This window comes from Kosakonia sp. Marseille-Q7440, assembly GCF_965119485.1.
This window is the reverse complement of the sequence record NZ_CBCPLT010000001.1, coordinates 1945932-2407304: the sequence shown is the minus strand read 5'-3', so window position 1 is coordinate 2407304 and position 461373 is coordinate 1945932. Positions and strand designations below refer to the sequence as shown.

Genomic DNA, 461373 nt, shown 5'->3' with positions numbered 1-461373 from the left:
AAGCGTACTGCTCAACTGGACCGATGGCACCATCCTGTTACTCGCGCCAGTAGATAAAAACAGCAAGCCGAAAGCGTCGTTTGACTGTGCTAAAGCGGCTTCTGCACCGGAAAAAGCGATCTGCAGCGATCGCGAGCTGGCGTCGCTGGACAGCAGCGTCGCGCGCTCCTACCGCTCCTTCCGCCAGGAAGCGGTCAAGGTTGGTAACAAGGATCTCGATAAACAGCTGCAATCGCAGCAGAAAGCGTGGTTAAGCCAGCGCAACAACTGCAATGCGGACACGCAGTGCCTGAAGAAATCGATGAACGATCGTCTGGAAACCCTGGCACACAGCCTGGATGGCGTCTGAGTCGTATCACAATAGCGGGGAGGGCGTACTGCCTTCCCCGCAGTGGGCTGAGTAACGCTTTAGATGCCCGTATTCAAACGCAGCCGCTTTACCCAAAACGGCGCCGTTTGAGTGCACATAACTCCAGCAGGAATACGCGATGCGATTCACTATTATCACCAATAAACCCGGTCATCAGCCGCCGCAAAGCCGCTGCGACTTTTATCCTCCGGGCGGCACCATTGGCCGCGGCACCGACAATAATCTGGTGCTGCCGGATAACGACCGCTCTATTTCCCGTCTGCAGGCCATTGTTCATATCTCCGGCACGGGCGAATGCCGTGTCACCAACCGCGGCAACGTTACGCGCGTCGTGCTCAACGACATTCCGCTGGAGCGCGGCCGCCAGGTCGAGCTTCAGGATGGGGACATTCTCGGTATCGATGAATACCGCATCGAAGTGAGCGATCTCATTCAGGACACGCAGCCGGTGAGCCGCATGGCCGAGGAGATGTATCCGAAGCCGACGCCTGCTCCGGCGGCGAAGCCTGCACCTGCACCGGCCGCTGCGCCAAAAAATGCCGCAGAGAGCGCACCTGCCTCCGTGCCGACGGAGATCTGGGACAGCCTGATGCAGGAGTTCTCTATCTCCGACAGCATCTCCAGCAGCCGCGCCAAATCCGCCGAGCCGCAAAACCTCAATCCCTTTGCTGAACCGAAAGAGCCGGAGCGCAACCCGGAAGACCCGCTCTCATTGTTGGGCAACCATGAGCCGCTGGTGGCACCAAAATCCCTCGATTCGGACAATCTGTTCAATGACGAACAGCTGTTTAAAAATGACAGCATCTTTAATGACGCCACGCCATCGACCTTAGTCCCGCCGGTTGAACCGGTACAGGCACCGAAAGAGAGTACGTCTGAGAGTGACGAACTCGATCCGCTGGCACTGTTTGGCGGCAGCGGTAGTGCTCCGCAGGCGCGCAGCGACGATCCCCTAGGGCTGCTGAGCGGTGCCGTTCCGCTGGCGAATGCTGATGAGATTGCCCCCGCGAAACCGCAGGAGCCGGTGCAGCCGATCATCACCGATCTGCAGGCCAGCGAGCCGCCGGCAGAGCCGCAGCCGATTATTACCGATCTGCACGCAGAGGATTTGAGCGCTACGCCGCTCTTCGCCGAAGAGGAGTCGCTGCCGCTGCAGGAAGATGTACAGGAGCCGCAGGATTATGCCGGCATCACGCTGCCAACGCCGCAGGCGGTACAGCGCAGCGCGGCGCAGACGCCGAAAGGGCGCTTGCGTATCGATCCGGTGCAGAGCCCCGGTGCGAAAACAGCGCCTGCCAGCACGTCGGGCGGCAGCGGAGATGTGCTGCAGGGCGAGCTGCTTGAAGCGCTGCTTGAAGGGATGGGGCTTGGCGATATGCAGCCCGTTCCGCAGTTTGATAAAGAGAACATGCGCCAGTTTGGCCAGATGTTAAGTATGTTCTCGCAGGGCACCGTGGCGCTGCTCTCCTCGCGTTCGATCTTAAAGCGCGGCGTGAAAGCGGATATGACCATGGTGCTGGATGATGCAAACAACCCGTTCAAACTGCTGCCGTCGGGTAAAACCGTGCTGATGCAGATGTTCGGCAACCGCATGCCGGGCTTTATGCCGCCGAAAAAATCGGTGCGCGATGCGCTGATCGATCTGCAGGCGCACCAGTTGGGGATGATCTCCGGTATCCGCGCCATTATCGCGGCGATGCTGCAATCCTTTAATCCTGAGCAGCTGGAAGAGGATGCAAAACGTGACGGCGCGACCTCACGTCTTGGCGTGCTCTCCAACCGCAAGGCCGCGATGTGGGACTACTTTGTGCGCACCTATGCGCAAACCGCCGGTGAGATTGACGATGACTTCCATACCCTGTTCGGTGAAGCGTTCCTCCACGCTTACGACATGGAGGTTAACCAGTACAAAGACTCACAAAGCGGATCGGAAGAATGAATATCAGCACCGCCTCAATATCACGACAAGGCGAGCGTGCCAGTAATCAGGATCAGACCGGAGAAACTATCGGCGAGCGTGCCGCCTGTTTTGTCGTCTGCGATGGCATCGCCGGTTTGCCCGGCGGTGACAAGGCGGCCGAACTGGCGCGCAATGCCATCATCACCGAGTTTGACGGCGATGAGCACCTCAATGCCCAGTACATTCGCAACTACATCAACGGCGCGAATCGTGCAATCCGTAAAGAGCAGCAAGCGGTACGGGATTACAACCGCATGGGCACCACCATGGTCAGCCTGTTTATCGATCGCGATTACGAGCTGGCTTACTGGGCCCACGCCGGAGACAGCCGTCTCTATCTCTTTCGCCGCGGCTGGCTCTATCATGTGACCACCGATCACAGCCTGGTCCAGCAGATGAAAGACGCCGGACATCAGGTTGAAGGCATTAACGGTAACCTGCTCTATTTCGCGCTTGGACTCGGCGAAGATGAGCGCGAGCCGAGCTACAGCGATGTGGTGCCGATTGAAGATGGTGACGCTTTCTTATTGTGTACGGATGGTTTCTGGCACGGCGTCACCGAAGAGCAGATGCAGCAGTCGCTGCATATGGTCAATACGCCCGACGAGTGGCTGACATTAATGAACCAAATCCTGCTGAAAAACGGTGCCGGGTCACAAACCCAGCAGGATAACTACAGCGCCGTGGCGGTGTGGATGGGTACGCCTCAGGAGACCACGCTTTTGCATACGATCTCTGAAGCCGCTCAGTTTTTCCCTCTTCGTGATTGATACAGCTTACAAGGACTTTTATGAAACTTTGGCTACCGGGTTTGGCCCTGCTTGCAGCATGTGGCAGCGCGCAGGCAGAAAACTACCGCATCGTGCAATCGCCTTCGCAAAAACTGGATGTCTGGATCGACAATGTTGAGGATAACACCCCCAAAAGCTGGTGCGGCAAGACGCTGCCGCTGCGCATTGTCACCGGCGGCGAGAAAAAGCCTTCCGTTCTGAATAACTTCTTACCGCGCCTTGGCGCGCTGCTGGAAAACCAGTGCGGTGCCCTGACGCAGGTGCACTGGAAACTGACCGACGCGCAGGGCGCAACGCTGGCCGAAGGTACCGCAGATAAAGCCAAAGAGTGGCAACCGGTTGTGACCACAAACGGCGCGGCACCGGCACAAGCCACCACGCTGCAACAGCCGGTTGGCCGCCCTGAAGATCTCTCCCCGCCCGCCAACCGTGCGCCGTGGCAGGAGTTCACCCTGCAGGATGGTTGCCACCTGCGCACCTTCTGGCAGGGCGACGCCAGCGCAGCGGCACTCTTCATCCCCGCTAAAGAGGATGGAAAATGCGAGAAGGGCGGCTGGCTGAACGGTCGCAGCGATGTTACGCAGGTCAGCAACGGCGCTGAAAAGAAAATTACCATGACCTTCGTTCACGGTTTCCCGGTGAGCGGCCTGAGCGACAAAGTTGATGCCGACCGTCTGCTGATCACTACCGTCAATAACGAGCGTATGGTAGTGAGCGAAGGCAGCCTGGCGCAAAGCTGGATGATCCTGCCTTACGTCAACAGCCTCAACGGCTGGCAGGCCAACGGCACCGTCGCCGTAGAGATTTCGCGCGAAGTTGCCAGCGATGCCACGCGCTTAAAAGCACGGCTCGATGAAGTGCGCAAAGTCTGGACGCCGTGGTTTGAGCCGGGCACCCGCCTCAATATTCTGCTGATTGACTCCCTGCATCCGCAGTTGCGCGATCCCGCAGTCGGGACCTACAAAACCGTCAACTAAGGAGCAGCCATGAACACCCTATTTCAACAACTGGCGGGCGAATCCCTGCAGGATAGCCTCGCGCAGCTTGAGAGCCGTATCCGCAGCCAGCCCGGCGACGCCGATTTACGCGCCGCGTTCGCGCAGCTGCTCTGCCTGGACGGCAACTGGACACGCGCGCAGGCGCAGTTAAAAAGCTGGCAGGGGCTCAAGCCGCAGGCACAGCCGACCGTCACCCTGCTGGAGCAGGCGATCGAAGGCGAGCGTCAGCGTGCCGACGTCATAGCCGGGCGGGCGCGTCCGGTTGCGCCGGTCGAGCAGTATCCGTGGCTGGCAGAGATGATTAGCGCGCTGGATCCGCAGGGCAGTGATGCCGACGCGCTACGTGACGCGGCGCTGGAGAAGGCCGACGCCAACCCCGGTCAGCTCGCCACACAGGATGGGCAGACGGTAGCGTTCGACTGGCTGATGGATGGCGACAGCCGCTTTGGGCCGGTATGCGAAGCGATTGTGAATGGTCGCTACTTCTGGCTGCCGTTTAGCGCCATCTCCGCGATGCAGTTTCAGCCGCCCGCCAGCGTCACCGATTTAGTCTGGCGCCACACGCTGGTGCGCCTGCGCGATGGCAGTGAACAGGTGTGCCAGATCCCGGCGCGCTATCCGCTGGAGGCTAATGCAGAAGATCGCTTTAAACTCTGTCGCGTTACCGAATGGCAGCAGCTTGCGAGCGAGTCTGCGCACTACCTCGGGATGGGGCAAAAAGTGTGGCTCAATGACGGTGCCGAATATTCGCTGCTCGATCTCGCCACAGTGACCTTCGCTGCGGACGCGACGAATGAGTAACTCTGCGCAACATGATGAGGGCGATCTGCTGCGCAGCGGCTGGCGCTCGCGTCGCGGCAAAGAGACCGTCGGCGCGCGCGACAAAATGCAGCCCTCGCTGCTCGATCGCCTGACCGATGACGCACCGGACAAAGCGCAGGAGCCGGCGAATAACAATCTGATCACTCACTCGGCGCTGCGCCGCAACGTGCTGCGCGATCTGCAGTGGCTGTTTAATACCATCAACAACGAAGCGCAGCAGGATCTCTCCGGCTTCGATGAGGTGCGCCGCTCGGTAGTGAACTTCGGGGTTTCGCCGCTGGCGGGCAAGCGGATGTCCGATATCGAATGGAATGATATTCAACGCAAGCTCACCGATGCGATCCTGCACTTTGAGCCGCGCATCCTGCCGCAGGGCCTGCAGGTGCGCTGCATCTCCGATACCAAATCGCTGGATCTGCACAATATCCTGTCGATTGAGATCAAAGGTCGTTTGTGGTGTGTGCCCTATCCGCTGGAGTTCCTTTTTCGCACCGATGTGGATCTTGAAAACGGGCATTTCGAGTTGAAAGACGCGGGGTAATTCATGGAAAGCAAATTACTGGAGTACTACAACCGCGAACTCGCCTGGCTGCGTGAGATGGGCCAGGAGTTTGCCGGACGCTACCCAAAAGTGGCCGGACGCCTTGGCATGCGTGGGATGGATGTTTCCGATCCTTATGTCGAGCGCCTGATGGAAGGCTTTGCCTTTCTTACCTCCCGCGTACAGTTAAAAATGGACGCCGAGTTTCCGCGCTTCTCCCAGCGTCTGCTGGAGATGGTCGCGCCGAACTACCTGGCGCCGACGCCCTCAATGGCGATTGCCGAACTGCAGCCGGACAGCGCCAAAGGCGATCTGAGCAACGGTTTTGTGGTGCCGCGCGGCACGATGATGGACAGCCAGGTGATGAAGAAGAATGGTGTCACCTGTAGCTACACCACCGCTCACGACGTCACGCTGCTGCCGCTGAAAATCAGCCAGGTTGAACTTGGCGGCGTGCCTGCCGATCTCCCTCTGACGCAGGTCGGTTTAAGCCAGCGCGGCGCGCAGAGCGCGTTGCGTATTCGCCTGAGCTGCGATGGCCCGGTCAACCTCAGCCATCTCGATTTCGACCGTCTGGAGCTCTTCCTGAGCGGGCCGGACATGCAGGCGCTGCAACTGCTTGAGCTGCTGATGGAGCACCAGGTCGGTATGGTCTGTCAGGCAAACGCGCCGCAGGCGGCACTGCATGTGCTGGCAGATGACGCGCTGCGCCAGGAGGGCTTTGAGGCTAACCAGTCTCTGCTGCCTGACGACCTGCGCAATTTTGACGGTTACCGCCTGCTGCAAGAGTATTTTGCTTTCCCGTCGCGTTTTCTCTTTATCAGCCTGCAGGGGCTGCGCACCATGCTGGAGAGCAGCGGCGAAGCCAAATCCTTCGATATCATTATCCTGCTTGATAAGGCGGACGGTCAGCTGGAGCGGGTGGTGGATAAGAGCCATCTGGCGCTGCACTGCACGCCAGTCATTAACCTGTTTCCCAAGATCGCCGAGCGGCAGAAACTGAGCGAAAGCCTGCACGAATACCATCTGGTGGTCGATAACATTCGTCCGCTGGATTATGAGATTTACTCTGTTGGCAAAATTCACGCCAGCGTTGATGGTCAGCGCGATGAGCAGACCTTCCGTCCGTTCTGGAGCAGCTGGAGCCAGGATGAGGGCAATTACGGTGCCTACTTCTCGGTGCGCCGCGAGCAGCGCGCGCTCTCTGAGCATGCCCAGCGCTACGGCACCCGCACCGGCTATATCGGCTCCGAAGTTTTCGCCTCGCTGGTGGATGAGCAGCATGCGCCGTGGCGAGAAGATTTACGCTATATCACCGCAGAAGTGCTGTGCACCAGCCGCGATCTGCCGCTGATGCTGCAGCAGGATATGGGGCAGTTTGTACTGCCCGATTCGCTGCCGGTGAAATCACTCAAGCTGCGCAAAGGGCCGACGCCGCCGCGTCCGGCGCTGGCGGAAGGGCTCAGTACCTGGCGTTTAATCAGCCAGCTGCAGATGAACTACCTCAGCCTGATGGATGGCGAAAACGGAGAAGGCGCTGCGGCGCTGCGCCAGCTGCTTGGGCTCTATACCCGGCTGGCGGAAGCGCCGGTGGCGCGCCAGATTGAGGGCGTACGCCACTGCGTGCTGGAGCCGGTGCATCGCCGGGTGCCGGAGCCGGGGCCGATTGTCTTTGCCCGTGGTGTTGGCATTACCCTTACCGTTGATGAGCAGGCCTTCTCCGGCTTCAGCCCGTGGCTCTTTGGCAGCGTGCTGGAGCGCGTCTTTGCCCGGCTGGTCGGCATGAACAGCTTTACGGAGTTTACCCTCAAGAGCCAGCAGCGCGGCGAAGTGGGCTACTGGCCGCCGCGTATGGGCAAGAGGGCGCTGATATGACCGACACGCCCGCGCTCAAGCCTGCGATCGTCCGCCTGAACAGCTTGCCGGATGCCTTCTGGCAGAACGTGATGGCGACCCCGTGGCGTTACGATCTCTTTACTCTGCTGCGTCGTGTGGATGCGCGCGGCGGTGAGCGTTACCCGCTGGGGCGCGCGCCGCTGCCGCGCTTTGAGTCACTGCGCGTCGGGCAGACGCCGTCGCTTAGCTTCGCGCCGGCAACGCTCGCCGGGGTGAAAAAGCGCGAAGCGTCGCCTTTGTATGATGTGTCGATTTACAGCTTCGGCCTTTTTGGCCCTAACGGCCCGCTGCCCATCCACCTGACGGAGTATGCGCGCGAGCGTATCGACCACCATCAGGATGAGAGCATGAGCGCCTTTGCCGATCTGTTCCATCACCGGCTGACGCTGCTCTTTTATCGTGCCTGGGCCGATGCGCAACCGACGGTCTCTCTCGATCGCAAAGATAATAATCGCTTCGAGCACTATATCGCGTCGCTGATCGGCATGGGACAGCCAGGACAGCTGGAGAAGGGGACGCTCAGCCCCCATTCTCGCTTCGCGCTGGCAGGGCACTTAACCCGCAACGGACGCGATCCCGAGGGGCTGGCAAAGATCCTGCGCGGCTATTTCAATGTGCCGGTCCACATTGTGGAGAACGTTCCGCAGTGGATGCCGCTCAGCCCGCGCGAACGCGCGCGCCTGCAGGGGGGGCGACACGCGCCGCGTATGGGGCAGTCCACCTTTCTTGGCGAGGCGGTGCGCGATGTGTGCCATAAATTTCGCATTGAGATCGGCCCGCTACCGGCTGAAACCTACCGGCGCTTTCTGCCGGGAGAGAAGTATGTCGCCGCGCTTCGCGACTGGGTGCGCCAGTATCTGGGCATTGAGTATCAGTGGGCGGTGAAAGTTATCCTGCGCAGCGAAGATGTTGTCGGCGCAGCGCTGGGCGGCGACAGCCGTCTGGGGTATAGCGCCTGGCTCGGTATGCAACCGAGACCAGAAGCGCGTGGAGATTTGGTATTTAGCCCGGAGGGGTAATCCTTCGATTTTGCATCCCTGTCTGACGTCTGCACAAAATCATTCGCGTTGCGTTGCACGGTAAGCCGGCGTATCCCGGACGCTTACACCCGTAAGCGACAAAGGAGATGGGGCCGCCATCGACGAGACAGCACGAAGGATGAAGTGCTAATTAATTATGAATAATGGAAGAACCCATGTCAGAAATCAGCCGCGCCGTCTTATTCGGCAAACTCGACACACTCTTATTCACCTCGCTGGAGAGCGCCACCGCGTTTTGTAAACTGCGGGGTAACCCTTATGTAGAGCTGGTTCACTGGCTGCATCAGTTGATGCAGCAGTCGGATGGCGATCTGCAGCAGGTTATCCGCCACTTTTCACTTGATGAGCAGGCGTTAACGCGCGATATCGTCGCGGCGCTGGATAAACTGCCGCGCGGCGCAAGTTCCGTTTCCGACCTGTCAGAGCATATTGATACGGCGGTTGAGCGCGCATGGGTCTACGGTTCGCTGAAATTTGGCGTGACCCGCATTCGCGGCGGGCATCTGTTAGCGGGGATCCTGAAAACCTGGAGCCTCGCCAACGTGCTGAAAGGCATCTCCCCGCAGTTTGATCGCGTCAGCGCCGATGCGCTGCTGGATAATTTCGACACCATTTGCGCCAACAGCAAAGAGACGCAGCAGGCAACGGTTGCGCTGAATGATGAAAGCGGCGTTGCCGCTCCCGCTCAGCAGGGAACGCTTGCCCAGTATGGTCAGGATCTCACCGCGCGTGCGCGTGATGGCAAGATCGATCCGGTTGTCGGGCGCGATGAAGAGATCCGCCAGATGGTCGATATCCTGATGCGCCGTCGCCAGAATAACCCGTTGCTGACCGGTGAAGCCGGGGTGGGTAAAACCGCCGTGGTCGAAGGCCTGGCGCTGCGTATCGCCAGTGGCGACGTGCCTGAGCCGCTGGTTGACGTTCAGCTGTGGCTGCTTGATATCGGCATGCTGCAAGCGGGCGCAGGGATGAAAGGGGAGTTTGAAGCGCGTCTGCAGGCGCTGATTAACGAAGTGCAGTCCAGCCCGACGCCGATCATTCTCTTTATCGATGAGATCCACACGCTGATTGGCGCAGGCGGCCAGCAGGGCACTGGCGACGCCGCCAACCTGCTGAAACCGGCGCTGGCACGTGGACAGCTGCGCACCATCGGTGCCACGACCTGGGCTGAGTATAAAAAATACATCGAGAAGGATCCGGCGCTGACCCGTCGTTTCCAGACCGTACAGGTCGCCGAGCCAGACGAAGAGAAAGCGGTACTGATGCTGCGCAGCACCGTGTCGGCGCTTGAGAAACATCACCGCGTACTGCTGCTGGATGAAGCCGTGGTTGCCGCCGTGAAGCTGTCGCATCGCTACATTCCGGCGCGTCAGTTGCCGGACAAAGCCGTTGCTCTGCTCGATACGGCCTGTGCCCGCGTTGCGGTTAGCCAGAGTTCACCGCCGCCGCAACTGGAAGATTGCCAGCACCGCATCGACGCGCTGGACGTGGAGATCGAGATCGCCAACCGTGAAGCCAAAGTCGCCGTTGGCGACAGCGAGCGCGTGGTGAAACTGCAGGCCGATCTGGAGAAACTGGCCGCGCAGCGCGACGAGCTCACGCAGCGCTGGGAGCAGGAGCAGGCGCTGGTGGACAGCATTATCGCCCAGCGTGCGCAGCTGCATACCGCGCCGGAAGAGGCGCTGGCAGAGTTACGCGCCACCCTTACCGAGCAGCAAAATGCGCTGCGTGCGTTGCAGGGCGATGAGCCGCTGCTCTTTACCTCCGTGGATGCCAACGTAGTTGCCGCCGTGGTCTCTGACTGGACCGGCATTCCGCTGGGCCGGATGGTGAAAGATGAGATCGACGCGGTGCTGAAACTGGCCGATACCTTAAATGAACGCGTTATTGGTCAACGTCACGGTCTGGAGCTGATTGCCAAACGTGTTCGCACCTCGCGCGCGCGCCTTGACGATCCGAACAAGCCGGTCGGCGTGTTTATGCTCTGCGGCCCTTCTGGTGTCGGTAAAACCGAAACCGCGCTGGCGCTGGCAGAGTCGCTCTACGGCGGCGAGCAGAACATCATCACCATCAATATGAGCGAGTTCCAGGAAGCGCATACGGTCTCCACCCTGAAAGGCGCGCCTCCGGGCTACGTCGGTTATGGTGAAGGCGGCGTGTTAACGGAAGCCGTGCGCCGTCGTCCCTATAGCGTGGTGTTGCTGGATGAGATTGAAAAAGCGCATCCCGATGTGCATGAGATTTTCTTCCAGGTGTTCGATAAAGGGTGGATGGAAGATGGTGAAGGTCGCCATATCGATTTCCGTAACACCATTATCATCCTCACCTCTAACGTCGGTACCGATCTGATCACCGGTATGTGCGCCGACCCGGAGCTGATGCCGGAGCCGGACGCGCTGCGTGACGCGCTGCGCGCGCCGCTGCTGCAGGTCTTCCCGCCTGCGCTGTTAGGCCGTCTGCTGGTGGTGCCGTACTATCCGCTGAGCGATGAGATGCTGGCGATGATCGTGCGTCTGCAGCTTAAGCGCATTCAGCGTCGTCTCGAAGAGAACCATGGCATCGTTTCCGAAGTGGATGAGAGCGTGGTTGAACAGATCGTCGCCCGCTGTACGGAAGTGGAATCGGGCGGCCGTATGGTTGACTCCATCCTTACCAACACTTTGCTGCCGCTTATGAGCCAGCTATTACTCGACGCCAGCGCGCGAGACGAGCATTATAAGCGTTTACGTGTCACGTTTGAGCAGGGTGAGTTTCACTGTCAGTTTGCGGCGTAACGCCATTATCAAGAGAGTTTTCCAATATGACGGATCACGATAACAACCGGAGTGTACCGAACGCACTACCACCGGGATATCGCTTCAATGAGTTTGAAATTAAAGAAGTGATCGGTGGTGGAGGGTTCGGCATCGTCTATCGCGCCTGGGATCACCAGCTTGAGCGAACCATCGCGATAAAAGAGTTTATGCCCTCTTCGCTGGCAGTGCGTAACGACGACATGACGCTGGTGCTGCGCAGTGAGCGCTTCAGTAAAGCGTTTACTGCCGGTTTGAACAGTTTTATCCAGGAAGCCCGTTTACTGGCCCGTTTTAACCACCCGAACCTGCTGCATGTGCTGCGTTTCTGGGTGCAGAACGACACCGCCTACATGGGGACGGTGTTCTACAGCGGCACGACGCTGTCGCGCCTGCGCGAGAAGAATCCGGCGCTGATCAATGAAGCCTGGATCCGCCGCATGCTGCCGATGCTGCTGGGGGCAATCAAGACCATTCACGATGAGGGTTATCTCCATCGTGATATCTCACTGGATAATATCCAGATTCAGGAAAACGGCTTACCGGTGCTGCTTGATTTCGGCTCCGCGCGCCGCAGTATCGGTTCGATTTCTGATGAAACCGAAACCATGCTGCGCCCGGGCTATGCGCCGATCGAGCAATACACCGACGATAACGAGAGCGAGCAGGGGCCGTGGACCGATATCTACGCCCTGGGTGCCGTGCTGCATACCATGATCATCGGCTCACCGCCGCCGGTCAGCGTAGTGCGCAGCATTCAGGACACCTATGTCCCGCTGACCCAGCGCGGGCTGCCGGGCTACTCTCACGCGCTGTTGCAGGCAGTCGATCGCGCGCTGGCGCTGAAGATGGAAGATCGCCCGCAGTCGATAGATGAGTTTGCCGCGCTGATTGAGATGCCGGTCGCCGGGATCGACGATGTGCTGAACGTGAAGCAGCCGGGCACCATGCTGGTGCCGGTTGAAGAGACGCCGGAAAAAGTTGAGGTTGCTGGCTGGCAGCGCTACAAACTGCCTGCGCTGGTCGCGGCAGGGGTGATTGTCGGTGTTGTCGCAGGCGCGCTGCTGTTCAGCAGCAGCTCGGAGCCAGAAAAGGCCGCGACGGAAACCGTAAGCAACACGCAGCCACAGCAGAACAGCACACCTGTTGAGCAGCCGCGCCAGACCGAGCCGGCCGCGCAACCTGCGACACCGCCAGCACAGAGCCAGAGCGAAACGCCGAGCGCCGCACCGGTGGTCTCGCAGACACCGATAGCGCAACTCTTTGTTCGTATGAACGAGGGCGAAAAACTGACGCTCAACGGCGAAAGCCAGTCCGTTTCACCAGCCACCAACGGTTTTGCCTCCCTGAAAGTGAAACCGGGTCGCTACGAGCTGGTGCTGGAAGGCAATGGTCAGACTCGCAGCCAGACTATCGATATTGCCAACCCGGGCACCTGGCTTATCAATCCGCAGCCGCGTTAGTCGTTGTTCACCCGGGCACCCTGACCCGGTCACGCGCGGGAGCGTCATCCCGCGCGTATCATTTCACCTTGCCGCAGGGAGCAATGGCTTCTTCTTTTCATCACGACCTTAGTCTCGTCCGACATACAAAAAAGACAGAACTATGAATTTATTAACACACAGTAATAACGGTGGCAGTGAATTTACGTTTGTTGTCTCTCGTGCCAGTGCCAAAGCCGATGATAAGGTTCATACCGTCGCCGCCAGAAAGATCCGCGAGCTGGAGATGACGCTCACCGATTTTCACCTCGAATCTACCCAAATGTTAGACGTTGATGGCAATCCCGCCGTCGAGCTCTTTTACCAGTTCAGCAATGACAACCGGATAATTTATCAGCGGCAAACTATCATTTTGCTGGCCGATCCCGCTGCGGGACAGAAGATGGTCAGCTATGTGGGGACCTGCCCGGGCGAATTCAGTGAGTCTTATCAACAGCAATATCAGGAAATTATTCAAAGCCTGAAATTTCATCGCGCCCGCTAACGCTGCACCGCCGGGTTCACCCTTCATCAAAACCAGATGTCACAGAGGACTTCACCATGCAAGACAGGATCACGGTTAAGCTGCCGGTAGACGGCCTGCTTTTCTGGAAACTCACCGGTCGCGAGGCGCTGTCTGAGGCGTTTGCCTTCTCCCTGACGGTGCTGGGCACCGACGCGCGTATCGACCGCAGCCAGCTGCTCGGCCAGCCGGTGACGGTGAATGTGCCGACGCAGGGGATTGCCGGCGGCATGCGCCATTTCAACGGCAAAATCACCCGCGTGGCGGTGAGCGCCACGGAGATGTCCGGGACGCGGTATGCGGTCTACCGGCTGACGGTGGAGCCGGATGTGTGGCCGATGAAGCGCGACCGCAACCTGCGTATCTTCCAGGAGCAGACGGTGCCGCAAATCGTGAAAACCCTGCTTGGTGAATACCAGGTGAACCTTGAGGACCGCCTGACGGGCAGCTACCGGAGCTGGGGCTACTGCGTGCAGTACCAGGAGAGCAGTTTTGACTTCATCAGCCGTCTGATGGAGCTTGAGGGCATTGCCTACCACTTCAGTCACGAAGCCGACCGGCACGTGATGGTGCTGACGGACGCCGCCACGGAACACCAGCCCTTCAGCGGGTACGAAACCATTCCCTACCACCCGACGCCGTCCGGCGGCAGCACCAGCGAAGAGGGCATCAGCCAGTGGGCGCTGGAGGACAGCGTCACGCCCGGTATCTACAGCCTTGATGACTACGACTTCCGCAAACCGAATGCCTGGCTGTTCCAGGCCCGGCAGAACCCGGCCTCGCCGCAGCCGGGGAGCATTGACGTCTATGACTGGCCGGGGCGCTTTGTCGAGCACGGTCACGGTGAATACTATGCCCGCATCCGCCAGGAGCGGTGGCAGGTGGAGCACCAGCAGATTCAGGCCACCGCCACGGCAACGGGTATTGCGCCGGGTCACACCTTTGCGCTCTACAACGCGCCGTTCTTCAGCGATAACGGCGAGTACCTGACCACCGAGGCAAACTACTTCCTCGAGGAGAACCGCTATGCCAGCGGGTCAGACGGCGAGACGGTGCACCGTACCGACTTCACCGTCATTCCCTCGTCGGTGGTGTTCCGCCCGGCGCCGGTGACGGCGTGGCCGAAAACCCACGGCCCGCAGACGGCGAAGGTGGTCGGCCCGCAGGGCGAGAGCATCTGGACAGATAAATATGGCCGGATAAAGGTGAAGTTCCACTGGGACCGGCAGGCGAAAGGGGACGACACCAGCTCCTGCTGGGTGCGCGTGTCGAGCGCCTGGGCAGGCCAGGGCTTCGGCGGGGTACAAATTCCGCGCGTGGGGGATGAGGTGGTGATTGACTTCATCAACGGCGACCCGGACCGTCCGATTGTGACAGGGCGCGTCTACAACGAAGCGAGCATGCCGCCATGGTCACTGCCCGATGATTCAACGCGAATGGGCTTTATGACGCGCAGTAAGGATGGCAACAAAGACAACGCCAGCTATCTCTTCTTCGAGGATCGCCCCGGCAGCGAAGCCGTTGAATTGCACTCCGAAAAAGACATGAAAGTCTCCGTCGAAAATGACAAGACGGTTAACGTCGATGGCAACCGCACCACCACTATCCTGAAAGAGCAGAAAGACGATGTTACCGGCGATGCGTCGTTTTATTACCGTGCGAAGCGTACGACCACGGTCGATCAAGAGGAAACCACAACCTTTAATAACAGCCAGACGGAAACCATTAAGAATGGGCGTAAGCTGAATATCACCAGCGGTGGTGATGTTGTGACGATAAAAGGTGAGCGTAGTACTGATGTTGAAGGGACTGAGTTGCACCATGTAACTGAGTTAGTTACGGAGAATTATGATAGTGGTCAGGTTAAAACGATTGCAGCGGGGGGCAAAAAAGAGACGATAGATGGTGGTATAAGCGTCAATGTCAAGAGCGGGGATTGGACGCAGGAAATAAAAGATGGAGCTATTACGATAAGTAGCCCCGGGATAATTAAAATAAGTAGTAAAGAACAAATAGTTATGGATGCTCCAGAGGCCGTTTTTAAACCTAAACTCCATACACTTTCTGTAACAGGATTTAGTGAGAGCTTTGCGGGTACATCCGTATCAGGGAATATAGCTTCCCTATCTGTAGTAGGTGTCAGCAATACTGTAAATGGCTTGTCGAATTCATTTAAACTTAAAGAGTTTTCTAAAACTGTTTTTAAAAAGGAATCAAGCGGAGTAGTGATTAATTTTGAAATAACTAATATTAGCAAGAGAACTCTTAACATTACTAATAACAATTTATTCATAATAACGTAAGGCGCGAGGTACGAGTATGGCTCTGGAAGATTACTCCAAATACTTTATGTATGGCGGAATTATTTTAGTGGTGGTTGTTACTGCTGCTTTTTATTTTTTAGAAAAACAAGATAAAACTGATGTTTCAGGAATTAAACTTTTCCTGGCAAGCGATCGGTGGCAGGGGGAAATAATAAATACAAAGATACAGGCGTGGAGGCAGTTAAATGCAAGGTATGGCAACGATTATTTTTATGATATTGATTTTTTTCTGCCAAATGATCAAAAGTTATATACAGCTAAAAGCTTAATTGCGCCGAGCCAAATGCATATGTTGAAAAAAGGGCAGGATATAAAAGTAAAAAAAGGAGAGAAAGGAAAAATGGCTGTTATAGAGATAGATTTTGATAGTTAACTCGAAGGTGTGCGCGTCAAGTTAAATGTATTATTTTGAGTATGCTGAACTGTCCTTTTTATCCAGCCCTCGTGCCACTCTGATTTTTAAAGGGATTAACAATAAGGTTATTTGTAGTGCCAGAAATCTATCGGCAGTTCCATGTATAGCATTGACCGATGGGAGCGCCACATTTAGAAACGTCCTGATTTCTATCTTGAGTTGTACGAGGTAGCATTGTGCAATATTTTAAATATTTACATTTTATTTTTCCGGCTATTATTGTTGTCATTGTTTTTTCAATAATTATTCGTAATTATAAAAATGGTCGAAGTGAAAAGGAAATACTTAGCAATCCAGTTTATGTTGAGGCGACCATTACAAACATAGTCCCCGACACACCGTCGAAACTTGGTGTTGTTAACATCGAGGTGGACTATGTTTTTAATGCCGAAAATGGTACGACCTACCGAAACAAACATGCACGAACTGTGATCAAAACGATGGACTTATGTAATTATAAAGTCGATGCAAAGGTTCCAGTTGTTTATTTGAAGACGGATCCTTTCCGTAATATGCTCAATGTGAAGAGTGAAATGTCATGATAATATGGGTTCATACTTTGCAATGTGTTATTTCTCGGCAATTAATTCTGGTAGAGGCTCGTTTTGCTTGATTCACTCTTCATTACTATTATAGCTATCGTTATTGCATGCGCCGGTGTGATTGCTTATTGCTACCATACTGGCGCAACCTACGATAAGTTCAAAAAAGATGGGGTCAGAGTCGAAGCTAAAATAATAAGTAAAGAAAAAATAGGTGCGTCAGGCACAGGTAATACAAAGTTCCGTATGGTCGTTGAATTTGCAACCAGGGATGGAATAGTTAAGGCAACGGCTAAAAGGTACTTTACACCTGAGGATCTCATTAAAGTAATGAGGAACAATACCATAATTCTTTACTATATGCCTCATGATCCGAAACAGGTTCTACTTATGCCGTGTGAAATGACGTGAGGCCATATCCCTCATTGAGGGCTGACTTTGGCGAGGTTGCTATTATTACACTCTATGTGCTGTATCAGAAAAAAAGAATCTAATCATGGTCGAGATTTTTCATGAAATTCTTGCCGTTTTTTCTGACTTTATCTGCCAACGATATAACTTAATCAACCGGGAACGCGTTTTTTGATATACCTGACTTAAATTTTTCCAGCACTTTGTGTCATCCTTTTTTTCTTTCTGGGGTTCCGGGATTTCAAAAAAGCGAGAATGTAAAAAGTATTGCCCGCGATCCCGTTTATACCGATGCATTAATCACTAAAGCGGTGCCGGGTACCCCGGCTTTCAATGGCATTGTCAACGTGACTCTGGATTACGAATTCAAAGACGAATCAGGGAACCGCTATATAAAGAATAATATTGTGACCGCTGTTAAAACCATAGAAATGACGCAATACAATGTTGGCGCAACGGTTCCGATCGTTTATTTGCGCAGCGATCCCACACAAAATAAACACACTCTTGCGAGCGTACTGAAATACCCTTTCTTCTCAGACGCCAACACCACTCTTAATCTTCCAAAGGAAGTTATATGAAGATTATCAAACCGCTGCGGCTAAGCGTGTTAAACCGTCCGTTCCGTTTGCATGGCCAAAACCATCTGGGCGTTGCCGTGATGGCGCTGGCTGATATGAGTGCTGCGCCAAAGCTTCGTCCCGAAGTTGAACTCTGGCAACTGGCGGCCAGCGAGCTGCAAACCAGCGGCGGCGTGCTGGATATGGCGATGCCGAAAGCGCGCGCCGAGTTTCTTGCTACCGGTTACGCTTACACGCAGTACCATCAGGATAAAACAGCCTGTGCGGTTCGCATCGAAGTCGACACCCTGACTAAAACCCTCGCCGTTACCGGCGATCGTTACTGGGCAGGCTCGAGAGCGACCGCACCGAAACCGTTCGAACAGATGCGCCTAGACTGGAGCCGCGCGTTTGGTGGTGAAGGGTATGAAGAGAACCCGCACGGCATCGGCGCGGTGTTGGAAAACCATAACGGCACGCAGTTCCGTCGCCTGCCAAATATCGAAGCCCTGCAACAACGTGTAGTTTCGCCGCGCATGAAACCCGAGCCGGCAAGCTTTGGGCCGCTGGATCTGACATGGCCGCGCCGTTTCCGCCGCATGGGCAAAAACTATGATGCCCGCTGGCTGCAGAATGATTTCCCAGGTTTCGCCCCGGACATCGACTGGCGCGTTTTTAATGCCGCCAGCCCCGATCAGTGGTGGGAGGAGCGCGACTCGCTGCCGCCGCAGGCCGCCTGGCGCATCTGGAACATGCACCCGCAAAAGCCGGTGCAGGAAGGCACTTTACCGCCTTGGCAGGCGCGCTGCTTTATTCAGCGCCAGCGCGGGGAGGAGATCCTGTTTGATGAGATCGCGCTGCGTGCCACCACCGTCTGGTTCTTCCCCCACCTTGAGCAGATGGTGCTGATTTGGCACGGCAACCAGCGGATCAACGAAGATGATGCCGCCGATGTGCTGCACCTGATGCCGGCGCTGGAAAAAACGGGTGCGACACGCTCCGTTAATCACTACCGCAAAGTTCTCACTCAGCGTCTCGATAAAGAGAAGGGGGCACTGTTTGCCTTCCGCGAAAAAGATTTGGTGCCGGAAGAGGCCATTGGCCCGTGGATCGACAATGAGGTACAGCAAAATCACAGCCCGATGCGCGAGAACCAGAATGCGCGTGCCACGCAGTTGCGTGAGCAGCACCGGGCGCGGCTGGAAGCGCAGGGTAGCGATGTCAGCGACCTGATGAAAGCGTTTGAAGAGCCCGAATTGCCCAAACTTGATGAACTGCCTGAGTTTATCGACGAGATGGAGCGTAAAGCAGCGGAAATGCAGCAGCAGGCCGAGGCACGTAAAGCGGAGATGGAAGCAAAATATCCTGATGCTGCAAGCGATGAAAATCGCCCGCGTGGCCCGGAATCGATGCACCGCATGAATGATATGCTCGAACGCAACGCCTCACAGATGAGCGAGAAAAAGCTGGCGCAAAGCCGTGAAGCGCTGCATCAGATGTACCTGATGTCCGCTGCGCAACAGCCGCCGGCGATCAAACTGACCGGCGATATCGCGCTGATCATTCGCCAGCGCGCCGAACGCACCATGGCGCAGGGCGGCGACTTTAGCGGGCTCGATTTAACCGGGGCCGACTTCTCCGGCATGGATCTGCGTGGGGCAAACTTCACTGGCACCCTGCTGGAGTGCGCGAATTTGAGCGATTGTCAGCTTGATGGCGCGAACTTCACTCAGGCGATGCTGGCGCGCGCCGATTTACAAAACACCTCGTTGCGTGACTGCTGCCTCGACAAGGCCAGCCTGGCGCTGGCGCAGTGTAAAGGCACCGGTTTTCAGAGGGCGCAGTTCAATGAAACCGAGATGACCGGCGCGTTGTTCGATACGTGTGACTTCAGCCATGCCCGCCTGAACAATCTGTTGTTGCGCGAAACAGGTTTCAGCGAGTGCCGCTTTAACCATGCCACTATTGATAGCGGCGTTTTTATGGAGCTGACCCTACCGAAGCCGGACTTCAGCCACGCGGTGATGAATAAAACCAGCTTTATCAAGTGCGAGCTTCAGCATGCCAGCTTCGCTGCGGCTCAACTGGAGAGTTGCTCATGGGTGGAAAGTCAGCTGGAAGAGGCGAATTTCGCAGGGGCCACGCTGGTGACCTGCGCCGTGGCTTCTGGCGGCACGCTTGCCAGAGCAAATTTCAGCGGTGCGCATCTCAAGCAGAGCAACCTGCGCCAGGCCGTGTTAACCGGCGCGCGCTTTACCCGGGCGAGACTCAACAATAGCGATCTCAGCGAGGCGCAGTGCGAAGCGGCGGATTTTAGCGGCGCAACCCTCACCGGCAGCATGTTTATTCGTACCGATTTTCGCCGTGCACGTCTTAACGAGGCGAATCTGATGGGTGCGATGTTGCAGAAAAGCCGCCTCGAAGGAGCCGATCTCAGCTTTGCCAACCTGTTCCGCGCCGATCTGTCGCAATCTTTTACCAGCGAGACGACGCAGCTCCAGGGCGCTTATACCAAACGGGTTAAAACATTGCCGAAGCGTGACGGGGAGGTGATATGAAGAGATTAACGGCCGCAGAGCTACAGCAGAAAATTAAGGGCGGCGAAGCGATCATGGAACTCAGCCTCGACGACCTCGATCTGCAGGGCTGCGATCTCTCTGGGGCGATTTTTCAGGAGGTGTCATTGCAGGGGGCAAACCTGCAAGGCGCGAATCTCAAAGAGAGCGTTTTTACCGAATGCCAGCTGAACGGCGCAAACCTTAAAGCAACCCTGCTGGAAGAGACGGTATTTAACCAGTGCGAGATGGCGGGCATCACCGCCAGCGGCGCGACGCTGACCCGCTGCGTCTTTAATGACTGCAATCTGACAAAGAGTGATTTTTCACGCATAAGCAGCGATACCAGCCAGTTTATGCGCTGTGCGCTGGAGCAGAGCCTGTTTAGCGGCTCGACCTTCGATCGCTCCACCTTCTATGAAACCCCGCTTGGCGGATCGAAGCTCGATAACTGCACTAATCTGATGACCACGCTGTTTGGCATCGATCTACGTGATGTCGATCTGCATGAGAGCCAGTTTGAGCGCACCGTCTTTTTCAACTGCGATCAGCGTGGCAAACACTATGTGAAGCATAAATTCACCGGTTGCCAGTTTACCGATAACCAGCTTGATGGCGCTGATTTCAGTGGTGCACAGCTTACGCAATGTAACTTTAAAGGCGCATCATTAAAGCAGGCGCAACTTCGTGGCGTGAATGCCACCCAGGCACTGTTTATGGAAGCGGACTTAAGCGGAGCGCAGGCGCAGGGCAGCCTGTTCGATCAGGCAATTTTTGTCGGCGCGACGCTCAACAAGGCCAGCTTTAAGCAGAGCCGCTTCTTCCAGAGCATCCTGCAGCAGACGACAGCGCAGGAAGCGGAATTCACCCTGTGTGATTTGACCTATGCGGACTTCTCTGCCGCCGATGTCCGGCTGGCGGATTTTCGCGGTGCGACCTTTTCGCGCACCCGTTTTCATCGCGCCCGGCAGGACAACGCGCGCTTTGCCGATCGTAAAGGCATCCTTGAATATGACGAAGAGTTACTGGCGGCGGAAGCCTGGAGCGCCGAACGCCATAGCAGAATTTACGGAGACTCAGTATGACGAATATTAATCACCAGCTGCTGATGGCGGCGATCCCCGGCGGACAATTCTCCGCACAGGTCACTCACTGCTTTGAGGATGGCAGCCTGATGGTTGAAAGCGAAGGCCGCGGCTGGCACTGCCGTCGCGCCGTGAGCTGCGTCATCGCTCCGCAAGCGGGCGATACGGTGCTAATCAGCGCTGTCGATAACCAGATGTGGCTGCTCGCGGTACTGGAGCGCCAGAACCCGTCCTCTGCCGCAGAACTGAGCGTGCAGGGCGATTTGCATATTGCCAGCCAGGGGGCACTGAGCCTGAGCAGTGAAGCGCTCAATATCAGTGCGGCAAAAGGAGAGTGTCATATCAGCGAGATGAATTACAGCGGCGACAAGATCTCCGCTTGGGTATCGCTCTCGCGTATTGTCGGCAAACGAGCGGAATCGGTCTGGCAGACGGTGACGCAAATCAGCCAGCAGCTGTTTCGCACCACTCGCCAGACGGAGCATGTTCGCGCCGGGCAACTGGATATGAAAGCGGAAGATTATCTGCGCATGCACGCGCAGAACACGGTGATCACTTCAAAAGCGATCACCAAAGTCGATTCTGAACAGATTCATATGGGCTAAGGAGAGAGTATGTTTGCTAACTGCCAGCTGATGGGCGTTGACCTGGCGTTTCCGGACGTCTGCCTGACGCCAATGCCTGCTCCGACACCTATTCCCTATCCGGATATTGCGCTCGGGCCAACGGCGATTCCGAATGCGCTGAATATCCTTTTTATGGGGATGCCTGCGCACAATATGGCGACGGTCACGCCGCTCACCAATGGCGATAACCCCGGCGTCGCAACCGGCGTTGCATCCGGCACCGTGATGGGGCCATCCCGACACCTGACGGGCGCCTTCACCGTTCTGCTGAAAGGCACACCGGCGACGCGCTTAACCAGCGTAAGCCTGCAAAACTCCACTAATGCAATCGGCATGCGCATCGTGCCGAGCCAGTTCAAGGTATTGATGCTGGCACCTTAATCCGACCATCAAACACACAGCAATTTTATTAAAACAACAAGCGCACCGATAATTTCAGGTGCGCTTTGACATAGTCGCTTTTGAGGGATTAATCACTATGTTGAACAGAATTACGGTCAAGCTGCCCGTAGACGGCCTGCTTTTCTGGAAACTCACCGGGCGCGAGGCGCTGTCTGAGGCGTTTGCCTTCTCCCTGACGGTGCTGGGCACCGACGCGCGTATCGACCGCAGCCAGCTGCTCGGCCAGCCGGTGACGGTGAATGTGCCGACGCAGGGGATTGCCGGCGGCATGCGCCACTTCAACGGCAAAATCACCCGCGTGGCGGTGAGCGCCACGGAGATGTCCGGGACGCGGTATGCGGTCTACCGGCTGACGGTGGAGCCGGACGTGTGGCCGATGAAGCGCGACCGCAACCTGCGCATCTTCCAGGAGCAGACGGTGCCGCAGATTGTGAAGACCCTGCTTGGCGAATACCAGGTGAACCTCGAGGACCGCCTGACGGGCAGCTACCGGAGCTGGGGCTACTGCGTGCAGTACCAGGAGAGCAGTTTTGACTTCATCAGCCGTCTGATGGAGCTTGAGGGCATTGCCTACCACTTCAGTCACGAAGCCGACCGGCATGTGATGGTGCTGACGGACGCCGCCACGGAACACCAGCCCTTCAGCGGGTACGAAACCATTCCCTACCACCCGACGCCGTCCGGCGGCAGCACCAGCGAAGAGGGCATCAGCCAGTGGGCGCTGGAGGACAGCGTGACGCCGGGTATCTACAGCCTTGATGACTACGACTTCCGCAAACCAAACGCCTGGCTGTTCCAGGCCCGGCAGAACCCGGCCTCGCCGCAGCCGGGGAGCATTGACGTCTATGACTGGCCGGGGCGCTTTGTCGAGCACGGTCACGGTGAATACTATGCCCGCATCCGCCAGGAGCGCTGGCAGGTGGAGCACCAGCAGATTCAGGCCACCGCCACGGCAACGGGTATCGCACCCGGTCACACCTTCGCACTTTATAACGCGCCGTTCTTCAGCGATAACGGCGAGTACCTGACCACCGAGGCAAACTACTTCCTCGAGGAGAACCGCTATGCCAGCGGGTCAGACGGCGAGACGGTGCACCGTACCGACTTCACCGTCATTCCCTCGTCGGTGGTGTTCCGCCCGGCGCCGGTGACGGCGTGGCCGAAAACCCACGGCCCGCAGACGGCGAAGGTGGTCGGCCCGCAGGGCGAGAGCATCTGGACAGATAAATATGGCCGGATAAAGGTGAAGTTCCACTGGGACCGGCAGGCGAAAGGGGATGACACCAGCTCCTGCTGGGTGCGCGTGTCGAGCGCGTGGGCAGGCCAGGGCTTCGGCGGAGTGCAAATCCCGCGCGTGGGTGATGAGGTGGTGATTGACTTCATTAACGGCGACCCGGACCGTCCGATTGTGACAGGGCGCGTCTACAACGAAGCGAGCATGCCGCCATGGTCACTGCCCGCTGCCGCAACACAGATGGGTTTCCTTAGCCGCTCAAAAGATGGCTCGGTAGATAACGCCAACGCCCTGCGCTTTGAAGATAAGGCGGGGGAGGAGCAGGTGTGGATTCAGGCTGAGCGTAATCTGGATGTACATGTAAAAAACGATGCTTCCCATTCCATTGGCAGTAATCACAGTCATTATGTGCGCAAAAACGCGCTTCATCGCGTTGAAGCCAACCAGACCCATGTCGTAAAGGGGCAAACAGAAAACCTCACCGGAAAAGGCAAGCTTGATGCTGCGGTTGAGCAATTTATTATCGCCTCTGGTACGCAGCTTCGGCTGGTCTCCGGTGACAGTGCGATTGAGTTGAACGCTAACGGCAAAATCAATCTGATCGGTAAATCGTTTAACTTTTTTGTTGAAGAGGATGGGCATATAACCACCGGCGGTAAATTGCATCTCAACACTGAAGGAACACCTGCGCCAACCGCAGCACCGGGATCGGGTCATAAAGGCGATATTCACACAGCCGTAGAGCGATTTTTCTCTCCGCAAAGTGGGGTAAAACATGCCGCACCAGCGGCAACCGCTACTGCGTCTCCTCCAGCTCAAAAACCGGTCGCGAAATATAAAGCACCGCCGCCGCTGAAAGGGGATTATGTTTACAGTAATGAAAAAAGCAAGAAACTCTTTATGCCTTTTAGCGATGGTGTGATAGAGAAAATAAACAGCTCACCTAAAATGCAACAAGATTTGAAAAAATTGCTGGATGATGAGTGGAATATAGCACCAAACGTGCCAGGTTCAGGCTCCTGGACAGATACTGATAACAAACTTATGGTTCTGGATCCAGAACATATGGCGAATGACGATGAGGGTGTTATTACCCTTGCCCACGAATTGGGGCACGCCACTAGCCCTTATACTCAAGATTTAACATCTCGAACCAATTTTGTGAATAGCATGCTCAATGATGAAGGTTATGCCACGTTGAATGAAATTGAGGTTAGGCGAGAAATTTATCACAATATGGGAGTAGATATAGGCTCAGTCTCTGGATCACAAAACGAGATTAAGTATATTAAAATATTTAAAGATATGGATAGCGGTAAGATTACACGTAACGCAGCAAGCAAAGCAATCGGTGAAATATATAGACGGGGAGAAGTTGCTTCCAGTTCGCTTACAGACGAGGTTTATGAGGAACATTATGGCAAGATGTATGATGCTAAAAAGTCGAAACCGTAACCTGGCGAGACTTTTACTTATTAGTACTTCCCTGTCTTTTTCAGCGTGTTTATGGGCAGAAGAAAAAAATATGAATACAGAATCTTTATGGTCACTTGCCTCAGAGCTTAGAAATAGTATCGGTATGAACGCAAACGTTGTTGAAAAAATAACCGGCCAGCCGCTTTCTCGTGTTGATCCAGATAATGATATTCGCTTGACAATACCACCATTTAAGCTTGATGACGGTATTCAGATTAATAATTTTATTGTTCGGTTGCATGTAAATTACCCTCACAGTATTAACATCATAAATTTTGATATTGACCAACCCTGTATTTTGGTTTCGCAGGTTGAATCGATTTACCCTCAAATTACCTTATCAAGTGTGCCAAGAAGCAGTGCAACAAATGAGAAATTCAACTGGCTTACTCCAAAGGATGATAAGGGGAATCGCATAATTTTTGGGTTTTCTCAATCTACGCCTTCATGTCTTAAAAGCCTGGGCTTCAGACATTATGATAATTAGATTCTAGTACCTATTTTATTCAGGATGAATTATGGAATATCTACTACAGGAAGGTTCCTTCTCTCTTTTACCTGCCAGTTGGTAAGATACTAGCATGACTGAGCTTCGCGATAATGGTAGTGGCCTTTCGATCATTGTCAGCCGGGGAACCATCCCCCACAGGTTTACAATTCGTGGTTTTGATAGGTTACCTCCGGCAGCTAAAAGCGCTGAAGTGGAATTACCTAAGGCTGATGAAGCTGTTAAATACTTAGGGGAGGTCTTAGATAAGAATGGCCCTCTTTATGATCTTAAAACACAACGCTGTGTAACCCATGTTTGTGATGTTTTAAGGCACGGTGGGATAGATGTTCCAAATGAACCTGGGGCGCAAATAAAGTATATTCTGAGGCTTTTAAAATAAGGACTAAAAATGTTTCTATTATGTCCTATTCACAATGTTGCCCGAAATGTGACAGTTTCATTCGCTATAAATGAGGCCTTGAAACAAAGCAGAAAACTGCCGGACATAGTCAAGGTAGTAATTATTAAGCCGGATGAGGGGATGAAGAAAGAGTATATTTTTGTTGATCGGGAATTGCTGGTAAGTCACGGCTTAAATAAAGTTGATGGCATTGTTTTCTATGGCAGGGATAAGGCAAACAAAAAGATGAATGATAGAATTACTATAAATAAAATCTCTCATCATCTCTGTAGCGTCTGTCCGGAATGCTTAAAGGAAAATCTTGGTTTAGAGGTGAATACTTAATAATTACCATCAAGAACTTTTAACTTTCGAAAAAAATGTTCTGCAAAAATACACAGATGATTTCCCGGGGGCTGTTTGTAAATGAATTTTATGATTGATATAAAGTTAAAAACTTTCGCATATTCAGAAGTGAAAACCACATTGCTTATTCGCTCCTTACTTGTTCTCGCCACCATCTGCATTTCGACTCCTCTTTATGCAGATGAAAATCTCATCAAACTAAAAGCGTTGAATGACTTTGCAGACCAACTGAAAGAGAGCATCGGTCAGGATGTGAATACCGTTGAGCCAATTGTGGGGCATCCGCTTTTTCATCTGAATCCGGCCAATGAATACTGGCTGACAACCAAACCTTTCACGCTGAATAGCGGGGTTACCCTCTCTAATCTCGCTGTGCGATTGGATCATAACCATCCACCGAAGGTTTTTATCATTCACTATGACGTGAGTGATGGATGTATTTTATTGTCAGACGTTAGAAAGATTTATCCGCAGCTAAAACTATTTAGCGCGCCACATGGGCACTCGGTTAATGAAACTTTTGCCTGGATCACCCCTTTAGATAAAAACGGTAATGCGACAGCTTTCGCCTTTCCTTATGCCAAACCGGCCTGTCTTAAGAGCATGACGGTGCGAAATTTTGCCGATGACGTATAACTTCAGTGCGCTTTGTAACACTTAACCGTCGACATTCAATCGCTTTTTATAGATTCATTCACCACCGGTGATGTATTTTGATGCGTGCAATTAAAACATCATAAGAATCAACTTAGGTTGTCAGGGAAAGAGTATGTCATATCACCGTCGCGCCTTTGGCAAAGTGCCATATTACGCTGCTTTATTAACCTGCCTGTTATTTACACTCCCTCATGCTTCAGCGGCGCTTCAGCTTAACCAGTACGATAAGTTAGACACGGTTGAAGGCATTACTGCCGACAAAGCCGTCGTTGCACAGCTTAAAAAGCTGCTGGGGAATGAATACGACACTTTCATTTCTAATTTCGATGTTTATGGCGAGCCGCACCATACTGCGGAGGGTGGCCTGTTTGTTTCTGGCTGGTTGCAACATCTTGCTCAGGAGAACGCCTCGGCGTTCGTTATCTATCCTGATGGCCGTTTGTCGGCAGCATGGGTTTTGCCTGACGATAGTGTTGTGAACTACCGGACTAATCATCCCAATGACGGCATCGACAAGGATATTCAACAGTGGGCAAGCCAGCTCGAGGGAAAAACGCTCCCGGATATGGCGCCTCAGGCTACAAGTTTCTCCGGCACATGGCAGGGCAAGGACAATGATGCCTCAACGCTAAGCCTGAAGCTCACGCAGACGGGCAGCAAGGTCACTGGGACTTACTGTTACATCACGCAGGGAGGGAATCGCATTGATTGCGCTGATGATGATAAACCTAACGTTCTGGGCTCGGTGAAGAATAACGTTGCGACAATCAGTTTCGATTCAAACTTTGGTGCCGTGAATGGTCAGGCGATATTGAAGCTTGAGGGGAATACGCTTCGCTGGGCTATGACGAAAACGCCAGTGAATGGCGAATATTATGCGCCTGAACACTTCAATCTGAGCAAAGAGGATGTCCCGGAGGGAGCGACAACCCGTTTATTACAAACCGCAAAGTTTACCCTCTTTGTGCGCAACAATTGCGGTGCGTTCTTAAAACCGTGCAATGACATGCTCTATAACGGGGTGCGCAATAGCGATAACACTACAATCAGCCTGAAGGGAAAAACGGTGCAGGATGGTGCAAACAGGGTTATCGCCGCCGAATTCCATAATGGCAACATAACCTATCGCGTCGATTATCAGCCGCCGGGCTTAGTGGTTATGCAGGGCGCAAAGGTGCTGGTTAAACAACCAGCTAAATGGCTGAACTAATGACCCAACGGAATAAAATAATGATCGGACGTTTATCCCTTGCAGCTCTGCTGCTGAGTTTCGCCACGTTGGCCGGGGCGCAGCAGGGCCTTGAAGAGCCTGATTTTACGGTAACGCTGAATCAGCAGCCCGTTTCACTGGGCCAGCCATGGAGCGATAAACTTCAGGCATCGCTGGGTAAGAGCAGCGACGACAGCTTTGTCGGTGAAGTTCCTTTTGGCGACGGTAACTACAAATTTTATCGTCACGCATTTAAAGATTTTGATCTCTACAGCGCAAACCTGTGGTGGGACAGCCAGAACCGTGATTTTGATAGTTATATCGTCGCTCAGATAACTCTGCGAGGAGCCGCCTCGCATACGGCGCGCGGTATTGCACCTGGCAGCAGCGAGGATAAAGTCACAGAGCTTTATGGGTCGGGTGAAAAAGAGAGTAGCGACGGGGCTGAGTGGATTGGCTACCAGCGCGATAACAAGCGGATCTCATTCGAGATCGTTAAAGGCAGGGTGAACTCCATCAATATCAATTACGTTGACGATCGGCAATAATGCCGCCCGAGATAAAAGCCCCCGACAGGTTTTCCTGCCGGGGGCTTTTTCGTTATTGCTGCTTACAGCCCGTGCACTGCTTGTTCTGGATCTGCTGGAAGAAGTCATTCCCTTTATCATCCACCAGAATAAACGCCGGGAAGTTCTCCACTTCTATCTTCCAGATCGCCTCCATGCCCAGTTCCGGGTACGCAACACACTCCAGGCTCTTAATGCTCTGCTGAGCCAGTACGGCAGCCGGGCCGCCAATACTTCCCAGATAGAAACCGCCATGTCTGGCACAGGCATCGGTGACCTGCTGGCTGCGATTGCCTTTTGCCAGCATGATCATGCTCGCACCATGCGATTGCAGCAGGTCTACGTAGGAGTCCATACGCCCTGCGGTGGTTGGGCCAAGAGAACCCGAAGCATAACCTTCTGGCGTTTTTGCCGGGCCAGCGTAGTAGATCGGGTGATCTTTCACGTACTGCGGCAGCTCTTCGCCATTATCAATCAGCTCTTTCAGCTTCGCGTGGGCAATATCGCGCGCCACAATAATCGTGCCGTTGAGCGAAACGCGGGTTGATACCGGGAAGGCAGAAAGCTGGGCGAGGATCGCTTTCATTGGCTGGTTGAGATCGATTTTCGCCACATCGCCTTCACCCTGCTGGCGCAGCTCTTCCGGGATATACTGCGCCGGATTCGACTCCATTTTCTCAATCCAGATCCCGTCGCGGTTGATCTTCGCTTTGATATTACGGTCGGCGGAGCAGGAGACGCCCATACCAATAGGGCAGGAGGCACCGTGTCGCGGCAGGCGGATCACGCGGATATCATGCGCAAAGTACTTCCCGCCAAACTGCGCGCCAAGTCCGAGGTTTTGCGCCTCTTCCATCAATGCCTGTTCCAGTTCAACGTCACGAAATGCCTGACCGTGCTCATTTCCTTCGGTCGGCAGGCCATCGTAGTAGCGGGTCGACGCTAGTTTCACGGTTTTCAGCGTTGATTCAGCGGAGGTTCCACCAATCACAAAGGCGATATGGTAGGGCGGGCAGGCCGCGGTGCCCAGCGTGCGCATCTTCTCCACCAGATAGTTTTTCAGCTTCGCCGGGGTGATCAGCGCCTTGGTCTCCTGATAGAGGTAGGTCTTGTTAGCCGAACCACCGCCCTTGGCGATGCACAAGAATTTATACTCGTCGCCGTCAACGCTATAGAGATCGATCTGCGCGGGCAGGTTAGTGCCGGTATTAACCTCTTTGTACATATCCAGCGGCGCATTCTGCGAATAGCGCAGGTTATCTTCGGTATAGGTGTTATAAACCCCACGCGCCAGCGCGGCTTCATCGCCGCCGCCGGTCCAGACGCGCTGACCTTTTTTACCCATGATGATCGCCGTACCGGTATCCTGGCAGGTAGGCAGCACGCCTTTGGCGGCGATTTCGGAGTTACGCAGGAACTGCAGGGCGACATACTTGTCGTTCTCACTTGCCTGCGGGTCGGTCAGAATGGCGGCAACCTGTTTCTGATGGGAGGGGCGCAGCATAAACGCGGCATCGTGGAAGGCCTGCTGTGCCAGCAGCGTTAACGCCTGCGGCTCGACTTTCAGTACCTGCTCACCTTCAAACTCTGCGACAGAGACATGTTCGCGGCTCAGCAGATAGTATTCCGTCTCATCTTTTGCCAGCGGGAACGGATCCTGATAAACAAACGGTTTGTTCGACATAGCTCATTACTCCACAAAAATAAAACCGCCGGGAAAACCCGACGGTTATGAATCAGAACATCATGGTAATCCACGGATAGCCAATCAACAGCAGAGCGGCGAGGAAGATGGCACCGAAGATGGTACCGAGACGCCAGTAATCTTTAGTCGGCAGGTAGCCGCTGCCGTAGTAAATCGGGCTTGGTCCAGTGCCGTATGGGGTGATGATACCCATGACACCCAGCGAGGTGCAGAGCACCAGCACAACGACTTCCATATTGATGCCAGGAATGGTCGCTGCGATGGTCAGCATCGCCGGCAGCAGCGCGGTGGTGTGTGCCGTGGTGCTGGCGAAGAGATAGTGCAGCAGATAGAACGCCAGCAGCAGAGCGATGGTTGCCATGCCCGGAGAGATGCCGCTCATCAGCAGTCCGCCCTCTTTGCCCAGCCAGGCAATAAAGCCCGTGGATGAGAGGCCATCAGCCAGCGCGACCAGCGTGGCGAACCAGACAAAGGTGTTCCATGCCGGTTTATTGCTGGTGATATCGTTCCAGCTCAGAACACCGGTCCACAGCATCAGCACCACAACCAGCAGGGCAGCGAGTGCCGGTTCAATAAAGTCGGCGGCAAAAATCCACATCAGCAGCGCACAGCAGACAAAGACCAGCAGCAGAATTTCATTACGGGACATTCTGCCCAGCTTCTCCAGCTCGCGACTCGCCCACAGCGGGACCTCATCGTTCACTTTCACTTCAGGCGGGTAGAACCAGTACGCCAGCAGCGGCATAGTCAGAATCAACAGCAGGCCCAGCGGCAGGAAGGCGATGAACCAGGTGCCCCAGGAGATATTAATCCCAACAATGCTTTTCACCAGCGCCAGCGCCAGCAGGTTAGGCGCAAGAGCGGAAAGGAACATAGAGCTGGTGATACAGGCAGCGGTGATCGCCACCCACATCAGATAAGAACCAATGCGGCGCGCGCTCGGATCGTTCGGTTTTGAACCATACAGAGGCGGTAGATTGGCAATAATCGGATAGATAGTCCCGCCACTACGCGCGGTGTTTGATGGGGTAAACGGGGCCAGCAGCAGATCGGCGAAGGTGATGGCATAGCCGAGCGTCAGGCTGCGGCGACCCAGGTATTTGACGAGGATCAGCGCCAGGCGACGACCAAACTGGGTCTTATCGTAACCGGCAGCAAACATAAATGCGCCGAAGATAAGCCAGACGGTGGAGTTGCCGAAACCGCTGACCGCCCATTTAAAGGACTGGCCCGCCAGCTTGAATTTCGGGTCTGCCAGCTGTTCCGGACTGAACAGCAGCCACTGACCGCAGAGCGCGATTACCACCACGCCGGTCATGCCGATCACGGCACCCGGCAGCGGCTCGAAGATCAGGCCGACAATCACGCCAACAAAGATTGCAAAATAGTGCCATGCGTAAGGCGGTAAGCCTTCCGGCACCGGAACGAACAGTAACAGTATGGCCACGATAATGGGTAGTGCCATCATCACCAGGCGGTTTTTATTACCGGCCTTTGCGCGCTCTGCAGTAGCAGAAGCTGGGGTTGGAGTTTTCTCTTTCATAGTGAGCATCTACAAGTAGTTAAGAATTCGGAGCGATCGCGGAGTAGAGTGTGATTTATTTAGTTTCGAAAGCTATTTTAGTTATTAAAATCATCTTCTCTTATTCCGCTGATCTTTATTTATCGCAAAATTGGTTGGCAATAAATAACAAAATAAGTCTGTTTCTATATTGCCCCTGGCGATGGGATTTCTATTGATTAAGATCAATAAAACGAAAAGAGATGTGCTTTTTTTAATATCTGGAATACCCACTATTAATAATGTGGTTAATTTCCAGAAAAGCGAAGAGATGTTAAATATTTGTATTGAAAATCAAGGCTTCCACGCTATGTTTGTCTATTAAGTGATTGATAATAATATATTTTTGGTGATGGTGTCTCGTCGTGCAAGATCTCGTAAGGTAATGATTATGTTACCGGTAATTATAAAAATGTGAACGCAATATTTAAAAATGATAATACAGTGGAGGTAGGTCTGTTATTGCAGGGGTTAAATAGTTTTATAACTAACGTAATTAATTTGGTAAATAAAATTCACGGTATATTAATTACACGACACCAGGATTAATAACCAGAACGAAAATAGATCCGTCACCGAATTCAAGATTTATCAATTTTAGATGTGGAGTTTATTATGACCAGCAACGAACGTATTCTCAGCCCGTTTACATTGCCAAACGGCGTAGAACTGAAAAACCGTTTGTTAATGGCACCAATGACCACCTGCACAGGTTATTTTGACGGTACCGTTACTAGCGAATTAGTGGAGTATTACCGCGCACGTTCAGGGGCTATTGGCACCATTATTGTGGAGTGTTGCTTTGTCGACGATCTCGGTCTTGCTTTTCCAGGGGCGATTGGGATTGATAGCGATGAAAAAATCGCCGGGCTGGCAAAAATTGCCGCCGCCATTCGGGAGAAAGGTTCAAAAGCCATTCTGCAGATTTACCACGGCGGGCGCATGGTTGAGCCGAAATTAATCGGCGGACGCACACCGATTGCGCCAAGCGCGATTGCCGCGCCGCGCGAAGGTGCCGCAACGCCGGTAGCGATGAGCGCTGCGGAAGTTGAAAGCATGATCGCCAAATTTGGCGAAGCGGTACGTCGCGCCATCCTGGCAGGCTTCGACGGCGTAGAGATTCATGGCGCTAACACTTATCTCATTCAGCAATTCTTCTCTCCCCACTCCAACCAGCGTGACGATGAGTGGGGCGGCAGCCGAGAAAACCGTGCCAGGTTCCCGCTGGCCGTGCTGGATATTGCTCACAAGATGGCACGGCAGTATGCAGATGATGCGTTTATCATTGGCTACCGCTTCTCACCGGAAGAGCTGGAAGTCCCCGGCATCCGTTTTGATGACACAATGTTCCTGCTGGAGAAGCTGGCCGCTCGCGGTCTCGACTATCTGCACTTCTCCGTGGGTGCAGCGCTGCGCTCCTCCATTAATGACACGACCGATCCGACGCCGCTGATCGATAAATATTGCGCGTTGCGCTCAGAAACGCTGGCGCAGATCCCGGTAATGGGCGTTGGCGGCATCGTCAACGCGGCAGATGCAGAAGAGGGGCTGGATCACGGTTACGATCTGATGGCGGTAGGCCGCGCCTGCATCGCCTACCCGGACTGGGCTTCACGCATTGCCAACGGTGAAACCCTTGAGCTCTTTATGGACAGCACCCAGCGTGAAGCCCTGAACATCCCCGAGCCGCTTTGGCGTTTCTCGCTGGTAGAAGCGATGATCCGTGATATGAGCATGGGCGCGGCGAAGTTCAAACCTGGCGTTTTTGCTGAAACCGTGCAGGACGACAGCAACACGCTGGTGTTCAATATCAGTCTTGAAACGGACTGTATTGCGGATATTACGTTGGCAGAAGGCCCGCTTGATGACGTCGAGTTTACCAGCAGCTTTGAAGAGATCCGCAGCCGTATCATCGATGCCAACTCTCCGCACGTGGACGCCATCTCCGGCGCAACCAGTCAGAGCGAGGCGGTGAAAAAAGCGGTGTCGAAAGCGATGGTCAAATCGAGCAAAGCGCGGATCGCGGAAGAGGGCGGTGATGCCAGCGCGCCGAAAAATTACGATGTAGTTGTTATCGGTAGCGGCGGTGCCGGCCTGGCTGCGGCAATTCAGGCGCACGATGAAGGTGCCAGCGTACTGATCGTCGAAAAAATGCCGACTATCGGCGGTAATACCATCAAAGCCTCGGCAGGGATGAACGCGGCGGAAACCCGCTTCCAGCGTGTAAAAGGCATTCAGGACAGTAAAGAGCTGTTCTACGCTGAAACCCTGAAAGGGGGCGGCGAGAAGAACGATCCTGCGCTGCTGCGCCGCTTTGTGGAACATGCGCCGGAAGCGATTGAGTGGCTGGCGCGTCGCGGCATTATGCTTAACGACATCACCACCACCGGCGGTATGAGCATTGACCGTACGCACCGTCCACGCGACGGATCGGCGGTTGGTGGCTACCTGATCAGCGGCCTGCTGCGCAACGTTACCAAACGCAATATCGACGTCATGCTGGATACCTCCGTCGAAGAGATCCTCTTTGACGCGGGCGAAGTGCGTGGTGTACGCCTGCTGACCGAGGAGCAGGAGACATTGAATGTCGATGCGAAGAGCGTGATTGTTGCCACCGGTGGCTTCAGCGCCAACAGTGCGATGGTCGTGAAATATCGCCCCGATCTGGACGGCTTCGTCACCACCAACCATAAGGGCGCGACCGGTAGCGGGATTTCGCTGCTGGAACGCCTTGGCGCGGCCACCGTGGATATGGGCGAAATCCAGATCCACCCGACGGTTGAGCAAAACACCTCCTATCTGATTTCAGAATCGATTCGCGGCGGCGGCGCAATCCTGGTCAATCAGCAGGGCAACCGCTTCTTCAACGAGATGTCGACCCGCGATAAAGTCTCTGCGGCCATCATCGCGCTGCCGGAGCACTATGCTTACATTGTCTTTGATGAGCACGTTCGCGCGAAAAACAAAGCGGCTGATGAGTACATCGCCCGTGGTTTTGTTACCAGCGCCAGCTCACCACGTGAACTCGCGGATAAGCTGGGCATGGATTATCATGCCTTCCTCGCCACGCTGGAACGCTATAACGGCTTTGTTGAAAAACAGCATGATGATGATTTCGGGCGCACCACCGCACTGCGCGCACCGATTAACGAAGGCCCATTCCACGCCATCCAGATAGCGCCAGGTGTGCATCACACCATGGGCGGTGTGACCATCAACACCGACACCCAGGTGCTTAACAGCGAGCAGCAGGTTATTCCGGGGGCTTTCGCGGCGGGTGAAGTTGTCGGTGGCCTGCACGGTGGCAACCGCATCGGCGGCAACGCCGTGGCAGATATTATCGTCTTCGGTTCGCTGGCAGGACATCAGGCTGCGCTGCGCGCAAAACGGTAATACATTAACGTAAACTGACTGCGCCTTATCAGGCCTCTCAACCTCCCTGGCCTGATAAGCGTAGCGCCACCAGTATGCAACAGAAGGAGTATGCAATGTCCGCTAACCCGAGCTGGCGCTACTCAGCCGTGCTGATGGGCTCGCCCATCCTTCTCACGCTCTTTGTCCATGATGAGGCGCTTGCCTCCCGCGTATTTGCCCTGATTAAGCGCTACGAAGATCTCTTCACCGTTAACCGCACCCACTCTGAAGTGATGGCAATCAATCACGCCGCAGGACGGCATCCGGTTGCCGTCAGCCGCCCGGTTTTTGAGCTTATCAAATGTGCCAAAGCCGCCAGCATGATGCCGGGCAGCGCCTTTAATCTGGCCATTGGCCCACTGGTGAAACTGTGGCGAATCGGGTTTAAAGGCGACCGGGTGCCGGAGGCGGAGGCGATCGCCGCGCGGCTACGCATCACGCGCGTGCAGGACGTGGTTCTTGATGATGCCGCTGGCAGCGTTTTTCTTGCGCAGGCCGGGATGGAGATCGATCTCGGCGCGATTGCCAAAGGGTTTATTGCCGACAGGGTGCGCGACTATCTGCACCAGCAGGGGGTGACCGAGGGGTTAATCAATCTTGGCGGCAACGTGCAGACGCTGGGAACGCCGCAGGGGCGGTGGTCGGTCGGCGTGAAAAAGCCGTTCGCACAGGCGGATGCGCTGATTGGGAAGCTTGAGGTTGCCAACCAGTCGGTAGTCACCTCCGGCACCTATGAGCGCTATTTCGAGCAGGATGGGCGACGTTGGCACCATATCCTCGATCCGCGCAGCGGCTACCCGCTGGAAAATGAACTCGACAGCGTGAGCATCATCTCCAGCGACTCACTCGACGGCGATATCTGGACCACGCTTATCTTCGGCCTCGGCGTCGAGAAAGGGTGTCAGCTTCTGAAGCAGCGCGAGGATATTGAAGCGCTTTTCGTCACTAAAAAACGCGAAGTGATCCTCTCCTCGCAGCGCCAGTTCCGCTACACCCACGCTGACGACAGCTACCGGTTTATTGACTGTACTGTTTGAGCAGGCTGTACTGCTCCGCAATAAGCTGGTAGCGATAAACCGGCCGACCGGTCGCTCCATAGTGGATAGTGGTATAGAGAATATTAATCTGCGCCAGCCAGATCAGGTATTTACGGCAGGAGACGCGGGAGATATTGACCGCATTCGCCAGTTCATCCGTTGAAAACTCAATTCCCGGATGGGCATCGATCCACTGGCAAATGGTGCGCAGGGTCTGGGCAGTGAGCCCCTTCGGCAGCTTGCGGGTGTCTGCAACTTCCGGCGCGCCGCCGTGCAGCAGGCGATCAACGTCCGACTGCTCATAGTAGGGGTGCGCATCCATCAGCTTGCGCTTCTCGCGCCAGCCAGTGAGCGCCTCTTCAAAACGCGGGAACTGGAACGGCTTAATCAGATAGTCAACCACACCGTAGTGCAGTGACGTCTGAATGGTGGCAGCATCGGCGGAAGAGGTGATCATAATCACGTCGATTGCGCGCCCGCTGGCACGAATAATCGGCAGCAGATCGAGACCGCTGTCCTGCTGCATATAGACATCCAGCAGCACCAGATCGATCTCAAGCAGCGGATTGTTCACCATCTCCTTGGCCTGACGCAGCGTTGACGCCGTGCCGCAGCACTGAAAACCGGCTATCTGCGCCACGTACATGCGGTTCAGCTCGGCAACCATGGCATCATCGTCAACAATTAATACATTTATCACGCGCTCTTCCTTTCACTATCCCACGGGAGATGGACAAAAAATTGGGTAAACACACCGGGTTCAGATTCCACGCTCAGGGTACCGCCAAGTTCAGCCAGCTGCTGGCTGGCGAGGAAAAGCCCGACGCCGCGGTTTTCACCCTTGGTAGAGAAGCCTTTGCGAAAGATAGCGTCGATATTGCCCGGCGCAATACCAGGCCCGTCATCGCTCACTTCACCTGCCAGCCAGCCATCCTGGTAATGCAGGAATAGCCCGACTTCACCCTCCTGCTGGCCGCTCATCGCATCCAGCGCATTTTCAATCAAATTACCAAGCACGGTAACCAGCACCGTCACCTGTTTCTCATTCGGGTTATCCGGCACGTGGCTCTCATCGGCCAGCGTCAGGGTAAAACCGCACTCCTTGGCGCGGTTAATTTTACCGAGCAGAAAACCGGCCACTACCGGCGACTTGATCTGATGCTGGATCGCGCCGATATCACTCTGGTAGTTCTGCGCCGTTTGCAGCACATACTCCTGCAGCTTGTCATAGCGCTTCATATTTAACAGACCGAGGATGACATGCAACTTGTTCATGAATTCGTGCGAGGTGGTTCGCAAGGCATCGACATAATTGACCATCCCATCGAGCCGCTGCATCAACTGGCTCACCTCGGTCTTATCGCGGAAAGTACAAATCGCGCCGATAATACTCTCCTGGCTACGTACCGGTACGGTGTTACTGAGCAGGAGGCGACCATTGCACCCCAGCTCGCGATCGAAAATAGGCGTGCCGGTCTGCAACACGCTCAGCAGATCGGCCAGCAGAGGTTGATGCGTGCCGGAGCCCTGCGCCGTACTGCTGAGTAACATCCGCCGCCCGGCATGGTTCAGCAGCGTCACGCGCCCGTCGGCATCGACCGCCATCACCCCCTCTTTAAGGGACTGCAACATCGCCTGGCGCTGTTTAAACTGGGCTGAAATCTCGTACGGCTCCAGCCCAAGCAGAATGCGCTTTAACACCCGCACCACCTGCCAGACGCCAACAAAACCCACCAGTGCGCTGAATATTAAGATCCACATCGCCGCCTGGCGGCTACGGCTGACCTGCTCATCGACCTCGCTTAACGAAATGCCGACTACCACTACACCGATCTGCTGGTGGCGCTCATCATAAACCGGGGTAAACACGCGCAGCGCCGGAGCCAGTACGCCGCGGTTAACCGCGGCATTCTCGTGGCCCTTTAACGCAGGCTGCAGATCCTCGCCAATAAAGTTCTGCCCGATCATGCTGGCATTCGGGTGCGCATAGCGAATGCCCTGCATATTAGTCACCACCGCATAGAGCAGATCGTTTCGCGCCGCCACCGCCTGCGCAAGAGGCTGAATAACATTGCTATTAGGCGGCAGTAACAGCCCGCGCCTGATTTCCGGGGCATTGGCAAGGGTACGCGCCACCGCGAAGCCGGTTGCTTTCACGCCGTCGCGCGTGGCGTTGCTGATTTGCCAGAACCAGAGGGCGCAGGCCAGCAGCAGCACGGAACCCGTCACGCTGCACACCATCAGCGTCACCATGGTGCCGAACTTCATTGGCCGTTTACGCGAGGAGGCCGCCGCAGGCGCTATTTGAGTCATGCCGAACCCGAATCATTTATCTGAGAAAAGTTATTATCGCTGATGGGCGGCAATTCATAAAGCTACGTTATAAATGAAGAAAAAGAGTCGCGCCGGGAAGCGTGACCCCACTCGCAAGCGAGAAGCGGAAATACCCTTATAGTGTGTGCGGAACCTTTAACAAGGAGCAGGGTATGAGCAGTAAGCCAAACGGTTCAATGGAGGCGCGTCGTAATAGCCGCACGGGCGATATCGACCGCCTCGCCACGCTGGATATGCTGACGCTTATCCATCAGGAGAGTGAAGAGGTCACGCAGGCGGTTAGCGCCTGCCTGCCGGCGATCGCCCGGCTGGTTGATAACGCCAGCGCGACGCTTAACCAGGGCGGAAGAGTGGTGCTTGCCGGGGCGGGTGCGTCGGGGCGGGCGGCAGTACATACCGTCGAGGCGTTCGCGCCGGATAGCCAGCACGGGCTGCTGGCGTTAATGGCCGGTGGCGCACGGGCGGGGAAAAGAGAGCAGGATCGCGCCGCGAGCGACTACGCCTGCGGCGGTAACGATCTCAGGGCGCTGGGGCTAACGGCGCGCGACATGCTGGTGGTGCTGTCGTTAAGCGGCAAAACACCGTGGGCAAACGGTGCGCTGCAGCAGGCAAGGGCGCTTGGGGCATGCGTGGCGTTGATCACCCGTGCACAGGCGTGCGAAGCGGCGCAGCACGACGACATTGTCATAGCGCCCGATACCGGGGCCGAAGCGGTAAGCGGTTTTAGCGAGCCAAAAGCGCAGCTGGCGCAGCAGCAGATCCTCAGCATGTTTTCTACCGGGCTGGCCATTCGTTGCGGGCGGGTTTACGGCAATCTGCGCGTCGATATAGCGCCGGTGAATCTGCACTGGGCCGAGCGACAAATCGCCGTAGTCATGGCGGCAAGCAACTGCGCACGTGAAGAGGCGAAACGTGCGCTGGTGCAGGCGAATAATGAGTGTCGCACTGCCATTTTAATGCTGCTGACCGGGGTGAATGCTTCGCGGGCGCAGGTTTTGCTGGTTGAGAACCATCGCCATTTGCGTCTGGCGATCGCCGGGGCAAAAAGTGAAAGGGTAGAGGCCTGATAATGGCTATTCGGCCGCTGCGCGCGGCCGTTATTTATTTTCCATTTAATTGAAATGCACTAAATTTTATTTCTCCCCTTAAGATAAATTCCCGCCAAAATAAGTCCACACAGAGTGCGCCACTACTTTTTTTAATTAAAAAAAGCAAAGAGCAAATAAAAACAAAATTATTCTATTTTGTGAATGATATTTTAAATTAACGTAAAAATACGTTAATATGCGTCACCACGAATCACTTGTTGTTACCTAACCGAATAATTATGCCTGCAATGAAAAAAACAATTATTGCCTTCAGCGCCGTCGCGATGCTCGTCAGCTCTGCGACCAGCGCATGGGCGGAAGAGAACCAAAAAACCGACTTCCTGCTGATTGGCGGCGGTATCATGAGCGCCTCTCTGGGCACCTGGCTGCAGACCCTGCAACCTGAGTGGAAACAGGTGATGGTCGAGAAGCTCGACGGCGTTGCGCTTGAGTCCTCCAACGGCTGGAATAATGCCGGTACCGGTCACTCGGCAAATATGGAACTGAACTACACGCCACAGCGTGAAGACGGCTCCATTGATGTCACCAAGGCGCTGGAAATTAATGAACAATTTATGATTTCCCGCCAGTTTTGGTCTACCCAGGTGAAGCGCGGTATTTTAACCAACCCGCACTCTTTTATTAATTCCACGCCGCACATGAGTTTTGTCTGGGGTGATAATGTGGATTATCTGGCGAAGCGTTATGCCGCATTGCAGCAAACCACGTTATTCCAGGGAATGAAATTCTCCACCGATCATCAGCAAATTAAGCAGTGGGCACCGCTGGTGATGGAAGGGCGCGATCCGCAGCAAAAAGTGGCTGCGACCTGGACGCCGGTCGGTACCGATGTGAACTATGGCGAAATCACCCGCCAGCTGATCGGTAGCCTGAAAAAGAGCAAAAACTTCTCGCTGCAAACCTCGTCTGAAGTCACCGATTTCAAACGTAATGCCGATAACTCCTGGCATGTGACCATCAAAGATGTGAAAAGCGGCGATGAGCACACCATTGATGCGAAATATGTCTTTATCGGTGCCGGCGGCGGCGCGCTGAAGCTGCTGCAAAAAACCGGTATTCCGGAAGCGGACAACTATGCGGGCTTCCCGGTAGGCGGCTCCTTCCTGATGACCGAAAACCCGGCGGTGACCAACATTCACCGTCAGAAAGTGTATGGTCAGGCTTCCGTGGGCGCACCGCCGATGTCGGTTCCGCATATCGATGCGCGCGTCATTGACGGTAAACGTGTGGTGCTGTTCGGGCCATTCGCGACCTTCTCGACTAAATTCCTGAAAAACGGCTCCTTCTTTGATCTGCTGAGCACCACCACCACCAGCAACTTTATGCCGATGACCCACGTGGGTCTGGATAACTTTGACCTGGTGAAATACCTGATGGGTCAGGTGATGCTGAGCGACGACGACCGTTTTGAAGCGCTGAAAGAGTACTATCCGCAGGCGCGTAAAGAGGACTGGAAACTGATCCAGGCCGGTCAGCGCGTACAGATCATCAAGAAAGATGAAGATAAAGGCGGCGTGCTGAAGCTGGGCACCGAAGTGGTGGTCGATCAGCCGAAAACCCTCTCTGCGCTGTTAGGCGCATCGCCGGGTGCCTCTACCGCTGCGCCAATTGCCCTGAACGTCATCAAGAAGATGTTCCCGGAGCAGTTCAACTCGCCGGAGTGGCAGAGCAAGATCAAAGAGGTTGTGCCGAGCTTTGGTCAGCATCTGAACGGCAACGTCGCCCTGACGCAGCAGGTGTGGGATGACACCGCCGCCGCGCTGGAGCTGACCAAGCCGCCGGTTATCGACATGAAAGACGCGCAGGCGGCGACGCCAGCCGCGCCGAAGAGCGAAAACGCGCCACAGCATGATATGGCGCTGTAAATAAGAGAGGCGCACCGCGGTGCGCCTTTTTTTATGCCCTAAAGATGACGGGCAAACCACGCGGTTTGCACCTTACTGACACGCTCAAACGCCTCTCCGCTGTAAATATCGTAATGGCGCGCACCGGCCTCTTCGTGCAGCGCTTTCTCCGTTGCTGCCACCGCTTCAAACAGCGCCCGGCCTTGTGCTGGCGGGTTGACACTATCTTCCGCCGCAATCACCACCAGCGTCGGACAGGTCACCTTTGCTGCCCACTCAGCGGGGTGATAATTCACCGTTTCGCGAACGGTCAAAAAAGGAATTTTGATATCCATCTGCGGGAAGCGGACGCGGTTCTCCTCAAAGAATGCTTTCGATTCGGCATCGGAAAGCACGCGGGTGATCGCCACCATCATCTCTTTGCCGGTCGCCTGCTGTTTCTGCGCCATCTTATCCAGCGTGTCGATAAAAGCGCGCTTTTCGCCTTCATTCATATGGCCGGTGACGATCGCTTCACCGTCGGCAAAGGCCAGCTGGCTGACCACGCATTTTATACGCGCATCCTGCGCGGCAGCAGCGAATACATGACAGCCGCCAAATGAGGTGCCCCACAATCCGATGCGCCCGGTATCCAGCGCGGGCTGCTCGGCGACCCACGCCACAACCGAAAGAATATCCTCAATCTGCATAGCCGGGACCAGGCGTCCACGCTCCCCTTCGCTGTCGCCAAAGCCGCGATAATCGAAGGTTACGGTAGCAAAACCGGCCGCGGTGAAGGCTTCGGCGAAAGCCGGCAGCAGAATCGGCTGGATGCCGCAAAAGCCGTGACACAATACGACGGTGGGGTGGGGGCCTGCCGCAGCAGGCGTGCGCAGGGTAAGAGCGATGCCATTGGCGAGCGAATAAGTTGAAGTATCCATATAACCTATGATTTCCTTTTTATCATTTGTCTGAATAATCAAACGCTTAACGGTGAATGGCTATCTTACTCGCCCGCGTCTGTTATCGCCAGATATCAATCAACAGATAATCCGCTGTGCCATGCCAGCCTATTTTTTAATGACGAAGCCGCAATGATAAAGCGTTAAATCATTTCGTAGGCCCTGTGCGCAGAGTGCGTTGAGAATAATCGCAACAACAGGAAAAGTGTCTCTGTTTACTTCCCGCGTCTCGCTTTATATATTTCACGCAGTTTTAAATCATCACTATGACCCGGTTAACAGAATCACGCTATTTCAAAAAAGGCGGGATTATTGCCGCCCTGCGTGAGTGTCAGCCCTATTTCGGAGAGAAAAGAGTGACCCCAAAAATTAAAACGGCGCTTTGCGTTGCCGCCGCGCTTTTGTCCTTTAGCAGCATAAATATTGCTTCAGCCAGTGACCGCATGGTCAGGATCGTCAACGGCACACCCGCGCAACCCGGCGAATTTCCTGAGTTTATCACCATCAACGCTAATAATACGCTCGCCGGACACCGTTGCGGAGGTGTACTGGTTAATTCCCGTTGGGTATTAACCGCCGCCCACTGCGCCACGATGTTTGATTTAACCGAAGCCAATATTTTAATTGGCGCGGAAAGTTACCAGCCGCTGAAAATAAAAGAGAGTGTGCCGGTTGAGAAAGTTGTTGTGCACCCCTCATATGATGAGTGGACAATGGAGGGGACGGCTAAATATGATATCGCCTTAATTAAACTGGCTCGCGAAACCACCAGCACCGATTTTGCGCTACTGACCGGAAATAATGCTGGCGATGAGCCTCCCGCGGCGCTGACGGATATTCCGCTTACCGGTGTCGGTTTTGGCGTGAATGAAAATGGCCTGCAACCCAATGTGCTCTATAAAGGGCACTTAAGCGTGCTGCCAGATAGCCAGTGTATCGATGTCCCGCAGTTCTATCCGCCGACTTATTTCGAGCCGCAGATGCATATCTGTGCTGGTTACGCCACCGCCGGGGGCGATTCGGGCGGCCCGCTGTTTGCTGATTACAACGGCAGCCGTTACGTTGTCGGTATTGTCTCGCGGGATCTGATTCTGCCAGCGCAGCAGTTCACTCGCGTCAGTTATTATGCGGACTGGATCAACGCCACCGTTGCCGGGTAATTTTGGTAATGAAGCCAGGCTGCCGCTTAGCGGCCTGGCTGCTCCTTCTCCAGCCGCCGGTAGAGCGTGCTGCGCGAAATGCCCAACTTCTTCGCCGCGAGGCTCATATTGCCCTGCGCATCGGCAATCGCCTGCCGGGCATCGATCTGCCCTGCGGCTTCTGTTTTAACGGCGGTGACCGGTTCGCCCGGAAGATCGCTAAGCGTAATGCGATCGCCATCTTCCGCCAGCGCCATCAGCACGCGCAGCTGGCTCAACAACTGGCGCACGTTACCTGGCCACGGTCGCTGTGCCAGTGCGTTGAGCACCTCATCGCTTAATGTCAGCCCGCGGCGGGCAGCGCCCAGCTCATGCCACAGTTTTTCAATAAAGCCCGTCAGGTGCGGCCACGCGCGCAGCGGCGGGATCGGCAGGTGAAACTCCTGAATGCGATAGAGCAGATCCTCGCGGAAGCTCCCGGCCTGCACCCGCGCGGCGAGATCCTGGTGGGTGGCGCAAATCAGCGTGAAGTTAACCTCCACACTGCTGTTGGCCCCGAGCGGCGTCACGCGCTTCTCCTGTAGCACCCGCAACAAGCGGGTTTGCAGGGCCAGCGGCATATCGCCAATCTCATCAAGGAACAGCACGCCGCCATCGGCTTCGCGACATTTACCGATATAGCCCTTCGGGTTTGCGCCGGTAAACGCGCCGGGCACATAGCCGAAGAGTTCAGACTCAATCAGCGGCTCGGGCAGCGCCGCGCAGTTGATGGCGACAAATTTCCCCTCATGCCACTGGCTGCGCTGAAAAAGTTCCCGCGCCAGATGCTCTTTGCCGCAGCCCGTTTCACCGGTAATGCACAGGGCGATCCCGGCGTTGACGATGCGCAGCGCTTTCTCCTTCTCGCGCGCCATGTGATCCGGCTGATACACCGTGCGTGGTGCGCTGTAGCGTCGGGTAGGCAGCGTCTGGCGGGCATAATAGTGCCGCGCGTGGCTCGATTCGAGGGCGCAATCACCGGCTTTTGCACTGAATCCCGGAAAGAGGGCGCCAATATCCATCGCGCCAAAGTGGTTCGCGGTGAGGGAAAACTCCTCCATCGCCAGCCGGTTTGCGCCGAGCAGTGTATTGTCTTCAAAAATAAGCAGCAGCTCCTGGGCGCTGCCGAGCACCGCCCGGTCGTGATGCAGGCTTAATAACCAGCGATTTGCGCCGAGCGCGCTGCTGGCCCAGCTATGTTCAATCTGGCACACCGCGCGGCGGATCAACGCCGAAGCATCGCGGCGCGGGGTTTGCGCCGGGGTGGAGAGATCCAATACCCCGGCAATCTGCCCATCGGGGCGGAACACCGGCGCGGCGGAGCAGAACAGCCCGGCGTTACGGCTAAGAAAGTGTTCGCCGCCGGAAACTTCGCACGGCCGTTGTAATGCCAGCGCCGTGCCGATGGCATTGGTGCCGCGCGCGTGTTCGCCCCACAAATGGCCCGGCGAGAGGGCAAAGCGCTGCGCTTTATGCAGAAAGTCGCTATTACCGTAAGTCTCCAGCACCAGGCCGGTGGCATCGGACAACACCAGAATCGATGGATGGCTGGAGAGTTGCGGACGCAGGCGCGCCAGCAGCGGGGCGACCAGGTGGTTCACCCAGCCATTCTCCGCGCGGGCGTCATTGAGCAGAGAGGAGGCCACCCAGGGCTGCACGTCATCATCCCGGGTTAATCCATAACGTGAACTGCGCTGCCAGGAATCTTCCAGTTGATGCGGCAGGCTGACCTCGTGCGAGGCGGGGGACAACGATCGGGCGCGTGATGGCATGTTACTCTCCGATAATTGAAATGTTGCAATTGTGTATCACATGAGTGTCGCGTATGTAGCGACGTGCAACACACTTCCCGTAATCGCCATCACACTTTTTTGTTACCGCACTTTACATTTCCGCAATGAAAATTTTATTAATTGTTGATTTTTATAATTTTTTTAGCTTTTTGTTGACAGTGTATAAGCGGTTGGCATAACAACTGCTTATATGCTTTTGTCCACCACGATGTGAGACGCCTCTTCTGTACCGATAATAACGAGGAACATCTTATGAAATATCTGCACCCTGGCCTTGATGGCGCGAAAGTCTCTTACAAGCCGCGTTATGGCAACTATATTGGCGGCGAATTTGTCGATCCGATTGAGGGCCGCTGGTTTACGAATACCTCGCCGGTGACCGGAGAGGTGATTGCCGAGTTCCCGCGCTCCGGGGCGGAAGATATCGAAAAAGCGCTCGACGCCGCCCATGCCGCAGCCGAGAGTTGGGGCAAAACCAGTGTGCAGGATCGCGCCAATGTGCTGCTGAAAATTGCCGATCGCATCGAAGCCAACCTTGAGCTGCTGGCGTTAACGGAAACCTGGGACAACGGGAAGCCTATTCGCGAAACGCTGGGTGCCGATATTCCTCTTGCTGTCGATCACTTCCGCTACTTTGCCGGCTGCGTCCGCGCGCAGGAGGGGACAGCGGCAGAGATCGACAGCAATACCGTCGCCTACCATATCTATGAACCGCTCGGCGTGGTCGGGCAGATTATTCCGTGGAACTTCCCGATCCTGATGGCGGCCTGGAAGCTGGCTCCGGCGCTGGCCGCCGGTAACTGCGTGGTGCTGAAACCCGCTGAACAGACGCCGCTGGGCATCTGCGTGCTGATGGAAGTGATTGGCGATCTGCTGCCGAAAGGGGTGCTGAACGTGGTGCACGGTTTCGGTATGGAAGCGGGCGAGCCGCTGGCGCGCAGCAAGCGCATCGAAAAAATTGCCTTCACCGGCTCAACGCCGATTGGTCGCCATATCCTCGCCTGCGCGGCTGAAAACATCATCCCGAGCACCGTCGAGCTGGGCGGTAAATCCCCCAACATCTACTTTGAAGATGTGCTGAATGGCGACGCCGAGTATATCGACAAAGCGGTTGAGGGCGTGGTGCTCGGCTTCTTCAACCAGGGCGAAGTCTGTACCTGCCCGTCGCGCGTGCTGGTGCAGGAGTCCATCTATCCGCAGTTTGTTGAAAAAGTGATTGCCCGCATGGAGAACATCCGTAAAGGCGACCCGTTCGACACCGAAACCATGATTGGCGCGCAGGCATCTCAGGAGCAGTACGACAAAATCCTCTCCTATATCAACATCGCCCGTGAAGAGGGCGGTGAAATCATCGCCGGCGGCGCGCACCTTGAGCATGGCGAAAAGCTGGAGAAGGGTTACTACATTCAGCCGACGCTTATCAAAGGCCACAACAAAATGCGCTGCTTCCAGGAGGAGATCTTCGGGCCGGTAATCGGTATCACCACCTTTAAAGATGAAGCGGAAGCGCTGCAAATTGCCAATGACACCGAATATGGCTTGGGTGCCGGGCTGTGGACGCTGGATATCAACCGCGCGTGGCGGATGGGGCGTGCGATCAAAGCGGGTCGCGTGTGGACCAACTGCTACCACCTCTATCCGGCGCATGCGGCGTTCGGCGGCTACAAAAACTCGGGCGTGGGGCGTGAAACGCACAAACTGGCGCTCAGTCACTATCAGCAGATCAAAAACCTGCTGGTCAGCTACAGCGGTTCCCCGCTGGGTCTCTATTGATTATCCATCAGGATGAGGATGAGAAAATGCAACTGAAAAGCATGAAGGCCGCCGTCGTGAAGGCGTTTGGTCAACCGTTGGTGATTGAAGAGGTGATGGTGCCCGCCGTGGCGCCGGGCAAAATTCTGGTCAAAATCGCCGCCACCGGGGTGTGTCATACGGATCTGCACGCCGCGGAAGGTGACTGGCCGGTAAAACCCAACCCGCCGTTTATTCCGGGCCATGAAGGCGTCGGCCACGTGGTTGCGGTGGGCGCGGGCGTGACGCATATCAAAGAGGGGGATCGCGTTGGCGTGCCGTGGCTCTACTCGGCCTGCGGGCATTGCGAACACTGCCTCGGCGGTTGGGAGACGCTATGCCATGGTCAGCAGAACTCCGGTTATTCGGTCAACGGCAGCTTCGCCGAATATTGCCTGGCTGACGCTAATTATGTCGGCATCCTGCCGGATAACGTCGGTTTTAACGAAATCGCGCCGATTCTCTGCGCCGGAGTGACGGTCTATAAAGGGCTGAAGATGACCGAAGCCCGCGCCGGGCAGTGGGTGGTGATCTCCGGCATTGGCGGGCTGGGTCACCTGGCGATTCAGTACGCAGTGGCGATGGGGATGAATGTCGCAGCGGTCGATATTGATGATGAGAAACTGGAGTTTGCCCGCCGTCTTGGGGCGTCAGTGGTGGTGAATGCCCTGAACGAGGATCCCGGCACCCGTTTTCACGAGGAGTTTGGTGGTGCGCACGGCGTGCTGGTCACGGCGGTTTCGCCGAAGGCTTTCGCGCAGGCCACTACCATGATGCGCCGCGGCGGCACAATGGTGCTGAACGGTTTGCCGCCGGGGACGTTCGATCTGTCGATCTTCAATATGGTGCTGGATGGCACCACGGTGCGCGGGTCGATTGTCGGTACGCGTAAAGATCTGCAGGAGGCGCTCGATTTCGCCGGGCGCAACAAGGTGCATGCCGAGATCGCCGTGGAGCCGCTGGAGAACATCAACGACATTTTCGATCGCATGCGCGCCGGGAAGATCACCGGCCGTATCGTGGTGGATATGGCGATGTAAAAAAATTGCCGGATGGCGCGTAAACGCTTATCCGGCCTACAGCAACGAAGCCGCCATCCGGCAATGGGCCTGGAATGTTGGATTGGTGGAATGGTTCCGTTCACCAGGCGTCTGGTGGCTGATTTAATTACCGGTGCGGTGAACGGGACAAGGGGAGCGGCCGCGCTCCCCTTGTCAATCCCCGCGGCCCCGCAAGGAAATCGGTGCTGCGCACTGCGCTCACCTCCCGCGTGCCTGACTGCGGCCGGCTCGACTCGACTTGCTCACCCCTACGGGGATTCGCTCCCTGTCTCGGTTCGCCTCTGTCCGCCATCCATGGCGTCCAGACCTTGTCATTCACGCTTCGGTTCGCCGATTTCAGCGGGGGTCAACACCCTCGCTGTGAGACCGGAGGTAAAGGCAATATCGGTGTTGCTGAAGGCTCGTTTTTGTAGGCCGGATAAGGCGTAGCCGCCATCCGGCAATCGGTGCCGCGGAGGAATTGCCGGATGGCGCGTTACACGCTTATCCGGCCTACGCCGTTTCAGTGGCTCCGTTTTTGTAGGCCGGATAAGGCGTAGCCGCTATCCGGCAAGCGGTGCCGCGGAATATGCCGGATGGCGCGTTACACGCTTATCCGGTCTACGCCGTTTCAGTAACGCCGTTTACGTAACCGCCATCCGGCAATCCGCTTACAGCCCGCGTTTCGCCATTAGCGCCGCCAGCTCAACCAGGCGGTTGGAGAATCCCCACTCGTTATCGTACCAGGCGAGGATTTTCACCATATTGCCGCCAATCACCAGCGTCGACAGTCCGTCGATAATCGATGAACGCGCATCGCCCTGATAGTCGCTGGATACCAGCGGCTCATCGCTGTAACCGAGGATCCCTTTAAGCGGCCCGGCGGCTGCCGCTTCGCGGAAGGCGTTATTCACCTCATCTACTGTTACATCGCGCTTCAGCGTCACGGTGAGGTCAACAATCGACACCACCGGCACCGGCACGCGTAACGAATATCCGGTCAGGCGACCTTCGAGTTCCGGGATCACTTTCCCCAGCGCTTTTGCCGCGCCACTGGAGTAGGGGACAATTGACAGCGCCGCCGCGCGCGCGCCGCGCAGATCTTTCTCCGGCTGGTCGTGCAGCGCCTGGCTGTTGGTATAAGCGTGGGTAGTGTTCATCAGGCCATGCTCAATGCCAAAGTGCTGATGCAGCACCTGGGCGGCGGGAGCCAGGCCGTTAGTGGTGCAACTGCCGTTGCTCACCACATGGTGTTTTTGCGGATCGTACTGCCCGTCGTTCACGCCCAGCACAATGGTTAAATCTTCGTTTTTACCCGGCGCGGAGATAATCACCCGCTTTGCGCCGCCGCTGCTGATATGTACTGCCGCTTTCTCACGGTCGGTAAAAAAGCCGGTCGCTTCGATGACAATCTCTGCACCCACGTCGCGCCACGGAATCAGGGCCGGATCGCGCTCGCTAAATACGCGGATCGCTTTGCCATCAACCCTCAGTTCGCCTTCGCCCGCCTCAACCGGCACTGGCAGGGTGCCGGAGAGCGAGTCATACTTCAGCAGGTGCGCGAGGGTTTTACTGTCAGTGAGATCGTTAATCGCCACAATCTCAACCTCGGCATTGCCCAGCGCTGCGCGTAACACGTTGCGGCCGATGCGGCCAAAACCATTAATGCCAACCTTAACCATGATGCTCTCCTTCCATTCGGGATCTGCATTCACTGTAGGCCTGGCATCTTTTGGCGTAAATGACAAAAAAGGATCACTTTACGCCAAAGTGCGGCGGTGGAAACGCTGGCGATATTCGCCGGGGGTGAGGTGCAACTGGCGCTCAAAGGTGCGGCGCAGGTTGATGCTGCTGCCAAAGCCGGTAAGCTGCGCGATGCGCTCCAGCGTGTCGCGGCTCTGTTCGAGCCTGTCGCGCGCGGCGGCAAGGCGCGCTTCGGCCACATAGCGCGCCGGGGAGATGCCTGTTTCGCGGGTAAAGACGCGGGTAAAATTGCGTGGGCTCATCGCCACCTGTTCGGCCAGCGCCTCAACGCTTAAATCCGCCGCCAGGTTTTGCACAATCCAGCTTTGCAGGGTGCTGATTGGCCCGCTGTTTTCCGCCTGCTGCAGATGGTAGCGGCTGAACTGCAACTGCCCGCCGGGGCGGCGCAGATACATCACCAGATCCTGCGCCACATCGCGGGCGAGGGTAAACCCGTAATCCTCCTCCACCAGCGCAAGGGTGAGATCGAACCCGGAGCTGACGCCGCCGGAGGTCCAGACCGGGCCATCCTGAATATAGAGCGGGCCACTCTCGACCGTAATCGTGGGATAGCAACGCTGCATCGTCTCCAGCAGCCGCCAGTGGGTTGTCGCGCGGCGGCCATCCAGCAGGCCCGCCTGCGCCAACAGCATCGCACCGCCGCAGATGGAGACCACGCGGCGCGCGTGGGGGGCGGCAAGACGCAGCCAGTCCACCACCGCCGTGCCTTCCTCTTCATCGTTACCGCGACCGGTGATCATAATGGTGTCCCAGGGCTTGCGCGGATCGATCTCCGGCAGCCGGTGGTCGGCTAACAGGTTTAAACCGGACTGGCCATGGATCACCGGGTGAGGTTGGGTGGTGGCAATACGCAGGGTGTAACGAGGTTCACCGGCACCGTCCGGGTGCAGGCGATTGGCCTGCATCAGAATGTCGGCAATACCGGCGGATTCAAACAGCATGCCGCCATCGGGCACAATAATCAGGAATGTTTTCATGTCCTGAAAAGTACGCTGATAACAAAAGAAGTCAACAGGCGGACAGAAAAATGCCCGGCGCATAAAGGCCGGGCAAGTCAGGCAAGGCACGTAGCGGGAGGGTCTTTACCCTCTGTTACTCATGTTGTTCAGCCAGCTCCTGCACCTGCTGGCGATTCGCCATCCTTGCGACGAGGTATTGCTGGAGCGGATCGAGCTTCGCTTCACGGTGCGTCTGCGGCTCAGTCTCTTCATTACTGGCCACCTGTACCGGTACGAAGGGTTTTTCCAGGCGAGTACGTTCAAACTCATCCTGCACCTGCCAGCCGAGATCGGCGCTGGTGCGCGAATTAACACGGACATTCCTTACACGTTTCAGGTTCTGTTGCATATCTCGTTCCTCATCGGTGACGGCAGCACATCTCGCGAATCGGCGTGCCGACATTGCCGCAATATGTTCCAGGAGTCGTGGGTCATAATGACCGCGCCAGTTAAAATTTACGCCGCTGATGCGCACCATGAGCGTTAAATTAGTTCAGTACGGCTAATCAAAGTGTTAAATCAAGGGATTAGGTCATTCTTATAACAATAACCGTGCTTGTTATGGCGGCTAATTTGCTGCGTAATAACAAGGAATCGCCCTGCCTGACTTTTGCCGTACCGTTTACCTTGGTGTGCGCATACTATTTCTGGCTGATAACGTCTTTAAATTTACCGGAGATTAACCCGTTGTCATTTAAAGCAATTATCAGCCCTAACGAAGTGGGGAATTATTCCACTTCTGCTTTCTGGTTAATTTTGCTGGTGGCGATTTTAGTCAGGAGATTATCAGTATTTTTCTCCTCTTCCAGCGTTTGCGCCAGCAGCTCAGCGGCTTTCTTATAGCCCAACTGTTTTGCCAGCGTGCAGAGCGTGCCGTAAGAGGCAATTTCGTAATGCTCTACTTTTTGCGCCGCGGCAATCAGGCCGGCATCGCGCAGGGTGCCTTTTTCGCTCGCTTCGATCACTTCGTTCGCTTCTTCAACCAGACCTTCCATCGCGTGACATTTCATACGTTTCAGTTTCACGTTGGCTTCTGCTTCCAGCAGCATATCGATACGTTCAATCTGACCGTGGGTCTCTTCGAGGTGCTGTTTAAAGGCCTGTACCAGTTCAGCGTTAGAGGCTTCACGCGCCATTTTGGTCAGTGCGCGCGCCAGCTGCTTCTCGGCGCTGTAAATGTCAGACAAACCATGAATAAAAAGGTCGTTAAGCGTATTAATCTGCATAATATCCACCCAATAATAGCGTTAAAAATAGCGAGCCATCGCTGGCTCGCCAGTTATTAATCTTTAATTTCAAAGCAGTGATTTTCCATCACAGCAATATTAGTTATTGCCAGACTTACGGCCGCCGCTGTGGCTATTCTGGCCGCCTTTTTTCCCTGCTTCGGAAGCGCGCTGCGGATCGTTTTTGAAATTACCGCCGCTCTGTTGACCGCCTTTGCGGCCTGCTTCTGATGCCTTTTCACGATTCTCGGCGAAATTACCTGAGCCACCACGATGTTCAGCCATAATATTTCTCCTGTTTCGTTGTTTCAGTTTAACGACACTTTATTTTTCAGCAGTGTCGCCGGCGTTCGTCATTAAATTTAGACCCGCTTGTGGAATAGTCAAACGGCAGGGGGAGGCAGGCGATCAGGAAAAATATAATATCTGCAACGAGGATATATTTTAATTAGACCAAACGCTCATCTGAAAGGCATCTTTAAAATAAACGACTTAGCGATAAATAAAAGACAAAACCAATAATAACCTACGAAACTATCGGCATTGATTGTCACAAAACATTCTTGCGCTGCGCTTTTTTTGACAAAAATTTACGTTCGAAAGGGGGTGATATATCACTTTTGCTTATGGTTTTGAGAGAAATCTTAGGCTTACGAATAAATATATCGTGGCCGTTTGGCTCAGCGGGGCGGCAGGGTCTACGTTTAAACCTTAATAACCGATACGCCACCCGAACAGGGGCGACGATGCGCGCTGAAAAGCGCGACCGATTGCACCGGGAGTGGACGTACAGCCCTTTATTGGTGAGGAAGTAACATGAGCCTGCAAAAATGTACCGTCATTTATGATGGTAAGCCCCTTATTGGCCCGGCGGACATGCCGCTGATCCCCTTCCTTGAACACTGTAATGTGAAACTGCCCCACGTCTGTTATCACCCGGCGCTCGATCCGCTGCAAACCTGCGATGTCTGCTGGGTGGAATCGGAAGGAGAGCTGGTACGCGGCTGTACCTTGCGTAGCCGCGAAGGGATGGTGATCACCTCGGCAAACGAACCTGCCCGCGCAGCGCGCGAAGAGGGGATGGATCGGCTACTGGCAAAACATGAACTCTACTGCACCGTCTGCGAACACAACACCGGCGACTGCACGCTGCATAACACCGTGGTGGATATGCATATCCCGATCCAGCGCTATGCGTTTGAGCGCAAACCCTATGTCAAAGATCACTCCAACCCCTTTTACACCTACGATCCCGATCAGTGCATTCTCTGCGGCCGCTGTGTGGATGCCTGTCAGAATGTTGAAGTGAACGAAACCCTGAGCATCGATTACACCATGGAGCACCCGCGCGTGTTATGGGACGGCGGTACACAGATTGCCGGATCCAGCTGTGTAAGCTGCGGGCACTGCGTGACGGTCTGCCCCTGTAATGCGCTGATGGAGAAGAGCATGCAGCCCGACGCCGGGCCGTTCACCTCAATGCGCCAGTCGCTGAAGCGCCCGCTGATCGACATCATCAAAACCCTGGAGAACTCCACCGGGGCGGAGATTATCTCCGGCGTCTCGGTGATCGACACCCATCTGCGTCAGCAGGAGATTAAACGCACCAAAACCGTCTGCACATACTGCGGCGTCGGCTGCTCCTTCGAGATGTGGACCCGCGATCGCCACCTGTTAAAGGTGCAGCCGAGCGTTGAAGCGCCGGTCAACAGCATCTCCACCTGCGTGAAGGGTAAATTTGCGTGGGACTTTATCAACAGCCCGGAGCGCATCACCACGCCGCTAATTCGTGAAAACGGGCGCTTCCGCCCGGCAAGCTGGGATGAGGCGCTCGATCTGGTCGCGAAACGTCTGCTCTCCATCCGCGATAACGCTGGCGCGGAGAGCATCGGTTTTATCGGCTCCAGCAAAGGCAGCAACGAAGAGGCCTACCTGACGCAGAAAATTGCCCGCGCGATTATTGGCACCAACAGCGTCGATAACTCCTCCCGCTACTGCCAGAACCCGGCAACAGAAGGGCTGTTCCGCACCGTTGGTTACGGCGGCGATGCCGGTACCATTGAAGATCTCATTAAGGCCGATCTGGTGATCATCGTTGGCAGCAACACCGCCGAAAACCATCCGGTGATCGCCTCGCGTCTGAAAGCGGCGAAAAAGCACCACGGGCAGCAGTGGCTGGTGGTCGATCCGCGTCGTCACGAAATGGCCGAGCGCGCCGACCTGCACCTGCGCATTCAGCCTGGAAGCGATCTCGCCTGGGCCAGCGCCATGTCGCGCTACATGTTTGATAACGGCTATGCCGATGAGGCGTTTCTCGCCAGTAGGGTCAACAAGGTGGAGGAGTATCGCCAGTCGCTGGCCCCCTTCACACTTGATTTTGCCGCCGAACAGACCGGCATTCCCCTCGATCAGCTCACCCGCGCCGCCGAAATGATCGGCAAGGCCGGGAGCGTCTGCATTATGTGGGCGATGGGCATCACGCAGCACAGCCACGGTGCGGATGCCAGCACCGCGCTCTCCAATCTGTTACTGGTGACGGGCAATTACGGGCGGCCTGGCACTGGCGGCTATCCGATGCGCGGACATAATAATGTGCAGGGGGCGAGCGATTTTGGCTGCCTGAAAAACTTCTACCCCGGGTATGAGTCGGTCAGCGATCCTGCCGTGCGCGCGAAATGGGCCAACGCCTGGGGCGTGCCGGCAGAAAGGCTCTCGCTGGAGGTGGGGGAGGACAACTTTATGATGGTCAAGATGGCGCGCGAAAAGCAGATCCGCGCCATGTATGTGATTGGCGAAGATACCGCCTTTGCGGATGCCGATGCTCGCAGTGTGCATGAAGGCTTCACTGACCTCGACTTCCTGGTGGTGCAGGATCTCTTTCTCAGCCGCACCGCGCAGTTTGCCGACGTGGTGCTGCCCGGCTGCCCGAGCGTGGAAAAAGAGGGCAGCTTCGTCAATACCGAGCGGCGCATCCAGCGCTTCTACCCGGTAATGCCACCGCTTGGCGACAGCCGCCCGGACTGGCAGATCCTCACCCAGTTGGCCGCGCGTATGGGCTATGACTGGGGGTATCAACATCCGCAGGAGATTATGCATGAGGCGGCGAGTATTGCGGAGAGCTTCGCGGGCGTCAGCTATCAGCGCCTTGAAGGGTGGAAATCGCAGATCTGGCCGGTGAAGGCGGATGGCAGCAGCACGCCGCTGCTCTATACCGAGCGCTTCAACACGCCGGATGGCCGCGCCAGTCTCTACCCGTTAAGCTGGAGTGCGCCGGAAGAGAGCGCCGATGACGAATACGATCTGCATCTTAACAATGGCCGTATGCTGGAGCATTTCCAGTCGACCAACCAGAGCGGGCAGGGCGGACGCACCACCAGCCTGTCGCCAAACTGGTTTGTTGAGGTCAGCCCGACCCTTGCCGCCGCGCGCGGGTTGCAGGAGGGAAGCTGGGTGAAACTCACCTCCCGACGCGGTGAGATCGACGTGCCGGTGGTGATCACCGATCGCGTGGCGGGCAATGAACTCTTTATCCCTATTCATCACGGCAAAGAGGGCGTCAATATCCTTACCGGCGAGCACCACGATCCGCAGGTGAATACCCCGGCCTACAAAGAGCTGGCGGTGCGCCTGACGCTGCTCGATCGCCCGCCGCTGCCGGATCCGCTACCGAAACACAATTTCCGCCACGGCAGCCGCACGCCGATTGATAAGGTGCCTGTCGAAGAGAAGTGGCAGCGCGACGACTACCGCCAGCCTCTCGCAAGCGAACCCCATCCGGAGAAATTTTAATGGCTAAAGCAATTGATTATCAGCCGGAGCCGGCCAAAATCGGCCCCGACGCCCATGAAGAGCTGGAGCGTCTACTCCAGACATTGCACAAACACGGCGTGCTGCGCCTCGCCAACGATGTGGTTGGTGCCAATAACGAAATCGCCGAGGTGTTAGTAAAGGGCTTGCAGCGCGAAGGCACGCTCAACGCCCTGCAAAATATCTCGGTGCTGCTGATGGCGCTCTCCAGCGTCTCGCCGGACAAGATGTACAAGCTGGCCTTTGGCCTGCGCGATATGGCTGAAGCCTTCAGCCAGCCGCCGTCGCAGGAGCAGCATAAAGCGCCGGGCGTGCAGGGTGTGTGGAAGATGTTGCAGGACGATGAGTTGTGGGGCGCCGTGCAGCCGCTGTTACAGGGGCTGAAAGCTTTTTCGCGGCGCATGGAGGAGCCGGTGGATAAACCGATCTCCGCCTTCACCGGCAAACCCAGCGACGCGTAATGAGCCAGGAGCTCGCTCTGCTGCTGGCGCGCAGCCAGTTTGCCTTCACCATCGGCTTTCATATTGTGCTGGCGGCCTTCACCCTCGGCCTCGCGCTGTTTCTGATGTTTCTGGAAGGGATGTGGCTGTGGCGCAGGCAGCCAGTGTGGCTCTCGCTCTGGCGCTACTGGAGCAAGATCTTCGCCCTCAACGTGGCGGTCGGCGTGGTCACCGGCGTGGTGATGGAGTTTGTCTTCGGCACCAACTGGAGCGCACTCTCCAGCCGCGCCGGGGCGATACTCGGGCCGATGATGTATATGGAGATCCTCGTCGCCTTCTTCCTCGAGGCAGGGTTTATGGGGGTGATGCTCTTCGGTATGGGCCGGGTGCGCCCGTGGGTGCACTTTATGGCTACCACCATTGTCGCCATCGGTACGCTGTTTAGCGCCTTCTGGATCCTTGCGGCCAACTCATGGATGCAGACGCCGGACGGCTATACCCTGGCAGCCGACGGGCGTTTTCTGCCCGTCGACTGGTGGGCGGCTATTTTCAACCCCTCTTTCCCGTGGCGGCTGGCGCATATGACGGTGGCGGCGCTGCTCGGCACCGCCTGCCTGGTGGCAGCCTGCGGTGCATGGCATCTGCTGCGCGACGCACGCGCTCTGCCCGCCCGCAAAATGTTCTCGCTGGCGATGTGGATGCTGGTACTGCTGGCACCTTTGCAGGTGGTGCTGGGCGATCTGCACGGCGAGAACACCCGCGATCATCAACCGATCAAACTGGCGGCGATGGAGGGCGCGTGGGATCCGCCACCGGCGGGTGAGGGCGAGCCGCTGCGCCTCTTTGCGCTGCCGGATATGCAGGCGCGGCGTAACCATTACGAAGTCGCCATCCCCAACATTGGCTCGCTCTATCTGCGGCACAATTTGCAGGGGCGCATCCATACGCTGAATCAGTATCCGGCGGCGGATCTGCCGTGGGTGCCGGGCGTATTCTGGGCCTTTCGCCTGATGGTTGGCCTCGGTCTGCTGATGCTGGCATGCGGGATCGCAGGCCTGGTGGTGCGCCTGCGCGGCAGGTTGTGGCAGGCGCGCTGGTTGCAGCGCGTGATGGTGCTGATGGCTCCGGCTGGCTTTGTGGCGATGCTCGCTGGCTGGTGGGTAACAGAAACCGGACGCCAGCCGTGGAGCGTGTATGGCGTGTTGCGCACCGCAGAGAGCGTCTCGCCGGTTAGCGGGCATCTGGTGCTCGGCTCGCTTATCGCCACCGTGCTGGTCTATTTACTGGTCTTCGCCCTCGGCCTGTGGTTTTTACTGAAACTGATGTCGCACTTGCCCACTGAGGATGAGCCGGGCGCGGCACCGGAAGTGGCGCAGCGTAGCGGCAAGGGGGAGCAGTAGCATGTTAACGATCCTCGGTTTTCCCTGGCTTGAAACGCTTTCCGCCGTAGCGCTGGCGGGCAGTCTGCTGATCTACGTGCTACTTGATGGCACCGATCTCGGTGCCGGGATCCTTACCGCCTTTCAGCGCAGCCCGCAGGCGCGGCAGGATATCAACCTTTCGCTGCTGCCGGTGTGGGACGGGAATGAAACCTGGCTGGTGCTGGCGGCGGGTGGCCTTCTCGGCCTCTTTCCGCTGGCGTATGGCATTGTGCTGAGCGCGCTCTATATTCCGCTGTTTGTGATGATGCTGGCGCTGGTGGTGCGCGGCATGGCGATTGAGTTTCGCCCCCACGCGCCGCGGCTTTTTGACGCGATGCTCTTTAGCGGCTCACTTCTTTCCGCGCTGGCGCAGGGTGTGGTAGTCGGTGCCCTGATGCAGGGTATCACTACCGACGGGCAGCAGTTTACCGGGACCGGGTTTGAGTGGCTGCGGCCTTTCCCCCTTTACTGCGGCGTGGCGCTGGCGCTGGGCTATGCGTGGCTCGGTGCGGGCTGGCTGGTGTGGCGCATGACGGGCGAACTGCGCGCCTGGGCGCGGCGGCTTTTGCCATGGCTGGCGCTGGTCAGCCTGTTAATGGTGGCGGGGCTGCTGGTGTGGTGCGCGCAGTTGCAGGAGAGCTGGCGGCAGCATCTGCTCAACCCATTCTTATGGGGGCCCTCTCTTGCCGTGGCGCTTGCGGGTATGGCGCTGTTTATTGTTGGCCTGCGCAAAGGGCGTGATTTTTTGCCGCTGCTCGGCGTGCTGGTGATGGTCAGCGTGGCCTTTTGCCTGCTCGCCTTCACGCTCTTTCCGTGGATCGTGCCGCCGCATCTTACTCTCAGCCAGGCGGCGGCCCCGCCCACCACGCAAAAATTCCTGCTGATCAGTTATGGCGTGCTGGTGCCGGTGACGCTGCTCTACAACACGTGGGGATTTCGGCTATTTAGTGGAAAAATTGGCGGCTAGTTTGGCAAAAGCAGTCTATAAGAATAGGGGCGATGGTTTCTACAACGGCACTACGCAGAGAGGGCTTCATGTCCAGAGCAAAAGCGTACAACCTGAAACAGGCGTATCAGATGGCGACATCGGGCAAATATCAGCAGGTCGAGCTGGCGTTTGATGTCGATGCCGATACCTTTTTTATGTTAACCACCAACTATGGCTTGAGCGGGGCGAAGATCGAACGCCACGATCGCCATTTTGTGCTGACGCTGGAGCAGGAGACTTCCCACACCTCGGGCTAAAATGCCACGCAACTGTCACACCGGCGTGACAATCATCCCTTTTAATGACCGCAAGCCTGCCGGAAAGCCTGCGGCTTGATCTGTTGTTACCCGAATTTTTGGCGGCCCTTTTGCCGCCGCACTCAACTCGTTATCACACACTTTTCCCGGCAGCCCGCCGGGATTTTTTTGCCAAAAAAAAAGCCTGCGCCCCTTTTCAGGCGGCGCAGGCGTGTATGGTGAGGCAAGCTTACAGCAGGTCGAAGCGATCCAGATTCATCACTTTCGTCCAGGCAGCGACGAAGTCAGTGACAAACTTCTCTTTACCGTCGGCGCTGGCATAGACTTCCGCCAGGGCGCGCAGTACCGAGTTGGAGCCAAACACCAGGTCGGCGCGGGTGGCGGTAAATTTCACCTCACCGCTGCGACGATCGCGGCCGTCGAACAGTTCGCTTCTCTCGTCGCTCGCCTGCCAGACGGTGCGCATATCGAGCAGGTTAACGAAGAAGTCGGTGTTCAGCACGCCCACGTTGTCGGTAAAGACGCCGTGTTTGCTGCCATCATAGTTGGCACCCAGCGCACGCAGGCCGCCAACCAGCGCGGTCATCTCCGGCGCGGTTAAGGTCAGTTGCTGGGCTTTATCCACCAGCAGCGTTTCGGTGCTGACGCCATCCCAGACGCGGCGATAGTTACGGAAACCATCGGCCAGCGGCTCCATCAAGGCAAAGGAGTCGACGTCGGTCTGATCCTGACGCGCATCCACCCGGCCTGGCGTGAAGGGAACGGTGATCTGCACCCCGGCGGCGGCTGCCGCTTTTTCCACCCCAACCACACCTGCCAGCACAATTACATCCGCCAGCGACGCTTTGCCGGAGGTTTGCTGAATGCTTTGCAGGGCAGGCAGCGCTTTCGCCGCAATGGCATTCACTTCCCAGCCGTTCTGCGGGGCCAGCGCCAGACGCGCGCCGTTAGCACCGCCGCGTTTGTCGCCACCACGGAAGGTGGAGGCCGACGCCCAGGCGACAGAGACCAGCTCGCTCACCGACAGGCCAGATTCGGCAATCGCCGCTTTCAGGCTGGCAATATCGGCACCGTTTGGCTGATGCACTGCCGCTGGCAGCGGATCCTGCCAGATCAGATCTTCTTTCGGTACTTCCGGGCCAATGTAGCGTGATTTCGGCCCCATATCGCGGTGGGTCAGCTTGAACCACGCACGGGCAAACGCTTCGTTAAACGCCTGCGGATCGTTGAGGAAGCGGCGGGAAATTTTCTCGAACTCCGGGTCAAAACGCAGCGTCAGGTCAGTCACCAGCATCGTCGGTTTGCGTTTCTTCTCCGGGTCGAATGGATCCGGGATGACGGCATCGGCATCGGCCGCTTCAAACTGGATCGCGCCGCCCGGGCTGCGGGTCTGTACCCACTCATATTTGAACAGGTTCTCGAAGAAGTAGTGGCTCCACTGCGTCGGGGTTTGCGTCCAGGCCACTTCCAGCCCGGAGGTGATGGCATCTGCGCCAACGCCGCTGCCATAACTGCTGCTCCAGCCAAGCCCTTGCGCTTCCAGCGGCGCGGTTTCCGGGTCGGCACCGACATAATCCGGCGCATGGGCCGCACCGTGGGTTTTGCCCAGCGTATGACCACCGGCAATCAGCGCCACGGTCTCTTCGTCATTCATACCCATATTGCCAAAGGTCGCGCGGATCGCGGCGGCGGCGGAGATCGGTTCCCCGCTGGCGTTTGGCCCTTCCGGGTTAACGTAAATCAGGCCCATCTCGGTCGCACCAATAGCGGCCTGCGCCAGGCTTTCCGGGTGGCGGTGGGTCAGCCACTCTTTCTCGCTGCCCCAGTCCACGTCCATATCCGGTTCCCAGACATCTTCGCGGCCTGCGCCAAAACCAAAGGTACGGAAGCCGGAGTTCTCCAGCGCAACGTTACCGGCGAGGATCATCAGGTCGGCCCAGGAGATCTGTTGACCATACTTCTGTTTAACCGGCCACAGCAGGCGGCGGGCTTTATCGAGGCTAACGTTATCAGGCCAGGAGTTGAGCGGGGCGAAACGCTGCTGACCACGGCCAGAGCCGCCGCGTCCGTCAACGGTGCGGTAGGTACCGGCGCTGTGCCAGGCCATACGAATAAAGAGACCAATGTAGCTGCCCCAGTCTGCGGGCCACCACTCCTGGGAGTCGGTGAGCACGCCGCGAATATCGGCTTTCAGGGCGCTGTAATCGAGTTGTTTAAAGGCTTCGCGGTAGTTGAACTGCTCGCCCAGCGGGTTCGAGCGGCTGGAGTGCTGATTTAACAGATCGACACGCAGCTGGTTCGGCCACCAGTCACGGTTGGTGGTAGGGCCGCTGCTTTTCGTTTCCGGCTTGCTGGCTTCATGATGAAACGGGCATTTGCCCATTCCGGCATCGCGGTTAGTCTCGTCTGACGTGCTCATAACTGGCTCCATTGGCTTACGTATGCCGCTACGATATCTCGCCGCCATATTTAAAGGTACTTGGATGAATCTACGGATTTGATAGTTAATACCTTTCTTAAAAAACAGACCGCTCAGCGGCACATTTCCCGGTTATGGAGGGTGATATATCGTGCAGCCCGCGCCACCGCTGCGTTTGCGCCGATCTGATTTGCCGTTTTCACTGGCTGAATAGCCGCAATGGGCTACCCTCATAACTCCAGATCATGATCAAAGGAGAGACAATGAAAAGGCTGGCCCTGTACCTCGTACTTCCCCTCGCTCTTGCCGGATGCAACGCCAATAACACCCCGCCGCAGACGCCGATCCCCGGTGAAAAAACCTCGGGTAAATTACAGACGCTGGAGAGCGGCGCGGCGGTGATGCAGTCCCGACCGCCTATTGACGCCATCAGCACCTATCTTGACGGCTTCCACTTCTACAGCGGCAACCAGAAGGGGCAGATGGAGGCGCACCACTATGTCACGGTGTTAAATGAAGATGTGATGCAGGCGGTGATCTACGACGGCAATACCCGCGATGCGCGCCTGATGGGTGTCGAGTACATCATCAGCGAGCGGCTGTTCAAGACCCTGCCAGCGGAGGAGAAAAAGCTCTGGCACAGCCATCGCTATGAGGTGAAATCCGGCAGCCTGGTCGCGCCGGGCCTGCCTGCGGTGGCGGATAAGGCGCTGATGAGCAAAATCGTCAACACCTACGGCAAAACCTTCCACACCTGGCACACGGATCGCGATAAAACCCTGCCGCTTGGCACACCGGCGCTGATGATGGGCTTTACCGCCGATGGGCAGCTCAACCCGGCGCTGCTGGTTGACCGCGATCGCCGCTTCGATATCAATACCGAAGAGATTAAAGCCGAGCGCGCCGATCTTCCGGCTAACCCTGTCGCCAAAGGGGCAGATGCCTGGGAGCAGGGGAAGGCGGTACAGCTTCGCGTCGTTCCGGTCTCTGAAGGCGCAGCCCATTCTCACTGACTCCTCGGGAGGTCACGATGATCGTCCATCACCTTAACTGCGGGTGCATGTGCCCGCTTGGCGGCGCGCTGTATGACGGCTTCAGTAAAGGACTACACGCGCACCTGGTCTGCCACTGTCTGCTGATTGAGACTGACCGCGACGGGCTGGTGCTGGTCGATACCGGTTTTGGCCGCGAAGATATGCAAGCCCCACAGCGCCGTCTGTCGGGCTTCTTTCGCCTGATGAACAACATCCAGCGCCGCGAGGAGCTGACCGCGCTGTCGCGCATTCAGGCACTCGGTTTTAAGGCGGAAGATGTCCGCCATATCGTGCTGACCCATCTCGACTTTGACCATGCCGGTGGCCTGACCGATTTCCCTCATGCGCAGGTACACCTGATGCAGCAGGAGATCGACACCGCCCGGCAGCGCCACAGCTGGCTTCAGCGCGAGCGTTACCGGCCCGGGCAGTGGAGCGCGCACTCCGGCTGGCAGGGTTACGCGCCGCAGGGAGAAAGGTGGTTTGGTTTCGAGGCGGTAAATGCTCTGAGCGGCCTGCCGCCGGAGATCCTGCTTATTCCCCTTGCCGGGCATACGCCGGGACATGCGGGCGTGGCGATCCAGCGTCCGGAAGGGTGGCTGCTGCACGGCGGGGATGCGTGGTTCTATCGTGAAGAGATGGGGCGTCCTGAACGCCACTGCACGCCGGGGCTGCGTTTTTATCAGTGGATGATGGGAATGGACAATCAGGCGCGCCGCGTTAACCAGCAGCGCTTACGGGAACTCTCCTGCGCCCATCAAGCGGATCTGACGCTCTTTTGCAGCCACGATGCGCTTGAACTGCGTGCATTGCAGCAGGGCAGGGCATAAAAAAACACACCCCGCAGGGGGTGTGTTTGTTAACCGCAAGCTGAATTACTTTTTCGACTTCGGTTCGCCGGTTCCCAGTTCAAAACCGGTAATCGGTTCAACGGACGGATCAGACATGGTGCGGTCGCTCATCGCTTTCACCATCGCCAGCTGTTCCGGCGTCAGTTGCACCGTGATCAGACCATCACCGCCATCAACGGCCGGCTGCGGATTGGCAACATACTCAAAGTTCTCGTCGCTGTTCCAGCTGCCGCGCGGATCATCGCCTTCCGACATGTTGTAGTAGACGTTGCTGTACTGCTCAATCGGCGGCAGTTTGCCCGGCGGGAAGTTGTTGCGAATCGAGTAGAGCGCTTTTTCAAACGACATCATATGCGCCACTTCACGAGTCATCAGGAAGCCGAGCGCATCTTTCACACCCGGATCGTCGGTGAGGTTGATCAGGCGCTCGTAGATGATTTTTGCGCGCGCTTCGGCGGCAATGTTGGAGCGCAGATCGGCTGTCACTTCGCCGATGGTGTCGATATAGGACGCCGTCCACGGTTTACCCGCAGAGTTGGTCAGCGCCGGGCCACCGCCGTAAAGCAGGGAGGTAACATGGCTGTCGTTACCGCTCTGTGTCAGGGAGCGATAGAGTTCCGCTTCGCTCTCGGTGCCTTCCGCCAGTGCGCCTTTCGCACCTTTGTTCAGCATACCGACCAGCGAGCCGATAATTTCGAGGTGGCTGAGTTCTTCGGTCGCGATATCCATCAGCATCTCTTTACGCCCGGCGTCATCATCACCCAGACCCTGAGTGAAGTAGCGGCACGCCGCGGCCAGTTCGCCCTGCGGTCCGCCAAACTGCTCAAGCAGCAGATTGGCGAGACCCGGGTTTGGCTCGCTAACGCGAACCGTATATTGCAGTTGTTTTACGTGACGAAACATTGCTTGCCTCCTGAATTCTAATAATTATTTTTTCGCTTCTACGCCATCCGCATCGCTGCGAAGCAGGAATTGTGCGGTAACGTCCGGAATATGATTCAGCGCCCATTCCGCCATTGCGACTTCTTCGGCAAGAATGCGTTTGAAAATATCTACGCTGGCAACATCGCCGGCTTTTTCCGCTGCGGTGATAAGGGAGGTGTAACAGGCAATCTCAAATTGCTCGAAGACGTAGCTGCTGATTGAACCTTTAACAACTTCATCCGGTGCAAACATGCCGCCGAAAGCCTGGCCCATGGCGGCCATTTTGCTGGTGGCATCTTTCATTACCGAACGATTAATATTATTGCGATCCATAACTTCTTCAAGTAATTGGATCTGACCCTGCGTTTCGGTTAAATGCTGGGCAATACGGGAACGCAGGTCCGGGTAGTTATCGATACGCTCGCTCATGGACTTCAGCATCGACTCAGCCTGTTTTTCCATCGCGTGGGCATCACGTAACCAGTCATGATAATTTTCTTGAGGTGTCATAATGTAATCCTTCTCTTCGTCGTTTTCGCGTAAGGGGAATTGTGTGCCAGCGTTTCGCTGTAGCACAGAAATATATTTTTGCGGTGATGATTTTTCGAATAACGAACCGGGAATGATTCGCCTTAGTCGTTAATTGAAATATGTGCAAGTCATCAGCTAATAATAATTTCCCTATGATCTAAAAACTCATCTCATTATTAAGCGAAGTTTTTTCGCACCCACAAATAAAACTAGCTGGAACTGCTCTTTAGTCAAATTACGCAGCGAAAAAACCCTTATTTCGCCGAGTTTGAGAACAATCTCAAAGCGGGCTATGCTTGAGCAGCGCAAATAAGCGAAGCGGCAGAGAATAGATGAATGACGAAATTGAACAGTACGGTATTTGACGCGTTTCGCTGTCTGAATTTACTGGCGACCGGCAACCGCGCCTTTGGCATTCGTGAGATTGGCCGCGAGCTGGCGCTGGACTCGGCGAAAGTGACGCGCCTGATGCACACCTTGCTGGCATTAGAGATGGTGCAGCAGGATGCGAAGCGCAAATATCGCCTCGGTATGGGTATTCACCGCCTGTCCGCCAGCGCGATTCATCACTCCGCTTTTTATACCGCCGCGCTGGAGATGCTGGAGGAGACCGGCAGCCATAACGTCTCGATTGTGATTGGCGTGCTCAGCGGGAACCAGGTGGTCTATCTGCTACATACGCGCGGCGGCAAAAGCATCGCCCGCGCGATTGGCAATTATGAGTCGTGGCCGGTGCGCGATTCGGTGATAGGCATCAAACTGCTCGCGACCCTCAGCGATGAGGAGATCATCAATCGTATCGGCATCCACGATTACCATCTTCTGCAAACGGACATTGAGCAGGCGCGCCAGCACCAGGTGTTTGGCAAGGCGTGGGCGCCAGGGGATTACCGGCTGGCCTGCATCATACCGGGCATGCAGGCGGCGATTGCGCTCTCCAACATCGGTGGCGACATGGTCAATATCGACACCCTGCGCCAGTTTCTTATCTCCGCCGCGCGCAAGATCAGCGGTGAATCACTCCCCCCGGTGTAATAACTGCTGGCAGCGCTGCGCAGTCACCGCCACCGTTTGCCCCGGTTTATAGAGCGATGAGCCAATCCCAACGCTGTCGTAGTGGGCGAGATAAGCCGCCGCATTACTGACATCCACGCCGCCGACGGCAGAGAAGGGCAGCGCCTTCGGGAGCGGGCCTTTGATCAGCTGTGGAAAGTTCAGCGGCAGCGCCGAGGCGGGGAAAACCTTCAACACATCCACCCCCAGTTCGCAGGCGCGAAAAATTTCACTGCTGCTGAACACCCCGGCGCAGACGCGCAGCCCCTGCTGCTGTGCGGCTTCAACCACGCGCGCGTCAAGGTTTGGCGTCAGGATAAACTGCGCTCCAGCCGCGCGGCACGCTGCCACCTGCTGCGCGGTCAACACGGTGCCTGCCCCGAGCGTGATGGCGTCGCCAAACACCGAGGCTACGCGCGCAAGGCTGCTCTCCCACTGCGGCGAGTTGGTAGTGATCTCAATGGTAGTAATGCCGTGATCGCGCAGGCAGGCCACCTGTTCGATGCACTCGGCGGGGGCGATCCCGCGCAGGATGGCGACAATCTGCTCAGGCTTCATCACGGAATACCTCATTCAGCCCGGCGATCAGCGCCTGCTCCGCGTCAAGGGTGGTGAAGGGGAGATCGAGCGCCTCGCAGGCAAAGGCATAGCGCGGCAGCAGCGCCTGGCTGCCAATAAAGCAGACCGCCTCGTCGCGCGGGTGGCCTTGTAGAATCTCATGAGCGATGAGTAATCCCGACAGCCACGCGCCCGTTGCTGCCGGGTCGAGATCGCCGAGAATATAGTGTCCGCGACAGCGAAACAGCTCGCTCACCAGCGTCGTCTCGCCGGACTCAACCTGCCGGGCGGTGCGCACACCGCGCAGAAACGCCTCGTCTGATGCCGACTGCTCTGGTAGCCCTTTGCCGACAATCGAGTGGTTGAGCACCAGATTCCACAGCTCGCCGGTCATCAGGGTGCGCAGGCTCTCCACCTGCTGCTGCGCGCGGTTAACCGTCAGCCATTTGCTGTGGGTGCCGACGGCGGCGAAGGTCTGGCTGGTGGTCAGGGTCAGCGCACCGGCAAGCTGCATCTCCTCCCCGCGGCAGATCTCCATCACCCGCCGGTCGCAAATACCGGGACGCAGGGTAACGGGGTTGGGCAGAATGCCCGGCAGTGCGCGCCCCTTTGCCGTCAGCTGGGCAAAACTGAGCGGCAGCGCCAGATAGCCCGCGTCTGCGAGGCCGATATTGCTGCCGACCATGCCGCATAACAGCACCGGCAGCGTCTCATCCCACCCCTCTTCGAGGCGCAGCAGCTGTTCGCGCAGAATATCCGGCAGCGCCTCGCGCGCGCATTTGCCCACGCCGCATTCGGCCTCAACGCTGCGAAACACCTCGCCGTTACGCACGCTGAGAGCGCGGAAATTGCTGCTGCCCCAGTCCACCGCGATATAGTTCATCGGCTCGCCTCCAGCACTGCCAGCGGCAGGGCACGGGTCAGATCGCGCAGTTCGTCGCGCGTTTCCTCATCAAGCCCTTTTGCCGGTTCACGCACCACATCGGTGGCGAAAATGCCCGCCTGGTGCAGCACGGTTTTGTGGATGGCAACACCCAGCCCCGGCTGCACGCCGTAGCGCAGGAAGGGGAGGTAGCGGTAGAAAATGGCCTGCGCTTCCTGTTTGTCATGCTGCCAGGCGTGGAGAATAGCGTTAATCACCTCCGGAAATTCGCAGGCGGGCATGGTGCCGATAATGCCCCGGCGCAGCTCCTCATAGAGAAAACCGCCATTCAGCCCGCCGAACAGCCCGACGCGATCGCCGAGTGCCTGCTTCAGGGCGCTGATCTTCAGCGTGGTCGGCGGTTGCTCCACCTTGATGTATTTGATGGAGGGGAAATCCTCGCACAGCTTCACCAGCGTCGGTACCGGGATGTTCACGCCGGTCATCAGCGGCGCATCCTGCACCATGATGTCAATGTCACAGGCGGAGCAGATATCGCGCCAGAAGTTATAGATCTCTTGCGGGCCGGGTTTCACCACCGACGGCGGGTTGACCATCACCACCTGCGCCCCCCAGCGCTGCACGCGCTGAATATCTTCAATCGCCACCACCGCAGAAGCGCCACCCGCGGCAGCAATAAGGGGCAACGCGCCGGTCAGACGTTTCACACAGGCAAACAGCGCCTCTTTTTCCCCGGTCGTTAGCGCATAACCTTCCGACGCATTGCCAAACAGCGCCAGCCCGTCGATTCCCTGGGCCAGCAGAAATTTCACTAACTTCTCGATGGAGCCAAAGTCCACCGCACCATGCTCATCAAACGCCGTCGCCAGAATTGGCACATTACCCTTTAACATGTGACCCCCATTACTGATTCGCGTACCCGCGCTTCATTGATTGCAATTCCCAGACCCGCCCCCTGCGGCAGCGCGTAATGACCCGCTTCACACACCAGCGGCGTATCGAGCAGCTGGTTGGCAAGCTCAAACACCGGCGGCTGATACTCGAGCATAAAGAGATTCGGCAGCGCGGCGGCGACATGGATCGACGCGGCAATGCAGGGCCCGAGGCCGACGCTCAGGTGCGGCGCGACCTGCAAATTCCAGGTCTGCGCGAGTGAAGCGATATGCATCAGCTCGGTAATGCCGGTGCGCCCGACGTCCGGCTGCACAATGTCCATCGCCCGCTGTTCAATAAAGGGCCTGAACTGGTAGCGGGTGCGCTCGGTTTCGCCCAGCGCAATCGGCAGCGGGCTTTTTGCCCGCAATTCGCGGTGCCCGGCGATATCCTCCGGCAGCAGCGGCGCTTCAAGAAAACCGACGCCAAGGGGATGCAGAGCGTTGGCCAGCTCTGCCGCCTGCGCCACGCTGTAGTTCCAGTGAGCATCGAGAAAGAGGCTGGCTTGTGGGCCGAGTGCGTCACGGATGGCGCGCACATTCTCAACGTCCTGCTGCACGCCGTAGCCAAGCGCCAGTTTGATGGCGTTGAAGCCTTTCTGCTGCCAGCGCAACGCCAGCGCACAGCGCGCCGGGAGATCCGGCTCCGGCAGGCCAGAGACATAGCAGGGGATCTGCTCGCGAAACGCGCCGCCGAGCAGCTGGAAAACCGGCTGGTTGAGGATCTGGCCTTTCAGATCCCACAGCGCGATATCCACCGCCGCCAGCGCGTCAATGTGATATCCGGTGATATGGCCGCGATCGCGCATTGCGTCATACATCCGCGCATTGAGCACCTGGCTGGCAAAGGGCGACTGGCCGGTTAACAGCGGCGCAAAGAGTTGCGTAATTAGCTCGGCAATCACCTGCGGCACGACGGGCGCGAGGGCTTCGCCCCAGCCGACGTGACCGCTGTCGGTGGTGATTTTGACAAGGCAGGTCTCCATCTTGCGCGAATAGACGCAGCGGTACTCCGGGCGGTAGTAATAATCGCTGTCGCTCGCCTTGACCTCGCCGCCGAGATAGGCCTGCGGCGTGGTGATTTTGAGCGGAAAACAGTCGATACGGCTGATCTTCATGACAACTCCAGGTCAGGTTAATCGAGAACTTTGCCGGCGGTCTCTTTGGCGATCCACACGACAATAAAGGAGATAAGCGCAGTGCCCATCACGTACCACGCCGGGGAGAGCGGGTCGCCGGTCAGGGTGATAAGCCCCGCCGAGGCGAATGGCGTCACGCCGCCAAACACCGCAACGGTAAGGTTGTAAGCAATGGCGATGCTGCCGTAGCGGATAGCGGTCGGGAACAGCTCGACCATCGCCGCGCCGCAGCCGCCATTAAACATGGCGACAAACACGCCGAGCAGGCTCATGGCGGCAATCGAGGCGCCCACCGATCCCTGGCTCATCAGCAGCATCGCAGGCCAGGTGAAAAGAATGAAACCGCCGCAGCCCATTAACATTAGCGGGCGGCGGCCCCAGCGATCTGAGAGATAGCCGGTGAGTGGCATACAGATCGCCACGCTCAGCAGCCCGAGGGTGGTGATGAGGTAGGAGTCGGTGCGGCTGTAGTGCAGGTGGGTGGAGAGATAACCCGGCATAAAAGATTGCAGCACCCAGCTGCTTACCGCTTTCACCACCACAAAGCCGGTGCAAAACAGCAGGGCAGTCATTGAGGTGGAGAGGGTTTTACGCAGCGGCGAGGCTTCGATTTTTCCGCTGGCTTTCAGCTTATGGAACTCGGCGGAGTCTTCCATATTGCGGCGCATATAGAGCCCACCGAGGCCAAGCGGGGCGGCAAGCAGGAAGGGGATGCGCCAGCCCCAGTCGTTCATCGTTGCTTCACCCAACGTATGGGTGAGCAGCAACACCAGCCCGGAGCCGCAGACAAAGGCCATAAAACTGAAGTTTTCGCTCCAGCAGGTGAGCGTCGCGCGGCGGTGCGGCGGCGCGCTTTCCGCGAGATAGGTAATCACCCCGGAACTTTCGCCCCCGGCGGCGAAGCCCTGCACCAGACGGGTGAGCACCAGCAGGACTGGCGCGATGATCCCGGCCTGTTGAAAGGTGGGCAAGATGCCCATCACAAAGGTGGAGATGGAGGTGATGACGATCACCGTCACCAGCACTTTGCGCCGCCCCTGGCGGTCGCCCATCGAGCCGAAGAAGAGACCGCCGAGCGGACGCATTAAGAAGCCGGAGCCGAAGACAGCGAAGGATTTCAGCAGACCAATCGCCGGGTCGTCGCTGACAAAGAAGTTGCTGGCGATGATCGCTGCCAGCGTGCCGTACAGGCCAAAGTCGAACCATTCGATAAAGTGCCCGACGCCCGCCGAGAGCATAATTTTGGCGGTGCGACGGGCCGGCACTTTCTGCTCCGTGCCGTCGTAGGGCTGTGAGGTGGTGTGCTCCATTGAGCCTCCCGTAGTGAGTAGGGTATCTGCGTTGTTGTTATCGTGCAGGGAGTGTTGGGGATCGCAGCCGGGCAGGCGAGCGCCGTGTTGCGTTGCGTGAGGCTTATCAAAAATTGCGCCGGAAAAGTGCTTCATATAGTGAAGCAATGAGGTTCAGCGCATGAGCCGATGCGATTCGCTTTTGTAGGCCGGATAAGGCGTAAGCCGCCATCCGGCATTGCGGTATTGCCCGATGGCGCTGCGCTTATCGGACCTACGAATGTCGATGTTGCGTGTTTTTGTAGGCCGGATAAGGCGAAAGCCGCCATCCGGCGTTGCGGAAGTGCCCGATGGCGCTGCGCTTATCGGGCCTACGTATGTCGATGTTGCGTGGTTTTGTAGGCCGGATAAGGCGTAAGCCGCCATCCGGCAATGCGGGGTTGCCCGATGGCACTGCGCTTATCGGGCCTACGGGGATGTGGTGGTCGAAAACTGACAAAATGTGCGCTTATCTTGACAATCCATTGACAGTTATCTGCCTGGTCAGTAATTTCATTTGTAATTATTGACCAGGCAAATAACATGACGAACTCTGCGCATAACCCTAACCCGAAGCTGCACCTCGGCCTGCTGATCCATCTGGCAAACCAGTTTAAAGACCAGCTTCTCAGCCACTACTTTTCCCCGGCGGATATCACCGCCGCGCAGTTCAAGGTGCTGATCAGCATCTATAAAGGCTTCACCAGCCCGGTCGAAGTGAGCAAAAACCTGCTGATGGACGCCGGTGCCATGAGCCGCATGCTTGAGCGCATGGTCAAGCGCGATCTGATTGTGCGCACTACCAACCCCGACGATAAACGCCAGGTGATCCTCGGCCTGACGGAGAAGGGGCGGGTGATTTGCGATCGCTTCCAGAATGAGGCGCTGACGTCGATCCTCGCCTCACTCACCGAGCGCCTCAGCCAGGATGAAGCGCAACAGCTGGTCACGCTGCTGATCAAAATGCTGCCTGATGGCGCAACCCAACCCTATCGCTAAGTTTTTCTGAAAGGTGATCAAGATGACCGATTCAGCTGCTCAACCTGCACGCGCGCCGAGTAAACGTAAGCGCAACTTCGCCATTCTGTTTGTGCTGCTGGTGATTATCGCCGCCGGCTGCCTGGCCTGGTATCTGCTCTATGCCCGCTATTACGAAACCACCGACGACGCCTATGTCAGCGCCAATCAGGTAACGCTGACGCCACAGATTGGCGGCACCGTTACTCAGGTCGCCGTTGATGAGGGCGACTTTGTGCAAAAAGGGCAGCCGCTGGTGCTGCTCGACCCGGCCGATACCGAAATTGCGCTGCAACAGGCGCAGGCCAACCTCGCCAGCACCGTGCGCCAGGTGCGCGGGCTTTACAGCACGGCGGATAACTACCGCGCGCAGGTGGCGGCGAAAAAAGTGGCGCTGCAAACCGCGCAGAGTGATTACGCGCGTCGGCAGAAGATTTTCGCCACCGGCGCAGTCACCGCAGAGGATCTCTCCCATTATCGTGACAACGTCACCAGCGCGAAAAGTGATCTGATTGCCGCCCAGCAGACGCTCAACACCAATCTGGCTATGGTCGATGACACCGTTATCGACAGCCACCCGGAGATCAAAAGCGCCATCGCCACCCTGCGTCAGCGCTTTCTCGATAACGCCCGCAGCACCATCGTTGCGCCGGTGAGTGGCTATGTGGCAAAGCGCGCGGTGCAGCTTGGCATGCGTGTCGATTCCGGCACCACGCTACTGTCGATTGTGCCGCTCGATCAGGTGTGGGTAGATGCCAACTTCAAAGAGAGCCAGATGAGCACCATGCGCCTTGGGCAGAAAGTGACGCTGACCGCCGATCTCTATGGCGATGACGTGGAGTATCACGGCACGATTGAGAGCCTCGGCATTGGCACCGGCAGCGCTTTCTCCCTGCTGCCCGCGCAGAACGCCAGCGGTAACTGGATCAAGATTGTCCAGCGCTTGCCGGTGCGCATTACCCTCGACCCTCATGATATGCAGAAACATCCGCTGCGCGTCGGCTTGTCGATGGCCGCCCGCGTCGATATTCGCGATACCGAAGGGCACCTGCTGCCGCAGCAGAGCGTCGCGCAGCCGCGTTTCGCAACAGATGTCTACCAGAACGCGCTGGATAAGGCCGACGCTCTGGTGGCGAAGATCCTTCATGATAATAGCCAGCCGGTAGCCGCCCGCTAAGAGAGACGCGATGCAAGATAAATCGGCATTTACGCCGCCCAGTCTGCTGCTGGCGACGATTGCGCTGTCGCTGGCGACCTTTATGCAGGTGCTGGATACCACCATCGCCAACGTGGCGCTGCCGACCATTGCCGGTAATCTCGGCGTCAGCGCCGATCAGGGCACCTGGGTCATCACCTCATTTGCAGTGTGTAACGCCATTGCGCTGCCGCTTACCGGCTGGTTTACCCGCCGCTTTGGTCAGTTGCGGCTGTTTGTTGGCTCGGTGGCGCTCTTTACCCTCTCCTCATTTCTGTGCGGCTTTGCCCACAGCATGACGGAGCTGATTGTCTTCCGTGCGCTACAGGGCTTTTTCGCCGGGCCGATGTTCCCGATGTGCCAGACGCTGCTGCTGGTCATTTTCCCCACCAGCAAACGCAGCATGGCGCTGGCGCTGCTCTCAATGGTGACGGTGGTGGCACCGATTGTCGGGCCGATCACCGGCGGCTGGATCACCGATAACTACGCCTGGCCGTGGATCTTCTACATCAACGTGCCGATTGGCATCTTCGCGGCGATTGTCGTCTGGATGCAGCTGCGCGAGCGGGAAGAGACCACCACCACCTCGCCGATTGATTACATCGGTATTGCGCTGCTGGTGCTTGGCGTTGGCTTGCTGCAAGTGGTGCTGGATAAGGGCAACGATCTCGACTGGTTCGCCTCGAACGAGATCATCATCATGTCAGTGCTCTCGGCGATTGCGCTGGTGTCGTTTGTGATCTGGGAGCTTGGCGAGCAGCACCCGATCGTTAACCTGCGGCTGTTTAAGGATCGCAACTTCGCCATCGGCACCGCCACGCTGACCCTTGGCTACGCGGCCTTTTTCGCCATCAACATTATTTTGCCGCAGTGGCTGCAAACCCAGATGGGCTACACGGCGATCTGGGCCGGGCTGGCGGCGGCACCGATGGGCTTTCTGCCACTGCTGCTGACGCCGTTTATTGGGCGCTACGCCCATAAAGTTGACCTGCGCATCCTGGCAACATTGTCGTTTTTGACCATGGGTGCCTCCTGCCTGCTGCGCGCGCAGTTCAATACCGAGGTCGATTTCCGCACCATTGCCGAAGTGCAGATGTTTATGGGCATTGGTGTGGCATTCTTCTTTATGCCCATCACCACCATTGTGCTCTCTAACCTGCACGGCCAGGCGGTGGCGGAAGGCTCCGGCCTGGCAACCTTTTTCCGCGTGCTGGGCGGCTCTTTTGCCTCCTCGCTCACCACCTGGATCTGGTCGCGGCGTGAGATTTACCACCATGCCACCCTCAGCGAAAGCGTCTCGCAGTGGAACCCGGCGGCGACGGATTATTTGCATAAGATGGGGGGCGCAACGCAGCAGCACCTGGCGGCGGTGGATAAAACTCTTGAGCAGCAGGCCTATATGCTCTCGACCATCGACTACTTCTGGCTGCTGGGCTGGCTCTTTTTAGCACTGATGATCGTTATCTGGTTTGCCCGCCCGCCGTTTGTGCGTAGCGGTGCGCCCGGCGCGCCGTCGGCCGGACATTAATTACCACCCATAGAGAGATGTTATGGCACCCCTGTTATCCGCCAGCGATGGCCGTTTATTGCAGCACCGATCCTTTGTCGCCTTCTGGCTGGCGCGCACCAGCTCCAGCTTTGGCTTTCAGATGTTGTCGATTATTGTCGGCTGGCAGATCTACTCCCAGACGCAGAGTGCCTTCTGGCTCGGGATGATTGGCCTGGTGCAGTTTATTCCCTCGCTGACGCTGGCGCTGCCCGCCGGGCATATCGCCGACCAGTTTGACCGCCGCCGCGTGGTGCTGCTGTCGCAGGTGTGCGAGTGGGTGGCGATTGTGGCGCTCGCCTGGCTCACCTGGCAGGGGGACGCCAGCGTTGGCGTCATCCTGGCGCTGATTTTTGTTATCTCCTGCGCCAAAACCGTCGAATCGCCGTCGATGATCTCAATGCTGCCAGCGTTAGTTCCGGCTTCGATTCTGCCACGCGCCACGGCGGCGAATGCGGTCTCCGGCCAGGCGGCGCAGATTGTTGGCCCGGCGCTGGGCGGTTTTCTCTACGCCGCGGGGGCGGACGTGGTCTACAGCGTGACGGCGGCGCTCTATCTGCTCTCGCTGCTGCTGGTGATCACCCTGAGCTATGAGCAGGCGCAGCCAAAACGCACGCCCGCCACGCTCTCTTCCCTCTTTGCCGGGGTGCGCTTTATCCGTAACCGGCCGGATGTGCTGGGGGTGATCTCCCTCGATCTCTTCGCCGTGCTGCTCGGCGGCGCGACGGCGCTGCTGCCGATTTTCGCCCACGATGTGCTGCATACCGGCCCGCTCGGGCTGGGGCTTTTGCGCAGTGCGCCAGCGGTGGGCGCGCTGCTGGTCGGCTTCTGGCTAAGCCATCGTGCGCTGACGCGCCGTGTCGGCATCATTATGTTTATGTCGGTCGCGGGTTTTGGCGTGGCGACGCTGGTATTCGCCTTCTCAAGCTGGATGTGGCTCTCGCTGCTGGCGCTGTTTGCGCTCGGCGGGTTTGACATGATCAGCATGGTGATCCGTGGCTCGCTGGTGCAGCTTGATACGCCGGATGAGATGCGCGGGCGGGTCAATGCGGTGAATTCGATTTTTATCAATACCTCCAATCAGCTTGGGGAGTTTGAGTCCGGGATGCTTGCCGCATGGCTGGGGGCGGTGCCCGCTGCGGCGATTGGCGGGGTAGGGACGCTGATTGTGGTGGCGCTGTGGATGAGGTGGTTTCCGGGGTTGCGGCATCGGCAGAGGCTGGAGAGTGATGTTGGGTGATTTGCCGTCCAGGCGATGGGGCTTGCATGGGGCATTGGTGGAATGATTCCGTTCACCAGGCGTTCGGGAGTTTCATTAATCTCTTGTGCGGTGAACGGGATAAGGGAAGCGGCCGCGCTCCCCTTATCAATCCCCGCGGCCCCGCAAGGAAATCGGTGCTGCGCACTGCGCTCACCTCCCGCGTGGCTGACTGCGGCCGGCTCGACTCGACTTGCTCACCCCTACGGGGATTCGCTCCCTGTCTCGGTTCGCCTCTGTCCGCCATCCATGGCGTCCAGACCTTGTCATTCACGCTCCGGTTCGCCGATTTCAGCGGGGGTCAACACCGTCGCTGTGAGATGGACGTCCAATGAAAAACTGTCGCTGCTGGAACCGCGTAGGCCGGATAAGCGTTCACGCGCCATCCGGCATTATCCCTGCGTCATCGATTGCCGGATGGCGGCTACGCCTTATCCGGCCTACCAAACCGGAGCCCGCTGAAACGGCGTAGGCCGGATAAGCGTTTACGCGCCATCCGGCATTATTCCCGCCACGCCCATGCCGGATGGCGGCTTCGCCTTATCCGGCCTGGGCGGTTGCAGAGGTTACTCGGGGGCACCGCCGTCGCCCTGGGCGGAGGGCCATTTCCAGCCGCGAACTTCGGGTAAATCTTCCCCGTGCTCGCGCACGTAACGGTGATGCTCGGCGATCTTCTCCGCCAGCTCATCCAGCACCGCATCCGCTTTGCCTTGCAGAGAGGGGGTGCGCACAATCGCCTCCTGCGCCAGGTGGAAGCGGTCCAGCTCATTCATCACCGTCATATCAAACGGCGTGGTGGTGGTGCCTTCCTCCATAAACCCGCGCACGTGGAAGTTGCGGTGATTATTGCGCGGATAGGTGAGGCGATGGATCAGGCTCGGGTAGCCGTGGAAGGCAAAAATCACCGGTTTATCCGCCGTGAAGATGGCGTCAAACGCCTCGTCGCTCAGGCCGTGCGGATGCTGCTCTTCCGTTTGCAGCGCCATCAAATCGACAACGTTCACCACCTGAATGCGCAGATCCGGGAAGTAGTCGCGCAGCAGATCGACCGCCGCCAGCGTCTCCATTGTCGGCACATCACCGGCGCAGGCCATCACCACATCCGGTTCTTCGCCTTCAGCGACGGTGCCCGCCCAGTGCCAGATCCCCATACCCGCCGCACAGTGTTTCTGCGCCGCTTCAAGATTCAGCCACTGTGGCGCAGGCTGCTTGCCAGCGACAATCACGTTAATGCGATCCCAGGTCTTCAGGCAGTGATCCGCCACGCAGAGCAGGGTGTTGGCATCCGGCGGCAGATAGACGCGCACAATATCGGCTTTCTTATTCACCACGTGGTCAATAAAACCGGGATCCTGATGGCTGTAACCATTGTGATCCTGACGCCAGACGTGAGACGAGAGCAGGTAGTTAAGGGATGAGATCGGTTCACGCCACGGCAGTTTGCGCGTCACTTTCAGCCACTTGGCGTGCTGGTTAAACATTGAATCGACAATATGGATAAAGGCTTCATAGCAGTTAAACAGGCCGTGCCGCCCGGTGAGCAGGTAGCCCTCAAGCCAGCCCTGACACTGATGTTCGCTGAGGATCTCCATCACCCGGCCATCGGCGGCAAGCTGCTCATCGTAGGGTTTCACCGGCTCCTGCCAGGTGCGGCTGGTGACATCAAACACTTTGCTTAAGCGGTTCGAGGCGGTTTCGTCCGGGCCAAACAGGCGGAAGTTATCCCGGTTGCGCTGGAATATTCCCGCCAGATAAGCCCCGAGCGCGGCGGTGGATTCCGCCTGCGTCTCGCCGGGCGAAGTGACATCAACGGCATAATCGGCAATCGAAGGCGTATTAAGCTCGCGGCGCAGGCGACCGCCGTTGGCCCACGGGGTGGCGCCCATACGTTTGTCACCCTCCGGTGCCAGCGCGGCCAGCTCCGGGCGCAGCCGCCCCTGCTCGTCAAAAAGATCCTCAGGCTGATAGCTGCGCATCCACTCTTCGAGGATCTGGCGGTGGCCGTCATCTTCCCGGCAGGAGGAGACCGGCACCTGGTGCGCGCGCCAGAAGTCCTCCACTTTTTTACCATCCACCGTTTGCGGCCCGGTCCACCCTTTCGGGCTGCGCATAATAATCATCGGCCAGCGCGGTAAATCTTCAGCGGCTTCACCGCTACGCGCCTGCTGCTGATAGTGGCGAATACGCTCCAGCGCCTGCTCCAGCGTCTGCGCCATCTGGCGGTGCATCTTCTCCGGCTCATGACCGCTGACAATCAGCGGCTCGTAGCCGTAGCCGCGAAACAGATGCAGCAGATCTTCGTCGCTGCTGCGCCCGAGAATGGTCGGGTTAGCAATTTTATAACCGTTGAGATGGAGGATCGGCAGCACCGCGCCATCGCGCGCGGCGTTGAGGAATTTAATACCGAACCAGCTTGACGCCAGCGGCCCGGTCTCCGCTTCGCCGTCACCAATCACGCAGGCGGCAATCAGCGACGGGTTATCAAACACCGCGCCAAAGGCGTGGGAGAGGGAGTAACCCAGCTCGCCGCCTTCGTTAATCGACCCCGGCGTTTCCGGTGCGGCGTGGCTTGGAATGCCGCCCGGAAAGGAGAACTGGCGAAAGAGGGTTTTCATCCCCTGCGCGTCCTGGCTCACCTGCGGGTAGATCTCGCTGTAGCTCCCCTCAAGCCAGGTGTTCGCCACCATGCCCGGCCCGCCGTGCCCGGGGCCGCAGATGTAGATCATATTGAGATCGTGCTGGCGAATGGCGCGGTTGAGATGAGCATAGATAAAGTTCAGCCCCGGCGTGGTGCCCCAGTGGCCGAGCAGGCGCGGTTTGATATGTTCAGGCTTAAGCGGCTCGCGCAGCAGCGGGTTATCCATCAGGTAGATCTGCCCGACAGAGAGGTAGTTGGCCGCGCGCCAGTAGCGGTCGATCAGTTGCAGTTGATCATCGGGAAGTGAGGCGTATTGCGTCATGCGTTTCTCCGCGTCAGTGAAATGAGTTCCTGTTAAGCCTGGCACAGATGCGGGAACCCTTTGCGTCACCTACGCTTAAAGCGTAACCGCACGCATAAGGATCCGAATGAAAACCGACACTCAGACCACCGCCGTGATTGATAAACACGGCATTATCGGCAACCTGCGGACCTGCGCGCTGGTGACCGTTGAAGGGGCGATTGATTTTCTCTGCTGGCCCAATCTCGACAGCCCCTCCGTTTTTAGCTCGCTGCTTGATGCTAAACGGGGCGGCTACTTCTCCGTTGCGCCGTTGGGCGAGGGCTGGCGCGCCATTCAGCACTATTTGCCGGATACCAACGTGTTGCAAACCCGCTGGCTCTCGAATGAGACGATGGTGGAGCTGACGGACTTTATCGCCATCAACGAGGATGACGAAGCCAACCCGCTGATTGTGCGGCAAATCACCCTTATCTATGGCGAGGCGACAATTAAGCTTCACTGCTCGCCGCGCTTCAATTACGCCAGCGACGTGCCGGAGGTGAAGGAGGATAAACGGGTTTATCACTTCAAAGGCAAGAAAGGGGCAGCGCTGACGCTGGCCTCATCCGAAACCTTGCAGGTGAAAAAAGGGCTGGTCGAAGGGGAGTTCAGCCTGAAAGCGGGCGAAACGGCGACCTTTGTGCTCGGCGACAGCAAAGTGAAACATGCGGCGCTAAAACAGGTGGCGGCGATGCGCCAGCGCACGCTCGCCTACTGGCAAAGCTGGGTGGCGCAGAGCAAATACAGCGGCCGCTGGCGCGAAGCGGTAACGCGCTCTTCGCTGGTGCTGAAGCTGCTCACCTCTCAGCGCTACGGCTCGATTGCCGCGGCGGCGACCTTTGGCCTGCCGGAGTTGCCCGGCGGCGAGCGTAACTGGGATTACCGCGCCACCTGGCTGCGCGACGCCTCTTTCAGCTGCTATGCGTTGATCCGCCTGGGCTACGTCGAAGAAGCAAAAGCCTTCGGCGCATGGATCGGCAGCTGTATGGAGAACAGTAAGTTCGACCCGAAAAAGTTGCAGGTGATGTATCGCCTCGACAGCGGAACCGATCTCACCGAGGAGGAGTTGCCGCACCTCGCCGGTTATCTCAACTCCAGGCCGGTGCGCAAAGGCAACGAAGCCTATAAACAGCTGCAACTTGATATCTATGGCGAACTGATGGACGCCGTCTATCTGACGACCAAATATGGCGACAACATCTCCCATCGCGCGTGGGAACATGTGATGCGGCTGGTGGATTATGTCTGCGAGATCTGGGATTCACCCGATGCCGGCATCTGGGAGATGCGCGGCGAGCCGGAGAACTTTCTCTACTCGCGCCTGATGTGCTGGGTGGCGCTCGACCGCGCGCTGCGGCTGGGTGCCAAGCGGTCGCTCTCAATGCCGTTTGCCCGTTGGGAGGCGACGCGGCAGAAGATCCGCGACGATATCTGGCATAACTTCTGGAATGAGAAGCTGGGTCACTTTACCTCAACGCGCAACGGCAGCGATGTTGATGGCTCGATGCTGCTGATGCCGCTGTTTCGCTTTATCGGCGCCAAAGATCCCGACTGGCTGGCAACGCTCGACGCCATTCGCACAAAGTTAATGCGCGATGGCATGGTGCGGCGTTATTTGCAGGAGGAGACCCCGGCGGATTCGCTCCAGGGGGAGGAGGGCTATTTTGCTCCGTGCTCGTTCTGGTATGTCGAATGCCTGGCGCGGGCGGATTTTGTCGATGAGGCGCGCATTGAGTTTGAGAAGCTGCTGCACTACGCCAACCACCTTGGGCTGTACGCCGAGGAGTTTGATGAGCGCGGCTTCCCGCTCGGCAACTTCCCGCAGGCGTTGACCCATCTGGCGCTGATCAGCGCCGCGTTTTACCTGGATAAAAAGATGTCCGGGAATCAGCAAACCTGGCAGCCGTAAGGCTGCGGTTTACTGCGGGCCGTGAAAGGTGAGGGCGAAGCCCTGCTCCTGCCAGTGGGTAAACTGCTGCGACTGGCGCTGGGTCAGCGCTTTGCCCGTCCAGACCACCAGCTGCTTTCCCGGGAAAAACTCCGGGTGCGGGGAGTCGAGCGGATCGGCGAGCACATCCAGCGACCAGCCCTGCTGCGAGAAGCGCCAGGCTTCCAGCCACAGGCGCGTACGATCGTCATTGTTCCACGCGATAAACAGTGCCTCTTTGCTTTCCTGCTGGCGATTGAGCGCCAGGCGGGTAACGGCAAAGTCGATCAGTACGCCGTCAAGCAGGCTTAAGATCACCCGCGCGGTGTTCTGATCCCGCGCCAGCAGCAGGCGCACTGGCATAATCACTTCATCGATAAGCTGATCGACGCTGTATTTACGCCCCATATCCAGCACCATGGCGCGCAGCCTGGCCGGGTTAACCTGGCGCAGGGTTGCCAGCAGATCTTCCTGCACTTTTGCCCAGCCCTGCTCGACGCCGACGGGCGTCTCATCCAGCAACGCTTTCACTTTACTGACCGAGACGCCGCTTTCGATAAAGCGTTTAATGGCCTCAATGCGCAGAATGTCCGCTTCGTCAAACTGACGATGGCCGCCCTCGCTGCGCTGGGGCTTTAGCAAACCGTAACGACGTTGCCATGCGCGAAGTGTGACGGGGTTAATTCCGCACCGTTCTGCCACTTCGCCAATACTGTAAAACGCCATGACTTCCTCGTAACCCCGATATACACCCGCAAAGCCTAGTTAAGCCTTGCAGGCTGTACAAGCACTTTGTACAGCTTTACTTAAGGAGCGATTAAGCATCGTCCTGTTTTTCTGGCCAGCAGACTGCTGGAATACCGTTGATGTCCGGGCGCGCGAAGAGGTAGCCCTGGAACTGGGAGATACCCGCCGACTCCAGCCACATCCACTCTTCAGCTTTCTCGACACCGACGGCGGAGATCTGAATTTCAAGGGATGTACAACATTTAATGATCGCCTGCACAATTGCCTGGCGTGAGCCACTTTTATGCACATCCTGGATCAGATCGCGGTTGATTTTGATGCGGTCCGGCTGGAACTGCGCCAGCAGCAGCAGGCCCGCAAAGCCGGCGCCAAAGTGGTCAATCGCCACGCGGATCCCGGCTCCTTTCAGTAATTTCACCGCTTCGGTGAACTCTTCCAGGCGCGAGATGATCTCGCTCTCGGTGAACTCCACAATGATCTGCTCCGGCACCAGGCCGTTAGCCTCAATTTCGCGCAGGATAAATTCGACCGCGCCGGGCACTTCAACCAGCGTCATCGGCAGCAGGTTAACCGAGAGAGTCTGTGCGCCAATATCGAGTGCGGTGGCCATTGCAAACGCCACTTTCTTACTCTCAAGATCGGCTTTATAGAGGTCATCGCCCGTCAGGCCCTCAAAGTAGGCCTGCGGCGCATCGCCAGAAGGGGTACGCAGCAGGGCTTCAATCGCTACCACTTTCCGGGCGAAGGGATCGATCAGCGGCTGAAAGGCAAAGCGGCAGTCGGTGCTGGTAGCGGCAACGGACGCGGGCAGGGTAACGGCGCTGCCGTCGGGAACGAACTCCCACTCGTCGTCGACCGGGATCTCGAAGTAGTTCTCTTTCTGGCCCTCTTCGACAAAGGTCTGGAAGAACTGCAGCGCGCGATCGTCATAAATAAGCTGGTATTTTGAGGTGCCTTTATCCAGCACCGTTTGCAGCACCTCTTCCCGGTCGTAGGCGCGCAGATCAAACAGCTCCATCCCGGCTTTACCAAAGCGTCGTGACGGTGCGTAGTCGCGCAGCAACTCCACAACGTTAAAGTGGCGCTCATCATTGCAGATGGCGTTGTAAATCGGATCCAGCGTCTCTTCCGGCCCTTCAAGCAGCTGGAAAAAGTGGGTGCCATTAAACAGCAGAATGCCTGTTACGTTGGCCTGGCTGTTTTTTTGATTGGCCGCTTCAACCATCCCTTCAAGCATCGAAAACGATACGTTGTCGCGAAAATGGCTGCGGTAAATGAGGGTGGTGAGCATAAGCGTTCCGAAACGGGTGAATGAGCGCTCACACTACCAGATGCAAAGTACCTCGTCTCCCTTGATTTAGCAGAGAATTATGCTGTTTGTGCCGCTTGTACACGCGGCTTTTCAGCTTGTACAACCTTGCTCAACCGCGTAAAAATTTTCCTGGTTATAATTACCTGATAAATATAAAGATTGTGAAATATTCATTAGATGGCTAACAAACTTGTACAATTACTATGTACAAACCGGCGTTTTTTGTATAACTTTAACGTTACTTTAACAAGTTAATGGACTATTTGAGGAGTGACATATGCAGCAGAACGGTTATTTTCCGAATACAGCTAATGCCATTACCCGCTATTTCAACAAGGCATCACTCCCGACTCAGCAGCAGACGCTGGGACAGATCGCCGTTGAGATCCTGAGCGAAGGACGCAACCTGAACCGCAAGGCAATTTGTACTAAATTGCTGAGCCGTCTGGAGCAGGCTTCTGGTCCGGAAGAGGAGAGCCACTATCACACGCTTATTGGCCTGCTTTTCGATCGCTAACAGAGTTTGACCAACGGCAATACTTTTGGCTTTTGAGTCAATTCTCGCGGGGTGATGAAGCGCTTCATGCGCGTGCAGAAAAGTTAATCGTCCCCAAGGGAGAATTGGCTTCATGCCGCAATTGCAGTTCGGCAAGTAGCGGCAACCCGAGATGCAGTTATGAATAGTAGTGAAATAGAGCAACTGACAGATGAACTTATCGGAGTGGCAGTATTGTCACTTCTGAAAGATAACTCACCCATTAGCACACGTGCGCTGATTAACAGGCTGCGGTCGATGGAGGCCAGCGAGCAGGACAATCAGCGGCGGCAGATGCTGGGGCGGATTATTGCTGAAATCAGCAACAATAATTTTGCCTCGTTAAGGCGCGATAAGGGAAGCGAGCGCGATGAGTGGGATGAGCAGAGCAGGGATAACGTTTTCCAGCTGTTTGGCGACAACAGCGCCAGCAGTTCGAAAAAACATTAACAGACACGGTTATTATCACTAAAAAACGGGGTAAACGATGAGCCAGGTTTTGCTGGATTCACACGAATATGAAAATTTGCCTGATCTCTCGCTTGCTGAGTATTTTCGCAGCGGTGGCGAGACGCTCGCAGAGGAGTCTGTGGTACTGGGCGCGGCGATTCGTGGTGTTATGGCAGCCGGTGAACGTATTACCCATAAAGCCTTGATCCTGGAGTTGATCAAGATGATCGAGACCACAGAGGATGTGGTGAAAAGCGATATTGTACGCCACACCCTGGAAATCGTTGTACATCATACAACGGACGATATTTAACCGTACTGGCATCACCTGCTCTGACAGCAAATCCACGCTCCGGCGTGGATTTTTTTTTGCTATTACGCGAGCGATGAAATAGTGTCGACAGGCTCATAAACATGCCATCACGGAGGATAGTATGGCCAGTAAAGTAGTGCAGATTTACTTCGATTTTAACGGCCCGTTTGGCGATGAAATGTCGCAGCAGCTGATGGAGCTGGCCGAATCAATCAATCAGGAGCCGGGCTTTCTGTGGAAAGTGTGGACCGAAAATGCGCTCGCTCAGGAAGCGGGAGGAATCTATCTCTTCGACAGCGAAGCGAACGCGCAGCGCTATATGGATAAACATATGGAGCGGTTAAAACAGTTTGGTGCCACTAACATCACCGTCAAACTGTTTGACGTCAATGAGCCTCTGACAAGGCTAAATCACGGCCAGCTGGGGTAAATTTTGTTATGCGGTAGCGAGCCTTCATCGCGCTTGTTACCGCAATCTGCTTAATGAGCATAAAGTTTTCGATGCTCGTGCCGATGCTAATAGATAACCGCACCGCTGGTTTTAATCTACTTCTACAAGGAGTTGTAGCATGGCCGTCATCAATACCAATACGCTGTCACTCATCAACCAAAATAACCTTAATAAATCCCAGGCGGCGCAAAGCTCTGCAATTCAGCGTTTATCCTCCGGCCTGCGTATTAACAGCGCGAAAGATGACGCTGCGGGCCAGGCGATTGCCAACCGTTTCTCCTCCAGCATTAACGGCATGGGCGTGGCCGCAAGAAATGCCAACGATGCTATTTCGCTGGCACAAACGGCTGAAGGCGCATTAAGCGAAATAAATAACAACTTGCAGCGTATCCGCGATCTGGCCGTGCAGGCGCAAAATAGCACTAACTCTGCCTCCGATGTCGACTCTATTCAGTCGGAAGTGAATGAACGTATGGCCGAGATTAACCGCGTGACCCGCCAGACAGACTTTAACGGCATCAAAATTCTCGATAGCGGCTCTGGTTCGTTTGGTTACGGCTTCCAGGTGGGTGCTGATGATGGCGAAGAGATTGTTCTCACGATAGGTAGCAGCGATGACTATAACCTGGGGGCAAATTCCGGTTCGATTGGCGAAGTCTCTGGCGAATTTATTCACGGTAGCGCGCGTAGCGTAAAAGCAATGGGCTTTGATGTGCTCCATGGCACCGTCACCCCCTACAGCGGTGCGATACTCAATAATCCGCTTGCCGCCATTGACGATGCGATAAAAGCCGTCGATACCCAACGCAGTTCGCTCGGGGCATTTCAGAACCGCTTTGAATCGACCATAAACAACCTCAACCAGGCGGCGACCAGTCTCTCCGCTGCGCGCAGCCGAATAAATGACGCCGACTATGGTACGGAGGTCTCAAATATGAGCAGGGCGCAAATATTACAACAGGCGGGCTCGTCCGTGCTGGCGCAGGCCAACCAGGTGCCGCAGACCATGTTGTCGCTGCTGCGTTAATGACGTAGGGCCCGTTAGTTGAATGATAAAAAATCCACGCTTATGCGTGGATTTTTGGTTTGTGGCTAACGAGGCGTAAAGCTTGGGCAAAGCAGTAAACTAATCAGCCGCCAGCACCGAATCACGCAGCAGAAACGGGCTGGCAACCCGCGTGGTCTGCTTGTGTTCAGTGCCGTTAATAATATGCAGGGCGCTCAGGCGCCCTATCTCATAATGCGGGAGCTGCACCGTTGCAAGGGAAGGGAGGAACAGCTCGCCGATGCCCACCATGTTGTCGTAGCCAACCACTGCCACATCCTGCGGAATGCGCAGCCCCTGCGCGAGTAACGTTTGATACACCATAAACGCAATGCGGTCGTTACCGCAGATCACCGAATCGAACTGCGGCTTTTGCGCGTGGATATGTGCCAGCACCTGCGCCGGAATGTCACGATAATGCTCGTCACCCAGCGCCATATAGCGGTGGGTAAGGGTGTCCGGGTTGACCCCGGCTTCGCGGCAGGCACGCTCCAGCCCTTTACGCCGACGCGCGGTGGCAAGCAGCGGTTCGGGCAGATGCAGACAAAGGGGCTGGCGGTAACCCGCCTCCAGCACCGCTTTTACCGCGCTGTACTGGCCCTGTTCATCGTCGGGAATATAGCTGGCGACCTGATCGTGCAGGCTTTCGCAGTTGGCGAGCACGCAGGGAAGGGTGAGCAGCTTGGCGGGCAGCGGCACCTGGCGCAGCCCCATGGTGGTGTAGATAATGCCGTCGGGCCGGTGGGAGAGCAGCAGATCCACAATCGCATCCGGATTGTCGTCGGTGAACATATTCATCACGAAGCTGTTCCAGCCGTGCGCCCGCGCGGTCTCTTCAATCGATAAGGTAATTTCCACCGAGAAGGGCGTGGTGACGGTATCCAGCGCCAGCACGCCGATGGTTTTCGGCGAGGCGTGCGCGCCGCGGATCTTTTTCGCCGAGAGATCCGGGACATAATTGGTCTGCTCAATCGCCGCCTGCACCCGCGCCAGCGTCTCCGGCTTGAGGCGTTGCGGGCTGTTCAACGCGCGCGAGACCGTCATCAGCGAGACATTCGCCAGTTTTGCTACATCCTTCAGAGACGCCATATCTGTTACTCCATGCGGGCTTACTTGCGCAATCACTGCGGCCAGAGAGGGCGCTATCGTAACGTATTTGCGCTTTCGTCACAGGCGCGGAGTTTGATCTCCCTCTCACTCCTGTTATGTTAACGTTAACTCTTGTGATTAACATCATGAATCTCAGCAGAACCCCATGAGTGACGCACAATGTTAACGTTATCATCGCTGCACAACTCCAATATGAGACTGTCATGATGAAAGCCCATCACGCTCACAGCTACCCACTGCTCAGTGCCTTACTGTTCTTCTTTTTTGTCACCTGGTCCGCTTCCGGCTCGCTGCTCTCCATCTGGCTTCATCAGGAGGTGGGCTTAAAAGCGGGGGATACCGGGATCATTTACGCCGTGCTCTCCGTCTCCGCGCTGTTTGCGCAGATCTGTTATGGCTTTATTCAGGACAAGCTCGGCCTGCGCAAAAACCTGCTCTGGTATCTGACCGCTATGCTGGCGCTCTCCGGCCCGGCCTTTTTGCTATTTGGCTATCTGTTACAGATCAACATCCTGCTCGGCAGCGTGTTTGGCGGCATCTATATCGGCTTAACGTTTAACGGCGGCATCGGGGTGCTGGAGTCCTACACCGAGCGCGTTGCGCGCCAGAGCCAGTTTGAGTTTGGTAAAGCGCGGATGTGGGGATCCCTTGGCTGGGCGGTGGCGACCTTTTTTGCCGGTCTGCTGTTTAACATCAACCCGAAACTCAACTTCGCGGTGGCAAGCGCCTCCGGGCTGATCTTCTTTGTGCTGCTGGCGCGCTTAAAAGTCTCCTCTGCGCCGCACGCGATGCAGGAGGCAGTGAGCGGCGGGAAGGTAACTCTCGCCGATGCGCTGGGTTTACTGACGCTGCCGCGTTTCTGGGCGCTGGTGCTGTTCGTGATTGGCACCTGTATTTACGGCGTCTACGACCAGCAGTTCCCGGTCTATTTCTCGTCGCAGTTCCCGACGTTGCAGGAGGGCAACGCCATGTATGGCTACCTCAATTCGTTCCAGGTGTTTCTTGAAGCGGCGGGCATGTTCTGCGCGCCGTGGCTGGTAAACAGGATTGGCGCGAAAAACGGCCTGATTTTCGCGGGCATGGTGATGGCGATGCGCATGATCGCCTCCGGGCTGGTGGAGGGGCCGCTGCTTATCTCCATCACCAAACTGCTGCACGCCGTCGAGTTGCCGATCCTGCTGGTGGCGATCTTTAAGTACAACAGCCTGCACTTCGACAAACGCCTCTCTTCAACCCTCTACCTGGTAGGCTTCGCCTGCACCAGCTCGGTGATCGCCTCGGTGCTGTCGCCGCTGGCGGGCTACAGCTATGAGAAATATGGCTTTGCCCAGTCCTACCTGATCATGGGGCTGCTGGTCTTCGCCACCACCTTTATCTCCATCTTCCTGTTGCGTTCCGGTAAGTCATCTTCTGACCCGCTGATGCCGCAACCCTCCACCATTTAACCGAAAAGAGTAGCGACTATGACATATTTACTTGCCGGCGCTGAACAGGCGCTTGTGGCCAAACGAGACACCCTGAACCTGCGCTGGTATCCGCGCTACCACCTCGCGGCGCGCGCAGGCTGGATGAACGATCCGAACGGGCTGGCCTGGTTTGATGGCTGGTACCACGCCTTTTATCAGCATCACCCTTACTCCACGCAGTGGGGGCCGATGCACTGGGGGCATGCGCGCAGTAAAGATCTGCTGCACTGGGAGCATCTGCCGGTGGCGCTGGCCCCTGAAGGCCCGGCTGATAAAGATGGCTGCTTTTCCGGCTCGGCGGTGGTCGATGGCGACACGCTGGCGCTGATCTACACCGGGCATAAATTTCACGGCGATGCCACGGATGAGGCCAACCTTTATCAGGTGCAGTGTCTGGCCACCAGCCGCGACGGCATCCATTTTGAACGTCATGGGATGGTGCTGGATACGCCGCCCGGCCTGCACCATTTTCGCGATCCAAAAGTGTGGCGGGAAGGGGATGCGTGGTACATGGTCGTCGGCGCGCGCGACGGCGAAACGGGTCATGTTCGTCTTTACCGCTCCGACGATCTGCGCGAGTGGCAGGACGCCGGCGTGCTGGATGAGGCGGAAAAAGCGCTCGGCTTTATGTGGGAGTGCCCGGACTTTTTCACCCTTGGCGACAAACGGGTGCTGATGTTCTCGCCGCAAGGCATCGCGGCGCAGGGCTACAACAACCGTAATCTCTTCCAGAGCGGCTATATTCTCGGCCAGTGGCAGCCGGGCGAACCTTTTGTGCGCGAGAGCGAGTTTACCGAGCTGGATCACGGCCATGACTTTTATGCCCCGCAAAGCCTGCTGACCCCTGATGGGCGGCGGATTGTTATTGGCTGGCTGGATATGTGGGAATCGCCGCTGCCGGAGCAGCAGGATGGCTGGGCCGGGATGCTGTCGCTGCCGCGCGAAGTGACCCTGAGCGCGGATAATCGCGTGCAAATGCGTCCGGCAAGAGAGGTGGAAACCCTGCGCGGGGCGTGGATGCCGTGGCCGGTTACGCGGCTTGAGAATCAGCAAATCACGCTGCCGGAGAGCGGCGAAGCGCTGGAAGTACTTTTACGCTGGGAGTGCGCTAACAGCAGCGCGGAGCAGTATGGCGTCAGCCTCGGCGAGGGACTGCGCGTCTACGTTGATGCGCAGATGCAGCGCCTGGTGCTGGCGCGTCACTATCCGCAGTATGGGCTGTGCGGGATGCGCAGCGTGCCGGTTGATATCAACGCGTCGCTGGAGCTGCGTCTCTTCTTCGACAGCTCGTCAGTTGAGGTGTTTGTCAACGACGGTGAGGCGTGCCTCAGCAGCCGCATCTATCCTGACGCTGACAAGCGCACGCTCGCGCTGTTTGCGTGGAGCGGGTCGGCGCGCGTAATTGAAGCCGGGGCCTGGCCGCTGGCGTAAGAGAGCGAAAACGCCACGTCCGCGCGTGGAGTTTTTTAATGATGGGTATAAAGCGCTTCGCACAACGCCCTAACGCAAATTGTTTGACGTTAAGGTGAGAGTACTCAAGTGATTGATATATATCATTAGACGCCATACGATCGGCGGCGTAGAGTACCCACGGGATTATCTTGTTACAGCCCCCAAATCAGGGGGCTGTACGTATGAGCAAATTGTCGGGAAAGTATGCGCAGAGAATCATATTGATGCATGGCGCTGGGCACCTGCCGGAAACCATATTCTCCGCGAGAAATAACACGATCAGAAACCGCTGCTTCAATTAATCAGCGGCTTTTTTTGCAGAAATATTTCACTTATTAAGCGATTTCGAACACACAGCAAGACGTGAGTAAAAAACAGGTTAAAAAATAAAATGACAAATTATACGGATGTGGCGGTGAAAGAGCAGAATATCGGGCCCGGATTGTGCTTTTTACTGCTGTCAGCGGTTTGGGCTGGCGTATTTTTCCTGCCTGAAGCTATTATTTTTATTCTTCCCGGGATGATGGCTTTTGCACTGCTGTTTTTTATTTATTACCTGGCATCGGAAGGGCATCTTGCCGGTATGCTGCGTGGCATGGTTATCAGCTTCATTTTGATGGTTATCGCCGCGGCCATTCCGATTATTGGTTGGATAGTTCTTATCTGCTGGATTTTGTACAACATCGGCAAAGCGTTTGAAGGTATTAAGAATTTGCTGCCGGATGCTCTGCTGAGCGTAGTGCTTTGTGCCAGCCTCTTAATTCCTGTTATTTATCACCTTAATAATAGCGACAGCAATGTGTGGCTGACGGCAGGATGTGGCGTGGTCTACTTTATCGCGGCGGTGGTATCTGTCGGGCGTCTCAATGAACGTTCGGCTACGCCAAAACACACTTTTTTCCTCTTTTGTGTGATGTTGCTGTCTGTACCGATGATTATGCTGCTGATTGCCTCGATTTTCGCTTCGCTGCGCGCGGCTTTCAGGATGAGCCTGGTAAAAACCTCTGCAACACTGCCGCAATCCGTTAGCGGGTACACTACTGCACGAGGAACCGTCGTTGCAGACTATACGCGCAACGTTACCCAAACGGTGGTCACCTCGACGATCGTTCCTGGCGCCGGAGCCGTGGGCGCATCGCTAACCCGCTCACTGGCTGAAGTGAGCACGCCTGCGGATGAACAGCCTGTCTACCTGTTGAGCCATGAAACAGAGCAGCGCTACGCGACGAACAAAGATCATCACTTCTATCGCTACGATCAACTGAATGATAAAAAAATCGCTCATTTTATTCAGGCCGTTGCCGCAGCGGGGACATTACCGCCGCTTAAAAAAGATGATCTCCTTTTCTACTTTGATGAAACTGTGGCAGGAAAGGGCGATCGTGGCGTGGTGTTAACCGATGAGGCTATCTTCTGTTTACCTGGCATGTTTGAGGCTGAAGACAAATTCTTCACGCGCTTCAGCGATATTAAGAAGGTGACTTTTTCCGGTGCGTTGAATAAGCAGATTACGCTCTGGCTGAAAGAGGGAAAAAAACAAAAAATCACGCTGACGCAATCGAACGCCGGTGCGAAAAAACTCTTTGAAGTCATTGAACTGGCGATTGCCTGAGAGAACATAAAAAAACTCCACGCAACGGCGTGGAGTTTATGGTTTACCTGATACTGCAATCAGGTAGCGTAGAAAAACCCCCTTTATTGATAAGTTATTAAACGAGCAGTTATGAATAACTTTCCCCGCGTGGCTTCGCATAGTCGTTTGATTTTACCTGGTCCATATCAACTATTAAAAAACGCTTTTCCCCGCTGAATCGCAGCGCATCTGGCTGCTTTTTATTAACTGCATCACAAAACCTTAAAAAATCTCCGCAAAACTGAAACCGGGCCCGCTCGCATCCCACTCAACGCTATCGTTGCGGGGTGAGCTACTCATTTCGCAAGTCATCAACTGACCGGTTGCTGATAACCGGCACAACCTGGCGGAGTGAGAATAATGGAGATAAACAGAAGTCACGGGCGCACACCTACACCTGGGCATGAGGATATTGCCCTGCGTTCACGTACTGCCGCGTCGACCAGCGCCGCTGCGGGCGTAGATCCTACACAAGCAGCCCGGCTACAGGAGATCGCGCGTATTGAGCGCACCCTGGAAACTGAATCTGTCGGTGGAGCAGAGGTCCGCGAACACATGCATGGTGTCGCGGTAAGGCTGGCTGAGATGGGAGAAACTGCAGATGATGTTGCAACAGTTATTCAAAACGCTCGCAAGAATGATAAAGGAACATCCGCATTAGCCGAGGCCGCCATGGGGTTAGCCTATGGGCTTTCTGGCATGCCCGGCGACCTGGCGGGTAAGGCGCTGGCGCAAAAACTGAATCTGGAACCCGGTACGCCGGGACACGATTTTGTTACTGGCCTGACCGGGGGGCTCACGGCGGTCGCTTTTAAGGCCGTCGTCTCCAAACTTGTCGATAACAGCCTCAAAGACGGGAAATGGATGCAGGCTGATAAAGAGGCACTCGAACCATTTATGCAGGAGGTGATGAAAAGGCACGAATCCACAGGGCATAAAGTGAAAAATGCGGCACTGGGAGGGTCAGGGTATAACATGCGCAACCCGGTGACCGCAGCGATTTCAGCCGGTACGCAGAAACTCGCGGAAAACGCGCCGAGCACGAAACCGGTGGAGATACTCAAAGGGATCGGTAAACCAGGGTATCTCATCAATCAGGGGGCGGGTCTGCTCTTAACAACCGGGGCCGGAGCGGCGAGCGGCGTGGTGCAGAACCAGTTCGACCATTTGCACGGTGCGGAGTATCTGTTTGGCCGCCATGACTGGCAGGAGCGTTACATGGCATTAGCCAGCGGGCGTAAGCATAGCGCTGAAGGTGGCCGGTTTGATGCCCTGAAGAATAACCTCAGCACGCCAAAAAATTGGGGTAAAGCCGTGCTCAATCTTGTCGCGCTTTCCCAGCTCGTGGAAGGCTTTGCGTTGGGAGGTGGGCTGGGGCTGGCAAATATGTCGAAAAGCGCAGCGAGTAAGGCTATGGCGTCGTCTATGTCTAAAGGACTGGGCAGTGTTAACGATGTCATGAAAAATTCGACTAACCGCGCCATTCGCGAACTCGCAGGCCAGGGCGCTTACCTTCCGGTGGCGGCGGTGGCCTATTTTTCACAAGGGGCGGCGGCAATCGCCTATGACGCGATGAAAAAAGCGACGAAAAACGCACTTGGGCTAGGTGACGGAAGCAGCACAAGTTCATCATCATCATCTACCAACACGGATACAACCGACGGCAGCGCCCATTTAACTTCAGGGGAAAGAACTCCGGAAGGCACCTCAGCGTCAGTCTCTGGCACCGAGGCAAGAGCTTCTACAGCATCGCCAGCGTCAGAGGCTGGCACCGAGGCAAGGGCTTCTACAGCATCGCCAGCACCAGAGGCTGGCACCGAGGCAAGGGCTTCTACAGAATCGCCAGCGCCAGAGGCTGGCACTGAGGCAAGAGCCTCTACAGAACCGCCAGCGCCAGAGGCTGGCACTGAGGCAAGGGCTTCTACAGAATCGCCAGCGCCAGAGGCGGGCACTGAGGCAAGGGCTTCTACAGCATCGCCCGCGCCAGAGGCTGGCACCGGGGCAAGAGCTTCTACAGAAACGCCAGCGGCAATTGCTGGTACCCGGACGAAAACGCCGTCAGAAGCAAGCAAGCCGGACAGCGCCAGCGTGCATTCCAAAGCCTCTGGCGCGCTGCCTAAGACCCCGTCTGAGTATTTACATGCGTTGCTTGAGGAGATGGATCCCCAGGAATTGGTGCGCGCCTTCCCGGAGCGGGAGGACATCCTGACCCCACATCCTGAGAGAATAACCCCGGCTATGTTTGCAGCCATTATTGAACACCTTGAGGCTGAAGCAGAGAAGATGAGCGAGCGTATCGCCGAGATGATCCCGCTGCCGGACTCCTTACCGACATCATCTGCGTCATCAGTGGCATCCGGGCCATCGGCGTCATCAGAAGCCGCAGCGCCAGCAGGATCGCCAGAGCCTGAAGCAGCGAAATCGCCAGAAGCCGCAGTACCAGCAGGATCGCCAGCGCCTGAAGAGGCGAAAAAAGCCTCCTGATACCCCCTCTTAAAAGCCGCAGCTATGCGGCTTTTTTTCGCCTGAATTTTCGCTGCAGCACGCTCTGCCCGGAACCCGCGCCTCGCGCTTTCCACTCAATCATACCCCGGTCATACCGGGAGGGATGCGTCAGGTTGACTGGCGCTAATGATGACCCTTTGTTGAGAGGACAGAAGGATGAATATCTCGTCAGGTTCGGTTTTCGGGCCGATACAGCCGCAAATGCCTGATTTTAGCGCGCTCAATGAAAAAAACTTTGCCTCGTTCAGCCCGACAGATTTTGCTGGCGGCAGCCAGGCGATTAACTTTGGCAATGATGCCATGAGCGGCACGGATTTCAGTAGCCTCACCGCCACGTCCGACAGTGAGAGCAATATGGATCCGATGCAGATGCAGGGCCTAATGCAGCAGTTGGGCCCGCAAATACAAGCATTACTGCAACTGTTGATGATGCTGCAGCAGCTCTTCTCCGGTCAGCAGCAAAATAACAGCGCAGGAGCAGGAGCAGGAGCAGGAGCAGGTAGCGGCGGCGGGGCAGGGATGCCGGGCGGCTCAGCAGAAGAGGGAGCTGCGCCCGCCGCACCGGTGAACGCCGCCGTGCAGCAGCCTGTTGAACAGCCTGCCGCCGCCTCTGCGCAACAGCCGGGCAGTGCGGCACAACCGGGCTCTCCCTCCAGTGCTGCCCTGAACACACCTGCCCAGCAGACACCGACATCCGGCGGGGTTCCGCTGATAAAAGGCGAGTCGGGACTGCATTTACCTGCGCCGCTACTCGATCATGAGAAGGCGATAATGCATGCCGCCAGAGAGACCGACCAACCGCCTGAAGTGCTGGCGGGGCAAATCTGGCAGGAGTCACGCGGGAAAATCGATGCGACCACCGTTAACGGCGGTAATGGGCTTTCCGACAGCGGCCTGATGCAGGTCAATTCGAACACCTTCGCCGATCTGCAAAGCAGATACCCGCATCTGCTGGGATCCGATGCCAGCCCGTCCAACCCTAAAGACAGCATTATGGCCGGTGCGCTCTATTTGAAAGAGCAGCGGCAGGCGTTTGGTGGCGATCTCGGTGCCGGGCTGCGGGCCTATAACTCAGGGCCGGGGAATGTGAACGTCAACGATCTGACAGATATCTCGAAAACCGGTACCGGCGATGCAACCTATGTCGGGAAAGTGCTCAATTTTGCCGACGTTATCTCCAGCGGCAAAGGTACGTTACCTGCATAGCAGGCAAAAAAAGTCCCTGTACCAGGTACAGGGACAAACATCAGCAAGGTAATAAATCAGGCAAACGGCGGCGGTTCGTTCTTCCCTTTCCCTCCGGCATTCTCCACCGCAATCTGCACGGTGTCGGTAGCGGCCGTAATGCCCCAGCCAATCGGCCCGCGCGCCACGCTCATGCCACCCTCGGCCAGTCCTTTCAGGCCACCGGTAAAGACTTCGCCCAGGTTGCGGGCCTCGCCAATGTTGTTGAAGAAAGGCGCAGCAACAGATTTGAGAATCGGGATATTCGACAATATCTTGCCGAATTCACCCATGCCCCACTGGAAGTTGTCCTTATTGGTACCATCCTTACGCACGTGCGTATCATTGGTTTGCGGCAGCTGTTTATTCTCCGGCAGCATCTTCAGCCCCTGTTCGGCGATATCCTTCAGTACGCCCGCCTCGGTGCCGTGACGCGCGTCGCCATCCTTAGTGATGCCCTCTATTTTATCGTTAGCAGAGATCTCCTTACGCTCGCTGCCATCGCGGGCATTAAGGGCTTTGATGCTGTTTAACACGCAGGCCATGTTGTACGCCGCATCAGCACGACTCTTCGGATCTTTATTGGCATCCGTCCAGTCGCCGAAGCGCTCTTTTAACTGCTCGCGCTTGATATCTTTCTGATTGCCGAGGTTTTTCAGCACCGGGTTTTCATCAACGATCTGCTCGGCGCTGCGGTTATCTCCCGGCGGACGGCCCTTCAGGTTCTCTTCCGTCGGCCTGACGCTGGTGTCTTTCTCGCTGGTCCGCACGCCATCGCCCGTTGCCTGCGGCGCTTCTTCACCTGCGGTTTCGCTGGTAAATAACGCTTCGGGCATCGTTTCCTCATTGGCGGCGGGATCAACAAGCGCACCCAATCCAACCTGCTTTAACAGCTGATCGAACTGTTGGGTCGGATCGCCCAGGCCCGCCAGCGGCGTTCCGCTGGTTCCGGAGTAGCAGATCGGCAGATCGTTACCCAGACCCGGCAAGGAAGATCCGGGCAGGGGAGTGGTTAATGGCAGGTTACCCGGCAGTTGCCCGCCGGGTGAAAAAGCGGGGGTGATCCCCCCCGCGCCAGGTACTTGCATAACCATATAAGCCCCCCTGAATTAGAGCTGCGTATTCTTCTGGGAAGATTGCCCCTGACCGCCGCCCAACAGACCCTGCAACAGTGACGTCAGCCCTAACAGCGACAGCAGGTTTTGCATCATTCCGCCCTGCTGACCACTACCGTCAGCCGCTCCCTGAGCAGGTGCCTGCGGTGCATTACCGCTCTGCTCTCCGCTCCCGGCCCCTTTGCCTTTATCGAGGCCCATCAGTTGCTGAAGCAGTTGCTGGAGCATCTGCATCAGCTGCTCAAGCGGGTTACCGCTCTTATTCGCGCCCTGAGAAGGCGCAGGGGTCGTCGGCTGTTCCGGCTGCTGCGCCTTATTACCGCCGCCCAACAGCTGTTGCAGGCCTAACAGCATCATAAGCTGCTGCATTAAGCCACCGCCCGGCAGGGAGTTGCTGCCGCTCGCAGGCGCATTTGCACCATTTGACTGGCCGTTACTTTGGCTTCCGCCGAGGCCGCCAAGCCCGGTCAGCGACGCGAGCGTACTCAGGCCACCAAAGGCGTTACTGGCAAAAGAGAGCGGGCCCATTTTCGAATTATTGAGGAAAGATAACGGCGAGGACTTGCCTGGCTGGTCGGGCAGGTCTGGTTTACCTGACGGCGTGCCCCCCGGTTTGCCTGGCATATTCGCCGGCGGGAAATCGGCTCTGTTTGCGTTTGTTGCTCCACCACCAAATCCTGGAATCTTCATAAATGTGTTCCTCAGAGTTAATAAGTCAGCGATTGGTTGGGCAGCAGCAGTAGCGGTAACATTTTGCAATCCTAATTCATGCTGATTGCACAATTTTACCTTTCGGGCTGATGCTACCTCGCACTGTGAGTGGTGATTGTTGCTGGGTAGTTCCGCCTGAAAATTTGCGTTTGTGACGCGGATTCCGAGTTTTGAAACTTATCGTCACCGCCGTGCATTCTTCAATGTTTTGTTTTTCCAACTCTTTTTTCAAATCCTGTAAGGAGATCCTTACCTGGTGAGCGGCTATCCCTACAAAATAATAATCCTGGACTGATAGCGGGGATTACGTGATTGAGTGAGAGTGAGGCCGCTGTAAATTTGTAATTCTTTACATCAGGCTCAACTTCCAAAAAATCCACAAGCGCTGAATTACCCGCGCGTCCCGTGCAAGGCGCGCTTACGTGAAGCTAATGGAGAATGTATGGTTCGTCTTACCAGGACAGAGTTAATCCAGGGGACTGCAGATGAGGGGAGTGCGGATAACGTTTTACGCCAGGTTGACTCCCGCCCACGCGCGGCGGCGGGTTATCCGGAACCTGTGACCGATATCCATGCCCATCTGTATAAGATTTTAAATACGATTGCACCGTTAAAAATTGATGTCTTGATCGAGGGGGAGACGGGTACCGGGAAAGATGCACTGGCCCGGCGGTTGTATCAACTTTCCGGCTGTCGCGGCCCGATGGTGGCGGTTAACTGTGCGGCCATCCCGGAGACACTGGCCGAAAGCGAGCTGTTCGGGGTGATGGCCGGGGCGTTTACCGGCGCGAGCACTTCCCGCGCGGGCTATATTGAGAGCGCCAATCATGGCGTGCTATTTCTGGATGAAATAGACAGTATGCCGCTCACGGTGCAGGCCAAGCTGCTGCGCGTGCTGGAGAACCGCGCGGTGGAGCGACTCGGCAGCACCAAAAGTATTGAACTCGATCTGCGCGTGGTCGCCGCCTCGCAAATTCCGCTCTCGCAGCTGGTGGCGCAGGGGCGTTTTCGCCGCGATCTCTTCTTTCGCCTCGATACGATTAAACTTGCCACGCCAACCGTGCGATCGCGGCCGGAGCTGATTCTGCCGATGTTTCGCCGCTTTACCCAGGAGGCGGCGCTGCGCCTGAATCAGCCGCTGCCGCCGGGCTCGCCCGTGCTGGATGAAACCCTGCTGCTGCATAGCTGGCCGGGGAATATCCGCGAACTGAAAGCGGCGGCGGAACGCTTTGTGCTGGGCTTACCGCCGCTGTGCTGTGAGATAAAGCAGGAGGGGCGCGGGCTATTAAAAGAGCGACTGCGGCGCATTGAGCGCAGCCTGATCCACGACTGCCTGAAACGGCACGGTAATCGTATTGATGACGTTATTCTTGAGTTAGGGATCCCCAGGCGCACCCTCTATCACCGCCTGAAGCTGTTAAAACTTACCGCCTGACATGTCGCCCGCCCCTCTCGCGGTGGGCCAGACGGCGTTTTCTGCATAAATTTTTTCTTTGCGATGGAACCAGGTGGCTTCGTTTATCACTTAATGAACGCAACACCCAAATACAACCCATCATTAACGCGAGGAATTACTATGTCAGGTGCTAGCTTACTTGCCAACGGGATCACCAACGCCGCCTCTGCTTACACTCAGGTTGCCGGTGCCTATAGTGGTGCGAAATATATGGTTCGATCGCAACAGGCGATGGACAGAATGCAGGAAAACCAGGCCGATAAAATGGATCGCGATGTAGAGTTCCAGCGCATTAACGGCATCGCCGAAAGTAATGCGCAGGCCGCATCTGCCGCAGCCCAGGTCAAAATTCAGTACTAATCGACTCCGGCAGGGAGACGTTATTCACGACTCCCTGCTCACTCACCTACAGGAGTTTTGCTGATGAAAGTCTCTCAATCTCCCTCGCTTACTTCCGAACCGGTACCGTCAGTCGAAATCTACGATGAAGCCCCGTCGGCGGAAGATATTCAATGGTTTAATGCCCGGCTTAATGGCCCTGCGCCTGAGAGCAGCACGTCGGCTTCTTCAGAGCCGGGCGTGGTCGGCAATGTTCTGCAATCCCTTAGCGGCAACCAGCGTGCGCAAAAAGATGCCTTTCACGATCTGAGAGTCGCTTCGCGATCCTCCAGTGCGGAGGATTTCTCCCGCGCCAATGCGCAGCTGTCCAATTACTACATCGAGAGCCTGATGAACGCCAAAGTGATCGCCAAAACCGTTCAGTCAGTCGACAAACTCAGCAACCTGCAGTGAATCCTATGAATGGCTCTGTCATTAAATGCCTCTGCGCCCTGTGGCTGGCGCTGCTGCTTACCGGCTGCGGTGACCAGACTCAGTTGCACAGTGGGCTTTCGGAAAACGATGCCAACGATGTGGTGGCAGAACTGAGCCGCTTTAAGATCGAGGCGGAAAAACAGGTCTCCAAAGAGGGCGTGAGTGTCAGCGTTGCGCGCGGTGATATCGAGCGGGCGGTGAATATTCTCAATGCCGCCGGGCTGCCGCATCAGGCGCGGACCAACCTCGGCGCGGTTTTTCAGAAAAGCGGCGTTATCTCCAGCCCGCTGGAGGAGCGCGCCCGCTATATCTATGCCCTGTCGCAGGAGGTAGAAGCGACACTGTCACAAATTGATGGCGTCGTGGTGGCGCGCGTGCATGTGGTACTGCCGGAGCGTATCGCCCCCGGCGAGCCGGTACAGCCCGCTTCCGCCTCGGTATTTATCAAGTATCACGAAAACCTCGATCCGGACAGTATCGAGCCGCGCATTCGTCGGCTGGTGGCCACCAGTATTCCGGGGCTGGGCGGGCGCGATGACCGCGATCTGGCGATCGTCTTTGTCCCGGCGAAAGCCTGGCAAGACAGAGTTGAAATGGTGCAACTGGGGCCGTTTCAGCTGACCCCGGAGCGTTACGGCATGGTCAAAATAGTGACAACCTGCTTAGGGGGGCTGCTGTTGTTACTGGTGGCAAACGCATTTATTCGACAGGCACTCAATCGCAAGCGCCTGGCTGCACAGGCGAAGTGACGCATTATGCTGAGCGCTGCGCCCGACGAGGAACTCGCCCTGCGCTGGCTACGCTGGTGGCACGCTGACTTTTGGTTACAGGCCGATGAAAGCTGGCGCACCCAGCCGCTGGCCCGCTTATCAGTCCCTTTGCAAAGGCACTATCTGCGCCAGCATGCCGCACGCTGGCACCGCACGCTGGGGGTAACGGGCGAGCTGGTAGCACCCGAGCCGATGGTGCTGGCAATCAGCGACTTAAGCTTTGAACAGCGCGCGCAACTGTTGGTTCTGGTGGCGGAAATTTGCGCCGGAGCCATGCCGCTACCCGCTGAGTTAAAGATCTGGCTGCGGCGTGTGGCGAAAGGGATGCGCACGGAGTGCTGGCTGCCCGCCGGGCTCTTCACCGCAGGCGGCAGCGCCGACAGCCTCTGCCTGCTGCAAGCGTTATTCCCGGCTATCTGGCCACGCCTGCGGCTGCTCTTTCCCGCCAGCGACGCGCCGGTAAGCCCGGCGCTCTCACTGCCTGTCCATCGTCTGCGTCCTTTATGGGAAGTGGCGCTCTGGCAGGTGCAACAACATTCGGAAGAGACGCGCGATGTGGAAACTTAAACGCCTGAGCCTGGCGGAAGGTAGCGCGCCAGGTGGTAATTTGCTTCGCCGCGAGGAGATTGCGCTCGGGCTTGAAGCCGCCTCAATTATCGAGTTGGCCCACAAAGAGGCGCAGACGATCCGCGAGCAGGCACGCGCCGAGGCGCAAGCTGAAAGGGAGGCCTGCCAGCGTGAATGGGAAGCCTCGTTCTGGCAGCAAGCGCAGGCGCTGCTTGCTGGCTGGCAGCAGCAGCGCACCGCCGAAGAGGCGCAGCTGGTGGTGCTTGCCGGGAAGATCGTCAACGAGGCGCTGCAACACCTGCTTGATGAGGTGGACGATGAGCGCCGTTTTCACGCGTTGCTCAAACAGCTATTGCGTCACTATCCGCGCCAGCAGCAGGCGACGCTCTATTGCGCAAGCCAACAGGAGCAGGAGATTAACGGCTGGCTGGCCGCACAGCCGCAGCTTAGCTGGACGCTGTGCGCCGACCCGGCGCTTGAGTCAGACCATTTGCGGCTCATCACCGATGCGGGCGAACTGATGGTTGACTGGCAAACGCTGCGCCAGCAGCTCGCGCCCTCGCTTGCAGAAGAGGGGGCATAAAAAAAAGCAAAATGCGTGGAACTGCTTCGCTTGCCGCACCACTTAAGAGTGGTGCCTAACAAGAGGAGTGAACATCATGAGTTCAAACGATCTGTTTCAGCGTCAGTTATCTTCCAACTCCACCCGCAAACATCATGAAGCCTATCAATTTGCCCGCGATATCTCGGGCGAATCCTTCAGTCTTGCGGATATGTATGCCTTCCAGAACCGGCTGCAGGATATGTCCAACGCCAGCTGGGCTAGCTCGCAATATACCCAGTTTAAGTTTGGGATCCGTAAAGCGATTATCGACGCTATTAACTAAGCCCCTGTCAGCAAGGAGTCAGGCGTGTTTACGTTTTCTTTTCCGGGCCGCCTGCTGGCGGCCATTACCCTGCTGGCGCTGAGTATGGGCATCACTAACGCCCGTATGCCGGATGAGTGGAAAAACGGTGCGTATGCCTATTCGGCAGATAACACCCCGCTTAGCATTATTCTTGAAGATTTTGCCACCAGCTTTGGTGTCGAGATCAATCTTGGCACGCTGGGCGACAGCAATGTCACCGGTAAACTGCGCGCAGACAGCCCGGAAGCGTTTCTTAATCGCCTGGCGCTGGAGTATCGCTTTCAGTGGTTTGTCTACAACGACACGCTCTACGTCAGCCCGCAGGCCGCGCAAACCTCTCAGCGTATTGAGATTTCACCGGAAGCCGCGCCGGATCTGAAAGAGGCGCTGCGCGGTGTCGGCCTGCTGGAGCCACGCTTCGGCTGGGGCGAACTGCCGGATGAGGGCGTGGTGCTGGTGACCGGCCCGCCGGAGTATGTGCGCCAGATAACTGAATTTGCCCGGAAATCGGAGAGCAAACCGGAAGCCGAAGAGAGTAAAGATATGATGGCATTCCCGCTGCGCTACGCGGCAGTGGCGGATCGCACCATTCGCTATCGCGATCAGGAGCTGCTGGTACCGGGGGTAGCCACCATTCTGAATGAACTGCTGGGTCAGGCCAGCAACGCCTCTGCCGGTGGCAGCTCATCAGGCCAGGGGGATGATGAGCAGGTATCACGTGAACAGTCGCAAACGATTTTAAATGAGCTGATTAATCGCAACATGCCGGTCTCCGGGCGTAAAAAAGCGCCGGTCAGCAAGCTGGCGGGGAAAGTGTCGGCGGATGTGCGTAACAACCTGCTGCTGGTGCGTGACGATCCGAAAACCCGCGGCTCCTATCAGGCGTTAATCAACTCCATTGATGTTCCGCAAAAGCTGATTGAGATCGATGCGGTGATTGTCGATATCGACCGCAGCGCGCTGAAGCGCTTCTCCAGCAGCCTGGGCGGTCAGTTCGGTAGTGTCGCCAGCGGCGCTAATATGCTCTCCGGTGCCAGCACGCTGTTCGTCACTGATTTCCAGCGCTTCTTTGCCAGTATCGAAGCGATGGAGGGGGAAGGGACGGCAACAATTATCGCCAACCCGACCATCCTGACGCTGGAGAATCAGCCTGCGGTGATTGATTTCAGCGATACCGCCTTTATTCGCGCCATTGGCGAGCGGGTGGCGGATATTCAGTCTGTCACCGCCGGGACCAGCCTGCGGGTGACGCCACGCGCCATCAGCACCTCACAAAAATCGGCTATCCAGCTTATTGTTGATGTGGAAGATGGCAAGCTCAATAAAGATGACGAGGGCGATGCACAAGGCACCCATAACGCCGCGGTCAGCACCCAGGCGCTGGTGGAAGCGCGCCGCTCCTTAGTACTGGGCGGGTTCCACTCCAAAGAGACGGGCGATCGCGAGCGACGCATCCCGATCCTCGGCAGCATTCCGCTGATTGGCAAGCTCTTTACCTCCACACGCTACGAAACCTCCCAGCGTGAGCGGCTGTTTATTATTACGCCGCATTTGATTGGCGACCAGGTCGATCCCTCGCGCTATATCGCTGCCGAGTCGCGCGAGCAGCTTAATAACGCGATGGATGAGGTGAGCAACCGGCATAAATACACCGACATTCGCGGGATGGTGGAAGGCGCGATGCGTGACCTGGCCCTGAACCGGGTGCCGACGGGGATGACCAGCGGCGGCACCGGCCAGACGCTATCGGCCTTATGCCGTATTCCGGGCGCGTTCCAGAGCGATTTCCGCCGCCATCAGTGGTACGGCAACAGCAGCGTGCAGATAACCGTTGGGATGATCACCAATAACACCCGTCAGACGCAGCGGTTTGATGAGAGCGTCTGCCGCAGCGATCGCACGTTGGCGGTGGCAGTCTGGCCGCGCGCTGAACTGCCGCCGGGAGGATCGGCGGAGGTGTTTGTCGCCTTTGACAGCAATGCTCCGGCACGCCCGTCGCGCGCTTCGCTGCTCTCGGCATCAGGCGGCGCACCGGCACAAAACTTCAACTGAGCTGATAAGGAAAAAGCATGTTACTGCGAATGATGTTGCTTGCCGCCGCCGCGCTAATGTTGAGCGCCTGCGCGCGGCCGCAGGCCGGGTGTAACGACGTAAGCTGCCGCCCGTCGTCCGATCTGCATAAGCTGACTATCTGGTGGCAACCACAACTGCGTAATGGCCCGAACGACTACACGCAGATAGCGGTCGATAACTAACTGCGTTTCGGCAGTCTCAGACCCCGGGCGATCGCCGGGGCCGTATTTGAGCGAGGATCATCATGGCTATTCACCTCCCTTTTCTGGGAAGCCTGCGTGCGGCGCAATCTGTGTCGCACGCCAGCACTGGTAACGCGATTCCGTTACGTCAGTTTTCCCGCCGCCCGCAGCAGACCGCAGGCGGCTCACTGCACCAGGAGGTGGGTAGCCAGGCCGCGCCGACCCTGCGCCAGCAGGCAGCCGAAGCCCGCCAGCGTATGGGAAACCTGCGCCAGAGCCTCAGCCGCCTGCGGGAAAGGCGCCACCCTCAATCCACACCCGCCGCGTCGAACAGCACCCGCCCGCCGGATGAGATCAATAGCGCTCCGCAGTCGGTGAGCAGGCGCCACAGTGAAGCCGCTGCCGACGAACCGCCGTTGCGCCCGATGCGCGAGCCGGAACCGCGGCCATCACGCCGCCGCCATCTGCTTTCCCCCATCGAAGAGGAGCGCTACGCCGCGCTGCAAGAGAGCCAGCGCAATACCCGGCAACAGCGGGCCTACCGCGCGGGGGAAGAGAATGCAGCCACACGGCGAGGTGGCCTGCAACCGCAGTTTGCCCGCCTGGCGCTTACGGATAACGGCAGCTTAAGCGTCCTCGACAGCGCATCGGAGCCTCTCACCGCGCTGCTCAACGAAACCCTCGCCCGACCACAGCATCGCTGGCTGGCGCACCAGGCCAGTGACGATAATTGCCAGCATCTTCTGCTGGATCCCGGCGGCAGGCTCTTTACGCTGCAAGGATCGCCGCTGGCGTTTGTCGGCCTGACCAGCAGCCGTCCGCTGCCCGGCTGGCAGCATCAAACCCCACAGCAGCGGCTTGCGGCGCTACCAGATGAGGCGACCCAGGCGCTGATGACCGGTATCTTTCGCCACCAGCGCAAACTCACCGGCGGTGATGAAGCAGGCAACCGGGCTGGGGAGCCTGTTTCGGAGCAGTTGCGCGAGCATAACGGGCGGCTCTACCGGCTTAACGAAGCCGCTACGCGCTGGGAGCAGGTCGATAAAGATGAAGAGAAAAGCTATAGCAAGTTAAGCAAGCAGCCCGACGGCATGCTGTACGCCATTTACGATAAGAAGACCCTGCATAATCTCTCCAGCGGCGAAAAGTCGGCAAAAATTGGCAAAATCACCGCCTATTGCATCAGCGTGCAGGGTTCTGCACTGCTGCTGCTCAGCGATGAGAAAACCGCCGAACAGTCGGTGATGTTGCTTAACACCCTCAGCGCGAAAAAAGAGCAGCAGCAGAAAATCACCCTCAAAACCGGGAACGGGGAAGGCGACACTCAGGCTTTTCACGCCACCGGCGTCGCGCTGCATAATCAGCGTCTCTATGCGCTGGACAGCGAAGGGGGGCTGTGGAGCGCCGCATTACCGCAGGCGCAGGAGGGCAGCGAAATCATTATGCAGCCTGATATGAAGCAGGCGGCGCTGCCGGAGCAACTGGGCGCAGGGGTGATGTTAAGCAGCCTGGTCTCCCATCAGGATGGACACCTGATGGCGGTGGTAAAAAGCGGTGCTGACCAGAAACACCTCTGTACGCTCAATGCGCAAGGCCAGTTTGCGGCGCGCTGGAATCTCAGCGAGAGCCTGGTGCTGGATCATCACGAAGGTCTGTTTCAGCCGCGCCCCTTAGCCCATGAGCGTGTCGATCTTGGCCGTGCCGGGCAGTTGCTGGTGCATGAAGGCAAACTCTATGCCTGGGATAAAAACGCCGGGCGCTGGGAGGCGAGCCAGGAGAAGGCGGACAGCATCAAGCGGGCGCAGGATGGCAGCGGCTGGGTGATCCGTGACGGGCTGCCTGCGCGCGTTAAGATAAGCCAGAAGAGCGACAAAATTGACGGTGCGCACCACCGTTTCGCCCTGCGGCAGTTAAAAGCCAGCCTGAGCGTCGAGCTGCCACTGCCGGGGTTTGATGAGAGTAATAAAGCGCGCGCCATTGCGCCGCTGGATGGCGAGAACTGTGTGGCGATAAGCGAAACCAACACCCTGCAATATCACCGCACCCAGGCCGGAACCCGTCAGGCGCATAAGATGATGCAAACCCTGACGAAAGCGGGGATCGCCAACTGGCTGCCGCACACCCGCGCCACGCTGCCTGCGAACGGCGAGGGCAACACCCTTACGGATATCACCACCGATCAGAAGCGCAACCTCTATGTTCTCGACTTGCAGGGCAGGCTATGGACGATGCCGGAAGCGGAGTGGCGCGCATCCCCCGGCAGCCGCCCGGATGCTCGCTGGCAAGCGGTGACGCTGCCCCCCGATCTCGGGCCAGTAGAGCGATTGCATAACAGTTCCAGCGGCGCGCTGATGGTGGCGGATAAAGGCGGCCGTAACGCGATTTTGCAACTGGCTGGTTTACCGCTGGAGGGGGCGGAGGCGCAGCAAGAGGGCGTAAGCCCGCCGCCAATCGCCCCCGCAGAGAGCTGGCTGATAGCGGGGGAGTTTGACCCGACAGCGCTGCCCGTCAGCACCCCTCGCCCTGAGCCGCTAAAAGCGATGGAGCGGCTGGATGAAGCCTCGAAAAGTGTCAACATTCGCGGCATGACGCTGAAGTATGAGACCAGTATCGCCGGGATGACCGGGCGAGACGGTAACCATGTCAACAGCCGCCTGCGCGACCGGCTTGGCGCGCACTTAATTAATACCCGGCTAACCACGCCAAGACCCCTGAAAACTGCCTGGTACGCCACGCGCCATAACTGGCAGGGGCGTGACGGGCTGCGTCCGCTCTATGCGCAGCAGGCGCAGCTCTATCAGCGGCTTAAAACCTTACAGGCAGCGCCTGGCGCGACGGCGCAGGAGAGTTTAGCAGCGCGGCTCGCCGCGCTCGATACCCGCCACTTTGACCGGCAGTTTATCGCCCATCTGCAAAACCTTATCGACACGGTTGCCGACAGCGCGCAGCACCACGGCACGCTGCTCGGGCAGCATATGGGCGCGTTACGCGGGGACGGGCGTGAAAAAGAGGACTTTAGCCCCTCGCGGATCAAGGCGGTTACTCAGGCGCTCAACCCCTACAGTGATGATGAGAACCTGCTGAAACGGCTGGATGAGGTTTACCGGCGCTATCCGCTGCGTGAGGGCAGCAGCACACCGGTAAGCGACTTGCAGGCGCACGGCGTGGTGGCCCGGCACCAGAAAGCGCAGCCGCCGCTGGCGCGCAGGCGCGATCCCCATGATGAGATGGGGCTGGTGAAATCCCGCCTGATCCTTGATGGATTAATGATGTCTGCCCTGCACGAGGTGGTGGATCAGATGGCTGCCTGTCATGCTAACCCGCAGGCCAGCCCGGCGCAGATCGCGGCGATTAAAGAACGGGTGCGTTTTTTGCGTGACGAGGAGTATGGCGAAAACCTGGTGCAAAAAGCCACCAGTCAGGGTTTTTTAAATAACAGCCAGCTGGAGGCCTGCTATGACGCCATCAAATCCTTTATTAATGCGCTGAGTAAGCCGCACCACGGCCTGAATATGACCACCCGCACGGTGCTGAAAACCCCCGACCAGCAGCAGATGGCGGGGCAACTTCTTAATACGCTTAAAGCGCTGGAGCCGGGGGAGAACTTTGCCTTTGGGCGTAACTATGGCGGCATGGTGACCCTGTCGGTGATCCCTGGCGGGGAGGTGATCGGTATTCCGGGCGTGCGCGGCAACCTCGATCGCGCCTACAGCGCCAGCTTCTCCCGGAACGATGGGGGGATTAATGTCACCTTTAGCCGTAACGGCGGCGGCACCGGTACGGTGTTTGGTGCCGTAGGCTGGAACCCGTTGAGTCAGCTTGCCGACAGCAGCAAAAAGGAGCCTGGCGGCAACCGCAGCATCGCCCCCTCTGTGCGGCTGGGTGGTCTGGTGGCCATCGCCATGCAGCGTCAGTTGCAAAACAGCGTCAGCTTTACGCTGAGCGAAGCGGAGCTTCAACCCTTCATCGCGCAGCTTACTGGCGGGCAACTCAATCCCGGCGAGCTACTGGAGAAGGGCGTCAGCCATAAAGTGAAGCAGGGTACCACCCTTAACTTTAATGTTGACGCCACGGCAATGGCGATGGCTGGCGGCGCTCTGCGTTTTCCCGCCGGTGGCGGTGAAGGCAAGAAAAACAGCGCCACGGTGCGCGCTGGCGGCATGGCGCAGATCGGGGCGAATATCCTCAATGCGCAACGTGAGCGCTCCACCACTCACAGCGCGACGGGCAGCACGCTCGGCCGCAGCGATAACCGCCTGCGGATGTTTAACACCGCCAGCGCCGGGATCGGCCTTAACGGCGGAGTGGGCATCACCGCCAGGCCTGCGTCTGACCTGCGTATCCCGCTGTTTGGCGTTAACAGCACCACGATTCAGGCCAGTATCGATAACCGCACTAAACACAGTATGAGCATCGATATTGCCCGGGCTGAGCCGGTTCACCCGCGCCAGCTGGAGAAGCTGATAGAGCAGGCTGGCAGCAACTTTGACGATCCGCAAACCAATAAGCTGTTGCAGGAGATAAAGGATGCCGACAAACCGCCCGAGAAAGAGAAAAGTGAGCTTTCAGCCGGGCTAAGCGCGCTGCAAAAAGCGAGCCTGAGCGCGCGCAAGGCGCACGCAGGCACCTTACGTCCGCTCTCTAAAACCGAACGCAGCACGCTTGAGACGTTGAACAAAGAAGACGGTGCGGCAAAGACAAAAGAGAAGAGCGACACGTTCAGCACCTTTATGCAGGATGAGCCGCAGACAACGGCGAACAAGCTCGATAAACTGCTGACCCATCTGCTGGCGCTGACGCCTGCCAACAATGGCCAGTACGGCGTGATTAACAGCGCCCGGGCGCTGGATTTGCAACGCCAGGCGTATGGGCTGCACTGCCATCAGCTCAACAGTGCCGAGTATCAGAGCACTTATAACAATCTGCGCAAAGTCGACAGCAATAACCTGATGCACGTGGTGCATAGCCTGTTTGCCAGCGAACTGCCGGAGAGTGCCGCCGAGGCAATCAGCCGTTTTATGGAGGAGAAGCCGCTGCTTAAAGAGGCGATCCGCGAGTTGCAAAAAAACCGCAACACCCAGGCGGTGGTGACCCTTGAGCTACATGATGACCGGCGCTATGAGCTTCAGAAAATGTGGCTGCGCCATGAAACCCAGCCGGAGGAGATCGCAGCGCTGCTGCGCGATCGGCACTGCCTGCGGGTCAAATCGATTGCTTTTAGCGAAACTGACATCAAACAAGAGGGGATCTCCATCCCGCTGTTTGTCGCCGGGAGCAGTAGCGCTGCCAGCGTCAGCGTCAGCCGTAACCTCGGAAAAATTAACTTTAACTATGGTGCAAACCAACTGTCACCTCTCGCCTTTACCCTTGAGGGCGAAATCGCCCACGCCAGCCAGGCGCTGGTGGATGCGCTGACGAATGCCGAAATTCAGGAGAAGCGCGGGCGGCTGTAACCCGCGTTACACCTTACTTTTACAGGAGTTTATGATGACGCAGCAACGACAGCTACAAGGGCTTCTGGATGATTTTGGCCGCCGCCAGGGCATCTCTCTGACGCTCGTCAATGGCGTTTGCGCGTTGCAGGATGAGCAGGGCCTGGAGGCGGTGGTGCTGGAGCTACCGCCGGGAAGCGATACGCTACTGCTCCATTGCCAGCTCTTTGCCGCCACGCAACTTGCAGAGCAACTCACCACCTGGCGGCTGTTAATGAAGCTCAACTTCGAAATGCATGCCATGCGCGGCTGCTGGCTGGCGCTGGATGAAGAGGAGCAGGTACGGCTCTGCTACCAGCAACCGCTGGCCGCTTTAACGCCGGCTACTTTTAGCGCATTAATGCTGGCGTTTATGCAGCAAGCCCGGGAGGCGCGGGCGTTACTGCCGGAGATTGTGGCTGCCTGATAAGCGCAGATCCGCGCACTACTCTTCGCGGATCTCAATCACCTCATCCAGGTAGTGATCTTCCAGCTCCCGCAGCAGGCGATAGACGTGAGCCACGGCATTTAACGTTTCGCGTGGGATATAGGAACCTTCGCGGGTAGTGCGCCAGAGGGTTCGTGTCAGCCAGATAAAGCGGATCACCGGTCTCTTTTTACGCTGCGCCTCTTCAATCAACGCCCGCGCCTCGTCATCACACGCCTTAAACAGCAGACGCGGCAGCGGCGTTTCATCCGGGCGGTAGTAGAGGCCGACGGCAAAATGGGTCGGGTTAACCAGCAGCACATCCGCCTCTTCGACGTTGATCTCGCGGGCAGGAACCGGCTCTTCATTCAGGATCTCCTGTGCCACCTGGCGGCGGTGGCCTTTCATATGCGGATCGCCTTCGCTCTGCTTGAACTCGTTTTTCAGATCTTCATGGCTCATACGCTGCTGTTTAAGGAAGAAGTAGCGCTGAATACCAAAATCGAAGAGGCTTATCACCAGCATGACCATCAGCACCCGGCGCGACACCTTCATAAACAGCGCCATCACCCCTTGCCAGAAACCGTTGAGATCGCCAAGCGCCAGCTGAGCAAGGCCGCCGAGATCCGGCAGGATCGCCTGCCATACCACCAGGCCAATCACCACCGCTTTAACGATGCTGGTCAGAAGCTGGGTAAACTGACGGGCAGAAAACATATTCTTCAGGTGATTAACCGGGTTAAGCGCATCCAGTTTCGGTGCCAGCGCTTCGCTGGAGAAGAGCGGGCCGAACTGCACCCAGCCGCCCACTACGCGCAGCACCATGGCAATGGCGCAGGCAAGGCCGACCAGCACCAGCATAACAGTGACGCTGTCACTTATTACCTCTTCCAGCGCATGATCAAACGGGTCGCGCAGGCGGGATAACGGCAGCAGCATCATCGCCTGCAACCGCTGCATACTCGAGTCGACCATCGCAAAAATGGTCTCAAGGATGCCGATAGAGATAAGCAGCTTAGGGATATCCTGGCTCTGGCTGACCTGGCCTTTTTTGCGCGACTCTTTCAGTTTTTGCGGTGTGGCGTCTTCGGTTTTTTCGCTCATGGCGCGCTCCCGGCGGAAGGGGTGAAGATCTGCGGCAGGATATGGATAAGATCGCGCAGCTCATACAGCCGCGCATTTCCCAGATGGTCCAGCAGCGGCAGATAGAGGATAAAAAAGAGCATGCCGAGCAGGCATTTTAGCGGGATCGTCAGGGCCGTTGCCTGAAGCTGCGGGCTATAGAGGCTCATAATCCCGATGGCAAAATCGAGCAGCAGCATCAGCGCCACCGGCGGCCCGGCGTAGAGCACCATATCGCTGAAGATTTTTCCCACCAGCGTAAGCCAGACGTGAAAACCTGCCTCTTTGGGAAAAGGCATCCACTGGGTGGCGGACCACAGATGGTAGCTGTCCCAGATCACCTGGGTGATGGTTGATAATCCCAGCCCGGTCACCAGCAGCAATATCAGCACCTGCTGCATCAACTTGCCCAGCGGCGTCACATCCGGCCCCAGTTGAGGGTTGATCTGCCCACCCATCAATGCGCCGCGCTGGTTATCGAATAACGCCCCGACAGACTCATAGAGCCAGAAAGGTAGCGCCAGCAGCAACCCGATCATAGTGCCGATCAACAACTCTTTGAGCACCAGCCCTGCCAGCGTCATCATCGTCGGCTCAAGCAGATCAATCTCTTCTTTGATCCCCGGCGCGATAAACAGCGCCAGCGCCACGGCAATGGCGGTGCGCAGCATCCCTTTGATGACGCTAAACGAGAATATCGGCGTCAGTAGCAGGCAGGGGAAGATTCGCGCCATGCCAAGGGATAGCGCAAGGATCGCATTGAAGGTGTCGGTAAGCGGGTAACCTATCAGCATCAGGAGCCGACCGTTGACATCATGGCAAATGCCGCCTGCGCCAGCTCCATCAGCTCAACACCGACCCAGCGCCCGGTGAGCGCCAGCGTCAGGCCGACCGCCATCAGCTTGATGCAAAACGGCAGGGTCTGATCCTGTAACTGCATCGCGGCCTGCACCAGCGAAATGATCACCCCGGAGATCACCGCCACCAGCAGCGGCGGCGCGGAGAGAATAACCACCAGCAGTAACCCCTGGCGAAACAGCGTCAGAATATCCATGCGGGCCTCATAAATAGCTGTAGAACAGACCGTCGAGCAGCCGCGTCCAGCCGCTGATGAGCACAAACAGCAGGATTTTCAGCGGCAGCGACACGGTCATCGGCGAGACCATCTGCATCCCGAGCGCCAGCAGGATATTGGAGACGATCAGGTCCACGACAATAAAAGGAATGAAGATCAGAAAGCCGATTTTGAAACCGTTTTGCAGCTCCGACAGCACGAATGCCGGGATAATAAGCAGCATATTCTCCGGGGTGACCGAATCAGCCATGCGCTTTGGCCACATACGCTGGGCGTTTTCCTGCAAATGGATAACGATGTCCGGGTCGGTGTTTTTGCGCATAAACGTTTTCAGCGGTTCGATACCGTTAGCGGCGGTATATTCGAGCCGCTCCATACTGCTGAAATCGACCGGGATCGCTTTCAGCCGGTCGGTCATATCGCTAAACACCGGCGCCATAATAAAGAGCGTTGCCGCCAGCGCGATGCCGTTGAGCGCCATGGTTGGCGGTACCTGCTGCACACCCATCGCGTTGCGCGTCAATTGCAGCACCATGGTGATCTTCAAAAAGCTGGTACAGATAATGAGCATCATCGGCAGCAGCGCCAGCGCGCCGAGAAACAGCGCCAGCATAATTGGGTTTAGCGGCCCCATCTCCATCGGAATCACCTGTTCACATCCACGACGCTCGCCACGCCCGGCAGCATATGGGTAATTTGCAGCCCCAGGCGCCCTTCGACATCGACCAGTTCGCCTTTCGCCAGCGGAAACTCGCCGTGACACAGCAACGCTTCACCGGGCACCACGTTATCGACCGTCACCGTCGAGCCGACATCCAGGCGGTTTAACTCACCCAGCGTCAGTCTGAGATGGCCGCAGCGCACGGTTAAAGCCAGCGGCAGCGCATCAAAAGGCGAGGCCGCAGGCGTCGTGGTTTCAGTCAGGTTTTCATCCGGGTGTGGGGTGTCGGCAGGCAGATTATCTTCGGGGGTCACATTCACGTAAGTATTCTCCAGACGGGTAATAAGAAAACGGGCAGGATGCCCCTCCTCGAACAGCAATTCGCCCTCAAGGTGTAATTGCGCAAGGCGAAGCTCGCCGCGACCGGTCGGGGAAAAATACGAGGTAGCAGGGAAAACCACATCATCGGGGCGAAGTGTGCGTAACTGCGCGGGGGCAAACGACACCACGCCCAGATCTATCGGCAGCGATAACGGCAGGTCGCTGCAAAGCGGCGCAGGCAGCGAAACCCAGCCAGGCTGGTTTAACAACGCCGCAAGCGTGGCGGGCGCAAGGTATAGCTGACTCTGCGCCTGCGACTCGCCGAGCGTGACGCTCATCGCAAGCCAGATACCGTCAACCGGCGCGCAGGAGGCCTCCTGCGGCGTCAGGTCGCCAAACAGCGCGCGCAGCGCCGGGCTGAGATGCTGGTTAAAGAGCGGCCAGTACCACTCAGCGCACGCGCCAGGCTCTGGCAGCAGCGGGCAGGCGGAAAAGAGGCTCAGCAGCGCTTCACTGCCCGCCAGAGATAACAGCCCCGCCTGGCAGGAGAAGCCCTGCGTTGGTGGCCGCTCGCCGGGTTCGGTAAGCCGGAGCTGAATCTCACCCGCTTCGTCCGCAAGGGTAAAGGGATAGCCAACACCGTGGCCGATACGGCGGCGCAGGCTGGCCTCCTCGCGCGGCAGAGTGCGCAGGGTCAAGGGTTTCATTCCCGGCCTCCGCGCTGCTCAAAGCGCAGGCGCACGGCGCAGGCCATCCGGCGGCGCAGCGACTCGCGGCAGCGCTCCTGGTGGGTGGCCATCATATTCATCGCCGCTGGCGCAAAACGCAGGCTGATATCCCAGCCCGCGGCAAAAGGACTCAGACGGGCATCCACTTCACCTAACAGGGGCAGCAGCAGCGTCATGGCGACCGGGCCGGCAGGCTGCTTCTCCACCATGGCGCACAGGGGCGGCTCCAGCTGTTGCCAGGCTCTGGCCGGTGAAGCGGGAGGCTCATGCTCATGGCTTAGCTGTGGCCCAAAAGAGGCGGGGCCTTCCCACGGTGTGATAAGTGGTTGTGGCACGTCGCTGGTGGGAAGCAACAACGCGTCAAACAGCGAACTCTCTTCGCGAAACGGCTCGGCGCGGGATTTACGCTCGGGGTTAGCGGCGTCTGACGCTCCTGTTTGCGGCGAACGGCGCGGCACCTCCGGGCGGGCAGGCGGCGCGGGGTTATTTTGCTGGGTGTGGGGTAAAGCTGTCATCGTAATGCCTCGCTATGCTCCATCAGGTATTCCAGTTTTTCCACATCACGCAGACGCGCCTGGGTTTGCTGCTGCGCGTGCTGCACCTGCTGCTGTTGCGTGGCCTGCTGTGTGCGGCACTGTTGCAGCTGGTTGCGCTGCCCGCTCACCGCGTCGCTGGCCTGGCGCTCCTCCGTCAATCCTTCAACCAGCCGTTCCTGCTTTTGCAGCCCCGACTGGTGGTGTTCGGCAAAGCTCTCGCGCAACTGTTGATAGTGCTGTTGTGCGGCTGCGAGCTGTTGTTCCGCTTCGGCTGACTGACGCTGCGTTTCGCATAATGCCTGCTCCGCTTGCCGTTGCAGACGTTCGCAGCGGCGTAAGCGCTGACGGCGAATCGGCAGCAGCAGAGCGAAGGCCTGCTGCAATTCAGCGCTGCCATCATCAGTCACAATGTCGTTATCAGGCAGCGGATGACGGCGCATGCTGGCTTACCTCCGATAAGTGCTGCAGGGTGTCGTCATACCCGCTGGGGGCGTGCATTGCCTGTTGCAGATAGCCGTTAATTGCCTCCTGAGCCGCTACCGCCGCATCGGTCATCGCATCGTGGCCCGGCTGGTACTCCCCAAGGCGAATTAACATCTCAACCTGCTGCCAGGCGGACATCATGCGCCGCAGCTGCGTGGCGTCGCGGATATGCTCGCGCGTGGCGACGTTGCTCATGGTTCGGCTCAGGCTTGCCAGCACATCGATAGCCGGGTAATGCCCGCGCTCCGCCAGACGGCGGGTCAGCACTATGTGGCCATCAATCAGGGAGCGCACTTCATCGGCGACCGGATCGTTCATGGAGTCGGCTTCAATCAGCACCGAGTAGAGGGCAGTAATCGCGCCGCAGGAGGTTTGCCCGGCGCGCTCCAGCAGCGTCGGTAACAGGGTATAAACCGAGGGCGGTAGCCCGCCGCGCCCCGGCGGCTCGCCGAGGGCAAGGCCGATTTCACGCTGGGCGCGGGCAAAGCGCGTCAGGGAGTCGAGGATCAACAGCACGCTTTTGCCCTTATCGCGCCAGGCTTCGGCGATGGCGGTGGCGGTAAATGCGGCTCTGGCGCGCTCCATGCTGCTGCGATCGGAGGTAGCGCAGATAAGCACCGTACGGCTGCGCAGCGCCTCGTCCAGTTCGTGGTCGAGAAACTCCCGCAACTCGCGCCCGCGCTCGCCAATCAAACCAAAGACGATGACATCGCAGGGGGTGTTACGGGCGATCTCCGCCAGCAGGGTGGTTTTCCCGCAGCCCGCACCGGCAAAGATCCCGACCCGCTGGCCGACGCCGAGGGTCAGCGGGCCGTCAATCGCGCGAATACCGGTTGGCAGCGGCGTCTCTATGCGCGGACGATCGGTGGGTGCCGGGGCATCGCCCAGCACGCCGACCGCATTCTCCACCGTACCGGGTAGGGCGAAGGCGCCAGGCTGGCCTGCATCGAGCGGGCGGCCAAAGCCATCCAGCACACAGCCGAGCAGGGCGTCAGAGACCACAATAGAGTGCGGCAGGCGCAGCGGAACCACGCGCGCGCCCCGGGCGATACCGTCGAGCTGACCAAGGGCGGAGAGCAGCGTGTGCTGCGGGTTAAAACCGACCACCTCTGCCAGTACGCTCTGCCCGTCATCCCGGGCGATCTGGCAGAGATCGCCGATCCGCGCCTGGGGCAGGCTGCTTTCAAGCAATATGCCGTTAATCCCGGTGATGCGGCCAAAACTCTCGACCGGCGAAAAGCTTGCCAGCCGCCGCCGCTGCTGTTGATACCACTCCTCCAGCGCTACCGTCATTACCAGCTCACCTTGATGTTGTCGCGACCGTTAAACTCAATCTGATCGCTGGTGATCGATACCAGCCGCAGGTGGTCCACTTCATCGCCGACAAACAGGCGCTGCCCGTCGTCGGTGACGATATTGGCGCGGCTACCGGTGGTGATTTGCACAATCCGGAAGGGCAGGCTGACCTTCAGCAGTTTGACCTGGTTATCCAGCGGAGTAGCGCTGGTGTAGGTGGCGTTAAAGCGTTCCAGCATTCGGTTAAAGATCTGCATCTGCGACTTACTGAGTCGGCCCGTCAGACGCAGCCGCTGGTTGTGCATATCCAGCTTCACCACCTTTGCCAGATCGCGTTCGCGCAACATTTTCTGTAACGGTGCCTGTAACTCTGCGGGCGTGCTCTGCGGTGTAGAGGAGGCAACCTGGGTCTGGGCAACGGTGGGCTGCAAAACCCAGCTGGTTACCGTCAGGGTGAGCAGCAACATCAGGCTCCATGAAAGCGTGCGGATGCTGCGGGTGAAGAACCCTTTGCTGGCGGCGACGGGGGGAGCGGCCTGGGGCTGTGCTTCTGTGGATCCTTCTGGCGCAGGCGGTGTGGCAGGCGGCAGGCAGGCGGCCCACGGCGTGTCGATCCGCGCCACGCACAGCCAGACGTCGGCGACCTGGAAAGGCGCTTCGATATTGACAGTAAAAGCCTCCGCACCCTCCGGCTGTGCCAGCCACTGCGTCTCTTCCCGGCGTAGTTCGCACGCCCGGGCAGTAACGCGCGCATCGCTAAGCATCAGGTCGGCCTCATCGGCCTGGCCAATCAGCCATTGATCGCCGAAGAGGGGTAACGCGGCGCCCAAATGCAGGCCAGACAGCACGCGCAGTTCGAACATGATCAACTCTCCCACGTGGTAAGCGAGTAAGCGGCCGGATCCAGCTCTATACGCCCCAGCACATTTACTGCGAGATTAGGTTGTAGCTCTGCAAAAGAGAGCACCGGCACATAGTGAAACTCTTCCTGGATAAGCCCGCGCATCGGGCTGCGCAGATCCTGGGCGACCAGCAGCACGGCGCTTTCCGGGGAGTCGGCCGGGAAGGCGTTAGCGATGACCGAGAGAATGGCGGTGATCTGCTCATGGGTGAGCGCAAAGAAGAGGTCGTTTTGCGTCTGACGCAGCGAGTCGCGCAGCTGCTCTTCCAGCTCCGGTGTCAGCAGCCAGACATGCAGGCCATCCGGACGGGCATACTGGTAACAGAGGTGATTTTTTAGCGAGATGCGCACCTGGTCGGTCAGCAGCCAGACGTCGCGCTCATGCTGCCCATGTTCGATCAGCGCTTCGGCAATGGCGCGAACCGATCGCAGCGGAATACGTTCGGAGACCAGTTTTTGCAGCACGCTGGAGAAACGAGAGATCGGCATCACGCGCTGTAACTCCTGCGACAGTTCTGGCTGCTCCGCTTCCAGCCAGCTCACCAGCGCGCGGGTCTCCTGTAGGCCGATAAAGTGTGGGCTGCTGGCGTGGATCGCGTTCTCCATGCGCTTGACCAGCATTTCGCGCGCCGTCCAGCGCTCGACCTCTTCGTTTTGCAGCAGCGGATGATCCGCCGCCAGCCAGATAAGATCGCCCTCCTGACGCCGCTCATCGCCCTCGACCACGCTCTCCCGGTCGGCTGGCGCGATCTCGTCCAGCCAGCGGCGTTTTACCGCCCGGTGCGTCACAGTAAAGGTGCCGATCACTTTCGGGATCTCATACACCGAGAAGCGAAACTCATCTTCCGTTTGCTGGTCGAGAAACTCGATATCGAAGGCGGGCAGGGTAAAGCCGAAGTGGTAAACGATACGGTTACGCAGGCGGCGAATATCCTGCACCAGCTCCAGCATCTCCGGATGGCCGCGCCATGAGGAGGGGAAGTTGATCAGATAAGGGCGCGTTGGGTTGAACTGACGTAAATCTTCTTTGCCGTTTAGCTCAGGCGGAATGACCTCATTCTCCATTTGCGGCTGCGCCAGGCTCAGGGTCTTTCTGATGCGCCAGATCTGAAAACCGCCGCTAATCATCGTTAATGCTGCCAGCAGCAGAAAAATCGCCGTTGGCATACCGGGCAGCAGGGCAAAGCCCACCATGCCCATTGAGGAGAGCAGCCAGGCTTTCGGCTGGCTGGTTAACTGCTCGGCAATCTCGCGGCCGATATTGTTATCCGCCGTCTGTTCATTGTCGGACGAGACGCGGGTAATCAGCATCCCGGCGGTAAGCGAGATCAGCAGCGCCGGGATCTGCGCGATCAGCCCGTCACCGATGGTCAAAATCGAATAGATATGCATCGCTTCGCCGGCAGGCATGCCCAGTTGCAGCACGCCAATACTGATACCGCCAATCAGGTTGATCACCACAATCACCAGCCCGGCGATGGCGTCGCCCTTCACAAACTTCATTGCGCCATCCATCGCCCCGAATAACTGGCTCTCTTTTGCCAGCTCATTACGGCGATTTTTGGCCTGCACCACATCAATCAATCCGGCGCGCAGATCGCTGTCGATGGACATCTGCTTACCGGGCATCGCATCAAGGGTAAAACGCGCCGCCACTTCGGCCACCCTTTCGGAACCCTTGGTAATCACCAGGAAGTTCACCACGGTGAGGATCAGGAACATCACCATCCCGACCGCAAGGTTGCCGCCTACCACGAAGTTACCGAAGGCCGCCACCACATGGCCCGCGTCCTGCTGAATTAAGATCTGCCGGGTGGTGGAGATGGAGAGCGCCAGGCGAAACATAGTGGTCAGCAGCAGCACGGCAGGAAAGGTGGAGAACGCCAGCGGCTTGGGCAGATACATTGCCAGCACCACCAGCAGGGATGAGAGGCAGATATTCACCGCAATCAGCGCATCAATTAATGGCAGCGGTAACGGAATGATCAACATAAACACCAGCGCCATGGCAAAAGCCGCGCCGACCACTTCGGAGCGCTGCATGGCGCTGATGGCGATTCGATTTAAGATCTGAAACAGGGTATTCATCTTGGTTGCCTCACGACGCGGCGTTCCGGTTGCGGCGCTGCTGTTGCTGCTCCGCTTTGGTGACGTTCGTAATCATGCCGCGCAGCAATTTCAACGCGTTACTTCGTTTTTCCAGGTCCGGCCACAGCGAGCGAGGCACGCCGCGCAGCAGCGGAAAAAGCGAGCTGTAAAAGAGCGGCTCATGGTGTTTGCTCTCGCCGACAATCTCCTGCGCAAGGCCGGTGAAATCACTCTGGTAGGCGCCGTTGTGGCTGATCTGTAACATCCGGCGCGCCAGCGTCAGGCTGTTCATGTCAACACTGGGCAGTTTGCTGCGCATACGCTGCAAAAATGTAGTGCTGTCGCTCAGCGTCTGGCTTATCCCGGCGGCATCGCGCAGCCCGTGGTGAATACGCCCGAGGGTAAGAGCGCTAATCGAGGGGGCAAGCGCGGCCATATCATCCGCCAGCGCGCGCTGCAAGGTACGCAGCGTCGGTATCAGATTGCGTGAGCCGATCGCCTCCAGCACCATATCCAGCATCATAATGGCGGATTGCTGGTGGACGATGCCGTCGTAATAGAGGTTGCGCAGGGACTGTTTACGCTGCGGGTCGCTGGTATACCCGGCGATGGCGGGAGCCGTGTTGTTGCCTGCACGGATGGTCTGGCCGTGGGTTTGCTCAAGCTTTTCCAGCTGTGCTCCGGCCCGCGCGGCCAGTTCCCCGTCGCCTTCATCTTCTGCCTGTTCGCCGAGCATCCGCAGCAGCAGGGCGGTGCGCGCCGGATCGCCGCCGGTCTTCTCCAGCAGCGTGTCGCTATCCGGCGGTGGGTTCTGGCGCAGGGCGTTACGCAGCCACTCCATCTGCTCAAGGGCTTGTTGTTCATCGCTGCCATCGAGCAGGGAAAAGAGCTCATTCAGCTCGCCGATTTTGCTGAGCCCATGCTTGCCACGCAGCTGGTTACGCAACCCATTACGGCGCTCCTGCGCCTTTTGCTTACGCTCCATCTTTTCGCTGAACGCGGCACCAATCTCTTCCATCGCGTCATTTAATGACTCTGCCCGCACGCGGACATTATCCGGCACGTTGGTTTTGCCTGCCGCTTGCGGCGTGTTTCTGTGCAGGGCTTTTAGCGAGTGCGCCAGCGCCGGTATCGCATGTTGTATCTTGAGCATCGCCAGCCATCCTCAGTGGTCATTACCCTCTTTCTGTGTCAAAGCACGCTTCCCGGTTCCGTAAAAAGCAGCAAAAAAAATGTGAATAATTTCATCGGGTAACCAATGCAATTTTTTGCATAACGCAGCGGCCACGCGAGGTAAAAACTGGCTCGGAAAAGTCTGTGTTCAGAATTAATTGCTTTTATAAACAGTGGGTTATTCAGAAAGGGGCCGCTGGCATATCTCTTGCTAAGTAGCAGCGCACTCATTTGTTACCTAACAGAGAGACAAGAAAATGATTAATTCAACGCTCGTGTCCACTGTCCTAGAGTCACCGGTTGCGATTAACGTTAACTGGGATGAGATCTTCGTCACACATAATAAGAAGCTCTTAAACTTCATTCGTAAACGTATCGCCAGCCAGGAGGATGCTGATGACATCTTGCAAATGACCTGTCTGGAAGTGTTGTGTAACCGGCATAAGTTTCGCGGTGCGTCCCGCCCGGAAACCTGGGTGTTTGGTATTGCCGTTAATTTGATCCGCAACTACTACAAATCGAAACAGAGCCACTATCTGTTCGACAGGCTGGATGATGAGATTACCGCCGATCTGCTGCTGGATGACGATCCCAGCGATTTGACGGAAAACAGGCAGCTCCTTAGCCATACGCTGGCATCCATCGAAATTTTATCGAAAGACGTTAAGTTGATGCTCTCAATCCTTGTGGAGGAGGAGGGCAGCTATCAGGATATTGCGCAGCAGTTAGCTATCCCGGTCGGCACCGTACGCTCGCGGCTTTCACGGGCGCGGGAGACGCTAAAAGGGAGAATTTACGCCTGAATCCGGGTTTGCTGAAAAGGACAAATTAACTGCTAAGATTATTAGCTTATTAATATTTAGCGGGTTATGACTATCATGCCGTCGGATGGCTATTCTACTGCGGCATGATATATCCGTGGAGGGAATGATGCTTTTACAGGGTGTAACCGGGCAGGTTGATAATCATGAGGTTAATATCAGCGGCTTATCCAACATTGCCTTAGACAAAATCCATGATGCGATTTATTTGATAGACAGCCAGCTGCATATCAAATATGTCAACGAAAAAGCCTGCCAGTTGACGGGATATTCCCGCGAGGCATTTTCACAACTCAGCTTTGATATTATTGATAAAGAACTGCGCGACAATGATGTTTTTGCCCTGTGGTGGAAACTCAGTACCCGTCCTGAAGGGATAACATTTACTTCGCAACATACCGGACGCCATAACGATTTTCCCGTCGAGGCAAGCTGTAGCGGATATAACCATGATGGCGAGCTGCATATATTATGTATTGTTCGCGATATGCATGAAATTCGTCGGCAAAAAGAGCAGCAGCTACTGCGTGAAAAACAGATGCACCGGGTGGTGGAAAATTCGCCCGATCTCATTTTACGTTTTGATTTGCAGACCCGCTGCCTCTACGCCAACCTGGCCGTTCGCAACTGGTTTAATTTGAGCGAAAACGATATCAGCCGCGTGCCGCTGACCGAAAGCGTGCCGCGCGGAGGCGTCGGCCTGAGCCTGTTTAAGCTGGTTTCGCGCACCATGGTGGATGAAAACATTGCCGAAGATGAGCTGGTGGTAAAGCGTAACGGGGAGAAACGCATCCTGCATGTGCGCTGCGTCCCGGAATATGATCTGCGCGGCGAGATAATGAGCGTGCTGGCGGTGGGGCGCGATATTACCGCTATCCGCAAGACCGAAGAGGAGCTACGGCAGCTGACACATAATCTGGAGCGGGCGCGGGAAGCGGAAAAAAAACAGCTGGCGCGTGATATTCATGATGAACTGGGCCAGCATTTAACCGCGTTGCGTACCGGGTTGTCGCTGCTGGCGATGCGTAAAGACCAGTCTGCCGATGCGCAGCAGGCGGAAATTCAGCAACTGATGGGGCGTCTGGACAGCACCATTCAGGTGGTGCGGGATGTCTCAACCCGGCTGCGGCCCAATGTGCTCAATCTCGGGTTGATTCCGGCGCTGGAGTGGCTGCGGGATCAGTTTATAAAAAATAACGGTATCCGCTGCATTTTGCTGGCACCCGACGAGCATACCGTGGTGCTGGATGATGCGACGCTGACGGCGGCATTTCGCGTGGTACAGGAGTCCCTCACCAATGTCGCCCGCCATGCCAGAGCCAGCAATGTCTATATCTTCGTTAAACTCACGCCGGATGCGCTGCTTATCGAAGTTGTCGATAACGGCAGGGGCTTTCATCTGCATCGTGTGAAGAGAGGAACCTGTGGTCTGCACGGGATCGAGGAGCGTGGCCGCATGCTAAATGGCGAGGCGACCATCAATAGCACACCCGGTAAAGGAACACGGGTTAAACTGAAGTTCCCCCTCTCTGTAGGTGTTAAATCAGCACCATCCTGTTCGAAAACCAGGAGGATCGATCGATGAGTGAATGCATACGTCTGATGATTGCCGACGATCATGCCATTATGCGTGAGGGCCTGAAGCAAATTTTTGCACTCGATGAGACTATCGAAGTGGTATGTGAAGCGCCGGATAGCGGCCAGGTGCTGGAGCGTTTGCGCCAGCACGACGTCGATCTGCTGCTGCTGGATATTTCGATGCCGGGCATGAGCGGGGAAGATCTGATCACCCGCCTGATACCGCTCTATCCCCAGTTGCGTATTCTGGTATTGAGTATGTTTAACGAACCGCAAATTGCCCGGCGGGTGTTAAATAATGGCGCGCTGGGCTATATCACCAAAGATAAGTCGCCAGAGATTTTACTCAAAGCGATCCGCACCGTGGCACAGGGATCTCGCTATATCGATCACGATCTGGCGCAGGAAATTATCTTTTCCGATTACCAGAACAATAATCGTGCGCCGCATGAGAGCCTGACGATGCGCGAACGGCAAATAATGATCATGCTGGCCCACGGCGAGTCGATTAATGCGATAGCCGATGCGCTCTCCATCAGTAATAAAACCGTCAGTACCTATAAATCACGCATGATGAAGCGAATGAAATTCACCAATAACGCTCATATCGTCAAATATTCCCTGCGGCATAACCTGGTGCAATAAGGGATTTCACCACCACCGCCTGACGGATGGATGATTAAATCGATGCATGCGCGAACTCATTTTTAGCGGCGCTGTAGTGAGATTGAAGATAGGGTATGAAAACAAAAATCCACGCAGTTGCGTGGATTTTATCGTTTTTGTGATGCGTGTGAGATTCAGCAAAACCTCATAAGACAATATAATCGTCAAGCGTTATCACCTTTTTAAATTTCCCCTTTTGTCCTGAGATAATTTCTCAAGCGTTAATAATTCCTGGCTTTTGACTTTGCGGCAAAGAGAAACCTATAGTAGTGCACCGCCTTCTATGAATAGACGGCCATTTAATCGCTGGAAGAAAAAGTATTGGAAAGCTGAGTACTGGGCTTTTAGGAGGCTAAATGATTGATATTTATAAAGAACTTGATGATTTAATTAGTGCAAGTGGTGAGGGAGCGCAAGGAAGTGGTCCCGCCACTGAGGATGTAATTGAGCTTTATGAGAAAGAGCTTAAGGTTAAATTCCCTCCCACATATAAGCTTTTTTTAGAGAAATATGGAACGCTTTCATTTAATGGAGAGTCATTTTATGGCATCTCAAAGTTAGGCTTGGCCGCACAATCTGCACCTGATGTCAGGTATACAACCCTTAAGGTCAGGGAACTTGGCGATATTGATAACAATATGATTTTCATAAAATCCTCTGGTTATGGCCCGCTATTTTCTATTGACGTATCTGTTCAAATTGGTGGCGAGGCAGCAGTAGTGGAAACAGACTTATCATTCAAGAGAGATGGCAGTAAAAAAATCGTGGCAAAGACTTTTGCAGATTTTTTGGTTTGTGAAACTAAAAAATCTTTGGAAGATTTATAATATCTTTGAAGAGCTTACATGCGCGCCGTGTTAACCAGGCTTCAAGGTATAGTATCCAGAGCAGGATTCAGTATGACGCTCTCGGTGGCATGAGTGTCCCAGGAATTCCAGGTATAATAAATTAGATGAACTTATGAATATAAACCAAGCATCGATCGAAAAGTTATTAAGAATCAATTGGCTTTCAAACGCAGGAAAAGATAGCTCTATTCCTGACACTATACGCGTTAAAAATATAAATGCTTTTCAAATTAATCTGGAAAGTGAAGAGTGGGAAAATGTTACTTTAGAAGCCCGAAATAATATCACAGGTTGGTTGGCGAAAAAACATGTGAATGCTTTTCTTGAGTGGAACAAGCTCGCAGATGCTGCTGCTATTATCATTGAAAGTAAAATTGTTCCACAAATCCCTCCTATAGGAGGGAATCAAAAGGCTTTGCTCAGTAATATAAAGTGGGATTTATTAAATTATCTATTAGAGGATGCTTATAGTCCCTTTTTAAATAAGTCACTTTTTTTTATGAATCTTATTTCTATTTATGAGCAAGGTCATATGCCCTGTGGCTGGGCCGGTCTGTGGCCCCAGGGCGAGCTAATAATTTACTAGCCCTACTGGCGGAATGCGCCGCGAACTGGTTTTCGAGCGCCGCTACCGCTGGGACCGCACCGATCAGAGAGTCCAGCAGATACACACCGACGCGACGCCCGCCATGCCGGGCGAGAAGTACAGCCAGTACGTATGGTCTACGACGCGGCGTGGCAGGTGACAAAGGCTGTCGAACCGCAGAAAAAAGAGCGCTTCTTCTGGGACCCGGCAGGCAACCGCACCGAAGAACACCGTAACCCGGTGTGGCACAACCTGCTGCTGCGCCTGGGCGGGCTGAAGCTCGATTACGACGGGTTCGGGCGGCTCACGCGCCGTCAGGATAAAATAGCGTGGTGCAGCATTTTGCGTATGACGATGAGCAGCAGATGAAGGAAATCACCTTCACCGGTCATGCCGAATTCAGAAAGGTGGAATACCGCTACGACCCGGTCGCCGGGCGTTATACCCAGATGGACCCGATTGGGTTAGCGGGCGGGCTGAATACTTACAGCTATGTGGATGATCCACTGGTGTGGGTGGATCCGTTGGGGTTGGTTGCATGTTATAAGCCACCGCATGAGAATGTTTTTTACAGGACCACGTCAAAAGAAGATTTTGCTGTTTTACAAAAAACAGAATGGATGCCAGGTACAACCGAAACAACAATATCTCCTACCCGTGAGTTTTCAGAATACTATGGCGGGATATTGATACAATTCAATCTAAAACCAGGTACGCGAGCACAGTTAGAAGGTATTGGCATTAGAGATAAGTCTGATCTGACTGCTGTAACTCATCCTGATATACCAAGCCCAGTAAAATCAAAAGATTGGGGATTGAAAATGCTTGATTTAAAGGCGATGATGACCAGATAAATATTGGTCCTAGAAGGGAAGGGAAGGGGGCGCTGCTTTAAAAATCTTTAACGATGGTATCGATTCTTTTAATGTGTTGAGGCAATAATGAATTCAGAGCAAAAGAAGTTAGTGCTTTCCGTGGTTAATAATAAGCCACTCCGAGCTGGAAAAATAACAGATGAAGAATTTCTAAAACTTTTTCCATGTACTCAGGAAAATGTTGAGGATTTTATAGATGACATTTTAAAAAATGCGCATTCTTCTAAAGACCTGAAAGAAGTTGAATACGCTTTATATATTGGCTTTCATTTTGGATTTACAAGCAAGCATAAAGATATCTTGATACATCTTTTGGGTGATGATTTTCATTATAAACATGATGATGTTGTGCGGGCTTTAGTTAAAACAAAGGCTAAAAGCGATGATGCAGTAAATGCCCTGTATAACTGTGCTTTGTCTGAATATGATTACTTGGCTGATGACAGAGAGGATGATAATTACATGTTGGCATTAAACTGTATATACGCTTTAGCGAAAATAGGTTCAAAATACGCTGCTGAGAAATTAAAAGCATTGTCAAGAAATTCCATCCCTGAAATAAAAAACAAAGCAGTACAGGTTGGAAAATCTTACGGTATTATAGATTAAAAATAATTTTTTATTTAAGCCGATTTCCGGCTCAAATTTTATAAGGCCGATCTTGAGGCAGAAGCGAAATTGCTAAATGTATGTCCCCAGCATCTATACACGCTTTTATCTTTTCGACAAGGCTGGTTACATCTGAAATGTTGGTAATCCATTTTTTGCAATAATCTTCAACGGCTTGATCACGTAATCCTATTTGTATGGTGCGATAGTTTAGTCTATTTAGATATAAGTCCCTTTCTGGATCCCATTGTATTATTATATCTGATTTTTTTATACCGGTGCGCCAGCTGTCTAAGCTATTATGAAGAGACTCACCATGACTGCTAAGTACTCCGCTTTTTAGTATTTCACGGAATCCTGTGTGGCTTATATCTATTGCCAGAATTCTTTTTTGTCTTGAGTCTTTTTTTGCCCATCCTGAACGGTACATCATCCATAAAAAAGAAGGCTTAATCCATGTCATTCTGCTCATACTGAACGGTGGAGATACGAAGGTTTTGTTCTCAAGAGCGCTGTCTGCTATTTCATCGGAAAACGCCTGATAAACTCGAATAAATTCATCCGTATAATATGCTCTAATTTCATTTGTTGGAGTTAAAGAGGTGGTTATTTTATCCATGGTTTTCAATTATAGATTGTAAATATCATTATTTATTATAAGCAATATCCAGGGATAATACCATGTCCCACATTGATACTTCGGGCTGTATTCCGGTAAAAATCAAGAGTAAACCAGACCCTTAAATATTTTGCTGACGGCAGCAGCTGGTAATACGGCTACGACGATGTCGGGGGATGATCTTTCTGATAGGGAGCTTACCGATTAAAACAAAAATCCACGCAGTTGCGTGGATTTTATCGTTTTTGCGAGGCTTATGAGATTTAGCGAAACCCCATAAGACACCAAATTTTATTTAGACGTTGAACAGGAAGTTCATCACGTCGCCATCTTTAACGATGTACTCTTTGCCTTCTGAACGCATCTTGCCAGCTTCTTTCGCGCCTTGCTCGCCTTTATAAGCGATGAAATCTTCATAGGCGATGGTCTGGGCGCGGATAAAGCCTTTCTCGAAGTCGGTGTGGATTTTACCGGCCGCCTGCGGAGCGGTTGCGCCGACAGGAATGGTCCATGCGCGTACCTCTTTCACGCCAGCGGTGAAGTAGGTTTGCAGGTTCAGCAGCTCATAACCGGCGCGGATGACGCGGTTCAGGCCAGGCTCTTCCAGACCCAGTTCAGCCATAAACTCGTCGCGGTCGGCATCGTCCAGTTCGGCGATGTCAGACTCAACGGCGGCGCAAACGGCAACCACTACGGAACCCTCTTTCGCGGCGATTTCGCGCACGGTGTCGAGATACGGGTTGTTCTCGAAGCCATCTTCATTGACGTTAGCAATGTACATGGTCGGTTTCAGGGTCAGGAAGCTCAGGTAGCGAATAGCCGCTTTCTCTTCAGCAGAGAGATCCAGCGAGCGCAGCATACCGGCGTTTTCCAGCTGCGGCAGGCATTTTTCCAGTGCAGACAGCTCAGCTTTGGCATCTTTATCGCCGCCTTTGGCTTTCTTCTGCACGCGGTGAATTGCGCGTTCGCAGGTATCCAGATCCGCCAGAGCCAGCTCGGTATTGATAACGTCAATATCGTCAGCCGGATCGACCTTGTTATTGACGTGAATGATGTTGTCATTCTCAAAGCAGCGCACCACGTGGCCGATGGCTTCGGTTTCACGGATGTTGGTCAGGAACTGGTTGCCGAGGCCTTCACCTTTGGACGCGCCTTTTACCAGACCGGCGATATCAACGAACTCCATGGTGGTCGGCAGGACGCGCTGCGGTTTAACAATTTCCGCCAGCTTATCGAGACGCGGATCGGGCATCGGTACGACACCGGTGTTCGGCTCAATGGTACAGAAGGGGAAGTTCGCCGCTTCAATACCCGCTTTGGTGAGCGCGTTGAACAGGGTGGATTTACCTACGTTAGGCAGACCAACGATACCGCATTTGAATCCCATGATGTAATTACCTTAATCTCTTGATAATCAACCCGTTATTGAAAACGGATTGTCGAAAAGTGAAAAACTGCGCCTAGTATACACATAACCAATGTTATGCGCGGCAAAAAAGGCGCTGGGCGCGCTTACTGCGCTTTAAAAGCGTGCAGGCGATTAGTGGCTTTGGTCAGCCCCTCTTTCAGCCACACTTCGGTACAACGCGCCGCTTCGTCTACCGCATCGTCGATCAGCGTCTGTTCTGACACCGGCGGTTTACCCAACACAAAACCGACAACTTTGTTTTTATCGCCCGGATGGCCAATTCCAATGCGTAAGCGGTGAAAATTGGGGTTATTGCCCAGTTTGCTGATGATATCTTTCAGGCCGTTATGGCCGCCGTGACCGCCGCCAAGCTTAAATTTTGCCACCCCTGGCGGCAAATCGAGTTCATCGTGCGCCACGAGGATCTCGTCGGGATTGATACGGTAAAAGGTCGCCATCGCCGCCACGGCTTTACCGCTCAGGTTCATAAATGTCGTGGGCACCAGCAGGCGCACATCTTCGCCCGCCAGCTGAATGCGCGAGGTGAAACCAAAGAACTTCGGCTCGTCGCGTAACGGCGCGCGGGCGCGCTCCGCCAGTAAATCCACATACCATGCGCCAGCGTTATGGCGTGTCGCGGCATACTCCGCGCCGGGGTTTGCCAGCCCGACAATCAGTTTAATCGTCACTTTCTCTTCCTGACCAGGTCAATGTCCGGCGCGTAGTTTACGTCGAGCGGCGCGCGATGACAAAATTCTCACAACTTATGAGCCGTTAAGGGGAAATGATTGCTCACCTCAATCATTCGAATTTCAACTAGTTCATGGGGTTATGTGTAAATTTATGTTAGGTGGATATGTGTAATTGTGATCCTGCCCGCAACCGCTAAAAAGTGCGCTGTCTATACTTTGCACACAAGGATTGGGGATATCCCATCCAACCCACTGTTCGGAGGTGACACATGAAACGTAGAAACGCGTCGTTACTCGGCAATGCGCTCATGGGGTTGGGGTTAATCGTGATGGTTGTCGGCGTCGGTTATTCGGTTCTCAACCAGCTTCCGCAGATTAACCTGCCACAGTTTTTCGCCCATGGCGCGGTGCTCAGCATCTTCCTTGGCGCGGTGCTTTGGCTGGCAGGCGCGCGCGTCAGCGGCCATGAAGAGGTGTGCGACAAATACTGGTGGGTGCGTCACTATGACAAACGCTGCCGTCGCGATCGGCAAAACCACGGCTAACCAGCACTGATTTCGATAACGGCTCCTGCGGGAGCCGTTTTTTTTGGTCTTTTACTTGACCCTCACGTAACGTGAGGCACGAAAGTGGCGTCTGTGGAGCACGAAAGGAGCAGTTATGTTAATTCAGGTAGGTGAGCTGGCGCGGCGCGCGGGCATTAGCGTTCGCACCCTTCATCATTATGAGCACATTGGCCTGCTGCTGCCTTCTGCCCGAAGCGCCGCCGGTTACCGGCTCTATAACCTCGCTGATGTGAAGCGCCTGCAGATGATTCAGGCGCTGGCGAAATCGGGGATGGAACTGGCGGCAATTGGCGACTACCTGGCGCGGGAAACGCGTCCGCTGGCTGAACTGTTAAATGACCAGATTACCCGGCTCGACAGGCAGGTGCGCGATATCGTGACCCTGCGCGATCGCCTTGTCGATCTCCGGGATGGTCTTGCCCGCGGCGCGGAGCCCGACCTCGAGTCATGGCTACAGACACTGGAGTTGATGAAAATGTACGATCGTTGGTTTACGCCGCAAGAGTTAGACGAGTTACCGTTTGCCGCCCGGGATGAAGCGCGTGACCGCGTCTGGGCGACGCTGGTTAGCGAAGCGCAAATACTGATGGACAATAACGTGGCAGCGGATGATGCGCAGGCGATGGATCTGGCGACCCGCTGGATGACGCGTCTTGAGCAGGATACGGCCAACAAGCCGGAGTTTTTAACGCGGCTTAATGAGATGCACAGCGCCGAACCGCAGATGCGCGAGCAGACCGGCATTACCCCTGCGATGACCGGGTACATCACCCGCAGTTTTGCCGAGAGCAAGCTGGCTATCTGGCAGCGCTACTTAACGCCGCAGGAGATGGCCTTCACCCGCGCACACTACTTCGACCGCATGATGGAGTGGCCTGCGCTGGTGGCAAAACTGCACGATGCCAGCCGCCGCGCGCTTGATCCACAAAGCGATGAGGCACAGGCGCTGGCGGCAAACTGGCTGGAGCTGTTTCAGTCCTACGCTGGGCGCGATCCGCAGACGCAGCAGAAGTTTCGCACGGCGATGCAGCAGGAGCCGCATCTGATGAAGGGGACATGGATGACGCCCGCGGTGTTACAGTGGCTCCAGCGGGCAATTGAAGTGATGATGCGCGCCCGTTACGGCGCGCCGGGATCAGAGATCGGCTAACGCCGCGTCGCGGTTCGGGAAGAAGGCCAGCCTGCCGGGGATCGGTTGAATACCGGCGCGGGCAAAGGTGCGCAGCGGCTGAAACTCCAGATTGCTGACGCGAAGCTCCACGCCCTCCGGCAGGCGGCTGACGAAACGGCGGAAGGCATCAAGCCCGCCGGCGTCGAGCACCGGAACCGCGTCCCACTTCAGCACCACAATGCGTTTTCCGGCGATACGCGTCTCCAGATCGCTGAACAGCCCCTCTGCCGCTGCGAAAAAGAGCGGGCCGATCACTCTCAGCACCAGCACATCATCCGGCACGCTGACATTCACCGCCGCAAGACGCGTCATGCGCGCGATGCGGCGCATAAACAGCAGCGAGGCGAGGACGATCCCGACGCTGATGGCAATCACCATATCGAACAGCACCGTCAGCGACATGCAGATCAGCATTACCACAATGTCATCGGCCGGTGCGCGGCGCAGCAGATCGACCACCTTATGCGCTTCGCTCATATTCCACGCCACCATCAGCAGCAGCGCGGCCATCGCCGAGAGCGGCAGCCAGGAGAGCAGGGGAGCCAGCACCAGCAGCGCCATGATCACCAGCAGGGAGTGGATCACCGCTGAAATAGGTGAGGTGGCACCGGCGCGTACGTTTGCCGCCGAGCGGGCAATCGCTGCGGTAGCCGTAATACCGCCAAAGAAGGGCGCGACAATATTGCCCAGCCCCTGACCAATCAGTTCACTGTTGGCTTTATGCTTGGTGCCGGTCATGCCGTCGAGCACCACCGCGCAGAGCAGAGACTCAATCGCGCCAAGCATCGCCATGGAAAATGCGGCTGGTAGCAGCGCGCGCAGGGAGTCCCAGCTTAAGGTAAAGGTCGAGCCGGGAAGATCCCATGGCAGCACCAGCTGCGGTAGCAGCTGCGGAATGCCGTTGCCCTGGCTGCCGTCGGCCAACAGATAGTGAAACTGCGACCCGATGGTGGCGACATGCCCGCCGAGCAGGTTGACCACCCCCATCACCGCACAACCGGCCAGCAGCGCCGGCAGATGCCCCGGCACGCGCAAACGCAGGCGCGGCCAGAGGATCAGCGTGCCGAGCGTCACCACGCCGATGGCGGCATCGCCCGGGTTAATGGTCGGCAGCGCCATCACCAGTGCGCCCACTTTTTGCAGGTAATGCTCCGGGACGTGCGCCATTTGCAGGCCAAGGAAATCTTTGATCTGCATGGTGCCGATGGTAATGCCGATCCCGGAGGTAAACCCGAGGGTTACGGAGAGCGGGATGTATTCAATCAGGCGTCCAAAACGCGCCAGACCGAAAAGGATCAGGAAGACCCCGGACATCAGCGTCGCCACCAGCAGGCCGCCGAGGCCAAACTGTTGCGAAACCGGGTAGAGGATCACCACAAACGCCGCTGTCGGGCCGGAGACGCTGTAGCGCGATCCGCCACTGAGCGCAATCACGATGCCCGCGACGGCAGCGGTGTATAAACCGTATTGCGGCGCAACGCCGCTGCCAATTGCCAGCGCCATCGCCAGCGGAATGGCAATAATGCCCACCGTGACCCCGGCGATCAGATCGCGGGTAAAGCGGGCAGCGGTATATTTTTCTTTCCAGCAGGCATCAATCAGCGCGCGGAAAGGCATGATGTGGGGAGAAAGTAACGTTTTCACAGGAGTCACTCTTTTGCGAAGCGTAGTCTAACTAATTAATAAATCATACAAATAAAAAAGAGGGTTAAAAAAACCCGCCGGAGCGGGTTTGATATGAAGCATCGATTAATGTTCGAACATCGCAGAGATCGATTCTTCATTGCTGATACGACGGATAGCTTCGGCCAGCATGCCAGAGAGCGTCAGCGTACGTACGTTCGGCAGCGCTTTGATCTCTTCGCTCAGCGGAATGGTGTCGCAGACCACCACTTCGTCAATCACGGAGTTGCGCAGGTTATTTACCGCATTACCGGAGAAAATCGGGTGCGTGGCGTAAGCGAAGACGCGTTTGGCGCCGCGCTCTTTCAGGGCTTCTGCTGCTTTGCACAGCGTACCGCCGGTGTCGATCATATCGTCAACCAGCACGCAGTCGCGGTTCGCTACGTCACCGATGATGTGCATCACCTGCGAAACGTTGGCGCGCGGGCGGCGCTTATCGATGATCGCCATGTCGGTATCGTTCAGCAGTTTGGCAATCGCACGTGCGCGAACCACGCCGCCGATATCCGGCGAAACCACAATCGGGTTGTCGAGGTTCAGCTGCAGCATATCTTCGAGCAGGATTGGGCTACCGAACACGTTATCAACCGGTACATCAAAGAAGCCCTGAATCTGTTCAGCATGCAGGTCTACGGTGAGGACGCGGTCAACGCCAACGCTTGAGAGGAAATCGGCAACCACTTTTGCGGTAATCGGTACGCGAGCGGAGCGGACGCGGCGATCCTGACGGGCGTAACCAAAGTAGGGGATAACGGCGGTGATACGACCTGCGGAAGCACGGCGCAGGGCATCGACCATCACAACCAATTCCATCAGGTTGTCGTTAGTAGGAGCACAAGTGGACTGGATGATGAAAATATCACCACCGCGTACGTTTTCGTTGATTTGTACGCTGACTTCGCCGTCGCTAAAGCGACCTACGGCGGCGTCGCCGAGAGAAGTGTACAGGCGGTTGGCAATACGTTGTGCTAGTTCCGGGGTGGCGTTACCAGCAAAAAGCTTCATATCAGGCACGAGAAGAACCTCAGGCATGCGTCCAGTGGTGGATAGGATACGCCAAAATGTGCGGTCAGGGCGAAAAACTATCCATGCGGTGTATTAAAGAGCGCGATGCAACGTCTGGAACAAGTGACGTTGTCACCGTGACTCAGCTTGCCCGGCGATGGTTTGTGCTAGCGGCGAGAGGTTAACGCCTCGCGCGACAAAACCGTTCAGCCATTCCGGGGCTTGCTCAAGCACCTGACGAGCGGAGGATTCGGTGTCAAATTCGGCAAAGACACAGGCTCCTGTGCCAGTCAGGCGCGACGGCGCGTATTCTAACAGCCAGGAAAGCGCCGCATCAACCTCACGAAAACGTTTTCTTGCGATAACCTCGCAATCGTTGCCGAATTCACAATTCAGTAACGTATTGATTGACCTGACGGGCGTATTGCGCGGGAGTTCGGGATCGCCAAAGATAAGCGGCGTCGGAATGCTGACGCCAGGGTGGGCGACCAGGTACCATTTTTCCGGCGGATCGACCGGCGTAAGCAGCTCACCGACCCCTTCGGCAAACGCCGCATGGCCGCGCACAAACACCGGCACATCGGCACCAAGCGTTAAACCCAGTTGCGCCAGTTCATCGACGCTCAGCCCGCACTGCCAGAGATGGTTAAGCGCCACCAGCACCGTCGCCGCATTCGACGAGCCGCCGCCAAGCCCGCCGCCCATCGGCAGACGTTTTTCAATGGCGATATCCGCGCCGCAGCCTGCGGCCAGTCGTTCGGTCGCGGCGGCGCGCTTCATCAGCAAACGCGCCGCGCGCACGATCAGGTTCTCCTCATCGGGCACGCCCTCGACCGGCGTAAGCAGGCAGATTTTGCCGTCCCGGCGCGGCTCGATGGTCAACGTGTCGCCATAATCGAGAAACTGAAACAGCGTTTGCAGGGTGTGGTAACCATCTTCACGCTGGCCGGTGATGTATAAAAAGAGGTTAAGTTTTGCCGGAGCAGGCCAGGTCATCATTTAACGATCCAGTTATCCATCTTTAACTTGATGCGCTGCTTGCCGTCGCTTAGCTCCATATTGGAAGGCAGGGCCGGCTGGGTTTTGCTGTCATAGCCGCCATACACCACTTTCCAGCTTTTACCGTCCTGGCTGTAGTTGACCTGGCTCAGGCGATACTGGTCGTCGAGTTTGTAATCGGTGGCGTCGCCCGGCAGGCCGAGGATCCACTGGCGCAGGCTGTTAAGCGGAATCGGCATGCCGGTCAGCTTGCCAATCATCTCTTCCGCGTCGTCAGCGGTGTAGTGCTTACCTTTATTATCCACCAGCTCGACGTTGCCCGGCTGCGCCTTCAGTTCAAGCTCGGTGCTGCCCAGCGGGTTGGTGAGCAGTAAGCGGTAGCGATCCTGGCCGGTTTGCTGCCAGAAGAAGCGGGCATAGACTTTTTGCTCATCCGAGAGATAAGCAAACGCGCCGCGCGTCTGATACTGGTGTAAATCGCGCACCTGCTGCTGATGCTGACGCCACTGCGGCGCATCGGGGCTTTTTCCCGGCCCTTTTGGCGCGGTCAGGGTACAGGCGGTGAGCACGAGGCTTGCCAGCGGTAGCAGGCGAATGAGGCGGAAATCCGACAGAATCATAACGATGACAAATCCTTGTAACAGTTTACAGACAGAAGCTTAATGCTAGCGCCGCACAGAAAGAGCGTCTACGTTCACGTTGTCTTAAATCATAAAAAGACCAATTACTCCGAAAGGATAGTCTCCCTTTTATTGACTCCGCTCATCCTGTATGATGCGTGCAGTCTAACCTTATCAACGTTGGTACTATTCCCGCGCCCATGACCCTTTTAGCACTCGGCATCAACCACAAAACAGCACCTGTTGCGTTGCGAGAACGTATTGCGTTTTCGCCGGAAACGCTTGATCAGGCGCTGGAAAGCCTGTTGGCGCAGCCGATGGTGCAGGGGGGCGTGGTGCTCTCAACCTGTAACCGCACCGAACTCTATCTGAGCGTCGAAGAGCGGGAGAACTTACAGGAAGCGCTGGTGCGCTGGCTCTGCGATTATCACCATTTACGTGAAGATGAGGTTCGTCAGAGCCTCTACTGGCACGAAGATAACGACGCCGTCAGCCATTTAATGCGCGTGGCGAGCGGGCTCGATTCGCTGGTGCTCGGCGAACCGCAGATCCTCGGCCAGGTGAAAAAAGCCTATGCCGACTCCCATCGCGGACACGGGAATGCCAGCGAGCTGGAACGCATGTTCCAGAAATCCTTCTCTGTCGCCAAGCGCGTGCGCACGGAAACCGACATCGGTGCCAGCGCCGTTTCGGTCGCTTTTGCTGCCTGTACCCTCGCGCGGCAGATATTTGAATCCCTTTCGACGGTTACCGTGCTGCTGGTCGGCGCGGGCGAGACCATTGAACTGGTGGCGCGCCATCTGCGCGAGCACAAAGTGCAGAATATGATCATCGCCAACCGCACCCGCGAGCGCGCGGAGCTGCTGGCGAATGAGGTCGGGGCGGAAGTGATCGGCCTGAGCGAAATTGATGAGCGCCTGAAAGATGCCGATATCGTCATCAGTTCGACCGCCAGCCCGCTGCCGATTATCGGCAAAGGGATGGTCGAGCGGGCGATGAAGGCGCGTCGCAATAAGCCGATGCTGCTGGTGGATATCGCCGTTCCGCGCGACGTTGAGCCGGAAGTGGGTGAAATTGCCAACGCCTATCTCTACAGCGTCGACGATCTGCAAAGCATTATTCAGCACAACCTGGCGCAGCGCAAAGCCGCTGCGGTGCAGGCGGAAACTATCGTCGCCCAGGAGACCAGCGAGTTTATGGCCTGGCTGCGCGCGCAAAGCGCCAGCGAGACGATTCGCGACTATCGCAGCCAGTCAGAACAGGTTCGCGATGAGCTGACGGCAAAAGCGCTCGCTGCGCTGGAGCAGGGCGGCGATCCGCAGACCATTATGCAGGACCTGGCGTGGAAGCTGACCAACCGTTTGATCCACGCCCCAACCAAATCTCTTCAGCAGGCCGCCCGTGACGGGGATGACGATCGCCTGCATATTCTGCGCAACAGCCTCGGGCTGGATTAGCACACCACACTCCTGATAATTACTAAAAGGTGCCTTTACGCCTATGAAGCCTTCTATCGTTGCCAAACTGGAAGCCCTGCATGAACGCCATGAAGAAGTTCAGGCGCTGCTGGGCGACGCGCAAACCATCGCCGATCAGGATCGCTTTCGCGCCCTGTCGCGCGAATATGCGCAGCTGAGCGACGTTTCCCGCTGTTTTACCGACTGGCGACAGACGCAGGACGATATCGAGACTGCGCAGATGATGCTCGACGACCCCGAAATGCGCGAAATGGCGCAGGAGGAGTTACGCGACGCGAAAGAGAAAAGCGAGCAGCTTGAGCAGCATTTACAGGTGCTGCTGCTGCCGCAAGATCCCGATGATGAGCGCAACGCGTTTGTCGAAGTCCGCGCCGGAACAGGTGGGGATGAGGCCGCGCTGTTTGCCGGCGATCTGTTCCGCATGTATAGCCGTTATGCCGAGGCCCGCCGCTGGCGCGTTGAGATCATGAGCGCCAACGAAGGCGAACATGGCGGCTATAAAGAGGTGATTGCCAAAATCAGCGGCGACGGTGTCTATGGTCGTCTGAAGTTTGAATCGGGCGGACACCGCGTGCAGCGCGTCCCGGCAACCGAATCGCAGGGGCGTATTCATACCTCCGCCTGTACCGTTGCGGTGATGCCGGAGCTGCCGGAAGCGGAGCTGCCGGATATCAACCCTGCGGATCTGCGTATCGATACCTTCCGCTCTTCAGGCGCGGGCGGCCAGCACGTTAACACCACCGATTCGGCGATCCGTATTACCCACTTGCCGACCGGGATTGTGGTGGAGTGCCAGGATGAGCGTTCGCAGCATAAAAACAAAGCTAAAGCGCTCTCGGTGCTCGGCGCGCGCATTCGTGCGGCCGAAGTGGCGAAACGCCAGCAGACGGAGGCTTCCACGCGCCGTAACCTGCTCGGTAGCGGCGATCGCAGCGACCGCAACCGCACCTATAACTTCCCGCAGGGTCGCGTAACCGACCACCGCATTAACCTGACGCTCTACCGTCTGGATGAAGTGATGGAAGGCAAGCTTGATGCGCTGATCGAGCCGATCGTGCAGGAGTACCAGGCCGACCAGCTGGCGGCGCTCTCCGAGCAGGATTAATGGATTATCAACAGTGGTTGCGCGAGGCAATCAGCCAGCTGCAGGCGAGTGAAAGCCCGCGGCGCGATGCCGAGATCCTGCTCGGCTTTGTCACCGGCAAAGCGCGCACCTTTATTCTCGCCTTCGGTGAAACGCCTCTTACGGACGAGCAGCAGGAGCAACTTGCTGGGTTACTGGCCCGGCGCGAGCGCGGCGAGCCGGTGGCGCATCTGATTGGTGAGCGCGAATTCTGGTCGCTGCCGCTGTTTGTCTCGCCCGCGACGCTGATCCCGCGCCCCGATACCGAGTGTCTGGTCGAGCAGGCGCTCGCCCGGCTTCCCGCCGCGCCGTGCCGCATCCTCGATTTGGGTACCGGCACCGGTGCCATTGCGCTGGCGCTGGCCAGCGAGCGGCCAGATTGCCAGGTCACCGCCGTCGATCTCATCCCTGACGCAGTCGCGCTGGCGCAGCGTAACGCCGATCATCTCGGCATCCGCAATATCGAGATTGTGCAGAGCCGCTGGTTTAGCGCCCTTGAGGGGCAAACCTTTTCGCTTATCGTCAGCAACCCGCCCTATATTGATGCGCAGGATCCCCATCTGGCGCAGGGCGATGTGCGCTTTGAACCGCTCAGCGCGCTGGTGGCGGCGGATAACGGCCTTGCGGATCTGCATACATTGATTAAAGACGCGCCGCGCTACTTATTGCCGCAGGGCTGGCTGTTGCTGGAGCATGGCTGGCAGCAGGGGGCGGCGGTGCGCGAGATTTTTGCCCGCTACGGCTGGCAGCAGGTGGAAACCTGCCGGGATTATGGTGATAACGAACGCCTGACACTGGGACGGCGGCCGTAACGGGAGCAACAGGGAATGTGCCTCTTTAACATCCTGATTACGTTACATTTGACGTCGGTGGCGCTGACCATTAGCCTGTTCACCCTGCGTTACTGGTGGCGCTGGAGCAACAATCCCCGCTTTCAGGCGCGTTGGGTGCGGGTAGTACCGCATATTGTCGATAGCGTTTTGCTACTCAGCGGCGTGGGGTTGATAGCCCTGACCGGCTATTTGCCTTTTACTGTTAAAGGCGCATGGCTGACTGAAAAGCTGTTTGGCGTTATCATCTATATCGTTTTGGGTTTTATTGCGCTCGGGCGACATCGTCCGCGCGGCCAGCAGGCAGGTTTTATCGCCTTTATGCTGGGGCTGGTGGTGCTGTACATCATCATTAAACTCGCCGCCACAAAAGTACCGATACTGGGGTAAGACATGAGGTCGTTAGCTGATTTCGAATTTAACAAAGCGCCATTATGCGACGGGATGATCCTTGTTTCCGAGCTGATACGCGATGATTTTCCTTCACAATACGTACAAGACGAACTGGAGCATCTGCTCGCGCTTGCCCGTGAAGAGATCAGTCAGGCAAAGCCTCAGGAGCATCAACTGGAGGAACTCCTCGCGCTGTTCTACGGCGAATGGGGCTTCAAAGATACCCGCGGCGTCTACCGTCTCTCCGATGCGCTGTGGCTGGATAAAGTGTTGCAGAACCGCCAGGGCAGCGCCGTGTCGCTGGGGGCGATTCTGCTGTGGGTCGCCGGGCGGCTCAATATTCCGCTGACCCCGGTTATCTTCCCGACGCAGCTGATTCTGCGCGGTGAGTGGCTGGATGGCGAAATGTGGCTGATTAACCCGTTTAATGGCGACACGCTGGACGAACATACGCTCGAAGTTTGGCTGAAGGGCAATATCAGCCCGGTGGCCGAGCTGTTTAACGAAGACCTTGATGAGGCAGACAACGCTGAAGTGATCCGCAAACTGCTGGATACCCTGAAGTCGGCGTTGATGGAAGAGCAGCAGATGGAGCTGGCCCTGCGCGCCAGCGAAGCGTTACTGCAGTTCAATCCGGAAGATCCGTATGAGATCCGCGATCGCGGGCTGATTTATGCGCAGCTGGACTGCGACCATGTAGCGCTGCATGACTTAAGCTATTTTGTCGAGCAGTGCCCGGAAGATCCGATCAGCGAAATGATCCGCGCGCAGATCAACACGATTTCCCATAAACAGATTACCCTGCATTAAGCATTCACACTCGATAAGGCGATTTTATGAAACAAAAAGTGGTCAGCATTGGCGACATCAACGTGGCGAACGACCTGCCGTTCGTGCTGTTCGGCGGCATGAACGTGCTGGAATCCCGCGATTTAGCCATGCGCATTTGTGAGCACTACGTCACCGTGACCCAGAAGCTGGGCATCCCGTACGTGTTCAAAGCCTCTTTCGATAAAGCCAACCGCTCTTCCATCAAGTCCTACCGCGGGCCGGGTCTGGAAGAGGGGATGAAGATTTTCCAGGAGCTGAAGCAGACCTTCGGCGTCAAACTGATCACCGACGTGCACGAAGCGAACCAGGCCCAGCCGGTCTCCGAAGTGGTGGATGTGATCCAGCTTCCGGCCTTCCTTGCCCGCCAGACCGATCTGGTGGAAGCGATGGCGAAAACCGGTGCGGTGATTAACGTCAAAAAACCGCAGTTCGTAAGCCCGGGCCAGATGGGCAATATCGTCGACAAATTTATCGAGGGCGGTAACGACAAAGTTATCCTCTGCGATCGCGGCGCGAACTTCGGTTATGACAACCTGGTGGTCGACATGCTCGGCTTTAGCGTGATGAAAAAAGTCTCCAATAACTCGCCGGTCATCTTTGACGTCACCCACGCGCTGCAGTGCCGCGACCCGTTTGGCGCCGCTTCCGGCGGCCGTCGTGGTCAGGTAGCCGAGCTGGCGCGCGCGGGCATGGCAACCGGTCTTGCCGGTCTGTTTATTGAAGCGCACCCGGACCCGGATAACGCCAAGTGCGATGGCCCGTCGGCGCTGCCGCTGGCGAAGCTGGAGCCGTTCCTGCAGCAGATCAAAGCGATTGACGATCTGGTGAAGAACTTCGAAGAGCTCAACACCGAAGCGTAAAAGAAAAGCCCCGCGAAAGCGGGGTTTTTTGTATCCGAATAACTCAGGCGAAGATGGTCATCAGGTAGGCGGCAAACAGCGCCAGATGCGCCGCGCCGTTAAGCACATTGGTGCGCCCGGTCGAGAAGGAGATCTGGCACAGCATCAGTGACGCCACCATCACAATCATCTCCGGCGCATCGAGGCCGAACACCAGCTTATTATCGGTGAGCCAGGCAATCAGCGTCACCACCGGTACGGTCAGCGAGATGGTTGCCAGCACCGAACCGAAGAAGAGATTCATCGCGCGCTGCACCTGATTGTTCAGCACCGCTTTTAACGCCCCAAGTCCTTCCGGCGAGAGGATCAGCAGCGCAACGAGGAAGCCAGTAAAGGCCACCGGGGCGTTCACTTCCGTCAGCAGCGCTTCCAGCGGCTGCGCGTTCATCTTGGTCACCGCAATCACCGCAATCAGATGCACAATCAGCCACGCGGTGTGCCAGAAATTACTGTGCGCCGACGGCTTACCGTGGTGCGGATCGTCGCCGTCATCTTCATGCTCATAGACAAACAGGCTCTGATGGGTTTTGGTCTGGATCAGCAAAAACACGCCATACATCGCCGCCGAGATGAGCGCCACCAGCAGCGCCTGGCCGGTGGTGAAGTTCGCTTCCGGCAACGCCATCGGGAAGACCAGCACGATAATCGCCAGCGGAAAGAGGGCGATCAAATACTGCTTGATACCAAACAGATTGACGTACTGCGTGGCAAATTTACGCCCGCCCAGCAGCAGTGAGAAACCCACCAGCCCGCCGGTGACAATCATAATGATGGAGTAGAGCGTATCGCGCATCAGCGTTGGCGCGGCATCGCCGGTCGCCATCAGAGCGGAGATGAGGCTCACTTCGAGGATAACGACGGAGAGGCTCAGAATTAACGAGCCGAAAGGTTCGCCCAGACGGTGGGCAAGAACGTCAGCGTGGCGAACCACGCTAAAGGCGCTGGCTAAAATCCCGATCAGCGCCAGCACATTGATACCGACTATCGCCGGCAGCGACTGCGAGCTTCCCCAGAAGAGCAGCACGGCCAGCGCCAGCACCGGGAAAATGAGCGTGGTCTCCTTGTGGCGGGTTTTAACCGCCTCGTGGGTTGTTGTCATTATGATTCTCCTCAGAGGGCAGTGTTGTTGAAGTATAGATAAAGAATGCAAGGTGATTAAAATAGCAAAAAAGTCGCATTTACGTGGTCATTTTTACCTATTTTTACGGCAGTAAAATTTTTTCTGTTTTAAAGCCTCGAAAATTGCTGTTTTGTGGAAATAATGAAATATAAACATAATGATAGTTAAATTAAAAAGTCATTTATGCTCCATGCCTGGCGCTCAAGCAGGTTGTCGACCAGACTTAACCTTTTAGCCCAAGAAGGAGCAGAAAAGTGCCATATAAAGCAAAATCCGAGCTGCCCGACAGCGTGCAACATGTGCTTCCTGCCCACGCGCAGGAGATCTATAAAGAGGCCTTTAACAGCGCCTGGGATCAATACAAAGATAAAGATGACCGCCGCGGCGATGCCAGCCGGGAGGAGACGGCGCACCGCGTCGCCTGGGCGGCGGTCAAAAATGAGTATGAGAAGGGAGATGACGACAAGTGGCATAAGAAGAAATAGCGCGTAGCAGCGCCACCTTCGCCATTTATAGCTTTATTCGATGAATTGATGCTGTTGCATGCGGCGCGTGAATTGCATATCGTCATATGGCGCTGCGTTGAAACGACGGCGTATGTCGGGAAGGCAGCAGTAAAGCAGTCGCAAGGACGCAGGCAGTGGCGGAGGTAGAAGATGTTAACGCGTGATTTCTTGCGAACGGCCGATTGCAAAACGGCGTTTGGCGACATAGAAGAGTCGTTGTTGTGGTCGGCCGAGCAGCGGGCGTCCTCGCTGGCGGCGACGCTGGCCTGTCGGCCGGATGATGGCCCGGTGTGGATTTTTGGTTACGGCTCGCTGATGTGGAATCCGGCAATGGAGTTCGATGAATCCTGCCCGGGAACGCTGGTCGGCTGGCATCGCGCCTTCTGTTTGCGCCTCACTGCCGGACGCGGTACCGCGTGTCAGCCAGGGCGCATGCTTGCACTGAAAGAGGGCGGGCGCACCACCGGCGTGGCTTACCGGCTGTCCGAAGAGAGCCTGCACGACGATCTCGCGCTGCTGTGGAAACGGGAGATGATCACCGGTTGCTATCTGCCGAGCTGGTGCAAACTTTCGCTCGACGATGGCCGCGAGGTCAATGCGCTGGTATTTATTATGGATCCGCGCCACCCGCTCTATGAGTCAGATACCCGCGCGCAAACCATCGCGCCATTAATTGCCGCAGCCAGCGGCCCGCTTGGCACCAATGCCCAGTATCTCTTCTCCCTTGAGCAGGAGCTGATTAAGCTCGGCATGCACGATGACTGCCTGAATGAACTGGTGGGAAGAGTGCGTATGCTGCTGGAGGGGGACAAACCAGGCCCGGAAATGGTGCCTGGTTTTGCCTGCTAAGAATGGTGTTTACGCCGCAACGTAGCTGATCGAGTGCTCCAGCGACTGGCTGTGGCTGTCGATCAGCACGCTCCAGATGCCGCTGTATGGCACCGAAAGATAGGCGCTGGCGCGGTTCTGGACACTCAGAATATCCGCCTGCGCATTCGGCCTGCGGCTCTTCTCACACATCAGATGGATATGGCAATTTTCAGAACAGCGAACCACCACCGTATCCCCGCCAAACAGTTTTAAACTTGCTTTCACTACCGCCATTTTTTTAACCCCGTCATTTAAATAACGCCATCCCTGCGTGATGTTGTTCACAAAACACTCCGTGCATCACACCAAACGGGCATCGGCCAGATGCTGATTTTGATCAAAAAATGACGTAAGGATTAAACAAAAATAACAATCTGCGGCAAGGGGGGAGATCCGGCGCGAGAAACCGAGGTTTTCACGCGCCGGTAAAAGATTAAATGCGGAAATGTCCAGCGGTGTCGGCAAGTTCACCCGCCTGGGCGCGCAGCGCCCCGGCTGCCGCGGTTGACTCGACGACCAGTTCGGCGTTCTGCTGCACCATACGGTCAAGATTAATCACCGCATGATTGATCTCCTGAATGCCTTTCATCTGCTCGCTGGTGGCGACGGTGATCTCACGCATAATCACCGATACGCTGTCGATGCTGGTGACGATATCGGTCATGCTGTCGCCCGCCAGCCGCACATAGCGCGAGCCGGTTGCAACGCTGTCGGTGGTTGAATCAATCAGGGTTTTAATCTCCTTCGCCGCCTGCGCGCTACGGCTGGCGAGATTGCGCACTTCGCCTGCCACTACTGCAAAGCCACGACCCTGCTCACCGGCGCGCGCCGCTTCCACCGAGGCGTTAAGCGCGAGGATATTGGTCTGGAAAGCGATGGCATCAATAACGCTGGTGATATCGCCAATCTTCGCTGAGGCGACTTCAATCGACTGCATGGTGTTGATCGCCTGCGTCACCACCTGACCGCCGCGTGAAGCGGCTTCTGATGCGACGTGCGCCTGGGTATTCGCCTGCGCTGCGGCATCGGTCGATTGTGCGACCGAGGCGGTGATCTGCTCTACGGCGCTGGCGGTTTCACGCAAGCTTGATGCCGCCTGCTCTGTGCGCCCGGAGAGATCCTGGTTCCCGGCGGCAATCTCCTGCGCCGCCAGCTGCACCGAGTGGGTGGAGTCGCGCAGTTTCACCATCACCACCGCCAGCTTGTCGCTGAAGGCGTTAAAGGCGTGGGCGATCTGCGCCACTTCATCGTTACCGCTCTCCGGCAGGCGCTGGGAGAGGTCGTTGGTGCCGCTGCTGATGGCGTTCATCGCATCGCGGATCACCACCAGGCGCTTAAGCAGCGCTGCGACCATCCACTGCATCAATGCCCCGGCAATAATCACCAGCACAATCAGCGACACGGCGGAGGCTTTTAACTGCGCGCGCAGACCAGCGGTGGCGTCATCCCCATCGAGGGCGACCACCAGCAGCCAGTCGGTTCCTTTCACCCGGCTGGCTAACAGCGACTTCTCATCACCGGCATACTCGCCAGTGACGGTTTTCCCACTGCTCAGTTCGGTAAAGGAGACGCCGTGAATGGCGTCAGAGAAGGGCTTCATCGTCAGCTTTTCATCGGCGGCTGCGATCACTGAGCCATCGCTGGCAAGCAGCATCCCGCTGCTGTGTGGCGTCGGGCTGATGCCGCGCACGTTAGCTACCACACTGGTCATCGAGACATCCCCGGCGACCACGCCCTTCAGCGTGCCGTTCTCTTTTACCGGCACGGCAAAGGTCACCACCAGTTGACCGGTGCTGGCATCAACATAGGGGGCGGTAACCACCGGCGCATCGGCTTTCACAGCCTGCTGATACCACGGGCGAATGGTCGGATCGTAATCCGCCGGGACGCCGCCGGGATCGGAGAACTTCGCGGTTTTGCTGGCGTAGCCAACATAGACGTTGATGAAACCCCCGGCGCGGGCGATTTGGGCAAATACCGGCACCGGATCGTCCGTTAACGCCACGCTTTGCAGGGAGGCGATCATCGCTGTTTTGCTGGCGACCCAGTCGGCAATGGCAATGCCATGGCTGTCGCGGGTGCTGGAGAGAATATCCTGCTGGGTTTGCTGGTTGTGCTGGCGCGTAACCTGGTAGTTGATGATGGTGTTAAGCAGCAAGGCGACAGTAAGACAACCTGCCGTCGCCGCCATAATCCGGGCTTTAATGGATCTGAACATTTTTATTGTACCTGCTGTGTTTGTCTTAAGTGGCTATCGGCAACACAGCAGGTAAACTTGATGACTCGACGCCATCCATAAGAAGATTGTATTAAACTCGCCTTTCCATTAGAAAGTTAATACCTTGTCTGCCGCCAGCGTCCACTGCGCCAGCTCGACAAGGGTACCGATCTCCACGCCCTCAGCCAGCGGCAGGGCGCTGACGCCGCGGCCGTCGGCGCAGGTTTTGCACAGCTTCACCGGTACGCCCTGGGCGGTAAGGATCTCCAGCATCTGCTGAATGTTATACCCCTCGGCAGGCTTCTGGCCGCGCAGCCCGGCGGTTACCGCATCGGACATTAAAAACAGCTTCAGCTCGACAGGCTCTTCCTGCTCGCGCAGCGCGATTGCCAGCCGCAGGCTGTTAAACAGCGATTCACTTCCGTAGGCCGCACCATTGGCGATGATCACAACGTTTTGCATTGTCACTCCTTCGATTAACCGTAGCGAAAAGGGCTATGCTACTGCGCCGCGCGGACGGCGCAAAGGTAAAATCACTGCCCGAAGCGGCCAATCAGCCCGGCGGCGGCAAGCGTGTTGCCTTTAAGCTTGCTGAACAGCTCCTCGCGGGTCAGCCCCTCCTCTAAGGTCGGTGGCAGCGAGGTGGCAATAAGGGTGAAGGTGTAGTGATGCGCGCCGCTGCCCGGCGGTGGACAGGGGCCATGCCAGCGGAAATTGCCGGGCGTGTTTTTCCCGCCGGTAAAGCCTTTGCCGTCGCGCAGATCGTTTTGCGCAAAGCCCGCGCTGGAGGGCGCGATGTTATAGGCCACCAGATGCGTCACGCCCAGCCCGCGCGCGCCTTCAGGATCATGCACAATCAGCGCAAAACTCTGCGTGTTGGTCGGCGCGTTATTCCATACCAGCGCTGGCGAGAGGTTTTCGCCTGTGCAGTTGGGGTTGTTGCTGGCGTTACCGGCGAATTTTTTCTCCATCATTGCGTTATCGGCAAAGGCCGGGGATTGCAGTGCGAAAAGGGGAGTGGCGCTGGCCTGCGCCCCGCAGAGCAGCATCCAGCCGCACAGCAGAGTTATTTTTGTTTTCATGACGCGTCTCTCGTGACAAGGATGCATTAACTGTAGCCGTAGCGAGGCGCGTCGATTAGGGATTTTCCTGATATATCGCCAGCGGCTGTAATCGCCCGCCAAAACCGCTAGACTAAGTGACTTACTTCACAAAACTGGCCCAGGAACCCCATTAACGTCGTGATGCGCAGCTCCTTTACCTCTCCACTTCTCTCCCTTCTTGCCTTATTAGTGGCGGGAGGCGATGCCCATGCGCTGCAGAGTAAATATGTGCAGCAGGCGGAAAACCCGTTTGATAACAATGGTGACGGCCTGCCGGATCTCAGCATGGCGCCAGAGACGGATGCGCAGGAGAAACACTTTGCCGAGGTGGCGAAGGCGTTTGGTGAAGCGAGCATGACTGACAGCGATCTCAGCGCGGGTCAACAGGCGCGCCAGTTTGCCTTTGGAAAACTGCGCGATGTGGTGAGCGGCGAGGTCAATCAGCAGGTGGAGTCCTGGCTTTCGCCGTGGGGCAACGCCACCGTCGATATGAAAGTGGATAACGAAGGGCAGTTTAACGGCAGTCACGGCAACTGGTTTGTACCGTTGCAGGACAATAACCGTTACCTGAGCTGGAGCCAGCTGGGCCTCACGCAGCAGGATAGCGGGCTTATCGGTAATGTAGGGCTCGGGCAGCGCTGGGTGGCAGGCGACTGGCTGCTCGGCTACAACACCTTTTACGACACGCAGCTGGAAGAGAACACCGGGCGCGCCGGGTTTGGCGCGGAAGCGTGGGGCGAATACCTGCGTCTGTCGGCCAACTACTACCAGCCGGTGAGCCACTGGCGCTATGACACGGCGACGCAGCAGCAGCGCATGGCGCGCGGCTATGATGTCACCGCACAGGCGCGGCTGCCGTTCTACCAATACGTCAATACCAGCGTCAGCGTTGAGCAGTACTTTGGCGACAGTGTCGATCTGTTTGATAGCGGCACCGGTAATCACAATCCGGTCGCCGTAAAACTGGGGGTCAATTACACCCCGGTGCCGCTGGTGACCATCACCGCCGAGCATCGCCAGGGGGAGAGCGGGGTAAGCCAGAACGATCTGGGGCTAAAACTCAACTACCGCTTTGGCGTACCGCTGCATAAACAACTCTCGCCCTCTGAAGTCGCCGTCAGCCGCTCGCTACGTGGCAGCCGCTACGATAGCCCGACACGCAACAATCTGCCGGTGTTTGAGTATCGCCAGCGCAAAACGCTTTCCGTCTTCCTGGCGACGCCGCCCTGGGATCTACAGCCGGGTGAGACGGTGGCGCTTAAGCTGCAAATTCACAGCACGCACGGTATTCGCAGCCTGACCTGGCAGGGCGATACCCAGGCGCTGAGCCTGACGCCGCCGGTGAATGCGCGCAGCGGTGATGGCTGGACGTTGATTATGCCGCGCTGGGACAGCAGCGAAGGGGCAAGCAACAGCTGGACGCTGTCGGTGCTGGTGGAGGATGAGAAGGGGCAGAAAGTAGAGTCCAACACCATTGTGCTGAAACTGACCGAGCCGGTGATCCCACCGGCAACGGAAGGCGGTACGGACTGGTCGCTGCCAGCCGCGCCGTGATCAGAAAACCCGCTCCTGGTGTACCCAGACCGCCGCTTCGACGCGGGATTTTAGCTTCATCTTTTTCAGCATATGTTTGACGTGCACTTTCACCGTGCTCTCGGTGATATCCAGACGGCGGGCAATCATCTTGTTTGGCAGCCCCTGAGCGATCAGCTTCAGGATGTCGCGCTCGCGCGGCGTTAACTGGGAGATATCGCGATCGGTAGTCGCGCGGTTAGCGCGCAGGCTGGCCGCCAGCACCGGGGTCAGCGCCTCGCTCAGCACCATTTCGCCTGCCGCCGCCTGCTGTAACGCCTTCAGCAAATCTTCCGGCTCCATATCTTTCAGCAGGTAGCCGTCGGCACCGCGCTTCAGGGCGGTGACCACATCCTCTTCATGATTAGAGACGCTGAACACCACAATGCGCCCGGAAAGGGTCTTCTCCCGCAGCTTATCGAGGGTTTCCAGCCCGTTCATGCCCGGCATATTGAGATCGAGCAGGATCAGATCCGGGTCCAGCGACTCCGCCAGTTCAATGCCTTGCTCCCCGTTGCTCGCCTCGCCGACGACGGTGATGTCGTGGGCCATGCTAATTAACTGCTTCACACCGGTACGCAGCATCGGATGGTCGTCGATCAGCAGGATAGTTGCCGGATCCTGATTACTCATGGTTATCTCCTTGCATGGATGAGAGAAACGTTTCGGGTATAAACGTCACGACAACGTCAGTCCCCCCGGAGGCTCCGGGACGCACCTGGCAGTCGCCGCGCAGGCTTTGCGCGCGGTCACGCATAATAATTAATCCGTAGTGGTTGGTTCGTTCCGCATTGTCCGGGATGCCGCACCCGTTATCGCTGATGCGTAATACCACCCGGTTTTCCTGTTGTTGCACGGCGACGCTGACCGCGGTAGCGCCGGAGTGTTTTAACGCGTTGCTCAGCGCCTCGCGGGCGATCTGCAACAGATGAATGGCCTGATGCGCCGGAACAACGCGGGGCGGAAGCTGGTAATCAAGCCGCACGTCAAAGCCAAAATGGGCACTGTACTCCTGACAACTGGACTCCAGCGCCGGACGCAAACCCGGCTCGGTGAGCTGTAAGCGGAAAGTGGTCAGCAGCTCGCGTAGCTGCGCCCAGGAAGTATTGAGTTCATTACGAATCTGGCTCAGCAACTGGCGGCTGCTCTCGGGGATTTCGTCACCCTGCATCTGCAAACAGCTGACCTGCATCTTCATACAGGAGAGGGACTGGGCAATCGAATCGTGCAGCTCGCGGGCAATGGTCGCGCGCTCCTCCATCACCATCAGCTGCTGCTGGCGATCCTGATGGCGATCCAGCGCCAGTGTGGCGGTAAGCTGTTCAACCAGGGTATCAACCAGCTGCTGCTGGTCATGGCTTAAATGGCGGCCCGGCGGCAGCTTCGCCAGCAGCAAGCCGTACTGCATATGGGCATCCGCCAGCCGCCATTTGAGCGTCGAGCCAATGCCGGTCGATTCAATCAATTTGCCGTCGCGCGGGCAGAGGTGGCAGCCTTTGATATCGCAGCTGGCCGTTGACTGGCAGGTAAACTCCTGGTGATTCTCTTCATCTTCCAGGTCGTAAACCCGCAGTTCAATATCATGCAGCAGGGTCAGATTTTGTAAGCCGTTGAGCACCGGCGACAGGCGCTCGCACATCGGAATGCGTGAGTGCAGGCGGTGGTTGGCCTGCCATAAGAAGGAGAGGATCTCGTTTTTCTGCTCAAGCCCGGCGGTCTTCTCCTGTACGCGCCGCTCAAGCACCGCATAACTCTCGCCCAGCTCCGCAGACATATTGTTCAGCGCCTCGCCAAGGGTCGCCATCTCGTTGCCGCCGCTGATATGGGCGCGCTGGGTAAAATCACGCTGGCTGACGGCGCGCGCCATATGCAGCAACTGCTGCCACGGACGGAGCAGACGCGCCCGCAGCCACACCAGCGCAAGCAGGATCAACAAGCCCATCAGGACAGCCATCACCCGGTGCAGCACCACCACTTCGGCGATGCGGTGCTCGGTGTTGCTGTCAAAAGCGGAGACCAGTTTATCGATGCGCCCAACGAAGACGGCGATAATCTCCGCGACCTGCGCGGGCTGCCGGGCATCCTTAATCGCCGGGATCACCACGTTGTGCCAGTAGGTTTGCAAATCAGCAAGCTGCGCCTGCTGCCCATCGCGTTTCGCCGCCAGCGCCAGTTCGGGACTGAAAGCGGTGTGCTCCATCTCATCTAACAAATATTGCTCGCTTTCCTGCAGCGGGATGGCCGACATCAGCCGGTAGCTCTGCATACGCAGCGAGCCCGCTTTGTTGATGGCGTGCGCGCTACCCTGAACGCCCTGCACCAGCCAGCCGGAGACCGCCATACCGGTCACGCCAATCAGCGTGGATAACAGCATCAGTACGGCCAGTTGGCTGACCAGCGACATCGGTGAAAAGAGGCGTTTAAGCATGGGGAAATGAGACTCCTTGGCCGCAAAAGGTGCGGGTGGCGTTATTGTCAGCTATCGCCTGGAGTATACCCATACCCACAAAGAGTTACTCCTTTATTGCCAGCGGGGTGACATTCGGAGGGACAAACGACCCGGCAGCGGTCAGCGCCGTGAAAAACCACACCTTTTTTGAAGGTAAACGCTACTCATAAATGAGCATGATGTTTTTTTGCGCTTTATAACGCCAGCTTTTCCTTTGATTTATATCAACTTAACGCGCGCCACAGAAATTAATGTGGCAGGCATCAAACTGCACATCAGAGGTGTCTATGCATCAAACATCCGTTCCGGATACGCGTTCGTCATCACGGGTTATTACCGAATGGCGTCCCGAAGATCCGGCTTTCTGGCAGCAGCAGGGACAGCAGATTGCCAGCCGCAATCTGTGGATCTCCGTGCCCTGCCTGCTTTTAGCGTTCTGCGTCTGGATGCTGTTTAGCGCAGTGGCGGTGAATCTACCCAAAGTGGGCTTTCAGTTCACCACAGACCAGCTGTTTATGCTGACGGCGCTGCCGTCGGTCTCCGGCGCGCTGCTGCGCGTACCGTACTCCTTTATGGTACCGGTGTTTGGCGGCCGTCGCTGGACGGCATTCAGCACCGGCATTCTGATTATCCCCTGCGTCTGGCTCGGTTTTGCGGTGCAGGATACCTCCACGCCATTCAGCACATTTATCATTATCTCCCTGCTGTGCGGTTTTGCCGGGGCGAACTTTGCCTCCAGCATGGCGAACATCAGCTTCTTCTTCCCGAAAGAGAAGCAGGGCGGGGCGCTCGGCATCAACGGCGGCTTCGGCAACCTTGGCGTCAGCGTGATGCAGCTGATTGCGCCGCTGGCGGTCTCGTTCTCCATCTTTGCTGCCTTTGGCGGCGGTGGCGTAACCCAGCCTGATGGCACCATGCTCTACCTGCAAAACGCGGCGTGGATCTGGGTACCGTTCCTGGCGGTGTTTACCCTGGCGGCATGGTTCGGCATGAACGAACTGGCGACCTCGAAAGCCTCCCTCAGCGCGCAACTGCCGGTGCTGAAGCGCTCGCACCTGTGGATCATGAGTTTCCTCTACCTGGCGACCTTCGGCTCGTTTATCGGCTTCTCCGCCGGCTTCGCGATGCTGTCAAAAACTCAGTTCCCGGAGGTGCAGATCCTGCACTTTGCCTTCTTCGGGCCGCTGGTTGGCGCGCTGGCACGTTCCGCAGGCGGCGCGATTTCCGACCGTCTTGGCGGAACGCGCGTGACGCTGGTTAACTTTGTGGTGATGGCGATCTTCAGCGCCTTGCTGTTCCTGACGTTGCCGTCGAACGGTGAGGGCGGCAACTTCACCGCCTTCTTCTGCGTCTTCCTGGTGCTGTTCCTCACCGCCGGGCTGGGCAGCGGCTCCACCTTCCAGATGATCTCCGTTATCTTCCGTAAGATGACCATGGAGCGGGTGAAGAAAGCGGGTGGCAGCGAGAGCGACGCGATGCGTGAAGCCGCGACGGAAACGGCGGCCGCGCTGGGCTTTATCTCGGCGATTGGCGCGATTGGCGGCTTCTTTATCCCGAAAGCGTTTGGCACCTCGCTGGCGCTGACCGGCTCGCCGGCGGGCGCGATGAAAGTATTTCTTGTGTTCTATATCGCCTGTGTGGTGATCACCTGGGCGATATACGGGCGTAAAAAACAATAATAAATGTAGTGTGTTGATTATCATTGCGCGGCTTCGGTCGCGCATTTTTTTGCCCTCTACATAGTTACAACATACTTGTGGTCATGCTGCGCCTGCTTCGGCCAGCACTGTGACCGCTATCGCATCGCAGCGGCGTCTACCCCTTAATACCTGGAGACCGGGATAAATCTGAATAATTCAGTAACTAAATATAATATATTTATGTGAATCAGTTAGTTACGTGGAAATCATCGATAACTCTTTGGGAGTACTCCGTTGTCGGCGCATCAACGGCGCGCTATGGCGGCTTGATCATCATCAATTCTCTTTGTCTTTGCGGGGGTTACCTTCGCGGCAAATGCAGCAATGTCGATTTAGCCAGAGAGCCGAAAAGGCTCCAACAGGAGAACCCCGATGAGTAAATTCCTGGACCGGTTTCGCTACTTTAAACAGAAAGGCGAAACCTTTGCCGATGGGCACGGCCAGCTTGTAAACACCAACCGGGACTGGGAGGATGGATACCGCAGCCGCTGGCAGCACGACAAAATCGTGCGCTCAACCCATGGCGTAAACTGCACCGGCTCTTGCAGCTGGCAGATTTTCGTCAAGAACGGCCTGGTCACCTGGGAAACCCAGCAAACGGACTACCCGCGTACCCGTCCTGATATGCCGAACCACGAACCACGCGGCTGTCCGCGCGGGGCGAGCTACTCCTGGTATCTTTACAGCGCCAACCGCCTGAAATACCCCCTGATGCGTAAACGCCTGATCAAACTCTGGCGTGAAGCGAAAGCGCAGCACAGCGATCCGGTAAATGCCTGGGCTTCTATCATTGAAGATGCTGATAAAGCGAAGAGCTTTAAGCAGGCGCGTGGACGCGGTGGCTTTGTGCGCTCCTCCTGGCAGGAGGTGAATGAACTGATTGCCGCCTCTAACGTCTACACCGTGAAAACTTACGGCCCGGACCGCGTGGCTGGCTTCTCGCCCATCCCGGCGATGTCGATGGTCTCTTACGCCTCCGGCGCACGCTATCTGTCGCTGATTGGCGGCACCTGCCTGAGCTTCTACGACTGGTACTGCGACTTGCCGCCTGCTTCACCGCAGACCTGGGGCGAGCAGACCGACGTGCCGGAATCCGCTGACTGGTACAACTCCAGCTATATCCTCGCCTGGGGCTCCAATGTGCCGCAGACCCGTACTCCGGATGCGCACTTCTTTACCGAAGTTCGCTACAAAGGGACAAAAACTGTCGCGATTACTCCGGACTACGCGGAAATCGCCAAGCTGTGCGACTTGTGGCTGGCGCCGAAGCAGGGCACCGATGCGGCAATGGCACTGGCGATGGGCCACGTGATGCTGCGTGAATTCCACCTCGATAAACCGAGCCAGTACTTCACTGATTATGTTCGTCGCTACACCGACATGCCGATGCTGGTCATGCTGGAAGAGCGTGATGGCTACTACGCCGCGGGCCGCATGCTACGCGCCGCCGATCTGGTCGATGCGCTGGGCCAGCAGAACAACCCGGAGTGGAAAACCGTCGCGCTGGATAGCGAAGGCAATATGATCGCCCCGAATGGTTCCATCGGTTTCCGCTGGGGCGAGAAAGGGAAGTGGAACCTTGAGCAGCGTGATGGCGGCAATGGCGCGGACGTTGAGCTGACCCTCAGCCTGCTGGGCAAACACGATGATGTCGCACAAGTCGGCTTCCCCTACTTTGGCGGCGACAACACCGAGCACTTCCAGGGCGTCACGCTGGATAACATCCTGCTGCACAAACTGCCGGTCAAACGCCTGCAACTGGCGGATGGAAGTATCGCGCTGGTGACCACCGTTTATGACCTGAATATGGCTAACTACGGTCTGGATCGCGGTCTGGGTGATGAAAACTGCGCCAGCCGTTATGACGAAATCAAAGCCTATACGCCGGCCTGGGCAGAGAAAGTGACCGGTGTGCCGCAGGCGCAGATTATTCGCGTTGCGCGCGAGTTCGCCGAGAATGCCGATAAAACTCATGGTCGTTCGATGATCATCGTCGGTGCCGGGATGAACCACTGGTATCACCTCGACATGAACTATCGCGGGCTGATTAACATGCTGGTCTTCTGCGGCTGCGTTGGTCAGAGCGGCGGCGGTTGGGCGCACTATGTCGGCCAGGAAAAACTGCGTCCGCAGACCGGCTGGCAGCCGCTGGCCTTTGCCCTCGACTGGCAGCGTCCGGCGCGCCATATGAACAGCACCTCCTACTTCTATAACCACTCCAGCCAGTGGCGCTATGAAACGGTGACGGCGCAAGAGTTCCTCTCGCCGATGGCGGATAAATCCCGCTACAGCGGCCATCTGATTGACTTTAACGTCCGCGCCGAGCGTATGGGCTGGCTGCCTTCCGCGCCGCAACTGGGCACTAACCCACTGCGCATTGCCGCCGAAGCGGAAAAAGCGGGCATGTCAGCGGTGGATTACACCGTGAAATCCCTGAAAGAGGGTTCGCTGCGCTTCGCCGCTGAGCAGCCGGAAAACGGTAAAAACCATCCGCGCAACCTCTTTATCTGGCGCTCCAATCTGCTTGGCTCCTCCGGGAAAGGGCATGAGTACATGCTCAAATATCTGCTCGGCACCGAGCACGGTATCCAGGGCCAGGATCTGGGCAAACAGGGCGGCGTGAAACCGGAAGAGGTGGAGTGGCAGGATAACGGCCTCGACGGCAAACTCGACCTGGTGGTGACGCTCGACTTCCGTCTCTCCAGCACCTGTCTCTACTCTGACATCGTGCTGCCGACCGCGACCTGGTATGAGAAAGACGACATGAATACCTCGGATATGCATCCGTTTATTCATCCGCTCTCTGCCGCCGTCGATCCGGCATGGGAATCAAAAAGCGACTGGGAAATTTATAAAGGTATCGCCAAATCCTTCTCTGCGCTCTGCGTGGGCCATTTAGGCAAAGAGACCGATGTGGTAACGCTGCCGATCCAGCATGACTCCGCCGCCGAGCTGGCGCAGCCGCTGGGCGTGAAGGACTGGAAAAAAGGCGAATGCGATCTTATTCCGGGTAAAACTGCACCGCACATTATTCCGGTTGAACGCGATTACCCGGCAACCTACGAGCGCTTTACCTCTATCGGCCCGCTGATGGAGAAAATCGGTAACGGTGGCAAAGGCATCGCGTGGAATACCCAGAGCGAAATGGATCTGCTGCGCAAGCTCAACTACGTGAAAGCGGATGGCCCGGCGAAAGGCCAGCCGATGCTCAACAGCGCCATCGACGCGGCAGAGATGATCCTCACCCTCGCCCCGGAAACCAACGGCAACGTGGCGGTGAAAGCCTGGGCGGCGCTGAGTGAATTTACCGGTCGCGACCATACCCATCTGGCGCTGAATAAAGAAGATGAGAAGATCCGCTTCCGCGATATTCAGGCGCAGCCGCGCAAAATCATCTCCAGCCCGACTTGGTCTGGCCTTGAAGATGAGCATGTCTCTTATAACGCCGGTTATACCAACGTTCATGAGCTGATTCCGTGGCGTACGCTCTCCGGCCGTCAGCAGCTCTACCAGGATCACCAGTGGATGCGTGACTTTGGTGAAAGCCTGCTGGTCTACCGTCCGCCCATCAACACCCGTTCGGTAAAAGAGATGCTGGGCGTGAAAGGCAACGGCTACCCGGAAAAAGCGCTCAACTTCCTGACGCCGCACCAGAAGTGGGGGATCCACTCCACTTATAGCGACAACTTGCTGATGCTGACGCTTGGTCGCGGTGGCCCGATTGTCTGGCTGAGTGAAACCGACGCCAAAGAGATGGGCATTGCCGATAACGACTGGATCGAAGTCTTTAACAGTAACGGCGCACTCACCGCCCGTGCGGTGGTCAGCCAGCGCGTACCGTCCGGTATGACGATGATGTACCACGCCCAGGAGCGCATTGTGAACCTGCCAGGCTCGGAGATCACCGGCCAGCGCGGCGGCATTCATAACTCGGTCACGCGTATTACGCCGAAACCGACGCACATGATTGGCGGTTACGCGCAGCTGGCCTACGGCTTTAACTATTACGGCACGGTCGGGTCCAACCGCGATGAGTTTGTGGTGGTACGTAAGATGAAAAACATTAACTGGTTGGATGGCGAAGGCAATGACCAGGTACAGGAGAGCGCAAAATGAAAATTCGTTCACAAGTCGGCATGGTGCTGAATCTCGATAAGTGCATCGGCTGTCATACCTGTTCAGTCACCTGTAAAAACGTCTGGACCAGCCGCGAAGGGATGGAGTACGCGTGGTTTAACAACGTCGAAACCAAACCGGGCACCGGCTTCCCGACCGACTGGGAAAACCAGGAGAAGTGGAAGGGCGGCTGGATCCGTAAAATCAACGGCAAGCTGCAACCACGCATGGGTAGCCGCGCAATGCTGCTGGGCAAAATCTTCGCCAACCCACATCTGCCGGGCATCGATGACTACTACGAGCCGTTTGATTTTGACTATCAGAACCTGCATAACGCGCCGGAAAGCAAGCATCAGCCGATTGCGCGTCCGCGCTCGCTGATCACCGGCCAGCGGATGAACAAAATCAGCGCTGGCCCGAACTGGGAAGACGATCTCGGCGGCGAGTTTGAGAAGCTGAGCCGCGATCAGAACTTCGAAAACATGCAGAAGGCGATGTACGGCCAGTTCGAAAACACCTTCATGATGTATCTGCCGCGCCTGTGCGAACACTGCCTCAACCCGGCCTGTGTCGCCACCTGCCCGAGCGGTGCCATCTATAAGCGTGAAGAAGATGGCATTGTGCTGATCGATCAGGATAAATGCCGCGGCTGGCGCATGTGCGTTACCGGCTGCCCGTACAAAAAAATCTACTTCAACTGGAAGAGCGGCAAGTCTGAGAAGTGCATCTTCTGCTACCCGCGTATCGAAGCGGGCATGCCGACGGTCTGCTCCGAAACCTGCGTAGGGCGTATTCGTTACCTCGGCGTGCTGCTGTATGACGCGGATGCGATTGAGAACGCGGCCAGCACCGAAAATGAGAAAGACCTTTATCAGCGTCAGCTGGATGTCTTCCTCGATCCGCACGATCCGGCGGTGATTGCTCAGGCGCTGGAAGATGGCGTACCGCAGAGCGTGATCGACGCGGCGCAGAAATCGCCGGTTTACAAAATGGCGATGGACTGGAAGCTGGCGCTGCCGCTGCACCCGGAATACCGCACGTTGCCGATGGTCTGGTATGTGCCGCCTCTGTCACCGATTCAGTCTGCCGCCGATGCGGGTGAGCTGGGCAGTAACGGTATTCTGCCGGACGTCGAAAGCCTGCGCATTCCGGTGCAGTACCTGGCGAACCTGCTGACCGCCGGGGATACCCAGCCGGTGCTGCTGGCGCTGAAACGTATGCTGGCAATGCGTCACTTCAAACGTGCTGAAACCGTCGACGGTGTGACTGATACCCGTGCGCTGGAAGAGGTGGGCCTGACTGAAGCGCAGGCGCAGGAGATGTACCGCTATCTCGCCATCGCCAACTATGAAGACCGTTTTGTGGTGCCGTCCAGCCATCGTGAACTGGCGCGTGAAGCCTTCCCGGAGAAGAGCGGGTGTGGCTTTAGCTTCGGCGATGGGTGTCATGGTTCGGATAACAAATTCAACCTGTTCAACAGCCGCCGTATCGACGCGGTGAATGTGACAGTGAAAACGGAGCCGCACGCATGATTGAACTGGTGGTTATCTCCCGCCTGCTTGAGTACCCGGATGCTGCCCTGTGGCAGCATCAGCAGGAGCTGTTTGATGCGCTGGCCTCCGGCGACAATCTGTCGAAAGCGGACGCCCAGCAGGTAGGTATCTTTTTACGTGACCTGACTTCGCAGGATCTACTCGATGCGCAGGCAACCTACAGCGAGTTGTTCGATCGCGGTCGCGCCACCTCGCTGCTGCTGTTCGAACATGTGCACGGTGAATCGCGCGATCGTGGCCAGGCGATGGTGGATCTGCTGGCGCAGTATGAGCGCCACGGGTTGCAGCTCGACAGCCGCGAACTGCCGGACCATCTGCCGCTCTATCTGGAGTATCTGGCGCAGCTGCCAACCGCTGAAGCGATTGGCGGTTTGCAGGATATCGCGCCGATCCTGGCGCTGTTGCAGGCGCGCTTACAGCAGCGTGAAAGTCACTACGCCTCGCTGTTTGATGCGCTGTTGACGCTGACGAAAACCGAGGTGGATAACGCGCAGGTGGCGGAAAAAATTGCCGGCGAAGCGCGCGACGATACGCCGCAGGCGCTGGACGCGGTGTGGGAAGAGGAGCAGGTGAAGTTCTTTGCTGAACAGGGCTGCAATGATTCCGACATCACTGCGCACCAGCGTCGTTTTGCCGGTGCCGTCGCGCCGCAATATCTGAATATCTCAACAGGAGGAGAGCGCTAATGCACTTCCTTAATATGTTCTTCTTTGACATCTATCCCTATATGGCGGGCGCAATCTTCCTGATTGGCAGCTGGCTGCGGTATGACTATGGGCAGTACAGCTGGCGCGCGGGCTCGAGCCAGATGCTCGACCGTAAAGGGATGAACATCGCGTCGAACCTGTTCCATTTAGGCATCCTCGGGATTTTTGCCGGTCACTTCCTTGGCATGTTGACGCCGCACTGGATGTACGAATCCTTCCTGCCGATTGAAGTGAAGCAGAAGATGGCGATGATCGGTGGCGGTGCCAGCGGCGTGCTGTGCCTGGTCGGCGGCCTGATGCTGCTCAAACGCCGTCTCTTTAACCCGCGTATTCGTGCCACGTCGACGGCGGCAGATATTCTGATCATGACCCTGCTGATGGTGCAGTGTACGCTCGGTTTGCTGACCATTCCGTTCTCCGCGCAGCATATGGACGGCAGCGAAATGATGAAGCTGGTGGCCTGGGCGCAGTCTGTGGTGACGTTCCATACCGGTGCCTCCGCGCATCTTGATGGCGTTGCCTTTATTTACCGCGTGCATCTGGTGCTCGGTATGACGCTATTTGTGCTCTTCCCGTTCTCACGCCTGGTACATATCTGGAGCGCGCCGGTGGAGTATTTAACGCGTAAATACCAGATTGTCCGCGCCCGCCGCTGATAACGATGGTTGACGATGATAAACCCTGCTTCGGCAGGGTTTTTTGTTTTCGGCGCGGTGCGGTTTGCGTGCCGGATGGCGGCTGCGCCTTATCCGGCCTACGGGGTGGTTGCCACATGCTCGGATTTGGCACGATGTTGGAGTGGGGATTGATTTCGTAGGCCCGATAAGCGGAGCGCCATCGGGCAATGGCATGTTGCACGATTCAACATTGGGCGCTGGTTTCGTAGGCCCGATAAGCGGAGCGCCATCGGGCAATGGGCCTGGTCTGTGGCCTTTATCGGAAATAAAGAACAGTAGCGGAATAAGCAGGGGGAAGGATTACTCGTCGCTGCGCTCCTCGCCCTTCGGGTCGTTGCCTGCGGCAACGCTCTCTCGCGATGCTCGAGTCGAGCCTTAGTCGAAGCTTCTCATCCTTCCCCGAACGGAGAATATGGGTGAACAGAACGCGTATAAGAATGGGAGTTTTATTCGAGAGATGGTGGTGGGGGAAGGATTCGAACCTTCGAAGTCTGTGACGGCAGATTTACAGTCTGCTCCCTTTGGCCGCTCGGGAACCCCACCACGGGGTGACTACATTGTCGCGGTGTTGCAGAGGAAGGATTATTCGGAGCTACGCTCCTCACCCTTCGGGCCGTTGCCTTTGGCAACGTTCTCTCGCTGGTGCTCGAGTCGAACCTTCGAAGTCTGTGACGGCAGATTTGCAGTCAGCTCCCTTATGATCGCTCGGGAACCCCACCACGGGGTAATTCAAATTGTGATGCAGGACGTAGATGGTGGTGGGGGAAGGATTCGAACCTTCGAAGTCGATGACGGCAGATTTACAGTCTGCTCCCTTTGGCCGCTCGGGAACCCCACCACGGGGTCACTACATTATTGTGGTATTGCAGAGAAAGGATTATTCGGAGCTACGCTCCTCACCCTTCGGGCCGTTGCCTTTGGCAACGTTCTCTCGCTGGTGCTCGAGTCGAACCTTCAAAGTCGGTGACGGCAGATTTGCAGTCAGCTCCCTTATGATCGCTCGGGAACCCCACCACGGGGTAAAACTTTTTACTGGCCGCTTCCTTCTCGGGAAGCGGGGCGCATCATACCAAATGACGCGCCTCTGTAAAGCATTCAATCGTGAAAAATGAATCGGTTGCCTGCTTTTTACCCGCAACGCTGTAAAGCCAGGCAACCTGAAGAGAGAGCGCTTAAAGAATGATCGTCCGGTTACCGTAAACAAAGACGCGCTGGGCCAGCACCTGGTAGAGCGCGCGGCTGAGCACGTTCTTCTCCACGTCGCGACCGGCGCGCATCATATCTTCAGCAGTATAGGTGTGATCGACATGGATCACGTCCTGCATGATGATCGGGCCTTCGTCGAGATTGTCATTCACGTAGTGCGCGGTAGCACCAATAATCTTCACGCCGCGCTCATAAGCCTGGTGATAAGGGCGTGCGCCGATAAACGCCGGCAGGAAGGAGTGGTGAATATTGATGATCTTATTCGGGAAGCGCGAGACAAAGTCCGGCGTCAGGACGCGCATATACTTCGCCAGCACTACATAATCAGGCTGATGAGCTTCAATCGCTTTCACCATCAGATTGTCATGCGCTTCGCGCGTTAAGCCTTCGTGGCTGACCAGCTCGAATGGAATGTCGAAGCGCTCAACCAGCGGGCGCAGCGTTTCATGGTTGCCGATCACTGCCGCGATCTCAACATCCAGGCCGCCATAGTTGGCTTTCATCAACAGATCGCCGAGGCAGTGCGCCTCTTTGGTCACCAGGATCACCACGCGGCGGCGACCCGCCGCATTCAGTTCGCGAACTGAGCCTTCCGGCAGCGCGCTGTCGAGATCGGCCAGCAGCGTGGCATCGTTAAAAATGCCCTCAAGCTCCGTACGCATAAAGAAGCGGCCGGTACGGTGGTCGACAAATTCATTATTCTGAACAATGTTCAGCTCGTGCTTATAACAAATGTTAGTGATACGAGCGATAAGGCCCTTCTGATCGGGGCAGATGGTGCGCAGAATTTTACGTTGTAAAGAGTGCATTGCCGGGTAAATCCTGTTGAGTGTGTTTGTTAAGGGTGCTGCCGGGCTTATTGTCCGCAGCACTTTTTGAATTTTTTACCTGACCCGCAGGGGCAGGGATCGTTACGACCAAACTGCGGGCGCGTGCCGTCGATGTAAAACCATTCGCCGTTTTCCTTTAAAAAACGGGAACGTTCAATAATTGCGCCATTTTTGTCATTCTCGCGAAAGCGAGCAACAAAACTGACATAACCTTCATTGTCATCGTGGCCGTAAGCGTGCTCAAATAGCGTCAGTCCGAGCCAGGTTGTGGCCGCGAAACCGGCCTCAATCTGTTCGCGAAAGGTGTGTGCCGCGCAGGAGGGATGCCAGGTTTTCACCAGATAATCCGTCTGATGTAAGACAAAAGCGGTATAGCGAGAACGCATCAGGCGAGAGGGATCCGGCGCTACGTGTTGACCAGACAGATAAGGCTGGCAACATACGCTATACTCCTGAGCGCTACCGCAAGGACATGTTTGAGACAAAACAGCATTCCTGAAACAATAATAACGGCGCAGCACGCGCCAGGGTGGCAATATGTTAACTGAGCCGCCGCGTTGTGGCTACAGTAAGCCGGGGGAAGTGAAGCACGCGGAATGAGAACGGTAAAAATCGGTCTGGCGCTGGGTTCTGGCGCAGCCAGAGGTTGGTCGCATATTGGCGTCATTAATGCGTTAGAGCGCGCCGGCATTACTATTGATGTCGTGGCAGGATGCTCAATCGGGTCATTAGTTGGCGCGGCATACTCCTGTGGACGTTTGTCTCTGCTGGAGAATTGGGTGCGCTCTTTCCGCTACTGGGACGTACTGCGGCTTATGGATCTCTCCTGGCGCCGCGGCGGTTTGCTGCGCGGTGAGCGCGTGTTCAATCAATACCGCCAACTCCTTCCTTTCGACGACTTTAGCCACTGTGAAAAACGTTTTGGCGCGGTCGCAACCAATCTCAGCACCGGACGTGAGTTATGGTTTACCGAAGGCGATCTGCACCGTGCTGTGCGCGCCTCATGCAGTATTCCGGGTTTGATGTCGCCCGTTGCGCATAATGGCTACTGGCTGGTCGATGGCGCGGTGGTTAACCCGGTCCCGGTCTCATTAACCCGCGCGCTGGGTGCTGATATCGTTATTGCCGTTGATCTTCAGCATGACGCCCATTTAATGCAGCAGGATTTGCTCTCCGTAACGCCTTCCGATAGCGAGATGGAAAAAGGTAGCGGTGAAGCCCTGCGCTGGCATCAGCGCCTGCGCGAGCGGCTGAGTCGCACCACGCCGAAACGCCCGGTGACGCCGACCGCGATGGAGATCATGACTACGTCGATCCAGGTGCTGGAAAACCGCCTTAAGCGCAACCGTATGGCGGGCGATCCGCCGGATATTTTGTTGCAACCCATTTGTCCGCAAATATCCACTCTCGATTTTCATCGTGCTGATGCGGCGATTGCCGCCGGGCAATTAGCGGTGGAAAAGAGGATGGACGAGTTACTTCCGCTGGTGCGGACTTTAGCGTGAACATAATTTTTATAAGACTTCAGCAAATTCTGACAGGCGAGTGTCGGCGAAGCATGCCACTATTGATCTACTGTCAGGCAGGGGAGAAGAGATGACGCAGCCGTTGGTCGGAAAACAGATATTGATAGTGGAAGACGAACTCGTTTTCCGATCGCTGCTGGATTCATGGTTGCAATCTCTTGGCGCAACGACGTTGCTGGCCGGAGACGGAGTGGATGCGCTGGAGCAGATGGCTGGCAATCAACCCGATTTGATTATTTGCGACCTGGCCATGCCGCGTATGAATGGTCTCGCGATGGTTGAAGCGCTGCGCAACCAGGGCATGCAGACGCCGGTGCTGGTGATTTCCGCTACCGAAAATATGGCCGACATCGCAAAAGCCCTGCGTCTTGGCGTGCAGGATGTCGTCCTGAAACCCGTTAAAGATTTTAATCGTCTGCGGGAAACTATCTTCGCCTGCATCTACCCAAATATGTTTAATTCCCGGGTCGAGGAGGAGGAGCGTTTATTCCAGGACTGGGATGCGCTGGTGGATAACCCGCAGGCGGCAGCGAATTTATTAAAAGAGCTTCAGCCTCCTGTGCAGCAGGTCATTTCTGGTTGTCGGGTAAATTATCGCCAGCTTGTTTCCGCTGAAAGCCCTGGACTGGTGCTGGATATTGCACCGCTTTCCGGACACGATCTCGCTTTCTATTGTCTTGATGTAACTCGCGCCGGCAATAATGGCGTGCTGGCGGCGCTGCTGCTGCGCGCATTATTTAACGGCTTACTTCAGGAACAATTGTCACATCAACGCCAGCGCTTACCTGAAATGGGTGCTTTACTTAAGCAGGTAAACCAATTGCTGCACCAGGCAAATTTGCCGGGGCAGTTCCCGTTACTGGTGGGGTATTACCACAGCGAGCTTAAGAATTTGTTATTAGTTTCGGCCGGTTTAAACGCCACGTTAAATACCGGTGAACACCAAATTCAAATCAGCAGCGGCGTTCCTCTCGGTACGCTTGGGAATACCTATCTGAACCAAGTAAGCCAGCGCAGCGAAGCGTGGCAATGCCAGGTTTGGGGTGCAGGCGGGCGGTTACGCTTAATGTTGAACGCGGAATGAGCGATCGCGTGGCGAAGCTCAGATAGATTTACCCGTCATTTAAAAACGGGTGCTAATATCGCCGCAGTTTCTTCGTATTAATCCTAATTAGTTGTTAGCGCGTCCTTTTCAGACCTGGTCATTGGGTTGGTACTGATATACTCAGACGCGAGTTAATTCATGAACCTGTTCAAATCATGGACAGTCCAGGAGATTTCAATGGCTGCAATAAATTCGAAAGTGACTAAAGCAGTAATCCCGGTCGCGGGGTTGGGAACGAGGATGCTACCAGCTACGAAGGCAATTCCGAAAGAAATGTTGCCGCTGGTTGATAAGCCATTAATTCAGTACGTGGTCAATGAGTGCATTGCCGCGGGCATTACTGAAATCGTTCTGGTAACACATTCATCTAAAAACTCTATTGAAAACCACTTTGATACCAGCTTTGAGCTTGAAGCAATGCTGGAGAAGCGCGTTAAACGTCAGCTTCTTGAAGAAGTGCAATCTATCTGCCCGCCGCACGTGACCATCATGCAGGTGCGTCAGGGCCTGGCGAAGGGTCTTGGCCATGCCGTCATGTGTGCGCATCCGGTTGTCGGCAACGAGCCGGTCGCTGTTATCCTGCCGGACGTTATCCTTGATGAGTTCGAATCCGATCTGTCGCAGGATAACCTCGCTGAGATGATCAAACGCTTCGACGAATCGGGTGCCAGCCAGATCATGGTTGAGCCGGTTGATGACGTTACCGCGTACGGCGTAGTGGACTGCAAAGGCGCCACGCTGAACCCGGGCGACAGCGTGCCGATGGTTGGCGTGGTTGAGAAACCGAAAGCGAACGTCGCGCCGTCAAACCTGGCGGTTGTTGGCCGCTATGTCCTGAGCGCTGAAATTTGGCCGCTGCTGGCGAAAACGCCTCCGGGAGCCGGTGATGAGATTCAGCTTACCGATGCAATCGATATGCTGATCGAAAAAGAGACCGTTGAAGCCTATCACATGAAAGGCAAAAGCCATGACTGTGGTAATAAACTCGGCTATATGCGCGCCTTTGTAGAATATGGCATTCGCCATAACTCTCTGGGCGAAGAGTTTAAAGCCTGGCTGAACGAAACGGTAGGCGCTGCTAAAGCATAACCCCCAGCGCAGACAGTAAATAAGGTCGACGTTAATCGTGCTCAGCACTGATTATCGTCGGCCTTTTTTATTGCGCGTTTATCAGAAGGCCTTTGTGAAAAGGGGAGATAAGAAAAAGCCTATAATGCTGGTAATAAAAATGGCGGGTTTTTGAGCGCAGCCAGCGGCGAAAACAAACATCGTCATCGTCCGGCCTATTTGTGAAGAAATTGTGTAGAACGGACAAAAAAAATCCCGCCAGCGGCGGGATATTAAAAGCAGATAAGCGTTTACTCACTTAAGCGAGCAGAAAGTCTTCCAGCTTTTTACCTTGTTCATCGATAGCTTTTTTGATTACGGCTGGAGTACGACCCTGGCCGGTCCAGGTTTTCGTTTCGCCATTTTCATCTACGTAGCTATATTTAGCCGGGCGTGCAGCGCGTTTTGCTTTAGTACCCGTTTTAGCCGCAGCCATGCTGTTCAGCAATTCATTCGGGTCAATACCATCAGCAATTAACATTTCACGATACTGCTGCAGTTTACGGGTACGCTCTTCAACTTCAGCTGCGGCAGCGTTCTCTTCTTCACGACGCTCATTAACCACGACTTCTAATTTTTCCAGCATCTCTTCCAGTGTTTCAAGCGTGCATTCTCTTGCCTGTGCGCGCAGAGTACGGATGTTGTTCAGAATTTTAAGGGCTTCGCTCATTGTAGTAATCTCAAACTTATATTGGGGTGGTTTGTTGGGCTAATAATAGAGCGTTAAATTCAGCAGTGCAATAGCCGCGAATGTAAGGAATTCAAAATAGCCCTTTATTTAAGTCTTTTCTAAATACCGCTATCTTAAATTTTTAATCAACAACCACACTGCCAGACAGGTATAAGCGTGCAGTCCAGGTTCGTTCATATGCAAAGGTTAAGCGATATTTTTTGATTATTCCTTCAGGAGAAATAGCCATAATGGATAAATAACAACCGCGTGTATTACCGTGTTAAATGCGCTTACTTTAGTAAAATATTAATAATTTCTGGATGATATGATAAGGATCATCGCATAACGACCGTATGCTAACTTCCTGAATTCGTTACGGCTGTTTCTTTTGCAGCTACAACCGCTGCGATCGGAAAATGCGTGTTTATGCGTAAATCTGTCTACAGGATTAACCTAAGCTACAACGCTTGCTCAGGTCCGGCCGTTAAAACATGATACAATTCGCCGCAGGATCATCACACTTTGATTAGGGTTTTGCGCGCAATGGCACAGCTTTATTTCTACTATTCAGCAATGAATGCAGGGAAATCGACGGCATTACTACAGTCCTCGTACAATTATCAAGAGCGAGGCATGAGAACGGTAGTTTATACCGCAGAAATTGATAACCGCTTTGGTGCAGGGAAAGTCAGTTCCCGGATTGGTTTATCCTCGCCCGCACGTCTGTTTAATCAGCACACCTCGCTGTTTGACGACATTAAAGCTCAGCACGAAGAAGAAGCCGTGCACTGTGTGCTGGTGGACGAATGTCAGTTTTTGACGCGGGAGCAGGTATACGCTCTTTCAGAAGTGGTGGATGAGCTTGATATTCCCGTGCTCTGTTATGGGCTGAGAACAGATTTTCGCGGTGAACTCTTTGGCGGAAGCCAGTATTTGCTGGCGTGGTCAGATAAATTAGTTGAGCTTAAAACCGTCTGTTTTTGCGGACGCAAGGCAAGCATGGTGTTGCGACTCGATCACGAGGGGCGTCCTGATAATAAAGGCGAGCAGGTTGTTATTGGCGGCAATGAACGCTACGTCTCCGTTTGCCGTAAACATTATAAGGAAGCGCTGTCCGAAGGCTCTCTTGCGACAATACAGGCGCGGGTAAGAGGGTAGTGATTGCACTGTCGGTACCCGAGTAAATACCTTCTGATAAGCAGAAAATAAAAAACCCGCCGAAGCGGGTTTTTTTATGACGCTATATCATTAAGCGGGTTTCTTGGCTTTTTTGTCAGCTTTAACCGGTGCAGCTTCCACTTTTGGCGCGGCAGCGGCTTCACCCTCTTTATATTCGCGACCGTAGAAGGTATCCAGTAGGATCTGCTTCAGCTCTGCGATCAGCGGGTAACGCGGGTTCGCGCCGGTGCACTGGTCGTCAAACGCATCTTCAGAAAGTTTGTCGACGTTGGCCAGGAAGTCCGCTTCCTGCACGCCAGCTTCGCGAATTGATTTCGGAATACCCAGTTCCGCTTTCAGGCTCTCCAGCCAGGCCAGCAGCTTCTCAATTTTTGCCGCGGTGCGGTCGCCCGGTGCAGAGAGACCCAGGTGATCGGCAATCTCTGCGTAACGGCGGCGTGCCTGCGGACGGTCATACTGACTGAACGCGGTCTGTTTGGTCGGGTTGTCATTCGCGTTGTAGCGGATAACGTTGCTGATCAACAGGGCGTTAGCCAGACCGTGCGGAATATGGAACTGCGAGCCCAGTTTGTGCGCCATGGAGTGACACACGCCGAGGAAGGCGTTAGCAAACGCGATACCAGCGATGGTTGCGGCACTGTGGACACGCTCACGGGCAACCGGGTTTTTCGACCCTTCGTTATAAGAGGCCGGCAGGTTCTCTTTCAGCAGTTTAAGTGCCTGTAACGCCTGACCGTCGGAGAACTCAGAAGCCAGTACAGAGACGTACGCTTCCAGCGCGTGGGTTACCGCATCCAGACCACCAAAGGCGCAGAGGGATTTCGGCATATCCATCACCAGGTTGGCGTCAACCACCGCCATATCCGGGGTGAGGGCGTAATCCGCCAGCGGGTATTTCTGGCCGGTGGCATCATCGGTAACCACCGCAAACGGCGTGACTTCAGAACCGGTACCGGAGGTGGTGGTCACAGCGATCATTTTCGCTTTGACGCCCATTTTCGGGAACTTGTAGATACGTTTACGGATATCCATAAAGCGCAGCGCCAGCTCTTCGAAGTGAGTTTCCGGATGTTCATACATCACCCACATGATTTTCGCGGCATCCATCGGGGAACCGCCGCCGAGGGCGATAATCACGTCCGGCTTAAAGGAGTTCGCCAGTTCAGCGCCTTTACGCACCACGGTCAGTGTCGGATCGGCTTCCACCTCGAAGAACACTTCAGTTTCCACGCCCGCAGCCTTCAGCACGGAGGTGATCTGGTCAGCATAACCGTTGTTAAAGAGGAAACGGTCGGTCACGATCATGGCGCGTTTGTGACCATCAGTAATCACTTCATCCAGCGCAATAGGCAGAGAGCCGCGGCGGAAGTAGATTGATTTCGGAAGTTTATGCCACAACATGTTCTCAGCTCGCTTAGCAACGGTTTTCTTGTTGATCAGGTGCTTAGGACCAACGTTTTCTGAGATGGAGTTACCACCCCATGAACCACAACCCAGAGTCAGGGAAGGCGCAAGTTTGAAGTTGTAGAGGTCACCGATACCACCCTGAGAAGCCGGGGTGTTGATAAGGATACGCGCGGTTTTCATCATCTGGCCGAAGTGGGCCACACGCTCAGGCTGGTTGTCCTGGTCGGTGTAGAGGCAGGAGGTGTGCCCGATACCGCCCATGGCGACCAGTTTCTCCGCTTTCACGACCGCATCGTCGAAATCTTTCGCGCGATACATTGCCAGCGTCGGAGAGAGTTTCTCATGGGCAAACGGCTCGCTCTCATCCACAACGGTAACTTCACCGATGAGGATTTTGGTGCTTGCCGGTACGCTAAAGCCCGCCAGTTCAGCAATTTTGTGCGCCGGTTGCCCGACGATAGCCGCGTTGAGTGCGCCATTTTTCAGGATGATATCCTGAACCGCTTTCAGCTCCTGACCCTGCAGCATGTAGCCGCCGTGGCTGGCGAAACGTTCGCGCACTGCGTCATATACGGAGTCAACAACCACAACAGACTGTTCAGAAGCACAGATCACGCCGTTATCGAAGGTTTTCGACATCAGCACAGACGCAACAGCACGTTTGATATCGGCGGTTTCGTCGATGACAACCGGGGTGTTACCCGCGCCAACACCGATTGCCGGTTTACCAGAACTGTAAGCGGCTTTCACCATGCCCGGACCACCGGTCGCGAGGATCAGGTTGATATCCGGGTGATGCATTAAAGCATTAGAGAGTTCGACGGAAGGTTGGTCGATCCAGCCGATAAGATCTTTTGGCGCACCTGCTGCGATTGCCGCCTGCAGCACAATGTCCGCCGCTTTATTGGTGGCATCTTTTGCACGCGGGTGCGGGGAGAAGATGATTGCGTTACGGGTTTTCAGGCTAATCAGTGATTTAAAGATTGCAGTAGAAGTTGGGTTAGTGGTCGGGACGATACCGCAGATAATGCCGATAGGCTCAGCAATAGTAATCGTGCCGAAAGTATCATCTTCCGATAACACGCCGCAGGTTTTCTCATCTTTGTACGCGTTGTAGATATACTCAGAAGCAAAGTGGTTTTTAATCACTTTGTCTTCAATGATACCCATGCCGGATTCAGCTACGGCCATTTTCGCGAGGGGGATTCGAGCATCTGCGGCAGCCAGGGCGGCGGCGCGGAAGATTTTATCTACTTGCTCTTGAGTAAAGTTGGCATATTCACGCTGGGCTTTCTTCACACGTTCAACGAGTGCGTTCAGTTCAGCGACATTAGTAACAGCCATAATGCTCTCCTGATAATGTTTAAACTCTTTTAGTAAACCATCTGCGCAAACTGTCAGTATAGTCAGCCTCACTCTAAGTTGTGTAAAGCCTGACAAGACAACAAGTTAGATGGTTAATATGCCGCTGGTTTACTAAAAGAGCCTTAACGAACCGGGAGCAATTATTGACATTTCTGCTCTCTATTCGTGGCATCAAGATTACCCACTTCTGAGTAATTAATGCGTGATCCATATCAAGTTTTAACGAAGCTGACACCTTTCAGCTAGCTCATTTTCAGTGAGTTGTATCAATTGTTAACGGTTCGCCGCAGAAGGTGGCTCGGATTTTTCACATCTAGCTCAACTCAATAACACCCTGTTTTATCAGGGTTATTGGTGAATGAACTGATGGACTCCAGAAAAAAATCGCGTATCTTCTGCATGGATTTTCCTGTCACGCTATTGTTTCTAAGGTACTGGCGATAACGCGGAGCTTGCTGTGGATCACTTTGGGTTTGATATTCCTCTCTATTTTAAATTTTTCGTCGGTCTCTTTGCGCTGGTGAACCCGGTTGGCATCATCCCGGTTTTTATTAGTATGACCAGCTATCAAATGGCCGACGCCCGCAATAAAACCAACCTTACCGCGAATGTCTCAGTCGCTATCATTCTCTGGACGTCACTCTTTCTGGGCGACACCATTCTTCAACTGTTCGGTATCTCGATTGACTCTTTCCGCATTGCCGGCGGCATTCTGGTCGTTACCATCGCGATGTCGATGATCAGCGGCAAGCTGGGGGAGGATAAACAGAACAAGCAGGAGAAATCGGAAACCGCTATTCGCGAAAGCGTGGGCGTGGTGCCGTTAGCGTTGCCATTAATGGCAGGGCCGGGGGCAATCAGTTCCACCATCGTCTGGGGGACGCGCTACCACACGCTTGCACACCTGATTGGCTTCTCAGTGGCGATTGCGCTGTTCGCGCTCTGCTCATGGGGACTGTTCCGCATTGCGCCCTGGCTGGTGCGCCTGCTCAGGCAAACCGGCATTAACGTCATTACGCGTATTATGGGGCTGCTGCTGATGGCGTTAGGCATTGAGTTTATTGTTGCCGGCGCGAGGTCGCTTTTCCCCGGCCTGCTGAATTGATTCATTCTTTCATTTATATAGGTTTTATTTTTTCCTGAGCGCGAGAACATCGCGCTTTCGAATGTAAGCCTGCTCGCATAATTAGCAAAAGATATGAAGAATCAGCAGAAGGGCGGCAGGCATAACAAATTACAATAATCAGAAAAGCTGTTTTCTATCATAGAATTATAAGTTTCATGAATCATTGATGTCTGCATTTTGAGCAATTAAATCTGTTATTTCTCTCACATCATACTATTGGGCTTGCCGAGTCATTATCGAAATGATATTAGTACTTTCAATCTCCTCGCAGAGTAATGTGCTAAAAAGTAGTCAATTGTTGATTTTTTGTGCAAATCTCTGCCAAGGCAGCCAACAAGCATCACAAGGCGGTGATGCTTCTTTATCTGATTGATAATTCATAAGAAAAAACCAACAGGGAGACGCAGTCGTCATCTCGCTGCGGCTGTCGCTACGCCGTAAAAGAGAAATGGTTAACAAATTTGCAAAATGTATTGGCGGCGGTCTCGGGCATTTGTTATTTTCCGGCGAATGTCTTTACCAGCCTCATAATTTACAGCGTAAAGCGATTTGTTGAGAATCGTTTTCAATTAGAAAATAAATAGCATGAATACAACGCGGCTCGACAGGGGAGGCGCGTTAATGAATCGACGCGAGATTGCCGTTCGAGCGATCCGTAATAAAAAAGTCGGTGATAGCAGAAGTAAAAAAAGATGTCTGAAAGCGCCAAAAGCTCCTGCGCTATTCAGGCCCCCGAACAGGGGATGATACAGCTGGCATAAATGTCGGTAATTATAATGATTGGAGTCACAACACAATGTCCATCATCACAAAGAAAAGCGTAGTTGCAGCGGGTATTTTAGCAGCGCTTATTTCCGGTAACGCCGCCTTCGCGGCCGACGTTCCGGCTGGCGTTCAACTGGCGGAAAAACAGACGCTGGTGCGTAATAACGGTGCTGAAGTGCAATCTCTCGATCCGCATAAAATCGAGGGCGTTCCGGAATCAAACGTTAGCCGTGACCTGTTTGAAGGTCTGCTTATTTCCGATGTTGAAGGCCACCCGACTGCCGGTGTTGCTGAAAAATGGGAAAACAAAGATTTTAAAGTCTGGACATTCCATCTGCGTAAAAACGCCAAATGGTCAGACGGCACCCCGGTTACCGCCCATGACTTCGTTTATAGCTGGCAGCGCCTGGCCGACCCGAAAACCGCTTCTCCGTACGCCAGCTATCTGCAATATGGCCACATCGCCAATATCGACGACGTGATCGCCGGTAAAAAACCGACCAGCGAACTGGGCGTAAAAGCGATCGATGATAATACCTTCGAAGTCACGCTGAGCGAGCCAGTTCCCTATTTCTATAAACTGCTGGTTCACCCGTCCGTTTCCGCTGTGCCAAAAGCCGCGATTGAAAAATTTGGCGATAAGTGGACCCAGCCTGCAAATATCGTTACCAACGGCGCTTACAAGCTGAAAGATTGGGTGGTCAACGAACGTATCGTTCTTGAGCGCAACACTAATTACTGGGATAACGACAAAACCGTTATTACTCAGGTGACCTACCTGCCAATCTCCGCAGAAGTGACGGATGTTAACCGCTACCGCAGCGGCGAAATCGACATGACCTATAACAACATGCCGATTGAACTGTTCCAGAAACTGAAAAAAGAGATCCCGAAAGAAGTTCACGTCGATCCGTACCTATGTACTTATTACTACGAGATCAACAACCAGAAAGCGCCGTTCACTGACGTTCGCGTGCGTACCGCCCTTAAACTGGCGCTGGACCGCGATATCATCGTTAATAAAGTGAAAAACCAGGGTGATCTGCCTGCTTACAGCTACACTCCGCCATACACCGACGGTGCAAAACTGACCGAACCGGCCTGGTTCAAAATGACCCAGGAGCAGCGTAACGCCGAAGCGAAGAAACTGCTCGCCGAAGCGGGTTACACAGCCGATAAACCGCTGAGCTTCAGCCTGCTGTATAACACCTCCGATCTGCACAAAAAACTGGCGATTGCCGTTGCCTCGATCTGGAAGAAAAACCTCGGTGCCAACGTCAAGCTGGAGAACCAGGAGTGGAAAACCTTCCTCGATACGCGTCATCAGGGCACCTTTGACGTGGCACGTGCCGGCTGGTGCGCGGATTACAATGAGCCGACCTCCTTCCTGAACACCATGCTTTCAGACAGCTCGAACAACACCGCGCACTATAAGAGCCCGGCGTTTGACAAGCTGATTGGCGACACGCTGAAAGTGACCGACGAAGCGCAGCGCGCTGAGCTTTACTCCAAAGCTGAACAGCAGCTTGATAAAGACTCCGCCATCGTTCCGGTCTACTACTACGTGAACGCCCGTCTGGTGAAACCGTGGGTGGGTGGCTACACCGGTAAAGACCCGTTAGATAATATCTACGTGAAAAACTTGTATATTATCAAGCATTAATGGCAATGAGTGGGGCAGGGCAACCTGCCTCACAGTGTCTTATTTTTATCGCACCAGAACACACATCGGTCGCAGACGGCACCTGGGTCGTCTGAAAGAGAATGTGTAAAAGGCACAGGCCAGAAGGTACGGGCAATGTTGAAATTTATCCTGCGTCGCTTTCTTGAAGCGATTCCAACACTCTTTATTCTGATTACCATTTCGTTCTTTATGATGCGTCTTGCACCGGGAAGTCCTTTCACCGGTGAACGTGCGCTTGCGCCGGAAGTCATGGCCAATATCGAGGCGAAATACCATTTGAACGATCCCATCACCACCCAGTATTTCAGCTACCTGAAACAGCTGGCGCATCTGGATTTTGGTCCGTCGTTCAAATACAAAGATTACACCGTGAATGACCTGGTGGCAGCGAGCTTCCCGGTTTCCGCCAAATTGGGCGCCGCGGCGTTTATCCTCGCGATTGTGTTCGGCGTGACGGCAGGCGTTATTGCCGCCTTGAACCAGAACACCAAATGGGACTACACGGTAATGGGGTTAGCCATGACCGGGGTCGTGATACCCAGCTTCGTTGTCGCTCCTCTGTTGGTGATGATATTTGCCATTATGCTGCAATGGCTACCGGCCGGCGGCTGGAATGGCGGGGCACCTAAATTTATGATCCTGCCGATGGTCGCGCTTTCGCTCGCCTATATCGCCAGCATCGCGCGTATCACCCGTGGTTCGATGATTGAAGTGCTGCACTCCAACTTTATCCGCACCGCGCGCGCGAAAGGGCTGCCGATGCGCCGCATCATCTTCCGTCACGCGCTGAAACCGGCGCTGCTGCCCGTGCTCTCCTATATGGGCCCGGCTTTTGTCGGCATCATTACTGGCTCCATGGTTATCGAAACGATTTATGGCTTGCCGGGCATCGGCCAACTGTTTGTGAACGGCGCGCTTAACCGCGACTACTCGCTGGTGCTGAGCCTGACCATTCTGGTCGGCGCGCTGACCATCACCTTCAACGCGATTGTTGATGTGCTCTACGCCATCATCGATCCGAAAATTCGTTATTGAGACTGGAGTTCGCCATGATGTTAAGTAAGAAAAACAGCGAGGCGCTGGAAAACTTCAGTGAGAAACTCGAAGTCGAAGGGCGTAGCCTTTGGCAGGATGCGCGTCGCCGCTTTATGCACAACCGCGCGGCGGTCGCCAGCCTGTTTGTACTGGTGCTGATTGCGCTATTCGTGACGCTGGCACCGATGCTGTCGCAGTTCAGCTACTTTGATACCGACTGGGCGATGATGTCTAACGCGCCGGATATGGAGTCAGGGCACTACTTCGGTACCGACTCCTCCGGGCGCGATCTGCTGGTGCGCGTGGCTATCGGCGGGCGTATCTCGCTGATGGTCGGCATCGCCGCCGCGCTGGTGGCAGTGGTTCTCGGCACGCTCTACGGTTCGCTCTCCGGTTACCTGGGCGGCAAAACCGACTCGGTGATGATGCGTCTGCTGGAGATCCTCAACTCCTTCCCGTTTATGTTCTTCGTTATCCTGCTGGTCACCTTTTTCGGGCAGAACATCCTGCTGATCTTCGTGGCTATCGGCATGGTCTCCTGGCTCGATATGGCGCGTATTGTGCGTGGCCAGACCCTGAGCCTGAAGCGTAAAGAGTTTATCGAAGCGGCGCAGGTGGGCGGGGTCTCTACCGCCAATATCGTAATGCGCCATATCGTGCCGAACGTGCTTGGCGTGGTGGTGGTGTATGCCTCGCTGCTGGTGCCGAGCATGATCCTGTTCGAATCCTTCCTGAGCTTCCTCGGCCTCGGTACGCAGGAGCCGCTCAGCAGCTGGGGCGCGCTGTTAAGCGATGGCGCAAACTCAATGGAGGTTTCTCCCTGGTTGCTGCTCTTCCCGGCGGGTTTCCTTGTGATCACCCTGTTCTGTTTCAACTTTATCGGCGATGGCCTGCGTGATGCCCTCGACCCGAAAGATCGTTAAGGAGTGCCGTTATGAGCATGACTGAAACCGTAGTAGCGTCAACGACGCGGCAGCAAACGGACCTCCTGCTGGATGTGAAAGATCTCCGCGTAACCTTTGGCACGCCGGATGGCGATGTCACCGCGGTCAACGACCTGAACTTCTCCCTGCGCGCAGGCGAGACGCTGGGTATCGTGGGCGAATCGGGCTCCGGTAAATCCCAGACCGCCTTTGCGCTGATGGGGCTGCTGGCTTCCAACGGGCGTATTGGTGGCTCGGCGCTGTTCAACGGCAAAGAGATCCTGAACCTGCCGGAACATGCGCTGAACAAACTGCGCGCCGAGCAGATCTCAATGATTTTCCAGGACCCGATGACTTCGCTGAACCCCTATATGCGCGTCGGCGAACAGCTGATGGAAGTGTTGATGCTGCACAAAGGCATGAACAAAGCCGAAGCGTTTGAAGAGTCAGTGAAAATGCTCGACGCGGTCAAAATGCCGGAAGCGCGTAAGCGCATGCGCATGTACCCGCACGAGTTCTCCGGCGGGATGCGCCAGCGCGTGATGATCGCCATGGCGCTGATGTGCAGGCCAAAGCTGCTGATTGCCGACGAACCGACAACCGCGCTGGACGTTACCGTGCAGGCGCAGATTATGACATTGCTTAACGAGCTGAAACGCGAATTCAACACCGCAATTATCATGATCACCCATGACCTCGGCGTGGTGGCGGGCATCTGCGATAAAGTGCTGGTGATGTATGCCGGTCGAACCATGGAGTATGGCAAAGCGCGCGATGTCTTCTATCAGCCATCCCACCCGTACTCTATCGGCCTGCTGCATGCGGTGCCGCGTCTGGATGCCGATGGCGAAGCGATGCTGACCATTCCGGGCAACCCGCCAAACCTGCTGCGTCTGCCGAAAGGCTGCCCGTTCCAGCCGCGCTGTCCGCACGCGATGGAGATCTGTAATAACGCGCCGCCGCTGGAAGAGTTCGCGCCGGGCCGTCTGCGCGCCTGCTTTAAGCCGGTGGAGGAGTTAGTATGAACGCCGTAACCGAAGAGAGAAAAGTGCTGCTCGAAATCGCCGATCTGAAGGTACATTTCGATATTAAAGATGGCAGACAGTGGTTCTGGCAGCCGCCGAAAACCCTGAAAGCGGTTGATGGCGTGACGCTGCGCCTCTATGAAGGTGAGACCCTTGGCGTGGTCGGTGAATCCGGCTGCGGCAAATCCACCTTCGCGCGCGCGATTATCGGCCTTGTGAAAGCGACCGACGGGAAAGTCGCCTGGCTGGGTCGCGATCTGCTGGGCATGAAGCCGGATGAGTGGCGCGCCGTGCGCAGCGATATCCAGATGATTTTCCAGGATCCGCTGGCCTCGCTGAACCCGCGTATGACTATCGGTGAAATCATCGCCGAGCCGCTGCGCACCTACCATCCGAAGATGCCGCGCCAGGAAGTGAAAGACCGCGTCAAAGCGATGATGATGAAGGTGGGCCTGCTGCCCAACCTGATCAACCGCTATCCTCATGAGTTCTCCGGCGGTCAATGCCAGCGTATCGGCATCGCACGTGCGCTTATCCTTGAGCCGAAGCTGATTATCTGCGACGAGCCGGTCTCCGCGCTCGACGTGTCGATTCAGGCACAGGTGGTCAACCTGCTGCAACAGCTACAGCGTGAAATGGGGCTGTCGCTGATCTTTATTGCCCACGATCTGGCGGTGGTGAAGCATATCTCCGATCGCGTGCTGGTGATGTACCTGGGCCATGCGGTAGAGCTGGGCACCTATGATGAGGTGTACCAGAATCCGCTGCACCCTTACACCAAAGCTCTGATGTCGGCGGTGCCGGTGCCCGATCCGGATGTCGAGAAGAACAAAACCATTCAGCTGCTGGAGGGGGATCTGCCATCGCCGATCAACCCTCCATCCGGCTGCGTCTTCCGCACCCGGTGCCCGATTGCCGGGCCGGAGTGTGCGAAAACCCGGCCGGTGCTGGAGGGCAGCTTCCGCCACGCGGTCTCCTGTTTGAAGGTCGATCCGCTTTAAGCGAGGCATAAAAAAAGGGCTGACAACATGTCAGCCCTTTTTCTTTCCAGCGTTTATTCGCGCCAGAGAATATGGCACAGCTTATGGTCTTTCTCACGGCACAGCAGCACGCGCGCAAAGATATCATTCAGCTCACCGCCGTCCGTCTCCGCCAGGCCAATGACCACCTCAGCAAAGAAATCGGGGTTTAAATCGAAATCCACATGCTCCTGCCAGTCCTCGCCGGGATCGAACAGTTCTGCACCGCCACGCTCTTCAAACTGCAGGTTGAAAAGAATGATGTCCGCCGGATCCAGGTTGTCCGCCGCCAGTTCCAGGAAGATGTCGTACGCTTGCTCAAGCGTTTCATCTTCCGTCAGGCGGTTATTCAGGTCCATTTCCATAAATTACCTCATCACGTCTGTTGGGCACGTTTTACAGCAACGGACTAAAGAAGTAAAACAGTCGTTCAGCAATGCGGTGCCAGAAGGGGCGTTTTACCCATAAGCGCGCATCCAGTAAGCGCGAGCGGGAGATGTAATCATCCTGCACCGCCGCCAGATCGCCGCCAAATCCCGCATCGTCAATTACCAGCGTAATCTCAAAGTTGAGCCACAGGCTACGCATATCGAGGTTCACTGTGCCGACCAGGCTTAGCTCGCCGTCGACCAGCACGCTCTTGGTATGCAGCAATCCGCCTTCAAACTGGTAAATTTTCACCCCGGCGGCCAACAGCTCGGTAAAGAATGCGCGGCTGGCCCAGCCGACCAGCACGGAATCATTTTTGCGCGGCAGAATAATGCTCACATCCACTCCACGCTGCGCGGCGGTACAGATCGCATGCAGCAGATCGTCGCTGGGGACAAAATAGGGGGTGGTCATGATCAAATATTCACGCGACGCATACACCGCCGTCAGCAGCGCCTGGTGGATCAAATCCTCCGGGAAGCCCGGGCCAGATGCAATGGTGTGAATAGTGTGCCCGCTGGCCTCTTCAAACGGCATGATATTGGCATCGGGCGGCGGCGGCAGAATGCGCTTGCCGGTCTCAATCTCCCAGTCGCAGGAGTAGACGATACCCATTGCCGTGGCGATGGGGCCCTCCATGCGTGCCATCAGATCGACCCACTGACCGACGCCGGAGTCCTGTTTAAAGTAGCGCGGATCGACCATGTTCATGCTGCCGGTGTAGGCAATATAGTTATCGATGAGTACGATTTTGCGGTGCTGGCGCAGATCCATACGCCGCAGAAAGACACGCATCAGATTGACCTTCAGCGCTTCGACGACATCAATGCCCGCATTGCGCATCATTCCCGCCCACGGGCTGCGGAAGAAGGTGACGCTGCCTGCTGAGTCCAGCAGCAGACGACAGTGCACGCCGCGCCGCGCTGCCGCCATCAGCGACTCTGCCACCTGATCGGCCATACCGCCGGGCTGCCAGATATAGAAAACCATCTCGATATTGTGGCGGGCGAGCTGGATATCGCGGATCAGCGCCTGCATCACGTCATCTGAGGAGGTCAGCAGTTGCAACTGATTACCTTTGACCCCGGCGATACCCTGGCGGCGCTCGCACAGCTTAAACAGCGAGGAGGCAACGCTGCTGTTCTCGGTGGCGAAGATATGGTTGAAGTGTTTAAGATCGCTGAGCCACTTGGCAGTGGAGGGCCACATCGCCCGCGCACGCTCCGCGCGCCGCTTACCGAGATGCAGTTCGCCCAGCGAGAGGTAAGCGATAATGCCCACCAGCGGCAGGATATAGATGACAAGCAACCATGCCATGGCCGACGTGACCGCCCGGCGCTTCATCAGAATACGCAGCGTAACACCAGCAATAAGCAACCAGTAACCAACAACAATGAGCCAACTCATTACGGTGTAAAACGCGGACATCGACAAAAATCCTTTTACAATCTGTATTGGTTGAGTTTACGCATACGAATTCATCTGGCAAATAAAAACGCCGAAAAGCGCTGGCCTGAAAGAGGCGACGGACTATAATGGCGGCTTCTCTTGTGTATAGAGTTGTAACAATGAAGCGTAGTCGAACGGAAGTGGGGCGCTGGCGTATGCTGCGTCAGGTTGGCCGCCGGAAAGCGCGCTGGCTGGAAGCGCAGTCCCGCCGTAATATGCGAATCCACAGCATCAGGAAATGCGGCGTTAACCGCCATCGTAATGTGCTGCTGTTTGCCATCTACGATATCTGAATCCCGGGCACCGAAAAGGTGCCCGCGGTCGTTTATAGCCCCTTAGTTTAAGGAGAAAGACGATGTCACCGATCGACAGCCTTATGGCGTTTACCTTCGCCGCTACGCTCTTAACGCTCACGCCGGGTCTTGATACCGCGTTGATCTTGCGCACAGCCACGGTAGAAGGGCGTAAACAGGCTTTTCAGGCGCAGATGGGGATTAATGCCGGCTGCCTGATCTGGGGTGCAATGGTGGCATTCGGACTTGGGGCGCTAATTGCCGTTTCAGAACTGGCATATAACGTCCTCAAATATTGCGGTGCCGCGTACTTATGCTGGTTGGGGTTAACTATGTTGCTGCGTCCGCGCGGGGCATTGAGCGGTATCAATAGCGTTGAGAACCCTTCGCAGAACTGGTTTATCAAAGGGATGTTCGGCAATGTACTTAATCCGAAGATAGGGATTTTTTACGTTTCGTTTCTGCCGCAGTTTATCCCTCACGGGCAACCGCTTATTGCCTGGACATTTGGCCTGGTGATGATTCATGTGCTGATTGGCACATGCTGGTCAACGGCATTGATTTCGGCGACCCGGCCGCTGGCAACCTTCCTGCGTAAGCCGCGCGTCATCCGCTGGATGGATCGCTGTACGGGTATCGTATTCCTGCTTTTTGCTACCCGTTTAGCATTAAGCAAGCGTTGAAGCCATGCGGGGCAATGGAGTGCATTGCCCCGTACTGACTTAAAAAACTTTCTTGTACGGTTTAACCGTCACAGTCTGATAGACGCCCGCCGCCACGTAGGGATCGGCTTCCGCCCAGGATTTCGCCGCTTCCAGCGATTCAAACTCAGCAATCACCGTGGAGCCGCTAAAACCTGCAACACCGGGATCGTTACTGTCGACTGCCGGCAGTGGGCCTGCGGTTAACAGACGGCCTTCATCGCGCAGCAGTTGCAGGCGTGCGAGGTGGGCCGGGCGTACGGAGAGGCGTTTTTCCAGAGAATCGGCAATATCTTCAGCAAAAATAACGTATAACACAGAGCAAGCTCCTGTCTTTTCAGAAAGGCATAACGTAAGTGAAAGGTGGATTGACTGCAATGCAAAGATTGCAACCGGCAGGAGATCCTGCCAATTAACGGGGCTTTTTTACCCGTAGCAGCGATAAATTTGATCTGCACCAGGCTGGCTTGTTGAATATGATTGCTATTTGCATTTAAAATCGAGCCCTGGTTTTTTAACTGACATGATTATGACTTCAATGACCCTGGATTTACCTCGCCGCTTTCCCTGGCCGACGCTGCTCTCCGTCGCCATTCACGGTGCTGTTGTGGCGGGTCTGCTTTATACCTCGGTACATCAGGTTGTTGAACTGCCCGCGCCCGCGCAGCCTATCTCTGTCACCATGGTGTCGCCTGCGGAGCTGGAGCCTGCTCCCGCCCCGGCACCGCCGCAGCCGGTTGTCGAGCCGGAACCAGAACCGGTTGTTGAGCCAGAGCCGATCCCCGAGCCGCCTAAAGAGGCACCGGTGGTGATTGAGAAGCCAAAGCCAAAGCCAAAACCCAAGCCGAAGCCTAAACCGAAGCCGGTGAAAAAAGTGGAGCAGCCGAAGCGTGAAAGCAAGCCGGTTGAGCCGCAGCAGGCGAATCCGTTTGAGAACAGCGCTCCGTCACGTCCGGCGGCAAGCACCACGACTTCGACCGCGACAAAACCGGCACCGTCTGTTCCGGCAGGCCCGCGCGCACTGAGCCGCAACCAGCCGCAATATCCGCCGCGCGCGCAGGCGTTGCGTATAGAAGGGCGCGTAAGAGTGAAATTTGACGTTACGGCCGATGGCCGCGTTGAGAATGTGCAGATCCTCTCGGCGCAGCCAGCGAATATGTTTGAGCGTGAAGTAAAAGCCGCAATGCGCAAATGGCGCTATGAGGCCGGTAAGCCCGGCTCGGGGCTGATCGTCAACGTGGTCTTCCGCCTCGACGGCAGCACCTCGATGGAGTAAGAAAAAAAGCCTCCCTGCGGAGGCTTTTTTTATGGCAGTTCGGGCAACGGCCGAGGTTTGCCCTCATTGTCCACCGCGACATAGATAAACAGCGCTTCGGTGGCTTTATAGCGCTGACCAATCGGTTCAGACATCACTTTTTTCACCCACACTTCGACGTTAATCGTGATCGAGGTATTGCCGCGTTTGACGCAGCGGGCGTAGCAGCAGACCACATCACCCACCGCGACCGGGCGCAGGAAGGTCATGCCGTCTACCCGCACGGTTACCACGCGCCCGTGGGCGATCTCTTTCGCCTGAATGGCACCGCCCATATCCATTTGCGACATTAACCAGCCGCCAAAAATATCGCCGTTAGCGTTAGTATCGGCGGGCATTGCGAGTGTGCGTAGTACAAGTTCGCCCTGAGGCGCAGTTGAAGGCGTTGTCATTATTATCTCTTCTGTGATGAGGGATTTCTGGCGGGATGCTACTACGAATGCGGGAGGTTCGGAAAGAAAAAAGCCAGGCATTGCGCCTGGCTTTCTGCATCAGGATTTCTCATCCTGCGCCGGCATATGCCGGTAGATATAGACGCCGCTCAGCACGGTGAACAGCAGGGTGAGAATAGTCAGGCCAAAGACCTTGAAATTGACCCACACGTCGAACGGCAGCCAGAATGCGATATAGATATTCGCCAGCCCGCAGACGATAAAGAAAAGCGCCCAGGCGATATTAAGCTTCGACCAGACGGCGTCCGGCAGCGTCAGCTCTTTACCGAGCATGCGCTGGATCAGCGTCTTCTTCATTACCCACTGGCTAAAGAGCAGCGCCGTGGCAAACAGACCGTAGATCACCGTCACTTTCCACTTAATAAATTCCACATCATGGAATTTAATCGTCAGCCCGCCAAATACCGCCACCAGCACGAAGGTAATCAGCGCAACTTTTTCTACCTTGCGATAGCGGATCCAGCAGTAAATCAGCACGATGGCCGAGGCGACAATCAGCACCTTGGTGGCGGTGAAAATGTCGTACATCTTGTAGACCACAAAAAAGAGCGCCAGCGGCAGAAAATCAAGAAACTGCTTCATTCTACGATTCCATCAAAAGGGCCACCCGGACGGGTGACCGGGGTAATTATTTGCGCATCAGCATATAGAGGCGGAAAAGATAAATCAGCAGTGCGGCTGAGAGCAGATTGCTCAGGGTGTTGGCAATCACCGCGCCCACTTCCGGTGTGAACACCGCAAGGTGGTGGGCATAGAGCAGCAGCACGGTTTTTGCCAGCAACCAGCCGATCACCGCCGGTGCCACCAGGCGCATATTTGCCCAGCCAAGACGCACACTGCTGCGCATGGCGGCGAAAATGCCTATTTTCTCCTGCACCAGCATAATCGGCGCTAAGGCGAGCAGAATCGCCAGAATCACGCCGGGTACAATGATAAACATAATGCCGAACTGCACAATGAAGGTGGTAAGCATGATGAGCAGGAATAACTTCAGCAGCATCGGTGCGCTGGCACCAATCGCCCGTAACGCGCTGACCGGCTGACCGGCAGAAACCATCTGAATCAGCAGTAACATACCACCGGCCAGAATCGCATTGCCGATCAGCCCCGAAAAGGTTGCCGCTCCAGACGCGCGTAGCAGCACCATCTGCTGTTCCTGGGTCATATTCTGCACCAGATCGAACAGACCTACGCTGCCCGCCAGGTTATCTCCCTCTGTCAGAATGGAGAGTTCCTCTTCACTGGGTGAAAAGGCATGCCCAATAACAGCGGTGATAAAAGCACACAACAGCGCGATCAGTAAAATCGTAATGAACTGATTACGAAAAAAATTCCCCGTGTCACGGTAAACGGATTTCGCCGTGATAGACATGCACTCTCCTTGAGTATGGCGATATTAATTGACGGGCGATTGTACCCCGAATAGGCCCTCAGTGGCAGCATCACGGCTTGTATGGAAAAGCATATCTTTGTAAAGGGGCGCTAAACCGTAGCGCGCCCGCGCCCGATCGCAGGCTTCATTCACTTCGCCCGCTTCGCCTGACATCTGAAATTCACGGCAGGGAGAGGGGCGCTGCGCATAAATGCTGCAGGTTGCGTTTTCGCCTGGCGTACCGACCAGCGCCACACAGCGGCTCTGTTTTTGATTGGTTCCGCTCATACAGCGCAAAAATGGGGTGAGAGGCTCCGTTAACTGAACCGGAACCGGGCCGCCAGCATCATCAGCTTCAGCCCAGTAGAAAGAGACACGAAAATACGCACAACAGGCTCCGCACGACATGCACGGGTTGAGATCACTCATAGCGCACCTGCACTTAACGACGCATCAACAGTAAAAGTCAGGCAGATAAATTATCGCTGCTCAAACGGGCGCACAAGAGGGGGTGAAAAGAATATTTTTTTGCCTTCATAAGGCAAAAATTGATGCAACAACAAAAGTTAAGGAGTGTAACGAAACGCAAAAATTAACCCAGATCAATGAATGTTAAATTACAGGGTTAAGTGTGATCCGGATTGGATCACATCCTACCTAATACCAGGTATAGTGCGCGGCGATAAAACCTCAAACATGGAGTGGATATGAAGAAGTTAGCCGTGGCAGCACTGATCCTCAGCACCCTTTCCGGGGTAGCATACGCGCACGACGCAGGCGAGTTTTTCATCCGGGCCGGTTCGGCCACCGTCCGTCCAACGGAAGGTTCAGATAACGTTTTAGGCGCGCTGGGCAGTTTCAACGTTGATAACAATACGCAGCTTGGCCTGACCATGACATGGATGGCGACCGACAACGTCGGTATTGAACTGCTGGCCGCAACGCCGTTCCGCCACCACGTTGGCACCGCGCCGACCGGCGATCTGGCTACCGTAAGTCATCTGCCGCCTTCACTGATGGCGCAGTGGTACTTTTTTGACTCCCAGAGCAAAGTGCGCCCATACCTGGGTGCCGGTATCAACTACACCACCTTTTTCGATGAGAAATTTAACTCCACCGGCAAAGAGGCAGGGCTCTCTGATTTGAGTCTGAAAGATTCATGGGGCGTAGCGGGACAGGCGGGCGTGGATTATCTGATTAACCGCGACTGGCTGATCAACATGTCGGTGTGGTGGATGGATATCGATACCGATGTGCGCTTCAAACACAACGGCGTACAGCAGAACGTCCATACCCGTCTCGATCCGTGGGTGTTTATGTTCTCTGCTGGTTACCGCTTCTGATGGTAATGACGGAAACAGGCCTTTGCAGATCTGTTTCCGTTTTTTACGTCCCTTAACTCGCCAGCGTGGCGGCTTTCAGGCGCTGCACAAACCCTTTCAGTTCGGCCAGCATTGCGGTCGGGTTATCCAGATTGCTCTCGATAATCTTCACAATCGCCGATCCAGAAATCGCCCCCGCGGCACCGGCTTCAATCGCGGAAGCCACCTGATCCGGCGCCGAGATGCCAAAGCCCTGCAGCGCAGGCGCGGCATGATACTCCGTCAGTTTCTCCACCAGATGATGCAGCGGCAGCGCCGCGCGGTTCTCCGCACCGGTCACACCTGCACGCGACAGCAGGTAGGTGTAACCGCGGCCGTATGAGGCAATCTGGCGCAGCAGATCGTCATCAGCATTCGGCGGGCAGATAAAGATAGGCGCGATATTGTGGCGCATCGCCGCCTGGCGGAACGGGGCGGACTCCTCAATCGGCACGTCGGCGACCAGCACCGAATCGACGCCGACGCTGGCACACTGGGCGTAAAACTCATCAACGCCGCGGCTAAACACCAGGTTGGCATACATCAGCAGGCCAATCGGGATGGTCGGATGCTTCTGGCGGATCGCCGCCAGCATTTCAAAACAGTGGCCGACGGTAACGCCCGCAGCGAAGGCGCGCAGCGTGGCGCTCTGAATGGTCGGGCCATCCGCCAGCGGATCGGAGAAGGGAATGCCCAGCTCCAGCGCATCCGCGCCGCCTTCGATCAGCGCGTCGATAATTTGCAGCGACAGGCCCGGTTCCGGATCGCCGAGGGTGACAAACGGGACAAAGGCACCTTCCCGGCGCGCGTTGAGCTGGTTGAAGAGGTTGTCATAGCGTTCCATCAGATTTCGCCTCGCGCTTTCAGAATGTCATGGACGGTGAAGATATCTTTGTCGCCGCGCCCGGAGAGGTTAACCACCAGCAACTGCTCCTTCTCAGGGTTTTCGCGCATCATCTTCAGCGCGTGGGCCAGCGCATGGGAGGACTCCAGCGCCGGGATAATCCCTTCGTGGCGGCAGAGCGTTTTAAATGCTTCCAGCGCTTCATCATCGGTAATCGAGACATACTCAGCGCGACCGGTGCTGTTGAGATGGGCGTGTTGCGGCCCTACTGACGGGAAATCCAGCCCGGCGGAGATGGAGTAGGACTCCTCAATCTGCCCATCTTCGGTCTGCATCATCGGCGATTTCATGCCGAAGTAGATGCCGACGCGGCCATGTTTCAGCGGCGCGCCGTGTTCGCCAGACTCGATGCCGTGACCCGCCGGTTCCACGCCAATCAGGCCGACGGCGCTCTCTTCGATAAAGTCGGCAAACATCCCGATGGCGTTAGATCCGCCGCCAACGCAGGCGATCACCGCATCCGGCAGACGTCCCTCTCTTTCGAGGATCTGCGCTTTAGTCTCTTCGCCGATCATGCGCTGGAACTCGCGCACAATGGTCGGGAAGGGGTGCGGGCCGGCTGCGGTGCCGAGCATATAGTGCGCGGTTTCGTAGCTGCCGGACCAGTCGCGCAGCGCTTCGTTACAGGCATCTTTCAGGGTGGCTGAGCCGCTGTGCACCGGGATCACTTCCGCGCCCATCAGTCGCATACGGAAGACGTTCGGCGACTGGCGCTCCACATCTTTTGCGCCCATATAGATGCGGCACTTCAGGCCGAGCAGGGCGCTGGCAAGCGCAGACGCCACGCCATGCTGACCCGCGCCGGTTTCGGCAATAATCTCGGTTTTGCCCATCCGTTTAGCAAGCAGCGCCTGGCCCAGCACCTGGTTAGTTTTGTGCGCGCCGCCGTGGAGCAGATCTTCACGCTTAAGGTAGAGCGTGGTGCGGGTACCGGCGGTCAGGTTCTGACATTTGGTCAGCGCCGTCGGGCGACCGGCATAGTTTTTTAGCAGGTCGTTAAACTGCTGCTGGAACGCCGCATCGCTCTGCGCGCTGACAAACGCCTCTTCCAGCTGGCGCAGCGCGGGCATCAGAATTTGCGGAACGTACATACCGCCAAATTCACCAAAGTAGGGGTTCAGTAGTGTCGTCATCTTGCTTCCTTAATATGCACGCAGCGTACGGAACACCGAGGCCAGTTTGCTGGCGTCTTTAATACCCGGCTCCGACTCTACGCCAGAATTGAAATCTAATCCGGCACAGCCAGCTTTCGCCGCCTGTACGCAGTTATCCGCGCCCAGCCCGCCGGCCAGCAGTACATTGTCGAGCGTTTCGCCGGTCAGCAGCGACCAGTCAAAACTTTTGCCCGTGCCGCCCTGGCCGTTATCCAGCACATATTTATCGACGTGCTCAAGGTTGCGCGGCGGCAGCGTTGTGGTGACGCTAAGGGCTTTCCAGATTTGCGTCTGCTCGCCAAGCTGTGTGCGCAGGGAGGAGATGTAGGCCTGATCTTCATCGCCATGCAGCTGAACGGCACTCAGCTTAAGTTTAGCTGCGGTCGCCACAACCTCGTCGGCTGGAGCATTACGGAACACGCCAACATAACTCAGGGGCGCGCCCTGCATCACTTTTTCTGCCTGCTCAACGTTTACCGCGCGCGGCGAGGCGGCCACAAAAATCAGCCCACCGTAAATGGCTCCAGCGTCATGTGCCGCCTGCGCATCTTCAGCGCGGGTCAGGCCGCACACTTTGTTTTCACCCAGCAGAACGCGTTTTACCGCCGCATCCAGATCGTCGTGAGACATCAGCGCAGAGCCAATCAGGAAACCGTTGGCAAAGTGGCTCAGTTCACGCACCTGCGCATAAGTGTTGATGCCAGACTCGCTAATTACCGTGACGCCAGCGCCAAGACGCGGGGCCAGTTCACGGGTGCGGTTGAGATCGATGGAGAGGTCGCGCAGATCGCGGTTATTAATGCCGACAACTTTGGCGCCCAGCGCCACCGCGCGCTCCAGCTCCTCTTCATTACTCACTTCTGTCAGCACGCCCATATTGAGGCTGTGCGCCACGGCGGAAAGCGTGCGGTACTGCTCATCATCCAGTACCGAGAGCATTAACAGGCAGGCGTCGGCATGGTAGTAGCGCGCCAGGTAAATCTGGTAGGCATCGATAATAAAGTCTTTGCACAGCACCGGCTGCGGCGCGATGTCGCTGACGATACGCAGGAAGTCGAAGCTCCCCTGGAAATATTTCTCATCGGTCAGCACCGAAATTGCCGAGGCGTGATGCTGATAGATATCCGCAATGCGCGCCGGGTCGAAATCTGCGCGGATCACCCCTTTCGAGGGCGACGCTTTTTTGCACTCGAGGATAAACACGGTATGTGTTCCACGCAGTGCATCATAGAAGTGGCGTGTGCTCGGCTGCACCTCGTTCTGAAAAGAGGCCAGCGGTTGTTGCTCCTTGCGCGCCGCAACCCATACAGCTTTGTCGGCGACGATTTTCGCTAAAACGGTCTGCATTGTTTACCCTCTTGCCGCAAGTGCGGTGACTTTGTCGTAAGCGGCCCCGCTGTGCAGGACGTCCAGTACCTGTTGCGCGTTAGCCTTCAGATCTTCTTTGCCGTGCAGCCGCATCAACATGGCGACGTTGGCGGCGACGGCAGCCTCGTGAGCAGGCTCGCCTTTACCTTGTAATAAGCGGGTCAGAATGTCACGGTTTTCTTCCGGCGTGCCGCCCGCCAGCGCCTCCTGATGGTAGGCGGTCAGGCCGAAGTCAGCTGCCGTTAACTGATAGCTCCTGATTTCGCCATCGTGCAGTTCGGCAACCACGGTTGGCGCATGCAGCGAGACCTCATCCATTCCGCCGCTGTGCACTACCGCCGCACGCTGATAACCGAGCACGCGCAGGGTTTCGGCAATTGGCAGCACTAGCTCCGCGCTGTAGACGCCAATCAGCGCTAGCGGTGGGTGCGCCGGGTTAATCAGCGGCCCGAGCACGTTAAACAGTGTGCGGGTTTTTAGCTGCTGGCGAACCGGCATCGCGTGGCGAAACCCGGTGTGGTACTTCGGTGCGAAGAGGAAGCAGACGCCGAGCTCATCGAGCGCCGTGCGGGATTTGTCCGCATTCATATCCAGATTGATGCCAAACGCCGCCAATAGATCGGACGAACCAGAGCGGCTTGAGACGCTGCGGTTGCCGTGCTTGGCCACTTTCAGGCCGCAGGCGGCGGCGACAAACGCGCTGGCAGTGGAGATATTGATACTGTTGCTGCCATCCCCGCCGGTGCCAACGATATCGGCAAAGGCGTACTCCGGGCGCGGGAAGGGCGCGGCGTTCTCCAGCAGGGCAGTCGCCGCACCGGCAATCTCCTGCGGCTGTTCGCCACGGATCTTCATACTGACCAGCGCCGCCGCCAGCTGCTCCGGCTTCAGCTCACCGCGCACCACCGCAGAGAAGAGCTGGTGGCTCTCCTGCTGGCTCAGCGTCTCGGCCTGGTAGAGCTTCTCCAGGATCGGTTGCAGGGTGTTTGCCTGTTCAAGCTTCTGTAATGCCCACGCCAGCGTCTGCTCCAGCAGGCGCGCGCCTTGGGTGGTGAGAATCGATTCCGGGTGGAACTGGAAGCCGCAAACGCGATCGGCGTCATGGCGCACCGCCATCACCATGCCATCGAAATGGGCATTGATGGTGAGCCCGGCGGGAATATTACTGCCAACCAGTGAGTGGTAACGGGCAACCGGCAGCGGGTTGCTGAGGCCTGCGAACATCGCCTGGCCGTCATGTTCAATGCTGGAAGCTTTACCATGCAGGATCTCACCGGCCTGGCCGACATAACCGCCATAGGCTTCGACAATCGCCTGGTGACCGAGGCAGATGCCGATGATCGGCAGTTTGCCGCGCATACGCGTCAGCAGCTCCGGCATACAACCCGCTTCCGAGGGCGCGCCCGGACCAGGTGAGAGCATCAACACCGGGTTTTGCATGGTCGCCAGACGGTCAATTAAGGTTTGAGCCGGAACATGGTTGCGGTAAATCACCACGTTGTGTCCGCTTGCGCGCAGCTGATCCGCCAGGTTGTAAGTAAAGGAGTCGATATTATCGAGCAGCAGAATGTCAGCCATCAGAAAATCTCCTGTGCGTGGTGGGCGGTGGCGATAGCGCGCAGAACCGCGCGGGCTTTGTTACGGGTTTCATCGGCTTCGGACTGCGGAACGGAATCCAGCACCACGCCTGCACCGGCCTGAACGGTAGCGATACCATCCTCCACCCACGCGGAGCGGATGACGATGCAGGTATCGAGATCGCCATGGGCGGTGAAGTAACCCACCGCGCCGCCGTAGCTGCCGCGACGCGTGCCTTCGGCTTCGGCAATCAGCTGCATAGCGCGTACTTTTGGCGCGCCGCTGAGGGTGCCCATATTCATGCAGGCGCGATAGGCGTGCAGCACATCGAGATCGTGACGCAGCTCGCCCACCACGCGGGAGACCAGGTGCATCACATAGGAGTAACGGTCGACTTTCGTCAGATCCGCCACGTAACGGCTCCCCGGTGTACAGATACGTGCCAGGTCGTTACGTGCCAGGTCAACCAGCATCAAGTGTTCAGAGAGCTCTTTGTGGTCGGTACGCATTTCAAGCTCAATACGGCTGTCGAGATCGCGATCCAGTGAACCATCGGCGCGACGACCGCGTGGGCGCGTCCCGGCAATCGGGTAAATCTCAATCTGGCGGTTGCTGGCGTCATATTTCAGGGAGCTCTCCGGCGAGGCGCCGAACAGCGTGAAATCCGCATCCTGCATAAAGAACATATAGGGGCTGGGGTTGCTCTTTTTCAGCACTTCATACGCGGCGAGTGGCGACGGGCAGGGCAAGGTGAAGCGGCGCGACGGCACGACCTGGAAAATTTCACCGGCGCGAATCGCTTTTTGCATTTTGCGCACCACATCACCATACGCCTCATCGCTCTGGTTGCAGTCGCACTGCATATGTTCAACGGTTTCTACCGGCAGCGGCGTGACCGGCGCATCAAGCTGCTGGCGCAGCGTCTCGACGCGTTGCAGCAGGCGATCTTTTTCGCTCGCAGACGGGGTAAAGAGGCTCGCCTGAATGCGCGTCTCTTTTTTCTGGTGGTCGATCACCAGTAAGGTTTCAGCGAGATAGAAGCAGTAGTCCGGGCAGTTGCGGTCGTGCTTCAGCGCCGGCAGATCTTCAAAACCCGCGACCAGGTCATAGGCAAACAGGCCACCGAAAAACATCGCTTCACGCTCATCGGCCGGCAGTTCAACCAGCCCCTGCAGCAGACGAAACGCATCAAACACCGAGAGCGAGCAGAGGCGGGCATCTTCATCAAGCAGCTGGCTAACCGCCGGGAAGCGCAGTTCGCGACCATTTTCCAGCACGTTATTTTCGACGCCTGAAGGCAGCACGGCATCAAGCAGTGTCAGCAGGGCGGCACCATTAGCGGTCAGTGCGGTAAGTGTGACGGTGTCACCTAATGCGGTAATGCGCAGCGCGCTGTCGACCAGCAGCAGGCTTTTGAGATCGTCTTTGCTGTCGATGTCGGCGGATTCAAGCAGCAGAGTCGCAGGACGGGCGTCGCACAGCTGGTGGAACAGCGCCGTCGGGTTGCTGTGGTAACGCGCCTGGGTGGTCAGAAGGTCGAGTGCTGGTTTTTGCATCTGCATCGCTCTCATTAATTTGTTCAAAAAAAAGCCCGCTGAAAAAAGCGGGCCTGGTATCGGTATGCTGAATGCGCACGTGATCACAAAGCCCTTAACAGGGAGTGCGCCACCAGCGATTGTTAAAGAGATGTGCATTCATTTTTGCGATACCGTTGTCGAGTGAACTTGCGTACTAGTTAACTGGTTCATGAAAAGAAAGTCAACCATGAATTCAGAAAATGTGTGCTACCCGTTATGATAGGTCACAAATTGCAGTTTGATGAATTAGCGGAGCCGCTTTGAGCGACACGAATTACGCCATTATTTACGATCTTCACAGCCACACGCTCGCCTCTGATGGCCTGCTTTCCCCCGAGGCGCTGGTGCACCGCGCGGTCGAGATGCGCATCGGTACGCTGGCGATCACCGATCACGACACTACCGACGCCATTCCTGCCGCCCGCGCTGAAATCGCCCGCGCCGGGCTGGATCTCAATTTAATCAGCGGGGTGGAGATCTCAACGCTTTGGGAAAACCACGAGATCCACATTGTTGGGCTGAATATTGATATCGACCACCCGGCGATGCGTGCTTTTCTTGAGCAGCAATCCCAGCGCCGCACCGAGCGCGCAAATCTTATCGCCGAGCGGCTGGAGAAAGCCCATATTCCCGGCGCGCTGGAAGGGGCGATGCGTCTGGCGCAGGGCGCGAATGTCACACGCGGCCATTTCGCCCGTTTCCTGGTTGAGCAGGGTAAAGCGGGCAATATGGCCGATGTTTTCAAAAAGTACCTCGCCCGTGGCAAAACGGGTTACGTTCCGCCGCAGTGGTGTACAATAGAACAAGCCATTGATGTGATTCATCATTCTGGCGGGACGGCGGTAATGGCCCATCCGGGGCGTTATAATCTTTCTGCCAAATGGCTTAAGAGACTGCTGGCGCATTTTGCTCAATGCGGCGGTGAGGCGATGGAAGTTGCCCAATGCCAGCAGGCTCCCAATGAGCGAACCCAGTTGGCGGAGTATGCCCGCCAGTTCGGTCTGTTAGGGTCGCAGGGGTCTGATTTTCATCAGCCCTGTCCCTGGATTGAACTGGGACGCAAACTTTGGCTTCCGGCAGGCGTCGACGGCGTCTGGTCGGCGTGGGAGCAGCCGCAGAACAACACAGAGAGGGTTGTATGAGTCAGTTTTTTTATATTCATCCAGATAATCCGCAGCCGCGTTTAATCAATCAGGCCGTCGATATCGTGCGCAAAGGCGGCGTTATCGTCTATCCCACCGACTCCGGCTACGCGCTGGGCTGCAAACTTGAAGATAAAGGGGCGATGGAGCGTATTTGCCGCATCCGTCACCTGCCGGACGGCCACAACTTTACGCTGATGTGCCGCGATCTCTCGGAACTCTCCACCTACGCGTTCGTCGATAATGTGGCGTTTCGCCTGATCAAAAACAACACGCCAGGTAACTACACCTTCATCCTGAAAGGGACCAAAGAGGTGCCGCGCCGCCTGTTGCAGGAGAAACGTAAAACTATCGGCCTGCGCGTGCCGTCAAACCCGATTGCGCTGGCGCTGCTGGAGACGCTCAATGAGCCGATGCTCTCGACGTCGCTGATGCTGCCGGGCAGCGAGTTTACCGAGTCTGATCCCGATGAAATTAAAGATCGTCTGGAGAAGCTGGTGGATCTGGTGATTCACGGCGGCTATCTCGGCCAGCAGCCGACGACGGTGGTCGATCTGACCGACGATGCGCCGGTGGTGATCCGCGAAGGCGTCGGTGACGTTAGGCCTTTCTTATAGCGGCGCAAGTCGCTATACTACGCGGCCATTTCAGACGCGGCTTAAGCCGGGCTGATGACCCTATTCGACGCCTGTGAAGGCGACATAAAGGATGCTCTATGAGCGAGAAACTACAGAAAGTGCTGGCGCGGGCCGGCCACGGCTCCCGCCGTGAAATCGAAACTATTATCCAGGCAGGCCGCGTCAGCGTTGATGGCAAAATCGCCACGCTGGGCGACCGCGTCGAGGTCACGCCGGGGCTGAAAATCCGTATCGATGGTCATCTCATTTCGGTGAAAGAGTCCGTCGAACAGATCTGCCGCGTACTGGCTTATTACAAACCGGAAGGCGAGCTCTGCACCCGTAACGATCCGGAAGGGCGCCCGACGGTGTTTGACCGTCTGCCGAAACTGCGCGGTGCGCGCTGGATTGCCGTCGGTCGTCTGGACGTCAACACCTGCGGTCTGCTGCTTTTCACTACCGACGGTGAGCTGGCGAACCGCCTGATGCACCCGAGCCGCGAAGTCGAGCGCGAATACGCCGTGCGCGTGTTTGGCGAAGTGGATGACGCGAAGCTGCGCGATCTGTCGCGCGGTGTGCAGCTTGAGGATGGTCCGGCAGCGTTTAAGACTATCAAATTCAGCGGCGGGGAAGGCATTAACCAGTGGTACAACGTTACGCTGACCGAAGGGCGCAACCGCGAAGTGCGTCGCCTGTGGGAAGCGGTCGGTGTGCAGGTGAGCCGTCTTATCCGCGTACGCTACGGCGATATTCCGTTGCCGAAAGGGCTGCCGCGCGGCGGCTGGACCGAGCTGGATCTGGCGCAGACTAACTACCTGCGTGAGCTGGTCGGTCTGGATGCTGAGACGCAATCAAAAGTCGCGGTGGAGAAAGATCGCCGTCGCATGAAAGCGAACCAAATCCGTCGCGCCGTGAAGCGCCACGCTCAGCCGACTGGCGGTAAGCCTGCCGGTGGTAATCGCCGCCCGGGTGGCGGACGCACTAAAAACGATTAATGAAAAAGGGGCGCAAGCCCCTTTTTTTATCGTTAATAGTCGATGCCGATCTGCGCTTTTATTCCCGCCTCAAACGCATGCTTCACCGGCCTTAACTCACTCACCGTATCCGCCGCCTCAAGAATATCGCGATGGCAGCCGCGTCCGGTAATGATCACCGTCTGCATCGGCGGGCGGTTTTGCAGGGCGGTTAACACCGTCTCCAGCGGCAAATAGTCATACGCCACCATGTAGGTCAACTCATCCAGCAGCACCATATCCAGCGCCGGGTCGGCCAGCATCCGCTCGGCATGCTGCCAGACTTCAAGGCAGGCGACGGTATCGCTTTCGCGGTTTTGCGTGTCCCAGGTAAAGCCGGTGGCCATCACCTGAAATTCGACGCCCAAAGGTTCAAGTAAGTTACGCTCACCGTTTGGCCAGGTGCCCTTGATAAACTGAATGACACCCACCTTTTTGCCATGCCCGACGGCGCGCGTGGCGGTGCCAAAAGCCGCCGTGGTTTTGCCTTTGCCGTTACCGGTGAAAACAATAACAATCCCGCGCTCATCCTGGGCGGCGGCAACCCGTGCATCGACGCGCTCTTTCACCTTCTGCTGGCGCTGCTGGTAACGTTCATCGCTCATTGGGCGATCCCCGGCTTGCGGCCCGGTTGCGCATCGAAGGTCATGCCGGTTTTGCGGCGGCTGTCATCGCCCATCAGCCACAAGTAGAGCGGCATAATGTCGGCCGGGGTTTTAAGCTTCTGTGGATCTTCCGTCGGGAAGGCGCTGGCGCGCATGCTGGTGCGCGTTCCGCCGGGGTTGATGCAGTTGACGCGCAGCCGGTTTTGATACTCTTCCGCCAGCACCTGCATCATCCCTTCGGTGGCAAACTTCGAGGTCGCGTACGCGCCCCAGTTGGCGCGCCCCTGGCGACCGACGCTGGAGGAGGTAAAGACCAGCGAGCCACAGTCCGATTTGAGTAATAAAGGAAGCAGTGCCTGGGTGAGGTAGAACGTGGCGTTAACGTTGACCTGCATCACTTCGTTCCAGACGGCCGGATCCTGCTCGCTCATCGGGCAGATATCGCCGAGCAGGCCGGCGTTATGCAGCACGCCATCCAGATGGGGTGTGGTGGTTGCGATTTCACTGGCGAGCTGTTGGCAATCTTCGGGGGTGCAGGTTGCCATATCGAGGATAAACCACTGCGCGGCCTGGCCTTCGTCGTTCACCTGCTGCGCGACGCGGCGCAGTTTCTCTTCATTACGACCCAGCAGAATCAGGCTGGCGCCGTGGCGGGCGTAGGTTAATGCCGCCTCTTTTCCAATACCGTCGCTGGCACCGGTGACAAGAATGATGCGACCGTTTAGCAGGTCGCGTTTGGGCTGATAGTGCACTCTGTCTCCTCAGGCCGCAGCCTGTAATCACCTTCACGTGTTGGCTTTATGCCTTAAACGTCCGGCTATTTCAATCGGTGAAGGGGAGAGTTACATACCCTTTACCCTAAGGAGTGCTAAAAAATTCAGCAACATGGCGAAGCGGCCGCACGCCTGGCGCGAGACGCGCCCGCACCGCTCATGTACACTGAGCCGATTATTGAGTGAAGTCACCGAGGTGGTATGCATGGAATTACTCTCTGAATATGGTCTGTTTTTAGCCAAAGTTGCCACCGTGGTGGTGGCGGTGGCGATCGTTATGACGCTTGTCATCAATCTGCGCCAGCGCAAACGTCAGCGCGGCGAGCTGAAGATCACCCGCTTTAACGAGCACTATAAAGAGATGCAGGAGGAGATGTCCGTCGGCCTGATGGATACTCACCAGCAGAAGCAGTGGCATAAAGCGCAGAAGAAAAAGCTGAAGGCAGATGCGAAGGCGGCAAAAGCCCAGGCGAAGGCGGGCGTGTCAAAAGAGCCGGTCAAACCGCGCGTCTACGTACTCGACTTTAAAGGCAGCATGGATGCGGGTGAAGTGCACGGTCTGCGCGAAGAGATCACCGCCGTGCTGAGCGTCGCAACGCCGAACGATCAGGTGCTGCTGCGTCTTGAAAGCCCGGGCGGCGTGGTGCACGGTTACGGTCTGGCGGCCTCGCAGCTGCAGCGCCTGCGCGATAAGCAGATCCCGCTCACCGTTGCCGTGGACAAAGTCGCCGCCAGCGGCGGGTACATGATGGCTTGCGTGGCGGATAAAATTGTCGCCGCACCGTTTTCCATCATTGGCTCCATTGGCGTGGTGGCGCAGGTGCCCAACTTCAACCGCTTCCTGAAAAGCAAAGATATTGATATTGAGCTGCATACCGCCGGGCAGTACAAGCGCACGCTGACGCTGCTGGGTGAGAACACGGAAGAGGGTCGGCAGAAGTTTCGTGAGAACCTTAACGAAACTCACGATCTATTCAAAGGTTTTGTCAGCCAGATGCGGCCGCAGCTTGATATTGAGCAGGTCGCGACCGGCGAGCACTGGTACGGTAGCCAGGCGCTGGAGAAGGGGCTGGTGGATGAAGTCGGCACCAGCGATGAGCTGTTACTGGGTCTGATTCAGGAGCACGAAGCGATTGGCGTGCGTTACCAACAGCGTAAAAAGTTGCTGGAGCGCTTTACCGGTAGCGCAACAGAAAGCGTTGATCATCTGCTGATGCGCTGGTGGCAGCGCGGGCAAAAACCGATGATGTAAACAAAAACGCGAGGCTCAGGCCTCGCGTTCTTTTTTAGTCGATCAGGTGGTACTTTCCAGAAAGTTCATGGGCTAAATATTTGAACATATTGAATACCGCCGTGCTTTTCCCCGTTGGCAACCCTTGCTCATCCAGGTAGTACTCTCCGCTAAACACCAGCACGCCGTTGCGCTGCGTCACACCAGTGGCCTCAATGCCCGCCAGCGTGTCGTCATGATCGCGAATTAGCTGATTCGCCAGCTCAAGCAACGCCTGACGATCGATAGGTTGAGATGTCTCGCTCATTTTCATCCTCCTCAATTTTTGTCGAAGTTTACCGCCAGCAAAGGTGAGGGGCAAATTTTCCCTTGTTTTGTGAGGGGCTTACGGGCTCGTTAACCTGGCGCGATGCGTTTTTGCATGCTAATAAAGTTGCTTAACAAATTTTATCAGGTACAGTGTGACCCTTTCGTCAATCTGGCAACAGAATTGCTTGACATTCGACCGGATTATCGTCTTGCTATACCACGCTGATATGAAAAAGCCTGAAATCTCAGTCACCTGAATGCCTCTATTCGCGTGACCGGCAACGCCAAAGGGTTGATATCCCTTGACGCCGCCGCAATAGTGACTGTTTATCAGTGGATGTGACGCAATACGCGACGCATTTCCGGAAGAATACAATAGGTAAAGGTGAATATGGGTAAAGCTCTCGTTATCGTTGAGTCCCCGGCAAAAGCCAAAACGATCAATAAATATCTCGGTAATGACTACGTGGTGAAATCCAGCGTAGGGCATATCCGCGATTTGCCGACCAGTGGCTCAGCACCTAAAAAGAGCGCCGACTCCACCGCCACCAAGCCGGCTAAAAAGCCTAAAAAGGATGAGCGGGGCGCGCTTGTAAACCGCATGGGCATTGACCCGTGGCACAACTGGGACGCGCATTATGAAGTGCTGCCCGGTAAAGAGAAGGTGGTTTCCGAGCTGAAATCCCTCGCTGAAAAAGCTGACCACATCTATCTCGCAACCGACCTTGACCGCGAAGGGGAAGCCATCGCATGGCACCTGCGGGAAGTGATCGGTGGCGATGAGACACGCTATAGCCGTGTCGTATTTAACGAAATTACCAAGAATGCGATTCGTCAGGCCTTTGAAACGCCTGGCGAGCTGAATATCGACCGTGTTAATGCCCAACAGGCGCGCCGCTTTATGGACCGCGTTGTGGGTTATATGGTCTCGCCGCTGCTGTGGAAGAAGATCGCGCGTGGTTTGTCCGCCGGTCGTGTGCAGTCCGTCGCCGTTCGCCTGGTGGTAGAGCGCGAGCGCGAGATCAAAGCGTTTGTGCCGGAAGAGTTCTGGGAAATTGACGCCGCAACGACAACGCCAGGCGGTGATACTCTGCCGTTGCAGGTGACCCACGAAGGGGATAAAGCCTTCCGTCCGGTCAACCGTGAGCAGACGATGGCGGCGGTCAGCCTGCTGGAAAAAGCGCGCTATACCGTTATCGATCGCGAAGATAAGCCAACCAGCAGCAAGCCTGGCGCGCCGTTTATCACCTCCACGTTGCAGCAGGCCGCCAGCACGCGTCTTGGCTACGGCGTGAAGAAAACCATGATGATGGCCCAGCGCTTGTATGAAGCGGGTTACATCACCTATATGCGTACCGACTCCACCAACCTGAGCCAGGACGCGGTCAGCATGGTGCGCAGCTATATCGGCGATAATTTTGGTAAGAAATATCTGCCAGAAAACGCCAACCAGTACGCCAGCAAAGAGAACTCTCAGGAAGCGCACGAAGCGATTCGTCCTTCCGATGTGAGTGTGCTGGCTGAATCGTTAAAAGATATGGAAGCGGACGCGCAGAAGCTTTATCAGCTGATCTGGCGCCAGTTCGTTGCCTGTCAGATGACACCGGCGAAATATGACTCCACCACGCTCACCGTCGGCGCGGGCGATTTCCGCCTGAAAGCGCGCGGACGTATCCTGCGTTTCGATGGCTGGACGAAAGTGATGCCTGCGCTGCGTAAGGGCGATGAAGATCGCACCCTGCCGGCGGTTAATAAAGGTGATGAGCTGACGCTGGTTGAGCTGACGCCTGCCCAGCACTTTACTAAACCGCCTGCGCGCTTCAGCGAAGCATCGCTGGTGAAAGAGCTGGAAAAACGCGGTATCGGCCGTCCGTCTACCTATGCGTCGATCATCTCGACCATTCAGGATCGTGGCTATGTGCGCGTGGAAAACCGCCGCTTCTACGCGGAAAAAATGGGTGAAATCGTTACCGATCGTCTGGAAGAGAACTTCCGCGAGTTGATGAACTACGACTTTACCGCGCAGATGGAAGATAGCCTCGACCGCGTCGCTAATCACGAAGCTGAATGGCGCAACGTGCTGGACAGCTTCTTTGGTGATTTCTCGCGTCAGCTGGAGCAGGCTGAGCAGGATCCGGAAGAGGGCGGCATGCGCCCGAACCAGATGGTGCTGACCAGCATCGACTGCCCGACCTGTGGCCGCAAGATGGGTATTCGTACCGCCAGCACCGGCGTTTTCCTGGGCTGTTCCGGTTATGCGCTGCCGCCGAAAGAGCGCTGCAAAACCACCATCAACCTGATCCCGGAAAATGAAGTGCTCAACGTGCTGGAAGGCGATGACGCCGAAACCAATGCGCTGCGTGCCAAACGCCGCTGCCAGAAGTGCGGCACGGCGATGGACAGCTACCTGATCGATCCGAAACGCAAGCTGCATGTCTGCGGTAATAACCCGACCTGCGACGGCTACGAGATTGAAGAGGGCGAGTTCCGCATCAAGGGCTATGACGGTCCGATCGTTGAGTGTGAAAAGTGTGGTTCTGAAATGCACCTGAAGATGGGGCGTTTCGGCAAATATATGGCCTGTACCAACGACGATTGTAAAAATACGCGTAAGATCCTGCGCAATGGTGAAGTCGCGCCGCCGAAAGAAGATCCGGTGCCGCTGCCTGAGCTACCGTGCGAGAAATCAGACGCCTATTTCGTGCTGCGTGACGGTGCAGCGGGTGTCTTCCTCGCGGCCAACACCTTCCCGAAATCGCGCGAAACCCGTGCGCCGCTGGTGGAAGAGCTCTATCGCTTCCGCGATCGCCTGCCGGAGAAGCTGCGCTATCTGGCTGATGCGCCGCAGGAAGATCCGAACGGTAATAAAACCATCGTGCGTTTTAGCCGTAAAACCAAGCAGCAGTACGTCGCCTCTGAGAAAGAGGGGAAAGCGACCGGCTGGTCCGCTTTCTATATCGACAACAAATGGACTGAAGCGAAAAAGTAATCGCTATCAAGCACCTAGCGAGAAGGGCCGGATAATCCGGCCCTTTTTTATTATCTGTTATTATTCTTAGTTCCTCGCTATACACAGAAGCTATAAATGATATAGTGGTTATAGTTTTTCTCTTTTTTATTATCAAATCGTCTTAAGCGCTCGCCGCTTGCCTCATTCGGATGGTCTGTCATGAAACTACAGCAGCTTCGCTATATTGTTGAGGTGGTCAACCACAACCTCAACGTCTCCTCTACGGCCGAAGGCCTTTATACCTCCCAGCCAGGCATCAGCAAACAGGTGCGGATGCTTGAGGATGAACTCGGTATTCAAATCTTCGCCCGTAGCGGAAAGCATCTTACGCAGGTGACGCCAGCCGGGCAGGAGATTATCCGCATCGCACGGGAAGTGTTGTCCAAAGTGGAGGCCATTAAATCGGTCGCAGGAGAACACACCTGGCCGGATAAAGGCTCGCTCTACGTCGCGACAACGCATACTCAGGCGCGCTATGCGCTGCCTAACGTGATTAAAGGCTTTATTGAGCGTTATCCGCGCGTCTCGTTGCATATGCATCAGGGATCGCCGACACAAATCGCTGAAGCGGTCTCTAAAGGCAATGCTGACTTTGCCATTGCCACCGAAGCGCTGCATCTCTATGACGACCTGGTGATGCTGCCGTGCTACCACTGGAACCGCTCGATTGTGGTCACGCCGGATCATCCGCTGGCGGCGAAGCAGTCCGTGTCGATTGAGGAGCTGGCGCAGTATCCGCTGGTGACCTATACATTTGGTTTCACCGGCCGCTCGGAGCTGGATACCGCCTTCAATCGCGCCGGGTTAACGCCGCGTATTGTCTTTACCGCGACAGATGCCGATGTGATTAAAACCTATGTCCGCCTCGGTTTAGGCGTAGGGGTGATTGCCAGCATGGCGGTCGATCCCGTATCAGACCCGGATCTGGTGAAACTTGATGCTGATGGTGTTTTCAGCCACAGCACGACCAAGATAGGCTTCCGTCGCAGCACCTTCCTGCGCAGCTATATGTATGATTTTATTCAGCGCTTTGCGCCGCATTTAACGCGCGATGTGGTCGATGCCGCCGTGGCGTTGCGTTCTAACGACGATATCGAAGCGATGTTTAAAGATATTAAGCTGCCGCAAAAATAATACCGACGGGTATCTTATCGCCCGAAAAGATACCCATAATGCCGTCTAAACCTAAATTAGAATTATCATCAACTCTGATAAAATCCTTTCGCAGAGTGATTGACGTCACATTTCAAATCCGCACCGTCTCTATTTTGCGACAAACATAGAAACTAAATAGCAACTCTGCAAATCCATTACTTCAATTATTTATTTGTTGTCAAAAGATTAAATATTTCTTTGGAAATGGTGAGTAAATTCACTGGATTTTCCGCTAAAGTTCTTTTAGGATTTGTCTCATCCCATGATTACTAATACCGATTGTTGGTGCACAGAATGATAAGCGATGTCGATTGTACGAGGTTAGCAATGCCAACAGGAAGTGAAGAGCCGCAAAGGGACCCTGAGCTGAAGCGTAAAGCCTGGCTGGCGGTATTTCTTGGCTCTGCCTTGTTCTGGGCAGTGGTTGCGTTACTGGTCTGGAAATTTTGGGGGTAAAATGGCGATAGCAGGTCGATACGAACCCGTTAAGCGAGTGTGTCAGCTTCATGACACGCCACCAAAAGCAAAAAGCAAAACTGTGACCGCTCTCCCGGCCTCCTGGAAGCTGACGCCACAGCAGAAAGCGTTTATTGACGCCTTTGCTGAAGACGACATTAAAAAACAATAAATATACCAGCAAGATCAATGTGGGGAATTATCCCGCTATTCATTGACGTGCTCTTTTGTACTCTTTAATTAATACGCAGCATAAATGAATTGAGTAAAAACTCAGTTTCGATGAATAGATTCAAGGGGTAAATTTTTATGATTAATAACCTTGGTATGAAATATTGGTCATGGCTCACAGCGTTCTCGGTTTCCGCCCTCATCTGGGGTGAACTGGTCTGGCTGGCCCTGCAGTAACGAATTGAAAAACCTCGCATCGGCGGGGTTTTTTATTATCTCCGCCTTATCCCCGCCCGTAAGATTTTCCCTTTTGTAGCAATTTAGGGTGTTATCAAAACGTTACGATATGTTTGTGTTATCTTTAATACAGACCCTGATAAGCATCAGGGTAAAGCTATCCCTGTAATAAAGGAGGAGCACATGTCGTCGACCCTACGCGAAGCCAGTAAGGACACGTTGCAGGCAGAGAACAAAACGTACCACTACTACAGCTTGCCGCTGGCTGCGAAACAACTTGGGGATATTTCGCGCTTACCCAAGTCCCTGAAAGTGTTACTTGAGAACCTGCTGCGCTGGCAGGATGGTGAATCCGTCACCGAAGAGGATATCCAGGCACTGGCCGGCTGGCTGAAAAATGCCCATGCCGACCGGGAGATCGCCTATCGTCCGGCCAGGGTATTGATGCAGGATTTTACGGGCGTACCGGCCGTTGTTGACCTCGCCGCCATGCGCGAAGCGGTTAAACGCCTCGGCGGCGATACCGCCAAAGTGAACCCGCTCTCACCGGTCGATCTGGTGATTGACCACTCCGTCACCGTGGACCACTTCGGTGATGACGACGCGTTTGAAGAGAACGTGCGTCTGGAGATGGAGCGCAACCACGAGCGTTACGCCTTTTTACGCTGGGGCCAGCAGGCCTTTAGCCGCTTCAGCGTCGTGCCGCCGGGCACCGGCATTTGCCACCAGGTCAACCTCGAGTATCTGGGCAAAGCGGTATGGAGTGAGTTGCAGGATAAAGAGTGGATCGCCTATCCGGATACGCTGGTCGGCACCGACTCGCACACCACCATGATCAATGGCCTCGGCGTGCTGGGCTGGGGCGTCGGCGGGATTGAGGCTGAAGCCGCTATGCTCGGTCAACCCGTATCAATGCTGATCCCCGATGTGGTCGGTTTCAAACTGACCGGCAAACTGGGCGAAGGCATCACCGCGACGGATCTCGTCCTGACCGTAACGCAGATGCTGCGTAAACATGGCGTGGTCGGCAAGTTTGTCGAATTTTACGGCGACGGGCTGGACTCGCTGCCGTTGGCCGACCGTGCAACCATCGCGAATATGGCACCAGAATATGGCGCCACCTGCGGCTTCTTCCCGATTGACAGCGTTACGCTCGGCTATATGCAGTTGAGCGGCCGTAGCGAAGAGCAGGTCGCGCTGGTAGAAGCCTACGCGAAAGCGCAGGGGATGTGGCGTAATCCGGGCGATGAACCGGTCTTCACCAGCACGCTGGCGCTCAATATGGGCGAGGTCGAGGCGAGCATCGCCGGGCCGAAACGCCCGCAGGATCGCGTTACCCTTAATGAGGTACCAAAAGCCTTTGCCGCCAGCAACGAGCTGGAACTTAACACCGCGCAGAAAGATCGCAAACCGGTGGGCTATGTTCACAAAGGCCATCAGTATGAGCTGCCGGACGGGGCGGTGGTGATCGCCGCAATTACCTCCTGTACCAACACCTCTAACCCGAGCGTATTGATGGCGGCCGGCCTGCTGGCGAAAAAAGCCGTGACTCTCGGGCTGAAACGCCAGCCGTGGGTGAAAGCGTCGCTGGCACCGGGATCGAAAGTGGTCTCCGACTACCTGGCGCAGGCGCGTTTAACGCCATATCTCGATGAGCTGGGCTTTAACCTTGTCGGTTACGGCTGCACAACCTGTATCGGTAACTCCGGCCCGCTGCCGGAACCTATCGAGCAGGCGATTCGCGAAGGCGATCTGACCGTGGGCGCGGTGCTGTCCGGTAACCGTAACTTCGAAGGGCGTATTCACCCGCTGGTGAAAACCAACTGGCTGGCCTCGCCGCCGCTGGTTGTCGCCTATGCGCTGGCCGGGAATATGAATATCAACCTTGCCACCGATCCGCTCGGGGTCGATCGTAAAGGCGACCCGGTCTACCTGAAAGATATCTGGCCATCGAGCGCCGAGATTGCGCGCGCGGTTGAGCAGGTATCAACGGATATGTTCCGCAAAGAGTATGCGGAGGTGTTTGAAGGCACCGACGAGTGGAAATCGATCGAGGTTGAGCGCTCCGATACCTACAGCTGGCAGGATGACTCCACCTATATCCGTCTGTCGCCCTTCTTTGACGAGATGCTGGCGGAGCCGAAACCGGTTGAGGATATCCACGGTGCGCGCATCCTTGCGATGCTGGGTGATTCGGTGACTACTGACCATATCTCACCGGCGGGCAGTATCAAAGCGGACAGCCCGGCGGGGCGCTATCTGCAAAGCCATGGCGTAGAGCGGGGCGATTTCAACTCCTACGGTTCGCGTCGCGGCAACCATGAAGTGATGATGCGTGGTACCTTTGCCAATATCCGTATTCGCAATGAGATGGTTCCGGGCGTCGAGGGTGGCATGACGCGCCATCTGCCGGGCAGTGAAGTGATCTCTATCTATGACGCGGCGATGCGTTATCAGCAAGAGGGCACGCCGCTGGCGGTGATCGCCGGGAAAGAGTATGGCTCCGGCTCGAGTCGCGACTGGGCAGCGAAAGGCCCGCGTCTGCTTGGCATTCGTGTGGTAATTGCCGAATCCTTCGAACGTATTCACCGCTCGAACCTGATTGGCATGGGCATCCTGCCGCTGGAGTTCCCGCAGGGCGTCACGCGTAAGACGCTGGGCCTGACCGGGGAGGAGCGACTGGATGTTGCCGATCTGCAAAATATCAAACCGGGTGGTGAGCTGCCGGTGACCTTAACGCGCGCCGACGGCACGCAAGAGGTGATTCCGTGCCGCTGCCGTATTGATACCTCGACAGAGCTGACGTACTACCGTAACGACGGCATTCTGCACTATGTGATCCGCAATATGCTCAACTAAACAAAAAGGCCTGCTTGTGCAGGCCTTTTTTATTACTTCAGCAGATGTCCCATCTTTTCCGCTTTCGTATCGAGATAGTGCTCGTTCTTCGGATTGCGCCCGACAATCAGCGGCACGCGTTCAACGATATTGATTCCGGCTTCGGTCAGAATCTCGACTTTCTTCGGGTTATTGGTCAGCAGACGCACTTCATCTACCGCCAGCAGTTTGAACATATCGGCGCAGAGGGTGAAGTCACGCTCGTCGGCGGCAAAACCAAGCTGATGGTTGGCTTCGACGGTGTCATAGCCCTGATCCTGCAGCGCATAGGCGCGGATCTTATTCAGCAAGCCAATGTTACGGCCCTCCTGGCGATGATAGAGCAGGACACCGCGGCCCTCTTCGGCAATGTGATTGAGCGCCGCTTCAAGCTGGAAGCCGCAGTCGCAGCGCAGGCTGAATAACGCATCGCCGGTTAAACACTCGGAGTGTACACGTGCGAGAACGGGCAACTGCCCGGAAATATCACCATAGACCAGGGCCACATGATCCTGTCCGGTCGCCAGTTCTTCAAAACCCACCATCAGGAAGTCGCCCCATGGGGTTGGCAGTTTGGCTTCTGCCACACGTTTAAGTTGCATGTGAATCTCCGGATTATTTGGGCGCAGCGCGCACCGTTAACCTGTAAGTTTTCTGAATCGCGCCATTTTGCCACAAGCTGCCTGACGACGCCTACATCTGCGCGGTGAATACCGCATAAACGCACAAATGCGCCGTTTCAGCGAAACTGTCATTTTTCGGTTATGATTGTGTCACTTACGCACAAGGAGATGAGATGCTGTCCATTGCTAAGCGAACAACCGCCGGTGCGGCGATTTTATTAATTATGCCGCTGGCGGTCTGGATCTCCGGCTGGCACTGGGAGCCCGGGCAAAACCACTGGTGGCTGCGCGTACTCTTCTGGATGACCGAAACGGTAACGCAACCCTGGGGCATTATTACGCACGTGGTGCTCTGCGCCTGGTTCCTGTGGTGCTTACGTTTTCGCCTCAAAGCCGCATTGATGCTCTTTGTCATCCTCGGTTGCGCGATTGTGGCCGGGCAGGTGGTGAAATCCTTTGTCAAAGGGCAGGTGCAGGAGCCGCGTCCCTTCGTCTTATGGCTGGAAAAAGAGCACGCTATCCCAACCGATCAGTTCTATAGCCTGAAGCGCAAAGAGCGCGGCGCGCTGGTAAAAGAGCAGCTCGCCAGCCAGCATGATATTCCTGCTTTTTTACGCCACCACTGGCAAAAAGAGACCGGCTTTGCTTTTCCGTCCGGGCACACGATGTTTGCCGCCAGCTGGGCGTTGCTTGGCGTCGGGCTACTGTGGCCGCGCAGAAGGACCTGGACTATCGTGATTTTGCTCGCCTGGGCGACGAGTGTGATGGGCAGCCGTTTATTACTTGGCATGCACTGGCCGCGGGATTTAGCCGTCGCGACGCTTATCTCCTGGATTCTGGTTACGCTGGCGACATGGCTGGCGCAGCGCATCTGCGGGCCGCTCACGCCGCCAGCGGAAGAGGTGCCGGAGATCGTCGAGCGTGACAGCGAGACTTGATTTCCATCATTTTGGCCGCAAATCAGAAATTAACATTATGCGTCCCCATTTCGCGGCGGGCGCTAAAATGGTAGTTTATAAGGCTTGTGGCAGTCAGTTGCACATAAATTCATCGCACGAACCACATAACGGGATGTAATGTGAAATATTTACTCATTTTTCTACTGGTGTTAGCGATTTTTGTCGTGTCGATTACGCTTGGTGCGCAAAACGATCAGCAAGTCACGTTTAATTATCTCCTCGCACAGGGTGAATATCGCATCTCTACGCTGCTGGCCGTGCTGTTTGCTACCGGCTTCGCGATCGGCTGGCTGATTTGCGGTCTCTTCTGGTTACGCGTTCGCGTCTCTCTCGCACGTGCAGAACGTAAAATCAAACGCCTCGAGCAGCAGATTGCTCCCGCCGCGGACGTTCCGGTTACGCCCGGCACGCCGGCGGTGAAGGAATAATATTTTATGCTGGAGTTGCTGTTTCTGTTGTTGCCTGTCGCAGCGGCCTATGGCTGGTATATGGGGCGCAGAAATGCTCAACAAACTAAACAGGATGAGGCTAACCGCTTGTCGCGTGAATACGTGGCCGGGGTTAACCTTTTACTGAGCAATCAGCAGGATAAAGCGGTCGATCTCTTTCTCGATATGTTGAAAGAGGATACCGGCACGGTTGAGGCGCACCTTACTCTCGGGAATCTGTTCCGTTCGCGCGGCGAAGTTGACCGCGCTATCCGCATCCATCAAACCCTGATGGAGAGCGCCTCCCTCTCTTACGATCAGCGCCTGTTAGCGGTGCAGCAGCTTGGGCGCGATTATATGGCGGCCGGGATGTACGATCGCGCCGAAGATATGTTTAACCAACTGGTGGATGAGACCGATTTTCGCGTCAGCGCGCTGCAACAGCTGCTGCAAATCTACCAGGCGACCAGCGAATGGCAGAAAGCGATCGACGTCGCCGAGCGGCTGGTGAAGCTCGGTAAAGATAAGCAGCGCGGTGAAATCGCCCACTTCTACTGCGAGCTCGCGCTACAGCAGATGGGCAATGAGGATATGGATCGCGCCATGGCGCTGCTGAAGAAGGGCGCAGCGGCCGATCGCGACAGCGCGCGCGTCTCCATCATGATGGGGCGCGTGTTTATGGCCAGCGGCGATTACGCAAAAGCGGTAGAGAGCCTGCTGAAGGTGATCGATCAGGATAAAGACCTGGTCAGCGAAACGCTGGAGATGCTGCAAACCTGCTATCTGCAATTGGGTAAAACCGATGAGTGGGCGGATTTCCTGCAGCGTTGCGTCGAGGAGAATACCGGTGCTGCTGCCGAGCTGATGCTGGCGGAGATTGTTGAGCGTCGCGAAGGGGCGGATGCCGCGCAAGGGTACGTGACGCGCCAGCTGCAACGCCATCCGACCATGCGTGTGTTCCATAAACTGATGGACTACCACCTCAACGAAGCGGAAGAGGGGCGCGCGAAAGAGAGCCTGATGGTGCTGCGCGAAATGGTTGGCGAGCAGGTACGCAGCAAGCCGCGTTATCGCTGCCATAAGTGCGGTTTTACGGCCTATACCATGTACTGGCACTGCCCATCCTGCCGCGCCTGGTCAACGGTTAAACCGATTCGCGGTCTCGACGGGCAGTGATTTTTTAAAAGTCTTCATTTTAGTTACAACATACTTATTAGAGTTTTTGAAACGGTTTCATCAACTCCTGTGCAGTCAGCGCTTTGCAGGTAGGGGAAACTGTTATTTCGCTCGCTGCGCAGGTAGAATGCTGCCCGTTTACCCATTTTGCGCCTGAGCGGGTGCCCTCATTTCAGAAGGTCTGATCATGACGTCCACTACTTTATCGACTTCCCGCGCGGTTACCGACTCTCCGGTCGTTGTCGCCCTCGATTACGCCAACCGCGATAACGCCCTGGCTTTTGTAGACCGCATCGATCCGCGCGATTGCCGCCTGAAAGTGGGCAAAGAGATGTTCACGCTCTTCGGGCCGCAGTTTGTGCGCGAGTTGCAGCAGCGCGGTTTTGATATCTTCCTCGATCTGAAATTCCACGATATTCCCAACACTGCCGCCCATGCGGTAAAAGCGGCGGCGGATCTTGGCGTCTGGATGGTCAACGTTCACGCCTCGGGCGGCGCACGCATGATGACCGCAGCCAAAGAGGCGCTGCTGCCGTTTGGCGCAGATGCGCCGCTGCTGATTGCGGTTACCGTGTTAACCAGCATGGAAGCGAGCGATTTGCAGGATATCGGCATTACCGCCACGCCTGCGGAGCATGCCGAACGCCTGGCGCGTCTCACACAGCAGTGCGGGCTTGATGGCGTGGTCTGCTCGGCGCAGGAAGCGGTGCGTTTCAAAAGCGAGCTTGGGCAGGCATTTAAACTGGTCACGCCGGGTATCCGCCCGCAGGGCAGCGACGCAGGCGATCAGCGCCGGATTATGACGCCCGAGCAGGCGCTGCAGGCCGGTGTCGATTATATGGTGATTGGCCGCCCGGTTACGCAATCTGCCGATCCGGCGCAAACCCTGAAAGCAATCAACGCCTCATTAGGCAAGGGGAGAGCATGAGCGATAACAACAGCCGTCTGGTCTACTCCACCGAAACCGGCCGCATTGATGAAGAGAAAGCGCCCGTAGAGCGCCCAAAAGGCGACGGCATTGTGCGCATCCAGCGCCAGACCAGCGGACGTAAAGGCAAAGGCGTCTGTTTAATCACCGGCATCGATCTTGATGACGAGGCGCTAAGCAAACTGGCGGCCGAGCTAAAGAAAAAATGCGGCTGCGGCGGGGCGGTGAAAGAGGGCGTTATTGAGATCCAGGGTGATAAACGCGATTTGCTTAAAACCCTGCTGGAAGCCAAAGGCATGAAAGTAAAACTTGCCGGTGGCTAAAAAAGAAAGGCCGTGTTATTCACGCGGCCTTTTATTTACCTATTTTTTAAATCAGACCTGAAAGAAAGTAGATTTCTTGATATTTATTTGCCGTAGTACCGACTAATTATTTACCGACCTGATGGCCAATAATACCGCCGACTGCTGCGCCGCCCAGCGTGCCGAGCGTGCTGCCGTCTGTTAATACAGCACCGCCAAGCGCACCCGCACCCGCGCCAATCGCGGTGTTACGAGAACGTTTATCCCAGTGACCACAAGCGCTCAGAGACATTGCCAGGGTAACTGCCAGTACTGCTGCGGCCATTTTTTTACTTGTTAACATCATCATACTTTCTCCTGAATAATCGATTCACGGAATCAGAGGCTCTCTAAGTATAGTCTTAGAAATAATCTGAAAGATCTTCCGTGAAACCTTGCTGCGCAGGGGCAATGCAATCACCTGAGTGATAATTACTCCCTGTTATATCGCTGATAATAATTTTACGCAGCGGCACGCAACAAACCAGGTAAAAACTCTTAATAAAATGCTCAGAATCGTCTCAGAAAAGAGAGAGATAGCCCGCCTTAGCGGGCGAGGGAATCAGGCGTTGGATGGGCTTTGAACAATATCAATAATCAGACCTGCCTCTTTAAGCTGGCGCTGTGCCTCGGCGGTAATGGCGTCATCTGTAATCACCCGCTGAAAGCGCTCAACCGGCCCCAGCGTATAAGGATGCACGACGCCAAATTTTGAGCTGTCGGTCAGCACAATCGCCTCGGTGCCTTTTTCCAGCACCGCGTTTACCACATCGGTGCGCATCATATCGCGCCCGGTAAAGCCTGTTTCCGGCTGCCAGCCATCAATGCCGATAAAGGCTTTACTGAAATGCACCTGCGAAATGTACTGGCGCGTCAGCGGCCCCACCATGCTTTCACTCTTCTTCTGGTAAATGCCGCCGAGCAGAATCACTTCGCACTGCGCCGATTTAAGCAGATGCGCGATGTAGCTGCTGACCGTGATAATGGTGATATCACGCTGCTCGCCAAGCTTGCGAGCGAGGAGGGCGTTGCTGCTGCCGTTCTCGATGAACACCGTTTCACCGGCGCTAACCAGCGAGGCGGCAAAATCGGCCAGTTCGCGCTTTACGGCATAGTTAGTCAGCATCCGCGTTTCGACATCTTCGCTGTCGAGCGGCACAGCAAACCCGTGGGTGCGACGTAGATAGCTCTGCTTCTCCAGCGTGTTCAGATCCTGGCGAATCGTCACTTCAGAAACGCCGGTCATACGGGCAAGATCGGCAACGCTCATCTGACCTTTGTCGATGACCGTTTGCAAAATAAGTTGTTGTCGGGAATTCATAGCCACACTTTTTTATCTTTCGCGCGAATGTAAATCGCCACGACTGCGGTGGCATTCCCGGCTGCCGCGTCATGGCGAAAAGAGATTACTTAAATTTCCCAGGGCGTTTTCTGCGTGCCTGAGTTGGGGGACTGGTCGCTATTATCGAGATCCCGCAACTCCGTCTTCAGAATTTCCAGATTACGGATAGCGGACTGATAATCTCCGGCCACCAGAATATCAAGCACGGTATCGATCCGGCCGGCCAGCTGTTTCACATCGATCTCTGCCATACCTTCACCTTCATATCGAAAAACGAATAAATTCAATGATGCAGAAAAGCGTTTAAAAAGAGAAGGGAAAAAACCACATCTCAGGCGCTTCTCTGCATGAAGTATATATTTATCCCTCCGCCCGTGGTCGGTTCAGCGCGTGACGTAGTCTTTGCAGGCGCGCAACGCGCACTATCTGGAGGAATACGCAATGACGATAAGTAATCAACCGACCTGCAAACTCTTTACCGATGAACAACGTTTCACGCAACTCTCAGGTTTTTACGAAGAGGAGCGGCGCACCGTGTGGATGATGCTGCGCGCGAGACCACGCCCCTGCTTCAACCACCAACTGATTGAGGAGATCATGAACCTCTCCTGGCTGGTCAGGCAGAGCGGGTTTGCCGTTGACTTCTGGGTCACCGGATCGCTGGTTCCCGGTATGTTCAACACCGGCGGCGATCTGCACTTTTTTGTCGAGTGCATCAAAAACGGACGCCGTGAAGCGTTACGCGCCTATGCCCGCGCCTGCGTTGACTGTGTGCATGCCGCTTCACGCGGTTTTGACACCGGCGCAATTTCGCTGGCGATGATCGAAGGCAGCGCGCTCGGCGGTGGCTTTGAAGCGGCGCTGGCGCACCATTTTGTACTGGCGCAGCGCGATGCGCGCCTCGGTTTCCCGGAGATCGCCTTTAACCTCTTTCCCGGCATGGGAGCCTACTCTTTGGTGACGCGCCGTGCGGGGATGAAACTGGCGGAAGAGCTTATCTACAAAGGAGAGTCCCATTCGGCGGAGTGGTATGCGTCAAAAGGGCTGGTCGATGTCGCGTTTGAAGAGGGGCAAGGCTTTATGGCCGTGCGTACCTTTATCGATACGCTGCAACCCCGCCTCAATGGCGTGCGTGCCATGCTCAGGGCGCGCCAGCGCGTGCTGCAACTGCCGCGCAGCGAGCTGATGGATATCACGGAGGATTGGGTAGATGCCGCCTTCTGCCTGCAAGCGAAAGATATCGCCTATATGGAGCGCCTGGTGCTGTTGCAAAACCGCCATACGGCGGTTGCGCTCAGTAAAGCCGGTTAACGCGCCTTGCGTGGCTGGTAGCGTGTAAACCAACGTTCAAACGCGGCAGCGGGCATCGGTCTGGCGAACAGAAACCCCTGCCGCTCATGGACGCCGTTGTCGGTCAAAAACGCATCCTCCTGCGCACTCTCCACCCCTTCAGCAATCACCTGCAGATTAAGCGCCGCCGCCACCGCGACAATGGCGCGCACCAGCGATTGCGAAATCGGTTGTTGATGAATATCGCGCACGAAACTCTGGTCGAGTTTGATGGCGTTAAGCGGAAAGCGCGCCAGTTGTGACAGTGAGGAGTAACCGGTACCAAAATCATCCAGATGCACCTGCGATCCCAACGCGCTGAACTGCTGAATCACCGAGAGCGCCAGCGCTTCGTTTTCGATTATGCAGCTTTCGGTCAATTCAACATCAATCGGACAGTCAGCAAAATGAAGCTCGCTGAGTGCCCGTTTCAGATCGCTAAAGATGGTCTGATCGGCCAGCTGTCGCGCAGAGACATTCACCGCCACGCGCAGGTCAATCCCCTGGTCGCGCCATTTTGCCACTTGCCTGACCACATCAAGCATCACCCAGCGGCCGAGTGGCACAATCAGGCCGGACTCTTCGGCGTAGGAGATAAAATCGAGCGGTGGGATCAACCCGCGCTCGGGCGACTGCCAGCGCACCAGCGCTTCGAGGCTGCGCACTTCGCCCTCCCGGTTCACTTTCGGCTGGTAGTGAATCACCAGTTGCTCTTTATCCAGCGCCTTGCGCAGATTGGTATCAAGCCAGAGATACTCAAACACCCGCAGGTTCATCTCGGCGCAAAACACACAAAACTTGCCGCGGCCACTCTCTTTGGCGGTGTACATCGCGGTATCGGCATTACGAATCAGGTTTTCGCGATCGTTGCCATGTTCGGGGGCAAGGGCAATACCAATCGAGCAGCCGGAGTAGATCTCAATCAGCCCGATGCGGAACGGCGCACGCAATCGACATAAAATGCGCGATGCCATCGCCTCCAGCGCCACTTGCGAAGTGTCGGTCGCCAGCACGATAAACTCATCGCCGCCAAGCCGCGCCAGCACCTGGCCCTCCTTAAGACAGCCCAATATAGCCAGCGCAACGGCCTGCAACAGCTGGTCGCCAAACATATGCCCATAGGCATCGTTCACTTTTTTGAAGTTATCGAGATCGAGATAGACCACGCCGACCTGCGAGTCGCCGCGCGCGGCAATGGCATCGCTGATGCGATCCTGGATAGCGTTGCGATTGGGCAAACCGGTGACGGTATCGGTATTCGCCAGCACCCGGAGCCGCTCCTGGGCGTGGCGCTCCTCGGTAATGTCGGTACCGGAGCAGATGAGGTAAACCTCGTTTTTACCGCTGCCGCTGTGCACAAACTTATTGCGGAAGATAAAGAGCCGCTGGCCTTTTCGCGTCTTTACCCAGCGCTCCACTTCGTACGAGGAGCCATCGCGGAAAAACTGGGTGATATTGCGCTTTGAGGCCGCCGCTTCGCTGCGGCTCATAAACAGCTTAAAGACGTTTTGCCCAATCACTTCGTGCTCTTTCAGGCCGGTGTACTCTTCGCTAAGGCGATTAAAACGCTGAATATTGCCCAGCCGGTCGAGGATCACGATCACCGAATTGGCTTCCGACACCACCTGCTCAGCAAAGGAGAGGCCCTGCACCAGATCGCGGGCGACAGCCTGGGTATCGTCCCAGGCCGATGCGCTACCCGCCCAGGCATTACGCGTAATTTTCCGCCCGACAAGGTGAACCGTCACCTCTTCGCCAAACAGGGTGAGGGGCATGGTCAGGCTGGAGGTGATCACCGTCATCGCGCGGATCTGCGCCGCCTGCTCATTCGTCAGCGCCACCACCTGCGTTGTATCGGCATGCTCTTCAGGGGCGAAATGCAGGGCGTTGCTGTCAGCCGTAAGCCGCCAGTAAGGACTGTGTGAACCCAGATAGCGAAACAGCACGCTCTGTTCCTGCGTCTCTCTCATGCGTTCTCCCAACCTACCCGCCACAGGACGGGCACCTGTTGATGACCGACAACCGCCGTTAATGACAAAGCGGTTCTCCGTTAACGTATTGTTTTTATAGGGGTGGTGAGTAAAGCGTTACCTGGTGTGAAAAGCAGAGACGGCTGCCGCACGCAAATGTGGGCGGTAAACAAACCGCTGCATGATGAGAAGTGTGGTCGGTTTTCGCTATTTGTGGGAGGGAAAGTGCTTAAAAATGCGCGATATATTGGTAGATAAGCGCTCCCTCCCGGGCGGGAAGGAGCGTAGAAGCGTTACATCACCGGACGAGCGATCACGCTGCGGGTTTCCATCCGCACTTCGGCGATGGTGACATCAATGACATCCGTCACTTTGAACACCACTTCACCTTTGATCTGCACGGTGCCGCTCTCCTGGCTACACACCAGCTCATCACGCACGGCATGAATGAACGGGGCAGGGATAAAGGCGACTGCACCGTTATCCACCAGGCGAACGCGCATCCCGCCGCGGCTGACATCGATGATTTCCGCTGCGAAGCGGGTGTCGGTGCCGGCTTTGTTTTGCAGGAAACGGGCATAGAGCCAGTCGCCGACATCGCGCTCGGCCATGCGGTTCAGGCGACGGCGCTCCGCCATCTGCACGGTAGTCTCATCCTGCGGACGCACCGGCGTTTCACCTTTGATGATCGCTTTCAGCAGGCGGTGGTTGACCATATCGCCATACTTACGAATCGGCGAGGTCCAGGTCGCGTAAGCATCCAGCCCCAGGCCGAAGTGCGGGCCTGGATTGATGCTGATTTCGGCGAAGGACTGGAAGCGACGAATGCGGCTGTCGAGGAACCCGGAAGGCTGCGCGTCGAGTTCACGGCGCAGTTTGCAGAAGCCTTCCAGCGTCAATACTTCTTCAGCGTTCACTTCAACGCCGTGGGTTTTCAGCATCGCCACCAGCTGCTCGCTGTTCGCCGGGTCGAAACCTAAATGGACGTTGTAGATACCAAAGCCCAGCTTGTCGCGCAGCACGCGCGCAGCGCAGATGTTGGCGGCAATCATCGACTCTTCAACGATGCGGTTAGCAATGCGGCGCGGCTCGGAAACGATATCCAGCACTTCGCCTTTTTCGCCCAGCACAAAGCGGTAATCCGGGCGGTCTTTAAACACCAGCGCATGGGTCTGACGCCACTGGCCGCGCAAATCGCAGGCGCGTTTCAGCAAACGTATCTGCGACGCGATGGCGTCGCTACCTGGCTGCCACTCGCCGCGGTTTTCCAGCCAGTCAGAGACATCGTCATAGGCCAGTTTGGCTTTTGATTCGATGGCGGCGGCGAAAAACTCAATGTTCTCTTCAATGGTGCCGTCGCTGTCCAGCGTCATGCGGCAGACCAGCGCCGGGCGCACTTCGTTCGCGCGCAGGGAGCAGAGATCGTCAGAGAGTTCGCGCGGCAGCATCGGAATGTTGAAGCCCGGCAGGTAGTTGGTGAAGGCGCGAATTTTCGCCGCATCGTCAAGCTTGCTGCCTTCGGCGATCCACGCAGTAGGATCGGCAATCGCTACGGTCAGTTGCAGCTTGCCGTCGGCCAGCTCTTCGGCGTAAAGCGCATCATCCATATCTTCGGTGCTGGCGCTGTCGATGGTGACGAAATCAAGCGCGGTCAGATCGACACGCTGCAATCCGTCATCAAGCATCTCTGTTGCCACGCCGTTCGGTGCCTCTTTCTCGAGGTTGTGACGGGCAAGCGTTACCCACCACGGCACGAAGTGGTCGTCGGAGAAGGTGATAAATTGCGTGAGTTCCGCGTAGAAGCCGCGATCGCCTTTCAGCGGGTGACGGCGCATCTCGGCGACCGCCCAGTCACCCTCTTTAAAATCATGCTCCACGCCGCGCGCGGCGCGACAGGGAATGGAGTCTTTGAGTAAAGGATGATCCGGCACAATCGACAGGCGGTCATCTTTTTTGTGCACTTTGCCCACGAAACGGGTGAGAAAAGGCTCGACCAGCGTTTCCGGCTCCGCGCTTTCGCGCTCTTTTTCCGTGTGAATAACGGCAACGATACGATCGCCGTGCATCACTTTTTTCATCTGCGGCGGCGGGATGAAATAGCTTTTTTGAGCATCGACTTCCAGAAATCCGAAGCCTTTCTCGGTGCCTTTAACAACACCTTCTGCACGCGGTGTCTGAGAGTGGAGCTGCTGTTTAAGCTGCGCGAGCAGCGGGTTATCCTGGAGCATAATCATCTATTTTCGTGGCTAAAAGAGCGGCTGACAGTTTTACGCGATTCCGCCTGTTGCAGCAAGCGCTCTTTCAGCAAAATCTCTCTGCACGCCGCCCCGTTTCTGCTCTCACGACGCGGGCTTGCCGAGGGCGATCTTCAGCCGGTTGATCCAGCCGCACAGGGCGCAGCGCAGCAGCAGACTGAATGAAGCCTGGGGGCTAAAACCCGCGTCCGAGAGCGCTGCAAGCTGGGCCGGGCTGAATCTGTCCGGCGCGCAGGTCAGCATTTGCACCGCCTGCACCAGAGTGCGCTCTTTATCGTTATCCGCCAGAAACGCGCTGAGGGCAGGTTCGCCCTGGCGCAGCGCTTCCCGCAGCCCGGCAGCATGAACGCCTCGCTGCAGGCGTTCAGCAAAACAGCCGGTGCTGCCGTTGATGCGCGCCGTACAGGCACCGACCAGCCAACCCAGAGTTTTATTCGGCGTAATGGCGTTCACCTGCTGGCAAATCTCGCCCAGCTCGTTAAGCAGCAGATGCTCGTGCGCCAGTAGCGGCGCAAGCTGGCGCAGCTCGGGCAGCGGCTGCCAGTGGGCAAGGGAGCCCATCTGCGCGGCGTTTGAAACACGGGGATCAACCCCCTCAATCGCCGGTTGCCAGCCCGCGTTTTCATCGGCAAACAGGCTGGCGTCGGCGGGCGGCTGCGTCTCCATGCCGGGAATATAGCGCACCGGTTGTCCCAGCAGCGCCTGCAAAATGGTGAGCACCCGCGCCTGGAAGGCGATAAACCCGACAATCTGGTTGAAGAGCACAATATCGAACAGCGTCAGGCCCACCTCTTCGAGCTGCTGGCGGGCACGGGCATCAATCACCGACGGCGAAGCGGCAAGCTGACGCGCATATTGCGTAATTTGCGCCAGCCGGCAGTTGCTCTCGCGCGATGAGTCGGGGGCCGCCAGAGGAGCAAGCCGTGCGGCGTAGTGGTTGCACAAACGCTGGACGCCAAACACCTGCGCCACGGTGAGCGCGGTGCTGAGCCGATCATAGGCGCTGAAGGTGCGCAGCCGCGTGGTCTGTACCCGCTGCGCAAAGAGCAGGGCGTAGAGTTTGCGTGCGGGCGCGGCAATGGCCTCGACATCGCCATGCAAATCATCCGGCACAGTCAGGTCGAGCAGAAAGGGGTCATTAACGGTAGCGGCTTCGGGAACCAACGGTAGCGCGTGTACCCGGCTGGCGCTTGACTGGGTCTCATGATACCAGTGGCTTTTGCCTGCAATCCGGCGTTGTTCCATGGTCGTTCCTTGGTCTCAAAGTGGCGATCCGGGGACGACGTCAGGTCTTGGCTTGCCGGATCGGTGGTGCTGCTTAATCCTGGCGTAAGGGGGAGGCGGGATAAAAGATTGTTAGGTGATAACAAATATCAGAAAGGCATAAAAAAACGCCCCTTCGGCAGAAGGGGCATTGGGGAATTATTTGATTTCCAGCTCGTTCATCGCAGCGATGTTGAAACCGCCGTCGACGTGAACCACTTCACCGGAGATACCGGCAGAGAGGTCAGAGCAGAGGAACGCCGCGGAGTTGCCGACGTCTTCGATGGTCACGGTGCGACGGATCGGGGTAACCGCTTCGCAGTGTGCCAGCATTTTACGGAAGTCTTTAATACCGGAAGCCGCCAGGGTGCGGATCGGACCGGCGGAAATGCCGTTGACACGCACGCCTTCCGGACCCATCGCGTTCGCCATATAGCGCACGTTCGCTTCCAGAGAAGCTTTCGCCAGGCCCATCACGTTGTAGTTCGGGATAGCGCGCTCTGCGCCCAGGTAGGAGAGAGTCAGCAGCGCGGAGCCCGGGTTCAGCATTTCGCGGCAGGCTTTAGCCATCGCTACAAAGCTGTAGGAGCTGATGTCGTGGGCAATTTTGAAGCCTTCACGGGTTACGGCGTTAACATAGTCGCCGTCCAGCTGATCGCCCGGTGCGAAACCGATGGAGTGCACGAAGCCGTCAAATTTTGGCCAGACTTTCGCCAGGTCAGTAAACAGGGCGTCGATGCTCTCATCTTGCGCCACATCACACTCCAGCACGATGCTGGAACCCAGCTGGGCGGCAAACTCTTCAACACGGCCTTTCAGCTTGTCGTTCTGGTAGGTGAACGCCAGCTCCGCGCCTTCGCGATGCATAGCCTGCGCGATGCCGTATGCGATGGAGAGTTTGCTGGCTACGCCAGTCACCAGAATGCGCTTACCGGAAAGAAAACCCATAGCTTTAATCCTTATATTCATTGTTGTGGCGCTCGCGGCTCTGTTGGGGCGAGCGTCGTTAAAACGCGGCGATTCTATCATGAGTCGCCGTCTCCGTTAATCCGACCACTGAAAGGTTTATCTCAGCGGTCTTTTCGCCAGGCGTCGGCGGTTAAGGCTTCGCCAAAATGACCGGCAATTAAGCGTTTTGTGAGATCGTGCAGCGGCGAGGCGAGCACATCGGCGGTGCTGCCGCGCTCCACCACTTCACCCTGATGCATCACCAGCACCTGATCGCTGATATGTTTCATCATGCCGATATGCTGGGTGACATAAATATAAGAGATACCCTGTTTCTCCTGTAATTCCAGCATCAGGTTGATTAACTGCGAACGCATCGACATATCGAGCGAGGCCAGCGCTTCATCGGCAATAATCACTTTCGGGCGCAGGATCAGCGCGCGCGCCAGCCCAAGGCGCTGTTTCTGCCCCGGTGCCAGCATGTGCGGATAGTAGCTGACGTGATCCGGCAGCAGGCCGACCATGCGCAGGGTTTCCAGGATGCGTTTACGCCGCGCTTCCGGCTCCAGATCGGTGTTGAGACGTAAAGGGAAATCGAGGATCTGCGACAGCCGCTGGCGTGGGTTAAGCGAGGTGGTCGGGTCCTGAAAAATCATACGGATATGCTGGCTGCGGAAGGTGTAATCGCCGTAATGCAACGGCTTATCGTCAATCACCAGTTCGCCGGCTGTGGGCGCGATCATCCCTGCCAGCATTTTCGCCAGCGTCGATTTTCCTGAGCCGTTCTCGCCAATAATCGCCAGCGTCTGCCGTTCGCGCAGGGTAAAGCTGAGCGGCTTCACCGCTTCAACGGTCTGGCGGCGGAACCAGCCAGTGCGGTAGCGAAAGGTTTTGCTCAGGTTGCGCACTTCAAGCAAGGTTTCAACCATCTCACTCACTCTCCATATTCAGCGGGAAATGGCAGGCAAACAGGTGATTACGCGGTCCTGCAAGCCGCGGCGTTTCAATACATTTGCGCTGGGCATAGGGGCAGCGTGGCCCCAGACGGCAGCCAATCGGCAGATGCTCAAGCAGCGGGATCGCGCCTGGCAGCGTATTCAGGCGGCTTTTATGCGGCATCGCGCTGCCAAAATCGGGGATAGCGCGGATCAGTGCCTGGGTATAGGGGTGATGCGGCGTGGCGATCAGATCTTCGCTCGGCGCGGTCTCAACCGTCTGCCCGCAGTACATCACATTGATACGGTCGGCCCACTTGCTAAGCATCTGCAAATCGTGGCTGATCAAAATGATGGTCGTATTGTTGTTCTGATTGAGCCGGTCAAGCAGACGGAAAATCTGTGCCTGGGTGGTCGGCTCCATTGCGTTGGTTGGCTCATCGGCAATCAGCAGACGCGGCTGGTTGGCCAGCGCAATGGCGATCATCACTTTCTGACATTCGCCTTCCGTCAGCTCGTAAGGGAAACTGCGCATCGCATCTTTATGATCTTTAATGCCGACGCGGTGCAGCAGCTCAATCGCCCGGCGTTTGCGCCAGCCCATGCGCTGCCACCATTTGCCTTTAAAGGTCCAGCGCGGGATGTTTTGCATCAGCTGCTTGCCGACACGCTCGGAGGGATCGAGACAGGATTGCGGCTCCTGGAAAATCATCGACACGTTGTGGCCCAGCAGCTTGCGCCGCTCGCGCGCCGAGAGACGCATCAGGTCGATATCATCAAAGCGCATCCGGTCCGCCGTGACGCGCCAGTTATCCTTGGTGACGCCACAAATCGCTTTCGCAATCAGGCTTTTACCGGAGCCGGATTCACCCACCAGCCCGCGAATCTCGCCCTCGGCGAGGGTCAGGCTGACGCGGTCTACCGCTTTCACCCATTCAGAGCCGGTTTTGACTTCAATGGTCAGGTTTCGGATATCAAGAAGCGGCATTACTCCACCCCCGCAGTGATGGCGCGACGGATGCCATCGCCCAGCACGTTAACCAGCAGCACGCTCACCATAATCGCCGCGCCCGGCAGCATCACCGTCCACGGCGCAACATAAATCAGCTCCAGCGCATCGCCCAGCATCGCGCCCCACTCCGGGGAGGGAAGCTGCGCGCCGAGATCGAGAAAGCCGAGCGCGGCAATATCAAGGATTGCCATCGACAGCGCGCGGGTAATCTCCGTCACCATACCCGCAGTGATATTCGGCAGAATGGCGTACCACAAAATATTCATCGTCGACGCGCCATCAAGACGGGCGGCAACAACATACTCTTTTTCCAGTTCGTCATGCACCAGGCTGTAGACCGAGCGCACCATGCGCGGCAGCAGCGCCAGCCAGACGGCAAACATCGCATGGGAGAGATGCGGGCCGACAAAGGCGACGACAATAATCGCCAGCAGCAGGGTTGGCAGCGAAAGCAGGGTATCGAGAATATGGTTCAGCACCGCCGAGCGCAGGCCGTGCGTCGCCCCGGCGAAAACGCCGAGCAGCAGCCCGCACACCGTAGCGGCGAGCGTAACCAGAAACGCGCCGCCAACGGTAGGCGCCGCGCCGCTCAGCAGGCGGCTTAACACATCGCGGCCGAGATCGTCGGTGCCGAGGAAAAACGACACATCGCCATAGCGCGACCACGATGGCGGCAGAAGCTGGTAGCCAAGAAACTGCTGGTCGATGCCGTAAGGGGCGAACCAGTGACCGAACAGGCAGAGCAGCGCCAGCGCGCCGCAGCCATAGAGGCCGATCATCGCGGTGGGATCGCCATAAAAGTGGCGCCACGCGGTACGCAGCGCGCCGGGCGCACGTTTTTCGCTGTAGACGCTATCGTAAGGCATACCATTCCTTATGTTTTAACGGGTTCGCCAGCGCGCCGAGAATATCGGAGAGCACGTTGACGATAATCACTAATGAACCGATAACCATCACGCCAGCGGAGATCGCGGCATAATCCTGCTGGCGGATAGCGTTGATCAGCCAGCGGCCCAGCCCCGGCCAGCTAAAGACCACTTCGGTGATCATCGCCAGCGTCAGCATGGTGGAGAATTGCAGCCCGAGGCGCGGGATCACTGGCGGCAGGGCGTTGTGCAGCACATGGCGGCGCAGAATAGTAAAGCGCGACAAACCGCGCGTCGCCGCCGCTTTAATGTAGTTTTTCTCAAACACGTCAATGGTGCTGATACGCATCAGGCGAATCACTTCGGTGGTCGGCGCCACCGCCAGCGTCACCACCGGCAGGATGACATGGCGCAGGGCGCTCATCAGCATCTCATCGCGCCACGGCGAGTCCGAAATCCAGGCGTCAATCAGTGAAAAACCGGTAACAGTTTTCACTTCATACAGCAGATCAAAACGTCCGGAGACCGGCAACCAGCCGAGATTGAGAGAGAAGAAGAGGGTAAGCAGCAGCGCCAGCCAGAAAACCGGAATGGAGAAGCCGAGCAGCGCGACGGCGCTGATGGCTTTATCCTGCCAGCGGCCGCGCATCACGCCCGCCAGCATCCCCACCGGAATACCGACCAGTAACGCCGAGCCAAAGGCCAGGATACAGAGCTCCATCGTCGCCGGGAAAACTTCCTGCAACTGCTCGGAAATCAGCTGTCCGTTAATGCTCGAGACACCAAAATCCCAGTGCAGCAGGCCGTTAAACCAGAAGATCCACGCATTCCACAGCGTCGCGCCCTGCAAGGGCGCATGGGGGGTAAAGTAGCTCAGGCTGAAGCCGACAAAGGTCAGTAAAAAGAGGGTGACCAGCAGCAGCAGCAAACGACGCAAAGTAAAAATAATCACGGCGACACCTCTTTTTTATCCCGCGACACGCCAGCGAAAGAGGCGCTGCCGAACGGGCTCAGCACCAGGCCTTTAATATCGTACCGGTACGCCTGCAAGCGCAGGGAGGAGGCGAGCGGCAGCACCGGCAGTTCGCGGGCGAGGATCTGCTGGGCCTCATCATACTCGTCGATGCGCGACGCCAGCTGCTGCGAGGCGAGCGCTTTTTGCAGCACCTCATCAAACTCGCGCTGGCACCAGTGGGCAAAGTTGGTTTGCGAATCAATCGCCGCACAGCTCAACAGCGGGCGGAAGAAGCTATCCGGATCGTTACTGTCCGTTGCCCAGCCGGTGAGCGTCAAATCGTGATTCATGTCCATCAGGCGCGCCTCCTGGAAGCGCCCCTCAACCGGCACAATCACCACTTTCACCCCCACCTGCGCCATATCTGCCTGAATCAGCTCGGCGGTTTTCAGCGGGCTGGGGTTCCAGGGTTGCGAACTGGTTGGCACCCACAGTTGCAGGGTGAGGTTCTCCAGCCCCAGCGCTTTCAGGCGCTCGCGCGCCTGTTTTGGATCGTATTCGGTAATTTTCGCGTCATTATCGTATGCCCACGAAGCGCGGGGCAGGATCGACGCTGCAGTTTCCGCCGTGCCGTAATAGATCGACTGCATCAGGCGCTGGTTATTGATCGACAGCGCCAGCGCGTGACGCACTGCCGGATTGTTGAGCGGCGGTTTGTTGGTATTGAACGCCAGATAAGCGATGTTCATCCCCGGACGCAGGGTTAAACGCAGCCGCGGGTCGTCACGCAAAATGGTTAGCTGGCTGGCAGCAGGCCACGCCAGCACATCGCACTCGCCGGTGAGCAGTTTCGATAAACGACCGGTGCCGCCAGAGCCGAGATCGACAACCACTTGCTGCATCAACGGTTTGCCGAGCCAGAACTTTTCGTGACGTTGTAACCGAACATACTGCCCGGCGCGATACTCATCCAGCTGGAACGGCCCGGTGCCGACCGGCTGACGGTCAATCAGCTCCTGATGGTCGGCTTTTTGCAGTTGCGCGGCATACTCTGCCGACATCACCGAGGCGTAGTGCGTGGCGAGATGCCATAAGAAGGAGGCATCCGGCTTTTTCAGGCGAAACTCGACGGTGCGGTTATCCAGCTTGCGCACGCTCTCCACCGAGTCGGCAAATTGCAGGCTGTCGAAATAGGGGAAGCTGTCGCCATTGACGTTATGCCACGGATGGTGGCGATCGAAAATGCGCTGGAAGGTAAACACCACATCGTCAGCATTCAGCGTGCGGGTGGGGGTAAACCACGCGGTATGCTGGAAATTGACGCCGCTGCGCAGGCGAAAACGGTAGGTTGCGCCGTTATCCAGTACCTCCCAGCTCTCTGCCAGCTCCGGCACCAGACGATAAGTATAAGGATCAACATCCAGCAGGCGGCTATAGAGCTGCGCGGCGAGGGTGTCGACAATCAGCCCGCTGCTCGCTTTTTGCGGGTTAAAGGTATTAACCTGGCCATTCACGCAATAGACAAAGCCGCTGTCGCGGATATCTGACGTGGCCGCAGGCGCAGCCTGAGCCGTACCGGTCGCCAGCAGTGCGGTGAAAAGCAGGGAAGAGAAAACCAGACGCATGATTTTTTCAACGGTTTTAAAGTAATGGGCAAAGTGTATCGCACTTACCTGGGCTACGTACAAATGTCTGCGGACAACTGCTGTTATTGTCGACGATTTCAGCGAATTTGATGCTTTTTCAGCAGGGCGCGCAGCTGGTTATAGGTTAAACCCAGCCGCTCTGCCGCCCGTTTCTGATTAAATTCGGCCTGTTGCAGGCTCTGCTCCAGCAGGTTTTTCTCCTGGTCGAGCTGGAACTGGCGCAGATCCAGCGGCAATTCCGGCAGTGCATGAGCATGGTTTTCGCGCTCTACCGCGGGCGCTTTCTCAAGTGTGTCGCGGCGGAAAGGGTCGAGGATAATGGTGTCCAGCGGCGTGTCGCTACTGCCGTGACGGTAGACGGATCGCTCCACCACGTTTTTCAGCTCGCGGATGTTTCCCGGCCAGCCATAATTCATCAGAACTTCGCGGGCATGCTCGGTAAAACCCGGAAAAAGCGGCATATGCAACTCACGGCACATCTGGATGGCGAAATGGTCAGCCATCAGCATGATGTCGCTCTGGCGCTGGCGCAGCGGTGGTAACAGCACCACATCAAATGCCAGCCGGTCGAGCAGGTCGGCGCGAAAGGTTCCTTCCTGCACCATCTGCGGCAGATCGGCGTTGGTGGCACACACCAGCCGCACATTAACCTGTAACGGCTGGCTGCCGCCAACGCGCTCCAGCTCGCCATACTCAATCACCCGCAGCAACTTCTCCTGCACCAGCATTGGCGCGGTTGCCAGCTCATCCAGAAACAGCGTGCCGCCGTCGGCGCGTTCAAAGCGGCCGGGATGGCGCTTCTGCGCGCCGGTAAACGCGCCCGCTTCATGACCAAACAGCTCGCTGTCGAGCAGGTTTTCATTCAGCGCCGCGCAGTTTAGAGAGATAAACGGCCCCTGCCAGCGCGAGGAGAGGTAGTGCAGGCGGTTGGCAATCAGCTCTTTACCGGTGCCGCGCTCACCGATAATCAGCACTGGTTTATCGATCGGCGCAAGGCGGGAAACCTGCTCCAGCACCTCAATAAAGCTGTTAGCTTCGCCAAGAAGGTTATCTTTCTGCTCTGCCATGATGAAATTCGCCACAAGTTGGTGTGATTAACCACTCTAGTCTAAGTTATGGTTAAGGTAAAATCATTCATTCCCTTTATAATCAATCAGATGAAAAGTTGGCACGGAGATTGTATTAATCAGGCAGCAGGGCTCAGCCCGATAACAGAAATCAAGAGGATTAGATTATGGGTATTTTTTCTCGTTTTGCCGACATCGTGAACGCCAACATCAACTCGCTGCTGGAGAAAGCGGAAGATCCGCAAAAACTGGTCCGCCTGATGATCCAGGAGATGGAAGATACGCTGGTTGAAGTGCGCTCCACTTCTGCACGTGCACTGGCTGAAAAGAAACAGTTAACCCGCCGTATTGAGCAGGCGAGTGCACAGCAGGCTGAATGGCAGGAAAAAGCCGAACTGGCGCTGCGTAAAGAGAAAGAGGATCTGGCGCGTGCGGCGCTGATCGAAAAACAGAAAGTCACCACGCTTATCGAAACGCTGGAGCAGGAAGTGACGCTGGTTGACGAAAGCCTGGCGCGCATGAAGAAAGAGATTGGCGAGCTGGAGAATAAACTGAGCGAAACCCGTGCCCGCCAGCAGGCGCTGACGCTGCGTCACCAGGCTGCCAGCTCCTCGCGCGATGTGCGCCGTCAGCTCGACAGCGGCAAAATGGATGAAGCAATGGCGCGCTTTGAGTCCTTCGAGCGTCGTATCGACCAGATGGAAGCCGAAGCGGAGAGCCACGGTTTTGGTAAGCAAAAATCGCTGGATCAGCAGTTTGCCGATCTGCAGGCAGATGATGAAATCAGCGAGCAACTGGCGCAACTGAAAGCCAGAATGAAACAGGACAACCAATAATAACGAGCGGCGGCATCAGAAGATGCCGCTGGCATCCCTGTAAGGAGTACACATGAGCACGCTTTTTCTGGCTATACCCCTGACGTTATTCATTCTGTTTGTTTTACCGGTCTGGTTATGGCTGCACTATAACAACCGCGCTTCGCGCGGCGCGCTTAACCAGAACGAACAGCAGCGTTTGCTGCAACTGACGGATGAAGCAACGCGGATGCGCGAACGCATTCAGGCGCTGGAAGATATTCTGGATGCAGAACATCCAAACTGGAGAGATCGCTGATGGCTACCCTCAATCTGAATAAAAAATTATGGCGTATTCCGCAGCGCGGTAAGCTCGGCGGCGTCTGCGCCGGTATCGCGGAATATCTCGATATCCAGGTCAGACTGGTGCGTATCATCACCGTGCTGGCGATGCTGTTTGGCCTCTTTTTCTTTGTCGTCGTCGCCTATATCGCGCTCTATTTTGCGCTTGATCCGCTGCCGGATAACTACACTGAAGGTGAGGTGCCCGCCAGCAACAGCGAGTTGCTGGATGCAGTAGATGCCCAGTTGGCTGCCGGCGAGAGCCGTTTGCGCCAGATGGAGCGTTATGTCACATCCGATACGTTCTCGCTGCGTAGCCGTTTTCGTCAGCTTTAAGAGGTGAATATGAATCGACACTGGCAACAGGTAAACCGCAATGTCAAACCCGGCCTGAAGCTGGTCGGCAAACTGATGTTGCTGACCGCACTGCGCGTTGGACCTGCGGGCGTGGCGGGCTGGGCGGTAAAATCCGTTGCCCGTCGACCATTGAAAATGGTGCTGGCATTCGCACTGGAGCCGCTTCTCAAGCGCGCGGCGAATAAGCTCTCCCGCCGCTTTGATAACAAGCCTGTTACGCGCAAGCGTTGACAACTGCGTCGCCGTCCATATCTCATAGTGAGCAGGACTCTTCCGGATTTAAGGGCGCATACGCATGGCGATGGAACGATTACGAAACGAAATCAACTCGCTGGTCAACCGCGGCATGGACAAGCATCTCCGTCTCGCGGTGACCGGCCTTAGCCGCAGCGGTAAAACCGCATTTATCACCGCACTGGTTAACCAACTTCTCTCAATTCACACCGGCGCGCGCCTGCCGCTGTTCAGCGCGGTGCGCGAAGAGCGCTTACTCGGTGTTAAACGCGTTCCCCAGCGTGATTTCGGCATTCCCCGTTTTACCTATGATGAAGGGCTGGCCCAGCTTTACGGCTCGCCGCCGGTGTGGCCAACCCCGACGCGCGGCGTGAGTGAAATCCGCCTTGCGCTGCGCTTTCGCTCCCGCGACTCGCTGTTACGTCACTTTAAAGAGACCTCCACTCTCTATCTGGAAATTGTCGACTACCCCGGCGAATGGCTGCTCGATCTGCCGATGCTGGCGCAGGATTACCTGAGCTGGTCGCGGCAGATGACCGGTCTGCTTACCGGGCAGCGCCAGGCGTGGTCTGAGAAGTGGCGCGCGCTCTGCGCCGGGCTCGATCCGCTTGCGCCCGCCGATGAGAACCGGCTGGCAGAGATTGCCGCTGCGTGGACTGAGTATCTTCATCAGTGCAAGCGCGAAGGGCTGCACTTTATTCAGCCGGGGCGATTTGTGCTGCCGGGCGATATGGCAGGCGCACCGGCATTACAGTTCTTCCCGTGGCCGGATGTCGACGGCACCGGCGAGGCGAAGCTGGCGCAGGCCGACAGGCACACCAACGCCGGGATGCTGCGCGAACGCTACCAGTACTATTGCGACCACGTAGTAAAAGGCTTTTATAAAAACCACTTCCTGAAATTTGACCGCCAGATCGTGCTGGTTGACTGCCTGCAACCGCTCAACAATGGCCCGCAGGCCTTTAACGATATGCGCCTTGCGCTTACTCAGCTGATGCAGAGTTTCCACTACGGCCAGCGCACGCTGTTTCGCCGTCTCTTTTCGCCGGTGATCGATAAGCTGCTCTTTGCCGCCACCAAGGCGGACCACATCACCGTCGATCAGCACGCCAATATGGTGTCGCTCCTGCAACAGCTGATTCAGGACGCGTGGCAAAACGCCGCCTTTGAAGGCATCAGCATGGATTGTATGGGGCTGGCTTCCATTCAGGCGACGCAGAGTGGCTTGATCGAGGTTAACGGCGAGACGATTCCGGCGTTACGCGGTCACCGATTAAGCGACGGTTCGCCGCTCACCTTCTACCCTGGCGAAGTGCCGGCGCGCTTGCCGGGGCAGGCATTCTGGGAGAAGCAGGGCTTCAATTTCGAGGCGTTTCGCCCGCAGGTGATGGATGTCGATTCGCCGTTGCCGCACATCCGGCTGGATGCCGCGCTGGAATTTTTACTGGGAGATAAATTGCGATGAACGAGCCGCTAAAACCGCGTATCGATTTCACCGGGGCGCTTGATACGCCAGCGCAGGAGCAGTTTAAACAGGCGCAGCGCTTTGACGCTCTCGCCGCCGAGAAATTTGCCCCGGTCGCCGTTGAGGAGCTGCCCGAAGAGGGCCAGGCGGAAGCGGTGGTTGAGGCCGCGCTGCGCCCGAAGCGCACGTTATGGCGCAAAATGGTCACCGCCGGGCTGGCGCTGGCCGGTATTACCGTTATTGGTCAGGGCGTGCAGTGGGCGATGAATGCCTGGCAGACCCAGGACTGGGTGGCGCTCGGCGGCTGCGCAGCGGGTACGTTGATCGTCTGCGCAGGCGTCGGATCGATTGCCAGCGAGTGGCGGCGGCTGTGGCGTTTACGTCAGCGGGCGCACGAGCGCGATGAAGCGCGTGAACTGTTGCAGAGCCACGGCACCGGTAAAGGGCGCGCTTTTTGCGAAAAACTGGCGCAGCAGGCGGGGCTTGATAAATCGCATCCCGCCTTGCAGCGCTGGTACGCCGCGATCCATGAAACCCAGAGCGACCGCGAAATCGTTACGCTCTACGCCCATCTGGTGCAGCCGGTGCTGGATGCGCAGGCGCGGCGTGAAATCAGCCGCTCGGCGGCGGAATCGACGCTGATGATTGCCGTCAGCCCGCTGGCGATGGTCGATATGGCGTTTATCGCCTGGCGCAATCTGCGCTTAATTAACCGCATCGCCGCGCTCAATGGTATTGAGCTGGGTTATTACAGCCGCCTGCGTCTTTTTCGCCTGGTGCTGCTGAACATGGCTTTTGCCGGGGCCAGCGAACTGGTGCGCGAAGTGGGGATGGACTGGATGTCGCAGGATCTTGCCGCGCGTCTCTCAGCGCGCGCAGCTCAGGGGATCGGTGCCGGGCTGCTTACCGCACGCCTCGGTATTAAAGCGATGGAGCTTTGCCGCCCGCTGCCGTGGATCGATGGTGATAAACCGCGGCTCGGCGATTTCCGCCGTCAGTTAATCACGCAGGTCAAAGAGACGCTACAGAAAGGCAAATCCTCCGGCACAGCCGGTTAGAAAGCAGGCGCTGCGCGCTTATCTTTACGCCGTCGCGCCGCTTTTTTCCGCAGGCTGTCAATATTTGTTGACAGACATCTTCCTGCCGACCGTTAAGTGGCATATCATCCTTTCATTACGTGAATGAATAAGGGTGAAGGTTCCCATGCGTCTTGAAGTTTTTTGTGAGGACCGGCTTGGTCTGACACGCGAATTACTTGATCTGCTGGTGCTGCGCGGCATCGATCTGCGCGGCATTGAGATCGATCCCATCGGGCGTATCTACCTCAATTTCGCCGCGCTCGACTTTAACAGCTTCAGCAGCCTGATGGCGGAGATCCGCCGTATTCAGGGCGTCACCGACGTCCGCACCGTGCTGTGGATGCCCTCCGAGCGCGAACACCGCGCGATGAGCGCACTGCTTGAAGCGCTGCCAGAACCGGTGCTGTCGCTCGATATGAAGTGCAAAATCGAACTGGCAAATGCCGCCAGCGCGCAGCTCTTTGGTCAACAGCCGGATAAGCTGCTCAACCATAATGCGGCTCAATTAATCACCGGCTTCAACTTCCAGCGCTGGCTGGAGGGCAATCCGCAGCATTCGCATAACGAACATGTGGTGATCGGCGGGCAGAACTTCCTGATGGAGATCACGCCAGTGCACCTGGAAGGGGAAACCGGCGAAGCGGTGCTGACCGGCGCGGTAGTGATGCTGCGCTCGACGGCGCGGATGGGCCGCCAACTGCAAAATATCAGCCAGCAGGATGTCAGCGCGTTCAGCCAGATTGTCGCCGTCAGCCCGAAAATGCGCCACGTTATTGAGCAGGCGCGCAAGCTGGCGACGCTCACCGCGCCGCTGCTGATTACCGGCGATACCGGTACCGGGAAGGATCTGCTGGCGCACGCCTGCCACCTTTCCAGCCCGCGCGCGGCAAAACCCTATCTGGCGCTGAACTGCGCCTCGATTCCTGAAGAGTCCGTCGAAAGCGAGCTGTTTGGCCATGCGCCGGAAGGAAAAAAGGGCTTTTTCGAGCAGGCAAACGGCGGTTCGGTACTGCTGGATGAGATTGGCGAGATGTCGCCGCGTATGCAGGTGAAACTGCTCCGTTTCCTCAATGACGGTACTTTCCGCCGCGTTGGCGAAGATCACGAAGTGCACGTTGATGTGCGGGTGATCTGCGCGACGCAGCGTAACCTTGTGGAGCTGGTGCAGAAAGGGCTGTTCCGCGAAGATCTCTACTACCGCCTGAACGTGCTGACCCTCAATCTGCCGCCGCTGCGCGACCGCCCACAGGATATCGTGCCGCTGACCGAACTGTTTGTTGCGCGCTTTGCTGATGAACAGGGTCTGCCGCGGCCGAAACTCGCCCACGATTTGACGCAGCTGCTTAGCCGCTATAACTGGCCGGGCAACGTGCGCCAGTTGAAAAACGCCATCTATCGCGCCTTAACCCAGTTGGAGGGGTATGAACTGCGCGCGCAGGATATTCAGCTGCCGGATTATGATGCGGCCACCTTGCCGGTCGGGGATGATGCGATGGAGGGATCGCTGGATGATATCACCAGCCGCTTCGAGCGCTCGGTGTTAACCCAGCTCTATCGAAACTACCCCAGCACGCGCAAGCTGGCGAAGCGCCTCGGCGTTTCGCATACGGCGATTGCTAACAAGCTGCGGGAGTATGGCTTAAGCCAGAAGAAGAGCGACGAGTAACGTTGTAGCGATAAAAAAAGGCCGGATAGCGGTAAGCGCTTATCCGGCCTGTTTCATTCCAGACGCAATTAGCCTTTCAGCACGTCCAGTGCAGCGGTGTAATCCGGCTCGTTGGTGATCTCATTCACCAGCTCGCTGAAGATGACCGTATCGTTCTCATCAAGCACCACGACCGCACGTGCAGCCAGGCCTTTCAGCGCACCGTCGGCGATACCGACGCCATAGTTGTCGAGGAAATCTGCACCGCGCAGGGTGGAGAGGGTGATAACGTTGCTCAGGCCTTCCGCACCGCAGAAGCGGGACTGGGCAAACGGCAGGTCGGCAGAGATGCACAGTACAACGGTGTTGTTCACCTCTGTCGCCAGCTGATTGAATTTGCGCACGGAAGCGGCGCAAACACCGGTATCGATGCTCGGGAAAATGTTCAGCACTTTGCGCTTACCGGCGAACTGGCTCAGCGCAACATCGGAGAGATCTTTAGCGACAAGCGTGAACGGCTGCGCTTTTGCGCCAACCTGCGGAATAGCGCCAGCAACGGGAACCGGGTTGCCCTGAAAATGAACGAGTTGCGACATAATAGCTTCCTGTTTACATATAGTTAACGTCGGCGCTAGTTTATGCCATCGTCCGAGACCACGGCAAACCAATTTTCGTATCTATACTGGTTTACATTCCGTCAAAGGAGCATGTATGAGAAATGTGAACGTTTATGAGGAAACCTGGCCGTTGCATTCGCCGTTTGTGATTTCGCGCGGCGCGCGCAGTGAAGCGAAAGTCGTCGTGGTCGAACTGGAAGAGGACGGGATCAAAGCGGTTGGCGAATGTACCCCTTACGCGCGCTACGGCGAGAGCGAGGCCTCGGTGATGGCGCAAATCATGACCATTGTGCCGCAGCTGCAAAACCGCCTTAGCCGCGAAGCGTTGCAAACCCTGTTGCCGCCCGGTGCGGCGCGCAATGCGGTCGATTGCGCCCTGTGGGACCTGGCGGCGCGCAAAGCGGGGCGTTCGCTGGCGCACTATACCGGCGTAACCCTGCCGGAAACCGTCATCACCGCGCAAACGGTGGTGATCGGCACACCAGAACAGATGGCCGCCAGTGCGGCGGCGCTGAGTGAAACCGGCGCCAGGGTGCTGAAGATTAAACTGGATGATCATCTTATCAGCGAGCGGCTGGTGGCGATCCGCGCCGCAGCGCCAGAGGCAACGCTGATTGTCGATGCTAACGAGTCCTGGCACAGCGAAGGACTCGCCGCGCGCTGCCAGCTGCTGGCCGATTTAGGTGTGGCGATGTTAGAACAGCCGCTGCCCGCCAGCGAAGATGCGGCACTGATCAACTTTATCCACCCGTTACCGATCTGCGCAGATGAGAGCTGCCACACGTGCGCAAGCCTCGATGCGCTGCAGGGGCGCTATGAGATGGTCAACATCAAGCTGGATAAAACCGGCGGCCTGACCGAAGCGCTGGCACTGGCGCACGAAGCCGCCGAGCGCGGCTTCGGATTGATGCTCGGTTGCATGATCTGCACGTCACGCGCCATTTCGGCTGCGCTGCCGCTGGTCAATGGCGTGCGCTTCGCCGATCTTGATGGCCCCACCTGGTTGGCGGTGGATGTCGAGCCGTCGCTGCGTTTCTCCACCGGTGAGCTTCACCTTTCGGCATCCCAGCAAAGCAGCGAGGTCATTGCCGCGAGATAGTTTTCGCTGGCGGCATCGGCTGAGATGGGCGGCAGTTCCATGGTAATGCAGGGCAGGTTGATCTCCGCACACCAGCTGCCGAAGGAGCCGGGCGTTTCATACCCGACGCTTTTGACTAACGGCAGCGAAAAAGCCTGCGCCAGCCACTCGCCGAGCGGGCTTTCGCGCGGATCTTCCACGCAGGCCAGCGGATCGTGAAAGCTGACCACCCACGCCGGATGCAGGCGATGAATTAACTGACAGAGCGCACGGGTTTCCGGCTCGGAACCCGGAGCCGCCCCCGTATGCAACACCACATCCCGCTCGGGCGCCGCGCTGTTCCAGCGATAAACAGTCTCGCCCGCCTTCCAGTTTGCCGCCGGAAAGTTACGGTTGAGATCGACGCCGTTGGCATTGGCGCGCAAACCGAGCTGACAACCATCCGGGTTCACCGCCAGCACCACGTGATGATGGCGCAGATCGCTCTTGAGCGAACGCATGGCGCAGGAGAGGGCGACCATCGCGGCATTCTCATCCCCGTGCGTACCGGCAATAATTAGCCCGCTTTTCGCTGTTGCCAGCGGTGCCGGAAACCAGAAAAGCGGGGCACCGAGCAGGGACTCGCCATACTGCTGACGGCTGTCGGCAAAGTTTCCCCGTAAAGAGCGCGGACGTGTCGCTGGCATAGGTTTACCTGTTTCTGCGTTGAATAAACCAAGTGTTGGATATAAAGCGGTGCGACGCAAATCATTTTCCTGATGTATGAGTTTGCATTCCTTAGAGCTAAAACAAATAATTACCGCATCTTTTTTGCGGGATGTGGCACATCACAAGGGGCTTTCATGACATACCGATTTTCAAAACTTTGCTGCGCGCTGGCGCTGTGCGGCTTATCTGTCAGCGTGTTTGCAGCGGATGTGCCGCCGGGAACCCCGCTTGCGGAAAAACAGGAGGTGGTGCGCCACCTCAAAGATGAGCCGGCAACCCTCGATCCGGCAAAAGCCGTTGGCCTGCCGGAAATTCAGGTGATCCGCGATCTGTTTGAAGGCCTGGTCAATCAGAATGAGAAGGGTGAAGTCATTCCCGGCGTGGCGAAAAGCTGGCAGAGCAGCGATAACCGCATCTGGACCTTTACCCTGCGTGATGATGCCCGCTGGTCCGATGGCACGCCGGTCACGGCGCAGGATTTTGTCTACAGCTGGCAGCGGCTGGTTAACCCGCAAACCACATCGCCTTTTGCCGGGTTCGCAGCCTTAGCGGGCATTAGCAATGCGAAAGCGATCACCGATGGCAAAATGGCAGTCGATAAACTGGGCGTCAGCGCGGTGGATGCAAAAACGCTGCGCGTGCAGCTTGATAAACCCCTGCCGTGGTTCCCGAACCTGGCGGCCAGTTTTGCGCTCTATCCGGTGCAGAATAAAAACGTCGAGAGCGGCGCGGATTGGACGCGTCCCGGCAATCTGGTCGGTAACGGCGCATTTGTGCTGACTAACCGTGTGGTGAATGAAAAGCTGGAGCTGGCGCGCAATAAACAGTACTGGGACGATGGCAAAACGGTGATCAATAAGGTGACCTTTGTGCCGATCAATCAGGAGTCCGCCGCAACCAAACGCTATCTGGCGAATGGCGTTGATATCACCGAATCTTTCCCGAAAAACCTCTACCAGAAGCTGCAAAAAGAGATCCCGGGCCAGGTCTATACGCCGCCGCAGCTGGGCACCTATTACTACGCGTTCAATACTCAGAAGGGGCCGACGGCAGATGCGCGCGTGCGCCTGGCGTTGAGCTTAACCATCGATCGCCGGGTGATTGCAGAGAAAGTGTTGGGCAGCGGCGAGAAACCAGCGTGGCGTTTTACCCCGGATGTCACCGCCGGGTTTACGCCGAAGCCGTCGCCGTTTGAACAGATGAGCCAACCCGAGCTCAACGCACAGGCGAAAACTCTGTTGCAGGCGGCAGGATACGGCCCGCAGCGCCCGTTGAAGCTGACGCTGCTTTATAACTCCTCTGAGAACCATCAAAAGATTGCCATTGCGGTGGCGTCGATGTGGAAGAAAAATCTCGGCGCGGAGGTGAAGCTGCAAAATCAGGAGTGGAAAACCTATATCGATAGCCGTAACAGCGGCAATTTCGATGTCATTCGCGCCTCGTGGGTGGGGGATTACAACGAGCCATCGACCTTTCTCTCGGTGTTGACCTCCAACAGCAGCAGCAACATCCCGCGTTTTAGCGATGCGGCCTATGACAAAGCGTTCAATCAGGCGACACAGGAAAATACGCCGGAAGCGCGCAATGCGGATTACAACGAAGCGGAGCAGATTATCGCCAGCAAAGCGCCGATTGCGCCGATTTACCAGTACACCAACGCGCGGTTGATCAAGCCGTGGCTGAAGGGCTACCCGATCACTAACCCGGAAGATGTGGCCTACAGCCGTACGCTTTACATCATCAAGCACTGATAAAAAAATCCCCCTTACATCACGGGAAGTAAGGGGGAAAGTCGTTGATTGCTGAAAGTTTCCTGTCTGGGCAGGTATACCGAAAATTTTAGTTAGGCATTGTGGAGGCACAATGGAGGAAAAAAGGAGACGCAGCCGCAGATGAGCAAAGGGTAAAAAAAAGCCCGCTACAGAGAGCGGGCAAAAAATACTGGAAGCAATGTGAGCAATGTCGTACTGAATAGTTGAGTGGGTTACTCAACTATTCAGTAATGAGAAAGATAATCTTTATCATTTGAACATGCAACTCCTTTTTACATTTTTCCCGCAGGCCGCGTATAGCGGGCGTTTCCGGCAGATCTTTCCGACTTTGGTCAAAAAACAGGCAGCCATTTGTGCTATAGTGCTGATGTTTTAACCAACCAAGAGGATGTTATGTCGAACCCACTCAACCCTACCGAACTGGCCATCGAATACCTGCGTCGCGACAAAAGCGCGCTCACCCCGGCTGAATACCTGAAAAGACTGAATCTGCTGAAACTTGAGTTTGAAGATCTGCTTACGCTCTCCCATAGCGAACTGAAAGAGGAGATCGACTTTGCCTGGCGGCTTGGCATTCACTGATCGTCGCACCACGTTAAAAACGAAAGAGGCGTTATGCTTGCTTGTAAACAAGCAGCAGCGCCTGTTTGATTTCGCTATTAAAAAAATAAACGGCTGGATTTAACATATTATTATCGGCATTAATAACCAAATCTTTAATTATTTAAATAATCTTTATTTTGGCTAAATTAAATATGTAGCGCGTCAAAATTATCTCGCTAATTAAACTATTTTTATATGATATATTGTTATGCCCGATATCTGTTTTTGCGCGGTTTATGGTGTTTTGTGCTGCTTGCTTGGCTGCTGTAAGGTTACTTACTATCACTTAAGTAAAATCTAAGGCGCTTTAAGGCAAACCTCGCATTGCGCTAAATTAGCCGTGTCAAAGCGGATTGCGAGTGTTATAACGAGGCTACCGTTCTCCGGTGTTCTGGCGAGTCTCATTATGTTAAGAAATCTCAGTGTTCGTACCTTTATATTTTTTTACCTTCTGGTCTCTTTTGTTATCGTTGATGCGATAGTGATCGTGCTCTCGAAAAATATCCCATTAATTGCTGCGGTAAGTAGCGTATCCGTTATTTCGCTGGCGTTAATATGGGTATATTTAACGCAGTATCTGGTGACACCAATTAATACGGTGAAGAGAAGTATTGAAGCGGTGACAGCAGGTAATCTGTCGATTGTTATTCCTGAATTTGGTAATAACTGTGCCGGCCGGTTAATCCCCGGTATCAATAGTTTATCTGCAAGTATTGCCGTGCTGGTCAAAGAGATCCGCCTCTCTTCCGATAATGCGCTTGGGCTTTCCGCTCAGCTCGCTTCCCGCAGTGCCGATCTGTCGGTGAAAACGGAAGAGCAATCCGCAGCCCTGGTGCAGACCGCTTCCAGCATGGAGGAGATGGCCTCCAGCACCAAAAACAATGCCGATAACACGCGGCTTGCCAGCACCCGCGCTAATGATGCTTCTTCCTGCGCTGAACGCGGTGGGCAGTTGATGGGGCAGGTGGCGAAGAATATGCAATCCATTACCGATTGCGCGGAGCAGATGCGCGAAATTATCTCCATTATTGATGGCATCGCTTTCCAGACCAATATTCTGGCGCTTAATGCCGCGGTGGAAGCGGCGCGCGCCGGCGATCACGGCAAAGGTTTCTCGGTGGTAGCGGGTGAAGTGCGCAGCCTTGCGCACCGCAGCGCCGAGGCGGCGAAAAACATTAAATCGCTGATCGCGGTCACAACCGATAACGTCACTCAGGGCGCGACGGTGGTGAACGAAGCCGGGCAGAACATGCAGGAGATTGTCTCTGGCGCCAGCATTGTCAGTAAGCTGATGGATGAGATCGCTGTCTCCACGCTGCAACAGGAGAAGGGCATTGCGCAAATCACCCTTGCGCTGGCGGAGCTGGAGCAGGTTACCCAAAGCAACGTGTCGGTGGTCGATGAACTGGCCGGCTCGTCGGATTTGCTGAAACATCGCGTTGAAGAGTTACAGCAACGCACCAGTAAATTCAGCCTGGCTGATGATAAACCCGCGCCTGCGCGTCAACGCGCTGCGCAACCTGAAAAACGGCAGGTGTCGCTTACGGCAGCGGTCGGCGGCGGCCAGGAGAACTACTGGCACTCGTTTTGATAGCCTCTTCGTGGAAAAAAAGCCCGCACTGCGGGCTTTTTTTATGGCAATTCACCGTAATTTGTTAGCAAATTCAGCGCCATGATTGCTTAACGTTGGCGCATGGCTAGACTGTCATCAACTAAGACTGAATGTGGAGGCGCAGTGGAAGCTATTAAAGGAGCGGACCTGCAGGTGCCGGACGCGGTTTACGCGTGGCAGCTTGACGGCAAAGGCGGCGTCAAATCGCTGGCAGCAGATGATGAGATCACCGCCCAGACACCCTGCTGGGTGCACCTGAATTACACCAACCAGGAGAGCGCGCAGTGGCTTGAAACGACGCCCGTGTTACCGAACAGCGTGCGTAACGCACTGGCGGGAGAAAGTTTGCGCCCCAGAGTGAGCCGCATGGGCGAAGGGACGCTGATCACGCTGCGCTGCATTAATGGCAGCACCGATGAACGTCCCGATCAACTGGTCGCCGTGCGCGTTTATATGGACGAGCGGATGATTGTCTCGACGCGCCAACGAAAAGTGCTGGCACTGGATGATGTAGTCAGCGAGCTGGAAGAGGGCAGCGGGCCAACGGACTGCGGCGGCTGGCTGGTGGATGTCTGCGATTCGCTCACCGATCACGCCAGCGAGTTTATTGAATCACTCCATGACCGGATTATCGATCTCGAGGATGACCTGCTCGATCAGCAGGTTCCGCCGCGCGGCATTCTGGCGCTGCTGCGCAAGCAGCTGATTGTGATGCGTCGCTATATGGCACCGCAGCGCGATGTCTTTGCGCGGCTGGCCAGCGAACGTTTGCCGTGGATGAGTGACGATCAGCGCCGCCGCATGCAGGATATCGCCGATCGCCTCGGGCGCGGGCTGGATGAGATTGATGCCTGCATTGCGCGTACCGCCGTGATGACCGACGAGATCACCCAGGTAATGCAGGAGTCGCTGGCGCGACGCTCCTACACCATGTCGCTGATGGCGATGGTTTTTCTTCCCAGCACCTTTTTAACCGGGCTGTTTGGCGTCAACCTCGGCGGCATTCCTGGCGGCGGCTGGCACTTAGGTTTTGCCATCTTCTGCGCCGCCTTAGCGCTACTGATCGGTGGTGTGACCTGGTGGCTGCATCGCAGTAAATGGCTGTAAAATTTAACCTTTTTAACATTAATTGAACATTAAAACGCCACTTAAGTTGAGCGAGGTCAATAAACGCCGCCGCTATTCAGGGCAATATTCACGTCGCAGGTGAATGCAACGTCAAGCGATGGGCGTTGCGCTCCATATTGTCTTACTTCCTTTTTTTGAATTACTGCATAGCACAATTGATTCGTACGATGCCGACTTAATCAGTCGGCTTTTTTTTTGCCTCTGCGCCATGAGCTTCTACCTTTAAAGTAACGACAATGCTGAAGTGGAGATCACCATGGCTACTCTGACGTTACGCAACGCCCTCTATTCACTGCCGCCCGATCCCGTGCCGAACGACCCGGTGCCTATTCCCGACCCGATCCCCAAACCGCAGCCGTTGCCGGATCCGCCGCCGGATGAAGAGCCGATTAAAATGTCGCGTTAAGGGGGCAGATCTGAGAGGATACGCGCCTGCTGAACCGAAGCCTTTTATCGCGAGACTTTATTTTGACCGCTTTTTCAACACTGAACATGCTGCCCGCCGCCCAGATCGACAATCTTAACGAACTGGGCTACCTCACCATGACGCCCGTGCAGGCTGCTGCACTCCCCCTGATTCTGGCCGGAAAAGATGTCCGCGTGCAGGCAAAAACCGGCAGCGGTAAAACAGCGGCATTTGGTCTTGGCGTATTGCAGCACATTGACAGCAGCCGTTTTCAGACCCAGTCGCTGATTTTATGCCCGACGCGCGAGCTGGCGGATCAGGTAGCCAGCGAACTGCGCCGTCTGGCGCGCTCAATGCCGAACACCAAAATTTTGACGCTTTGCGGCGGTCAGCCGTTTGGCGCGCAGCGCGATTCCTTGCAGCATGCGCCGCATATCATTGTCGCCACGCCGGGCCGCCTGCTGGACCATCTGCAAAAAAGCACGGTCTCGCTGGAGAACCTGCAAACGCTGGTGATGGATGAAGCCGATCGCATGCTCGATATGGGCTTTAGCGACGCCATTGACGAGGTTATTCGCTTCGCCCCGGCGCAGCGCCAGACCTTACTCTTTTCCGCCACCTGGCCGGAAGCTATCGCGGCAATCAGCGGGCGTGTACAGCGCAACCCGGAAACGGTTGAGATCGATACCGTCGACGATCTGCCGGCTATCGAGCAGCAATTTTTTGAAGTCTCCCGTCACGGCAAAATCGCGCTGTTGCAAAAACTGCTGAGCGTTCACCGCCCGGCCTCCTGCGTGGTCTTCTGCAATACCAAAAAAGATTGCCAGGAAGTGTGCGATGCTCTGAATGCCGCAGGTCAGGAGGCGCTGGCGCTGCATGGGGATCTGGAGCAGCGCGACCGCGACCAGACGCTGGTGCGTTTTGCTAACGGCAGCGCCCGCGTGCTGGTGGCGACTGATGTCGCCGCGCGCGGTCTGGATATCAAATCCCTTGAGCTGGTTGTGAACTACGAGCTGGCATGGGATCCGGAAGTGCACGTTCACCGTATCGGGCGCACCGCGCGCGCCGGGAATCAGGGGCTGGCAATCAGCCTCTGCGCACCGGAAGAGGCGCAGCGGGCAAATATTCTCTCTGAAATGCTGCACCTGAAGCTGAACTGGCTGACTGCGCCAGCCAATGTCGCCATCGCGCCGCTGGCGTCAGAGATGACCACGCTCTGCATTGACGGCGGTAAGAAAGCCAAAATGCGTCCGGGCGATGTGCTGGGTGCGTTAACCGGGGAGATGGGGCTGGAGGGGGCCGATATCGGCAAGATCACCGTCCATCCCGCGCATGTCTATGTCGCAGTACGGCAGAGCGTGGCGCGCCAGGCGTGGAAGCAGCTGCAAAACGGTAAGATTAAAGGCAAAGCCTGCCGCGTGCGCTTGCTGAAATAACGCCAGCATCATTAAAAAAGCCTCTCAGTGAGTGACCTGAGAGGCTTTTTTTTACTTCACTTCAATCACATTCAGCCGTAGCTCATCGAGCTGGGCATCATCCTCTTCCGGCTGCCAGCCAACCGGCTGCGTCGGGATCTCTTCGCGATCGAATGCCAGATCGCCGCCGTTGACCACTTCCGAACCATGTTTGATCCCTTTGAAATCAAACAGGTTGATATCACTCAGGTGCGACGGCACAACATTCTGCATCGCGCTGAACATGGTTTCGATACGGCCCGGGTAGCGTTTATCCCAGTCGCGCAGCATATCGGCAATCACCTGGCGCTGCAGGTTCGGCTGTGAACCGCAGAGGTTGCACGGAATAATCGGGAAGCCTTTGGCTTCGGAGAAGCGCTCAATATCTTTCTCGCGGCAGTAGGCCAGCGGGCGGATAACAATGTGCTTGCCATCATCGCTCATCAGCTTCGGCGGCATGCCTTTCATCTTGCCGCCGTAGAACATATTGAGGAACAGGGTTTGCAGAATATCGTCGCGGTGGTGGCCGAGAGCGATTTTCGTCGCGCCCAGTTCGGTGGCGGTGCGGTAGAGAATGCCGCGGCGCAGGCGTGAACAGAGCGAGCAGGTGGTTTTGCCTTCCGGGATCTTCTCTTTCACGATGCCGTAGGTGTTCTCTTCGACGATTTTGTACTCGACGCCCTGCGCTTCAAGGTACTCAGGCAGAATATGCTCCGGGAAACCAGGCTGTTTCTGATCGAGGTTGACCGCAATCAGCGAGAAGTTGACCGGCGCACTCTGCTGCAGGTTGCGCAAGATCTCCAGCATGGTGTAGCTATCTTTGCCGCCGGAGAGGCAAACCATAATCCGGTCGCCTTCTTCAATCATATTGAAGTCGGCAATCGCCTCGCCGACGTTGCGGCGCAGACGCTTCTGCAACTTGTTGAGGTTGTACTGTTCTTTTTTGCTAATTTCTTGATTTTGCGACATGAAAAAGGCTCAATTCGGTTTTTTTGCGCCAGCGGTCCATAAACCACAGGCAGAGATACGCGATTAGGGCGGGATTGTACCAATGATTTACGCCTGTGGCAGGTATTTATCACCTGGTAATGGCAGCTCAGGCGATGCGCTTTTCCTTATATTTGCCTTTCACCACGCCATCATAAAAACGGCCTTTCGAAACGACGGTAAGAAAAAGGGTAAAAATGCGCTCAGGCACCTCGTGATATTGAAAGGTGCGCTTGTCGTGAAAGCGGATCTCCAGCGTGCGGCTTTGCGGGTCATACCCGACAGAGACAATTCGTGATGATGTAACAGGGTGATGACGCATGAAGATGTCCTGGCCGCCGGGTTGAGTGGTGATTATTAGCCAGCTTGCCGCCCGTTGTCATGCAAAACAGTGACATAAAAAAGCCGCCGGGCGTCAACCGGCGGCTTTTATTTGCTTTGAGCGTTATTCAGCCGCGCTTTTTTCCGCTTTACCGGCCAGTTGCGCGAGGAAGTCGTAGCGTTTTTGCAGATCTGCCGCTGCATCTTTCCACAACTGCTCAGCCACTTCCGGCTGCTGCGCATTCAGGCGTTTAAAGCGCTGCTCATTAAGCAACGTTTCTGCCAGCGCATCCGAAGGCGGCCGGGAGTCGAGCGCCAGCGGGATTTTGCCCTCGGCTTCACGACGTGGATCGTAGCGATAGAGCGGCCAGAAGCCGGTGGCGGTCAGCTGGCGCATCTGATCGTGGCTCAGCGCCAGATCGTAGCCATGCTCCTCGCACGGGCTGTAGGCGATAATCAGCGACGGGCCGGGGTAAGCCTCCGCTTCCTGAATCGCTTTCACCGTCTGGTTAAGCTGCGCGCCGAGAGAGATCTGCGCAACGTAGACATGACCATACATCATCATGCTGACGCCGAGATCTTTGCGCGCTTTGCGCTTACCGTGCTCGCCAAACTTGGTGACCGCACCGAGCGGCGTCGCCTTCGAAGCCTGTCCGCCGGTGTTGGAGTAACACTGGGTATCAAGCACCAGGATATTGACGTTCTCGGTCAGGCTCATCACATGATCCAGGCCGCCAAAACCGATATCGTAGGCCCAGCCATCGCCGCCAATCAGCCAGATCGATTTCTCGACCAGCGCATCGGCATCGGTCAGCAGCTGCTGCGCGCCTTCCACATCGGCCAGCACACTGCGCAGGGCCGCCACCTGATCGCGGCGCACCTCTGGCGTGGCATCGGCACGCAGAGCCGCAAGCAGGTCGGCGGGCAGCGCGTCAGCAAACTGCTCTACCAGGCGCATAACGCGCTGGCGATGCTGGTCGACACTCAGGCGGAAGCCAAGCCCGAATTCGGCGTTATCTTCAAACAGCGAGTTGGCCCACGCCGGCCCGCGCCCGTTCGCATCGGTGGTGTAGGGGGTTGAGGGTAGATTGCCGCCATAAATCGAGGAGCAGCCGGTGGCGTTAGCGATCATCATGCGGTCGCCATAAAGCTGGGTCAGCAACTTAATATAGGGCGTTTCGCCGCAGCCGGAGCAGGCACCCGAGTACTCAAACAGCGGCGAAATAAGCTGCGAGGTACGAATATCAATGCGCTCCAGCTGGCTGCGGTCAATCTCCGGCAGGTCGAGGAAGAAGTCATAATTGGCTTTCTCCTCTTCAACATGCTCAAGGCGCGACATCATATTGATCGCCTTGATCTCCGGGTTCTGGCGATCTTTCGCCGGGCAGACCTCAACGCAGAGGTTACAGCCGGTGCAATCTTCCGGCGCCACCTGCAGAACATATTTCTGGCCGCGCATATCGCGCGCTTTCACATCCAGCGAATGCAGGCTTGCCGGCGCATCCTCCATCGCATGCGGCGGCACCACTTTGGCGCGGATCGCCGAATGCGGGCAGGCGGCTACGCAGTGGTTACACTGGGTGCAAAGTTCCTCTTTCCAGATCGGGATCGCCTCGGCAATATTGCGCTTCTCCCAGCGCGTGGTGCCCACCGGCCAGGTGCCATCCGGCGGCAGCGCAGAGACGGGCAGGGCGTCGCCAAGCCCGGCCAGCATCGCTGCCGTCACGGTTTTAACAAAGTCCGGAGCGCTGTCTGAGACCACCGGCGGGCGATGGGCGCTTTGGCTATCAACCTCTTGCAGCGGCACTTCGGCCAGCGATTCGCGCGCCAGCGCCAGTGCCTGCCAGTTGCGCTCAACTAACTCCTGGCCTTTGCTGCTGTAGCTTTTCGCAATCGCGCCCTGCAACGCCGTTAACGCGCTATCGCCCGGCAGGATGGCGGTGAGGTGGAAAAAGGCCATCTGCATCACGGTGTTAATGCGCGCACCCAGCCCGCATTCGCGGGCAATTTTTGCCGCGTTAACCACATAAAAACGGGCGTTTTTCTGCCTGAGCACCGCCTGCACTTCCTGCGGCAGACGCGACCACACTTCATCCGCGCTGTAAGGCGTGTTGAGCAGGAAAATACCGCCCGGTTTCAGGCGCTCTGCCATCTGATATTTGTCGATAAACTGCAACTGGTGACAGCCGACAAAATCGGCCTGCGATACCAGATAGGCCGAGTTGATCGGCCTTTCGCTGACGCGCAGGTGGGACACCGTCAGCCCGCCCGCTTTTTTGGAGTCATAGACAAAGTAACCCTGGGCGTACCACGGCGTCGCATTGCCAATGATCTTGATATTGTTCTTGGTCGCCGAGACGCTGCCATCGCTGCCGAGCCCATAAAAGAGCGCTTCCAGTTTGGCGTGCGACGGCAGGGTGTTTTCCGGCAGCGGCAGGGAGAGGTGAGTCACATCATCATAAATGCCGACGGTGAAGCGCGGCTTCGGTTTATCGGCGCGCAGCTCATTAAAGACGGCCAGGACACACTCCGGACCGAACTCTTTCGACGACAACCCGTAGCGGCCGCCAATCACGCGCGGCAAGGTTTCGCGCTCACCGCGATTAAAGGCTTCCGCCAGCGCGGTCATCACATCGAGATAGAGCGGCTCCGCCTGCGCGCCTGGCTCTTTAGTGCGATCCAGCACCGCCACGCTGCGCACGCTTTGCGGCAGCACCGCCAGCAGATGCGCGGCGCTGAAGGGGCGATAGAGCCGCACTTTCAGCACGCCGACTCTTTCACCGCGCGTCAGCAACTCATCAATCACCTCTTCGCAGGTGCCAATCGCCGAGCCCATCAGCACGATCACGCGCTCCGCCTGCGGGTGGCCATAATACTCAAACGGTTTGTAGTGGCGACCCGTGGCGGCGGCAAAATCATCCATCGCCTGCTCAACATGGTCGTAAACGGCGTTGTACCACGGGTTTGTCGCTTCGCGGGACTGGAAATAGGTGTCCGGGTTAGCAGAAGTACCGCGGATCACCGGGTGTTCCGGGTTGAGAGCCCGCGCGCGATGTTGGTCAATCTCATGTTCAGGCATCAGCGTGCGCAGGGTGTCGTCTGAGAGCGGCACGATCTTATTAATCTCGTGCGAGGTGCGAAAACCATCAAAGAAGTGAATAAATGGCACGCGGCTCTTTAGCGTGGCGATATGGGAGATAAGGGCAAAATCCTGGGCTTCCTGCACGCTGCTGGCGCAGAGCAGGGCGCAGCCGGTCTGGCGCACCGCCATCACATCGGAGTGGTCGCCAAAAATCGACAGCGCATGAGTCGCGACGGTTCGCGCGGCAACATGCAGCACGAAGGGGGTTAACTGCCCGGCCAGCTTATAGAGGGTCGGGATCATCAGCAGCAAACCCTGCGATGAGGTGAACGACGTTGAGAGTGCGCCGGTCTGCAATGCCCCGTGAACGGCGGCAATCGCAGCCGCTTCTGACTGCATCTCTACCACGCGCGGCGTGTCGCCCCAGATATTCTTCAGGCCGTTTCCTGCCCAGGCATCTGCCTGTTCAGCCATCGTTGAACTGGGGGTAATCGGGTAGATGGCGATAACTTCACTGGTGCGGTACGCAACGGATGCGACTGCGCCATTACCGTCAATTGTGATCATAAAGCACCCTTACATTGCTCAAAAGAAGGGACGCGTTTTACGGCGACGAGTCCTGTAATTGTTAAGCAAGTATAAGACTTTTCTCTAATCCCCTGAACTTACGTGGTCTTCGAGTGCACAAATTGATCCAGGCGGTGCAATAAAAAAGCGGAACATAATGTTCCGCCTTACGCTGTTACCACCAACTGCTGGCTTCTTTTTCTCTGGCTTTACCTTCGCTTTGCATTAACGCTTTCCCCCCTGATGAGAGGTTACGCCGGGCGTCAGCTTCAGACTGAATGACATCCGTTTGTGCCGCTCGCTGTTTAAGCTCTTGCTCAACGAAATCCTTCTCTCGCTGCACGCGAGCTGATTTTGCCTGCAGCTCCAGGCGCCGGTTTTCAATCTCAAGATCGCGAAGTTGATCCTCAAATTGCCGATCGCGTTTTTTATCTGCGGCTATTTCAGCTTCACGCTTCGCCTGCCTGGCATTTATAGCCGCACGCTGAGCCGCGGCCGCTGCTCTTTTTTTCTCCAGGTGCTGGCGTCTTTTTTCTCGCCAGTACTCTTTTTCCTGCTGTGCCTGCATTTCGCCTTCACTTTCAGCAGTAGCGACTGCTTTTAATTGCTCCTGAAGCGTTGCGGCACAAAGATAATCAGGGGTAAAAGTTACGGCCGCCAAAAAAACAAATAAAGCTGCGCGTTTCATTTTTGACCTTTTATTTTTTCTCAGGGCAGGTGGCGTTGGGTTGAATACGCGTCTCGTCTTTGCCCATGGAGATAATTACCGCAAGGCCCGGTGTAAACATGCAGCTTTTTCCCACCTGGGTGGAGGAGAATACATGTTTACCCTCTTTGTAGCTTAAGGTAACGGCTTCAACCAGAACCTTATCTTTGACGAGAGAGCCCGCCGCCGCACCGATCGCGCCGCCGCCCACGCCGCCAGCTACGGTGTTCAGCGTAGAGCCACTCTCGATATTGTGCCCGGCAACGCCACCGGCAACCGCGCCCAGTACGGCACCAAATGTCTGCGCGGCTTTTTTATTCTCACTATTATCCACCGCAACTTTAGCTGGCAGGACCGATAAAATTGTGACGGTTTTCGTTTTTTGTTTGGCATTAACCTGACCGGCGCTGTAAACATCTGCCGCCAAATAATCAGCATTTGATTGACAACCCATTAACGAAAAGCAGGAAAGAAGCGTTGCTGCACAAAACGTTTTTTTAAATAACATAACGGTAACCATTTTTTTAATTAAGGGAAAAATCTGTGCGCGATATTAAGGGAGCGTGTAATTATTTTTCAATTACTTTCGGAAATATTGAGATCTGTTTGAATAAAAAATGGTGTAAATATAATTCGTGTATATTTATTATAAGGAAAACATATAAAAAAGAAATAAAAGTGACCGCCGTTATTAAAAAAAACGTTAAACAGTCTCGCGTGATCGAGGATGCAACCGCTTCTCCCATCCGCCGCAGCGAACAACCACGTGCGAGGGGCGATCCCGGGGCATTATTAGAAAAATCGCAAAAAAGTGTTTCACCACGCCACAAAGATGAGTTTCAGCTCTCGACGTATTGCGCCGGGCTGCCTATGATGCTTGGGTTTCGCTTTTTTGATGGGGGAGAGGAAGAGATGCGTTCAGCATTATGGATCGGGTGTGCCGCACTGTTATTGTCAGCCTGCAGCAGTGAACCTGTTCAGCAGGCAACCGCCGCGCACGTTGTGCCAGGGTTAAAAGCGGCGATGTCCAACAGTGGGCAGGCCAACTGCGCGATGATCGGCGGTTCAATGTCCGTCGCACGCCAGCTTGATGGGTCAATGACAGGGATGTGTGCACTGCCAAATGGCAAACGCTGCAGCGAGCAGTCGCTTGCCACCGGCAGTTGCGGAAGTTACTGAGCGTTCGCGGCGCGGGTGTAAATCAGGGTCTGCGTCGCGGTGGTCAGCGTCAGCTGATTCCCGGTCAGATCGACCTGCGCGCCCTCGGCGAGCATTGCATTAATGGTGTGATCCAGTTCGTTACGCTGCGCGTCCGGACACATCATCATCGTCATCGCCAGATGTTTCACGGTTAAGGCACCTTCAGAGAGCTTGCCCTGGCCGGTGAAACCGTTACACATTTTGCCGGATACGCGCAGATCTTTATCAAAACGGATCTCGGGTTTCGGCTCGTCTGGCGCAACGCTTTTGCCATTAAATGTAGTCAATACAAAGCGCTGATTTTCCAGTTGTTCTGGTTTCAGCTGTACGGCGCGGGAACTGACGCAGCCAGCAAGCACTGCGCTCAACGCGACCAAAGCGATCAATTTTTTCATCTTTTCCTCTGGGTTCGTTCCATCAAAACGGTGGGAATTGTACCCGGTCGAACAGCCGTGTCACCGGGGTTACTCTTAAAACGCTCCCCGGCGATGGGGAGCGCGTCTCAGGTCAGCGCGTTCGGGCAGCTTTCGCCCTCATGCAGCTGACGCAAGTTTTCCAGCGTCGTTTCCGAAATACTGGTCAATGCTTCGGCGGTCAGGAAGGCCTGATGGCCGGTAAACAGCACGTTGTGGCAGGCGGACAAGCGGCGGAAGACATCATCCTGAATCACATCATTGGATTTATCTTCAAAGAAGAGATCGCGCTCGTTCTCATACACGTCCATCCCCAGCGCGCCAATCTTCTGCGTTTTTAATGCTTCGATCGCGGCCTGGGAATCCACCAGCCCGCCGCGGCTGGTGTTAATGATCATCACGCCGTTTTTCATCTGCTCAAACGCGGTCTGGTTGAGCAGATGGAAGTTCTCCGGCGTCAGCGGGCAGTGCAGTGAGATGACGTCCGACTGCGAAAAGAGCGTTTGCAGATCGACATACTCGACGCCCATATCCAGCGCCGCTGCGCTCGGGTAGGGATCAAACGCCAGCAGGCGCATACCGAAACCTTTCAGAATACGCAGCGCGGCAACGCCGATTTTCCCGGTGCCAATGACACCCGCCGTTTTACCGTACATGGTGAAACCGGTGAGGCCTTCAAGGGAGAAGTTGGCATCGCGGGTACGCTGATAAGCGCGGTGAATGCGGCGGTTCAGCGTCATCATCATACCGATAGCATGCTCAGCCACTGCTTCCGGAGAATAGGCCGGTACGCGCACCACGCTCAACCCTAACTCTTTTGCCGCATCCAGATCGACGTTGTTAAAGCCGGCGCAGCGCAGGGCGATAAACTTCACGCCGAGCTTTTTTAGCTCTTCCAGCACCGGGCGGCTGCCGTCATCATTGACGAAAATACAGACACCTTCGCAGCCATTAGCGGTTTTGGCGGTCTTTTCCGTTAACAAAAAGTCGAAAAATTCAAGATCGTAGCCATAACGCTCGTTTACCTGCTGCAAATACTTTTTATCGTATTGCTTTGTGCTGTATATCGCGAGTTTCATAAGACTTTTCTCCAATGATTTTCTGCCTCTATTATCACGTTTTAAAATTATTAAGTAAATGCTCAACTATTGTTTAGAGACAGAGGCGAGGTGAATGCTTCCAGATTGAGTATATGTCCATCCCGCGAAGAGAGATCAACGGCTCATCGTCTGAGCGCCCATTAGGGGTAAACGCAGCGGCCAGTCTATGATTAACGAGGCGTGTGCGTTCAATATCGCGCCGCGACGTGGCACAATAGACGCCAGTTTCGCCTCAATTAGATGCAAAATCAGGATATTAGCCGCCCATGAAGGGTAAATACAAGGCCGCCATCGCACTGGTACTACTGTTTATACTGCTGCCGCTCACGCTGCTACTGACGCTGGCGCAATGGGTGCCGACGCTGGTCGGCATCTGGTTGCCCGCCGGCACGCGCATCGCCATGAGCGACAGCCCGCGCCTCACGCTCCGCTCCCTCTATATACCCGATTTACGCTACATCACCGATGACTGTACCCTCGCTGAGCTCAGCAATGCCCGGCTGACCCATCCTAGCCGCTGGCAGCTGCATATTGATGCGCTGGAGATTAACACCGCCTGCCTGAATAAACTCGCCAAAAATGACGAAGATAACAGCGCGCCGCGCTCGCTGGCGCAGTGGCAATCGCTGCTGCCTTACAGCTGGGTGACCGTCGATCGCCTGACGGTATCACCGTGGAAAACGTGGCAGGGCAAACTTTCGCTGGCGCTGACGCCGCAGGTTCAGGCGCTCACTTATCAGGGCGATCGCGTTGAACTCAGCGCCCGCCTGCAAGGCCAGAAGCTGAACGTCAATCGTATGGCGCTAAAGCTGTTTAACGATCAGCCGCCGTTTAATCTTGGCGGTGAATTTACGCTGCCCAACGATCCGGCGGGCATCCCGGTGAACGGGCATATGGAGAGTACCCTGACGATGCCGCAGCAGCCGCACATTCTCGATGTCGATCTCGACTGGCGCGATAACCAGGGGCAACTGATTGTGATGGCGCGCGGCGAAGGGGAGCCGCTGCTGGATCTTCCCTGGCAGATGAGCGAACAGCGCTTCGCCATCAGCGACGGGCGCTGGAACTGGCCTTATCAGGGCTTTCCGTTAAGCGGACGCGTCGGCGTGAATATCGACAACTGGCAGGCCGGACTTGAAAATGCGCGCATCAGCGGTCGGTTAAATGTCTTAACTCAGGGCGATGCCGGCAAAGGCAATGCTGTGCTCAACTTCGGCCCGGGACGCCTCAGCCCTGGCAACAGCGATATGCCGCTACAGCTGACCGGTGAGGCGAAGCAGGGCGATTTGATCTTCTACGCCGTGCTACCCGGCCGTCTCAGCGGTAGCGTTGAGGATCCGCACCTGGCTTTCAGCCCCGGCGCGCTGCTGCGCTCTCGAGGGCGCATTATTGATTCGCTCAATATTGATGAGGTGCGCTGGCCGCTGGCGGGTGTCAGCCTGACGCAGCGCGGCATCGACGGGCGCTTGCAGGCCATTCTGCGCGCCCATGAGAATGCGCTCGGCGACTTTACCCTCCATCTTGACGGCCGCGCCGAGGATTTCCTGCCGGATAATGGGCTGTGGCGCTGGCGCTACTGGGGCGAGGGTCATTTCACGCCGATGCACGCCCGCTGGGATGTTGCCGGACGCGGGGAGTGGCGGGGCGAAGCCATCACTTTAACGGAACTCTCTACCGGCTTCGATCAGTTGCAATATGGTGCCATGCAGATGAGTAAGCCGAGGCTGGTACTGGATAAACCGGTCCGCTGGCTGCGTGATAGTGCAAAACCGCGCTTTACCGGCGCTCTGACGCTGGATGCGGGCAAAACGACCTTTAGCAGCGGCAGCGTTTTGCCGCCTTCAACTCTGCATTTCAGCGTCGACGGCACAGAGCCGACGCGCTTCCAGTTCAAAGGCGCGCTGAATGCCGAAGCGATTGGCCCAGTGCAGGTGAATGGGCGCTGGGACGGCGAGCGCCTGCGCGGCCAGGCGTGGTGGCCACAGCAATCCCTGACGGTGTTCCAGCCGCTGGTGCCGCCGGAGTGGAAAATGAATCTGCTCGACGGCTCGCTCTATGCGCAGGTCGCCTTTTCCGCCGCAGCCGATCAGGGCTTTGAAGCGGGCGGTCATGGCGTGCTGAAGAACGGTAGCGTCTGGACGCCGGATAACGAAATCCACGGCGTCGACTTTGTGCTGCCGTTCCGCTACCGCGATGCTACCTGGCAACTGGGCACGCGCCACCCGGTGTCGCTGCGCATCGGTGAAGTAGTTAATCAGGTGACGGCGAAAAATATCACCGCCGATTTACAGGGTGCGTGGCCCTACAGCGAGGAGAACCCGCTAACCCTCAGCGATGTCAGCGTCGATGTGCTCGGCGGCAAAGTGACTCTGCAACAGCTCCGTCTGCCGCAGCACGATGCGGCGCTGCTGCGCCTGAAGCATATTGAAGCGAGTGAAGTGATAAGCGCGGTGAATCCGAAGCAGTTTGCGCTCTCCGGCCCCGTTGACGGCGCGCTGCCGCTGTGGCTCGATAACCCACGCTGGATTATTAAAGATGGCTGGCTGCATAACCCAGGGCCGATGACGCTGCGACTCGATAAAAACACCGCAGACGCCATCGTCAACGACCATATGGCAGCGGGCGCGGCGATTAACTGGCTGCGCTATATGGAAATTTCGCGCTCGTGGACGAAGATCGATGTCGATAATCTGGGGCAATTAACCCTGCGCGCGAAACTCTCGGGCACCAGTTATGCCGAAGGCAAAAGCGGGCGTGTTAATCTCAACTACACCCATCAGGAAAATCTGTTCACGCTATGGCGCAGTCTGCGTTTTGCTGACAATTTACAGTCATGGCTGGAGCAACATGCGGCGCTGCCCGATACGCGCTGCAAAAAGGGCACGTCGTGCGAGGAAAAGAGATGAGAACCCTGAAAATCGTGCCAGGCCTGCTGGCGGTAACGCTGCTGGCTGGCTGTACGCCACGGATTGAAGTGGCGGCGCCGAAAGAGCCGATCACCATCAACATGAACGTCAAAATTGAGCATGAGATCCATATCAAGGTCGATAAAGATGTGGAGAGCCTGCTGAAATCCCGAAGCGATCTCTTCTGAGGCGATGATGAAAAAACGAGTCATATGCGCGCTGCTCGCGCTAAGCCTGGTAAGCGGCATCGCCCAGGCGCTCACGCTGGATGAGGCCCGCAGCCAGGGCCGCGTCGGCGAAACGCTGAACGGCTATCTCGCACCGCTGCGTCAGGATCAGGAGACGCTGGCGCTGGTTGAACGCATCAATAAAGCGCGTACCGAGAGCTATCAGCAGTTGGCAGACCGCAACAATATTCCGGTGGATGATGTCGCCAATATGGCGGGGCAGAAACTGGTTGCGCGGGCGAAGCCGGGTGAGTATGTGCGCGGCATCAACGGTAAGTGGCTACGGAAGGAAAATTAACCCTCTCACCTGCAGGTGAGAGGGTACAAACTTACGCAGCAACGATGCTGTCGATAGCCGCTTTCGCGTCGTCCTGCGCTTTTGCTGCCACTTCCGGGCCGTAGGCGATGCCTTCAGCGAAAACAAAGTTAACGTCGGTGATGCCGATAAAGCCGAGGAACAGCGTCAGGTACGGAGCAACCAGGTCAGACGGGGTATCTTTATGAATACCGCCACGGCTGGAGACGATTACCGCACGTTTGCCAGTAACCAGACCTTCCGGACCGTTTTCGGTGTAACGGAACGTCACGCCAGCACGCGCCACCAGGTCAAAGTAGTTTTTCAGCTGCGTCGGGATGTTGAAGTTGTACATCGGCGCGTTGATAACAATCACATCATGCGCCTGCAGTTCAGCAATCAGCTCGTCAGAGAGCAACAGCGCTTCCTGCTGACGCGGTGTCAGCGGGGCATCGCTCGGGCGCAGCGCGCCAACTAACTCACCGTCCAGCACCGGAATCGGGTTTGCGGCCAGATCGCGCACGGTGATCTCATCATCAGCGTGCTTTGCGCGCCACTGTTCAACGAAGTAGTCAGAGAGCTGCGAAGATTGAGAATACCCTGCCAGAATGCTGGATTTAAGAACTAATACTTTACCCATTGGGTTGTTTCCTTTGTTGTATTTACGCTGGGTTGCCCCCGTGAATTCGTCACACTCTATTCACAATCCGCAATCATGAATAGCGCAATATATCGAAGCCCATGTTCGAATTTCTTGAACAAGAAAAGGGATGTTGCGATGTGCTATTCTACGCACATTGCAAACTGATCCAGTTTCCCGGCAGTGCTCTGCCCGATAAATCTATGACTGAACAACAAAAATTGACTATTAACGATCTCTACGCGCAGCTCGACACGCTGATGCTGCGCGATAAACAGCGCTTCGCCCGCCGTCTGCAGGGCAGCAAGAAAGTTAAAAATCCTGAATCTCACCAGGCCTTGTTACAACAGATCGCCGCAGAGACCGCCCAGGCGGCAGCGAAAGTGGCGCAGCGCGAAGCGTCTCGTCCGGTAATTGACTACCCGGAAAATCTGCCGGTCAGCCAGAAGAAGCAGGCGATCCTCGAAGCGGTACGCGATAACCAGGTGGTAATTGTCGCCGGTGAAACCGGCTCCGGTAAAACCACGCAGCTGCCGAAAATCTGTATGGAGCTGGGGCGCGGAATCAAAGGGCTGATTGGTCATACCCAGCCGCGTCGCCTTGCTGCGCGTACCGTGGCGAACCATATTGCCGAAGAACTGAAGACCGAGCCGGGCGGCTGCGTTGGTTATAAAGTCCGCTTTAACGATCACGTCAGCGACAACACCCTCGTTAAGCTGATGACGGACGGCATCCTGCTGGCAGAAATTCAGCAGGATCGGCTGCTGATGCAGTACGACACCATCATTATCGATGAGGCACACGAACGCAGCCTCAATATCGATTTTCTGCTCGGCTATCTGCGCGAGCTGCTGCCGCGCCGCCCGGATCTGAAAATCATCATCACGTCGGCGACCATCGATCCTGAGCGCTTCTCGCGCCACTTTAACAATGCGCCGATTATTGAAGTCTCCGGGCGCACCTATCCGGTGGAAGTGCGCTATCGCCCGATTGTTGAAGAGGCGGATGACACCGAGCGTGACCAGCTCCAGGCGATTTTCGACGCCGTGGATGAGCTGGGACGTGAAAGCGCTGGCGACATTCTGATCTTTATGAGCGGCGAGCGCGAAATTCGCGATACGGCAGATGCGTTAAATAAACGCGACCTGCGCCATACGGAAATTTTGCCGCTCTATGCGCGCCTCTCCAACAGCGAGCAGAACCGCGTCTTTCAGCCGCACAGCGGGCGGCGCATTGTACTGGCAACCAACGTAGCGGAAACCTCGCTCACCGTGCCCGGCATTAAATATGTGATCGATCCCGGCACCGCGCGCATCAGCCGCTACAGCTACCGCACCAAAGTGCAGCGTCTGCCGATTGAGCCGGTGTCGCAGGCCTCTGCCAACCAGCGTAAAGGGCGCTGCGGCCGAGTCTCGGAAGGGATCTGTATTCGTCTCTATTCGGAGGATGATTTCCTCTCGCGCCCGGAGTTTACCGACCCGGAGATCCTGCGTACCAACCTGGCGTCGGTCATTTTGCAGATGACCGCGCTGGGGCTGGGCGATATCGCCGCTTTCCCGTTTGTTGAAGCGCCGGATAAACGCAATATTCAAGATGGTGTGCGCCTGCTGGAAGAGCTGGGCGCAATCGCCACCGACGAACAGCAGACCGCCTATAAACTGACGCCGCTTGGTCGCCAGCTTTCGCAACTGCCGGTCGACCCGCGTCTGGCGCGCATGGTGCTGGAAGCGCAGAAGCATGGCTGCGTGCGCGAAGCGATGATCATCACCTCGGCGCTGTCGATTCAGGATCCGCGCGAGCGGCCAATGGATAAGAAACAGGCCTCGGATGAAAAGCATCAGCGCTTCCACGACAAAGAGTCCGATTTCCTCGCCTTTGTGAACCTGTGGAACTACATTGGCGAGCAGCAGAAAGCGCTCTCCTCAAACCAGTTCCGCCGCCAGTGCCGCGTCGATTACCTCAACTACCTGCGCGTGCGCGAATGGCAGGATATCTACACCCAGCTGCGCCAGGTGGTGAAAGAACTGGGGATCCCGGTGAACAGCGAACCGGCAGAGTACCGCGAAATTCATATTGCGCTGCTTACCGGGCTGCTTTCGCATATCGGCATGAAAGATGCCGATAAGCAGGAGTTTACCGGCGCGCGCAACGCCCGTTTCTCCATCTTCCCTGGCTCCGGTCTGTTCAAGAAGCCGCCGAAGTGGACGATGGTGGCCGAACTGGTAGAAACCAGCCGCCTGTGGGGGCGCATTGCTGCGCGCATCGATCCCGAGTGGGTTGAGCCGGTCGCGCAGCATCTGATTAAACGCTCCTGGAGCGAACCGCACTGGGAGCGCTCGCAGGGCGCGGTGATGGCGATGGAGAAAGTGACGCTTTACGGTCTGCCAATTGTCGCCGCGCGTAAGGTCAACTACAGCCAGATCGATCCGGCGCTGTGCCGCGAGCTCTTTATTCGCCACGCGCTGGTGGAAGGGGACTGGCAAACCCGCCACGCCTTCTTCCGCGACAACCTTAAGCTGCGCGCCGAAGTTGAAGAGCTTGAGCATAAATCCCGCCGCCGCGACATTCTGGTCGATGATGAGACGCTGTTTGAGTTTTACGATCAGCGCATCAGCCATGAGGTGATCTCCGCCCGCCACTTCGACAGCTGGTGGAAGAAGGCGAGCCGTGAAACGCCGGATCTGCTCAACTTCGAAAAGAGCATGCTGATCAAAGAGGGCGCGGACAATGTCAGCAAGCTTGATTACCCGAACTTCTGGCATCAGGGCAACCTCAAGCTGCGTCTGAGCTATCAGTTTGAACCGGGCGCGGATGCCGACGGCGTGACGGTACACATTCCGCTGCCGCTGCTTAACCAGGTGGAGGAGAGCGGTTTCGAATGGCAGATCCCCGGCCTGCGCCGCGAACTGGTGATTGCGCTGATCAAATCGTTGCCGAAACCGACGCGCCGCAACTTCGTCCCCGCGCCGAACTATGCCGAAGCGTTTTTAGGCCGCGTGACGCCGCTGGAGATGCCGCTGCTCGACGCGCTGGAGCGCGAGCTGCGCCGCATGACCGGCGTAACCGTCGACCGCGACGACTGGCACTGGGATCAGGTGCCCGATCACCTGAAAATCACCTTCCGCGTGGTGGATGACAAGAATAAGAAGCTGCTCGAAGGCCGCTCCCTGAGCGAATTGAAAGAGCAACTGAAGGGCAAAGTGCAGGAGACGCTGTCGGCGGTGGCCGACGACGGCATTGAGCAGAGCGGGCTGCATATCTGGAGCTTTGGTCAATTGCCGGAAAGCTACGAGCAGAAGCGCGGCAGCTACAAAGTGAAGGCGTGGCCAGCGCTGGTTGATGAGCGCGACAGCGTGGCGATCAAGCTGTTCGATAATCCGCAGGAGCAGCAGAATGCGATGTGGGCCGGTATTCGCCGCCTGCTGCTGCTGAATATTCCGTCGCCGATTAAGTATCTGCACGAGAAGCTGCCGAACAAAGCCAAGCTGGGGCTCTACTTCAACCCGTACGGCAAAGTGCTGGAGCTGATTGATGACTGCATCGCCTGCGGTATCGACAAACTGATTGATGAAGCGGGCGGCCTGGTGTGGACGGAGGAGGGCTTTGCCGCGCTGCATGAGAAAGTGCGCGCCGAGCTGAACGACACGGTGGTGGAGATCGCCAAACAGGTCGAGCAGATCCTGACGGCGGTGTTCAATATCAACAAGCGTTTGAAAGGGCGGGTTGATATGACCATGGCGCTGGGGTTATCGGATATCAAAGCGCAGATGAACGGGCTGGTGTATCGCGGTTTCGTCACCGGCAACGGCTTCCGCCGCCTCGGCGATACGCTGCGTTACCTTCAGGCGATTGAAAAGCGGCTGGAGAAGCTGGCGGTCGATCCGCACCGCGATCGGGCGCAAATGCTGAAAGTGGAGCAGGTGCAGCAGGCGTGGCAGCAGTGGCTCAACAAGCTACCGCCCGCGCGTCGTGACGATGAAGAGGTGAAGGCGGTTCGCTGGATGATCGAGGAACTGCGCGTCAGCTTCTTCGCCCAACAGCTCGGCACGCCCTACCCCATCTCCGACAAACGCATTTTGCAGGCAATGGAGCAGATTAGCGCGTAATGCCTTTGTAGGCCGGATAAGGCGCCAGCCGCCATCCGGCAGTTAACCACGGCTTACCAAACGGAACAGTTCGACATCCGCGCAGGATTGCCGGATGGCGCTACGCTTATCCGGCCTACGATTTTTACGAATTCACCCATGCCAGCGTAAAGCCATCCCATCCTTTGGTGCCGACGGTCTGCATTGCCGTCGCCGTCAGGCGCGGGTTGTCGCCAATCATCTCAATAAATTTACGCACCCCCTGTACCCGGTCATCGGTGGAGGAGGGGTTGGTGACTTCGCCGTCGCGCACCACGTTATCGCCAATAATCAGCGTGCCGGGACGCGAATAGTGCAGCGCCCACTTCAGGTAGTTCGGGTTATTGGGTTTATCGGCATCAATAAAGATCAGATCGAACGGCGGGCGCTCGCCGAGAGATTCCAGAGTTTCCAGCGCCGGGCCCTCTTTGACCTTCACCTGGCGGGTTAAACCGGCAAATTCGACGTTCTCCCGGGCAATCGCGGCATGTAACGCATCGAACTCCAGCGTCAATAATTCGCCATCGGAGGGCAACTCTCTCGCCATCCACACCGTGCTGTAAGCGCCCAGCGTACCGATCTCAAGAATACGTTTCGCGTGCGTCATGCGCACCAGCAGCGCCAGCAGCTGGCCCTGCATTGGCGAAACATCAATTTCAGGTAACCCGGCGCGCCGGTTATTGGCGAGGATCTGCGTCAGAACCTCATCATCAGGGAGAAGCTGTTGTGCTAAGTACTCATCTACCGCGGACCATTTCTGCTGCATAGCATAACTCCTGGTTTCGTTGAGAATTACTGCATACCGGACCAGCCTCCACCCAGCGCGCGATAGAGATCCACCTGCGCCAGTAACAAATTATTTTTCACCTGCACGGCGTTGAGCTGCGCGCTAAAGAGCGTGCGCTGCGCATCAAGCACCGTCAGATAGGAGGAGTAGCCGTTCTGGTAACGATTTTGTGCAATGCGTAACGTTTCTTCCGCCACCTGCTGCTGGCCTTCCAGCTCGCTCAACTGCTCGCCAAGCCGGGTGATGGCATCGAGGCTATCGTTCACCTCTCTGAACGCATTGCGCACGGTACTTTCATAGCCATAGAGCGCCTGATTGCGCTGTGACATGGAGACATCCACCTGCGCATTCAGCGCCTGGCGGTTGAGCAGCGGCGCCAGAATGCTGCCGCCAATGTTCCACAGCCGCAGCGGGTTATCGAGCAGGCCGGGCAGGGTGTCGTCCTGCATACTGCCGCTGGCGGTCAGGTTGAGCGCCGGCAGCAGTTTCGCCTGCGATACCGCAAGACCCGCGTCGGCGGCAACCAGCTGGCGCTGGGCCTGTACGATATCAGGCCGCCGGTTGAGCAGCGTTGACGGAAGCTGCGCAGGCAGCGACAGCGGCGTCAGCGCCGAAAAATCGCCGCGCTGTATTGCGCCCGGGTTGCTGCCGAGCAGCACGCTGAGCGCATTCTCCTGCTGGCTAATCTGGTGCTCCAGTTGCGGGATCTGCGCCCGCGTTGCGCGTAGTTCCGAATCCGACTGCATCAGCTCCAGCCGCGAGGTATAGCCGGTTTCATACTGACGGCGGGCGAGCCGCCAGGCATCTTCCCGCGCTTTTAACGTCGAGCGAGTGACGCGCAGCTGCTCATCCAGTGATAGCAGGGTGAGATAACCGGAGGCGACATTGGTGGCGACGGTTAAATCCGCCGCCGCAGCCGCCGCTTTTTGCGCCTCCAGCGAGGCTTCTGCCGCCCGTGATGCGCTGCGGCTGGCTCCCCAGATATCGACATCGTAATTGGCGGTTAAATTGCCCTTATAGAGCGTGCTGTGCACCGGCTGACCGGTGGCGGCGGATTGCGAACGGGCGCGGGTGCCGGATAAACCGACATCCACTTCTGGAAACAGCGCGCCGTTGGCGGCATAGACCCGCGCCTGGTACTCATTGACCCGCTCGCGGGCGACCAGCACGTCGCTGTTATAACGCAGGGCCTGATCGACATAGCGGTTGAGCTGGCTGTCGTGAAAGTTGCGCCACCAGACGCTGTCGACTTTGCCCAGCGGCCCGGTTTCGCTGCGCCACGCCGCCGGGATCTGTAACGAAGGCTGTGCGCGTTCCACATCCACCGACTGGCAGCCCGCCAGCAGCAGGCTGAGCGCGATAAGTGTCGGATAGCGCCTCATTGCTGCGCCTCCCGCGTATCAATATGCACCTGCACGGACATCCCCGGACGCAGACGGGCGATCTCATCGGCTTTGCCCTCGACCTGAATGCGCACCGGAATACGCTGGGCGATTTTGACAAAGTTGCCGGTGGCGTTGTCCGGGCTGATGGCGCTGAACTCCACGCCGGTGGCGGGCGAAATACTCTCGACACGGCCGTTAAAGCTGCGGCCATCAAGGGCATCAACACTGAAGGTGACCGGCTGGCCGACAACGACATCGGCCAGCTGCGTCTCTTTGAGATTGGCAATCACCCAGCGCTGGGCAGGAACCAGCGAGGTGAGATGCGTTCCGGCAGTGACATACGCGCCGAGGCGCACGCTGATCTGCCCAAGCTGTCCGTCGCGCGGGGCGACGATGCGCGTGTTTTGCAGATCGATCTGTGCCAGTTCCAGCGCCGCCTGGGCGTTTTCCACATCCGCCTGTAGCGAGGCGCGATTGACGATGGTGGTTTGCAGATCCTGGCGCGACATCTCAAGGGTCGCCTGCGCCTGAGCGATATTGGCGCTGTTCTGCGCGGCGGTTGCCAGCGCGGCATCACGCTCGCGAACCGAGAGGGAACCGTCCGCCGTCAGCGCTTTGACGCGTTTTAAATCCGCCTGCGCCTGCAAGTTCTGCGCTTTGGCGCTGGCGAGCGCCGCTTCATTACGCGCGATCACCGCCTGCGCGCTTTTGCGCTGTTGCAGGTTGTTTTCCAGCGCGGCGCGCTTCATCGCCAGCGTCGCTTTCGCCTGATCGACGCGCTGACGATAGATGCGGTCGTCAATCTGCATAATCAGGTCGCCTTTTTTCACATTGACGAAATCCTGCACCGGCACTTCGGTGATATAGCCATTGACCTGCGGGCTGATAAAGGTCGTCTGCCCACGCACATAGGCGTTATCCGTCGACTGCGTATGCCGCGTAAACGGCGGCAACTGCCAGGCGTAAAGGATCACCAGCACGCCGACGATCACGATCGCCGCGGCGGTAAAAAGGGACACCACGCGCACATTGCTGCGGGTACTTGCCTGCTCTTTAGCGGCGTCCTGCTGGCTCATAGTAAGAACTCCAGTAATGTCATCATTATTATTTGCTACCCGTTGCCCGTTTCAGGGCCAGACGAGCGGTAATACGCAGGCGCAGCAAGCGCCATACAATCCATAACAGCGTGGCGGCGGCGACGCTCGCCGTCAGCATATAAGTGTCGTTATAAGCCAGTATCGTCGCCTGTAACGTCGAGGCGGTCTGCAACTGGGTTACCGCCTGCACGCTGAGCAGGCTGCTGTCGCCGATCATGCTCTGGTACATCTGGCTATAAAGTTGCAGGCGCTCATTGACCAGCGGGTTAAGGGTGGTGAGCTGATCCGCCAGCAGGCTTGAGTGATACTTTTCGCGCCACGTCTGAAAGGTGCCGAGGATCGCCGAGCCCATCAGCCCGCCGATATTCTGGCTCATGCCAAACAGCACCGAGAAGCTGACCAGGTTGCGCGGTTCGGCGATGACACCGCCAATTCCGGCCAGCATCGCGGGGGCGATAAAAAAGGCGCTGGCAAAGCCGAAGAGGAACTGGCTTATCATCAGCTGATCCGGGCGCGTCAGGCTGGTCGACTGGCTATCCATTAGCGAGGCGATAATCATCAGCGCCAGCGCAGTGAGGATCGGCCACCCCAGCCGCTGTGGCTTGATGGTCAGGCAACTGGCGACAATCCCGCAAATAATCCCGGCCAGAATCGACCACGCCAGCCGGGTCATCTGCTCGTTTTGCAGGCCAACATACTGCAACCAGCCAAAAACCCCGGTGTTCTGTTCGGCAAGCACAATGCGGATCAGCAGCATAATCAGGCCGAGGCGCACAATACTGCCGCTGGATAGCCAGCGGGTGTTGAGCAGCGGGTTTTTCCGGTTGTGCTCAAATACAATCGCCGAGACGATCAGCACCAGCGCACCGGCCAGCGCCCAGCCGAGCCACGGTGTTTCAAACCACCAGTCGAGACGCCCGAGGGACAGCACCGCGCAGAGCAGCGCCATGCCTGGTGCGAGCAGGAAGAAGGTGATGAAATCCTTCTTCTCAAATACCTTTTTACGATCGCCCGGCGGCAGCTTCAGTGCTATCACGCAGCCGAGCGAAATAAGTGCCAGCCCCAGCTCGAAGAGATAGAGCCCGCGCCACTCGTCGAGTTGCAGCAGTTCGGTAGAGAAGAGGCGGGCAATCGGGATTGCCAGCGTCGAACCGGTAATGCCGATGGTCAACGCTTTTAACCGATGTTTCGCCGGCCAGGCCTGGATCTGATAGTAGATCCCCAGCGAGCTGAGCGCGGCGGCCACCATGCCATGCGCACCGCGTACCAGTAGCGCGGAACTGAGATCGTTAATAAAGAGGTGGAAAAAGGTGACCAGCACATAGAGCACCAGAAACCCTTCGGTAAACGCCCGCAGGCCATACTGCTGGCGAAACTTTACCAGCAGCAGGTTGATGGAGACGTTGGTCATCACGTATACCGCCGGTAGCCAGGCGATCTCCGTTGACCAGGCGGCAAAGGTGCCCTGCAAATTTTGCAGGTTCGCCGTCACCATTGCGTTACCCAGTGCGCCGGTCATGGAGACCAGCAAACCGACAATGCCATAGGCGATGCGCCGCGGCGTGCTGTGCCAGGGCGTTGAAGGGGAGCCGAGCAGCATCGGCTTTTCATGAGCGGCCCATTCACGCGGCGCGTAGGGGTCGCGTTTGGGTTCAGACATTACTTTTTGACCTCATGGGTAACGATAGACGGCAGAGAAAAACATCGAGTGTGGTTATGCATGAAGACCTAAAGATTATCTTGCTGAATAGTTAGGGGGCTAACGATTCTACGTGCGCCCATAAATGCAATGCAAGTGCATAAGAAAAATATAGATTACGCGCTACACCGTGGCAGGGGAAGCTAACAAAAATAGTCGCTCGTTGCGTGACGTTGTCACGAAATGTTTTCTTTTTGTGCGGTGCTGAGTAGTGAAAATCGGGATTAGGAGAGATCCTCTGTTCACTATTCGGCGTGCGGTTAGGCTGGAGACAGCAATGTGAAGGAGGTTTCCATGCTTAAAACAACATTTCCCGCTCTGCCTGAGCCGACGCTCGCCGCCGTAAACAGGCTCGGTGAATGGCTGGCGCAAAATGACTTCACCGGCAAACCGTCGCCGGTGCGGGCAGATGTGGTGATCCTGGCGGGTAATGCCGTCATTCCGACCATTGAAGCTGCCTGCGGACTGGCGGCAGCGCAAAAAACACCGCTGCTGATTAGCGGCGGTCTTGGTCATTCAACCACCTTCCTCTATTCAGCGATTGCCCGCCATCCACGCTATAACGTGATTCGTACCACCGGGCGCGGCGAAGCGGCGATCCTCGCCGACATCGCCCGTCAGTTCTGGAAAATTGGTGAGAGCCAGCTGCTGATTGAAGACCGCTCAACCAACAGCGGTGAAAATGCCCGCTTGAGCCTTGAACTGCTGATGAGCCGACAGATTGCGCCGAAAACGGCGGTGATTGTTCAGGACCCGACCATGCAGCGGCGCACGATGGCGACCTTCGCCCGCGCCAGCCAGCAGTGCGCTAACGCACCGCACTGGTTCAGCTGGCCCGGCTTTACGCCACGGTTGATCAACACGCCGGATGGGTTGGCTTTCCAGCCCCGCGTTCGCGGCTTATGGCCCGTTGAACGTTATCTTTCCCTGATGATGGGGGAAGTGCCGCGCCTGCGGGATGACGCGAACGGTTATGGCCCTAACGGGCGCGATTACCTGGCGCATGTTGAATTTCCCCCGGAGATCGAGCAGGCCTGGCAAACCCTGCAGGCGGATCCTCAACTCACCGACGCCTTATCCCAGCGCGCGCTGTAAGGCCAATGCCCGTTTGCGTCAGCTGTGGCGCAAACGGGCAGCGCCATCCTCTAAACGCATAATTTTTTGTTCGCTTTTCCCGCCGCTTTTTTGCGTTCCCTCACAAAAGTTGCTCCTGAGCCTCGGCATCGCCCATTGCGGCGATAGATTTTTAACAACGCGTTAGCTTTTTAAAAACAATGCCATTACAGGAGCAGATCATGACAGCACCCGTACAACACCCGATGTTTATTGATGGGCAATTTGTCAGCTGGCAGGGCGAAGGCTGGCTTGATGTGGTCAACCCGGCAACGGAAGAGGTTCTCGCACGTATTCCCGACGGGCGCGCTGAGGATGCTCGCCAGGCCATCGAGGCCGCCGAGCGGGCTCAGCCCGGCTGGGAAGCGCTGCCCGCCATTGAGCGTGCAGGCTGGCTGCGTAAAATTGCCGCTGGCATTCGTGACAACGCCAGCGAAATTAGCGCGCTGATTGTCGCCGAAGGGGGCAAAATCCAGCAGCTCGCCGATGTCGAAGTCTCCTTTACCGCCGATTACATCGACTATATGGCCGAGTGGGCGCGCCGTTACGAAGGGGAGATCCTGCAAAGCGACCGCCCGAACGAGAATATCTTTGTCTTTAAACGTGCGCTGGGCGTGACTACCGGCATCCTGCCGTGGAACTTCCCGTTCTTTCTTATCGCCCGCAAAATGGCGCCCGCGCTGATTACCGGCAACACCATTGTGATCAAACCCAGCGAGTTTACCCCGAGTAACGCCATCGCATTCGCCAAAATCGTTGAGCAGGTTGGCTTACCTAAAGGGGTCTTCAACCTTGTGCTCGGGCGCGGCGAAACCGTCGGTCAGGAGCTGGCGGGTAACCCGAAAGTGGCGATGGTCAGCATGACCGGCAGCGTTGGCGCGGGGGAGAAGATCATGGCGGCGGCGGCGAAAAATATCACCAAAGTGTGCCTGGAGCTGGGCGGTAAAGCACCAGCGATTGTGCTCGACGATGCCGACCTTGAGCTGGCGGTGAAAGCAATTGTTGACTCCAGAGTGATCAACACCGGACAGGTGTGTAACTGCGCCGAGCGCGTCTATGTGCAGAAGGGCATTTACGATCGCTTCGTCAACCGCCTCGGCGAAGCGATGAAAGCGGTGCAATTTGGCGATCCGGCGCAGCGCAACGACATTGCGATGGGGCCGCTTATCAACGCCGCGGCCTTGCAGCGAGTGGAAGAGAAGGTGGCGCACGCCGTCGCCGAAGGGGCGCGAGTTGTCCTCGGCGGCGAAAAAGTTGCAGGAAAAGGGTACTTCTATCCGCCGACGCTGCTGCTGGATGTCAAGCAGGAGATGGCGATCATGCATGAGGAGACCTTTGGCCCGGTGCTGCCGGTGGTGGCGTTCGACACGCTTGATGAGGCGCTGGCGATGGCCAATGACAGCGACTATGGCCTCACTTCTTCGATCTACACCCGCGATCTCAACCAGGCGATGAAAGCGGTGCGCGGGCTGAAGTTTGGCGAAACCTACATCAACCGCGAGAATTTTGAAGCGATGCAGGGTTTTCACGCTGGCTGGCGCAAATCGGGCATTGGCGGCGCGGATGGTCGCCACGGCCTGAATGAATATCTGCAAACCCAGGTGGTCTACCTGCAATCCTGATCACAGCGCCCCCGCAGCGGGCGGGGGCGTTTTCACACCTTGCTTTCGATCCACGCCATCATCAACTCCGGCCAGACGGCAACCGGTAAGCCCAGCGCATCGCGAATACCAAACCCATGTTTTCCCTGCTCAAACAGATGCATCTCCACCGGCACGCCGAGGCGGCGCAGCGCGGAGAACATCACCACGCTGTTTTCCACTTTTACCGCCGGATCGTCGACCGCATGCAGCAAAAAGGTTGGCGGCGTCTGGCTGTTGACCTGCTCCTCGGCAGAGTAGCGGCGGATCTGCGCCTCATCGGGCGTATCGCCAATTAGCTGCTGGCGCGACATCGGGTGATCGATATCGGCATGCATGGTGATCACCGGGTAGACCAGCGCCATAAACGCCGGGCGCGCGCTCTGCTCATCGATGGCGTCCATTGGTGTATAGACCGAATCGTGGTAACGCGTGCCGAGACTCGCCGCCGCGTGGCCGCCAGCGGAAAAGCCCATCACGCCGAGTTTGTCGCCGTCAAGCTGCCAGCGCTCCGCCTGCGCGCGGATAAGGCGCATTGCCCGCTGCACATCCGCCAGCGGCGCGTCTGCTCCCTCGGCATGACCATCGCCTGGGAAGCGGTAGGTCATCACAAACAGGGTATAACCGCGTTCATTAAAGAAGGGCGCGAGGGCGCTGCCCTCTTTATCCAGCACCACACGGCGGTAAGAGCCGCCGGGCGTCACCAGAATGCCGACACCGTTGGGGTGCTGTGGCGCATAAACGGTGATTTCCGGTGCCCGCACGCCGGTCACCGAGCGATCGAAAGGCGAGGGGCCGGTATGCTCTGTTTCCAGCTGAAACTGTACCGGGCTGACCTTCGCGCCGGGCGCTTCGCCCTGCGGCCAGACGGAAAAGGTGGTGGCGCGCGCGACGGCGTCCTCCATTAAACTCAGTAGTGTTTGCGGCGTCAGCTTATCCACACAGGCTCCTTATGTTTTGTGCTTATTCAGTATTGCGTTGTCGGTTTTTATTGCGTAAACCACGCGCGCCGCGTAAGCGCTAAGTGGCTGAAAAGTGATACAGAAAAGTTAATGAATTTTTAAGGAAACCCCGTTATGTTGAAAGCCGGTTCGTTCTTTCAGGGGTTTCATATGCGTAGCAACTATTCAGGCCCGCAGATCGCCATCCACTGGTTGGTGGTGCTGCTGGTCGTCGGCGCATACTGCGCCATGGAGTTTCGCGGGTTTGCGCCGCGCAGTTACCGGCCATATTTCAATATTGTCCACGTCTCATGCGGTATCTCTGTTCTCGTGCTGATGGTTGCGCGGTTACTGGTGCGGCTAAAACATCCGGCACCGCCTATTGCGCCTAAACCCTCCGCGATGATGACCGGGCTGGCGCACCTCGGGCATCTGGCGATTTATCTGCTGTTTATCGCCTTGCCGCTGCTTGGCCTGCTGATGATGTATAACCGCGGCGGCCCGTGGATCGCCTTTGGCCTGCCGATGCCCCACGCCGCCGAGGCTAATTTCGATCTGGTCGACACGCTTAAGGAGTACCACGAACTCCTCGCCACGCTCGGTTACTTTATTGTTGGCCTGCATGCCGCCGCCGCACTGCTGCACCATTACATTTTCAAAGACAATACGCTGCTGCGCATGATGCCGAAAAAGCGCGAACGATAACGCCTTCTGCCCGGTGACATCCGTGACCGGGCTGCATATCCTGCGAAATTCCTTAACCGTTTTTGCGTAACTTGCCCCAGAATGCTGTGATCCCGCCTGATTTTTGTAAGAAAAAGCTGGGGAGAAATCACATTTTCTATCATCGCCTGTGGGCGAAATTCGAACAAGCAGTGTAGATAGTATATCTATTATAGAAACACTATCGAGAGCGGGAGAGGCAAATGACACAGCCAGTACAGGAATCACTCGACCGGGTGGCTGCCGATGCGCAGGCCGGCGGATCGCGCAAATTACGTAAAGTTCTGCTCGCCACCGGCATCGGTCACTTTGTGGAGTGGTTCGACTTCGGCCTCTACGGCACGCTGGCGGCAATTATCGGCCTGCAATTTTTTCAATCCTCCAGCCCCAGCGTTGCGCTGCTCTCCTCGTTCGCGGTATTTGGCGCCGGGTTTATCATGCGCCCGCTCGGTGGACTGTTCTTCGGCTCGTTGGGCGATCGTAAAGGCCGACAGAAGGTGCTGGCGACGGTGATTTTGCTCACCTCGGGCGCAACGTTTGTCATGGGGCTGCTGCCGACCTATCACCAGATTGGCATTACCGCCACGGTACTGCTGGTCATCACCCGCCTGGTGCAGGGCTTTGCCGCAGGCGGTGAAAGCTCGGGCGCAACAACCTATCTGGCAGAGTACGCACCGACCGCCAGACGCGGTTATTTCACCTGCTGGATCGACAACTTTGGCTTTATGGCCTTCGTTGTCGGCTCCGGGCTGGTGTTCTTGCTCACCGCCGCGCTGGGTGAAAGCACCATGAACGACTGGGGCTGGCGCATTCCTTTCCTGATTGCCGGGCCGCTCGGCTGGGTCGGGCTCTATCTGCGCAGGCATCTGGAAGATTCGCCGGAGTTTCTTGAGGCGATGAAAAGCGGGCAGATTGAAACCGCGCCGCTGCGCAAAGCAGTGACGACCGCCTGGCGCGCGCTGCTCTTCTGTGTCGGGTTTGTGGTGATCAAAGCGGTAGGGCACTGGACGCTCCAGACGTTTATGCCAAGCTACCTCGCCACTGAGCTGCATTTCAGCAAACTTAATGCCTACGCCATCACCACTATCGGTCTCTTCTCCGTTGCGGTATTGGTGCCATTTATGGGTTATCTCTCTGACAAGTACGGACGTAAGCCGCTGATGCTGGCGGGTTGTGCGGGGTTTATTCTGCTGAGTTACCCGGCGATGATGATCATGGCGAACGGCGATGTGCTCTCAGCGGTGCTGGCGATGGTGATGCTCGGCGCGTTTATCGCAGCGTTTGATGGCGCATGCACGGCAGCGATGGCGGAGCTCTTTCCTACCAACGTGCGCTACGGCGGCCTGTCGATTGCCTATAACTTTGCCGTGGCCTTCTTTGGCGGCATCACGCCGTGGTTCTCCGCGTGGCTTATCACGTCGACAGGCGATAAGTTTTCACCCGCCTTCTATGTCATGGGGGCTGCGTTAATCACCTTCATCACCGTGATGCGCGCCCGTGAAACGGCCGGACAACCTTTAAAACGTTAAAATAATGCCCGGTGGGGATTATCTTGCCGGGTTATAAAATGATCGATATATTCTTATGGTGAAATATAATATATCCACTGCGAAAGCGCCTAGGTCGAAAGTTTTATGCCATAGGGGCACAGCGGAAATAAGCATTCGTTTTGTTTATCACATTCGCGCAAAGAAATATTATCATTCCCTGGACATGAGCAACTATTTTTTAAAGTTTTCCAGATGGTGGGGAAATAGGGCATGGTATGGATAACTTTGAATTCATGCATTCTGCCATCCATGATAATTCCTTTTGAATCAGTAACTAATATATTCCCCGGGCGCAGGAAATAGTGGCCCCGGTACCAGACGATCACCGCTTTGTCCTGCTGTGTCCTGGCTAAAGCAAATGCCGTACCCGTGGCAGGGGAAACTAACATATCCGTAATATTCCAGCGCATACATCTTCCTTACATAATATCTACTCATTCGCCAGGAAGAATCTTAGCAAACAATATAGAAAGAACCTAAGCGAAACGTTAATTTAAGTTCAATATGCTAAACGAGAATAATATTTAAAAATTTTTACGCTAAGTTGTGCGCTGAAACATGCTAACGGGAACAGTGCCATGCGAAATTAATAACCTGAGTTAATATATGGTTATTTCACTGGCAGGCGAAAAGTCCCCTTTAACTATTATCTTTTGTGATGCTATCGAGATATCAATTCATAATTAATCCCTCAGTGGGTCAATCGACGAGCAGGATAATTAACGCATTTACCCCGCCAGCGCTTTTACAGCCATACTCTTTTTCTTCCTCTAACGTTTGTTTGCATGACCATCGCCGCTAAGTTACCATACCCCCCTATAGTATCCAGGAGGTTCTATGCCCCATTCACCTGAAGATAAAAAACGCGTGCTGACGCGGGTGCGGCGTATTCGCGGCCAGGTTGACGCGCTGGAGCGGGCGCTGGAAAACGGCGAACCCTGCATCGCAATTTTGCAACAAATCGCCGCCGTGCGCGGCGCAGCCAACGGCCTGATGGGCGAAATGGTTGAAATTCACCTGAAAGATGAGCTGGTCGCCGGCGAGACCACCGCCGATCAACGCGCAGTGCGGATGGCAGAAGTCGGCCATCTGCTACGCTCTTATCTAAAATAAGCAACACCGTATACATAAAAGGAAAGCGAGATGAAATCACGTGCAGCTGTAGCCTTCGGGCCAGGCCAACCCCTCAAAATTGTCGAAATCGACGTTGCGCCACCGAAAAAAGGGGAAGTGCTGGTACGCATTACGCACACCGGTGTTTGCCATACCGATGCCTTTACCCTTTCCGGTGACGATCCGGAAGGCGTTTTCCCGGCGGTGCTCGGCCATGAAGGCGGCGGCATCGTTGTGGAAGTGGGCGAGGGCGTCACCAGCCTGAAGCCGGGCGATCATGTTATTCCTCTGTATACCGCCGAGTGCGGCGAGTGCAAATTCTGTAAATCGGGCAAAACCAACCTCTGCCAGGCCGTGCGCGCCACGCAAGGTAAAGGTCTGATGCCGGACGGCACCACCCGTTTCTCCTATAACGGCGAGCCGATTTATCACTACATGGGTACCAGCACCTTCAGCGAATACACCGTTTGTGCTGAGATCTCGCTGGCGAAAGTCAACGAGGAAGCGCCGCTGGATAAGGTCTGCCTGCTGGGTTGCGGCGTTACCACTGGTATTGGCGCGGTGCACAACACGGCGAAAGTGAAAGAGGGCGATACGGTTGCCATCTTTGGCCTCGGCGGTATCGGGCTTGCGGCCATTCAGGGCGCGGTACAGGCAAAAGCGGGTCGCATCCTGGCTATCGATACCAACCCGGATAAATTCGCGCTGGCGAAAGAGATGGGCGCGACCGACTTTATCAACCCGAAAGATCACGATCGCCCGATTCAGGAAGTGATTGTGGAAATGACCGATGGCGGCGTTGACTACAGCTTTGAGTGTATCGGCAACGTCAACGTTATGCGCGCAGCGCTTGAGTGCTGCCATAAAGGCTGGGGCGAAAGCGTCATTATCGGCGTTGCGGGCGCAGGCCAGGAGATCAGCACCCGTCCGTTCCAGCTGGTTACCGGTCGCGTGTGGCGCGGTTCCGCATTCGGCGGCGTCAAAGGCCGCAGCCAGCTGCCGGGCATGGTGGAAGATGCGATGGCGGGCAAAATCCGTCTCGACCCGTTTATCACCCATCGTTTGCCGCTGGACAAAATTAACGAAGCCTTCGATCTGATGCATGAAGGTAAATCGATCCGCACCGTTATCCATTTCGGCGAAAAGTAATCTCCCTTCGCGCCAGCGGGCCCTCCGCTGGCGCAACCAAACTCCAAATCTGTGACCGCCGTTGCGCTTTTCACCATAAGAAAAATCCAATTATTGCCGATGCCTATATATCATTCCTTTGTACTTAGCAGACTAATACGAGAGTCGACGCCATGGATAACAAAGCAGCAATGCAACAAACACAAGGCATTGGTTTTATGCACAATATTCGCCTGGTTCCCCTTTTTTCCTTTATCCTTTCCGGCATTTTGGTGCTATTTGCCTTAAGTTCCGGATTAGCAGGTTACTTCCTGATGCAGGCCGACCGCGATCAGCAGGATGTGACGCAGGAGATCCAGGTGCGCATGGGATTATCTAACAGCTCCAACAACCTTCGCGTCGCCCGAATTAAATTGATTCACGCAGGTGCTGCAAGCCGTATCGCCGAAATGGAAGATGTAAAAACCAACATCGCCGAAGCGGAAAAGCGCATTAAACAGTCGCAGGAAAACTTTAAACAATATATGGACCGCCCGGTGAAAACCGAGGCCGACCTGACGCTGGATAACGATCTCACTGCCCGTTTTGACGCCTACACCGCCGGGCTGCAACCCATGCTGAAATATGCCAAAAACGGCATGTTTGAAGCGATTATCAACCATGAAAGCGAGCAGGCGCGCCAGCTGGATGACGCCTACAACGCCGTATTGTTGAAAGCGATTGAGATCCGCACCGAGCGCGCGCAGCACCTGAAAGAGGAAGCCCACAGCCGCACACAGCTTGGCCTGATCTTTATGGCCGCCGCGTTTGCTTTTGCACTGGTGCTGACCATCATCACCTTTACCGTACTGCGTCGTGTGGTCATTAATCCGCTGCAACGCGCTGCCCAGCGTATTTCACGTATCGCCTCCGGCGATCTGACGCTGCCGGACGAACCAACAGGCCGCAGCGAGATTGGGCGTCTGAGCCACGACTTACAAGCCATGCAGCACTCACTGGTTACTACCGTCGCCACCGTGCGCCAGGGGGCGGAAGAGATCTATCGCGGTACCAGCGAAATCTCCGCCGGTAACACCGATCTCTCTTCGCGTACCGAGCAGCAAGCGGCCGCGATTGAAGAGACCGCCGCCAGCATGGAGCAGCTTACCGCGACCGTGAAGCAGAACGCGGATAACGCGCATCACGCCAGCGGTCTGGCGCGCGACGCGTCAGGCAAAGCGACGAAAGGCGGCCAGATTGTCTCCGGCGTCGTGCAGACAATGGGCAATATCACCACCAGTTCGCGCAAAATCTCTGAAATTACCGCCGTGATCAACAGCATCGCCTTCCAGACCAATATCCTGGCGCTCAACGCGGCGGTGGAAGCCGCGCGCGCCGGTGAGCAGGGTCGCGGCTTTGCCGTCGTTGCCAGCGAAGTACGTACTTTGGCAAGCCGCAGTGCTCAGGCGGCGAAAGAGATCGAAGCGTTGATCAGCGAGTCCGTCAGCCTGATTGAGCAGGGCTCCGGCGAAGTGGTTTCCGCCGGGGAAACGATGGATGAGATCGTGACCGCCGTTAAACGCGTCACCGATATCATGCTGGAGATTGCCGCCGCATCGGATGAGCAGAGCAAAGGCATCACGCAGGTAAGCCAGGCGATCACCGAAATGGATAATGTGACGCAGCAGAACGCCTCGCTGGTTGAGGAAGCCACAGCCGCAGCTACGTCGCTGGAAGAGCAGGCCGCGCGTCTGACCCAGGCGGTCGGTGCATTCCGGCTGAACGGCGCAGAGGCGCAGCGCCAGAACAGCGCCACGCCGACGGCAAAACCGTTTACCCCGCAGCGACCGGCACTGGCGAGCGGTGATAACTGGGAAACCTTCTGACGTTGAGATAAATGTTGAGATAAAAAAAGAGGCCGGATTATCCGGCCTCTTTTATTTTGTCATTCAAGCAAACAGCAACTTAGCAGGTGCCGATATTGATCGCGTTGATGACGTTGTTGTAATGCTGCATCAGATCGCGAACATCATTTCCCTGCGTGGATTGCATCATGTGGAACTGCTTCGGCTCATTCGCCTCTTTTTCGTAGGTGCCATCTTCGGTATGACTAATCACATCACGACCGGTAGAGAGATAGGAGTTAGCGGTGAAGATCAGGCTTGAACACCCTTTTTTATTGCTCTCACGCATTTTGGCGTCATAAGCAGTCAGCGCTTCGTTGAACTGATCCAGTGATTTCTTGAAAGCGTCCTTTTTATCACCTAAACCTTCGCCATTAATAAAGCCACTGGCGGCATCCATGCTCTCTTTCAGGTAGTAGATAGAGCCGATGCGGTAATAAGCAGCGGTGTCTTTCGGCGTTTTCTCGTATTCGGCTTTAATACGCTCGCGGTCTTTTTTATCAATGGCATTTAAGAAATCTGCCTGCGCGACAACCAGTTTCTCCATTGCACTAATAAACTTCGGCTGCAATTCGCGGCCTTTGTCACCGTTGTCGCTTTTATAGGTTTTGGAGTTGATGTAGTTATAGAGTTCGCGGTTGACGGGTTCAGCCTGCCCCAGCGCTTCGCTATAGCGAGTGGCCGAGTCATCGAGATCTTTCATCGCTGGCTCCATCGCGTGGGCTTTATCTAACAGATCCTTGACGCGAGGGATGGTGGTGTCAGAACCGGGGAAGAAGAGATCGCTCCGCGACTTTTCTCCGGAGAAGGCAGGAGCAATATATTTTTTATACTGATCCAGTTGCTCACCAAATGAGGAGGAGGACATATTAGCCGCCTCAATATAAGAGTTATATTTTGTGATCTCAGCTTGTTCTGCCGAGCTTTGCGAGGCTTGTTGAGGCTCATCTGCTTTTTTATCGTCACACGCCGACAGCGCAAACAAGCAGGCGGCAACTGCCAGCGATCGAGCAATTGTTTTTGCGAACATTCCCTTCTCCATATTCAGCATATGATGGTGTTTTTTTGAACCCACCTGGTGTGAGTGCTGCGTAGCGTAGCATCAATATATGATGCACTTTGCGCAGACTACTGGATCTGGTAGGGAAAGCGGAGAGGGGAGTGATGGGCTGGATCTACGCGATATGGCGCTGAAACAGGCCGGATAGCTGCGGTGCTATCCGGCGCAGGAAGTGATTTAAGCGTTAAATAAAGCTGTCGTCATCGTTACTGAAATCGTCACTGCCGAAATCATCATTTTGATAATCGCTGACGCTGTCTGCCTGGTAAGGATCGCTATTGTCGAGAAAGTGCGTGTCGGAAGCGTTATTAAATGCATCGGAATTAAACGCATCATTTTGCGTGACGTCGCTTGCGGCGGCCGCTGGCTCTTCGATGATATTAACGATCTCTTGCGGCTGGGAGTGGTGAAACATACTGGTCAGCATATCGGCGATCACCACACCGCCTGCCACGCCCGCAGCGGTTTGTAGCGCGCCCGCCATAAATCCGCTCCCGCGCGACGCAGTAGGTGGCTGGGAAGCATACTGCTGCGGTTGTTGTTGCACCGGCGGCGCGCCCCAGTTTTGCGCGGGCTGAACAGGCTGGTTTTTATTACCGCCAAACAGACCGCTGAGGAAGCTGCCGCCGCCGGATGAGTGCTGGCTCTGCTGCTGCGCCAGCTGATTTTCCAGCTCCTGCACACGCGCCTGCATGCGTTTTAATGCCGCTTCCTGGATCAGCATCGATTGCGCCATATAGTAGGGCGCAGCCGGCTGCTGCCTGACCAGTTCGGCAATCTGGCGCTCGGCTTGCGCATCGCGCTGGCCGTTTTGTTGTTCAGCCTGTTTCAGGCGCTGAAAAAGCCCATTGATAAGCTGCTGTTCATCATATTGCATAACAATGATCTTCCTCTTGCTGTCGTGAGTACCTTTGAGTCTATCAGCGCCTTTCGCTGGCGTCCTCGTGCTGAAATGTTTGTTTAAGATTGGTTTCAGGTAAAGGTAAACAAGCCTCTTTCACAGCGAATTTAGAGCAGAGAAGCATCAATCGGGCAGCGTTTTACGGATATAGCTGATTAAGGTGAGCGCCGCCGGTGAGAGCGGGGCGTCGACGCGGGTGATAATACCAATCGGATCGCCGATGCCCAGCGGTGGAATAGGCAGCGCCACCAGGGAGCCAAGGCGCAGATCGTCTTTCACCGCGCCAGAGGGGACAAACCAGACATAGTCATATTCGACGGTCAACTGCCGCGAAAGGGAGGCTGAGAGAGTTTCAATACAGCCTGTCGGCAGGGTGCAATTCTGGCTGGCGAGCAGTTCCTCGGCGTTCTGTCGCGGCACCGTGCCCTGCGGCAGAACCACCACCGGCCACTCCAGCACCCGGCTCAGGGTGACGGTGCTCTGCAACAGCGGGTGGCGCGGGCGCACCACCAGTTCAAGCGACTCCAGAAACAGCAGTTCATAGTGTAAGCCGCACATCAGGTCAGGATCGGACATGCGTCCGATACCGACATCCAGCTCGCCGGTCTTCAGCCCGGCCAGCAACATCGGGTTATTAGCGGTCGCCACCTGAATAGTGATATCTGGCTGCTGCTTGTGCAGTTGGCCAATCACGGCCGGTAAAATACCCAGCGCCGCTGTGGGAAGCGCGCCGACGCGAATCAACTCACAATTTTTCTCTTCCTGATCGCTTAACGACTGCCCGGCAATATTGACCGCGTCCAGCACCCGCACCGCATGGCTTAAAAACTGCTCGCCAACGTGGGTAAGCTGCGCGCCCATGCGTCCACGCTCAAACAGCCGTTTGCCGGTAAGCTGTTCAAGTTCATTTAAGGTCTTTGAGAGAGCAGGCTGGCTCAGGTTGAGTGTTTCAGCAGCGCGACCCAATGTTCCTTGTTGCGCGACCGCGACGAAAGTATGCAGGTGGCGCAGTCGGATGCGCTGTGAAAAGAGAGCGTTTTTTTCCATAAGATAATGTTAAAACCGAGTGGCGAAGGTGGCTCGCAGATTTGTTTAATTTTGATAACCAGTTTGCAAAATATTATTAACATCCAATCCTTTTGAGTTACAAACACATTCTGCCCGCAATGTGACGAAACCAGCATGTTTCCAGGGTTTTGTCCGCGCTGCGTTCCATAATCTTTTGTTATGTTCGAATACGAACGGAAGAGGCGCGTTTTTTGCCACGATCACACTTTGTAAATTTCCCCGCACGGGCGCGTGCAGGCTTCTCTACACTCCAGAGATAATAGCGTGGAGAGAGAAGACTATGACGTACAGCATCACGGCAGATGAGATCAGGGAACAATTTTCACAGGCGATGTCGGCCATGTACCAGCAGGAAGTCCCGCAGTATGGCACCTTGCTGGAGCTTGTGGCTGATGTGAACATGGCTGTACTGGAACACAATCCACGTCTTCACGAACAGCTGGTGAATGCCGATGAGCTTGCCAGGCTGAACGTCGAGCGCCACGGCGCGATCCGCGTCGGCAGCGCGGAGGAGCTCTCCACCCTGCGGCGCATGTTTGCGATTATGGGGATGTTCCCGGTCAGCTATTACGACCTCTCCCAGGCAGGCGTGCCGGTTCACTCCACCGCCTTTCGTCCGATTGACGATGAGGCGCTCTCACGCAATCCGTTTCGTATCTTCACCTCGCTATTACGCCTGGAGTTGATTGAAAACGAGACGCTGCGCGACCGGGCGGCCGCGATTCTTTCGAAGCGCGACATCTTCACGCCCGCCTGTCGGCAACTGATTGAAGTGCATGAACTGAACGGCGGCTTTACCACTCAGCAGGCGCAACTGTTTGTCAAAGAGGCGCTGGAGACGTTCCGCTGGCATCGCCATGCCACCGTCGATGAAAAAACCTATCAGGCGCTGCATGACGAGCATCGCTTAATTGCCGATGTAGTTTGTTTCCCCGGCTGTCATATCAACCACTTAACCCCGCGCACGCTGGATATCGACCGGGTGCAGGCGCTGATGCCGGAGTACGGCATTGAGCCAAAAATCCTCATCGAAGGGCCGCCGCGCCGCGAAGTGCCAATCCTGCTGCGCCAGACCAGTTTTAAAGCTCTTGATGAGCCGGTGCTGTTCAGCGGCGAGCATCACGGTACCCACACGGCGCGCTTTGGTGAGATTGAGCAGCGCGGCGTCGCACTGACGCAGAAAGGGCGCGAACTTTACGACCGGCTGCTGAACAGCGCCGGGACGGGCAAAGATAATCTCACGCATCAGCTCCATTTGCAGGAGGTGTTTAAAGCCTTTCCCGACAGCGAGATGCTGCTGCGCAAGCAGGGGCTGGCCTGGTTCCGCTATCGCCTGACGCCGACCGGGGAGGCGCACCGCCAGGCGATTCGCCCCGGTGACGATCCGCAGCCGCTGATTGAGCGCGGCTGGGTCGTGGCGCAGCCCATCATCTATGAAGACTTCCTACCTGTCAGCGCCGCCGGGATTTTTCAGTCCAATCTCGGGAATGCTACCCAGGCGCGCAGCCATGGCAACGCCAGCCAGCAGCAGTTTGAAGCCGCGCTCGGCTGCCCGGTGCTTGATGAGTTTGCCCTTTATCAACAGGCTGAAGAGCGCAGCAAACGCCGTTGCGGGCTGCTTTGACAGGGCAAAGTCAGATTTTTGCTCTCATTTGCATAAAAATGCATGCGCATACAGCTACCCTGTCAGGCTCTTTTCCCGCCTAATAAACCTTCACGAAAGGCCGCCAACCAGGCGGCTTTAACCTCTGATTCATGTTGCCTTAGCCAGTAACTGGCCCCCATTTTAATGCTCACTGCAAATGGGCGCAGCAAGCGCCCGGCGCGGATCCTTTTTTACGAAGTCTCATCGGCGACAGCCATCGCCAAGCCTTGTACATCACAAGCGTTCACGCTTTCCCTCTTCAGTGCCAAAAAACACTATGCTTAAAAAGCAACCTTCTTCCATTTATGCGGAGTAACCTATGTTTGCGTACATGGCAAAAAAAAATCTGCACGCGCAGCGTTCAGAGGACGTTAATGAAGATCAAGGGGATAGTCACCTGACCGCTGGCAGGCATACAACCATAACCGATTTACTCTACGCCGATGCGTTTAAGCGTGTGGCGATGAAATACAATGTGGTGCTCGGGATCAGAATGCCCAATCCTTTGGGTAGGACGCTATTAAGCGAAGGTTATCCTTCGAAAAATTTTCATATTAAAGCGAAATCAAGTCAGACTGGACCGACAGCAGGATTTATTGCGGAAAAGCCGGTTTATTCCAAAATTTCGCCGTCTTCTCACCATAAACAGAGTGATTATATCGCCTCGGCGGTAAAAAAAGGCGCTTTAGCCATTGATTTAAAAATCAGCAAATACCGTATAAATGAGCTCATCAGCACCGGAAACTTAACGGAGATGGGTAATGGTCATTATTACGCTGACTATCCCAGTGGACGCCAGGAGTTTATTATCAACAGCGATGGACAGGTGTTTGATGATAAATCCAATCCTGTGCGGGTAATGACCAACCCACCTGAATCTGGTAGTGATTATGCTGACTCCAGGCCCATCACCGCAGATTATGATTTATTTTCTATCATTCCAAATGTTAACCAATCGGTTAATGTCCGGCCATTAACATCATCACCAAAAGCCCTGCGGGGGAATTTCAAACAGGATTTTCTCAAACCAAAAGCCTTACCCGGCCAGGGTGAGGATGCCAACATGGGCAACTTGCATTTTTTTGGTATGACTATTGTTCAGGCATTAAACAGAGAAATAGCGAATGAGGGATATAAGGGGGGGAAACTCGTCTGGCACAATGATGAAACGGGTAATCCTTTCAGCCCTGGTTTTGATATTGCTGATAGACCCATATTTATTCATCCTGCCGGATATGTTATTCAGATTAACTCGAAAGCCGAGTTGCTGGATTTCTATGCGCAACTCAGAAAAGAAAAATATGCTCCCGAATACAGTCCGGTCTTTGGCTTTTAACTCTCTCGACTCCGGTATGGCGTAACGACATTGTTGCGCCTGGCTTTCCTGAAGATATTTCAATAAAACGGGACGTTGCCCCCGATTACGAGTAGCTATGCCTGGAATGAGAACACACAAGGGAAGTGTTTGGCTTTAGTGGCAAACAGATCTTTACATAGTTTTCAGGCTGCTCCTAAAGCCTGGGAAAATTTCGCGATTTGCTCAGATAATCAGCGGCCAACAATTGGATTCTCAATGAATTTTGTCTAGAGTGGTGCCTTCATCAGTCATACGCTTTTGCCGCTGTTTCGCGATATCGCGAAATGCCATTTTACGACCAGAAGGACGTGTTACCAGGCATGAACCGCAGACGATTTATTCAAGCATCCATGGCCCTCGCGGCAACTTACGGCACCACTGGCGTTGCCTCGCTCTTCTCGCGAGCGGCATCTGCAGCGCAGACCGACATCGCCGATGGTCAAAGCCGCCGTTTCGACTTCTCCGTGCTGCAATCTATGGCGCACGATCTGGCCGAACAGCCATGGGGAGGCGCGCCGAAAGCGCTGCCGCCGACGCTGGCTAACCTGACGCCGCAAGCCTATAACAGCATTCAGTATGATGCGCAGCACTCGTTATGGAATAACGTTGAAGGCCGCCAGCTGGATGTGCAGTTCTTCCATGTCGGCATGGGTTTTCGCCGCCGCGTGCGCATGTTCTCGCTGGATCAGGCGACCCACCAGGCGCGTGAAATTCACTTCCGCCCGGAGCTGTTCAACTATCACGACGCGGGCGTTGACACCAAACAGCTTGAAGGGCAGAGCGATCTCGGCTTTGCCGGTTTCCGCGCCTTCAAAGCCCCGGAGCTGGCGCGCCGCGACGTTGTCTCGTTCCTCGGCGCGAGCTATTTCCGCGCGGTAGATGACACCTTCCAGTACGGCCTCTCCGCGCGCGGCGTGGCGATTGACACCTTTACCGATACGCCGGAAGAGTTCCCGGACTTCACCTCGTTCTGGTTCGAAACGGCGAAGCCGGGCGATACCACCTTTACCGTCTACGCGCTGCTCGACAGCGCCAGCCTGACCGGCGCCTATAAGTTCGTTATCCACTGCGAGAAGAGCCAGGTAATCATGGAGGTGGATAACCGCCTCTACGCCCGTAAGGCGATCAAGCAACTGGGCATCGCGCCGATGACCAGTATGTTCAGCTGCGGCAATAACGAGCGCCGCGTCTGCGATACCATCCACCCGCAGATCCACGACTCCGACCGCCTGGCGATGTGGCGCGGCAACGGCGAGTGGATCTGCCGCCCGCTGAATAACCCGCAAAAGCTGCAATTCAATGCTTTCCAGGATGAGAACCCGAAAGGCTTCGGCCTGCTGCAGCTCGACCGCGATTTCAGCCACTATCAGGATGTGATGGGCTGGTACAACAAACGCCCGAGCCTGTGGGTAGAGCCGCGCAATAAGTGGGGCAAAGGCGCGGTGAGCCTGATGGAGATCCCGACCACCGGCGAAACGCTGGATAACGTGGTCTGCTTCTGGCAGCCGGAAAAACCGATTAAAGCCGGCGACGAGCTGGCCTTTGAGTATCGCCTCTACTGGAGCGCACAGCCGCCGGTGCGCTCACCGCTGGCAAACGTCTATGCAACGCGAACCGGCATGGGCGGCTTCCCGGAAGGCTGGGCGCCGGGCGAGCACTATCCGGAGAAGTGGGCGCGTCGTTTCGCCATCGATTTTGTCGGCGGCGATCTGAAAGCCGCCGCGCCGAAAGGGATTGAGCCGGTGATTACGCTCTCAAACGGGGAAGCGAAACAGGTGGAGATCCTCTACGTCGAGCCGTTTGACGGTTATCGCATTCAGTTCGACTGGTATCCGACCAATGCGTCGACCGACCCGGTAGAGATGCGCATGTTCCTGCGCTGCCAGGGCGAGGCGATCAGCGAAACCTGGCTCTACCAATACTTCCCACCCGCGCCGGAGAAGCGGAACTACGTAGATGACCGCATCATGCGCTAAGCTTTTTAATCGCCCCCTAATGGGGGCGATGTTTTTCAGGAGGAACGATGTTACAGGAACCGACTTGCCCGGATGCGGTGATTAAGGTTGACGAGCAACTCACGCTCGAAATGATTGATGAGTGCTTTGTTCACGATCTTCACCAGTTGATTGTCAAAAACCGCGACAGCTTACAGCGCTATCTCGACTGGCCGCAGTATGTCACATCCATTGAGACCACCCGTAAAACCGCCCAGAGCAACCGGCTGTTACATCAGCGCGGTTACGCGAAGATGTTCCTGATCCTGCACGATCACCTGCTGGTCGGTGTTCTCTCCCTCAATGCCATCGAGCCGACCAACAAAGCGGCCTACATCGGCTACTGGCTGGATGAAGCGGCGCAGGGGCAGGGGATTTTGTCCCGCGCGATGCAGGCGATGATGCGCTTTTACGCCGAACGCGGCGATATCCGCCGCTTTGTCATCAAATGCCGGGTTGCTAACGAGGCCAGTAACCGCGTCGCAGAGCGTAACGGCTTTACCCTCGAAGGCTGCCAGAGAGAGGCCGAATTTCTCAACGGCCGCTTCGACGATCAGAATATCTGGGGCAAAATCGTCACGCTCAATGATGAATAAGCCTTAGCTGTTCGCCTGCGAAACCGCTTTTCGCAGCCCGTTTACCGCCGGGGAGTTCAGCGGCGTAACCAGCGCGTAATTGTAGTGATCGTCGCTCCAGTACTGCGTCATCACATCCTCAGCCTTGCGCTCACCGTGGGGTAATTTCCCCGGGCTTAAGGGGCGGATATACCAGCCAACCCGCGTGCCGCGCGGATCCTGATACATAATCAGCGCCGCCGGACCCTGCGCCGTGGCAACAAGCCGTGCGCCGACCAGCGTAAAGCCATACTGCTCCAGATTTGGCGGCTGATTGCCGTTGATAAAGTAGCGCCCGACCCAGTGGGTAAGCTCCGTTTGCTGCGTCGTCGCCACATCCATTGGGGTGATAGCGGTGTTATCAAACAGTTTGTAGGCCTGTACCGCGTCCTCCATCGGCGCATGCGCCAGCGCCATCTGTGACTCTTTCAACTGCCAGCCGGTAAAACCGCCGACGCCGAGCGCCATCACCAGCGCGAAGGCCGTTGCCAGCTTCCACTGCCGCAGCTGACGCTGCTGGCGGCGCAGCGCGCGGGGTTCCGGCATCTCAAGCGAAACAGTATGGCGATCCATTGCCTGGCGCAGGCGCTGCGCATCCTGCCGCCAGCCTGCAACCTCGCGGGCGGCCTGCGGGTTTTGCGCCAGATAGTGTTCAATGCGCGCTGAGGTCGCCTCATCGGTCTCGCCATCAAGCCAGGCGTGCAGATCGTGTTCATCCGGTGGCAACGTCATTTCAATCTCCTTAACGCTAACGGCGTTGGCTGGCCTTCCAGTTTTTCATGCAGCATTTTGCGCGCCCGTGACAGGCGTGACATCACCGTGCCGGGCGGAATGTCGAGGGTTTGCGCCACCTCTTTATAACTCAGCCCTTCAACGCTCACCAGCAGCAGCACGGCGCGATACTCCGTCGGCAGCGTGGCAAAGAGGGCGAGCGTGTCATCGGCAATAGCCAGCGACTCGGTGGTAAAACCACCAGGTTCTTCGCCGGTGAAAAAGGTGAGCACTTTCAGGTAGCGTTTGCGCCGCCGTTCACCATCGACAAACTGACGATAGAGAATGGTGAAGAGCCAGGCGCGCAGGCTCTGCTCGCTATTACGCTGCCGCGTAAGGGCTTTCGCCAGGCAGCTTTGCACCAGGTCTTCCGCAGTATGCGGGTTATGCGCCAGCCACAAAGCAAAGCGGTAGAGATGCGGCATCACCTCGCGGATTTCATCATCGTTCATCGTCTGCGGCTTCCCGACATGCTCTCAAACACCCCATCGCGCAGCACCAGTGCATGCAGCAGTGCGGCGGCGAGGTGCGCCATTACGGTGACAAACAGCGCCAGCGCCACCACAGAATGCAACGGACGCAGCAGCGCATACCAGTCATTATTCACCGGGACTATCGGTGGCAGCACAAATCCACCGCCGAGCGTCACCGGATAACCAGCCGCCGAGAGCATCGCCCAGCCAATTAACGGTTGTGCCAGCATCATCGCATAGAGCGCCCAGTGCGAAAGATGCGCCATCGCGCGTTGCCAGACCGGCAGCGAGGCAGGCAACGGTGGCGTGGCGGTATAGAAGCGTAACCACAAACGCACCAGCGCCAGCAGAAAGATCATCAAACCCAGCGGTTTATGGATCGTCACCAGCAGGCTGTGCAGGGAGGAGACCGTAGAGACCATCACGACGCCGATAAACAGCATTGCAATAATGGCGGCGGCCATCAGCCAGTGAACCGCGCGCAGCAGCGGGTGGAAATAAGCGACCTGTTTCATCAGTGGGCTCCGGCTTGTTCGCGGGTGCGAAGGTTGTAGGATTTGGCATACGCGGATGAACGGGCATTCAGCAGCGGGTCGTTCGAGGCGGCGATACCGTCCGGCAGGATCAGCGGATCGTAATTGATGTCATTGCAGTCACCCTGCGCCTGCTCAACGGCGCGGTTCAGCACCAGCGTACCGGCATTGATCGTTTGCCGCCCGGCAGGCCAGGCCCGCGAGGCATCGCTGCCGTCATCCTGCGCGTTGGCGACGGTAATGACCAAATCCCACTTCAGCGAGGCCTGATCGAGGCGCTGGCGCAGATCGCGCTGTAAAAAGTTTTTATCCTGCTTCTGCTCTGCGCTGATGGGTTGATAAGGCGTCTGCGGCACCATGCTCCAGCGAACCAGCTGCTCGTTGCCAGTTTTGTCGATCATGCGAAAGGCATTTAGGCTGTTAAAGCGGTCACTGGCCCAGCTGCTGGAGGGCACGTTCGCTTTTGCCCACGCGAGAAAAGGCGCGGCTTCCGGGTGCTTCTCAAGAAACGCTTTTACCTTTGCCGGGTCCGGTTTGCCGGTGGCGGGATCGAGGCGCGTTGCCAGTTGCATATCATAAAAACCCTCTACGCTGCGCACCGGGAAAAAGGGCATCGCGTTCATGCCGGTGCGCCACTGCTCGCCGTCCGGGAGTTCAAAGGCCAGCGCCAGGCTGCGCACCGGCACGGCGTAATCCGGCGCGGAGGGGTTGCCGCCCGCAATAGCAAAACGGCCAATCACCGGCGTAGTTCCCGGCGCAAACAGCGCGGCGCGAGAGATAACGCCTGCCTTGCCGCTGGAGATAAACTCGCCGCTGACGCAGATCCCTTTGGCATGGTTGCGGCGAAAGCCGGGGTGCTCGCCGCCGGACTGCTGTAACGCATTAACGAGTTTGTCCGAAGTGAGCCGTTCGGGCGCCAGCCAGCCGCCGCCCCAAAGAAACAGCAGCATAACCAGAAGCGGCACCAGGCCAATCAGCGCAAGGCGCACCGTTAGCTGCGTGGAGGTTAAAGGAGTGTTGTTCATCATTCGCTCATCCTGCTCATAGTGAGCAGATAAGACGAAGGGCGCGGCGCTTTATTCCCGGCGGATGAAAATAAATTTATAGGTGCTTGTCAGAGTGAGCCGACCAGCGGGGTGCGGGTGATGTGTTGATCGCCGTTAACTACTTTCGGGCCGCGCAGCAACAGGCTGTCATCCTCTGGGGCAATAATCACCGCGTTATCGGCGATCTCCACTTCATGCGCGATAAGCACATTTCCCTCGATGCGCGCGTTGCCCTGAATCACCACCTTTTCATCGAGCTGTAGTGGCCCGCCGCGCAGCTGCGCATGGCCGCCAACTAATACGTGATGTTTCAGTACACAATTGCCTTCGACGCGGGCATTTTCCGCCACCTGCGCACTGTAACGAAGGGTCGGGATCTCATCCTCCTGTCGACCGGCAATCACCCGGGCGTAGCCATAGACTTTGGCGCAGTCGCACACCCAGACGTCGTTAATCTCATTGCCGTCGAGGAGAGCAAAATCAAACACCTCGGCGCGGTGCTCGATAAAGGCGTAATTGACGATGGCATCGCCATAAATTTGCGCCTGGTGAACCACACGCGACTGGCTGACCGTCGCGCGATCGTAAATTTGTAGTACCTGTTCGTGCTCCTGGGTTAACCCACGCGCAGCAATGATGTCGCAGCCGCTAAGGATGCGCGCCTCATCGCGCAACTGGCAGACGCCGCGCACGGTAGAGGATTGCACCGTGACGTTGTCACGCAAAATCGCGCCGTGGCTTAGCTCGCAGCCATCTACCCAAGCGTTATCGCCGATCTCGACATTCAGGCAGATGACGCACGATCCCGTAATGCGCGCGTTGCCCCGGATGCGGCAACCATCAAACACCATGCTGTTTTCATCGTAGATCCAGCAGTTTCCCTCCTGATCGAGCACCTGCTCATCATCAACCCAGCCGCCTGCGCTGCCGGCGGTGACATCATTAAAATCGCGCAGGGCGATAATCTGGCGCAGCGCAACGCTCTTTTTCTCGCCGCCCAACTGATAACTGAAGAGGCGCGTCTCATCACTGAGGCGGTATTTGCTCATGCTTATCTTCTCCGGGTGTCATCACTTAACCGTAGCAAATATTTGGGCGCTGGCTATCAACGGGTGAAATTCATAAAATGCATGCAAAATACCAATTAAAGGCTGTGAATAATGACCATGCGTGATGAGAACTACTTTACTGAAAAATATGGGATGACCCCGACGCACTCGGAAGTGCTGAACGCGATGAATTACATCACGCCAGGCAAGGTGCTCGATCTCGGCTGCGGTAACGGGCGTAACAGCCTCTACCTGGCAAATAAAGGTTTTGATGTCACGGCCTGGGATAAAAACCCCAACAGCCTGAGCAATCTCCAGCGCATCCGTGAAGCAGAAGGGCTGAATAACCTGCATATCGACAGCGTTGATTTAAACAGCCTGAGCTTTGAGGGCGAATATGATTTTATTCTCTCCACCGTGGTGATGATGTTCCTCGAAGCGAAAACCATTCCGGGGCTGATTGCGAACATGCAGCGCTGCACCAAACCGGGCGGGCATAACCTGATTGTCGCGGCGATGGATACCGCCGATTACCCGTGCAATGTCGGCTTTCCGTTTGCCTTCAAAGAGGGTGAGCTGCGTAACTACTACGCGGGCTGGAAGTTGCTGAAATATAACGAAGAGGTGGGGGAGCTGCACCGCACCGATGAGCAGGGCAACCGCATCAAACTGCGCTTCGCCACGCTGCTGGCGCATAAACCGGCGTGATAAAAAAAGCAGCCCGTTGCCGGGCTGCATTATCTTAACGGGCCGCCAGCAGGCAGAGCTGTAACGCCACGTTGTAGGAGGCTTCAAACGCGCGCAGGGGTAAAAACTCAAAGCGCGAGTGGAAGTTGTGCGCGCCAGTAAAGAAGTTTGGCGTTAACAAACCCTTAGCCGAGAGCGCCGCACCGTCTGTACCTCCGCGCATCGTCGTCGGTTTCGGCGTAATGCCGAGCGTCTCCATCGCTTCGAACATCAGGTCGATGGCGCGGCGGTCCTCACCAATCGCGTTGCTGATATTGCTGTAGATATCGCTGACGCGGTACTCCACTTTTGCCGTCGGGTATTGCGCGGCAATCATCTCAGCTACCTCGCCAATCTGCGCTTTACGGCGGGCGAAACTCTCTTTATCGAAATCACGAATGCTGGCGCTCAGGCTGGCATGTCCCTGAACGGCTTCCATGCCGTTAAACCAGATATAGCCTTCGCGGCCTTCGGTATTTTCCGGCGTCTGCTGGCGGTCGAAATGGCTGATGTAATCCATCGCCATCAGCAGCGGGTTAACCAGCACGCCTTTGGCCGACATTGGGTGCGCAGTCACGCCAGTAAAGTCGATCTGCGCGCTGGCACCATTGAAGTTCTCGTAAACAATCTCGCCCAGCTCGCAGCAGTCGATAGTCCACGCGAAATCGACGTCAAAACGCGCCAGATCCAGCGCTTTCGCGCCGCGCAATCCAACCTCTTCATCGGGAACAAAGGCCACCACAATATCGCCGTGGCGTTGCTCTGGTGTCAGGTTCTCCAGCAGCGTCATCACCACCGTTACTGCGGCTTTGTTATCCGCGCCGAGCACGCTGGTGCCGTCGCTGAAAATAATCTCCTCCCCGGGATAGGCGAGGATCTCCGGGTGCTCCTGCACGCGCAGCCAGATATCTTCTTTGGCATTGAGGCAGAGATCTTCTCCCTCAAAACGCAGGATCTGCGGATGAATATGCGGCGATAAACCGACATCAACGGTGTCGATATGGGTGATAAAACCGATGCGCGGCGCGCCCTCAACGTTGCCTTTTTTCACGGCGGTAACGGTGGCGCAATTGTCGATAACAATCTCCTCAAGACCGAGGGATTTCAACTCGTTGGCCAGCTCACGGGCCATATCAAACTGGCCGGGCGTAGTGGGAAGGGTGGTGGCATTTGCGTCGCTTTGACTGGTGATACTCAGGTAGCGAAAGAAGCGCTGCGTTAATTGACTGGCTAGCGGCGAGGGCATAGTGATTCCTTCTTTATTCGTATTATCAGGTGTTTGCAATTTCACTTTAATGTTATTTATGAGCAGGCAAACAACAAGCATTAAAAATAAAACAACAGGAAACACTATGATTAGCAAACCGACAACACTTGCTCTGGCGTTGACCACGTTGATAGTCACTTCTTCTGTGGCGGCAAAAACACTGGTTTATTGCTCTGAAGGCTCACCGGAAAACTTTAACCCACAGCTTTACACCTCCGGCACCAGCGTGGATGCCAGCGCGGTTCCGGTCTATAACCGGCTGGTCGATTTCAAAGCCGGTACCACCGAGTTACAGCCGAGCCTCGCCGAGCGCTGGGAGGTCAGTGAAGATGGCAAGGTCTACACCTTTCATCTGCGAAAAAATGTGAAGTTTCAGAGCAATAAATACTTCAAGCCGACGCGGGACTTTAATGCTGATGATGTGATTTTCTCGTTTATGCGGCAAAAAGATCCTAAAAACCCCTACCACAACGTCTCTAACGGCACTTACTCCAATTTTGAAAGCCTCGAATTTGGCTCACTGATTACCGCCATCGATAAAGTCGACGATCACACGGTTCGCTTTACGCTGGCGCACCCCGAAGCGCCGTTTGTCGCCGATCTGGCGTGGTACTTCGCCTCGATCCTCTCCGCCGAGTATGCCGATGCGATGTTTAAAGCCGGTACGCCGCAGCGCGTCGACAGCGATCCGGTCGGCACCGGGCCGTTCCGCCTGGCGCAGTACCAGAAAGATTCCCGCATTCTCTTCACCGCTTTCGATGACTACTGGCAAGGGCGATCAAAAATCGACAGGCTGGTGTTCAGCATCACGCCGGATGCCTCGGTGCGCGTGGCGAAGCTGGAGAAAAATGAGTGTCAGGTGATGCCGTTCCCGAACCCGGCCGATCTGCCGCGCCTGAAAGAGAACAAAGATATTACGCTGATGAGCAAAGCGGGGCTGAACACCGGCTTCCTCGCCTTCAACACGCAAAAAGCGCCACTCGATAATGTCAAAGTGCGCCAGGCGCTGGCGATGGCGATTAACAAACCGGCGATCATCAAAGCAGTCTTCCAGGGCACCGGCACGGCGGCGAAAAATCTGCTGCCGCCGGGCGTCTGGAGCGCGGACAGCGAGCTGAAAGATTACGACTACGATCCGCAAAAAGCGAAGGCGCTGTTGAAAGAGGCCGGGCTGCCGCCGGGCACCACCATCGATCTCTGGGCGATGCCGGTTCAGCGCCCCTATAACCCGAACGCCAAGCGTATGGCGGAGATGATCCAGGCGGACTGGGCAAAAGTGGGCGTGCAGGCGAAAGTGGTGACCTACGAATGGGGCGAATATCTGAAACGGGTGAAGGGCGGCGAACACCAGGCGGCGTTAATGGGCTGGACCACCGCCACCGGCGACCCGGATAACTTCTTCGGCCCGCTCTTTACCTGCACTGCCGCTAACGGCGGCTCTAACTCGGCGAAGTGGTGCTACAAACCCTTCGATCAGCTGATTGCTGAAGCGAAGGCGACCACCGATCACGACAAACGCGTCGCGCTCTATAAACAGGCGCAGCAGATGATGCATGACCAGATGCCGGCGGTGATGATTGCCCACTCGACGATTTTCGAGCCGGTGCGCAAAGAGGTGCAGGGCTATGAGGTCGACCCGTTTGGCAAACACCTCTTCTGGCAGGTGGATCTGAAAAAGTAAGCGCTTTGCCGCCTGAATCCCAGGCGGCATTCTCTTAACAGAGTGACGGTCTGCGCCGCACGAACCACGTCTCCGGGCGGGTAAACATCACCAGGTTGCCCGTCAGGATCAGCCCCAGCCCCAGCACGCCCTGCGCATGCCACTGGTACCCCTCATAAAAGGTTGAAACGGTCAGCGCCACCAGGGGAAAGAGCAGGGTGCTGTATGCCGCTTTGCCGGGGCCGATGCGCCCAACTAGCGTAAAGTAGGCACCGAAGCCAATCACCGAGCCAAACAGGGCAAGATAGACCAGCGCGCCAAGATAGTTGACGCTCCACAACGGCGTGAAATCCTCTCCACGCAGCAGCGCAACCGCCCCCATAATCAGCGTGCCGTAGAGCATCGCCCAGCTATTAGTGGTGGCGATCTCAAGCCCGTTGCGCTGATGGCGCAGGCTGATCATATTGCCAAACGAGAAGCCGAGCGTGCCGAGCGCCGACAGCGCAATGCCCAGTAATACACTGCTGCTCCAGCCGCTGGCCACCAGATCCTGCCAGAAGAGGGTGACGATCCCGGCCAGCCCCATTAGCGCGGCGGCAAAAAAGCGCGCGGGCGGTTTCTGCCCGAAGAAAAGGAAGCTGTTAACGGCGTTGAACAGCACCGCCATCGAAAAGATCACCGACTCCAGCCCGGTGTTAATCCACGCCGCAGCGGTATAAAAGCACCAGAAGTTGAAGCCAAAAACGCACGCGCCCTGCAACAGGCAGAAGAGGTGATCGCGCCGCGACAGCGCACGCAGTTTGCCCCGCGCCAGCAGCACCAGCATCATCACCGTGGTCGCCAGCGCAAAGCGCCAGAAGATCGACACCGGTGCCGCCACCGGCCCCTGCTGCAAAAATATGGCAATCCACGTTGTGCCCCAAATCACCACCACCAGACTATAAAGTAATGCGTTCATATCGCTTCCCGTTCGCTTTCATGAACGCCTATTGTCGTCAGGCACGACAAGCCTTGCTTGCACCCGCTTGCGGGCGACTTGCATATTCTTGCGCTTTTCTTTACACAACGCTGGCTTCTGCTATTCGCTCTTCATAGACTGGGGATCTGGTGGAGAAACGATAAGTGCCGCGAATGACTGATAGCTATGACGCCTTTGAAAACCTGCGCAAACACAACGCCGTGCTGCATAACTCGGTGGCGCTGCACGACGGGATTCAGCTGGCGGCATGGTCCAACAAACGCGATAACATCACCCAGTATTGTAACCACCACACCCTCAGTCTTTATATTGCCGACGGTTATGAGAGCTACCACAAAACCGCCTCCGGCTGGAAAAACGGCGGCGGGCCGGATCGCTTCTGTTTGATGCCAAAAGAGAGCGAATCGGTGTGGGATATTCGCGACAATCTCGCCTTTGTGCACCTCTACTGCACCGATGAGCATCTGCGCGAGGTGGGGGAGAAAGTGTGGGATCGCAGCCCGGCAACCTTCACCCTCGATGAAAAGACCTTCTCCCAGGATGCGCGCATCACCGCGCTCTACCGCCAGTTTCTGCTCGGCTGCGACTGGCAGCAAAACGCCAACCAGTTGACGCTCAGCACCGCCTCGACGCTGTTGCTGACGCACCTGGTTCAGCACTACAGCAATGTGCAGTGGCAGTTGCCGACGGTTACCGGCGGCCTGGCACCCGTCGCGCTGCGCAATGTGCTGGAGTATATCGAGTCGCATCTTGGCGAGCCGCTGCTGCTCTGCGATCTTGCGGCACAGGTTTCGCTCAGCGAGTACCACTTCGCGCGGATGTTTCGCCAGTCGATGGGCGTGGCGCCGCACCAGTTTGTGATGCAGCGCCGCATGGCGCGCGCGAAGGCGCTGCTGCTGAGCAGCAATCAGTCGCTAACCGATATCGCGCTGGCCTGCGGTTTCAACTCTGCCAGCCACTTCAGCAACCGCTTTAAAGCGGCAAACGGCATCACGCCCTCGCAGCTTCGCGCGACGCAAAAGCGTTAATCCGCCTCCTGCGCTACGGGCGTTAACCCGCGTCCAGGCAGCGTGCGGCAGGCTCCGCCTTGCGCAGACGGCGCAGTATCCGGGTAGATGCCATCTGGCGTGATATAGACCTGGCTTGTCGCCACAAATCCATCGCTGAAGGTCGCCTCTACAAACGTCGCCTGCCACCCGGTTGCCGGCGTCATCAGCGTTACGCTGAGCGTGTTGCCTGACATCGCCGGTGGCGTAAAGGCTTCATATCTGACGCCGCAGGCATAACGGAAATCCCGTGCCAGCGGGTTGTTCGCGCGCCAGACGACCACTTTTTCCGGCTGCCCGGAGAAATGGAGTACCAGCTTATCTGCACCCTGGCGGCGCTCGGTGATGGCAGGAAGGGATTTACGCGCCTGGAAACGGTTAACGAAGGCAATCAGCGATGGCTCGGCGACCGAAAGCACCGCCTCATGGGATGCGTTCGCCACCACTCTAAGCGACTTCTCGCCGGGTAAGCGCGGGTAGTAGAAGCGGCTGTTGTCCGGCGTGTAAAAATCGTCGCCGCTGGCATTAATCACGTACTTCTTAATTTTCAGCCGCTCGCCCGCTTTGCTGCGCAAATAGGCCAGCGGATCCAGTACGCGTATCAGCCGGGCGAAATTGTCGGTGTCGATCTGTTGATCGATTTGCTGGCGATAGTAGGGATAAAACGCGACAGGCCAGTTGTTGCCATAGGAGCGATACATATGATCCAGCGCGGCGCGGGTGTTGAGCAGATCGACGGCAAACGGCACCACGGCGACCACATCCGGGTCGGATATCGCTGCAAGCCAGGCGGCCCAGCCACGCTTTGACGCGCCGGTGACGATAAACCTGGTGATTTTCTGTTGCGAAAGCTCCCGTTTCACCAGCCGGAAAGCCTGAGACACCGACGCTGACATCGGGATCTGTAGCGGCGCATCGCCATTCTTAAGAAAGCGTTTCCAGCTGTAGGCAACGCTGTCATCTTCCGTCAGCGGCGTTGAATTGCCCTGATAGTGCAGCGGCTGGTTCGGCACATTGCTGACCGAGACCACCACGGTATGGGTGGCAAGCGCAATGCGTGCCAGCGACGCTTCATTGAAACTGGTCGCTTTACCGGCATCGTTATTCACTACCATCAGCGCAACGGTCGGTTTGGCGGCATCAGGAAGATAGATATCCACCTGGTGCTCCCAGCGTATCGGGCGTACCGCATCTTGCGGTGACCAGTTTTGCGAATGGAGCACATAGCGCTGCACCTTTACGCCGGGCAGTTCGCGGGTATCCATCCGCACATAATTGACCGGGTGCGATGCAAGTGACTGACGATAATCAGAGAGAGTATCGGCAAGCGACGAGGGAAGTGGGGTCGCAAGCGAGAGCATAAAAAACAAGGTGGCAATTTTCACCGCAAGACTCCTTTCATTAATTCATTACAGATCCGCTGTAGGGCGAGGTCATCTCATAACTTAATGGAATGCCTCTGTACGAATTATGATCAGGAGGGATTAAAAAGTCACCTGTTTCATTGCTCAGGCTTTAGGTGCACGGCTGAAGGTGAAATAGCAGAAACCGCCGATAACCAGCCCCCAGAAGGCCGATCCCAGCCCGAGCAGCGTAATGCCGCTGGCGGTAACCAAAAAGGTGACAATTGCCGCATCGCGTTCGCGCGGGGCGTTCAGCGCCTGGTGCAGACTGCCGCTAATGGTGCCGAGCAGCGCAAGGCCCGCCAGCATCTGCAACCCGCTTGCGGGCAATGCCGCCAGCAGCCCGGTAATCGAGCCACCAAACAGCCCGGCCAGCAGATAAAACACCCCGGCAGCGGCAGCGGCTAACCAGCGCTTGCTGGCATCCGGGTGCGCATCCGGGCTTTGACAGATCGCCGCAGTAATGGCGGCAATCGACACCGAAAAGACGCCAAACGGCGAGAGCAGCAGCGCCAACGCGCCAATAAAGATCATTAACGGCGACACCGCAGGCTTGAAACCTGCTGCCTGCATGGTGGCGAAACCGGGCGCATTCTGCGAGGCCATGGTAACCAGAAAAAAGGGCAGGCCAATGCTCACCAGCGACGCCCAGTGAAACTCCGGCGCGGTAAACTGCGGCGCAACGGGGGCGAGGCTAACGGCTTGCGGCGTCACGTTCCCGCTCAGCCAGGCGACCAGCGCGCCAATCAGCAGCGTGGCGACAATCGCGTAGCGCGGTGCAATGGCTTTGGCGATAAGCCATGCCAGCAGCATCGATCCGCCGAGCACAATATCCCCCTGAAGGTGCGAAAACGCCTGCAAACCAAAACGCAGCAGGATCCCCGCCAGCATCGCGGCGGCAAGCGTCTGCGGAATGACTTTCATCAGGCGGGCGAACAGGCCAGTCACGCCGCACAGCACAATCAGCCCATTGGCGAAGATAAAGATGCCGACCGCCTCATTAAGTGAAACGCCCTGCAAACTGGTCGCCAGCAGCGCCGCGCCCGGCGTCGACCAGGCGGTTAATACCGGCATGCGATACCAGATGCTTAGCACCAGCGTACTGATACCCATCGCCACGCCGAGGGCGGTCATCCAGCCAGCGATCTGCTCAGGCGTTGCTCCGGCAGCGGAGGCCGCCTGCCAGATGATCGCTGCGGAGCTGGCATAACCGACCAGCACAGCGACAAATCCTGCCAGTAGGGTGTTAAAGGGAAGAGAGGAGGAGAGTGAGAGTGTGGCCGGGCGCATGTGGGTGCCTTGTGCGTTATAACATCCGCACAAGGTAGCACCGTGCGCTATAGCGCACAAGATTGTGGCAGGCATTTTGTCTATGCGCCAGAGGTAAAAATGTGAGCCATCTCCGCTCCTGATGGCGATAGCAGATTTCTCAATGTTGCTAGCAGCTAATTTCATCCGGCCCGGAATTTTCTGCGTTATGTTTCCGGTAACAATGAGGAGAAGCTGATGGATAAATTACTGTTTGGTGCCGCCTATTACCGCGAATATTTGCCGATGGAACGCCTGCACGAAGATATTAAATTGATGAAAGAGGCGGGTATTAATTATGTGCGCATCGCCGAGAGCACCTGGAGCACGTTTGAGCCGCAGGAAGGGGAATTTGATTTCAGTTCGGTACTTACGGTACTGGATGAAATGCATAAAAACGGTATTGCCGTGATTATCGGCACACCGACCTATGCCTTACCGGCATGGCTGGCAAAAAAATATCCGGATGTGATGGCCACCACCAGTAGCGGGAAAAATGTCTACGGTCACCGGCAAAAGATGGATATTACCCATCCCGCTTTTTTATGGTACGCCGAGCGCATTATTCGCGCCTTATTAACGGCAACGGCGAACCATCCGGCTGTCATTGGCTTTCAAATCGACAACGAAACGAAATATTACGACACCTGTTCAGCCGGGGCGCAAATCGAGTTCGTGAAATACCTTAAAAAGCAGTTCAACAACAGTACAGAGGAGATGAATCACGCCTTTGGGCTGGATTACTGGAGTAACCGCATTGATGCCTGGGAAGATTTCCCGCCGATTGAAGGGACGATTAATGCCAGTCTCGGCTGCGCCTTTAAACAATTTCAGCGCTCGCTGGTGACGCGTTTTCTCGGCTGGCAGGCAGAGATTGTGAAAGGCTATAAAAGCGATGCGCAGTTTATTACCCACAACTTTGATTTTGACTGGCGCAACTGGTCGTATGGTATTCGCGCCGAGGTTGATCATTTTAAAACCGCCAGCGTGCTGGATATTACCGGCGTGGATGTTTATCACCCGAGCCAGTTTCAACTCACCGGCGCGGAAATTGCCTTTACCGGCGATCTTGCGAGAGTGACAAAAGACCAGCCCTATTTTGTGCTGGAAACCCAGGCGCAGGCCTTTAAAGAGTGGACCCCTTTCCCGGGGCAACTGCGCCTGCAAGCCTGGAGCCATGTTGCCAGCGGCGCAAGGCTGCTGGGTTACTGGCACTGGCACTCGATTCACAACTCGTACGAAACCTACTGGAAAGGTTTGCTGAGCCACGATCTGCAACCCAATCCGGTCTACCATGAGGCCTGCACGATTGGCGCGGAGTTCAACCAGCACGCGGCAACCGTAACGCGCTTCTCACGCCGCAGCCGGGTGGCGCTGGTGATCAGTAACGAATGTTTAACGGCCATCGACTGGCACCCTTTTCACGGCCATCAGTTTAGCCGCGATGCGCTGCACCAATATAATGACCTGTTCCGCGACTATTACGACACGCTCTATAAGATGAATATCGAAGTGGATATTATCGCCGTCGACGATGCGCGTTTATTCCGTTATGAAATGCTGATCTTCCCGCTGCTCTACAGCGTTAGCGACGAGCGCTTACAGCAGATTAATCGTTATATTGCGCAGGGCGGCCATGCCATTTTCTCCTTTAAATCCGCCTTTGCCGACGAGCATATGAAAGTGCGCACCTGCGTACAGCCGGGAATTATCAGCGAAGCCGTCGGCGCTCACTATCAGCTCTTTGTTGATCCTGACCGCACCTTATTGCATTCAGAAAGCCTCGATCTTTCTGCCGACGAGGCGCAAATCAGCGACTGGATGGAGTTAATCACTCCTGATGAAAACACCGAGGTGCTGGCGCGTTACGACCATCCTTACTGGCAACACTATGCGGCAATCACGCACAACCGGTACGGGCAGGGAACCGCCAGCTATATTGGCTGCCATATCACCCCCGCAGCACTGGAAAAAGTGTATCGCCATCTCCTGCGCAATACCCTCTATCAACACGACACGATGCCGACAGAAACCTTCCCGGTGATTATTAAGCGCGGCGTTGATAAAGATGAAAATATCCTCCTCTACTACTTCAACTACAGTAGTGAGCCGCAAACCGTCACGTTTACTGAGCCCGGCGGGCGACTGCTGTTTAGCGGTAAAACCCTCAGGCAGAGTGAGGTAATAACGCTCAAGGATTGGGATGTGCAAATTATTCTCGTGGAGAGTACAAAATGAGTGCATTAACGATTGAAGAGCAGCAAAGCGAGACCAGCACGCCCGGTTTTCGCGAGCGTTTCGCCTTTGGTCTGGGTGATTACGGTACGAATTTAACCTATACCCTGATGGTGACGTTTCTGGCCTATTTTTATACCGACGTGGTCGGTATTTCAGCGGTGCTGGTTGGGTCGCTGATGTTTTTCGCCCGCGTTATCGATGGCGTTATTTGTGTCTTTGTCGGGATCCGCATCGATAAAACCGATACCCGGCTGGGTAAAGCGCGCCCGTGGGTGTTATGGACCGCCGTACCATTTGGGTTGTCAGCATTTTTAATGGCGACGGTGCCCGGCATCAGCGATAGCGGCAAGATTATCTATGTTTGCGTCACCTATTTACTGGCAAACATCTTTTTCACCGCCAACAATATTGCCTATGGCTCACTGCTGGCGTTGATAACCCGCGATACCTATCAGCGCGGTATTTTGAGCGTCTTCCGTAAAGGCTTATCAACCTGCGGTTCGCTGACGGTAGGCGCATTTACGCTGCCGCTGGTTGCCGCCTTCGGAAATAGCCACACCTCATGGGTAATTGTGTTCGCTATTTTTGGTTTCTTTACTGCGTTGTGCCTGTTATTAACCGCCGCCTGGACACGGGAGCGCATCAAACCGGTCAATAAGGAGAATCGCAACAATATCCGTGCGGGGGTCGTCGCCGCCTCGATGCTGAAAAACCGCTACTGGCTGATGATCTTCTTTTATCTGCTGATCACCTTTACCAGCTTAACGGCGCTCTCGACCACCAGCGTCTACTACTCGCGCTATATTTTGCAGGATGTCTCAATGATGTCGTGGATTAGCGTGGCGCAATATCTGCCGGGGCTGATCACGCTATTAGTTATTCCTTATCTCATCAAGCGGCTGGGTAAACGCAATTTAGCGCTGCTCGGGCTGACCATTTGCAGCATTGCCTATTTACTGCCGTTAATTGATAAAACCAGCTCGCTGTTTGTCATTCTTGCCACCGTGGTGCGCAGTATCGGTTTTTGCGGCATCGGTGCCACGATGTTCGCCTTTCTTGCTGACACCATTGATTACGGCGAGTGGAAAACCGGGCTGCGCATCGAGGGGATCTTATTCAGCGCCGGAACGTTAGGCCAGACGCTCGGCATGGGCCTGGGCAGTGCAAGCGTAGGCTGGATCCTTGGCGCGGCCGGTTTTGTCAGCGGCGGCAACGCCCAGCAGTCAAAGCATGTGCTTGATATGATTGAGTTCTTGTTTATTTTTTTCCCGTTTATCCTCGCCATGCTGAATATGGTGCTGATCTGGTTTTATAAACTGGATGGTTTTTATGACCGCGTGGCGGCCGATCTCTCGCGTGGTGTATTCGCCAAATAAATGACTCGCCGCAGGCGGCTGCGGCTTTTCCTCTTTGCCTGTGCTAGCGTAAGGACGCTCAATAATGTGGCCGCAAACACTTCCCATGAATGACGTCGATGATGAATTGCTGATCTACTCGCCTTTAATGCGCAGCTTTACCTTTAACGCCTATCTGGTGGCGGGTTATACGCCTATCGTCAAAGGCAATAAGCTGGACTTTTTTATTAACCGCCAGCAGGGGATGAAAGGCTATATTTTAAATATTACCCTGCGTGGCGCGGGGGTAATTCACCGCAATAACGAGACGTTTATCTGCCGGGAGAACGATATTTTGCTTTTCCCTCCCGGTTGCCCGCATCACTATGGCCGTGAAGCGCAAAGTACTTACTGGGATCATTTGTGGATCTATTTTATTCCACGACCTTACTGGATTGACTGGCTGAAATGGGATCGTAACTGGCATCAGATTGGCCTGACGCAAAGCGCCGATGTGGTTTTTGTCGAGCAGCTAAAAACAGCGGTGAAAGAGGTGATTCGGCTTAATTCCTCGCCAGACCGCGTGGATAAGATCCTCGCCATGAATAGCCTGGAGAAAGCGCTGCTTTACTGTTTCAAACAGCAACCGGCGAGTAATCGCGCCTCGGTTGACCCGCGCATCAACGCTATTTGCCAATATCTTGATGAGAATCTGGCGGCTAAACTGACGATTAGCGAGCTTGCGGCGAAAGCCTATCTTTCATCCTCGCGGCTGGCGCATCTTTTTCGTCAGGAAATTGGCATGACGATTTGGGGCTGGCGGGAGAAACAGCGGATGAGCCGGGCAGCGATGTTATTACAGCATACGCAGCTGACTATTTCGCAAATCGCCCAGGTCGTGGGCTATGACGACGCGCTCTATTTTTCGCGTCTCTTTCATCAGCAATACCATGTCGGGCCGCGGGAATACCGCAAACGGTATGAGCAGTTACATTCGCTTTAGTTTCGCTCTCTAAAATAGAAACGCTGCGCTATACTCGCTGCGTTTTAATTTCCCGGAGACGGTATGAATATCGCGGATTATCTGGCAAAAACCCTGAAAATGCTGCGTCAGGCGCGGGGCTGGAGCCTTTCAAAACTCGCAGAAGAGACCGGCGTATCAAAAGCGATGCTCGGGCAGATCGAACGCAACGAGTCGAGCCCGACGGTGGCGACGCTGTGGAAAATCGCCACCGGCTTGAATGTCCCGTTCTCAACCTTTATTGCGCCGCCGCAGAGCGACACGCCGCACGCTTACGATCCCGATCGGCAGGCGATGGTGATCACACCGCTTTTCCCGTGGGATGAACAGCTCCATTTTGATCTCTTCTCCATCACCCTCGCGCCGGGCGCGCTGAGTGAATCAACGCCTCACGAAAAAGGGGTGATTGAACATGTGGTTGTTATCAATGGGGTGCTGGATATGCAGCTTAACGGTGAGTGGCAGACGCTGGAGGCGGGGAGCGGGGTGCGTTTCGCGGCCGACCAGGCGCATGCCTATCGCAACAGCACCGCGCAGACCGTACATTTCCACTCGTTAATCCACTATCCAAAAGAAAAAGCCGCGAGCGAACCCGCGGCAAAAAACGACGACGATTAATACCCCATAACATCCACACCGTGACGATTTCTGTTCCTGTCACCACACTAACGCGCCAGCGACGCCGGGGGAAATAGCGATTTCGGCATAGCATTGTCGCCTGGCGCAAATTCCCGGCACGACAGGTGGTGTAACGCCCCGGTTCTGACTACAATAGCCGCCATTTTGCACATAATGGATAACGACGATTGTATGCGCCTGCACCCTCATCATCTTGAACTGCTCAGCCCGGCTCGCGACACCGCCATTGCCCGTGAAGCGATCCTTCACGGCGCGGACGCAGTCTATATTGGCGGCCCCGGCTTCGGCGCCCGCCATAACGCCGGCAACAGCCTGCGCGATATTGCCGAACTGGTGCCGTTCGCCCATCGCTATGGCGCGAAGGTGTTTATCACCCTCAACACCATTCTTCATGATGATGAACTGGAACCGGCGCAGAAACTGATCGGTGATCTCTACCAGGCCGGTGTTGATGCACTGATTGTGCAGGATATGGGCGTGCTGGAGATGGATATCCCGCCGATTGAGCTGCATGCCAGCACCCAGTGCGATATCCGCAGCGTTGAAAAAGCCAAATTCCTCTCCGACGTCGGCTTCAGCCAGATTGTGCTGGCCCGCGAGCTGAATCTGGAGCAGATCCGCGCCATTCACCAGGCGACGGACGCGACCATTGAGTTCTTTATTCACGGCGCGCTATGCGTGGCCTACTCCGGGCAGTGCAATATCTCCCACGCGCAAACCGGCCGCAGCGCCAACCGTGGCGACTGCTCGCAGGCCTGCCGCCTGCCTTACACTCTGAAAGACGATCAGGGCCGTGTGGTGGCCTATGAAAAGCACCTGCTGTCGATGAAAGATAACGATCAGACCGCTAACCTGGCGGCGCTGATCGACGCGGGCGTGCGCTCCTTCAAAATTGAGGGGCGTTACAAAGATATGAGCTATGTGAAAAACATCACGGCTCACTATCGCCAGATGCTCGATGCGATTATCGACGATCGCCCGGAGCTGGCGCGCGCTTCCGCCGGGCGCACCGAGCACTTCTTTATTCCCTCGACGGACAAAACCTTCCATCGCGGCAGCACCGACTACTTTGTTAACGCGCGCAAAATCGATATTGGCGCGTTTGACTCACCGAAATTCGTCGGCCTGCCGGTGGGTGAAGTGCTGAAAGTGGGCAAGGATCATCTCGACGTGGAAGTGACCGAACCGCTGGCCAATGGCGACGGGCTGAACGTGCTGGTGAAGCGCGAAGTGGTTGGTTTCCGCGTTAACGTCGCGGAGAAAACCGCCGAAAACCGCTACCGCGTCTTCCCGAACGAAATGCCGGATGCGCTGAAAACCCTGCGTCCGCACCATGCGCTCAACCGCAACCTCGATCACAACTGGCAGCAGGCGCTGCTGAAAACCTCCAGCGAGCGGCGCATCGGCGTCGATATTGAGCTGGGCGGCTGGCAGGAGCAGCTGGTGCTGACGCTGACCAGCGAAGATGGCGTCAGCGTGACTCATACGCTGGATGGTCAGTTTGACGAAGCTAATAACGCGGAAAAAGCGCTCGATAACCTGAAGGATGGCCTGGCGAAGCTGGGGCAGACCCGTTACTACGCGCAGAAGATCGACATCAACCTGCCGGGGGCGCTGTTTGTGCCCAACAGCCTGCTCAACCAGCTGCGCCGCGAAACGGTTGAGATGCTGGAAGAGGCGCGTCTGGCGAACTATCAGCGCGGCAGCCGTAAAGCGGTGGCGACGCCTGCGCCGGTCTACCCGGAAACCCATCTCTCGTTCCTTGCCAACGTCTACAACCATAAAGCGCGTGAATTCTATCACCGCTATGGCGTGCAGTTGATTGACGCGGCGTATGAAGCCCACGAAGAGAAGGGCGAAGTGCCGGTGATGATCACCAAACACTGCCTGCGCTTTGCCTTTAACCTCTGCCCGAAACAGGCGAAGGGCAATATCAAGAGCTGGCGCGCGACGCCGATGCAACTGGTACACGGCGATGAGGTGTTAACCCTGCGCTTCGATTGCCGCCCGTGTGAAATGCACGTGATCGGCAAGATGAAAAATCACATCCTCAAGATGCCGCTGCCGGGCAGCGTGGTGGCCTCAATCAGCCCTGATGATTTGCTGAAAACCTTACCGAAAAACAGATAACCCGCAGGGTGGCGCAATGCCACCCTGTTTTGTTTATGGCGCTGAGTTGTAGCGCCAGTAGGGGGGCGATCCGAAACTCGCCAGCAGAAAGTCGATCACCGTGCGTGTATTCAGCGACGGGTATTTTCCGCCCGGGTAGAGCATCCACAGCGACTGCTCGCCCGGCGAATAGGAGGCGGTGTACTCCGGCAGCAGGGCAACCAGCTCGCCGCGATTAAGCAACTCGCCCACCTGCCAGTCCGGAAAAAGCAGCATCCCCGCGTCGTTGCGCGCCGCCTGCAACAGCAGCTCCGCATTATCCGAGAGAATTTTCGCTTGCGGCGAGAAGGCGAAATCCTGCTCGCCGCGCTGAAAGCGCCAGCGCTGCAACCCGGTTTTCCCGCGATAGGCCAGCAGGCGGTGCGTCAGCAGATCTTCGGGCGAGGCGGGCGCGCCGTAGCGGCGGATATAGTTGGGCGTCGCCACCAGGTGGCAGGTCTGTTTTGCAATCAGCCGCCCGTGCAGCTCCGAGTTTTTCAGCGAGGCGATGCGCACCAGCAGATCGGTGCCGTCGGCAAAGGGATCGATATAGTCATCGTTAAGATTGAGTTCAATCTGCAAGGCGGCGTAGCGCTCGCTCAGTTCGCTGATGCGTGGCCCGATATGGTTCAGGCCAAAGGAGATGGGGGCATTGATGCGGATACGGCCGCCCGGTTCGCCGCGCCGCTCGCCGACCTGCGTCTGCGCATCGCTCAGTTGCTGCAACATCGTGCGGAAGGTCTGGGCATAAATATGCCCGGCATCGGTGGCGATCACCGCGCGGGTGTTGCGGTAGAGCAACTGGGTTTCCAGCGCCTGCTCAAGCTGCTGCACTACGCGCGATAAGGACGAGGCGGCAAGCCCCTCGTTGCGGGCAACTTCCGAGAGATTGCCTTCGCGCACGATGGCAAGAAAGAGGTGCATGGAGCGGGCGCTAATCTGGCTGAGGTTTTTCATCTGTGCGTAATCCGCAAAGGTCCATGGCGCATTGTAGTGTTTTTACGCACGGAGTTCATCGTTAAGATACGCCGACACTCAGCACGGAGACTATTTATGAGTACGCCTGTTTTAGCTTTCGATGAAACCGTCCGCCAGCGCACCTCGGTACGCGCCTTTTTGCCCACGCCGTTGACGAATGAGCAGATCCACGCCGTCCTGCAGGATGCGCAATACGCGCCCTCCAACTGCAACACCCAGCCCTGGCATGTGCATGTGGTTTCCGGTGAAACCAAAGATCGCCTTGCGCAGTTGATGATCGAGAACGATATTGCCGGCAAACAGACGCCGGATTTCACCTTCGCCTATGAGGATTTTCACGGCGACTATTTTGACCGCAGCCAGCAGCAGGCGAAGCTCTATTACGAAGCGCTGGGCATTGCGCGGGATGACAAAGAAAAACGCCGTGAATACTACCTGCGCAACTATCACTTTTTTGATGCGCCGCACGTGGCGTTTTTGTTTATGCCGAGCTTTGGCGATAACGTTCGCGTGGCGTCGGATATGGGCATGTACGGGCAGACCTTTTTGCTCTCCTTAGCCGCTCGCGGCTTTGCCGGTATTCCGCAGACGCTGCTCGGTTTTCATGCCGATCTGGTGCGCGAAGCGTTGGGCGTGTCGGATGAGTACCGCCTGTTATTTGGGATCTCATTTGGTTACGCCGACACCTCGAATATCGCCGCGACGCTGCGCATGCCGCGTATTCCGGTGGAAAGCAGCGTGGTAATGCACAAGTAGGGGTGATTTGCCGGATGGCGCTTGCGCTTATCCGGCCTACAACATCGCCCGGTCTGCGTAGGCCGGATAAGGCGGAGCCGCCATCCGGCAAAAAACCAGAAAAAAGGCCGGAAGCGTTCGCACGTTTCCGGCCTTTGTACTTAATGGGATTTAAACCCGGCGGCTGACATCAACAGCCGGAACACCATGCTGACGGCAGCCAGCGCCAGTACGCTTCCGCCCCAGATGACGACCAGCCACATCAGCCGTTTCCATAGCGGTTGTTTCATCAGTGATACCCCTCGCCATGCTGGATTTTGCCGCGGAACACATAGTAGCTCCAGAAGGTGTAAACCAGAATGATGGGGATGATCAGCAGCGCGCCAACCAGCATAAAGCCCTGGCTTTGCGGCGGTGCAGCCGCCTGCCAGAAGCTGATATCCGGCGGGATAATGTTGGGCCAGATACTGATCCCAAGGCCGCTAAAGCCGAGGAAAATTAACCCCAGCGTCAGCAGGAACGGGCGTCTGTGTACCTCTTCATTGCCGAGGCAACGCCAGAGCCAGATACTGAGCGCAATCACCAGCAGCGGCACCGGCGAGAAGAAGAGCAGGTTCGGCATGCTGAACCAGCGATCGGCAATCGCACCGTGGGAGAGCGGCGTCCACAGGCTAATAACGCCCATCACCACCAGTAACGCCAGCAGCAGTTTTTTCGCCGCCGCACGCATTTTGCCCTGCAACGGTTCGCCGCTCTTCATCACCAGCCAGCTTGCCCCCAGCAACGCATAAGCGATCACCAGGCCAAGGCCGCAGAAGAGGTTAAACGGCGTCAGCCAGTCGAGCGCGCCGCCGCTGAAAGTGCGTCCAGTCACTTTAAAGCCATTGATAAACGCGCCAACCACCACGCCCTGCGAGAAGGTCGCCAGTAGCGAGCCAGACAAGAAGGCTTTATCCCAGAAGGGACGGTGCGCTTCAGTCGCTTTAAAGCGAAACTCAAAGGCCACGCCGCGGAAGATCAGGCCAATCAGCATCAGCGTCAGCGGAATGGTCAGCGCGTCGGTAATTACCGCATAGGCCAGCGGAAAGGCGCCAAACAGCCCCGCGCCGCCCAGCACTAACCAGGTTTCGTTCCCATCCCACACCGGCGCAACGCTGTTGACCATCACATCGCGATCGTGACCGTCGCGCGTCACCGGGAAGAGGATGCCGATGCCCAGGTCAAAACCATCCATCACGATATACATCAGGGTCGCGAAGACGATAATGACAAACCAAATTAACGGAAGATCGATACCCATTATTTATCCTCATCAGCCGGAAGACGTTCACCTGCCGCTGAAAGCGGACGTGCCGGAGTGCCCTGCGTGGTGTTTTCATCGTGCGGCTGCGGCCCTTTGGTGATCAAACGCACCATATAGAGATAGCCGACGCCAAACACCGAGCAGTAGACGATAAAGAAGGCCAGCAGGCTGAGGCTCATCTGCAAATCGCCGTGACCGGAAACCGCATCAGCGGTGCGCAGCAGACCGTAAACCACCCACGGCTGGCGACCCACCTCGGTAGTCACCCACCCGGCGAGAATGGCGATCAGCCCCGCTGGCCCCATCCAGAGCGCAAAGTGCAGGAAAGGCCGCGACTCATACAGCCGCTTGCGATAACGCAGCCACAGCGCCATCACGCCAAGACCAATCATCAGCATGCCCAGCGCTACCATAATGCGGAATGACCAGAAGACGATCGGCGAGTAGGGGCGCTCATCTTTGGGGAACTCTTTCAGCGCCGGGACCTGCTTATCGAGACTGTGGGTCAGGATCAGGCTGCCGAGCGCCGGGATCTCCACCGCGTAACGGGTGCGTTCCTGTTCCATATCCGGCAGGCCAAACAGCAGCAGCGGCGTCGCTTCTCCCGGCGGGTTCTCCCAGTGGCCTTCAATGGCAGCAATCTTCGCTGGCTGATGCTCCAGCGTATTCAGGCCGTGCATATCGCCGACCATCGCCTGAATCGGTGCCACAACCAGCGCCATCCACATCGCCATGGAGAACATTTTGCGGATCGCCGGCGTATTGTTGCCGCGCAGCAGGTGCCAGGCCGCAGAAGCGCCGACAAACAGCGCGCTGCTGAGGAAGGCGGCAATCGACATATGGAACAGGCGATAAGGGAAGGAGGGGTTGAAGACAACCTTAAACCAGTCCACCGGGATCACCTGGCCATTCTCAATGGCAAAGCCCTGCGGGGTATGCATCCAGCTGTTGGAAGCGAGGATCCAGAAGGTCGACATCAGCGTGCCGAGCGCCACCATACAGGTGGAGAAAAAGTGCAGCCCGGGGCCGACTTTATTCCAGCCAAACAGCATCACGCCAAGGAAGCCCGCTTCGAGGAAGAAGGCGGTTAACACCTCATAGGTGAGCAGCGGGCCGGTAATGCTGCCCGCAAATTGCGAAAATCCGCTCCAGTTGGTGCCGAACTGATAGGCCATCACCAGACCGGAAACCACCCCCATGCCGAAGTTAACGGCAAAAATCTTCGACCAGAAGTGGTAAAGGGTTTTCCAGTCCGGGTTCCGGGTTTTCAGCCACAGACCTTCCAGCACCGCGAGATAACTGGCCAGGCCAATGGTTATCGCCGGAAAGATGATGTGGAACGAAACGGTGAAGGCGAACTGTATCCTCGCCAGGTAAAACGCATCTAAACCAAACATGCACATCCTCAGAATCAATGGTGTGGCGTCAATGTTAATGACTACGCCCGCCGACTTGCAGAGACAGTTGACAGCAATTTACATATAACAGTCCCTTACAAGGGTACGGCAGGTTGCAGGATAGTCCAGGCGAAACGGGAAATATTCACCAGAAAGTCATGGTTGTAACTGTCTATAACAGTTCGGCGCATTGCGCACTTTTTCTAAACTGATATAGCGGGATCGCCATTAGCGTGCCATCATGACGTACTCTTCGGTCACGTGAACAACCATGAAAAAATATCAGCGCCTGGCGCAGCAAATCGTTGAACAAATTGAACTTGGCGTCTGGCGTCCGGGTGAAAAGCTGCCGTCGCTGCGCGAACAGGTGGCGAGCAGCGGGCTGAGCTTTATGACCGTCGGGCATGCGTATCAGCTGCTCGAGAGCCAGGGGCGGGTGATTGCGCGCCCGCAGTCAGGCTATTTTGTCGCTCCCGCGCCAGGGTTGACGCGCGCGCCTGCGCCGCAGGTGATGCGTGACGAAGCGGTTGATATCAACACCTATATTTTCGACGTGTTGCAGGCGAGCTGTGATGCCTCGGTGCTGCCGTTTGGCTCCGCGTTTCCCGACCCGAAGCTCTTCCCGATGCCGCAGCTTAACCGCTCGCTGGCAAAGGTAAGCAAGAGTGCAGGGGCGATGAGCGTGATTGAGAACCTGCCGCCGGGCAACAGCCAGTTACGCCATGCTATCGCCCGGCGTTACGCCCGCCAGGGGATAAATATCTCGCCGGATGAGATTGTTATTACCGCCGGTGCCCTCGAAGCGCTGAACCTCAGTTTGCAGGCCGTCACCGAGCCGGGCGACTGGGTGATCATTGAAAGCCCCTGTTTTTACGGCGCGTTACAGGCGCTGGAGCGGCTGAAACTGAAAGCGCTCTCGGTACCGACGGATGTGAAAGCCGGTATCGATCTCGACGCCCTTGAGCAGGCGCTGACCGAATACCCGGTGAAAGCCTGCTGGCTGATGACCAACAGCCAGAACCCGCTCGGCTTCACCCTCAGCCCGGAGAAAAAGGCGCGGCTGGTTGAGTTGCTGACCGCGCACAACGTCACGCTGATTGAAGATGATGTCTACAGCGAGCTCTATTACGGCCGTGAGCAGCCGCTGCCCGCCAAAGCCTGGGATAAGCAGGAGATGACCCTGCACTGTTCCTCTTTTTCAAAATGCCTTGTCGCCGGGTTTCGCGTCGGCTGGGTGGCGGCCGGGCGTCACGCGCGGCGCATTCAGCAACTGCAATTAATGAGCACGTTATCCACCAGTTCGCCGCTACAGCTGGCGCTAGTTGATTATCTCTCCACCCACCACTACGACGCGCACCTGCGCCGCTTACGCCGCCAGCTGGCGGAACGCAAGCATCTCGCCTGGCAGGCGCTGCTGCGCCATCTGCCGCCGGAGGTGAAAATCTACCGTAACGAGAGCGGCTATTTTTTATGGCTCGAGTTGCCGAACGGCCTGGATGCGGGCGTGCTCAGCCAGCAGGCGCTGGCGCACCACATCAGCATCGCGCCGGGCAAGATGTTTTCCACCTCCGATAACTGGATCTCCTTCTTTCGCTTTAACTGCGCCTGGGCGTGGGGCGAGAAAGAGGAGCGGGCGGCGATGCGCCTCGGCGAACTGATACGCCAGATGATGCAATAGCCTTTTGCCGCTGCGCTGACCGCTATTCATAGGAAATGTGAATAGCAACACAGATCGGCACTGGCTGCCCACCCGTTCTCTCTGCGCGCCGTCTATTTTTAATAGAGTGGGGGCCTTGCGGCTAATCCGTAAACAGACTTATTGACCGGGCAGAGGGAACGCGATGCAACATCAACTGTTTATTAATGGCGAACTGGTTAACGGCGAAGGTGAAGAGCAGGCGGTTTACAATCCCGCCACCGGCGAGGTGCTGCTGTCGATCGCCGAAGCGTCACACGCGCAGGTCGATGCGGCCGTCGAGGCGGCGGACCGGGCATTTATCGAGTGGGGGCAGACTACGCCGAAAGCGCGCGCCGACGCGCTGCTGCAACTGGCGCAGGTGATTGAGGATAACGCAGAGATGTTTGCGCGCCTCGAGTCGCTCAACTGCGGCAAGCCGTTGCACTGCGTATTAAATGATGAACTTCCGGCGGTGGTGGATGTTTTCCGCTTCTTCGCCGGTGCCGCCCGCTGCCTGAACGGGCTGGCGGCAGGCGAGTATCTGGAGGGGCACACCTCGATGATTCGCCGCGATCCGTTAGGCGTGGTGGCCTCTATTGCACCGTGGAACTACCCGCTGATGATGGCGGCATGGAAACTCGCCCCGGCGCTGGCAGCGGGAAACTGCGTGGTCATCAAACCCTCCGAAATTACACCGCTGACCCTGTTAAAGCTGGCGGAGTTAGCGCAAGGCATCTTCCCGGCGGGCGTGCTGAATGTGCTGTTTGGCCGCGGGCAGAGCGTCGGCGATCGCTTAACTGGCCATCACAAGGTGCGCATGGTCTCGCTGACCGGTTCGATTGCCACCGGTGAGCACATCATTTCCCATACCGCTTCCTCTATTAAGCGCACCCATATGGAGCTCGGCGGCAAAGCGCCGGTGATTGTGTTTGATGATGCCGATCTCGACGCGGTGGTCGAAGGGGTACGCACCTTTGGTTTCTACAATGCCGGGCAGGATTGCACCGCTGCTTGCCGCATCTATGCGCAAAAGGGCATTTATGATGCGCTGGTTGAGAAGCTGGGCGCAGCGGTGGCGAGCCTGAAGATGGGTGAGCCGAACGATGAGTCCACCGAGCTTGGGCCGCTCAGCTCGCAGGCGCACCTTGAGCGCGTGGCGCGCGCCGTCGAAGAGGCAAAGGCGCTCGGGCATATCAAAGTGGTGACCGGCGGCAATAAACAGCCGGGCGCGGGTTATTACTATCAGCCAACCTTGCTGGCCGGGGCAAAGCAGGAAGACGCCATCGTGCAGCGCGAAGTGTTTGGCCCGGTGGTCAGCGTTACGGAGTTTGATGACGAAGCGCAGGTGCTCGGCTGGGCCAACGACTCCAACTACGGCCTCGCCTCATCGGTATGGACCAAAGATGTCGGCCGCGCGCACCGCATCAGCGCGCGGTTGCAGTATGGCTGCACCTGGGTCAACACCCACTTTATGCTGGTCAGCGAAATGCCGCACGGCGGGCAAAAACACTCCGGCTACGGCAAAGATATGTCGGTTTACGGCCTGGAGGATTACACAGTGGTGCGGCATGTGATGATAAAACACTGAGTAAGATTTAAGCGGCTGTAATGCAAGATTATTGTGTTGCAGCCACTTTCTTTTGGGGCACTGATGGGGCAGTGAAGGCAAAATTACTGTTAAGAATGACAATCTGATCACCATTCAGTTCTGCCATCCATTACCTGTACACATTGAAAACCATCTGTGCATTTGTATGTCCCATCTGACTGGCAATAAAGCTCGGGCTTGCCTCCGCGCTTAATGCCCAGCATGCAAATGTATGGCGATACTCATACGCTTTTCGGTGACGGATTCCAGCTCTCTTCAACAGGTGATTCCATGAAGCCGCGATTGATCTAGGGATGTAGCAGATACTTTTAGTCGAGTACCGCCCGGAAACGGAAGGGTTGAAAACGAACATGCATAGGTGTTTTCTCTTCTTAACGTACTTGCGGAGGTTAATGACGTAACAGGGGCGACCAGGAGGGGGAATGCGAAGAAATGCGCCGCTGGGTTACGCTGGCGTGATGAAGTGGAAGGGATTGCAGAACCGGCGGGAGATAGAGCGGTCAATGTGCCTGGCTGAAAGCAGAGATGATCTCTACTAGAACGCGGTTGCCGCTCTGCTCCTGCTTGCTGCTCTTTTGTCTCTCGCCTGGGCAGTTAATCATTACTGCGACAACGCCATCGCCTTCAAAAACCAGCGTGACGATGCCGGTCATAACCTGAGGCTGGCGAGCGAAGCAATCGCCGACATGAAAGTGCGCTAGCGTGACGTCACTGCACTTGATACTAAATAGACGGGAGAACTGGCAGATGCTAAAGCCACTATCGTTTAGCTTGAGCGCGATGTTGCTGCTGGCAAGCGCCGGTTGCAGTTCAACGCCAGACGTCCAGCGGACGGAGCGTCCGGCACCGCCAGCTTAGATGACGCTCCTTCCCCCCGACTGACTGACGCCGCTCAACGGGATTATCTCCCCTCAGAAAGCGAATCGAAACCGTCACCTGATTGATGCAGCTCTGGGCGTCCGACTCGTTCGCGAAGAAAGGGCGCTATGTGATTGGTCACCCTGAACAGGTAATGCTGCGAGATGGTGGATGGCAGAAAGCCAGAATGAAGCAGCAGAAGTATGAATGGTTCGGTTGCATCCTGACATTCATTATCATGCTGGCAGCTGATTACTGCTCACAATGTAGCGACCTCGGATTCTGCGCAGGTGAAGCATGAGCTTTACTACTTGCCCAGTCCACTGATGATTTTGGCGCAGCCTAAGTTCAACAAAGAGACCGGGCAGCCGATCATGATGTCGAAGAGTTCGTAGGTGTTGTGCGGCGTTACGGTGCCAGTGTGGAAGTGCAGGATCTGGTTGATGCGGCAAATGTACCAGCGGAAGCGCCTCACCTCAATATCGCCAGATCGTGCGGAACGTGCATACTCAAACTGGCGTGAATCTTATGACTAATTATGACAGACAGGTGATCTATGGCGGCACTGAAAGGTGAGGTCATAGCCTTTATCGTTCAGTCTCTTGCCTGCTTCTATACCCCTCCCAAGTAATTGAGTCGGTCAAAAAAGAATTTGGCCTGAGTATCACACGTCAGCAGGTCGAATCTCACGACCCGATGAAAGCAAACGACAAGGGGCTAGTGTGGTAATGGGCAGACATGTTTAATGCCACCCGTGAACGCTTCCAGAATGAAATCTCCGACATCCTGTCGCTAATAAGGAGTATCGTCTTCGCATTCTCGATCGATTGGCAACGCGCGCCAAGAACATGAAGAACCAGGCGCTTAGTGCTGAGCTTATCGAACTGGCGGCGAAGGAATGCGGCGATGCCTATACCACTAAGCACAAGTTTGAACATTCCTGTCCGGATAGTGGCGCTATCCAAACGATCACCATGAGCAAAGAGGAATACAAATCCGCACAGCAGGAGATGATGGGGGATGACGACTGCTGAGCAAAGGGCTTTTGCCCGCATGATTGAGTGCGAAGAAGACGGGCTCTACTACGCTCGATACTTCTTCAAGCAACGCACCGGTGGCAAGATAACTATCGCACCTCACCACAAAGTAATTCAGCAAACACTTGATCGTCGTGTTATTAATGGCGAGATTCAGCGCCAGATAAACAACGTACAGCCTGGCTACACGAAAACGGAACTGGCGACCATCAACATGATGGGTGACAGGCTGGCGCTGAACTACCGGGCCCGCTTCATGCACCTGTCGTACTCGCAAAACCTTGCGCTGCTGGACTCCTCCACAGCGTGTGGCATGATTAAGTCTCAGGCCTATCAGTCAATGTGGCCGATAGCAAGGCTATGTGGTGGACTGAACACGGAGGAGGCGTTTATGCGTCGTCAGCTGCCGGGCAGGTTACCGGGTTCCGAGCCGGACACATGGAGCCAGGCTGGCAGGGTGCGCTGATTATTGATGATCCGGTTAAGCCGGATGACGCTTACTCCGAGATTGTCCGCGACGGAGTCAATAACCGCTTTAACGAGACAATCAAATTACGACTGGCGATCGAGACGACGCCGATGATTGTAATTATGCAGCTCATTCACTACCACGACTTGAGCCGCTATCTGCTGCATGGCGCGAGCGGTGAGAAGTTGCATCATCTGAATCTTCCGGTGATAGTCGACAATACTGAGCCATACGCTACGCAATATCCTGAAAACACTCACGCTATACCAATTGATCATGGGCTGCCTAACGCATGGCTATGACCATTTAAGCATAACGAGTCGCACCGAGTATCGCTATTTTCTCACCGGCGCACCGCAGAAGCTCAGTACATGCAGGAGCGGAGCCTCGCAGGTTTAATGCTGAAGGCGCTCTGTGGACAGGGGAGGGGGGATGATCAGCACAGCGCGTGAGTTGCAGATTCATCACTACAAGGTTCGCACCGTAATAGCGATTGACCCGTAGGCAACCAACAGTGATGAAAGCGATGAGACCGGGATTATTGCTGCCAGTTCATATGGTGCCGGTGACAAAAAACAATTCTCTGTTGATGGCCATTACAGCGGGAAATATTCGCCTGAAGGATGGGCAAAGAAAACCATATTGGCTGATGAATAACACGAAGCTGATGTGTTAGTTATTGAAACGAACCAGGGTGGCGATATGGCAGAGAGTTGGAGTGATGATTCCAAAACGACTGCAGGGCAGATAAGATGCGTATTCGCTCAAGTTTGCAAATGGATAGACCATGAAAATCGAGTTTGATGAAGTTTCTGAAGGACAGGTTAGGGCTACCCTTACTCTGAAGCGAGTCCCAGGTGAATATGTACGTAGTTACGGGGTTTTCGCAAAGGATGAAGAAACAAGCGCAAAACAGTTACTCGCTTGGATGAAGGAAGAAGGCAAGGTGCCTGAAGATTTCGAGTAATTTTTACAAAATACAAGGTCGCTCCGGCGGCCTTTTTTATTGCTAAAATCCCACAAACGGACAATCCATGACTGAAAAATTAACTCTCTCCGTCAACCATGCGTTGAAAGATGCGCGGATGGCGCGCGCCCATATAGGGCTGCTGGCACAGGCAATGAGGCTGGACAATAAGCGCAGCTCGGCGTGGTGCGAGTATGGCTTACCCGAGCAAATCATCTACGAGAACTTATAGCACGGCATTGGACGTTTCATTAAGTATTATTACACCGAAATCAGCAATCGTCGCCAGCCTGGAATCTGGGTTCGCATGGAATACAGCCTGAACACTTTCATCGTTACATGAACATCACTGCCCTGAGCTCTGACGGCGGCACAAATGACATCGTGTCGCTTACTACTGAGTTCAAAGTGGGTGACGCCAGCTCGATTCAAGGTTATCGACCCCGACAAAACCGTGTCGGCAACCGGTGTAACCGTAACTCCAGTGACGGCAAGTCTTGCTATGGGCACAACCCGCCAGCTGACCGGAACTGTTCAGCCTACCGATACATCTGATCGCACCGGTACATGGACGACTTCAGACGCATCGAAAGCGATCATCAGCAGCACCGGTCTCGTCACCGCGGTAGCCGCTAGTTCGGCGGCGATCACGTTCAAACCCAATAACGGCAACTTTACCGGCACCTGCGCGGTTGCTGTCACAAGCTGATAATCGAGCGGGCATTATCTGCGCGCGCGCTTTAACAGCTTTTACTGCTGAGAGGTTTGACAAAGGTTCTAAGAGCCGTTATCATTTAGGAGAAAATGAAGTTCTTTAGGCTAGGTGGTGTCGGGAGTTCAACTCTCTCTCTAATCGCAGCAGGCATTCTATTTTCAATCAGTTATTTAGCTGGTTATAAAAAGAACAAGTTAATTGCTCAGCAATCCACCAAGTCAGAAGGAGCTAAATAATGAAAATCTTCAAAAATAAAATCCATGAAATCAGCTTTTACGAATCCATCCAAAACTTCAGTAACAACGGTGCATTTGTTGCGTTAGGTTCCGGTCAGACACTACTATCCTAAGTAACTTCATTTTCATAACCCCGCTGTTGCGGGGTTTTTTCTTGGTAATTTTATGTCGCTCTTAAAAGAAATTGGCGAGTGTCTAATATCGCTGGGTGAACGTGATTACTTTTTCCGGTCATCACTCGCAAACATCATGCGAATCGGCGAACCCGCCGCGATTGTTCAGGCGTTTTATGACCTGCACAATGCTGAATACTCTTCGTTGATTAAGCGCTCAGTAGCAGCTTCGGTGAAATCATCACTAATCTGATCATAGAATTACGCCAAGGCAAGTCTGAGAAGTAGCTGTTTGTGTACCGCGAAGGCGCAATGCCAGTTAGTGACATGGTTCTGATTGCACAGCTTCTTATTCAGCATGAAATCATCGATAAAGCCAAGGTGTGAAAATTGCAGAAGCATGAAGTCAGCCAAGCTGACAACAGAGTTTAATTCTTTCGAGTACATCAGCGCCGCACGCACCTCGGCATGAGCCGCGAGGAGGCGGAGCAGCTGACGATGACTATCTGGCAAAGAAGACCAAGCGACAGGGTAATGCAATTTGAATTTTTTGCTGTAACGTAAAAGGAAGAGCATGATTTGAGACTCAACCTAATCTCAGCAAAATTCGATGGCCGGATAGCTTGGCAAAAATTACAAATAAAACACTCCAATAAATTCCGAATAGAGCCAATAAACATTATTTTTTTGCACTAATTAATAAATTCACTTATTTTGACGTCTGTTTATCATTGGAGGGTATGTCATGAATCAGATTGAATTGCCATTTATTGATCGCACAGAAAATAATGTAATAATCTCGCAAAATGCCTTAGACGGTTACATAAACGCAACATCAATGTGCGATGCCGCTGGGAAAAAATTAAGTCACTACCTTGAAAATGCCTCGACTAAGGCTTTCGTAGGTGAGCTATCAAACGATACCGGGATTCCGATATCGCAATTAGTTCAGATAGTTAAAGGCGGCTATCCTCAACAGCAGGGGACATGGGTTCATCCCCAAGTTGCGATACACTTGGGACAATGGGCATCGGCAAAATTTGCTGTTTTAGTGTCTAAATGGGTATTCGATTGGATGTCTGGTGCTAAGCCACAACAATCCAGCATGCCTTACCATTTGAAGCGCTACATGATAAATAGAGAAAAAATTCCACCAACACACTTCTCTATGCTTGACCAGATGACGTTAAAATTGCTTGCACCGCTAGAATCTCGGGGGTATGTTTTACCGCAAAAAATGATGCCCGATATATCGTTGGGTCGGTTTTTTAGTGGGATTCTTCGAAATAAAGGCTACGATCCCGACTCATTCCCTACCTACATCCATGAATTTAATGACGGTAGGAGGCCTCCTGTTGAAGCGAGGCTTTACCCAAACGAAATGATGACAATGTTCAATTATGAAATAAATAATTGGATAAAAGACAAATCGTTATCTTATTTTACGGGTAAAGACAATACAGCAATACCACACTTAAACCAAATAATTTTAGCTCTCCCCGCTCCAGAATAATAGAGAGATGTAAACTCTCTATCTTGAGACCTGCTCTGGCAGGTTTCTTGCTTTCCATTGCATCAGGTACGCTTTAGGATTATCCCCATGCTTATTTATGGAGATAGGGTTATGAAGAAGCTGATTTTGGGTGCATTGGCGATAGTTTCAGTTACTGCGAGCTAGCAAGCCGCCTTATAAGCTGCACGTGCCGTCAGATACCAATGCGACTTATACGAAACAAAGGGAATCTCTCCACCATCATAACTAAGCGACAAGCAGATTCGGGTACAACTTATTCGCAGCGCGTCTACGATTGCAGCGAAAAAAGTGATGTATTTAGGTTCTGGCGAGACCTTAGAAGAAATGCACTCATCTAGAGCAGATGATCACCTTTCACAAATAGTTAATAGCTCAATTGCAGATTATGTTGGTAATGAGGCCTGCAGTTAAATTTAACCTGTTTATAAAACAACCCGCTACAGCGGTTTTTTTATTGCCCGGCGATCTTAATGTCAGAGAAAGTTGGAGAGATTTATAACGATGTTAGCGCTGACATTGCTCCATTACTGCAAGGGGCATCGCAAGCCAAATCAGCGTTGGTTTTCATGGGAAAAGGGGCCGAAATAGCTTCAAATAGTATGGAAGAGCTTGAGCGATCTGCGCAAAAAACTGGAAATGCGGTTGCACGGTCCGCTAATGACGCCAGTCAGGCATCTAAAGGCAAGGGCCGCTGTTGTTTTGGCAGATGAGCTTCAGGCGGGTTCGCAAGCTACTACCTCACAAAGAACAGAAATTGCATCGTTAGCTGGTCAGATTTATGACCTGAAGAACGCTTAAGATGCAGCAACAGCATCATCAACTGAGAAAGCGGTCACTTCATTTGGAAGGATGGAGATGATGATGAACAGAGTTGGTTTGGCTATAGCAAGTGCTTTTACTCTACAAGCTGCCGGTCACATCATATCTGTGGCGGATCAAATGTCTATTCTAAAGGCTAGGGTTGAAAGGCTTTCTCCTTCAATTGAAGTGGCAAAGGATACCATGACCAGTTTAAGCGCTATCGCTGCTCAAACTGATAGCAGTGTCGATGATACTGAAAGGCTCTGGGAAAATTAACTCAGTCATTGAAATCCACTAGCGTGTCAAATTCTCAGATCCTCGCTCTTACAGAAACACTCTAAAAATAAGTACAGTTTATCGTGCCCGGTCAGAAATAAAGGGGCCAATTCAGATATCAACTCGCTCAGCGGGATGACTACAGCGCTGAGTATCACGCAGGGCGGCACTGGGGCTAAAACAGCGTCAGATGCCGCAGCAACCTTGGGCTTGGTAGTTCTGCACTAAAAAAGTTCGGGTTGTGTAATGGGGGGCGGGGCATTCTCATTCGGAACTGACCTTTCATCAGCACCATCGAATTCAGGAGGTTACCCGGTGAACCGGTTTATCCAGATCCCTTCTGCGGGTGGTAATAACCCTGTTCCCCTACCGGAGGCGTAGGGCTCAACTTCGCCCTCAGCGCTAACTATGTTTTCCATTTGCTCGCAAGCATCGAAACAACAGCTAGGCTGTTTGGGCAAAGCGTTAAAACGCAGTCCAGATTTGACGCGCGAGTGGAGCTATACAGCACAGATAACACTATGAGGGCTACAGACGGGTCAATCAAGGCTGCTTCGCCTATCGTTCGCATTGTGAAAAGCAAAGAGGGCTGTAAGCGTCCTGATATCGATGAGGCAGACTTCGCGTGGTGCGTTGCAGTAGTGGCGAATGCCGAAGCAGAGGGCGTTAGTCTGACTCGTAAAGCGATGGGCGTGTACCCTCTCTGCCTGGCTAAATCCGGGTGGCAAATGTCGCCTCATCGTGCCCCACAGGATTCCGTTGACATGGGCATCGTTTAAGCAGAGCAGGAGAAAGATGCCTCGCTTATCATTAGGCCCTATAAACGGCGTTATGTTCTTTCCGAAGACGAGGATATCGAACTACAAAAAGGCGCAGCGATCGACGTCCCTCCGACGAGTTGGATCGATGTCCGTCTAGATATGCCGGAAAACAGTACCTGAAATCAGCGCGTTGAGAGCGCACAGGAAGAATAAATAAGCCCCGGCGACGGGGCGACATGCTTATTGTAGGCCGGCACTGAGGCTTGCCGTGATGAAATTGACACCAGCCGATCAGCCAGTCACTCAGCAAGCCACTTTCGATAAGCTGGAGCGGTATCGAACGTGACAGGAAAGGGGGTTAATTGGGATGCAGCTAAGATAAAGCGGAACGGGAGTAAGGAGGTTAACAAAACATAGAAAAACCGACCCAGCGGCCGGGTTAGACAAAAAATCGGGCATGAAAATGCCGTAGCCGATGCGCTTGTTTCAGGCTCCCATAAAACGTTTCAAAGTGTCTCCGTGTCACAAAAGCGTCAATTAACAGGGCTAGCGTCATTCACAGGCAAGGTTATTGTTTGAATACAAGGATAAAAAATGAAAGCCCGTATGACGCTGTTAACCGCTTCCCTGCTGCTTGCTCATCAGGCGATGGCGAAAGATATCCCTTTGACTGCTGCACGCGACATCGCAAATACCACTACGCCGGCTTCGGTAAGCCAGGCATTTGATGGTCTGGAAAGCCAGTCTCTGTCCGCGCTGCGTGACGCGTTGAAAGGCGACGGTGCAAAAGTGGAGCGTGGACAGCTGGAGAAAGCGGCGCAAAGCGCAAAACAGGCCGATACCGCCTGGCTGAAAGCCAGCGGCTATGACTTCAAAGTGAAAGACAACCAAAAAGCGGGCATTGAACTGCTCTCCGCGTTCAGCAAGCTTCCTGCACCGGTGCTGGACCAGAACCTGAAAACCGTTGAGACGATTAACCTCGATGCCACCCAAGGGCTGCGCCATCAGGCGCTGGCGGATGCAGAAGGTATCAGCTACCTCTATTTTCTCTCTGACGCGCTCGGTCCTCGTCTGGGTAAAGCATTTATCGCCGCCTATGATAAAGGCGAATTAAGCAAAGCCGCGGCGCTGATCAAAACCAGCGAAGTCAGCACCGGCGCGGCGAAGAAGCACTTTGACTACAAACGTCCGTTTCTGATTCAGGGCAATACCATTCACCAGGTCCCGGATGATGTGGTAGTGAAAGATAACAAACCATACTCGGCCGACGGCGGCTCCTTCCCGAGCGGCCATACCAATACCGGTTACACCGATTCTCTACTGATGGCGGAGATGATCCCGGAACGCTTTGACTCGCTGGTAGAACGCGGTGCGCGCTATGGCTATTCACGCATCGTGCTGGGCGTGCATTATCCGCTGGATGTGATGGGTTCAAGAATGGTGGCCCAGCGTAACGTGGCGCATTACCTCAATGACCCGGCTTATCGTAAGTTGTTTAACGAAGCGCGCGATCAACTGCGTACGGCACTGGAAAAAGAGTGCGGCACCTCCCTTGCAGAGTGCGCGAGAACGGCTGGCAAAGACGATCCCTATCGTGACCCGGCGATGAAAGAGTTTTACCGCTTCACCATGACCTACGACCTTCCGCAGCAAAAAGGCAACGTGCAGCCGGTGAAAGTACCGGAAGGGGCGGAAGTGCTGCTGGAGGCGGCGTTACCGCATCTGTCGGCGTCCGCACGGCGCGATCTGATGGTGAAAACGGCACTGCCGGGTGGTTATCCGCTGTCTGGCGAAACCGCCGATCAGAACTTCTGGCAACGTCTGAACCTGCCAGAAGCCTATGCGATGGCGCATAAAACGAAGTAAGTTTTCGCAACGATTCGGGCACGACCAGCACGGTAGACTTGCGATAGATGGGATTTTATCGGGAATGGCTCACCCTCTGAACGTATGCAAGATCCAATGGGTAAGCCAGCGTCCACATGCTGATGCTGGATATGTCGTCCACGCTATTCCGGTGATGTGAAGAATGGGGCATGGATGGGGCAAAAAATTAGCGCAAAGCAAATCAAAACCTCTGAAGGTGTCGATTCGTCTTGCGCTAATGCATTGCTTTCAACCTGCTTTTCGCTTGCTTCATCTCACATCATAAAAAATATCCCGTACACGATAATAAAACACTGACAGATATTTAAGCGGCTGGAATACAAGGTTATTGTGTTCCAGCCGCTTAAATTTTTGTTATGGACGTTAAACCTTCCTTAAAAAACCCTTCGCATTACTATTTTGTTCCGCCACTCCTTTAGCACAGATTTTGAGGATCATTTTTATCACCACGACTGGCTGGTAATTAAGTCTGAATGTTTTTAGATGTTTACACCCCGGCGAGGAAAGCAGGCGCAATATTACAAGAGTACAGAAAATACTCGCTAATAAATATATCGTATAGCGAGATAGTTAACCGTGCCAATCATTATTCCGGGATAATGAGACAAGTTTCACATCTCTTACTTTTGAAGTAGTTACAAAATGTTATTGTGCTAGACTCGATATTTTGGGTTTCCCCGGATTGTGAAAAAATGATTTTCAGTTCCCCCGAATTCGTTTTTGCATTTTTGCCAATAACTTTTCTGGTCTACTTTTTACTAAACCGATTTAAATTTATTTATTTCGGCAAACTCTGGCTTGTTGTCGCCAGTTTATATTTCTACAGCTACTGGAGTTTAAACTATCTTCCCTTAATGCTTGGATCGATAATCATTAACTACAGTTTAGGCATGCAATTAGCTAAGGGGGCGAAAAGGAAAAAGGAGATGCTTACCGTTGGCATTGTTGCCAACCTGGCTGTACTTTGCTATTACAAATACATGAACTTCTTTTTAGATAATATAAATATAATAACCGAGCAACAGTTTCACATCGAAGGAATAATTCTTCCAATTGGTATCAGCTTCTATACATTTACTCAAATTGCCTTTCTGGTTGATAGTTATAAAGGCAGCGCGAAAGAGTATGACCTGGTAAATTACGCTCTTTTTGTGACTTTTTTTCCTCATTTGATCGCAGGGCCTATCCTGCACCATAAAGAAATGATGTCACAATTTAAATCTCTCCGAACCGTGCCGATAAAATACAATAATATCTTAATGGGTCTGATGATCTTTGGTATTGGCCTTTTCAAGAAAACCATAATAGCTGATACCTTTGCGCAATGGGCAGAGATTGGATACGTTGCAGGAACTCATCACGACTTCTATAGCGCCTGGGTTACAAGCCTCTCCTATACATTTCAGTTGTACTTTGATTTTAGCGGTTATTGCGACATGGCAATTGGCGCTGCTCTGCTATTTAATATCTGGCTTCCAATAAACTTCAACTCACCGTACAAAGCGATCAATATCCAGGATTTCTGGCGTAGATGGCATATTACCCTGGGAAGATATCTACGCGACTATCTGTATATCCCGCTGGGTGGCAACAGGTGCACGGTATCAAAAACCTACTGCAATCTATTTTTGACGTTTGTCATCGGCGGCTTGTGGCATGGAGCAAGCTGGATGTTCATTATATGGGGCGCAATGCATGGGCTGGCATTAGTTATACACAGAGTATGGTCCAAATTCGGTATCGCTATGTATAAGCCGCTGGCGTGGATGATTACCTTTCTCTACGTTCATATTGCATGGGTCTTTTTTAGAGCCCATACGGTGCAAGATGCCATGAATATAATAACGGCTATGTTCAATATCGATTCGGCGAGAGCGATCTCCGTTTCAGCCATACCGATTACCAATATGACACTGATCGGGGTCAACGCCGACGTATTGCTTGCCGCGCTCCCCGTGGGCCTGGTGGGGTACTCAATGCAAATCGCAGCGATCGCCTGTGCATTCTTTATTGTTTCAAGTAAAAACGCTTTAGAAATCGTTAGAACACAAGAGCAAAGCATAATAAAGGTTGGGGTATTGAGTTTACTCACAGTAACCGCTCTTTATATGGTATTGCATACTACCAGCCCGGTTTTCCTATATTTTAATTTTTAATGGAGTTGACTGTGAGAATTAAAGTTTCTGTTTTTATGATTATAGTCATCTCGATACTGATGTTACTACCGGCTTACAATTATTTTATGTTGGAAAAACCCTTTAAGGAGGTTACGTTACTGGGAAAAATTCAGGGGCTGTATAATATGGATGCTATTGAGGGTGAGTTGGCGTATCTGGCTTTTAAAGCAGGAATATCTGTAGAGCCGAATAAAGTTATCATCGGTAAAGGTGGCTGGCTTTTCCTTGGTAATGAATATGCAAATACACTGGTTGCGAAACGTGATGGCGTCAACGCAACAACAGCTCCTGCGATCGCTTCACTGCATGACGCTATGCATGAATGGAAAAAATACTTAACCGCCCAGGGCGTCCAGTACTTTATGGTGACTGTTGGCCCTGATAAAGACACGCTTTATTCTGATCACTTGCCTGCATGGACGACGCATGCTGATGCTTCGATAATCAAAAAAATATTAGACGATAATAGTGATATCTATATCGATACGCTGAGCGCTCTTCAGGCCGAAAAGAACAGATCATCTACGCCTTTATATTTTTATACCGATACGCACTGGAATCATTACGGTGCCGCTGTCGTTTTTAATCTGTTGCGTAATGTTATAAAGGATGATGAGGTAGCGTGGCAGAGACCTTTTTCTGAAAATGATTTTGCCCTAGAAAAAGGCACGGGTGGTGATTTGGCGGCCTTTCTGAGAACAGCTAAAATCAGTGACATTAAAGTTAGTATCAAATCTGAGGAGATTAATAACCTCAATATACGAAAGGTTGACTACCAGACAGGGAAAGAAATTTCCACTGAAAGGATGACCACCGTTGAAGCGCCGACTGTGCCTACTCTTATTATTTCTGACAATGCACTGAGCAACAAAAAAGTGCTCTGGCTAAGGGACTCTTTTGGTAATGCCATGTCACCTTTCATGTCCAGAGAGTTTAAAGAAATATTGCAAGTTCACCATGGAAGAGTCACACCAACGCTGATGAAGCAGATGGTGGCGTCCTTCAAGCCTGACTATGTCATCATCACTGTTGTCGAACGCGATGCGTTAACCAGCTTCTTTACCTCGCCGCCTTCATGGGGATAGTTTTCAAAGCCCGCTTCGGCGGTTTTTCCCGCCTTGAAAGCAGGGTACTACGTATGACCGTACGCCGGTTAAGGCTTCTCTCCCGGCCGGGAGTGGAAGAACGGGAACCTCGGCTGCATATCTTCAGAGGCGGCGATAAATTACTTACAAATAATGTCATTACCCCGTCACAAAAAGCGGTAATAATAGCTGGCTTTTTGAATAATCAGGCAGGGGAATTAAATCATAATGAGTAAAATCGTAGTCGTACTGATTCCCGGGCGTGCTGCCGAGTTTTTGACGGTGGATGACGACGACACAACTATCTCCTCAACACTCTCAAATGGCGCAATGCCGATTGAAAGTTACTGGTGTGAAGGAGAGGAGTTTTATTTTGCCCGCGCACAGCTGGCGCTAACAATGGAATGTAGCGTGGCGGCACAGTAATAAAAAAAAGGGCTCAGTTGAGCCCTTTTTTCGCGTAATTTAACGGCGCAGAAACGCTTCGTTTTCGCGCGGTGCCCAATCCTTCTCTGAAAAATCGTAGGTAGGTAGCGCCTCATCTTTAATGCCCTGCGAGCGCAGCACGGCGCGCACTTCTGTCGGTAAGTTTTCGTCGCGGAACAGCTCGGCGAGCACAAACAGCGTATCGATGAAGGAGAGCTGTTTTACTTCAAACGGCTTCCAGCCGGTGCGTTTAAAGATTAAATGGTAGAGTGCCTCCTCACCGGCGAGGGGAACAAAGTTACTGGCATACTTTTCACGATGGCGCGCCAGCAGGACTTCGAGGATAAAAATTTGCGCAATGCGCTGCCTCGCAGCATGGCCCCGCACGCTATCCGTGGTCCAATCGTTAAGCGTGATGTCATTATTTTCACGCACCCGAACTTCAATGGCTTGCCACAGATCGTCATATTTCTGCATAAACTTACCTTGTTTCACCTTTTCTTTGCCTGTTAAAAACAATAACAGAGAAGATTCTGGCTCGCCAAATATAGCAGTACTAAATTACTGGCTTTCGCTATTAATAATCAGACTTAAGTTAAATCTCACGTGGAAATGCGCATGGATGGGTCGGGTTGTTTTTAATCAATATCCAACAGGCATAATAAGAATATTTTTATGATTCATACCTTCACGGGATACGAAAATGAAAATAGCGACGTGGTTGGCAGGCTTTATTGTGGTTAGCAGCGCGATGATGGCACCGCAGGGAGTGGCAAAAGAGCAGGCGCTAAGCGATGCGCAGGTGAAACAGGCGATTATTGAAGAGTCGATCGCTGAGTATCCGGGCACCTGCGCCTGTCCGTTTAATCGCGCGCGGAACGGCAGTTCATGCGGACGGCGTAGCGCCTGGAGCAAAGCAGGGGGCTATGCGCCCATTTGTTACGCTAATGAGGTGACGAAGGAGATGATCAGGGCGTGGCGCGAGCGCCAACAATAACCAGAAAAGAGACGTCCGCTGACGCTGCGTTTATCCTCCCCATCAAGGGTTACTCCCGGCGGACGTTTATCAGTAGATTCAGCCCGTTAGATCAAAATAGCGACATATAGCCTCTTTTGAGAAACTATTTAAACTTGATAAAGGTCAATTAAAAGAGCATATTGCGCACGTTTTGTTACTTCTGGGTTAATGTTTGTTATGTCCTTATACCAAAAAATGTTGGTGTTCTATTGTGTCATGGCGTTGATCTGCGCCTTTATCACCTGGTTTCTGTCGCACGATCGTAAACGCATCCGCCTGCTGAGCGCTTTTCTGGTCGGTTCCACCTGGCCGATGAGCTTTCCGGTGGCGCTGCTGTTCTCCATTTTCTGATCTCTGCCTGACCGCTAAAGCAAAGCGTGACCGCCCCGACAGCATGCGGGCAAAAAAGGGAGCAGCATAGGGAAGTGCACGTTGGCCTATGGACAGGAGAAGGTGGATGGATCTCTACACAAAACTGCTGATTTTTTACGGGGTAATGGCGACGATTTGCGCGCTTGTCACCTGGTTTCTCACCAAAGAGAAGCGCACCATGCGCTTGTTGAGCGCCCTGTTAGTCGGTGCAACATGGCCGATCAGCTTCCCGGTGGCACTTCTTATTTCACTCTTTTGAAATCGCTCGCAATCTTGCGCTGGAATGCTGTATAAAATACCAGTATCACGCAAGAGGGGGAGCAAATGGACGAACTCTATTCACACCACGCGCAGTGCCGCGTTCGCTGGCACGCCTTACCGGGCGAAGGCGATCCGGTGGTCTTTATTCACGGCCTGGGCTGCGCATCATCGTTTGAATATCCACGCATTATTACCGACCCGGCACTCGCCGGACGACGCGCAGTACTTATCGATCTGCCCGGAAGCGGTTACAGTGAACGACCCGCCAGCTACGCCTATCGCACCACCGATCAGGCAAAAGTGGTGGTGGAGGTGCTCGATCATCTTGGCCTGGATGCCTTCTGGCTCTACGGTCACAGCATGGGCGGCAGCATCGCCATTGAGGTCGCCTCACTTATTCACTCTCGTCTTAACGGACTTGCCGTTTCCGAGCCTAATTTTTACCCCGGCGGTGGGCAGTTTAGCCGCGACGTTGCAAGCATGGACGAAGGGGATTTTGTCACCTGCGGCTATGCGGCGATGCTGGCGCGGGAGACCTCACCGTGGGCGGGCAGTTTGCAGAGCACCGCGCCCTGGGCGATGTGGCGGGAAGCGAAAAGCCTGGTTGAGGGCATCACGCCCGGCTGGATGAAGCTGTTTGTCGACCTGCCGCGCCCGAAGACGCTGATTTTCGGCGCACACTCGCTGCCGGATAACGACGCCGATGAAGTCCGCCAGCAGGGGATCGATCTGCGGATTATCGCCGACGCCGGGCACTCAATGTCGTGGGAGCAGCCAGCGGCGCTGGCGCAGGCGATAGGGTCGTTTATTGCGCAGCACGAATAAAAAACCCGGCGGAGTTCGCCGGGTTGTGGGTTAAGGCAGCAGCGCTTTGAGCGCGGCGCGCGCCTCAGGGGTGACATCGAGCGGGTGGCGGTAGCCGATATTCTCAATCGCCCGGTTGTAGAGCGCGACCAGCCAGTCGTAGACGTAGCGGGTTGCGGCGTGCACCGGCTGATCGCCGAGACGCGTCAACCGCTCGCCGCCCACTTCAATCACCGCGGTAGCAAAAATGGTGCTGCCTTTCTGCACGCGGCTGGCCGGGCGGCTCTCCGGCGGAAGATCGGCATAGCCGAGCCAGGCAACAAAGTTGCCAATGGCCGCATGCAGCTGCGCTGCGCAGGCGGTGTCGCGCTGCATGATTTGTTGCAGGGTTTCCGGCAGGCGCAGGCGGTAGCTGCTGATAATCACAATCTCCGCCATCTGGCGCAGCGTCGCCGGGCTGACGCCCAGGCGCACGGCATTGTCATCGTTGCGGCTCCACTGGCGCACGTGGTTAACCCACAGCGCGTGCGCCTGCTGACCGACATCTTTCGCCATTGCCTGCGGCTCGGCGCTCTCAGCCGATTCAGCAAACAGATCGATCGACTCGTTAAACAGGCCGCTCACTTTCTCTTCCCGCGGCTGCTGCACCTTCCAGAGCGTATCGAACTGCTGCATATCCGGCATTAATCCTTCCAGCAGCTCGCCGTGGCGTGATGCCTGGACCTGCAATTCACGCACCACAGACTCCGCCCGTTTACGCTGCTCATCGGCATCCTGTTCCGGACTGACGACCCATGCCTGCAACAGATCGCGCAGGGCGCGCTGCTGGCGCTCGCTCAGCGCTTTCAGCCGCTGCTGGCGCAGGGCGGGCGCTGTGGCTTGCGCCAGCCACTCGAGCAGACGCTGCAAACTGCTGGCATCCAGCGCCTGCAATGTGCCCCAGTGCTGGCCCGGTTTGCCAATCAGCTGCTGGACGGTTTCATCCAGATTTTGCGCCAGCGTAAAGCGCGCATCCTGCGGCGTGATCGCCCAGACCAGACCCGGCAGCGCCGACTCCTGGCCCGACTGCGTCTCCTTCACCCAGTTCAGCAGCGCGCGTGCGATTGTCGCAGTTTCCGCGCGTTCCAGCGTGGCGTTGCAGATCATCAACACATCCGGTTGCAGGCGCTGGCGGTAGTTCTCCAGCAGCCAGCGGCATTTACTGCGCCACAGCGGCTGGCCTTCACGCGGGCCGGGGGCGGGGATATCCAGAATATCGACGCCCGGTAACAGGCTGTTTTCCACCGGCAGCACCAGCTCGCGGGTGATCAGCGCCAGCGTCGCCAGCGGAATGCTGACCGCATTTTGCAACTGCTCATTGGCCCACGGGTGGACTACGACTTCATCCTGGATCGCCTCTTCCTGCTCAACCGCCGGGGTTAAAAAACCGTCGGTCGGCAGCGCGAAGGTATCCACCAGAATGCTCAGCGGTGCTGCGATCTCGGTGGCATTACCGGTCTGGTGCAGGGTATGCGCAAGGGCAAACCACTGCTGGGTTAACTCTTGCTGTTCGCCCCACAGGAGCGACCAGGCGCTGGCGCGTGCGGTCAGATCAAGGGAGGGCAGCAGGGCGGCGAACTGATACCAGAGCGCATCATCCATCTGCTGCTGCGCAGCAGGCACTACCGAGCGCCAGAAGCGGGCGATTGCGCCAATCTCCTCGGCGGTAATTCCCGGCACGGCGTTAGGCTGGCGCAGCGCGCGCCATTTCGCGACCCGATCCTCAATCACCGCTTTATCAACCGCACGCACGTCCAGCTGCTGATGCGCATGGGCGATAAACAGCTGTACCAGCTCCGCTTCGCTGAGAATGCGCAGGCAGAGCGGGAAGCCCTCATCCATAAACGGCACGCGCTGGCTAAAACGCAGCGCCATGCTGGTCAGGGCATGGCCGGGGTTAATGTGGCTGAAGTAATCCAGCGTCTTTTCGCCAGGACGCACATGCATGCGGCCATTGCCGCTGCCGCACAGGGCGGCGAGCAGATGCGCTTTTGCCGCCTGCGAGCGACCATACAGCCCGACGGTGCAGGGAGCGTCAGCCACCTCCGTCAGCGCCTGTTCATCAGCCGCGGCGGCGGTAACGCGCGCCAGCAGGGCATCGGCGTCATCATCGAGCAGCGGTGAGTGCTGACGGTTGTTAGTGATCCATGCAGTTAAGGCTTGGGTGGTTTTTACGCTCGCACTCATTTCAGGTACACACTCCCGCTGTCGATCCAGTAATGGCTTCCGCTGTGTCGGCGGTCGGCCAGCGTATTCAATTTAAACGTTAACGCATCGGCAGGAACCGGGGTGCCATCCTGCAACCAGGCTTCGCTCAGGGTAAACGCCTCCGGGCCGTGGTGTTTATTGCCGCCGCTAAACTGTAGCCGCACATTCAACACCCCGTCACCGGCGATGGTTTTCGCCAGCTCCTGCGAGTTGATACTCAGCGTATAGAGCGGCGTCGCCGGCCAGCGGGCGTTCGCCAGTTGGCGAAAACCGAGCGTGACATTGCCGCGCAGCGGGAAGTGCAGCCGCGCATCCAGCTTGGCTCCGGGTTTATCCAGATCGATATCGTGATACCAGATGTTCTCATCGCGCAGGGTGTTCACCACGTTATCGAGCACACCGAGGTAGCGCACCGTCGAATAGGCACCAATATCTGCCGCTTTAAAGTTAAAGCGCGGCAGACGCAGATCGAGCGCCAGGCTGCACAGCATCGCGCCAACGGCGGCGGTCGATTTCGGGTTGCCGATTTTGCCCTGCTGGCTGAAGGGGTACCACTCATGCACGCGGTACTTATCCAGCCACACCATGCGGTTGACCGGCACCGGTTGCAGGTGGCGAATCAGCGCCTGCACGCCCGGCAGACAGCCCGGACGACCGGTAATCAGCAGTACGTCGCAGCTGTAGTGGCTGATCGCTTCACACACCGCGTGCAGCGGGGCGGTGAGGGTAAACTGCCCGGCCAGCATCGCCTCCTGCAAATCGCGGAAGGTGATTTGCAGCGGTACCGACAGCACATCAAACTCCGCCGAACCGGCAGGCAGGGCGTGGTCGATCGCCTGCTTCAGGTAGTTCATCACGTTGCGCGTCGGCGTCTGCTTCAGCAGTTCGCCAAAGGTCGCATAAAGGCCAGCCAGCGGATCGTTAATGTCGCTCTCTTCCCAGGCCGCCAGAATTGCATGGCCAACCGGCATAAAGAGTTGCAGGGTGGTTTGCTGGCGCAGCACCGCCTGGGTGTCGATACGCCCGGAGTCGCCAAATAGCGTCGCCATGATCGCCGCCGCGTCGGTAATGCCCGCTTTCTGCATATGTGTTTGCAGCGCAGGCAGCACGCAGCGCTGGATCACATCTAACAGAATGTCATCGCCCGCCACTTTAAACCCTTCACGGAAGAGCAGTTGTGGGGTGATTTTGACATTACTGCCGGTGCCATCATCCAGCTGATAATGGGTGATCGCCATATCGGTGGTGCCGCCGCCGATATCGACGGAGGCCACGCGCAGCGAGCGGCCCGGCACCGCGCCCGGCGCTTCGGTGCGATCCGGGCGGGCGAGGGAGGCAAAAAAGGTTTCGGTCTGCCCGGCGAAGCGGGAGATCGCTTCGTTATAGAGCCATACCAGCTGGCCGCAGCTTGCTTCGTCCCACTCCATCTGGATATAGGGCACCGGCACCACGCTCTTTTCCTGCTGCTTACGCTGGGCAAAATCCTCATCCTGCGGATGCCAGCCCATCGCTTTCCACACCAGGGCAATTGCTTCAAACATGCGGCGGCGGAAGATCTCGCGCTCCTGCTTCGGCATCGCCGACGGCAGGGTCAGAATAATGGTGCGCAGCTGGCGCGGCGAGGCCGGGAAGCCAAGGCGCAGGCGGGTCGCAACGCTGTTGATCTGCCCAAGCGCCTGCGAAAGCAGTTCACACAGCATATGGGTCATCAGCGTGCTGCGGCTATACTGCGGCGAGAAGACTGGCAGACGCTCATCCAGCGGCAGGCTGTAGAGCGGCTGGCCTTCGTCATTCATCAGGTTCATCAACGGGAAGGCGGTCGCCAGCGGTTCACGCTGCGTTTTGCTGTTCATCTGGCTGAAACGCCAGTCCTGCAATACCGGGGTTTCATCCCACAGATAGCGACGCGGGCTGGAGATACCGCTGTTGCCTTCGGTACCGATACGCTGCATCGCCAGCTTGCGTGCTTCATCGCCGACACGGACGATCGACGGCCAGATAAAGGCATCTTCACGCCCGCTCTCGACCGAAAAGTGCTGCTTGCCGAAGCGCGCTTCAGAAAACTCAAGCCGGCTGGTAAACAGCGGCTCGTTAAGAAATTGTGGCTCGCTGAGCGAGCGCACCTGCAACTCAGCGGTCTGGCGCAGGCCATCGTTGGCGTCGCCATGATCTTCAATAATCACGCCGCAGGTGTGCGTATTGCCGACATCAAGGATCAGATCGACCGGAATAGCCGGGGTGCTGAGCGTATGGGTGACGATTTTCACTTCCGGCACCTGAATCTGCATGCCGAGCAGCGACATCACGTTCAGCCAGTGCGCCTGGTACTCAAAACCGCGCAGGGCCTGATGAATTTCGCGCTCGCTGCGGCTTTCATGCTGGGTAATAAAGTGCAAAAACGCTTCGCGCAGCCAGCCATCAACCCACGTCTGGTCGAGAAAATCGGCCACTTCATCATCGCGCCAGGCGAGCGAAAAGCGGGTGCCGTTGAGAATGTCATTCTCCTGCGGCGCAAGGGCGGCAGGCGAGTTGCCGTTGATCTGGCTGTCGAGGGCCAGCGCTACGCGGTGCGTGTTTCCGGCGCTGTCCGGCTCGGGAAGTTTGCGGATCTGCACGCGCGCCCAGTTATCCGGGCCTTCAACGAAGGTGCGCGGCGGGTTAAAGCGCAGAAACGGGATCGGCAACCAGACGCCGTCGAGGATCGACAGGGAGTATTGCAGCGGGTGAGTGCTCTCGGGTTTGACCACTTCCGGCTGACCGCCGTCGCGATTGGGCAGGGTATAACGCTCATTCACCACGTCGAAATCGAGGCGCAGCAGCGGCCCGTTCGCGGTTTTACGCACAAAACGGCCGCTGTTCGCCGAGTCCTGCGGCGTCAGGCCGAAATCGAGAAACTGCACGCCGCTATTGGCGATCAGCGTGACGCTCTGTTTGTAGTCGCAAAGATTAACCAACATAAATCAATCACCTGTGTTTCTGAACGTCACCGGAACGGTGGTTTTTGCGTCAAAACGCGCGCTGCACTCCGCCACGTCGTTGGTGCCTGCTTTACAGGAAATATCCGGCATCGGGTAGCGCGTCCCGTCGCTGCAACGCGCATTACCGCGGCTCTTGATCAGCAACTCGCCCGTCTGATGCAGGCCGGAGAAGAGATCGGCGCGACAGGTGACGTTCTTGCCCATCACAATGCGGGCGCTGCCTTTATTATTCTGAATCTGATAACGCACGTTCGGCGCTTTGCCAGTGACCGGATCTTTAATATCCATCGCCAGTCGCCAGGTGCCGTTGAGGAATTTGGTCGAGCCCATTTTGACCTGCTGGGCATCCATTACCATTGCCCCTTTCGGGATTGGCATAATCACCACCGGCTCGTTTTCCGCCGGTTTCTCTGCCGGGGCTTTCTCTTCAGCCGGTAATACCGCGGCCTGGTGCAGCGGCAGATTGGCTGACAGGGCCGGGATCGGTTCCGCCTCAATCGGCTTCGGTGCAATGGCGACCGGTTTTGCCGGCTCGGCAACCGGCGCGGAAGCAGTTTCTACTTTCTGCTGCTGTTGTTTGAGCACAACCGGCACGGCAACGGCGGCGGCAACAGCGGCGGCTAACGGCAGCAGCCACAGCGCGGTGCGGCGACGTTTTTTCGTTTTCGGTGCGGGCGCAGTGGCGGCGGGCTCTTTCGCCGGAGCAGGCTCCTGATCGGCATCCTGCACCGCCTGATAGATCGGCGCGACATTCATCGGCTGCGGTTTAACCGGCGGCGGGGTAGTTAAGAGCGGGGCATCGGCCTGGCTGAAGCTCGCTTCCGCTGCAGGTTCACTCTGCGCTTCTTTTTCCGGCTCTGGCTCAGGTTGCGGCTCTGGCTCCGGTTCCGGCTCGATAATGATCTCCGGCACTTCCGGCTCAGGCTCGTAGAGACACTCAAGCACATTTTCGCGCGCGCTTTCATTAAGATTGACGAAGCCCCAGAAGGTGATGACCGGTTTGCCATCAACGAGGAAAACATGGTTTTCGCCGGGGAATTGCAGCGCTTTTTCCAGCAGCGAACCGAAGAGTTGCTGGGCGGTTTTGGGCGACTGCATACATTTACGGCTCAGGGCGGCCGCACTGTCGAGCGTGCTTTCGAGAAAGCGCAGGGCGCGGGCGCGCGCCTCCGGCTCAGCCGCTTTCCATGAGCGGGAGTGTCCGTCGATGGGCGAGTACCAGTCGACGCGATCGCCTTCATCATTAACCTGCGGTATTGCCAGGCAATCCACTAACGCCTGCTGTTTACGCAGACGCAGCGCTTCCCGAATTTGTAGTGCCGAATCGAATACGGCCTGACCGCCGCCGCCAACGGCCTGGAAATCATCCAGATCGCCGCTGCGCAAGAGTGTTTTTGCCACGTTTTCATCCCATAGACTTCTTCACGCGTCTACTATACGCGTTCCCGCCGCCAGTAAAAGGCAGAGGAAAGCGCAAAACCATTGAATTCTCGACGCATTGAGCGCATCGAGACCTTATGACGGTCAAAATACGCCCTACAGTAAATTTTCTTATTAAGCATGGTGGATATTTCAGCAAAAACAACCGCTTTAGCATAACTTGATAGAGATTGGTTATTTGCCAGTTCGCCCGGCCTGTGCTGAGATTACCACTCCATATAAAAATAGAAGGCTCCTGCATATGACCACAGGGAAAACACTGCTCGCGCTGGCGTTGAGCACACTCTTACCGGCAAGCGCCGCGTTTGCGGCTTCCAACGACACACTGATCTACTGCTCCGAAGCCTCACCGGAGTCCTTCAACCCGCAAATTGCCAGCTCCGGCCCGTCGTTTGTCGCCAGCTCGCAGGTGCTTTATAACCGCCTGGTCACCTTCGATCCGGTAAAAAACACTCCGGTACCGTCACTGGCAACGGAGTGGAAAGTCTCCGACGATGGCAAAACCTGGACCTTTACGCTGCGCCAGGGCGTCAAATTCAACAGCAACAAATATTTCAAACCGACGCGCGACTTTAATGCCGATGACGTCATCTTCTCCGTGATGCGCCAGATGGATGCCAAACATCCGTACCACAACGTCTCAAAAGGCAACTACGAATACTTCACCGATGTCGGGCTGGATAAGCTGATTAAAGAGGTGAAGAAGGTCGATGATTACCACGTTCAGTTCGTGCTCAATGAACCGAACGCCGCCTTCCTTGCCGACTGGGGAATGGATTTTGCCTCGATTCTTTCGGCCGAGTATGCCGACGCGATGCTGAAAAAAGGCACGCCGGAGAATGTTGATAACTGGCCAATCGGAACCGGCCCCTACGCCTTGCAGCAGTACAAAACCGATGCGCTGATCCGCTATATCGCTAACCCGAACTACTGGGATGGCCCGGTGCCGACTAAGCACCTGATCTTCTCCATCACCCCGGATGTGCAGACGCGTCTGGCGAAACTGCAAACCAACGAGTGCCAGATTATTCCCGCCCCGGCCCCAGTGCAGTTTGAGCAGATCAAAAAGAATAAAGATTTAACTCTTCACACGGTTGAAGCGCTGAACGTCGGCTATCTGGCGTTTAACACCGAGAAAAAACCGTTTGATAACGTGCTGGTGCGCCAGGCGCTGAACTACGCCACCGATAAAAAAGCGATTGTGAATGCCGTGTTCCTGGGCTCCGCCAGCGTGGCGAAATCGCCGCTGCCGCCAAACATGCTCGGCTATAACAAAGACCTGCCGGAGTACAGCTACGATCCTGAGAAAGCGAAAGCACTGCTGAAACAGGCGGGGCTGGAGAAGGGCTTTGAGGCGACGCTCTGGTCAATGCCGGTGCAGCGCCCCTATAACCCGAACTCGCGCCGTATCGCCGAGATGATCCAGAGCGACTGGGCGAAAGTGGGCGTGAAAGCGAAGATTGTCTCCTACGAGTGGGGCGAGTACCTTTCCGGCATGCGCAAAGGCGAGCACGACACCGCGCTGTTTGGCTGGATGTCCGATAATGGCGATCCCGATAACTTCGCCGATACGCTGCTCGGCTGCGACAGCGTGAAGACCGGCTCCAACGCCGCGCGCTGGTGTGACAAGCCTTACGACGAGCTGGTGAAAAAAGCGAAGCTGGTCAGCGATCCGGCTGAGCGCGCGAAACTCTACGGCCAGGCGCAGGAGATTTTCTATAAGCAGGCACCGTGGATCCCGCTGGCAAACGGCAAAACCTTCTACGCGACGCGCAGCAACGTCACCGGCTACAGCGTCAGCCTGATGGGCAGTGATTTTTCCAAAGCGAAGCTGAATTAAGGAGAGCGTATGTCACATCTTGATGAGGTTACCGCCCGCGTCGATGCCGCCATTGCCGACGGGGCAATCATCGGCATGAACGAACTGCTGGTTATCCTGAGCGATGATGGCGAACTGAGCCGCGAAGCGCGTTACGAGCAGCAGCAGCGCCTGCGTAACGCCATCGCCCATCATGGACGCCAGCATAAAGAGGATGCGGAAGCGCGGCGCGAGCAGCTCACCAAAGGTGGCGAGATTCTCTGATAGTGCACTGACAAAACGGGCCAAATGGCCCGTTTTTTTATTCCTCAAAACTGTCGCCGGGCGACCAGCCAGGCCCCGATCACCAGTAACACCGCGCCGCATACCGGGCCAATCAATGCCCGCAGCGCCACGCCTTCGCTCTTCACCACATCCATCACCAGGCCGCCGATAAGCTGACTGGCGATCAGCACGGCGATGGTGGTTGCCGCGCCGACATTTTGATAGCCGCTGATGCTGGCGAAAACAAAGAAGGAGCCGAGCAGGCCGGGGATCAGCGTCCACCATTTGACGCTGGCAACCAGCTCCTGAAAGCCACCAACGCCCTGTTTGATGAGCAGAATAGAGACAAACAGCACAATGCCGACCAGCGAGTTGAGCAGCATGGCGATCAGAATGGTGGAGGAGGACTGGGTAATGCGCACCATCAGCGTGTTCTGGATAACCAGCCCAATACCGGCGGCAACCAGAAAAGCGAGGGTCAGGGACTGGTTCATGCCGGGGCGTCCGGATCGGTGCGGTTATCGAGCTGAAGCTGCATAAAGGTGAGATCCAGCCAGCGGCCAAACTTGGTGCCGACCTGCGGCATCTGCCCGGTAATGGTAAAGCCGAGCTTCTGATGGAGATGGATCGAACCCTGGTTTTGCGCTTCGATACCGGCAACCATCACATGTTTACCGATGCGCCTCGCTTCCTCAATCAGCCGCACCATCAGCGCCAGACCAAGGCCTTTGCCCTGGTGATCCGGGTGGACATAAACTGAGTGTTCAACCGTGTGGCGAAAGCCGTCGAACGCGCGCCAGTCGCCGAAGGAGGCGTAGCCCGTGACAACGCCATCCTCTTCGCTCACAATCACCGGATAGCCGAGCAGGGCGCGCGCCTCAAACCACGCAATGCGGTTATCGGCATCCACCGTTTGATCATTCCAGATCGCCGCCGTATTGATCACGGCGTGGTTATAAATAGCGGCAATCGCCGCGCAATCCTCTTTCACGGCATAACGAATCGACATGGTTGAACCCCTGATCTGTACACTATAGTATGACGTTATGAATACTATCTCAGACAATATAAATCAACGGATCAGTGCGCGAATTCGCCTTGAGCGCGAGTCACGCGGCTGGTCGCTGACGGAGCTCGCCGAACGCGCAGGCGTGTCGCGGGCGATGATCCACAAAATCGAGCGGGCAGAGAGCAGCCCGACGGCAACGCTGCTGGCGCGCATCTGCGGCGCGTTTGCCATTAGTATGTCGACGCTGATTGCCCGCGCCGAGATGCAGGAGGGCAAACTGCTACGCTTCGCCAGCCAGCCGGTGTGGCGCGATCCGCAAACCCACTATCTGCGCCGCCATGTCTCGCCGCGCAGCGACCTGCCAATCGATCTCGTGCAGATTGAGCTGCCGCCCGGCAGCGATATCCCGATGCCTGCCTCCTCTTATGCGCTGGCGCGTCAGCTTATCTGGTTACAGGAGGGCAGCCTGGTGTTTCTTGAAGGCGAGACGCGCCATGAGATGCAGCCTGGGGATTGTCTGGAATTGGGCCCGCCGAACGACTGCCGATTTATCAACGAAACCCTTGCGCCGTGCCGTTATCTGGTGGTGCGCCTCAACCATGCCGCCACGTAATGCCAACGCGCGGGGGACGTTAACCGTCTACTATCATTAGTTAGTCCATACTGCACAGGAGAGCAAAATGAACCAACATTCACACCGCAACCGCCGCTGGGTACTGGCTTCGCGTCCGCATGGCGCGCCAACCACAGAGAATTTCCGGCTGGAGGAGGATGAGGTCGCCTCACCGGGCGAAGGCCAGGTGCTGCTGCGCACGGTCTATCTCTCTCTCGATCCCTATATGCGCGGACGCATGAGCGACGCGCCATCCTACTCGCCGCCGGTAAAAATCGGTGAAGTGATGTGCGGCGGCACCGTCAGCCGCGTCGTCAAATCGCAGCACCCGGACTTCGCCGAGGGCGACTGGGTTCTCGCCGGTAGCGGCTGGCAGGATTACGACATCGCCAGCGGTGACGATCTGGTGAAACTCGACAGCAACATTCCGCACCCGTCCTGGGCGCTGGGTATTCTTGGCATGCCGGGCTTTACCGCCTATATGGGCTTGCTGGATATCGGCCAGCCGAAAGCGGGCGAAACGCTGGTGGTTGCCGCAGCTACCGGGCCAGTTGGCGCAACGGTTGGTCAGATTGGTAAAATCAAAGGTTGTCGCGTAGTCGGTGTTGCGGGCGGCAGCGAGAAGTGTCGCCATGCCGTGGAAGTGCTCGGTTTTGATGAGTGTATCGATCACCATGCCGACGATTTTAGCGACCGTCTGGCGAAGGCCTGCCCGCAGGGCATCGATATTTACTATGAGAACGTCGGCGGCAAAGTATTCGATGCCGTGCTGCCGTTATTAAATACCTCGGCACGCATTCCGCTCTGTGGTCTGGTGAGCGATTATAACGCTACCGACCTTCCGGAAGGCCCGGATCGCGTTCCATTATTAATGGCGACGATTCTGAAGAAGCGTATTCGGTTGCAGGGGTTTATTATCATGCAGGATTATGGTCACCGGCTGCATGAATTCCAGCAGGAGATGGCAAGCTGGCTGAAACAGGATCGCATTCATTACCGTGAGCAGGTAACGGAGGATCTTGAGCAGGCACCAGAGGCGTTTATCGGCCTACTCGAAGGGAAAAACTTCGGCAAAGTTGTAGTAAAAGTAGCCTCAGAAAACTAAATAAAAAAATGGCGGTAAAAACCGCCATTTTAAATTGGGCATTTTTGTGAAAAACAGCTTTAATTATACATGCATAAGGAATTGTTGACCTTGTGGAGGCAGTTCCTGGTGGTCGTGCATAATAAATAACTTTTTGTTCTAACTTTACGCAATAACCCAATACCAGGCATGCACTTATAAAATATATCTTTAGGCATAACCATATGGACACGCTACCAGGCTGAGAAAATAAAGAATTTATACAGGATGCAAACATGCTTGATTTGGAGAAAGCGCAGCGAACGAGTCTTACCATGCAGGTCGAGGCAAGTTTAAAGAGTGCGCTTATTGTCGGTGCCCTGAGACCCGGCGCCAGACTCATCACGAAGGAAATCGCCGATCAGCTGGGTACGAGCATTACCCCGGTTCGTGAAGCGTTGCTGCGATTGGTTTCCGCAGGTGCGCTGCATGCCACACCGGCGCAGGCTTTTCTCGTGCCGGAGGTCAGTGCGGAACGCTATAACGAAATCAATCAGATTCGTAAAAACCTCGAAGGCATGGCCGCGCGAGCTGCCAGCCAGAATATGACCAGCGATAAGCTGCGCGAGCTGCGTACGCTGGCAATTAATGTTGATGAAGCGATGAAAAGCGGCAACACCGAGCAGGCGTTACAGGCCAATCGTGTGTTTCGTTTTAGCGTCTATGCCCACGCCGGCATGCCTACGCTTAGCGCTTTAATTGAGCAGCTATGGGTGCGAATTGGCCCTTGCTATAACTACTTATATCCGTCATCTGAGCATCTGATGCGCGTGCAGCATTACCACGATCTGCTCTGTGCATTAGAAGAGGGCGATGCTTTTGCCAGTGAGCGCGCCGTGTGGCGAGCCATTGATGAAGGCTCAACCATTGTGCACAGACAATTTGAACGCTAAGTGATAATTCTCTGACTCAATAATTTCATGAGAAATATTGATGCACCCCGGTAATAATTTGCGAATGGGGCGCATCAATATCACACTTTTTATCTATAACCTCTCCGCTACCTGAATCCGCTTATTTTCCTGCCGATAACTTGTCGCGTGCGCAGTCGGGCACTCACTATGGACGTTAGACAAGGGGAAAAAATGTCAATTAGCCAACGGGTAAGCAATATAAAAATTAGTCGAAAGCTGTCGGTCGGATTCGGGGTAGTTCTTTTTCTGGTCGCGTTTGCCACCATTCTCAGCGTGCTGCGCTTTAAAGAAATTCGCGACGTCTATGAAAAAACAAATTTGATGTACAACATCAATATTGAAGTATTCCAGGCAAAAATTAATCGGCTGAAATATTTTTATGGCGATGATAAATCAGGCCAGGTGATGGCGAACTATGTCCGTCACGCCTCCGAACTGACCGCAAGCGCCGACGCGCTCAGCTGGTCAAGCAACGAACGTAAAATTATTAATGATGTTGCCCGCAATTTAGCGACCTTTCAGGCCAGCATTGGCGAGATGCAAAAAGCGACCGCCGACCTGCGCACCCTGCGTGAAAACCTCGATAAACTGAGCACGGAAGATCTCTCTGCCCGCTATACCACGCTGGTGCGCACCCCGGTGGCCGACCCGGCGGTAATGGCGCAAATCTACGAGCAACTTTTTGCCATCAGCAGCGTGCGCGATGCAGCGCTGGTCGTGCGTTATAGCCCGGACCCAGCCACGCGCGATCGCCTTGAGCAGCAGTTCGCCGCCACCGCAAGCCACGTGCAGGCGCTGAACAGCCAGTTGCCGGGCGAGCTGCAAGCGCCGTTGCAAGCTATCTGGGACAACACCGTTAGCTATCGCAGCCAGGCGCTGAACTACTTTACCGCCTGGCAGGCACTGAAAGCGGCGGAAGATAAAGTCAAAGTGGGCGGCGACGCCAGCAGCGCCTCGCTGCGTGACATTATCGCGCTGGTGAAAGCGCACAACGAAGAGCTGGCCTACACCTCCAGTTCGATTACCGCCATTACCGGCGCGATTGCCATTCTGCTCGGCATGCTGGTCTCCTGGTGGGTGATTCGCCAAATCACCCGGCCGGTTCACCGCAACCTGGCGCTGGCAGAACGCATTGCCAGCGGCGATCTGAGCTCACAAATTCGCGCGCAAAGCCGCGACGAGCTGGGGCAGTTAACCGGCGCGATGGGACGGATGAATGACCGGCTGCGCGATATGATCCATGAAGTGCGCAACAGCGTTACGCAGCTCTCCCGTGCGGCAACCGAGATTGCCGATGGCAACACCGATCTCTCGTCGCGCACCGAACAGCAGGCCGCTGCGGTAGTGCAAACCGCCGCCAGCATGGAGCAGTTAACGGCCACGGTGAAAAACAACGCCGATAACGCGCGCAACGCCAGCAGCCTGGCGGCGCAGGCGTCGAAAACGGCCAGTGAAGGCGGGACGGTGATGCGCCAGGTGGTGGATACGATGGGCGATATCAACACCAGTTCGAATAAGATTGCCGACATTACCGCGGTGATTAACAGCATTGCCTTTCAGACCAATATTCTGGCGCTGAACGCGGCGGTGGAAGCGGCAAGGGCGGGCGAGCAGGGGCGCGGTTTCGCGGTGGTTGCTGGTGAAGTCCGTAGCTTGTCCCAGCGCAGTTCGCAGGCGGCGAAAGATATCGAACAGCTGATCAACGAATCGGTTTCGCGCATCAATATTGGCAGCAAACTGGTGGTCAAAGCGGGCGAGACGATGGATCAGGTGGTGCAGTCGGTTACGCGCGTCAACGATATTATGGGCGAGATCTCCTCCGCTTCAGAAGAGCAGAGCCGCGGCATTGAGCAGATTGCCCGCGCGGTCGGCGAGCTTGACAGCACAACCCAACAGAACGCCTCGCTGGTAAGCGAATCCTCCTCCGCCGCGGGTTCGCTGGAGGAGCAGGCGCGCCTGCTGGAAGAGCTGGTTGCCGCATTCCGTCTCGCCAGTGATGAGGTAAAACCGGCGAAAGTTAAGGGCGGTAAAAGCACGCTTATCCCGCCAACACCGCGTGCAGCGGCACTCGCCGAAGAGGGCTGGACCACCTTTTGATGGCCTGAAGCGATAAAAAAGCCCGGCGCATGATGGCCGGGCTTTTTATTGCCTGCGGTGTAGATTAATTAAACTGGTAGGCCACCGATAAGCCAACGCCGTAGTTACGCCCCGGAGCCGGTTCGTAGTAACGGTTGTTGGATTCGTTGACGATCACCGACCCGACATAGTTGCGGTCGAAGAGGTTATCAACGCGGCCAAAGAGATCCATCATCCAGTTGCCATAGTTGAACTTATACCCGGTATTCAGCCCGGCGACGGTGTAGGAAGGGGCTTTGGCGCTGTTCTCATCATTAGCCATGATGTTGCTCATATAACGCACATCAGCCCCGGCATACCAGCCTTCCTCCGGCATCCAGCCGAGTGAAGCAAAGCCCATATTGCGCGCGATGCCCGGAATGCGGTTGTCTTTGCAGGAAGCGTCACCACACACTTCGCTGCGGTAGGTAGCGTCCAGCCAGGTCCAGGCCGCTTTCGCGCGCCAGTTACCGGCGAACTGCTGATCGACAGAGAGTTCAACGCCCTGGCGACGCGTTTTCCCGGCGTTTTTATAGCTGGTGCGCCCGCCGCTGCTGCTGTCGGCAACGATTTCATTATCGGTATCGGTGCGGAACAGCGCCGCCGTCAGCAGACCGTTACCGATGCGGGTTTTGCTGCCGATCTCCAGCGTGTCGTTGGTGGCCGGTTTCAGCGCGAAGTTCAGCCCGCTCTGATCGCCGGAGCGGTAAGAGAGCTCGTTGATGGTCGGCGTTTCAAAACCGCGCCCGGCGGCGGTGTAGATATTCCATGCCGGGGTGACGGCATATTTCAGCGAGGCGGCCGGGAGCCACTTGTGGTAGCTCGCATCACCGCTGTCATCGCCATTCTGCGCGGTCACATAGTGGTCGTTGGAATCAAACCAGACTGAGCTATAGCGCACGCCCGCATCCAGAGAGAGTTTCTCAGTAAGCTGCCAGGCGGTTTGCAGATAGGGATCGACGTTCCACATCAGGTTGCGCTCGTTACGACGCAGGTTGCCTTTCTGCCCGTACTCCGGCGTGGCGCCACTCATGATGAAGTTTTCGTAGCCTTTACGCTCTTCACTCATGTTTTCGTAGTTCAGCCCGGCGGTGAAGGTCATCGGCACGCCCAGTTCGCCTTTGTGCGTCCAGCGCGTATCAATGCCCTGGTAGTGGCGGCTCAGGTTGATCACTCCGCCAGCATGAGTCGGTTTGAGCTGCGGCGCGCGGGGGATGGACTGGTACTGCGTGGTTTCGCGCTCACCGGCATACATCATCACGCTCAGATCGTCGCGCTCGGTCAGTTGACGCTCATAGCGCAGGCCCGCCTGGGTCTGTTTGATGGTTTTGCGCGTGTGAAACGCATCGGCGCGCGGCGACTGGCGCGGATTGGCCCGCCACTCTTCGCGGCTCAGCCCGCCCGCATCGTCCGCTTTAATATCGACGCTGTTAAAGATGAGGTTCAGTTTGCTGGCCTCATCGATGCGCACGCCCAGTTTGGCGTTAGCCAGATTTTTGCGCGCACCGCTGCGGTCGCGATAGCCGTGGGTAACAAAGCGGGTGGTCGAGGCGGTGTAATCCACATCTCCCGCGTGGGTGCCGTCGCCCATTGCGCCGGTGGCTTTCATGCCATAGCGCCAGCTGCCAAAGCTGCCGTAATAGCTGCTCGCTTCCACGGTGGCCGGTTCGCGCCCGGTCTGCGTCGTCACGTTCATCACGCCGCCAGAAGCATTGCCGTAGAGAGCAGAGAAGGGGCCGCGCAGCACATCAATATGCTCGACGCTGTTGAGATCGATATTCGAGGTCTGCCCCTGTCCATCCGGCATGGTGGCGGGAATACCATCGACATAGAGGCGAATACCGCGCACGCCATAGGTTGAGCGCGAACCAAACCCGCGAATAGAAAGTTGCAGATCCTGGGCGTAGTTCTGGCGGTTTTGCACCTGTAACCCCGGCACGCTGCCCATTGATTCAGAGAGGTTCACGCGCGGCGCGGCCTGGCGAATATCATCGCCCTGAACCACGCTGACGGCGGCGGGGCTATCCAGCTCCGAGACCGCCTGCGGCGCAGCGCTGACGATCATGGTTTGTTCACCAGAGGCCGCCCAGGCGGAGGTAGAGAGTGCAACAGGCAGCAGCAAAACGGGCAGCGTGACCTTTGTAACTGAAATGATTTTCATGACGGAACCGAGTTGAAAGAGGAGCAAAAAAAGAAAAATGCGGCAACATGTTAATGGATATGTAAATTTTTTGAAAATGTTGAACGCACGTTAGGTTAAGAATGAGCGTACAGCGCGACAGAAATTTTGCCACACCCGGCGATTAAGGCTCCACTTTATGAACATTAATGATTACTATTCTCACCTACAACAACAAACGAAACCACAGTTTCGTGCACTGGACGCATGTGAAAACGTAATCATCATTTCAACAAAGGGAGTCGTTATGTCTTTAGCTCAATTTTCCCCGTCGCGCCTGCACCGCGCGCTGTTCCTCGGTTCGCTGCTGCTGGCAGGCTCATTCAGTGCCCACGCTGCCGAAGAGATGCTGCGCAAAGCGGTCGGTAAGGGTGCGTATGAGATGGCCGTCAGCCAGCAGGAGAACGCCTTATGGGTTGCCACCTCGCAAAGCCGCAAAACCGACAAAGGCGGGGTGATCTATCGCCTCGATCCGGCCAACCTTGATATCACCCAGGCCATTCACAGCGATGTGAAACCGTTTGGCGCGGCGATCAACCAGCAGACGCAGACGCTCTGGTTCGGCAATACGGTGAATGGTTCAGTCACCGCCGTCGATGCAAAAACCGGCGATATTAAAGGCCACGTAGTGCTTGATGCGCGTAAACGCTCCGACACGGTGCGTCCGCTTAGCCCACGCGAACTGGTAGTAGATGACACCACCAATACCGTTTACGTTACCGGCGTGGGTAATGAGAGCGCGATCTGGGTAATTGACGGCGCGGCGATGACGCTGAAAAACACGATCGCCAACACCGGCACATACAGCACCGGTCTGGCGCTGGATGCAGCCGCGAAACGCCTTTACAGCACCAACGGCGATGGCGAACTGCTGACCATTGATACCGCGACTAACAAGATCATCGACCGCAAGAAGTTGCAGGATGACGGAAAAGAGCACTTCTACCTCAACCTGAGCCTTGATATCGCCGGTCACCGCGCCTTTATCACCGACTCGAAAGCGGCGGAAGTACTGGTTGTCGATACCCGCTCCGGCAAGGTACAGCAACGCATCGCCGCACCGGAATCGCTGGCGGTGCTGTTTAACCCGGCGCGCAACGAAGTCTATGTCACGCACCGCGAGGCGGGCAAAGTCAGCGTTATCGATGCGAAGAGCTACAAGGTCGTGAAGACCTTCGACACGCCGACGCATCCGAACAGCCTGGCGCTATCGCCGGACGGCAAGACGCTCTACGTCAGCGTAAAACAGGCGTCGAGCCGCGAAAAAGAGGCCACCCAGCCGGACGATATCATTCGTATCGCGCTGTAACAGCCAGATGCAAAAAAGCTCCCTGCGGGGAGCTTTTTTTATCACCGATCCTCAACCGTTTCGACGCCGATAAAATGGCTGACACGCCCCAGCGGGCCGATGTCGTGAAGCATCAGCGAAACCGGATCGGTTATCGGCGGAACGTTTTTCTCATCCAGCAGCAGCGGATTCGCCGGGCAGATGGAGCCGCAGCAGTAGGCAGCCACGCCAGCGAAGGTCGCTGCCATCGCGCGGTGTACATGCCCGCAGCAAATCGCCAGCGGCGCGTGCGGCAGGCGGTGAATCAGCGCCGCCAGTGCCTTGTCGCCTTCGCACATTGCAATATCCAGCGGCGCAATACCGCTCGGGAAGGGGTGCTGATGCAAAAACAGCATCGCCGGTTGCGACGACTCGCGCAAAGCCTGCTCCAGCCACGGCAGATGGGGCGTAATATCGCCGCCGCTCTTCCCGGCAACCGTCACATCCACACCAATCAGCGAAATTCCTTCAACCGTTTCATTGAAATGGAGTGGTTCATCGGCTGAATATCCCGCCAGTTGCGGCATCGTGGCGCACATCACCGCTTTATCATCGGCGTTACCCGCCAATAACAGAGCGCGGCAGGGCAACCGGCTGAGTTGTGCAGCAATATCGCGATACCCCTCAGCCCAGCCATCGTCCACCAGATCGCCGCTTACCACCACGATATCGGGCGGGAAGGCGAGAAGCCACGCAATGGCGGCACGCAGGCGGGCGAGGTTGTCATTATCCGCTGCGGCGTGAATATCGCTAAGTTGAGCAATGCGCATCGTGTCCCCGGATGAGGTGAGTTGTCACTCAGCAGTATGGCAGCGCTGCGCCATCAGGCATAATCCGGCAGATATAATATTCATTCCACGACAAGGATTATCGCTATGCATCTGCCTGCTAAATCATTTCTCGCGCTGCTGCTGCTCGGTGCGTCAGCCGCCAACGCCGCCACCATCGATTCGGCAACGCTTACCGCCATTGCCCGTTTGCAGGAGGAGAAGCTGCACGCGCGCATCGGTATTGCGGTGATCGATACCGCTTCAGGAAAGAGTGTCAGCTATCGCGGTGATGAGCGTTTTCCGCTGAACAGCACCCATAAAGCGCTGCTCTGCGGCGCGCTGCTCAGCAAGGTTGATCGGGGTGAGTTTGCCCTCAGCGACACTACGCAATTTAGCAAAGAGACGCTGGTGGACTATTCGCCGGTTACCAGTAAATTTGTCGCGCCAAAAAGCATGAGCTGGCAGCAGGTGTGCAGCGCCGCGATTGAATACAGCGATAACACCGCCGCTAATCTGGTGGCGCAGAAACTGGGCGGCCCGCAAAAAGTCACCGCCTGGTTTGCCGGTTTAGGTGACAACGTCACGCGACTGGATCGTAAAGAGCCAGAGCTGAACAGCGCCGTGCCCGGCGATTTGCAGGACACCACCACGCCGCTCGCCGTCAGCCGCACGCTGGAGAAACTGACGCTTGGCAACACGCTCAAACCCGAAAGCCGCGCGCAGCTGGTGCAGTGGATGAAGGATGACAAAGTTGCCGATGCGCTGCTGCGCGCGTCGCTGCCGTCCGGCTGGAAAATCGGTGATAAGACCGGCGCAGGTGCCCACGGTTCGCGCTCAATTATCAGCGTCGTGTGGCCGAAAAAAGGGCAGCCAATAATCGTCTCTGTCTATATTACGCAAACAGAAGCGACGCTGGCGCAAAGTAACGATGCCATTGCACGCATCGGTAAAAGCATATTTGAGGCAACGCGCTAAATAAACGGGCAGAGATAAAAGCGGCTTAAGTTAAATCTTATCTCTGCCTCGACAAGATGAACGACGGCCCGTTCCCGGAACAAAACGAACCCATCAAATTGCCGATTGGCACCAACCCGCTGCACCCGCAAGTGGTTTCCAGCCCGGTGGCAAGGATCTTTGCCAGTGACCGAAACAACATGGGCAACGCGGAAACATTTCCCTATGTCGCCACCACTTACTCGATTACCGAGCTGTTCCGCCACTGGATGATGGTGCTCGCCTTTTTCCTCAAGGCGCTCTCGGGCATCGCGCTCTTTTCCCGTCGAGCTGGTGCCTGCTGTTTCACGCTACCTCAGCGATTATTCTGCTGCTCGCCATCCTGGTGCATATCTATATGGCCTTCTGGGTGAAAGGCTCAATCACCGGAATGATTGAGGGGAGAGTGAGCCGCCGCTGGGCTAAGAAGCACCATCCGCGCTGGTACCGTGAGGTCGAAGCGCAGGAGGACAAGCAGAGACAATAACCACTATCGCCCGGTATACAGCGCTGTACCGGGCGACGTACACCGCCGACCAGCGCCCATCGGGTTGCAAATTATCGTCTATGATTGTTCATCGTGGCATCGTGGAGAGGTAATTGCATGGCGACCAAAACGTTTTCAAAAACATGGGGTGCAGAGCGACTGGCCGACGGCGCGGTTCGCTTCCGTTTGTGGGCCACCGGTCAGCAGAGCGTAACGCTGCGTCTTGACGGGCAGGAGAAGCCGATGACGCGCAGCGAAGAGGGATGGTTTGAAACCACCGTCTCCCGCGTGAACGCAGGCGCGCAGTATCAATTTGTCCTCGCCGACGGTATGGCGATCCCCGATCCCGCCTCGCGCGGCCAGCTGGCAGAGGTTAACGGCCCGTCGCTGGTTGTCGATCCTGACAGCTATCAGTGGCAACACGCTGACTGGCAGGGCCGCCCGTGGGAAGAGGCGGTGGTTTACGAATTACACATCGGCACCTTTACGCCGCAGGGCACCTTTCAGGCGGCCATCGAAAAATTACCTTATCTCGCCGAGCTTGGCGTCACCATGGTTGAGGTGATGCCGGTCTCGCAATTTGGCGGCACCCGCGGCTGGGGCTACGACGGCGTGCTGCTCTATGCGCCGCACTCCGCCTACGGCACGCCGGATGATTTCAAAGCCTTTGTTGACGCTGCCCACGGCTACGGCCTGTCGGTAGTGCTCGATATCGTGCTTAACCACTTTGGGCCGGAGGGCAACTACCTGCCGCTGCTGTCGCCCGATTTCTTCCACAAAGAGCGGCAGACGCCGTGGGGCGCGGGCATCGCGTATGATGTCGACGCCGCGCGCGCCTATATTGGCGAAGCGCCGCTCTACTGGCTGCATGAGTACAACCTCGACGGCCTGCGTTTCGACGCTATCGACCAGATTGAGGACACCAACGAGCCGCATATCCTGGTTGAGATCGCCAAACGCATTCGCCAGGAGATCACCGACCGTCCGATCCATCTCACCACCGAAGACAGCCGCAATATTGTCTCGCTGCATCCGCGCGATGAGTCCGGCACCGCCACGCTCTTTACCGGCGAGTGGAACGATGATTTCCACAATGCGGTACACGTCTTCGCCACTGGCGAGACCCATGCCTATTACGAAGATTTTGCCGACAGCCCGGAAAAATGGGTGGCGCGTGTGCTGGCAGAAGGCTTTGCCTACCAGGGCGAAGTGTCGCAGCACGCGGGCGAACCGCGCGGCGTCGACAGCACTAAACAACCGCCGGTGGCGTTTGTCGACTTTATCCAGAACCATGACCAGGTGGGCAACCGCGCGCAGGGCGATCGCCTGATCTCATTAGCCGGAGCCGATCGCACCCGCGTGATGCTCGCAACGCTGCTGCTGTCGCCGCATATTCCGCTGCTGTTTATGGGCGAAGAGTATGGCGAAACCAATCCGTTCCTCTTCTTTACCGATTTCCACGGCGATCTGGCAAAAGCGGTGCGCGAAGGGCGCACGCGCGAATTTGAAGGCCACGCCGGGCATGAAGGGGAAGATGTGCCCGATCCGAACGATCCGGAAACCTTCACCCGCTCCCAGCTCGACTGGACGCGTCCGCACAGCGTGGAAGGGCAGCGCTGGCTGGCGTTCAGCCGTGAACTGCTCGCACTGCGCCAGCAGCACATCGTGCCGCTATTGCGCGGCGCAACCCGCCAGCAGGGCGAGATTATTGCCACCGCGCCCGGTTTTATCGCCGTGCGCTGGGCGCTGCCGCAGGGCACGCTCTCCATGGCGCTGAATATCGGTACGGCCAGCCAGCCGTTACCGGAACTGCCGGGCGAAACGCTTTTTGCCTGGCCTGAGACGGGTGCCGAACTGGCGCAGAATGCCATTATCGTTCGTTTATCGCAGGGAGAAGCCGAGTGAGCACGCCAACCGCAACCTACCGCCTGCAGTTTCGTAACGGCATGACCTTTGAGCGCGCCGTAGCGCTAGTGCCCTATATCAAAAAGCTGGGCATCAGCCATCTTTATGCTTCACCGATTTTTACCGCCACTTCCGGCTCCACGCATGGATATGACGTCACCGATGCTAACGAGATCGACCCGACCCTGGGCGGTCGGGAAGGGTTCGACAAGCTGGCGCAGGCACTAAAAGCCGCCGGGCTGGGGCTGATCATTGATATCGTGCCGAACCATATGGCGGCCTCGCTGGAGAACGCCTGGTGGCGCGATGTGATTGCGAAGGGCGAAAAGAGCCCGTGGGCGCGCCATTTTGATATCGACTGGTCGCGCCGCCTGACGCTGCCGTTCCTCGGCGACGATTTTGACGCCGTGGTGGAGAAGGGCGAGCTGAAAGTGGAAGCCGACCCGCAAACCGGTAAACCGGCATTTGTCTATTACGAGAGCGTCTACCCGCTGGTGGAAGAGAGCTGGCAGGGGCGCGAGCAGGAGATTATTGGCCTGACCGATGCGGCGAAAATCGCTGAACTGCACGCGCAGCAGCCCTGGCGGCTGATGAGCTGGCGCGATGCGGCAAGCGATCTCTCCTATCGCCGCTTCTTTGAGATCACCGGCCTGGTCGGGATGCGCGTGGAAGATGATCAGGTGTTTGATGACACCCATAAACTGATCCTCGAACTGGTGCACAGCGGCGCGGTCGATGGCCTGCGCGTCGATCACGTCGACGGCCTTGCCGACCCGCGCGGTTACCTGATGCGCCTGCGGCAGAAAGCGGGCGATGACTGCCATATCACCGTTGAGAAGATCCTCGGTAAAGGTGAGCATCTGCCCGAGGACTGGCCGGTCTCCGGCACCACCGGGTATGAGTTTATCGCTGCGCTCTCCGATGTGCTGGTTGATGATGAGAATCTCGACGGCCTGCGCGAGGCCTACGATCAGGTGGTCGGCAAACCAGTCGACATGAGAGCGGAGCTGCGCTCGGCGAAGCTGCTGATGGTCGATCGTAACTTCGCCGGTGAGTTCAGCGTGCTGCTGCGGCTCGCCGGTGACATCGCCGGGCATGAAGCTTCTGCACCTGCTGAAGAGGCGCTGCGCCAGGCGTTGCGCGAGTTGCTGATTGCCTTCCCGGTCTATCGCACCTACGGCACGGCGCAGGGTCTGCCGCCTGCCGACCTGGCGCTGCTGCAAAAAGTGGTCTCGAAGGTAAAAGCCAGTAGCTTTGCTCCGGAGCCAACTGCACTCGATTTTATCACCCGCATTCTGACCGGCGATCTGCCCGACAGCGCGCGTGAAGAGGCTGCCCGTTTCCGCACCCGCTTCCAGCAACTGACCGGGCCGCTGATGGCGAAGTCGGTGGAAGATACGCTCTTTTTCCGCCAGAACATGGATCTCGCCCTTAATGAAGTGGGTGCCGAGCCGTTACGCCGTAACTTTTCTCTTGCCCGTTTCCATCAGGAGATGCAGACACGGCTTGAGAAGCAGCCCGACGCGCTCTCCGGCACCTCGACCCACGACACCAAGCGCGGGGAAGATGCGCGCGCCAGGCTCTACACCCTGACGGAAGCGCCGGCGCGCTGGGCCGAGTGCGTTACCCGCTGGCGTGAAATGAACAAAGAGAAAGTGAGCATGCTGGAGGATGGTCCTGCGCCGCGTCCGGCGGTGGCATGGATGATCTACCAGGCGCTGGCAGGCGTCTGGCCGGTGACGTTACAGCCGGACGATGCCGAAGGGCTGAAAGCGCTGGAGGGGCGTTTTGTTGAGTTTGTCGAAAAGGCGCTGCGCGAAGCGAAGCAGCGTACCGACTGGGTCGACAGCAACGATGCCTATGAAAGCGCGGTGCTGGACTACGTTCGCCACCTGCTTTCACCGGATAATCAGCCATTTTTACAGGATTTCACCACATCTTTGCTGCCATTTATCCGCGCCGGTTTGGTTAATAGTCTGACCCAGACGCTGATCAAACTGGCTGCACCGGGCGTACCGGATATCTACCAGGGCAGCGAAGCGCTCAATTTCAGCCTCGTTGACCCGGACAACCGCCTGGAGCCGGACTACCCGGAACTGGAGCGCCTGCTCGATGCCCAGGAGCACGCCGACCCGCGTTTGCAGGAGGGTTGGTCGAGCGGCCAGCTGAAGCAATCCTTTATCGCGCGCCTGCTGCACCTGCGTCAGGAGAAACCGGCACTGTTCCGCCACGGTGAGTATCTGCCGCTGAACGCTGACGGCGAGCAGGCAGATAATGTCATCGCCTTCGCGCGAGTTGACGAGGACGACGCGCTGATTGTGCTGGCACCACGCCTGCTGTTTGGCGCGCTGGATGGCAGCCTGAACGGCGCGGTGATCCCGTTACCGGAGCGGCTGGCGCATCGCCATTACCGGGATATGCTTAGCGGAGAGGATGTGTTGCTCAACGATCGCGTCAATTTGCGGTCGATTGGCGGTTTTACGTTTGCAGTACTGGTCAGCGCATAAAACGACTTTATGCGTCTGGTTGGGTTAAGTCAGGTGACGCTCTAAATAAGAGAAAGAGGGATCATGTCTAACGGTAAGCCATATCACATCACGGCGGGGCACGGCCAGCAACTCGGTGCGAATTACGACGGTGAGGGCGTGAACTTTGCGCTCTTTTCAGCTCACGCTCATCGCGTGGAACTCTGCTTATACGATCCGAGCGGCAAACAGGAGATTGCCCGCCTGGAACTGCCGGAATATACCCATGAAATCTGGCACGGCTACGTGCCCGGCCTGAAACCCGGTGCCCTCTATGGCTACCGTGTGCATGGCCCGTACGACCCGGAAAACGGCCATCGCTTCAACCCCAACAAACTGCTGGTTGACCCGTACGCGCGTGAACTGGTTGGCGATATCGAGTGGAACGAAGCGCACTTCGCCTACGATCTGCTGCACGAAGATAAAGATTTAACCTTTGACGAGCGCGACAGCGCGCCGTTTACGCCGAAGTGTCGGGTTATCGATCCCAACGAGTTTGAGTGGCAGGATCAAAACCGCCCGGATATCGCCTGGCCGAGCGCCATCATTTATGAAACTCACGTCAAGGGCTTCACCCAGCTCAATCAGGCTATCCCGCAGGATCTGCGCGGCACCTTTGAAGGGATGGGGCACAAGGCGACGGTCGACTATATCAAGAGCCTCGGCATTACTTCTGTTGAACTGCTGCCGGTGCACTGGTTCCCGGACGATCAGCATCTGCTCGATAAAGGGCTGCACAACTTCTGGGGCTACAACACCCTCGGTTTCTTTGCGCCTGCCTCGCGTTACTATGGCCCGCGCGGCATTCAGGGTTTCCGCGACATGGTGCGCGCCTTCCACGATGCGGGTATCGAGGTGATCCTCGACGTGGTTTATAACCACACCGCCGAAGGCAACGAACTCGGCCCGACGCTCTCCTTTAAGGGCATCGACAACTTCTCTTACTACCGCACGCTGCCGGATCAGCATCGTTACTACATCAACGATACCGGTACCGGCAACACGGTGAATACCTCCCATCCGCGTGTGCTGCAGATGATCACAGACTCCCTGCGCTACTGGTCGGAATCGATGCATATCGACGGTTTCCGCTTCGACCTCGGCACCATTCTTGGCCGCGAGCCGGAAGGGTTTGACCAGCGCGGCGGCTTCTTCGACGCCATCACCCAGGATCCGGTGCTCTCAAAGCTGAAACTGATTGGTGAGCCGTGGGATATCGGCCCTGGCGGTTACCAGGTTGGCGGCTTCCCGCCGGGCTGGGCAGAGTGGAACGATAAATACCGCGATACGCTGCGCGAATACTGGAAGGGCGATAACGTCTCGACCGATTTCGCGGCTCGTCTGCTCGGCTCCGGCGATCTCTACGATCTGCGCGGGCGTCGCCCGTGGGCGAGCGTCAACTTCATCACCGCCCACGACGGTTTTACGCTGAACGACCTGGTGTCGTACAACGAAAAACATAACGAGGCGAACGGCGAAGATAACAACGACGGTCACAACGACAACCGCTCCTATAACTACGGCGCGGAAGGCCCGACCGACGATGAAGGCATCAACGCCGTGCGCGAGCGCCAGAAACGCAACTTCCTCGCCACGCTGCTCTTCTCCCACGGCACGCCGATGCTGCTGGCGGGCGACGAGTTTGGCCGCAGCCAGTCCGGGAATAACAACGGTTACTGCCAGGATAGCGAGATCTCCTGGGTGCACTGGGATACCTTAAACGGCGCGAACGAAGCGCTGCGCGAGTTTACCCGCCAGGTGATTGAACTGCGCGCCGCGCAGCCGCTGCTGCGTCGCGAAAACTGGCGCGACGGGATGGAGATCAAGTGGTACAACGCCGGCGGCGGCGAGCAGCTGCCGGAGCAGTGGGAAGAGGGAACCACGCTGGGCGTCTATATTGGCCGCGCCGATCTGCAAGAGGAAGAGGGCATCTGGCACGACGTGCTGATGCTGTTCAACCCGTTTGAAGGCAACGTACCGTTCCGCATTCCGCAGTTTGGCGAAGGCGGCTGGGTGCTGGAGCTGACCACCTCCGATACGGTGAAACGCGGGATCGTTATCACCAAAGAGAAGGATTTCGAGCTGGAAGGCCGCAGCATCGCGCTGTTCCGCCGCCCGTAATAGTTTCCTGTTACTCCGCACTTTTTCAGGCGCACTCGTTGCGCCTGTTTTTTTATTTCACTTTTTTAGCAATATTTCCCGCGCTCATTCGTCTACTTCATCACAGGCATTTATTCGCTAATCTGATGAGGAAGAAAAACAATGAGAGATTTTCATATGAATGAACGGCAGCGCGGTTTTGGTCGCCATCGCGGCGCGAAGCCGCTGATCATTGGCGCCGCACTGTTTGTGGTGCTCGGCCTGGTGGTGATGTCGCTGTGGAACGCGCTGTTGCCAGCAATTCTTGGGGTAAAAAGCATCGGCTTCTGGCAGGCGCTCGGGATCCTGGTGCTGTCGCGCATTCTCTTTGGCGGCCTCGGTTTTCGCCCCGGCATGTTCGGCATGGGCCGCGCCCACCGTCGTATGCATGAGCGCTGGATGGCGATGACGCCAGAGCAGCGTGAAGAGTTTGTCGAGAAGCGCCGCGAAGGTTTTCGTCGCCACGGCCACTGCGGCTGGCACGAACGCCGCGGTGAGCCGGAGCAGCAGCGTCCGAACGCGGGTGAGCGCGATGACCCGCGTCATGACGACTGAGTCCGCACTTGTCACGGCGCTGAACGCTTGCCGCTCAAAGCTGAAAGCCTTTATCCGCAGCCGCTCACCGGTGAAAGAGGAGAGCGAAGATATCCTGCAGGAGATCAGCTGGCAGTTAATGAAAGTCGAGCAACCGGTGGAGAATGTCGCCGCCTGGCTGTTTCGCGCCGCGCGCAACGAGATGACCGACCGGGCGCGTAAAAAGCGCGAAGTGCCGTTATCGGGTCTGTTTGCTGAGGGTGAAGAGGAGTCAGACTTCGTTGAAGATGAGGTGGCCGAAACGCTGTTTGGCATCGCCCAGACGCCGGAAGAGGAGTATCTGAAGGGGCTGTTGTGGGAGGAGCTGGGTCAGGCGCTGGCAGAGCTGCCGGAGGCGCAGCGCGAGGTGTTCGAAAAAACCGAGTTGCAGGGTTACACTTGCAAAGCCCTGGCGCAGGAGCTGGGCGTCAGCGTGCAGACCCTGCTGTCGCGCAAGCATAAAGCGGTGCTCTATCTGCGCGCGCGGATGCAAACGCTCTATGACGCGTTAACCGGGGAGTAACTAACGGCCACCAGTAAGGAGAAGGGCGTGACGGATGAGGAGCTAACTCGCCTCGTGCACGACAAAAGCGACTACAGCAAGCGGCTGGATCTGATTGCCCGCCTGCAACAGGAGCAGAGTGCGCGCAGCACCGAAGCGCTGGTCACGCTGGCGAAAGAGGATTTTGTCTTCGCCGTGCGCCACGCGGCATGGGAAACGTTAAGCGAGCGTGGCGTAGCCCTGAAAGAGCCACGGCTACGCTCGCGCTTTGCGGACTGGCTGGAGAGAGTGCTTCATCGAATAGGGCGCTTTTTCAGCGTCATCACCGATTACTGGTGGTTCTGGCACTGGTAATTACCGCCCCCAGCGCCCCTGTAAATAGTCCACCGCCTGGCGGGTCTGCGGCTGCGTCAGGTAACCTTCGCGGAACAGGATCGTCCCCGCAATGCCCGGCAGGGTTTCATTCATCTCAATCTGTTTTCTCAGCTCCGGCACGCCGCCGTCGCGCGTCCACTCCGGCTCCATTTTAGACGGCTCACCCACTTTATAGAGCGCCACACCAATATAGAGCTTAGTATTTGTCGGTTTCACCACCTGCGCCCACCACTTCGCCAGCACATCGTAGCGCGCGGCATCGCGGGTAAAGGGCCAGTAGATCTGCGGCGCAATATAGTCGAGCAGCCCCTGCTGCACCCAGCGGCGGGTATCGGCAAAGGATTCATCATAGGCTGCCGCGCCGCGCGTCTCTGAACCTGCCGGATCGAACGAGCGGTTACGCCAGACGCCCGCCGGGCTGACGCCAAACTGCACGTTAGGGTTAAGCTGCTTGATGGTGCGCGACACCTGCTCAATCAGCAGTTGGGTGTTGTGGCGCCGCCAGTCGGCTTTGGCGACAAAACCTTGCCCGTACTGGCGAAACGTCTGGCTGTCATTCAGCGTCGAACTGGCCGTTTCGCTGTAGAAGTAGTCATCAAACTGCACGCCATCCACCGGGTAGCGCGCTACCACTTCAGCGACAATGCTGGTGATCCAGTCGCGCACTTCCGGAATACCGGGGTCGAGCACATAGCGGTCGCCCGCCGTGCGGATCCACTCCCGGTGCAGAACAAAAATCGACGCCGGGCGCAGGGAGAGGGTGCGGTTAAGCTCCGCAACCGTGGAGGGTTTGGTATTGGTCGAGACGCGGTAAGGGTTAAACCAGGCGTGCACCTTCATGCCGCGCTGGTGCGCCTCATCAAGGATAAATTGCAGCGGATCGTAACCCGGATCCTGACCAATCACCCCGGTAAGCGTGTCTGACCACGGCAAAATTTTTGACGGCCACAGCGCGGTAGCGTCCGGTTTCACCTGGAAGAAGACGGTGTTAATGCCGAGGCGTTGCAGCTTATCGAGCTTAGCGGTTAGCGCCGCTTTCTGCTGCTCTGCACGCAGCGCCGGGCTGAGGGTTACCGAGTTGATCGGCGGCCAGTCGAGACGGGAAACCGTCGCCAGCCAGATGCCGCGCATGGTTTGCGGCTGGCTCAGCCCGCCATCGGGCAGCGGCTGTTTGCTCACCGGCGGGTTCGGCGTCACAAGAGATTTCGGCGGTTTCGACGCGCAGCTGGCCAGCAGCAAAGCAGCCATCAGCACGGACATCTTTTTCAGGCGGCCTGTCCGGGTAACACAACGCGGGTGTGTGGTCATAGGTTTCTGTTTTTTCAGCGAGATACGGGGCAAATACATTCTGGTCGGATTACCGGCTAAGTCAAACAATTCGGTGAGTGAATCTATCTAGCGAATGCTAAAGGTCTCGTGAACCCGTTTCAGGCTGCCGTCCGGCCTCTCCTCGTAACTTGTTTCACCAAAGCTATAAACGGTTTTCTTGCCGGGATGGATGAAAATCAGCATCACCATCTCTTTATAGATGCAGTTTTCCGGCGCGCTGATATCGGTGAAGCAGTTGTAGTCATCAATACTGCCGTCGCGGGTGCCTGTCGGCAGGCGATCGTAGCGGTCAAAGTTCATGATCATCACCACGGCTTTACCGGGGCGCACCAGCAGGGGAAACTGCTTTTGCAGCGCTGCGCGGTTGTCGCGCCACCAGTTCACTTTGCCTTTCTCGCTTAACGGCAAATTCTTCACGTAGAGCGCGCTGTCATCGGCTCTGATTACCTGCGGCGTGCGCAGAAACAGCCACGCCAGCCAGACCACGCCGATAAGTAACAGCAGTGCCGCTGTTTTCTTCACCATATCCTGACCCTCTCCCTGTGATGTGAAGTGGCATTCTCACCCGCCCGCGCCTGATGTCAATCGCGGCGGCACACTTCTTGCTTTAGTGAGGCTACGGTTTTCTGGAGAAGGGTGTGCGATGACGCTTTCAGCTCTCGATTTTGTGCTCGCCTCGCGGCGCAGCGAAATCACCGGCCTGCAACAGCTGTTGCAGATGGGCAAGCTGGTCGGCGCGGTGAGCCAGCTTATTCATCTGCTGCAACGCGAGCGCGGCACAGCCAATATTTTTCTCTGTTCGCAGGGGAAAACCTGGGGAGGGCGGCTGCGCGAGCGGGCAGAGCAGGTGGAGCGCGCCGCGCAGGCGGTGCATCAGCAACTGGCAACGCTCGATCAGGAGGGGCTGGCGCGGGGCAACGCTGCGCGGCTCTTCAGTCGCATTGCCAGTGTGCTGCACAGCCTGAGCACGCTGCCGCCGCTGCGCGAGCAGGTGCAGCAGCTCGCCATTGCCCAGCCGGAAGCGATGCAGCGCTACAACGAGGTGATCCGCTGCCACCTGGCGCTGATCGTGGAAACCGCTGATACCTCCGGAGATCCCAGCGTTTCGCGCGCGCTGCTGGCGCTGTTCAGCTTTATGCAGGGCAAAGAGCTGGCCGGGCAGGAGCGGGCGCTGGTGGCGGCAGGCTTTACCATTGGTTCGGTTGATGAGTCAGCAAGCCAGCAACTGGTGGAGCTGATTGATGCCCAGGAGCGCTGTTTTCACACCTTCAGCGAGTTTGCCGATGCTGCAAGCCTCGCGCTGTGGCAGCAACAGCAGCAGGAGGAGAGCCGCGAGCTGGAGCGCTTTCGCCGCCTCGCCTGTAGCCGCACGCTGCCGCCGGGCGAGCCAACGGAGGCCGCACTGCGCTGGTTTGAGGTCACCACAATGCGTATCGATGCCATGAAACGTATTGAAGATGCGCTTGAGAAGGCGGTGATGCAGTGCTGCCGCCAGCGTATTGCTGCCGCACAGCGCGACGCCGAGCAGCAGCGCCAGGAGATCGCCCAGCTGCCGCAGGCTGAGGAACACTTTACGGCGCTGATCCCGCCGCAACTGAGCCGCGCGGTGCTGGAGCTGGTTGAGCAGCAGTCCCGCCAGTTGCAGGCGCTGGATGCGGAACTCGCCGGGCTGCGCGCCACCCTTGCCGAGCGCAAGCTGGTGGAGCGGGCGAAAAGCCTGCTGATGCAGCACCACGCGATGAGCGAGCCGCAGGCGCACAAAACCCTGCGCGAGATGGCGATGCAGCAGAACAAGAAGCTGGCGGAGATCGCCGATGCGATGCTCTCCGTCGCCGCCGTAATGGGTAAAAAACCCACCTAACCCCAAAGGAGTAGCTGCACCGCAGGTGTGCATTTCGCCGCCCGTTGCGGTGCAAATTTTGTGAGCCAAATCGCTAATCCCCTGTTTTTACAGGCATCAGAAACCTGGCACACATTCTGCTTATCTCATCTACGAAGGTGCTGGCTAATGGCGGCCAGCATCACTTCCCGGATAAAGGCGTCCGTTAGCGTTCAGGAGACTGAGCGCTAACCGGACGCTTTTTTTTGCCCCTTTTTAACTGACAGGATGCCGCAATGACGCAAGACGATGACAACACCGTGAGTAAACTTTCGCGCCGCCGCTTTCTGGCGGGCAGCGCGGCGCTGGGCGGCAGCCTGCTGATCCCGGGCCTGATGAACAGCGCGTGGGCGGCAGGTTCAGACGCGCCGGAGAAGAAGACCCTGCGCGTCGGCTTTATCCCGCTCACCGACTGCGCGCCGGTGGTGATGGCGGCGGTGAAGAAGTTTGATGAGAAGTACGGCATCACCATTATCCCGAGTAAAGAGTCGAGCTGGGCCTCGGTGCGCGACAAGCTGCTCTCCGGCGAACTCGATGCCGCCCATGTGCTTTACGGCATGGTCTACGGCTTGCAACTCGGCGTCTCTGGCCCGCAGCGCGAGATGGCGGTGCTGATGACCCTCAACAACAACGGCCAGGCGATCACCTTATCGAATCAATTAAAAGCAGCGGGCGTTACCGATGGCGCATCGCTGAAAAAGGTGATTGCCGCCAGCCCGCAGGGCACCTACACCTTTGCGCAGACCTTCCCGAGCGGCACCCACGCCATGTGGCTCTACTACTGGCTGGCGAATGCCGGGATCGATCCTTTTGCCGATGTGCGCAATGTCGTGGTGCCGCCGCCGCAGATGGTGGTGAACATGAAGATCGGCAATATGAGCGGCTTCTGCGTTGGCGAACCGTGGAACCAGCGCGCCATTCTCGACGGCATCGGCTTTACCGCCGCCACCAGCCAGCAGATCTGGCCCGATCACCCGGAAAAAGTGCTCGGCACTACCTCGGCGTGGGTCTCGGCAAACGGCAATGCGGCGCGCGCCCTGACCGCCGCAGTGCTGGAGGCCTCGCGCTGGATCGACGCCTCCGATGAAAACCGCCGCGAAACGGCAAAAACCATCGCCGCGCGCGCCTATATCAACACCGCCGTTGAGACCATCGAAGGCCGGATGCTCGGCCACTATGAAGACGGGCTGGGGAAAACCTGGCAGGACGCCCATGCGATGCGCTTCTTCAACGATGGCGCGGTGAGCTACCCGTGGCTCTCCGACGGCATCTGGTTTCTGACCCAGCAAAAACGCTGGGGCTTGCTGAAAAGCGATCCCGACTACCTCGCCGTCGCGCGCCAGATCAACCGCAGCGAACTCTACACACAGGCTGCGACGGCGGTGGGCGGCATCAGCGTACCCACCAGCCAAATGCGCAGCAGCACCCTGATTGACGGAAAAGTGTGGGACGGCAGCGATCCTGCGGCCTACGCCAACAGTTTTGCCATCCACCGCTAAGTGAGGCCGAGAATGTCTGCGAACACCCAACCGAAAGTGATCCCGCTGGAGCCAACGCCGCAGAGCGCGGCGATTGTGCCGCTGAAAACCGCCGCGCCACAGGCTGCACCTTTAGTGGCGAAACGCACGCCGGTAAACCGCCTGCGCAAAATGATGCAACGCTTTATTACCGCCGCGATCCCCGGCCTGCTTGGCGCGATTGTGCTGATCGCCCTCTGGCAGGTGGCGGCCCTTAACAGCAAAGGCTTTCCGACGCCGCTGCAAACCTGGGAAGCGGCAAAAACGATTTTCGCCGAGCCGTTTTATATCGATGGGCCGAATGATATGGGCATCGGCTGGAACGTGCTCGCCTCCCTTGAGCGCGTGGCGCTCGGCTTTGGTCTGGCGGCGCTGGTCGGCATTCCCGTCGGCTTTCTGATTGGCCGCTTTCGCTTTATCGCCCGCATGTTTGGCCCGCTGATCGCGCTGCTGCGCCCGGTCAGCCCGCTGGCGTGGCTGCCGATTGGTCTGCTGCTGTTTCAGCGCGCCGAACCGGCTTCAACGTGGACGATTTTTATCTGCTCCATCTGGCCAATGATCCTCAACACTGCCGAAGGGGTGATGCGTATTCCGCAGGATTACCTCAACGTCGCGCGCGTTTTGAAGCTCAGTGAGTTCACGGTGATGCGCAAAATCCTCTTTCCCGCCGTGCTGCCGCACATCCTTACCGGCGTGCGCTTATCGATCGGTATCGCCTGGCTGGTGATTGTCGCCGCCGAGATGCTGACCGGCGGCGTCGGCATCGGCTTCTGGATCTGGAATGAGTGGAACAACCTCAATGTGCAAAACATCATCATCGCCATTCTGCTGATTGGCGTGGTGGGGATGGCGCTGGAGCAGGGGCTGATGGCCATTGCCCGCCGTTTTAGCTACGACACTCGCCGGGAGTCATAAATGAAAAAGACGCACGCCATTATCCGGGTCGAAAACGTGACCCAAACCTTTGCCACCGCCAGCGGGCCGTTTGTCGCCCTTGATGATGTCAGCTTTACCATCGCCCAGGGGGAGACGGTGAGCCTGATTGGTCACTCTGGCTGCGGGAAGTCAACGCTCTTAAACCTGATTGCCGGGCTGAGCCGCCCGACGCAGGGGGTTTTGCTGTGCGATAACCAGGAGATCGTCGGCCCCGGCCCCGAGCGCGGGGTGGTGTTTCAAAACCACTCCCTGCTGCCGTGGCTGACGGCGGCGGAGAATGTCGCGCTGGCGGTACACCAGGTGTTTAAGGGCGAGATGAGCAAAAGCGAGATGCAGGCGTGGATCGCCCACAACCTTGAACTGGTGCATATGGGGCATGCGATGAATAAACGCCCCGGCGAGATCTCCGGCGGCATGAAGCAGCGTGTCGGCATTGCCCGCGCGCTGGCGATGAAGCCCAAAGTGCTGCTGATGGATGAGCCTTTCGGCGCACTCGATGCCCTGACGCGCGCCCATTTGCAGGATGCGGTGATGGAGATCCAGACCCAGCTCAACACCACCATTGTGCTGATCACCCATGACGTCGACGAAGCGGTGCTGCTCTCTGACCGGGTAATGATGATGACCAACGGCCCGGCGGCGAAAGTGGGCGAGGTGCTGGAGGTGACGCTGGCGCGTCCGCGCTCACGGCTGGCGCTGGCTAACGATGCGCAGTTTCATCACTACCGCCAGCAGGTGCTGCACTTCCTGCATGAAAAACATAAAGCCGTGGCCTGAGGAGTACGCCGATGGAGAAACCGCGTCTGATAGTGATTGGCAACGGCATGGCAGGTGCGCGGCTGGTCGCACAGCTCTGCGAACGCGCGCCTGGCCGCTTTCACATTGTGCTGATCGATGAGGAGGCGAGAGCGGCCTATAACCGCATTCTGCTGACGCCGGTGCTGGCGGGCGAGAAAACCTTCGATGAGATCGTGACGCATGACAAGGCCTGGTATGCCCGTCACGGCGTGACGTGGCTTGCAGGCCAGCCGGTGACGGCGATCGATCGCGCCTCCCGCACCGTGCGCCTCGGCGGGGAATCACTCGCTTACGACCAACTGGTGATCGCCACCGGTTCACGCCCCTTTATGCCGCCGCTTCCCGGCATCGACCTGCCAGGCGTCTACGCCTTTCGCCAGCAGGCGGATGTTGAGGCGATGCTGAGCCAACTCAGCGCCAAAGAGACGGCGGTGGTACTGGGCGGCGGGGTGTTGGGAATTGAAGCCGCGGCGGCGCTGGCGCAGCGCGGTATTCACAGCGTGATTGTGCATCGCGGCCCGCACCTGATGGATCAACAGCTGGATGCGCACGCGGCAACGCTGCTGCAAGCGAGCCTCAACGCGCGCGGCATCGACACGCTGCTGGCCGTTGAGACCCGCGCCTGCTGCGCCGATGCGCAGGGTCGGGTTTGTGCGGTGGAGTTGCAGGATGGACGGCGGATCCCGGCGCAGGCCGTGGTGGTCTGTGCAGGTGTGCGGCCCAATATCGCCCTCGCGCAGGCCGCCGGTCTGCCGTGCGATCGCGGCATCCTGGTGGATGGTCACTTGCGCACCAACGATGCGGCGATTTCAGCGATCGGCGAGTGCTGCCAGTTTGGCGAGATCACCTTCGGGCTGGTGGCACCCTGCTGGCGGCAGGCGGAAACCCTTGCCGCAAGGCTTCTCGGTGAAGCGCTCGCGCCGTTCACGCTTGAAGAGGTGCCGCTGCGCCTGAAAGTGAGCGGCCTCGATCTCTACTGCGCCGGGGCGCGCGACGGCGGTGCGGTTTATACCGCAACCGATCCGTTTACCGGCGATTACCGCCGCCTGGTGATGAGCAATAACCAGCTGCGCGGCGTGCTGCTGTGGGGCGATATCAGCGACGGGCCGGGGTACTTCGCCCGGCTTAATACCCCCGGCCAGCCGAGCCTCTTTGCCGCTGAAGAGGATCTTTCCCCCATTCTGAACCAGCCGTTATCCACTGAGATAGCGAGGAGCGATGTGATGTCAAAACCCGTTTTAGTTGTCGCCGGACACGGCATGGTCGGCCACCACTTTCTGCAACAGCTGGTGGAGCGCGAACTGCATCTGCGCTACCAGGTGATTGTCTTTGCCGAGGAGTCGGTACCGGCCTATGACCGCGTGCATCTCTCGGCCTGGTTCTCCGGGCGCAGCGCCGCATCGCTGTCGATGGTGGAAGAGGGCTTTTTCGAGGCCACCGGCATTGAGCTGCGCCTGAATCAGGGGATTACGCAGATCGACCTTCAGCACCGTTTTGTCGTCGATAAACTGGGTCGCCAGACGGCCTGGGATCGGCTGGTGCTGGCTACCGGCTCGTCGCCCTTTGTCCCGCCGATCCCCGGTAACGATGCACCAGGCTGCCTGGTCTACCGCACCCTTGACGATCTGGTGGCGATCAAAGCTTGTGCCGACGAGGGCAAAACGGGCGTAGTGGTCGGCGGCGGTCTGCTGGGGCTGGAAGCGGCGAACGCGCTGCAAAACCTCGGCCTGCAAACCCATGTGGTGGAGTTTGCGCCGCGGCTGATGGGCGTACAACTGGATGAAGGCGGGGCGGCGATGCTGCGGCGCAAGATTGAAGCTCTTGGCGTGCAGGTGCATACCGGCAAAGAGACGCGCGAAATCGTCGCCGGAGAGACCAGCCGCTATCGCATGAACTTTGCCGATGGCACTTTTCTCGAAACCGATCTGGTGCTCTTCTCGGCAGGCATTCGCCCGCGCGACAACCTGGCGCGCGACTGCGGGCTGGCGATTGGGCCGCGCGGCGGCATTGTGATTGATGATCAGTGCCGCACCTCCGATCCGGACGTCTTCGCCATTGGCGAGTGCGCGCTGTGGAACGGGCAAATTTTCGGCCTCGTCGCGCCAGGGTATCAGATGGCGCGCACGCTGGCGGAGACGCTGGCCGACGGCGAGGCGAAATTTACCGGCGCGGATATGAGCACCAAGCTGAAGCTGCTCGGCGTTGAAGTCGCCTCGATTGGCGATGCCCACGGCCGCACGCCGGGGAGTGAGAGCTACAGCTGGGTCGATGGCCCGGCGGAGATCTACAAAAAAATTGTCGTCTCAGAAGATGGCAAAAGATTGCTTGGCGCGGTGCTGATTGGCGACAGCGAGTCTTACAGCGCGCTGTTGCAGATGATGCTCAATGAGATGCCGCTCCCCGCGAGGCCGGAGACGCTAATACTGCCTGCCAGCAGCGGGGAAGCCGCGCCGACGCTCGGCGTTGCGGCGTTGCCCGACAGCGCGCAGATCTGCTCCTGTCATAACGTTAGCAAGGCGGATATCTGCGGCGCGGTGAATAGCGGCTGTAGTGATATGGCAGCGATCAAATCCTGCACCAAAGCGGCGACCGGCTGCGGCGGTTGCGCGGCGCTGACCAAACAGGTGATGGAGTTTGCGCTTGAAGAGATGGGCATCGAGGTGAAAAAGGATCTCTGCGAACACTTTCCCTATTCGCGCCAACAGCTCTACCACCTGGTGCGGGTGGGCAATATCCGAACCTTTGACGAACTGCTGGCGAAACATGGGCGCGGGCACGGGTGCGAAATCTGCAAACCGCTGGTTGGCTCGGTGCTCGCCTCCTGCTGGAATGAGTACCTGTTGAAGCCGCAGCACCTGCCGTTGCAGGATACCAACGACCGCTTTTTTGCCAACATCCAGAAAGATGGTACCTACTCCGTGGTGCCGCGCATTCCCGCAGGGGAGATCACGCCGGACGGGTTAATTGCCATCGGGCAGATTGCGCGGCGCTATAACCTCTATACCAAGATCACCGGCGGCCAGCGCGTTGACCTGTTTGGCGCGCGCCTCGAACAGCTGCCGGAGATTTGGCAACTGCTGGTTGAAGCCGGTTTTGAGACCGGGCACGCCTATGGCAAATCTCTGCGCACGGTGAAATCCTGCGTCGGATCCAGCTGGTGCCGCTACGGCGTGCAGGACTCCACCGCGCTGGCACTGCAACTGGAGCACCGTTATAAGGGGCTGCGCTCGCCGCACAAAATCAAGATGGCGGTCTCCGGCTGCACCCGCGAATGCGCCGAAGCGCAGAGTAAGGATGTCGGCGTCATCGCCACCGAGAAGGGCTGGAACCTCTATGTCTGCGGCAATGGCGGCATGAAGCCGCGCCACGCCGATCTGCTGGCGCAGGATTTGAGCACCGAGGCGTTAATCCGTACCGTCGATCGCTTTTTGATGTTTTACATCCGCACCGCCGACCGCCTGCAACGCACCAGCACCTGGATGGATAATCTCGACGGCGGCATGGCCTACCTGCGCGAGGTGGTGCTGGAGGATAGCCTGAACATCGCCGCCGAGCTGGAGAGCGAGATGCAGACGGTGATCGACGCTTATCAGTGTGAGTGGCAAACCACGCTGGCTGACCCGGATCGGCTGGCGCTGTTCCGCCCGTTCGTCAACAGTGACCAGCCCGATGAAGGGGTAATGATGGTGCCGGAGCGCCAGCAGATCCGCCCGGCAACCGCGCAGGAGCGCGCCGCGCTGCCCTCAACTGTACACAAACCGCTGCCGCAGGGCTGGATAGATCTGTGTTCATTGGCGGAAATCCCGCACCATGCGGGGATGGCGGCGCGGCTCGGCCATCAGCAAATCGCGCTCTTTCATCTGCCGGATCATCCGCAGCAGGTGTTTGCTCTTAGCAACCATGAACCGGATAGCGAGGCGAACGTGCTGGCGCGCGGCCTGCTGGGGGATGTTAACGGTGAACCGGTGGTGATTTCGCCGCTCTATAAGCAGCGCTTTCGCCTGCGCGATGGCCGCAGCCTCGATGATGAGCAGACCGCGCTCAGCGTCTGGCCGGTAAAAGTGGAGGGCGGGCGCGTGTGGGTGCTGGCGCAGCCGCAAAGCGTCGCGGCAGGGCGCGAACACCGTATCGCCACGGTGAGCCTGTGACGGGCGCGGCGGTTTCCACCACCTGCGCTTACTGCGGCGTCGGGTGTGGCGTGCGCATGCAGCCCGAAGGGCAAGGGTTTAGCGCCCAGGGTGATACGTTGCACCCGGCGAACCACGGGCGGCTCTGTGTGAAGGGCAGCGCGCTGGGTGAAACGCTGGATCTCACCGGGCGACTGTTGCAGCCAGAGATCGACCAGCAGCCGGTAAGCTGGGAGCGCGCGCTGGATGCGGTGGCGGAAGGGTTGCAGCGGGTGATTGCGCAGTTCGGCCCGCAGGCGGTGGCCTTTTACGGCTCCGGCCAGCTGCTGACGGAGGATTACTATGTCGCCAATAAGCTGATGAAAGGCTTTATCGGCAGCGGAAACATGGATACCAACTCGCGCCTCTGTATGGCCTCGGCGGTGGTCGGTTATAAACGGGCGTTTGGTGCCGATGCGGTGCCGTGCAGCTATGAGGATCTGGAACTTGCAGAGTGCGTGATCCTCACCGGCTCAAACACTGCCTGGGCGCACCCGGTGGTCTATCAGCGGCTGGTACAGGCCAAACAGGCGCGCCCGGAGATGCGCATTATTGTTATCGACCCGCGTATTACCGCCACCTGCGATCTCGCCGACCTCCACCTGCCGCTGCACCCCGGCAGCGATGCGGCGCTGTTTTGCGGCGCACTCCATTTTATAGCGCAGCAGGGCAAGCTCGACCGGGAGTTTCTCAACCATTACACCACTGGCGCAGCGGAGACGCTGGCGGCGGTCGAAGAGTGGACGCCTGGGCGCACCGCCGACTATTGCCAGCTGCCGCAGGAGGCGCTGCTGGCCTTTTACCAGATGATTGCCGCCAGCGACAGGCTGGTGACGCTCTACTCAATGGGCATCAATCAATCCACTTCCGGCGTTGATAAGTGCAATGCCATTATCAACCTCCACCTGGCGACGGGGAAAATCGGCCGGGCTGGCTGCGGGCCGTTTTCGATAACCGGTCAGCCAAATGCGATGGGCGGGCGGGAAGTGGGCGGGCTGGCGAACCAGTTGGCCTCACATATGGGCTTCTCGCCACAGGAGGTCAACCGCGTCGCGCGCTTCTGGAAGAGTGACAACGTCACAAAAAATCCCGGACTGAATGCCGTCGATCTCTTTCGCGCCGTAGAAAACGGGGAGATAAAAGCGGTGTGGATTATGGGCACTAACCCGCTGGTCTCGCTGCCGGATGCCGACCGCGTGCGCGCCGGGCTGGCACGCTGCGAGCTGGTGATTGTTTCAGATGTAATGCGCGACACCGATACCACCCGCGCGGCGCATATCCGCCTGCCGGCGCTGGCGTGGGGCGAGAAAAATGGCACCGTCACTAACTCTGAGCGCTGCATCTCCCGCCAGCGCGCCTTTCTGCCGCCGCCGGGCGAGGCGCGCGCCGACTGGTGGATGGTAAGCCAGGTGGCGCAACGCATGGGGTTTGCCGAGGCCTTTAGCTGGCAGCATCCGTCGGAGATCTTTTGTGAACATGCCGCGCTGTCGGGGTTTGAAAATGACGGCACGCGGGCGTTTGATATCAGCGGCCTCGCGACGCTCACACGTCAACAGTGGGACGATCTTAAGCCCGTGCAGTGGCCGGTAAATGCGCTGCATCCCCACGGCACGGCGCGCTTATTTACCGATAACCGCTTCTTTTTTGCCGATGAGAAGGCGCGCCTGATTGCCGTGACGCCGCGTCTGCCCGCCAACCCGCCGACGCCGCGCTGGCCGCTGGTGATGAACACCGGACGCATCCGCGATCAGTGGCACACCATGACGCGCAGCGCCAAATCCCCGCGGCTGATGCAGCATATCAGCGAGCCGTTTTGCCAGTTTCACCCCGACGATGCGCCGCAGATTAGCGCCGACGATCTTGTGCGTGTTTCATCAACGCACGGCTGGCTGCTGCTGCGCGCGCAGCCGGATGCGCTGCAACCGCGCGGCAGGGTGTTTGTGCCGATGCACTGGAACAGCGCCTTCAGCCAGCAGGCGCGGGTCGATGCGCTGATTGCCGCCGAGACCGATCCCCTTTCCGGTCAGCCGGAGAGTAAACAGATGCCGGTCAATATTCAGCGCTGGCAGGCCGCCTGGCAGGGCGAACTCTTTCTGCGTGAAGATACGCTTTCAGCGCCGAAAACCGCCTACTGGAGCCGCATTACTCAGCCCGGCGTCACGCACTTTGCGCTCGCCGACAGTGCGTGGCCAACATCATGGATGGCGTGGCTGCGCGAACATTTTCTGCCCGACGCGTGGCTGTGCCAGCCTGCCACTCTTGGCGACGAGGGGTTTAATCTGCTCGCCTGGGCGGATGGCGAACTGCAACTGGCCTTTTACGCGCAGCGCCAGCGCCCGCAGCCGGACCGGGCAGCGGTGATCGCCGCCTTTTCCCAGCCGCCACAAAACGCCGCACAACGGCTGGCATTGCTGGCCGGGCGCAGCGCCAACGGCAAAGCGCCTGCCGGTGCGACAATCTGTAGCTGTTTTGCTATTGGTGAGCGGGCGATCAGCGAGGCGATTCAATCAGGGTGCAACAGCGTCTCGCGCCTTGGTGAAAAGCTTAAGTGCGGCACCAACTGCGGCTCCTGTATTCCCGAACTGAAAAGGTTGATTGCCCGCCCGCAGTGACGCGCGTCTGCTATCTTTTGAAGGCATAAACTGCTTTCAGGAGAAGCACTATGTCAGCCAGTCAACCGCTTCGTTTTGCCATCAATCTAGGCAATGCCGTGCTTGCCCGCCAGACCGCGGCGGGTGAGCCTGCCGGGATCACCGTTGAACTTGCCCGGCGGATTGCCGCCGATATGGCAAAAGAGGCGCAATTTATTACCTATCCGACCGCCGGAAAAGTGGTGGAGGATGCAGAGAACGGCGTCTGGGATATCGCTTTCCTCGCCGTCGATCCGAAACGCGAAGAGACATTACGCTTCACCCAGCCCTATATCACCATTCAGGGCACGGTGCTGGTAAAGGCGCAAAGCCCGTGGCAGAGCGTGGCGCAGATGGATAAACCCGGCGTAGTGATAAACGTCGGCAGGGGCGCAGCGTACGATCTCTACTTAACCCGCGAGCTTGATCACGCCACGCTCAATCGTCTGAGCTCGTCGCAGGCGGCGATCGAGGCCTTTCTTCACGGTGAGGGCGATATGGTCGCCGGGATCCGCCAGCCCCTGGAGCAAACGGCGGCTCAACACCCCGGATACCGCGTGCTGGAGGATGATTTTATGCAGATCGCCCAGGCGATTTGCCTGCCGCGCCAGCAGGATGCGCTCTTTCACGCGGTAGTGGAGAAACTGACGCGCTGGCAGACAGAAGGGGTGGTTAAAGAGATAATCGACAGTGAGTTGATTGCTTCGAATAATTCAGGAACCCAATGAATGACATCACCATTGCGGCAGCCCGCGCCGGGCATCTCGCCGCGCTAAGAGAGATTGAGCTTGCCGCTTTTGAAACGCTGCGGGCCGCCGGGGCGGTAAGCGGTGAACCGGCGGCCTCCAGCCTTGAGGATCTCGAACACTTATCCCGCGACGGTCTGCTGTTGGTGGCTTTTACTGTCGACCAACAGCCGATCGGATTTGCCGGGGCGCAGATCGAGGATAACTGGCTGCATATCGCCGAAATGGATGTTCACCCAACGTGGCAGCGCAAGGGGATCGGTCGCCAGCTGCTGCGGGCGCTGCTAAGCGCAGGAGAGAGGCGCGGTTTAGCGGGTGCGTCACTGACCACCGATCGCTATGCGCCATTCAACGCCGCGTTTTACGCCTCACTGGGGTTTGAGCCGATCAAAGAGGAGGCGCTTTCGCCACGGCTTAAAAGAGTAATTGCCGCAGAAGCGGCAAGCGGGCTGGATGCAAGCCGACGGATTGCGATGCAGCGTGATTATTAAATCGCAGGCAAAAAAAATGCCCTCACGGGAGGGCAGCAGAGTCAAAATACTATTTTTGCTTTTAGTACATCATCAGTTTTGCTCAGTCACGAGCGGGTCTTGATTAGGCAGGAGACACCGTCAAGACAAGAGTAAATATCGCATAAAAATAGTATCGATCAACAATAATTGCCTACCATAATTAATGGTTTTGCAATGATCTGAGATTTATCTGTGCTCAAAAAGCGCGCTCTCTCATACTTTTTTACATTGATAAACAATCTGTTATCTTCACAGACTTTACGTCACGATCTCCACCTCCGGCTGCCCGGCGCCGTTATTCCAGCTAAACAACACCAGATGCCAGAGACCCGGCGCTTTACGCGAAGGGTCAATTAAACCCGCCGCACCCAACGTTTCCAGCTGCTGACGCACGCGCCAGGAGGAGGGCGTGCCACCCGACGCGACAATCTCCTGCCACGGCGCAACGGCATCAGCAAGATCGATACCGGCGGCCGTTAACGCAGCAGCGTTGCGTAAATCGAAAATGCGGGCGGCGTGAACGCGCAGTTGAATGATCTCCTGCTGCGCGCTGCGGTTCGCTTTATGCGCCTGCATCGCCGCGTCGACGCCCTCGGGCGAGGAACTCAGGTAGAGCGTCGGTTGATCGGCGCGCGAATATCTGCCCGCGTTTCGCGACCCCGCCAGCGCCAGATCGCGGTAAGCAGGGTCGATTGCCCGGTAAAAAAGGCCATCGATGGTAGTTAAGGTTGGCTGCATGGTGAACTCCGGTAAAAAAAAGCAGGCAAAGGCTGCCTGCTTTTGATGTTAATCAGTTGGAAAGGAGCTGAACCACCACAAGCCTGCCGCCTTCTTCCTGGGAGAGAACGAATTGCGCGTTGTCCGTCAGCTCGATTTTGTCGCCAATCGGGATGATCTTTTTATCCGGGAGCGACATCAGCCCCTCAATCCCTTCATTCACCAGCCACCACTGATCGTTATGGTAAACAAAGTAGCCGACACGCTTTTTCTGCTCTGCGGTGGTGCGCTCGTTTGGCGCAATCAGCCGGTTCACGTGCCAGGCGTAAAGGGACTGACCGCTCCAGACCATTAACCGGTGATCGTCAGGCCGGAAGCTGCCTGCCTTACGGGAGGAGTAGAGGTTAAGAATCGGCAATTTCCCGCTGTAGGGCGTTCCGCAGTAAGGGCAGACCGGTTTGGTTTTCCCGGAGAAGACATACCACTTCTGATCACAGCTGCTGTTCTGGCAGGGCTGGATCAGATCTACGGTTTTCACCAGTGCGCTTTCCCACTCATCAGCGGTCGGGCGACGGGTGGGGTTATGTAACCCCTCGATAAACGCACGATCGAAGAGCGGCGTCAGGTAAGGTCCCATAATGGTATAGGGAATTTTTTCCGGGTCGGCCCAGGGCAGCGCAAACGGGGAGATCTGGTTAAGCTTGACGGCATTGCTTCTGTCCGTCGGGTGTTCGATAAACAGCGCCCGCTCGCCCATCGCCAGCGTTTCGTCCCGTGTCTCATCATCGAGATCGTGGATTTTTCCACCTCTGAGCGGGTGGCGGAAAAAGAGATACATATAGATCAGCACCGCCAGCGCATGGCGATCCGTCGCGATGCTCGGCAGCACGCGCTTAGGATCCTCTTTCGCGAGGTGACTGGTTTCCACCACTTCCGGCGCGATGAAATCGGGGGTGCCAACCACGTCAGGCGGGTATTTTCCCGGCACCACCAGCCCATCGACGTCGATAATACAGGCGTGGCCCTGCTCGGGATCGACGAGCACGTTTTTGTAGCTCAAATCACTGTGGCAGAGGCCTGCGGCATGCATCCTTCTTACCGCGCGGGTCAGCAGCAGGCACACCTTCAGATAGGTGAGGGTGTTGCCGCGTTCGCGCGGATCGAGGAATTTGTTCTGGTTACTGGCGCTGGCGAACCATTTCCCCTCTTTTTCGCGCCCTTTGATGCCGAGGAAGTCATCATTCTTCGAGCCATACTTAAAGAAGAAGTGCTGCTGATAGACGGGAACGACAATACCGATTTTATTGTTGTGTTCCACGACATGCGTCGGCCAGCAGAAGAGATCTTTCCAGTAATCCCCGCCCGCCTGCTCAAAAATATTCTGCCGGTAGCGCCCGGTGATCATATCAATCCGCTCTCGCGCCTGGGCGTTTTGCGGCTTGTGGTAGAAGGCCACCACATAGGACTTGTCCGGCGAGAAGTAGACATCTTTCATCGAACCGGATCCGATGACTTCGTCGACGTACTGCACCGTCTGCCCATCTTTTGTTGTACATGTAACGATATTTGCCATATTCAGTCACCCGTAACGCGTGTCAGTCACCATGCCAGCACAAGGGTGCGGTCATCATGGTTGCCTGGGGAGAAAAAGTTGAGCCACTCGGCGAGACGTTCCGGTGCCTGCCCGGCATCCGCAAGCAGGGGTGAAAGCTCGTTGACCAGCTGCGTCCACTTCTCGTCGCTGCGCAGGCCGTTATCCGTTTCAAAGCGCGGGTCGGAGACGCCATCGGTCATCAGGATAAGATGCGAGACATCCTGCCACTTGCCGACGCTGATGCGCCCGGAGAAGGCGGGATCGGCAATAATCGACGCGTCGAGAAAGCGCGTCTGCCCGGCATACTCGCCGCTGTCAGGATTGCCCAACACGCGCACTTTGCCCGAGGGGCTGTAAGCGGCAATTGCGCCATCGCCCAGCCAGAACGAGGCGGCAAACAGCTGCTCGCCAAGCCGCAGTGAGACGGTTGCCAGCAGCGTGGTGGAGTAGGTTTTGACCGGCTGCTCCGCGCGAATAGCCTCATTCGAGATGCTGTTAACCGCAAGGGTTGCCGCCTGCTTAAAGTGGTGCAGCATCGCGTTAATGGTGTTTTGCTGCTCCTCTGTGCCCCAGCGCGCGATCTGCTGCTTTAACTCCGCGCCTCGCGGCCCGCGTAACTGGCTGAAGAGATACTCCCCGGCCACTTCGGCGGCAATTCGCGATCCTTCGCGGGAGTTTGCCGCGCTGCCTGCGCCATCGGCCACCAGCATCACGCTCCAGCCCGTCTCTTCGCTGTGGTTGAGATAGAAGTCATCATCGCGGAAGCTGCCCGCATGTTCATGGGAGCGCCCGCGGCGGCTCGCCCCGGCGATCTTCACGCCATCGCGGACAATCCCTTCATGTTCGACATGCGCTTTCGGGTAGGGGGCATCCGCCGGTGGCTCAATAATTTTCCACAGGCTGCGCGGATCCGGGTTCACCACAAACAGCAGCGGCGTTTCACCATTGGTATGCGAGGCGCAGGACCAGCGCACCAGCATCTCGATATCGCCGCTCTGTGTCGGTACGCCGCTCAGTACCTGCTGCGCCTTGTCGAAATGAAGCCCGCACGCGTCAGGGATCACGACATCATTAATGGTTGCCGTCTGCCCATCATCAAGGGTAATCACCAGCGGGGCACAAAAGGCTTCGCCTGCGCGGGCATTCGGCACGCTGATGCGTGCGCAGGGCGCTGGGCGCGGTCTCGGCGTTTCAGCGGATCGCGCTGGCGGCACCTGGCCTGGTTTCAACACTGGCGGCGTTGGCTCAAGGGTCGCTTTTGCCGGGGTCTCAAATTCGTAGTAGGGCATTAACTTCCACAACTCCTTGCGCGGCGCGGCCTGCACAGCGTCGGGTTCTGTTACCGTTTCGTCTGGCGGTTCGATCGCTTCAGCGCGCTCCTCAGCCTGCGGTGTTGTGGCGTGATCCTCGACGGTCGCCAGCTGGTTCTCCAGCTCGGTGAATAACGCGTCGAGTTTGTCCCGCAGCGCAGGCTCCCCGGACAACGCGGTTAACTCTGCCTCACCGACTTCATGCCCGCGCGACTGCAGAATAAAGCCGATAATCTCTTTTTCAGCGCTCATTAGCCTCGTCCTCTGCTGACGTCAAAATCGGAATCTCCGCCGTTATCTCTGAAGGAGAGCACTCTTTCGCACCAGGGGCAGACCACCTCATCTGGCCCATCGATGCAGAGCAGTTTGCCGCAGGCGCACATGGCAAACGCGCTGGCGTTACCGCAGTGGGGGCAGCCCGGCACACCGTGCAGATCGCGGGTATTCACCTGCACGTTGTAGGTCGATGCATCAGACCAGTCGAAGTACTCTTCATCGATAGGGTAGCAACCGGCAATATTGAAGTTGTTCAGGTTAAGCCGGAAATCGAGACCGGAGACGTTCACCGGCGGGCGCTCATATTTCATCAGATAGGGGCGGCGGGTTTTACTACACCGCCCGGTGAGCGTCACGCAGTTCTCATCATAGGCGCGGATAACGTCCTCTTTCGCCAGCCGGACGATATACTCCGTCTGGTTGAGTTCGGGCGGTTTCTCTTCACCCACGCTGCGGCTGTGGGCGGTGACGGAGGCGGTGATCCACTTAATAAAGCGGGTAAAGTCACCTTCGCGGGACTCGGTAAACAGCATCACATTTTCCGTCAGCTGCCTGAGGATATTGAGATCTGCCGAGGGGCCAAGACCGACCGCAATAAGGTTAACTTTGCGGGCGTAGTGCTCTTTCCAGCGTTTGATCTCCGCGCTGGGATCATCCGTCGGGCGGCCGTCGGTCAGCAGGTAGACCACCGGTTTCCAGTCCCCTTTAACTTCATGGGTGGTGACCCTCACCTGGGTGTCGATCTGCACGCTTAGCTCCCGCAGCGCGGCGCCAAGGTGGGTGCCACCGCCAATCGGCAGGCGCGGCGGATAAAACGAGGCGATTTCATGGAGCGGAACAATGGTGCGCGCAATGCCTGCAAAGGCGATGACCGAGACCCAGGCGGTCTCCAGCGCATGGGGATCCTTTCTTAAATCACTGACGATCATTTGCAGACCATCGTTCATTTTTTTCAGGTTTTCACCAATCATGGACTCTGAGCAGTCCAGGACAAAAAATACCGGAAGGCGTCTCATGTCTTATCCTCGTGAGGGCCGTGTAACGCGAACAAAAGGGGAGTGGCAGAGAGGCGCAGCACGGCAGCGCGTTACCTCTCCTGTTCCTTACAGCACCAGCTGGATCTCCGGCGGTGGCGGCGGAAGGTTATCCGAGTCGTTATTCACGCCCGCGCTGGAGCTGCCCGATGAGACACTCGCCGAGACCCATTTAAAGAAGCCCGCGAAGGCCGTTGAGTCGAGGGTTTCGAGCGACACCACTTTATCTGTCACCTGTTTGAGATGCTCGTGGCCCGCTTTTGGGCCAACCGCACAGGCGATGATCGAGCCAAACGCGCGGCTGCGAATCGCTTTCACCGCTTCACCATAAGCGAAGGCATCTGAAGGCGTGCCGTCAGTCATCAGGAAGACCAGCGGCCGCCAGTCACCTTTCTGGTCGCCATCGGCGCGACGCACATCCCGGTCGACGCACTCAATCAGGCACTCCAGCGCCGCACCGGTAAAGGTGGCTCCCGCGCTTGGCACCACGATGTCGGCGAACTGGAAATCCTCCAGCGGCGTCAGGGGAATAAACTCACGCGCCGCGTTATCGAAGGTGATGATGGAGATATGGACGCTTTCAAGGGCGTAGGGATCCTGACGAAGGGCGCTCAGCATCGCCTGGATACCGACGTTAACGGCGTGAATTGACTCGCCGCGCATCGATCCGGAGGTGTCAATTACCAGGTAAACGGGTAAGCGGCGCATCACATATAGTTCCTCAGGTGGGCGACAAAGGAGTCTGAAGGGGACGGTTCGCCGATGGCATTCAGCTTCCAGCCGGTCGGTTCACGCACCAGCTCGGCAAAAACCATTGAGCGCTGGTGCGTAAAGTTCGGCCCGCCGGAGAGGTCAAAGCGCGCCATCTCAACGTTACGGGCATCAACGGCACGGATAAATGCGTTCTGCACTTTACCGAAGTGCTGCTGCAATTTTTCCCCGTTATAGATCTGCACAATAAAGACAATTTTTTCATATCTGGCGTCCAGCGCATTCAGCTTGACGATGATCTGCTCATCGTCGCCGTCACCCGCGCCGGTGCGGTTATCGCCCGTCAGCCAGATATCGCCCGATTTGTGGCGCAGGCTGTTGAAAAAGATAATGTCGCCATCGACCAGCGTCGGTTTGCCATTCTCCACCTTGCCGAGATCGGTCACCTTTCCGGCGGCGTTACAGAGGAAGGCGATCACATCAAGGTCATACTCCTCCTCTTTCTTACCAAACAGCCCGCCCAGTAAGCCTTTCTTCTCTTCGTTGATATCCCAACCCAGACCAATGGTGACGGAGGAGAGATCGTGCTCATTTTTCTTCAGGCTCACGCCCTGGCCTTTGCTCAGACTGACAGACATAACGTCCCCTTAATCAAAGATTTATAAAACGACATTCACTTCCGGCGGCGGTGGCGGCAGATCATCGAGGCCAATCACCTCTTTTTTGCTGGATTCCACCTTCTGGCTGCCTACCGAGATGCTGGCGCTGACCCATTTGAAGAAGGCTTTGATGGATGAGCTGTCGGCGGTATCAAGCTGCAGCACCACTTCGGTGATCTCTTTCAGCACGCTGGTGTCCGCATCATGACCCGCTGCGCAGGCGACGACGACGCCGGTGCGCGCCGATTTAAAATCCTGCAACCCTTTGCGCCAGTCGTCGGTGGGGGAACCGTCGGTCATCAGAAACACCAGCGGTCGCCAGTCACCTTTGGTATCTGCGGTGGTTTTCTGCACTTCACTGCTGATAGCGCTGGCGGCAAGCGAGAGCGCTTCGCCAAGGGAGGTTGTACCGCTGGCGGCAAGTGTCGGTAACTGAAAGCTCAGCAGATCGGTCAGCGGAACCGCCTGGCGTGCCGATGAGTCAAAGGTGATCACCGAAACATAGGCGGTTTCCAGAGCGTAGGGATCTTGCTTCAGGGTGGTAAGGAGGGTCTGCACGCCGTTTTTGACGGCTTCGATCGGTTCGCCATGCATCGAGCCAGAGGTATCAAGCAACAGATAAACGGGTAGTCTTCGCATTATCTAATCCTGTTAGAGGTATGAAAGGTTTGTATCCAGCAATAGCAGAGAAAGCCGGGAGAGACTGTGAATTGCAGCGAAGCGCAGGAAAAAAAAGAGAGCCTTAAATGAAATTTGCGCTTTTTCAACAACTACATAGCGTTATGCCGCGCGGCCTCTGCGAAGTTTAGTCCGCATTCAGCGTGGCGACCATGCGCAATGCGTGTCAAGACGCCAACTTTTATAGGCATCAACAGGGAAAAATAAGAAGAGGGGCAAAAAGAGGCGCCCGGCCTGCTGCCGGGGCACGGGAATTAACGCGCGAGCTTTTTAGCGTTGAACTCTTTAATCAGATCGTCGACGGCGCGTTCGGCCAGTTTTTCCACCGCTTCACTGCGCGTCGTGCCGCTGAGATTCGCCAGACGATCGATTTTGCGCAGGATGCGCATACGCAGCGAGAGCGAGACGGCGGTTTTTTTATCCTTATCGAGATAAACTCTGCCGCCCGTTTCGCTGGTTTTCAGCTCGGCGTGCGCCGCGAGGGCTTCATTCATACGACGCAAGGTCTTCTTATCCAGATGCCCCGGATTAACAAGATGGTAAGAGTGCGCCGCCTTGCTGTACTTGATCTCCGCGGAGTAGGATTCACGCAGCTCTTTCAGCGCCCGGGTGAGCGTCGGCTCCGAGCATTCAAGGCTGGTGATAATATCGGCCGCGGCGACGGGTTTACCGGAACCCAGTAAATTGGCGAGCTTAAAAATCCTTTCCTGTCTGGTGTTTAATTGCATCGTTAGGTTTAGCCTGCCTCAAAGGTAGTGGATCAATTGCGTTCAAACGTCTGACATTAACGTTGCGCTATTCTTCTCTCAGTTCGCTTCCCTGAACAAAATGGCCATCAATGCTAGCAGGCCGATCCTCAATATGAGCTAAATCACGCGCGCCTCAAGCTTATTGATGCTGAGAGGCGGGAAGCAGCCTGATGCCATCTGCGCTTTGCTCATTCACCAGACCATACACCTGCGCGCGTTCAAGGATACCGGCGGCCCAGCGACGGTGCGTGGCCGGCTCGCACATCGATCCCTGGGATTTAAAGACCGCCTGGGTCGAGTTGAGAATGCGCAGGGCGTCGGAGTGCTCTCCCTGAGTGACCATCAGCGCTCGCTCAATGACCGCAATCTGCCGCGGGTGGATCGCCGTTTTACCGACCAGGCCGTGCGCCATATCCAGCGCCAGCTCGCGCGCCATCACTTCATGATCGTCAATGTGTTCACAAACGGGCGCGGTCAGCGCGAAATCTCGCGGTGCAAAAACTGACACCAGCATTTTGATCACGTACCCCATCGGGCTGTCGTAGAGCGTCAGATCGCGCGGACGACGCAGGGAGACCACGTTCATCAGATCGTTGCCGCCGATGCGCAGCGCAATAATCCGGCTGTGACAGGGGTGGGCAAGCAGGGCAATAGCCAGCTCGCGCATCTGAACGACGTCAAACACCTCTTCGGTTTCGAGGGTAGGCATCATGCAGAGGTGCGTGTTGCCCATGATCTCCCACCACTGCGGCAGTGCGCTGAGGGTGAATTTCGGCAGCACAAACCCATCAACGGCCGAGAGATCGAAGTGCTCCGTCAGCCATTTCCCCATCTCTGGGTGGCGCGGGCGAATGAACACCAGCGGCCACTCCGCATTGCCGCCGGCCTGTTTAGCGTCATTGAGAGTGTGTAACAGCTGCGCAAGGTTAGCGAGGGCATCCGGCATATCCGTTTCGCTGACCGCGTCTTCCAGACAGATCACCAGCGAGCGCAGGCCGGGGATCTTCCCGTCGAGGATCGCCCCGGCAATATCGTTACGTGTCGCGGGCATGTAGAGCGTCGCGCCCAGATGCCAGGGGGAGAGGCGTGTAGTCATCAGAGTACCTTCTTGATTATCGTGACGGCCCGGTACTGCCCGAGCTGCTCGCCCATCTCAGTAACGGCAATGCCTTTTTCGCGCGCCAGCCCGACGAGCAGGGCAACGTCCGGATCGTCGGTTGCACGCACAAAGACGTGATCGGGTACGCGGCGCAGCACCGCGCGGGTCGCTTCCGCAATACCTGGTTTAATCCGGTTGACGCTGTCGACGTTAAACTGCTCAGCGAGATCGGCGATCACCTCGCGGCTTTTTTGCCATAACGCCTGCGCGGCATCCAGATCCCAGTGCAGGGCAGGGAGGCTCGCGGGTTGCAGCGTTTTGCGAAACTGCGCAACGGTATCGACCAGCATGCGGCTGCACTCATATTCACGCAGATGATCGCAGACCACACAGCCATGCAGCCCTTCCTCTCTCCAGACCGAGCGGGAGATGAGACCCGATACCGGCGCACCCATAATACCAAAGGGGATCAGCCAGTCGTCGTCGCTGGCCGCCAGCCATGAGCAGCCGCAGGGATCGGCCAGCACCACCAGACGCGGCTGCGGCGGATAGCCCTCGCGCCCTTTGAGGGTGCGAATCAGCTCCCCGGTGATTGCCCCTTTACCGGTCCAGCCATCGACAAACACAATGCCGCGCGTGCCGTGCTGACCCTCGATAATATTTAGCGCTTCGCCATCGATGCCACGGTCACGGATGATGCTGATACCGTAGTGAAAAGAGCTTTTGCCCATATCGCGCAGGGCCTGGTGCAGCATTACGCCGAGCGGCACGCCTGCGCGCACAAGGCTGACCAGAATAACCGGTTCGTCGCCAAAACGCGCCGCCAGTTCGCGGGCAAGCTGCGTGACCTCTCTGGCGAGCCGTTCAGCACCGCTGTCGAGCGCCCGCTTAAACAGATCGAGGTGCCACGATGTCGGGGCTGGCTCCTGGCTGAGCATATCGGAGTAGTGCTTTTTGCCTGACTGGATCAACGCCTCTTTTTGATCGACCGGGGTCATCTCCATCTCAACAGGCTGAAGCAGGAACTCAACGTCGCCGGGTAAGTAGGAACCGGAAAATCTCTCTTGTGGCTGCATGTTAACCCTCATTAAAAATGCGCTGCGCAATGGCGTCGGCAAACTGGCTCTGACGCGGCATGCCAAACCAGCTGCAAAGCTGCATAAAACGGTGATCGCTCAGGCTGTCGCCGAGGCCCAGCACCGGGAAAATGCCGCGCTCGGCGCGCAGCTTCTCCAGCAGCCAGCTCACGGCCAGCCCTTTTTCGACGGGCTGCGGAAGCCACGCGACATTGTTGCTGTTGCGGTGAATGTAGAAACCGTCGGTCGGGAACTGCTGCTCGATCTCATCGGCAATGGCATTCAGCTCATCAAGGCGCGTGCTGTCCCGGTGTTTCATCACCATATAGACCGGCGTGCCGTCATACTCATAATTGAGTCTCGCCCAGGCGTTGATACCCTTTGCCTCCATCATTTCGGTGATAAGGCGCTGCATGGTGACCAGTCTCTCCCCATAGGCAGACAATTTATCGAGCATATGGGCTTTCCACGCCTCATCGGGCTTGCCCTCTGGCGTCAGGATCACCGCCCCATGGGTAGTGATGGCCCACGAGCGAAAAGGGATCTGCACGCGGCTGATCTCTTCCGTCCCCCTGGCGGTGACCGGAATAAGCTCGGCCTGCTCCAGCAGCCAGTCCACTAACATCGCCTGCTCTTCGGTCATAAAACTGCGTGGCGACAGCGAGCGGTCCACGGCACCGGTGCGAAAATGCTCCAGCGCCAGCTCATCGACCATTTTGCGGCGCGTCTGGAACAGGGTGTCATCAAGATCGCTCAATACGACCGGCTTATTCATAGGTAACAACCTCAACAACAGGGGCAACATCCGCCAGCGCCTTCAGCAACAGGGGATCGATACTTTCAGCCGCCGTCTCGGTGCAGAGCAGCACGCGGTCAAAACGCTGGTGGCCGACGTTATAGACAAAATTGGCAATGCCGAGACCATAATTGTCGGTAAAGGAGATAACCGACTCGATGGCAAAGCCGAGCGCAATCGGGGAGCGAGTCGTCGAGCTGTAAAAGGCCTGTGCGCCGGCCTTTTCAAGACGCTCCGCCAGCAGGAACGGCTCCCAGACAAACTCACCGCTGCCAAGAACCAGCACGCGTTCACCCGGCGCAACGCGAATCTCACGGCCCAGATCGGCGGCTGGCGCGATCATCCCGAGACGGCCCCAGCTCTGTTTTCCGGTAATGTCCCACGTGCCACGTGAGGTGACATTCACGGCGGGCATGACGGGTACAGGCGCATCGGGAAACGGTGTCCAGCTCCATTCGCCGCTGACAAGGGAGATCGCCGTGACCGGCAGCGGGCAACGCGCCGGTAAGGCATTGTTGCTCCAGTCGGTCAGCGTAATGGCAACCACCTGCTCCAGTTGCGGCAGGTGGCCGGTTTCACGGAGCGCCGCCAGCAGGTTGATGAAGGTGTTGCCGGTTGTCGCTTCGTCATCAATCATCACCAGCGTGCGCGCGTCGCTCACCCGGCGGCGCTTCTCTTCATCATCCGGCCAGTAGATCAGATGGTCGGTGGCATGGCTGTGCTCCTCTTTAAACTCGCAGAGCAGTTCACCCTCAACAGGATGGCGGGTCGAGGTGAGATAAACCGACTCTCTATAGGTATGGCGCAGTTCGTCAAATACGCCAGCGCCCAGACCGACAGCGGTTTCCGCCATGCCGATAAACAGCACCGGGCCCGGCAGATCGGCCGGAAATTGACTGGCAAGCTGCCTGTAAGCCTGGCGCATGATGGCAGGCGAAACGGGAATATGGCGGCCGAGCACTTTACTGACAAAGAGAAACGCCCGTTTAGGGTTGCGTCGCTCGGCTATTTCGAACAGGTTTTGCAGCGCGATCTCTCCCTGGTTGCGCGTCACCTGGATGACGCCGCAGGAGAGCGTACGGCGATAGAGTGCATCTTCAGGCACTAAAGACATAATCCAGCCTTAGTTCAGTCGGTTAGAGAGGGTCTGCGGATAGAGCAGCACGTCTGTCACTGCTCTCACGGCGACGGAGGAAAAGGCGGATGCTGCACGCCCAATGACCTCATCTTTTGTCAGCAGGCCAAGCTTAAACGCCGCAAACAGGCCCGGTAAGTTGACGCCACTATGTTGGGTATAGCCGATCCCGCCGGAAGGGCGCATGTTAATCTCCAGCAACAGCGGTGTTCCCTGATGATCGTTGCGTGTCTGCACGTTAACCAGCCCGTCTGCTTTCATCACGCGGGCACACTCACAGGCCAGTTCGAAGGCGGCTCCTTCATTAACCAGATACTGAATCGCTCCCTCTTTTCTGCGACCAACGGCCGCGAGGATTTCGCCGTTGTCGGCAAAAATATCGACGGAGTACTCCGGGCCTGGCAGGTAGGGCATCAATACCAGCGGCTTAAACGACTCCGCACTGGCGAGCGCGGCAAGATAGTGCTGCGGGTTAACCGTGCGGTTTTCGGGATGGTTAAAGAGATCCATCGCCGCTGCGGTGTCATCAAAGCGCCAAAAACCCATGCCATAAATGCCGGTTACCGGTTTTACGCAGATCGGGCTGTCAGAGAAGGGCGGCGACGCGAGATAGGTTTGCAGATCGCTAACGGAATCAATCCGCCATGAGGGGACGACCGGCAGCGCGTGCTGTTGCATCAGCCCGGCAAACGCGACTTTATCTTCGGCTAATGCGAGCCAATCTGCGCTGGTGGATCCGGTAGTGAGGGTGACGCCGGTGGCCTCAATGGCGGCGCGGTTCTCTTCAAACCACAGGGTGTTGCGGCCGGCGTGGATATGGTGAATGCCGTGTGTCGCCACATTATCGGTGATAAACGACAGGCGCTCAGAGGCATCTTGCGGCTCGATCAGCGCGTGGTCGGCAACGGATAAGATCTCATTGCGCTCATGGCGATGTGAGGCGTAAACGGTCAGTTGAAGGTGATGAGCTGCGGCGAAGGTTTTAATTCCCTGAATAATATCTTTTTGGGATGACAAACCTTCCATGAGCCAAATTTTGTTATTCATATTTTTTATTACCCGAAAAAGCATGCGCCAGGAGGTGATGGGTGAGTCTAAGAATGTCATCAGAGCATGTCAATCATAATATGATGAGTAAAAGTGGCGTCAGTGTGCGCTTTGCTAAAAAATTTATCTGAAAAAATAAATATTATTTTCAGTTACTTAATCATGTAAAACAGGCCAATTGCAGGGCAGGGATTTTGCCTTTTCGCCAAAACCTACCAATATTTACCTTGTCAGAGAACTTCATCATGATATGATTTTTTTCGTTCGCGATTAGCCTACCTTTGATTGTCATGACCATTACCAATTTAAGGAACAAAGCATGGTTTCATTAACGAAGAACCAGACGGTATCACTCAGCAAACAATCCTCGGCACTCAGTCAGCTTCAGTTTGGTCTCGGTTGGGATCCGATTAAGAAAAAGGGCCTGTTCGGCGGGCTGTTTAGCGGCAGCGACTCTATCGATCTCGATGCGGGCTGCGTATTGATGGACAGCTCCGGCAATACCATCGACACCATCTGGTTTCGCAAACTGACCTCCAGCTGCGGCTCCGTCGTCCACAGCGGTGACAACCTCACCGGGGAAGGCGATGGCGATGATGAGGTCATCACCGTTAATCTCACCCGGTTACCTGCCAACGTTGAATACCTCGCCTTCACAGTAAACAGCTTTCGTGGCCAGACCTTTAATGACGTTGAAAATGCCTTCTGCCGCGTGGTCGATCAGTCTGGCAAAGAGCTGGCGCGCTACAAACTGACCGAGCAGGGCTCCCACACCGGTATTGTGATCTCCTCGCTGCGCCGTAACGGCGGGAACTGGGACTTTACGGCCCACGGTCACGCCTGCCGCGGTCGTACCATTGACGATATGCATACCGATATCGTCGCAACGGTCGTACGCTAATGAACCTGACGCCGGGGGGCAATGCCCCCGTTCCAGCACAGGAGCTTCGGGTTCGCGTCACCTCTGGCGGCGCGGTTGATGCCTCAGCGTTTCGCCTCTATGCCAGCGGCAAAGTGCAGGGCGATGCGGATATGGTCTTCTACGGCCAGCCGCGCAACGACGATGGCTCAATCAGCCTCGCCAGCGAAGGCCAGTACTCCACCTTTACTGTGGCGCTTAATCGCCTGAAGCCTGATGTACAGAAAGTCGCTTTTACCGTCACCTGTGACGGCGGGCAGACGGTTGCCGGGCTGCGCACGCTGACTATCGATGTAGAGCAGGGCGCAACCAGCCTGGTGAGCGGCGTTGTCGATGTTAACGGTCGTCAGGAAGCCGCGCTGATTCTGGGTGAGTTCTATCGCCGTAACGATGAGTGGAAATTCCGCTTTGTCGCGCAGGGTTTTAACGGCGGCCTGAAACCGCTGGCAGAGCATTTCGGTGTCAACATCGCCGACGATCCTGCGCCTGCGCCTGTTTCACCACCACCCGCGCCGCCTGTGGCTCCTCCGGCACCGCCGAAAGAGAGCAAAATCAGCCTGAGCAAAGTGTCACTCACCAAAGAGAAACCGGCGATTAGCCTGACCAAACGGGATAACTTTGGCGAGATCCGCATTAACCTCAACTGGCACCGTGGCAACGGGAAATCGGGTCTGGCCGGTATTTTCGGCGCTAAGGGCATCGATCTCGATCTTGGCGCGTTTGTTGAGCTGCAGGATGGCTATAAGTCGGTTATCCAGGCGCTCGGTAGCGCGTTCGGGAACTATCACGGCGAGCCGTACGTTCAGTTGCAGGGCGACGATCGTACCGGTGAAGTGTCGGATGGCGAGTGGTTACACATTAATGGTCGTGAATGGAAACAGATCCGTGAAGTCCTGATCTACGCTTTTATCTACCAGGGCGTGCCGAGCTGGGATAAGACGGATGGTGTTGTCACGATCCATATGCCGGATCAACCGCCCATTGAGACGCGTCTTACCGAAGGTGAGAACCGCCGTACACTGTGCGCTATCGCCAGGCTGGTAAACGAAAACGGTGCAATCAAAGTCGAGCGAATTAACCAGTACTTCAAAGGCCAGGACGAGATGGACCGGGCATTTGGCTGGGGGTTTCGCTGGAGTGCCGGCTCTAAATAACACAGTAATAAAGGAAACCGCTATGAGTTTTTTTGACAAAGTAAAAGGCGCCATCAACTCCAGTCGTGATGAACTGACCCGACAAGTTGGCCGTTTCAAAAACAAAAAATTTATGCAGGGCACCGTGGCAGTATGCGCGCGGATCGCCGTCTCCAGCGACGGCGTAAGCTCTGAAGAGAAGCAGAAGATGATGGGCTTTCTGCGCGCTTCCGAAGAACTGAAAGTCTTCGATACCAATGAGGTGATCGATTTCTTTAACAAACTGGTCTCGAGCTTTGATTTCGATATCGAAATCGGTAAAGGCGAAACCATGAAATACATCCTGGCGTTAAAAGATCAACCGGAAGCAGCGCAGCTGGCTCTGCGTGTTGGTATTGCCGTTGCGAAAAGTGACGGCAACTTTGACCAGGATGAGAAAACTGCCGTGCGCGAAATTGCTCTCGCGCTGGGCTTCGACCCGGCTGAATTTGGCCTCTGATCTGCATCCCTAAGGGTAAATTATGGTTTCAACACACATCGGTTTTCCGACTGAAACAGTTATTGTCTTTATCGCGCTCTCAGTCGGTGCCATCTTTATTGACTTGTTTATGCACCGTGACGACAAGCCAATATCCCTGAAGAGTGCCGCGCTCTGGTCGCTCTTCTGGGTTGCGGTTGCGATGGCATTTGCCGGTTTCCTCTATATTCATCACGGCGCGGAAGTCGCCAGCCTGTTTGTGACCGGTTACGCGCTGGAGAAAGTGCTCTCCGTCGATAACCTGTTCGTGATGATGGCCATCTTCTCCTGGTTCGCCGTGCCGGATCGTTATCGTCACCGCGTGCTTTACTGGGGTGTAATTGGTGCCATCGTGTTCAGGGGGATTTTCGTTGCGATTGGTACCAGTCTGCTGAGCCTTGGTCCATACGTTGAAGTGGTTTTCGCCATTATTGTGGCCTGGACTGCGGTGATGATGCTGAAAAGCGGCGACGACGATGATGAAATCGAGGACTACTCCCAGCATCTGGCGTACCGCATGGTGAAACGCTTCTTCCCAATCTGGCCAAAGCTGAAGGGTCATGCCTTCCTGCTTAATCAGAAGGAAGTGGATGCGGAACTGGCAAAACCAGAAAACAGTGATGTGACCATCGGCCGCGGTAAGAAAGCCGCCCTGTATGCGACGCCGCTGTTCCTGTGTGTGGCCGTCGTTGAACTTTCGGATGTTATGTTTGCATTCGACTCTGTCCCGGCCATTATTGCTGTTAGCCGTGAACCGCTGATTGTTTATAGCGCCATGATGTTTGCTATCCTCGGCCTGCGTACGCTCTACTTCGTTCTCGAAGCGCTGAAGCAGTACCTGGTTCATCTGGAGAAGGCGGTTATCGTTCTGCTGTTCTTTATCGCAGTGAAACTTGGCCTCAATGCCACCGACCACATCTGGCACCATGGCTACAGCATTTCGGCGACGACCAGCCTGTATGTTGTACTGGGTGTGTTGGCGCTGGGCATTATCGCCAGCGTGATGTTCCCGGCAAAACCCGATTCAGAGGAAAAGGGGAGTTAATCCCCTCACGCATTACGCTTAATTCACAACTATTTGAGAGGTTATTTTATGAGTGTTTCTCTTTCCAAAGGTGGGAACGTATCCCTGAGTAAAGCCGCGCCGTCAATGAAAAATGTCCTGGTGGGCCTTGGCTGGGATGCGCGCTCGACTGATGGTCAGGACTTTGACCTGGATGCGTCAGCTTTTCTGCTGGCGGCTAACGGCAAAGTGCGCGGTGACGCCGATTTCATTTTTTATAACAACTTAACCTCTTCTGACGGCTCCGTAACCCATACCGGTGATAACCGCACCGGTGAGGGCGACGGTGATGATGAATCGCTGAAAATTAAACTGGATGCGGTGCCGTCTGACGTCGACAAAATCATCTTCGTGGTGACAATCCATGACGCGCAGGCGCGTCGCCAGAGCTTCGGCCAGGTTTCCGGCGCGTTCATTCGCCTGGTTAATGATGATAACCAGACTGAAGTGGCTCGCTACGATCTGACCGAAGATGCCTCAACCGAAACTGCGATGCTGTTTGGTGAACTCTATCGCCACAATGGCGAGTGGAAATTCCGCGCGGTCGGCCAGGGTTATGCTGGTGGCCTGGCATCCGTTTGTGCTCAGTACGGCATCAACGCATCTTGATCTCATACATGGGCTGACTATTCAGCCCAAACATAACTGTTAGCAGGAGCTAAAAATGGCAGTCTCTCTCGTTAAAGGCGGTAACGTATCTCTGACTAAAGAAGCACCTACCATGAATATCGCCATGGTCGGTCTGGGTTGGGATGCACGTGTAACTGACGGTCAGGGTTTCGACCTGGACGCCTCCGTATTCGCAGTTGGTGATGACGGTAAAGTGCTGTCAGACGCCCATTTCATCTTCTTCAACAACAAAACCAGCCCTGACGGCGCAATCGAGCACCAGGGTGACAACCGTACCGGCGAAGGCGACGGCGATGATGAGCAGGTCAAAATCGATCTGACCAAAGTCTCTGCTGACATCAAAAAACTGGTATTCGCGGTAACCATCTATGAAGCCGAAGCGCGTAAACAGAACTTCGGTATGGTAAGCAACAGCTTCATGCGCGTTTACAACAACGACAACGGCACTGAAATTGCTCGCTTCGATCTCTCTGAAGATGCGTCAACTGAAACAGCAATGATCTTTGGCGAACTCTATCGCCACGGCGCAGAGTGGAAATTCAAAGCCGTTGGGCAGGGCTTCGCGGGCGGTCTGGCTGCGCTTGCTTCCCAGCACGGCGTTAATATCTAAACGCTATAAAAATATAAAACCCCGGAGAGTAAGCCGGGGTTTTTATTTGCTTCTTATATTTAAAGCGTTGCCGCTTTTACAATTTTTATGGCTATTGTGGCATCCGCGCTATCACTTCCTTAACGACGCAAAAGAGATGAATCCGCTTCAGCGCTTCAGGCACACCCGCATGTCTGAGGGCAGAGAGCAGGGTTATTGATAAGGACAACACGTATGAGATTACAACCGGGACAAAACACGCCGCTGGCGGAGAACGTCATCACCCTGAACCTCAACTACACGGTACGGGCAGGGTTTAAGAGCGAAGTCGATACCTGTCTGTTTATGCTCAATGCCGGGGGAAAAGTGAGCGGCGATGCCGACTTTATCTTCTTCAATAATCTCACCTCTGCGGAGGGCGCGGTCAAACTGGCGCTCGGGCAGCAGCAGTCCAGCGTCACGATCGCGCTCGATCGGGTTCCCGCCAGCGTCAGCAAGATTAGCATCACGGTCGTCATTGACGGCAGCGAAAGCATTGATGCACTGAGCCGGTTAAGTATTGAGGCTCAGGGCATTGCGGACTTTCACGTTGAAACCGCAGGACGCAGCGAAAAAGCGATCATTCTGGCTGAAGTCTATCGTCACAATAGCGCCTGGAAATTACGTGCAATGGGGCAGGGCTTTAACGGCGGGCTTGAACCATTAGCCGTCAGCTATGGCGTGGATGTTGCCCAGCCTGCCGCACAACCTTCAGCGCCGGCACCAGCGCGCATCAGTCTTGAGAAAAAGCTGGAAGATAAATCGCCCCGGCTGGTTAGCCTGGCGAAGAAAGCCACGGTCAGCCTGACGAAGAATAAACTGGATACGCTGCAGGCAAGCGTTGCGTTTGTTCTTGATGCTTCCGGCTCAATGAGCGGGCAATTTAACAAAGGTAACGTTCAGGCGGTACTCGATCGCATCGCGGTGCTTGCCGTTCAGTTTGATGATGACGGCGAGATGGATCTGTGGGCTTTCGGCAAGAAACATAAAAAATACCCGAACGTCACGCTGGATAATCTTGACGATTACATTGAGACAATACGCAAGGACGGCAAGCGTACGATGTTTGAGATCCTGCCGGGGCTGGGCGGTGTGAATAATGAGCCGCCGGTGATGGAAGAGATCGTCGACTACTTCAAAGATACCAAACTGCCGGTTTACGTGGTCTTCATTACCGATGGCGGCATCAGCAAGACGCGCGAGATTAAAGAGGCGATTCGCCGCTCCGCAAACTATCCGATCTTCTGGAAGTTTGTCGGCCTTGGCGGGTCGAACTACGGCATTCTTGAAAATCTGGATGACTTTACCGATCGCCGGGTAGATAACACCGATTTCTTTGCGATGGATGATTTCGGCACCATGAGTGACGAAAAACTCTATGACAACTTGCTGCAAGAGTTCAGATCCTGGATCGATGAGATCAGGAAGATGGGGATTCTCTGACGATACGCATAAAAGAGCCGGGGATCCTCCCGGCTTTTTTTATGGTGATAACGGGGAAGCGGTTTCTGCAAAGAGAAGCCGCTTTGATCGCAATGGAGTATGGAGCGCGTAACCAGACGGCTGATATGAGGTTTGGTCATTGCCGACCAGAAGGATGAGTGGAGCAGGGAACAACACGAGAGGGGCGCGAAGGCTGAGACAACAGAGAGTCTGGATGGATAACCAAATATGTCATTTAACATAATATACATTATACGCACCAAAGGAACTAAAAGCCCAATCCAGCATTTCCCGGCAATAATCGGCTTGCTCAACCGCGCTGTTCAACACGCCTCTGGCGTACCCTGATGAAACTGCATTTGCCACGCTTCACCCGTTTTTATCCATATCGATGCGCGCAGCGTTGGCCTGGCGATCTCGCCTTGTGCATCAACGGTAAAACTGCGATACGTCAACAACGCACATCCTTCGCTCAGCACCGTGACTGCGAAATCCTCCGCGTGGATTTCATCTTCCGGCGCGTCGTTGATCAGCGCATCAACAACCTGCGATCTGTCGTAACGTCTTCCGGAGCGACCAATCTCAAAAAACGCTTCATGCAATAAATCATCGACCACCCGGTGTTGATTACGTGTCTGTAAGCAATGCAGCTGCTTTTCAAGTTCGCTGAGCTTCGCGCATAACTTTTGGTCATCGTGCATGATCTGCTCCAGTTTAGAATCGTTTGCCATTGTCCTACTTCTTTCGCTTCGCGATAATTCTTCTTTAATATTCTTACGCCTGATATTTTGATATAAAGGCATACGCAAAAAGTAAGCATATGATTGTTGTAGACAAAAGTGCTATGTGCTTTCAAAAATGCCGCCAGATCGGCTGCTCAGCGTCCCGATACCTTTATGTATCGAACTATCGCGCAGTTGACCTGATTACAAACCGGGTCTCGATTGGCGATTTTGAAAACAGTGAGAAGATAACTCATGAACCAAACGGTCTTGATCATCGCAAAACAAAAAGGGGTTAGTTAACTATGGATTTTTTTCGTAAAACGCTGGGCGGTTTAAAAGCCAGTTATTACATTCGTCATTTTATTTTTGGTGCTTTAATCTCCGCGATCTTCATCTATTTCTCCCTGCACAACCCGCATGGGTACAAAACGGGAAATATGATTGTCTTTGTTATCAATGCGTTCCTCTACCCCTATTCCCGTTTTGTCTATGAGACAATCGTTGGATTCATCATGGGTCAAAATGTCTTTTTTGTTAACGCACTCCTGATGCTGATGGTAAAAATGATGACCATGCTGGTTTGCTGGTTCTTATCCATCTTTATCGCGCCGCTGGGCCTGGCTTACATCTATTTCTACCACACCAGAGCTGAAAAGCAGCGTTAACAAAGGTGCTGCGGGATAGCGATCCCGCAGCACCTTTTAGCCTTAATGAGCGACCTTATCGCCCTTCTCTTTTGCAGCCGTGTTTTCTGGCAGATCCTCGCGCCCCAAAATCTGATACTGGATAAATTTATCTCCAGTGGTGCATTTCACCACCACGCCGTGTAAATCCCCGTCCTTCAGGAAAAAGCCTCGGTACTGATTTATACCCACCGCTAAATAACGCGCTTTTTCGCCAAGTTCATCAATCGTCTGATAGCGATCGCCGCAACGAAATGTGCTGCGCGTATCGAATTGATAAAAGTTATTGACCAGTGCACCGCCAAGAGTACGGATATTCGACATCATTAATCCCGGCATGACGCAGGCAAAGGCAACCACCAAAAATATCTGGCTGCTCATCGGCAGTGCGACACGCTTTTTACGTCGCAGCACGCTGATTTCCATCACCCCTGAAATAACCATAACTAAAAAATAGGCGATGTTGAAAGTAATAAATGCCGCCATAAATAGCGTCAGGCACCAGGTGGTATAAGGCATTTGCGCGGCGAAAACATCCCAGGACTCAAGCAAAATAGCGCTGGCAAACATTTTGGCGAAAAAAAGTACCAGCGCGAGCACCAACGGCCAGAGTTTACCGAGCAGCGAGGCGGCCTGTTTTGACAATACCGATGTGCAGAGTAAGTAGAAACGTACCAGACAAGCGATACCCAGCGCGCAGCAAAGTGCAATCAGAAACCAGACAACAATGGCGCTGGCATGGGCGATCGCCAGCAGAAAGCTTGCCGAGAACAATAGTGTTATCGTTCGCGCCATCGACACAAGCACTTTAACTTTGCTGTACTGCTGGCGCGGCAGAAAACGCTTCAGCCGTTTGCTTTCCTGCGCATGAAACAGTGCGCTCCCTTTGTATTCGGTGATATACGCACAGACCCACAGCATATTGAACCAGACTGCCGCACCGACGAGGGACGGGTGATGGGTTTTATTGGCGATGGAGAGCAGAATCAGCGTAATGAACCAGTTAATGCACCAGAAAAGAATTAGCGCGGGTATCTGGCGCGACAATTTATGCAATAAAACGAACATGACCTTCCCTTCTGTCAGAAAAAACTAACCATAAAGCGGAATATTTCTGCTGGCAACCTGACCACACGGGTTTAATTACGCAGCGTCACTATCAGCAAAAAAACATAAATACCTGGCCCCCTAATTAAGGGAGGCCAGGTGTTATCTTAAGGCGTTACTGACTATACTTCGCTGCTTGCCTGAACAGGTGTTATAGAGAGATATGAGGAAGAGATGCATACATTAGGAATGATTTGCGGTGCACTGATTGTCATTTTTATCGTTATGGCGATGAAAAAGCGTAAGCGTTAATCGCTCACGCCAGCGCCGCTTTGCTGCGGCGCTTGTGCGCTTAAGCCACCGCTCCTCCACGAACTTCCCTCCACAAGATTAATGGCTTTTCCCCTTCAGCTTTCGCCATAAACTCATTTTACTGATGCCCAGCGTAGACGCGGCTTGCTCCTGATTCTGCTGATATCGGTCAAGATAAAACCGTATCACCTGGCGCTCCACATCTTTGGTGATCTCTTTCAGTGAGCCTTTTGTCAGATCGACATGCAACGATGCGCTGGGTTGCGGTACTGGCGCAGCAGAAAAAACCGAGCCGGTAAGCGAGAGCATCTCCGGCAATGAGTAATGCGGAAAGCCGACAGAGAGCAGCGCCAGCCGCTCAATGATAAACCGCATCTCGCGCACGTTGCCCGGCCAGGAGTAGGCCGCGAAAAAATCGATAAACTGCCCGAGCAGGTGTTCTGCCGCCGCGTCACACAAAAACTTACTTGCCAGGTAACGAAAATCACCTGCGCGCTCGCGCAGCGGCGGCACGGTCAAAGGTAAAACATTGAGCCGGTAAAAGAGATCGCGGCGAAAGCTTCTCTCCCCGGCCATGCTGGAGAGCGCGCGATTGGTCGCGCCAATAATTCTCACATCAACGGGAATAATGTCTTTCCCGCCGATATACATGATTTCATACTCCTGAAGAACGCGCAGCAGCCGGCTCTGGATCGGCAGCGGCAACTCGCCAATCTCATCGAGAAAAAGCGTGCCCTGATGCGCCAGCTCAATCAACCCCTCCTTCCCTTCCCGCTTTGCGCCGGTGAACGAACCGCCCTCATAACCAAACAGTTCGCTCTCCAGTAAACTCTCCGGAATGGCGGCGCAGTTGATGGCCACAAACGGGCCGCTTTTGCGGTTACTGTGGTTATGAATACTTTGGGCAAACAGCTCTTTGCCGGTGCCGGATTCGCCATAGATCATCACCGGCGAATCGGTTCGCGCATATACCTGCGCCAGCTTTTTCACTGCCTGCATTGCACTGTCGGCAGTCAGGATATGATCGAAGGTATAGCGGGCATGAAAGCCCTTCTTCTGTAATTTGCCGCGAATGATGCGCTCAACTTTCTGGATCTGCGGCGTATCGGTAAATGAGCAGACCACGCCGATGCAGGCTTTCCCCATAAACATCGGTACGCGGCTGGTTATGATCGAGGTGTTTTCCAGCTCCTGCAGTTCGCGGATCTCCGGCGACTTCGATAACAACACCTGATTAATGCGAGTGTTTTTAATGATGGCGTCAATCTGTTTTCCCAGCGCCTGCGGAGCGGTTATCCCAATGATGTTTTCAGCCGCTTTATTGAAGAGCTGAATGTCATTATTTTCATTGGTGACGATAATCCCCTCGGTGATAGAGGACAAAATGATCTCCAGCCGCGTCATATCCAACATTTTGCGTTTGGTCGTCTCAACGATGGCCAGCGCCTCTCGCAGTGCGCTGTTAACTGACTCCACGCCGTTTTCAATCAAAATCCCCTGCATCTGATAGTGCCGTGCCGTTTCGGTCACCGGGCAACCGCCCGCTACAATCGTGTAGTGCCTGGCATAACACTGCTCCAGTTGTGACGTCATATCCTCATGAGAAATAAAGACAAACTCATCAATAACGATATCCAGGGAGGATGCCAGCAACACAACATCGGGTAAATAGCGCTGGTAATTAAAAAAGGCAATCGGTCGCTGACAATCCCGAACTGGAATTAATGCTTTCAGTAAATCAGAAATCGACATTTGAATAGTGACGACAGGAATATCCGTCGCGCGGGCTATATACTCTGCGGTTCCGCCCCGGCTCAGGATCACATCGTAATACTCTCTATCAAGCGTACGTGCGATAGTCGCCGCTTTTTCCAGACTGCCATGATAAACATGACAATTAAATAATCCGGCGCACTGTGCAATTACGACATTCGCTAAATAAGGGTAAGGGGTAATTAACGCCAGGTTGGGCAATGATTTATGTTTCATATTTCCGTTCTGCTTTGTTGTTATCTTATTAACTGAATAACATATTTGAAATTGCTAACACAATTGCTATAAACCCATTACGCCACGCAGATCATTAATAATCATTAAAACATATAACTATCAATAAGTTAAATATAAAACTTACGCACAATATTTCTGGCACACATCTTGATTACTCTTTAACGGGTGCAATAAATGCCCACATATTCATTGTTAACGTTAAAGGAGTAATTTATGAGTCATCAGTCAGGTGTATTATCCGGCGTGAGGGTTCTCGATTTAACGCGCGTATTAGCCGGTCCCTATTGCGGTATGATGCTGGCGGACTTTGGTGCCGATGTGATTAAAGTTGAATTGCCGGGCAGAGGCGATGATTCACGCGCTAATGCACCGCAAATAAATGGCGAAAGCGCCTATTTTATGAACTTAAACAGAAATAAGCGCGGCATCACACTTAATTTAAAATCAGAGGAAGGCCGTACTATTTTCCTCGAGATGGTACGTAATAGCGATATTGTGCTTGAGAATTATCGCCCCGGCGTAATGGAAAAGCTCGGTCTCGGTTACGAAGATTTGCGCAAAGTTAACCCGGCGATTATTTATGGCGCCGTCTCTGGGTTTGGTCATACCGGTCCCTACTCCAGGCGCGCGGGTTACGACATTATCGGCCAGGCAATGAGTGGCCTGATGAGCACCACCGGCTGGCAAGACACACCTCCAACCCGCACCGGCACGGCCATTGCGGATGTTGTAGGCGGCATGAGCTGCGCCATCGGCGTGCTGGCGGCCTATGCGAACCGCCTGAAAACCGGGGTCGGCGATAAAGTCGATATTGCGCTGGTTGATTCCATGGTCTCTTCCCTTGAGATCATCAATATCATCTACCTGAATACGGGGCGTATTCCGACGCGTATCGGCAACCGTTATGAAGCCATCTACCCCTACGACTCCTTCGAAGCGCAAGATGGCTACGTCATCATCGCCTGCGGTAACGACAAGCTCTATGGCCTGCTAAAACAGACGCTCAATATTCCGGCGCTGGAAGATGAACAATTCCGCACCAATATCGATCGCGTCACTCATCACGCGGAGCTAAAAACAATTATTGAGGCCTGGACGCGCACGCAGCCTATTGACAGCATCGTTGAGCGCCTGCTGGAGGCCGGTATCCCCGCCGCGCCGATCAATACCATCGATCGCGTCACGCAAGATCCGCATATTGCCAAAGCGCGCGAGATGTTCGTCGATATTGACCATCCGGTCGCTGGAAAAATCACCATGACCGGAAACCAGGTCAAATTCACCAATAAGAAAGCCTCGATTCGTTTCCCTGCCCCTACTCTCGGCCAGCACAACCACGAAGTATTAAAAGAGCTGCTGGGCTACTCCGACGAAAAAATCGCAGAGCTTATTCAGACAGGCGTTTTATAAGGAGATGACGATGCCAACAGCTATTCAGATTACCGAAGTAGGCCCGCGCGATGGTTTTCAAAATATTAAATCGTTTATCGACACCGATTTAAAAACGCTGATCATCGACAAACTCGTTGACGCAGGATTAACCCAGATTGAAATAACGTCGCTGGTCAGCCCAAAAGCGATCCCGCAAATGGCAGATGCCGCTGACGTTATTGCGCATGTGCTGGCTAAACATCCGCAAATTATTCCCTGGGTATTAGTGCCTAACAGTAAAGGCGCGCAGTTAGCGCACGAGCATCAGATTAAGCACATCAACTATGTGATATCGGTCAGCCCGGCGCATAACAGGGCCAATATCAATCGCAGCCATCAGGAGTCGCTGGCGGATCTCTGTGCGATTCGCCACCGCTGGCCGGAGTTAACTATCACGCTGTCGCTGGCGACAGCATTTGGTTGCCCCTTTATTGGCGCAACGGATAGCAACACCCTGCTGGAGATCATCGACTCCGCCCATCAGCTGGGCATCCGCCGCGTCACCCTGTGCGACACCATTGGCGTTGCCAACCCGCGCCAGACCGCGCAGGTGCTGCAAACGGTGCAGCTGCGTTTCCCGAATGTCGATTTCGCCCTGCATATGCACAACACCCACGGCATGGCGCTCGCCAATATGTTGGTGGGGTATCAGAACGGGATCAGGCGCTTCGAAACGGCGGCGGGCGGGCTGGGCGGTTGTCCTTTCGCTCCCGGTGCGGCCGGGAATTGCGCCACGGAAGACGCGGTAAATATGTTTAACCGCATGGGCGTCAACACCGGTATCTCTCTCGAAGCACTGTTAACCGTTACCTCAGGCATACGGGAAACCATTGAGCCGCAGCTATTAAGCGCCCTTTCCCGTGCGCGTCCTTACAGCGAATTTGATTTTTGCGCTGATAAAAAATAATAAACCCTACGGAATTACCTATTATGGATAACAAAAAAGTCAGACCTAAAATGACGCACTACAGATGGTGGGTGATGAGCTTTATTTTTGTCATCTACACCGTCGCCAATGCGGATCGCGCCAATATTGGCTTTGCCATCCCTTTTATTCAGGAGGAATTTAACCTCTCTAACACCATGGCAGGTGTGCTTATCAGCCTGTTCTTTGCCGGTTATGCCTTCTTTCAAATTCCCGCCGGTTATTTAATTAAACGCTATGGCATGCGCAATATTTTTGCCCTCGGCATGCTGCTCACCTCAATATTCACCGGCTTGATGGGCGTGGTAAATAATGTCTGGCTGTTGAAGCTGCTGCGCTGCCTGGTGGGCATCAGCGAAGCGCCGGTAGTAATTGGCTCCACGGCTACCATCAATCAGTGGTTCCCGGCGAAAGAGAAAGGCACGGCAACCGGGCTGTTTCTCGCAGGCTCCAAATTTGGCCCGCTGATTGTGCCCGCTCTTTGCGCCTGGATAATCATGACCTGGGGCTGGCGCTATATTTTTGTCTTCTTCGCCATTCCCGGCATCCTGCTCTCCTTGTTCTGGTATCTCATGGTGCGTAACAAGCCGGAAGAGAGCCGCTTCGTAAATGCGCAGGAGGTGGCCTATATTCGCGAAGAGTCGACGGCAGTCGCCCAGAGTGCGCACCAGGAGACGCTGAAATATGGCTGGCTGGATAAGCTGATTCGCACCAGGCAGGTGGATGAACTCACCACCTCAAAACAGGTGTTTCGCTGCTGGGATATCTATGGCGTGGCGCTGGGCTACTTTTCGATGGTCGGCATTGTCAGCGTGCTGATGTCCTGGCTGCCCAAATATCTGATCACCGAACGCGGTTTCGACTTAACCAGCTCCGCCGTGCTGGCGGCGGCCCCCTTCCTTGGCACGGTATTAGGCAATTTTCTCGGCGGCGTGCTGTCGGATCGGGTGTTAAATAAACGTCGCACACCGCTGATGCTGCTGAGCGCCGGTGCCACCATCTTCACCATGTATTCGCTGGTCTATGCGCCGGAGAGCAAAATAGTCCTCTCGCTGATGCTCTTTATGCTTGGGTTGATGCTGTCGCTGGGCTACTCGGCCTACTCCGTTTACGCTATGGGCCGCGCCAGTAAAGAGATCTACCCGGTGGCCTACAGCGTTATCAATATGGGCGGGCAGCTCGGCGGGATGTGTATGCCGCTGCTGGTCGGCGTGATTCTCGATACCTGGAACTGGGACGCGGTATTTATTGCAATGACCGGCTTCTGCGCGCTCTGCTTTATTATGGTCTCGACGGTAATTGAACCCCTGTCGAAGAGCATAAAAATCATCAGATAAGCGTTATCAGGGGCGGAAACGCCCCTTTTTTCCCTCTTATGCCTTACACGAGGTTTCAGCCAAATCGCAGATCATATCAATGCACTTCAGATCCGCTCCCGCCAGCTTCGAGTGGTAAACGCTCTCCCGCACTACTTTAAACCCACGTTTTTGATAGAAGCTGCAAGCATTGGGCGTTGCCTCAAGCGTCAGACGGCTAAAGCCACGTCTGAGCGCCTCCTGTTTCAGAGTATTCACGATGCGCGTCGCCAGCCCGCGGCCTTCCCACTCCGGCAGGGTAAAAATCGCCTCGATGCTGCCAGTGGCAATATCAAGAAAGCCGGTCGCCACCGGCTGCCCCGCGTCAGATAGCGCGACATAAAAGGGGTTTTCGTTAATCATCGCTACCTGCCCCTGCGGCATCTCCTCCGGCGTCCAGGCAGCAATAACCTCATCGGCGTAGACCCCCTTGCAGCCATGGCGGATCGCCGCATTGCGAACGCGCCAGATAGCCGGTGCTTCATTGGCTTGTGCCAGCCTGATCTCCATCCTCTCTCCTTACGTATTCTCCGATTCCATCCGCATGCTCTGCACGCGCGCGATGGGCTGCTACAGTTTTACGGTAGTGATTCGAAACGCGAGGCGCATCTGCCGCGATACGAACATTAATGAATAACCAGCAAGAATGTGTCACCACTCAACGATGAGGTAAGGCAATGAGTACTATCAAAACGCAAGATGGAACGCAGATCTACTACAAAGATTGGGGTTCAGGTAAACCGGTGCTGTTCAGCCACGGCTGGCCGCTCGATGGTGATATGTGGGACAGCCAGCTCAACTTCCTCGCCGAGCGCGGTTACCGGGTTATCGCCTTTGACCGTCGCGGCTTTGGCCGTTCTGAGCAGCCGTGGAACGGCTATGACTACGATACTTTTGCCTCCGACATCAACGATCTGATCACCGCACTGGATCTGCACGATGTCACACTGGTCGGCTTCTCCATGGGTGGCGGCGATGTGGCGCGCTACATTGGCCGTTATGGCACCTCGCGCGTGGCAGGCCTGGCACTGTTGGGCGCCGTCACCCCTATTTTTGGCAAAACGGACGACCATCCAGAAGGCGTCGACAAGAGCGTGTTTGATGAGATCAAAGCGGGTCTGCGTAAAGATCGCGCGCAGTTTATCAGTGATTTCGCTACCCCATTTTATGGGCTTAACGCCGGGCAGAAGGTCTCTGATGGCGTACTGACGCAGACCCTGAATATCGCCCTGCTGGCGTCGCTGAAAGGGACAATTGATTGCGTCACCGCGTTCTCAGAAACCGACTTCCGCGAAGACATTAAAAAAGTGGATGTGCCGACGCTGGTGATTCATGGCAGCAATGACCAGGTGGTGCCGTTCGAAGCGACCGGTAAGCTCTCAGCCGAGATGATCCCCGGCGCCGAATTGAAGGTTTACGACAACGGCCCGCACGGCTTTGCCGTTACCCACCAGGATCAGCTTAACAACGATCTGCTGGCGTTCTTGCAGAAGGTTTGAGTTACACACTCCGTAGGCCTGATAAGACGAAGTCGCCATCAGGCATTGCTTGCCGGGTGGCGCTGCGCTTACCCGGCCTACAACACCGCGTAGGCCTGATAAGGCGGAGCCGCCATCAGGCACTGCTTGCCGGATAGCAATCTGACAAAAGCCCGGCGACATCATTGTCACCGGGCTTTCTCGTTACTTCTTATGGAACAACTGACTGGCGGTATCGCTGATCACCTGCACCGCGCCGCGATCCCCTTTCGCCATCGAGGCCATAAAGGCTTTCGCTTGCTTAAAGGTAATATGCGGCGGCAACGGTGCCACTTCCGGGTCCGTCTTCACCTCCAGCACCACCGGGCGGTCGGACTGCAACGCCTGCTGCCAGGCGGTTGAGAGCGCATCCGGGTTATCAACAAAAATCCCGCCCAACCCCAGCGATTGGGCAAACTCGGCATAACGCACATCCGGCAGCTGCTGAGTCGCTTCAAAGCGTGGATTACCCTCCATTACCCGCTGCTCCCAGGTCACCTGGTTGAGATCCTGATTATTGAAGACGCAAATCACCAGCCGCGGGTTCGCCCACTGCTGCCAGTACTTCTGAATGGTAATCAGCTCTGCCATATTGTTCATCTGCATTGCCCCATCACCCACCAGCGCGACAACCACCTTCTCCGGTGCGGCAAATTTCGCTGCAATCGCATATGGCACAGCAGCACCCATACAGGCAAGCCCGCCGGAGAGCGACGCGCGCTGCCCCTGCTTAACGCGGTAATCGCGGGCAAACCAGTTGGCGCAGGAACCGGAATCGGAAGTGACTATCGCGTCATCTGGCAGCAGCGGAGACATCTCCCACACCACGCGCTGCGGGTTAACCGGGTTCGCCGGTGCCATCGCACGCTGCTCCATCAGCTCCCACCAGCTCTGCACATTTTTAGCAATCGACTCCTGCCAGCTGCGGTCGGTTTTCTGCTCCAGCAGCGGCAGCAAGGCGCGTAACGTCTCTGCCGAATCGCCGTGAAGATTCACTTCGCAGGGGTAACGCAGGCCCAGCATCGCCGGGTCGATATCAATCTGCACGGCGCGGGCGCTGCCTTCCGCTGGCAAAAATTCGGTCCACGGAAAACCGCTGCCAATCATCAGCAGCGTGTCGCACTCCTGCATCAGTTTCCAGGAGGGTTCGGTGCCGAGCAGGCCAATCGAGCCGGTAACAAACGGCGCATCGTCGGGAAGGACATCTTTACCGAGCAGCGCTTTCGCCACGCCGGCACCCAGCACATTCGCCGCCTGCACCACTTCCACCGCCGCATTGCGCGCGCCTGCACCAATCAGGATCGCCACTTTTTTACCGGCATTCAGCACGTCAGCGGCGCGTTGCAGATCGACCTGATGAGGAATAACGCGCGGGCGCTGATAGCCCGAGCCGGAGTGGGTAAAGCCGTGGGCATGCTGCGGAGCCTGCCAGGGTTCGTCCTGCACATCTTTCGGGATAATGAGTACCCCGACGCCATTCTGCGCCATCGCCACGCGCACACCGCGATCCACCAGATGACGCACCTGGGCAGGCGTTGCCGCCTCCTGGACAAAGTTGGCGACATCAGAGAAGACGCGATCGAGGTTCATCTCCTGCTGATAGCTCGCCCCGCGCGCGGTAGTCTCTGCCTGGCCGGCAATCGCCAGCACCGGGGCGTGATCCATCTTCGCATCGTAGAGACCGGTCAGCATATGGGTCGCCCCCGGGCCGCCGGTTGAGAGACAGACGCCCAGTTCGCCGGTAAATTTGGCATGGCCAACCGCCATAAACGCCGCCATCTCTTCATGGCGAACCTGGATAAACTCAATGCCGTCGCCGGATTTATTCGCGCGCTGAATTGCCCCGAGCACGCCGTTGATGCCATCTCCCGGGTAACCATAAATGCGTGTAACGCCCCACTCTTTCAGGCGCTGAACGAAGAAATCGCTGGTTTTCATGCTCATCGTGCTCTCTCCTTGCAGCTTCATTAGAAACATTAAGGGTAGTCGATGATGATGCAGGTATTGGATTTGGTCGTCCCAGGCCGGGTAAGCATCGCGCCACCCGGCAGAATGCCTGATGGCGACTTCGTCTTATCAGGCCTACGGGAATTTGCAGTCCCAGGCCGGGTAAGCGCAGCGCCACCCGGCAAGGCCAGATATCAGGAAGCGGACAGCGCCCGGTCGCGCCCGTCGATTTTCGCCTGGTAGAGCGCCTTATCCGCCCCCTCTTTCAGGCGAATGGCGTCATCATAATTTTGGTCGGCAACCAGGCTATAACACCCGGCGCTGATGGTCACAATGCTCTGCTGCGCGCTGGTCTTAACGTGCGGGATCTGCGCATTGCGCACCGCGGTCACCGCCTGACGGGCAACAAACAGCGCCGCTTCAGGCCCGGTATCCGGCAGAACAATGGCAAACTCCTCGCCACCGTAACGGGCAATCAAATCATTCGGCCTGAGTTTCAGCTTTTGCAGGATCTCACCCACCATCCGCAGACAGTTATCCCCGGCAACATGGCCGTAAAAATCGTTATAGCGCTTAAAGTAGTCGATATCGATCATGATCAGCGCCACCGGTTTTTGCGTCAGCGCAGAGGCCTTCAGGCTTTTATTTAAAAAGAGATCGAACTGGCGACGGTTCGCCAGCCCGGTCAGGCCATCGGCCAGCGCCATCAGTTGCAGCGTATGGTTAATACTGGTCAGCTCATCACGCAGCACCGCAAGCTCGGTCTGATTTCGCACGTTGAGCCGCACCTGGCGAAAAATAATCGACCCCATTAACAGAGTGCCAAGCAGCAGCATACCGTTAAGCACCAGATCCGGCAGGCTCTCCTGCAACCACCTGTTCCACAGCGCCGGTCTGTCGTAACCGGCAGCGACCACCAGCGGATAGCGCTCAAGCCGGGCAAAGCCGTAAGTGCGTTCAACGTGATCGAGCGCGGAGATCCAGGTACCGTTACCGCGATCTTTACGCGCCAGCTCCCGCGTAAAGAGCGGGCTGGCAGAGAGATTGCGGTTGATGATCTCGTCACCATAGGGGCGCACATAGAGCGCGGTGCCGTCAATATTCAGCAGCGCCAGCATGTCGCGGTTACCTAGTTCGAAGTAGGCATAAAAATGGCGGAAATAGTCGATTCTTACCGTTGCCAGCAGGATGCCTTCAAAGCCGCCCGCTTTGTCGCTGATGCGTAATGACACCGGGATCACTAAATCGCCGGTTGTGCGGCTACGGATCACATGACCAATGTGGACGCTACCGTGACCATTACGGCGGTGATAGATGAAATATTCACGGTCGCTGTTGTTCGACATCACCGGGATTTTGCCAAACGACGTCGATTTCATATTGCCCTGTGCGTCATAGACCATCAGGCCATGCAGCTGCGGCAGGCGGGATTTCAGATCGGCGAGATAGATATCAAACTGTGGTGCATTGATCTGGTCAACGTTCTCGACCGGCAGATTACGGCGAATGTCGCGCAGCACCAGCTCCGCCTGAAGAAAGGTATCTTCCGCTTGCCGCGCCTGCGAGATCGACAGGTTAACCGCATCACGCTCGATATCCTCGACCGCGCGCTCCCAGGAGCGGGTCAGCGTCCAGGTGGTGGTCGCCACTCCGGCCAGCAGCAATGCCACGATAAAAAAAGTGATACTGCGCCCCAGCGAAGATTCGAGAGCCAGTTTCCGTGCGAGCTGCTTTCTAAATTTCATCCACGCTCCTTTTGTCACATCCACTGTCGATACGTTAAGCATAGAAGCACGATGATCCATAAGCCAAACCGGTTAAGCGGTTCGTGCTATGAAGGTTTCTTGTTAACAGGAATACGCTCAGGCCAGTTAATCGCCGGGACGCCATTTAACATCGGGCGGGCAAACAGGAAGCCCTGAAAACGCTCGACGCCAACGGCTTCAAGCCAGCACCACTCTTCCACCTTCTCCACCCCTTCTGCGACAACGCTAATTTGCAGCTCGGCGCAGCACTCGAGAATGGCTTTAACAATCGCCTGTTTCGGGCCATGAAGATGAATATCGGTAACGATAGTGCGGTCGATTTTCAGCTTATCGGGCTGAAACTTCGCCAGCAGCGACAGGCCGGCGAACCCAGAACCGAAGTCATCAATCGCCAGGCCAATCCCCGCTGCACGCAGCTGGCGGATCGCCCAGGTGAACTCGTCATAGCTGGAGATCACCTCATCTTCCGTCACTTCGACAATAATCTGCCCGGGGCTGAGCTTATTACTTGCAATGTGCCCAAGGAGCATATCCACCGCGCCCGGGATCTTGACCAGCGACATCGGCAGCAGGTTAAGGGCGATTTTGTGATTGCCGATGCCAATACGACGCGCCATTGCCAGCGCCCACGCTTTGGAGGCGAGGTCCGCTTCGTGCAGTTTCTCCGGTGCAATGGTCGCGAAATAGTCCTGCGGGCTGCCGCCGTCCGGCCCGCGGATCAGTGCTTCCAGCGAGGAGATTTTGCCGCGCAGTGGTTCGATAATCGGCTGAAAGGCAAACTGACAGGGCTGCCCCTCAAGCATGGGCAGCGTCTCCTGGCTAAACGGCGAGGCTTTGCGGGTAAAGCGCCACTCGTCGGGCGAAGTATTGCGCACCCCGCCGTTGTTATTGGCAGAAGAGATAAAATTGCGGATAAATTTGTAGGCCCGATCGCTGCTCGCCTGGTTGTAGCGCACCATGCCAAAGCGCAGGACGGCGCGTAACACCGCCGCAGGTTGCACCGTTCGCAGATCAAACAGCACCATGCCGCGATCGACAAAGCGGCGGCGCGGCGCAAAGTCCCGCAGCAGTTCGACGATATTACCGTGGCGAATATCGTTGTTGATGCGCTCAAAAACGCTGTTAACCGACTCCAGCGGTCCTTCAAGAACCTGCAAAAAGTACTCGCCGTCGAACAATAAGATACCCGTCACCTGCAACGTTGCGTTGCTGTGGTTTGCTCGCTCGACAATAGCAGTCAGTTGAGAGGGGATTAATGCCCGATTCAGTCGGCTACGGTATATCAAAGTCGCTAACACGCGATGCTACCCTCAAAATGCCCACAAAGAACCCGAATGGATGATGCCATCGCGGGAGTCTAGCAATAGTCTGCCCATCCCGTTGGCTGAACAGAGGCCAATCTGTTAGCGTGATCGCAGATTAAAGTGACTTTATGGTACACATTCCTTCACGCACCCTTCGCAGCCCAATGTTAAGACCTCCTTTTCGCCGCTGCGTTTTTTTGTCCCCTTCCTACATCGCCAGCTATCAATTTGGCTTAAGGATTTACTTAATGCTAGCTGATATTTCGCAGCGCATTTTTATTTTTCAAAATAATAACAATTATGATCATCACTCGTTAAGCGCCACTTAAAAAATAATTAACCCAACCGCTTTTCGTGTCGCACAACTTCATGGAAAATGACGGAGTAAAACAATAACGGTATTCCCGTAAGAAAAATGAAAATGCTATTTGCGCTTGCGACAATAACTGGCGCGATCCAGCGTGGGATTATTATGAAACTCAACACACCCGTTACACAAAATGAATATTTGCTTAACGAAGGCTCGACATTATTGTCGACGACCGATACGCAGAGCCATATTACTTATGCCAATACGGCTTTTATTGAGGCCAGCGGTTTTACAGAAGAGCAGCTGAAAGGTCAGCCACACAATATTATTCGCCATCCGGACATGCCGCCCGCCGCCTTCGGCGATATGTGGTTTACCCTGCAGCAAGGCGACAGCTGGACCGGGATCGTCAAGAACCGCCGTCAAAATGGCGATCACTACTGGGTGCGCGCCAACGTCACGCCGGTCTACCAGCACGGGAAATTAACCGGCTATATTTCGGTGCGTAATATTCCGGCACGCGAGGAGATTGACGCCAGTGCGGCGCTTTATCAGCGTGTTAATGAAAATAAAATTAAAGGTTATAAATTTTATAAAGGACTACTGGTTCATCGCGGTTTACTTTCATTTTTATCTTTATTTCAGCGCATCAGCGCCGCCGGGCGCATTTATTTGTGCGCTATCACCGCTGCTGCCCTGTTAGTGGTATTGCAATTCCTCTCCCTTAATGCCGTAGAAAAATCCGCAGCGGTGTTAATTATTTTTTCCCTGCTCACGCTCTTTTTGCAGCAGCAATTTTCCCGACCGCTGAAAATTGTGCTCGCGCAAATGCAGCGCGTGGTTTCCGGGCGTAAAGCCGATTACCAGCACTTTAATCGCGTCGATGAAATTGGGCTTCTGATGCGCCTGGTTAATCAGTCCGGGCTTAATCTCAATTCGCTGGTCGGCGATGTCTCGGCGCAAATTGCGGGTATTCGCGAAGTTAGCGAGCAGATCGCCCGCGAAGGCGACGCGCTGCACAGCCGCACGGCAGAAACCTCCGCCGACCTGCACCAGACGGCAGCGGCGGTAGAGGAGATTGCCAGCGCGGTGAAACAGACGGCGGAAACGGCGGCAGAGGCCATGAGCCGGGCGGACGAAACCAGTGCCAGCGCCGTGAAGAGCGGAGAAGCAATGAAACAGGCGATCGCGACGATGCAGGCGGTCTCGGCAGATAACAGCAAGATCGTCGACATTATCGGCGTCATCGACAGCATTGCTTTCCAGACCAATATCCTCGCTCTCAACGCTGCGGTGGAAGCCGCACGCGCCGGTGAGGCGGGCCGCGGGTTTGCCGTGGTAGCCGCCGAGGTGCGTAACCTGGCCCAGCACTCCGCCTCGGCGGCGCGGCAGATCCAGACGCTGATTGAACTCAACGTGGCAAACGTTAAAAGCGGCGTCGGTATGGTCGCCAGCACGGAGAGCCACCTGACGGCGATGATCGACAATGTCGTTACCATGTCGTCGATGATTAAAGAGATCGGCACCGCCACCCATGAACAGACGCTGGCGCTGGCGCTGATTAACGATTCGGTCTCCCGCGTGGGCGGCATGACGCAAAACAACAGCGGCATGGTTGACCATGTCACCCAGGCGGCGGAAAACCTCTCTGCACGCGCCGCGCGCCTGCAGCGTGCGGTGCATGTGTTTGGCGGCAGCTGAAAAACAAACGACCATGCTATAGTCCCCCCTCCAGTAGCGGAAGGAGAACGTAGCATGGTGTTTCTGCGCGCAGGGCTGATCTTAATCCTCTTTACCGCGGCAACGCTCGCCGCCCCTCTTGTCCCGCCCGCAGGCTTTACGCAGCCTCCGGCAACGCACGCGCTGGCTAAAGCCTTCTCCTGCCCCGACGCGCCGCCGCCTTTTACCGGTGCGCTCGACTTTCGCAGTAAATATGAAGGCTCAGACAGCGCCCGCGCCACGATCAATCCGCAGGCGGAAGCGGCGTTCCATCAGCAAACCCGTGCCATCGCGGATATGGAAAAATTTGTCAGCGCGCAAATCACGGCCTGGCACCGTAGCGGCGATGCGCGTGATGTCACCTGTGTTGTCACCGCGCTCAATCGTTGGGCAACGGCCGGGGCGCTGCTCGGCGAGGCGCGAAACCACACCGGCAAATCGATGCGCAAATGGGCGCTGGCCACCTTCTCATCAAACTGGATTCAACTGCAATTTTCAGCGAGCCATCCGCTGAACGCCTGGCCCGCGCAGACGCAAAATATCACCCGCTGGCTGGGCGAAATGGGGGAGTTAACCGCCAGCGAGTGGCAGGGTTTGCCGCTTAGCAAGGTGAATAACCACAGCTACTGGGCGGCCTGGGCATTAATGGCTACCTCGGTGGCAACCGGGCGGCAGGATCTCTTTGACCAGTCACTGGCGATCTACCGCACCGCCATGCAGCAGATTGATGCCGACGGTTTCCTGCCTAATGAACTGCGCCGCCGCCAGCGGGCGCTGGCCTATCACAACTACGCCCTGCAACCGCTGGTGATGATCGCCCTTTTCACCCGCGCCAATGGCGTCGATATGCATCAGGAGAATAAGGCTGCGTTACAGCGGCTTGCCACGCAGGTAATTGCCGGGCTGGATAACCCGCAGCCCTTTACCGACAGAAGCGGTGTCGGGCAGGATATGGCCTTTTTGCAGCAGCCGACAAATCTCGCCTGGCTCGAGGCCTGGTGCCAGATCTCAACCTGCGATAACGATTTACGCACGCGGCTGGCCAGCCTGCGACCACTGCAAAACAGGCGTCTCGGTGGTCCGCTGACGCTGTTACTCGGACCAAAAGCGTGATGCGGCGCACAGGTCAGCGAGACTGTTCTTAAAAGTGCCCGCCAGGGTTGAGATTTACGCAACGATAGCCGAGGATAATCTTTCGGTATGGAAACATACCTTGCAATGATGTGATTGTATTTCGCCCGGCCATTTACCGGGCTTGTCCTTGAAACACGCAACTGGATTAAGGAGTAAGCATGAAATCGAACCGTCAGGCACGTCATCTTATGGGACTGGATTACAAAGTGTCGAACACCCGTAAGGTTGTCACCAAAGACAACAACGAGGAGACCGTTGTCTCCCACCGCTCCGGCCGTCATCGCCGCGCGGGTTAAGACCCACTCCCACACCACCCTGCGGGGTGGTGTTTATCCCAGCTTTGCTTCGCGCTACTCCCTCTTCTGTTTTATGCCCCCAGCATCACATTTCAGCTACCCACACGCCGCTTACCAGGAAAGTTGATAAAAATTCAATCAACGAATAGGTCAATCGGGAAGTATTTGCTCATTCAATGCTTTATAATTGCGCCCGCCGCTGTACCCGCGTGCGACCTCACCCCCCGTGCGCGCGTTCGTTTCTCAAGGAGCTGTTAGATGAATGCCAAACATAATAAGAATCGGTCACTGTATATCCCCTACGCAGGACCCGTGTTGCTCGAGTTTCCCCTGCTGAACAAAGGTAGCGCCTTCAGCGTTGAAGAGCGCAGCAGTTTCAACCTGCTGGGCCTGCTGCCGGAAGTGGTGGAAACCATTGAAGAGCAAGCCGAGCGAGCCTGGTTGCAGTATCAGGGCTTCAAGACCGATATCGATAAACACATTTACCTGCGTAACATTCAGGACACCAACGAAACCCTCTTCTACCGCCTCGTCGAAAATCATCTTGAAGAGATGATGCCGGTGATCTACACCCCGACGGTCGGCTGGGCGTGCGAACGCTTCTCAGATATCTACCGCCGCGCGCGCGGTGTGTTCATCTCCTGGCAAAACCGCGGCAGCATGGATGACATCCTGCAAAACGTGCCGAACCACAATATCAAAGTGATTGTTGTCACCGATGGCGAGCGCATCCTCGGCCTCGGCGACCAGGGCATAGGCGGGATGGGAATTCCTATCGGTAAGCTGTCGCTCTACACCTCCTGCGGCGGCATCAGCCCGGCTTACACCCTGCCGGTGGTGCTGGATGTCGGCACCAACAACCAGCAGTTGCTCAACGATCCGCTCTATATGGGCTCCCGCCATCCGCGCATTACCGGCGATGAGTACTATGCCTTTGTGGATGAGTTCATCCAGGCCGTGAAACAGCGCTGGCCGGACGTGCTGTTGCAGTTCGAAGATTTCGCCCAGAAAAACGCCATGCCGCTGCTGAACCGCTACCGGGATGAGATCTGCTCCTTTAACGATGACATTCAGGGCACGGCAGCCGTCACCGTCGGTACGCTGATTGCCGCCAGCCGCGCGGCGGGCAGCCAGCTCAGCGATCAGAAAATTGTCTTCCTCGGGGCCGGTTCCGCTGGCTGCGGTATCGCCGAGCAGATCATCGCTCAGACCCAGCGTGAAGGCCTCAGCGAAGAGGCTGCCCGCCAGAAAGTCTTTATGGTTGACCGTTTCGGCCTGCTGACCGACGGCATGCCGAACCTGCTGCCGTTCCAGACCGGATTAGTCCAGAAGCGCGAGAACCTGCAAAACTGGGATATCAACGTGCAGAACGAAGCGATCTCCCTGCTTGATGTGGTGCGCAACGTGAAGCCGGATATCCTGATCGGCGTCTCCGGCCAGACCGGGCTGTTCACGGAAGAGATCATCCGTGAGATGCATAAACACTGCCCGCGCCCGATCGTAATGCCGCTCTCTAACCCGACCTCACGTGTGGAAGCGACACCGCAGGACATCATCAGCTGGACCAACGGCATGGCGCTGGTTGCCACCGGTAGCCCGTTTGCCCCGGTGCAGTGGCAGGATAAAGTCTTCCCGATTGCCCAGTGCAACAACGCCTATATCTTCCCGGGCATTGGCCTTGGTGTGATCTCCTCCGGCGCGTCGCGTATCACTGACGATATGCTGATGGCGGCAAGTGAGACGCTGGCCGAGTACTCGCCGCTGCTGCTTAACGGCGAAGGGCTGGTGCTGCCGGAGCTGAAGGATATTCAGGTGGTGTCGCGCGCGATTGCCTTTGCCGTTGGCAAAATGGCGCAGCAGCAAGGCGTGGCGGTGAAAACCTCCCCTGAAGCGCTGAAGCAGGCCATTGATGACAACTTCTGGGAGCCGCAGTACCGCAACTATCGCCGTACTTCGATTTAACTCTCCCCGCAACCCGGAGCACGCTGCTCCGGGTTTTTTGTTGCTGGTAAATCATTCACTTCCTCGCTAAACTCCTTTTTACCCATCAACTTACTGAATATAAAAAAGGAGGCTACCTATGCTGTATTGTGAATTGTTTGACTATTCACATGCATTTGGCGATCGCGCCAGCTCAAGCGTTACCGGTATCGTGCTGCGATAACCTCCGCTTGAGCGAAGCATAACTCTCCCTTCCCTCGGGCTTACCGGGTTGTCGTCAGCGATGTTTGACGAGGCGTTTTCACGCCTGTAACTCTTGAGTAAGCAATGAGCACACTACTATCTGCACAATCAATCCGTGTTGAGACCGCCTTCGGTCCGCTGTTTTCCGACCTCTCCTTTACCCTGAAAAAGGGCGATCGCCTCGGGCTTATTGGCGACAATGGCTGCGGCAAAAGTACCCTGCTGAAGGTGCTTGATGGCACCATCTCCCCGCTTTCCGGTATGGTGACACAGGCGCATCACTGCCTGCTGGCGCGCGTGGAGCAACATCTGCCCGATGAATTGCTGGCGATGACGCTGCTTGATGCGGTGCTGGCGCAGCTCCACTCTGCTGAACGGCAAACCCAGCGCTGGCGCGCTGAAACGCTGCTCGCCACCATGGGGCTGAACGAGCAGGAGATTGCCTTAACGGCGGCGACGCTGAGCGGCGGGCAACATACCCGCCTGCTGCTGGCGCGGGCGCTGATCCGCGAACCCGACCTGCTGTTACTGGATGAGCCGGGCAACCACCTCGATCTGCCCACTCTGCTGTGGCTGGAGCAGTTTCTGCAAAGCTGGTCCGGCAGTTTTGTGATGGTCTCTCATGACGCCGCGCTGCTGGATGCCGTCACCAACGGCACCTGGATCCTGCGCGACCACACGCTGCACGGTTTCGCCTTACCCTGCACTCTGGCACGAAAAGCGCTTGAGGAGCGGGATGAGAGCGATGCCCTGCGCCACAAAGCGGAGCAGAAGGAGATTGACCGCGTGACCGCCAGCGCCAAACGGCTGGCAACATGGGGTCGCGTCTACGACAACGAGGACCTGGCGCGTAAAGCAAAACAGATGGCACGCCAGGTGGATCGCCTGAAAGCGAGCCAGACGGCGCTGACCGACGGTAGCCAGTGGCGGCTGGCGCTGCATGGCGAACCCTTAGCGGCTGACCGCTTGCTGGAGATGGAGAACCTGGCGGTCTCCCCCGCGCCGGGGCTGCCTGCGCTGTTCCGCATCCCGCTTGCCCGCCTGAAAAGCGGCGATCGGGTGGCAGTGCTTGGGCGCAACGGCTGCGGGAAATCCTCCCTGCTGAGGCTTATCTGGCAGGTTTACCACCAGCCGGAACATGACGCCCTGCGCCTGCATCCGCGGTTGCATGCCGGATATTACGATCAGAGCCTGCACCAGTTGCCGGACGAGTCGACCCTGTTCGACGCACTGGAGCCTTTCGCCCCCGCACCGGGTGACAGGAAAATGGCCTTGATCAGCGCCGGGTTTGCCTTTCCTCGCCATGGCCAGCGCGTGGCAACACTCAGCGGCGGCGAGCGCTCGCGGCTGCTTTTTGTCGGGCTGTCGCTGGCGCGCTTTAACCTGCTGATGCTCGATGAGCCGACCAACCATCTTGATATGGCGGGCAAAGAGGCGCTGGCGCAGGCATTAACGCAATTCAGCGGCGGCGTGCTGCTGGTGAGCCACGACCGGCAGCTAATCAGCCAGAGCTGTAACCGTTTCTGGCTGGTGGAAGATGGCGAACTGAGCGAGTGGCATGACGCCGACGCGGTGTTTGGGCGTCTGCGTGAACGCGCTGGCTCGCCGGTTGCGGCGGTTGACGCGCAATCCCTCGAGGCTGCGGCACCAGATGATGATGACGCTTTGCTGGAGCGGCTTATCGATCTGGAAACGCGGCTGGAGGAGGATCTGGCGCGCAAAGAGAAGCATCAAAAACCGCAGTTGCAGGCGCAGTGGCGCGATGAGATTGCGCGTCTTCGCTTACTGTTGTAGCCGTTTTATCTCCTCTTCAAAGGCACCGTAAGGTGCCTTTTTTGCATATTCACTACACATGCAACACATCTATGCAGCACGTTTTGTAACCACGTTAACCGTCTGATTACCAACCATTTACCCTACCTGATATAAGGGTAATGGCGGCAAAGTATGTCATTCTGTTGCCAGACTATTGAATCCCTGACCTAAACCATTAACTCTTAAGGGGTATTGAGGGATGAGGCGATAGCGCTTCACCGTACTTTTGCCAGCAAGGAGATTAAAGATGAAAGCTGCCGTTGTTACTCAGGATCACCAGGTTGCTATTGCAGAGAAGACGCTGCGCCCGCTGAAACATGGCGAAGCGCTGCTGAAAATGGAGTGTTGCGGCGTATGCCACACCGATCTGCATGTTAAAAACGGTGATTTTGGCGACAAGACCGGGGTGATCCTCGGTCATGAAGGGATTGGCATCGTTACCGAGATCGCCGAAGGCGTCACCTCGCTGAAACCAGGCGATCGCGCCTCTGTTGCGTGGTTTTTCCAGGGCTGCGGCCACTGCGAATATTGCAACAGCGGCAATGAAACCCTGTGCCGCGAAGTGGTGAACGCTGGTTATACCGCCGATGGCGGCATGGCGCAGGAGTGCATTGTGGTAGCGGATTACGCGGTAAAAGTGCCGGACGGCCTTGGCTCTGCGGAAGCCAGCAGCATCACCTGCGCGGGTGTCACCACCTATAAAGCGGTGAAAGTGTCGCAGATTAAGCCGGGCCAGTGGATCGCGATTTATGGTCTGGGCGGCCTCGGCAACCTGGCGTTGCAGTATGCGAAAAATGTCTTTAATGCCAAAGTGATCGCCATTGATGTGAATGAAGAGCAGCTTAAGCTTGCCGCCAGCATGGGAGCCGATCTGACCATTAACTCGCGCAGCGAAGATGCGGCGAAAGTGGTGCAGGAGAAAACCGGCGGTGCACATGCGGCCGTGGTTACCGCCGTGGCGAAAGCGGCCTTCAACTCGGCGGTCGACGCCGTGCGCGCCGGTGGACGCGTGGTCGCCGTTGGTCTGCCGCCGGAAGCGATGAGCCTCGATATTCCGCGTCTGGTGCTGGACGGCATTCAGGTGGTGGGTTCGCTGGTCGGCACCCGTCAGGATCTTACCGAAGCATTCCAGTTCGCCGCCGAAGGGAAAGTGGTGCCGAAAGTGGCGCTGCGCCCGCTGGAAGATATCAACGCCATCTTTAAAGAGATGGAACAGGGCCAGATCCGTGGCCGTATGGTGATCGATTTACGTCATTGATCGCACACGGTGCAGGGTGTTCGCGCCCTGCACCGCTCTTGCGGCTTCAGCCCCATCCCGCTGTTTTGCGCTTTCCTGAAAAGCTTATCTCATTTCCTTTGTTCCCTTGTTCTGACGCTCCCCGGATGATGAAGGCGACGTTAAAACAAGAGATAACAAAGGAATTCACCATGCGCTTCCCTTTTCGTAGACCGCTGTTAGCGGCGTTGATCGCGGCTGCTCCGCTGCTGAGCCAGGCAGCGCAAACGCCGGTTAAAGGCGGCACGCTGATCTATCTTGAACAGCAGGCACACACCAACCTTTACCCCCCGGCAGGCGGTTTCTACCCGAATGGCGGCATCCTCAATCAAATTACCGACAAACTCACCTGGCAGAACCCCAAAACGCTGGAGGTGGAGCCGTGGATCGCCGAAAGCTGGAGCAGCAATGCCGACAAAACGGAGTACACCTTCAAAATTCGCCCCGGTGTGACCTTCTCCGATGGCACGCCGCTGGATGCAACAGCAGTGGCGAAAAACTTCGATACCTACGGGCTGGGGAATAAAGCGCAGCGCCTGCCGGTCTCAGAGGTGATCAACAACTACGACCACAGTGAAGTGATCGATGCGCATACCGTGAAGTTTTACTTCAAAAAACCCTCGCCGGGGTTCCTGCAGGGCACGGCGACCATCGGCTCCGGCCTGGTCTCCCTTAGCACACTGCAACGCAGCTTCGATTCGCTGGGCGATGCGCGGCATATTATTGGCTCCGGACCGTTTGTGGTCAGCGATGAGAAACTCGGCCGTGAAGTGACCCTCACGGCGCGTAAAGATTACCGCTGGGGGCCGAAAAATATCGCCCAGCAAGGCCCGGCCAATCTCGACGGCATAAAAATCATTGTCACGCCGGAAGATAGCGTGCGCATTGGCGCGCTGCTGGCAGGCCAGGCCGGGTTTATCCGCCAGGTTCAGGCCTACGACGAGAAGCAGGCCACCGACCAGGGCTTTACCATCTATGCAGCACCGACGCGCGGCGTCAATGACAGCCTCAGTTTCCGCCCGGACAACCCGCTGGTCGCCGACCTGCGTGTACGTCAGGCGCTACTGCATGCCACCAATGCGAAGCAGGTGGTTGAAACCCTCTTCTCCCGCAACTATCCGCAGGCCACCTCGGTGATCGCGGCCTCCGCCGCCGGGTATGTCAATCTCAGCGACAAACTGGCGTTTGATCCGGCAAAGGCTAACCAACTGCTTGATGAAGCAGGCTGGAAAACTGGCGCGGACGGCGTACGTGCAAAAGAGGGGCAGCGGCTGGCGCTGACGGTGTATGAGTCACTGCCGCAGCCGCAAAACAAAGAGGTGCTGCAACTGGTGGCGCAACAGTGGAAACAGGTCGGCGTGGCTCTGAGCGTAAAAGCAGGCGATGCTGGCAGCCGCACGCTGGATAACCTCGATCCGCTGAAAACACCATTAACCGTTTCTGAAGTGGGCCGTGCCGATCCGGACGTGGTGAAAAGTATGTTCTTCCCGGCCAACCGCGATGCGCTGCTGCAAAAAGGCGGCTCCAGCGACAAAGTGAAGAATTTCCGCGACGACCAGCTTAATGACAAGCTGACGGCGATTTCAGCCGAAGTAGACCCGCAAAAACGGCTGCAACTCACCGGCGATGCGCAGCGCTACCTGCTCGATAACGCCTATGTGATCCCTATCTTTGAAGAGCCGCAGGTGTTTGCCGGTGCGCCATCGGTGAAAGGCGTTGCCTTTGAAGCCGTCGGACGCCCCTCATTCTATGGCGCCTGGATCGAGAAAGAGTAAGGGGATCGTGATGAGCCACTATCTGCTGCGACGCGTCGGGCAAGGGCTGCTGGTGCTATGGGCCGCCTTTACCCTCTCTTTTTTTCTGCTCCAGGTGCTGCCCGGCGATGCGGTACTGATTAAATTTCAGAACCCGGACCTGGGCCTTAGCCCGGCGCAAATCGAGGAGATGCGGGTTGCTTACGGCGCGGATAGCCCGCTGTGGCAGCAATATTTCCACACGCTGTTTGCCATGCTGCGCGGCGATGTTGGTTACTCCGTACAGGCCGGGGTGCCAGTGAGCGAGCTGATCGCCAGTAACCTGCCCGACACCCTGACACTGGCACTGCCCGCCTTCTTACTGGCGGCGGTGCTGGCCTTTACCCTGGCGGTCGCCTCGCGCTTGCCGGCGCTGCGCTGGCTGAGCAACGTGTTCCAGTCCCTGCCGGTGCTCTTTATCTCGCTGCCGACCTTCTGGCTCGGCATCGCACTTATTCAGCTCTTCTCCTTCCAGCTGCGGCTGATTCCGGTGATTAACCCGTCGCCGTTGCAGGGGCTGATCCTGCCGATTATCACCGTGGCGATCCCGATCTCCGCGCCGCTGGCGCAGATCCTGATGCGCAGCATCGATCAGGTATCGGTTCAGCCCTTTGTCGGCGTGGCGCGGGCAAAAGGGATGAGCGAAACCGGCGTGTTGTGGCGGCATGTGCTGGGCAACGCCCTGCTGCCGGTGCTCAATATCGCCGGTTTGCTGCTCGGTGAACTGATTGCTGGCGCATTGATCACCGAAACCGTGTTTGGTCGTGCCGGGCTGGGCCAGCTTACGCAGCAGGCGGTCAATAACCAGGATATTGCGGTGCTTCAGGCGGTAGTGATGATCTCCGCACTCGGCTTTGTGCTGATCAATCTGTTGGTGGATTTACTGATGCCGTGGTTTGACCCGCGGTTGCAAACGGTCACCGGAGGCGCGTCATGAGTCTGGTTGATTATGCGGCGGCGGCCCAAAAACGCACACCGCTACGCAGCCCGTTGCGCTGGCAACCGGGCTTATGGCTCGCGTGGCTGGTTCTCATTGCGGCGCTGCTGGCCGCCTTTTTCCCGGCACTGTTCACCGGCTGGAACCCGGAAGAAGGCGTCGCCGGTGCGCAGCGGCTTGCGCCGCAGGCCGGACACTGGCTCGGCACCGACCAGTTGGGTCGCGATCTCTACGCCCGGATTGTTTACGGTGCCAGGCACTCGCTCTCCGCCGCGCTGGCCGCCGTCACCATGGGGCTGGTAGTGGGCACGCTGATCGGTGTGCTGGCCGGCGCGTTTGCCGGTCGGGTGGAGTCGATTCTGATGCGTCTGGTGGATGTGCTGCTCGCCATCCCGTCCCTGCTCTTATCCCTGACGGTGATTATTTTGCTGGGCTTCGGAACGGTGAATGCGGCCATCGCCGTCGGCGTCGCCTCTGTTGCCAGCTTCGCGCGGCTCGCCCGCGGCGAAGTGGTGCGCGTTCGCCACACCGATTATGTCGAAGCTGCCTGGGGCAGCGGCGGCACCTTCTGGACAGTGGTGTGGCGGCATATCTTGCCCAATTCGCTTACCGCCGTGGTGGCCTTTGCCACCCTGCAGTTTGGTCAGGCCATCCTGGCGCTCTCGACCCTCAGCTTTCTGGGTTACGGTACCCCGCCGCCGGTACCGGAGTGGGGATTGCTGATCGCCGAAGGGCGCAACTACTTATCTACCGCCTGGTGGCTGACGACCTTCCCGGGGCTGGTGGTGATCATGGTAGTACTGGCCGTCAACCGCATCAGTCGTCAGCTCAGTGGAGGCCACGCATGACGCTTCTGTCCGTAGAAAATTTGACCCTCAGCTACCGCACCGGGCAGGCGTGGCGCGAAGTGGTACATAACGTCAGCTTCAGCCTCAAGCGCGGCGAGATGCTGGCGTTTGTCGGTGAATCCGGCTCGGGGAAAACCACCACCGCGCAGGCGATCATTGGCCTGTTGGCAGAGAATGCCCGCCGCGATCGGGGCGAGATCGTGCTCAATGGCGAAACCATCAGCCACTGGTCGGCGAAGCGTCTCGACAGCCTGCGCGGCGCGCGCATAAGCCTGGTGCCGCAGGATCCGGGTAACGCCCTCAATCCGGTAAAAACCATTGGCGAGCAGGTCGGCGAAGTGCTGCGCCTGCACCGCCAACTGAGCGCTGCCGAGCGCAACGCGCAGGTGCTCTCGCTATTGCACAAAGTGGGGCTGAGTCACCCGGAGCAGCGCATGGCGCAATATCCTCATCAGCTCTCCGGTGGTATGAAGCAGCGCGTGTTGATTGCCATCGCCATTGCGCTGCAACCGGAAGTGATTATTGCCGATGAGCCGACCAGCGCTCTCGACGTCACGGTACAAAAACGGATCCTCGATCTGCTGGACACGCTGCGGCGCGAATCGGGCACTGCGGTGCTGTTTGTCACCCATGATCTGGCGCTGGCCGCCGAACGCGCCGACCGGTTGCTGGTGTTTCGGAATGGCGAGATCCAGGAGCACGGGGATACCAGCGCTATCCTTCGCGCACCGCGCCACCCCTATACGCGACAGTTGCTTAGCGATGTACGCGGCGAGGCTCTGACCATCGCCCCGGTGTCCGGCGATCCTCTCGCCCTCCCGGCGATTCGCCTGCAGGGGATCGCCAAACAGTTTTCGCTGGGTAAAGGCCATACATTGCAGGCGCTGGAGGCGGTAAGTTTTGAGGTATGCCGCGGCAGCACCCATGCGCTGGTGGGCGAATCCGGCTCCGGTAAAACGACCCTGGCGCGTATTCTGCTTGGTTTCGAGCAGGCGGACAGCGGAACGGTGGTAATTAACGGCAGTGACGTCACGCACCTGAACCGCGAGGCGCGTCGCCAGCTGCGACGCGAGATCCAGTTCGTTTATCAGAACCCCTTCGCCTCGCTCGATCCGCGCCAGACGCTGTTTGAAATCATCGAAGAGCCGCTGAAAAATTTCGCGCCGGTGGATAAAGCGACGCGCAGAGCGCGGGTCGAGGCGGTCGCCGGTCGGGTTGCCTTACCCGTTGAACTTCTGAGCCGCCGCGCCCGTGAACTCTCTGGCGGGCAGCGCCAGCGTGTGGCGATTGCACGAGCCTTGATTCTGGAGCCCTCCATTCTGGTGCTGGATGAAGCCACCTCCGCGCTGGATGTGACGGTGCAGGCGCAGATCCTCGCTCTGCTTCAGCAACTCCAGCAGCAACTGGGGTTGACCTATCTGTTTATCACCCATGACTTGGCGACGGTACGGCGTATCGGGCATAGCGTCACGGTACTGCGCAACGGCCGGGTGGTTGAGCACGGCAGCGTCGAGGCGCTGTTCGCCGCGCCGCAGGATGCTTACACCCGCGAGCTTATTGACGCCATTCCCCATTTTCAACCCGCTACGGAGGAGTTCGCATGACGCGAAAACGCCTGGGCTTTTTTACCCGTCTACTGGATAACGCGCCGCCTAAAGAGCGCTATCGCCTGGCGACAGAGCAGATCCGCCACGCTGAGCGTCACGGCTTTGACAGTGCGTGGATCGCCCAGCACCACTTTCATGAGCATGAGGGTGGATTACCCTCGCCGCTGCTTTTCCTCGCCCATGCGGCGGCGCATACGCAGACCATTCGCCTCGGTACGGCGATTATCACCCTGCCGCTGGAAAATCCGCTGCGCGTAGCGGAGGACGCGGCGGTACTGGACTTGCTGGCGGATGGGCGGCTGGAAGTCGGCTTTGGTTCCGGCGGCACGCCGACATCGTTTCTGCCATTTGGCCTGACGATTGATCAACGTGCCGCGGTATTTGAGGAGTCACTGCATCTGATTCAGAGCGCCTGGCGCGGCGATTCGCTCGCCCATCCGGATAATCATCTTTATCCGCCGGCACCGCAGCTGACGGAGCGGGTCTGGATCGCGACCTTTTCTATTGAGGGCGCGGTGCGTGCCGCGCGGGCCGGACACGGTTTGATGCTCTCGCGCACGCAGCCGCGCCCTGCTGATAAACCTCGCTTAAGGCTGGATGAGATTCAGAATCCGATAGTCGATGCCTATCTCGATGCCCTGCCAGACGGCGTTGCGCCGCGTATTCTCGCCTCCCGCACCGCGTTTGTTGCTGATACCACCGCGTATGCGCTTCAGGTCGCCACGCCGGGTTTGACCCGCCAGGCAGAGCAGCATCGCGCCGCAGGTCATACACTCATCGGTGACAACGTCACGGATTATATCCAGCAGTTCGACGCGCATATTGGCGATCCGCAAACCGTTCTCGCCTCGCTCCAGCAGGATTCCGTGCTGCTGCGCGCCACGGATATCTCTTTCCAGGTGCACTCGGTGGAGCCTTCCCATGCGGACACGCTGCGTTCTATTGAACTGATTGCCGGGCATATTGCGCCGCATATTTTATAAGGAGTCACCATGAGCTTAAGTCACGATATTCTCGCCGATCTGGCCGGGATCGCCCCTTCATCTGCCCTCGCCGCCGCCCGCCAGACCCGCGAGGCAGCAACGCGACATGCGCAAGGCAGCTACGACGCACTTTTTACCACCCATGATGAAACTTTCTCTGCCGAGGCGCGCTTTAGCGTGGCGGCCAAGGTGGCGAAATGGCATAACGCGGACGATCTCGCCGCGCACTATGCGGGCCTGGGTCTGACCGATCCGACGTCAGCGCAGCTGGCACCCGCGATTGAGTTTGCGCGCCTGCTCACCTTCTCGCCGGTTAAAGCGACGCCGGAGGCGCTAAACAGCCTGCAGGCCGCGGGCTGGACTGCAGAAAATATCGTTACGCTGGCGCAACTGATCGCCTTTGTCAGTTTTCAGAGCCGCCTGCTTGCCGGGCTGCGTCTCCTGAATGGCAAACCGGTATTACGTAATGACGCTCCTGTTGTCGCAGGCAGCTGGCACACAAGTGCGCAAACGCGAAGCGGCAAAGTGGCGCCGGTGCGTTTCACGCAGCAGGAGTTGGGCTGGGAGCCATGGATCGCCGCAAAACCGCTGGAAGAGTTCAGTGTGGATGAGCAGGCCGTTCTCGCCAGGTTTGGCCACAGTAATTCCGACTATTTTCGTCTGCTGGGACGCAACCTGCCGGTGCTTGAGCAGCGCACGCTAACGGATAAAGGGATCTTTTATACGCCCGGTGGCCTGCCGCGTGCCGAGCGCGAACTGGCCGCGACGGTCGCAAGTAAGGTGAATGGCTGTATCTATTGCGCCTCGGTACACGCACGCAAAACCAGCCAGTTATCAAAGGAGGATAACGCCGTAGAGAGGTTGCTGGCGGTGGCGCCAGGCGGCGCGTTACATGAGGGGCAATCAGCGCGCTGGCAGGCGGGAATTGACGCCGCCGCCGCGCTCTCCGTGACCCCGCCAGCGCTGACCAGAAACCATATAACGCGCCTTGACAGCGAGGGACTGGATACGCTTGAGCAGCTGGATCTTATTCAGTCCGCCGCCTTTTTTGCCTGGGCCAACCGGCTGATGTTAACCCTGGGCGAACCGTTCGTGCCGTAGAAACGTTCCTGACGTAGCCTCGTGTCGGATGGCGCTACGCTTATCCGACCTACGAAACCCCGCAACCTTTTATCTCCCGCAGGCCGGATAAGGCAAAGCCGCCATCCGGCGTTTTATCATCGTGCCTCAACCCCTCACATCGGCATTGCGTTACACTGTCACCACTTCTGCCTGATGTCTGGCGATACGACGGTTATAAATCAGCAGCGAGGTTAGCGCGGCAAAGGTCAGCACCGCCGCTGGCAGCGCCAGATAGTTATAGCTAAAACCGAAGGCGAAAATCAGCCCGCCAAACCATGCCCCCACCGCGTTACCGAAATTAAACGCCATCTGCCCACCTGCGGCACCCAGCATTTCGCCCCCCTTCGCATTTTGCAGCAGCATGATTTGCAGCGGCGCAGAGAGCGCAAAGAGGCCGGCGCAGCAGATGAAGCCCAACGAGAGCGCCCCCGCTTTGCTGTCGCCGAGGAAAAACAGCGCCACCATCGCCAGCATGATCACCAGTTCGGTCGCTGCCGCGATGCGTATTGGGCTGAATCTCGCCGACACTCTGCCGCTGAACATGTTCCCCAGCACCATCCCCAGCCCCATCAGCATCATAATCAGCGTCATGGCATTTTGTGAAAAGCCGGAGACGCTCACCATAAAGGGCTTCACGTAGCTGAACCAGGCAAACACCCCGGCATTGCCGAACATGGTGGCGGCGAAGATGAGCCACGGCTCCGGTTTCTTCAGAAAGTGAAACTGTTCGCTCAGGCGGGTCGGCGCGGTGTCATAGAGACTCGGCACCCAGAAAATGACCGATACCAGCACCAGCACGAAAAAGAGCGAGATCAGCACAAAGGTGTAACGCCAGCTAAAGAGATGCCCAATCCATGTACCAAGAGGAATACCGATCAGGTTAGCGACGGTCATCCCGGCGATCATCCCGGCTACCGCCATCGTCACTTTCCCCGGCGGCGCGATTTTCGAGAGGATAATGGCACCGACGCCAAAGATAGCGCCGTGTGGAAAACCTGAGATCAGCCGGCCAATCACCAGCATCGGATATGCGCTGGAGAAGGTGAAAATCGTATTGCCGACAAAGCAGAGCGCCACCAGAAAGAGCAGCACATTTTTCAGCGAGAAGCGGTTGGAGAACATCGCCATGATCGGCGCGCCAATCACCACCCCCGCCGCATAGGCGGAGATCATATGCCCCGCCGACGGAATGGAGATCCCGACATTATTCGCAAGTTCGGTCAACACGCCCATAATACCGAACTCAGCCATCCCAAGACCAAAGGTCGCAAGTGCCAACGAAAAAACCGTTTTTTTCATACCACTAACCACTTGTTAAAAGTTTGCGACGGGCATTATTGACCATTCGCGTAAGGCAGACCAGTTGAAACCCGTCCGCTGACGTTTTAATCCATGAATACAGTTTTTCTGCCCCTGTTTAATCAACGGGGCTTTGCAGCCCCTGTTTAATCAACGGGGCTTTGCAGCCCCTGCTGCAGAAAATCAATCAACGCCCGCGTTTTGACCGGCAGATAGCGGCGGCTGGAGTAGATCGCAACCAGACGCAGCGGCGCTGCCGCCTGCGGGAAGACGATCTCTACCAGACGCCCCTCATTAATCGGCTGATGGCAGGCCTGTTTTGACAGAATGGCGAACCCCACACCCGCCAGCGCAGCTTTGAAGGCCATTTCACCACTGTTGACGCGGTAATGCCCTTTCACGTTGACCACCTCATGCTTGCCCGCGGCATCGACAAATTGCCAGGCTGCGCCGTTCAGCGCGCTGACGGTGGTAATGCAGGGTAAGGTTTCAAACTGGCGGATGGAAACCGGCAGACCGTAACGCTCAATTAACGCAGGCGCAGCCACGATGTTGCAGGGAAAGGTCGCCAGAGGCCGGGCAATGTAGTCGCTGTCATCCAGATCGCCACGGGTAACGATAACGGCGAGATCCACCTCTTCGCGCAGGGATTCGAAGCCGGAAAGATTGGTTATGCAACTGATCTCCAGTTCCGGGTAACGGCAGGCGAAATCCGCCAGCAGATCGCCGAGCAGCGCCGGCCCCATCTCGCTCGGAATGCAAATGCGTAGCGGCCCTTTTAGCTGCACCTGGCGCGACATCAACTCCGCCTCCGTCTGCTCCAGCGACTCAAGCAGCGGCTTTGAGCGCGTATAGAGAAGCTGCCCGGAGGGTGTCAGTTTACGGTGACGGGTTGTGCGCTCAATAAGCTGCACGTTGAGCATCTCTTCAAGCCGGGCAACCGTCCGGCTGACGTTCGATGTCGGCATGGTCAGCGCCTTCGCCGCCGCCACAAAACTCCCTTTATCTACCACCGCACAGAAAATCTTCAGCGCGGTAAAATCCAGCCCTGTCCGCATTTTTATCCCACTTTTGATAACAATGATGGTCATTTTTACCGGCTTATTCTCAAAACCGCCAGGTATTAGAGTGCCTGCTCCTCTTTTTTACAGGTTTAACTCGTTGCTTATGTCACAACAAAATGCCTCCCGGACGCTTACCAGCATGGCCATCGTAATCTCCTTTATCCAGTTCGCCAACGCGCTGGAATATATGGCCTTCAATCCAATATTCGCCTTTATGGCTCCGTCCTTTGCGGTTCCGCTCGCCTTCTCCGGCTATGTCTCTGCTGCCTACACGCTCGCCGCGATGTTCTCCGGAGCGATCGCGTTCTACTTCATCGGCGCAATCAATCAGAAGCGTTTTTTACTGAGCAATATGGCGCTGCTGTGCATGCTGACTGCCATGACGACTCTCACTACCCACTTTGGCGTGCTGCTGGCGCTGCGCTTTTTTGCCGGGCTGGTCGGCGGCACAACCATGGGTGTAGCCATAAGCCTGTTGATCAATGCCGCGCCAGCACAGCTGCGCGGCAAAATGGTGTCGACGGTGATCGCCGCGTTTTCCATGATCAGCATTGTCGGCATGCCAGCGGTGTTGTTTATCTGCTCACGCTGGGGGTGGAAAATTTCACTGCTTTCAATCAGCGCCTGCTGCCTTGTAGCTCTGGTTCTGATCGTGCGCTTTATTCCCGCGCAGCAGGTAATCTCAGCCACACGCAAGAAGATCGCCCTTGATGCGCAGACGCTGCTCTTCGCCTCCGGCAATGCGCTGGTGCAGTTCAGCCCGATGCTGCTCATTCCTCTGCTGGTGCCGCTGTTGCAACTGCTTGGCGCAACGGTCACAGAGCTTGCCTGGCTCTTTTTTGCCGGTGGCATCGCCGGGTATCTCGCGACCCGGTTTACCGGTCTGCTCACACAACGCTATACCACCCTGACGCTGGCGCTGACCTCCAGCGCCCTGTTTGTTGCCAGCCTGCTTATTCCGGCGCTGCACTACGCTAATCCCTGGCTTTTTATGGTGCTGTTTCTCGCAGCGGCCTACAGCCGCCTGGTCTCTTCATCGGTGCTCACCCTGCAGTTCCCGGATAATGCACAACGCGCAGGATTTAGCTCCTTGCAAACGGCGCTGATGCACCTCGCCACCACCGCCGCATTTTCACTCTCTTCGTGGCTGCTCTCCGCCCGGGCGCTGACCCTCGACGCTCTGCAACCGTTGCTGATAGTTTGCGCCCTCAGTGCCCTTCTTTTTCCTCTGCTGGTGCCGCTGTTGCAGAGGAAGCTGGCCCTACGCAGCGCAGCGTCACACCCATAACAAAAAGCGCCCGGCACGCTCCTCGCCGGGCGCCATCATCGTCATAACGCCGCGCGCCGTCACCAGGAAAACCAAAGGGAATGCAGGATTCTGGAAGATGCCTCGCAAAGATTTTCACCGTTTGCATAGCGTTGCTTTATTCAGGAAGCGACCTCGCAATTTCTGCACAAGCCTGAAGAAAGGACGTTGTTTGCATGATGGCGGATTGCTAATTTTCGCAGCACAAAGCCAGGGAGGAGATGATGGGAATGGATGGAGAAAAGAGAAGATTACGTTGCGTTGAGTCGCGCGGCAACGCGGGAATAGAGCGTAATCAGGCGCAGCTAAAAAACCGCTCCGGACACGATGCCGGAGCGGTTAGCGAATTACTTAATGCCTTCCGTACTCTCTTTTTTCGCTTCGAGACGTTCGACGTCGCGATACCAGCGCGGATGGTGCTTCATCGCCCACCGGCGGCTCACTTTGCCTTCGATCATGCCTTTGATCGAGCCTTTCACCCAGAAAGCCATATACATATGGATCAGGATGGCGTGGATCAAAATAATCGCCGAGGTCGCGTGCAGCAGCAGGCTGTAGCGAATGACCTGTATCGGAAAGCAGTGGGCAAAGTACGGACGCCAGATCACCACACCGGTGACCAGCAGCACGGTCATCATGCTCATAATGGTCCAGAACATCATCTTCTGCCCGGCATTATACTTGCCGACCTTCGCCACTTTGTGTTCGTTGCCCTTCAGTACCTCAACGATATTTTTCACCCACGGCCAGTCTTTCTTGTCCGGGATGTTGTGATGCACGAAGCGCACGAACATAAACATCAGCGCCAGGAAGATCACCACTCCGAAGAAAGGATGCAAAATGCGCCCCATCTGCGGTGTGCCGAAGGTTTCCGTCAGCCACTGCAGCGTCGGAAAGAAGAAGGAGATGCCGGAGAGCGCCACCAGAAAGAAGCAGATCACCACCGTCCAGTGACAGGCGCGATCGATAAATTTAGTGCGCACAATCATTTTCGACTTACTCATGATGATCTTCCTCTTCGTCATCCACCTCTTTATTGGGGCCAATGCCAATGTAGTGGTAAATCAGCCCGGCGAACGTGGCAAGGAAGCCTGCCGCCGACAGCGGTTTCAGCACCCCTTTCCACAGCCCAACCGCCGTATCGATATGCGGATCGTTGGGCAGTTCATGATAAAGCTGTGGTCGATCGGCATGATGCAGCACATACATCACATGCGTGCCGCCCACGCCCTGCGGATTGTAGATTCCCGCATGGCTGTAACCGCGCGCTTTCAGCTTCTCAACGCGCTGCTCGCCAAGTTCCAGCATCTCCTTTTTGGTGCCGAAATGAATAGCGCCAGTCGGGCAGGTCTTCACGCAGGCGGGCTCCTGGCCGACGCTGACGCGATCGACGCAGAGCGTACATTTATAGACCCGGTTATCCTCTTTACTGAGGCGCGGGACATTAAATGGACACCCGGCGATGCAGTAACCGCAGCCGATGCAGTTCTCCTGCTGAAAGTCGACGATACCGTTCGCGTACTGAATAATTGCGCCAGCAGAGGGGCACGCCTTCAGGCAGCCCGGCTCCGCGCAGTGCATGCAGCCATCTTTGCGGATCAGCCACTCCAGCTTGCCGTTCTGCTCGGTTTCGCTAAAGCGCATCACCGTCCAGGATTTGGCGCTGAGATCGGCGGGGTTGTCATAGACCCCGACGCAGTGCCCCACCTCATCGCGGATGTCGTTCCACTCCGAGCAGGCCACCTGGCAGGCTTTGCAGCCCACACAGGTGGAGACATCGATAAGCTTGGCGACCTCCGCTTTATAGTCACGCGCCCTCGGTGGCGGCGTGACGGGGTTGGTCGCAGAGCGTTTAATAATGTCCTGAGTTTCCATAACCATAATGTCGCGCCCTTACGCCTTCTCGATATTGACCAAAAACGCTTTATATTCCGGCGTTTGCGAGTTCGCATCGCCGACGTTAGGCGTCAGGGTGTTGGCGATATACCCCTTCTGCGCTACGCCTTCAAAGCCCCAGTGCAGCGGAATGCCCACAGTCTCAACCTGCTGACCGTGCACCTGCAGGGTTTGCAGACGCCTTGTCACTACCGCTACCGCGCGAATAAAACCGCGCTGGCTGCTGACCTTAACGCGATCGCCATTGCGGATGCCTTTTGCCGCGGCCAGCGTTTCGCTGATTTCAACAAACTGCTCCGGCTGGGCAATGGCGTTAAGCCGCGCGTGCTTGGTCCAGGTGTGGAAGTGCTCCGTCAGACGATAGGTAGTGCCGACATAAGGGAAGTGCTCTTTTTTCCCCATACGCTTCACATCCTCTGCGTAAATGCGTACCACCGGGCTGGAGACCACATTCGGGTGCAGCGGGTTAGTGCCGAGCGGCGTTTCCACCGGTTCATAGTGTTCCGGGAACGGCCCTTCGGCGAGTTTATTGAGCGCAAACAGACGCCCCATCCCTTCCTGCTGCATGATAAACGGCCCGGTGTTGCTTCCCGGCGGCGCGGTGTTGTAGTCCGGAATATCATTCCCGACCCACTTCGTACCGTTCCACTGGATCAGCATCCGTTTCGCATCCCAGGGTTTACCCAGGAAATCCGCCGACGCGCGGTTATAGAGCACCCGGCGGTTCATCGGCCACGCCCAGGCCCAGCCGAGCGTGTTGCCCAGCCCCGATGGATCGGCGTTATCCCGGTTTGCCATCTGGTTGCCCTGCTCGGTCCAGCTGCCCGCATAGATCCAGCACGACGAAGCGGTGGAGCCATCATCACGCAGCAGCGCAAAGCTGTTCAGCAACTGGCCTTTCTTCGCCAGAAGTTGACCGCTGGTGTCATAGAGATCTTCCAGCGCGTAGCCGTTGTTCTCTTTTGCCACCTCTTCGGAGTGCGGGTTATGCGGCTGGCTGTAGTGCCAGGACATATTGAGCAGCGGCTCCGCGCCTTTACCGCCTTCCGTGCGGTACATTTCGCGCATCCGGTGGTAAATACCCGCCAGGATCTCACCGTCGTTAAGCGCTTCGCCCGGCGCATCCTGCCCTTTCCAGTGCCACTGCAGCCAGCGCCCGGAGTTGGCAATCGAACCATCCTCCTCCGCAAAACAGGTGGAGGGCAGACGGAACACTTCCGTTGCAATGGCCGACGGGTCAACGTCGTTCATCTCGCCGTGGTTCTGCCAGAAGCTGGAGGTTTCGGTGACCAGCGGATCGATCACCACCATGTACTTCAGCTTGCTCAGGGTGCTGACAACCTTGTTCTTATCCGGGAAGGAGGCCACCGGGTTGAAGCCCTGGCAGATGTAGCCGGTCACTTCACCTTTCGCCATCATGTTGAAATATTTGATGACGTCGTAGGATTGATCCCACTTCGGCAGCCAGTCGAAGCCCCAGTCGTTCTCTTGTTGCGCCGCATCGCCATAGAACGATTTCATCAGGCTGACGAAGAACTTCGGATAATTGCTCCAGTAGTTCACCTGATCGGGCAGCATTGCTTTCGGCGTATTCGCCGCCAGGTACTGTTGCAGATCGGTCTGTTTTTCCGACGGCAGCGTCAGGTAGCCCGGCAGGCTGGTCGAGAGCAGACCCAGATCCGTCAGCCCCTGAATGTTGGAATGGCCGCGCAGGGCGTTAACCCCGCCGCCAGCCATGCCCATATTGCCGAGCAGCAGCTGGATCATCGCCATGGTGCGGATGTTCTGCGCACCGACCGTATGCTGCGTCCAGCCCAGGGCGTAGAGGAACGTCGTGGTTCTGTCTACGGCGCTGGTCGAGGCGAGCACCTCGCACACCTTCAGGAAGTCCGCTTTCGGCGTGCCGCAGATATTCTCCACCGTTTCCGGGGTGTAGCGGTCAACATGCTCTTTGAGCAGGTTCCAGACACAGCGCGGATGGGTCAGCGTTTCATCGCGTTTTGCATAGCCGTTGTCATCAAACTGGTAGTTCCACGTCGTTTTGTCGTACTGCCGTTTTTCAGCATCGTAGCCGCTGAACAAGCCCTCTTCGAAGGCAAAGTCATCCCGCACCAGCAGGCTGGCGTTGGTGTAGTGCCTGACGTATTCCGCGTTGATCTTGTTGTTTTCAATCAGGTATCGCAGCACGCCGGAGAGGAAAGTAATATCCGTTCCGGAGCGGATCGGCGCATAGATATCCGCCACCGACGCCGTGCGCGTAAAGCGCGGATCGACAACGATAAGCGTTGCGTCATTGTTGTTTTTGGCTTCCATCGCCCAGCGGAAACCGACCGGGTGGGCTTCAGCGGCGTTGCCGCCCATCACCATCACCACATTGGCGTTTTTGATATCAACCCAGTGGTTGGTCATCGCACCGCGACCAAATGTTGGAGCAAGACTTGCTACCGTTGGTCCGTGTCAGACGCGCGCCTGGTTATCTACCGCCAGCATGCCGAGAGAGCGCACAAATTTTTGCGTCAGCATGCCCGTTTCATTGCTTGCCGCCGAGGCGCACAGCATGCCGGTGGAGAGCCAGCGGTTAACCTTCACTCCGGCGTCGTTGGTTTCGACAAAGTGCGCATCGCGGTCCGCTTTCATCAGGCGAGCGATACGGTTAAACGCTTCATCCCAGCTGATACGCTGCCATTTATCCGAGCCAGGCGCGCGGTATTCGGGGTAACGCAGGCGGTTTTCACTGTGGACATAATCGAGCAGCCCCGCCCCTTTCGGGCAGAGCGCGCCCCGGCTGACCGGATGATCCGGATCCCCTTCGATATGGTAAATCGCTTCTCTGGCGTTCTTTGCGCCATCGCCGAGGCTATACATTAATAGCCCACAACCCACGGAACAGTATGTACAGGAGTTTCGGGTCTCTTTTGCGCGCAGTAATTTATAATTTCGCGTCTGAGCCAGTGCCATCTTCGGGGCGAACCCTAAAGCAGCGACCGTGGTTCCTGCCATCCCGCCCGCGCAGATACGAAAAAACTGTCTGCGGTTGACGTTCATTGCTTTCCTCAATAATCAATCTTCGCTTGCGGCGGGGAAACTAAACATTTCGCGGGGTTTAATAATTGCGGTAAATCAATAACGCCGGGAGCCTGACACCTAATAGTCGCTGCCGTTGCGTTTTAGTGCCTCCTAAGAGGTAGGAGAGTTCCGGCCGCCCGGAAGATGGCAACGGTTACGCAATCCGTGTCTGGTATCGGGTACAAGAAGGTGAATCTATTGCGGGGAATTAGAGGGATGGGCGCCCCGCTCTTTTACTGCTAGCGGAGCGCCCTGTTGCGGTGATGGGATCAGCTTTTCTCAACGCGTGCGAGGCTAAACCACATCCCTATTGCCAGAACCACTAACAGCATGCTGGCGGTGCTGAGCGCGACGCTGTGCGAGTGGGTAAATGCCATTTTTGCTGCGGCAATAATACCCTCGGCCAGCGCCGGATCGGACTCGCGCGCCAAGCGGAACGCTTCACCGATGGATGACGACGCCTGTGCCGCCGCTTCGGTGCTCAACTGCTGTGGCAGGTTGATGGTCGCAGAGAATGTACGGCTTAAAATCAGGCCGAAGACCGCAATACCGAGACCCGCGCCCAGCTCGTAGGACATGGTTTCAATCGCCCCTGCCGCTGCCGCTTTCTCCTTCGGCGCGGCGGCCATAATGGCCGCCGTCGAGGCCAGCAGCGCGCTGGCGGCGCTAAAGCCGAGCAGTGCCATCAGCACCGCCGCCTGCACCGGCTGGGTCGAGAAGTTGGTCAGCGACAGCCCAAAGAAGCTAATTGCGCTGAGCGCCATCCCGCCTGCCGCCACGCAGCGTAGCCCCAGTTTTGAGACCAGCACCCCGGCAATCGGGCCACTAAAGCCACTGGCGATCATCACCGGCAGCATAAAGACCCCGGCGGCGAAAGGTGTAAAGCCGTGCACAAATTGCAGCTCCTGCGCCATCAGCAGCTCGAAGCCCACCAGCGTCACCATGGCCATGATTGCCATCAGCGCGCCGCTGAGGATCACGCGGTGCGTAAAGAGCCGCATGTCGATCATCGGGCGGCTCGCCGCCAGCTGGATGCGCACAAAACCGGTGAGTAACAGACCACCAATCAGCAGCGTGCTGGTGACCAGCCACAGCGGCAGCGTGCCTTTCATGGCGGTTTTCGCGCTCCACACCAGCAGCAAGATGGCGGCAATCAGCGCCAGCGCCTGGTTGAGGTGCAGCGGCTGATCGGCCCGCCCTTGCTGGCGCGGAACATACCGGGCGGTAAGCGCCATCACGACCAGCACAATCGGCACGTTGATGAGAAATACCGAGCCCCAGTAAAAGTGCTCAAGCAGCATACCGCCAATCAGCGGGCCAAATGCCGCGCCGCCGGAGCCAATCGCCGCCCAGACGCCGAGCGCGGTGTTGCGATGGTGCGCCTGAGAAAAGGTGGTGCGGATCCCGGCAAGCGTGGCGGGAACAATCATTGCCGCACCCACGGCGAGCAGCGCACGGGTGGCAATCAGCCAGCCTGCGGTAGGGGCAAATGCTGCCAGCAGCGACGCGCCGCCGAACAAACCGCTGCCAATCAGCAGCAGGCGCTTAAAGCCGATTTTGTCGCCCAATGCGCCCATCGGCAGCACCATCCCTGCCATCACCAGCGAATAGATATCGATGATCCAGAGCAGCTCATTCCCGCTGGCATCCAGCGCAGTGCTGAGCGTCGGCGCGGCAACATGCAGCACCGTCGCATCAATCGCCACCGGAATATAAACCAGCACAATGATGACCAACGTTAACCACTGACGAAACATAACTTCTTCCTCTTTTATCCGTTCTGGACGCCTGTCCAGAAATGCGATCCTACGGATTGTTGAACACATGTCCAGATTTTTGTTACACTCCGCGGCACGTTTTAAGGGGAAAATATTTCATGAGCTATTTAAATCGGGACGATCGCCGGGAAGTTATCCTGCAGGCCGCCATGCGTGTCGCGCTGGCGGAGGGCTTTTCCGCCATGACGGTGCGCCGCATCGCCAGTGAGGCCGGGGTGGCAACGGGCCAGGTGCACCACCATTTCATCTCGTCAAACGAACTCAAATCGCAGGCCTTTATTCGGCTGATCGATGAACTGCTGGAGGTTGAACTGGTGCCGGAAACCGCGCCGTGGCGCGAGCAGCTGTTTGCCATGCTCGGCAGCGATGAAGGCGGGCTGGAGCCCTATATTCATCTGTGGCGCGAAGCGTTGCTGCTGGCGAGTAAAGATCCGGAAATCAAAGGCGCCTATCTGCTGACCATGGAGATGTGGCACGTCAAAGTCGTCAGGCTTATCGAACAGGGCGTGGCGGCAGGCGAATTTACCCTGCATGATCCGGCGGCGGATATCGCCTGGCGGCTGATTGCGATGGTCTGCGGCATGGACGGGATTTGCATCCTCGGCATGCCAGATGTCGATGAATCAGCCTTCAAACGCCATCTGGCACGGATGATTGAGAAAGAGCTCTGCTAGCGCTTGCCGCTTTGCAGATCAAAGCCGTCCATCACGGTTTGCAGCTGTTGCAGGGTAAAGCCCGACTGCGCATCGCTCACCCCCAGCCCGAAGCGCTGCTGTAGCGTCTCATAAAGCGCGGTAACGTCGGGCAGATGCGTCTCCTCCACCACTTTGCCCTGCTGCCAGTGGGTAAAGTGGAAGTTGGTGAGGGTCATTTTGCCGCCGTCCGGCAGATGGCGGCACATCAACAGGTGGTGGCGAAAATGGGAGGTCGGCCAGTGTGCGGAGTGGAAGTTGCCGAGCACGTAATCCGCCTGGTACTGCTCCCCCATCTCAAACTGATACATCGTCTGCCAGTGCTCATGATGGCGGAACTGCAACTGCCAGTTTTCACCCGCACGCAACAGGCGATAGAGACCGTGCGGCGTCGCCTGCTCAATCTCCTCCTGCAGGCGGATTGGCGCCGTCAGGCTCTGGCCGCCGAAGCCGACATCGGCGATCCACGGCTCCCCATCAAGTTGCACCAGCAGCAGGCGGTGGGTGCGCGGCGGCATCTGCTCCGGGTTGGCGAGCAGCACGCGCGCCAACAGGCTGCGCACCTCAAACCCCATCTCGCGCAGCGCGCGCTCAAAAAGGCCGTTCTGCTCAAAACAGTAGCCGCCGCGCCTGCCGACGACCAGCTTGGCGAAAATCGCCTCATCGCTGAGATCGATTTCACGCGGCAACACCACGTCGATGTTTTCGAACGGGATCGCGGCGTTATGGTGCAGATGCACGGCGCGTAAGGTTTCAAGGGTGGCATCCGGCGTGTGATGCCAGTCGATGCGATCCAGATAAGCGCTTAAAAACGGGGTCATACAGGCTCCTTGCGTGTGGTGTCCATTGGTTATAACCCATATTTTTCCGGCCACTGGCGTTTTCGTGCCCTCACTTTATCCCTTTGTGCTCCGCTGCATGATGGCCAGCGCCGTCAGCATCAAGCCCAGCCCGGTAATCAGCGTCAGCGTCGCCATCGCCATCCCCTGACCCACCGAGCCCTGCTCAAACTGCCGCCAGATAAAGACCGCCACGGTTTGCGTGCCCGCAGGCGACAGCAGCAGCGAGGTGACCAGTTCGCGTGAGGCAATAGCAAAGACCATTAACATCGAGGCGAGCATCGCCGGGAAAATCAGCGGCAGCACAATAAAGCGCAGCGCCTGAAACGCGCTGGCACCATGCACCCGCGCAGCCGGTTCAAGGTTACCGCCGAGCTGGCGCATGGCGCTGCCGATGTAGCGCACCGGCCAGGGCAGTAACAGACAACAGTAGGAGAGCAGCAAAATCGCCCACGTGTTATAGGGCGAAACCGGCCAGAACGCGCGGTTCCACAGCAGGATCAACCCGACCCCGACCACCACCCCCGGCAGCGCGGCGGGCATAAGCGATAGCGCATCGATAAGTGCGCGCCCTTTTATCTTCTGCATCACCACCAGCCAGGCGGCGCATAACCCGAGCAGGCCGGTAATGAGCGCCGCCGCAAACGCGAGGGAAACGCTGGTGCCAAGCGCAGGCAGCGCATCACCTCGCTGGGCAAAGAGTGCCGCAAAGTGAGCGCCGGTGAGATTGTCCCACGCCAGCCCGCCGGAGAGCGTGGCACTAAAACCGGTCACCGCCATCGACAGCCCCGGCAACACCACCGCGATAAAACCGACCAGCGCCATCACCGCCACCACCGGCGCGGTAAGCAGCCCCAGTTTTGCACCGACATGCGCGGCGGGTTTGCCGGAGACGCTGGTGACATCGGTGCCGCCGGTCAGTTTACGTTGCAGCGCCCAGCCGCCGAGGGCGACCATAATCAGCACCAGCGACAGCAGCGAAGCGCCGGGCAGATCGATCGGCCAGTCGGCGAGCTTCTCCTCAATGCCGACCGTCAGCATCACCACGCCTGAGCGGGTGCCCAGCGCCGCCGGCACGCCATACTCCTCAATCGCCAGCGTGAAGGCCAGCAGCATGCCTGCTGCTAATGCGGGTGACAGCAGCGGCAAAGTGATGTGGTAGAAAGCCCGCCACGGCGTGGCGCCATGCACCCGCGCGACCAGCCCCAGCCGCTGACCGCTGGCAAGCAGGCTGCGCGAGACGGCAAAATAGACCACCGGGAAGATATTGAGCGTCATCACCAGCACAATGCCGCCCTTGCTGAAGAGCAGATTATTGAGATCCAGCCCGGTGAGCTGCATCAGGTAGCCCTGGGTTTGCAGCACCAGCATCCACGAGAGCGCGGCGATGTAGGGCGGCGTGAGAAACGGGATGAGAAACAGCAGATCCCATAGCTTAGGGCACGGCAGATCGAACAGCCCGCGCGCGACGCCAAGCGGCAGGCCAATCACCGCGCTGAGCAGCGCCACGCCAAGCGCGATTTGCAGCGTGCCGCTGAACATCGCTGGCAGCTGCGGCTCGGCGAGCAGGTGCGGGATCGCCGAGAATGCACCGCCGAGCGAGCCTGCGCTGAAGTGGGGAAAGAGTGCCTGTAACACAATAAAGAGTAACGGCAGCGCTACCAGTATCACCAGCAGCGCCGTGGTTATCCGGGCGATAACGGTCTGATTCACGACAGAGATCCTGAAAGCGGGGTTGCCCCCGCGGTGGGTTTTACTGGGCAAACAGCGTGTTGAAGCGCTTGAGGATCTCGCCACGCTCGGCACCGTTGTCGCTCTGGGTCGGCAGCAGTTTCAGCTCGCTTAACAGCGGGCGTTTGGCGGCAACATCGGTACGGGCAGGCATCAGCCAGGCGTCGGCGACCATTTTCTGCCCTTCCGGCGACAGCACATAGTCGATAAAGGCTTTTGCATCCTGCTCATGCTGCGTGGATTTGAGGATCATCATCGGGCGCGGCGCAATCACCGTGCCGCTGGCCGGGAAAATGACCTTCAGCGATTCGCCCTGCGCGATATTGCCATAGGTGACGTAATCGACCGCGCCGAAGACTGCCGCTTTCGCCCCCTGCATCACCGGCGTCACCGCCTGCGCGTTCGGGCCGCTCACCACCATGCCGTTCTTTTTCAGATCGTCAAACAGCTGCCAGGCGTTATCGCCCATGCCATTTTGCAGCCCGATCAGCAGATCGAGCGATGCGCCGGAGAGCGCCGGGTCGGGCGTTGTGACTTTATCCTTGAACGCAGGCGCGGTCAGATCGCGCCACTCTTTCGGCTCCGGCGTGCCGCTTTTGCTGTTCCAGACAATGCCAAGCGCCGAAATACCCTGCGCCACATAGTCCGCGCTTTTCAGCGTCTGCGGCACTTTTTCCGCATTGGCGCTGGTAAACGGCAGCAGCCAGCCGCGTTTGTGCAGATCTTCCGCCGTCTCCCACGAGGCGGAGATCAAAATATCCGCCTGCGGATTGGCCTGCTCCGCCTCGAGGCGCGCCATCACTTTGCCGGTGGTGGCCTGGAAGATATTCACTTTTACCCCGCTCTGCTGCTCGAAGCCGCTGGCGAGATTTTTCGCCAGCGAGCCCGGCCCGGCGGTGTAAACCGTCAGCGCATGCGCGCTGGAGATGATCATCGATGACAGCGCCATAGCGAGGGCGACTCCTTTTTTCACGGACAGTAAGCCTTTCATGCAGATTCCCCTGAGGTTGACGTAACGGTGCGAACAGACTCCACCTCGCCGGAGGCGAGATGAACAATGCGGTCGGCGAGCAGCTCTGCTTCACGGCGATCGTGGGTGACATAGACGGCAGTGGTACCAAGCTGGCGCAACAGGCGCGCCATCTCATGGCATAACGCTTCGCGCAGCGCGGTATCGAGATTGGAGAGCGGCTCATCAAACAACAGCACGCCCGGCTCGGCGACAATGGCCCGCGCCAGCGCGACGCGCTGCTGCTGGCCGCCAGAGAGCCCGGCGGGTTTGCGATCGGCGAATTCCGCCAGCCCGACGCGGGTCAGCGCCTGCACGACGCGCGCATCACGCTCAGCGCGAGGGACATTGCGCATCTTCAGCGGAAAGGCGACGTTTTGCGCCACGCTCATGTGCGGCCACAGCGCGTAATCCTGGAACACCATGCCGATATCGCGCGCTTCGGGCGGTAATGACCAGCCCGCTTTCGCCACACAGCGATCGCCAAACCAGATGTCGCCAGCGGCCGGTTGAGCCAGACCCGCCAGCAGGCGCAGCAGCGTGCTTTTGCCACAGCCGGAAGGGCCGAGCAGCGCGACGATTGTGCCAGCCGGAATGGATAAGTCGATTCGATTGAGAACGGTATGCGCGCCGAAAGCGTACGAAACGCCTTGCAGCCGGATGTCAGTGAATGCGCTCATCGACGCCCTCCAGTTTCAGGAAGCCGTGCGAAACCCGCGGTCTGCATCCGCAGGGCGCATCCACCTGAGCAGAAGTCAGGGGAGCAAACATCTTGTTATCCTCTTTGGGATTTGATTGCGGCTGACTATAGGCAGGGAGTGTGACGGTGAAATGACACTGATATTGCGCCTTGATTTTTAAGGAATGTCTACACTGAAAAGAACGCTGTTTTTAACCGAAAAGGGATGCCCGTGCGGATCGCCACGATAACCAATTTTGCCTATATCGCCACGGTGGTGTTAACGCTCAGCTCCGGCGTCGCGCTATTTCTGGCCTCCAGCGCGGAACACAATGAGCGCGAGGCGGTGACGCAAAGCCGCCTCTTCGACACCCTCACCGATTCGCTGGAAAAAGAGGCCTGGGCGTTAAGCGAGCTGGCGCGCGAAGCGGTAATCAAAAAGCAGCCGGAAGCGATTCAGAGCTGGAAGACCCGCGCGGAGCAGGATATTGAACTGGAGAATCATCTCGCCGCACTGCGCGATAACGGCGCTTCCGACGAGGAGTTGCTTATTCTGCGCGACGGTCTCTCAACCCTCGATCAGCTGGAAGATGAGCAGCGGATCGCCATCAGCGACGTTGAGGCGGGAAAAACCGATGAGGCGATGAACCTGCTCTTTAGCACCAGCTATGAAGAGCGCCTTTCAGAAACCGAATATCGTTTTGCGCACTTTCGCAGCCTGATCGATCAGCGCACCCAAAGCGCTATCGCTAACGCCACTGGCCTCTCCCTGCGCCTGCGCACCCTCTCTGAGATCATGGTCGGCCTGACCGCCCTGCTGTTTCTGTTTGTGCTCGGTTTTATTATTAAACACCGCATCCTGCGCCCGGTAGTGACGCTAAGCGACGTGGTGAACCGGCTGGCAACGCAGGATTACAACGTCGAAGCGCCGGTGCTGGCGCAGGTCGATGAGATTGGCGATATGGCGCAGGCAATCCGCATTTTTCGTGAGAACGGGCTGGCCCGCCAGCGCCTTGAACTGGAGCGCGATGCGGAATGGGCGACGCGCACCCTGCTGGCGCGCATGACCCAGCGTTTGCAGGGGTGTGACTCTTTGCAGGCGATTGTGCGGGTGGTAAGCCGCTTTGCGCCGCAGATCATTCCCGATATGGGCGCGCGGCTCTATCTGCTGGATAACAACACGAATCGTATGAATTGTGTCGCCCGCTGGGCGCTGCCGCCCGGCGAAGATGCTCCTTTCGCGCCGGAAAGCTGCTGGGCGCTGAAGCGCGGCCAGTTACACAGCCCCGGTAACGGCGACGTTGATATGCCCTGCGATCACATCGTGCCCGAGATCGCCGCGCGGGCGATCTGCGTGCCGCTGAATGCGCAGAACAAGAGTATCGGCCTGCTCACTTTTGACAACTACACGCCGGGGAAAGAGCCGCCCTATATCTATCTTGAACTGCTGGCAGAAACCCTTGCGCTGGCGTTAGCCAACCAGATGCTGCGCGATACGCTGACCGAAAAAGCGAACTATGACTCCCTGACCGGCCTGCGTAACCGCCATAGCCTTGAAGAGACGCTGCGCAATATGATCGATCAGGCGATGGTCGACAATACGCTGCTGAGCTGCCTAATGCTGGATGTTGATTACTTCAAAAAACTCAACGACCTGCACGGGCATGACGCGGGCGATAAAGTATTGCGCGAGCTGTCGCGCATTATTACCGACACGCTTGGCGAGTCCGGCGTCGCCTTCCGCTACGGCGGCGAGGAGTTTTTGCTGATCCTGCCGGGTAAGAGCGAAACCGAAGCGAAAATGCTCGCCGAGCGGCTGTTAAACACCATACTTAAACACCCGATGCGCTATGAGTCGCAGGATATCGGCCCGGTGTCGGTCTCCATCGGTCTCGCCACCTGGCCACGCCACGCCAGGGCTGATAACCTGGTGCGTGCTGCCGACCTCGCGCTCTATATGGCGAAGGAGCAAGGCCGCGGGCAGATTGTGGTTGCCCGCCACGCCGGGTAGTTGCGGAAATTTTGCTAAAGGAGAGGTTATGAGCCATTTTCGTCCGGTGGCGTTAGAGCACGCCAGCCGCCTGTTAAACCACGGCCCGACCGTGATGATCACCAGCCGCGATGAGCAGATCGACCGCCGCAATGTGATGAGCGCCGCCTGGTCGATGCCGGTCGAGTTTTCACCGCCGCGCATCGCCATCGTGGTGGATAAAAGCACCTGGTCGCGCGAGCTGATTGAGCGCAGCGGTATGTTCGGCATTGTCATCCCCGGCGTTGCCGCCGCGAACTGGACCTACGCCGTCGGCAGCATTACCGGGCGCGATGAGGATAAGTTTAACTGTTATGGCATTCCGGCGATTGCCGGGCCGGTGCTGGGCCTGCCGGTGGTGGAAGAGAAGTGTCTGGCGTGGATGGAGTGTCGCCTGCTGCCGCCGACCGCCGCGCAGGAGAAATATGACACGCTGTTTGGCGAAGTGGTCTCTGCCGCCGCCGATGAGCGCGCTTTTGTGCAGGGGCGCTGGCAGTTTGATGATGATCAGTTGAACACTATCCACCATCTCGGCGGCGGTACCTTTGTCGCCAGTGGCAAAAGGATGATTGCCGGGCAGTAAGGCCTGCCCGGCCAGCCGTTACATACTGTAGCCGGGCTTTTTAATCAGCTTCTCCATCTGCGGCGCAATCTCTTTATCCCAGGCGTTCACCTGCCACTCTTCCGGTGCGATCTCGGTGAGCGCCACGCTGATGGAACTCTCTTTGCTGTTGAGATGGCGAATAATCACCTCGGTGATATCCGCCGCCAGCGCACTCTTCTGCTCATCGTTCAGATCGCGGGGGAAACATTTGATATCAATATGCGGCATGGTCTGCTCCTTGTTTTTAATAAAAAATGACGATAACACAGCGGTCAAAGCGCGCTAGCCGATAATCTCGTTACGCCGCAGCACCGCCTCCAGTTTTGGCAGCGCACAGACGGCATCGGCAATGGCGTTTATCTTCGGCGTGTTGCTGGCAAACCACGCCTGGCGCGGCCCCCAGCTCCGCATTACGCAGAGATAGATGTCCAGCAGCGTAAGCTGTTCACCGAAGGCGTAAGGCGCGGCCTGCAACTGACTTTCCAGCCACAGATAGAGGGTTTTGCGATAAGCGATGCAGCTCTCCTTCAACTGCTCCGCCGCGTCCGGCGCCCAGCGCTGCGGGTAATCGGCATAGGTAAAGGTCGGGTAGACATTCGCCACCAGCCATATCAGCAGCCGCCAGAACTGCTGGCGCTCCGGCGTCCCTTCTGCCGGAGCCAAATCCGGATGCCTGTCGAGGATCATCAGCGCCACGGCGGCGGACTCGGTCATCACGCTGCCATCCTCCAGTTGCAGCGTCGGCACCTGGCAGAGCGGGTTGAGCTTGCGCAGCATCTCCTGCTGCGGGCCGGGCTGGTCAAAGCCTTTAACATCGTGAAACTGATAAGGGATATCAGCCAGCGTAAGCATCGCTTCGCTGATGGCCGAGCCAAAGCCGGGTACGCCATAAACGGTGATCATCGGGTTACCTCGCACGTCATATGAGGCTTAAGCTTAGGTCAGAGTGGCGAGAAATTCGTCAGCCTGCTGCGGCGAGGTCAGGCGCACAAAGCGCAGGTGCTGATAGCGCGGATCGGCCATATCACGCGCGTAACGCACGCGGTTGCTGCGCCAGGTCTTGATGGTCCAGAGAATAATCGACTCGCGGCTCAGGAAGGAGCGGCGAAAGCTTTCGCAATTGCCGGTGCCGGGCCACAGCTCCTGTTTGTGCCACGCGCGCTTTATCGCCCGCAATACCGCCTGGCGCAGGGTGCGCCAGAAGCCGTAATCGATCCAGATAATCAGATCGACGTTGCGCCATTTGATATCACGACTGCGGTTATAGTTGCCGTCCAGCACCCAGCCCGGCTGTTGCAGGATTTGCTCAAGTTTCGCGTAGAGCTCTTCGTCCGGCGTCCCCTGCCAGTTGGGCCGCCAGTAAAGGGTGTCCATATCGATATAAGGGACGTCAAGCTGGCGCGCGAGACGCTTACCCAGCGTCGATTTGCCGCTGCCGCTGGTACCAATAATGTTGATTCTCATCTTTTTACGCCGATTCCCGCTCAGTCAGGTGAAAGCCAATATCGATAATCTGCTCGCCGTCGCTGCGCCCTTCGATGCGATTAGCCAGCAGAGTCGCCGCCCGCGCGCCAATGGCGCGACGGTCGAGAGCAATAGTGGTAATGGAGGGCACATTTGCCGCCGCAAAGTCGAGATCGCCAAAGCCGGTTACCGCCACGTCCTGCGGCACCCGCAGGCCGCGCGCCTGAAGCTCGCTAATCGCCCCCTGCGCAAGGATGTCGGAACCACCGATAATCACATCTAATTCTGTTGTTTCCAGCAACTGCGCCGCCCCCGCCCGACCATCAGCAAAGCGGGCAGGCAGTTGCGACTCAACACAGGGGGCGTCGGTGATGCCATGACGCGCCAGCGCCTCACACAGGCCAGCTTTACGCTGCGCGGCCGCCCGCTCTCTCGTCCATACCAGCCCCGGACGCCGGTAACCTTTGCCGAGCAGATACTCTGCCGTCGCCTGGCCCGCTTTCTCATGGGAGAAGCCGACCAGCATGTCGATGGGCGTTGGCGTGATATCCCACGTCTCCACCACCGGCACGCTGGCGTTGAAGATGATCTTTTTCAGATCATTACTGTGATGGATGCCGGTGAGCACAATGCCGTCCGGGCGGCGTGACATCAGGTTCGACACCAGCTCGGTTTCCGTTTGCGGCGTGTAACCGGCGCTGCACAGCAGCATCTGATAACCGCGCTGCGACAGGGTTTCCCCCATTGTCTGAAGCGTATCGGCAAACAGCGGATCGTTGATGTGGGGCACCAGCACGGCAACCAGTTTGCTGCGCCGTGAGGCCAGCCCACCGGCCAGCGCGTTGGGAATGTAGCCCGTCGCTTTAACCGCGGCGAGCACCCTTTTCACGGTTTCCGGCCGAACCTGGTCCGGCGTGTTAAGCGCCCGACTGACGGTCATGGAGGAGAGCCCGGCGGCGCGGGCGACGTCATCCAGCGTCGGCGCACGGGAGATAACAGCACGAGAAGGTCTTGCCATCTTCACTCACAGAGCCCGCAGAGGCGTTAGCATTGGCTACGTTATATCTTGTAGTATAACCATAACTCCAATCAATACCTCTGTTCACTTTTAAATCAGTGTATTACCACACCATTTTGCTTAAAAAATGTTAGCGCTAACATTAGCAAGCACGCCAATTACCACTGAGTTGACACCCTCCTGACGGACATTTTTGCAGCCGATCGCATTTTCACTTTTTGTACAAGTTTGGTGCGCTAAACAAGCTGCAAAAACCCACCATAATCATGTTAGCGCTATCATTTTTTACCAGTTCACGCCCGGCGGATTGACCTGCGACGTTTCCACCCCTTCGCCCTGCTCACCCCAGCGAGCCAGCACCTGTTGGTACTCGCCGCGCGCGATAGCGCCGTTAATCGCCGCCTGCAAAGCCAGCACCAGGCCGTTACCCTTTTTGCTGGTGGTCGCCACCCAGGTTTTCTTCGGCCCCAGGCCGACCACTTTTGTTGAGCCATTCAGCGCCGCTTTATATGCCGCGACCGACTGCGGACCAAACACCACGTCCGCGCGCCCGGACTGAATATACAAATTGCCGGAAGCGTCATCCGTCAGGTAGATCGGTTTTGCTGCCTCGCGCCCGGCGGCGCGGTTCTCCTCATTCCAGCGCAGCAAGATCCGCTCCTGATTGGTGCCGGAGCCAACAATTACCCTGCGCCCGGCCAGGTCGGCTGAGCCGCTAATCGCCTTTATCGGGCTGGTGGCTTTCACTGAAAAAGCAAGTGAGTCGGCGCGATAAGTGGCGAAGTCAAACTTCTGCTTACGCGCCTCGGTGACGGCAATATTGACCAGCGCCACATCGTAGCGCCCGGAGGTGATGCCGAGCGGCCAGTCCTCCCAGGCGGTCGGCACCAGTTTCAGCTTGAGACCAAGACTGCTTGCCAGCAGCCTGGCGATATCCGGGTCGCTGCCAATACGTGTGCGGTTATCACTCGCCAGTAAAGCCAGCGGCGGCGAGTTAAGTGCGGAGATGGCAACCGTCAGCGTGCCCGGCTCGACAAAACGGTAATTGGCCGGGATTTTAGCGATCGCCGCCTCATCCCGCGTCGCCACAATCGGCTGCTCGTTGGCGCGCAGATCGATCTGCCCGGCCACAACCGGGCCTGTACTGAACACTATCAGCGCCAGTAATACCTTTTTCATACGCACTCCTTACAGCACTTTCGAGAGAAACTGGCGCGTGCGGGCGTGCTGCGGCTGGTTCAGCACCGCCTCACTACTCCCCTGCTCCACAATTTTGCCGTCGACCATAAACACCACCTGGTCGGCGACCTCGCGGGCAAAACCGATCTCATGGGTCACCACTACCAGTGTCGATCCGGCCCGCGCCAGTTTTTTGATCACATCCAGCACCTCACCCACCAGTTCCGGATCGAGCGCGGAGGTCGGCTCATCAAACAGCATCACGCGCGGGCGCAGCGAGAGCGCACGGGCGATGGCGATACGCTGCTGCTGGCCGCCGGAGAGATGACGCGACCAGGCATCGGCTTTGTTACGCAGCCCGACCACATCCAGCAGTTCAAAAGCCTGCTCGACCGCCGCTTTACGGCTCAGCTTTTTATGGGCAATCGGCGCTTCAATCAGATTCTCCAGCACCGTCAGGTGCGGAAAGAGATTGAAGTTCTGAAACACGTAGCCGACGTTGACGCGCTGGCGCAGGATCTCCTTCTCTTTCAGCTCGTAGAGTTTGTCCCCCTGCTGGCGGTAGCCGATGTACTCGCCGTCGATACGGATAAAGCCCTCGTCGACGCGCTCAAGGTGATTAATGGTGCGCAGCAGCGTCGACTTGCCGGAGCCGGAGGGGCCGAGGATCACCGTCACCGTGCCGGGCGGGATCTCCAGCGACACATTATCCAGCGCTTTATGGCGGCCAAAATATTTGCTGACGCCGCTAATCGAAATATGGCCTTCAGGAGAGATGGGCATGAGCAGGCTCCGTGGCGTGTGAAGTGTGAGTTGTCGCTGCCGCACGGTAAACGGACGGATTGATAGCCGAGCGGCGTTCGCTGCGCGCCAGCCAGCGCTCAACCAGATACTGGATCGCCGACAGCACGCTGGTGATCACCAGATACCAGGCGGCGCCAACCATCAGCAGCGGGATCACCTCCTGGGTGCGGTTGTAGATCATCTGGATGGTATAGAAGAGCTCCGGCATCGCCAGCACGTAAACCATCGCCGTGCCTTTGGCGAGGCTGATAATTTCATTGAACCCCGAGGGCAAAATGGTGCGCAGCGCCTGCGGTAAAATAATGCGCACCGTGCGCCGCCAGGCGGGAAGCCCAAGCGCGGCAGCGGCTTCATACTGACCGTGATCGACGCCAAGAAAGCCGCCGCGAATGATCTCTGCGGTATAGGCGCTCTGCACCAGCGTCAGCCCGACCACCGCCGTGGCGAACTGGCCGAGCACATTAATCGTCTCGTAGCGCGCCCACTCAATGCCGGTAAAAGGAATGCCGATGGCGAGCGAGTCATAGAGGTAGGAGAAGTTATACAAAATGATCAGCACCACAATCAGCGGCAGCGAGCGGAACAGCCAGATATAGCCCCAGGCGAGGCTGCTCAGCAGCCACGACGAGGAGAGCCTCGCCAGCGCCAGCAGCCCGCCGAGTATGACGCTCAACACCGTGCCGACCAGCGTCAGCAGCAGCGTTTGCCCTAACCCTTCAAGGATCACCGGATCAAAAAACCAGCGGGCAAAGACGCCCCACTCCCAGCGCGGATTGAAAGCCACGGACTGGATCACCGCCGCCAGCACAAACAGCGCAACGATGGCCCCCACGGTGCGCAGCGGGTAGCGGGCCGGCACCACTTTGATTGTTTCGGTACTTTTCATGGTCGCTCCTCAGGCAGTTTTGCTCAGACGGGCCGATGACAGCACTTTGCTGAAGCGCAGCCGACCATCAAACGGCGGCAGGCTGTACTCTTCCGCGTCACGCGTCAGGTCGAAGTGCGGCTGGTAGCCCTGGCTCAGGTAGAGCCGCACCGCTTCCGGCTGGCGAAAGCCGGTAGTCAGGTAGATCTGGCTATAACCGGCAAGCTCGGCGCGGCGCTCCAGCTCCTGCACCACGCGCGCCGCCAGCCCCTGCTGGCGCAGCGAGGCATCGGTCCAGATGCGTTTGATTTCGGCAGTGCGCTGATCAAAAGGTTTGTAAGCGCCAGTGGCGATAATTTTTCCCCCTCGCTCCAGCACGATAAACAGCCCCTGCGGCGGTAAATACCACTCGGTCAGCTCCACCTCGGCGTCGCGGGAGAAGTAGTCCCCGTAGCGGGCGGCATACTCGGCAAACAGCCCGGCGAGGATCGGTTGCAGCTCGTCGTCTTCGGGTGAGACATCACGGAAACGTTCGTTCATCCTCTGCTCCTTAATCGCCAAGGCCTGGCGGGTTGATCTCAGATTGCGCGATACGCTCTACCCCTTCGCCCCAGCGGTTGAGCACCTTGTCGTAATCGCCGCTCGCCATTGCGCCATTCAGCGCGCTCTGCACCGCCGGTGCCAGGCCGCTGCCTTTACGCAGCGTCACGGCAATATGCGCCGCTTTTGGCCAGCCACCGTCGACGCTACCCACCAGCCGGGTTTTGCCGGTCAGCGCCGCTTTCCAGGCACCAATCACGTTGGGGCCGAAGAAGGCATCCGCGCGGCCCGATTGCAGCGCCAGCGTTAGCGCAGCGTCATCTTTGGTGTAGACCGGCGTAAAGGGTTTAAGCCCCTTCTTCAGGTTTTCCGCGTTCCAGGCCAGCAGGATCGCCTCCTGATTGGTGCCGGAGCCAACAATGATGCGCAGCCCGGCGATATCCGCCGCTTGCTGAATCTGTTTGATGGGGCTTGCGGTTTTGACATAAAAACCGAGGGAGTCTTTGCGGTAGGTAGCGAAATCAAACTTCGCTTTGCGCGCCTGGGTGACGGTGATATTGCTGATCGCGGCATCATATTTGCTGGAGGTCACCCCCAGCGGCCAGTCCTCCCAGGAGGTCGGCACCACATTCAGTTCAAGCCCGAGGCTGTCGGCCACCAGTCGGGCGATATCCACTTCGCTGCCGAGCAGGGTTTTGTTATCGGCGGCAAACACCGTCAGCGGCGGCGAATTAAGTGCGGCGACCGCCACGGTGAATTTACCCGGCTGCACAAAGCGGTACCCTTGCGGCAGCTGGCTTATCGCCTGCGGGTTTTTCGCCGTATGGATCGGCGTGGAATTGGCCTCAAGGCTGACGCCGGTGCCGTTGATGGTCACGTCGCTGGCCTGCGCCAGCGGCGTCAATGCAAGCGTTGCCGCCAGCAAAAGGGTGCGTCTCTGCATACGTTCTCTTCTTCTATTGTGTTGACCGGGGATGTTCGGGCAGCGCCAGGCCTAAACTTTCGCGCAGGGTGGTGCCGGGGTATTCGGTGCGAAACAGGCCGCGCGCTTGCAGGATCGGCACCACTTTTTCGACGAAGCGCGGGAAGGTATCCGGCGTGCCGCCCTGGATGATGAAGCCATCGGCGGCGCGGCTCTCAAACCACGCCTGCAAGCCGTCGGCCACCTGTTCAGCGGTGCCGGAAAAACGCGGGCGCGGCGAGGCGCTCTCCAGTGCCACCTGGCGCAGCGTCAGCTGGCGTTCGCGGGCGTTGCGTTTGATCTCATCAGTGGTGCTGCGAAAGCTGTTCTGCCCTAAATCGCCAATCTCCGGGAAGGGTTCATCGAGCGGATACTGGCTAAAGTCGTGGTGCTCGAAGTAGCGCCCGAGGTAGTTGAGCGCATCATTAATGGAGACAAGCGTGGCGGTGGTTTGATACTGCTGCTCGGCATCCGCTTCGCTGTCGCCGACAATCACGCTGACGCCCTGGAAAATGTGCAGTTCGTCGTGACGCCGCCCGTGCTGTTCCAGCTGCTGTTTCACGTCGCGGTAGAAGTCCTGCGCCTCCGCTAAGGTTTCATGGTGAGTAAAAATGGCATCGGCATGGCGCGCCGCCAGTTTTTTGCCATCCTCCGAGGCGCCCGCCTGGAAAATGATCGGCCTCCCCTGCGGCGTGCGGCCAATGTTCAGCGGGCCTGCGACCTGGAAAAAGTCGCCGTGGTGGTTGAGGGTGTGCAGTTTTGCCAGGTCGAAAAATTGCCCGCTGGCTTTATCGCGAATAAACGCGTCCTCCTCCCAGGAGTTCCACAGCCCTTTCACCACATCGAGATACTCATCGGCAATGCGGTAACGCAGGGCGTGATCCGGGTGCTTTTCACGGGAGAAGTTTTTCGCCGAACCTTCGAGCGGTGAGGTGACGACGTTCCAGCCTGCCCGGCCATGGCTCAGGTGATCGAGGCTGGCAAACTGGCGCGCCACGGTAAAGGGTTCGCTATAGGAGGTTGAGAGCGTGCCCACCAGGCCAAGATGCCGGGTGACGCTCGCCAGCGCCGACAACACCGTCAGCGGTTCGAAACGGTTTAAGAAATGGGGGATCGATTTTTCATTGATATATAAGCCGTCAGCGACAAATAAGAAATCGAGTTTCCCCTGCTCCGCGAGACGCGCTGTCTCCTGCACAAAGTCAAAATTGATACTGGCGTCGGCGACCGCCGCCGGATGTCGCCAGGCGGACATATTTCCCGATGCGCCATGCAAGATGGTGCCAAGCCGCAATTGTCGTGCTGTAGACATACTTCCTCCGGAATTCAGGCAACAGGTGGCCCGGAGCCACCGCCCCAGGTCAATTCAGGTTTCGTTAAGCGTGCTGTAAGGCTTTTTCTGCCAGGCGTGCAAAGTAGCGCGCCGCCTCATCAATCAGCCCTTCATCAGGATTGAACGCCGGGTGATGCAGACCGTACGGGCTGTCACTGCCAATACTGACAAACGCGCCGGGTATCTGCTGGAGATAGACGGCGAAATCCTCCCCGCCCATATGCAAATCCGCCTCTGCGGTACGGTAGCCGTGTTCGTTGGCGACCTCACGGGCGAAGTCTGCCCACTGCGGGTGATTGACCAGCGCATCCGGGCCGTCGAACCAGGTCACCGCAATACCGGCATCGAAGGCCTGTGCCAGCCCGGCGGCGATTGCCTCAACGCGTTTTTTCACCTGCGCGCGAATAGCCGCATCGTGGGTGCGCAGGGTTCCCTCCAGCTCGACATGCTCCGGCAGCACGTTCCAGGTATTGCCTCCCTGAATACGCGTCACGCTTAACACCACCGATTCGAGGGTGTTGACGTTGCGGCTGGCGATACTTTGCAGCGCCACAACCAGCTGGCTGGCGAGCAGAATGGCGTCGTTGCCCTCATGCGGCCGGGCCGCGTGTGCGCCCTTGCCGCTAACCTTCAGGCTGAAGCGATCGACATTGGCGTAAAACGCGCCGCCGCGGGTGGCAAACGCGCCGACCGGCAGGCCCGGCTCGTTGTGCATGCCAAATATTGCGCTCACACTCTCAAGCGCACCGGCCTTAATCAGCCGCTTCGCGCCGCCAAAGCTCTCCTCCGCCGGCTGAAACAGGATGCGCACCCTGCCCGGCAGCGCCGCTTCCCGCTCTTTTAACAGCAGCGCCGCGCCAAGCATGACGCTGGTATGAATATCGTGCCCGCAGGCGTGCATCACGCCGGGGTTGCGCGAGGTAAACGGCGAGTCGACCGCCTCCTCAATCGGTAACGCGTCGATATCGGCGCGCAGGGCGATCACCTTCTCGCCGCTTCCTACTTCCGCGACCACCCCGGTCGGCAGATCGAGCGGCAACAGGCGCAGCCCGGCATGCTCCAGCCAGTGGCGAATGCGCCGCGTGGTTTCAAACTCCTGGAGCGAAAGCTCCGGGTACTGATGCAGCTCGCGCCGCCACGCAATTAACTGTTCGGTAAAACTCATCCCGCCACCTCCTGTAGGGTTTGCGTCTGCGCGACCGCCTGCGCCAGCAGCAGGAGCGAAGTTAAGCGCGCGCGTCCCTCCGCCACCGGCGTGTCGATAATAAATTCGTCAATGCCAAACTGCTGATGCAGCCCATCCAGCCCGGCCCGCACCTTTTCTGGCGTACCGGCAATGATGGCGCTTTCGCGCCGCGCAATGCGTACCGCCGGGCTACCTGCCTGGCGGGCAAAGGCCTGCCCCTGCGCTTCACTTGCCACGCTCACTTTTTGCCCGTTCGCCAGCTCAACGCCCCACACTTCAACCTGCTGCGCCAGCGTGTCAGCCTGCGCCTGGGTTTCTGCCACAATCACCTGCACGGCAACCAGCGTGTCGCGGCGGCTTTGCTGCTGCCATTTCGTGACAACGTCACGCAAAAGGTTTTTGTCGCCATTCAGATGCGCGGCGTAGACAAAGTTCCAGTCGAGGGATGCCGCAAGCGTTGCGCTCTCAAGACTTGCACCGAGCAGAAAACGCTCTGCCTGCACTGGCGCAAGCGGCGTCGCCAGGAGGGATTCCTGGGCATTTTCATCCGGGGCCAGCGACAGCCAGTTGTCCAGCTGCGCCAGCTGATCGGCAAAGCGCCCCTTCTCTTCGGGGTTGACGCCCTGCTGTAAAGCGCGGGTGGAGAGCGGTAATCCGCCGGGCGCTTTGCCCACTCCCAGGTCGACGCGTCCCGGGGCGAGGTTTGCCAGCAGGTTAAAATTCTCCGCCACTTTATAGGGGCTGTAGTGTTGCAGCATCACGCCGCCGGAGCCGACGCGGATGCGCCGCGTCTGGCCGAGTATCCAGGCGATCAGCAGCTCTGGCGACGGGCTCGCCAGCTGGGAAGTGTTGTGGTGTTCCGCTATCCAGAAACGGTGATAGCCCCAGTTTTCCGCCTGCTGCGCCAGTTGCAGCGTGCGCAGGAGCGCGTCCTGCGCGGTTTCATGCTCCGCGATGGGGCTTTTGTCCAGCAAACTCAGTCGGTAAGACATGGCACGCTCTCGTGTCAGAGAAGATGGGCCAATACTGGAGCGTGCTGAATCTGCTGTGAAACAATTAATTTACATTTGGTAAGCAAAAAATTCGCAAAGTGAGCGTTGCCAGGCGCTCACGCTATTTGTTCTGCAAATGGATGATGCCGAATGCCGGTGCGGACCGGGTAAAACACCGTTTTATGCTTGTGGTTTTTTCTGTTGCATTTTTCACCATCCTGAATCATTTCCTCTGCTTGATGGAGTTGACTTCACAATTTCGACTAATAGTGTGCTGTTTACGGCTGGGTATGTTTTGCGTCAGTAAACGATTGCGGTTACGATGCTGCGCCATGTTTTCCCTTATCCATACACAGAAACAATGGAAAGAGAGAACGTGTAGCCGACGGTGCAAATCGTGTGGTTTTTGTGCTGCGGCTTGAGACATTCCGCAAGGTCAGACAGGTCAACAGGGTAATGCAATGAAAACAGAGAACAACAACACCACGGAGCATCACGCGGCGAAACGTCGCTGGCTGAACTCTCATGAAGAGGGCTACAGCCAGGCGATGGGTAACCGCCATGTACAAATGATCGCCATCGGCGGCGCAATCGGTACCGGTCTTTTCCTCGGTGCCGGCGCGCGTCTGCAAATGGCCGGGCCATCGCTGGCTATCGTCTATCTCGTTTGCGGTATCTTCTCGTTCTTTATTCTGCGTGCGCTGGGCGAACTGGTATTACACCGCCCTTCCAGCGGCAGCTTCGTCTCGTATGCCCGTGAGTTCCTCGGCGAAAAAGCGGCCTATGTCGCCGGCTGGATGTACTTCATCAACTGGGCGATGACCGGCATTGTCGATATCACCGCCGTTGCGCTTTATATGCACTACTGGGGTGCCTTCGGCGACGTGCCGCAGTGGGTCTTTGCCCTTGGTGCGCTGGCGATCGTTGGCACCATGAACATGATCGGCGTGAAGTGGTTCGCCGAGATGGAGTTCTGGTTTGCGCTGCTGAAAGTGCTGGCGATTGTGCTGTTTCTGGTGGTCGGGACGGTTTTCCTCGGCACCGGCAAACCGCTTGATGGCAACAGCACCGGCTTCCATTTGATTACCGATAACGGCGGCTTCTTCCCCCATGGCATGATGGCCGCGCTGGTGCTGGTGCAAGGCGTGGTATTCGCCTTCGCCTCTATTGAGCTGGTCGGTACCGCCGCAGGCGAATGTAAAGAGCCGCAGACCATGGTGCCGAAAGCGATCAACAGCGTGATCTGGCGTATCGGCCTGTTCTACGTGGGCTCGGTGGTGCTGCTGGTGCTGCTGCTGCCGTGGAACGCTTACCAGGCGGGACAAAGCCCGTTCGTCACCTTCTTCTCGAAGCTTGGCGTGCCGTACATTGGCGACGTGATGAATATCGTGGTGTTGACCGCCGCGCTCTCCAGCCTGAACTCCGGCCTCTACAGCACCGGGCGTATTCTGCGCTCAATGTCGATGGGCGGTTCCGCGCCGAAGTTTATGTCGAAGATGAGCCGCCAGCAGGTGCCGTATGCCGGTATTCTGGCGACAATCTGCGTCTACATCGTCGGCGTGTTCCTGAACTACCTGGTGCCGTCACAGGTGTTTGAGATTGTGCTTAACGTCGCGTCGCTGGGGATTATCGCCTCGTGGGGCTTTATCGTGGTGTGCCAGATGCGCCTGCGCAAAGCGATCCGCGAAGGCAAAGCGGAAGATGTCAGCTTCAAGATGCCCGGTGCGCCGGTGACCTCCTGGCTGACGCTGCTGTTCCTGCTCAGCGTGCTGGTGCTGATGGCGTTCGACTATCCGAACGGTACCTTCACTATCGGCTCTATTCCGCTGATCGCCGTTCTGCTGATTGCTGGCTGGTTTGGCGTGCGTAAGCGCGTGAACGAAGTGCATGCCACCGCGCCGGCTGAACAGACGCCGCGTACTTAATCCCGCGCCTTTGGCGCTGCGCCATGCCGGACAGCGATTTTGGCTGTCACGCAGGCGCAGCGCCTGTTTTATCCCCTGCCTCGCTTACGCTTTTCTGCATAATTGTCGTTTTTTACAGCGCCATGCTGCTACTTTGAGCGGTTACGCTTAAGAATATCCTCATTACCTGTACACTTACCGCTTTGCTGGCCTATATTTTTAGCGCTAAAGGTCACTTTTTTAGTATCAGGCGCACGCTTCGGCTATTCAGGGTGTGTTATAAGCTTATATATTTGTAATACTTATACAAAAGTACACGGTGTACGGGGTGGTGAATGTTTTCTTTTGTGGCCAGACAGGCGATCTTTGATAACCAACTGAACACCGTCGGTTACGAACTGCTGTTCCGCAATAGCATGGATAACCGCTTTCCAGAGATCTCTGCCGAGCAAGCCACGACCCAACTGATCGAAGAGCAGTTTCTCAGTGCGCCTGTCGGACGTAAGAACGATCTGACGACGGTATATGTCAATTTCCCCTACCAGCTACTGATTGACGGCCTGGCCGAAACGCTGCCGAAAAACCGCGTGGTGATCGAAGTCCTCGAAGATGCGCAGCCGGACAAGCAACTGCTGGAGACGGTAAAACGCCTGCAGAACCTCGGCTTTCGCGTTGCCCTCGACGATTTCGCACCCGGCAACCAGTGGGACGCTTTCCTGCCCTATATCGATGTGATTAAGTTCGATATCAGACGAAGCTCACTGGAAGAGATTGATGCCTGGGTTAGCGCCAATCGCGATGCGCTGCGCCACGCGGTGCTGCTGGCAGAAAAAGTGGAAACCTATGAGGAGTTCGAAGCCTATAAAAAACTGGGCTTTCGCCTCTTCCAGGGCTATTTCTTCAGCAAGCCGGTGGTCTCGAAGCGCAACAAGCTGGTGCAGAACCGCGCTTTCGCACTGCGGTTGATGCAGGAAGTTAACGTCGAGTCGCCGAACTTAAACCGCATTGAAGAGCTGTTGAAACGCGATGTCTCCCTCTCATTTAAGATCATGCGTTACGCGCAGAACATCTTATATAACACGCGCGGGATTAGCGGTTTTCGTAACCAGTCCTTACGCGACATTGTGGTCTACCTCGGCATCAATGAGATGCGCCGTTTTGTACTGGTAGCCTGTCTTACGTCGTTTGAGCACGTGACCAATACTGAGATCTACTATCTGAGCCTGATACGCGCTAAGTTTTGCGAGCTGGTGGCGGCGCGCACTTCCAGCAATAATGTCGCCAATGACGCTTTCCTGGTGGGGCTCTTCTCCCTGCTGGATGTGATCCTCGGCCTGCCGCTTGAGGAGCTGATGGAGCAGATCTCCGTCTCGCCGGATGTGGCAACAGCGCTGGAAAAAGAGAGCGGCGAACTCTACCCCTATGTTCACCTCGCCCGCGTCTATGAACAGCGTTTATGGGATGAGACCAGCGCGATCGCAAACAAGATTGGCCTGCCTTACTCCGCAGTATCAGAATTAATGACGCAAGCCACCAAGTGGGCAGATGAACTGCCGCTGAGTCTTAAAGGTTAATTATTTGCGCACGTTAGGCGTGCGCAAATAATATTTATCGATTTAAGTGAAATATTATTTCAATTAATTAACACACCTTCCCGATCTTATTTAACACCCTTGTCTGCCTTAAATAAAACTGATGCCACTCGTAAGATATTTGCCCAAATATCAGTGCGATATGTGATCAAGATCGAACTTTAACCTCAATCTTTCTACGGTTTCTGCCGTTATTACCATTACCACTCTTTTTTATAACTTCAGGATCATGAAAAAATTTGCGCACGCGACCGTATTAACGAAACTGCTGGTTGGTTTCTCTACTCTTATTGTGATGATGTTAATTGTTGGCATCGTCTCGATTTATCAGCTTAACGCCAGCAAACAACAGATCGATAAATTCCGCCAGCAGCGTATGCCGGGCATTCGCTACACCCTTGAGATGCGCGGCGTATTAGCGGAAATGCGCTTACAACAGGTGCAGTACATCTCCTCAACAACACCTGCCTCCCTCGATCAGCATCGCAATGAACTGCTGCAAAATCAGGAGACGTTCCTCAATGCCCAGCGGCAGTACGCAAAAATCTCTGCCGGTGCGCCGCCAGAGATGAACGCGCTGTTTGTAACTGTGGTCGATAACTTCAAAAACTTCATCGACGTTAATGCGAAAGTAATCGAGGCGATGAACCACGGTGACGCGGCAGAGGCGGCGAAGATCAGCGGCGTAGTGTCGGCGAAATACCGCACACAGCTGATGAAAGACCTGGCGACGCTGGTGGATATGGAAGTAGCCATTGGCGAGCGCATGGGCGAAACGACGCAGGCGAATTACAACCACGCGCTCTATGTGCTGATTGGCTTACTGCTGCTGGCGCTGATCGCCACAGGCGTGAGCGCGCTCTTTATCTCGCGCAGCCTGGCGCGCCAACTTGGCGGCGAGCCGGATTATGCGATGTCGATTATGCAGGCGGTGGCCGCCGGCAAGCTGGAGACGGCGGTCGATCTACGCGAAGGCGACAGCAATAGCCTGCTGGCGACGATTAAATATATGAACAGCCAGCTGGCGGAGATTATTCGCGGCATTATTGATGGCAGCGAATCAATCTCCCATGCCGCAGGCGAGATCGCCGAAGGTAACAATGACTTGTCGCAGCGCACCGAGGAGCAGGCCGCGTCGCTGGTGCAGACCTCTTCGAACATGCAGCAGATCACGGAAAACGTGAAGAGTAATGCGGAGAACGCCCGCAAAGCGAGCGAGCTGGCGCGCCAGACCTCAGATACCGCGCTTAAGGGCGGTAAAGAGGTTAACGACATGCTGACGCGCATGCATGAGATCTCCGCCAGTTCGCAGAAGATTGTCGACATTATTTCGGTGATTGAGGGGATCGCGTTCCAGACTAATATTCTGGCGCTCAACGCCGCAGTAGAAGCTGCGCGCGCCGGTGAACAGGGCAAAGGGTTTGCGGTGGTCGCAGGCGAAGTGCGTAATCTGGCGCAGAAGAGCGCCGATGCGGCAAAAGAGATTAAGCAGTTGATTGAGGGGACGGTGGAAAAAATCACCGACGGTTCGCGTTTTGCCGATACCGCCAGCCGTGCGATGGAGGAGATTGTCTCGTCGGTGAATAAGGTGACGGATATTGTCGCTGATATCTCCGCCGCCTCAACCGAGCAGCATCAGGGGATTAAAGAGATTAGCGTCGCCATCGATCAAATGGACCAGGTGACCCAGCAGAACGCCACGCTGGTGGAACAGGCTGCGGTAGCCGCGCAGTCAATGACGGAGCAGAGCGAGGCGCTGCGTAACTCGGTGCGTTTCTTCCAGCTGGCGCATTAATGGTTGGGTCATGAATACAGTACCCCGGTTCATTGAGCCGGGGAGTATTGCCGGATGGCGCTGGCGCTTATCCGGCCTACGAAACCGCATGACTATTCGAGATTCGCGCGATCGAGGCCGTAGGCTTTATCCAGCGCGCCCGGTGCGGTTTGCGACACAATCATCAAACGGTTCCAGGTGTTGATTATCGAGATAGCAAACGCCAGTTCTGATAACGCCACTTCATCAAAATGTTCACGCGCTGCGTCATAAATGGCATCGCTCACCCCTTCAGCTGCGGGCCGGGTCAGGGCTTCGGTCAACGCCAGTGCCGCCTTCTCTTTCGCGGTGAATAACGGCGATTCGCGCCAGATGGCGACATGATGCAGCCGTAACTCCCGCTCATCCAGAATCCGCGCCTGTTTAATGTGCATATCCAGACAGAAAGCGCAGCCGTTTAGCTGCGAGGCACGAATATCAACCAGATTTTTGAGTGTGCTGTCGAGGCCACTGTTGTGTGAGGCCTGGCTGGCTTCGGAAAGGGCTTTGATCAGGTCAGGAATGCGCTGGAAGAGATTGATGCGGGTGCTCATATTATTTGCCTCGTTTATTGTTTCAACGGGGGCTATATTACGCGTCAATGTCGCAGGAAAAAGACGCAAAACAGCAAGAAAAAGGTAGGACATGAAGCCGGGATACAGGGCTATTTATTCGCAATATCGCGAGAGCATCACACAGGGTTTGCTTAAGCCCGGGGAGAAAGTCCCTTCGGTGCGCGTGCTGGCCAGCGAACTGGGCGTGGCGCGAAAAACCGTGGAGACCGCGTGGTCGATTCTGGTCGGCGAAGGGTTTCTGGTCAGCGATGGCGCGCGCGGCACACGCGTCAATCCTGAACTGGTACTGCCGCCAGTGAAGCGTAAGGCGTGCGATAAAACTCCCGTAACGGCGACGTCAGCGTTTGGCGACGCCGAGCGTAAACAGAGCGGTTTCTTGCGCCTCGGCATTCCGGCACTTGATGCCTTCCCGAGCAAAAAATGGCTGCTGCTCAGCGCTAAAGCCCTGCGCGCACTGCACCCGAGCGAAATGCTTACGCCGCCATTGATGGGCTACGCTCCTCTGCGTGATGCTATCGCTCACTATCTGAATGTTTCGCGCGGGCTCGCCTGCAGCCCGGAACAGGTGGTGATTACCGGCGGGTATCAGCACAATTTGCGGCTGATCCTCACCCTGCTTGTAGGCCCTCAGCAGAAAGTGGTGTTTGAAGAGCCGGGCTACTTTTTAGGCCAGCGCATATTGCAACATTCAGTCCAGAACCTGCATAGCGTACCGGTCGATAACGACGGCCTGGATATCAATTATCTGCTGCGCCATCACAACAACGCCCGTCTGCTATTTGTGACACCGTCACACCAAAGCCCACTGGCGGTTACCCTCTCCCTGCCCCGCAGACAGCAGCTGCTGGCGTGGGCAGCGCAGCGCAATAGCTGGATTGTTGAGGATGATTACGACGGCGAGTTTCACTACACACGCAAAGTGGTACCTGCGCTGAAGAGCCTTGATAGTGATGACCGGGTTATCTATATGGGCACCTTCAGCAAAACCATGTTGCCCTCCTTACGCACCAGTTATCTGGTGCTGCCGCGCGCGCTGCTTGCGCAGTTCAGGCAAACGGCGGAACTCACCGAAAGCGGCCAGCCGCTGTTAACGCAAAAAATTCTCGCCGCCTTTCTCAGCGAAGGCCAATTTTATAAGCATCTGAAGAAGATGCGTAACCTCTACTCTGCCCGGCGCGGGTTCGTGCTGGCGGCGCTGGCGCAGATCTATCCGCAGATATTTGATGTGGAGGTACGCGATGGCGGCATGCATATCATCGCCTTTTTGCGGGAAAGCACGCAGGATGTGGCGCTGGCACAGCTCTGGCAACAACACCAGTTGCAGGTGAGCCCACTTTCAGAATGGTACAGAGGTGATGCGCCACGCTACGGTTTGATTATCGGTTATACCAATGTCGCGTCGGCTGAAGAGGCGATTGCATTGTTGCAGCGCCCGGTGCAAAAGACACAGGCGCTGCTGGCAGATGGCTCACGGCAGGCTGCTAAAGAGTGAGATATCCCATGCCGTGGCGAGCAGTGACAGGCCAACGATAAACGTCAGCGCGAACGAGAAGGTTTTATCGGACTTTTCCATCGCATGTCCCTCTTGTTAGATGACCTGAGCCAGGAGAGTGAAAAAATCTTACGGCTTACGCCCCTGTAAGTTTAGGTCAACTGGTAATTTTTGTCCGGTGTCAGTTTCACCGGCAGATCGTCGGCGTCTTCCATTTGCAGCAGATCGATTTCAATCGCGTTGCAGTAGGCATCCAGCGGCAGGTCGTTATCCTCTTCGCCAAACGGATCTTCCAGCTCTTCCGCCAGCGTATCGAGCGAGATAAAGGTGTAGGAGATAAGCACCGAGATAAAGGGCGTCATAAAGTGCAGATCCACCACCAGCGCAAACGGCAGCATGATGCAGAAGAGATAGACCGTGCGGTGCAAAATCAGTGAATAGGCGAAAGGCAGCGGCGTATTAAAGATACGCTCGCAGCCGGCCTGCACCGCGGACATATCGTGTAAGCGCTGAGTAATGCTGTGGAACATAATATCCGACAGCGCCCCTTGTGCCCTGCGCTCGCCCAGCCACTGGCCCATCAACAGCAGAATACGGTTTGCCGGCGAGTGAGCATTTAAGACCTGGCGTAACTCATCGGCCGAGAGATATTTTGACAGCACGTCGCCCTGCGGTTTGCGTCGCAGCGTCATGCGCAGCGCGTGGGCAAAGGCGAACTGTAGCTGCATAAAATGGCGCACGTCGCTCTCGTCAGGCAGCGTAGTTTTCACTTCCCGCAGCAGCGAGCGCGAGGCGATCATCAACTGCCCCCATAACAGACGCGCTTCTGAGTAGCGGGCGAAACAGGCGTTGTTGCGAAAACCGAGGAAGATAGCAATGGCTACCCCGAGAATGCTGAACGGCGCGACCGTTAGTTTAATGCCCAGCGAGGTATACCACGGCAGCATCCAGATGACGGCGACCGAAAGCAGGAAGTTCATGGTCAGGCGTGAAGCGATTTTCGGCAGTACGGAGCCGTGCCAGACGAAGAGACGAGCAAGCCAGTGTTTTTCAGGACGGACAATCATAATTATTCAGGGGGAAAAGGAGCGCAGCGGCTATTAAACGTGATCGATGTCACAGTTGCAAGTTTGCTAACGGATTGTGACGCAATTTCGCCCTGCCAGACGAAGTATTGGCGCAGTGGTTGCTGAAACCTGTTATACAACTCCATTAAAGTATGTTGTAACTATAATGCTTACTTTCAGCTATTGCTGCTTTGCCGGATGGCGGCTGCGCCTTATCCGGCCTACGGGGATCGAGGGGATTGTGGGAGGGGGAAATGTAAGCCGGATAAGCGCCAGCGCCATCCGGCATTTTACAGGCAGCTATCAGCAGAGCGGTTTTACCGCTTCGCGCATGCCGCGCAGCAGAATGGCGTCCAGATCGAGCGTCACCTGCTCCACCAGGCCCGGCACCTTGCTCAGATCCTGCTCCCAATGATCGCTCACCGACAGCACCGACCTCACCAGCTCACTGGTGCTGATTTGACGGTCGCCACGCTGGCTCCACAGCTGTTGATAACGCTCAATCCAGTGTGCATCATCCTGCACCGGGTAACTTTTCCCGTCACGCTCGCCGCGATAGAACGCAATCAGCGCCGCCAGAGCAAACGTCAGGCGCGCAGGCAGTTTTCCGCTGGCTTTCTGCCCTGCCAGCAGCTGCGGCAGAATGCGGGTGCGGTATTTGGTCATGCCGTTCAGGGCGATGGAGAGCAACTGATGTTTGATATACGGGTTACGGAAACGCCCGGTCACCGCGCTGGCGAAAGACTCCAGCTCATCGCGCGGCAGATCCAGCACCGGAATGATCTCTTCGTAAATCGCCTTCTCGACAAACGCACAGATCTCCGTGTCGCTCATCGCTTCGCCAACCGTATCGATACCCGCCTGGAACGCGACCGGCACCAGCGCCGTATGCGCCCCGTTGAGGATAGCCACTTTACGCTCTTTATATGGCTTGATGTCGTCCACAATCAGCACGTTTAGCGGGTATTTATCCAGACGCAGCTCAGCGGCCAGCGATTTTGGCCCCTGAATCACAAACAGATAGAAGTGCTCGGCGGTATCGAGGAAGGCATCCTGATAACCCAACTCCGCTTCCAGTTTCGCCACTTCATCACGCGGATAACCGGTAACAATGCGGTCAACCAGCGTTGAGCAGAAGCTGTTTGCGGTTTCAAGCCACTGGGTAAATTCCGCGCCCAGCGCCCACTCGTTAGCATAACGCAGCACCAGTTCACGCAGCGCGTCGCCGTTATAATCGATTAATTCACAAGGGATAATGATCCAGCCTTTATCCTGCGCGCCGGCAAAATGGCGGAAGCGCTCAAACAACAGGCGGGTCAGCTTAGCCGGGTAGCTTACCGCTGGCGCGTCGTCGAATTTATCGCCTGCGTGGTAGCTGATGCCCGCTTCAGTAGTATTGGAGAAAACGAAACGGATATCCGCATTGTGGGCCAGCTTAAGAAACTCGTCATACTGCGTGTAAACACTGATTTCACGGTTAACGGAGCGGATAAGACGCGCATCGCTCACCGCTTCGCCCTGCTCGTTGAGACCGCGAATAATGGTGGTGTAGAGGCCATCTTGCGTGCTCAGAGAAGGCGGGAAATCACTCGCGATTGGGCGAACCACCACCACACCGGCGTTGAGGTCGGTGTGCTCGTTCAGCAGATCGATTTGCCAGTCGACAAAAGCGCGCAAAAAATTCCCTTCGCCGAACTGAATAATACGTTCTGGATAGTCAGCACCAGGAAAATTGCGACGGTTTAATGTGTTCACAGTGGGTTCCTTTTTTTAGATTAGTCATACAACCTTGGAAGATTGGTGTAATAACTTATCAGACTTTACGACCATGAAACCCTGTTTTGATCAAAGTGGCGCGGCTTATTGACCCCAGTTATATGAACTTATAAAAAAGTGTCGTCGCCGTCACATTTCCATCCGGCATCAGCGCATAACGCGGAATTTCACCCACCCGCTGCCAGCCGCAGGTGATGTAGAAGTTCTCCGCCCCGCTGCCGGTCGCCGTATCCAGCACCAGCACGCTTTTGCCGTGCGCCTGCGCCTCATGCTCCAGCGCAGTCATCAGGCGACGCGCCAGGCCCTGACGTCGCGCTTTATCATGCACCAGTAATTTCGAGACATCGGCGCGGTGCGGCTGGTTTTCCGGCTGATCGAGCACCACCTGAACGGTGCCGACAATCTCACCCGCCTCATCCTGCGCCGCCAGCACAATGCGTTCACCGCGCGTTACGCTTGCGGCAACGCCGGACCAAAATTGATGGGATTTTTCCCGCGAGAGCGGATGCATAAAGCTGACGGAGGCGCCGCCGGCAACGCAGTTTTCCAGCACGTCGCACAGGCTGTCGATATCGGAGAGGATCGCCTCACCAGAGAGGCGATTGATATGATAAGCGGTCATTTAGCTTCCTTGTAAAATGACCACTATTCAACGCGGGGCGGGCTAACTCAAGCACCGCGCTCATACAATTTTATTATGGTTTAACGCCCGCGATTGTTGCGGGATTTCATGGCATACATCTTCTCATCCGCCTCTTTCATCCAGCTGCGCAGATCGTCACTGCCATCGTGATTAAACTCGCTGACGCCCCAGGAGAAACCGAGCTTCCACGGTTTGCCCGACTGCTGGTTCCAGGCCTCAACCTGTTCGACCAAATGCTGCATCGCAATCCATGCGCCCTCTTCATTGGTATCAGAGAAGACAATCGCGAACTCGTCGCCGCCGTAGCGAACCCGCAGATCCGCTTCACGCAGGCTGGCGGTCATCACCTCCGCCATCGCCTTCAGGGCTTCATCCCCTTCGCCGTGGCCGTAGGTATCATTAATCTCTTTGAAGTTATCAAGGTCGATCCACGCCAGCGTCAATGGCTGCGCGCGGCGGCGTGCGCCAACGATCGCAAACTTCGCCAGGTTATCAAAGCCACGGCGGTTAAAGAGGCCGGTTAACGCATCGGTGGTCGCCGCGCTCATCACCGCGAACTCATCTTCGACGATCATGGCGAAATCTTTCAGGGTGTCGACTTCCGAGCCAGAAAAGCCGCGCGCCGCTTTATCAATCACGCATAGCGATCCCACCAGCGCACCGTCCGGCAGGCGCAGCGGGTAACCGGCATAGAAACGAATATACGGTTCGCCGGTCACCAGCGGATTATCGGTAAATCGCTCATCAAGATGGGTATCTTCGATGATCATCGCCGTTTCAGACAAAATGACGTGACCGCAAAAGGAGATGTTGCGCGGCAGCGTCTGGGCTTCTGCCGGATCACCGCCGGTGGATTTAAAATGGAGCGTCTCTTCATCGACCAGCGTAATCAACGCCGCCGGGACATTGAACATCCGTTGCGCCAGGCGCGTTAAGCGGTCTAAACGGGCGTTGGCGCCACCCTCCAGCAGGCCGGAGTCATGCAATGACGCCAGGCGCTGTGCCTCATTTGCGGGAATCGCAGGTGTTTTCATAGAGTGCCGATCTCATCATTCTCAGTCTGGACCGCCGCGCTCGGGCAAACGGGCGAGTAGACAACGGTTTACAGCATTAAGCGTAGCCTATTCGGCACGTTTGTCAGGGTGAGCGAATCCGCAGCTTGCGACCGCGCGACGTTAATCATATTGGTCTCAAAAATCAGCCGCAAGATATTTATAAGTTATTAATATTTATTGTGTTGCTTATTTCACGTTGCGGGCGAGATAGTGACTTCCGGCTCGCCGCTGTGGCTATCCGTAGTGCAGTTTCTGCCGTGCCTCTTCGAGCGGTAGAGATGCTCATCGGCCTCGGCCAGCAGATCGTTGAAACCCTCTGTTAACTGGCGCGGGTCGGGCGTGCCGTGCCCGATGCCGACGCTCATCGTCAGATGTAGCGTCTGTTGCCGCCATTTAAAGGGATGGTTTTCCACTGCGCAGCGCAGCGCCTCCGCAAGTCTCTTCCCTGCTGTCGCATCTTTTGTGACGGCGACCACCACAAACTCCTCGCCGCCCATACGCGCCACCAGCCCGCGCTCGCCAAGCTCCTGCTGCACTTTTTGCGCGAAGGAGGTCAGCACCCGATCGCCACACTCGTGACCATAGCTGTCATTGACGCTTTTGAAGTAGTCGATATCCATCAGCATCACGGAGAGGTGTTTGCCGGCAAAACGCTTCTCCTCTTTGCGCAGGGCTTCATACAGCCCTGAGCGGGAGTAAACGCGGGTGAGAAAATCAAAATCGGCGCGCAGCGACACCTGGCGCATCAGGCGGTTAATAGCTTCAACGCTGACCGACACAATCACCGGGCAGATCGCCATCGTCGCTACGCCGAGCCGCGCCGAGAGCATCTGCGGAATATCAAACGGCGAGTGGACGTGAATATCAATCTTCCCACTGGAGACCAGAATAATCTCCAGCCCGCCGGTGATAAGCGTCACCAGGCAAGTCAGCGGAAGTGAATAGCGCACCGCGCACCAGATCAGCGCTGGCAGCGGAAACGCCAGGCTTCCGGCACCGCCAATCATCACCGAGGCGGCAACCGACACCGCCAGCGCGAGGATCGGCATCACCTGCGGCAGTGAAAAGCCCTTCAGCGCGCGCGGGCGCGTCATGGTCAGCAGGCATGGCAGGATCAGCACGCCCGTTGAGAACTGCTCGCCAAACCAGTCCGCCAGCAGCGGCCAGAAACCCTGATCGTTAATCCCAACCGAGCCCAGCGCGCCAAAGAAGGCACAGAGCAGCGCAGCCACCAGACAGTAACTAAAAAGTTTCAGCGCATTGATCGGCTGTGGCGTCTTCACCATCTGGCGGCGCTCACGACCGATAAGCTGCGCCATGGTGATGATAAACACCATATTGGAGAAGTTGATGATCAGCGACGCCATGCCCCAACTGGTGGTGACGGCATCATAAGCCAGCATCGCGACATAGCTGATTAAGTAGTAGTGCCAGCGGTGCAAAAACGCGTAGCGGGCGAAGACCCCGGCCATTACCGCATTCAGCGGCCAGAAGAGCGACAGCTCCTCGACCAGGCGCATCATCGCACCGATAAAATAGAACAGCGTGGTCAGCGCAAAAATCATCCCCGCATTTATCAGCGGGGTCTCTTCCCTGAACGGACGCCAGGAGGACAACAAAGCTCGCATCAAATCTCAGTTCCTGTCGCGGGCGGCAGGAGCAGCCCGAAGTAGCGTCGGAAATAGCCTAAAGCTTAGCATGCTTGTTTTCCGCTATAGAATGTTGCGCAACCGCCGTCAGCGCGGCGAGTTCATCTGGACAACCAGCCAGTGATAAATCACATCAACTACATACTGCTGTTGCGCGGGCGACAGCGGCTGGCCCGCCGCAATGGCGTGCCACTTTGCAAGGCAGCCACGACAGCAGGTGGCGGTGGCATGCTGGGCGATAAATACCGGGTGACCGCGCATCGGCGTCTGTTTACCGTCATTATTAGGCTGCGCAGGCGCAAGGCGCTGAGCGACAAAATCGGCGGCGTGGGCAGCAATCACCTCTGCCCCCTTCTCTTCGCAGTAGTGCCGCTCCTTTGCGCCTAAGCGAAAACGGGAGCGAAAGGTTGAGCGCCCAAGGCGGGCAAACAGCGCATCGAAATCCGCCATCAGTAGACCGATCTGCCAAGGCGCTGGCTGAGCGCTTCCAGCAGCGCGACGCCCGCCAGCGAGTTGCCCGCGTCATCCAGCTCCGGGCTCCAGACGGCAATCGCCATCTCATGAGGCACAATCGCCACGATCCCACCGCCAACGCCCGACTTCGCCGGCAGGCCAACGCGGAAGGCAAACTCCCCGGCGTTTTGGTACATGCCGCTGGTCGCCATCAGCGCGTTGATCTGCCGCGCCTGCATCGGCGTCACTACCGGCTGGGCGAGATTCACCGCCTGGCCGCTCTGCGCGAGGAAGAGAAAGGTGCGCGCCAGCTCAGCGCAGCTCATCTTCAGCGCGCAGTAGTGGAAGTAGTTTTGCAGAACCGTCGTGACATCATTGTGGAAGTTGCCGAAAGATTTCATCAGCCAGGCGATAGCCGTGTTGCGCGCAGCGTTATCAAACTCCGATCGCGCTACCGCCGTGTCGTAGACAATATCGTCGACGCCTGCGAGCTTGCGCACAATTTCCAGCATGCGCTGGCGCGGCGCGCTAAGGCGGCTTTGCAGCATATCGCACACCACCAGCGCCCCGGCGTTAATGAAAGGATTGCGCGGCTTGCCCTGCTCAATCTCAAGTTGCAGCAGCGAGTTGAAGGGCTGGCCGGAGGGATCTTTACCGACGCGCTGCCAGATCTCCTCCTCGCCGTAGTGGTTCATTGCCACCACCAGGCTAAGCACTTTTGAGATCGACTGAATTGAGAAGCGCTCATCGGCATCACCCGCCTGATAGTGCTCCCCATTGACGGTGCTGATCGCGATCCCCAGTTTATTGCCGCTGACTGCCGCCAGCGCCGGGATATAATCCGCGACCTTACCGCGTCCCAGCAGCGGGCGTACCTGAGCGACTATCGCCTCCAGCACGCCATTATCCATCACCGATGCCACTTTCACTCCTCGCCCACAGGCCAAATCGGGCTGCGAGTATACCAGAGCTGTTTTGTCGCGTCAGGCGCTGAGACGAAAACGCGCAACCGCTTGCATCAATACCTGCGAATCGTGATAAAGCTGTTCGGAGGCCGCGGCTGCCGTAGTCACCAGTTCGCCGGTGCGCCGTGCCACGCTGTTGAGTGAGTGGAGACGTCGGGTCATCTTGTGAATACTCTCGCCTTGACTAAGCGTTGCAGCTGAGATTTCACTCAACACCCCGCTCAGATGCCCGACCAGGCCAGTCACCTGTTGCAGGTTATCTTCAAGACGGTTCACCGCCTGGGTGCCATCATTGATCCCCTGCAATGAGTGGTTAATCAGTTGCTGAATGGTTTGCGTCGAGTGGCTGCTCTTGCGCGCCAGCAGGCCCACCTCTTTCGCCACCACCGCAAAGCCGCGTCCGTGGTTGCCCGCATGCGCCGCTTCGATGGCGGCATTCAGCGCCAGAATGTTGGTCTGAAACGCCACGCCGTCGATCAGTGAGACGATATTGCGCATCTCGGCGGAGCGGTCGACAATCTCGCGCATCGACTGCGTCACCGTCTCCATCATTCTGTCGCCGCCCGCCGCCACTTTACGCGCTTCATCCGCCTGCTGGCGCGCCTCTTCGGCAAAACCGGTATTGCCCTCGACGTGCGACTCCAGCGTGGCGATATGTTCAGTGACATCGTTCAGCTCCTGCGCCTGCTTCGCCGATTGCTGATTAAGCGACTGGTTGCCTTCCGCCAGGCTGCCGATGGTGCCAATCATCGACGCGGTGGCGTCGCTCACCTGCATCACCAACTGTTGCAGCCCCTGCTGCATGGTGCCGACGCTGTGGCTAAGCTGCTTGATTTCGCGGTTGAAGCGCTGCACCGGCGGCAACGGCGTGCCGAGATCGCCGGCAGCAAGAATATTGATATGGGCAATCAGTGCGCGCAGCGGCGTGATGACCCAGCGCGACATGCCGAACCACACCAGCAGCGCAATGACCACCAGCAGAGCCGGGATCAGCATAAACACCTGCTGCAAACGGCTAAGGCTGGCAAGCAGCGACTGCCTTCCCTGCTCGGCGTGCTGCGCGCCAGCCTGCTGGAAACGGGCATAGTTATCATTGAAATCGGCCTGGAATGCCTGCGCCGGGACGGCAAAAAAGGCATCGATCGACTGGGTTTTTACCAGCCCGTCGGCCTGCTCTTTCAGCGCGCCATAAAAGAGCTGATAACTGTTGATCAAGCCTTCATCTTTTGGCGGGTTGAGCGCCTGAAAAGCAAGCCAGGCTTTGTTGGAAGCCGCCAGCGCCTGCTGGGTCTCATCCATCAGGCTGTGCCAGCTGCCGTCCGAACCGGTCGCTTTATCCTGCATAAAGTAGACCCCGGCGCGGTTGAGCAGATCGCTTGCGGTGAGGAGTGCAATGCGCGCTTCATCCGCCCGCACCTGTTGCAGATGCGCCTGTTGATTCAGGCTCTCGTCGTGCTGCGCGCTGCGAAGCGAGGCGGTAAGGAAAAAGGAGGAGGCGATTTGCAGGGCGGAAAAGAGCGCGATGATGCAGAAAATCCCGGCCAACAAACCAAACTGCTGCGGTGCGATACGCCGAAAAATTCGGCGAAAAATTTGTGTTAAGTTCATGATATTCTTCTGTAACCACTAAGTTGCGGTGAGTCTACAAAAGGATCATGACACATCCATGACAGCCAGAGCTGACGCGCCCCACAGGGGCGCGTTTAGCTTACAGGCGATCTTTCCACACGGTCTGAACGTTGCAGAACTCATGCAAACCAAAGTGGGAGAGTTCACGCCCGAAACCGCTCTTCTTCACGCCACCGAAGGCCACGCGCGGATCGCTGGCGCTAAAACCATTGATAAACACGCCGCCGCACTCGAGGTTATCGGCAAACCACTCGGCCTGCGCGCTGTCGGCGGTGAAGACCGTGGCCGAGAGACCAAAGTCGCTGTCGTTGGCAAGCGTCAGC

The 461373-nt window shown here is 56.6% G+C and carries 405 protein-coding genes, 2 tRNA genes, 3 other RNA genes, 10 pseudogenes and 1 other annotated feature (2 of these 421 running past the window's edge); of the genes and pseudogenes, 237 read left to right on the top strand and 183 right to left on the bottom strand.

Features of this window, described 5'->3' with window-relative positions:
• From ACWPW2_RS11130 to ACWPW2_RS11000, 27 genes are all read left to right on the top strand, one after another.
• Positions 1 to 349, top strand: partial view of a lysozyme inhibitor LprI family protein gene (locus tag ACWPW2_RS11130; protein ID WP_454123036.1) — the 3' portion only. 446 nt of this gene lie to the left of the window's left edge; 349 of the gene's 795 nt are visible here — the last part of the coding sequence; its start codon lies beyond the left edge, outside the window; its stop codon occupies positions 347 to 349.
• Positions 350 to 488: 139 nt separating this feature from the next.
• The gene (gene tagH, locus ACWPW2_RS11125) at positions 489 to 2309 is read left to right on the top strand and encodes a type VI secretion system-associated FHA domain protein TagH (protein ID WP_454123034.1); all 1821 of its coding nucleotides are present in this window, start codon (positions 489 to 491) and stop codon (positions 2307 to 2309) included.
• A complete protein-coding gene (locus ACWPW2_RS11120) occupies positions 2306 to 3100 on the top strand; it encodes a PP2C family protein-serine/threonine phosphatase (RefSeq protein WP_023480106.1) in 795 nt (264 codons plus the stop codon). Before tagH ends, ACWPW2_RS11120 begins: the two co-directional genes overlap by 4 nt.
• 20 nt (positions 3101 to 3120) lie before the next feature.
• A complete protein-coding gene (locus ACWPW2_RS11115; RefSeq protein WP_454123032.1) occupies positions 3121 to 4098 on the top strand; it encodes a hypothetical protein in 978 nt (325 codons plus the stop codon).
• A 9-nt stretch (positions 4099 to 4107) separates the two neighbouring features.
• Positions 4108 to 4920 carry a type VI secretion system accessory protein TagJ gene (locus ACWPW2_RS11110; protein WP_454123030.1) on the top strand — a complete coding sequence of 271 codons (813 nt, stop codon included), beginning with the start codon at positions 4108 to 4110 and terminating at the stop codon, positions 4918 to 4920.
• On the top strand, positions 4913 to 5482 hold the full coding sequence (tssE, locus tag ACWPW2_RS11105) for a type VI secretion system baseplate subunit TssE (RefSeq protein WP_023480027.1): 570 nt from the start codon (positions 4913 to 4915) through the stop codon (positions 5480 to 5482). Before ACWPW2_RS11110 ends, tssE begins: the two co-directional genes overlap by 8 nt.
• Before the next feature lie 3 nt (positions 5483 to 5485).
• On the top strand, positions 5486 to 7357 hold the full coding sequence (gene tssF / locus ACWPW2_RS11100) for a type VI secretion system baseplate subunit TssF (RefSeq protein ID WP_454123027.1): 1872 nt from the start codon (positions 5486 to 5488) through the stop codon (positions 7355 to 7357).
• Entirely contained in the window at positions 7354 to 8397 is a 1044-nt protein-coding gene (tssG, locus tag ACWPW2_RS11095; protein WP_454123025.1) for a type VI secretion system baseplate subunit TssG, read from the top strand. Before tssF ends, tssG begins: the two co-directional genes overlap by 4 nt.
• A gap of 176 nt (positions 8398 to 8573) precedes the next feature.
• Complete coding sequence (gene tssH / locus ACWPW2_RS11090) at positions 8574 to 11192, top strand: type VI secretion system ATPase TssH (protein WP_139966110.1); 2619 nt, start codon at positions 8574 to 8576, stop codon at positions 11190 to 11192.
• Between the two features lie 26 nt (positions 11193 to 11218).
• Complete coding sequence (locus tag ACWPW2_RS11085) at positions 11219 to 12673, top strand: serine/threonine protein kinase (RefSeq protein ID WP_454123023.1); 1455 nt, start codon at positions 11219 to 11221, stop codon at positions 12671 to 12673.
• A gap of 142 nt (positions 12674 to 12815) precedes the next feature.
• A complete protein-coding gene (locus ACWPW2_RS11080; protein WP_023480152.1) occupies positions 12816 to 13196 on the top strand; it encodes a DcrB-related protein in 381 nt (126 codons plus the stop codon).
• Between the two features lie 56 nt (positions 13197 to 13252).
• Positions 13253 to 15517 carry a type VI secretion system Vgr family protein gene (locus ACWPW2_RS11075; RefSeq protein WP_454123020.1) on the top strand — a complete coding sequence of 755 codons (2265 nt, stop codon included), beginning with the start codon at positions 13253 to 13255 and terminating at the stop codon, positions 15515 to 15517.
• Positions 15518 to 15533: 16 nt separating this feature from the next.
• Positions 15534 to 15911, top strand: coding sequence for a hypothetical protein (locus ACWPW2_RS11070; RefSeq protein WP_454123018.1), 378 nt, complete (start codon positions 15534 to 15536; stop codon positions 15909 to 15911).
• A gap of 218 nt (positions 15912 to 16129) precedes the next feature.
• Entirely contained in the window at positions 16130 to 16495 is a 366-nt protein-coding gene (locus ACWPW2_RS11065) for a hypothetical protein (protein ID WP_454123016.1), read from the top strand.
• 63 nt (positions 16496 to 16558) lie between these two features.
• Positions 16559 to 16906, top strand: coding sequence for a DUF3592 domain-containing protein (locus ACWPW2_RS11060; protein ID WP_454123014.1), 348 nt, complete (start codon positions 16559 to 16561; stop codon positions 16904 to 16906).
• Between the two features lie 203 nt (positions 16907 to 17109).
• Entirely contained in the window at positions 17110 to 17487 is a 378-nt protein-coding gene (locus ACWPW2_RS11055) for a hypothetical protein (RefSeq protein WP_454123012.1), read from the top strand.
• The gene (locus tag ACWPW2_RS11050; RefSeq protein ID WP_454123010.1) at positions 17484 to 20024 is read left to right on the top strand and encodes a DUF2169 domain-containing protein; all 2541 of its coding nucleotides are present in this window, start codon (positions 17484 to 17486) and stop codon (positions 20022 to 20024) included. The genes ACWPW2_RS11055 and ACWPW2_RS11050 overlap by 4 nt, the downstream gene beginning before the upstream one ends.
• Entirely contained in the window at positions 20021 to 21106 is a 1086-nt protein-coding gene (locus ACWPW2_RS11045; protein WP_454123008.1) for a pentapeptide repeat-containing protein, read from the top strand. Before ACWPW2_RS11050 ends, ACWPW2_RS11045 begins: the two co-directional genes overlap by 4 nt.
• Positions 21103 to 21711, top strand: a complete 609-nt coding sequence (locus ACWPW2_RS11040) for a DUF3540 domain-containing protein (protein ID WP_454123006.1) — start codon at positions 21103 to 21105, stop codon at positions 21709 to 21711. Before ACWPW2_RS11045 ends, ACWPW2_RS11040 begins: the two co-directional genes overlap by 4 nt.
• 9 nt (positions 21712 to 21720) lie before the next feature.
• On the top strand, positions 21721 to 22113 hold the full coding sequence (locus ACWPW2_RS11035) for a DUF4150 domain-containing protein (protein WP_007371701.1): 393 nt from the start codon (positions 21721 to 21723) through the stop codon (positions 22111 to 22113).
• 97 nt (positions 22114 to 22210) lie between these two features.
• Entirely contained in the window at positions 22211 to 24823 is a 2613-nt protein-coding gene (locus ACWPW2_RS11030) for a type VI secretion system Vgr family protein (protein ID WP_454123004.1), read from the top strand.
• Entirely contained in the window at positions 24786 to 25331 is a 546-nt protein-coding gene (locus ACWPW2_RS11025) for a hypothetical protein (RefSeq protein WP_454123002.1), read from the top strand. Before ACWPW2_RS11030 ends, ACWPW2_RS11025 begins: the two co-directional genes overlap by 38 nt.
• A gap of 94 nt (positions 25332 to 25425) precedes the next feature.
• Positions 25426 to 25734 carry a hypothetical protein gene (locus tag ACWPW2_RS11020; protein WP_454123000.1) on the top strand — a complete coding sequence of 103 codons (309 nt, stop codon included), beginning with the start codon at positions 25426 to 25428 and terminating at the stop codon, positions 25732 to 25734.
• A gap of 9 nt (positions 25735 to 25743) precedes the next feature.
• Positions 25744 to 26079 (top strand): hypothetical protein, encoded by a 336-nt coding sequence (locus tag ACWPW2_RS11015; RefSeq protein WP_454122998.1) that lies wholly within the window; start codon positions 25744 to 25746, stop codon positions 26077 to 26079.
• 90 nt (positions 26080 to 26169) lie between these two features.
• The gene (locus ACWPW2_RS11010; protein WP_454122996.1) at positions 26170 to 26736 is read left to right on the top strand and encodes a hypothetical protein; all 567 of its coding nucleotides are present in this window, start codon (positions 26170 to 26172) and stop codon (positions 26734 to 26736) included.
• 133 nt (positions 26737 to 26869) lie between these two features.
• Complete coding sequence (locus tag ACWPW2_RS11005; RefSeq protein WP_454122994.1) at positions 26870 to 27967, top strand: hypothetical protein; 1098 nt, start codon at positions 26870 to 26872, stop codon at positions 27965 to 27967.
• Positions 27968 to 27987: 20 nt separating this feature from the next.
• Positions 27988 to 28515, top strand: a complete 528-nt coding sequence (locus tag ACWPW2_RS11000) for a hypothetical protein (RefSeq protein WP_454122992.1) — start codon at positions 27988 to 27990, stop codon at positions 28513 to 28515.
• 52 nt (positions 28516 to 28567) lie between these two features.
• On the opposite strand, the gene fumA is transcribed toward ACWPW2_RS11000, so the two are convergent.
• Positions 28568 to 30217: a class I fumarate hydratase FumA gene (gene fumA / locus ACWPW2_RS10995; RefSeq protein ID WP_454122990.1), complete on the bottom strand. Its 1650-nt coding sequence runs from the start codon at positions 30215 to 30217 to the stop codon at positions 28568 to 28570.
• A 52-nt stretch (positions 30218 to 30269) separates the two neighbouring features.
• Positions 30270 to 31781, bottom strand: coding sequence for an anion permease (locus tag ACWPW2_RS10990; RefSeq protein WP_023478308.1), 1512 nt, complete (start codon positions 31779 to 31781; stop codon positions 30270 to 30272).
• 633 nt (positions 31782 to 32414) lie between these two features.
• Here ACWPW2_RS10990 and ACWPW2_RS10985 point away from each other — a divergent pair.
• Entirely contained in the window at positions 32415 to 35192 is a 2778-nt protein-coding gene (locus tag ACWPW2_RS10985; RefSeq protein WP_454122988.1) for a flavocytochrome c, read from the top strand.
• 95 nt (positions 35193 to 35287) lie between these two features.
• Positions 35288 to 36250 (top strand): FAD:protein FMN transferase, encoded by a 963-nt coding sequence (locus ACWPW2_RS10980; RefSeq protein WP_454122986.1) that lies wholly within the window; start codon positions 35288 to 35290, stop codon positions 36248 to 36250.
• Here ACWPW2_RS10980 and dcuR read toward each other — a convergent pair.
• Together dcuR and ACWPW2_RS10970 are read right to left on the bottom strand one after the other, a co-directional pair.
• On the bottom strand, positions 36231 to 36950 hold the full coding sequence (gene dcuR / locus ACWPW2_RS10975; RefSeq protein ID WP_454122984.1) for a two-component system response regulator DcuR: 720 nt from the start codon (positions 36948 to 36950) through the stop codon (positions 36231 to 36233). The genes ACWPW2_RS10980 and dcuR overlap by 20 nt on opposite strands.
• Positions 36947 to 38563: a sensor histidine kinase gene (locus ACWPW2_RS10970; protein WP_454122982.1), complete on the bottom strand. Its 1617-nt coding sequence runs from the start codon at positions 38561 to 38563 to the stop codon at positions 36947 to 36949. The genes dcuR and ACWPW2_RS10970 overlap by 4 nt, the downstream gene beginning before the upstream one ends.
• A 173-nt stretch (positions 38564 to 38736) precedes the next feature.
• On the opposite strand from ACWPW2_RS10970, the gene ACWPW2_RS10965 reads away from it, so the two are divergent.
• The gene (locus ACWPW2_RS10965) at positions 38737 to 39651 is read left to right on the top strand and encodes an N-acetylmuramic acid 6-phosphate etherase (protein ID WP_454122980.1); all 915 of its coding nucleotides are present in this window, start codon (positions 38737 to 38739) and stop codon (positions 39649 to 39651) included.
• A 260-nt stretch (positions 39652 to 39911) separates the two neighbouring features.
• Positions 39912 to 41558 carry a malate dehydrogenase (quinone) gene (gene mqo, locus ACWPW2_RS10960; protein ID WP_076769981.1) on the top strand — a complete coding sequence of 549 codons (1647 nt, stop codon included), beginning with the start codon at positions 39912 to 39914 and terminating at the stop codon, positions 41556 to 41558.
• 38 nt (positions 41559 to 41596) lie between these two features.
• On the opposite strand, the gene uilS is transcribed toward mqo, so the two are convergent.
• Positions 41597 to 42457, bottom strand: coding sequence for a UilS family quorum-quenching N-acyl-homoserine lactonase (gene uilS / locus ACWPW2_RS10955; protein WP_034811844.1), 861 nt, complete (start codon positions 42455 to 42457; stop codon positions 41597 to 41599).
• Positions 42458 to 42921: 464 nt separating this feature from the next.
• Here uilS and ACWPW2_RS10950 point away from each other — a divergent pair, with 464 nt between their 5' ends.
• Complete coding sequence (locus ACWPW2_RS10950) at positions 42922 to 43638, top strand: S1 family peptidase (protein ID WP_279793342.1); 717 nt, start codon at positions 42922 to 42924, stop codon at positions 43636 to 43638.
• A 26-nt stretch (positions 43639 to 43664) separates the two neighbouring features.
• Here ACWPW2_RS10950 and ACWPW2_RS10945 read toward each other — a convergent pair whose 3' ends face one another.
• Positions 43665 to 45428: a sigma-54-dependent Fis family transcriptional regulator gene (locus tag ACWPW2_RS10945; RefSeq protein ID WP_454122977.1), complete on the bottom strand. Its 1764-nt coding sequence runs from the start codon at positions 45426 to 45428 to the stop codon at positions 43665 to 43667.
• 273 nt (positions 45429 to 45701) lie between these two features.
• Here ACWPW2_RS10945 and exaC point away from each other — a divergent pair, with 273 nt between their 5' ends.
• Positions 45702 to 47222 (top strand): acetaldehyde dehydrogenase ExaC, encoded by a 1521-nt coding sequence (gene exaC / locus ACWPW2_RS10940; RefSeq protein ID WP_454122975.1) that lies wholly within the window; start codon positions 45702 to 45704, stop codon positions 47220 to 47222.
• A gap of 26 nt (positions 47223 to 47248) precedes the next feature.
• Entirely contained in the window at positions 47249 to 48280 is a 1032-nt protein-coding gene (gene adhP / locus ACWPW2_RS10935) for an alcohol dehydrogenase AdhP (protein WP_279793344.1), read from the top strand.
• 671 nt (positions 48281 to 48951) lie between these two features.
• Here adhP (ACWPW2_RS10935) and gap read toward each other — a convergent pair.
• The 5 genes from gap to ACWPW2_RS10910 form a co-directional block, all read right to left on the bottom strand.
• Complete coding sequence (gap, locus tag ACWPW2_RS10930) at positions 48952 to 49962, bottom strand: type I glyceraldehyde-3-phosphate dehydrogenase (RefSeq protein WP_454122972.1); 1011 nt, start codon at positions 49960 to 49962, stop codon at positions 48952 to 48954.
• Between the two features lie 78 nt (positions 49963 to 50040).
• Positions 50041 to 51021, bottom strand: a complete 981-nt coding sequence (locus ACWPW2_RS10925; RefSeq protein ID WP_454122970.1) for a GlxA family transcriptional regulator — start codon at positions 51019 to 51021, stop codon at positions 50041 to 50043.
• A 115-nt stretch (positions 51022 to 51136) separates the two neighbouring features.
• Positions 51137 to 51391, bottom strand: coding sequence for a hypothetical protein (locus tag ACWPW2_RS10920; protein WP_454122968.1), 255 nt, complete (start codon positions 51389 to 51391; stop codon positions 51137 to 51139).
• A 379-nt stretch (positions 51392 to 51770) separates the two neighbouring features.
• Positions 51771 to 52268 (bottom strand): YciE/YciF ferroxidase family protein, encoded by a 498-nt coding sequence (locus ACWPW2_RS10915; RefSeq protein ID WP_034812573.1) that lies wholly within the window; start codon positions 52266 to 52268, stop codon positions 51771 to 51773.
• A gap of 99 nt (positions 52269 to 52367) precedes the next feature.
• The gene (locus ACWPW2_RS10910; RefSeq protein WP_034812569.1) at positions 52368 to 52553 is read right to left on the bottom strand and encodes a con-10 family general stress protein; all 186 of its coding nucleotides are present in this window, start codon (positions 52551 to 52553) and stop codon (positions 52368 to 52370) included.
• Positions 52554 to 53084: 531 nt separating this feature from the next.
• Here ACWPW2_RS10910 and fdhF point away from each other — a divergent pair.
• From fdhF to ACWPW2_RS10885, 5 genes are all read left to right on the top strand, one after another.
• On the top strand, positions 53085 to 56057 hold the full coding sequence (gene fdhF, locus ACWPW2_RS10905) for a formate dehydrogenase subunit alpha (RefSeq protein ID WP_454122965.1): 2973 nt from the start codon (positions 53085 to 53087) through the stop codon (positions 56055 to 56057).
• Positions 56057 to 56536, top strand: a complete 480-nt coding sequence (locus tag ACWPW2_RS10900) for a DUF1641 domain-containing protein (protein WP_034812566.1) — start codon at positions 56057 to 56059, stop codon at positions 56534 to 56536. Before fdhF ends, ACWPW2_RS10900 begins: the two co-directional genes overlap by 1 nt.
• On the top strand, positions 56536 to 57915 hold the full coding sequence (locus tag ACWPW2_RS10895) for a cytochrome ubiquinol oxidase subunit I (RefSeq protein WP_454122963.1): 1380 nt from the start codon (positions 56536 to 56538) through the stop codon (positions 57913 to 57915). The genes ACWPW2_RS10900 and ACWPW2_RS10895 overlap by 1 nt, the downstream gene beginning before the upstream one ends.
• Before the next feature lies 1 nt (position 57916).
• Positions 57917 to 58903, top strand: a complete 987-nt coding sequence (locus tag ACWPW2_RS10890; protein WP_454122961.1) for a cytochrome d ubiquinol oxidase subunit II — start codon at positions 57917 to 57919, stop codon at positions 58901 to 58903.
• Between the two features lie 68 nt (positions 58904 to 58971).
• Positions 58972 to 59181 (top strand): hypothetical protein, encoded by a 210-nt coding sequence (locus ACWPW2_RS10885; RefSeq protein ID WP_034812560.1) that lies wholly within the window; start codon positions 58972 to 58974, stop codon positions 59179 to 59181.
• 229 nt (positions 59182 to 59410) lie between these two features.
• Here ACWPW2_RS10885 and katG read toward each other — a convergent pair whose 3' ends face one another.
• Entirely contained in the window at positions 59411 to 61600 is a 2190-nt protein-coding gene (gene katG / locus ACWPW2_RS10880) for a catalase/peroxidase HPI (RefSeq protein WP_454122958.1), read from the bottom strand.
• A 263-nt stretch (positions 61601 to 61863) separates the two neighbouring features.
• Between katG and ACWPW2_RS10875 the strand changes: the two genes are divergently transcribed.
• On the top strand, positions 61864 to 62613 hold the full coding sequence (locus ACWPW2_RS10875) for an OBAP family protein (RefSeq protein WP_454122956.1): 750 nt from the start codon (positions 61864 to 61866) through the stop codon (positions 62611 to 62613).
• A 17-nt stretch (positions 62614 to 62630) separates the two neighbouring features.
• On the top strand, positions 62631 to 63464 hold the full coding sequence (locus tag ACWPW2_RS10870) for an MBL fold metallo-hydrolase (protein WP_454122954.1): 834 nt from the start codon (positions 62631 to 62633) through the stop codon (positions 63462 to 63464).
• 45 nt (positions 63465 to 63509) lie between these two features.
• On the opposite strand, the gene ACWPW2_RS10865 is transcribed toward ACWPW2_RS10870, so the two are convergent.
• Together ACWPW2_RS10865 and ACWPW2_RS10860 are read right to left on the bottom strand one after the other, a co-directional pair.
• A complete protein-coding gene (locus ACWPW2_RS10865; RefSeq protein WP_023479276.1) occupies positions 63510 to 64388 on the bottom strand; it encodes a manganese catalase family protein in 879 nt (292 codons plus the stop codon).
• Between the two features lie 24 nt (positions 64389 to 64412).
• Positions 64413 to 64919, bottom strand: coding sequence for a ferritin-like domain-containing protein (locus ACWPW2_RS10860; RefSeq protein WP_023479263.1), 507 nt, complete (start codon positions 64917 to 64919; stop codon positions 64413 to 64415).
• A gap of 357 nt (positions 64920 to 65276) precedes the next feature.
• Between ACWPW2_RS10860 and ACWPW2_RS10855 the strand changes: the two genes are divergently transcribed.
• Positions 65277 to 65975 (top strand): helix-turn-helix domain-containing protein, encoded by a 699-nt coding sequence (locus tag ACWPW2_RS10855; RefSeq protein WP_454122952.1) that lies wholly within the window; start codon positions 65277 to 65279, stop codon positions 65973 to 65975.
• On the opposite strand, the gene ACWPW2_RS10850 is transcribed toward ACWPW2_RS10855, so the two are convergent.
• From ACWPW2_RS10850 to ACWPW2_RS10830, 5 genes are read right to left on the bottom strand one after another with little or no spacing between them, the layout of a single operon-like run.
• The gene (locus tag ACWPW2_RS10850) at positions 65958 to 66551 is read right to left on the bottom strand and encodes a 2-dehydro-3-deoxyphosphogluconate aldolase (protein ID WP_454123639.1); all 594 of its coding nucleotides are present in this window, start codon (positions 66549 to 66551) and stop codon (positions 65958 to 65960) included. The genes ACWPW2_RS10855 and ACWPW2_RS10850 overlap by 18 nt on opposite strands.
• Positions 66541 to 67434 carry a 2-dehydro-3-deoxygalactonokinase gene (locus ACWPW2_RS10845; RefSeq protein WP_454122950.1) on the bottom strand — a complete coding sequence of 298 codons (894 nt, stop codon included), beginning with the start codon at positions 67432 to 67434 and terminating at the stop codon, positions 66541 to 66543. The genes ACWPW2_RS10850 and ACWPW2_RS10845 overlap by 11 nt, the downstream gene beginning before the upstream one ends.
• Complete coding sequence (locus tag ACWPW2_RS10840) at positions 67431 to 68327, bottom strand: dihydrodipicolinate synthase family protein (RefSeq protein ID WP_454122948.1); 897 nt, start codon at positions 68325 to 68327, stop codon at positions 67431 to 67433. Before ACWPW2_RS10840 ends, ACWPW2_RS10845 begins: the two co-directional genes overlap by 4 nt.
• Positions 68321 to 69484: a mandelate racemase/muconate lactonizing enzyme family protein gene (locus ACWPW2_RS10835; protein ID WP_454122946.1), complete on the bottom strand. Its 1164-nt coding sequence runs from the start codon at positions 69482 to 69484 to the stop codon at positions 68321 to 68323. Before ACWPW2_RS10835 ends, ACWPW2_RS10840 begins: the two co-directional genes overlap by 7 nt.
• A 17-nt stretch (positions 69485 to 69501) precedes the next feature.
• Positions 69502 to 70815: an MFS transporter gene (locus tag ACWPW2_RS10830; RefSeq protein WP_454122944.1), complete on the bottom strand. Its 1314-nt coding sequence runs from the start codon at positions 70813 to 70815 to the stop codon at positions 69502 to 69504.
• A 561-nt stretch (positions 70816 to 71376) separates the two neighbouring features.
• Between ACWPW2_RS10830 and ACWPW2_RS10825 the strand changes: the two genes are divergently transcribed.
• Genes ACWPW2_RS10825 through ACWPW2_RS10810 form a run of 4 tightly spaced genes read left to right on the top strand, consistent with a single transcriptional unit; the run spans position 71377 to position 75831 of the window.
• Positions 71377 to 71832 (top strand): MarR family transcriptional regulator, encoded by a 456-nt coding sequence (locus tag ACWPW2_RS10825; RefSeq protein WP_454122942.1) that lies wholly within the window; start codon positions 71377 to 71379, stop codon positions 71830 to 71832.
• 22 nt (positions 71833 to 71854) lie between these two features.
• On the top strand, positions 71855 to 73027 hold the full coding sequence (locus ACWPW2_RS10820) for an efflux RND transporter periplasmic adaptor subunit (protein ID WP_454122940.1): 1173 nt from the start codon (positions 71855 to 71857) through the stop codon (positions 73025 to 73027).
• A 10-nt stretch (positions 73028 to 73037) separates the two neighbouring features.
• On the top strand, positions 73038 to 74573 hold the full coding sequence (locus ACWPW2_RS10815; RefSeq protein ID WP_454122938.1) for a DHA2 family efflux MFS transporter permease subunit: 1536 nt from the start codon (positions 73038 to 73040) through the stop codon (positions 74571 to 74573).
• Between the two features lie 22 nt (positions 74574 to 74595).
• A complete protein-coding gene (locus tag ACWPW2_RS10810) occupies positions 74596 to 75831 on the top strand; it encodes an MFS transporter (protein WP_023479268.1) in 1236 nt (411 codons plus the stop codon).
• Between the two features lie 584 nt (positions 75832 to 76415).
• Here ACWPW2_RS10810 and ACWPW2_RS10805 read toward each other — a convergent pair.
• On the bottom strand, positions 76416 to 78809 hold the full coding sequence (locus ACWPW2_RS10805) for a phosphoketolase family protein (RefSeq protein WP_454122935.1): 2394 nt from the start codon (positions 78807 to 78809) through the stop codon (positions 76416 to 76418).
• 106 nt (positions 78810 to 78915) lie between these two features.
• Here ACWPW2_RS10805 and ACWPW2_RS10800 point away from each other — a divergent pair, with 106 nt between their 5' ends.
• Entirely contained in the window at positions 78916 to 80739 is a 1824-nt protein-coding gene (locus tag ACWPW2_RS10800) for a glycoside hydrolase family 15 protein (protein ID WP_454122933.1), read from the top strand.
• Between the two features lie 9 nt (positions 80740 to 80748).
• Here ACWPW2_RS10800 and ACWPW2_RS10795 read toward each other — a convergent pair whose 3' ends face one another.
• Complete coding sequence (locus ACWPW2_RS10795; protein WP_023478757.1) at positions 80749 to 81483, bottom strand: MerR family transcriptional regulator; 735 nt, start codon at positions 81481 to 81483, stop codon at positions 80749 to 80751.
• 91 nt (positions 81484 to 81574) lie between these two features.
• Entirely contained in the window at positions 81575 to 82795 is a 1221-nt protein-coding gene (locus ACWPW2_RS10790) for a diguanylate phosphodiesterase (RefSeq protein WP_454122931.1), read from the bottom strand.
• Between the two features lie 298 nt (positions 82796 to 83093).
• On the opposite strand from ACWPW2_RS10790, the gene ycgZ reads away from it, so the two are divergent.
• From ycgZ to ACWPW2_RS10765, 5 genes are all read left to right on the top strand, one after another.
• Complete coding sequence (ycgZ, locus tag ACWPW2_RS10785; protein ID WP_023478790.1) at positions 83094 to 83333, top strand: regulatory protein YcgZ; 240 nt, start codon at positions 83094 to 83096, stop codon at positions 83331 to 83333.
• Positions 83334 to 83609: 276 nt separating this feature from the next.
• The gene (locus ACWPW2_RS10780) at positions 83610 to 83801 is read left to right on the top strand and encodes a hypothetical protein (RefSeq protein WP_051372085.1); all 192 of its coding nucleotides are present in this window, start codon (positions 83610 to 83612) and stop codon (positions 83799 to 83801) included.
• 37 nt (positions 83802 to 83838) lie between these two features.
• The gene (locus tag ACWPW2_RS10775; RefSeq protein ID WP_023478767.1) at positions 83839 to 84114 is read left to right on the top strand and encodes a biofilm development regulator YmgB/AriR family protein; all 276 of its coding nucleotides are present in this window, start codon (positions 83839 to 83841) and stop codon (positions 84112 to 84114) included.
• Positions 84115 to 84235: 121 nt separating this feature from the next.
• Positions 84236 to 84544, top strand: coding sequence for a monooxygenase (locus ACWPW2_RS10770; protein ID WP_454122929.1), 309 nt, complete (start codon positions 84236 to 84238; stop codon positions 84542 to 84544).
• A 139-nt stretch (positions 84545 to 84683) separates the two neighbouring features.
• Positions 84684 to 85592 (top strand): flagellin N-terminal helical domain-containing protein, encoded by a 909-nt coding sequence (locus ACWPW2_RS10765; RefSeq protein ID WP_454122927.1) that lies wholly within the window; start codon positions 84684 to 84686, stop codon positions 85590 to 85592.
• 99 nt (positions 85593 to 85691) lie between these two features.
• Here the strand turns inward: ACWPW2_RS10765 and ACWPW2_RS10760 are convergent, their stop codons facing one another.
• Complete coding sequence (locus ACWPW2_RS10760) at positions 85692 to 86699, bottom strand: LacI family DNA-binding transcriptional regulator (protein ID WP_454122925.1); 1008 nt, start codon at positions 86697 to 86699, stop codon at positions 85692 to 85694.
• Between the two features lie 224 nt (positions 86700 to 86923).
• Between ACWPW2_RS10760 and ACWPW2_RS10755 the strand changes: the two genes are divergently transcribed.
• From ACWPW2_RS10755 to ACWPW2_RS10735, 5 genes are all read left to right on the top strand, one after another.
• On the top strand, positions 86924 to 88165 hold the full coding sequence (locus tag ACWPW2_RS10755) for an MFS transporter (RefSeq protein ID WP_023478711.1): 1242 nt from the start codon (positions 86924 to 86926) through the stop codon (positions 88163 to 88165).
• 18 nt (positions 88166 to 88183) lie between these two features.
• Complete coding sequence (locus ACWPW2_RS10750; protein WP_454122923.1) at positions 88184 to 89617, top strand: glycoside hydrolase family 32 protein; 1434 nt, start codon at positions 88184 to 88186, stop codon at positions 89615 to 89617.
• 436 nt (positions 89618 to 90053) lie between these two features.
• Entirely contained in the window at positions 90054 to 91250 is a 1197-nt protein-coding gene (locus ACWPW2_RS10745; RefSeq protein WP_454122921.1) for a hypothetical protein, read from the top strand.
• 381 nt (positions 91251 to 91631) lie between these two features.
• Positions 91632 to 93755, top strand: coding sequence for a hypothetical protein (locus ACWPW2_RS10740; RefSeq protein WP_454122919.1), 2124 nt, complete (start codon positions 91632 to 91634; stop codon positions 93753 to 93755).
• Positions 93756 to 93932: 177 nt separating this feature from the next.
• Positions 93933 to 94982 (top strand): transglycosylase SLT domain-containing protein, encoded by a 1050-nt coding sequence (locus ACWPW2_RS10735; protein WP_454122917.1) that lies wholly within the window; start codon positions 93933 to 93935, stop codon positions 94980 to 94982.
• A 56-nt stretch (positions 94983 to 95038) separates the two neighbouring features.
• Here ACWPW2_RS10735 and ACWPW2_RS10730 read toward each other — a convergent pair whose 3' ends face one another.
• Positions 95039 to 96094: a hypothetical protein gene (locus tag ACWPW2_RS10730; protein WP_454122915.1), complete on the bottom strand. Its 1056-nt coding sequence runs from the start codon at positions 96092 to 96094 to the stop codon at positions 95039 to 95041.
• A gap of 15 nt (positions 96095 to 96109) precedes the next feature.
• Positions 96110 to 96805 carry a hypothetical protein gene (locus ACWPW2_RS10725; protein WP_454122913.1) on the bottom strand — a complete coding sequence of 232 codons (696 nt, stop codon included), beginning with the start codon at positions 96803 to 96805 and terminating at the stop codon, positions 96110 to 96112.
• 463 nt (positions 96806 to 97268) lie between these two features.
• Between ACWPW2_RS10725 and ACWPW2_RS10720 the strand changes: the two genes are divergently transcribed.
• The 11 genes from ACWPW2_RS10720 to ACWPW2_RS10670 all read left to right on the top strand — a co-directional run bounded on the left by ACWPW2_RS10720 (position 97269) and on the right by ACWPW2_RS10670 (position 109493).
• A complete protein-coding gene (locus ACWPW2_RS10720) occupies positions 97269 to 98261 on the top strand; it encodes a sigma 54-interacting transcriptional regulator (RefSeq protein ID WP_454122911.1) in 993 nt (330 codons plus the stop codon).
• Between the two features lie 141 nt (positions 98262 to 98402).
• Entirely contained in the window at positions 98403 to 98642 is a 240-nt protein-coding gene (locus ACWPW2_RS10715; RefSeq protein WP_023478588.1) for a hypothetical protein, read from the top strand.
• Positions 98643 to 98705: 63 nt separating this feature from the next.
• On the top strand, positions 98706 to 99074 hold the full coding sequence (locus ACWPW2_RS10710) for an EscI/YscI/HrpB family type III secretion system inner rod protein (protein WP_023478658.1): 369 nt from the start codon (positions 98706 to 98708) through the stop codon (positions 99072 to 99074).
• 5 nt (positions 99075 to 99079) lie between these two features.
• Positions 99080 to 99844, top strand: coding sequence for a type III secretion system inner membrane ring lipoprotein SctJ (gene sctJ, locus ACWPW2_RS10705; RefSeq protein WP_454122908.1), 765 nt, complete (start codon positions 99080 to 99082; stop codon positions 99842 to 99844).
• A gap of 6 nt (positions 99845 to 99850) precedes the next feature.
• Positions 99851 to 100432 carry a serine kinase gene (locus ACWPW2_RS10700; protein ID WP_454122906.1) on the top strand — a complete coding sequence of 194 codons (582 nt, stop codon included), beginning with the start codon at positions 99851 to 99853 and terminating at the stop codon, positions 100430 to 100432.
• Positions 100419 to 101015, top strand: a complete 597-nt coding sequence (gene sctL / locus ACWPW2_RS10695; RefSeq protein ID WP_454122904.1) for a type III secretion system stator protein SctL — start codon at positions 100419 to 100421, stop codon at positions 101013 to 101015. The genes ACWPW2_RS10700 and sctL overlap by 14 nt, the downstream gene beginning before the upstream one ends.
• A gap of 76 nt (positions 101016 to 101091) precedes the next feature.
• Positions 101092 to 101319 (top strand): HrpF protein, encoded by a 228-nt coding sequence (locus ACWPW2_RS10690; RefSeq protein WP_124968163.1) that lies wholly within the window; start codon positions 101092 to 101094, stop codon positions 101317 to 101319.
• 24 nt (positions 101320 to 101343) lie between these two features.
• Positions 101344 to 103392, top strand: coding sequence for a type III secretion system outer membrane ring subunit SctC (gene sctC / locus ACWPW2_RS10685; protein ID WP_454122901.1), 2049 nt, complete (start codon positions 101344 to 101346; stop codon positions 103390 to 103392).
• A 17-nt stretch (positions 103393 to 103409) separates the two neighbouring features.
• Positions 103410 to 103595 (top strand): HrpT family type III secretion system protein, encoded by a 186-nt coding sequence (hrpT, locus tag ACWPW2_RS10680; protein WP_094419739.1) that lies wholly within the window; start codon positions 103410 to 103412, stop codon positions 103593 to 103595.
• A gap of 62 nt (positions 103596 to 103657) precedes the next feature.
• Positions 103658 to 109048: an AvrE-family type 3 secretion system effector gene (locus tag ACWPW2_RS10675; protein ID WP_454122899.1), complete on the top strand. Its 5391-nt coding sequence runs from the start codon at positions 103658 to 103660 to the stop codon at positions 109046 to 109048.
• 31 nt (positions 109049 to 109079) lie between these two features.
• Positions 109080 to 109493, top strand: a complete 414-nt coding sequence (locus ACWPW2_RS10670) for a type III secretion system chaperone (protein ID WP_454122897.1) — start codon at positions 109080 to 109082, stop codon at positions 109491 to 109493.
• 18 nt (positions 109494 to 109511) lie between these two features.
• Here the strand turns inward: ACWPW2_RS10670 and sctU are convergent, their stop codons facing one another.
• The 11 genes from sctU to sctW are packed head-to-tail and all read right to left on the bottom strand — an operon-like array spanning position 109512 to position 119857.
• Positions 109512 to 110597 (bottom strand): type III secretion system export apparatus subunit SctU, encoded by a 1086-nt coding sequence (sctU, locus tag ACWPW2_RS10665; protein ID WP_454122895.1) that lies wholly within the window; start codon positions 110595 to 110597, stop codon positions 109512 to 109514.
• On the bottom strand, positions 110594 to 111409 hold the full coding sequence (gene sctT / locus ACWPW2_RS10660; protein ID WP_454122892.1) for a type III secretion system export apparatus subunit SctT: 816 nt from the start codon (positions 111407 to 111409) through the stop codon (positions 110594 to 110596). Before sctT ends, sctU begins: the two co-directional genes overlap by 4 nt.
• Positions 111409 to 111669, bottom strand: a complete 261-nt coding sequence (sctS, locus tag ACWPW2_RS10655) for a type III secretion system export apparatus subunit SctS (protein ID WP_023478855.1) — start codon at positions 111667 to 111669, stop codon at positions 111409 to 111411. Before sctS ends, sctT begins: the two co-directional genes overlap by 1 nt.
• Positions 111670 to 111676: 7 nt before the next feature.
• Positions 111677 to 112330: a type III secretion system export apparatus subunit SctR gene (sctR, locus tag ACWPW2_RS10650; RefSeq protein WP_454122890.1), complete on the bottom strand. Its 654-nt coding sequence runs from the start codon at positions 112328 to 112330 to the stop codon at positions 111677 to 111679.
• A 5-nt stretch (positions 112331 to 112335) separates the two neighbouring features.
• Positions 112336 to 113379 (bottom strand): FliM/FliN family flagellar motor switch protein, encoded by a 1044-nt coding sequence (locus tag ACWPW2_RS10645; RefSeq protein WP_454122888.1) that lies wholly within the window; start codon positions 113377 to 113379, stop codon positions 112336 to 112338.
• Positions 113376 to 113915, bottom strand: a complete 540-nt coding sequence (locus tag ACWPW2_RS10640) for a type III secretion system HrpP C-terminal domain-containing protein (protein ID WP_023478793.1) — start codon at positions 113913 to 113915, stop codon at positions 113376 to 113378. Before ACWPW2_RS10640 ends, ACWPW2_RS10645 begins: the two co-directional genes overlap by 4 nt.
• Entirely contained in the window at positions 113912 to 114376 is a 465-nt protein-coding gene (locus ACWPW2_RS10635) for a type III secretion protein (protein WP_454122885.1), read from the bottom strand. The genes ACWPW2_RS10640 and ACWPW2_RS10635 overlap by 4 nt, the downstream gene beginning before the upstream one ends.
• Entirely contained in the window at positions 114354 to 115712 is a 1359-nt protein-coding gene (locus tag ACWPW2_RS10630) for a FliI/YscN family ATPase (RefSeq protein ID WP_454122883.1), read from the bottom strand. Before ACWPW2_RS10630 ends, ACWPW2_RS10635 begins: the two co-directional genes overlap by 23 nt.
• The gene (locus tag ACWPW2_RS10625; protein ID WP_454122881.1) at positions 115712 to 116578 is read right to left on the bottom strand and encodes an FHA domain-containing protein; all 867 of its coding nucleotides are present in this window, start codon (positions 116576 to 116578) and stop codon (positions 115712 to 115714) included. Before ACWPW2_RS10625 ends, ACWPW2_RS10630 begins: the two co-directional genes overlap by 1 nt.
• A gap of 2 nt (positions 116579 to 116580) precedes the next feature.
• Positions 116581 to 118704: a type III secretion system export apparatus subunit SctV gene (gene sctV, locus ACWPW2_RS10620; RefSeq protein ID WP_454122879.1), complete on the bottom strand. Its 2124-nt coding sequence runs from the start codon at positions 118702 to 118704 to the stop codon at positions 116581 to 116583.
• Between the two features lie 10 nt (positions 118705 to 118714).
• Complete coding sequence (sctW, locus tag ACWPW2_RS10615) at positions 118715 to 119857, bottom strand: type III secretion system gatekeeper subunit SctW (protein WP_454122877.1); 1143 nt, start codon at positions 119855 to 119857, stop codon at positions 118715 to 118717.
• A gap of 277 nt (positions 119858 to 120134) precedes the next feature.
• On the opposite strand from sctW, the gene ACWPW2_RS10610 reads away from it, so the two are divergent.
• The 7 genes and pseudogenes from ACWPW2_RS10610 (at position 120135) to ACWPW2_RS10580 (ending at position 125860) form a co-directional block, all read left to right on the top strand.
• Positions 120135 to 120680 carry an RNA polymerase sigma factor gene (locus ACWPW2_RS10610; protein WP_312117809.1) on the top strand — a complete coding sequence of 182 codons (546 nt, stop codon included), beginning with the start codon at positions 120135 to 120137 and terminating at the stop codon, positions 120678 to 120680.
• Between the two features lie 124 nt (positions 120681 to 120804).
• Entirely contained in the window at positions 120805 to 122283 is a 1479-nt protein-coding gene (locus tag ACWPW2_RS10605) for a PAS domain-containing sensor histidine kinase (RefSeq protein ID WP_454122875.1), read from the top strand.
• A complete protein-coding gene (locus ACWPW2_RS10600) occupies positions 122280 to 122921 on the top strand; it encodes a response regulator (protein WP_023478664.1) in 642 nt (213 codons plus the stop codon). Before ACWPW2_RS10605 ends, ACWPW2_RS10600 begins: the two co-directional genes overlap by 4 nt.
• A 377-nt stretch (positions 122922 to 123298) precedes the next feature.
• The gene (locus ACWPW2_RS10595) at positions 123299 to 123769 is read left to right on the top strand and encodes an SMI1/KNR4 family protein (protein WP_023478747.1); all 471 of its coding nucleotides are present in this window, start codon (positions 123299 to 123301) and stop codon (positions 123767 to 123769) included.
• Between the two features lie 133 nt (positions 123770 to 123902).
• Positions 123903 to 124376 (top strand): hypothetical protein, encoded by a 474-nt coding sequence (locus tag ACWPW2_RS10590; protein ID WP_034812203.1) that lies wholly within the window; start codon positions 123903 to 123905, stop codon positions 124374 to 124376.
• A gap of 16 nt (positions 124377 to 124392) precedes the next feature.
• Positions 124393 to 124913, top strand: a pseudogene (locus ACWPW2_RS10585) (RHS repeat-associated core domain-containing protein); the annotation flags it as partial.
• Between the two features lie 404 nt (positions 124914 to 125317).
• Positions 125318 to 125860, top strand: coding sequence for a HEAT repeat domain-containing protein (locus tag ACWPW2_RS10580; RefSeq protein ID WP_454122872.1), 543 nt, complete (start codon positions 125318 to 125320; stop codon positions 125858 to 125860).
• Positions 125861 to 125891: 31 nt separating this feature from the next.
• Here ACWPW2_RS10580 and ACWPW2_RS10575 read toward each other — a convergent pair whose 3' ends face one another.
• The 3 genes from ACWPW2_RS10575 to pth all read right to left on the bottom strand — a co-directional run bounded on the left by ACWPW2_RS10575 (position 125892) and on the right by pth (position 128576).
• The gene (locus tag ACWPW2_RS10575) at positions 125892 to 126479 is read right to left on the bottom strand and encodes a DUF4291 domain-containing protein (protein WP_454122870.1); all 588 of its coding nucleotides are present in this window, start codon (positions 126477 to 126479) and stop codon (positions 125892 to 125894) included.
• A gap of 295 nt (positions 126480 to 126774) precedes the next feature.
• Positions 126775 to 127866, bottom strand: coding sequence for a redox-regulated ATPase YchF (ychF, locus tag ACWPW2_RS10570; RefSeq protein ID WP_023478765.1), 1092 nt, complete (start codon positions 127864 to 127866; stop codon positions 126775 to 126777).
• Positions 127867 to 127991: 125 nt separating this feature from the next.
• Positions 127992 to 128576, bottom strand: coding sequence for an aminoacyl-tRNA hydrolase (gene pth / locus ACWPW2_RS10565; protein ID WP_023478596.1), 585 nt, complete (start codon positions 128574 to 128576; stop codon positions 127992 to 127994).
• Positions 128577 to 128848: 272 nt separating this feature from the next.
• Here pth and ychH point away from each other — a divergent pair, with 272 nt between their 5' ends.
• Positions 128849 to 129124: a stress-induced protein YchH gene (gene ychH, locus ACWPW2_RS10560; RefSeq protein WP_042711688.1), complete on the top strand. Its 276-nt coding sequence runs from the start codon at positions 128849 to 128851 to the stop codon at positions 129122 to 129124.
• A gap of 115 nt (positions 129125 to 129239) precedes the next feature.
• On the top strand, positions 129240 to 130295 hold the full coding sequence (locus ACWPW2_RS10555; RefSeq protein ID WP_454122867.1) for a MerR family transcriptional regulator: 1056 nt from the start codon (positions 129240 to 129242) through the stop codon (positions 130293 to 130295).
• Here ACWPW2_RS10555 and dauA read toward each other — a convergent pair.
• From dauA to lolB, 4 genes are all read right to left on the bottom strand, one after another.
• Entirely contained in the window at positions 130281 to 131933 is a 1653-nt protein-coding gene (gene dauA, locus ACWPW2_RS10550; RefSeq protein ID WP_034812198.1) for a C4-dicarboxylic acid transporter DauA, read from the bottom strand. The two genes, ACWPW2_RS10555 and dauA, sit on opposite strands and share 15 nt — an antisense overlap.
• A gap of 132 nt (positions 131934 to 132065) precedes the next feature.
• A complete protein-coding gene (gene prs, locus ACWPW2_RS10545) occupies positions 132066 to 133013 on the bottom strand; it encodes a ribose-phosphate diphosphokinase (protein WP_007371855.1) in 948 nt (315 codons plus the stop codon).
• Positions 133014 to 133136: 123 nt separating this feature from the next.
• A complete protein-coding gene (gene ispE / locus ACWPW2_RS10540) occupies positions 133137 to 134003 on the bottom strand; it encodes a 4-(cytidine 5'-diphospho)-2-C-methyl-D-erythritol kinase (protein ID WP_270221013.1) in 867 nt (288 codons plus the stop codon).
• The gene (gene lolB, locus ACWPW2_RS10535; protein ID WP_023478783.1) at positions 134000 to 134623 is read right to left on the bottom strand and encodes a lipoprotein insertase outer membrane protein LolB; all 624 of its coding nucleotides are present in this window, start codon (positions 134621 to 134623) and stop codon (positions 134000 to 134002) included. Before lolB ends, ispE begins: the two co-directional genes overlap by 4 nt.
• Positions 134624 to 134823: 200 nt before the next feature.
• On the opposite strand from lolB, the gene hemA reads away from it, so the two are divergent.
• Genes hemA through kdsA form a run of 6 tightly spaced genes read left to right on the top strand, consistent with a single transcriptional unit; the run spans position 134824 to position 140138 of the window.
• Positions 134824 to 136080, top strand: coding sequence for a glutamyl-tRNA reductase (gene hemA, locus ACWPW2_RS10530; RefSeq protein WP_023478633.1), 1257 nt, complete (start codon positions 134824 to 134826; stop codon positions 136078 to 136080).
• Positions 136081 to 136123: 43 nt separating this feature from the next.
• On the top strand, positions 136124 to 137206 hold the full coding sequence (gene prfA, locus ACWPW2_RS10525; protein ID WP_023478594.1) for a peptide chain release factor 1: 1083 nt from the start codon (positions 136124 to 136126) through the stop codon (positions 137204 to 137206).
• Positions 137206 to 138036, top strand: a complete 831-nt coding sequence (prmC, locus tag ACWPW2_RS10520) for a peptide chain release factor N(5)-glutamine methyltransferase (RefSeq protein ID WP_454122863.1) — start codon at positions 137206 to 137208, stop codon at positions 138034 to 138036. The genes prfA and prmC overlap by 1 nt, the downstream gene beginning before the upstream one ends.
• Positions 138037 to 138051: 15 nt before the next feature.
• The gene (gene sirB2 / locus ACWPW2_RS10515; protein WP_312117786.1) at positions 138052 to 138444 is read left to right on the top strand and encodes an invasion regulator SirB2; all 393 of its coding nucleotides are present in this window, start codon (positions 138052 to 138054) and stop codon (positions 138442 to 138444) included.
• A 3-nt stretch (positions 138445 to 138447) separates the two neighbouring features.
• A complete protein-coding gene (gene sirB1, locus ACWPW2_RS10510) occupies positions 138448 to 139257 on the top strand; it encodes an invasion regulator SirB1 (protein WP_023478892.1) in 810 nt (269 codons plus the stop codon).
• 26 nt (positions 139258 to 139283) lie between these two features.
• Positions 139284 to 140138, top strand: coding sequence for a 3-deoxy-8-phosphooctulonate synthase (kdsA, locus tag ACWPW2_RS10505; RefSeq protein ID WP_454122860.1), 855 nt, complete (start codon positions 139284 to 139286; stop codon positions 140136 to 140138).
• A 43-nt stretch (positions 140139 to 140181) separates the two neighbouring features.
• Here the strand turns inward: kdsA and chaA are convergent, their stop codons facing one another.
• Positions 140182 to 141276: a sodium-potassium/proton antiporter ChaA gene (chaA, locus tag ACWPW2_RS10500; protein WP_454122858.1), complete on the bottom strand. Its 1095-nt coding sequence runs from the start codon at positions 141274 to 141276 to the stop codon at positions 140182 to 140184.
• A 275-nt stretch (positions 141277 to 141551) separates the two neighbouring features.
• Here chaA and chaB point away from each other — a divergent pair, with 275 nt between their 5' ends.
• Together chaB and ACWPW2_RS10490 are read left to right on the top strand one after the other, a co-directional pair.
• On the top strand, positions 141552 to 141782 hold the full coding sequence (chaB, locus tag ACWPW2_RS10495; protein ID WP_023478915.1) for a putative cation transport regulator ChaB: 231 nt from the start codon (positions 141552 to 141554) through the stop codon (positions 141780 to 141782).
• Between the two features lie 171 nt (positions 141783 to 141953).
• Entirely contained in the window at positions 141954 to 142652 is a 699-nt protein-coding gene (locus ACWPW2_RS10490; protein WP_279793396.1) for a gamma-glutamylcyclotransferase, read from the top strand.
• Positions 142653 to 142661: 9 nt separating this feature from the next.
• On the opposite strand, the gene ACWPW2_RS10485 is transcribed toward ACWPW2_RS10490, so the two are convergent.
• The 4 genes from ACWPW2_RS10485 to ACWPW2_RS10470 all read right to left on the bottom strand — a co-directional run bounded on the left by ACWPW2_RS10485 (position 142662) and on the right by ACWPW2_RS10470 (position 145940).
• Complete coding sequence (locus ACWPW2_RS10485) at positions 142662 to 142907, bottom strand: DUF1883 domain-containing protein (protein ID WP_023478761.1); 246 nt, start codon at positions 142905 to 142907, stop codon at positions 142662 to 142664.
• Between the two features lie 199 nt (positions 142908 to 143106).
• On the bottom strand, positions 143107 to 144891 hold the full coding sequence (locus ACWPW2_RS10480; protein WP_454122855.1) for a methyl-accepting chemotaxis protein: 1785 nt from the start codon (positions 144889 to 144891) through the stop codon (positions 143107 to 143109).
• A gap of 108 nt (positions 144892 to 144999) precedes the next feature.
• Positions 145000 to 145353 carry a DsrE/DsrF/TusD sulfur relay family protein gene (locus ACWPW2_RS10475; protein ID WP_023478906.1) on the bottom strand — a complete coding sequence of 118 codons (354 nt, stop codon included), beginning with the start codon at positions 145351 to 145353 and terminating at the stop codon, positions 145000 to 145002.
• A 71-nt stretch (positions 145354 to 145424) separates the two neighbouring features.
• Entirely contained in the window at positions 145425 to 145940 is a 516-nt protein-coding gene (locus ACWPW2_RS10470) for a YbhB/YbcL family Raf kinase inhibitor-like protein (RefSeq protein WP_241175046.1), read from the bottom strand.
• Positions 145941 to 146135: 195 nt separating this feature from the next.
• On the opposite strand from ACWPW2_RS10470, the gene ACWPW2_RS10465 reads away from it, so the two are divergent.
• Positions 146136 to 147548, top strand: coding sequence for a YchO/YchP family invasin (locus tag ACWPW2_RS10465; protein ID WP_454123636.1), 1413 nt, complete (start codon positions 146136 to 146138; stop codon positions 147546 to 147548).
• On the opposite strand, the gene narL is transcribed toward ACWPW2_RS10465, so the two are convergent.
• Both narL and narX read right to left on the bottom strand, forming a co-directional pair.
• Positions 147549 to 148199, bottom strand: a complete 651-nt coding sequence (narL, locus tag ACWPW2_RS10460; RefSeq protein WP_023478729.1) for a two-component system response regulator NarL — start codon at positions 148197 to 148199, stop codon at positions 147549 to 147551.
• Positions 148192 to 149994, bottom strand: a complete 1803-nt coding sequence (narX, locus tag ACWPW2_RS10455; RefSeq protein WP_454122852.1) for a nitrate/nitrite two-component system sensor histidine kinase NarX — start codon at positions 149992 to 149994, stop codon at positions 148192 to 148194. The genes narL and narX overlap by 8 nt, the downstream gene beginning before the upstream one ends.
• A gap of 308 nt (positions 149995 to 150302) precedes the next feature.
• On the opposite strand from narX, the gene ACWPW2_RS10450 reads away from it, so the two are divergent.
• The 5 genes from ACWPW2_RS10450 (at position 150303) to narI (ending at position 158747) form a co-directional block, all read left to right on the top strand.
• Positions 150303 to 151694, top strand: coding sequence for a NarK family nitrate/nitrite MFS transporter (locus ACWPW2_RS10450; RefSeq protein ID WP_312278527.1), 1392 nt, complete (start codon positions 150303 to 150305; stop codon positions 151692 to 151694).
• 393 nt (positions 151695 to 152087) lie between these two features.
• A complete protein-coding gene (locus ACWPW2_RS10445) occupies positions 152088 to 155831 on the top strand; it encodes a nitrate reductase subunit alpha (RefSeq protein ID WP_454122849.1) in 3744 nt (1247 codons plus the stop codon).
• Positions 155828 to 157363: a nitrate reductase subunit beta gene (narH, locus tag ACWPW2_RS10440; protein WP_454122847.1), complete on the top strand. Its 1536-nt coding sequence runs from the start codon at positions 155828 to 155830 to the stop codon at positions 157361 to 157363. The genes ACWPW2_RS10445 and narH overlap by 4 nt, the downstream gene beginning before the upstream one ends.
• Positions 157360 to 158070 carry a nitrate reductase molybdenum cofactor assembly chaperone gene (narJ, locus tag ACWPW2_RS10435; protein WP_023478820.1) on the top strand — a complete coding sequence of 237 codons (711 nt, stop codon included), beginning with the start codon at positions 157360 to 157362 and terminating at the stop codon, positions 158068 to 158070. Before narH ends, narJ begins: the two co-directional genes overlap by 4 nt.
• Entirely contained in the window at positions 158070 to 158747 is a 678-nt protein-coding gene (gene narI, locus ACWPW2_RS10430) for a respiratory nitrate reductase subunit gamma (RefSeq protein ID WP_094419766.1), read from the top strand. Before narJ ends, narI begins: the two co-directional genes overlap by 1 nt.
• A gap of 304 nt (positions 158748 to 159051) precedes the next feature.
• Here the strand turns inward: narI and ACWPW2_RS10425 are convergent.
• From ACWPW2_RS10425 to ACWPW2_RS10395, 7 genes are all read right to left on the bottom strand, one after another.
• A non-coding RNA gene (locus tag ACWPW2_RS10425) (RtT sRNA) lies at positions 159052 to 159182 on the bottom strand.
• A gap of 44 nt (positions 159183 to 159226) precedes the next feature.
• Positions 159227 to 159311, bottom strand: a tRNA-Tyr gene (locus ACWPW2_RS10420).
• 28 nt (positions 159312 to 159339) lie between these two features.
• Positions 159340 to 159455: non-coding RNA, RtT sRNA (locus ACWPW2_RS10415), on the bottom strand.
• A 66-nt stretch (positions 159456 to 159521) separates the two neighbouring features.
• Positions 159522 to 159606: transfer RNA gene (locus ACWPW2_RS10410), tRNA-Tyr, on the bottom strand.
• A 22-nt stretch (positions 159607 to 159628) separates the two neighbouring features.
• Positions 159629 to 159773: non-coding RNA, RtT sRNA (locus ACWPW2_RS10405), on the bottom strand.
• A gap of 167 nt (positions 159774 to 159940) precedes the next feature.
• Entirely contained in the window at positions 159941 to 160783 is an 843-nt protein-coding gene (gene purU, locus ACWPW2_RS10400; protein WP_023478636.1) for a formyltetrahydrofolate deformylase, read from the bottom strand.
• A gap of 47 nt (positions 160784 to 160830) precedes the next feature.
• Positions 160831 to 161289 (bottom strand): YchJ family protein, encoded by a 459-nt coding sequence (locus tag ACWPW2_RS10395; protein ID WP_454123634.1) that lies wholly within the window; start codon positions 161287 to 161289, stop codon positions 160831 to 160833.
• A 111-nt stretch (positions 161290 to 161400) separates the two neighbouring features.
• Here ACWPW2_RS10395 and rssA point away from each other — a divergent pair, with 111 nt between their 5' ends.
• The 3 genes from rssA (at position 161401) to galU (ending at position 164524) form a co-directional block, all read left to right on the top strand.
• Positions 161401 to 162309 carry a patatin-like phospholipase RssA gene (gene rssA, locus ACWPW2_RS10390; protein WP_034812189.1) on the top strand — a complete coding sequence of 303 codons (909 nt, stop codon included), beginning with the start codon at positions 161401 to 161403 and terminating at the stop codon, positions 162307 to 162309.
• A 91-nt stretch (positions 162310 to 162400) separates the two neighbouring features.
• Positions 162401 to 163414, top strand: coding sequence for a two-component system response regulator RssB (gene rssB / locus ACWPW2_RS10385; protein ID WP_023478635.1), 1014 nt, complete (start codon positions 162401 to 162403; stop codon positions 163412 to 163414).
• A gap of 198 nt (positions 163415 to 163612) precedes the next feature.
• A complete protein-coding gene (galU, locus tag ACWPW2_RS10380) occupies positions 163613 to 164524 on the top strand; it encodes a UTP--glucose-1-phosphate uridylyltransferase GalU (RefSeq protein ID WP_023478871.1) in 912 nt (303 codons plus the stop codon).
• Between the two features lie 277 nt (positions 164525 to 164801).
• Here galU and hns read toward each other — a convergent pair whose 3' ends face one another.
• Positions 164802 to 165212 (bottom strand): histone-like nucleoid-structuring protein H-NS, encoded by a 411-nt coding sequence (gene hns, locus ACWPW2_RS10375; RefSeq protein WP_023478663.1) that lies wholly within the window; start codon positions 165210 to 165212, stop codon positions 164802 to 164804.
• A 546-nt stretch (positions 165213 to 165758) separates the two neighbouring features.
• Between hns and tdk the strand changes: the two genes are divergently transcribed.
• The gene (tdk, locus tag ACWPW2_RS10370; RefSeq protein WP_034812184.1) at positions 165759 to 166373 is read left to right on the top strand and encodes a thymidine kinase; all 615 of its coding nucleotides are present in this window, start codon (positions 165759 to 165761) and stop codon (positions 166371 to 166373) included.
• Positions 166374 to 166463: 90 nt separating this feature from the next.
• Here tdk and adhE read toward each other — a convergent pair whose 3' ends face one another.
• Positions 166464 to 169145, bottom strand: a complete 2682-nt coding sequence (gene adhE / locus ACWPW2_RS10365) for a bifunctional acetaldehyde-CoA/alcohol dehydrogenase (RefSeq protein WP_270221003.1) — start codon at positions 169143 to 169145, stop codon at positions 166464 to 166466.
• 478 nt (positions 169146 to 169623) lie between these two features.
• On the opposite strand from adhE, the gene ACWPW2_RS10360 reads away from it, so the two are divergent.
• The 6 genes from ACWPW2_RS10360 to oppF all read left to right on the top strand — a co-directional run bounded on the left by ACWPW2_RS10360 (position 169624) and on the right by oppF (position 176725).
• Positions 169624 to 170271, top strand: a complete 648-nt coding sequence (locus tag ACWPW2_RS10360) for a YchE family NAAT transporter (protein ID WP_034812181.1) — start codon at positions 169624 to 169626, stop codon at positions 170269 to 170271.
• Positions 170272 to 171088: 817 nt separating this feature from the next.
• Positions 171089 to 172720: an oligopeptide ABC transporter substrate-binding protein OppA gene (gene oppA / locus ACWPW2_RS10355; RefSeq protein WP_076769933.1), complete on the top strand. Its 1632-nt coding sequence runs from the start codon at positions 171089 to 171091 to the stop codon at positions 172718 to 172720.
• Positions 172721 to 172855: 135 nt separating this feature from the next.
• The gene (gene oppB, locus ACWPW2_RS10350) at positions 172856 to 173776 is read left to right on the top strand and encodes an oligopeptide ABC transporter permease OppB (protein ID WP_023478736.1); all 921 of its coding nucleotides are present in this window, start codon (positions 172856 to 172858) and stop codon (positions 173774 to 173776) included.
• 14 nt (positions 173777 to 173790) lie between these two features.
• On the top strand, positions 173791 to 174699 hold the full coding sequence (gene oppC / locus ACWPW2_RS10345; RefSeq protein WP_023478831.1) for an oligopeptide ABC transporter permease OppC: 909 nt from the start codon (positions 173791 to 173793) through the stop codon (positions 174697 to 174699).
• A gap of 11 nt (positions 174700 to 174710) precedes the next feature.
• Positions 174711 to 175724 carry an ABC transporter ATP-binding protein gene (gene oppD, locus ACWPW2_RS10340; RefSeq protein WP_094419774.1) on the top strand — a complete coding sequence of 338 codons (1014 nt, stop codon included), beginning with the start codon at positions 174711 to 174713 and terminating at the stop codon, positions 175722 to 175724.
• Positions 175721 to 176725: a murein tripeptide/oligopeptide ABC transporter ATP-binding protein OppF gene (oppF, locus tag ACWPW2_RS10335; protein WP_023478603.1), complete on the top strand. Its 1005-nt coding sequence runs from the start codon at positions 175721 to 175723 to the stop codon at positions 176723 to 176725. Before oppD ends, oppF begins: the two co-directional genes overlap by 4 nt.
• A gap of 53 nt (positions 176726 to 176778) precedes the next feature.
• Here the strand turns inward: oppF and ACWPW2_RS10330 are convergent, their stop codons facing one another.
• Complete coding sequence (locus ACWPW2_RS10330; RefSeq protein ID WP_023478694.1) at positions 176779 to 177108, bottom strand: HI1450 family dsDNA-mimic protein; 330 nt, start codon at positions 177106 to 177108, stop codon at positions 176779 to 176781.
• 31 nt (positions 177109 to 177139) lie between these two features.
• Complete coding sequence (cls, locus tag ACWPW2_RS10325; RefSeq protein WP_023478590.1) at positions 177140 to 178600, bottom strand: cardiolipin synthase; 1461 nt, start codon at positions 178598 to 178600, stop codon at positions 177140 to 177142.
• Positions 178601 to 178740: 140 nt separating this feature from the next.
• Here cls and ACWPW2_RS10320 point away from each other — a divergent pair, with 140 nt between their 5' ends.
• Complete coding sequence (locus tag ACWPW2_RS10320; RefSeq protein WP_023478828.1) at positions 178741 to 178914, top strand: YciY family protein; 174 nt, start codon at positions 178741 to 178743, stop codon at positions 178912 to 178914.
• Between the two features lie 62 nt (positions 178915 to 178976).
• On the top strand, positions 178977 to 179597 hold the full coding sequence (locus tag ACWPW2_RS10315) for a LysE family translocator (RefSeq protein ID WP_454122839.1): 621 nt from the start codon (positions 178977 to 178979) through the stop codon (positions 179595 to 179597).
• A 39-nt stretch (positions 179598 to 179636) separates the two neighbouring features.
• On the opposite strand, the gene ACWPW2_RS10310 is transcribed toward ACWPW2_RS10315, so the two are convergent.
• Positions 179637 to 179933 (bottom strand): YciI family protein, encoded by a 297-nt coding sequence (locus ACWPW2_RS10310; protein ID WP_023478925.1) that lies wholly within the window; start codon positions 179931 to 179933, stop codon positions 179637 to 179639.
• A gap of 220 nt (positions 179934 to 180153) precedes the next feature.
• On the opposite strand from ACWPW2_RS10310, the gene tonB reads away from it, so the two are divergent.
• Positions 180154 to 180891: a TonB system transport protein TonB gene (gene tonB / locus ACWPW2_RS10305; RefSeq protein WP_454123632.1), complete on the top strand. Its 738-nt coding sequence runs from the start codon at positions 180154 to 180156 to the stop codon at positions 180889 to 180891.
• 29 nt (positions 180892 to 180920) lie between these two features.
• Here tonB and yciA read toward each other — a convergent pair whose 3' ends face one another.
• From yciA to ACWPW2_RS10285, 4 genes are all read right to left on the bottom strand, one after another.
• A complete protein-coding gene (gene yciA, locus ACWPW2_RS10300; protein WP_023478754.1) occupies positions 180921 to 181322 on the bottom strand; it encodes an acyl-CoA thioester hydrolase YciA in 402 nt (133 codons plus the stop codon).
• A 99-nt stretch (positions 181323 to 181421) separates the two neighbouring features.
• On the bottom strand, positions 181422 to 181964 hold the full coding sequence (locus tag ACWPW2_RS10295) for a septation protein A (protein ID WP_023478762.1): 543 nt from the start codon (positions 181962 to 181964) through the stop codon (positions 181422 to 181424).
• 46 nt (positions 181965 to 182010) lie between these two features.
• Positions 182011 to 182754, bottom strand: a complete 744-nt coding sequence (locus tag ACWPW2_RS10290) for a YciC family protein (protein ID WP_279793405.1) — start codon at positions 182752 to 182754, stop codon at positions 182011 to 182013.
• 24 nt (positions 182755 to 182778) lie between these two features.
• Positions 182779 to 183183, bottom strand: a complete 405-nt coding sequence (locus ACWPW2_RS10285; RefSeq protein WP_454122835.1) for a YkgJ family cysteine cluster protein — start codon at positions 183181 to 183183, stop codon at positions 182779 to 182781.
• A 278-nt stretch (positions 183184 to 183461) separates the two neighbouring features.
• Between ACWPW2_RS10285 and ompW the strand changes: the two genes are divergently transcribed.
• Positions 183462 to 184097, top strand: a complete 636-nt coding sequence (ompW, locus tag ACWPW2_RS10280; RefSeq protein WP_124968197.1) for an outer membrane protein OmpW — start codon at positions 183462 to 183464, stop codon at positions 184095 to 184097.
• A 52-nt stretch (positions 184098 to 184149) separates the two neighbouring features.
• On the opposite strand, the gene trpA is transcribed toward ompW, so the two are convergent.
• Genes trpA through ACWPW2_RS10255 form a run of 5 tightly spaced genes read right to left on the bottom strand, consistent with a single transcriptional unit; the run spans position 184150 to position 190681 of the window.
• Entirely contained in the window at positions 184150 to 184959 is an 810-nt protein-coding gene (gene trpA, locus ACWPW2_RS10275) for a tryptophan synthase subunit alpha (RefSeq protein ID WP_023478789.1), read from the bottom strand.
• On the bottom strand, positions 184959 to 186152 hold the full coding sequence (gene trpB / locus ACWPW2_RS10270) for a tryptophan synthase subunit beta (RefSeq protein ID WP_023478707.1): 1194 nt from the start codon (positions 186150 to 186152) through the stop codon (positions 184959 to 184961). The genes trpA and trpB overlap by 1 nt, the downstream gene beginning before the upstream one ends.
• Positions 186153 to 186161: 9 nt before the next feature.
• Complete coding sequence (trpCF, locus tag ACWPW2_RS10265) at positions 186162 to 187520, bottom strand: bifunctional indole-3-glycerol-phosphate synthase TrpC/phosphoribosylanthranilate isomerase TrpF (RefSeq protein WP_454122832.1); 1359 nt, start codon at positions 187518 to 187520, stop codon at positions 186162 to 186164.
• A 3-nt stretch (positions 187521 to 187523) separates the two neighbouring features.
• Complete coding sequence (gene trpD, locus ACWPW2_RS10260) at positions 187524 to 189119, bottom strand: bifunctional anthranilate synthase glutamate amidotransferase component TrpG/anthranilate phosphoribosyltransferase TrpD (protein WP_124968200.1); 1596 nt, start codon at positions 189117 to 189119, stop codon at positions 187524 to 187526.
• On the bottom strand, positions 189119 to 190681 hold the full coding sequence (locus tag ACWPW2_RS10255; protein ID WP_454122830.1) for an anthranilate synthase component 1: 1563 nt from the start codon (positions 190679 to 190681) through the stop codon (positions 189119 to 189121). The genes trpD and ACWPW2_RS10255 overlap by 1 nt, the downstream gene beginning before the upstream one ends.
• 19 nt (positions 190682 to 190700) lie before the next feature.
• Positions 190701 to 190796, bottom strand: a sequence feature (Trp leader region).
• Between the two features lie 160 nt (positions 190797 to 190956).
• Between ACWPW2_RS10255 and rnm the strand changes: the two genes are divergently transcribed.
• The 3 genes from rnm to rluB all read left to right on the top strand — a co-directional run bounded on the left by rnm (position 190957) and on the right by rluB (position 193450).
• Positions 190957 to 191838 (top strand): RNase RNM, encoded by an 882-nt coding sequence (rnm, locus tag ACWPW2_RS10250; protein ID WP_454122828.1) that lies wholly within the window; start codon positions 190957 to 190959, stop codon positions 191836 to 191838.
• Positions 191835 to 192455 carry an L-threonylcarbamoyladenylate synthase gene (locus tag ACWPW2_RS10245; RefSeq protein ID WP_124968203.1) on the top strand — a complete coding sequence of 207 codons (621 nt, stop codon included), beginning with the start codon at positions 191835 to 191837 and terminating at the stop codon, positions 192453 to 192455. The genes rnm and ACWPW2_RS10245 overlap by 4 nt, the downstream gene beginning before the upstream one ends.
• A 98-nt stretch (positions 192456 to 192553) precedes the next feature.
• Positions 192554 to 193450, top strand: a complete 897-nt coding sequence (gene rluB / locus ACWPW2_RS10240; RefSeq protein WP_054803447.1) for a 23S rRNA pseudouridine(2605) synthase RluB — start codon at positions 192554 to 192556, stop codon at positions 193448 to 193450.
• A 32-nt stretch (positions 193451 to 193482) separates the two neighbouring features.
• Here rluB and cobO read toward each other — a convergent pair whose 3' ends face one another.
• Both cobO and ACWPW2_RS10230 read right to left on the bottom strand, forming a co-directional pair.
• Positions 193483 to 194073, bottom strand: a complete 591-nt coding sequence (cobO, locus tag ACWPW2_RS10235) for a cob(I)yrinic acid a,c-diamide adenosyltransferase (RefSeq protein ID WP_312117744.1) — start codon at positions 194071 to 194073, stop codon at positions 193483 to 193485.
• Positions 194070 to 194825, bottom strand: a complete 756-nt coding sequence (locus tag ACWPW2_RS10230) for a YciK family oxidoreductase (protein ID WP_124968206.1) — start codon at positions 194823 to 194825, stop codon at positions 194070 to 194072. Before ACWPW2_RS10230 ends, cobO begins: the two co-directional genes overlap by 4 nt.
• A 226-nt stretch (positions 194826 to 195051) precedes the next feature.
• Between ACWPW2_RS10230 and sohB the strand changes: the two genes are divergently transcribed.
• Positions 195052 to 196098, top strand: a complete 1047-nt coding sequence (gene sohB, locus ACWPW2_RS10225) for a protease SohB (RefSeq protein ID WP_454122824.1) — start codon at positions 195052 to 195054, stop codon at positions 196096 to 196098.
• Positions 196099 to 196132: 34 nt separating this feature from the next.
• On the opposite strand, the gene ACWPW2_RS10220 is transcribed toward sohB, so the two are convergent.
• On the bottom strand, positions 196133 to 196384 hold the full coding sequence (locus ACWPW2_RS10220; RefSeq protein ID WP_454122822.1) for a YciN family protein: 252 nt from the start codon (positions 196382 to 196384) through the stop codon (positions 196133 to 196135).
• A gap of 393 nt (positions 196385 to 196777) precedes the next feature.
• Between ACWPW2_RS10220 and topA the strand changes: the two genes are divergently transcribed.
• The 5 genes from topA to acnA all read left to right on the top strand — a co-directional run bounded on the left by topA (position 196778) and on the right by acnA (position 204274).
• Complete coding sequence (gene topA / locus ACWPW2_RS10215) at positions 196778 to 199375, top strand: type I DNA topoisomerase (RefSeq protein WP_023478680.1); 2598 nt, start codon at positions 196778 to 196780, stop codon at positions 199373 to 199375.
• Positions 199376 to 199555: 180 nt separating this feature from the next.
• Positions 199556 to 200530, top strand: coding sequence for an HTH-type transcriptional regulator CysB (gene cysB / locus ACWPW2_RS10210; RefSeq protein ID WP_023478728.1), 975 nt, complete (start codon positions 199556 to 199558; stop codon positions 200528 to 200530).
• 315 nt (positions 200531 to 200845) lie between these two features.
• Complete coding sequence (locus tag ACWPW2_RS10205; protein ID WP_076769923.1) at positions 200846 to 201007, top strand: YmiA family putative membrane protein; 162 nt, start codon at positions 200846 to 200848, stop codon at positions 201005 to 201007.
• A gap of 309 nt (positions 201008 to 201316) precedes the next feature.
• Positions 201317 to 201415: a small membrane protein YmiC gene (gene ymiC / locus ACWPW2_RS10200; protein WP_225975715.1), complete on the top strand. Its 99-nt coding sequence runs from the start codon at positions 201317 to 201319 to the stop codon at positions 201413 to 201415.
• A 183-nt stretch (positions 201416 to 201598) separates the two neighbouring features.
• Positions 201599 to 204274 (top strand): aconitate hydratase AcnA, encoded by a 2676-nt coding sequence (gene acnA / locus ACWPW2_RS10195; RefSeq protein WP_454122819.1) that lies wholly within the window; start codon positions 201599 to 201601, stop codon positions 204272 to 204274.
• A 32-nt stretch (positions 204275 to 204306) separates the two neighbouring features.
• Here acnA and ribA read toward each other — a convergent pair whose 3' ends face one another.
• Positions 204307 to 204894, bottom strand: coding sequence for a GTP cyclohydrolase II (ribA, locus tag ACWPW2_RS10190; RefSeq protein ID WP_054803444.1), 588 nt, complete (start codon positions 204892 to 204894; stop codon positions 204307 to 204309).
• Between the two features lie 194 nt (positions 204895 to 205088).
• On the opposite strand from ribA, the gene pgpB reads away from it, so the two are divergent.
• From pgpB to yciH, 5 genes are all read left to right on the top strand, one after another.
• A complete protein-coding gene (pgpB, locus tag ACWPW2_RS10185) occupies positions 205089 to 205853 on the top strand; it encodes a phosphatidylglycerophosphatase B (protein ID WP_454122817.1) in 765 nt (254 codons plus the stop codon).
• 140 nt (positions 205854 to 205993) lie between these two features.
• The gene (locus ACWPW2_RS10180; protein ID WP_023478720.1) at positions 205994 to 206302 is read left to right on the top strand and encodes a LapA family protein; all 309 of its coding nucleotides are present in this window, start codon (positions 205994 to 205996) and stop codon (positions 206300 to 206302) included.
• Between the two features lie 6 nt (positions 206303 to 206308).
• The gene (lapB, locus tag ACWPW2_RS10175; protein WP_023478853.1) at positions 206309 to 207478 is read left to right on the top strand and encodes a lipopolysaccharide assembly protein LapB; all 1170 of its coding nucleotides are present in this window, start codon (positions 206309 to 206311) and stop codon (positions 207476 to 207478) included.
• A 187-nt stretch (positions 207479 to 207665) separates the two neighbouring features.
• Complete coding sequence (gene pyrF / locus ACWPW2_RS10170) at positions 207666 to 208406, top strand: orotidine-5'-phosphate decarboxylase (protein ID WP_454122814.1); 741 nt, start codon at positions 207666 to 207668, stop codon at positions 208404 to 208406.
• Entirely contained in the window at positions 208403 to 208729 is a 327-nt protein-coding gene (yciH, locus tag ACWPW2_RS10165) for a stress response translation initiation inhibitor YciH (RefSeq protein WP_279793414.1), read from the top strand. The genes pyrF and yciH overlap by 4 nt, the downstream gene beginning before the upstream one ends.
• Before the next feature lie 106 nt (positions 208730 to 208835).
• Here yciH and osmB read toward each other — a convergent pair whose 3' ends face one another.
• From osmB to yciZ, 3 genes are all read right to left on the bottom strand, one after another.
• Complete coding sequence (gene osmB / locus ACWPW2_RS10160) at positions 208836 to 209054, bottom strand: osmotically-inducible lipoprotein OsmB (RefSeq protein WP_034812242.1); 219 nt, start codon at positions 209052 to 209054, stop codon at positions 208836 to 208838.
• Between the two features lie 255 nt (positions 209055 to 209309).
• Complete coding sequence (yciT, locus tag ACWPW2_RS10155) at positions 209310 to 210068, bottom strand: DNA-binding transcriptional regulator YciT (RefSeq protein ID WP_454122812.1); 759 nt, start codon at positions 210066 to 210068, stop codon at positions 209310 to 209312.
• An 89-nt stretch (positions 210069 to 210157) separates the two neighbouring features.
• Positions 210158 to 210340 carry a protein YciZ/DeoL gene (gene yciZ / locus ACWPW2_RS10150; RefSeq protein ID WP_454122810.1) on the bottom strand — a complete coding sequence of 61 codons (183 nt, stop codon included), beginning with the start codon at positions 210338 to 210340 and terminating at the stop codon, positions 210158 to 210160.
• Positions 210341 to 210530: 190 nt separating this feature from the next.
• On the opposite strand from yciZ, the gene ACWPW2_RS10145 reads away from it, so the two are divergent.
• A complete protein-coding gene (locus tag ACWPW2_RS10145) occupies positions 210531 to 211400 on the top strand; it encodes a crotonase/enoyl-CoA hydratase family protein (RefSeq protein WP_454122808.1) in 870 nt (289 codons plus the stop codon).
• Here ACWPW2_RS10145 and pdeR read toward each other — a convergent pair.
• The 10 genes from pdeR to pspF form a co-directional block, all read right to left on the bottom strand.
• Entirely contained in the window at positions 211397 to 213388 is a 1992-nt protein-coding gene (gene pdeR / locus ACWPW2_RS10140; RefSeq protein WP_454122806.1) for a cyclic di-GMP phosphodiesterase, read from the bottom strand. The genes ACWPW2_RS10145 and pdeR overlap by 4 nt on opposite strands.
• A 293-nt stretch (positions 213389 to 213681) precedes the next feature.
• The gene (locus ACWPW2_RS10135) at positions 213682 to 215616 is read right to left on the bottom strand and encodes an exoribonuclease II (protein ID WP_454123630.1); all 1935 of its coding nucleotides are present in this window, start codon (positions 215614 to 215616) and stop codon (positions 213682 to 213684) included.
• Between the two features lie 111 nt (positions 215617 to 215727).
• A complete protein-coding gene (locus tag ACWPW2_RS10130; RefSeq protein WP_454122804.1) occupies positions 215728 to 216888 on the bottom strand; it encodes a CMD domain-containing protein in 1161 nt (386 codons plus the stop codon).
• 177 nt (positions 216889 to 217065) lie between these two features.
• Positions 217066 to 217854 (bottom strand): enoyl-ACP reductase FabI, encoded by a 789-nt coding sequence (gene fabI / locus ACWPW2_RS10125; RefSeq protein ID WP_023478625.1) that lies wholly within the window; start codon positions 217852 to 217854, stop codon positions 217066 to 217068.
• Positions 217855 to 217976: 122 nt separating this feature from the next.
• Complete coding sequence (gene sapF, locus ACWPW2_RS10120) at positions 217977 to 218783, bottom strand: peptide ABC transporter ATP-binding protein SapF (protein WP_023478701.1); 807 nt, start codon at positions 218781 to 218783, stop codon at positions 217977 to 217979.
• 1 nt (position 218784) lies between these two features.
• Positions 218785 to 219777: a putrescine export ABC transporter ATP-binding protein SapD gene (gene sapD / locus ACWPW2_RS10115; protein WP_023478893.1), complete on the bottom strand. Its 993-nt coding sequence runs from the start codon at positions 219775 to 219777 to the stop codon at positions 218785 to 218787.
• The gene (gene sapC / locus ACWPW2_RS10110; protein WP_023478710.1) at positions 219777 to 220667 is read right to left on the bottom strand and encodes a putrescine export ABC transporter permease SapC; all 891 of its coding nucleotides are present in this window, start codon (positions 220665 to 220667) and stop codon (positions 219777 to 219779) included. The genes sapD and sapC overlap by 1 nt, the downstream gene beginning before the upstream one ends.
• A complete protein-coding gene (sapB, locus tag ACWPW2_RS10105; protein WP_124968217.1) occupies positions 220654 to 221619 on the bottom strand; it encodes a putrescine export ABC transporter permease SapB in 966 nt (321 codons plus the stop codon). The genes sapC and sapB overlap by 14 nt, the downstream gene beginning before the upstream one ends.
• Positions 221616 to 223247 carry an ABC transporter substrate-binding protein SapA gene (gene sapA / locus ACWPW2_RS10100; RefSeq protein WP_454122800.1) on the bottom strand — a complete coding sequence of 544 codons (1632 nt, stop codon included), beginning with the start codon at positions 223245 to 223247 and terminating at the stop codon, positions 221616 to 221618. The genes sapB and sapA overlap by 4 nt, the downstream gene beginning before the upstream one ends.
• Before the next feature lie 98 nt (positions 223248 to 223345).
• Positions 223346 to 224335 carry a phage shock protein operon transcriptional activator gene (pspF, locus tag ACWPW2_RS10095; protein ID WP_454122798.1) on the bottom strand — a complete coding sequence of 330 codons (990 nt, stop codon included), beginning with the start codon at positions 224333 to 224335 and terminating at the stop codon, positions 223346 to 223348.
• Positions 224336 to 224502: 167 nt separating this feature from the next.
• Here pspF and pspA point away from each other — a divergent pair, with 167 nt between their 5' ends.
• From pspA to tyrR, 7 genes are all read left to right on the top strand, one after another.
• A complete protein-coding gene (gene pspA / locus ACWPW2_RS10090) occupies positions 224503 to 225171 on the top strand; it encodes a phage shock protein PspA (protein WP_124968220.1) in 669 nt (222 codons plus the stop codon).
• Positions 225172 to 225223: 52 nt separating this feature from the next.
• Positions 225224 to 225448 carry an envelope stress response membrane protein PspB gene (gene pspB, locus ACWPW2_RS10085; protein ID WP_023478697.1) on the top strand — a complete coding sequence of 75 codons (225 nt, stop codon included), beginning with the start codon at positions 225224 to 225226 and terminating at the stop codon, positions 225446 to 225448.
• Complete coding sequence (gene pspC / locus ACWPW2_RS10080; RefSeq protein WP_023478705.1) at positions 225448 to 225807, top strand: envelope stress response membrane protein PspC; 360 nt, start codon at positions 225448 to 225450, stop codon at positions 225805 to 225807. Before pspB ends, pspC begins: the two co-directional genes overlap by 1 nt.
• A gap of 9 nt (positions 225808 to 225816) precedes the next feature.
• Positions 225817 to 226059 (top strand): phage shock protein PspD, encoded by a 243-nt coding sequence (gene pspD, locus ACWPW2_RS10075; RefSeq protein WP_023478580.1) that lies wholly within the window; start codon positions 225817 to 225819, stop codon positions 226057 to 226059.
• 70 nt (positions 226060 to 226129) lie between these two features.
• Positions 226130 to 227527: a YcjX family protein gene (locus ACWPW2_RS10070; protein ID WP_454123628.1), complete on the top strand. Its 1398-nt coding sequence runs from the start codon at positions 226130 to 226132 to the stop codon at positions 227525 to 227527.
• A complete protein-coding gene (locus ACWPW2_RS10065) occupies positions 227524 to 228585 on the top strand; it encodes a TIGR01620 family protein (protein ID WP_454122795.1) in 1062 nt (353 codons plus the stop codon). The genes ACWPW2_RS10070 and ACWPW2_RS10065 overlap by 4 nt, the downstream gene beginning before the upstream one ends.
• Positions 228586 to 228730: 145 nt before the next feature.
• Positions 228731 to 230272 carry a transcriptional regulator TyrR gene (tyrR, locus tag ACWPW2_RS10060; protein WP_454122793.1) on the top strand — a complete coding sequence of 514 codons (1542 nt, stop codon included), beginning with the start codon at positions 228731 to 228733 and terminating at the stop codon, positions 230270 to 230272.
• 68 nt (positions 230273 to 230340) lie between these two features.
• Here tyrR and tpx read toward each other — a convergent pair whose 3' ends face one another.
• Positions 230341 to 230847, bottom strand: a complete 507-nt coding sequence (gene tpx / locus ACWPW2_RS10055; RefSeq protein ID WP_023478815.1) for a thiol peroxidase — start codon at positions 230845 to 230847, stop codon at positions 230341 to 230343.
• A 115-nt stretch (positions 230848 to 230962) separates the two neighbouring features.
• Here tpx and ycjG point away from each other — a divergent pair, with 115 nt between their 5' ends.
• Positions 230963 to 231967 (top strand): L-Ala-D/L-Glu epimerase, encoded by a 1005-nt coding sequence (ycjG, locus tag ACWPW2_RS10050; RefSeq protein ID WP_454122790.1) that lies wholly within the window; start codon positions 230963 to 230965, stop codon positions 231965 to 231967.
• Here the strand turns inward: ycjG and mpaA are convergent.
• The gene (gene mpaA / locus ACWPW2_RS10045; protein ID WP_454122788.1) at positions 231919 to 232632 is read right to left on the bottom strand and encodes a murein tripeptide amidase MpaA; all 714 of its coding nucleotides are present in this window, start codon (positions 232630 to 232632) and stop codon (positions 231919 to 231921) included. The genes ycjG and mpaA overlap by 49 nt on opposite strands.
• 156 nt (positions 232633 to 232788) lie before the next feature.
• On the opposite strand from mpaA, the gene ACWPW2_RS10040 reads away from it, so the two are divergent.
• From ACWPW2_RS10040 to dbpA, 6 genes are all read left to right on the top strand, one after another.
• Complete coding sequence (locus tag ACWPW2_RS10040; RefSeq protein WP_454122786.1) at positions 232789 to 234405, top strand: peptide ABC transporter substrate-binding protein; 1617 nt, start codon at positions 232789 to 232791, stop codon at positions 234403 to 234405.
• Between the two features lie 414 nt (positions 234406 to 234819).
• Positions 234820 to 235008: a YdiH family protein gene (locus tag ACWPW2_RS10035; RefSeq protein ID WP_023478583.1), complete on the top strand. Its 189-nt coding sequence runs from the start codon at positions 234820 to 234822 to the stop codon at positions 235006 to 235008.
• Positions 235009 to 235435: 427 nt separating this feature from the next.
• Positions 235436 to 236620 carry a methyl-accepting chemotaxis protein gene (locus ACWPW2_RS10030; RefSeq protein WP_454122784.1) on the top strand — a complete coding sequence of 395 codons (1185 nt, stop codon included), beginning with the start codon at positions 235436 to 235438 and terminating at the stop codon, positions 236618 to 236620.
• Between the two features lie 144 nt (positions 236621 to 236764).
• Complete coding sequence (gene zntB / locus ACWPW2_RS10025) at positions 236765 to 237748, top strand: zinc transporter ZntB (RefSeq protein ID WP_023478760.1); 984 nt, start codon at positions 236765 to 236767, stop codon at positions 237746 to 237748.
• 277 nt (positions 237749 to 238025) lie between these two features.
• On the top strand, positions 238026 to 238175 hold the full coding sequence (ynaL, locus tag ACWPW2_RS10020) for a proline-rich small protein YnaL (protein WP_023478653.1): 150 nt from the start codon (positions 238026 to 238028) through the stop codon (positions 238173 to 238175).
• Between the two features lie 62 nt (positions 238176 to 238237).
• Positions 238238 to 239611, top strand: a complete 1374-nt coding sequence (gene dbpA / locus ACWPW2_RS10015) for an ATP-dependent RNA helicase DbpA (protein WP_454122781.1) — start codon at positions 238238 to 238240, stop codon at positions 239609 to 239611.
• A 51-nt stretch (positions 239612 to 239662) separates the two neighbouring features.
• Here the strand turns inward: dbpA and ttcA are convergent, their stop codons facing one another.
• The 5 genes from ttcA to ACWPW2_RS09990 form a co-directional block, all read right to left on the bottom strand.
• A complete protein-coding gene (ttcA, locus tag ACWPW2_RS10010; RefSeq protein ID WP_023478810.1) occupies positions 239663 to 240598 on the bottom strand; it encodes a tRNA 2-thiocytidine(32) synthetase TtcA in 936 nt (311 codons plus the stop codon).
• Positions 240599 to 240725: 127 nt separating this feature from the next.
• Positions 240726 to 240938 carry a KTSC domain-containing protein gene (locus tag ACWPW2_RS10005; RefSeq protein WP_023478624.1) on the bottom strand — a complete coding sequence of 71 codons (213 nt, stop codon included), beginning with the start codon at positions 240936 to 240938 and terminating at the stop codon, positions 240726 to 240728.
• 123 nt (positions 240939 to 241061) lie between these two features.
• Positions 241062 to 244586, bottom strand: a complete 3525-nt coding sequence (nifJ, locus tag ACWPW2_RS10000) for a pyruvate:ferredoxin (flavodoxin) oxidoreductase (RefSeq protein WP_454122778.1) — start codon at positions 244584 to 244586, stop codon at positions 241062 to 241064.
• 175 nt (positions 244587 to 244761) lie between these two features.
• The gene (locus ACWPW2_RS09995) at positions 244762 to 245274 is read right to left on the bottom strand and encodes a DUF5384 family protein (RefSeq protein WP_454122776.1); all 513 of its coding nucleotides are present in this window, start codon (positions 245272 to 245274) and stop codon (positions 244762 to 244764) included.
• Between the two features lie 10 nt (positions 245275 to 245284).
• Complete coding sequence (locus ACWPW2_RS09990) at positions 245285 to 245800, bottom strand: glycine zipper 2TM domain-containing protein (protein ID WP_034812163.1); 516 nt, start codon at positions 245798 to 245800, stop codon at positions 245285 to 245287.
• A 404-nt stretch (positions 245801 to 246204) separates the two neighbouring features.
• Between ACWPW2_RS09990 and ACWPW2_RS09985 the strand changes: the two genes are divergently transcribed.
• Positions 246205 to 246471 carry a putative hemolysin gene (locus tag ACWPW2_RS09985; RefSeq protein WP_312117868.1) on the top strand — a complete coding sequence of 89 codons (267 nt, stop codon included), beginning with the start codon at positions 246205 to 246207 and terminating at the stop codon, positions 246469 to 246471.
• Here the strand turns inward: ACWPW2_RS09985 and hslJ are convergent.
• Together hslJ and ACWPW2_RS09975 are read right to left on the bottom strand one after the other, a co-directional pair.
• Positions 246465 to 246887, bottom strand: a complete 423-nt coding sequence (gene hslJ / locus ACWPW2_RS09980; protein ID WP_124968264.1) for a heat shock protein HslJ — start codon at positions 246885 to 246887, stop codon at positions 246465 to 246467. The two genes, ACWPW2_RS09985 and hslJ, sit on opposite strands and share 7 nt — an antisense overlap.
• Before the next feature lie 107 nt (positions 246888 to 246994).
• Positions 246995 to 247984 (bottom strand): 2-hydroxyacid dehydrogenase, encoded by a 990-nt coding sequence (locus tag ACWPW2_RS09975; protein WP_023478880.1) that lies wholly within the window; start codon positions 247982 to 247984, stop codon positions 246995 to 246997.
• A 287-nt stretch (positions 247985 to 248271) separates the two neighbouring features.
• Here ACWPW2_RS09975 and ACWPW2_RS09970 point away from each other — a divergent pair, with 287 nt between their 5' ends.
• The 3 genes from ACWPW2_RS09970 to ACWPW2_RS09960 are packed head-to-tail and all read left to right on the top strand — an operon-like array spanning position 248272 to position 251436.
• On the top strand, positions 248272 to 250911 hold the full coding sequence (locus ACWPW2_RS09970) for a YdbH family protein (protein WP_454122773.1): 2640 nt from the start codon (positions 248272 to 248274) through the stop codon (positions 250909 to 250911).
• On the top strand, positions 250908 to 251099 hold the full coding sequence (locus tag ACWPW2_RS09965; RefSeq protein WP_054803764.1) for a YnbE family lipoprotein: 192 nt from the start codon (positions 250908 to 250910) through the stop codon (positions 251097 to 251099). The genes ACWPW2_RS09970 and ACWPW2_RS09965 overlap by 4 nt, the downstream gene beginning before the upstream one ends.
• Before the next feature lie 7 nt (positions 251100 to 251106).
• Entirely contained in the window at positions 251107 to 251436 is a 330-nt protein-coding gene (locus ACWPW2_RS09960) for a YdbL family protein (RefSeq protein ID WP_023478679.1), read from the top strand.
• Positions 251437 to 251467: 31 nt separating this feature from the next.
• Here ACWPW2_RS09960 and azoR read toward each other — a convergent pair whose 3' ends face one another.
• Positions 251468 to 252073, bottom strand: coding sequence for an FMN-dependent NADH-azoreductase (azoR, locus tag ACWPW2_RS09955; RefSeq protein ID WP_312117687.1), 606 nt, complete (start codon positions 252071 to 252073; stop codon positions 251468 to 251470).
• A 203-nt stretch (positions 252074 to 252276) separates the two neighbouring features.
• On the opposite strand from azoR, the gene hrpA reads away from it, so the two are divergent.
• On the top strand, positions 252277 to 256179 hold the full coding sequence (gene hrpA, locus ACWPW2_RS09950; RefSeq protein ID WP_454122770.1) for an ATP-dependent RNA helicase HrpA: 3903 nt from the start codon (positions 252277 to 252279) through the stop codon (positions 256177 to 256179).
• Positions 256180 to 256303: 124 nt separating this feature from the next.
• Here hrpA and ACWPW2_RS09945 read toward each other — a convergent pair whose 3' ends face one another.
• From ACWPW2_RS09945 to ACWPW2_RS09930, 4 genes are read right to left on the bottom strand one after another with little or no spacing between them, the layout of a single operon-like run.
• A complete protein-coding gene (locus ACWPW2_RS09945; protein ID WP_312198867.1) occupies positions 256304 to 256963 on the bottom strand; it encodes an O-methyltransferase in 660 nt (219 codons plus the stop codon).
• Between the two features lie 26 nt (positions 256964 to 256989).
• Positions 256990 to 258366 (bottom strand): efflux transporter outer membrane subunit, encoded by a 1377-nt coding sequence (locus ACWPW2_RS09940; protein WP_454122768.1) that lies wholly within the window; start codon positions 258364 to 258366, stop codon positions 256990 to 256992.
• The gene (locus ACWPW2_RS09935; protein WP_054803629.1) at positions 258363 to 259445 is read right to left on the bottom strand and encodes an HlyD family secretion protein; all 1083 of its coding nucleotides are present in this window, start codon (positions 259443 to 259445) and stop codon (positions 258363 to 258365) included. Before ACWPW2_RS09935 ends, ACWPW2_RS09940 begins: the two co-directional genes overlap by 4 nt.
• A gap of 28 nt (positions 259446 to 259473) precedes the next feature.
• Positions 259474 to 261126: an MFS transporter gene (locus tag ACWPW2_RS09930; RefSeq protein WP_023478693.1), complete on the bottom strand. Its 1653-nt coding sequence runs from the start codon at positions 261124 to 261126 to the stop codon at positions 259474 to 259476.
• Positions 261127 to 261459: 333 nt separating this feature from the next.
• Between ACWPW2_RS09930 and ACWPW2_RS09925 the strand changes: the two genes are divergently transcribed.
• Together ACWPW2_RS09925 and aldA are read left to right on the top strand one after the other, a co-directional pair.
• Positions 261460 to 262260 (top strand): YdcF family protein, encoded by an 801-nt coding sequence (locus ACWPW2_RS09925; protein WP_454122766.1) that lies wholly within the window; start codon positions 261460 to 261462, stop codon positions 262258 to 262260.
• A gap of 200 nt (positions 262261 to 262460) precedes the next feature.
• Positions 262461 to 263900: an aldehyde dehydrogenase gene (gene aldA / locus ACWPW2_RS09920; protein WP_270220958.1), complete on the top strand. Its 1440-nt coding sequence runs from the start codon at positions 262461 to 262463 to the stop codon at positions 263898 to 263900.
• A 32-nt stretch (positions 263901 to 263932) separates the two neighbouring features.
• On the opposite strand, the gene ACWPW2_RS09915 is transcribed toward aldA, so the two are convergent.
• A complete protein-coding gene (locus ACWPW2_RS09915) occupies positions 263933 to 264823 on the bottom strand; it encodes an alpha/beta hydrolase (protein WP_454123625.1) in 891 nt (296 codons plus the stop codon).
• A 207-nt stretch (positions 264824 to 265030) separates the two neighbouring features.
• Between ACWPW2_RS09915 and cybB the strand changes: the two genes are divergently transcribed.
• Both cybB and ACWPW2_RS09905 read left to right on the top strand, forming a co-directional pair.
• Positions 265031 to 265564, top strand: a complete 534-nt coding sequence (gene cybB, locus ACWPW2_RS09910) for a cytochrome b561 (protein ID WP_023478751.1) — start codon at positions 265031 to 265033, stop codon at positions 265562 to 265564.
• A 221-nt stretch (positions 265565 to 265785) separates the two neighbouring features.
• Positions 265786 to 267111 carry an MFS transporter gene (locus ACWPW2_RS09905; RefSeq protein ID WP_076769880.1) on the top strand — a complete coding sequence of 442 codons (1326 nt, stop codon included), beginning with the start codon at positions 265786 to 265788 and terminating at the stop codon, positions 267109 to 267111.
• Positions 267112 to 267200: 89 nt separating this feature from the next.
• On the opposite strand, the gene ACWPW2_RS09900 is transcribed toward ACWPW2_RS09905, so the two are convergent.
• Positions 267201 to 267542, bottom strand: a complete 342-nt coding sequence (locus tag ACWPW2_RS09900; RefSeq protein WP_023478609.1) for a hypothetical protein — start codon at positions 267540 to 267542, stop codon at positions 267201 to 267203.
• A gap of 427 nt (positions 267543 to 267969) precedes the next feature.
• Between ACWPW2_RS09900 and ACWPW2_RS09895 the strand changes: the two genes are divergently transcribed.
• The 3 genes from ACWPW2_RS09895 (at position 267970) to ACWPW2_RS09885 (ending at position 271238) form a co-directional block, all read left to right on the top strand.
• On the top strand, positions 267970 to 268245 hold the full coding sequence (locus ACWPW2_RS09895; protein WP_023478742.1) for a metal/formaldehyde-sensitive transcriptional repressor: 276 nt from the start codon (positions 267970 to 267972) through the stop codon (positions 268243 to 268245).
• 30 nt (positions 268246 to 268275) lie between these two features.
• Positions 268276 to 269394 carry an S-(hydroxymethyl)glutathione dehydrogenase/class III alcohol dehydrogenase gene (locus tag ACWPW2_RS09890; protein WP_023478640.1) on the top strand — a complete coding sequence of 373 codons (1119 nt, stop codon included), beginning with the start codon at positions 268276 to 268278 and terminating at the stop codon, positions 269392 to 269394.
• A gap of 152 nt (positions 269395 to 269546) precedes the next feature.
• Positions 269547 to 271238 carry a methyl-accepting chemotaxis protein gene (locus ACWPW2_RS09885; protein WP_023478833.1) on the top strand — a complete coding sequence of 564 codons (1692 nt, stop codon included), beginning with the start codon at positions 269547 to 269549 and terminating at the stop codon, positions 271236 to 271238.
• Positions 271239 to 271317: 79 nt separating this feature from the next.
• On the opposite strand, the gene ACWPW2_RS09880 is transcribed toward ACWPW2_RS09885, so the two are convergent.
• The 3 genes from ACWPW2_RS09880 to ACWPW2_RS09870 form a co-directional block, all read right to left on the bottom strand.
• Entirely contained in the window at positions 271318 to 272307 is a 990-nt protein-coding gene (locus tag ACWPW2_RS09880) for a YiiG family protein (RefSeq protein WP_454122762.1), read from the bottom strand.
• Between the two features lie 193 nt (positions 272308 to 272500).
• Positions 272501 to 273193, bottom strand: a complete 693-nt coding sequence (locus ACWPW2_RS09875; protein ID WP_279793446.1) for a DUF2076 domain-containing protein — start codon at positions 273191 to 273193, stop codon at positions 272501 to 272503.
• Positions 273194 to 273340: 147 nt separating this feature from the next.
• The gene (locus ACWPW2_RS09870) at positions 273341 to 274264 is read right to left on the bottom strand and encodes a LysR substrate-binding domain-containing protein (RefSeq protein ID WP_454122759.1); all 924 of its coding nucleotides are present in this window, start codon (positions 274262 to 274264) and stop codon (positions 273341 to 273343) included.
• 301 nt (positions 274265 to 274565) lie between these two features.
• Here ACWPW2_RS09870 and hglS point away from each other — a divergent pair, with 301 nt between their 5' ends.
• From hglS to rimL, 4 genes are all read left to right on the top strand, one after another.
• Positions 274566 to 275909 carry a 2-oxoadipate dioxygenase/decarboxylase HglS gene (gene hglS, locus ACWPW2_RS09865; RefSeq protein WP_454122757.1) on the top strand — a complete coding sequence of 448 codons (1344 nt, stop codon included), beginning with the start codon at positions 274566 to 274568 and terminating at the stop codon, positions 275907 to 275909.
• Positions 275910 to 276249: 340 nt separating this feature from the next.
• Positions 276250 to 277266, top strand: coding sequence for an anthrax toxin-like adenylyl cyclase domain-containing protein (locus ACWPW2_RS09860; protein WP_454122755.1), 1017 nt, complete (start codon positions 276250 to 276252; stop codon positions 277264 to 277266).
• Positions 277267 to 277607: 341 nt separating this feature from the next.
• On the top strand, positions 277608 to 279263 hold the full coding sequence (locus ACWPW2_RS09855) for a glucan biosynthesis protein D (RefSeq protein WP_023478908.1): 1656 nt from the start codon (positions 277608 to 277610) through the stop codon (positions 279261 to 279263).
• A gap of 47 nt (positions 279264 to 279310) precedes the next feature.
• On the top strand, positions 279311 to 279877 hold the full coding sequence (rimL, locus tag ACWPW2_RS09850) for a 50S ribosomal protein L7/L12-serine acetyltransferase (protein WP_454122752.1): 567 nt from the start codon (positions 279311 to 279313) through the stop codon (positions 279875 to 279877).
• A 3-nt stretch (positions 279878 to 279880) separates the two neighbouring features.
• On the opposite strand, the gene ACWPW2_RS09845 is transcribed toward rimL, so the two are convergent.
• The 5 genes from ACWPW2_RS09845 to ydcK form a co-directional block, all read right to left on the bottom strand.
• Positions 279881 to 280627 carry an anti-sigma factor family protein gene (locus ACWPW2_RS09845; RefSeq protein ID WP_454122750.1) on the bottom strand — a complete coding sequence of 249 codons (747 nt, stop codon included), beginning with the start codon at positions 280625 to 280627 and terminating at the stop codon, positions 279881 to 279883.
• Positions 280624 to 281118 carry an RNA polymerase sigma factor gene (locus tag ACWPW2_RS09840; RefSeq protein ID WP_454122748.1) on the bottom strand — a complete coding sequence of 165 codons (495 nt, stop codon included), beginning with the start codon at positions 281116 to 281118 and terminating at the stop codon, positions 280624 to 280626. The genes ACWPW2_RS09845 and ACWPW2_RS09840 overlap by 4 nt, the downstream gene beginning before the upstream one ends.
• Positions 281115 to 281654, bottom strand: a complete 540-nt coding sequence (locus ACWPW2_RS09835; protein ID WP_454122746.1) for a cytochrome b — start codon at positions 281652 to 281654, stop codon at positions 281115 to 281117. The genes ACWPW2_RS09840 and ACWPW2_RS09835 overlap by 4 nt, the downstream gene beginning before the upstream one ends.
• Positions 281654 to 282697 (bottom strand): catalase family peroxidase, encoded by a 1044-nt coding sequence (locus ACWPW2_RS09830; RefSeq protein WP_454123623.1) that lies wholly within the window; start codon positions 282695 to 282697, stop codon positions 281654 to 281656. Before ACWPW2_RS09830 ends, ACWPW2_RS09835 begins: the two co-directional genes overlap by 1 nt.
• 89 nt (positions 282698 to 282786) lie before the next feature.
• Positions 282787 to 283767: a YdcK family protein gene (gene ydcK / locus ACWPW2_RS09825; protein WP_454122744.1), complete on the bottom strand. Its 981-nt coding sequence runs from the start codon at positions 283765 to 283767 to the stop codon at positions 282787 to 282789.
• Positions 283768 to 283878: 111 nt separating this feature from the next.
• Between ydcK and tehB the strand changes: the two genes are divergently transcribed.
• Complete coding sequence (tehB, locus tag ACWPW2_RS09820; RefSeq protein WP_454122742.1) at positions 283879 to 284475, top strand: tellurite resistance methyltransferase TehB; 597 nt, start codon at positions 283879 to 283881, stop codon at positions 284473 to 284475.
• A gap of 34 nt (positions 284476 to 284509) precedes the next feature.
• Here tehB and pepT read toward each other — a convergent pair whose 3' ends face one another.
• Positions 284510 to 285739: a peptidase T gene (pepT, locus tag ACWPW2_RS09815; protein WP_454122740.1), complete on the bottom strand. Its 1230-nt coding sequence runs from the start codon at positions 285737 to 285739 to the stop codon at positions 284510 to 284512.
• A 106-nt stretch (positions 285740 to 285845) separates the two neighbouring features.
• Between pepT and ACWPW2_RS09810 the strand changes: the two genes are divergently transcribed.
• Positions 285846 to 287441 (top strand): ABC transporter substrate-binding protein, encoded by a 1596-nt coding sequence (locus ACWPW2_RS09810; protein ID WP_454122738.1) that lies wholly within the window; start codon positions 285846 to 285848, stop codon positions 287439 to 287441.
• Between the two features lie 34 nt (positions 287442 to 287475).
• On the opposite strand, the gene ACWPW2_RS09805 is transcribed toward ACWPW2_RS09810, so the two are convergent.
• A complete protein-coding gene (locus ACWPW2_RS09805) occupies positions 287476 to 288378 on the bottom strand; it encodes a DMT family transporter (protein ID WP_454122736.1) in 903 nt (300 codons plus the stop codon).
• A 173-nt stretch (positions 288379 to 288551) separates the two neighbouring features.
• Here ACWPW2_RS09805 and ACWPW2_RS09800 point away from each other — a divergent pair, with 173 nt between their 5' ends.
• Positions 288552 to 289427 carry a helix-turn-helix domain-containing protein gene (locus ACWPW2_RS09800; RefSeq protein ID WP_454122734.1) on the top strand — a complete coding sequence of 292 codons (876 nt, stop codon included), beginning with the start codon at positions 288552 to 288554 and terminating at the stop codon, positions 289425 to 289427.
• On the opposite strand, the gene ACWPW2_RS09795 is transcribed toward ACWPW2_RS09800, so the two are convergent.
• Both ACWPW2_RS09795 and ACWPW2_RS09790 read right to left on the bottom strand, forming a co-directional pair.
• A complete protein-coding gene (locus ACWPW2_RS09795) occupies positions 289424 to 290830 on the bottom strand; it encodes a PhoPQ-activated protein PqaA family protein (RefSeq protein ID WP_454122732.1) in 1407 nt (468 codons plus the stop codon). The two genes, ACWPW2_RS09800 and ACWPW2_RS09795, sit on opposite strands and share 4 nt — an antisense overlap.
• 123 nt (positions 290831 to 290953) lie before the next feature.
• Entirely contained in the window at positions 290954 to 292138 is a 1185-nt protein-coding gene (locus tag ACWPW2_RS09790) for a benzoate/H(+) symporter BenE family transporter (protein ID WP_454122730.1), read from the bottom strand.
• A 216-nt stretch (positions 292139 to 292354) separates the two neighbouring features.
• Here ACWPW2_RS09790 and ACWPW2_RS09785 point away from each other — a divergent pair, with 216 nt between their 5' ends.
• The 5 genes from ACWPW2_RS09785 (at position 292355) to ACWPW2_RS09765 (ending at position 299518) form a co-directional block, all read left to right on the top strand.
• Positions 292355 to 294394, top strand: a complete 2040-nt coding sequence (locus tag ACWPW2_RS09785; protein ID WP_454122728.1) for a beta-galactosidase — start codon at positions 292355 to 292357, stop codon at positions 294392 to 294394.
• Positions 294391 to 295770, top strand: coding sequence for an MFS transporter (locus tag ACWPW2_RS09780; protein WP_023478881.1), 1380 nt, complete (start codon positions 294391 to 294393; stop codon positions 295768 to 295770). The genes ACWPW2_RS09785 and ACWPW2_RS09780 overlap by 4 nt, the downstream gene beginning before the upstream one ends.
• A gap of 64 nt (positions 295771 to 295834) precedes the next feature.
• The gene (araC, locus tag ACWPW2_RS09775; RefSeq protein ID WP_289744057.1) at positions 295835 to 296731 is read left to right on the top strand and encodes an arabinose operon transcriptional regulator AraC; all 897 of its coding nucleotides are present in this window, start codon (positions 295835 to 295837) and stop codon (positions 296729 to 296731) included.
• 63 nt (positions 296732 to 296794) lie between these two features.
• Positions 296795 to 297367 (top strand): helix-turn-helix domain-containing protein, encoded by a 573-nt coding sequence (locus tag ACWPW2_RS09770; protein WP_429217838.1) that lies wholly within the window; start codon positions 296795 to 296797, stop codon positions 297365 to 297367.
• A gap of 192 nt (positions 297368 to 297559) precedes the next feature.
• Entirely contained in the window at positions 297560 to 299518 is a 1959-nt protein-coding gene (locus tag ACWPW2_RS09765; RefSeq protein ID WP_094419928.1) for a peptidase U32 family protein, read from the top strand.
• A 33-nt stretch (positions 299519 to 299551) separates the two neighbouring features.
• Here ACWPW2_RS09765 and ACWPW2_RS09760 read toward each other — a convergent pair whose 3' ends face one another.
• Positions 299552 to 300493 carry a LysR family transcriptional regulator gene (locus ACWPW2_RS09760; protein WP_454122724.1) on the bottom strand — a complete coding sequence of 314 codons (942 nt, stop codon included), beginning with the start codon at positions 300491 to 300493 and terminating at the stop codon, positions 299552 to 299554.
• Between the two features lie 96 nt (positions 300494 to 300589).
• Between ACWPW2_RS09760 and ACWPW2_RS09755 the strand changes: the two genes are divergently transcribed.
• The gene (locus ACWPW2_RS09755) at positions 300590 to 301270 is read left to right on the top strand and encodes a nitroreductase (protein ID WP_454122722.1); all 681 of its coding nucleotides are present in this window, start codon (positions 300590 to 300592) and stop codon (positions 301268 to 301270) included.
• 140 nt (positions 301271 to 301410) lie between these two features.
• On the opposite strand, the gene ACWPW2_RS09750 is transcribed toward ACWPW2_RS09755, so the two are convergent.
• Genes ACWPW2_RS09750 through ACWPW2_RS09740 form a run of 3 tightly spaced genes read right to left on the bottom strand, consistent with a single transcriptional unit; the run spans position 301411 to position 303949 of the window.
• Positions 301411 to 301539 (bottom strand): DUF2474 domain-containing protein, encoded by a 129-nt coding sequence (locus ACWPW2_RS09750; RefSeq protein ID WP_023478887.1) that lies wholly within the window; start codon positions 301537 to 301539, stop codon positions 301411 to 301413.
• Positions 301539 to 302549 carry a cytochrome d ubiquinol oxidase subunit II gene (cydB, locus tag ACWPW2_RS09745; RefSeq protein WP_042718231.1) on the bottom strand — a complete coding sequence of 337 codons (1011 nt, stop codon included), beginning with the start codon at positions 302547 to 302549 and terminating at the stop codon, positions 301539 to 301541. Before cydB ends, ACWPW2_RS09750 begins: the two co-directional genes overlap by 1 nt.
• Complete coding sequence (locus ACWPW2_RS09740; RefSeq protein ID WP_124968297.1) at positions 302549 to 303949, bottom strand: cytochrome ubiquinol oxidase subunit I; 1401 nt, start codon at positions 303947 to 303949, stop codon at positions 302549 to 302551. Before ACWPW2_RS09740 ends, cydB begins: the two co-directional genes overlap by 1 nt.
• 271 nt (positions 303950 to 304220) lie before the next feature.
• Between ACWPW2_RS09740 and ACWPW2_RS09735 the strand changes: the two genes are divergently transcribed.
• Positions 304221 to 305627 carry an aminotransferase-like domain-containing protein gene (locus ACWPW2_RS09735; protein ID WP_124968298.1) on the top strand — a complete coding sequence of 469 codons (1407 nt, stop codon included), beginning with the start codon at positions 304221 to 304223 and terminating at the stop codon, positions 305625 to 305627.
• A 163-nt stretch (positions 305628 to 305790) separates the two neighbouring features.
• Positions 305791 to 307215, top strand: a complete 1425-nt coding sequence (gene patD / locus ACWPW2_RS09730) for an aminobutyraldehyde dehydrogenase (protein WP_270220938.1) — start codon at positions 305791 to 305793, stop codon at positions 307213 to 307215.
• 130 nt (positions 307216 to 307345) lie between these two features.
• Here patD and ACWPW2_RS09725 read toward each other — a convergent pair whose 3' ends face one another.
• On the bottom strand, positions 307346 to 307588 hold the full coding sequence (locus ACWPW2_RS09725; protein WP_454122718.1) for a tyrosine-type recombinase/integrase: 243 nt from the start codon (positions 307586 to 307588) through the stop codon (positions 307346 to 307348).
• A 223-nt stretch (positions 307589 to 307811) separates the two neighbouring features.
• On the opposite strand from ACWPW2_RS09725, the pseudogene ACWPW2_RS09720 reads away from it, so the two are divergent.
• The 8 genes and pseudogenes from ACWPW2_RS09720 (at position 307812) to ACWPW2_RS09685 (ending at position 311884) form a co-directional block, all read left to right on the top strand.
• A pseudogene (locus ACWPW2_RS09720) lies at positions 307812 to 308176 on the top strand (lysis protein).
• Between the two features lie 3 nt (positions 308177 to 308179).
• Positions 308180 to 308617 (top strand): annotated as a pseudogene (locus ACWPW2_RS09715) (putative metallopeptidase).
• A 33-nt stretch (positions 308618 to 308650) separates the two neighbouring features.
• A pseudogene (locus tag ACWPW2_RS09710) lies at positions 308651 to 309128 on the top strand (DUF2280 domain-containing protein).
• Positions 309115 to 310254 (top strand): annotated as a pseudogene (locus tag ACWPW2_RS09705) (DNA-packaging protein); the annotation flags it as partial. The pseudogenes ACWPW2_RS09710 and ACWPW2_RS09705, both read left to right, overlap by 14 nt.
• 133 nt (positions 310255 to 310387) lie before the next feature.
• Positions 310388 to 310567, top strand: a complete 180-nt coding sequence (locus ACWPW2_RS09700; RefSeq protein WP_454122716.1) for a hypothetical protein — start codon at positions 310388 to 310390, stop codon at positions 310565 to 310567.
• 67 nt (positions 310568 to 310634) lie between these two features.
• Positions 310635 to 310796, top strand: a pseudogene (locus ACWPW2_RS09695) (anti-CBASS protein Acb1 family protein); the annotation flags it as partial.
• 147 nt (positions 310797 to 310943) lie between these two features.
• On the top strand, positions 310944 to 311276 hold the full coding sequence (locus ACWPW2_RS09690) for an Ig-like domain-containing protein (protein WP_454122714.1): 333 nt from the start codon (positions 310944 to 310946) through the stop codon (positions 311274 to 311276).
• 407 nt (positions 311277 to 311683) lie between these two features.
• On the top strand, positions 311684 to 311884 hold the full coding sequence (locus tag ACWPW2_RS09685) for a DUF6246 family protein (RefSeq protein WP_454122712.1): 201 nt from the start codon (positions 311684 to 311686) through the stop codon (positions 311882 to 311884).
• Between the two features lie 8 nt (positions 311885 to 311892).
• Here the strand turns inward: ACWPW2_RS09685 and ACWPW2_RS09680 are convergent, their stop codons facing one another.
• Complete coding sequence (locus tag ACWPW2_RS09680) at positions 311893 to 312207, bottom strand: hypothetical protein (protein ID WP_454122710.1); 315 nt, start codon at positions 312205 to 312207, stop codon at positions 311893 to 311895.
• A 169-nt stretch (positions 312208 to 312376) separates the two neighbouring features.
• Here ACWPW2_RS09680 and ACWPW2_RS09675 point away from each other — a divergent pair, with 169 nt between their 5' ends.
• The 8 genes and pseudogenes from ACWPW2_RS09675 to ACWPW2_RS09640 all read left to right on the top strand — a co-directional run bounded on the left by ACWPW2_RS09675 (position 312377) and on the right by ACWPW2_RS09640 (position 320578).
• Entirely contained in the window at positions 312377 to 313144 is a 768-nt protein-coding gene (locus tag ACWPW2_RS09675; protein ID WP_454122708.1) for a KilA-N domain-containing protein, read from the top strand.
• Between the two features lie 491 nt (positions 313145 to 313635).
• A complete protein-coding gene (locus ACWPW2_RS09670; protein WP_454122706.1) occupies positions 313636 to 313875 on the top strand; it encodes a hypothetical protein in 240 nt (79 codons plus the stop codon).
• Between the two features lie 145 nt (positions 313876 to 314020).
• Positions 314021 to 314242 carry a hypothetical protein gene (locus tag ACWPW2_RS09665; RefSeq protein ID WP_454122704.1) on the top strand — a complete coding sequence of 74 codons (222 nt, stop codon included), beginning with the start codon at positions 314021 to 314023 and terminating at the stop codon, positions 314240 to 314242.
• 521 nt (positions 314243 to 314763) lie between these two features.
• A pseudogene (locus ACWPW2_RS09660) lies at positions 314764 to 315183 on the top strand (phage tail fiber protein).
• 414 nt (positions 315184 to 315597) lie between these two features.
• Positions 315598 to 316869, top strand: a complete 1272-nt coding sequence (locus tag ACWPW2_RS09655; RefSeq protein WP_454122702.1) for an acid phosphatase — start codon at positions 315598 to 315600, stop codon at positions 316867 to 316869.
• A 713-nt stretch (positions 316870 to 317582) separates the two neighbouring features.
• Complete coding sequence (locus ACWPW2_RS09650) at positions 317583 to 319046, top strand: MBOAT family O-acyltransferase (protein WP_454122700.1); 1464 nt, start codon at positions 317583 to 317585, stop codon at positions 319044 to 319046.
• 11 nt (positions 319047 to 319057) lie between these two features.
• A complete protein-coding gene (locus tag ACWPW2_RS09645; protein ID WP_454122697.1) occupies positions 319058 to 320152 on the top strand; it encodes an alginate O-acetyltransferase AlgX-related protein in 1095 nt (364 codons plus the stop codon).
• Between the two features lie 228 nt (positions 320153 to 320380).
• A complete protein-coding gene (locus tag ACWPW2_RS09640; protein ID WP_454122695.1) occupies positions 320381 to 320578 on the top strand; it encodes a hypothetical protein in 198 nt (65 codons plus the stop codon).
• 39 nt (positions 320579 to 320617) lie between these two features.
• Here the strand turns inward: ACWPW2_RS09640 and ACWPW2_RS09635 are convergent, their stop codons facing one another.
• A complete protein-coding gene (locus ACWPW2_RS09635) occupies positions 320618 to 321073 on the bottom strand; it encodes an ECs1072 family phage-associated protein (RefSeq protein ID WP_454122693.1) in 456 nt (151 codons plus the stop codon).
• A 256-nt stretch (positions 321074 to 321329) separates the two neighbouring features.
• On the opposite strand from ACWPW2_RS09635, the gene ACWPW2_RS09630 reads away from it, so the two are divergent.
• From ACWPW2_RS09630 to ACWPW2_RS09615, 4 genes are all read left to right on the top strand, one after another.
• Positions 321330 to 321575, top strand: coding sequence for a hypothetical protein (locus tag ACWPW2_RS09630; protein WP_454123621.1), 246 nt, complete (start codon positions 321330 to 321332; stop codon positions 321573 to 321575).
• Positions 321576 to 321773: 198 nt separating this feature from the next.
• Positions 321774 to 321947, top strand: a complete 174-nt coding sequence (locus tag ACWPW2_RS09625) for a GhoT/OrtT family toxin (RefSeq protein WP_071789450.1) — start codon at positions 321774 to 321776, stop codon at positions 321945 to 321947.
• A gap of 106 nt (positions 321948 to 322053) precedes the next feature.
• The gene (locus tag ACWPW2_RS09620; protein WP_023478687.1) at positions 322054 to 322227 is read left to right on the top strand and encodes a GhoT/OrtT family toxin; all 174 of its coding nucleotides are present in this window, start codon (positions 322054 to 322056) and stop codon (positions 322225 to 322227) included.
• Between the two features lie 65 nt (positions 322228 to 322292).
• A complete protein-coding gene (locus tag ACWPW2_RS09615; protein WP_454122690.1) occupies positions 322293 to 323054 on the top strand; it encodes an alpha/beta fold hydrolase in 762 nt (253 codons plus the stop codon).
• A 30-nt stretch (positions 323055 to 323084) separates the two neighbouring features.
• On the opposite strand, the gene ACWPW2_RS09610 is transcribed toward ACWPW2_RS09615, so the two are convergent.
• Genes ACWPW2_RS09610 through ACWPW2_RS09600 form a run of 3 tightly spaced genes read right to left on the bottom strand, consistent with a single transcriptional unit; the run spans position 323085 to position 329659 of the window.
• Positions 323085 to 325259 (bottom strand): virulence factor SrfC family protein, encoded by a 2175-nt coding sequence (locus tag ACWPW2_RS09610; protein WP_454122688.1) that lies wholly within the window; start codon positions 325257 to 325259, stop codon positions 323085 to 323087.
• Entirely contained in the window at positions 325256 to 328237 is a 2982-nt protein-coding gene (locus tag ACWPW2_RS09605; protein WP_076769863.1) for a virulence factor SrfB, read from the bottom strand. Before ACWPW2_RS09605 ends, ACWPW2_RS09610 begins: the two co-directional genes overlap by 4 nt.
• Positions 328238 to 328240: 3 nt before the next feature.
• Positions 328241 to 329659, bottom strand: coding sequence for an SrfA family protein (locus ACWPW2_RS09600; RefSeq protein ID WP_454122686.1), 1419 nt, complete (start codon positions 329657 to 329659; stop codon positions 328241 to 328243).
• Positions 329660 to 329939: 280 nt separating this feature from the next.
• Here ACWPW2_RS09600 and ACWPW2_RS09595 point away from each other — a divergent pair, with 280 nt between their 5' ends.
• Both ACWPW2_RS09595 and ACWPW2_RS09590 read left to right on the top strand, forming a co-directional pair.
• On the top strand, positions 329940 to 331538 hold the full coding sequence (locus ACWPW2_RS09595; protein WP_454122684.1) for an ABC transporter substrate-binding protein: 1599 nt from the start codon (positions 329940 to 329942) through the stop codon (positions 331536 to 331538).
• Positions 331539 to 331547: 9 nt separating this feature from the next.
• Positions 331548 to 331781 carry a YdcY family protein gene (locus ACWPW2_RS09590; RefSeq protein WP_023478778.1) on the top strand — a complete coding sequence of 78 codons (234 nt, stop codon included), beginning with the start codon at positions 331548 to 331550 and terminating at the stop codon, positions 331779 to 331781.
• Positions 331782 to 331825: 44 nt separating this feature from the next.
• On the opposite strand, the gene ACWPW2_RS09585 is transcribed toward ACWPW2_RS09590, so the two are convergent.
• Together ACWPW2_RS09585 and ACWPW2_RS09580 are read right to left on the bottom strand one after the other, a co-directional pair.
• Positions 331826 to 332275 (bottom strand): DMT family transporter, encoded by a 450-nt coding sequence (locus ACWPW2_RS09585; protein WP_454122682.1) that lies wholly within the window; start codon positions 332273 to 332275, stop codon positions 331826 to 331828.
• On the bottom strand, positions 332272 to 332790 hold the full coding sequence (locus ACWPW2_RS09580; RefSeq protein WP_312117604.1) for a GNAT family N-acetyltransferase: 519 nt from the start codon (positions 332788 to 332790) through the stop codon (positions 332272 to 332274). The genes ACWPW2_RS09585 and ACWPW2_RS09580 overlap by 4 nt, the downstream gene beginning before the upstream one ends.
• Positions 332791 to 332827: 37 nt before the next feature.
• Between ACWPW2_RS09580 and ACWPW2_RS09575 the strand changes: the two genes are divergently transcribed.
• The 4 genes from ACWPW2_RS09575 (at position 332828) to ACWPW2_RS09560 (ending at position 337537) form a co-directional block, all read left to right on the top strand.
• On the top strand, positions 332828 to 333403 hold the full coding sequence (locus tag ACWPW2_RS09575) for a helix-turn-helix domain-containing protein (RefSeq protein WP_023478637.1): 576 nt from the start codon (positions 332828 to 332830) through the stop codon (positions 333401 to 333403).
• Between the two features lie 67 nt (positions 333404 to 333470).
• Positions 333471 to 334508, top strand: a complete 1038-nt coding sequence (locus ACWPW2_RS09570) for an NADP-dependent oxidoreductase (RefSeq protein WP_454122679.1) — start codon at positions 333471 to 333473, stop codon at positions 334506 to 334508.
• A 254-nt stretch (positions 334509 to 334762) separates the two neighbouring features.
• On the top strand, positions 334763 to 335419 hold the full coding sequence (locus tag ACWPW2_RS09565) for a GntR family transcriptional regulator (RefSeq protein ID WP_042716634.1): 657 nt from the start codon (positions 334763 to 334765) through the stop codon (positions 335417 to 335419).
• A gap of 192 nt (positions 335420 to 335611) precedes the next feature.
• Positions 335612 to 337537 (top strand): methyl-accepting chemotaxis protein, encoded by a 1926-nt coding sequence (locus ACWPW2_RS09560; RefSeq protein ID WP_454122676.1) that lies wholly within the window; start codon positions 335612 to 335614, stop codon positions 337535 to 337537.
• Between the two features lie 64 nt (positions 337538 to 337601).
• Here the strand turns inward: ACWPW2_RS09560 and pqqU are convergent, their stop codons facing one another.
• Complete coding sequence (pqqU, locus tag ACWPW2_RS09555; protein ID WP_454122674.1) at positions 337602 to 339716, bottom strand: TonB-dependent receptor PqqU; 2115 nt, start codon at positions 339714 to 339716, stop codon at positions 337602 to 337604.
• Positions 339717 to 339981: 265 nt separating this feature from the next.
• Here pqqU and yncE point away from each other — a divergent pair, with 265 nt between their 5' ends.
• Complete coding sequence (gene yncE / locus ACWPW2_RS09550) at positions 339982 to 341043, top strand: 7-bladed beta-propeller protein YncE (RefSeq protein ID WP_454122672.1); 1062 nt, start codon at positions 339982 to 339984, stop codon at positions 341041 to 341043.
• 41 nt (positions 341044 to 341084) lie between these two features.
• Here the strand turns inward: yncE and ACWPW2_RS09545 are convergent, their stop codons facing one another.
• Entirely contained in the window at positions 341085 to 341831 is a 747-nt protein-coding gene (locus ACWPW2_RS09545) for a metallophosphoesterase (RefSeq protein WP_454122670.1), read from the bottom strand.
• Between the two features lie 105 nt (positions 341832 to 341936).
• On the opposite strand from ACWPW2_RS09545, the gene bla reads away from it, so the two are divergent.
• From bla to ACWPW2_RS09500, 9 genes and pseudogenes are all read left to right on the top strand, one after another.
• Complete coding sequence (bla, locus tag ACWPW2_RS09540; protein WP_454122668.1) at positions 341937 to 342806, top strand: class A beta-lactamase; 870 nt, start codon at positions 341937 to 341939, stop codon at positions 342804 to 342806.
• 47 nt (positions 342807 to 342853) lie between these two features.
• Positions 342854 to 343054, top strand: a pseudogene (locus ACWPW2_RS09535) (hypothetical protein); the annotation flags it as partial.
• Positions 343055 to 343116: 62 nt separating this feature from the next.
• Positions 343117 to 343311 (top strand): annotated as a pseudogene (locus ACWPW2_RS09530) (formate dehydrogenase cytochrome b556 subunit); the annotation flags it as partial.
• A 117-nt stretch (positions 343312 to 343428) separates the two neighbouring features.
• The gene (gene treZ, locus ACWPW2_RS09525; RefSeq protein ID WP_454122666.1) at positions 343429 to 345216 is read left to right on the top strand and encodes a malto-oligosyltrehalose trehalohydrolase; all 1788 of its coding nucleotides are present in this window, start codon (positions 343429 to 343431) and stop codon (positions 345214 to 345216) included.
• A 41-nt stretch (positions 345217 to 345257) separates the two neighbouring features.
• Positions 345258 to 347723, top strand: coding sequence for a malto-oligosyltrehalose synthase (treY, locus tag ACWPW2_RS09520; RefSeq protein WP_454123619.1), 2466 nt, complete (start codon positions 345258 to 345260; stop codon positions 347721 to 347723).
• A 63-nt stretch (positions 347724 to 347786) separates the two neighbouring features.
• Positions 347787 to 349862, top strand: a complete 2076-nt coding sequence (gene glgX, locus ACWPW2_RS09515; RefSeq protein ID WP_454122664.1) for a glycogen debranching protein GlgX — start codon at positions 347787 to 347789, stop codon at positions 349860 to 349862.
• Positions 349863 to 350003: 141 nt separating this feature from the next.
• Positions 350004 to 350435, top strand: a complete 432-nt coding sequence (locus ACWPW2_RS09510; protein WP_454122662.1) for a hypothetical protein — start codon at positions 350004 to 350006, stop codon at positions 350433 to 350435.
• On the top strand, positions 350425 to 350976 hold the full coding sequence (locus ACWPW2_RS09505; protein WP_454122660.1) for an RNA polymerase sigma factor: 552 nt from the start codon (positions 350425 to 350427) through the stop codon (positions 350974 to 350976). Before ACWPW2_RS09510 ends, ACWPW2_RS09505 begins: the two co-directional genes overlap by 11 nt.
• Before the next feature lie 27 nt (positions 350977 to 351003).
• Positions 351004 to 351309 carry a hypothetical protein gene (locus ACWPW2_RS09500; RefSeq protein ID WP_454122658.1) on the top strand — a complete coding sequence of 102 codons (306 nt, stop codon included), beginning with the start codon at positions 351004 to 351006 and terminating at the stop codon, positions 351307 to 351309.
• Here the strand turns inward: ACWPW2_RS09500 and ACWPW2_RS09495 are convergent, their stop codons facing one another.
• Positions 351310 to 352590, bottom strand: a complete 1281-nt coding sequence (locus ACWPW2_RS09495; protein WP_454123618.1) for a glycoside hydrolase family 10 protein — start codon at positions 352588 to 352590, stop codon at positions 351310 to 351312.
• A gap of 135 nt (positions 352591 to 352725) precedes the next feature.
• The gene (locus tag ACWPW2_RS09490) at positions 352726 to 353184 is read right to left on the bottom strand and encodes a DUF943 family protein (protein ID WP_454122656.1); all 459 of its coding nucleotides are present in this window, start codon (positions 353182 to 353184) and stop codon (positions 352726 to 352728) included.
• 118 nt (positions 353185 to 353302) lie between these two features.
• Here ACWPW2_RS09490 and ACWPW2_RS09485 point away from each other — a divergent pair, with 118 nt between their 5' ends.
• From ACWPW2_RS09485 to ACWPW2_RS09450, 8 genes are all read left to right on the top strand, one after another.
• Positions 353303 to 354520, top strand: coding sequence for a nitrate- and nitrite sensing domain-containing protein (locus ACWPW2_RS09485; RefSeq protein WP_454122654.1), 1218 nt, complete (start codon positions 353303 to 353305; stop codon positions 354518 to 354520).
• 254 nt (positions 354521 to 354774) lie between these two features.
• Positions 354775 to 356037 carry an ABC transporter substrate-binding protein gene (locus tag ACWPW2_RS09480; protein WP_454122652.1) on the top strand — a complete coding sequence of 421 codons (1263 nt, stop codon included), beginning with the start codon at positions 354775 to 354777 and terminating at the stop codon, positions 356035 to 356037.
• A gap of 12 nt (positions 356038 to 356049) precedes the next feature.
• On the top strand, positions 356050 to 356970 hold the full coding sequence (gene ntrB, locus ACWPW2_RS09475; protein WP_454122650.1) for a nitrate ABC transporter permease: 921 nt from the start codon (positions 356050 to 356052) through the stop codon (positions 356968 to 356970).
• Positions 356971 to 357768, top strand: a complete 798-nt coding sequence (locus ACWPW2_RS09470; protein ID WP_454122648.1) for an ABC transporter ATP-binding protein — start codon at positions 356971 to 356973, stop codon at positions 357766 to 357768.
• Positions 357769 to 357779: 11 nt separating this feature from the next.
• Entirely contained in the window at positions 357780 to 361937 is a 4158-nt protein-coding gene (gene nirB / locus ACWPW2_RS09465; protein WP_454122646.1) for a nitrite reductase large subunit NirB, read from the top strand.
• On the top strand, positions 361934 to 364567 hold the full coding sequence (locus ACWPW2_RS09460; protein ID WP_454122644.1) for a nitrate reductase: 2634 nt from the start codon (positions 361934 to 361936) through the stop codon (positions 364565 to 364567). Before nirB ends, ACWPW2_RS09460 begins: the two co-directional genes overlap by 4 nt.
• Before the next feature lie 50 nt (positions 364568 to 364617).
• Positions 364618 to 365313, top strand: a complete 696-nt coding sequence (locus ACWPW2_RS09455; protein ID WP_454122642.1) for a transporter substrate-binding domain-containing protein — start codon at positions 364618 to 364620, stop codon at positions 365311 to 365313.
• Positions 365310 to 365822: a GNAT family N-acetyltransferase gene (locus ACWPW2_RS09450; RefSeq protein WP_454122640.1), complete on the top strand. Its 513-nt coding sequence runs from the start codon at positions 365310 to 365312 to the stop codon at positions 365820 to 365822. The genes ACWPW2_RS09455 and ACWPW2_RS09450 overlap by 4 nt, the downstream gene beginning before the upstream one ends.
• Before the next feature lie 279 nt (positions 365823 to 366101).
• On the opposite strand, the gene ACWPW2_RS09445 is transcribed toward ACWPW2_RS09450, so the two are convergent.
• From ACWPW2_RS09445 to ACWPW2_RS09385, 13 genes are all read right to left on the bottom strand, one after another.
• Entirely contained in the window at positions 366102 to 366581 is a 480-nt protein-coding gene (locus tag ACWPW2_RS09445; protein ID WP_454122638.1) for an RES family NAD+ phosphorylase, read from the bottom strand.
• A 52-nt stretch (positions 366582 to 366633) separates the two neighbouring features.
• Positions 366634 to 368133: a protein kinase domain-containing protein gene (locus ACWPW2_RS09440; protein ID WP_454122636.1), complete on the bottom strand. Its 1500-nt coding sequence runs from the start codon at positions 368131 to 368133 to the stop codon at positions 366634 to 366636.
• A gap of 26 nt (positions 368134 to 368159) precedes the next feature.
• Positions 368160 to 369716: a PP2C family serine/threonine-protein phosphatase gene (locus ACWPW2_RS09435; RefSeq protein ID WP_454122634.1), complete on the bottom strand. Its 1557-nt coding sequence runs from the start codon at positions 369714 to 369716 to the stop codon at positions 368160 to 368162.
• Complete coding sequence (locus ACWPW2_RS09430) at positions 369716 to 370756, bottom strand: TerY-C metal binding domain-containing protein (RefSeq protein ID WP_279793501.1); 1041 nt, start codon at positions 370754 to 370756, stop codon at positions 369716 to 369718. Before ACWPW2_RS09430 ends, ACWPW2_RS09435 begins: the two co-directional genes overlap by 1 nt.
• 87 nt (positions 370757 to 370843) lie before the next feature.
• Complete coding sequence (locus tag ACWPW2_RS09425; protein WP_454122631.1) at positions 370844 to 371482, bottom strand: vWA domain-containing protein; 639 nt, start codon at positions 371480 to 371482, stop codon at positions 370844 to 370846.
• A complete protein-coding gene (locus ACWPW2_RS09420) occupies positions 371482 to 372123 on the bottom strand; it encodes a TerD family protein (protein WP_023478766.1) in 642 nt (213 codons plus the stop codon). The genes ACWPW2_RS09425 and ACWPW2_RS09420 overlap by 1 nt, the downstream gene beginning before the upstream one ends.
• Before the next feature lie 21 nt (positions 372124 to 372144).
• Complete coding sequence (locus tag ACWPW2_RS09415) at positions 372145 to 372783, bottom strand: vWA domain-containing protein (RefSeq protein ID WP_023478652.1); 639 nt, start codon at positions 372781 to 372783, stop codon at positions 372145 to 372147.
• 293 nt (positions 372784 to 373076) lie between these two features.
• Complete coding sequence (locus tag ACWPW2_RS09410) at positions 373077 to 373550, bottom strand: hypothetical protein (RefSeq protein ID WP_023478861.1); 474 nt, start codon at positions 373548 to 373550, stop codon at positions 373077 to 373079.
• Positions 373551 to 373710: 160 nt separating this feature from the next.
• Positions 373711 to 374667, bottom strand: coding sequence for an HpcH/HpaI aldolase/citrate lyase family protein (locus tag ACWPW2_RS09405; RefSeq protein WP_454122628.1), 957 nt, complete (start codon positions 374665 to 374667; stop codon positions 373711 to 373713).
• Positions 374667 to 375746, bottom strand: a complete 1080-nt coding sequence (locus tag ACWPW2_RS09400; RefSeq protein WP_454122626.1) for a cysteine protease StiP family protein — start codon at positions 375744 to 375746, stop codon at positions 374667 to 374669. The genes ACWPW2_RS09405 and ACWPW2_RS09400 overlap by 1 nt, the downstream gene beginning before the upstream one ends.
• Before the next feature lies 1 nt (position 375747).
• Entirely contained in the window at positions 375748 to 376521 is a 774-nt protein-coding gene (locus ACWPW2_RS09395) for a hypothetical protein (RefSeq protein ID WP_454122624.1), read from the bottom strand.
• Positions 376514 to 377656 carry a phosphoribosyltransferase domain-containing protein gene (locus ACWPW2_RS09390; protein ID WP_454122622.1) on the bottom strand — a complete coding sequence of 381 codons (1143 nt, stop codon included), beginning with the start codon at positions 377654 to 377656 and terminating at the stop codon, positions 376514 to 376516. Before ACWPW2_RS09390 ends, ACWPW2_RS09395 begins: the two co-directional genes overlap by 8 nt.
• 9 nt (positions 377657 to 377665) lie before the next feature.
• On the bottom strand, positions 377666 to 378724 hold the full coding sequence (locus tag ACWPW2_RS09385) for an ATP-grasp domain-containing protein (RefSeq protein ID WP_454122620.1): 1059 nt from the start codon (positions 378722 to 378724) through the stop codon (positions 377666 to 377668).
• A 319-nt stretch (positions 378725 to 379043) separates the two neighbouring features.
• Here ACWPW2_RS09385 and ACWPW2_RS09380 point away from each other — a divergent pair, with 319 nt between their 5' ends.
• The 7 genes from ACWPW2_RS09380 (at position 379044) to ACWPW2_RS09350 (ending at position 385057) form a co-directional block, all read left to right on the top strand.
• Positions 379044 to 379625, top strand: coding sequence for a TerD family protein (locus ACWPW2_RS09380; protein WP_023478756.1), 582 nt, complete (start codon positions 379044 to 379046; stop codon positions 379623 to 379625).
• A complete protein-coding gene (locus tag ACWPW2_RS09375; protein ID WP_454122618.1) occupies positions 379625 to 380797 on the top strand; it encodes a TerD family protein in 1173 nt (390 codons plus the stop codon). The genes ACWPW2_RS09380 and ACWPW2_RS09375 overlap by 1 nt, the downstream gene beginning before the upstream one ends.
• Before the next feature lie 22 nt (positions 380798 to 380819).
• A complete protein-coding gene (locus ACWPW2_RS09370; RefSeq protein ID WP_023478888.1) occupies positions 380820 to 381275 on the top strand; it encodes a tellurite resistance TerB family protein in 456 nt (151 codons plus the stop codon).
• 22 nt (positions 381276 to 381297) lie between these two features.
• A complete protein-coding gene (gene terC, locus ACWPW2_RS09365) occupies positions 381298 to 382338 on the top strand; it encodes a tellurium resistance membrane protein TerC (protein WP_124968343.1) in 1041 nt (346 codons plus the stop codon).
• A gap of 48 nt (positions 382339 to 382386) precedes the next feature.
• Complete coding sequence (gene terD / locus ACWPW2_RS09360) at positions 382387 to 382965, top strand: tellurium resistance membrane protein TerD (RefSeq protein ID WP_000116676.1); 579 nt, start codon at positions 382387 to 382389, stop codon at positions 382963 to 382965.
• Positions 382966 to 383020: 55 nt separating this feature from the next.
• Complete coding sequence (locus ACWPW2_RS09355) at positions 383021 to 383596, top strand: TerD family protein (protein WP_023478842.1); 576 nt, start codon at positions 383021 to 383023, stop codon at positions 383594 to 383596.
• A 213-nt stretch (positions 383597 to 383809) separates the two neighbouring features.
• The gene (locus tag ACWPW2_RS09350; protein WP_454122615.1) at positions 383810 to 385057 is read left to right on the top strand and encodes a vWA domain-containing protein; all 1248 of its coding nucleotides are present in this window, start codon (positions 383810 to 383812) and stop codon (positions 385055 to 385057) included.
• Between the two features lie 323 nt (positions 385058 to 385380).
• Here the strand turns inward: ACWPW2_RS09350 and ACWPW2_RS09345 are convergent, their stop codons facing one another.
• Entirely contained in the window at positions 385381 to 385788 is a 408-nt protein-coding gene (locus ACWPW2_RS09345) for a nuclear transport factor 2 family protein (protein ID WP_454122613.1), read from the bottom strand.
• Between the two features lie 296 nt (positions 385789 to 386084).
• Between ACWPW2_RS09345 and ACWPW2_RS09340 the strand changes: the two genes are divergently transcribed.
• Positions 386085 to 386447: a hypothetical protein gene (locus tag ACWPW2_RS09340; protein WP_023478808.1), complete on the top strand. Its 363-nt coding sequence runs from the start codon at positions 386085 to 386087 to the stop codon at positions 386445 to 386447.
• 42 nt (positions 386448 to 386489) lie between these two features.
• On the opposite strand, the gene ACWPW2_RS09335 is transcribed toward ACWPW2_RS09340, so the two are convergent.
• Positions 386490 to 387533 carry a hypothetical protein gene (locus ACWPW2_RS09335; protein WP_454122611.1) on the bottom strand — a complete coding sequence of 348 codons (1044 nt, stop codon included), beginning with the start codon at positions 387531 to 387533 and terminating at the stop codon, positions 386490 to 386492.
• A gap of 369 nt (positions 387534 to 387902) precedes the next feature.
• Positions 387903 to 389813 (bottom strand): sigma 54-interacting transcriptional regulator, encoded by a 1911-nt coding sequence (locus tag ACWPW2_RS09330; protein WP_454122609.1) that lies wholly within the window; start codon positions 389811 to 389813, stop codon positions 387903 to 387905.
• A 234-nt stretch (positions 389814 to 390047) separates the two neighbouring features.
• Between ACWPW2_RS09330 and ACWPW2_RS09325 the strand changes: the two genes are divergently transcribed.
• From ACWPW2_RS09325 to ACWPW2_RS09315, 3 genes are read left to right on the top strand one after another with little or no spacing between them, the layout of a single operon-like run.
• Positions 390048 to 391244, top strand: coding sequence for a CaiB/BaiF CoA transferase family protein (locus ACWPW2_RS09325; protein WP_454122607.1), 1197 nt, complete (start codon positions 390048 to 390050; stop codon positions 391242 to 391244).
• A gap of 10 nt (positions 391245 to 391254) precedes the next feature.
• Positions 391255 to 392172 carry a hydroxymethylglutaryl-CoA lyase gene (locus ACWPW2_RS09320; protein WP_454122605.1) on the top strand — a complete coding sequence of 306 codons (918 nt, stop codon included), beginning with the start codon at positions 391255 to 391257 and terminating at the stop codon, positions 392170 to 392172.
• 23 nt (positions 392173 to 392195) lie between these two features.
• Positions 392196 to 393527 carry an MFS transporter gene (locus tag ACWPW2_RS09315; RefSeq protein ID WP_454122603.1) on the top strand — a complete coding sequence of 444 codons (1332 nt, stop codon included), beginning with the start codon at positions 392196 to 392198 and terminating at the stop codon, positions 393525 to 393527.
• 36 nt (positions 393528 to 393563) lie between these two features.
• Here the strand turns inward: ACWPW2_RS09315 and ACWPW2_RS09310 are convergent, their stop codons facing one another.
• Positions 393564 to 394055, bottom strand: coding sequence for a GNAT family N-acetyltransferase (locus tag ACWPW2_RS09310; RefSeq protein WP_454122601.1), 492 nt, complete (start codon positions 394053 to 394055; stop codon positions 393564 to 393566).
• Positions 394056 to 394222: 167 nt separating this feature from the next.
• Between ACWPW2_RS09310 and ACWPW2_RS09305 the strand changes: the two genes are divergently transcribed.
• Entirely contained in the window at positions 394223 to 395044 is an 822-nt protein-coding gene (locus ACWPW2_RS09305; RefSeq protein ID WP_454122599.1) for an alpha/beta fold hydrolase, read from the top strand.
• Positions 395045 to 395227: 183 nt separating this feature from the next.
• Here ACWPW2_RS09305 and ACWPW2_RS09300 read toward each other — a convergent pair whose 3' ends face one another.
• The 3 genes from ACWPW2_RS09300 to ACWPW2_RS09290 all read right to left on the bottom strand — a co-directional run bounded on the left by ACWPW2_RS09300 (position 395228) and on the right by ACWPW2_RS09290 (position 400073).
• Entirely contained in the window at positions 395228 to 397006 is a 1779-nt protein-coding gene (locus ACWPW2_RS09300) for a thiamine pyrophosphate-requiring protein (protein ID WP_454122597.1), read from the bottom strand.
• Between the two features lie 197 nt (positions 397007 to 397203).
• Entirely contained in the window at positions 397204 to 398754 is a 1551-nt protein-coding gene (locus ACWPW2_RS09295; protein ID WP_023478668.1) for a sensor domain-containing diguanylate cyclase, read from the bottom strand.
• Positions 398755 to 398840: 86 nt separating this feature from the next.
• Entirely contained in the window at positions 398841 to 400073 is a 1233-nt protein-coding gene (locus ACWPW2_RS09290) for a diguanylate phosphodiesterase (RefSeq protein ID WP_454122595.1), read from the bottom strand.
• A 478-nt stretch (positions 400074 to 400551) separates the two neighbouring features.
• On the opposite strand from ACWPW2_RS09290, the gene ACWPW2_RS09285 reads away from it, so the two are divergent.
• The 12 genes from ACWPW2_RS09285 (at position 400552) to ACWPW2_RS09230 (ending at position 416082) form a co-directional block, all read left to right on the top strand.
• Complete coding sequence (locus ACWPW2_RS09285) at positions 400552 to 402090, top strand: methyl-accepting chemotaxis protein (protein WP_454122593.1); 1539 nt, start codon at positions 400552 to 400554, stop codon at positions 402088 to 402090.
• A 54-nt stretch (positions 402091 to 402144) separates the two neighbouring features.
• A complete protein-coding gene (locus ACWPW2_RS09280) occupies positions 402145 to 403221 on the top strand; it encodes a mannuronate-specific alginate lyase (RefSeq protein WP_454122591.1) in 1077 nt (358 codons plus the stop codon).
• A 179-nt stretch (positions 403222 to 403400) separates the two neighbouring features.
• The gene (sra, locus tag ACWPW2_RS09275) at positions 403401 to 403538 is read left to right on the top strand and encodes a stationary-phase-induced ribosome-associated protein (protein WP_023478646.1); all 138 of its coding nucleotides are present in this window, start codon (positions 403401 to 403403) and stop codon (positions 403536 to 403538) included.
• Between the two features lie 258 nt (positions 403539 to 403796).
• A complete protein-coding gene (locus tag ACWPW2_RS09270) occupies positions 403797 to 405500 on the top strand; it encodes an NAD-dependent malic enzyme (RefSeq protein ID WP_023478914.1) in 1704 nt (567 codons plus the stop codon).
• A 306-nt stretch (positions 405501 to 405806) separates the two neighbouring features.
• Positions 405807 to 407516, top strand: coding sequence for an ABC-F family ATP-binding cassette domain-containing protein (locus ACWPW2_RS09265; protein ID WP_454122589.1), 1710 nt, complete (start codon positions 405807 to 405809; stop codon positions 407514 to 407516).
• A gap of 268 nt (positions 407517 to 407784) precedes the next feature.
• Complete coding sequence (adhP, locus tag ACWPW2_RS09260) at positions 407785 to 408795, top strand: alcohol dehydrogenase AdhP (protein WP_454122587.1); 1011 nt, start codon at positions 407785 to 407787, stop codon at positions 408793 to 408795.
• 170 nt (positions 408796 to 408965) lie between these two features.
• Entirely contained in the window at positions 408966 to 410588 is a 1623-nt protein-coding gene (locus ACWPW2_RS09255) for a TIGR04028 family ABC transporter substrate-binding protein (RefSeq protein ID WP_313354043.1), read from the top strand.
• A 10-nt stretch (positions 410589 to 410598) separates the two neighbouring features.
• Positions 410599 to 411543, top strand: coding sequence for an ABC transporter permease (locus ACWPW2_RS09250; protein WP_023478638.1), 945 nt, complete (start codon positions 410599 to 410601; stop codon positions 411541 to 411543).
• A complete protein-coding gene (locus tag ACWPW2_RS09245; RefSeq protein ID WP_054803971.1) occupies positions 411540 to 412391 on the top strand; it encodes an ABC transporter permease in 852 nt (283 codons plus the stop codon). The genes ACWPW2_RS09250 and ACWPW2_RS09245 overlap by 4 nt, the downstream gene beginning before the upstream one ends.
• The gene (locus ACWPW2_RS09240; protein ID WP_454122584.1) at positions 412388 to 413995 is read left to right on the top strand and encodes a dipeptide ABC transporter ATP-binding protein; all 1608 of its coding nucleotides are present in this window, start codon (positions 412388 to 412390) and stop codon (positions 413993 to 413995) included. The genes ACWPW2_RS09245 and ACWPW2_RS09240 overlap by 4 nt, the downstream gene beginning before the upstream one ends.
• Positions 413992 to 414981, top strand: coding sequence for a putative FMN-dependent luciferase-like monooxygenase (locus ACWPW2_RS09235; RefSeq protein WP_454122582.1), 990 nt, complete (start codon positions 413992 to 413994; stop codon positions 414979 to 414981). The genes ACWPW2_RS09240 and ACWPW2_RS09235 overlap by 4 nt, the downstream gene beginning before the upstream one ends.
• 9 nt (positions 414982 to 414990) lie before the next feature.
• Complete coding sequence (locus tag ACWPW2_RS09230; protein WP_454122580.1) at positions 414991 to 416082, top strand: alkylhydroperoxidase domain protein; 1092 nt, start codon at positions 414991 to 414993, stop codon at positions 416080 to 416082.
• A 150-nt stretch (positions 416083 to 416232) separates the two neighbouring features.
• Here ACWPW2_RS09230 and araJ read toward each other — a convergent pair whose 3' ends face one another.
• The gene (araJ, locus tag ACWPW2_RS09225; RefSeq protein WP_454122578.1) at positions 416233 to 417402 is read right to left on the bottom strand and encodes an MFS transporter AraJ; all 1170 of its coding nucleotides are present in this window, start codon (positions 417400 to 417402) and stop codon (positions 416233 to 416235) included.
• Between the two features lie 146 nt (positions 417403 to 417548).
• Complete coding sequence (locus ACWPW2_RS09220; protein ID WP_454122576.1) at positions 417549 to 418460, bottom strand: LysR family transcriptional regulator; 912 nt, start codon at positions 418458 to 418460, stop codon at positions 417549 to 417551.
• 109 nt (positions 418461 to 418569) lie between these two features.
• Between ACWPW2_RS09220 and ACWPW2_RS09215 the strand changes: the two genes are divergently transcribed.
• A complete protein-coding gene (locus tag ACWPW2_RS09215; protein WP_454122574.1) occupies positions 418570 to 419754 on the top strand; it encodes an MFS transporter in 1185 nt (394 codons plus the stop codon).
• Between the two features lie 365 nt (positions 419755 to 420119).
• On the opposite strand, the gene fdnI is transcribed toward ACWPW2_RS09215, so the two are convergent.
• From fdnI to ACWPW2_RS09195, 4 genes are all read right to left on the bottom strand, one after another.
• On the bottom strand, positions 420120 to 420776 hold the full coding sequence (gene fdnI / locus ACWPW2_RS09210) for a formate dehydrogenase-N subunit gamma (RefSeq protein WP_076769826.1): 657 nt from the start codon (positions 420774 to 420776) through the stop codon (positions 420120 to 420122).
• Positions 420769 to 421653 (bottom strand): formate dehydrogenase subunit beta, encoded by an 885-nt coding sequence (gene fdxH / locus ACWPW2_RS09205; protein ID WP_454122572.1) that lies wholly within the window; start codon positions 421651 to 421653, stop codon positions 420769 to 420771. The genes fdnI and fdxH overlap by 8 nt, the downstream gene beginning before the upstream one ends.
• Positions 421654 to 421665: 12 nt before the next feature.
• Positions 421666 to 424713, bottom strand: coding sequence for a formate dehydrogenase-N subunit alpha (gene fdnG / locus ACWPW2_RS09200; RefSeq protein WP_454122570.1), 3048 nt, complete (start codon positions 424711 to 424713; stop codon positions 421666 to 421668).
• Between the two features lie 290 nt (positions 424714 to 425003).
• A complete protein-coding gene (locus ACWPW2_RS09195) occupies positions 425004 to 426491 on the bottom strand; it encodes a SmvA family efflux MFS transporter (RefSeq protein ID WP_454122568.1) in 1488 nt (495 codons plus the stop codon).
• A 119-nt stretch (positions 426492 to 426610) separates the two neighbouring features.
• Between ACWPW2_RS09195 and ACWPW2_RS09190 the strand changes: the two genes are divergently transcribed.
• Entirely contained in the window at positions 426611 to 427186 is a 576-nt protein-coding gene (locus tag ACWPW2_RS09190; RefSeq protein WP_054803976.1) for a TetR family transcriptional regulator, read from the top strand.
• On the opposite strand, the gene ACWPW2_RS09185 is transcribed toward ACWPW2_RS09190, so the two are convergent.
• The 4 genes from ACWPW2_RS09185 to ACWPW2_RS09170 form a co-directional block, all read right to left on the bottom strand.
• Positions 427183 to 428025 (bottom strand): arylamine N-acetyltransferase, encoded by an 843-nt coding sequence (locus tag ACWPW2_RS09185; RefSeq protein WP_454122566.1) that lies wholly within the window; start codon positions 428023 to 428025, stop codon positions 427183 to 427185. The two genes, ACWPW2_RS09190 and ACWPW2_RS09185, sit on opposite strands and share 4 nt — an antisense overlap.
• Before the next feature lie 75 nt (positions 428026 to 428100).
• Positions 428101 to 429756 (bottom strand): ABC transporter permease, encoded by a 1656-nt coding sequence (locus ACWPW2_RS09180; RefSeq protein WP_454122564.1) that lies wholly within the window; start codon positions 429754 to 429756, stop codon positions 428101 to 428103.
• Between the two features lie 40 nt (positions 429757 to 429796).
• Entirely contained in the window at positions 429797 to 430765 is a 969-nt protein-coding gene (locus tag ACWPW2_RS09175) for an ABC transporter substrate-binding protein (RefSeq protein WP_454122562.1), read from the bottom strand.
• Positions 430762 to 431463, bottom strand: a complete 702-nt coding sequence (locus ACWPW2_RS09170; RefSeq protein ID WP_454122560.1) for an ABC transporter ATP-binding protein — start codon at positions 431461 to 431463, stop codon at positions 430762 to 430764. The genes ACWPW2_RS09175 and ACWPW2_RS09170 overlap by 4 nt, the downstream gene beginning before the upstream one ends.
• A 231-nt stretch (positions 431464 to 431694) precedes the next feature.
• Between ACWPW2_RS09170 and ACWPW2_RS09165 the strand changes: the two genes are divergently transcribed.
• Both ACWPW2_RS09165 and ACWPW2_RS09160 read left to right on the top strand, forming a co-directional pair.
• On the top strand, positions 431695 to 433473 hold the full coding sequence (locus ACWPW2_RS09165; RefSeq protein WP_454122558.1) for a diguanylate cyclase: 1779 nt from the start codon (positions 431695 to 431697) through the stop codon (positions 433471 to 433473).
• Positions 433474 to 433501: 28 nt separating this feature from the next.
• Positions 433502 to 434074 (top strand): flavin reductase family protein, encoded by a 573-nt coding sequence (locus tag ACWPW2_RS09160; RefSeq protein WP_128482986.1) that lies wholly within the window; start codon positions 433502 to 433504, stop codon positions 434072 to 434074.
• A gap of 18 nt (positions 434075 to 434092) precedes the next feature.
• On the opposite strand, the gene pptA is transcribed toward ACWPW2_RS09160, so the two are convergent.
• The 11 genes and pseudogenes from pptA to ACWPW2_RS09105 all read right to left on the bottom strand — a co-directional run bounded on the left by pptA (position 434093) and on the right by ACWPW2_RS09105 (position 444437).
• Positions 434093 to 434323: a tautomerase PptA gene (gene pptA / locus ACWPW2_RS09155; protein ID WP_023478779.1), complete on the bottom strand. Its 231-nt coding sequence runs from the start codon at positions 434321 to 434323 to the stop codon at positions 434093 to 434095.
• A 54-nt stretch (positions 434324 to 434377) separates the two neighbouring features.
• The gene (locus ACWPW2_RS09150) at positions 434378 to 434998 is read right to left on the bottom strand and encodes a glutathione S-transferase family protein (RefSeq protein WP_454122555.1); all 621 of its coding nucleotides are present in this window, start codon (positions 434996 to 434998) and stop codon (positions 434378 to 434380) included.
• 33 nt (positions 434999 to 435031) lie between these two features.
• Complete coding sequence (locus ACWPW2_RS09145; protein WP_023478803.1) at positions 435032 to 435559, bottom strand: shikimate kinase; 528 nt, start codon at positions 435557 to 435559, stop codon at positions 435032 to 435034.
• Between the two features lie 4 nt (positions 435560 to 435563).
• A complete protein-coding gene (locus tag ACWPW2_RS09140) occupies positions 435564 to 436577 on the bottom strand; it encodes a LacI family DNA-binding transcriptional regulator (protein WP_454122553.1) in 1014 nt (337 codons plus the stop codon).
• A gap of 285 nt (positions 436578 to 436862) precedes the next feature.
• Positions 436863 to 437756: a transporter substrate-binding domain-containing protein gene (locus tag ACWPW2_RS09135; RefSeq protein ID WP_454122551.1), complete on the bottom strand. Its 894-nt coding sequence runs from the start codon at positions 437754 to 437756 to the stop codon at positions 436863 to 436865.
• A gap of 9 nt (positions 437757 to 437765) precedes the next feature.
• Positions 437766 to 438539, bottom strand: a complete 774-nt coding sequence (locus ACWPW2_RS09130) for an amino acid ABC transporter ATP-binding protein (protein ID WP_023478647.1) — start codon at positions 438537 to 438539, stop codon at positions 437766 to 437768.
• On the bottom strand, positions 438523 to 439446 hold the full coding sequence (locus ACWPW2_RS09125; protein WP_279793545.1) for an amino acid ABC transporter permease: 924 nt from the start codon (positions 439444 to 439446) through the stop codon (positions 438523 to 438525). Before ACWPW2_RS09125 ends, ACWPW2_RS09130 begins: the two co-directional genes overlap by 17 nt.
• 9 nt (positions 439447 to 439455) lie before the next feature.
• The gene (locus tag ACWPW2_RS09120) at positions 439456 to 439965 is read right to left on the bottom strand and encodes a GNAT family N-acetyltransferase (RefSeq protein ID WP_312117472.1); all 510 of its coding nucleotides are present in this window, start codon (positions 439963 to 439965) and stop codon (positions 439456 to 439458) included.
• A 10-nt stretch (positions 439966 to 439975) separates the two neighbouring features.
• Positions 439976 to 442238, bottom strand: a pseudogene (locus ACWPW2_RS09115) (NtaA/DmoA family FMN-dependent monooxygenase).
• A 64-nt stretch (positions 442239 to 442302) separates the two neighbouring features.
• Complete coding sequence (locus ACWPW2_RS09110) at positions 442303 to 443424, bottom strand: amidohydrolase (RefSeq protein WP_454122548.1); 1122 nt, start codon at positions 443422 to 443424, stop codon at positions 442303 to 442305.
• Entirely contained in the window at positions 443421 to 444437 is a 1017-nt protein-coding gene (locus ACWPW2_RS09105; protein WP_454122546.1) for an MsnO8 family LLM class oxidoreductase, read from the bottom strand. Before ACWPW2_RS09105 ends, ACWPW2_RS09110 begins: the two co-directional genes overlap by 4 nt.
• Positions 444438 to 444898: 461 nt before the next feature.
• Between ACWPW2_RS09105 and ansP the strand changes: the two genes are divergently transcribed.
• The 3 genes from ansP to ACWPW2_RS09090 all read left to right on the top strand — a co-directional run bounded on the left by ansP (position 444899) and on the right by ACWPW2_RS09090 (position 449728).
• Positions 444899 to 446362 (top strand): L-asparagine permease, encoded by a 1464-nt coding sequence (gene ansP, locus ACWPW2_RS09100; protein ID WP_312117466.1) that lies wholly within the window; start codon positions 444899 to 444901, stop codon positions 446360 to 446362.
• Positions 446363 to 446676: 314 nt separating this feature from the next.
• On the top strand, positions 446677 to 447915 hold the full coding sequence (locus ACWPW2_RS09095) for an EAL and HDOD domain-containing protein (protein WP_312117464.1): 1239 nt from the start codon (positions 446677 to 446679) through the stop codon (positions 447913 to 447915).
• Positions 447916 to 448162: 247 nt separating this feature from the next.
• A complete protein-coding gene (locus ACWPW2_RS09090; protein WP_454122543.1) occupies positions 448163 to 449728 on the top strand; it encodes a methyl-accepting chemotaxis protein in 1566 nt (521 codons plus the stop codon).
• A 92-nt stretch (positions 449729 to 449820) separates the two neighbouring features.
• Here the strand turns inward: ACWPW2_RS09090 and ACWPW2_RS09085 are convergent, their stop codons facing one another.
• A complete protein-coding gene (locus ACWPW2_RS09085; RefSeq protein WP_454122541.1) occupies positions 449821 to 450300 on the bottom strand; it encodes a carboxymuconolactone decarboxylase family protein in 480 nt (159 codons plus the stop codon).
• A gap of 91 nt (positions 450301 to 450391) precedes the next feature.
• Here ACWPW2_RS09085 and pdxR point away from each other — a divergent pair, with 91 nt between their 5' ends.
• On the top strand, positions 450392 to 451813 hold the full coding sequence (gene pdxR / locus ACWPW2_RS09080; RefSeq protein WP_454122539.1) for a MocR-like pyridoxine biosynthesis transcription factor PdxR: 1422 nt from the start codon (positions 450392 to 450394) through the stop codon (positions 451811 to 451813).
• A 152-nt stretch (positions 451814 to 451965) separates the two neighbouring features.
• Here pdxR and ACWPW2_RS09075 read toward each other — a convergent pair whose 3' ends face one another.
• The 9 genes from ACWPW2_RS09075 to sad all read right to left on the bottom strand — a co-directional run.
• Positions 451966 to 452880: a bestrophin family protein gene (locus tag ACWPW2_RS09075; protein ID WP_023478787.1), complete on the bottom strand. Its 915-nt coding sequence runs from the start codon at positions 452878 to 452880 to the stop codon at positions 451966 to 451968.
• Positions 452881 to 453183: 303 nt separating this feature from the next.
• Complete coding sequence (locus tag ACWPW2_RS09070) at positions 453184 to 454635, bottom strand: tagaturonate reductase (RefSeq protein WP_454122537.1); 1452 nt, start codon at positions 454633 to 454635, stop codon at positions 453184 to 453186.
• Positions 454636 to 454753: 118 nt separating this feature from the next.
• Positions 454754 to 455278 carry an N-acetyltransferase family protein gene (locus ACWPW2_RS09065; RefSeq protein WP_454122535.1) on the bottom strand — a complete coding sequence of 175 codons (525 nt, stop codon included), beginning with the start codon at positions 455276 to 455278 and terminating at the stop codon, positions 454754 to 454756.
• An 80-nt stretch (positions 455279 to 455358) separates the two neighbouring features.
• The gene (locus tag ACWPW2_RS09060; RefSeq protein ID WP_023478824.1) at positions 455359 to 456333 is read right to left on the bottom strand and encodes a sensor domain-containing diguanylate cyclase; all 975 of its coding nucleotides are present in this window, start codon (positions 456331 to 456333) and stop codon (positions 455359 to 455361) included.
• Between the two features lie 212 nt (positions 456334 to 456545).
• Positions 456546 to 457982: a diguanylate cyclase domain-containing protein gene (locus ACWPW2_RS09055; protein WP_454122532.1), complete on the bottom strand. Its 1437-nt coding sequence runs from the start codon at positions 457980 to 457982 to the stop codon at positions 456546 to 456548.
• A 108-nt stretch (positions 457983 to 458090) separates the two neighbouring features.
• A complete protein-coding gene (locus ACWPW2_RS09050) occupies positions 458091 to 458453 on the bottom strand; it encodes a DUF4186 domain-containing protein (protein WP_454122530.1) in 363 nt (120 codons plus the stop codon).
• On the bottom strand, positions 458453 to 459379 hold the full coding sequence (glsB, locus tag ACWPW2_RS09045) for a glutaminase B (RefSeq protein ID WP_124968387.1): 927 nt from the start codon (positions 459377 to 459379) through the stop codon (positions 458453 to 458455). The genes ACWPW2_RS09050 and glsB overlap by 1 nt, the downstream gene beginning before the upstream one ends.
• Positions 459380 to 459439: 60 nt before the next feature.
• Positions 459440 to 461029 carry a methyl-accepting chemotaxis protein gene (locus ACWPW2_RS09040; RefSeq protein WP_454122528.1) on the bottom strand — a complete coding sequence of 530 codons (1590 nt, stop codon included), beginning with the start codon at positions 461027 to 461029 and terminating at the stop codon, positions 459440 to 459442.
• Between the two features lie 100 nt (positions 461030 to 461129).
• A protein-coding gene (gene sad, locus ACWPW2_RS09035) for a succinate-semialdehyde dehydrogenase (RefSeq protein WP_454122526.1) crosses the window boundary here: on the bottom strand, positions 461130 to 461373 show its final stretch. 1145 nt of this gene lie beyond the right edge of the window; only the last 244 of its 1389 coding nucleotides appear in the window; the start codon falls outside the window, past its right edge — the gene reads right to left on this strand; the stop codon is at positions 461130 to 461132.

Coding starts and splice junctions, on each gene's coding strand:
- tagH (WP_454123034.1), top strand. CDS start 489: ATGCGATTCACTATTATCACCAATAAACCCGGTCATCAGCCGCCGCAA.
- ACWPW2_RS11120 (WP_023480106.1), top strand. CDS start 2,306: ATGAATATCAGCACCGCCTCAATATCACGACAAGGCGAGCGTGCCAGT.
- ACWPW2_RS11115 (WP_454123032.1), top strand. CDS start 3,121: ATGAAACTTTGGCTACCGGGTTTGGCCCTGCTTGCAGCATGTGGCAGC.
- ACWPW2_RS11110 (WP_454123030.1), top strand. CDS start 4,108: ATGAACACCCTATTTCAACAACTGGCGGGCGAATCCCTGCAGGATAGC.
- tssE (WP_023480027.1), top strand. CDS start 4,913: ATGAGTAACTCTGCGCAACATGATGAGGGCGATCTGCTGCGCAGCGGC.
- tssF (WP_454123027.1), top strand. CDS start 5,486: ATGGAAAGCAAATTACTGGAGTACTACAACCGCGAACTCGCCTGGCTG.
- tssG (WP_454123025.1), top strand. CDS start 7,354: ATGACCGACACGCCCGCGCTCAAGCCTGCGATCGTCCGCCTGAACAGC.
- tssH (WP_139966110.1), top strand. CDS start 8,574: ATGTCAGAAATCAGCCGCGCCGTCTTATTCGGCAAACTCGACACACTC.
- ACWPW2_RS11085 (WP_454123023.1), top strand. CDS start 11,219: ATGACGGATCACGATAACAACCGGAGTGTACCGAACGCACTACCACCG.
- ACWPW2_RS11080 (WP_023480152.1), top strand. CDS start 12,816: ATGAATTTATTAACACACAGTAATAACGGTGGCAGTGAATTTACGTTT.
- ACWPW2_RS11075 (WP_454123020.1), top strand. CDS start 13,253: ATGCAAGACAGGATCACGGTTAAGCTGCCGGTAGACGGCCTGCTTTTC.
- ACWPW2_RS11070 (WP_454123018.1), top strand. CDS start 15,534: ATGGCTCTGGAAGATTACTCCAAATACTTTATGTATGGCGGAATTATT.
- ACWPW2_RS11050 (WP_454123010.1), top strand. CDS start 17,484: ATGAAGATTATCAAACCGCTGCGGCTAAGCGTGTTAAACCGTCCGTTC.
- ACWPW2_RS11045 (WP_454123008.1), top strand. CDS start 20,021: ATGAAGAGATTAACGGCCGCAGAGCTACAGCAGAAAATTAAGGGCGGC.
- ACWPW2_RS11040 (WP_454123006.1), top strand. CDS start 21,103: ATGACGAATATTAATCACCAGCTGCTGATGGCGGCGATCCCCGGCGGA.
- ACWPW2_RS11035 (WP_007371701.1), top strand. CDS start 21,721: ATGTTTGCTAACTGCCAGCTGATGGGCGTTGACCTGGCGTTTCCGGAC.
- ACWPW2_RS11030 (WP_454123004.1), top strand. CDS start 22,211: ATGTTGAACAGAATTACGGTCAAGCTGCCCGTAGACGGCCTGCTTTTC.
- ACWPW2_RS11025 (WP_454123002.1), top strand. CDS start 24,786: ATGGCAAGATGTATGATGCTAAAAAGTCGAAACCGTAACCTGGCGAGA.
- ACWPW2_RS11020 (WP_454123000.1), top strand. CDS start 25,426: ATGACTGAGCTTCGCGATAATGGTAGTGGCCTTTCGATCATTGTCAGC.
- ACWPW2_RS11015 (WP_454122998.1), top strand. CDS start 25,744: ATGTTTCTATTATGTCCTATTCACAATGTTGCCCGAAATGTGACAGTT.
- ACWPW2_RS11010 (WP_454122996.1), top strand. CDS start 26,170: ATGATTGATATAAAGTTAAAAACTTTCGCATATTCAGAAGTGAAAACC.
- ACWPW2_RS11005 (WP_454122994.1), top strand. CDS start 26,870: ATGTCATATCACCGTCGCGCCTTTGGCAAAGTGCCATATTACGCTGCT.
- ACWPW2_RS11000 (WP_454122992.1), top strand. CDS start 27,988: ATGATCGGACGTTTATCCCTTGCAGCTCTGCTGCTGAGTTTCGCCACG.
- fumA (WP_454122990.1), bottom strand. CDS start 30,217: ATGTCGAACAAACCGTTTGTTTATCAGGATCCGTTCCCGCTGGCAAAA.
- ACWPW2_RS10990 (WP_023478308.1), bottom strand. CDS start 31,781: ATGAAAGAGAAAACTCCAACCCCAGCTTCTGCTACTGCAGAGCGCGCA.
- ACWPW2_RS10985 (WP_454122988.1), top strand. CDS start 32,415: ATGACCAGCAACGAACGTATTCTCAGCCCGTTTACATTGCCAAACGGC.
- ACWPW2_RS10980 (WP_454122986.1), top strand. CDS start 35,288: ATGTCCGCTAACCCGAGCTGGCGCTACTCAGCCGTGCTGATGGGCTCG.
- ACWPW2_RS10970 (WP_454122982.1), bottom strand. CDS start 38,563: ATGACTCAAATAGCGCCTGCGGCGGCCTCCTCGCGTAAACGGCCAATG.
- ACWPW2_RS10965 (WP_454122980.1), top strand. CDS start 38,737: ATGAGCAGTAAGCCAAACGGTTCAATGGAGGCGCGTCGTAATAGCCGC.
- mqo (WP_076769981.1), top strand. CDS start 39,912: ATGCCTGCAATGAAAAAAACAATTATTGCCTTCAGCGCCGTCGCGATG.
- uilS (WP_034811844.1), bottom strand. CDS start 42,457: ATGGATACTTCAACTTATTCGCTCGCCAATGGCATCGCTCTTACCCTG.
- ACWPW2_RS10950 (WP_279793342.1), top strand. CDS start 42,922: ATGGTCAGGATCGTCAACGGCACACCCGCGCAACCCGGCGAATTTCCT.
- ACWPW2_RS10945 (WP_454122977.1), bottom strand. CDS start 45,428: ATGCCATCACGCGCCCGATCGTTGTCCCCCGCCTCGCACGAGGTCAGC.
- exaC (WP_454122975.1), top strand. CDS start 45,702: ATGAAATATCTGCACCCTGGCCTTGATGGCGCGAAAGTCTCTTACAAG.
- adhP (WP_279793344.1), top strand. CDS start 47,249: ATGCAACTGAAAAGCATGAAGGCCGCCGTCGTGAAGGCGTTTGGTCAA.
- gap (WP_454122972.1), bottom strand. CDS start 49,962: ATGGTTAAGGTTGGCATTAATGGTTTTGGCCGCATCGGCCGCAACGTG.
- ACWPW2_RS10925 (WP_454122970.1), bottom strand. CDS start 51,021: ATGAAAACATTCCTGATTATTGTGCCCGATGGCGGCATGCTGTTTGAA.
- ACWPW2_RS10920 (WP_454122968.1), bottom strand. CDS start 51,391: ATGCAACAGAACCTGAAACGTGTAAGGAATGTCCGTGTTAATTCGCGC.
- ACWPW2_RS10915 (WP_034812573.1), bottom strand. CDS start 52,268: ATGCAGATTAATACGCTTAACGACCTTTTTATTCATGGTTTGTCTGAC.
- ACWPW2_RS10910 (WP_034812569.1), bottom strand. CDS start 52,553: ATGGCTGAACATCGTGGTGGCTCAGGTAATTTCGCCGAGAATCGTGAA.
- fdhF (WP_454122965.1), top strand. CDS start 53,085: ATGAGCCTGCAAAAATGTACCGTCATTTATGATGGTAAGCCCCTTATT.
- ACWPW2_RS10900 (WP_034812566.1), top strand. CDS start 56,057: ATGGCTAAAGCAATTGATTATCAGCCGGAGCCGGCCAAAATCGGCCCC.
- ACWPW2_RS10895 (WP_454122963.1), top strand. CDS start 56,536: ATGAGCCAGGAGCTCGCTCTGCTGCTGGCGCGCAGCCAGTTTGCCTTC.
- ACWPW2_RS10890 (WP_454122961.1), top strand. CDS start 57,917: ATGTTAACGATCCTCGGTTTTCCCTGGCTTGAAACGCTTTCCGCCGTA.
- ACWPW2_RS10885 (WP_034812560.1), top strand. CDS start 58,972: ATGTCCAGAGCAAAAGCGTACAACCTGAAACAGGCGTATCAGATGGCG.
- katG (WP_454122958.1), bottom strand. CDS start 61,600: ATGAGCACGTCAGACGAGACTAACCGCGATGCCGGAATGGGCAAATGC.
- ACWPW2_RS10875 (WP_454122956.1), top strand. CDS start 61,864: ATGAAAAGGCTGGCCCTGTACCTCGTACTTCCCCTCGCTCTTGCCGGA.
- ACWPW2_RS10870 (WP_454122954.1), top strand. CDS start 62,631: ATGATCGTCCATCACCTTAACTGCGGGTGCATGTGCCCGCTTGGCGGC.
- ACWPW2_RS10865 (WP_023479276.1), bottom strand. CDS start 64,388: ATGTTTCGTCACGTAAAACAACTGCAATATACGGTTCGCGTTAGCGAG.
- ACWPW2_RS10860 (WP_023479263.1), bottom strand. CDS start 64,919: ATGACACCTCAAGAAAATTATCATGACTGGTTACGTGATGCCCACGCG.
- ACWPW2_RS10855 (WP_454122952.1), top strand. CDS start 65,277: ATGACGAAATTGAACAGTACGGTATTTGACGCGTTTCGCTGTCTGAAT.
- ACWPW2_RS10850 (WP_454123639.1), bottom strand. CDS start 66,551: ATGAAGCCTGAGCAGATTGTCGCCATCCTGCGCGGGATCGCCCCCGCC.
- ACWPW2_RS10845 (WP_454122950.1), bottom strand. CDS start 67,434: ATGAACTATATCGCGGTGGACTGGGGCAGCAGCAATTTCCGCGCTCTC.
- ACWPW2_RS10840 (WP_454122948.1), bottom strand. CDS start 68,327: ATGTTAAAGGGTAATGTGCCAATTCTGGCGACGGCGTTTGATGAGCAT.
- ACWPW2_RS10835 (WP_454122946.1), bottom strand. CDS start 69,484: ATGAAGATCAGCCGTATCGACTGTTTTCCGCTCAAAATCACCACGCCG.
- ACWPW2_RS10830 (WP_454122944.1), bottom strand. CDS start 70,815: ATGGAGCACACCACCTCACAGCCCTACGACGGCACGGAGCAGAAAGTG.
- ACWPW2_RS10825 (WP_454122942.1), top strand. CDS start 71,377: ATGACGAACTCTGCGCATAACCCTAACCCGAAGCTGCACCTCGGCCTG.
- ACWPW2_RS10820 (WP_454122940.1), top strand. CDS start 71,855: ATGACCGATTCAGCTGCTCAACCTGCACGCGCGCCGAGTAAACGTAAG.
- ACWPW2_RS10815 (WP_454122938.1), top strand. CDS start 73,038: ATGCAAGATAAATCGGCATTTACGCCGCCCAGTCTGCTGCTGGCGACG.
- ACWPW2_RS10810 (WP_023479268.1), top strand. CDS start 74,596: ATGGCACCCCTGTTATCCGCCAGCGATGGCCGTTTATTGCAGCACCGA.
- ACWPW2_RS10805 (WP_454122935.1), bottom strand. CDS start 78,809: ATGACGCAATACGCCTCACTTCCCGATGATCAACTGCAACTGATCGAC.
- ACWPW2_RS10800 (WP_454122933.1), top strand. CDS start 78,916: ATGAAAACCGACACTCAGACCACCGCCGTGATTGATAAACACGGCATT.
- ACWPW2_RS10795 (WP_023478757.1), bottom strand. CDS start 81,483: ATGGCGTTTTACAGTATTGGCGAAGTGGCAGAACGGTGCGGAATTAAC.
- ACWPW2_RS10790 (WP_454122931.1), bottom strand. CDS start 82,795: ATGCTCACCACCCTCATTTACCGCAGCCATTTTCGCGACAACGTATCG.
- ycgZ (WP_023478790.1), top strand. CDS start 83,094: ATGCAGCAGAACGGTTATTTTCCGAATACAGCTAATGCCATTACCCGC.
- ACWPW2_RS10780 (WP_051372085.1), top strand. CDS start 83,610: ATGGAGGCCAGCGAGCAGGACAATCAGCGGCGGCAGATGCTGGGGCGG.
- ACWPW2_RS10775 (WP_023478767.1), top strand. CDS start 83,839: ATGAGCCAGGTTTTGCTGGATTCACACGAATATGAAAATTTGCCTGAT.
- ACWPW2_RS10770 (WP_454122929.1), top strand. CDS start 84,236: ATGGCCAGTAAAGTAGTGCAGATTTACTTCGATTTTAACGGCCCGTTT.
- ACWPW2_RS10765 (WP_454122927.1), top strand. CDS start 84,684: ATGGCCGTCATCAATACCAATACGCTGTCACTCATCAACCAAAATAAC.
- ACWPW2_RS10760 (WP_454122925.1), bottom strand. CDS start 86,699: ATGGCGTCTCTGAAGGATGTAGCAAAACTGGCGAATGTCTCGCTGATG.
- ACWPW2_RS10755 (WP_023478711.1), top strand. CDS start 86,924: ATGATGAAAGCCCATCACGCTCACAGCTACCCACTGCTCAGTGCCTTA.
- ACWPW2_RS10750 (WP_454122923.1), top strand. CDS start 88,184: ATGACATATTTACTTGCCGGCGCTGAACAGGCGCTTGTGGCCAAACGA.
- ACWPW2_RS10740 (WP_454122919.1), top strand. CDS start 91,632: ATGGAGATAAACAGAAGTCACGGGCGCACACCTACACCTGGGCATGAG.
- ACWPW2_RS10735 (WP_454122917.1), top strand. CDS start 93,933: ATGAATATCTCGTCAGGTTCGGTTTTCGGGCCGATACAGCCGCAAATG.
- ACWPW2_RS10730 (WP_454122915.1), bottom strand. CDS start 96,094: ATGGTTATGCAAGTACCTGGCGCGGGGGGGATCACCCCCGCTTTTTCA.
- ACWPW2_RS10725 (WP_454122913.1), bottom strand. CDS start 96,805: ATGAAGATTCCAGGATTTGGTGGTGGAGCAACAAACGCAAACAGAGCC.
- ACWPW2_RS10720 (WP_454122911.1), top strand. CDS start 97,269: ATGGTTCGTCTTACCAGGACAGAGTTAATCCAGGGGACTGCAGATGAG.
- ACWPW2_RS10715 (WP_023478588.1), top strand. CDS start 98,403: ATGTCAGGTGCTAGCTTACTTGCCAACGGGATCACCAACGCCGCCTCT.
- ACWPW2_RS10710 (WP_023478658.1), top strand. CDS start 98,706: ATGAAAGTCTCTCAATCTCCCTCGCTTACTTCCGAACCGGTACCGTCA.
- sctJ (WP_454122908.1), top strand. CDS start 99,080: ATGAATGGCTCTGTCATTAAATGCCTCTGCGCCCTGTGGCTGGCGCTG.
- ACWPW2_RS10700 (WP_454122906.1), top strand. CDS start 99,851: ATGCTGAGCGCTGCGCCCGACGAGGAACTCGCCCTGCGCTGGCTACGC.
- sctL (WP_454122904.1), top strand. CDS start 100,419: ATGTGGAAACTTAAACGCCTGAGCCTGGCGGAAGGTAGCGCGCCAGGT.
- ACWPW2_RS10690 (WP_124968163.1), top strand. CDS start 101,092: ATGAGTTCAAACGATCTGTTTCAGCGTCAGTTATCTTCCAACTCCACC.
- hrpT (WP_094419739.1), top strand. CDS start 103,410: ATGTTACTGCGAATGATGTTGCTTGCCGCCGCCGCGCTAATGTTGAGC.
- ACWPW2_RS10675 (WP_454122899.1), top strand. CDS start 103,658: ATGGCTATTCACCTCCCTTTTCTGGGAAGCCTGCGTGCGGCGCAATCT.
- ACWPW2_RS10670 (WP_454122897.1), top strand. CDS start 109,080: ATGATGACGCAGCAACGACAGCTACAAGGGCTTCTGGATGATTTTGGC.
- sctU (WP_454122895.1), bottom strand. CDS start 110,597: ATGAGCGAAAAAACCGAAGACGCCACACCGCAAAAACTGAAAGAGTCG.
- sctT (WP_454122892.1), bottom strand. CDS start 111,409: ATGCTGATAGGTTACCCGCTTACCGACACCTTCAATGCGATCCTTGCG.
- sctS (WP_023478855.1), bottom strand. CDS start 111,669: ATGGATATTCTGACGCTGTTTCGCCAGGGGTTACTGCTGGTGGTTATT.
- sctR (WP_454122890.1), bottom strand. CDS start 112,330: ATGGAGATGGGGCCGCTAAACCCAATTATGCTGGCGCTGTTTCTCGGC.
- ACWPW2_RS10645 (WP_454122888.1), bottom strand. CDS start 113,379: ATGAAACCCTTGACCCTGCGCACTCTGCCGCGCGAGGAGGCCAGCCTG.
- ACWPW2_RS10640 (WP_023478793.1), bottom strand. CDS start 113,915: ATGACAGCTTTACCCCACACCCAGCAAAATAACCCCGCGCCGCCTGCC.
- ACWPW2_RS10635 (WP_454122885.1), bottom strand. CDS start 114,376: ATGCGCCGTCATCCGCTGCCTGATAACGACATTGTGACTGATGATGGC.
- ACWPW2_RS10630 (WP_454122883.1), bottom strand. CDS start 115,712: ATGACGGTAGCGCTGGAGGAGTGGTATCAACAGCAGCGGCGGCGGCTG.
- ACWPW2_RS10625 (WP_454122881.1), bottom strand. CDS start 116,578: ATGTTCGAACTGCGCGTGCTGTCTGGCCTGCATTTGGGCGCCGCGTTA.
- sctV (WP_454122879.1), bottom strand. CDS start 118,704: ATGAATACCCTGTTTCAGATCTTAAATCGAATCGCCATCAGCGCCATG.
- sctW (WP_454122877.1), bottom strand. CDS start 119,857: ATGCTCAAGATACAACATGCGATACCGGCGCTGGCGCACTCGCTAAAA.
- ACWPW2_RS10610 (WP_312117809.1), top strand. CDS start 120,135: ATGATTAATTCAACGCTCGTGTCCACTGTCCTAGAGTCACCGGTTGCG.
- ACWPW2_RS10605 (WP_454122875.1), top strand. CDS start 120,805: ATGATGCTTTTACAGGGTGTAACCGGGCAGGTTGATAATCATGAGGTT.
- ACWPW2_RS10600 (WP_023478664.1), top strand. CDS start 122,280: ATGAGTGAATGCATACGTCTGATGATTGCCGACGATCATGCCATTATG.
- ACWPW2_RS10595 (WP_023478747.1), top strand. CDS start 123,299: ATGATTGATATTTATAAAGAACTTGATGATTTAATTAGTGCAAGTGGT.
- ACWPW2_RS10590 (WP_034812203.1), top strand. CDS start 123,903: ATGAATATAAACCAAGCATCGATCGAAAAGTTATTAAGAATCAATTGG.
- ACWPW2_RS10580 (WP_454122872.1), top strand. CDS start 125,318: ATGAATTCAGAGCAAAAGAAGTTAGTGCTTTCCGTGGTTAATAATAAG.
- ACWPW2_RS10575 (WP_454122870.1), bottom strand. CDS start 126,479: ATGGATAAAATAACCACCTCTTTAACTCCAACAAATGAAATTAGAGCA.
- ychF (WP_023478765.1), bottom strand. CDS start 127,866: ATGGGATTCAAATGCGGTATCGTTGGTCTGCCTAACGTAGGTAAATCC.
- ychH (WP_042711688.1), top strand. CDS start 128,849: ATGAAACGTAGAAACGCGTCGTTACTCGGCAATGCGCTCATGGGGTTG.
- ACWPW2_RS10555 (WP_454122867.1), top strand. CDS start 129,240: ATGTTAATTCAGGTAGGTGAGCTGGCGCGGCGCGCGGGCATTAGCGTT.
- dauA (WP_034812198.1), bottom strand. CDS start 131,933: ATGCCTTTCCGCGCGCTGATTGATGCCTGCTGGAAAGAAAAATATACC.
- ispE (WP_270221013.1), bottom strand. CDS start 134,003: ATGATGACCTGGCCTGCTCCGGCAAAACTTAACCTCTTTTTATACATC.
- lolB (WP_023478783.1), bottom strand. CDS start 134,623: ATGATTCTGTCGGATTTCCGCCTCATTCGCCTGCTACCGCTGGCAAGC.
- hemA (WP_023478633.1), top strand. CDS start 134,824: ATGACCCTTTTAGCACTCGGCATCAACCACAAAACAGCACCTGTTGCG.
- prfA (WP_023478594.1), top strand. CDS start 136,124: ATGAAGCCTTCTATCGTTGCCAAACTGGAAGCCCTGCATGAACGCCAT.
- prmC (WP_454122863.1), top strand. CDS start 137,206: ATGGATTATCAACAGTGGTTGCGCGAGGCAATCAGCCAGCTGCAGGCG.
- sirB2 (WP_312117786.1), top strand. CDS start 138,052: ATGTGCCTCTTTAACATCCTGATTACGTTACATTTGACGTCGGTGGCG.
- sirB1 (WP_023478892.1), top strand. CDS start 138,448: ATGAGGTCGTTAGCTGATTTCGAATTTAACAAAGCGCCATTATGCGAC.
- kdsA (WP_454122860.1), top strand. CDS start 139,284: ATGAAACAAAAAGTGGTCAGCATTGGCGACATCAACGTGGCGAACGAC.
- chaA (WP_454122858.1), bottom strand. CDS start 141,276: ATGACAACAACCCACGAGGCGGTTAAAACCCGCCACAAGGAGACCACG.
- ACWPW2_RS10490 (WP_279793396.1), top strand. CDS start 141,954: ATGTTAACGCGTGATTTCTTGCGAACGGCCGATTGCAAAACGGCGTTT.
- ACWPW2_RS10485 (WP_023478761.1), bottom strand. CDS start 142,907: ATGGCGGTAGTGAAAGCAAGTTTAAAACTGTTTGGCGGGGATACGGTG.
- ACWPW2_RS10480 (WP_454122855.1), bottom strand. CDS start 144,891: ATGTTCAGATCCATTAAAGCCCGGATTATGGCGGCGACGGCAGGTTGT.
- ACWPW2_RS10475 (WP_023478906.1), bottom strand. CDS start 145,353: ATGCAAAACGTTGTGATCATCGCCAATGGTGCGGCCTACGGAAGTGAA.
- ACWPW2_RS10470 (WP_241175046.1), bottom strand. CDS start 145,940: ATGCTGCTCTGCGGGGCGCAGGCCAGCGCCACTCCCCTTTTCGCACTG.
- ACWPW2_RS10465 (WP_454123636.1), top strand. CDS start 146,136: ATGCGCAGCTCCTTTACCTCTCCACTTCTCTCCCTTCTTGCCTTATTA.
- narL (WP_023478729.1), bottom strand. CDS start 148,199: ATGAGTAATCAGGATCCGGCAACTATCCTGCTGATCGACGACCATCCG.
- narX (WP_454122852.1), bottom strand. CDS start 149,994: ATGCTTAAACGCCTCTTTTCACCGATGTCGCTGGTCAGCCAACTGGCC.
- ACWPW2_RS10450 (WP_312278527.1), top strand. CDS start 150,303: ATGCATCAAACATCCGTTCCGGATACGCGTTCGTCATCACGGGTTATT.
- ACWPW2_RS10445 (WP_454122849.1), top strand. CDS start 152,088: ATGAGTAAATTCCTGGACCGGTTTCGCTACTTTAAACAGAAAGGCGAA.
- narH (WP_454122847.1), top strand. CDS start 155,828: ATGAAAATTCGTTCACAAGTCGGCATGGTGCTGAATCTCGATAAGTGC.
- narJ (WP_023478820.1), top strand. CDS start 157,360: ATGATTGAACTGGTGGTTATCTCCCGCCTGCTTGAGTACCCGGATGCT.
- narI (WP_094419766.1), top strand. CDS start 158,070: ATGCACTTCCTTAATATGTTCTTCTTTGACATCTATCCCTATATGGCG.
- purU (WP_023478636.1), bottom strand. CDS start 160,783: ATGCACTCTTTACAACGTAAAATTCTGCGCACCATCTGCCCCGATCAG.
- rssA (WP_034812189.1), top strand. CDS start 161,401: ATGAGAACGGTAAAAATCGGTCTGGCGCTGGGTTCTGGCGCAGCCAGA.
- rssB (WP_023478635.1), top strand. CDS start 162,401: ATGACGCAGCCGTTGGTCGGAAAACAGATATTGATAGTGGAAGACGAA.
- galU (WP_023478871.1), top strand. CDS start 163,613: ATGGCTGCAATAAATTCGAAAGTGACTAAAGCAGTAATCCCGGTCGCG.
- hns (WP_023478663.1), bottom strand. CDS start 165,212: ATGAGCGAAGCCCTTAAAATTCTGAACAACATCCGTACTCTGCGCGCA.
- tdk (WP_034812184.1), top strand. CDS start 165,759: ATGGCACAGCTTTATTTCTACTATTCAGCAATGAATGCAGGGAAATCG.
- adhE (WP_270221003.1), bottom strand. CDS start 169,145: ATGGCTGTTACTAATGTCGCTGAACTGAACGCACTCGTTGAACGTGTG.
- oppA (WP_076769933.1), top strand. CDS start 171,089: ATGTCCATCATCACAAAGAAAAGCGTAGTTGCAGCGGGTATTTTAGCA.
- oppB (WP_023478736.1), top strand. CDS start 172,856: ATGTTGAAATTTATCCTGCGTCGCTTTCTTGAAGCGATTCCAACACTC.
- oppC (WP_023478831.1), top strand. CDS start 173,791: ATGATGTTAAGTAAGAAAAACAGCGAGGCGCTGGAAAACTTCAGTGAG.
- oppD (WP_094419774.1), top strand. CDS start 174,711: ATGAGCATGACTGAAACCGTAGTAGCGTCAACGACGCGGCAGCAAACG.
- oppF (WP_023478603.1), top strand. CDS start 175,721: ATGAACGCCGTAACCGAAGAGAGAAAAGTGCTGCTCGAAATCGCCGAT.
- ACWPW2_RS10330 (WP_023478694.1), bottom strand. CDS start 177,108: ATGGAAATGGACCTGAATAACCGCCTGACGGAAGATGAAACGCTTGAG.
- cls (WP_023478590.1), bottom strand. CDS start 178,600: ATGTCCGCGTTTTACACCGTAATGAGTTGGCTCATTGTTGTTGGTTAC.
- ACWPW2_RS10320 (WP_023478828.1), top strand. CDS start 178,741: ATGAAGCGTAGTCGAACGGAAGTGGGGCGCTGGCGTATGCTGCGTCAG.
- ACWPW2_RS10315 (WP_454122839.1), top strand. CDS start 178,977: ATGTCACCGATCGACAGCCTTATGGCGTTTACCTTCGCCGCTACGCTC.
- tonB (WP_454123632.1), top strand. CDS start 180,154: ATGACCCTGGATTTACCTCGCCGCTTTCCCTGGCCGACGCTGCTCTCC.
- yciA (WP_023478754.1), bottom strand. CDS start 181,322: ATGACAACGCCTTCAACTGCGCCTCAGGGCGAACTTGTACTACGCACA.
- ACWPW2_RS10295 (WP_023478762.1), bottom strand. CDS start 181,964: ATGAAGCAGTTTCTTGATTTTCTGCCGCTGGCGCTCTTTTTTGTGGTC.
- ACWPW2_RS10290 (WP_279793405.1), bottom strand. CDS start 182,754: ATGTCTATCACGGCGAAATCCGTTTACCGTGACACGGGGAATTTTTTT.
- ACWPW2_RS10285 (WP_454122835.1), bottom strand. CDS start 183,183: ATGAGTGATCTCAACCCGTGCATGTCGTGCGGAGCCTGTTGTGCGTAT.
- ompW (WP_124968197.1), top strand. CDS start 183,462: ATGAAGAAGTTAGCCGTGGCAGCACTGATCCTCAGCACCCTTTCCGGG.
- trpA (WP_023478789.1), bottom strand. CDS start 184,959: ATGGAACGCTATGACAACCTCTTCAACCAGCTCAACGCGCGCCGGGAA.
- trpB (WP_023478707.1), bottom strand. CDS start 186,152: ATGACGACACTACTGAACCCCTACTTTGGTGAATTTGGCGGTATGTAC.
- trpCF (WP_454122832.1), bottom strand. CDS start 187,520: ATGCAGACCGTTTTAGCGAAAATCGTCGCCGACAAAGCTGTATGGGTT.
- trpD (WP_124968200.1), bottom strand. CDS start 189,119: ATGGCTGACATTCTGCTGCTCGATAATATCGACTCCTTTACTTACAAC.
- ACWPW2_RS10255 (WP_454122830.1), bottom strand. CDS start 190,681: ATGCAGATGCAAAAACCAGCACTCGACCTTCTGACCACCCAGGCGCGT.
- ACWPW2_RS10245 (WP_124968203.1), top strand. CDS start 191,835: ATGAGTCAGTTTTTTTATATTCATCCAGATAATCCGCAGCCGCGTTTA.
- rluB (WP_054803447.1), top strand. CDS start 192,554: ATGAGCGAGAAACTACAGAAAGTGCTGGCGCGGGCCGGCCACGGCTCC.
- cobO (WP_312117744.1), bottom strand. CDS start 194,073: ATGAGCGATGAACGTTACCAGCAGCGCCAGCAGAAGGTGAAAGAGCGC.
- sohB (WP_454122824.1), top strand. CDS start 195,052: ATGGAATTACTCTCTGAATATGGTCTGTTTTTAGCCAAAGTTGCCACC.
- ACWPW2_RS10220 (WP_454122822.1), bottom strand. CDS start 196,384: ATGAGCGAGACATCTCAACCTATCGATCGTCAGGCGTTGCTTGAGCTG.
- topA (WP_023478680.1), top strand. CDS start 196,778: ATGGGTAAAGCTCTCGTTATCGTTGAGTCCCCGGCAAAAGCCAAAACG.
- cysB (WP_023478728.1), top strand. CDS start 199,556: ATGAAACTACAGCAGCTTCGCTATATTGTTGAGGTGGTCAACCACAAC.
- ACWPW2_RS10205 (WP_076769923.1), top strand. CDS start 200,846: ATGATAAGCGATGTCGATTGTACGAGGTTAGCAATGCCAACAGGAAGT.
- ymiC (WP_225975715.1), top strand. CDS start 201,317: ATGATTAATAACCTTGGTATGAAATATTGGTCATGGCTCACAGCGTTC.
- acnA (WP_454122819.1), top strand. CDS start 201,599: ATGTCGTCGACCCTACGCGAAGCCAGTAAGGACACGTTGCAGGCAGAG.
- ribA (WP_054803444.1), bottom strand. CDS start 204,894: ATGCAACTTAAACGTGTGGCAGAAGCCAAACTGCCAACCCCATGGGGC.
- pgpB (WP_454122817.1), top strand. CDS start 205,089: ATGCTGTCCATTGCTAAGCGAACAACCGCCGGTGCGGCGATTTTATTA.
- lapB (WP_023478853.1), top strand. CDS start 206,309: ATGCTGGAGTTGCTGTTTCTGTTGTTGCCTGTCGCAGCGGCCTATGGC.
- pyrF (WP_454122814.1), top strand. CDS start 207,666: ATGACGTCCACTACTTTATCGACTTCCCGCGCGGTTACCGACTCTCCG.
- yciH (WP_279793414.1), top strand. CDS start 208,403: ATGAGCGATAACAACAGCCGTCTGGTCTACTCCACCGAAACCGGCCGC.
- osmB (WP_034812242.1), bottom strand. CDS start 209,054: ATGATGTTAACAAGTAAAAAAATGGCCGCAGCAGTACTGGCAGTTACC.
- yciT (WP_454122812.1), bottom strand. CDS start 210,068: ATGAATTCCCGACAACAACTTATTTTGCAAACGGTCATCGACAAAGGT.
- yciZ (WP_454122810.1), bottom strand. CDS start 210,340: ATGGCAGAGATCGATGTGAAACAGCTGGCCGGCCGGATCGATACCGTG.
- ACWPW2_RS10145 (WP_454122808.1), top strand. CDS start 210,531: ATGACGATAAGTAATCAACCGACCTGCAAACTCTTTACCGATGAACAA.
- pdeR (WP_454122806.1), bottom strand. CDS start 213,388: ATGAGAGAGACGCAGGAACAGAGCGTGCTGTTTCGCTATCTGGGTTCA.
- ACWPW2_RS10135 (WP_454123630.1), bottom strand. CDS start 215,616: ATGCTCCAGGATAACCCGCTGCTCGCGCAGCTTAAACAGCAGCTCCAC.
- ACWPW2_RS10130 (WP_454122804.1), bottom strand. CDS start 216,888: ATGGAACAACGCCGGATTGCAGGCAAAAGCCACTGGTATCATGAGACC.
- fabI (WP_023478625.1), bottom strand. CDS start 217,854: ATGGGTTTTCTTTCCGGTAAGCGCATTCTGGTGACTGGCGTAGCCAGC.
- sapF (WP_023478701.1), bottom strand. CDS start 218,783: ATGGTTGAAACCTTGCTTGAAGTGCGCAACCTGAGCAAAACCTTTCGC.
- sapD (WP_023478893.1), bottom strand. CDS start 219,777: ATGCCGCTTCTTGATATCCGAAACCTGACCATTGAAGTCAAAACCGGC.
- sapC (WP_023478710.1), bottom strand. CDS start 220,667: ATGCCTTACGATAGCGTCTACAGCGAAAAACGTGCGCCCGGCGCGCTG.
- sapA (WP_454122800.1), bottom strand. CDS start 223,247: ATGCGTCTGGTTTTCTCTTCCCTGCTTTTCACCGCACTGCTGGCGACC.
- pspF (WP_454122798.1), bottom strand. CDS start 224,335: ATGGCAGAGCAGAAAGATAACCTTCTTGGCGAAGCTAACAGCTTTATT.
- pspA (WP_124968220.1), top strand. CDS start 224,503: ATGGGTATTTTTTCTCGTTTTGCCGACATCGTGAACGCCAACATCAAC.
- pspB (WP_023478697.1), top strand. CDS start 225,224: ATGAGCACGCTTTTTCTGGCTATACCCCTGACGTTATTCATTCTGTTT.
- pspC (WP_023478705.1), top strand. CDS start 225,448: ATGGCTACCCTCAATCTGAATAAAAAATTATGGCGTATTCCGCAGCGC.
- pspD (WP_023478580.1), top strand. CDS start 225,817: ATGAATCGACACTGGCAACAGGTAAACCGCAATGTCAAACCCGGCCTG.
- ACWPW2_RS10070 (WP_454123628.1), top strand. CDS start 226,130: ATGGAACGATTACGAAACGAAATCAACTCGCTGGTCAACCGCGGCATG.
- ACWPW2_RS10065 (WP_454122795.1), top strand. CDS start 227,524: ATGAACGAGCCGCTAAAACCGCGTATCGATTTCACCGGGGCGCTTGAT.
- tyrR (WP_454122793.1), top strand. CDS start 228,731: ATGCGTCTTGAAGTTTTTTGTGAGGACCGGCTTGGTCTGACACGCGAA.
- tpx (WP_023478815.1), bottom strand. CDS start 230,847: ATGTCGCAACTCGTTCATTTTCAGGGCAACCCGGTTCCCGTTGCTGGC.
- ycjG (WP_454122790.1), top strand. CDS start 230,963: ATGAGAAATGTGAACGTTTATGAGGAAACCTGGCCGTTGCATTCGCCG.
- mpaA (WP_454122788.1), bottom strand. CDS start 232,632: ATGCCAGCGACACGTCCGCGCTCTTTACGGGGAAACTTTGCCGACAGC.
- ACWPW2_RS10040 (WP_454122786.1), top strand. CDS start 232,789: ATGACATACCGATTTTCAAAACTTTGCTGCGCGCTGGCGCTGTGCGGC.
- ACWPW2_RS10035 (WP_023478583.1), top strand. CDS start 234,820: ATGTCGAACCCACTCAACCCTACCGAACTGGCCATCGAATACCTGCGT.
- ACWPW2_RS10030 (WP_454122784.1), top strand. CDS start 235,436: ATGTTAAGAAATCTCAGTGTTCGTACCTTTATATTTTTTTACCTTCTG.
- ynaL (WP_023478653.1), top strand. CDS start 238,026: ATGGCTACTCTGACGTTACGCAACGCCCTCTATTCACTGCCGCCCGAT.
- ttcA (WP_023478810.1), bottom strand. CDS start 240,598: ATGTCGCAAAATCAAGAAATTAGCAAAAAAGAACAGTACAACCTCAAC.
- ACWPW2_RS10005 (WP_023478624.1), bottom strand. CDS start 240,938: ATGCGTCATCACCCTGTTACATCATCACGAATTGTCTCTGTCGGGTAT.
- nifJ (WP_454122778.1), bottom strand. CDS start 244,586: ATGATCACAATTGACGGTAATGGCGCAGTCGCATCCGTTGCGTACCGC.
- ACWPW2_RS09995 (WP_454122776.1), bottom strand. CDS start 245,274: ATGAAACGCGCAGCTTTATTTGTTTTTTTGGCGGCCGTAACTTTTACC.
- ACWPW2_RS09990 (WP_034812163.1), bottom strand. CDS start 245,800: ATGTTATTTAAAAAAACGTTTTGTGCAGCAACGCTTCTTTCCTGCTTT.
- ACWPW2_RS09985 (WP_312117868.1), top strand. CDS start 246,205: ATGCGTTCAGCATTATGGATCGGGTGTGCCGCACTGTTATTGTCAGCC.
- hslJ (WP_124968264.1), bottom strand. CDS start 246,887: ATGAAAAAATTGATCGCTTTGGTCGCGTTGAGCGCAGTGCTTGCTGGC.
- ACWPW2_RS09975 (WP_023478880.1), bottom strand. CDS start 247,984: ATGAAACTCGCGATATACAGCACAAAGCAATACGATAAAAAGTATTTG.
- ACWPW2_RS09970 (WP_454122773.1), top strand. CDS start 248,272: ATGAAGGGTAAATACAAGGCCGCCATCGCACTGGTACTACTGTTTATA.
- ACWPW2_RS09965 (WP_054803764.1), top strand. CDS start 250,908: ATGAGAACCCTGAAAATCGTGCCAGGCCTGCTGGCGGTAACGCTGCTG.
- ACWPW2_RS09960 (WP_023478679.1), top strand. CDS start 251,107: ATGAAAAAACGAGTCATATGCGCGCTGCTCGCGCTAAGCCTGGTAAGC.
- azoR (WP_312117687.1), bottom strand. CDS start 252,073: ATGGGTAAAGTATTAGTTCTTAAATCCAGCATTCTGGCAGGGTATTCT.
- hrpA (WP_454122770.1), top strand. CDS start 252,277: ATGACTGAACAACAAAAATTGACTATTAACGATCTCTACGCGCAGCTC.
- ACWPW2_RS09945 (WP_312198867.1), bottom strand. CDS start 256,963: ATGCAGCAGAAATGGTCCGCGGTAGATGAGTACTTAGCACAACAGCTT.
- ACWPW2_RS09940 (WP_454122768.1), bottom strand. CDS start 258,366: ATGAGGCGCTATCCGACACTTATCGCGCTCAGCCTGCTGCTGGCGGGC.
- ACWPW2_RS09935 (WP_054803629.1), bottom strand. CDS start 259,445: ATGAGCCAGCAGGACGCCGCTAAAGAGCAGGCAAGTACCCGCAGCAAT.
- ACWPW2_RS09930 (WP_023478693.1), bottom strand. CDS start 261,126: ATGTCTGAACCCAAACGCGACCCCTACGCGCCGCGTGAATGGGCCGCT.
- ACWPW2_RS09925 (WP_454122766.1), top strand. CDS start 261,460: ATGCTTAAAACAACATTTCCCGCTCTGCCTGAGCCGACGCTCGCCGCC.
- aldA (WP_270220958.1), top strand. CDS start 262,461: ATGACAGCACCCGTACAACACCCGATGTTTATTGATGGGCAATTTGTC.
- ACWPW2_RS09915 (WP_454123625.1), bottom strand. CDS start 264,823: ATGGAGGACGCCGTCGCGCGCGCCACCACCTTTTCCGTCTGGCCGCAG.
- cybB (WP_023478751.1), top strand. CDS start 265,031: ATGCGTAGCAACTATTCAGGCCCGCAGATCGCCATCCACTGGTTGGTG.
- ACWPW2_RS09905 (WP_076769880.1), top strand. CDS start 265,786: ATGACACAGCCAGTACAGGAATCACTCGACCGGGTGGCTGCCGATGCG.
- ACWPW2_RS09900 (WP_023478609.1), bottom strand. CDS start 267,542: ATGCGCTGGAATATTACGGATATGTTAGTTTCCCCTGCCACGGGTACG.
- ACWPW2_RS09895 (WP_023478742.1), top strand. CDS start 267,970: ATGCCCCATTCACCTGAAGATAAAAAACGCGTGCTGACGCGGGTGCGG.
- ACWPW2_RS09890 (WP_023478640.1), top strand. CDS start 268,276: ATGAAATCACGTGCAGCTGTAGCCTTCGGGCCAGGCCAACCCCTCAAA.
- ACWPW2_RS09885 (WP_023478833.1), top strand. CDS start 269,547: ATGGATAACAAAGCAGCAATGCAACAAACACAAGGCATTGGTTTTATG.
- ACWPW2_RS09880 (WP_454122762.1), bottom strand. CDS start 272,307: ATGCTGAATATGGAGAAGGGAATGTTCGCAAAAACAATTGCTCGATCG.
- ACWPW2_RS09875 (WP_279793446.1), bottom strand. CDS start 273,193: ATGCAATATGATGAACAGCAGCTTATCAATGGGCTTTTTCAGCGCCTG.
- ACWPW2_RS09870 (WP_454122759.1), bottom strand. CDS start 274,264: ATGGAAAAAAACGCTCTCTTTTCACAGCGCATCCGACTGCGCCACCTG.
- hglS (WP_454122757.1), top strand. CDS start 274,566: ATGACGTACAGCATCACGGCAGATGAGATCAGGGAACAATTTTCACAG.
- ACWPW2_RS09860 (WP_454122755.1), top strand. CDS start 276,250: ATGTTTGCGTACATGGCAAAAAAAAATCTGCACGCGCAGCGTTCAGAG.
- ACWPW2_RS09855 (WP_023478908.1), top strand. CDS start 277,608: ATGAACCGCAGACGATTTATTCAAGCATCCATGGCCCTCGCGGCAACT.
- rimL (WP_454122752.1), top strand. CDS start 279,311: ATGTTACAGGAACCGACTTGCCCGGATGCGGTGATTAAGGTTGACGAG.
- ACWPW2_RS09845 (WP_454122750.1), bottom strand. CDS start 280,627: ATGACGTTGCCACCGGATGAACACGATCTGCACGCCTGGCTTGATGGC.
- ACWPW2_RS09840 (WP_454122748.1), bottom strand. CDS start 281,118: ATGAACGATGATGAAATCCGCGAGGTGATGCCGCATCTCTACCGCTTT.
- ACWPW2_RS09835 (WP_454122746.1), bottom strand. CDS start 281,654: ATGAAACAGGTCGCTTATTTCCACCCGCTGCTGCGCGCGGTTCACTGG.
- ACWPW2_RS09830 (WP_454123623.1), bottom strand. CDS start 282,697: ATGAACAACACTCCTTTAACCTCCACGCAGCTAACGGTGCGCCTTGCG.
- ydcK (WP_454122744.1), bottom strand. CDS start 283,767: ATGAGCAAATACCGCCTCAGTGATGAGACGCGCCTCTTCAGTTATCAG.
- tehB (WP_454122742.1), top strand. CDS start 283,879: ATGACCATGCGTGATGAGAACTACTTTACTGAAAAATATGGGATGACC.
- pepT (WP_454122740.1), bottom strand. CDS start 285,739: ATGCCCTCGCCGCTAGCCAGTCAATTAACGCAGCGCTTCTTTCGCTAC.
- ACWPW2_RS09810 (WP_454122738.1), top strand. CDS start 285,846: ATGATTAGCAAACCGACAACACTTGCTCTGGCGTTGACCACGTTGATA.
- ACWPW2_RS09805 (WP_454122736.1), bottom strand. CDS start 288,378: ATGAACGCATTACTTTATAGTCTGGTGGTGGTGATTTGGGGCACAACG.
- ACWPW2_RS09800 (WP_454122734.1), top strand. CDS start 288,552: ATGACTGATAGCTATGACGCCTTTGAAAACCTGCGCAAACACAACGCC.
- ACWPW2_RS09790 (WP_454122730.1), bottom strand. CDS start 292,138: ATGCGCCCGGCCACACTCTCACTCTCCTCCTCTCTTCCCTTTAACACC.
- ACWPW2_RS09785 (WP_454122728.1), top strand. CDS start 292,355: ATGGATAAATTACTGTTTGGTGCCGCCTATTACCGCGAATATTTGCCG.
- ACWPW2_RS09780 (WP_023478881.1), top strand. CDS start 294,391: ATGAGTGCATTAACGATTGAAGAGCAGCAAAGCGAGACCAGCACGCCC.
- araC (WP_289744057.1), top strand. CDS start 295,835: ATGTGGCCGCAAACACTTCCCATGAATGACGTCGATGATGAATTGCTG.
- ACWPW2_RS09770 (WP_429217838.1), top strand. CDS start 296,795: ATGAATATCGCGGATTATCTGGCAAAAACCCTGAAAATGCTGCGTCAG.
- ACWPW2_RS09765 (WP_094419928.1), top strand. CDS start 297,560: ATGCGCCTGCACCCTCATCATCTTGAACTGCTCAGCCCGGCTCGCGAC.
- ACWPW2_RS09760 (WP_454122724.1), bottom strand. CDS start 300,493: ATGAAAAACCTCAGCCAGATTAGCGCCCGCTCCATGCACCTCTTTCTT.
- ACWPW2_RS09755 (WP_454122722.1), top strand. CDS start 300,590: ATGAGTACGCCTGTTTTAGCTTTCGATGAAACCGTCCGCCAGCGCACC.
- ACWPW2_RS09750 (WP_023478887.1), bottom strand. CDS start 301,539: ATGAAACAACCGCTATGGAAACGGCTGATGTGGCTGGTCGTCATCTGG.
- cydB (WP_042718231.1), bottom strand. CDS start 302,549: ATGGGTATCGATCTTCCGTTAATTTGGTTTGTCATTATCGTCTTCGCG.
- ACWPW2_RS09740 (WP_124968297.1), bottom strand. CDS start 303,949: ATGTTTGGTTTAGATGCGTTTTACCTGGCGAGGATACAGTTCGCCTTC.
- ACWPW2_RS09735 (WP_124968298.1), top strand. CDS start 304,221: ATGAAAAAATATCAGCGCCTGGCGCAGCAAATCGTTGAACAAATTGAA.
- patD (WP_270220938.1), top strand. CDS start 305,791: ATGCAACATCAACTGTTTATTAATGGCGAACTGGTTAACGGCGAAGGT.
- ACWPW2_RS09725 (WP_454122718.1), bottom strand. CDS start 307,588: ATGTTCGTTTTCAACCCTTCCGTTTCCGGGCGGTACTCGACTAAAAGT.
- ACWPW2_RS09700 (WP_454122716.1), top strand. CDS start 310,388: ATGAAAATCGAGTTTGATGAAGTTTCTGAAGGACAGGTTAGGGCTACC.
- ACWPW2_RS09690 (WP_454122714.1), top strand. CDS start 310,944: ATGACATCGTGTCGCTTACTACTGAGTTCAAAGTGGGTGACGCCAGCT.
- ACWPW2_RS09685 (WP_454122712.1), top strand. CDS start 311,684: ATGTCGCTCTTAAAAGAAATTGGCGAGTGTCTAATATCGCTGGGTGAA.
- ACWPW2_RS09680 (WP_454122710.1), bottom strand. CDS start 312,207: ATGCTCTTCCTTTTACGTTACAGCAAAAAATTCAAATTGCATTACCCT.
- ACWPW2_RS09675 (WP_454122708.1), top strand. CDS start 312,377: ATGAATCAGATTGAATTGCCATTTATTGATCGCACAGAAAATAATGTA.
- ACWPW2_RS09670 (WP_454122706.1), top strand. CDS start 313,636: ATGTCAGAGAAAGTTGGAGAGATTTATAACGATGTTAGCGCTGACATT.
- ACWPW2_RS09665 (WP_454122704.1), top strand. CDS start 314,021: ATGATGATGAACAGAGTTGGTTTGGCTATAGCAAGTGCTTTTACTCTA.
- ACWPW2_RS09655 (WP_454122702.1), top strand. CDS start 315,598: ATGAAAGCCCGTATGACGCTGTTAACCGCTTCCCTGCTGCTTGCTCAT.
- ACWPW2_RS09650 (WP_454122700.1), top strand. CDS start 317,583: ATGATTTTCAGTTCCCCCGAATTCGTTTTTGCATTTTTGCCAATAACT.
- ACWPW2_RS09640 (WP_454122695.1), top strand. CDS start 320,381: ATGAGTAAAATCGTAGTCGTACTGATTCCCGGGCGTGCTGCCGAGTTT.
- ACWPW2_RS09630 (WP_454123621.1), top strand. CDS start 321,330: ATGATGGCACCGCAGGGAGTGGCAAAAGAGCAGGCGCTAAGCGATGCG.
- ACWPW2_RS09625 (WP_071789450.1), top strand. CDS start 321,774: ATGTCCTTATACCAAAAAATGTTGGTGTTCTATTGTGTCATGGCGTTG.
- ACWPW2_RS09620 (WP_023478687.1), top strand. CDS start 322,054: ATGGATCTCTACACAAAACTGCTGATTTTTTACGGGGTAATGGCGACG.
- ACWPW2_RS09615 (WP_454122690.1), top strand. CDS start 322,293: ATGGACGAACTCTATTCACACCACGCGCAGTGCCGCGTTCGCTGGCAC.
- ACWPW2_RS09610 (WP_454122688.1), bottom strand. CDS start 325,259: ATGAGTGCGAGCGTAAAAACCACCCAAGCCTTAACTGCATGGATCACT.
- ACWPW2_RS09605 (WP_076769863.1), bottom strand. CDS start 328,237: ATGTTGGTTAATCTTTGCGACTACAAACAGAGCGTCACGCTGATCGCC.
- ACWPW2_RS09595 (WP_454122684.1), top strand. CDS start 329,940: ATGACCACAGGGAAAACACTGCTCGCGCTGGCGTTGAGCACACTCTTA.
- ACWPW2_RS09590 (WP_023478778.1), top strand. CDS start 331,548: ATGTCACATCTTGATGAGGTTACCGCCCGCGTCGATGCCGCCATTGCC.
- ACWPW2_RS09585 (WP_454122682.1), bottom strand. CDS start 332,275: ATGAACCAGTCCCTGACCCTCGCTTTTCTGGTTGCCGCCGGTATTGGG.
- ACWPW2_RS09580 (WP_312117604.1), bottom strand. CDS start 332,790: ATGTCGATTCGTTATGCCGTGAAAGAGGATTGCGCGGCGATTGCCGCT.
- ACWPW2_RS09575 (WP_023478637.1), top strand. CDS start 332,828: ATGAATACTATCTCAGACAATATAAATCAACGGATCAGTGCGCGAATT.
- ACWPW2_RS09570 (WP_454122679.1), top strand. CDS start 333,471: ATGAACCAACATTCACACCGCAACCGCCGCTGGGTACTGGCTTCGCGT.
- ACWPW2_RS09565 (WP_042716634.1), top strand. CDS start 334,763: ATGCTTGATTTGGAGAAAGCGCAGCGAACGAGTCTTACCATGCAGGTC.
- ACWPW2_RS09560 (WP_454122676.1), top strand. CDS start 335,612: ATGTCAATTAGCCAACGGGTAAGCAATATAAAAATTAGTCGAAAGCTG.
- pqqU (WP_454122674.1), bottom strand. CDS start 339,716: ATGAAAATCATTTCAGTTACAAAGGTCACGCTGCCCGTTTTGCTGCTG.
- yncE (WP_454122672.1), top strand. CDS start 339,982: ATGTCTTTAGCTCAATTTTCCCCGTCGCGCCTGCACCGCGCGCTGTTC.
- ACWPW2_RS09545 (WP_454122670.1), bottom strand. CDS start 341,831: ATGCGCATTGCTCAACTTAGCGATATTCACGCCGCAGCGGATAATGAC.
- bla (WP_454122668.1), top strand. CDS start 341,937: ATGCATCTGCCTGCTAAATCATTTCTCGCGCTGCTGCTGCTCGGTGCG.
- treZ (WP_454122666.1), top strand. CDS start 343,429: ATGGCGACCAAAACGTTTTCAAAAACATGGGGTGCAGAGCGACTGGCC.
- treY (WP_454123619.1), top strand. CDS start 345,258: ATGACCTTTGAGCGCGCCGTAGCGCTAGTGCCCTATATCAAAAAGCTG.
- glgX (WP_454122664.1), top strand. CDS start 347,787: ATGTCTAACGGTAAGCCATATCACATCACGGCGGGGCACGGCCAGCAA.
- ACWPW2_RS09510 (WP_454122662.1), top strand. CDS start 350,004: ATGAGAGATTTTCATATGAATGAACGGCAGCGCGGTTTTGGTCGCCAT.
- ACWPW2_RS09505 (WP_454122660.1), top strand. CDS start 350,425: ATGACGACTGAGTCCGCACTTGTCACGGCGCTGAACGCTTGCCGCTCA.
- ACWPW2_RS09495 (WP_454123618.1), bottom strand. CDS start 352,590: ATGTCCGTGCTGATGGCTGCTTTGCTGCTGGCCAGCTGCGCGTCGAAA.
- ACWPW2_RS09490 (WP_454122656.1), bottom strand. CDS start 353,184: ATGGTGAAGAAAACAGCGGCACTGCTGTTACTTATCGGCGTGGTCTGG.
- ACWPW2_RS09485 (WP_454122654.1), top strand. CDS start 353,303: ATGACGCTTTCAGCTCTCGATTTTGTGCTCGCCTCGCGGCGCAGCGAA.
- ACWPW2_RS09480 (WP_454122652.1), top strand. CDS start 354,775: ATGACGCAAGACGATGACAACACCGTGAGTAAACTTTCGCGCCGCCGC.
- ntrB (WP_454122650.1), top strand. CDS start 356,050: ATGTCTGCGAACACCCAACCGAAAGTGATCCCGCTGGAGCCAACGCCG.
- ACWPW2_RS09470 (WP_454122648.1), top strand. CDS start 356,971: ATGAAAAAGACGCACGCCATTATCCGGGTCGAAAACGTGACCCAAACC.
- nirB (WP_454122646.1), top strand. CDS start 357,780: ATGGAGAAACCGCGTCTGATAGTGATTGGCAACGGCATGGCAGGTGCG.
- ACWPW2_RS09455 (WP_454122642.1), top strand. CDS start 364,618: ATGTCAGCCAGTCAACCGCTTCGTTTTGCCATCAATCTAGGCAATGCC.
- ACWPW2_RS09450 (WP_454122640.1), top strand. CDS start 365,310: ATGAATGACATCACCATTGCGGCAGCCCGCGCCGGGCATCTCGCCGCG.
- ACWPW2_RS09445 (WP_454122638.1), bottom strand. CDS start 366,581: ATGCAGCCAACCTTAACTACCATCGATGGCCTTTTTTACCGGGCAATC.
- ACWPW2_RS09440 (WP_454122636.1), bottom strand. CDS start 368,133: ATGGCAAATATCGTTACATGTACAACAAAAGATGGGCAGACGGTGCAG.
- ACWPW2_RS09435 (WP_454122634.1), bottom strand. CDS start 369,716: ATGAGCGCTGAAAAAGAGATTATCGGCTTTATTCTGCAGTCGCGCGGG.
- ACWPW2_RS09430 (WP_279793501.1), bottom strand. CDS start 370,756: ATGAGACGCCTTCCGGTATTTTTTGTCCTGGACTGCTCAGAGTCCATG.
- ACWPW2_RS09425 (WP_454122631.1), bottom strand. CDS start 371,482: ATGCGCCGCTTACCCGTTTACCTGGTAATTGACACCTCCGGATCGATG.
- ACWPW2_RS09420 (WP_023478766.1), bottom strand. CDS start 372,123: ATGTCTGTCAGTCTGAGCAAAGGCCAGGGCGTGAGCCTGAAGAAAAAT.
- ACWPW2_RS09415 (WP_023478652.1), bottom strand. CDS start 372,783: ATGCGAAGACTACCCGTTTATCTGTTGCTTGATACCTCTGGCTCGATG.
- ACWPW2_RS09410 (WP_023478861.1), bottom strand. CDS start 373,550: ATGCAATTAAACACCAGACAGGAAAGGATTTTTAAGCTCGCCAATTTA.
- ACWPW2_RS09405 (WP_454122628.1), bottom strand. CDS start 374,667: ATGACTACACGCCTCTCCCCCTGGCATCTGGGCGCGACGCTCTACATG.
- ACWPW2_RS09400 (WP_454122626.1), bottom strand. CDS start 375,746: ATGCAGCCACAAGAGAGATTTTCCGGTTCCTACTTACCCGGCGACGTT.
- ACWPW2_RS09395 (WP_454122624.1), bottom strand. CDS start 376,521: ATGAATAAGCCGGTCGTATTGAGCGATCTTGATGACACCCTGTTCCAG.
- ACWPW2_RS09390 (WP_454122622.1), bottom strand. CDS start 377,656: ATGTCTTTAGTGCCTGAAGATGCACTCTATCGCCGTACGCTCTCCTGC.
- ACWPW2_RS09385 (WP_454122620.1), bottom strand. CDS start 378,724: ATGAATAACAAAATTTGGCTCATGGAAGGTTTGTCATCCCAAAAAGAT.
- ACWPW2_RS09380 (WP_023478756.1), top strand. CDS start 379,044: ATGGTTTCATTAACGAAGAACCAGACGGTATCACTCAGCAAACAATCC.
- ACWPW2_RS09375 (WP_454122618.1), top strand. CDS start 379,625: ATGAACCTGACGCCGGGGGGCAATGCCCCCGTTCCAGCACAGGAGCTT.
- ACWPW2_RS09370 (WP_023478888.1), top strand. CDS start 380,820: ATGAGTTTTTTTGACAAAGTAAAAGGCGCCATCAACTCCAGTCGTGAT.
- terC (WP_124968343.1), top strand. CDS start 381,298: ATGGTTTCAACACACATCGGTTTTCCGACTGAAACAGTTATTGTCTTT.
- terD (WP_000116676.1), top strand. CDS start 382,387: ATGAGTGTTTCTCTTTCCAAAGGTGGGAACGTATCCCTGAGTAAAGCC.
- ACWPW2_RS09355 (WP_023478842.1), top strand. CDS start 383,021: ATGGCAGTCTCTCTCGTTAAAGGCGGTAACGTATCTCTGACTAAAGAA.
- ACWPW2_RS09350 (WP_454122615.1), top strand. CDS start 383,810: ATGAGATTACAACCGGGACAAAACACGCCGCTGGCGGAGAACGTCATC.
- ACWPW2_RS09345 (WP_454122613.1), bottom strand. CDS start 385,788: ATGGCAAACGATTCTAAACTGGAGCAGATCATGCACGATGACCAAAAG.
- ACWPW2_RS09340 (WP_023478808.1), top strand. CDS start 386,085: ATGGATTTTTTTCGTAAAACGCTGGGCGGTTTAAAAGCCAGTTATTAC.
- ACWPW2_RS09335 (WP_454122611.1), bottom strand. CDS start 387,533: ATGTTCGTTTTATTGCATAAATTGTCGCGCCAGATACCCGCGCTAATT.
- ACWPW2_RS09330 (WP_454122609.1), bottom strand. CDS start 389,813: ATGAAACATAAATCATTGCCCAACCTGGCGTTAATTACCCCTTACCCT.
- ACWPW2_RS09325 (WP_454122607.1), top strand. CDS start 390,048: ATGAGTCATCAGTCAGGTGTATTATCCGGCGTGAGGGTTCTCGATTTA.
- ACWPW2_RS09320 (WP_454122605.1), top strand. CDS start 391,255: ATGCCAACAGCTATTCAGATTACCGAAGTAGGCCCGCGCGATGGTTTT.
- ACWPW2_RS09315 (WP_454122603.1), top strand. CDS start 392,196: ATGGATAACAAAAAAGTCAGACCTAAAATGACGCACTACAGATGGTGG.
- ACWPW2_RS09310 (WP_454122601.1), bottom strand. CDS start 394,055: ATGGAGATCAGGCTGGCACAAGCCAATGAAGCACCGGCTATCTGGCGC.
- ACWPW2_RS09305 (WP_454122599.1), top strand. CDS start 394,223: ATGAGTACTATCAAAACGCAAGATGGAACGCAGATCTACTACAAAGAT.
- ACWPW2_RS09300 (WP_454122597.1), bottom strand. CDS start 397,006: ATGAGCATGAAAACCAGCGATTTCTTCGTTCAGCGCCTGAAAGAGTGG.
- ACWPW2_RS09295 (WP_023478668.1), bottom strand. CDS start 398,754: ATGAAATTTAGAAAGCAGCTCGCACGGAAACTGGCTCTCGAATCTTCG.
- ACWPW2_RS09285 (WP_454122593.1), top strand. CDS start 400,552: ATGAAACTCAACACACCCGTTACACAAAATGAATATTTGCTTAACGAA.
- ACWPW2_RS09280 (WP_454122591.1), top strand. CDS start 402,145: ATGGTGTTTCTGCGCGCAGGGCTGATCTTAATCCTCTTTACCGCGGCA.
- sra (WP_023478646.1), top strand. CDS start 403,401: ATGAAATCGAACCGTCAGGCACGTCATCTTATGGGACTGGATTACAAA.
- ACWPW2_RS09270 (WP_023478914.1), top strand. CDS start 403,797: ATGAATGCCAAACATAATAAGAATCGGTCACTGTATATCCCCTACGCA.
- ACWPW2_RS09265 (WP_454122589.1), top strand. CDS start 405,807: ATGAGCACACTACTATCTGCACAATCAATCCGTGTTGAGACCGCCTTC.
- adhP (WP_454122587.1), top strand. CDS start 407,785: ATGAAAGCTGCCGTTGTTACTCAGGATCACCAGGTTGCTATTGCAGAG.
- ACWPW2_RS09255 (WP_313354043.1), top strand. CDS start 408,966: ATGCGCTTCCCTTTTCGTAGACCGCTGTTAGCGGCGTTGATCGCGGCT.
- ACWPW2_RS09250 (WP_023478638.1), top strand. CDS start 410,599: ATGAGCCACTATCTGCTGCGACGCGTCGGGCAAGGGCTGCTGGTGCTA.
- ACWPW2_RS09245 (WP_054803971.1), top strand. CDS start 411,540: ATGAGTCTGGTTGATTATGCGGCGGCGGCCCAAAAACGCACACCGCTA.
- ACWPW2_RS09240 (WP_454122584.1), top strand. CDS start 412,388: ATGACGCTTCTGTCCGTAGAAAATTTGACCCTCAGCTACCGCACCGGG.
- ACWPW2_RS09235 (WP_454122582.1), top strand. CDS start 413,992: ATGACGCGAAAACGCCTGGGCTTTTTTACCCGTCTACTGGATAACGCG.
- ACWPW2_RS09230 (WP_454122580.1), top strand. CDS start 414,991: ATGAGCTTAAGTCACGATATTCTCGCCGATCTGGCCGGGATCGCCCCT.
- araJ (WP_454122578.1), bottom strand. CDS start 417,402: ATGAAAAAAACGGTTTTTTCGTTGGCACTTGCGACCTTTGGTCTTGGG.
- ACWPW2_RS09220 (WP_454122576.1), bottom strand. CDS start 418,460: ATGCGGACAGGGCTGGATTTTACCGCGCTGAAGATTTTCTGTGCGGTG.
- ACWPW2_RS09215 (WP_454122574.1), top strand. CDS start 418,570: ATGTCACAACAAAATGCCTCCCGGACGCTTACCAGCATGGCCATCGTA.
- fdnI (WP_076769826.1), bottom strand. CDS start 420,776: ATGAGTAAGTCGAAAATGATTGTGCGCACTAAATTTATCGATCGCGCC.
- fdxH (WP_454122572.1), bottom strand. CDS start 421,653: ATGGTTATGGAAACTCAGGACATTATTAAACGCTCTGCGACCAACCCC.
- ACWPW2_RS09195 (WP_454122568.1), bottom strand. CDS start 426,491: ATGTTTCGTCAGTGGTTAACGTTGGTCATCATTGTGCTGGTTTATATT.
- ACWPW2_RS09190 (WP_054803976.1), top strand. CDS start 426,611: ATGAGCTATTTAAATCGGGACGATCGCCGGGAAGTTATCCTGCAGGCC.
- ACWPW2_RS09185 (WP_454122566.1), bottom strand. CDS start 428,025: ATGACCCCGTTTTTAAGCGCTTATCTGGATCGCATCGACTGGCATCAC.
- ACWPW2_RS09175 (WP_454122562.1), bottom strand. CDS start 430,765: ATGAAAGGCTTACTGTCCGTGAAAAAAGGAGTCGCCCTCGCTATGGCG.
- ACWPW2_RS09170 (WP_454122560.1), bottom strand. CDS start 431,463: ATGAGCGCATTCACTGACATCCGGCTGCAAGGCGTTTCGTACGCTTTC.
- ACWPW2_RS09160 (WP_128482986.1), top strand. CDS start 433,502: ATGAGCCATTTTCGTCCGGTGGCGTTAGAGCACGCCAGCCGCCTGTTA.
- pptA (WP_023478779.1), bottom strand. CDS start 434,323: ATGCCGCATATTGATATCAAATGTTTCCCCCGCGATCTGAACGATGAG.
- ACWPW2_RS09150 (WP_454122555.1), bottom strand. CDS start 434,998: ATGATCACCGTTTATGGCGTACCCGGCTTTGGCTCGGCCATCAGCGAA.
- ACWPW2_RS09145 (WP_023478803.1), bottom strand. CDS start 435,559: ATGAGAATCAACATTATTGGTACCAGCGGCAGCGGCAAATCGACGCTG.
- ACWPW2_RS09140 (WP_454122553.1), bottom strand. CDS start 436,577: ATGGCAAGACCTTCTCGTGCTGTTATCTCCCGTGCGCCGACGCTGGAT.
- ACWPW2_RS09135 (WP_454122551.1), bottom strand. CDS start 437,756: ATGAAAAAGGTATTACTGGCGCTGATAGTGTTCAGTACAGGCCCGGTT.
- ACWPW2_RS09130 (WP_023478647.1), bottom strand. CDS start 438,539: ATGCCCATCTCTCCTGAAGGCCATATTTCGATTAGCGGCGTCAGCAAA.
- ACWPW2_RS09125 (WP_279793545.1), bottom strand. CDS start 439,446: ATGAAAAGTACCGAAACAATCAAAGTGGTGCCGGCCCGCTACCCGCTG.
- ACWPW2_RS09120 (WP_312117472.1), bottom strand. CDS start 439,965: ATGAACGAACGTTTCCGTGATGTCTCACCCGAAGACGACGAGCTGCAA.
- ACWPW2_RS09110 (WP_454122548.1), bottom strand. CDS start 443,424: ATGAGTTTTACCGAACAGTTAATTGCGTGGCGGCGCGAGCTGCATCAG.
- ACWPW2_RS09105 (WP_454122546.1), bottom strand. CDS start 444,437: ATGTCTTACCGACTGAGTTTGCTGGACAAAAGCCCCATCGCGGAGCAT.
- ansP (WP_312117466.1), top strand. CDS start 444,899: ATGAAAACAGAGAACAACAACACCACGGAGCATCACGCGGCGAAACGT.
- ACWPW2_RS09095 (WP_312117464.1), top strand. CDS start 446,677: ATGTTTTCTTTTGTGGCCAGACAGGCGATCTTTGATAACCAACTGAAC.
- ACWPW2_RS09090 (WP_454122543.1), top strand. CDS start 448,163: ATGAAAAAATTTGCGCACGCGACCGTATTAACGAAACTGCTGGTTGGT.
- ACWPW2_RS09085 (WP_454122541.1), bottom strand. CDS start 450,300: ATGAGCACCCGCATCAATCTCTTCCAGCGCATTCCTGACCTGATCAAA.
- pdxR (WP_454122539.1), top strand. CDS start 450,392: ATGAAGCCGGGATACAGGGCTATTTATTCGCAATATCGCGAGAGCATC.
- ACWPW2_RS09075 (WP_023478787.1), bottom strand. CDS start 452,880: ATGATTGTCCGTCCTGAAAAACACTGGCTTGCTCGTCTCTTCGTCTGG.
- ACWPW2_RS09065 (WP_454122535.1), bottom strand. CDS start 455,278: ATGACCGCTTATCATATCAATCGCCTCTCTGGTGAGGCGATCCTCTCC.
- ACWPW2_RS09060 (WP_023478824.1), bottom strand. CDS start 456,333: ATGAAAACACCTGCGATTCCCGCAAATGAGGCACAGCGCCTGGCGTCA.
- ACWPW2_RS09055 (WP_454122532.1), bottom strand. CDS start 457,982: ATGCGAGCTTTGTTGTCCTCCTGGCGTCCGTTCAGGGAAGAGACCCCG.
- ACWPW2_RS09050 (WP_454122530.1), bottom strand. CDS start 458,453: ATGGCGGATTTCGATGCGCTGTTTGCCCGCCTTGGGCGCTCAACCTTT.
- ACWPW2_RS09040 (WP_454122528.1), bottom strand. CDS start 461,029: ATGAACTTAACACAAATTTTTCGCCGAATTTTTCGGCGTATCGCACCG.